We start from the raw sequence: 452,252 nt of genomic DNA on the forward strand, positions 1-452,252 counted from the left end.
CGGGCTCGGGCAAGACGACCACGCTGATGATGCTGGCCGGCTTCGAGGTTCCGACCCATGGCGAGATCTATCTCGGCGAGCGGCCGATCAAGAACATGCCGCCGCACAAGCGCGACATCGGCATGGTGTTCCAGAATTACGCCTTGTTTCCGCACCTGACGATCGCCGAGAATATCGCCTTCCCGCTATCCGTTCGCAAGACGAGCAAGGCGGAAGCGCAGGAGCGCGTCAAATCGGCATTGCGCATGATCAAGATGGAAGCCATGGCACAGCGGCGGCCCGGACAGCTGTCCGGCGGGCAGCAGCAGCGCGTGGCGCTGGCGCGCGCGCTGGTTTTCAACCCGCAGCTCGTGCTGATGGACGAGCCGCTCGGTGCGCTCGACAAGCGCCTGCGCGAACAGATGCAGCTGGAGATCAAGCAGCTGCACGAGAAGATGGGCATCACGATCGTCTACGTCACTCACGATCAGAGCGAAGCGCTCACCATGTCGGACCGCATCGCCGTGTTCAACGACGGCATCGTGCAGCAGATCGACAAGCCCGACGCGCTTTACGAGCATCCGGTGAACAGCTTCGTGGCCCATTTCATCGGCGAGAACAATGTGCTTTCAGGCACCGTCGAGACGGTCGAGAAGGACTATTGCCGCGTCGCGCTGGCCGGTGGCGGCGCGGTGACCGCGCGGGCGGTCAACATCCAGGGCGCTGGCGCGTCCACCTCACTGTCGGTCCGGCCGGAGCGGATCGCCATTGTCCCGGACGGCGCGTCCTGCGACGGACCGAACCGCCTGCCGGCGAGGGTGCAGAACACCATCTATCTCGGCGATCACGCGCTGGCCGTGCTCGACGTCGCCGGCAACGGCGAGTTCATGGTCAAGCTTCAGCCGGGCGCACATGACGGCCTGAGACAAGGTGAAAGCGTATTCGTCAGCTTCCGCCCCGAGGACTGCCTGGCGCTCGATCCGGTCTGACCCAACGCAAGCGGACCTGACATACTCAACCTCAACGCAACTCGCATGAAGAAGGAACCAGGACCATGATGAAGCGCAAGACGATTGCTCTGGGTTTCGCCGCGGCGTTCGTTGCCAGCGCTGCGCTGATGACGGTCGCAGAGGCGCGTGACCTCACCGTCGTGTCGTGGGGCGGCGCCTATCAGGATGCCCAGAAGAAGGTCTATTTCGAGCCGTTCAAGAAGGCGGCCGGGATTGCCATGAACGACGAGTCCTGGGACGGCGGCGTCGGCGTGTTGCGCGCCAAGGTGCAGGGCGGCGCCGCCACCTGGGACGTCGTCCAGGTCGAGAGCGACGAACTGGCGGTCGGCTGCGAGGAAGGCCTGTTCGAGAAGATGGACTACACCAAGATCGGCGGTGAGGCGGCCTACATTCCGCCGTCGGTCAATCCGTGCGGCGTCGGCGCCATCCTCTATGACTTCGTGCTCGGCTACGACAAGGACAAGCTGAAGGAAGCCCCGAAGGGCTGGGCCGACTTCTTCGACACAAAGAAGATCCCGGGCAAGCGCGCTTTGCGCCAGGGGCCGAAGACGACACTGGAGATCGCGCTGATGGCCGACGGCGTCCCGCCGAAGGACGTCTACCAGGTGCTGGCGACCGACGATGGTGTCGATCGCGCGTTCATGAAGCTCGACACCATCAAGGGCGACATCGTCTGGTGGAAGGCCGGCGCACAGCCGCCGCAACTGCTCGCCTCCGGCGAGGTGGTGATGACCTCGGTCTACAACGGCCGCATCGACACCGCGAACAAGAACGAGAAGAAGAACTTCGGCATGGTGTGGGACGGCGCGCTCTTCACCCTCGACAGCTGGGTCATCCTGAAGGGCAGCCCGAACAAGGACGCGGCCTACAAGTTCCTGGACTTCGCCGGCAAGGCGGAGAACCAGGCGAAACTGTCGGAGCAGATCGCCTACGGCACCTCGAACAAGGACGCGGCCGGCAAGCTCGCGCCCGCCGTCCTGAAGGACCTGCCGACCGCACCCGACAACATCAAGAACGCGGTCGAGATCAACGTCGGCTTCTGGCTCGAGAACATCGACCGCCTGACTGAGCGCTTCAACAAATGGGCGGCGAAGTAGCCACCCATGACAGCGTCCGCGACCAGTGCCGATGCGTCGACCGAAGTTCCGCTCAAGCGCCGATTGAGGCGTGCAGAGCGGGCACGTCAGGTCAAGGCATTGGCGCTGGTCGCGCCGCTTCTCGTCTTCCTGCTCTTCACCTTCGCCGGGCCCATCGCCGGCATGCTGTGGCGCGCGGTCGATGACCGCGAGGTGCGCCAGGTTCTGCCTCAAACCATAGCTGCTCTCGCCGAGTGGGACGGCAAGGAGTTGCCGGACGAGAAGGCCTACGCGGCGCTGGCAAGCGACGTCCAGGCGGCGCGCGCCTCCGGCACCATCGCCATCGCGGCCAAGCGGCTGAACTACGCGCTGAACGGTTTCCGCACGATCCTGACCAGCACCTCACGCAATCTCAAGACCGCGCCCGAACCCGGCACGGCCAAGGAGACTCTAGGCAAGATCAATCCGGCCTGGCGCGAACGCGCGACGTGGACGACGATCAAGGACGCCGGCGGCCCCATCACGGGTTTCTACCTTCTGGCCGCGCTCGACCTGACGCGAAACGTGGACGGCGCGATCGTCGCGGCCCCGCCGGACCAGGCCATCTACCGCAGCCTGTTCGCGCGCACCTTCGTCATCAGTCTCAGCGTCACCGCGCTCTGCCTCATCCTCGGCTTCCCCGTCGCGTACCTCCTGGCGACGCTGCCGCCGGGCAGGTCGAACCTCCTGATGATCTTCGTCCTGCTGCCGTTCTGGACCTCGCTTCTGGTCCGCACCTGCGCCTGGATCGTGCTGCTGCAGAGCAAGGGCGTCGTCAACGACAGCCTGCACTGGCTCGGCATCATCGACGAGCCGTTGCGCCTGATCTACAATCGCTTCGGCGTCTGCGTGGCCATGACCCACGTGCTGCTGCCGTTCATGATCCTGCCGCTGTACAGCAGCATGAAGGCGATCTCGCCCGCTTACTTGCGGGCCGCCGCCTCGCTCGGCGCACCGCCGCTCACCGCCTTCCTGCGCATCTACCTGCCGCAGACCCTGCCGGGCGTCAGTGCGGGAAGCCTGCTCGTCTTCATCCTGGCGCTCGGCTATTACATTACGCCGGCCCTCGTCGGCGGCGCCGCCGATCAGATGATCAGCTACTTCATCGCCCTTTATACTACCGAGACCGCCAATTGGGGTCTCGCTTCGGCGCTCGGTGCGGTGCTGCTGCTGGCCACCATTCTCTTGGCGCTGGTCTATGGCAAGCTGGTGCAGGGCCAGCAGGTCACGGGAGGCATGAAGAATTGAGCGACAATGCCTCCCTGCGCACGCCGAGCCAGCGCATCGCGTGGACAACGACCCTCGTGGTCTCCACGCTGGTGTTCATTTTCCTGATCGCGCCGATCCTTGCGATCATGCCGCTGTCCTTCAGTTCGAGCTCGTACCTCACCTATCCGCTGCCCCGCCTGTCCTTGCGATGGTACGACGATTTCATCAATTCGCCGCGTTGGATGAATTCGCTGAAGAACAGCGTGATCATCGGCGTCGCCTCCACCGTGCTGTCCATGGTGCTCGGCACGCTGGCAGCGCTGGGGCTGGCGCAGTGGAAGAGCCGGTTCAAACCGCTGGTGCTGGCTTTCGTGCTGTCGCCGGTCGTCGTGCCCGGCGTCATCACCGCCGTTGGCCTGTATTTCTTCTTCGCGCCGATTGGCCTCACCGGCAGCTATCTCGGCCTGATCCTGGCCCACACCGCGCTGGCAACGCCGTTCGTGGTGATCACGGTCGGCGCGACGCTGCAGAGCTTCGACACCAATCTGGCGCGCGCCGCCGCCTCGCTCGGCGCCTCGCCGCTTCAAGCGTTCCGCCGCGTGATCCTGCCGCTGATCCTGCCGGGCCTCGCATCGGGCGCGCTGTTCGCCTTTGCGACCAGCTTCGACGAGGTGGTGATCGTGCTGTTCATGGCAGGTCCCGAGCAGCGCACCCTGCCGCGCGAGATGTTCAGCGGCATCCGCGAGAACATCAGTCCGACCATCACGGCCGCGGCGGTGATCCTGACGACAGTCTCGGTCATCCTCCTCGCCACGATGGAAGCCTTGCGCCGTCGCAACGAACGGCTCAAGCGTGGTGGTTGAGAGGACTCCGTCCCTCGTCCCCCCGCTTGCGGGGCGGTGAAAGACACGACAGCGCGCCCGGTGAAAACCGGGCGCGCTTCGTTCAGATGGCTAGAAGCCCATTACTCCGAATACTTGAACTCCGGCATGTTCTTCAGCTCGTCCTTGCTGGCATTGAACACGGCGTGATCCGGATACCATTTCGAGGTGGACGACGTCGTGGTCGCGGCGGGCTTGGTGTCGGCGGTGCCGGTCGCAGCGCCCGTGGTCGTGGTCGCGGCGGGCTTCGCGCCGGTGCCGGTGTAGGCGACGGCCTCGTTGACGAACTTCAGCTTCTCGTAGGGCACGGCGACCAGATGCTCGCCCATGCCGAGGAAGCCGCCGACGCCGATCACGGCAATCTTGATGTCGCCGCTCTTGTCCATCAGCAGGTCGTTGATCGTGCCGATGTTCTCGTTGGCTTCGTTGTAGACCTTCAACCCGTCCATCTTGGATGTACGCCACTGTCCCGATGCGGTCGTGGTGGTCGTCGTGGCGGTGGTTGCCGCAGGCGCCGCCTTGTCGGTGGTGGCGGTCGGCGACTGCGCGAACGCAACGGTCGTGAGCAGTGCAGTGCCGGCAAGGCCGGCGACGATCGTCTTCATCATGTTGTCCTCTCCTTCAACAAAAAACTCGTGTGGAGAAAACAGCGCTGATCACGCGCAGTTCCGTGCGCGCGGCAATTTCGTCGCGCGATGCGAGTGCAAGAACTTCGCAAGGGTGTTCCTGCGTCACTCAGTAACATTTTGCGACGCACGGTTCCCCGCCGACGATCGTGCGCCCTGGGTGAAGCACGATCGCGGCGAGGAGCCGCGCCGACCCGCGTCGCTCGGGGTCAGCTCTTGTAGTCGATCAGAAGCGCAGAGAAGCCGGAGCTGCCGGATGAGCCGCCGTTGGCGCCGTAGGACGATGTCGACGATTGCGATTGCTGCAGCGCCTGGAGGAATTGCTGCAGGATCTCGGCAATGGTCTGGTCGCTGGAGCTGCTGCTGGTGGTGTCCGTGGACGACGAGGAATCCGAGGAGCTGTCGTCCGGCGGCGGACCGGGCGGCGGCCCGCCTGCGCCACCGGGGCCGCCCGCCCCGCCGGGACCGCTCGCGAAGGCGGACTGAAACACGCCCTTGAGCGCTTCGGCCTGGTCCGAGGTCAGCGTCCCGTTCGACACCTCGTTCGAGATGAGATCGTCGATCTTCGACTGCATGTCCGCCTTGGAGGGGTGCGTGCCGCTCGACCCATCGCTCGACCGGCTCTGCTGGAGTGCCGTGTCGATGTCGGTCAGCGCCGTCGAGAGCGCGGACTGATCCGCCGACGAGACCGTCCCGGCGGACACTTCCGATTGCAATTCCTGCTGCAGCCGCTGCAGCGGCGATTGGATGTTGCCGGCGGAGGCCGCCGAAATCGAGGTCATGATGGCTCCGTGGGTTTTGCGGGGTTTCGCTGCTGTTCACGCCACGGTATGGTTAACGGCCTTAACGAGACCTTGCTGCTCCGCGATCACACGATTGCCGCCTGTTGCGGGACGCCGGACAGAAACAATCCGAAACAAAAATCTTCGCCATTTGGCCCGAATCTTGGACAAACAAAGCGCATGGCCATTCCCAATCCCAACATCCTGGTCGTCGAGGACGACCGCGAAACCCGGACGTTGATTGCGAAGTACCTGCGCAACAACGCCTGCAACGTCACCGCCGTGAGCGACGGCCGCGAGATGTCGCGCGCCATGGCCGATCACCGCATCGACCTGATCATTCTCGACGTCATGCTGCCCGGCGAGGACGGTCTCAGCCTGTGCCGCAAGGTGCGTGCCGAGGGGCAGACGCCGATCATCATGCTGACCGCGCGCGGCGAGGACGTCGACCGCATCGTCGGCCTCGAGATGGGCGCGGACGATTATCTGCCAAAACCCTTCAACCCGCGCGAGCTGCTTGCCCGCATCAACGCGGTGCTGCGCCGCCAGGCCGCGGCGCAGGCGGCGAGCTCGATCGAAGGCGCCTCCACGCTCACCTTCGAGGGCTGGCACATCGATCTGCGGCTGCGCGAATTGCGCAATCCGGAAGGCGCGCGCGTCGCGGTAACCAGCGCCGAATTCGATCTGCTCCGCACCTTCTGCGAACGGCCCGGCCGCGTGCTGTCGCGCGACAGCCTGCTCGACCTCACGCAAGGGCGCAACACCGGCTCGTTCGAGCGCTCCATCGACGTGCTGGTCAGCCGCATCCGCCGCAAGATCGAGCCCAACCCGGCCGATCCCACCCTCATCAAGACGGTGCGCTCCGGCGGCTATCTGTTCACGCCGCGAACCCAGGTCGCAAATCCTCAAGCGGCAAGCCTTCCCGCGGCAAGCACCCAGGCAGCAGGCATTGAAGCGGTTGCGGCGCCCCTGAGCAATTAAGGGGACGCCGACGATGAAGCCGTTCGGGTTCTTCCACCTCAAGGGGATCGGCGGGCAGATCGCCGCGCTGGTGCTGGCGTCGACCCTCGCGCTGCATCTCGTCGTCACCACCGCCTTCCTGATCAGCCGGCCGGATCGCCCCGACACGCCGCCGGACGGCGCGCACCAACTGACCGATGCCGCGCTGCTGCTCGGCTCTGCCGAGCCCGGCGAACGGCCCCGCCTCGTCGCCGATCTCGCGCGCGCCTTCCCCAAGCTCGGCATCGAAGTGCTCGCCCCGGGCACCGCAAGCGTCGAGGAGAGCGACAACCAGCACCTGCGCGCAATGCGCCGTCATCTCGGGCGCGGCTACAAGCCGGTCCAGCTGGCCTCGATCGACAACCAATCCCGCATCGGCATCGAGTTGCCCGACGGCACCCTGATATCAGGGCATGTCGACGGCGGGCCGCGGCCATGGTTCTGGGGCGCGCCCTGGCTGATGGCGCTGATGAGCGCCTTCATCTGCGTCACCGTGCTCGGCCTGTGGGCGGCGCGCGCGCTGGCAGCTCCCCTGTCGTCCTTCGCCAAGGCCGCCGAGAATTTCAGTCTGGACGGCGGGGCCGAGCCGCTGCCGGAGCGCGGCCCGGAAGAGATCCGCTCGGTGGCGCGCGCGCTCAACCGCATGCACGAGCGGATCGCCCGCCTGATGTCGGACCGCACCCGGATGCTGGCCGCGATCAGCCACGATCTGCGCACGCCGATCACGCGGCTGCGCCTGCGCGCCGAGTTCATCGAGGACGAGACCAACCGCAAGCGCATGCTGATCGACCTCGACCAGATGCGCGCGATGCTGGAGAGCGTGCTGTCGCTGCTGCGCAACGACCGCAAGGTCGAGGCCGTGACGCTGGTCGACATCGCCAGCACGCTGCAGCTCGTCGCCGACCAGTTCGGCGACATGGGCCATGTCGTGCATTACGACGGCCCGGCCTCCGCGACCGCCGCCGCGCGGCCCGACGATCTGCATCGCGGCGTCACCAACCTCGTCGAGAACGCGGTGCGCTTCGGCGCCGAGGTGACGATCCGCCTCGACGTCTCCGGCAGCAGGCTCGTGATCGACGTCGAGGACGACGGCCCCGGCATTTCGGACGCGCGCAAGCAGGAGATGCTGGAGCCGTTCGTGCGGGGCGACGATGCGCGCACCATGGACGAGTCCACCGGCTTCGGGCTCGGCCTGTCGATCGCGCGCGCCATCGCACTCGCCCATGGCGGCGAGCTGTCGCTGCACGACCGCGAGCCGCACGGACTGATCGTGCGGATGCAATTGCCGCTGTGGCAACAGCCGCGCCTGGCTGCGGCTTAAGATAGATCGCCCGTTACGCCGCGAGCGGCGGGTGCTCGACGGCCGCCTCCTCGAAGATCGCCACCGCCTCGAAGCGATAGTTGCAGGCGTGGCAGGTCCAGAGATAGGAGACGCGCCCCTCGCCCGGCTCGATCCAGTCGGGCCGCGGGATCGGCGTGCCGCACTGGGCACAGGGGTTTTGCCTGGGGGTGTCGCTGAGGACTGCTTTTGTCATGGCACCTCTCCCGATTTGCTAGCCGCTTCCTACTCGCTTTCGCGCGCTTGCGCGACTAGACAGCCTTGCTGCCGCGAGCGGGGGTCGTCCGCCCTGAAGGAACCCTTAGCCCGGCATTGAGTCGTAACAGCGGCTCTGCGCCGCAAAATCGTCAGCGGCGGCGTTTGGTCACATCATCGCCGCGTTCGGGAGGCCTATCGGCAGCTTGGCGCAGGTCACCTAGAGGGCCTCAGGGATATCTTATGAAGATTTTACGCATTGCCGCGCTGCTCACGGCCGGACTGACATTGCCGCAGGCGGCCTTCGCCGGTGAAGCCGAATATGCCGAGATGGTCGCGGCCCATGCCCGCGCCAACGGCGTGCCGGAAGCGCTGGTGCACCGCGTGATCATGCGCGAGAGCCGCTATCAGCCCCACCTCGTCGGACGTGGCGGCACCATCGGGCTGATGCAGATCAAGCTCGCGACCGCGCGCGGCGTCGGCTACACCGGCGATGCCGCGGGCCTGCGCGATCCCAACACCAACCTCACCTATGCCGTGAAATACCTCGCCGGCGCCTATCGCGCCGCCAATGGCGACCACGCCCGCGCCGTGCGCTATTTCGCCGGCGGCTATTACTACGCCGCCAAGCGCCAGCGTCAGGAGGCCGTGCAGGTCGCCAACATGGGCGAGACCATGGGCCAGGGGGGTATGGGTCAACCTTGGCTGGAGCCGAACGGCAATCCGCAGCCGATGTTCGGCAATGTGCCGCACCGCAAGCTGGCCCAGCGCGTGCGCAACGCGCGGGCGCAGGCGTCGCGGTAATTCCCCGCGTCCCGGACGCGCCGCAGCGTGCAAAGCTGCTGCGCAGAGCCGGGACGCAGCATCCCACATAAGCATGGGCCCCGCTCAGCAGCGCACCACTGCGTGATGCGCTGCGTCCGGGGCACGAGCGGTGAGGTTCCCACCTAACGCGTTGACCACCCCGCCCCGCTGTCCTACATTAGACTCGTTCCGAGGGGTGCTCCGAGGAGGAGCTGAGATACCGCTAAACGGGCAATGCCGATCAACCGGCTTGCCAGGACCGCGGTGACCCTTTGAACCTGATCCGGGTCATGCCGGCGAAGGGACAGGGATGTTGCAAACGACCAAGCGACCGGATTCACCGGTATCCATCATCGGCGCAGGCATTGCGGGCGCCTGGCAGGCCCTGCTGTTCGCGCAGGCCGGCCATGCCGTGACCTTGCACGAGCGCGGTGACGAGGCGATGACGGACGCCACCAGCCATTGGGCCGGCGGCATGCTCGCGCCCTATTGCGAGGCGGAGGTCGCCGAACCCATCATCAGCCGCCTCGGCCTGCGCTCGCTCGACGTCTGGCGGCGCGAGCTGCCCGACACGCCGTTCAACGGCTCGCTCGTCGTCGCCCATCCACGCGAGCGCAACGATTTCGAGCGTTTTGCCCGCATGACCGAGGACCACCGCCGGCTCGACGCCGCCGGGCTCGCCGCGCTCGAGCCGTCGCTGGAGGGCCGCTTCCGCGACGCGCTGTTCTTCCCGGCCGAGGGCCATGTCGAGCCGCGCCGCGTGCTGCCGCAGCTGCACGAGCGCATCCGCGCCGCCGGCGGCACCATCAAGTTCGAAAGCGACGTCACCGTCGACGATCTCGCAAAGGACCCTGACGGCATCGTGATCGACTGCCGCGGCCTCGGTGCGCGCGACGAGCAGCCGGAGCTGCGCGGCGTCAAGGGCGAGATGATCCTGATCGAGACCGCCGAGGTGCAGCTGGCGCGCCCGGTGCGGCTGATGCATCCGCGCTGGCCGCTCTACGTGATCCCGCGCGAGAACAATCTGTTCATGCTGGGCGCGACCTCGATCGAGGCCGAGGACACCGGCGTCAGCGTCCGCTCCGCGCTGGAGTTGCTCGGCGCCGCCTATGCGGTGCATCCGGCGTTCGGCGAAGCCCGCATCGTCGAATTCGGCTCGGGGCTTCGCCCCGCTTTTCCCGACAATCTGCCGCGCATCGGCATTCGCGGCCGCAGGATCACCGTCAACGGCCTCTACCGCCACGGCTTCCTGATCGCCCCCGCGCTCGCCGAGCTGACGCTCAACTATGTCGAGCGTGGCCAGATCGACAACGAGGTGATGCAATGCGTCTGATCGTCAACGGTGAGCAGCGCGACGTGAACGCAGCCAGCGTCGACGCGCTGCTCACCGAGCTCGATTACGAGGGCACCCATTTCGCCATCGCGCTGAACTACGACGTCGTGCCGAAAAGCCGCTGGGCCGAGACCGCACTGAAGGCCGGCGACGAGATCGAGATCATCACGCCGCGGCAGGGAGGGTGAGCGGGATGGCACGCTCTCTCAAATTGTCGTCCCCGCGAACGCGGGGACCCATGACCCCAGGGGCCGGTTGTGGCAGTCGGTCTCTCCCCGCGCGCCCCGCGAGAAATCACGCGGTATGGATCCCCGCTTTCGCGGGGATGACAGCTACGTTTGCGCTGACACCGTCATTCAAGGAGACACCTTCGACATGGTGACCTTCTACGGCAAAACCTTCGCCTCGCGCCTGCTCATCGGCAGCGCGCTGTATCCCTCGCCGGCGATCATGCAGAGCGCGATCCGCGCCTCCGGCTCGAACATCGTCACGGTGTCGCTGCGGCGCGAATCCGCCGGCGGCAAGACCGGCGACGCGTTCTGGAACCTGATCCGCGAGCTCGACGTCACCGTGCTGCCGAACACCGCGGGCTGCCGCACCGTGCGCGAGGCGGTGACCACCGCAAAACTCGCCCGCGAATTGTTCGGCACGAGCTGGATCAAGCTCGAGGTCATCGCCGACAACGACACGCTGCAGCCCGACGTCGTTGGCCTGGTCGAAGCCGCCACCATCCTGGTCAAGGACGGTTTTGAAGTATTCCCCTATTGCACCGAAGATCTCTCGGTCGCGAACCGCCTGGTCGATGCCGGCTGCAAGGTGGTGATGCCATGGGCCGCGCCGATCGGCAGCGCGAAGGGCATCACCAATCGCGATGCGCTGAAGCTGCTGCGCGACCGGCTGCCCGACATCACCCTGGTGGTCGACGCCGGCCTGGGCGCGCCCAGCCACGCCGCGCAGGCGCTGGAGCTCGGCTATGATGCCGTGCTGCTCAACACCGCGATCGCAAAGGCCGCCGATCCCGTCGCGATGGCCAACGCCTTCCGCTTGGGTATCGAGGCCGGCCGCACCGCTTACGAGGCCGGGCTGATGAACGCCCGCGACTTCGCCTCCCCCTCCACCCCTGTCGTTGGGACCCCGTTCTGGCATGCCGTATCCTGATCGCTTCTATCCCGTCGTCGACAGCCTTGCGTGGGTCGAGCGCCTCACAAAACTCGGCGTCGGCACCATTCAGCTGCGCGCCAAGGAGCTCGACGACGGGCAGGCGTTGCAGATGGTCACCGACGCGCTGGCGATCACGAAAGGCACGCAAGCCAAGCTGGTCGTGAACGATTATTGGCGCGCCGCGATCGTCGCGGATGCGAAATATCTGCATCTCGGCCAGGAAGATCTCGCGGACGCCGACCTCAAGGCGATCCGCGAGGCCGGCCTGTCGCTCGGCATCTCCACCCATGACGATGCCGAGCTTGAAACCGCGCTCCAAGCAAAGCCCGATTACGTCGCGCTCGGCCCGATCTTCTTCACCACGCTCAAATCGATGCGCTTCGAGCCGCAGGGCATTGCGAAGATCACCGAATGGAAGAAGCGCATCGGATCGATCCCGCTGGTCGCCATCGGCGGCATCAAGTGCGAGCACGCTGCGGAGATCTTTGCCGCGGGCGCAGATTCGATTGCGGTGGTCAGCGACGTCACGCAGAATCCCGACCCGGACGCCCGCGTGCGGCAATGGCTCGGCCTGTCGAACGAGGGGGCGTGATGCGCCTCGCTCACACTTTTCCCCGTCACCCCCGCGCAATGGCGAAGCCGTTGTCGCTGGAGGTGGCCGCGCAAGCGGCCCTCGAAGGGCGACGGCCCGGCTCCATCCTTCGAGGCTCGCAAGTGCTCGCGCCTCGGGATGACGAACAGCACGCAACGACGCGATAATCATATTCACCGGAGGATCCCATGAACATCCGCTCCAACCCCGAAAAAACCGTCCCCGCCGTCACCACCGGCCCGCTCCCCTCCTCGCGAAAGATCTTCGCCTCCCCGGACGCCGCGCCCGAGCTGCGCGTGCCCTTGCGCGAGATCATCCTGTCCGAAGGCGCGGGCGAGCCGAACCTGCCGGTGTACGACACCTCGGGCCCCTACACGGATCCGAGCGTCACCATCGACGTCAACGCCGGCCTTGCCCGCAACCGCAAGCAATGGGTGCTGGAGCGCGGCGGCGTCGAGGAATATGAGGGCCGCCAGATCAAGCCGGAAGACAACGGCAGCGTCTCCACCGACAAGGCCGCGCGCGCCTTCTCGGCCTATCACAAGCCGCTGCGCGGCCTCGACGGCCACAAGATCACGCAGCTCGAATTTGCCCGCGCCGGCATCATCACCAAGGAGATGATCTACGTCGCCGCCCGCGAAAACCTCGGCCGCAAGCAGCAGCTCGAGCGCGCGGAAGCCGCGCTCGCCGACGGCGAGAGCTTTGGCGCATCAGTCCCCGCCTTCATCACCCCGGAATTCGTGCGCGACGAGATCGCGCGCGGCCGCGCCATCATCCCCTGCAACATCAACCACTCCGAGCTCGAGCCGATGATCATCGGCCGCAACTTCCTGACCAAGATCAACGCCAATATCGGCAACTCGGCGGTGACCTCGTCGGTCGAGGAAGAGGTCGAGAAGATGGTGTGGGCGATCCGCTGGGGCGCCGACACCGTGATGGACCTCTCCACGGGCCGCAACATCCACACCACGCGGGAGTGGATCCTGCGCAACTCGCCGGTGCCGATCGGCACGGTGCCGATCTACCAGGCGCTGGAGAAGTGCAACGGCGATCCCGTCAAGCTGACCTGGGAGCTCTACAAGGACACCTTGATCGAGCAGTGCGAGCAGGGCGTCGACTATTTCACCATCCATGCCGGCGTGCGCCTGTCCTACATCCACCTCACCGCCAGCCGCGTCACCGGCATCGTCAGCCGCGGCGGCTCGATCATGGCGAAGTGGTGCCTGGCGCATCACAAGGAAAGCTTCCTCTACACGCATTTCGACGAGATCTGCGACCTCATGCGCAAGTATGACGTCTCGTTCTCGCTCGGCGACGGCCTGCGTCCCGGCTCGATCGCCGACGCCAACGACCGCGCGCAGTTTGCCGAGCTCGAAACCCTCGGCGAACTGACGAAGATCGCTTGGGACAAGGGCTGCCAGGTCATGATCGAAGGCCCCGGCCATGTGCCGATGCACAAGATCAAGATCAACATGGACAAGCAGCTCAAGGAGTGCGGCGAAGCGCCGTTCTACACGCTCGGGCCCCTGACCACCGACATCGCGCCGGGCTACGACCACATCACCTCGGGCATCGGCGCGGCCATGATCGGCTGGTTCGGCTGCGCCATGCTGTGCTACGTCACCCCGAAGGAGCATCTCGGCCTGCCCGACCGCAACGACGTCAAGACCGGCGTCATCACCTACAAGATCGCCGCCCACGCCTCTGACCTGGCCAAGGGCCACCCCGCCGCGCAACTGCGCGACGACGCTCTCTCCCGCGCCCGTTTCGACTTCCGCTGGAGCGACCAGTTCAACCTCGGCCTCGATCCGGATACCGCGAAGAACTTCCACGACGAGACCCTGCCGAAGGAAGCCCACAAGGTCGCCCATTTCTGCTCGATGTGCGGTCCAAAATTCTGCTCGATGAAGATCACCCAGGACGTGCGCGACTACGCGGCGACGCTGAACGATCCGAACTCGGTGGGCATGTCGCTGGCCGGCACCGCCGAAGACGGCATGGCCAAGATGAGCGCGAAGTTCAAGGAGATGGGCGAGAGCTTGTATCTGGATGCGGAGAAGGTGAAGGAGAGTAATCGGGTGTTGTGACCTACTCTGCAAATAGCATCCGTCAATGGCAAAAGACCGGGTAAGCGCCCGGTCTTTTTCGCTGACGCTCATGCGGGCTACAAGACCAGAGCTATTCTATTTGCCCCCCCACCGCCTCCCCGACCAACTCCGCCCCAACCTCCGCCTCGTCTTCGTCGGCACCGCCGCCTCGACGCGCTCGGCGGAGCTCGGGCACTATTACGCCCATCCCGGCAACCGCTTCTGGCGTGCGATCCATGAGGCCGGGATCACGCCGCGGCGATATCAGCCGAGCGAATTCGCGGAGTTGATCGGTCTCGCGATCGGCTTCACCGATCTCTCCAAGACGGGCGCCGGGATGGATCACCAGATCGCGGCGGAGACGATCGACGTGGCGGGCTTCAGGGCGAAGATGGAAGAGTATCGGCCGCGAACGATTGCGTTCACGAGCAAGAAGGCGGCGAGCTTGTTTTACGGCAGGCCGTCAGCTGCGATCGCGCTGGGGCGGCAGGCGCGCGATGCGAGCTTGCCGGAGATATTCGTGCTCCCCTCGCCGTCCGGCGCGGCGTCCGGGCATTGGACGATCGAGCCGTGGCGCGAACTGGGGGCGTGGATTGGTCGCGCACCCTGAACGGCGACTGCCGGATTGCGTCTGGTCTCGTGTCCCGGGCAAGCGTAGCGCAGACCCGGGATCCAGAAGCTCCGGCACGCGTTCGTCATGGGCCCCGGCTCTGCAGCGCATCGCGCCGCAAGTGGGGGCGCGATGCACTGCGTCCGGGGCACGCCACCACCGATATTTCGCACACAGTCTGTCGGAGACAGCATCCGTCGTTCGTCCTGGAAACGATCACCCCGGAGCTCCAATGCCCCCCACCATCACCGCCTTCGAAAACTCCCCCGACCGCGGCAAGGGCCAGGCCCGCGACATGCGGGTGCGCTGGGCGTTCGAGGAGGTCGGCCAGCCCTACGACGTTCGCCTCCTTTCCTTCGCCGCGATGAAGCAGCCGGCGCTCTTGCGCTGCATCCGTTCGGGCAGATTCCGACCTATGAGGATGGCGATCTCGCGCTGTTCGAGTCGGGCGCGATCGTGCTGCACATCGCCGAGCGCCACGAGGGCTTGCTGCCTCACGACGCCAATGCGCGCGCCCGCGCGATCGCGTGGATGTTCGCCGCGCTGAGCACGGTCGAGCCGCCGATCGTCGAGCTCACCATGGCCATGCTGTTCGAACGCGACAAGAGCTGGTCCGCGGAGCGACTGCCGATGTTGCAGGATCGCGTCCGCGTCAGGCTCGGCGAATTGTCCGCTCGCCTGGGCGGTGCCGACTGGCTCGACGGCGCGTTCAGCGCCGGCGATCTCATGCTGGTGACGGTGCTGCGGCGGTTGAACACATCGGGCTTGCTCGATGAATATCCTGCCATCGCCGCTTACGTCGCGCGCGGCGAGGCACGGCCGGCGTTCCGGCGGGCGTTCGAGGCGCAGCTTGCGGTGTTCACCGCAACGGCGCGCTCGTAGCCGTCCCCTACCGCATCGTGATCGCGAGCCCGCTGAGGTCCGCGTTCGCCATCAGGCCGACCTGTTGCCCCGTCAGTTCCAGCACGGCGCCCTTCTGGTTGGTCAGCACGATGGCGCGGGCGCCGGCGCCCACGGCAAGGCCCGCGCCGGCGGCGCCGTAGACCCCGGCGACGTCGGAGGGACGGTTGATATTGCTGACGCGGCCGCGCAGCACGGTCTTGGATCCCCCGAACACGAGGCCGTAGTCGAGGCCGCCGGTGGAGAGCCCATAGGTGCGGCCGCGGAAGTTGAGCACCCCGCTCCCGCCCGAGCCGCCGATGATCCAGCCCGCCTTGTAGATCGTCAGCGTCACGAAGCCGCTGTCGGCCTGCGCCGTGGTCGAAAGTCCGGCCAGGGCCGCGATGGCGACCAGCGCGGCGCGAAGGGTGGATGCGAGCTTCATGGAGATCTCCGGGGGCTGTTTCTGAGGGGATTCGAATCAGACGCGGCGAATGTATCTGATTGATCGGGGCGGCAACATGATGGGGGCAGTGTCAGTCGCGCTGTCCGCCAAACACCGAGCTGTCATCGCCCGGCCAGTGCGCAATTGCGGTCGATCCAGCATTCCAGAAACCGCCAGAGCCGGGGCATGACAGTGGAATCCGGAACCACGGACGAGACCAACCTCATCATGCCATCATGCCCCTGTTTTGCCCGACGATGCAATTCATCATCCTCGGTATAACCGAATTCGAAAACCCCAATGATTTCCGTCCCCCTCCTACTGTGCATGGGGTTGTTTTCGCATTTTTTGTTTTGAGGCCTCCTCGCCTGCCGCTACGCTTGTGGCATCAGCGACCGTCCTTGCGAGGTGATCCCATGCCGATCCAGCATTTTGCGCCCCCGCCTCACGTGAAAGCGCCGCCGCTGTCCTTTGCGACGCGGGTCGGCGATCTCCTGTTCGTCTCGGGCATTCCCGGCTTCGACGGCAACGGCGCGCTGCCTGATGGTTTCGAGGCGCAGTTCGCCAATGTGGTCGTCAACATCAAACGCGTGCTGGACGAGGCCGGCGCCGGTGTCCGCGACCTCGTCAAGGTCAACGTGCTCCTGACCCGTCCCTCCGACGTCGCCGCCATGAATGCGCTCTATGCCGGCGCCTTCGGCCCGCCGCCTTATCCGGCGCGCACGACGTGCGTGGTGCAGGCCCTGCCCGATCCGAAGATGCTGATCGAGATCGAGGCTGTGGCCTCGCTGGCGAAGGGCTAGTTCGAACGGCGGAGGGACGGCTGACATATCCGTGATCGACCGCCGCCCGGCTTGCCAGAAGCACTGTTTTGCCGCACCAGTTTTCCTCTCACCTTCCCTTCAGGAGATATTTCATGCGTCGCGTTCTCGCCCTCTGTGCCGTTGCCGGCATCGCTTCCTCCGTGTTCGCCGTGCCCGCATCCGCCAAGGCCGGCTATTACGTGATCCGCTGGGACAACACCGGCATCTGCCAGGTCTGGAACGAGGACCTGCAGTACAAGCCGCTCCAGATCGGGGTGTCGACCTACAAGGTCGTCAGCAAGCCGATGCCGACCTTCCAGCAGGCGTCCGACCTCCAGATCAAGATGCGCGCGGAGCGCCGCTGCACGCTCTAGGCTTGACGCGACATGACGGATGTCGAGGGCGGATCGCGCGAGCGGTCCGCCCTTTGCTTTTGCGGGGCTCGCGCATTTCTGCTGCCGAAACCGGCCAGGTCTCGCGCGCGGTGTTTGAACCTGATCGGCGCGTGGAATGACTCACATCTTGTCCGGCGCGCATCACCCACAGGCGTCCGGCACAAGCCCTCCCCGCATTGCCGGGAGGCGCATCACATCATTCATTTGAGGAGCTGATCATGCGTCGTATTTCCGTGCTGTGCGCTGCCGCCGGTCTTGCTGTCACCGCGTTCGTCGCCGCGAGCCCTGCACAGGCCAGCTATCACCTGATCCGCTGGCAGGACAGCGGCTTCTGCCAGATCTGGGACGAGAGCATCCCGACCACGCCGTGGCCGGCCGGCTATCACCGCGCCAGCGCGAGCATGCCGACCTTCATCGACGCACTCGCGGCGAAGGATGCCGCGCTGAAGAACGGCCACTGCACCTGGTAGGATTTCGATCGGCGGACGAAGAGCCGGGCAAGGACGAAGACCTCGTCCTTGCCCGCTTTGTTTTTTACGCGTCCTTGTGCGCGCCGGGATGGATCAGGACGTCGCGCGCGGCGGCGAGGTCGATGAAGGCTTGCGTGCTGCCGCCGTGGTCGGGATGCATGCCCTTGGCGGCGCGGCGATAGGCCTGGTTGATGTCCTCGCAGGTGAGCTGCACCGCGAGCGGCAGGCCGAGCATCTTGCGGGCGCGATCCTCGCTGGAGAGCTTTTTCGGCGCAGCGTTGCGGCGGCCGAAGCGCGGCGCGGCCAAATCGTGGACGACCTCGAGCACCACGCCGAGACGGCGCTGCGCCGCCAGCGTGACGCCGTCATCGTCATTGTCGACCGCCTGGCGCAGCACTGGCAGCGCCTGCTCCGCCGCCTGGCGCAGCGTGACGTCGACGCTCATCCGCGCGATCTCGGCCACGAGCCGGCCCGCCTCGGCGAAGTCGGCGGCTTGCGCCGACCGCAGGCGTTCCAGAGCCAGTTTCCAGGAGTCCAGCCGAGTGTCGAGCCGTTCCATCATGCGTGCAACGTTTAGCAATCAAGATCAGTATGCCAAGGCTGCCGTTTCCGACCCCTTAATTTCGAGTTAGCGTTTGGTGAAACTTCGAAAAGAAATCGGGAGGAAAATGTCATGGCATTGCTCGCAAACCACATCGCCGTCGTCACCGGGGCCGGTTCCGGCATCGGCCGCGCGATCGCCGCCGGCTATGCGCGCGAGGGCGCGCGGGTGGTGCTGCTCGACGTCAATTCCGACACGGTCGCGGAGGCCGCGCAGGAGATCCGAGAAGCGGGCGGCAAGGCCGAGAGCTTTGCGCTCGACGTGACCAGGCGCGAGGACTGCTTCGCGCTGGCAAAGCAGGTCGAAGGCAAGGTCGGGCAGGTCTCGATCCTCGTCAACAATGCCGGCATCACCCGCCGCAACGCCTTCACCGCGGAGACCGAGACGGTCGCGAAGGACTGGAACGACATCATCTCGCTCAACCTCAACGGCGTCTTCAACGTGACGCAGGCCTTCCTCGCACCTCTGCGCGCCAGCAAGGGCCGCATCGTCAATATCGGCTCGATCCAGTCCTTCGTGCATCTGCGCACGCCGAGCTCGGCGGCCTATACGACCTCGAAGCACGGCGTGCTCGGCTTCACCAAGGCGCTCGCGGTCGAGCTCGGCAAGGAAGGCGTGCGCGTCAACGCGATCGGGCCGGGCTTCATCGAGACCAACATCAACGCCAATGTGCGCGCCACCAATCCGGCGCTGGTGCAGGCCTTCGTCGACCACACCCCGCTGGCGCGCACCGGCAAGCCGGAGGATATCGTCGGCCCCGCGCTCTTCCTCGCATCGGATCTGTCGGCCTATGTCACGGGAACGATCGTGATGGTGGACGGGGGCTACCGGACGGTGTGAGGGAGCAGACCGGGCCGCACTGATATGCATCTTCTGCCAATCGCGGCGGCTTCGCGGCATTCCCGAGGTCATCTGGTGCGATGCCCCGTAATTAACCTTTCGTTAACCAAACCCGACCACCGTGGATCTACGGCTTGGGGGTCGTTTGTTCTCGATCCGCTTCCAACGATGGAAGCGGGCGTTGATCGGGGAGTGTGTTGATGACCACTGTTCATGTCGCCGCGTCCGGGCCGGGCGCGCAATTTCTTGCTCCTAACCAGATCGTTCCGCTTCTGATCGGCGCCACCGTCGACGAGGTCGAGCGCGAGCTCGTGCTCCAGACGCTGGCGCGCTGCGACGGCAACCGAACGCGCGCCTCGCGCGTGCTCGGCCTGTCGGTGCGCACGCTGCGCAACAAGATCAAGCTCTACGCCGCCTCCGGCATCGACGTGCCCGCCTATCAGGATTAGCGCGCGGAATTGCTGCTGTCGTCAAACGCCGCTAAGTAGCTTGCTTCCGTGACAGGGAGCAGTGGCGTGGCAGACGATCAGGGACGGCGGCAGGGACCTCAAGGGCCGCGCGGACGGCAGGGCGAGCCGGGACGGCCGGGACCGCAGGGTCATCCGGGCCGGCGCGGCCCCGACGGCGCGCGCGGCAAGCCGGGTCCGCAGGGCAAGCCGGGTCCGCAGGGCAAGCCGGGGCCGCTCGGAAAGGCGGGACCTCAGGGCAAGCCCGGCCCGCAAGGCAAGCAGGGCGAGGCCGGCCCGCGCGGGGCCATCGGCGCGCAGGGTCCTACAGGGCCGCAGGGACCTGCGGGGCCGCAAGGCCCGCGCGGCGAGCCGGGACCTGCCGGTCAATTGCCCTCGATCGAACAGGTGCTGCCATGGCTCGATCAGCTGTTCGACGCCTGGGACGAGCGGCGCCGTCAGCGCGAGCGCGAAGCCGCCGAGCGCGAAGCGCTGGAGGCCGCCGTGCAGGAGCCCGATGCAGCGACCGTCGATACCGAGAGCGACGACGGCGAAGGCGACGGGCCCAGGAAGAAGAAGAAAAAGAAGAAGCACGGCCAGAAGGATTAAGTGCCGCATCCGAGCGCTTAGTGCCCTGGACGCAACGCGGCATGCAATGCTGCGCTGCTGAGCGGGGGCCCGTCTCGCCAAGCGATGTGCGGGTCATTTTGGCTCCCGGCTCTGCGGAGCGGCACTTCGCGCCGCACCGCATCCGGGACACCAGCCAATCAAGACGAACCGGACGCGTCGTCCTTGTGCGGCAGCATGCCCATGCGCTCGAACTGCCAGCGCATGGCGCGATACCAGAGATAGCCGACCGCCGCGCCGCACAGCGCCAGGATGATCACGTTCGCGCTCGAGAACGAGCCGCTCCACCACATCATCCACGCCGTCCATAGCAGCGTGAAAACAATGGCACCTGCTTTCAGCGGAAGAAGGGGGCGGTTCATGATCGTGCTCCGGGCTGTCAAAACCCCGGCGAACACCATCGCTTACCTGGAGGCTTTCTTCCGTGAGCCAGATCACGGAATGGGCTTGTCAGCGATCGCTAGCCGAAGCGCAGCCGCGAGCGCTCCTTGGCCCTCTCCGCCTCGACCTCGCGGTCGCGCGCCGGGGCATGGGTGTGCAGCGAGCGCAGGAGTTTCCGCGCGGCCTCCGAAACCTCCGCCACGGCAAGGTCGAACGCCGCCTCGTTGGCCTGCGACGGCTTGTTGAACCCAGACAATTTTCGCACGAACTGCAGCGCGCTGGCGTGGATCTCATCCTCCGTCGCCGGCGGCTCGAAGTTGAACAGCGTCTTGATGTTGCGGCACATGCAGGCCTCTCTCCGGATGTTTCCATGAAGACGATCGGCGGAGCTGAAATCCTACATCTTTCTTCGCAGTTCTGCTAAGTTCCGCCGTAACGCGGCCGCCGACCATGAGCCGCAACGGGGGGGGAGAACAACATGAAGATGCTCTGCGCGGCGCTGTCGGCCGTTCTGCTGTCGATTTCGGTGTCGGCCATCTCCACACCCATATCGGCCGCCGATCATCCGGCCCCCAAGCAAGGCGACTGGATCGCCAAGGACTTCAGGTTCCACACCGGCGAGACCATGCCGGAGCTGAAGCTGCATTACACCACCGTGGGCGAGCCCACGGGCCAGCCGGTGCTGGTGCTGCATGGCACGGGCGGCTCGGGCACGGGCATGCTGGGGCCTTCCTTCGGTGGCGAGCTGTTCGGCCCGGGACAACCGCTCGACGCCTCCAAATATTACATCATCATTCCCGATGGGATCGGCCACGGCAAATCATCGAAGCCGTCGGACGGAATGAAGACCAGCTTCCCGAAATACAATTACGACGACATGGTCGAGGCGCAATATCGCCTGGTGACGGAAGGCCTCGGCATCAAGCACCTGCGCCTCGTCATCGGCAATTCGATGGGCGGCATGCACACCTGGCTGTGGGGCGAGAAATATCCGAAGGCGATGGATGCGCTGATCCCGATGGCCTCGCAGCCGACCGAAATGGCCTCGCGCAACTGGATGATGCGGCGGATCATGCTCGACACCATCCGCAACGATCCCGACTACAATGGCGGCAACTACACCACCCAGCCGCGCATGATGAAATACGCAGCCACCGCTTACGGCATCGCCAGCATCGGCGGTACGCTGGCCTACCAGCAGCAGGCGCCGACTGCGGCCAAGGCAGACAAGATGGTCGACGACCGGTTGGCGACGCCGATCACGGCGGATGCCAACGACTTCGTCTACCAGTGGGAGTCCTCGCACGACTACAATGCGGGCGAGAAACTCGAAGCCATCGAAGCATCGCTGCTGCTGATCAATTCCGCCGACGACGAGCGCAATCCGCCGGAGACTGGCATCACCGACGCAGCGATGAAGCGGGTCAAGAACGGCAAGCTGTATCTCATCCCCGCAAGCACCGAGACGCGCGGCCACGGCACCACAGGCAATGCCAAATTCTACGTCGAGCAGGTCCGGCAATTGTTGCAGACCGCCCCGCAGCGGACGATGTAATGCGAGCAGCAAGACGGCATGTCGAAATCCCGCTTTCGCAAGTCTGCACTCGCGCTTCCCGGCGTCATCGAGGGCGAACATCACGGCCATGCCGACTTCCGCATCGGCAAGCGCGTGTTCGCGCCGCTGGGTTATCCCGATGACACATGGGGCATGGTGAAGCTCTCGCCGGACCAGCAGGCCATGCTCGTCGACGCCGAACCGGAGCTGTTTCGTCCGGTCCCTGGCGCCTGGGGCAAGAGCGGCAGCACGAATGTGAAACTCGCGAAGATCGACCCGACGACGTTTCGGAGCGCGCTCGATATGGCCTGGCGCAACGTTGCACCGAAATCGCTGCTCGCGTCGATCGAGACGCGATCGCGAAGCTGATACCGCATCGCATCATGCGCGGCGCCCCTGCGCCGCATATTATTTGGGCATGCAATGCGCCGATAGCTCGGGCTTAATCGCATCAACGATGGAATCGACGCGAGCAGGACTCGCACGCGAAGATCAGGCCACGACGAGGAGGGATCGCATGCACAGGCTCGCACTGTGCGTCTGGCTGATCGCGATGACGGCGCTGACCGGCGCCGCACTCGCGTTCGACAACGGTCAATACGACCACGTCCCGCCCGACATTCGCGCCTGGTTCAAGAGCGTCATCGCGCCGAACGGCGTGCCCTGCTGCGACGTCTCCGACGGCCATCGCACCGACTATGATGTGCGCGGCGGCACTTATTGGGTGCCGATCGAAGGACAATGGATGGAGGTGCCCGAGCGCGCCATCATCCGCGACCGCGGCAATCCGGTCGGTCAGGCCGTGGTGTGGTATGTCCACCACCGCGGCGCCATCATCATCAGCTGCTTCGTGCCGGCGGATGCGGTCTAGCCGCGCGATGGCGCGTTAGTGCTGCGCGTGGTAGTTCGAGCGATGGCTTCTGAACCCGACCGCAGGCGCGCGGTGATGCGCTTCGCTCTTGCCGCACTCTACGTCGCTGCCGGGTTTGCGCATCTGGCCGTCCCCGACAAGTTTCTCGCGATCGCGCCGTCCTGGGTTCCCTTCCCGATAAAGGTCATTCTCGTCACCGGCATTTGTGAGATTGCGGGCTCGATTGCATTGCTGATGACGCCGCTGCGCTGGTGGGCAGGCGTGGCGCTCGCGCTCTATGCGCTTTGCGTTTGGCCTGCGAACATCAAGCACGCGCTGGAGGGTATCGACGTTCCGCCCATCCCCAATAGCTGGCTTTATCACGGTCCGCGCCTGGTGCTTCAGCCCGTGCTGATCTGGTGGGCACTTTACTGCGCCGACGTGATCGCATGGCCATGGCGGCGACAAAAGGGATAGCGGGGCGGCCGGGGAATGATAGTCTCGACACGTCAATCAAGGAGACCTTCGTGACCCAGCTTTGCGCCGAAGACCTCGCCACCATCTATGCCAAGCCGAGCCCGCGCGTGATCGCAAAGGCGCGTCCCGCGATCGACGCGCACGCGAAGAAATTCATCGAGATGTCGCCGTTCTGCGTGCTCGCGACATCGGGAGCGGACGGCAGCGTCGATGCCTCGCCGCGCGGCGGCGGCATCGGCTTCGTCCACGTCGCCGGTCCCAATCAGTTGTTGATGCCCGACCGCTCCGGCAATAACCGGATCGACAGCTTTCGCAACGTGGTCGAAGGCTCGGGCTTCGTGCAGCTGTTGTTCTTCGTCCCAGGGATCGACGAGACGCTACGCGTCGGCGGTCGCGGCACGCTGTCGGCCGATCCGGATCTGCTTGCCTCCATGGTGGAGTTCGGCAAGCCGCCGCGCGCGGTGCTGAACGTCACTGTGAGCGAAGTCTATTTTCACTGCGGCAAGGCGCTGATGCGCTCGAAGCTGTGGTCGTCGGAGAAGGTGCAGCGCTCGGTGATGCCGAGCATCGTCACGGTCATTCACGACCAGACCGGCCTTGGCGAGCCGGCCAGCCAGGAAACCGTGGAAGAAATCTACAAGACGCAGTTGTAGCTGAAGCTCAGTTCAGCGGTGGAGCAACAGTCACGGTGTCGTCCGGGCGAACGCGGGGTCCCATACCCCCAGAAGGGGTTTGGCGAAGGCTTGCAGTGAAGAGCCTATCCGGCGGTACGAACACCGCCACTTGCAGATCGATCGCGCGGTGTGGATCCCCGCGTTCGCGGGGACGACACTGGAGTATGCGGCGAAAGCCGGAGCTTAGTGCCCCTCGCCCTCGAGCCCGCCTACGTGCTTCTGGGTGTAGAGCTCGAGGCCGATGCGGCCGATCAGGTCGAGCTGGGTTTCGAGGAAGTCGATGTGGTGCTCCTCGTCGCTCATCAGCTTCTCGAACAGGTCACGCGTGACGTAGTCCTTGGCGCCGTGGCAATAGGTGGCCGCTTCCTGATAGAGCGCCCGCGCGCTCATCTCGGCGGCGAGATCGCACTCGATGATCTCCTTGACGTTCTGGCCGATGCGCAGGGGATCGAGCACCTGCATGTTCGGGAAACCGTCGAGGAACAGGATGCGCGCGGTCAGCTTGTCGGCATGCTCCATCTCCTCGATGGACTCCTTGCGCCAGACCTTGGCCATGTCGAGCAGGCCCCAATTGTCGAGGAGGCGGTAGTGCAGCCAGTACTGGTTGATCGCAGTGAGTTCGTGACGCAGCGCCTTGTTGAGATAGTCGATAACTTTTGCGTCGCCCTGCATGGTTCACTCCAGCTCTTGCATTCCAAATCGGCCCCAACCGAATTTAGAACGCTTCTAAGTCAGTTTACGGATGAGGGCAACTGGCCACGCGGACGCAGCCGGGGAAAAGCGCAGCCAATCCGAAGGGAAGATTTCAGCAGGCCGCGAGGGCGAACTGGGCGGGCTCCGCCGTCTCGTCATTGGCGGCCACGGTGTGACTGTGCGGGCAGCCGGCACAGCAGGACTGGGCGCAGGGGCCAAGGGCTTCGTCGATGATGGTCTTGATCGTTCGCGCACAGCGGCCGCATTCGGCGCTACAGCCGAGGCATCCATAGACCTGCTTGGCGTGGCGCACGGCGTCGTCGGACTCGGCGACGGCGGCGCGGATATCGTCATCGCTCAGCACGTTACAGGAACAAACGATCATGGAAGCGGCAGGCCCCTCGGTGATGCGTCATCATCGATATTTAACGGGCCGGCCGGATGCAAAAGGAAAAACCGGTATTTGAAGCTATTCCAAACTGGCCCGAAAGCAGCCTAGAACGGCCCTAAATTACGGCGTTGCGCTGGATCAAGATTTGAGAGGATCTAATCGCCGCCGCCTCCCCCGCCGTCGCCGCCGCCGCCTCCGCAATCACCGCCACTGCTGCCGCTATCGCTGCTGGAGCAACTGCCACCGTCGCTAGAGCTGCCCGAACTGTCGCTTGAGAACCAGTTCCCCAGCGAGAAGCCGTCGCTGGTTCCAGAGCCGGTGCTGCTGCTTCCACTGTCGCCGCCAGCCCCGGCGCGCGAGCGCCGGCCGCGGTTCTGGAGATGGGTCAACCAGCCATAGCCGATCGCAAAAACGATTCCGGCAGCGACCAGTGCATTTATCATCGCGTTGCCCATCATCGCCTCCCTGGCAGAGCCGCAGTCCACATGAATTGGTCGGGCCTGGCAAAGGTGCCGTTCATTGATCATTCAAACGAAGTATGGAACTCTGCTCCCAAAGGGTTCCAGCGTGTTTGTGCGAAAGGTCAAACCAATGAAGAAATTGCTCCTGGCGGTCGCGGCCGTCGCCACCCTGGCCGTTGCGGCCGTAACACCGGCCCAGGCTCAGCGCGGTGTCGCGGCAGGCGTGGCGGCCGGGATCATCGGCGGCGCCATTGTCGGCGGCGCGCTGGCGTCTCCGTATTATTACGGACCCGGCCCGGGCTATTACGAACCCGGCTATTACCCGCGCCGCTACTATGCGCCGGGTCCCGGCTACGTCGCCGACGGCTATTATGGCGGCGGCTGCGTCTGGCAGAAGCAGCGCTTCTGGGACGGCTATGGCTGGCGCGTCCGCCGCGTCAGAGTCTGCGGCTGAGGCGCCGCAAGCAGGGTTCGTGTGGACCGGTTCACTACGGATGCGCCGTTCATCTCGGGGCCTGAAAAAGACCGCTTTTTCTCGTCACAGCTCCGTGTGCGTTTACCGTGGGTTGACCAATTGCGCGCTTCCTAGCTGCACGGCCAATTCCCTCAGCGTGTGCGTGAACCTTTGAAACCCGGGCGCCTCTAACAAGAGGAACCCATCTCCCAGGAGAGCCAAGAGCATGAAGAAGACTTTAGTTGCCGCCCTCACGGTCGCGACGGTCGCCGGTTCGCTGGTGACCGCCACGCCGTCCGCGAAGGCCCATGACGGCGTCGGCGCCGGCATCGCAGCCGGCCTGATCGGCGGCGCCATCGTCGGCGGCGCCATCGCGTCGAGCCGTCCCGCCTATGGCGGCCCCGTCTACGTCGCTGAGCCCCCGCCGCCCGCGCCCTGCTACTGGCAGCGCCAGCGTTATTGGGATGGCTACGGCTGGGTCGTTCGCCCGGTTCGCGTTTGCTACTGATCTGATCGCATGGCGCTCGTCAGCGCCGCGATCGAAGCCCGGCCGAGACCATCGGCCGGGCTTTTTCTTTGAGGTCAGAGAAGCGCGAGCCGCTATCGCGCCGCCTGGATCGAACGCAGCACCTCTTCGCTCGGCCAGCAATCGACCTTGAGGCCTGCCGACTTCTGATAGGCGCCCAGCGCCGCGCGGGTCTGCATGCCGGCCTTGCCGTCGATCTTGTCCCTGTAGAGCCCGATCCGCGTGAGGCCGCGCTGCATCGTCTCGACATCCTTGGTGCGCAATTGCCTGGAGGCCGACCAGGGCGTTGCGAACGGCAGCGGGCTCGTCATGCGGTCGGCAAGGTGGCCGACGAACAGCACATAGAGGTCGGAGAAATTGTATTCCTTGATGACGAAATAGTTCTTCGTCGTGAGGAATGACGGGCCGTAGATGCCCTCGGGCTGCAGCAGCGAAGCCGGCTGCGCCTGCTCGGCGGCGCTGAGCTTCTGTCCGCGCACCGGCACGAAGCCCTCGCGCAGCCATTGGCCGATCGGCTTCGTCACCTCGGGCACGCCTGTGCTGCAATCGACCTTGGCCGGCGCCTGCACTTCATAGGCCCAGCGCAGGCCGCTCTGCCAGCCCTTGTTGACGAGCTGCTGCGCGGCCGAGGCCAGCGCATCCGGCACCGAGTGCCAGATGTCGATGCGACCGTCGCCGTCGAAATCGACGCCGTGCTTGTAATATTCGGACGGCAGGAATTGCGTCAGCCCGGTGGCGCCAGCCCAGGACGAGCGCATGTCCTTGCGCGTCACCACGCCCTCGCCCAGGATCTTCAGCGCGAGGATGAACTCGGTGCGGTACTGATCCTTGCGGCGTCCGACATAGGCCTGCGTCGCCAGCACGCGGACGAGATCGTAAGGCAGGGTGTAGCGGCCGTAATCGGTCTCGCGGCCCCAGATCGCGAGCATCACGGTCGCCGGCACGCCGGATTTCTTTTCGATCTCGCTCAGCGCGGCGCGATATTTTTGCAGCAGCCGCTGTCCCTCGCCAGCAAGCCGCGCGATCGAGGCCTCCCTGACATAATCCGCAGGCACCTGCACGAACTCGGCCTGCGACGGCGCGCCGGTCGCGGGGCGCCCGGGCAGGATCAGGTCGGGCAGCTTGTAATCAGGCTCGAGACCGCGCGTCTGCGCGTCGAACACCGCGCGCGAGACGCCTTCCGCCTGCGCTTCCGGCCACAGCGAGGCGATGAATTGTGTAAAGGCCGCGTCGGCGGCGCGGGCGGAATGACAGAGAATCGACGCGAGCAATAGAGCAGCGACGACGCACCCAAGCAGTCGGCTCAGTCCGTTCACGCGTCAGCCAAATCGAGACGTCGTTCAATCCGCTCGATGCGAACATCCATGCGATCAAGCCGGTTCGACATGTTCGCGTACTGGCTTCCCAGATTGCCGATGCGCTGCTTCATCTCGCGGATATCATCCCGCACGTCATCGACCGCCGCGCGGATGTGGCGCAAGAGCTCCAGAACCATGCTGTCAGGCTCGACCATGCGGACATCTTATCACAGGGGCTATCGGATGAAAATGCTGGGCCGCCGGGGATGCGCCCGCGGCAAATCGCGGGCGCCAATAGCCGTCACCGCGTCAGCTTCTTGTACTTCACGCGGTGCGGGATGATGCTGTCCTGGCCGAGCCGGCGCATCTTGTCCTTCTCGTAGTCCTGGAAGTTGCCTTCGAACCATTCGACGTGGCTGTCGCCTTCGAAGGCCAGGATGTGGGTCGCGATACGGTCGAGGAACCAGCGATCATGGCTGATGATGACGGCGCAGCCGGCAAAATCCTCCAGCGCCTCTTCGAGCGCGCGCAGCGTGTCGACGTCGAGGTCGTTGGTCGGTTCGTCGAGCAGCAGGACGTTGGCGCCGGACTTCAGCATCTTGGCAAGATGCACGCGGTTGCGCTCACCGCCGGAGAGCGCGCCGACCTTCTTCTGCTGGTCGGCGCCCTTGAAGTTGAACGCGGAGCAATAGCCGCGCGAGTTCACTTCCTTCTTGCCGAGCAGGATCAGCTCGTTGCCGCCGGAGATTTCCTCCCACACGTTCTTGTTGCCGTCGAGCGCGTCGCGCGACTGGTCGACATAGCCGAGATGAACGGTCTCACCGACCGTGATCGAACCGGAATCCGGCTTCTCCTGGCCGGTGATCATCTTGAACAGCGTGGTCTTGCCGGCGCCGTTGGGGCCGATCACGCCGACGATGCCGCCGGGCGGCAGCTTGAAGGTGAGGTTGTCGATCAGGAGGCGGTCGCCGAAGCCTTTGCTGAGGCCTTCGAAATCGACCACGTTGGCGCCGAGCCGCTCGGCGACGGGGATGATGATCTGCGCGGTCTGGGTCTGCTTCTCGCTGGCCTGCTTGAGCAGATCCTCATAGCGCTGGTAGCGCGCCTTGGACTTGGCCTGACGCGCCTTCGGTGACGAAGCGACCCATTCCTGTTCGCGGGCCAGCGTCTTCTGGTGCGCGGCGTCCTCGCGTCCCTCCTGCTCCAGCCGCTTCTGCTTCTGAACCAGCCAGGACGAGTAATTGCCTTCGTAGGGAATGCCCTTGCCGCGATCGAGCTCGAGGATCCAGCTCGTGACGTTGTCGAGGAAGTAGCGATCGTGGGTGACGATCAGGATCGCGCCGGGATAGCTGCGCAGATGGCTTTCGAGCCACGACACGGATTCGGCGTCGAGATGGTTGGTCGGCTCGTCCAGCAGCAGCAGATCGGGCTGGTCGAGCAGCAGCTTGCACAGCGCGACGCGGCGGCGCTCGCCGCCGGAGAGCTTGGTCACATCGGCCTCGTCGGGCGGGCAGCGCAGCGCGTCCATGGCCTGGTCGACCTTGCTGTCGAGATCCCAGAGGCCCTGGGCCTCGATCTCGTCCTGCAGCTTGGTCATCTCGTCGGCGGTTTCCTCGGAATAGTTCATCGCCAGTTCGTTGTAGCGATCGAGGATGGCTTTCTGCTTGGCGACGCCCAGCATGACGTTCTCGCGCACCGAAAGCTTGGCGTCGAGCTGCGGCTCCTGTTCGAGGTAGCCGACGCGGGCGCCCTGGGCGACCCAGGCCTCGCCGTTATACTCCTTGTCGAGGCCGGCCATGATCTTGAGCAGCGTCGACTTGCCCGAGCCGTTGACGCCGAGCACGCCGATCTTGGCGTCCGGGTAGAAGCTCAGATGAATGTTATCGAGCACCTTCCGGGTCGGGTAGCTCTTGGTCAGGCCTTGCATGAAATAGATGAACTGGCGCGCCATCGGTCCCGAAAACCTTCGATTTGAGGAAATTTGCTTCGCCTGCGATGTAGCGATCCCGTCCCAAAAGGGCAACGTTTTCCGTCCGTTCACCACGAACGAATACGGGATGGACACCATCCGGCCACCGATCCGGACAATTGAAACCATCTTTTAATAAATCAGGCCGAAAGCTCGGTTTCGCGCGGAAACAGCGCCACCCGCTCAGAACGAACGGGAGCACAGCGAGGCCGCATCATGGCTCTGATCGAGACCCATTCTCTTCCTGTTCCGGCAGAAGCCGGCCACGTCTCCGACTTCGCCTCGGAGATCAAGGGCTTCTGGAAGCGCTTCTTCGCCACCGCCTTCAACCCCTACCGGCCCGAGCTGCATTACATGCGCGGCCCCGGCCCCGCCTGGCGCGCCAAGCACGGCATGGATGCGCCGTTCCGCCTGAAGCCCCGCGACCTCTAAGCGCCTCTCTCCTATCGGACTTTTGAAGACGCAAGCGGCTTGCGCGCTGGTGCGATTGCGCGCAACCATGGCCTTGGGTTCCGACGACGGCGCTCCCCTCGCGCCCTCACCTCTCGCGATCAACTCTGGCCCTGGATCAACGCTGATGAGCCGGCTGCGCTGTGCAATTCTCGACGACTATTTCGATCTCGCGCTCGACGTCGCCGACTGGCAGAAACTGTCCGACCGCGTCGACGTCACCGTGTTCAGCCATCCCTTCGCCTCCGAACAGGCCGCGGCGAGCGCACTTGCCGACTTCGAGATCATCTGCGCGATGCGCGAGCGCACGGCCTTCCCCAAGGGCCTGTTCGAGAGCTTGCCGAAGCTGAAGCTGCTCCTGACCTCCGGCATGCGCAACGCGTCGATCGATATGGAGGCGGCCAAGGCGCGCGGCGTCGCGATCGGCGGCACGCAATATTCCCGCGATCCCACGGCACCGCTGACCATGGGTCTGATCCTGGAGCTGACCCGCGGCATTGGCCGCGAGAATGCGCGCATGCATGCAGGCGAGCCCTGGCAGAGCTTTGCCGGCGTCGAGATCGAGGGGATGACGCTCGGCATCGTCGGGCTCGGCAAGCTCGGCACCAAGATGGCCGGGATCGCCAAGGCGTTCGGCATGAACGTGATCGCCTGGAGCCCGAACCTGACGCCGGAGAAGTGTGCGGCGGCCGGCGTCGGCTACGCCACCAAGGAGGAGCTGTTCGCCAAGGCCGACATCGTCACCATCCATGTCGTGCTCAGCGAGCGCTCGCGTGGCCTCGTGGGCCGCGCGGACCTGGCGCGGATGAAGCCGACCGCCTTCCTCGTCAACACCGCGCGCGGGCCGATCGTGGACGAGCAGGCACTGCTCGAAGCGTTGCAGCAGCGCAAAATCGCGGGCGCCGGCATCGACGTGTTCTCGGTCGAGCCGTTGCCCGTCGATCATCCCTTCCGCAAGCTCGACAACCTCGTGCTGACGCCGCATCTCGGGTACGCCACCGAGGACGGTCTGCGCATCCATTACGGCCAGATGGTCGAGGCGATCGACGCCTTCACCAAGGGCGGCGAGCTGCCGCGCAAGCTGGCCTGAAAACGAAAAGGGCGTGCCGACGGCACGCCCTTCACAATCTGAATTGATTCGCAGCGCTTAACGCACGGTGACCGGTGCGGGCAGCGGCGGCACCACCGTCGGCTGGGTGCCCGGGACGGGACCCGCCTGGGCGGCCATCGGAGCCGGGCCAGCAGCAGGACCGGACGCCGGCGCAGCGGAGGCGGTCGCCGTTCCCGGCGGCGGGCCGCCCGGCATCACGACCACGCGGGTGCCGACCTTGACGCGGTCGAACAGGTCGGAGACGTCCTCGTTCAGCATGCCGATACAGCCCGACGAGACGAACTTGCCGATGGTCGAGGGCTGGTTGGTGCCGTGGATGCGGTAGACGGTCGAGCCGAGATACATCGCGCGGGCGCCGAGCGGATTGCCGGGGCCGCCGGCCATGAAGCGCGGCAGATAGGGCTGGCGCTCGATCATCTCGGTCGGCGGATGCCAATCCGGCCACTCGGCCTTGCGGGTGATCTTCTGCACGCCGGTCCAGGTGAAGCCGTCGCGGCCGACGCGGACGCCGTAGCGGATCGCGCGGCCGCCTCCGAGCACGTAATAGAGGTAGGTGTTCGGCGTATCGACCACGAGGGTGCCGGCCGGCTCCTTGGTCTGGAACGAGACTTCCTGGCGGCGCAGGTTTGGCGGCAACTGCACCGGCGCAGCATCGGGCTGCTCCTCGGGCGGCAGCGCGGCCATGGTCATCGGACGGCCATCGGCGCCGACGGGCGGCTGGCCGGCCTGGACCGTACCGGTCGCGGCGGGACCGCCGACAGCTTCCGGCGGACGCATGCCGTCACCGGCGGGGGCCTGTCCCTGCTGACCCGGACGATTGGCATAGATCACCGGCGGCGGGCCGGCGGGGCGGCCGTAGCGAGGATCGTCGGGCGACATCACGGGGCCCTGCGACGGCGCGGCCGAATAGACCGGCGGGCTACCCGCCGGGCGGCCATAACGCGGATCGTCCGGCGACATCACCGGGCCCTGCGGCGGGGCGGCCGAGTAGACCGGGGGTGCGCCGGCGGGGCGGCCATAGCGTGGATCGTCGGCGGGGCCGGGCGGCGGCAGCGCGGCCTGCGGCATCGCGTCGTCGTCATCGTCCAGCGCGTCGAAATTCGGCGCACGGTCACCGGGCCGATATTCGGCCGGGGCGCCGTAGCTCGGTGACTGCTGGACCGGATAGCTCTGAGCCTGCGCGAGCGAGGTTCCCGCGGCAGCGACTGTTGCGGCAGCGCATATCGTCAGAAAATGTTTGATCATCATCGCTCTTGTATAGTCCCCAAGCCCGATCGGACCGTTAACGGCCAGATGACGGAAGATAGCGGCACATTCAAGACATATCAGGCTTATTTGCGCCGGATTGGCCGATTTGTGATCCGCAAGACTACCGTTGCCCCGTTGCATCACGGGGCGGAAATCCGCTTCCGCCGTCATTTGCCGGAGTCTGCGGCCCCGTTTTTTAGGGAACGGGTCGAAATCGTTGCGGTATGTTCGAATCAGCCTGATTCGCCGCCCATTTGAGCTCTCGATCCCGCGCGGCGAACGCGGCCAACAGTACCGTCACCGCGTTCAGATGGCTCATGGGCCCCGGCACCCCACGCCGCCCGGGCGGAAATTCGTAACCCCTCGATGCTTCCCGGCTTTCGCTTCCTGTTTGCCGCGATCCTGCTGTCAACCTCCATCCTGGTGTTCGGCCTGGGCGCCGCCGCTCTCCTGCGCGCGAGCCACGAGCAGTATGCCAATAACCCGTCCTGGCTGAACGGCCCGCAGGAGCAGCGGTTCGCGCAAGGACCCGAGCCAGCCCAGCCGGTGCTCGCGGTGCTCCGCACCGAGCCGGAGGTGGCGGCCGAGCCCGAGCCGTCGGTGCGCGACCAGGTGCCGACCATTGGCCTGCCGGCAACCGGGGCCGAGCAGGTCGCTGCGCTGACGACCGAGGCTGACGTCCAGACGCAGGCCGCTGCGCCTCCGGCAGAAGCTGCGGCCGTCGAGCCGGCCAAGGCCGAGCCGACGACGGAGGCCGCAATGCCGGCGCCCGCCGACACGCTCACCCAGGCCGACACCACGGCCTCGCTTCCGGATGCCAAGCCTGACCTTGGCGCTGCCGCTGCCGCCACCGTCGGCGAGCCGCCGGCGGCTGATCCGGCCCTCGCCTCCTCCGCGCTCGAAATCGCCGCGGCCAAGCTGGCCGCACTGAACGAGCCGGCGACGACGGCCGTAAAGGATCCGCCGGCGAAGAAGGTCGAGAGCAAGGCCGACGACAAGGCGACCAAGCGCAAGGCCAAGGCGAAGAAGCGGCAGCGCGTGGTGCGGCGTCCGCCGCCTCAGCAATTGCAGCAGCAGCTCGATCCGTTCGGCCAGCAGCAGACATTCGCGACGACGACGGCCACGAGGTCGCGCCAGTAATTTACGCCGGCCCGGTCGCGATGGCCGGACCGCTCTCCTGGCCCCATTCCGACCACGAGCCGTCATAGAGCGCGGTGTCGGTGATCCCTAAGCGATACAGCGCGAGCGTCAGCACGCCGGCGGAGACGCCGGAGCCGCAGCTCGTCACCATCGGCGCGTCGAGCTTGACGCCGGCGCCGGTGAAGGCGGCGCGCAGATCGTCGAGCGGCTTCATCTCGCCGGTCGCAGCGTCGAACAATTGATTGTACGGCACGTTGCGGGCGCCGGGAATGTGACCGGAGCGGATGCCCGCACGCGGCTCGGGCGCGCGGCCCTCGAAGCGATCGGCGGCGCGCGCGTCGATTACCTGCTCGGCACGGCTTTCGACATTGGCGATCAGCTGCTGCATGCTGCGCACGCGCTTCGGATCGAAGCTCGCCTTGAACGTCGCCGGCTTCGGCTTCACTTCGCCGCTCTCGACCGGCCGCCCCTCGGCCCGCCACTTCTTCAGGCCGCCATTGAGGATGCGCACGTTGTTATGGCCGAAGGCCAGGAACATCCACCACGCGCGCGGCGCGGCAACCCAGCCGCCGGCATCGTAGAGCACGACGGTGTCGGCGTTGGAGATGCCGAGATTGCCGATGTCGCGGCCGAACTGCTCGGCGCTCGGATACATGTGCGGCAGCGGGTTGGAATGATCCGAGACCGCATCGACGTCGAAGAACGCAGCGCCCGGCAGATGCGCGGCGAGATAGTCGTCCTTCGGCAGCGGCAGCACGCCCGGCAGCTTGAAGCTGGCGTCGAGGATCTTGACGTTGGCCTCGCCCATATGGGCAGCGAGCCATTCGGTGGAGACGAGGGGGTCGGTGGCGGTCATAGGTTTTCCTTGTCATTCCGGGGCGTGCGCAGCACGAACGCGGAATCCATCGTGCGGCAACGTTGGTGGATGAATGGATTCCGGGCTCGCGACTTCGTCGCGCCCCGGAATGACGAGAGTGATTACCCTTTCTTCTTCGGCTCCCATGTCTCGGTCGGCCCGCCGGCATCGCGCCAGGCGGCGTAGCCGCCGGCGATGTGCGCGACGGGTTTCAGGCCCATGTCCTGCGCGGTCTTGGCGGCGAGAGCGGAGCGCAGGCCGCCGGCGCAGTGGAAGACGAACTTCTTGTCTTCCTGGAAGATCGGCTTGGCGTACGGGCTCTGCGGATCGATCCAGAATTCGAGCATGCCGCGGGTGCAGGCGAACGCGCCGGGGATGCGGCCGTCGCGCTCGATCTCGCGGGGGTCTCTGATATCGACGATGACGACGTCGCCGTTCTTGGAGATCTCGATGGCGTCCTTGGCGTTGAGCGTCTCGATCTCGGCATTGGCCTCGTCGATCAGCGCCTTGATGCCGCGGGTGATGTTTTGGGGCATGTCGTTCTCCCTCGTTATTTCGTGGCCGTTGCTACGGTGCTTACGCGCCGAATACTCAGTCTAACCTCTCCCGCTTGCGGGGGAGGTCGCGGCGCGAAGCGACGCGGGTGGGGGCTCTCTCCTCTTGGGGAGCGTCGCCCGTGGCGATACCCCCTCCCCAGCAAGCGGGGGAGGGAGCGCACTTCCATCGCCGATCGCACCGGGCCGGTCATAAGCTAGTGCGTCAATTCCTTCATCGCACCTTCCAGCCCTTCGATCGTGATCGGGTACATCCGATTGGCGAAGATGCGCTTGATGATGGTGGTGGATTCCGAATAGTCCCAGTGCTTCTGCGCGACCGGGTTCAGCCACACCGCGTGCGGATAGGTGCGGATGATGCGGTCGAGCCAGACCGAGCCGGGCTCCTCGTTGACGTGCTCGACCGAGCCGCCGGGCACCATGATCTCGTAAGGCGACATCGAGGCGTCGCCGACGAACACGATCTTGTAGTCGTGCGGATACTTGTGCAGCACGTCCCAGGTCGGCGTGCGGTCGGTGAAGCGGCGCTTGTTCTGCTTCCACACGCCTTCATAGAGGCAGTTGTGGAAGTAGAAATACTCCATGTGCTTGAACTCGCTCTTCGCCGCCGAGAACAGCTCCTCGACCTGCTCGATATGCGCGTCCATGGAGCCGCCGATGTCGAAGAACACCAGCAGCTTCACCGCATTGCGCCGCTCGGGGCGCATGTGCACGTCGAGATAGCCGTGATTGGCGGTCTCGCGAATAGTGGTGTCGAGATCGAGCTCGTCCGGCGCGCCGGTGCGCGCGAACTTGCGCAGGCGGCGCAGCGCCACCTTGATGTTGCGGATGCCGAGCTCGACATTGCCGTCGAGATCCTTGAACTCGCGCTTGTCCCACACCTTGACGGCGCGGTTGTTGCGGTTCTTCTCCTGGCCGATGCGGACGCCTTCGGGGTTGTAGCCGTGGGCGCCGAACGGCGAGGTGCCCGCGGTGCCGATCCATTTCGAGCCGCCCTGGTGACGGCCCTTCTGCTCCTCAAGACGCTTCTTCAAGGTCTCCATGAGCTTGTCCCAGCCCATGGCCTCGATCTGCTTCTTCTCTTCGTCCGTCAGGTACTTTTCGGCGAGCTTCTTCAGCCACTCCTCGGGGATCTCCGCCTTCTCCATGGCGTCGAGCAGGTTTTCCAGCCCCTTGAACACCGTACCGAAGACGCGATCGAACTTGTCGAGGTTGCGCTCGTCCTTCACCAGGGCGGTGCGCGACAAATAGTAGAAATTCTCGACCGAATAGTCCGCAAGGTCGGCGTCGAGCGCCTCCACCAGCGTGAGGTATTCGCGCAGCGTCACAGGGACCTGCGCGTCGCGCAGAGAGGTGAAGAATTGCAGGAACATGGCTGACAGATTGCCCGTCGGGGGACGAACGTCAAGGGGCGGAGGCTGCCGCTGAACGCTGGACCCGGGTGCTTTTTGCTCTAGAATTGGCGCCCTCACGGGGTTGTTTGGGGACGTATGCAATGGGAATTGTCGCAGCGCTCATCATCGGCGCGATCGCAGGCTGGCTTGCCGGCAAGATTGTCCACGGGGCGGGATTTGGGCTGGTCGGCAACATGGTCGTCGGCATCATCGGAGCGCTGGTCGCGAGCTGGGTTCTGCCGCAGCTCCATATCGGGCTGGCCACCGGCACGGTCGGCGCCATCGTCGATGCCACCATCGGCGCGGTGATTGTGCTCGTCATCCTTTCGCTGATAAAACGGGTCTGAAAGCCTGACCGAACCAGGAACGGCCGCCGCGAGCGGCCGTTCGCTTGTCGCGACGGGACGAGCGCCTCTCGCCGACGATGACCCAAGGACACGCAATGAAATTTACCGGCACCAAGGACTATGTTGCGACCGACGATCTCAAGGTCGCCGTCAACGCCTCGATCGTGCTCGAGCGTCCGCTCCTCATCAAGGGCGAGCCCGGCACCGGCAAGACGGTGCTGGCGGAGGAAGTGGCGAAGGCGCTGAACGCGCCGCTTTTGACCTGGCACATCAAGTCCACCACCAAGGCGCAGCAGGGCCTCTACGAATACGACGCGGTGTCGCGGCTGCGCGACAGCCAGCTCGGCGACAGCAGGGTCTCCGACATCAAGAACTACATCAAGCGCGGCAAGCTGTGGGAGGCCTTCACGGCCGAGCAGCGCCCGGTGCTCCTGATCGACGAGATCGACAAGGCCGACATCGAATTCCCCAACGATTTGCTGCTCGAGCTCGACCGCATGGAATTCCATGTCTACGAGACCGGCGAGACGATCAAGGCCAAGCAGCGCCCGATCATGATGATCACCTCCAACAACGAGAAGGAGCTGCCGGACGCCTTCCTGCGCCGCTGCTTCTTCCACTATATCAAGTTCCCGGACGCCGACACGATGGGCCGCATCGTCGACGTCCACTTCCCCGGCATCAAGAAGCGCCTGGTGGAAGAGGCGCTGCGCATCTTCTTCGAGGTGCGCGAGGTACCCGGCTTGAAGAAGAAGCCGTCGACCTCGGAGCTGCTCGACTGGCTCAAGCTGCTGCTCAACGAGGACATGAGCGTGGAGCAGCTGCGCGAACGCGACCCGCGCAAACTGATCCCGCCGCTGCACGGCGCGCTGCTGAAGAACGAGCAGGACGTGCATCTGTTCGAGCGGCTGGCGTTTTTGAGCCGACGGGAAGTGTGAGGCTCGTGTCCCGGACGCGCTGCAGCGTGCAACGCTGCTGCGCAGAGCCGGCAACGGTTATGTTGGTCTAGTGTACAGGTACGGCTTTCGATCGCGCATGATGGCGTTGAGGACCGTCAACAGCTTCCTGGCAACGGCAATGAGAGCGAGCTTGGCAGGTTTACCGGCCTGTCGCAGTCGAGCGTAGAAGGCCTTGAATGGATCGGCCCGGCGGACCGCATTGAGAGCGGCCATGTAGAGGGCATCGCGGACGCGCTTTCGGCCCCCGACGATCTTCCGCTTGCCGCGGTAAGCGCCGCTGTCGACGTTGAAGGGAGCCAGGCCGGCGAGCGCGGCCACCTGCTTCGGTCCCACTTTTCCGAGTTCCGGCATCTGCGCGATCAGCTGCATGCAGGTTACGGGGCCCACGCCGGGAAGTGACCGCATCAACTGCGCATCATCGGAGACCTCCGGCTCAGTCTTGATCAGTGCGCTAATATCGGCCTCGATTTCGGCGATCTCAGTGTCGAGGACTTCAATGAGCCGACCGATGCGATCGGCCATGGCGCGGTCCTCGGCCTCGCTGCGCCTGTTCTTCTCCTGGGCACGCATGAGAACCAGTTGATCCCGCCGTTTTGCAAGCCCCGCCAGGGCATTGCGGGCAGGATTGGCAGCCTGCTCAGCGGCAGGCTGCATGGCCCGGGCAAAGCTCGCCAGCATCCGGGCATCGATCGGGTCGGTCTTAGCGAGCTGGCCGCTGGCGCGCGCAAAGTCCCGGGCCCGGGCCGGGTTGATCCGGGCAAAGCGGATGCCAGCCTGGTTGAGCGCCTCACGAAGCTCAAGGTCATAGACGCCCGTGGCTTCAAAGACGACCAGCACATCGCATCGCCAACGCGCCGCGATCTGTGTGATGGCCTGCGGCGCGTTGGCGATGCGCTCCGGCACGCCCAGGCTCTCATCGAAGATATCGAGATATCGTTTGGAGACGTCGATTCCGACGTAACGAGGGCGTATGATCATGGTGCCTGTCCCTGTGATGCGTGGTCTGTTGGCGCAGCCTCGTGCAACTGTTCAGGTTGATAGATGGAACGGGCGGGAGACCGAGCCGGCTCACGGCGTCAAGCGCCAAGGACCCAACGGCTTCCCGCCCACTCCACCATGACAGAATTTCGATACACAGGGACCCACGCCGCACGGATGGCGCGGAGACATGGGCCCCGGCTCTGCAGCGCACCGTCGAAGTGACGCTGCGCTGCGTCCGGGGCACGACATTCGCGTGTGAGGCAGCGGCATCGCTTCTCCAATTTGCACATTGAATCGCGCAAACACGCCTTCGCAGCCTCGCGGCGCGTCTCGCCCGAGCCTTGCTTGCATTCCTCGCCCTCGGCATCGACAGAAGCGGTGGGTTACGCCAACGACCGCGCTCTGCGCGGCCGCCGGCTAACCACAACGAAGCCTCACGCCACCGCCGCGTCCGGAATCCTTGCCGCTTCCATCGGCGTCTTGCCGCGGATCAGGTCTGAGGCACGATCCGCGATCATCATCGTGGAGGCGTTGAGGTTCGCCGAGATCATGCGCGGCATCACCGAGGCGTCGATGACGCGGAGGCCTTCGAGGCCGTGGACGCGGAGCTGGTCGTCGACCACCGCCCACGCACTGTCCGCCGGGCCCATGCGGCAGGTGCAGCCGGGGTGGAAGGTGGTGGTGCCGCGTTCGGTGGCGGCGGCGAGGAATTCGTCATCGGTGTTGATGTTGGGGCCGGGGAAATCCTCATAAGCGTAATAGGGCGACAGCGGCGCGCTCTTCAGCAAGCGCCGCGCAAGCTTCATGCCGCCGACGATGACGCGGCGGTCGAGTTCGGCGTCGAGATAGTTGGTCTGGATGATCGGCGGCGCAAACGGATCATTGGAGCGGATGCGGACGTAGCCGCGGCTCTCCGGGCGCTGCTGCCAGGAGGCCACCGTCATGCCGGGCTCGTCCTCGAGCTGTCCCTGCACGCCCTCCTTGTAGCTTGCCGGCGTGAAGGTGAGCTGGAGATCGGAGGAATCCGCACTCTCGCCGGAGTGCCAGAAGCAATAGACCATGGTCGGCGACAGCGAGAGCAGGCCGCGGCGCGCGGTTGCCCATTTCAGCGCCTCGATCCACAGCGAGAAGCCGCGGCGAAGCTCGTTGATGGTCTTGATGTCCTTGACCCGCGCCACCGTGCGCGGGGCGTAATGGTCCTGCAGGCCCTCGCCGACCGGTAGCGCGTGACGCACTGCGATGCCGTGTTGCTGCAGCAGATCCGGCGAGCCGATGCCGGAGAGCTGCAGCAGCTGCGGCGAATTGTAGGTGCCGCCGGAGAGGATGACTTCCTTGTTGGCGCGCACCTCCACCGGCGTGCCGCCGCGACCGCCCTTGGTGTAGCGCACGCCGACGGCGCGCTTGCCTTCGAAGATGATCTCGGTGGCATGCGCATGGGTGTGCACATGCACGTTGGGCCGCTTCATCGCAGGCTTGAGGAACGCGGTCGAACCGGAAACGCGCAGGCCCTTGTCGATGGTGCGCTGGCAGTAGGATACGCCTTCCTGTATGGCGCCGTTGTAGTCAGGGTTGCGGGGAATGCCGAGCGAGACCGCGCCTTCCATGAAGGCTTCGCACAGCGGATCGCGCCAGTCCATCGTGGTGACGGTAAGCTTGCCGTCGCGACCGCGAAACGTGTTGTCGCCCTCGCCGACCCGCTTCTCCAGCCGCTTGAAGTAAGGCAGCACGTCGGCATAGCCCCAGCCGCGATTGCCCATCTGCGCCCAGGTGTCGAAATCCATGCGCTGGCCGCGATTATAGATGTGGCCGTTGATCGAGGACGAGCCGCCGAGCGTCTTGCCGCGCGGCGCGTAGATGCTGCGCCCGCCGGTCCAGGGCCCCGGCTCCTGCTGGTAGGCCCAGTTGATGCTCTTCATGTGGAAGGTCTTGATGAAACCCGCCGGCAGATGGATGTAGGGATGCCAGTCGGACGGCCCGGCCTCCAGCACGCAGACGCTGACGTTCGGGTCTTCGCTGAGCCGGCTGGTGAGGACGCAACCGGCGGAGCCCGCGCCGATGATCACATAATCAAATCTGTCCATGATGCCTCGGCCGCTCCTAGCGCGGCTTGTCGTTGAGTTGATAATTCAAATGCGCCTGCACCGTCGGCCACTCCGCCGCAATGATGCTGTACACCACGGTGTCGCGCAGCGTGCCGTTCGGCGCGACCTGATGGCTGCGCAAAATGCCGTCCTGCTTGGCGCCGAGACGCTCGATGGCGCGGCGGCTCTGGTGGTTGAAGAAGTGGGTGCGGAATTCGACCGCGATGCAGTTCAGCGTCTCGAAGGCATGCCGGAGCAAGAGCAGCTTGCACTGCGTGTTGAGCGGGCCACGCTGCGCGCTCCTGCCATACCAGGTCGAGCCGATCTCGACGCGGCGGTTCGCGGCATCGATATTCATGTAGGTGGTCATGCCGACGATGTTGCCGCCGGCATCGAACACGGTGAACGGCAGCATCGAGCCTGCGGCCTGCAACGCCAGGCGGCGGTCGATTTCCTTGCCCATGTTCTCCGGCAGCGGGATCGCCGTGTACCAGAGCTTTGACAGCTCGCCGTCCTTGACGGCCTCGACCAGAGCCTCGCGATGCTGCTGCGACAGCGGCTCGAGACGGGCGTGCTGTCCACGCAGGGTGACGGGATCGGGCCAGGGCATTTGATCGTTCCTCATGACGTTATTCCGGGGCGGCTCGAAGAGCCGAACCTCAGATGCGCAATTGCGCACCGGAAATCTCGAGATCCCGGGTTCTATGCTCCGCATAGCCCCGGGATGACAATCGCGTTTTACGCGATTGTCACTTGTTCAAAAAATTCAACGGCAATCCGCCGCGCGGCCAGTCCATCGCGACCAGCTCGCCCTTGCCTGACAGCGTGATGTAGGCCGTCTTCAGCTCGGGGCCGCCGAAGGCGATGTTGGTGGTGACGCGGTCGCCGGTCGGGACCTGCTCGACCAGGGTGCCGTCGGGCGCGATCACCGAGATGCAACCGGAGACCAGGGTGGCGACGCAGACATTCCCGCCGGCTTCCACCGCGAGCGAGTCGAACATCTGGTAGCCGCCGAGGCCGCAGATCGGCTTGCCCCGCTCGCCGCGATAGATCACGTCGCGCGGCTTCAGCGTGCCGGGCGCCGAGAGCTCGTAGGCCCAGAGCCGGCCGGTCGGCGTCTCCGCGATGTAGACGGTATTCTCATCCGGCGACAGCCCGATGCCGTTCGCCGGCAGGATGCCGTGCACGATCTCGACGAGCTCGGTCATGCCGGGCTTGAGGTAGTACATGCCACCGACGTCCATCTCGCGCGCGCGGCGCTTGCCGAGATCGGAGAACCAGAGGCCGCCCTGCTTGTCGAACACCAGATCATTCGGCCCGCGCAGATCGTGCGCGCCGCATTTGGTCACGACGGTCTCCACTTTGCCGGATTGCAAATCGACGCGCTGGATCGAACCGCCGAGATAATCGTCGGGCTGCGGGCCCGGCATGATCATGTTGCGGGTCGGGATCCAGGAGAAGCCGCCATTGTTGCAGATGTAGATCTTGCCGTCGGGGCCGAGGGCGGCGCCGTTCGGGCCGCCCGGAATTTTCGCGACGATCTCCTTGCGGCCATCGGGGTAGACGCGCGTCAGGCGCTGGCCGCGGATCTCCACCAGCACTACCGAGCCGTCCGGCATCACGACCGGCCCTTCGGGAAATTCGAGGTCGGTGGCGAGAACGCGGACGTCAGACATGAGGAGACCCTCCCGGCTGCTTGTTATGGCTTGCACGGGATGTCCGGCACGGGCCCCACACGCAAGATTTGCCTTGGGTTATGACAAAGTCACCAGGGCTTGCCAAGCAAGCGGGACGGTATGCCAGCGTTGCGGAAGCTCTACTCCCTCACCGGCACCCAGATCTCGAAGCCACCATTGCCGGTTGCGGGATCGAAGGCCTCGCCGTAGCGCTCGAAGCTCGGCGCGTCCGCGGCCGCAAGACCCGAGGCCGGCAACCACTGATTCCAGATCGTGTTGACGGTGCGGCGGATCGAGGCGACGTGATCGGTGTGGGTGAACACCGCATAGCGCTGCTCGGGAATACGGATGCGACCGAAGCGGCGCGGCAGGTCGGAGAAATCAGCGACCTCGACGCCGGCGATGTAGTCGAAATTGCCGGCATCGTCGCCGTTGCAGCAGACGCCGTAGGCGACGTGACCGACCCTTGCGGGAATGTCGGCGACCTCCTGATGGAAGCGCTGCCACAGGCCCGGGATCATGGCGCCGTTGTCGCAGGAGATACGCTCGGCGGGACCGGCGACAAGAAAGGCCTTGGCGGTTTCGAAACGCGGCGGGGCGAGATGGTCGAGCATGGTGGAATCCATGAGGATGGGCTCCTGGAGCTTGAGCTGGCTGGCGCATGACGCGGCCCTGACGGCTTCGGGCGTGGTGCCGAACTGGTCGCGGAACGCGCGGGTGAAGGCTTCGTGCGAGCCGTAGTCGGCCTCCAGCGCCAGCGACAGAATGTCGGGCGCGCCATTCGCCAGGTTGCGCGCGGCCTCCGTCAACCGGCGGGCGCGCACGTAACGGATCACTGGCAGACCCGTGGCTGCGGCAAACGCACGCACGATGTGGAACCGCGACACGCCCGAGACCGCAGCGATCTCGTCGAGCGTCATCGGCTCGGCCAGATGGCTCTCGATATACCAGAGCGCGCGCTGCGCTGGGTTCATGGCGGGCGTCCTCGTGCGAAGCGCGGTCATGATGCGCGGCATGCCGCCGCGTCGCTTGATCGGCGTTGCTGTCGGCACAGGGAGGATAGTCCGCCAATGGCCACTGGCAACGCCCCGGCATTCGCAGCTACACTCGCCAGAACCGCTCACGAGAAAGGGGAACCGGGTCATGGACATCACCGATGTGCGGGCGCACCATATCCGCATCCCCTATGATGCCGGTGTCGCGAGCTTTCGCCAGGGCGCCTCCGCGATCACAGCCCTCGACATGGTGCTGGTGGAGGTCACGACCGATGCCGGGCTGACCGGCTGGGGCGATGCGTTCGCTTACGTCTGCCCGCACACCACGCGCAGCGCGGTCGAGGAGATGATCGCGCCACAGGCGCGCGGGCTGACCGTGCCCGATGCGGCCGGCATTCCCGCTGTCATGGAGCAGATCCAGCGCAATCTGCATCTGTTCGGCCGCTACGGCATCACCATGTTCGCGATCTCGGGGCTCGACATCGCGCTGTGGGACCTTGCCGCCAAGATCGAGGGCGTACCGCTGCATCGGCTGCTCGGCGAGACCAGGCGCACGGCGATTCCAGCCTATGCGAGCCTGCTGCGGATCGGCTCGCCCGACAACATCGCGGCCGAATGCCGGAAGGCGCTCGCGCTCGGCTATGGCGCGATCAAGCTGCACGAGACCACGGCGCCGGCGGTGTTCGCCGCGCGCGAGGCGATCGGGCCAAACATTCCGCTGATGGTCGACATGAACTGTCCTCTGACGGCCGAACAGGCGATCGCCTTCGCAACCTCATGCCGCGATGCGCGTCCGATGTTCCTGGAGGAGCCGGTGTGGCCGCCGGAAGACTTTGCCGCGCTCGCCGAGGTCCGCCGCAAAGGCGGGCTCGACATCGCCGCCGGCGAGAATGCCTGCACGGATTATCAATTCCGCCAGATGATGGAGGCCGGCGCGGTGAGCCACGCCCAGCCGTCCGTGATCAAGGTCGGCGGCATCACGGAGTTCGTGAAGATCGCGGCGCTGGCCGACCAGCTCGGCGTCAAGATCGTGCCGCACTCGCCCTATTTCGGACCCGGCCTGCTCGCGACGCTGCACCTGCTGGCGACCCGCGACGACGGGCTGGTCGAGGTGTTCTATCTCAAGCGCGAGGCCTGCCTCTGGGGCGGCCGCGCGGACAGCGATGCCACCGGCCACGTCGCGGTGCCCACAGGACCGGGGCTCGGCTATGAGCCCGATCGCGGCGTGATGGAGCGCTATCGGGTGGCGTGACCGCCGCGCCTATTTCGCAGCGTCCTTGTTCGTAGCATCCTTGGCCGGCGGCGCGTCCTGCTTCTTCTTCAGATCCTCGGCCGTCTTCGCTTGCGCGGCCTGGAGATCGCCAATCGTCTTCTGCAGGCCGGCAAGGCTCGTTTTCAGCGCGTCGATCTGGCGAGCCGCCGCATCCAGCTTCTGCTGGTGATCGAGATTGAGCTTGGTGATCGTCTTCTGCAGGAAGTCGACATTGCTCTGCAGGCAGGAGGTGCGCCGCTCCATGGTCTTTTCGACCGTACAGATCTCGATGCCGGGCACGTCCTGCGCGTGCACCGGCGCATTCGCCAGTGTTGCGAGCAGCAATATCGCGAAACAAATGCCGGCATCTCGAAGCAGCATGAAAAGTTCCTCGTCAAACGATCACGGCAATGTGCGCTGTTTGCGCACAGCCGGCAAAGGCTACCACACTCGTACCGCATTCTCGCGTTGAGCTTGGGTCCGTTCCCTCGGACGGGGAACGATGATCCGCGCGCGGAAGAAGTGGGCGCTCGTTCCGCGGCTTTGTTTAGGGGAGATTTTTGGAATGGCAACGCGCGATAGACGACTGGCGGAATTCGACGGCGCCGGAGAACCACCGCCGGGCCTGGCGCTCGAAGTGCTGTGCGAGGACCACAGCGGAACGTATCAACTGCCGTTCGCCTGCCGCTATGTCGAGGGACGCTGGCAAAACCACGAAGCCGGCATCGCGGTCGAAGCCACCGTCATCGGCTGGCGCCTGCCCCGCGTGAAGCAGCGCGGGGCTGCCTGACGCGGATATCTGTTCCAGAATGCAACGGCGCCGCGCTCCGCCTTTAACCAACGGAACGCGGCTCGAACGAATCACGTCCGAATCAGCCGAATCGCCGTGTACGCAGCTGTTCACGGCTAGATGTCGATGCGGCGGTGCAGGCGCGTACAATATCTGTGCTGCGGGGCGAACGGCATCGACCGCTTACCGGCGCCAAAGGTTAATTCCGGCAAGGGGATAGCTCCTCCGGACGCGTGCAACCGCTGCCGCCCCCGAAACAGGCAAGATGCTGCGTGCCTGCCTAATATTCGACCTCGAGCTCCTCGATCTCGGCCGGCTCTTCCCGCGCCGCGGCGATCCATTCGGCCATCTCGGGCATCGCCATGATGGTGTCGGCATAGGCCTGCAGCAGCGGCTCCAGCTTGACGTCATAGGTGACGAAGCGCGTTACCACGGGCGCGTACATCGCATCCGCCATGGTGCGCTGCGCGCCGAACAGGAAGGGGCCGCCCGACTGCTCCAGGCAATCGCGCCAGATCGACGAGACGCGGTCGATGTCGGCTTGCGCGCGCGACCAGATCTTGAAGCCGGGAAAACGTCCCTTCAGATTCACCGGCAGCGAGGCGCGCAGCGTGGTGAAGCCGGAATGGATTTCGCCCGAGATCGAACGGCAATGGGCGCGCTGCACGCGGTCATCCGGCAGCAGGCCGGCCGCCGGCATCACCTCGTTGAGATATTCGGCGATCGCCAGCGTATCCCAGACGACCGCGCCCTCGTGCCGCAGGCACGGCACCAGGATCGACGACGACAGCAAGAGGATCTCCGCGCGCGCGGACGGATCGTCCGGCGCAGTGACGATCTCCTCGAAATCGAGCCCGGAGAATTTTGCCAGCAACCAGCCGCGGAGCGACCAGGACGAATAGTTCTTGCTGCTGATGGTCAGCGTCGCCTTTGCCATGTGGCCCTTCCCTGATCCCGCCTCTCCGCCGGCGTGCGGATGTGCCCTGCTTGCCGCGAGGTGAGCAGCAAGCGACGTGCCAATTTTGCTTGCGGGCGGTCCACCCCGCCGCTTGGCGTCGTTATTGCATAGCACCGCGGGACGGATGGGCGTTTCAGTATGATGTCGATGTATTATCAGGCCTTTCAGAACCATATGGACCTGACGGCGCCGTGGCGCGCGGGGGCTTCGTCCGCGCTCAAATTCCTCCATCTGGTGCCGCAGGGCATGTCGGACCAGGTGGTCGGCCGTCTCTCGGCCGCGCTGGAGCTGATCTCGCGCTCGACCCTGACTTATCACCGTCCCGCCTACGGCATCGACCGGGTGACGGTGGGCAATCGCGAATTGGCCGTCACCGAGGAGATCGCCTACGCGACGCCGTTCGGCTCGCTGCTGCATTTCAGAAAAGACGGCGCTGGCGAGCAGCCGCGCATGCTGCTGGTGGCGCCGATGTCCGGCCATTTCGCGACCCTCTTGCGCGGCACCGTGCAGACGCTGCTGCAGGACCACGACGTCTACATCACCGACTGGCACAATCCGCGCGACATCCCGCGCAGCGAGGGCCGCTTCGGACTCGACGACTACACCGAGCACCTGATCGACTTCCTGGGGCAACTCGGCCCGCGCCCGCACATGGTCGCGATCTGCCAGCCTTCGGTGTCGGCGCTCGCGGCCGCCGCCATCATGTGCGAGGACAACCATCCCTCGCGCCCGGCGACGCTGACGCTGATGGCAGGTCCCATCGACACGCGCATCCAGCCGACCAGGGTCAACGACTTCGCCAAGAGCAAGCCGATCGAATGGTTCGAGCAAAACCTGATCAACTACGTGCCGATGCAGTGCCGCGGCGCGCTGCGCAAGGTCTATCCCGGCTTCGTGCAGCTCACCGCCTTCGTCTCGATGAACCTCGAGCGCCACATCAAGCAGCATCTCGACCTCGCCAACCACATCGCCAAGGGCGAGAAGGACAAGGCCGCGACCATCAAGACCTTCTACGACGAATATTTTGCGGTGATGGACCTGCCCGCCGAGTTCTACATCGAGACCGTGCGCGACGTGTTCCAGGAGCACCTGCTGCCGCAGGGCAAGTTGATGCATCGCGGTCGCCCCGTGAACACCAGGGCCGTCAGCCGCATGGGGCTGATGACGGTCGAGGGCGAGAAGGACGATATCTGCTCGATCGGCCAGACGCTCGCCGCGCAGGACCTCTGCACCGGCGTGCGCGCCTATCGGCGCGTGCACCACATGCAGGCCGGGGTCGGCCATTACGGCGTGTTCTCGGGCAAGCGCTGGAACAACGAGATCTACCCGCTCTTGCGTGATTTCGTGCACGTCAATTCGTGAGCGTCATTCCCTGCCCCAAGACGCCCGGCCAGGGGAAGCGTCACGTGCCTCATCCGCCTGCGTGAGCAGCTCCCTGGCTTCAACCAACTCCGGAAGATTTCGCTCCGCCTCGAATTCAGCGAGCACGGGATCGAGCACCCGGGATATCGCATCCGCTCGGCCATTTGTCTTGTGCAGCCGTGCAAGTTCGAGCGCGCTGCGCAGCTCGAAAGTCCTGGTCTGCTGGTGTCGCGCGATTTCCAGCGCTCGCGCGAGGGCGTCTTCGGCACTGGATTCGTCCGAAGGATCATGGCGCGACAAGAGTTTGCCGCGGACACGATGCAGCTCGGCATCAAGCCAATGCTGGCCGGATTGTGCCGTCCCGGCGATCAATTCGTTCAGGATGTCCAGCCCGGTCTCGACTTGGCCCAGCTCTGCATTCGCAACGGCGACGTTCATCCCCCAGAACGGTTCGCAGAGATAGCAATCGTTCTCGCGCAGCAAGGTCCAGCCGTGACGCATGTCCGCCACTCCGGCCATTCGGTCGCCGGCACGCCACTTGGCCAGGCCATTCAGGTAGGTGCCCGCGGCCACGTATAGCGGCATCGTGTGGTCGCGCGCGAGACCGAGCGCCAGGATCGTCTCTGTTTGCTGCAACATGCCCCCGCATACCCCGTCGAACACTGCGCGATGAACCAGCGCATTGGCCTGGGACAGCGCTCGTTTTTCTGCCGGAGCACCCACCGCTTCCGCGGCGAGCCTGCACGCTCGAGCGGTGCTGCCCAGCGGCCAGAGCACAAGGGCAAGAAATCTCATGATCACGAACGGCAGATCCAGCGCCGAAGCCCTGAAGGTCGCGGGATCCGGCTCGGCACCATAGACCGCCAGCGCGCGCTCGAGATACGTTCTCGCATTCAAGTAATCGCCGGCGAACCAGCAGGTGACGCCGCCTGCCCAATGGGCAACGACGGCGGCCACCGGCGAGTCCGGTCGTCGGTCAGCGGCGCTCCTGATGGCGTCCGCCAGCTCCCGCATCGGAGCGAGTTCGCCCTGCGTCAGGCAGGCATTGAAGAGTCCCGAATGCACCGGCGCGAGCTCAACGGGATCATCGATGTCGGCTGCGAACTGGCGCGCACGCGTCCATGCCGCAACCGTTTCAGGAGCACTATGACCGAGGCTGCCCCGGAGCGCACGACCATATGCGATTTGAAGATGCAGCCTGCTCATCATCCGGCGCGGCTCGTCAGGCAACTGATCGGCGAACGCAATGGCCTTGCCGAGATGCGCGATCGCCTCGGAATAGGCCGAACGTTTCAGTGCCTGTTGGCCCGCCTTGCGCCACCATTCGAGGGCGGCCTCGCTCAGCCCCGCCTCAGTGAAGTGATGCGCCAGGACTTCCGGCTCGGTCTCGGCAACGGCTGGAAAGTTCTCGCGCAGGATCTCGCCAATTCGCGTGTGAAGCACCTGCCGTTTGCTCTTGAGCAGGCTCTCGTAGGCCGCTTCCTGAACGAGGGCGTGCTTGAAACTATAATTTGCTTCGGGCGGAGTCCCACGGCGCAAGAGCAATTCGGCCTCTTCGAGCTGTGCCAGCGCAGCGCTCAGGGTCAGATCATCGCGTCCTGCCACGGTCTTCAGCAGCGCGTACGAAAAGTCGCGGCCGATGGCCGCGCCTATCTGTGCCACCTCCTTGACCGGAGCGAGCCGGTCGAGCCGCGCCATCAGCGAATCCTGCAGCGTCGCAGGGATGGCAAGCGGCGGCAGCGGACTGTTCAGCCGGTAGCGTCCGGCATCCTCGACGAGCAAGCCGGACTCCAGCACCATCTTGGTCAATTCCTCGACGAACAGCGGGATGCCATCGGTCTTGTCGATGATCTGCTCCATCATTTCGCGTGGCAGCTGGCGGCCGACGACCACCTGCTCCACCAGCGCGCGCGTGTCCTGTCGGTCGAGCCGGTCGAGCCGCAACAGGCTGACGTTGGCAAGGCCCGACCAGGAGGGCTCGAACTCCGGCCGGGATGTCATGAGCACAAGTATCGGCAGGGCCCTGATCCGATCCACCGCGAGATCGAACAGTTCGAGCGTCGTGGCATCGGCCCAATGCATGTCCTCGCAGATGAGCAGGAGAGGCTGGCCTCGCGCCAATCCCTCAAGCTGATCGAGAAGAGCGGCAAACGTCTGTCTCCGCTGCTGCGCCGGGCTCAAGCCGAGGGGCGGGTAACGGTCGCCAATGGGAATCGAAAGCAGAGCCGCGATCAGCGGGGTTGCTCGGGCGACCTGCTGGGTTCCCAGCGCCAGCATGGCCTCGAGCTTGTCGAGCTTCTGTTCCGGCGTGTCGTGCAAGCGAATTCCGGCGGCGCGATCGAGCTGCGCGACAAAGGGATGAAGTGCGCTGTTGGTGTGATAAGGCGAACACTGATACCGCACCCGACGGTGTGTCCCCAGCGAGGGGCTTTCGGACAATGTTGCCACGATGCGCGACTTGCCGATGCCCGCTTCGCCGGAAATCAAGACGATCTGGCCCAAGCCCTGCCATGCCTCCCGCTGGCGCGAGAAAATGAATTCGATCTCGTCCTTGCGGCCGACAAAGCCGATCGAGCGCGCGGCGCGGACCGCCTCGAAGCGGCTCTCCGATGCGCTCGCTCCTTCCACCGCCCAGACCGCGATGGGTTCGCTTATCCCCTTGACCTCGCGCCGGCCGAGATTGCGGAAGGTGAAGAGGTCGCCAAGCAGCCGGCGTGTCGATGAAGCAACGACGACCGCCCCCGGCTCTGCCAGACTCTGAAGCCGGGCAGCGAGGTTCGGCGTATCGCCGATGGTCGCATGTTCCTCTGACGCATCTCCGCTGATGAGGTCGCCGGCCACCACGAGCCCGGTCGCAATTGCGATCCGAAGTTCAACCCGTTCGCCCGCGCCTGTCTTGAGCTCGCAAATCGCAGCGATGATATCGAGGCCCGCTCGCACTGCGCGCTCCGCATCATCTTCGTGGGCGCGCGGATAGCCGAAGTAGACGAGGATTCCGTCACCGACGAACCTGGCTATCCTGCCGTCGTAAGCGGCGATGACGCGCGCGCATGCGACCCGGTAGGCCCGGATCACTTCCCACAGATCCTCGGGATCGAGACGCGCTGAGAGTGCGGTGGATCCGACCAGATCGCAAAACATAACGGTGAGGTGGCGCCGCTCGGCGTCGTGAGGAGGAGACGGCGACGCGATCAACGCGGCTGGATCGAGTTCGGCAATGGCACGCAGCATCTTGCGGCGATGACCGAGCAGCACCCCGAGCTTGTCGAAGTCCTCGTCCATCAGTTCGGGGAGGATGCCCACGTCGATGCCATTCTGGGCAAAACGCTCCGCGTATTGCCCAAGCCCCAGCTTCTCGAGCCACTCCGCAATCTGCACGGCTCCCACCGATCTTATGACTGGCAGTTAACAGAATTCTGGACCACGGCCGCGCGGGAGAATATCCCAACGTCGCAATGATGGCACGTCTTGTTTGTTGCGCGAAAATCTAGGTTACTCAGTACCGGTACGGTTTCGATCGGGATCTGCTCGATAGGAACGGCTGCGCTACCAAACATCGCTGGCGCGCAGCGTTGGACAGCAGAGGTTGCGATGAATCGTCATCGCTCATTCCAGACCTGAAGCCGAACCAACACTGCGGCTTGCGCTGATGTACGATGTCAAGCGGACGTTTTCCGTGAGCGCACGTCCCTTCATTGCTCGTTGATGGGCGTTGCGTCGTTGCGAGCCATCGTGCCCGCCGCAACCTGAAGCGAAGAGCCAACCACCCAACAGCCGGCTACAAAGGCGATCAGGCCGTTGGGCAGATTTTGATCAAGGACAAGGATGCTGACGGACAGAGTCGCAGCAATCGCTGCGCCGAACGTTCCGGCTGCACTCATGATCTCGGCCGGCTCGGAACCGTTCCATTCTTCCGAGATGCTCGATCTCGACTTCCGTGCGACATTGCCGGCCAAGTCGATGCCGACATAATAGCTGAGAGCTCCGTAGAGCATTGTTATCAGCACGATCCAGCCGCTTTCAAACAGTCCGCCTTTCTGACGCAACAGGGTCGCACCCACATAGAGGCCGCAAGAGGCTCCAACGGCTGCCAGTCCAATTCTTTCAAGGAGATGGGCCGACTTGATCAGACGGGAACGAGGGATCCGAAGACTGCCGACGTGCCTTGTGAGGGAAAATGCGTTGGAAAATGCGCTGCTTATCTTCATCGGGGGCTCCTTCTGAGTAAGTGGCAGCCTACCGGCCGACCCGAATAGAAGCTGCCAGGACGCGTTTCTCGATGCCCTTGATTCCATTTCTGAAAGATCTGTGCTGAGTGATGGGGCTGGCTTGCTCGTGAGCAAGACGAGGAACCAACCCAAAGCTGCGAGCACGCGGCTGCGCAGGCATTGCATCTCACCCGTGTCCGTCAATCAGGTCCGGGTGCGGCAATTTCTTGCGGAAGTGGTAGTTCAGAAAGAGTGTGATGGAGTATGAAGCGGTTCACATGCCGCTGTTCCCTGTCGCTCCATCCGCTCACGATTTCCGGAGGACATGTGGAGCTCGCGCCTCAACCGGACCACTCCGCGCCCCAGACCTGCACGACGTGGCCGGGCGAGACTTCACGATACTGCCGCACCGGCGGCTGGTAATCGGGCGCGCGCACCGGGCTTCTGATCTCGTCGTTAGCCACCTCGCGCCGCGTGCCGCGGCGTGACGGGTCGGGCACCGGTACAGCGGCCATCAGCTTCTTGGTATAGGGATGCTGCGGATTGCCGAACAATGCAGCACGCGGGCCGATCTCCACGATCTCGCCGAGATACATCACCGCGACGCGGTGGCTCATGCGCTCGACCACGGCGATGTCGTGGGAGATGAAGAGATAGGCCAGGCCCATGCTGGCCTGCAGGTCGAGCATGAGGTTGACGACCTGCGCCTTGACCGAGACGTCGAGCGCGGAGACTGCCTCGTCCGCCACGATCAGCTTCGGCCCGAGCGCGAGCGCCCGGGCGATGCAGATACGCTGCCGCTGGCCGCCTGAGAATTCGTGCGGAAAGCGCGCGGCCATGTCGGCGGAAAGACCGACGCGCACGAGGAGGTCGGCGACCTGGTCGCGTGCCTGCGACGCCGTCGCGAGACCATTCGCGAGCAAAGGCGCTGCGATCGCCGTTCCCACCGACATGCGCGGATTGAGGCTCGCGAACGGATCCTGAAAGATGATCTGCATCTGCTTGCGGACGTCGCGCAAGGTGCGGGCATTCATGGCCAGCACATCCTGACCGTCGATCAGCACGGTGCCGCTGTCAGGCTCCGTCAGCTTGAGGATCGAGCGGCCGGTGGTCGATTTGCCGCAACCGGATTCGCCGACCAGCGCCAGGGTCTCGCCGGCCCGCAAGGTAAAGGAGACGTTCTCGACGGCATGGACGCGGCCCGAGACTTTGCCGAACAGGCCCGAGCGGATCGGAAAGCGCGTGGTGAGGCCTGAGACTTCGAGCAACGGGCGCTCGGCGGCCGAGACGGTGTCGGGCGTCTCCGCCGGCTCGTCCGAGGTGCCCGTCACCTTGTCGACGATCGGAAAGCGCATCGGCCGCGCACATCCGTCCATCGAGCCGAGGCGCGGCACCGCGGCGAGCAGTGCGCGCGTATAGGGATGCGATGGCGCTGCGAAGATGCGCGCGGTGGCATCGGTCTCGACCGCCTGCCCGCCATACATCACGACGGTGCGGTCGGCAATCTCGGCGACCACGCCCATGTCGTGGGTGATGAAGAGGATCGACATCCCCTCCTCCTGCTGAAGCTCCTTCAGGAGCTCCAGGATCTGGGCCTGGATGGTGACGTCGAGCGCGGTGGTCGGCTCGTCCGCAATCAGGAGCTTCGGCTTGCAGGCCAGCGCCATCGCGATCATCACGCGCTGGCGCATGCCGCCGGAGAGGCGATGTGGATGCTCGTGGAAGCGCGATTTCGCTGCGGGAATGCGGACGCGATCGAGCAGGCGGACGGTCTCGGCCTCCGCCGCCGCACGCGACAGGCCGCGATGCTGGATCAGCGCCTCCGCGATCTGGAAGCCGATGGTGAGCACCGGATTGAGGCTCGTCATCGGCTCCTGGAAGATCATGGCGACGTCGTTGCCACGGATGTCTTTCATGCTCACGTCCGGCAGCGCCAGCAGATCGCGGCCGGCAAGCATGACCCGCCCCTCGATCCGGCCGATCTCCTTCGGGATGAGCCGCATGATCGACAGCGCGGTGACGCTCTTGCCCGAACCGGACTCGCCGACGATCGCCACGGTCTCGCGGGCTGCGACGTCGAAGGACACGTTGCGGACGACGGGAATCCATCTCCGCTCGAGCATGAAGGAGGTGGTGAGGCCGGAGACCGACAGCACCGGCGCCTGCGCACCGGCGGCGACTTCGTTTGATGCGCTTGCGCCGATGCTCATGAACCTGCCCTAATAGCCGCGCGCGCGGTCGACGAGCCCCGGCAACGCCTTGCCGCGGCGGTGGCGTGCGATGACGTCGAGCACGAAATCGACGGCCGTGTCCGGTGTCGTCATGCTGGCATTGTGCGGCGTCAGCAGGATGCGCGGGTGGCTCCAGAACGGATGGCCTGGAGGCAACGGCTCGGGATCGGTCACGTCCAGCACCGCACCGGACAATGCGCCGCTGTCGAGGGCCGCGAGCAAATCGGCCTCAACGAGATGCGGCCCACGTCCGACATTGACCAGCCCCGCCCCGCGCGGCAGGCGCGCGAACAGATCGGCATTGAGGATGCCGCGCGTTTCGTCGGTGAGCGGCAGAAGGCAGATGAGAATGTCAGCCTGCGCAAGGAATTCGGGCAGTGCCTCGCTACCGGCGTAACAGGTCACGCCCTCGATCTCGCGCGGCGAGCGATTCCAGCCGAATAGCGGAAAGCCGAATGCCCTGAGGCGATCGAGCACGGCCTGGCCAAGCTGGCCGAGCCCCATCACGCCGACCCGCCGCCGCTTCGCCGGCGTGATCCGGATCTCGCGCCAGACCTGCTGTTTCTGCTGGCTGATGAAATCGAGGAGATCGCGATGCAAGGCCAGCACGACCATGGTGACATATGCCACCATGGTCTCGGCAATGCCGGGCTCCAGCATCCGGACCAGCGGAATGTGCGTCGGCACTTTCGTGGCGTCGAACTGGTCGACGCCTGCGCCGACCGAGAACACCAGTTCGAGATTGGGGAACGTCGTCGCGATATCGTCTGGCGGCACCCAGGCCACGAGATAGCGGACAGCAGCGGGGTCGCCGATATCGGGCCAGAGCCGGAACGGCACATCGGGTGCGCGCTCGGCGAAGAATGTCGCCCACTCGGCGCCGCGCTCCATGTTGGCCTTGTAGAGAACCGTCATGCCACCCTCAGAACGGGCTGACGGGCGCCAGGCGCCGGCCGTCGATCATGCGCTTGTGGCTGTAGGCGGCGGGATCGACCAGCGGCGTCGCGCCGGTCACGATGTCGGCGGCGAGCTTGCCGGCGGCGGGGCCAATGCCAAAACCATGGCCGGAGAAGCCGGTCGCGAGGAAGAAGCCAGGCAGCGCATCGACCGGCGAGATCACGGGGATGGTGTCGGGCGTGCAGTCGATGGTGCCGCCCCAGGCTTCCGCGATCTCGATGTCCTTCAGTTCCGGATTCGCCTTGATCAAGGAGGCCAGCGCGGCATTGACCAGCGACATGTCGGGCGCGGGATCGCGCACGCGCTCGCTCTCGAACGGCGAGGGCTTGTCGAGGCTCCAGCCGGTGCCGCGCACGATCTGGTCGAAGAACGACTTGCCGAACGAGAGCTTCAGCCCGTTCTTGCGATGCAGATAGGTGGGCCAGAAGGTGCGCGCGTAGCGGAACAGGTCGGGCGACAGCTCGACCGTGCCGCGGTTGCGCAGCGCCAGCGTGAAGCCGCCGTCGAGGCGGCGGCGGATGCAGTAGAAGTCGGTGCCGAGCGCGCCCGAGGTGATCTCCGGCGCCGGCGTGGTCCGGCATGCGGTGGCGTTGACGAGACCGATCGGCAGCTCGATGCCGTGACGGCGGCAAAACAGCGACGACCACGCCCCGCCCGACAGCAGCACGGCTTGCGTGCGGATGGTGCCCTTCTCGGTGACGACGGCGCTGACACGGCCGCCTTGCGTCTCCAGCCCGCGCGCCGCGCAGCCCTGATGAATGGTGACGCCATGTTTTCGTGCGGCCGTCGCCAGCGCCGGCACGGCCATCGACGGCTCGGCGCGGCCGTCGCTCGGCGTGTGCAGGCCGCCGACCCATGTGTCGGTATTGCCCGGCATGCGCTCGGCGACCTCGGCCGGCGTCAGCACCGTGGAGTGCACCTGCATCTCGCGTGCGACCGCGGCCCAGCGCTCCCAGCTCGCAAGCTCGTCCTTGCTCTTGGTGAGGAACAGCACGCCGGTGCGGCGGAAGCCGGCATCGACGCCGGCATCGTTCTGCATGTCCTCCCACAGCCGCAGCGCTTCGCGCGCCAGCGGGATTTCCTCGCGCGCGCGGCCCTGCTGGCGACACCAGCCCCAATTGCGGCTCGACTGCTCGCCGCCGACATGGCCCTTCTCAAGAAGCGCGACCGAGAGGCCCTTCTTCGCCAGATGGTAGCCTGCGGACACGCCGATGACGCCACCGCCGATGACGACGACGTCCACCTGCGCGGGCAGGCGTTCATCGCTATTGATTCGGTTCAGCGGCGGGGACATGGGGCACTCCTGGCATTCAGTTCGGTCGAGTTCTTGCTCATCATGGGATGTTCATGCGCGGATCGAGCGCATCGCGCAGGCCGTCGCCGAGGAAGTTGAAGCTGGTGACCGCAAGCGTGATGGCGAGGCCCGGCGCGATCGCAAGCCATGGCGCGCTGGTGAGATAGATCTGCGCGTTGTTGAGCATGTTGCCCCAGCTCGCGGCCGGCGGCTGGATGCCGTAGCCGAGATAGCTGACATAGGATTCCAGCAGGATTGCCTTGGCGACGTTCAAGGTCGCCGCTACCACGATCGGCGCGATCGCATTTGGCACCAGCTCGCGGAACATGATCCGCAGGTTCGACGAGCCGAAGGCGAGCGCCGCAACCGCGAACTCGCGCTCGCGCAGCGACCGCACCTGGGCCTCGACGACGCGCGCCACCGCCATCCAGGCGGTCGCCGCGATCAGCACGGTGGTGGTGACGAGACCTGGCTCGGTGAGCGCCGCCAGCGCGAGCAGCAGGAAGATGGTCGGAAAGCACAGCACGGCGTCGACGAGCCGCATCAGCACCGCGCCGACCACGCCGCCATAGAAGCCGGCAAAGGCGCCGACGACGATGCCGACCGCCATCGCGATCACCATCGCGACGATGCCGATCGAAAGCGAGACGCGTCCGCCCATCATCAGCCGCGCCAGCACGTCGCGGCCGAGCTCGTCGGTGCCGAGAATGTGCGCGCCCGAGAGCGGAGGCGCGAACCGCTTCATGATGTCGATATAGGTGTCGTCGAACGGCAGCAGGTACGGGCCGAATGCCGCACCGAGCACAAGCACCAGAATGATGACGGCACCGGCGAGCGCCAGGCGATGCCGGCGGAAGCGCCGCCACGCGGCCTGACCGGGCGCGAGCTGGACGGTAGAGAGGGTTGCGGTCGCCATCGCCTTAGCCCACCCGGATGCGCGGATCGACGACGGCATAGAGGATGTCGGCGAGCAACGAGCCGATCAGCACCATGGCCGCCGAGAACATCAGGATGCCCATCACCACGGGATAGTCGCGGTAACCGATCGAATCCAGGAACAGGCGGCCCATGCCGGGCCAGGTGAACACGGTCTCGGCCACCAGCGCGCCGCCGAGCAGCGTCGGGAACTGCAGGCCCGCCACCGTGATCATCGGCAGCAACGCGTTACGCAGCGCGTGCACGGTGAGGATACGCCATTCCGGCAGGCCCTTGGCACGCGCGGTGCGGATGTAGTCCTGGTTGATCACCTCGAGCATGGAGGAGCGCATGAAACGGCCCCACATCGCGGTCTCGACCAGCGCCAGCACCAGCGCCGGCGCGATCAGATGATGCATGAGGTCGAGGAAGGAGCCGTCGCCTACGGTCTCGCGGTTTCCGGCCGGCAGCCAGCCGAGCTTCACCGAGAAAATGTAGATCGTGACGAGGCCGAACCAGAAGGTCGGGATCGACAGCGCGATCATGGCGCCGACGGTCGCAAGCGTATCGAACAGCGAATAGCGCCGTAGCGCGCCGAGTATGCCGATCCAGCAGCCGAGCAGCACCGCGATGATGGTCGCCGTCGCCATCAGCTCCAGGGTGGCGCCGAGATGCGAAGAGATCACCGACAGCACCGCCTCGCCATCGCGATAGGACTTGCCCCAATCACCCCGCACCATGCGGCCGAACCAGTCGAGATACTGGATCGGCAGCGGACGATCGAGGCCGAGCTGGCTGGTGACGCGATCGAGATCCTCCTGCGTCATCTGCGCGGAGGCCGCGAATTGCGACAGCGGACCGCCGGGCGCCAGATGCAGGATGGCGAAGCCGATTCCCGAGACGATCACGAGCAGCATGATCGCCTGCGCCAGGCGGTTGACGACGTAACGGGCCATCTCAGGCGATCCAGCGTATTGGTCGCATCACGCCCAATACCATTCGCGCATGTTCCAGCTGTTGATCGACATGTTGATGTTGGGACGGAAGCCTTGCAGCCCCTCCTTGATGCCCTCGGCGATGAAGCCCTGGAACAGCGGCAGAATGGCGAGGTCGTTGCGGATCAGCTTTTGCAGCTCGCCATAGGTCGCTTTGCGTTGCTCCAGGTCGAATTGCTTGGCGCCTTGAGAAAGCAGCCGGTCGGCCTCCGCGTTCTGATATTGATAGGTGTTGTAGCCGCGGCCGCCCTTGGCGGGAATCGCGCCGGAGCCGAAACGGGGCGTCACGTCGGGGTCACTGCCCAGCATGAAGTTCACGCCGACGATCACCGAATTGAACTTCGATTGCTGCCAGAAGTCGCCCCAGATCACCGCCGCCGGCATGTTGTTGACGCGCATCGCAGCGCCGATCGCGCGCCAGTCCTGAATCAGGAGCTGCTGACATTGCTCGCGCACGGCGCTGCCCGCCGTGGTCGAATTGGCGAACTCGAGCTTGACGCCGCCCTTCTCGCGAATGCCGCCGGAGCCACGAACCCAGCCCGCCGCGTCGAGCAGCGCATTGGCTTTGGCAGGATCATATTTGTGTTGCGGCAGCCCTTGCTGGAACGACCACGCCTGCTGCGGCACAAAACTCTCGGTCTGCGTCGGCAGGCCGTAATAGAGCGCATCGATGATCGCCTGCTTGTTGATACCGAGATAGAGCGCCTCGCGCACGGCGCGGTCGGCGAAGGGTCCAAATTCCAGATTGGGCGCGATATGCTCCACCGAGGAGGTCGAGGAGACGAAGATCTTGCGGCCCTTCAGCGTCTTCGCTTCCTGGACGAAGTTCGGCAGGATGCCCTGCAGGCCGGTGTAGTCGACCTGGCCGGTGCGGAACTGGGTGTAGAGAACGGTGAGGTCCGGAATGTATTTGAAGACGACACGTTCGACGTAAGGTCCCTTGCCGTGGTAGCCGGCATGGGCATTCAGCAAGATATGGTCGCCCGGCACGCGCTCGGCCCAGCGGAACGGTCCGGTGCCGACCGGCGCGTTGTGGAACGGCGAAGCGTTCGGATCGGACACCTTCTCCAGGATGTGCTTGGGCACGATGAAGGTGAACGACGCCAGGATCGACATGTAGGGCGAATAGGGCGCTTCCATCCGCCAATGGATCTCGTCGGGCGCGACGACGGTGATGTCTTTGACGAGGCTATGGCCGACCCGGCTGCGTGCGCGGAAACCGGGATTGTTGATCAGCTCGAGCGAGAACTTGACGTCCTCCGCCGTGAACGGGGTGCCGTCGTGCCACTTCACGTCATTGCGCAGCTTGATCTTCCAGGTCAGGCCGTCCGCCGACAGGCCGCCATTCTCGATAGTCGGGACTTCGCGGGCGAGGTCGGGGACGAACTTGCCGTCGGGCTCGATGAACCAGAGCGGCGAGAACACCTGCCACCAGATGCCCTGATCGACCTCGATGCCCGGCATCAGCGGATGGAAGACGGTCGGCTCTTGCGACAGCGCCGCGATCACCTGTCCGCGCGGCTTGTCCGGCGGATTGGTGGGGCGTTCGGCCTGGGCAAAGGCGCTACCTGACAGCGTCCATCCCGCCGCAGCGCCCGCGCCGAGCTGAAAGAACTGACGGCGATTCGGAATGCCGAGTGCCGGGACGCCGAGCTTGCCGGTGTCGTCTGCCATGACCCACTCTCCGTTTCCGCACGCGGCACCGTCTCCCGCGCCCCCGAGACCCCGGCAAAGGGACAGGAGTGGGCTTTAGTGCTTCTAAATTTTTCTGACAAAATTTCATCACGACTAAATACAGCTGTCAATCGCATTGCTAGTATGCGCGACCTTTCCGAGTGAAGCCTCGGCCGATGCGGCCGCGGCTCGAGATGATGCATGGGAGAGCGACATGGATGGTCGCGGCGACACGAATAGCCCGAAGGACACTGCGACGATCGAGGCGGACGATGCGGTCGACCAGCGCCTCGGCGAAACCGTGCGGCTGCTGCGTCAGCGCGCCGGCTACTCGATCCAGGATGTCGCCACCAAGACCGGCCTCTCCACCGGCATGATCAGCCAGCTCGAACGCGCGCGCGCCATGCCGTCCATCCGCACGCTACGCCTGCTCAGCATCGCGCTCGACGTGCCCATCTCCTATTTCTTCGAGACCAGCGATCCCGTCGAGGCGCCGCGCTACATCGTGCGCAAGAATGCCAGGCGTCTGCTGCGGCTCACCGCCAGCGGCGTGGTTAAGGAAGCCCTCACCCCCGCAGGCAAAGGCCAGCTCGAGCTCTACGAGCTCACGCTCAATCCCGGCGCCTCCTCCGGCACCGACTTCCTGCAGCACACCGGCGAGAAGGCCGGCTACATCCTCTCGGGCAGCCTGCGGCTGTGGCTCGACAACCAGGCCCATGTGCTGGAAGCCGGCGACAGTTTCCGCTTTCTGAGCATCGTGCCGCACATGTTCGACAATCCGACCCAGCAGGCGGCGCGCGTGATCTGGGTGACGACGCTGCAGCAGACCGATTCGCCTGCTGGTTGAGGCCGGCCCAAACCCGCGACCGCCGGAAATTGCCCCTCGACGGCGCCACATCCAATCTGTAGCTCACATGAAGCGGCCTCCTCGACGCGGCCGCCCCGGTCCGCGGCTGGCGTCCTTGGTGTGAGACCATGAAACTCAGAGGGCTTCTGACACTCGCGATGGTTACACAGGCCATCGTGACGGCCGTAGCCCTGGTCGCCTCCTATGCTCTGACCGGCCCGCGTGAATTCGGCATTCTCCAGCTCGTCGCCCTCCTGGCGAGCGCTGCCATTGCCGTGCTGCTCTTGCGTCTCTGCACCAGCGCAATCGAGAGCTCAGAGCACGCACGCGCCGTCGCGCACTCCGCCGAGCTGGCGCGGGCGCGCAGCGACAGCGCGCAGATGACGCAAGCCGTCATCAAGACTGCCCTCGATGCCTTCATTCAGATCGACGACAGCGGCACCGTGCTGGAATGGAGCTTCCAGGCCGAGGCCCTGACCGGATGGACGCGCCAGGAGGCGCTCGGCGCCGACGTCGTCGACCTCGTCGTCGCCAAACCGCTGCGCGCCGCCTTCAAGCAGCGCATGGCGCGGCTGGTGCCGGAATTGTCGGACACCCCGTCCGGCCTGCGCTTCGAGCTGACCTTGATCCACAGGAACGGCGACCGGATCCTGGCGGAAGCCTCCAGCACGGTGTTGCGGCTGGGCGGACGCGCCGTCGTCAACACTTTCGTCAGGGACATCACCCAGAAGCGCGCGGCCGAGGAGCAGCTCGTGCAGTCCCAGAAGATGGAGGCGGTCGGCCAGCTCACCGGCGGCATCGCGCACGAATTCAACAACATGCTCACGGTGATCACGGGCACGATCGAGATCCTTGCCGACGCCGTCAAAGACAACCCGCCGCTTGCGACCATCACCAAGCTGATCAGCGAAGCCGCCGATCGCGGCGCGGCGCTGACGTCGAGCCTGTTGTCCTTTGCCCGCAAGCAGGCGCTGCAGCCCGCCGATATCGACGTCAACGAGCTCTTGGAAGAGCTGGCAAAGCTGCTGCTGGCAACCTTCGACAAGAAGATCGAGATCGTCACCCGGCTCGACCGCAACGTCTGGCTCGCCTTCGCCGACCGCGGCCAGCTGAGCTCGGCGCTGCTCAACCTCGCGATCAACGCCCGCGACGCCATGCTGGACGGCGGCAGGCTGACGCTGACGACGCGCAACGTCGTGTTCGGCGTGCGCGAGGCCGTGGCGGTCGGCGCCGGCTATGCGGGAGATTATGTCGAGATCGAGATTGCCGACACAGGCACTGGCATTCCGCAAGCCATCCTGGAGAGGATCTTCGATCCGTTCTTCTCCACCAAGGAGGTCGGCAAGGGCACGGGCCTCGGGCTCAGCATGGTGTTCGGCTTCGTCAAGCAGTCCGGCGGCGGCATCAAGGTCGCCTCCGAAGAAGGGCGCGGCACGGTCTTCACGATCTATCTGCCGAAGGCGGAGGCGAGCGCGCTGCGCCCCACCGGGTATGACGACCGCAAGATCGTCGGCGGCAAGGAAACCGTGCTCTGCGTCGAGGACGACCGCGATGTCCGCCACTACGTCACGGTCCAGCTCGAAAGCCTCGGCTACACGGTCATCCCGGCCGCCAATGCGACCGAGGCCCTCGCGATTGCGGCGGAAGGCAAGCCGTTCGACCTGCTCTTCACCGACATCGTGATGGCCGGCGGCATGAACGGACGCGAGCTCGCCGAGCAGATGGCGGCGGCGCGTCCCTCCTTGCGGATCCTGTTCACCTCCGGCTATGCCTACGACTCCCTGCATACCCAGGGCCGCGCCACGATGGGCGCCCCGCTGCTGCGAAAGCCCTACCGCAAGGCGGAGCTCGCACGCATGCTGCGCCGCTGCCTCGACACGGCGGTCGATTCCGCCGGCGACGCGATCCCGACGCCCTACTCGGTGCAGGCCGACGTCGAGGCTTTTCTGCGCAAGCAGGCGGCGGAGGACAGCGGCGCGAGGAGGCCGCGGAAATAGCGATCTCGTGCCGAGTGCAAATGCGCGTTGTTTGAACCGCTGCTGGCCGCGGGGTTCACCTCTCCCGCAGGGAGAGGTGAACAACGACCGCCCGAGCGCCTCTCAGCTCATCCTTCGCCGTAGCGTCGCCGACGGCGTCTCGCCGAATTTCTCGCGGTAGGCGCCGGCCATGCGGCCGAGATGGGTGAAGCCGAGATCGAAGGCGATGTCGGTGACGGAGGCATCAGCCGATCCTTGTGCGAGCCGGGCGTGCAGAGCGGCGAGGCGCATGTCGAGCAGCATCTGCGAGATCGACGCGCCGAAGTGGCGGCGGAAACCGAGCTGCAGCGCGCGGATGCCAATGCCGGAGACGCAGGCGAGCTGCGCGAGGTCGAGCGGCTCGCCGGCATTATCCGCAAGATGATCGCGCGCGGCACAAAGCGCGCGCGGCAGCCGCTCGGCCCGGCCGGAGAAAGTTCGTATCGCATCCGACAGGCCATGCCGTTGGCCATTGAGCAGATGATCGAGCAGCAGCTCGCGCCAATCGGCCATCGCGACCGCTGACAGCCTGCCGGTGGGACCGAGGCGCTCGGCGAGCAGCATCAGCTCGGCGAGACTGGTTCGCAGGCGCCGCCCCGACGGCGCATCGAGATCGATCACCGGATCGAACTCGACCGTGCCCGAAGCCCTGCCCGACAGCGCCGCGGCGCGCTGTTCCACCATGCGGCGGTCGAGCAGCAGGATCGCCTGTGCGCAGTCGCGCCACATCATCCGGGTCGGGATCGTCGGCGACAGCAGCGACGCCGTCCGCTCCGGCGCGGCCTCGAGCTCGGTGACACCGGCGCGGATGCGGGCTGTGCCCGTGAGCGGGATCTGCACCAGGAAAAAGCGCTCGAGGCAGCCGGGATCGATGCCGACCGATCCGCCATAAGCGACGTAGTTGATGGAAAAGCCGTCGAAAGTCGCACAATTGTGCCGGGCCGAGAAGCCGGACGCGCGCGCCTGTGCCGGCTTGAGGTCGTGCGGGCAGAAGATGCGCCCGATCTCCTCGGCCGCTTCGTCGACATCGTCAGTGGTGACGCGGGCGAAATCCGTGAGCCGTTCGGCTGCGGATGCCCTTGCGCTCATTTCCAGCACGGCTGCGGACATCTCGACCACGCTTCGCGTCGCGGAATTGCTTTAAGCTTATAACAACTCCACCGGGCCGAGAAGGGCCACGCCCGCAAAATCGTCGTGCTGCACGGCAGCAACCATCGCCGGATTCGTTTAGCGGATAGACAGCCGCCCCACTGTTGACTGAAGCTCCATCCTCGCCGGAATCCAATGGGAGCGCGCCATGACTGCACCTGAAAAGACTGCACTCGAAAAAGGCATTACCGCGAACGGCACAGGCTACGGCGGCAAGACTTGGAACATCCTGGGCCAGGTCTATTTCCCCAAGGCCGTCACCGACTCCACCTTCGCATTCGAGACCAACAGCGATCCCGGCCAGTTCGTGCCGGTGCACATCCATCCGACCCAGGACGAGTTCATCCTGGTCCAGGAAGGCACGCTCGACCTCAAGCTCGACGGACAATGGGTCAAGGCCCATGCCGGCGATCTCGTGCGCATGCCGCGCGGCATCCCGCACGGCTATTTCAACAAGTCCGACAAGCCGTGCCGCGCGCTGTTTTGGGTCTCGCCGATGCAGAAGCTCGAGGCGCTGTTCAACCAGCTGCACAATCTGACAGATCCCGCCGAAGTCGTGCGCATCTCGGCGCTGCACGAGGTGGATTTCCTGCCGCCCGAGGCAAACGACTAGCTTCCTCGTCCACCTCATCTGCTTGCCGGCCCGCCGGCCGCGCCTTGCGGCCGAACGTGGTCGCTTGCGCGGAAAACACATTGCGAGCAAACCCATGGTCACTCCCAAGCATGTCTGCGTGATCGGCGCCGGCGTCTCCGGCCTTGCCGCCGCCAAGGCGTTCTCCTCCCGCGGCCACCGCGTCACCATCGTCGAACGCTCTGGCGATCTCGGCGGCGTCTGGGAGCCGGCGCGCTCCTATCCCGATGTGCAGACGCAGAGCCCGAAGGAGCTCTACCGCTACACGGACCGCGCCATGCCGGAAGCCTATCCGGAATGGCCGACCGGGCCCCAGGTCCACGCCTATCTCGCCGACTATGCGAAGAGTTTTGGCCTCGACCGCATGTTGCGCCTCGACACGGCCGTGGCAGGCATGGCGCGCCGCGCCGACGGCAAGCCAGGATGGACGCTCGCACTATCATGCAAGGACGGCACGACGAATGAGGATTTCGATTTCGTCGCTGTGTGCACCGGCCAGTTCAACGAGCCGCGCGAGCTGCATTGCCCGGGCGAGGACGGCTTTCTGGCACAAGGCGGCCAGATCCTGCATTCGTCGAAATATGGCGATCCCTCGCTGGCGAAGGGACGCCGTGTCGTCGTGCTCGGCGGCTCGAAATCGGCGACCGACATCGCGGTCAACGCAGTGAAATCGGGCGCGCGCGAGGTCACCATCGTGATGCGCGAGCCGGTCTGGCGCATCCCCTATTTCATCGGCGGGCTCGTGAACTTCAAGCGCATCCTCTACATCCGCGCGCAGGAGGAGATGTTTCCGGGCTGGGGCATCGGCCCGATGGGGCGGCTCGCCCATCGCGTCGCCGCGCCGCTGGTGTGGGCGAACTGGCGCGGGCTGGAGAGCCTCTTGAAAGCGCAGCTCAAGCTCGGCCGCTGCAAGATGGTGCCGAAGGAGCGGATCGAGGACGGCGTCAACTGCTCGGTGCCGATCGCAACACCCGGCTTCTATCCGATGGTCGCCGACGGTCGCATCAAGGCGGTGTTCGGCACGTTCGACCATTATGACGGCGACAGCATCGTGATGAGCGGCGGCGAGCGCGTCGGTGCCGACGTCGCGGTGCTCGCGATCGGCTACAAGCTCGGCGTGCCGTTCCTGCCAGAGGCCTACAGGCAGAAGCTGGTCGATGCCGACGGGCAGTACCGGCTCTACCGCCTGATCGCCAATCCTGATCTGCCCGAACTCGGCTTCGTCGGCTTCAACTCCTCGTTCTGCACCGTTCTCTGCGCCGACCTCGCCGCCAACTGGCTGGTGCGCTATGCCGACGGCCAGCTCGCCAAGCAGCCGACGGCACAGGCCATGCGCGACAACATCGAGATGATGCTGCACTTCAAGCGCGTCGAGCGACCGGCCGCGGGCGTCTATGGCGGCCTCTGCGTCGCGCCCTATCACTACCGCCATTTCGACGAGCTGATGGCCGACATCGGCACGAAGAACCAGAAGACGGGCGGACTGAAAGGACGCTTCCAGCCGCCGGATGCGGATGCCTATGCGAAATTCCTGGCGACGGCGCCGGATTATCGTGCGGCATAAGGGCAAGAATGACGGCTGAGCGGGATTTGCATCTCGCCAGCCCTTACCTCCGATGCTTACGATCTCCCTGGCCAGCGAATCGATGGGAACCGGCCATGGGATTCAGACGTCTCGCGACCTTTGCGGTTGTTGCCTTCTTCGTCGCAGCGCCCGCCGCCAGCCAACAGCGTGCGCTCACGCCGCGGCAGACGGAGGCGGTCGCCGCCTATGACAAGGCGCTCGCCGAGTTCAAATCGATCCTCGCCGAACGACGGCGCCAGATCGACGCGAAAGAGCCGCTGCCAAATCTGCCGGGGCAGGCGCTTTATCTCGCGCGCGTCGCCGTGATCAGCTCGTACAAGGATCTCACCGATGCCATGCCGTCGCGGATCGGGAAGCCCAATAAGTTCGAGATTCCGCCGGCCTATTTCGACGCCGAGATCGAGCCGCTGATCGACGAATATTCAAGACTGTTCGACGTCATGGAGGCCCCGCCCGCCAATGCGCAGAACTCGGCGACGCCATTCAAGGACGTCGTCGATCTCGCCACGGTGATCGCCCGCGCCAAGGGGCTCGCACCTGAGCACGCCGCCGCTGCGGGGCGGATCAGCCTCGGACTGTTCTTTGCCGAGACCAACGGCAAGCAGAACGTCCGCAACGGGCGCTCCAACACCTATATGGGGAGCTTCCAGACCGGCCCCTCCGAGGACCGCAACGGCTACAGGAAATGGCAGGCGATCAAGGGCGAGATCGCCGCGATCGATGCGGCCTTGAGCGCGCGCGACGACAAGGAGGAGGCACGGGCGAGCGGCATCGACCGCCGCTTCAACCACTGGACCAACGTGCGCGACGGCCTGATGAACGCACATGCGGAGGTGTTCCGCGAGATCCCGGCCATCGTGAAGACACTGCCCGACCCGATCGACCAGATGAAGCTGTTCGAGCTGATTCAGATCGTGCCGACCCCGACGCGGGCCGCGCTCAAATCCGGCGATCTCCTGAACTACAGGGTGTCCAGCCCCCCGATCATGAAGCACCTGCGCAATAACAGCATCTTCGCGTTCGGGCAGGCCGACCGTGCCCGCACCTCCGCAAGCTTCCGCGAGATCCTCGCCGCGATGTGGCTGTTCAACCGCAAGTTCGAGAAGGCGATGGCGAAACACGCGGAGATCAAGGGGCGGTAGGCGCGCGCCAGGCAACTTTATCGGGTTTGCCTTGGTCCGTTCACGCGAAGGGCGACCGGCTAGATCGGTCGCCCTCCTCCTCATTTCACATCATCGGGATCATGATGACGATCCCGGGGCCGGACCAGAGGTCCTCAGTAGCGCGTCAAGCCTGGACCGCCGAAGCGATAGTTGATGCGCGCAGTGATGATATCCACGTCCTGACCGATGCTGTTGGTCGTGGCAACGCCTCCGGGGGCGGCTGCGAAGCTCAGAGTCCGACGATCGAGGAAGATGTGATCGTACTCCACGCCGACCGACCAATTGGGAGCGAAACCGAACTCCATGCCAGCGCCGACGGTAGCTCCCCACCGCGTATCGCTGCTGGAGTTGATCAACGCATTGGTTCCCGTGAAAGTGTGGGTGTAGCGGTTATCCACCACGGCCGCGCCGCCCTTCGCATATAGCAGCACGTTGTTCCAAGCCCAACCGACCTGGCCCGTGAAAAGACCGAAGGCGCGCAGCCGGGAATTAATGGTGAGGTCACCCGGCGCGAACACGAAGGCAGGCGACGACACCCGCGATCCGTTCAAGTCGGCCCAATCCCCTTGCGCCTCCAGTCCGAACACCCAGGACGCTGACTGCCAGCGATATCCGATCTGACCGCCAGCGACGGCACCGTCTGCGTTGTGACATCCCTCGCCTGCCGTAAAGGGTGCGCCTGCGAAGCTCACAAAGTCCCAGCAGTTGCGGGTGGTGCCGTATCCACCGTTGCCGCCGATGTAGAAGCCGCTCCAGTCGTAAACCGACGCCACAGCGGGCGGCGGCGCTTTAACGTACGGCCTTGCCGCCATATCAGCGGCCTGCGCATGGGTACTCAACGCCAGTGCCGCCACTGCGACACCGGCAAGCATTGTTTTTTTCATATGTAGTCCCCTTGGGCTGAAATGCCGTAGCAACTAGACACCATTGAGCGGTGCTTCGCTGTAGCCGTGAAAACACGGGTCTAGTGGGTGTTTAGCCAGGAGAGTTCCTCCCAATTCCGAACGTTCAGGGCCAAAAGCCCAAAGAAATCAATAAAAGCACAGCGCCGACGTGCCAACATTTCGGAACTCAACCTGATTGAAGCGGTGCTACCTGTCTTTCCGCACCGAAAAGCGGTTCTTTCGCTTTTCGAACGCGAGGTACTTTTCAATCGTGGCCTGAAGTTCACCCGCCAATTCCAACCGCCGCTCAGGCGTGTTGAGGCCGCGCTGAAGTTCGAGCACCCGGCCGGCCATTTCCTGACAGATCTTCGCAAGCATTTGGTTCATAGACAGCTTCCTCGGTGACTCAAACGAGAGGAAGTCGGTCTTGGATCACATCCAATCCGAGCCCAGGAGAACTCACGCCCGGGCGAAGCGATCCTGCGGATGGCGGTAAAAGGCAAGTCGACCGAGATCGAGCGTCTGACTCCACTCAATTTGCTCGGTCCGGCACCCGTGGCCGGCCGCTCGACGCGGGCGGTTGCAACCGCTACCGAAAATTGTAGCCTCTCGCTCTCACCAGCGACGCGGATCAATCCATGCGTATTCTCATTCTCGGCGGCAGCCAGTTTCTCGGACGCGCGGTCGCGAGCCATGCCTGCGCTGCCGGTCACGAGGTGACCTGCGCCGCCCGCGGCGTAGCCGGGCCGATTGCGGCGGGCGCGCGCTTCATCCGGATCGACCGCGATGCGGCCGACGGTCTTGCGCCGCTCGCGGGCGAGACATTCGATGCTGTGGTCGACGTCTCGCGTCATCCCGGCCAGGTCCGACACGCGGTCGCGGCGCTGAAGCGACCCGGCGTGCACTGGACCTTCGTCTCCACGATCAGCGTGTATGCGGACAACCGGATACCAGGACAACGCGCGGATACAGCGCCGCTGCGCGAGCCCGCGGCAGGGGAACTGGAGCACAGCACGGATGCCATTTACGGCGCCGCCAAGGTCGCCTGCGAGCAGGCGGTCGGCAACGATGCCTTCATCTGCCGCGCCGGCCTGATCGCCGGGCCGGAGGATCCGACGGGGCGCTTTGCCTATTGGCCGACACGGCTCGCGCGCGGCGGCGAGGTGCTGGCCCCGGCATCCCCTGATGATGCCGTCCAGTTCATCGACGTGCGCGATCTCGCGCAATGGATCGTGCATGCCGCGGAAATTCGCCTCACCGGCATCTATGACGGGATCGGGCCAATTCGCACGCGCGGCGAAGTCCTGGCCGAATGCGCAGCCGCGCTGAATGCGGCGTGCACCTTCACCTGGATCGATCGTGCGTTTCTTGAGGCCCACGACGTGCGGCGCTGGGCGGGCCCGCGATCATTGCCGCTGTGGCTGCCGCTGCCCGACTTCGCCGGCTTCATGACGCGCGACACCTCACCGGCCCGCGAGGCCGGACTGACCTCGCGACCTCCGGGAGACACCGCGCGCGATACGTTGCATTGGCTTCTCAACAGCGGAGGCCCGGTCATCGGGCTGACCGCCGATGAAGAGCGGGACGTGCTTGCGGCGTGGCATGCGGAAAGAGAGCTGCAGAGCGGAATGGCTTCAGGTTGAGCCGATTGCCGCCGGTCGTTCACCTCTCACGCTTGCACCCTCTTCCCGACCCTCTCCCGCAAGCGGGAGAGGAAGCGTACCTCCGTCGTCGCAGCGATTAGGACTCATCGCATCATGCGCAAATTCTCCGGCTTGTTCGGAGCCGCCGCCGCTACTCCGTCCGGATCGGCGAATCCTTCAGGCCGTTATCGTCATAGGCCTTGCGCAGCGTGCCGTTGGTCGTGGCCTCGGCCATGAACTTGCTGATGAAGGCCAGCGCCTGGTTGTGGCCGAGCGGCACGGCGACGGCGGTCACCGTCTTCTTGAACGTCTCGTCCAGCACGCGCGTACCCGGGATCTTCTGCGCCATCTTGTTGAGCTGGTCGCGCGACAGTGCAAAGGCGTCGATCTCACCGCTCTTCAACAGGCTGAAAATCTCGTCATAGGTCTGATAGCCCGTGACCTTCGCATGCTTCAGATGCGCGATCGCGCCGCGCATGGTCGTCGTGGCGTTGACGGCCGCAACCTTGATGCCGGGCTGGTCGAGCGTCGCAAAATTGCTGACCGCCGAGCCGGGCTTGACGATGTAGGTGGCGTCCGCGACCTCGTAGATCGGGCCGAACAGAATCCTGGTCTCGCGCTCGGGATCCTTAGGGAGCCAGGTGACGTCCCACGTCCCTTTTGACGCAGCGTCGGTGATCTGCCCGGAATTCTGGTGCACCACATATTCGACGGGGAGACCGAGCTGTGCGGCCATCGCCTTGCCGAGATCGACGGGCACGCCGGCATAGCCGGCTTCGGTCTTGGTCGACCAGAACGCGCCGCCTGCGGGGCTGATGGCGATCGCGACCCGCAGCTTGCCGGTCGGTACGATCTCGTCTTTCAGGCCCTCTGCTAGCGCGGGCATGGCAACGATCGCTGCGAGAACGAGGCCCGCGAGGGCCGACCGGAATGGCGTTGGCATGTCATGGTCTCCTCACCTTTTCTTCTTCCCGGCCGCTCCGTTCGGCTCGCGGCCTTTGATATAATTCTGGTCGATCACTCCCTCGGTGAAAAGCAGTTTGTCGTGATAAACTTGCCAAAGGCCATATCGCTCGTTGCAGTGCAAGGCCGGCGACTGCCATGGCTATGGTGTTCCACGGCCAGTCTTTTGTTGCTAGCCTGCCGCATCGACAGCCAGCAATCGGGGGCCACCGAATGACCGCAGCGAATCCCGCCTCTCGCGCAAGACGCAATGGCGCGTGGAGGCATATCGTGCGGGGCCTTTGCGCTGCGGCGTCCGTCGCCGTGCTCGCCGGCTGCGAGGACAAGAACACGTTCGTGGCACCGCCCCCGCCCAAGGTGGACGTGGCAACGCCCGTGCAGCGTCCGGTGACGCGCTACATCGAGGCCACCGGCAACACGGCGCCGATCAAGAACGTCGATCTCGTCGCGCGGGTGCAGGGCTTTCTGCAATCGATCGACTATCAGGACGGCAGCTTCGTCAAGCAGGGCACCCAGCTGTTCACGATCGAGCCGGAGACCTACAAGCTCAAGCTCGAACAGGCGCAGGCGGCCGAGACCGGCGCGCAGGCCTCGGTCCGGCAGTCGGAAGCCGATTACAAGCGGCAGGCGGAGCTGGTGCAGCGCCAGGCGGTCTCGCAAGCCACGCTCGACAATTCCACCTCTACGCGTGACAACGCCCAGGCCAATCTGCAGCAGGCGCAGGCCAACACCAGGCTGGCCCAGGTCAATTACGGCTACACCAAGGTAACGGCGCCGTTCGACGGCATCGTCAGCGCCCACATGGTCTCGGTCGGCGAGCTCGTCGGCGTCTCCTCGCCGACCCAGCTGGCCTCCATCGTCGCGATGGACCCGATCTATGTGAACTTCACCGTCAACGAGCAGGACGTGCTGCGCATCCGCGCCGAAGCCACCCGCCGAGGACTGACGCCCGCCGACATGAAGCAATTCCCGATTCAGGTGGGACTGCAGACCGAGACCGGCTATCCGCACGAGGGCAAGCTCGACTACGTCTCGCCGACGCTCAATCAATCGACGGGCACGCTGGCAGTGCGCGGCCTCATCCCCAACGACAAGCGGGTGCTGCTGCCCGGCTATTTCGTCCGCGTCCGCGTGCCCTTTGACCAGGAGAAGAGCGCCCTGCTCGTCCCTGATACGGCGCTCGGCAGCGACCAGGGTGGCCGCTATGTGCTGGTGGCCAACGCCGACAACGTCGTCGAGCAGCGCAAGGTGCAGATCGGCCCGGTCGACAATGGCCTGCGCGTCATCGAAAGCGGCCTGAAGCCGGAGGACCGCGTCGTCATCGCGGGGCTGTTGCGGGTGATCCCGGGCCAGAAGATCGATCCGCAGGTGACGAAGATCGAGCAGTCGCAGGCCTCGAGCAAGTAAGGGCTGCCAGCCATGATCTCAAAATTCTTCATCGAGCGGCCGGTCCTCTCGAACGTCATCGCGCTGCTGATGATCCTGATCGGCGGCGTCGCGCTGTTCAATCTCGCCATCGCGCAATATCCTGACGTGGTGCCGCCAACCGTGCAGGTCACGACGCGCTATCCGGGCGCCAGCGCCAAGACCGTGATCGACACAGTTGCCTTGCCGATCGAGCAGCAGGTCAACGGCGTCGAGGACATGCTTTACATGCAGTCCTATAGCGGCTCCGACGGCACCTATACGCTGACGGTGACCTTCAAGATCGGCACCGACCTCAACTTCGCGCAGGTGCTGGTGCAGAACCGCGTCTCCAGCGCGCTGTCGCAATTGCCGCAAGCCGTGCAGAACCAGGGCGTCACCGTGCAGAAGCGGTCGACGTCGATCCTCCTGTTCGTGACGCTGACCTCGCCGGATTCGCGATACGACAGCCTCTATTTGAGCAACTACGCCACCATCAACATCCGCGACGAGCTCTCCCGCCTGCCCGGCGTCGGCAACGTCACCGTGTTCGGCGCCGGCCAATATTCGATGCGGGTCTGGCTCGATCCGAACAAGTTGCAGGTCCGCGGGCTCGTGCCGCAGGATGTCATCCAGGCGATCCAGCAGCAGAGCCAGCAGGTCGCCGCCGGCCAGGTCGGCGCGCCGCCGACGCCGCCGGGACAGGCGTTCCAGTACACGCTCAACGTCAACGGACGGCTCGACGACACCAGCCAGTTCGAGAACATCATCGTCAAGTCAGGCAGCAGCGGCGATGTGACGCGCGTGCGTGACGTCGGCTGGGTCGAGCTGGGGGCACAGACCTACAGCCAGATCTTCTCGCTGAACAAGCAGCCGGCGGTCGGCATCGGCGTGTTCCAGTCGCCTGGCGCCAACGCACTGCAGGTCGAGCAGGCCGTCGAGAAGAAGATGGCGGAGCTCGCCAAGCGGTTTCCGGAAGGCGTCAAATACGACACGCCGTTCGACACCACCAAATTCGTCGAGGCCTCGGTGCACGAGGTCTACATGACGCTAATCGAGGCCGGCCTGCTGGTGCTGGTCGTGATCCTGGTCTTCCTGCAGGACTGGCGCGCGATGCTGGTGCCGGCAACCACCGTACCCGTCACCATCATCGGTGCCTTCGCGGCGATGGCGGCGCTCGGCTTCACCATCAACATGTCGACGCTGTTCGCGATCGTGCTCGCGATCGGCATCGTGGTCGACGACGCCATCGTCGTCGTGGAAGGCGCCGCGCACAACATCGAGCGGGGCATGAACGGCCACGACGCCGCGATCAAGGCGATGGACCAGCTGTTCGCGCCGATCGTCGGCATCACGCTGGTGCTGATCTCGGTGTTTCTGCCGGCCTCGTTCCTTGCCGGCCTCACCGGGCGGATCTATTCGCAATTCGCGCTGGTGATCGCCGCGACCGCGCTTTTGTCCGCCATCAACGCGGCGACGTTGAAGCCGACGCAATGCGCGCTGTGGCTGCGGCCGGCGGTGCCGCCGGAGCAACGCAATTTCTTCTACCGCGGCTTCAACGCGGTCTATGACCGCGTCGAGCGCGGCTACACCAGGTTGATCACGTTCCTCGTCAAGCACGCCACTATCTCGGTCGCGTTCGCGCTTCTGGTGATCGGCGCCAGCGGCTACGGCCTGTCGCGGGTGCCGACCGGCTTCCTGCCGATCGAGGACCAGGGCTACCTGATCGCCGCGGTGCAGCTGCCCGACGGCGCCGCGCTCGAGCGGACCCAGGCGGTGCTCGACAGGGCCAGCACACTGATCAAGGAGACCCCCGGCGTCCAGCAGGTCATCACCATCGCCGGCATCTCCGCGCTCGACAACAGCGCCAGCCTCGCCAATGCCGGCGTCGCCTACATCATCCTGAAGGATTGGGACGCGCGCAAAGGACCCGGCGAAGATCTGCGCTCGCTGGTGTACGGCCTCAACGACAAGCTCGCGGCCATCATGGAGGCCCGTACCATCGTGCTGCCGCCGCCGCCGATCCAGGGCATCGGCAACGCCGCGGGCTTCTCGATGCAGGTCGAGCTGCGCGACGGCAACAGCGATTTCGCCAAGCTGCAGGCCATCACCGGCGCGATGGTCTCGAACGGCCAGAGCCAGAGTGCGCTGCAGCGGGTGCAGTCCTCGTTCCGTTCCTCGGTACCGCAATTCAACGTCGAGATCGATCGCGTCAAGACCCAGACGCTGCACGTCGCCACCGATCAGGTGTTCTCGGCGCTGTCGACCTATCTCGGCTCGTCCTATGTCAACCAGTTCAACAAGTTCGGCCGCGTGTTTCAGGTCTATACGCAGGCCGATCCCGCCTTCCGCGTCACCGAGCGCGACATCGCCAACATGCAGGTGCGCAATTCCAACGGCGACATGATCCCGATCGGCACCGTCGCCAAGATCACGCCGGCCACGGGGCCGTCGCTGATCAGCCTCTACAATCTCTATCCCTCCTCGACCGTGATCGGCCTGCCGGCGCAGGGCTATTCCTCCGGCCAGTCCTTGAAGCTGATGGAGGAGATCGCGGACAAGACGCTGCCGCCGGGCACCGGCTACGAATGGACCGCGATGTCCTATCAGGAGAAGGCGGTCTCGAACCAGATCTACTGGGTGTTCGGCCTTGCCATGCTGCTGGTCTACCTGGTGCTCGCCGGCCAGTATGAGAGCTGGTACGCACCGATCTCGGTGATCCTCGCCGTGCCGCTGTCGCTGCTGGGGCCGATGCTGATCCTCTCCGCCCTCAAGATCGACAACAACCTCTATTGCCAGATCGGCCTGATCCTCCTGATCGCGCTGTCGGCCAAGAACGCGATCCTGATCGTCGAGGTCGGGCTCGAGCTGCACGGCCGCGACGGCAAGCCGGTGCTGGAGTCCGCGATCGAAGCGGCGCGCGCCCGCTTCCGCCCGATCCTGATGACATCGTTCGCCTTCATCCTCGGCGTGGTGCCCCTGGTGCTCGCCACCGGCGCCGGCGCCAGCGCCCGCAAGTCGATCGGCATCACGGTCTTCTCGGGCATGCTGGCCTCGACCTGCCTCGCGGTGCTGTTCGTGCCGGCGTTCTTCGTGGTGGTGCAGCGCTTCGAGAACTGGCGGGCGAGCAAGAAGGCGCCGAAGGTGGCCGAGGTGAAGCCCTAGCCCTTCTCCGCCGCGACCTGCCGCGCTTCGCCGCTCGACACCAGCAGCACCGAGACTTTCGATTGCCGCAGCACGGCGTCGGCGACGCCGCCGAAGGAGAGATGATCGGCCTGGATGCGGTCGACGCCCATGACGACGAGATCGACGTCGGTGGTGTCGATCTCGCGCAGGATCGCCGCCTCCGGCGCCCGGTTCACCCGCAGCGTGGTGGTGATGTCGACGTCGTAGCGGGCGGCGAGATCGCTGGCGTCCTTGAGGATGCCCGCCTCCTGACTGAGGCCGCGGGAGGTGCCGCGCTGCGCGCCCTTGTCGCGCGTCGTCGCGACATAGATCACCCGGAGCGAGCCTGATCCTCCTTGCGCCAGCGCAACTGCGACCTCGGCGCCGCGCTTGGAGATGCCGCTGCCGGAGACCGGGACGAGGATGTTGAGTCCCTCGGGCATCGGCTGCTTCAGGTGCTTGCCCTTGGCCGCGGCGATCGCGAGCGGTCCCTCGAACGTTGTGGCAATGTCCTCGATCTTGCGGTCGAAGCGATCCTTGGTCGCGGCGACCTTGTCGACGCCGACGACGAGGAGATCAAAACCCTTGCGCGCCTCCTCGGCGATGGTCTCGCCGAGCTCCGCACGCCTCGCACGGGTCACGACGTCGACGCTGCCGGTGTCTCCCTCGGTGTTGGCAGCCACCGCCTCGGCCGCTTTCTTCACCACGGCTTCGTGGCTCTCCTCCGCGTCGCGGCCCTTCTCCTGCTCCTCCGGCCGCTTGCCGATATGCAGCACGGTGATCGGCAGGCCGCGCATGCCGGCGATCAGGCCCGCGAGGTGAGCGGCAAAGGTGGCATTGACGCTTTCGTCCACCGCCAGCAGAGGGCGCTCGAGATTGGCGAGGAAGCCGCGCTTCTCGAATTCCTCCCGTTCCAGCCGCTCCTTCTCCTCCTTGTTCATCGGCAGCCGCGCCAGCGCCGCGCGCAGCATCGGCGGCATTGCCATCGTGGTCACGATCGCCATGGTCACGATCATCGTGAACAGGTTCTGGCTGAGCACGCCGATGGACAGGCCAATGGTCGCGATGATGACCTCGGTCGAGCCGCGGGCATTCATGCCGCTCGCGAGAGCCAGCGACTCCCGCGTGCTGAGGCCGCCGACCGTGCCGCCGACGAAGGCGCCGCCGAACTTGCCGACGCTGGCGATCACGACCAGGAGGCCGGTGAGCATCAGGAGATTGGGATCGCGCAGCACGGAGAGATCGGCGGCAAGGCCGGCCAGGCCAAAGAACACCGGCATGAAGAAGCTCGAGATCAGCCCGCGCAGGCGCTCGTCGATCTGCCGCGTCAAGATCGGGGATTCCCCGACCAGGATGCCGGCGACGAAAGCACCCAGCACGGTGTGCACGCCGATCAGATGCGTGATCATCGCCATCGCGCACATCAGCAGCAGGATCACGGTGATGACGGCCGCGGCGCTGACGAGATTGTCGTTGGCCCAGCGGATCAGCTGAAACACCAGGCGGCGGCCGATCGTGAAACTGACGGCGAGGAAGGCGAGCGTGCCGAGCACGGCTTTCGCCACCGAGGCGATATCCAGCGCCCCATGCGAGGCCAGGCTGAAGATGACGGCAATGATGATCCAGCCGATGGTGTCGTCGATCACGGCGGTCGCGACGATGATCTGCCCGACATTGCGCCGCATGAAGTTCATCTCGCGCACGACCACGGCAACTATCTTCACCGAGGAGATCGACAGCGCCGTGCCCATGAACAGCGAGGCGACGAGACGTTGTTGCGGATTGGGCAGCAGCGCATCGGGCAGGAATTCGCCGAGCGCGAAGCCGCAGGCAAAGGGCACGAGGATGCCGGCGATCGAGATCGCGATCGCGGCCTTGCCGACCTTGCGGACCAGCTTGAGATCGGTCTCCATGCCGGTGAGCAGCAGAAGCAGCAGGATGCCGACCTGCGCGATGCCGTCGATCATCGCCTTCTGCTCGGGCGATTTGGGGAAGATCGCGGTTTGCGCCTCCGGCCAGACCCAGCCGAACAGCGACGGACCAAGGATGATGCCGGCGAGCAGCTCGCCGATCACCGAGGGCTGGCCGATCCGCTGCATGATCTCGCCGAGACCGCGGCCGACCGCGATCAGCAGCACGATCTGCGCCACCAGCAGGAATTCGGACGGGCCGGCCGGTTTGCCCGTTTCAGCGCCGGCCGCAATGGTGGTGAGAACGAGCGCCGCGAAGGCAAGGCTGGCCGATCCGAGCAGGCGCCATGGCATGCAGATGTCTTTCCCCCTTTGCCCCGGTGTCGGGGCCATGGGGATAGAACCCGCGGAAGGTGGCGCGGGTTCCCGGCGTAGGAGGCTGCGGGCGGCAACAAAAAGTCGAAAACAACCCCATGCACAGTAGGGATGGAGTTGAAAAGGCTCGGGAAAATTTTGGCGTTACCGAAGCGCTTTGCTCCGTCGCGCAAAACAGGAGTAGGAGTGAGATCATGGACGGTGCGAGCGTTCCCCGGACGCAGCGCAGCGTCTTTTCGACGAGGCGCTGCTGAGCCGGGGCCCATCTCGCCGCATGCCATGTCGCTTCTGGGTCCCGGCTCTGCGCCGCAACGCCTGCGCGTTGCAGCTTGTCCGGGACACGAGGCCCCTCACACGGGCTGCGGCGTCCGGATCTCGCGGGGCAGGATGATAGCGGCGGCGATCGCGAGCAGGCAGAGGCCGGCGAAGGCGTGCAGCATGGTGACGAAGCCGCCCTGCTCGTAGAGCCAGGCAACCAGGCCGACCGAAGCACCCGCCGCGGTGAAGCCGATGAAGTAACGCACGGCGTAGGCGCGCGAGCGCCATTCCTCGCTGGTGTATTTGCCGACCATGGCGTCGTTCACCGTGACCTGGCCGAACGCGCCCATGACGATGCCGATCGACACCAGGATCAGCGGCAGATTGTTCAGGGTCGCGGCGAGATAGAGGAACGGCGCCAGCATGAAGGACAGCGGCAACGCCACCGTCTTCAGCGAGTAGCGGTCGAGCAGCCGGCCGATCGTGTACTGGGTCATCGCGCCGAACACGTAGACGCAGGCGGCGATGACGCCGAGCAGCGCCGGGCTTTTCGTCAAGTCCGCCAGCCGCTCCGCGAACAGCTTCGGCAGCGCCACGGTAACGGCGTTGAACGTCGTGGAGATCGCGATCACCACGATCAGCAGCGACAGCACCACGCGCCACATGTCCTGCTTGGCCACCCGCGCCTGCGCCGCCGCCTGCTTGGCGCCCTTGCGGTCCTCGTGCACGACCATCATCGCAAAGGCGAGGCCGATCAGGATCGTGACCACGCCGGGAACGATGAAGGCAAAACGCCAGCCGAGATATTGCCCGATCACGCCGGTAACCAGCGCCGAGGAGGCGACGCCGAGATTGCCCCAGACGCCGTTGATGCCCATCTCGCGGCCGAGCCGGTCGGCATAGGACACGATCATTGCGGTGCCGACCGGATGATAGATCGAGGCAAAGATGCCGATCGAAAGCAAGGCGGCGCCGAGCTGCGCCGGGGTCTGCACGAAGCCGACCGCGATCATGGACAGACCGATGCCGACGAAGAAGATCAGCATCATGTGGCGGCGGCTCCAGCGGTCCCCCAGCCAGCCCGTGAGCAGCGAGCCGGCACCGAAGGCGACGAAGCCCGGCGTCGCGTAAGGCAAGAGTTCCGAATAGGCCATGCCGAGCGCCGGGCCCATGATGATCACCGCGGCGGCGAAGATCAGCATCGAATAATGGTCGATGAAATGGCCTGCGTTGACGAAACTGATCACCCGGCTGGGGCTGTTCATTTCCCGAATCCTCTCCTGCTCCGAAATGAGTTATATGTCCTCCCCATGACGGGATGCCGCCAATGACTGTCTTGGAAAGGCCAAACTTGGAAACGCCTATCCTCCGGGAGGTCCGGAGCAACCACCGCTCGCCCGCCGGCGTGCATCTGGTCGCGCGCGACTATCCCAAGGGGATGCGGATCGATCCGCATTTGCACCGCGAGGCCCAGCTGATCTATGCGGCCAAGGGCACCATGCAGGTGACGACCCCCGGGGGACGCTGGCTGGTGCCGCCGGACCGGGCGGTGTGGGTCCCGGCCGGGCTCGATCATGCCCTCGACCTGCTCGCCGATATCGAGATGCGCACGCTGTATTTCGACCTGTCCTGGCTGAAGCGCGAAAAGCGCTATGAGGGATTGACCAGGGAATTCGTGGTCCGGGTCTCGCCGCTGCTCAACCAGGCGATCCTCGCGCTGTTCGACACTGGCAATACCGAGGAGCGCGCCGAGCTGCTGGTGCGCCTCGTCATGCTGGAATTGCACCAGGCCGAGGATTCCGCGACCTTCGTGCCGTTGCCGCATGAGCCGCGCTGCCGCCGCGCCGCGATGATCGTGCTCGACGACCCCACCGGCCTGCACGACATCGACACGTTGGCGCGCGAGGTCGGAACCTCGGCGCGCACGCTGTCGCGGCTGTTTTCCGCGGAGACGCAGCTGAGCTTCAAGAGCTGGTGCCAGCGCGCGCGGATTGCCGCGGCAATCCAGCGGCTGTCGACGGATGCAAATGTCTCCGTGAAGCAGCTAGCGACCCAGCTCGGCTATGCCAGCGTGCCGGCATTCTCCGCCGCGTTCCGGCAAGTGACGGGGCGGACGCCGACGGAATTTGCGGGGAAGTAGGCCGCTCGCATTCACAGGTCGTCGTGCCCAAGCTTGTCCCGGCCATGACGATGCGGAAACTGGAATGCCTCAAACTGCCATATGCGATCGCCCTCGCCTCGCCCAGCATGCCTGCATTCTCCAAACGCACGGCCCGACTAAAGTTGCCGCATTCCTCCGCTTGATTGTGATCGGTTTCCGCCCAAATCCCGTGTAAGCTTCCGCAACGCACAACTGACACGAAAGCCCCGATGGCCAACGCCTTCTTCTCCGACCTGCTCGCCACCATCTCCGAGCGCGGCCGCACGCTGCTTCGTCGCGGCGAGGCCGCCGATACCAGACCGGATGCCGATGGGCTGATCGAGCTCTGTGATGCGCTGCTGTCGGGCCGAGGCGAAGCGTCGGGCATCGCCATCGCCCGCGAGGTGCTCGACATCTACCGTGAGCTGGATGCGGCGGGACGCCGCGCCTTCTTCGACGGACTGGTGCGCGATTTCGGCCCGGACCGGGAGCGTCTATCGAAGGCAATCGAGAAATGGCGTGCCGCGCCGAGCGACGAGGACGCGAGCTCGCTGCATTTCGCTTCGGAGCCGCGGCGGCAGGAGCTGATCCGCCGGCTCAACCGCGCGCCCGGCGGCACCGGCGAGCTCGTCAACATGCGCGCCGATCTGCTCGGCATGATGAACGGGCACACCGATCTCGCCGCCCTCGATCGCGACGTCTCGCATCTGCTTTCTTCGTGGTTCAACAGGGGGTTTCTCGTGCTGCGCAGGATCGACTGGTCGACGCCGGCCAACATCCTCGAAAAGATCATCCGTTACGAGGCCGTGCACGAGATCTCCGACTGGGACGATCTGCGCCGCCGCATCGATCCGGTCGACCGCCGCTGCTATGCGTTCTTCCACCCCGCGATGGTGGACGAGCCCCTGATCTTCGTCGAGGTGGCGCTGACCGAGACGATTCCGGGCGCGATCGCGCCGCTGCTTGCGGTCGACCGCCAGCATCTGCCGATCGAGCGCGCGCGCACCGCCGTGTTTTATTCGATCTCGAATACCCAACGTGGCCTTGGCGGCATCTCCTTCGGCAGCTTCCTGATCAAGCAGGTGGTGGAGGAGCTGCGCCGCGAAACGCCGAAGCTCGACACTTTCGTGACCCTGTCGCCGGTGCCGGGCTTCATGGCCTGGGTGAAGCAGGACAGGGACCTGCCGCTCTCGGACGAGGACCGCGAGGTGCTGAAGCGCCTCGACGATCCCAAATGGTTCGAGAACCCCGAGACGACGTCGCTGCTCCGCGCCGTGATCGAGCCGCTCGCCGCGCATTATTTCCTCAAGGCGCGCACGCCGAAGGGCAAGCTGATCGATTCCGTCGCCCGCTTCCACCTCGGCAACGGTGCAAGGCTCGAACGCATCAACTGGCTGGGCGACCTCTCACCGAAGGGATTGCGGGAGTCGGCCGGCGTGATGGTCAACTACCTCTACCGCCTCGACGACATCGAGAAGAACCACGAAGCCTATGCCAATGACGGCGAGGTCGTGGCGTCCAGCGCGGTGAAGAAGCTGCTGAAGGGCGAAGGGCGACGGCTGCTGGATATGCGGCTGTCGTAGCTGCAAACCCAGTTGTCGTCCCGGACAAGCGCAGCGAAGCGAAGCGCAGATCCGGGACCCATAACCACAGAGAGTGATGGTTACGGGGACTCGGAGTGACCAGCTCGCGCCACGACTTTCCCCTGGGGCTATGGGTCCCGGATCGGCGCGCGCTTGGGGCGCGCTTGTCCGGGACGACAGCGAGTGTGACGCGGCCATCGTGCCGTAGCGCTGGCGCCCCTACTCCGCCAGCGCCTTCATCTCCTTGTAGAGATCCGACTTGCCCTCGAAGCCGATGCCGGGGAGATCGGGCATCGTGATGTGTCCGTTCTCGACGCGGACGCCGTCCGGGAAGCCGCCATAGGGCTGGAACAGGTCGGGGTAGCTCTCATTGCCGCCGAGGCCGAGGCCGGCGGCGATGTTGAGCGACATCTGGTGGCCGCCGTGCGGGATGCAGCGGCTGGGCGACCAGCCGTAGGTTTTCAGCACTTCCAGCGTGCGCTGGTATTCGCAGAGACCGTAAGACAGCGCGCAGTCGAATTGCAGCCAGTCGCGGTCGGGGCGCATGCCGCCGTAGCGGATCAGGTTGCGGGCGTCCTGGTGGCTGAAGAGATTTTCGCCCGTCGCCATCGGTCCCGGATAGAATTCGGCGAGCGCGGCCTGCAGCGCGTAGTCGAGGGGATCGCCAACCTCCTCGTACCAGAACAAGGGATAGTCGCGCAGCATCTTGGCGTAGGCGATGCCGGTCTCCAGGTTGAAACGGCCGTTGGCATCGACGGCGAGCTGCGCGTCCTTGCCGATCTCCTTGAGCACCGCCTCGATCCGCGTGCGGTCCTCTTCGATCGGCGCGCCGCCGATCTTCATCTTCACGACGTTGTAGCCGCGATCGAGATAGCCGCGCATCTCACCGCGCAGCATCGAGAGATCCTTGCCGGGATAATAGTAACCGCCGGCGGCGTAGACGAAGACGCGTGGATTGGCTTTGACGCCGTGGCGCTCGGCGAGCAGACGGAACAGCGGTTGGCCGGCGATCTTGGCCACCGCATCCCACACCGCCATGTCGATGGTGCCGACCGCGACCGAGCGCTCGCCATGGCCGCCGGGCTTCTCATTGGTCATCATCGCGGCCCAGACCTTGTCAGGGTCGAGATTGTCGCCGGCGCTATTGAGCAGCGACTTCGGATCGGCCTCCGTGATGCGCGAGGCAAAGCGTTCGCGGATCAGGCCGCCCTGCCCGTAGCGGCCGTTGGAGTTGAAGCCGTAGCCGACGACGCGCTTGCCGTCGCGCACGACGTCAGTGACGACGGCGACGAGGCTCGTCGTCATCTTGGTGAAGTCGATATAGGCGTTACGGATCGGGGACGAGATCGGCTTGGTGATCTCGCGGACGTCGACGATGCGGACGGACATGGGCAGGCCTTCTCTTGGCGTCATTCCGGGATGGTTCGAAGGACCAGACCTCAGGTGCGCAATTGCGCACCGGGGAATCTCGAAATTCCGGGTTCGATGCTTCGCATCGCCCCGGAATGACGGTGACTATTTCTTATCCCTGAAATAAGGCTCGACGGGTCCGTGCACCTTGATGGTCAGCGGGTTGCCGTGGCGGTCCTTGGCGTTCCCTGCGGTGACGCGGACCCAGCCCTCGCTGATGCAGTACTCCTCGACATTGGTCTTCTCGACACCCTTGAAGCGGATGCCGACGTCGCGCGACAGGATGTCCGCGTTGTAATACGGGCTGTTCGGATCGACCGACAGGCGGTCCGGAAATTCGTCGCTCATGATTGTCTCGCTCACAGCAGTGTTTCGATTTGATTGCGCAATCCTTCGGGCCGTGCGGTCGGCGCGTAGCGCGCGACCACCTTGCCCGCTCGGTCCACCAGGAATTTGGTGAAATTCCATTTGATGGAGGCGCCGAGAAGCCCGGATTGCTGGCGTTTCAGGTACTCATACAGAGGGTGCGCATTGGCGCCGTTGACGTCGATCTTCTCGAACAGGGGAAAGGTGACGTCGTAATTGGTCGAGCAGAACGCCTGGATCTCGCTCGCCTGGCCCGGCTCCTGCGCGCCGAACTGGTTGCAGGGAAAGCCGAGCACGGCGAAGCCGCGCGGCGACAGATCGCGATGCAGATCTTCCAGGCCGCGATATTGCGGCGTGAAGCCGCATTTGCTCGCGGTGTTGACGATCAGTAGCACCTGCCCTTCGAAGCGGCGCATCGGGACCTCCTCGCCGGCCAGCGAGTTGGCTTTGAAGTCGTAGATCACCGACATCGCTAGCCCACGGGATCGATCGGCGACGGCGGCACGCCGCCGGCCTCGATCGCCTCGCCTGCGAGCAGACAGAGATCCTCGCGATAGCGGCCGGACACGACGTGCACGCCGACCGGCGCCTTGCCGACGAGACCCGTGGAGACCACGAGGCCGGGCAATCCCATGAAGGGAATCGCGATCTGCGGCAGCTGCGCTTCCCACACCCGCTTGAAGGACTCGTCGTCCTTGCGGTCCAGATGATCGGGGAACGGCAGCTCGCCCGAGACCGGCGTCAACAGCACGGCGTATTTCTCGAAGAACAGCATCCAGTCGCGGGTCAGCGTGGCCCGCCGCGTCAGCGCCTTGGCGTAATTGGCCTGGTCCATCGGCGTGACCCTGGCGCGGTTGCCGCGCAGGCAGGCCAGCGCGCCGGGATCGCCTTCGCGTTCGGCCGCCTCGAGCTGCGCCTCATAGCCGTCGCCGAGCCAGAGCTTGATCTGCCACTCGACCGCCTCGCGCATCGGCGGCGTGTCCTCGATGATATCGACGGTCCACCCCGCCCGCTCCAGCCGCTTGCCGGCATCGCTCACCGCCGCCTTCACCTCCGGCGTGGTGGCAAGGCCGCCCGGATTGAGGCAGAGCGCGGCGCGCTTGTCTCGCGCCGGGCCTTGCAGCGGCGCCGGCACGAACCAGGGATCGCGGATGTCGCGCGCCGACATGGCTTCGAGCGAGATGCGCAAATCGTTGACGGTGCGCGCCAGCGGACCCGACACCGCCATGATCTGCGGCCCGATCGGGCGCTCCGGCAGCGCCGGGTTGAAGGCGGGGATGCGCCCCAGCGTGGGGCGCAGACCGTGCACGCCGCAGGCATAGGCGGGATAACGGATCGAGCCGGCAATGTCGGTGCCGTGGGCGATGTGGCCGATGCCGGCCGCGACCGCCGAACCGGCGCCGCCGGACGAGCCGCCCGGCGTCAGCGAGGCATCGCGCGGGTTCTTGGTGTCGCCATGGATGAGGTTGGTGGTGAACCAGCGATAGGAGAAGGCCGGGCAATTGGTGCGGCCGAGCAGGATGGCGCCGGCTTTGCGGAAGTTGGCGACGACCGGATTGTCCTCGCGCGCGATCACGTCGCGCTGCAGCTTCAGGCCGTTGGTGGTGGCAAAGCCCTCCTGGTCGACATTGGCCTTGATGGTGACGGGCACACCGGCGAGCACGCCCGGATCCTCGCCCCGCGCGATGGCGGCATCGACGGCATCGGCCTGCTTGAGCACGTCGTCCGGCCGGTGGTCGATCACCGCATTGAGCTTGGGATTGACGGCATCGAGCCGGGCGAGACCGGCCTTGGCAGCCTCCCTGGCGGACACCTTTTTGGACTTGACGAGGGTGGCGAGGTCGGCAGCCGACAGGCGCCAGAGATCTTGCATGGCTTGCTCCGTGTAACCGGCGTCTTTTAGCGCCGGGAACGCGGCAAAGCCATGCGGATTTCGCGGGGGTGAAGGGCGGGCGCTCAGCACGTAATCGCGCCGTGGGCTCGGGTGAGGGCTCTGTCCCCTGGGGGTTCTCGCTTGCGGAGACACCCTCTCCCCAGCCCTCCTCCGCGAGCGGGGGAGCAGCGCACCTCGCGTGCCTCTAATGCCTTGTCGCGGACGGATCCGGGATGTCCAGCAGCGCCTCGGTGAAGGGAAACTCCAGCACGACCTCGCCTTTGGTGTCGGTCACCTCGATCACCGCCTCGAGCAGGGCCCGCTGGGTGCCCTCGGACTTCACCACCTCCAGGATCATCTGGCGGGCGACCTCCCAGGCGCGATCGGGGTTGCGCAGGTCCTCGCCATCAGGATCCACGATCAGTTCGTCGCCGATACGGGTGTTGAAGAAATATCTGGGCATGCCTGATCCAATGGGGTCGCCTGTAGCCGATTGGAAGCCGTTCTAAACTCACAACTCGTTTATCCCGACAGGGACCACGACCTATCGGCATTTTGGTGTGTCATTCGCGCATCTTTGCGGCCGGAATGCGCTCTCTTGCAGCGCAGCAATTCGGGAGGCCTACTACCTAGGTCCGGGAAAATTTCACTAGCGAACTTCTCGGCGCGCATTAACTTAGAGGGTGGGCGGATACGTCCGAATTCGCAAAAATGGAGAGCCAAAATGGCATGGAAAGCCCCGAAGATCGTCGAAGTGCCCTGTGGCATGGAAATCAACATGTATGTGAGCGCCACCCGCAAGTAAGCCGGTTGGCGATCTCGCGTTCTGCGGCGGTGGATCTTTTGGTCACGACGCGTTTCCGAAGGATAGAATCCGTGTCGGCATTTGCGTCGGCCTGAGATCCACCGCGCGTGTTCCTTTCCAGGAGACGGATCATGCTTCGCGTCGTCGTCCTGGGCGCCGCAGCCGGCGGCGGGGTTCCCCAGTGGAATTGCGGCTGCGAGGGCTGCCGGGCGGCCCGCAATGGCGGGAATGAGCTGCACCGGACGCAAGCCTCGATCGCCTTCAGTGGCGACGGCGACAACTGGTTCCTGATCAACGCCTCCCCCGACCTGCGCCAGCAATTGAATGCCACGCCGCAGCTACACCCCAAGGCCGGTGCGCTGCGCCATACGCCTATCGCGGGCGTGGTCCTGACCAACAGCGAAGTGGATGCGGTGGCGGGCCTGCTCTCGATGCGCGAGAGCTCGCCGTTCACGATCTATGCGCATGAGAAAGTGCTGGCGATCTTGGCCAGCAACAGCATCTTCAACGTGCTGAACGAGAAGCACGTGCGGCGCCAGCCGATCGGCATCCATGAGCCGTTCGAGCCCCGCCTTCCCGATGGTGCACGTTCAGGGCTCGAAGTGCTGCCGTTCGCGGTCTCGGGCAAGTCGGCCTGGTATCTGGAAGGCAAGGCGCATCCCGGCGGCGAGAGCGGCGACGGCGATACGCTGGGCCTGAAGATCACCGACAAGTCGACCGGCAAATATTTCTACTTCATCGCCGCCTGCGCCGAAATCACCGACGCGCTCAAGACCGAGATCGACGGCGCTTCGCTGGTGTTCTTCGACGGCACAGTCTGGCGCGACGACGAGATGATCAGGGCCGGGCTCGGTCACAAGACCGGCAAGAGCATGGGACACGTCGCCATGTCCGGTGACGACGGCGCCATCGCGCGCCTCGCCGACCTCAATATCGACAGGAAGATATTTCTGCATATCAACAACTCGAACCCGGCGCTGCTGCCTGCCTCACCCGAGCGCAAGACGGCTGAGGCGGCGGGCTGGCAGATACCGGCGGATGGAACGGAGATCGTGCTGTGACTACGGCGTCAATGACGGGAATGACTGCGCTTTCGATCGGCAGGGATATCAGGCTCAACTCCGCCGAGGAGCTCGAGGCGACGCTGCGCCATATCGGGGCGACGCGCTATCACAGCCTACATCCATTCCATAAGCTCTTGCACGGCGGCAAGCTGAACAAGGGCCAGGTGCAGGCCTGGGCGCTGAACCGCTACTATTACCAGAGCACGATCCCGATCAAGGACGCGGTGGTGATCTCGCGCTTCCGCGACCGCGCCACGCGCGTGGAATGGCGCCACCGCATCGAGGACCATGACGGCGATGTCGGCAGCGAAGGCGGCATCGAGCGCTGGATCAAGCTGACCGAAGGCCTCGGCCTCGACACGGCCTACGTGGAATCCACCGAAGGCATCCTGCCGGCGACGCGCTTCGCGGTGGAGGCTTACGTGCACTATTGCCGTGAAAAGAGCCCGCTGGAGGCGATCGCGTCCTCGCTGACCGAGCTGTTTGCGCCGAACCTGCACGAAGAGCGCATCGCCGGCATGCTGGAGCATTACGACTTCGTCAATCCCGACATCATGAGCTACTTCAAGCGCCGCCTGACGCAGGCGCCGCGCGATGCCAATTTCGCGCTGGACTATGTCAGAACGCATGCGAGGACGCCGGAAGAGCGCGCTTCGGTCTGCAACGCGCTGATCTTCAAGACCAACGTGTTGTGGGTGCAACTGGACGCGCTGCAGCACGCCTATGTCGAGGGCAACATTCCGCCGGGCGCGTTCGTGCCCAAAGCGGGCTGAAGAGGAGCAGCAATGGCCGGGCCGCGCAACATCAGCGTCAGCGAGGCGAGCCGCCCCGTGCTGCCGCGGCATGCCAAGCTGAAATATGACGAGACCCGCAAGGTCTGGGTGATCCTGGCCCCGGAACGCGTGCTGGCCCCGGACGAGATCGCGGTCGAGGTCTTGCAGCTCTGCGACGGCAAGCGCAGTGTCGGCGACGTATCCGATCAGCTGGCGGCGAAATACGCGGCTCCCCGCGAGGCGATCCTGGCCGACGTCATCGTCATGTTGCAGGACCTCGCCGACAAGGGCTTTCTGACCGAGATCAGGGAGAAGACGTCATGAGCGACGTGACCATCCCACCCAGCGACAGCCTCGCGGTGCTGGAGAAGCAGCGCTCGACGGCGGAGACCTTCGGCATTCCGCTCGCGGTGCTGCTGGAAATCACCCATCGTTGCCCGCTGCAATGCCCCTATTGCTCCAACCCGGTCGAGCTCGACCGCTCGGGCAAGGAGCTGACCACCGAGGAATGGAAGAAGGTCCTGAGCGAGCTCGCCGAGATCGGCGTGCTCCAGGTGCATTTCTCCGGCGGCGAGCCAACGGCGCGCAAGGACCTGGTCGAGCTGGTCAAGCACGCCAGCGATGTCGGGCTCTACACCAATCTCATCACCTCGGCCGTGCTGCTGACGCGCGAGCGGTTGAGCGAGCTTGCCGACGCCGGGCTCTGCCATGTGCAGATCTCATTTCAGGGCATCGAAGAGGGCCTCTCCGACCGCGTTGCCGGCTACAAGGGCGGCCATCGCAAGAAGCTCGAAGTGGCGAAATGGACGCGCGAGCTGGATTTGCCGCTCACCGTGAACGCGGTGATGCACCGGCAGAATTTGCACCAGCTGCCTGACATCATCCAGATGTCCGTCGATCTCGACGCCGATCGCCTGGAGGTCGCCAATGTCCAGTATTACGGCTGGGCGCTGAAGAACCGCGCTGCCCTGATGCCGACCGTCGCGCAGCTCGACGAATGCACGCGCATTGTCGAGGAGGCGCGCGAACGCCTCAAGGGCACGCTCGCGATCGACTATGTCGTTCCCGACTATTACGCGCTGCGGCCGAAGAAATGCATGGGCGGCTGGGGCCGGCAGTTCTTCAACATCTCGCCGGCCGGCAAGGTGCTGCCCTGCCACGCCGCCGAGAGCATCACCGGGCTCGAGTTCGAATCGGTGCGCTCCAACCATTCGATCGCCTGGATCTGGCAGAACTCGGAGGCCTTCAACCGCTATCGCGGCACCGGCTGGATGAAGGAGCCGTGCAAATCCTGCGAATTCCGCGAGATCGATTTCGGCGGCTGCCGCTGCCAGGCCTTTGCTCTGACGGGCGACGCCGCCAACACCGATCCGGCCTGCGCGCTGTCGCCGCTGCACGAGACCATCTTCAAGCAGGCGGAAGCCGAGGCCGAGGGCGAGACCAGCCGCTTCCTCTATCGGAATTTCGCCGGCGGCACCCTGGAATCCGAGAATGGGACCTGACGCCGACGCGGCCGCTTCCGCCAGGCGTGCCGATCCTTTTGCGCCGCTGACCTCCGACATGCTCGACGTCGGCGACGGCCATGAGCTCTATGTCGAGAGCGTCGGCCGCAGCGACGGCATTCCGGCGATCTATCTGCATGGCGGGCCCGGCAGCGGCTGCCAGCCGGACCATCGCCGGCTGTTCGATCCCGATCGCTTCTGCGCCGTGCTGTTCGACCAGCGCGGCTGCGGCCGCAGCCGGCCCAAGGGCTCGCGCGAGCACAACAGCACGGCGCATCTGATCGCGGACATGGAGAGGATCCGCGAGAAGTTCGGCTTCGAACGCTGGATGGTGGTCGGCGGCTCCTGGGGCGCGACATTGGCGCTGGCTTACGCAGAGGCACATCCCGAGCGCGTCTCCGGCATTGCTCTGCGCGCGACGTTCCTCGGCACCCGGGCGGAGGTTGAGACGGCGTTCACGGTGCGCCTGGCGCAATTCTATCCCGCACTGTACGAGGATTTTCTCAGCGTGCTGCCGCCTGAAGAGCGGGCGCAGCCGGTGGACGCCTACTGGCGTCGCATCCTCGATGCCGACCCGGCCGTGCACGGCCCTGCGGCGCGGGCCTGGCACGACACCGAGCGCGCTCTATCGGAGCACAAGCCCGGCAAGACGCGGCTCGACCTCGCGTCGCTGAACGTCTGGCGCACGCTGCCGGCGACGCCATTCATGGAGGCGCATTATTTCGTCAAAAATTCCTTCATGAGCGAAGACCAGTTGTTGCGGAACGCGGGCCGGCTCGCCGGCATTCCCGGCATGATCGTGCAGGGCCGCTACGATCTGTTGTGTCCTCCCGAGACATCCCACGCGCTCGCGAAAGTTTGGTCCACGTCCGAGCTTCGCGTCGTGGAAGAAGCCGGGCATTCGCTCTATGATGCCGGCGTGAGGGACGCGGTGATGAAGTCGATCGCCGACCTCGCATCGAAGATCGGGCGATGAGAGGACAAGAAGAATGCCACTCGCCGGGAAAGGCATGCTGCTGACGTCGATGAATATCGACGCAGCCGATGAAGACGATTTCAACCGCTGGTACGATCGCGAGCATCTGGAAGAGCGCGTCGCGATCGAGGGTTTCCTGGAGGCGCGGCGCTATGTCGCGCATGCCGCCAATCCCAAATATCTCTCGCTGTACTCGACGGAAACGATCGACGTGCTGGACAGTCCCGCCTATCGCGCGCGGCTCGCCAATCAGACCGAATGGTCACGGCGGTCCATGGCGCGTTTCAAGGACATGCTGCGCGTCGTGGCGCGCATCACGCTCAGCAAGGGCACCGGCCGGGGCGCTGCGCTCGGCCTGGTGCGGCTGCGTCCCACCGCGGACAATGCGGCCGCGTGGCGTGACGCACTGCAAGACAAGCTGGCGCCGCAAGAGCGTGACGGCATCATCTCGATGCACCTGCTCGAAAGCGAGCCGGAATTGTCCGGCGCAAAGGCGGACATGCCCGCGATCCGCAACGAAGGCGCGCGCGACTGGTTCGTGCTGATCGACGGCACCCATGTCGGCGCGGTCTCGGCCGTGATCGCCGAACGCTTCACCGGCCCAGCGGCTGCGCCCTTCCCACCCCCCGTCTCCGTCGGCACGTACAGCCTGATGTGGGACCTCGCGAAGAGCGACATCGCGCAGAGTTGACGCACTCGCGCGCATCGCAACATGCTGCACCGCACGCGCATCACGCGCCGCCGTTAATGCTGTGCGCGCTTGGCTCCCATGAAAGCCGGTGATCCCGCAAATTTGCCGTTGTACTTCGGAGCCGTTCTAATAAGCTAACCCAATGACGTCATTCAGAAACCAGATCGAAGCGCGTTAAGCGCTCGCCATGCTCACAAAAAAAGGCCGCGGGGTCTTTGGGCCTGCGCGGACAGGGTAGGAATGAAACCGACCGATATCGCGGCCCCCGACTACTTTCATAAAGTGGTCGATTGCCAATGGGCCTGTCCTGCACACACTCCGGTTCCCGAATACATCCGACTGATCGCACAAGGCCGCTACAGCGACGCCTACATGATCAATTGGAAATCGAACGTGTTTCCCGGCATCCTGGGACGCACCTGCGATCGTCCGTGCGAGCCGGCGTGCCGGCGCGGACGCGTCGAGGAAACCCCCGTCGCGATCTGCCGCCTGAAGCGCGTCGCCGCCGACTTCAAGGACGACATCAAGCAGCGCCTGCCGAAGCCCACGGCGAAGAACGGCAAGCGCGTCGCGTTCGTCGGCGGCGGTCCCGCTTCGCTGACGGTGGCGCGTGACCTGGCACCGCTCGGCTATCACTGCACCGTGTTCGACGGCGATCCCGAAGCCGGCGGCATGATGCGCACGCAGATCCCGAAATTCCGCCTGCCCAATTCCGTCATCGACGAGGAGACCGGCTACATCCTGGGCCTCGGCGTCGACTTCAAAGGCGGTCACCGCATCGAGAGCATGAAGGCGCTGCTCGCGGAGAAGTACGACGCGATCTTCGTCGGCTCCGGCGCGCCGCGCGGCCGCGAGCTCGACATTCCCGGCCGCAAAGAGGCAGCCGGCAACATCCATATCGGCATCGAATGGCTGGCCAACGTGTCGTTCGGCCATGTCGACAAGATCGGCAAGCGCGTGATCGTGCTCGGCGGCGGCAACACTGCGATGGATTGTTGCCGCACCGCGCGTCGTCTCGGCGGCGAAGAGGTGAAGGTCGTGGTCCGCTCCGGCTTCGAGGAGATGAAGGCCTCGCCCTGGGAGAAGGAGGATGCGCTCCACGAGGATATTCCGATCCTCAATTTCATGGTCCCCGTCGCCTTCGTTCACGACAATGGCAAGCTCACCGGCGTCACCTTCCAGAAGGTGAAGGCCGAATACGACGCCAAGGGCCGCCGCAACCTCGTTCCCTCCGGCGAGCCGGACCAGACCATCGAATGCGACGACATACTGGTCGCGGTCGGCCAGGAGAACGCCTTCCCCTGGATCGAGCAAGATTGCGGCATCGAGTTCGACAAATGGCACATGCCCAAGGTCGATCCCAAGACATTCGTCTCGACCAATCCAAAGGTGTTCTTCGGCGGCGACGCCGCGTTCGGCCCGAAGAACATCATCTGGGCGGTGGCGCACGGCCACGACGCCGCGCTGTCGATCCACAAGATGCTGTCGGGTGAGGACATTACCGAACGTCCGCTGCCGGACGTGCATGTCTCGTCGCAGAAGATGGGCATCCACGAATGGAGCTATGACAACGACATCTCCGTCGACAAGCGCTACAAGGTGCCGCATCGCGACAAGGTGATCGCGCTGAAGGATATCCGCGCCGAGGTCGAGCTCGGCTACGACGTCAAGCTGGCGCTCGGCGAGGCCGAACGCTGCCTGAACTGCGACGTGCAGACCGTGTTCTCGACCTCGCTCTGCATCGAGTGCGATGCCTGCGCCGACATCTGCCCGATGGATTGCATCACCTTCACCGACAACGGCGAAGAAGGCGATCTGCGCCAGCGGCTCAAGGCACCTTCGGCGCATCCCGACCAGGACCTTTACGTCTCCTCGGACCTCAAGACCGGACGCGTGATGGTCAAGGACGAGGACGTCTGCCTGCATTGCGGCCTGTGCGCCGAACGTTGTCCCACCGGCGCCTGGGACATGCAGAAATATTTCATCGAGATGACCCACGCAGGTTCGACATGTCCGACAAAAAGCCGATCAGCAGCGTAAACGACTTCGTCGTCCGTTTCGCCAACGTCAACGGTTCGGGCTCGGCCAGCGCCAACGAGATGTTCGCGCGCGCGATCCTGCGTCATGGCGTGCCGGTGTCCCCCCGCAACATCTTCCCCTCCAACATCCAGGGCCTGCCGACCTGGTACGAGGTGCGGGTGACCGAAGAAGGCCATCTCGGCGCCCGCGGCGGCGTCGACATGATGGTCGCCATGAATCCGCAGACCTGGGACAAGGACGTCGCCGGCATCGAGCCGGGCGGCTATCTGTTCTACGATTCCACCAAGCCGATGCCGTCGACCAAATTCCGCGACGACATCACCGTGATCGGGGTGCCCTTAACCGCCATCACCAACTCGACCTACACCGATCCGCGCCAGCGCCAGCTGTTCAAGAACATCATCTATCTGGGCGCTCTCTCGGCGCTGCTCGACATGGACCCCAAGCTGATCGAGCAACTGATCGGCGAGCAGTACAAGGGCAAGGAGAAGCTGCTCTCCTCCAACGTGCATGCACTGCATCTCGGCCGCGACTGGGCGCTGCAGAATTTGAAATGTCCGATCGGGCTGCGGGTGAAGAAATCCGACAAGGTCGGCGACCGCATCTTCATCGAGGGCAACAGCGCCGCCGCGCTCGGCGCCGTCTATGGCGGCGCTACGGTGTGCGCCTGGTATCCGATCACGCCGTCCTCGTCGGTGGCGGAGGCCTTCACCGCGCATTGCAAGAAGTACCGGCACGACCCTGAAACGGGCAAGGCGAAATACGCCATCGTGCAGGGCGAGGACGAGCTCGCCTCGATCGGCATCGTGATCGGCGCCTCCTGGAACGGCGCCCGCGCCTTCACCGCGACCTCCGGCCCCGGCATCTCCTTGATGACCGAGTTCATCGGCCTCTCCTATTTCGCGGAGATTCCGGCCGTGATCATGAACATCCAGCGCGCCGGCCCCTCGACGGGGATGCCGACCCGCACCCAGCAATGCGACATCATCGCCTGCGCCTATGCTTCGCACGGCGATACCAAGCACGTGCTGCTGTTCCCGGAAGACCCGGCCGAAGCCTTCGAATTCGCGGCGGCCGCCTTCGATCTCGCCGAGCGGCTGCAGACCACGATCTTCCTGATGCTCGATCTCGACATCGGCATGAACCACCGGCTCTGCCGCCCGCTGAAGTGGGACGATGCCAAGCAATATGACCGCGGCAAGGTGATGACCGCGGCGATGCTGGAAGAGGGCCGCGACTTCGGCCGCTATCTCGATGTCGACGGCGACGGCATCCCCTACCGCACCTATCCCGGCACGCATCCGACCAAGGGCTCCTACTTCACTCGCGGCACCTCGCGTGATCGCTATGCGCGCTACTCCGAGGAAGGCTCGGTTTACGCCGACAACATGCAGCGCCTGATGCGGAAGTTCGAGACCGCGCAGGACCTGGTGCCACGGCCATTGCAGGCCAATGCAGAGCGGCCGACCAAATACGGCGTGATCTATTTCGGCTCGACCTCGCCGGCGATGGACGAGGCGATCGGCCTGCTGGAAGCGCGCGGGCATCAGCTCGACCGGATGCGCATCCGCGCCTTCCCGTTCCACTCGAGCGTCGCAAGCTTCCTCGCCGAGCACGACTTCGTCTATGTGGTCGAGCAGAACCGCGACAGCCAGCTGCGCCAGCTCATTGTCAACGAGAACGGCATCGACCCGGTGCGTCTGGTGCCGATCGTGCATTATGACGGCTCGCCGATCACCGCCCGTTTCATCGCAAAAGCCATTGGCGACCACCAGGATCACCTCAAGGTGACCCCGCTCCGCAAGGCCGTGTCATGACCTACATCGCAAAACCGAAATTCCATCATCCGGGCCTCAAGAAGAACGAGCTCGGCTACACGCATCGCGACTACGAGGGCAAGATCTCGACGCTGTGCGCGGGCTGCGGCCACGATTCGATCACCGCCTCGATCATCGAGGCCTGCTACGAATTGTCGATCGAGCCGCACCGGGTGGCAAAGATCTCCGGCATCGGTTGCTCCTCGAAGACGCCGGACTATTTCCTCGGCAATTCGCACGGCTTCAACTCCGTGCATGGCCGCATGCCATCAGTGCTGACGGGCGCCAACCTCGCCAATCGCGACCTGATCTATCTCGGCGTGTCCGGCGACGGCGATTCCGCCTCGATCGGCTTCGGCCAGTTCGCGCATTCGATCCGGCGCGGCGTCAACATGACCTATATCGTCGAGAACAACGGCGTCTACGGCCTGACCAAGGGCCAGTTCTCGGCGACCGCCGACCGCGGCTCGAAGAGCAAGAAGGGCGTCACCAACACCGACAACGCCATCGACCTCGTCGCGATCGCGCTGCAGCTCGGGGCCACCTTCGTCGCGCGCTCGTTCTCGGGCGACAAGACCCAGCTGGTGCCGCTGATCGCCGCCGCGATCCGCCACAAGGGCGCGTCCTTCATCGACGTCATCAGCCCCTGCATCGCCTTCAACAATCACGCCGGCTCGACCAAGAGCTTTGATTATGTCCGCGAGCACAATGACGCCGTGAACCGGCTCGATGTGCTGGTCGGCCGCGATCCCATCGCCGTCGATTACGCGCCCGGCACGGTGCAGATGGTCGAGCAGCATGACGGCAGCAAGATCGCGCTGCGCAAGATCGACGCCGATTACGATCCGCATGACCGGCTCGGCGCCCAGACCTTCCTCGCGAAGCACGCCGCCAAGGGGCAGATCGTCACCGGTCTCCTCTACGTCGACCCCGACGCGGAAGATCTGCACGAGCACCTCAACACGGTCGAGACGCCGCTCAACTCGCTGGAGGCCGACACGCTGTGTCCGGGCTCGGCCGTGCTGGACAAGATCAACGCCAGCCTGCGGTAATCATTTGTTCCGCGCCGAGGCCGGCGACCTGACGCGGATCGTAATCTTCTCCGACACGATCGGCGGTTGAAACGGATAGTGCTTGGCGTCGCCGAGCACCAGCTGGAGCGTGTGCGTGCCCGGCGCAAGCTCAAGCATGGTTTCGGTCTGCCCTGCGCCGAAATGCAGGTGCGACTTGTCTTGCGGGATCGGCTCATTCGGATCGATGGGGTCGTTGACGTCGACCAGCAGATGATGATGGCCGGCGTTCTGGTAGTCGTCGCCAGCATGCGTCACACCCATGTTACGCAAGCCGAACCGGACCCAGACCCCACCGCGAACCTTCTGCCCGTCATGCGGCGTGATGAAATAGAGCTTGGCGTCCTTGGGCGCAGCCTTGCCCTGCGAACAGGCCACGCCCGGTAGCAATGCGATCGCGACTACCAGCGCGACACAGCCAATGATCTTCATCAAACTTACTCCAGCACTTACGGACTGAGTGCGACACGGAATCCATGTGTAGGGTAACGAACATTAGTGTCGTAACCATCGCGGTTTGACGGCCGCACATATCTCGAATCGTTCTTCCAGGACCCCGAGCGCAAGACATGAGAGCTGCAGTCGCCGCTGCTCCATGCCGAGCCGTCACCCGGCGCGCCCTGATAGGTCTTATGCCAGCAGTCCTCGACCCACTGATCGATGCCGCCGCCCATGTCATAAAGCCCGAATGGATTGGGCCTGAAGCTGCCGACCTTGGCCGGCTGCTCGGCCGCAAGATCACCGCAATCCTTGCACCCGGCCATGCCCGGCTGGAGCTTGTCGCCCCACCAGTATTTGGTCTGCGTTCCGCCGCGCGCCGCATATTCCCATTCGGCTTCGCTCGGAAGGCGGTAAGGCTTCTTCGTCGTCTGCGCGAGCCAGGCGGCATATTGTTGCGCATCGGCCCAGCTCACGTTGCTGACGGGGGCATCGTCCTTGCCGGTGGCCGTGAATCCGCACGCCCCGGCGGCGGCGCACTCGTTCCACTCCCGCACTGTTACCGGAAATTTTCCGATCGAGAACGGCTTGACCGCGACCTGGTGGACAGGTCGTTCGGTCGGGTCGTCATTGTTTCCCATCGCGAAGCTTCCGCCGCGAATGGCGATCATCTCGGGTTCGCGAGGCGGCGTCGCCGATGGGCTGGGCGCCGGCGCCGGCGACGGCGAGGGAGGGGCGGAAGCCAATGATGGGGAGGGTTGTGGCGTCTGCGTCGCTGCCTCCTGCGGCAGCGCGGCCGGGGCGGCGGTGGGCGTGGCGGCCTGCTCGTTGATCCTGCCGGGCTGCACCAGCAAATACCAGAGCACGCCGGTCGCGATAATCAGCACCGTGATGGCCAAAAGGAAGATAAGGGTATTTTCGCGCCGCCCTCGCGTCCTGCCGACCGCATCTGCATCCGGCAGCACGCGATAGACACGCACCGGATCGGTGATGTTCTTGACTTTGCGGTCTCCGAGCGACTCATAGCCGCACACCACCTTGTGCTTGATCTGCTCGTAGATCGCGCCTGAGATGTAAACCTGACCAGGCTCCGCAATGCCTTCGATACGTGTGGCGATATTGACGCCGTCGCCGTAGATATCGTCCGGCTCCACGATCACGTCGCCGAGATTGACGCCAATCCGGTATTCGAGCCGCGAATGCTTTGGGAGCGAGGCATTGCGGCCGATGAGGTTCTGCTGGATCACGATGCTGCAGCGAACGGCCTCAACAGGGCTGTCGAAGATGGCGATGAAGCCATCGCCCGTGGTCTTCACCAGACTTCCATGGTGCTCGATGATGCTGGGCTGGATGATATCGCGCTCGATCCGCTTGACGCGAACATGCGTTCCCTCCTCGTCCGCTTGCATGATGCGGCTGTAGGAAGCGATGTCGCCGACAATGATCGCTGCGAGACGGCGAGGCATGGGGCCGTGTGGCGGCGGCTCATCCTGATTGCCGGATCTGAAGTTGCGAATTTCGCCCATGCGGGGGACTCCACACGCTTACAAGGCAGCCCCAGCTTACGACTGCCAAAGGCGGCCGTCTGTGAACGCTACCACATTGTCGAACCGAGACAATGTCGTAGCCATCGCCGACATCGGGTTCCGGAGAAATCAAGGAGTGCATCAGTTGAACCTTCTTGGTGCCATCAATGACTAAGGCCAGGCCTGAGACGACGGCCCGAGTTCGTGCCGGGATAGTCGCGCGGGTGACCGTGCCGAAGGCCTGAACGCAGTGCGCTGGCGCAGCGACTAATGGCAGGCCTGCGCCGCCCTGCCGCGGCGGGCTATTGCCGCCAAGCGCCCGGTGCGATCATGAAGCTTGCTCTTGTCCTCCCGCTTGCCCTTGCCGCATTCATCAGCGCCGCCCAGGCCGAGGAAGGCGACGACATCCGTGAGGCCAGCAAGGCTGAAGCCGAGACCTTCAATGCGCGCATGTATGCGGGCGCCCCCGGCGCAAAAGCCTATGCCTGCTTCGTCCGCCGCTACGATGCCGACCATCTTGCGCGGCATCCGAAGCAGAAGGTCGCCTCGATGAAGCTGTTGATCTCGGCGGAGCTGGACAAGGAGGACAAGGAGCTGCACAACTCCTTCCGGCTCGGCTTCAGGTACCGGCATCGCTCCGGCGACTTCGATTCGAGCGGTTCGTGCAATCACGCTGTGTTCACCAAGGGCGGCAACGAAGTCCGCCTGGGTTGCGGCGTCGACTGCGAGGGCGGCGGCATCGGCGTTGCACTCTCGAAGGACGACAGGTCGGCGATCGTGCGGCTCGAGCGCGTCAGGGTCTGGCAGAACAACAAGCCGGACGACGACGCCGAGCGATCGCTCGTCGGCGGCGCCGACGATAGGATTTTCCGGCTCGATCGCACCGATACCAGCGAATGCGCTTCGCTGGTGACCGACCGCAAGGAACTCGCGGCACTGCGCCACAAGTGATATTCCTTCGGCAAAGTTGGACCCAGTCGAGGGAGATCGCCATGAACCGCCGGAACATCCTGTGGAGCGCCGTCTCGGCGCTGGGCGCAGCGTTCGGCGCCTCGCGTGCGCAAGCCGCGACGGAAGCGGGCGCGGGCAACAAGCTGAAAGTGGTCTATCACCTCAGCGACGCCGAGAAGGTCAACTTCGTGCTCGGCAACATCCAGAACCACATCGACGGGGTCGGTGGCCCCGAACACGTCACGATCGCGCTGGTGATCCACGGTCCGGCGCTGAAAGCATTTCATGCTGGCCAAGCCAACCCCGATCTCAGCAAGCGGATCGGCGAATTCTCCAAGGACGGCGTCGAGCTCGCCGCCTGCGGCAACACGATGAAGGCGCAGAACGTCACGCTGAAGGAGCTGCTGCCGGGCTTCGTCAGCGCGGAGAAGGGCGGCGTGGTTCGTTTGGCCGAGCTGCAGTCGCAGGGGTATCTGTACTTGCGGCCGTAGGGCGGCGCCACGACGCTCCATGACGTCCGATGCCCCTTGACTTACCCATAACTCCACGGTTATGCATCAATCCATAACTACAAGGTTATGGATTTCCATGTCCCCCGCCCCCGATATCCTGTTCAGGACGCTCGCCGACCCCACGAGGCGGGCGATCTTCGAGCGGCTGTGCCGCGAGGGCGAGCAGACGGTCGGGGCATTGACGGTGCGATCCGGCGTTTCGCAGCCGGCGGTCTCAAAACATCTCGGTGCGCTGAAGCAGGCCGGCCTGGTGCGCGACCGCCATGAGGGACGCCAGACCCATTACAGCGCCCAGCCCGGCGCGCTCGATCCGCTGGTCGATTGGACCAGCCAGATGGCCGGCTTCTGGCAGAAGCGGCTCGACGCGCTCGATGATCTCCTGAAGAGGATGGACCAATGACTGAAGCCTCAAGCCAGACGCGCTCCGTGGTCGTCGAACGCGAATTCGCGTTTCCGGCCGAACGGCTCTGGCGCGCGCTGACGCAGCCGCATCTGATCGAGGACTGGCTGATGAAGAACGACTTCAAGCCCGAGGTCGGTCATCGCTTCAATCTGCGCGGCGAATGGGGCGGCGTGCTGGACTGCGAGGTGCTCACCCTCGAGCCGCAGAAGAGTCTCGCCTACACCTGGAATTTCTCGCATGAGGATGCCGCCTTCGACCTCAGAAGCGTCGTCACCTTCACGCTGACGCCGACCAGCAGCGGCACGCATCTGCGCGTCGAGCAGGCGGGCTTCAGCCCGACACAGAAGCAGGCTTTTGGCGGCGCGCAGGCCGGCTGGAAGCAGTTTTTGGCAAAACTGGACGAGGTGCTGGCGCGAGGAGCCTAGCTCTCCGCCCGCGTCTATTTCCGAACATTTTCAAGAGAGGACCTAATGAGCACGCAGATGTGGATACGGCAAATTCATCGTTGGCTGTCGATAGCTTTCACGCTTGCGGTCATCGCCAACATCGTCGCCATGATCATGCAGCTCCAGGCCGTGTGGATCGGCTTCCTGGCGCTCGTGCCGCTGATTCCGCTGCTCGCGACAGGGCTGTATCTGTTCGCGCAGCCCTATCTCAGCCGCAGCAACGCGTGAGGCGAGAGCATGAAAAAGACCGTGACCGCGAAGAAGGCCGGCGCGTCGGACGCGAATGGAGCCTCCCCCTCCAAGCTGATCGACGGCAGGATCAAGGAGCTCGGAGACTGGCGCGGCGACATGCTGGCGCGGGTCCGCGGCCTGATCAAGGAGGCCGCCCCTGATGTCGTCGAGGAATGGAAATGGCGCGGCGTTCCCGTGTGGGAGCATGACGGCATCATCTGCACCGGCGAGACCTACAAGGAAGTGGTGAAGCTGACCTTCGCCAAGGGCGCGGCGCTCGATGACCCCTCGGGCCTGTTCAATTCCAGCCTCGACGGCAATGTGCGGCGCGCGATCGATATTCGCGAGGGCGAGAAGGTCAACGAGAAGGCGTTGAAGGCGCTGATCCGCGCGGCGGTGGAGCTGAATGCGAGCAAGGCGAAGAAGAAGCCGGTGAAGCGATCGGGATAGAAGCGCGCGGTGGTGGCGCGAAGCGCCGGATGTGGTTCTGTCAACACGGAAATTGCGGAGCGATCCCCCTCACCCCAGTGCGCTCGCATTTACCGGAGTCGCTGCCCTCTCCCACAAGGGGCGAGGGCACATCAACGCGCCGCTGTATTGCTCACATCGGCAGGCCCTCACGCCACCGCGGCTGCGATCGGGCGCGGGCTGACCACGTATTCGCGGAGGACCTTGTCGTTGGCGTCGACCTCGATCAGCGCGACGTCGTAGGTCCAGAGATCGGCGAGGTGCTGCAGCACGCGCTTGGCGTCGGTCTCGTTGAGCTGCGAGCCCTTGATGACGTGGTGATGCAGGATCAGGCGGCGGTCGCCGGAAAGATCGACGTCGACCACCTCGATATTGGCGTCGATGTAGCCGACATCGTGCTGCCGTGCCAGCTCGCGGCGGACGCGGCGGAAGCCGCGCTCGTCATGGATGGCGTCGACGCGGATGCCGGCACGTTCCTCCGGATCGTCGTGCAGATGGAACATGCGGAAGTGCCGCATCAATTTCGGGCTCAGGAACTGGCCGATGAAGCTTTCGTCGCGGTAGTTGGCCCAGACGTCGCGCAGCACGCCCATCACGTCGCCCTTGCCGGCGATGTCGGGGAACCACTCGCGGTCCTCGTCTTCCGGCTTGGTGACGATCCGCTCGATGTCCTGCATCACGGCAAAACCGAGCGCGTAAGGGTTGAATCCGGAGAACCGCCGGTCGTCGAATTCGGGCTGGAACACCACGTTGGTGTGCGAGCCCAGGAATTCGAGGAAATTGCCGTCGCTGATGCGGCCCTGCTCGTGCAGCTTGGTCATGATGCGATAGTGGACGTAGGTCGCCGTCCCCTCGTTCATCACCTTGGTCTGGCTCTGCGGATAGAAATATTGCGCGATGTGGCGGACGATGCGCAGCAACTCGCGCTGCCACGGAGCCAGGCGCGGCGCGCTTTTTTCCAGGAAGTAGAGCAGGTTTTCCTGCGGCAGCCCGAGCAGCTTGCGGCGGCGCTCGATGCTGAGCGCGGACCGGCTCTTGGCGGCGCCCTTGGGGACGGTGCGCCAGAGGTCGTTGAACACCTCCTCCTCGTGCTGGCGGCGGCGCCCTGCCCGCTTCTCCTCGACGCGCAAATCCAGCTTCTTCTTGCCGGGATAGCGGTCGATGCCGTGCGACATCAGCGCGTGTGCGGCGTCCAGCGTGCGCTCGACCTCGACGCGGCCGTAGCGCTCCTCGCATTGCATGACGTAGGTCTTGGCGAAGTCGAGATAATCCAGGATGCCGTCGGCGTCGGTCCACTGCTTGAACAGGTAATTGTTCTTGAAGAAGTGGTTGTGGCCGAAAGCGGCGTGCGCGATCACCAGGGTCTGCATCGTCGCCGTGTTCTCCTCCATCAGATAGGAGATGCAGGGCGAGGAGTTGATCACGATCTCATAGGCGAGCCCCATCAGGCCCTTGCGATAGGACGCCTCGTGATACGCGAATTGCTTGCCGAAGGACCAATGCTTGTAGAACAGCGGCATGCCGACCGACGAATACGCGTCCAGCATCTGCTCGGCGGTGATCACCTCGATCTGGTTCGGATAGACGTCGAGCCCGAGATCCTTCAACGCCACCGCCTCGCAGGCATCGGTGATGCGCTGCAATGTGTGGAAATCCCAATCCGCGCCTTCGAACAATCGTTCCGTCATGGAGCGGCCTTCTCCTGGGCAGTTTCGCGGCGCTGGAACAGATCGTGGAACACCGGAAAGATCTCGCTGCGCTCGGAGACCTTGCGCATCGAGAGCGGTGCGCCGCCGTTGCGCAGGCGCTCATAGAGGGTCCAGAGCGAGGAGTCGGAGAGATCGAAGGCGCTGCCGCCGGACTCCCCGACCTCGAGATAGGCAAAGAACTGGCAGACCGGCAGGATCTTGTCGGTCAGCAGCATGCCCGTCAGCTCGCCATCGGAATAGGAATTGTCGCCGTCGGAGGCCTGCGCGGCATAGATGTTCCAGTCCGACGGGTTGAAGCGCTCGCGCACGATCTCGTGCATCGCCTGCAGCGCGCTGGAGACCAGCGTGCCGCCCGAGGCCGGGCCGTAGAAGAAGGTCTGCTCGTCGACCTCCTCGGCGCGGTCGGTGTGGCGGATGAAGACGATCTCGACATGCTTGTAGCGGCGCTTCAGGAACACGTAGAGCAGCATGTAGAAGCGCTTGGCGAGATCCTTCATGTGCTCGGACATCGAGCCGGAAACGTCCATCAGGCAGAACATCACCGCCTGCGCCACCGGCCGCGGCACCTTCTCGTAGCGGCGATAACGGATGTCGAGCGGGTCGATGAAGGGAATGCGCTTCGATTTCGCCTTCAGTTTTTCGAGCCGAGCCACCAGCTCCACGCGCTCGTCCTCGTCGGTGCAGGCGGCGATCGCGGCCTCCAGCTCCTCGATCTCGTCCTTGCTGGGACGCTTGAGCGCGATGCGGCGGGCGAGCGCGAGCTTCACCGTCCGGCTCACCGAGATGTTGGCGGGCGAGCCCGAGGTGGTGTAGCCGGCGCGCTGGATGCCCTCGCTCTCGGTCTGCGCGATCTTGCGCTTCGCGAGATCCGGCAGCTCGAGATCGTCGAGGAAGAGATCGACGAACTCGTCGCGGGAGAGCACGAAGCGGAACGCATCCTCGCTGTCGCCTTCACCCGGGCCGGAATCCTTGGCGCTGCCCTGGCCGGAGCGCTGCAGATAGTCGCCCTCGATGAACTTCTTGTTGCCGGGCAGCACCATGTCGCGCGTGCCGCCTTCGCGGCGAAAGCGCGGCTCGTGCATGCCGTCGAGGGGAATCGTGACTTCGCCCCCCTCCAGGACGTCCTTGATGTCGCGTTCCTGCGAGGTCTTTTTGACGGCGCCCTGCACCAGGGATTTGGCCCGACGCAAGAACCGCTGGCGGTTCTCAAGACTCTTGCCGCCTGGATTCAGGCGCCTGTCAATAATGTGAATGGGCACTTTACCATTCGCCTCCCATCCGCCTCAACCGGCCTGCTTCACGCGCATGTACCATTCGACGAGCCGGCGCACCTGACGCTCGGTGTAGCCACGCTCCACCATGCGAGCAACGAACTCGCCATGCTTCTTCTCCGTTTCGCCGTCCTTCTTCGACCCGAAGGAGATGACCGGAAGCAGGTCCTCGACCTGGGAGAATATCCTCTTTTCGATCACGTCGCGAATCTTCTCGTAGGAGGTCCAGGTCGGATTCTTGCCGCCGTTCTGGGCCCGCGACCGTAACGAGAATTTGACCACCTCGTTGCGGAAGTCCTTGGGGTTGGCGATGCCCGCCGGCTTCTCGATTTTCGTCAGCTCCTGGTTCAAAAGCTCGCGATCGAGCAGCTGGCCGGTGTCGGGATCCTTGAAGTCCTGGTCCTCGATCCAGGCGTCGGCATAGTCGACGTAGCGATCGAACAGGTTCTGGCCGTAATCCGAGTAGGATTCCAGATAGGCCTTCTGGATCTCGTTGCCGATGAACTCGGCATAACGCGGCGCCAGATCCGCCTTGATGAATTCGAGATAGCGCTTCTCGACTTCCTCCGGCAGCTGCTCGCGGCGGATCGACTGCTCCAGCGCGTACATCAAATGCACGGCGTCGGCGGCCACCTCCTGCGGGTCGTGGTTAAAGGTCGCGGCCAGGATCTTGAACGCGAAGCGGGTCGAGACGCCGTCCATGCCCTCGTCGACGCCGGCGGCGTCGCGATATTCCTGGACGCTGCGCGCTTTCGGATCGGATTCCTTCAGGCTCTCGCCGTCGTAGACCCGCATCTTGGCGAACACGGTGGAATTCTCGTGCTTGCGCAGGCGCGACATCACCGAGAACCGTGCCAGCGTCTCCAGCGTCGACGGCGCGCAAGGCGCCGAGGCCAGCTCGGAACCCTGAATCAGCTTCTCGTAGATCTTCTGCTCTTCCGTGATCCGCAGGCAGTAAGGCACCTTGATCACGCAGATGCGGTCGATGAAGGCTTCGTTGTTCTTGTTGGACTTGAAGCTCGCCCACTCGGCTTCGTTGGAGTGCGCGAGGATCACGCCGGTGAACGGGATCGCGCCGATGTTCTCGGTGCCGATGTAGTTGCCTTCCTGCGTCGCCGTGAGCAGCGGGTGCAGCATCTTGATCGGGGCCTTGAACATCTCGACGAACTCGAGCACGCCCTGGTTGGCGCGGTTGAGGCCGCCGGAATAGCTGTAGGCATCGGGATCGTTCTGCGCGTAGGTCTCGAGCTTGCGGATGTCGACCTTGCCGACCAGCGAGGAGATGTCCTGGTTGTTCTCGTCACCGGGCTCGGTCTTGGCGATTGCGATCTGGCGCAGCCGCGACGGCTGGATCTTGGCGACCCGGAACTGGGAGATGTCGCCGCCGAAGGCTTCCAGCCGCTTGTAGCACCACGGGCTCATCAAGCCGGTGAGACGCCGGCGCGGGATGCCGTATTTCTCTTCCAGCATCGGGCCGAGCTGATCGGGATCGAACAGGCTGAGCGGGCTCTCGAACACCGGGGAGAGTTCATCGCCGGCCTTGAGCACGTAGATCGGATGCACTTCCATCAGCGACTTCAGCCGCTCGGCGAGCGAAGACTTGCCGCCGCCGACCGGTCCGAGCAGATAGAGGATCTGCTTGCGCTCCTCGAGGCCCTGCGCCGCATGCCGGAAGAAACCAACGATGCGCTCGATCGTTTCTTCCATGCCGTAGAAGCCGGCGAAGGCCGGATAGGTCCGGATCGTGCGGTTCAAAAAAATACGGCCAAGGCGTGGGTCCTTGGCCGTGTCAATCGTCTGAGGTTCACCGATCGCTGCTAGCAGTCGTTCGGCCGCGTTCGCGTATTTCATGGGATCGCTTCGACACGATTCCAGATATTCCGCCATCGACATGTCGTGCTGGCTTCTCGCCTCGAACGACCGAGCGAAAGCGTTGAATAGAGAATCGTTGTACATGATCCCTCTCCGCGTGAGTTCCGCTACAAGCTGAAACGAAAGCAGTTACCGGACCGTTCCTCAGGCCGTTTCGAATCAGCGTGAGCACATGACGATCATTGGACACCCGGGTGCCAACACGACGCAACGCACAACGTAGGCACTCGTTGAGTTACGAACAGGCACATGCCCGTAATTTGTGCGAATCTCTGTCTATATTGGCTCATTTCCAAGAAATGTCACTCGGTCGCAACATCCGGGCGTTACCGGGGATGCGTTCATCCGGCGTTGCAGCATAGCGATCCCGGCGGCGATCTTATGACGCTTGTACGGCGAAGCCTTGGGCACCGCCTTGAGCATCGCCTTGGGTGCCGCGTTCATCTTCCTGCTGCAATGCGGTGCGCGGCGTGCTGGCTGCGTGCGCGTCGCGGCAAGCACGCAGCACTGTATCAAAATCGGCCGCCAGGCCCTCTGCCCGGATGACGATACGATCGTTCTGCGCATGACGGGCCAGGTTGCGCATGCTGCGGAGGTGCCGCTGCAAGTCCGGCGTCGGCGTCAGCACGATCATCTCGCGGCCGCGACACTCTTCGGCAGAAATCCGTGCGATCGAATCCCACGGCAGAAATTCATTGCCGAGCCGGAGATCGCGGATGCCGTAGCGATTGACGATGAGAACCGGGCCCCGCTCGGTGGGAAGCATCCAGATCAGCCGGATCGTCACCAAGGCGAACACCACGACGCCGGCATATCCGACCATCGTGTTGTAATCGCCAAGACCATCCCACCAGTGGAAGGCAAGGGTCGCACTGAGCAGGGTCATCGCAAAGCCCGCCGCAACCAGCAGTCGCAGCAAGGTCCTACATGGGCTGATTTCGAGATCCTGCGATCCGTCGACGGATCCGGCCTGCGCGCCCGGCGGCGCACTATTGGCGACGGCGAACGCCATGCCTTCATGACTAGCGTGCATGCTTTCCCCCAGCATGGCCATTTGCGACCGAGCTATTCACCAGATGCACTGGAATCAGCCGATGGCATCCGCACAGCCACTGGTTGATAGCGAAGCGGCCGACATTACGCAACCAGACTTGACGCAACCAGACTTGGCCGAACTTTCGGCCAACGACTTTTTACGCAACCCAAAGATTACGCAACCCAAGGACTTTTTCGCAACAACCCTGCTGCCGCCCGGATCGCCATGATCGCGACGGAGTTACACTGGAGGGTATGACGCCTGTACCCTTGATTGGTTCCCTCCCGGGAGCATGTAAGCTAGAGGATAGCGCGTCAGGACCGGCGCGGAAACCCCTCGCCCGCAGGCTTGGAGATAAATAAGCATCATGAATCCCGTCAAAGAACTGGAAAAGCACGGACAAGCCGTCTGGCTGGACTTCCTGGCCCGTGGCTTCATCGCCAAGGGCGACCTGAAGCGGCTGATCGACACCGATGGCGTCAAGGGCGTCACCTCCAATCCCTCGATCTTCGAGAAGGCGATCGGCAGCTCCGACGAATACGATGCCCCGATCGGCAAGGCGCTGAAGCGCGGCGACCGGACCGTGGCCGATCTGTTCGAGGCCGTCGCGGTCGAGGACATCCAGGCTGCCGCCGACGTGCTCCGCCCGGTCTATGACCGCCTCAAAGGCGGCGACGGCTATGTCAGCCTGGAAGTCTCGCCCTATCTCGCCATGGACACATCAGGCACGGTCGCTGAAGCACGGCGGCTCTGGAAGGACGTTGGTCGCAAGAACCTGATGGTGAAGGTGCCGGCAACGCCCGAGGGCCTGCCGGCGATCGAGACGCTGATCGGCGACGGCATCAGCATCAACATCACGCTGCTATTCTCCAAAGCGGTCTACCTCCAGGTGGCCGAAGCCTATATCGCCGGCCTGGAAAAATACGTCGCCGGCGGCGGCGATCCCTCGCATGTCGCGAGCGTGGCGAGCTTCTTCGTCAGCCGCATCGACTCCGTGGTCGACAAGCAGCTCGACGAGAAGATCGCCCGCGCCAACGACCCGTCCGAGAAGGAGCGGCTCGCCGCGCTGAAGGGCAAGGTCGCGATCGCCAACGCCAAGGTTGCCTACCAGGATTACAAGCGCCTGTTCTCGGGCCCCCGCTGGGACAAGCTCGCCGCCAAGGGCGCCAAGCCGCAGCGCATGCTGTGGGCCTCGACCGGCACCAAGAACAAGGATTACAGCGACGTCCTCTATGTCGAGGAGCTGATCGGCCCCGACACCATCAACACGGTTCCGCCGGCGACGCTGGATGCGTTCCGCGACCACGGCAAGCCGCGCGACAGCCTGGAGGAGAACGTCGACGACGCAAGGCGCGTGCTCGAAGAGCTGGAGCGCTCCGGAATCTCGCTCGACGCCATCACCGAGGAACTGGTCAAGGACGGCGTCAAGCTGTTCGCCGACGCCGCCGACAAGCTCTACGGCGCCGTCGCCCACAAGCGCGCGACCGTGCTCGCGCCCGCGCTCGATCGTCAGGAGCTCTCGCTCGGCGACGGCCTTGGCAAGGCCGTAGCCAAGAGCACCGAGGAATGGCGGGCGTCCGCCAAGATCCGCCGGCTGTGGCAGCGCGACAAGTCGGTCTGGACCGGCACTGATGAGGACAAATGGCTCGGCTGGCTCGACAGCGCGGCCAAGGCCGACGTCGCCGATTACGAGGATTATGCGGGCCGCGTGAAGGGCCAGAAATTCTCCGACGCCGTCGTGCTCGGCATGGGCGGATCGAGCCTCGGCCCCGAGGTGCTGGCCGAGACCTTTGGCAAGAAGCCCGGCTTCCCGAAGCTGCATGTGCTTGATTCCACCGATCCGGCGCAGGTGCGGGCGATGGAGGCGAAGATCGACATCGCGAGCACCGTGTTCATCGTCTCGAGCAAGTCGGGCGGCACCACCGAGCCGAACGCGATGAAGGACTATTTCCACGAGCAGGTTGCCAAGGCGGTGGGTGCGAAGGTGAAGACCGGCCATCGCTTCATCGCGGTGACCGATCCCGGCTCGTCGCTGGAGAAGGCCGCCAAGAAGCTGAACTACGCCCGCATCTTCCATGGCGAGCCCTCGATCGGCGGCCGCTATTCGGTGCTGTCGCCGTTCGGCCTGGTGCCGGCGGCAACCGCCGGCATCGACGTCAAGACCTTCGTCAAGCATGCGCTCGCGATGGCCCGCTCCTGCGGGCCGGACGTTCCGCCGAGCGAGAACCCCGGCGTGCAGCTCGGCCTCGCCATGGGTCTCGCCGGCCTCGAAGGCCGCGACAAGGTGACGATCCTGGCCTCGAAGAAGATCGCCGATTTCGGCGCCTGGGCCGAGCAGCTCATCGCGGAATCGACCGGCAAGGAAGGCAAGGGCCTGATCCCGATCGAGGGCGAGCCGCTGGGCGATCCCGCGGTCTACGGCAACGACCGGTTCTTCATCGACATCCGCATCGAAGGCGAAGCGGACGCCGCCCACGATTCCAAGCTCGCCGCGATCGAAGCGGCCGGCCATCCCGTGGTGCGCATTGCCATGAAGTCGATCGACCATCTCGGCCAGGAATTCTTCCGCTTCGAGATGGCGACCGCGGTCGCTGGCTCGATCCTCGGCATCAACCCGTTCGACCAGCCGGACGTGGAAGCGGCCAAGATCAAGACTCGCGAGCTGACGGCGTCGTTCGAGAAGACCGGCGCGCTGCCGGAAGAGCAGCCGGTGGTCAGTACTGATGAGGCCGATCTCTATACCGACGAGGCCAACGCCACGGCGCTGCGCGCCGCCGGCGCCAATGGCGATCTCGCCTCCTGGCTGAAAGCGCATCTGTCGCGCTCGGGCGATGGCGACTATGTCGCCCTGCTCGGCTATGTCGCGCGCGACAAGGCGACAATCGACGCGCTCCAGGCCATGCGGCTCGAGGTGCGCGAGAAGCGGCATGTCGCAACCTGCGCCGAGTTCGGGCCGCGCTTCCTGCACTCCACGGGGCAGGCTTACAAGGGCGGGCCCGACAGCGGCGTGTTCCTCCAGATCACGGCCGACGATGCCAAGGACCTCAAGGTGCCGGGCCAGAAGGCCAGCTTCGGCGTGATCAAGGCGGCGCAGGCGCGCGGCGATTTCGACGTGCTCACCGAGCGTGGCCGGCGCGCGTTGCGCGTCCACCTCAAGGGCGGGCTCAAGAAGGGTCTTGCCGCTCTCAATGCGGCGCTCACCGACGCGCTCACTTAAGGAATATCGCCAATGCAACTCGGCATGATCGGCCTCGGCCGGATGGGCGGCAACATCGTTCGCCGCCTGATGCGCCACGGACATTCGACCGTGGTTTACGACAAGGACGCCAAGGCCGTGGCCGGCCTTGCCGCCGACGGCGCAGTCGGCTCGGCGACGCTCGAGGAGTTCATCTCGAAACTCGAGCGTCCCCGCACGGCCTGGGTGATGCTGCCGGCCGGCCACATCACCGAAACGACGATCGACACGATCGCCGGCGTGATGCAGGAAGGCGACGTCATCATCGACGGCGGCAACACCTTCTGGCAGGACGACGTCCGCCGCGGCAAGGCGCTGAAAGCCCGTGGCATCCACTATGTCGACGTCGGCACCTCCGGCGGGGTCTGGGGCCTCGACCGCGGCTATTGCATGATGATCGGCGGCGAGAAGCAGGTGGTCGACCGGCTCGACCCGATCTTCGCCGCGCTCGCGCCCGGCGCCGGCGACATTCCGCGCACCGAGGGACGCGAGGGACGCGATCCCCGCATCGAGCAGGGTTACATCCATGCCGGCCCCGTCGGTGCCGGCCACTTCGTCAAGATGATCCACAACGGCATCGAATACGGCCTGATGCAGGCCTATGCCGAAGGGTTCGACATTCTCAAGAATGCCAACATCGAGGCCCTGCCGGCGGACCATCGCTACGATTTCGATCTCGCCGACATTGCGGAAGTGTGGCGGCGCGGCTCGGTGATCCCGTCCTGGCTGCTCGACCTCACCTCGACCGCGCTCGCCGACAGCCCCCAACTCGCCGAATATTCCGGCTTCGTGGAAGATTCCGGCGAGGGACGCTGGACCGTGAATGCCGCGATCGACGAGGCCGTGCCGGCTGAAGTGCTGACCGCGGCGCTCTACACACGTTTCCGTTCCCGTCGGGAACACACCTTCGCCGAAAAAATTCTCTCCGCGATGCGCGCGGGATTCGGCGGCCACAGGGAGCCGAAGCAGCCGGGCGCTGCGAAGTCGAAATAGCAAGTAGCGAAGCGAAGGCCAACAATTCGTGACAAAAGACCCGCAAGCCAAGCGCAAGCCGGAAAATTGCGCCTTCGTCATCTTCGGCGTGACCGGCGACCTCACCCATCGGCTGGTGATGCCATCGCTCTACAATCTCGCCGCCGAGCACCTGCTGCCTGAAAAGTTCTGTGTCGTCGGCGTGGCCCGCAAGAGCCAGTCGGATGACGAGCTGCGCGACAGCCTGATGAAGGGCCTGCGCAAGTTCGCGACGCGGCCGGTCGACGACGACATCGCAAAGCAGCTGCTGCAATGCGTCACCTTCGTCGAGGCCGATCCGAAGGACCCGCCGTCGTTCGACCGCTTGCGCGAACACCTGGATTCGCTGGAATGCGCGCAGGAAACCGGCGGCAACCGCCTGTTCTACCTGGCCACGCCGCCGGCCGCGTTCGCGCCGACCGCGCGTGAGCTCGGCCGCACCGGCATGATGAAGGAGAACGGCGCCTGGCGCCGCCTCGTGATCGAAAAGCCGTTCGGCACCGATCTCGCTTCGGCCAAGGCGCTGAATGCCGAGCTTTTGAAGATCATGGACGAGCACCAGATCTACCGGATCGATCATTATCTCGGCAAGGAGACGGTGCAGAACATCCTGGTGCTGCGCTTCGCCAACGGCATGTTCGAGCCGATCTGGAATCGCAACCACATCGACCATATCCAGATCACGGTGGAGGAGAAGCTCGGCGTCGGCCATCGCGGCGGCTTCTACGATGCCACCGGCGCGCTGCGCGACATGGTGCCGAACCATCTGTTCCAGCTGATGTCGCTGGTCGCGATGGAGCCGCCGGCACGCTTCGACGCCCATTCGGTCCGCTCCGAAAAGGCGGAGGTGCTTACCTCGATCCAGCTGCCGAGCCGGGAGGATGCGCTGAAAAACTCGGTCCGCGCGCAATATCTCGCAGGCCGCGTCGGCGACGAGGATGTCCCGGACTACCGCAAGACCGAGGACGTCAAACCCGGCAGCACCACCGAGACCTTCGTTGCGCTGAAGCTGATGATCGACAATTGGCGCTGGGCCGGCGTCCCCTTCTATTTGCGCACCGGCAAGGCGCTCGGCCACAAGCGCACCGAGGTCGCGATCAAGTTCAAGCAGGCGCCGTTGTCCATGTTCTCGGGGACCGACGTCGACCGCCTGTCGCAGAATTTCCTCACCATCGGTATCGCGCCGAGCGAAACCATCGAGCTTCAGTTCAACGCCAAGATCCCGGGACCGAGCATCACGATCGACGGCGTCGAGATGAAATTCAAGTACGGCGACTATTTCCAGGCCGATCCCTCGACCGGATACGAGACGCTGATCTACGACTGCATGATCGGCGACAACATCCTGTTCCAGCGCGCCGACGGCATCGAGGCCGGATGGCAGGCGGTGCAGCCGTTCCTGGACGCCTGGAAGAGTGAAGGCACCAACGGCATCGAGACCTATGAAGCCGGCAGCGACGGGCCAAAATGCGCCGACGAGCTGCTGCGGCGCGACGGGCGAAGCTGGCGGAAGTTCTCGTGATGGCCGCAGCGGGCCAGCCGAAGCTGATCGTCGCGGCCGACGCCGCAGCCCTGGCGCAGGCCGCGGCCGAGCGGGTGATGGCACGGATCGCGGCCAATCCCGGCCGCATCGCGATCTGCCTGACCGGTGGCTCCAGCCCGAAGAAGCTCTATCAATTGCTTGGCAGCGATGCATATCGCGACAAGATCCCGTGGGAGCGCGTGCATTGGTTCATCGGCGACGAGCGTTTTGTCGGCGAGAGCGACCCCCTCAACAACATGGCGGTGGCGCGCGCGACGTTTCTCGATCGCAATGCAGCCTCGAGCCACATCCACCCGATTCCGACCGGGACTGAATCTCCCGAGGAAAGCGCCGAAGCCTACGCGCGCGAGTTGCAGGCCTTCTACGGCTCTGGACGCCTCGATCCGTCGCGTCCGCTGTTCGACATGGTCCTGATGGGCGCGGGCCCGGACGGCCACACAGCTTCGCTGTTTCCCGGCTTCCCCGAGATCGAGGAGAGCGAGCGCTGGGTCGTCGGGGTGCCCAAGGCCAATGTCGCGCCTTTCGTGCCGCGAGTCTCGCTTACCCTGCCCGTCCTTGCGTCGTGCTACGAAATGCTGTTCGAGATGGCCGGGCACGACAAGCAAGCGATCTTGACGCGCCTCCTCAATGGCGAGACTCTGCCGGCGTTACGCGCGCGCTCGAAGGGTGAGACCGTCTGGCTGGTCGACCAAGCCGCGCTTCCGGAGGGTATTCGTGGCGGGCGTTGAAGCACCTTGTGCATTGATCGTGATGGGCGTGTCGGGGTCGGGCAAGAGCACGATCGCGGCAGCGCTCGGCCAGCGGCTCGGCTGGCGCTTCGAGGACGGCGACAGCTTTCATCCCGCCAGCAATGTCGAGAAGATGCGCGCCGGTCACCCGCTCACCGACGGGGACCGCTGGCCCTGGCTCAACGCCATCGCCGACGAGATCGCGCGGGTTTGCGACGAGGGCGAGCACGTCATCATCGCCTGCTCGGCGCTGAAGCACACCTACCGCGACGTGCTGCTGCGCGGACGCGACGACGTCCGCTTCATCTTCCTGAAGGGCACGAAAGAGCTGATCGCCGAGCGGCTCGCCCAGCGCAAAGGCCATTTCATGCCGCCGGGGTTGCTGACGAGCCAGTTCGAGACGCTGGAGCCGCCGGAAGCCGGCGAGCACGTCATCACCGTTTCGATCGATGAAACGGTCGAAGCGATCGTGGACGGCATCGTACGGCAGTTGAAGCTGGGCGGGGCGAAGCGCTGAGACCTGAAAAACCTGAAGGTTCTGCCATGACGCAAATCTCACTGGTCGTGTCCGACGTCGACGGCACGCTGCTGACCAAGGACAAGACCCTGACCGAGCGCGCAACAAGCGCAGTGCAGCGGTTGCACAAGGCCGGCATCGGCTTCACCATCACCTCCAGCCGTCCCGCCATCGGCATGCGCTTTTTGATCGAGCCGCTGGCGCTCTGGTTGCCGGTCGGTCCGTTCAACGGCTCCTCGATCGTCGATCCCGAGATGCGGCCGGTCGAGCAGCACCTGATCCCGGCCGGCGCGGCCGAGCGCGCCTTGCAGATCCTTCGCGAGTTCGGCGCCGATATCTGGCTCTTCACCACCGACAAATGGCTGATCGATAATCCCGGCGGCAAATACGTCGCGCATGAGCAGCACACGATCCGCTCCGATCCCACCATCGTGACGGATTTCTCGCCGTATCTCGCCAATGCCTGCAAGATCGTCGGCGCCAGTGCCGACGCCGCCGGGCTCGAACGTTGCGAAAAGGCGATGCAGGAGGCGCTCGGCAGCAAGGCCACTGCGGTGCGCTCGCAGACCTATTATCTCGACATCACCCCGCCCGGCTTCAACAAGGGCACGTTCGTCGAGGCGATGGCCAAGCGGCTCGGCATCGCGACCAGCGCCGTCGCCACCATCGGCGACATGCAGAACGACCTCGCGATGTTCGCCGTCAGCGGCACCTCGATCGCGATGGGCAATGCCACCGACAACGTCAAGGACCAGGCGACCCACGTCACCGCGAGCAACGAGCAGGACGGTTTTGCGGAAGCGATGGAGATGATATTGAAGCGGAATGGGGTGGGTTGAGTGGCCGGTGCGATCTCGCCCGGCGAACATCTCTCCTTGCTGGACGACGGCGCGCAGCTGTTACGGCAGGCGCTGAGATCGGATCGATTGCATCAGCTCGGGGAAATCCTGTCCCATCTGCCGCCCGATCAAGCCGGACTGAGGCTGAGAGGCGTGGAAGGCCTTCCGCCGTTCCTGGCCGCGAGCGGGGATATCGGCCGCTGTGCCGCGTCCGTACTCGGAGAGACCTGTCGTCCGGTCAGGGCAATCCTGTTCGACAAGACAGCCGCAACCAACTGGGCACTGGGCTGGCACCAGGACCGCACCATAGCCGTGAGGGCGCGCGTCCCAGTCGACGGCTTCGAGACCTGGAGCGTCAAGAGCGGCATGCAGCACGTCGAGCCACCCTTTGCGCTGTTGTCAGGCATAGTGACCTTGCGGGTTCATCTCGATCCGGTCCCGGCCGGCAATGCACCCCTCTTGATCGCGCCGGGATCCCACAAGCTCGGACGGATTGCCGAGGAGGATGTGAGAGACGTCGTCCGGCGCTGCGGCACCGTCGCGTGCCTTGCTGAGCCCGGCGATATCTGGCTCTATGCGACCCCCATTCTCCATGCATCGGACGCTGCGACCAAGCCTATGCATCGGCGTGTCCTGCAGGTCGATTTTGCCGTGGGAGAGCTTCCCGGCGGGCTGGAATGGCTCGGCGTCTAGTCTAAATCATTACTTCGACCGCTGCATCGCCGGCTTCTCGCTCTTCTCCCTTGCCGCCGACAGATTGTGTGCGGTGTTGATCAGCGCGATGTGGGTCAGCGCCTGCGGGAAATTTCCGGTCTGGCGCCGGGCGACTGAATCATATTCCTCGGCCAGGAGACCAACGTCATTCGCGATGCCGGCCACGCGATCGAGCAAGGCTTGCGCCTTGTCGAGATCGCCCGCCAACACATGGGCATCGGCCAGCCACAATGTGCAGGCCAGGAACGCACCTTCGAGCGGCGGCTGGTCCGCGGGCAACTCGCGCGGATCGTGCCTCAGCACGAAGCCGTCGCGCATCAGGCGTGTCTCGACAGCCGTGATAGTGCCGCGGATGCGCGGATCGTCCGCCGGCAGAAAACCGACGGCCGGCAGCAGCAGCACGGATGCATCGAGTAGCTTCGCGCCATAGGATTCGACGAAGGCGTTTTCCTCGGCGTCAAATCCCCTGTTGCAGACATCGCGATGAATGGCCTCGCGCAAGGTGCGCCAGTGCAGCAGCGGCGCCTTGAAGCCGAAGGTCTCGGCGCTCTTGATGCCGCGGTCGAAGGCGACCCAGGTCATGACCTTGGAGAAGACGTAGTGCCTGGGCTCGCCCCGGCGCTCCCAGATGCCGTGATCGGGCCGGTCCCAGACCTCGGCGAGATGATTGAGCACGGCGCATTCCAGCGCCCATGTCGTTTCATCGTCGAGCTTGAGCTTGGCCATGCGCGACTGGTGGAATGCGTCGATCAATTCGCCGTAGACATCGAGCTGAAGCTGCGCATGCGCGGCATTGCCGACGCGCACCGGCTTTGCGCCCTCATAGCCGTCGAGCCAACCGGCCTCCCATTCCAGGAGCCGCCGCTGGCCCCAGATGCCGTACATGATCTGCATGTTCGCCGGCGAGCCTGCGGCGGCGCGCAGCAGCCAATTGTGCCAGGCCAGGGCTTCCTCGGTGTAGCCCGAGTTCATCAGCGCCAGCAGCGTGAAGGTAGCATCGCGCAGCCAGCAGAAGCGGTAGTCCCAGTTCCTGCTGCCGCCGAGCTTTTCCGGCAGTGACGTGGTCGGTGCTGCGACGATGCCGCCGGTCGGGCCGAAGGTCAGCGCCTTCAGCGTGATCAGCGAGCGCATGATGAGGTCGCGATAGTCGCCGTCGCGGGTGCAATGGCCGCACCAGTCCTTCCAGAACTCCTCGGTGTCCCGGAGCGCGATCTCGGGATCGATCGGTGCGGGCGGCTCGAGATGCGAGGGGCCGTAGGTCAGGACGAACGGCACGGTCTCGCCTGCCCTTACCTCGAAATCGGAGACCGTGGTCAGATCCTCGCCGCGGGTCTCGACCGGCGTGCGCAGCACCGTCATGTCCTGGCCGGCAATGGCCATCAGCGAATGGTCGATCCGCCGTACCCAGGGAATGTCGATGCCGAAGCCGAAGCGGATGACGAGCTCCATCCGCATCTTCACTGAGCCCTCGATGCCGCGCACCAGCCGGACGATGTCCGACGCCTTGCCGCGCGGCGGCATGAAGTCGATCAGCGCGATGGCGCCGCTCTTGGTCTCAAAACGCGTTTCGAGGATGAGGGTATCGCCGAGATAACGTCGCGATGTCCTGATGACGTCCTCGTTCGGCGCGATCAGCCAGCGGCCGTTCTTGTGGGTGCCGAGGATGGCGGCAAAGCAGGCGTCGGAATCGAAGGCCGGCCAGCACAGCCAATCGATTGAGCCGTTGCGCCCGACCAGCGCGGCGGTCTCGCAATCGCCGATCAGCGCATAGTCTTCGATCTTCTGTGACAATGTCGTGCGAGCCTGAGAAGCCCCCTTCCGATCAACTTCCGCCGTTCAATGAACGTTCCCGGGTTGCCGCTCGCAAGGCCGTGAGGTCGACCTTGGAGGCGATCTTGTCGAGCGCGACGGGAAGACGCTGGCGCCAGTTCGGGTGCTCGTCGATCGTGCCGGGAATATTGGGCTGGTCGATGACGCCGAGCAAATCCTCCATCGACACCGCGAGCAGCCGCGACGGCGTGCGCGACAGGAAGGCGAGCACCGAATAGAGGTCGTTGGCCTTGATCCCGTTCTGGCGCAGGATCTCGTCGAGCGCGCCGAGCGCATCCCAGCGCGCCTGGTCGTTCTCGCCGGGATCGAGCCCGAGCGAACGCTTCATCTTGAGATCGCCAAAGGAGCGCCAGCCGGCATAGGTCGACAGGTCATGCGTGTTCAGCGTGACCAGCGCATTGGGCCTGTAGTGGTCGACGGGGCGGAAATGACCGGCATCGTCACGCTCGAACATCATGACGAGATACGACCAGATGCCGAAATCCTGCATCATCTCGCGAAAACCTTCGGGCACGGTGCCGAGGTCCTCGCCGATCACGATGCATTTGTGGGCCGCGCTCTCGCGCGCCACGGCGCCAAGCAGCGCCTCGAACGGCATCTGCACATAGGCGCCGTTATCGGGCTTGAAGCCGCGCGGCACGAGATAAAGCCGCTTCAGCCCGAGCACGTGGTCGAGCCTGATGGCGCCGGCATGGCGCATCGAGGCCGCCAGCATGTCGGCGAACGGCACGAAAGATTGCGCTTCCAGGCCGCCGGCGTTGAAGCCGGCAAGGCCCCAATCCTGGCCGACGGTGTTGAGCACGTCGGGCGGCGCGCCGACGGCGAGATGGCGCGAGATCGCCATCTGCTCGTTCCAGGCGTCGAAGCCGTTGGACTGCACCCCGACGGCGACATCGAGATAGAGCCCGACCCGCATGCCGAGCTGGCTGGCGAGCTGCTTGGCGGCATGCAGCTGGCTATCCGCCGTCCATTGCACGAACTCCACGAATTCGACCTCGCGCTTGTCGGCTCCGTTGCGCAGCCCGGCGCATTTCGCCTCGTCCGGCTGCTGCCATTCCGCCGGCCATTCCCACCAAGGCGCGTTGAAGCGGTGGCGCAGCACCTCGAAGCAGGCAAAGCGCGACAGCAGCGGCGCACGCGCGGCGCGGAAGGCGTCAAATTCCTTGCGGCGCGCTTGGCTCGCGCTTGTCACAAAGCTGTTGAAGGCGGCGCGCAAGGCCAGCCATTTCAGCGCGGCCATGTCGGCATAAGGAACGCGATCGCCTTCGCGCAGACGGGCGGCGGTCGCGGCTGCGTCGGGCACGAGATCCGCCGAGAATTCGGGAATGGCCTCGACGTCGATATAGAGCGGATTGAGGAACAGCCGGCTGTTCGGCGAATAGGGGCTGCAATCCGAGGGGTGGTCGTCGAACAGAACGTGCAGCGGATTGAGCCCGACGCCGTCGGCCCCGAGCTGCTTGGCGAGCCTGACCAGATCGGCGAGGTCAGTGAAATCGCCGATGCCCCAGTTGCGGTTGGAACGGACGCTGTAGAGCTGCACGGCGAGCAGCCAGCCGCGGTCGAAATCGCCGCCGAAGGCCCGCTCCGGCGCCACGATCATCGGCACCTCTTCCGTCACGCCTTCCGCATCAGTCAGCGTCAACCGGTGATAACCGAGCGGCAGGTCGGCAGGCCAGGCGATCACAGGCTCGCGGGTCTTCCCCTGGGCGATCGATTTGCTGTTTGCGGTCAACGTCCATTGCAGCGGCGGCGCGCCGATCGCCGCCAATTCCGTGCGCGGATGTCCGAGCGCGCGAATCACGACCGGCCCGCTCACGAAGCGGTAAACCCGCTTCTCCGGCAGGGCGTCGAGGATGGACCTCAGGGCCACGGGGTCAGTGACCCGCAGCTTTCCGAGGGCGTCAACGAATTCGGATTGAACGCCCTTGATGCGGGCTTGAGCTAAAAGATCCATTCGGCACGCAGCTTGCAGGCCACCCTTGGGCCGGGGGCATCGATTTTAACGAGGCAGCGGAAGACGTTAGTCTGGCTCAACTCAAAACCATGCCTGCCGTTCCCAGGCGGAACTAATGACACACAAGCGGCTTTCTATATAGGTACCAAGCGTAGGTTCCCGACAAGGGAAACGGGCCCCTGCTTTCTTGTCAATGGCATCACCGTGAACAAGACAATTCAAACTGTCGAAAGTGCCGCAGCCGGCAGCGCTTTCCTCATCGAAGACGTCTATCCCGCGATCGATGGCGGCCGCTTCGCCGTGAAGCGGATCGCGGGCGAGCGGGTCGAGGTATGGGCTGATGTCTATCGCGATGGCGAGGCCGTGGTCGGGGCCGCGCTGCTCTGGCGCCCCGAGCAGGACCGGGATTGGCGGCGCGAGCCGATGATCCATCACAGCAATGACCGCTGGTCCGGCGCTTTCACGCCGACGGAGCCCGGCCAATATGCCTATGCGATCGAGGCCTGGACCGACGAGTTCGCCACCTGGTCCCACGCCGTCGCGCGCAAGCAGCGAACCGGGGCCGATGTCAGCCTCGATGCGCTCGAAGGTGCCGGCCTCCTGACCAAGACGCATGGCGCGCCGCAGGCCGCCGCGGCCGTCATCGTCAGACAATGCGAGGATTATCTGCAGACCGGCGATGTCACCTCGCTGCTGGCGAGCGAGCTCGGCGATGCCATGGCCGAGAGCCAGTCCCGGCCTGATTTGACCCGCTCACAGTCCTTCCCACTGACCATTGACCGCGACAGAGCGCGATTTGGCGCCTGGTATCAGATGATGCCACGCAGCCAAAGCCGGATCCCAGGCCAGCACGGCACGCTGCGCGACTGCATCGCGCGCGTCCCTGATATCGCGGCGATGGGTTTTGACGTGCTCTATTTCACGCCGATCCACCCGATCGGCCACAGCCGCCGCAAAGGCCGCAACAATGCGCCGGTGGCGAGCGACGGCGGACCCGGCTCGCCCTACGCGATCGGCGCCGCCGAGGGCGGCCACGATGCACTGCATCCGGAGCTCGGCACCATCGAGGATTTTCGCGCGCTGGTCGCGACGTGCCTCGAATATGGTCTCGAGCTTGCACTGGACTTCGCCGTGCAATGCTCACCGGACCATCCCTGGCTGACGGAGCATCCGGAATGGTTCAAATGGCGGCCCGACCGCTCGGTGCGGACCGCGGACGGCCGCTATTCCGACATCGTGATTCCCGATTTCGCCTCGGTCGACCGCATCGGCCTGTGGAACGCCTTTCGCGACGCCATGCTGTTCTGGATCGACCATGGTGTCACCATCTTCGCCATCGACAACCACGACACCGCGCCGCTGGCATTCTGGGACTGGCTGATCCGCGACATCCGCCGCCGACATCCCGAGGTGATCCTGTTCTCCAAGACGTTTGCGCGGCCGAAGCTGATGAAGGGCCTCGCCAAGCTCGGCTTTGCGCAGTCCTTCACCTATTTCCCCTGGCGCACCTCGCGCTGGGAGCTGGAGCAATATCTCGGCGAGCTGACGCGCTATCCCGAGCGCGACTTCTATCGTCCGAACCTGTTCGTCAACACGCCCGATCTGCTGCCCTATCATCTCCAGGGCGGCGAAGCCTGGGCGTTCAAGTCGCGTGTTGCGCTGGCGGCGACGTTGTCGGGCAGCTACGGCGTTTACAGCGGGTTCGAGCTGCTGGAGCACGAGGCGATCCCCGGCCGCGAGGAATATCTGGATTCCGAGAAGTATCAGATCAAGCAGCGCGACTGGGACCAGCCCGGCAACATCAAGGCCTATATTGCAGCACTCAACCGCATCCGCAACGACAACGCCGCGCTCCAGCAAACGGCGAATTTGCGTTTTCTGGACGTCGAAGACGGCGAGACCATCGCCTTTGTCAAGGAGGCGGCTGAACCCGCCAACATTGTCGTCATCGTGATCGCACTTTCCGGCCACGTGCGCGAATGCTGGCTGCCGCTCGGCGACGTCACCGTTGACGCCGGCGGGCAGCGTCACCATGTGACGACACTCGAAAACCTCCTCACCGGCGAACAGTCCCGCATCGAATGGGGCGGGATCAGGTTGCGTATCGATCCCGACCGCGATCCGGCGCATCTGTTCCGCTGCCTGGCGTAAAGGGGCACGCCATGAACGTTCTATCTTCCGTCGACACCAAGAAGGCTGAGGCTGCCGAGATCGTGGACGAGCTGTGGTACAAGGACGCCATCATCTATCAGCTCCACGTCAAGGCCTTCGCCGACAGCAACAATGACGGCATCGGCGACTTTGCCGGGTTGACCGAGAAGCTGCCCTATCTGCAGGAGCTCGGCGTCACCGCGCTGTGGCTGTTGCCGTTCTATCCCTCGCCCGGTCGCGACGACGGCTACGACATCGCCGATTACGGTTCGGTCAATCCCGATTTCGGGACGATGAAGGACTTCAAGCGCTTCATCCAGGAAGCGCAGAAGCGGGGCTTGCGCGTCATCACCGAGCTCGTCGTCAATCACACCTCGGACCAGCACAAATGGTTCAAGCGCGCGCGCCGCAGCCATCCCGGTTCGAGCGCCCGTAACTGGTATGTCTGGAGCGACACCGACCAGAAGTACCAGGGCACGCGCATCATCTTCACCGACACGGAAAAGTCGAACTGGACCTGGGATCACGAGGCCGGCGCGTTCTACTGGCACCGCTTCTTCTCGCACCAGCCGGACCTCAATTTCGACAATCCGCGCGTGGTCAGCGCACTGATCCAGGTGATGAAGCGCTGGCTGGATGCCGGCGTCGACGGCTTCCGGTTGGACGCCATCCCCTATCTCTGCGAGCGCGACGGCACCAACAACGAGAACCTTCCCGAGACGCATGCGATCATCAAACGCCTGCGCCAGGAGCTCGATTCATACTCCAAGGGCAAGTTGCTGCTCGCCGAGGCCAATCAATGGCCGGAAGACGTGCAGGAATATTTCGGCCGTGGCGACGAGTGCCACATGGCCTATCACTTCCCGCTGATGCCGCGCATCTACATGGCGATCGCGCAGGAGGACCGTTTTCCGATCACCGACATCCTGCGACAGACGCCGGACATTCCGGCGAGCTGCCAATGGGCGCTGTTCCTGCGCAATCATGACGAGCTGACGCTCGAGATGGTCACCGACGTCGAGCGCGACTATCTCTGGACCACCTACGCCAACGATCCCCGCGCCCGCATCAATGTCGGCATCCGCCGGCGCCTCGCGCCGCTCATGGACAACGACCGGCGCAAGATCGAGCTGATGAACTCGCTGCTGCTGTCCTTCCCCGGAACGCCGATCATCTATTACGGCGACGAGATCGGGATGGGCGACAACATCTATCTCGGCGACCGCAACGGCGTGCGCACGCCGATGCAGTGGAGCCCGGACCGCAACGGCGGCTTCTCGCGCTGCGACCCCGCCCGCCTCTACGCGCCGCTGATCATGGATCCGGTCTACGGCTACGAATCGGTCAACGTGGAGGCGCAGTCGCGCAGCCTGTCGTCGCTGCTCAGCGCCACCAAGCGCCTGATCTCGGTGCGCAAGTCGACGCTCGCCTTCGGCCGCGGCACCATGACCTTCATCCGCCCGGCCAACCGCGCCGTGCTGGCCTATGTCCGGCAGTATCGCGACGAGGTGATCCTGTGCGTCGCCAATCTGTCGCGCGCCGCGCAGGCCACCGAGCTCGATTTGTCGCCGTGGAAAGACCGTATCCCGCAGGAGATGCTCGGCCGCACGCGATTCCCCGCGATCGGCGAACTGCCCTACATGATCACGCTGGGGCCCTACGGCTTCTACTGGTTCCAACTTCAGGAGCGCGACAAGTCCGAGCCGGTGACGCCGCGCGCGGTGCCGGAATTCGAGACGCTGGTGGTGCCGGTGAATTCCAACTGGGTGTCACTGGCCCGCGAGCGCGGCGTCTTCGAGCGCGACGTGCTGCCGGGATTCCTGTCGCGGACCCGCTGGTATCCCGAGCACAATCCCAAGCAGATCAGGACCACGCTGACGTCGGCGGTACCTTTCAGCGACATCGGTGACAACAGGCCGTGGATTGCGTTCTTCGAGACAGCGCGGGACGACGTTACTACGCGATACGTGCTGCCCATGCAGATCGAGTGGGTGCGCTTCGACCGCGAACGCTTCAACCCAAAGGCGCTCGCCGCCGTCCGCCAGGGCGCGCGCGAGGGCACTCTGCTTGACGTTGCCACCGATCCGATATTCATCGGCCTGTTCTTGCGAGGTCTGTCGCAACACCTGGTCGTGGACGAGAACAATCTGCGGCTGGAATTCAAGGCGACCAGCAAGTTCTCCGACTATACCGTCAAGGAGCCCGAACGTATCCGCGCCATCGAGCAATCGAACAGCACCGCGCTGGTCGACAATCAATACGTCGCCAAGATCTACCGCCGGCTCGAAAGCGGCGTCAGCCCCGAGATCGAGATCGGCCATTATCTCACCGAGGTCGCGCGCTTCGCCAACACGCCGGCGCTGCTCGGCAGCGTCGAGCTGGTCGAGGGCGGACAGCGCAGCGCGCTCGGCGTGCTGCATGCCTATGTCGAGAACCAGGGCGACGGCTGGACCGTGACCACGGGCTATCTCGATCGCTATATCGACGAGCAGCGCGTGTTGTCGGCCGATGAAATGCCGCGCGAGACCCAGGAGCAGGCGCCCTATCTGCATTTCATCGCGCAGATCGGCCGCAGGCTCGCCGAGCTGCACCTCGCTCTCGCCGCAGCCAAGTCCGACGATCTCGCCCCGATGCCGATCGAGACTGCCCAGGTCAAGGCCTGGGTGTCCGACCTCAAAGCGCGGGCCCAGCGGGTTCTGGATCGGCTGGCCGATAGCCGCGACGGCCTGCGGGAGGCGGACCGCCCCCTGATCGACCGCCTCACCGCGATGCGGGCGAGCCTGTCCGATACCCTGAATGCGCTATTGCCTTCGGGGATCGGCGGGTTGAACATCCGTCATCATGGCGACTTCCGCCTCGGGCAAACTCTGATCGTGAAGGACGATATCTTCATCATCGACTTCGACGGCGATCCGCGCCAGCCGCTGGCCGACAAGCGGCGCAAGCTGCCTGCCGCGCGCGACGTCGCCGGCCTGATCCGCTCGATCGATGCTTCGGTCAACGCGGCGCTGGGCCGCGCGCTGACGGGGGCTTCCGACGAGCAGGGCCGGCTTGCGGCCGCGCTCGACGAATGGCGCGAGCGAGCCGCTGCAACCTTCCTGTCCGCCTATCGCGAAGCCATGACCGATCGCCGGCTATGGCCGGAGGACCGGCAGTCCGCGGAAGGCCTGATAAGATTTTTCCTGCTTGATCAGGCCTTCAATGAAGTAGAGTACGAGCTGTCCCACCGGCCTGAGGGGCTCCATGCGCCGCTGACCGGACTGCTTCGCATTCTGTCCAATGAGAGCGAAGCCCATGCCTAAACTGCCTGCCGAGGCCTATGCGATCATCGAGGGCCGCCACTCCGACCCCTTCCACTATCTCGGGCTGCACCCTGAGGGCAGCAGAAGCGTGGTGCGCGCGTTTCTGCCCGAGGCCTCCAACGTCGAGGCGGTCGGCGAACATGGCGAGGTCGCCTCGCTCGACCGCGTGCACGATGCCGGACTGTTCATCGGTGCGCTGCCCAACGGCTCGAAGCACTATCAGCTGCGCGCAAAATTCGGCGGCAACGTCGTCGAGTTCGAGGATGCCTATCGCTTTCCGCCTATCCTGACCGATTTCGACCTCTATTTGCTCGGCGAGGGCACCCACCAGCGCCTTTACGACAAGCTCGGCGCCCATCCGATGCGTCATGAAGGCGTCGACGGCATCGGCTTCGTGGTGCTGGCGCCGAATGCACGGCGCGTATCCGTGGTCGGCGATTTCAATTTCTGGGACGGACGGCGCCATCCCATGCGGGTGCGCGGCGCCGGCTATTGGGAATTGTTCATCCCGCACGCCAAGGCCGGCGATCACTACAAGTTCGAGATCATCGGACCGCATGGCCATCTGTTGCCGCTGAAGTCCGATCCGATGGCGTTTGCGAGCGAAGTCCGTCCGAAGACGGCTTCGATCGTGTTCGACGAGGCGCATCTGCCGCGGCCGCGCCCGTCACCTGACGGCATCAACGCGCTGTCGGCGCCGATGTCGATCTACGAGGTTCATCTCGGCTCATGGCGCCGCAAGAACGGCGATGAATGGCTGACCTATCGCGAGCTGGCCGAGCAGCTGCCGGCCTACGCCCGCGACATGGGCTTCACCCATCTGGAATTCCTGCCCGTCAGCGAGCATCCGTTCGACGGCTCGTGGGGCTATCAGCCGACCGGCCTCTACGCGCCGACCAGCCGCTTCGGAAGTCCTGAGGATTTCGCCGCCCTCGTCGATGCCTGTCACCGCGAGGGCGTCGGCGTGCTGCTCGACTGGGTGCCGGGTCACTTCCCCGACGATCCGCACGGGCTCGGAAGTTTCGACGGCACCGCGCTGTACGAGCACGCCAACCCGCTGCAGGGCCGCCACCTCGACTGGGGCACGCTGATCTACAATTACGGCCGCACCGAAGTGACGAACTTCCTGGTGTCGAACGCGCTGTTCTGGATGGAGCGTTACGCGATCGACGGCCTGCGCGTCGATGCCGTCGCGTCCATGCTCTATCTCGACTATAGCCGGCCACCCGGCGCGTGGATCCCGAACCAGTATGGCGGCCGCGAAAACATCGAGGCGATCAACTTCCTGCGCCGCTTCAACACCGAGGTCTTCGCCCGCTTTCCGCAGGCGACCACGGCTGCCGAAGAATCCACCGCCTGGCCGCAGGTGTCGCGGCCGGTGGAATTCGGCGGGCTCGGCTTCGGCTACAAGTGGAACATGGGCTGGATGCACGACACGCTGAACTACATCAGCAAGGATCCGATCCACCGCAAATACCATCACGACGAGATCCTGTTCGGCCTGCACTACGCGTTCTCGGAAAACTTCATCCTGCCGCTGTCTCATGACGAGGTCGTGCACGGCAAACGTTCGATCCTCGGCCGCATGCCCGGCGACGAGTGGCAGCGTTTTGCGAATCTACGCGCCTATTACAGCTTCATGTTCGGCCATCCCGGCAAGAAGCTGCTGTTCATGGGCGCGGAAATCGCGCAGAGCCGCGAATGGAATCACGACCAGTCGCTCGACTGGCACCTGCTCGAATACAAGTACCATTCCGGCACCCAGGCACTGATCCGGGACCTCAACCGGCTCTACCGCGCTGTGCCGGCGCTGCACCAGATGGACTGCGACCCCGCCGGCTTCGAATGGCTGATCACGGACGACGCCAGCCGCAACGTGTTCGCCTGGCTGCGCAAGGGATTCGACGAGCACGCGCGGTGCCTCGTCATCGTCAACTTCTCGCCAAACGTCTATCAGAACTACCGCGTTCGCGTGCCCTTCGGCGGCAAATGGAAGGAAGTGCTCAACTCGGATTCCGCCCATTATGGCGGCAGCAATGTCGGCAATATCGGCGAGGTCCATGCCGAGGGCGGCGAGCTTCGCCTCACCATTCCGCCGCTCGCCGCGATCTTCCTCGTTCCGGAAAGCTGACACATGCGCCTGACTGCTGGATCGCCCGCACGCCTCGGCGCAAGCTGGGACGGACGCGGCACCAATTTCGCGCTGTTCTCCGCCAACGCACAGAAGGTCGAGCTCTGCCTGTTCGACACGCAAGGCCGCCGCGAGCTCGAGCGCATCGAGCTGCCCGAGAAGACCGAAGATGTCTGGCACGGCTATCTCAATGACGTCTCGCCGGGCCAGCTCTACGGCTATCGCGTGCACGGTCCCTACGAGCCCGAGCACGGCCATCGCTTCAATGCCAACAAGCTGCTGCTCGATCCCTATGCCAAGCGGCTCTCCGGACGCCTGGTCTGGAGCGATGCGCATTTTGCCTACCGCACCGGCTCGCCCCGCGAGGACCTGTCCTTCGACCGGCGCGACAACGCGCGTGGCATGCCCAAGGCCGTCGTGGTCGACGAGACCTTCAACTGGGGCCGCCGCGAGATCCGCCCCAACATCCCCTGGGAAGACACGATCATCTACGAGGCTCACGTCAAGGGTCTGACGCAGAAGCGCGACGACGTGCCGCCGAATTTGCGCGGCACCTATGGCGGCCTGTCCTCGCCGGCGATGATCGAGCATCTGAAGAAGCTCGGTGTCACCACGGTCGAGCTGCTGCCGGTGCACAGCTTCGTCGACGACCGCATCCTGGTGGAGAAGAAGCTCGCCAATTACTGGGGCTACAACACGCTGTCCTTCTTCGCGCCCGAGCCGCGCTATGCCCAGGACAACGCGCTCGATTCCTTCCGCACCACGGTGGCACGGCTGCACGATGCCGGCATCGAGGTGATGTTAGATGTCGTCTACAACCACACGGCCGAGGGCAATCACCTCGGCCCGACGCTGTGCTACCGCGGCATCGACAACGCTTCGTATTACTGGCTGAACCGCGAGAATCTCCGCTATTACGACGACTTCACCGGCTGCGGCTCTTCGGTCAACCTCACCCATCCCCGCGTGCTGCAGATGGTGATGGATTCACTTCGCTACTGGGTCGAGGTCTGCCATGTCGACGGCTTCCGCTTCGATCTCGCCACCACGCTGGCGCGCGGACCGAACGGCTTTGACCGCGGCATCTCTTTCCTGACCGCGATCCGGCAGGATCCGGTGCTGGCGACCGTCAAGCTTGTCGCCGAGCCCTGGGATCTCGGCCTCGGCGGTTACCAGGTCGGCGCCTTCCCCTCGCAATGGTCGGAATGGAATGATCGCTATCGCAGCGCCATGCGCCGCTACTGGAGCGGCGAAGGCAGCCTGATCGGCGACATCTCCAGCCGCATGACGGCGTCGTCCGATTTGTTCAACCACGACGGACGGCGGCCGCGCGCCAGCATCAACCACATCACCGTCCATGACGGCTTCACGCTTGCCGACCTCTTCAGCTACAACGAGAAGCACAACGAGGCCAATGGCGAGGAGAATCGCGACGGCTCCAACGACAACCACAGCAACAATTGCGGTGTCGAGGGGCCGACCGACGATCCCCAGATCCTCGGCCTGCGCCGCCAGCTTCGCAAGAATGTGCTGGCCTGCCTGATGCTGGCGCAGGGCGTTCCGCTGATCCTCGCCGGTGACGAGGTCGGCAACTCGCAATCGGGCAACAACAACGCCTACTGCCAGGACAACGAGATCGGCTGGGTCGGCTGGGATAATCTCGGCAAGGAGAGCGACATGGTCGATTTCGTCGCCCATCTCGCCGACATCCGCCGCCGGTTTTCGCAGCTTCGCAGTCACCGCTGGCTCGACGGTCGCCCCGCGGACGGTGTGTCCTACGGCGCATTGTGGCTGACGCCTGCCGGCGACGAGATGACAGAGAACGACTGGAAATTCCCGGAGGGACGATTCCTCTCCTACGTGATGGGGCCGATGGAACCGGGTGGCGCCGCGATCTTTATCGTACTGAACGCCGCCCCTGAAGACATCGCATTCAAATTGCCCAAAATGACCGAATACAAGAGCTGGCAGCAGATCCTGAACACGACGGATGCCAAGCTGAATACGATCGACTTCCCGCCCGGAAGCGACAGCAAGGCGCCGCCGCGCTCCGTGCTCGCCTTCGCGGGGGCGCTATGAGGCCGTCCTTCGGGGCGAGGCCGACGAAGGACGGCGTGTCGTTCCGCCTGTGGGCGCCCGCCGCGCGCCGTGTCGACCTTCTGCTCGACCGACGACATGCGATGCAGCGCCGGCAGGATGGCTGGTACGTGGCCGAGATTGCCGGTCTCACCGCCGGCAGCTCCTATAAGTTCAGGATCGACGACGACATCGACGTGCCGGATCCGGCCTCGGCTTTCCAGCCCGACGATGTATTCGGCCCGAGCGAGGTGATCGATCACGACGCCTTTCCGTGGCGCGCGCGCGATTGGCGCGGCCGGCCCTGGGAAGAGACGGTGCTGATCGAGACCCATGTCGGCACCTTCACGTCGAAAGGCACTTACCACGCCATGATCGACAAGCTGGATCATCTCGCGGCAACCGGCATCACCGCGCTGGAGCTGATGCCGCTGGCCGATTTCGCGGGACGCCGCGGCTGGGGCTATGACGGCGTGCTGTGGTATGCGCCCGACAGCGCCTATGGCCGCCCGGAAGACCTGAAGACGCTGATCGACGAGGCGCATCTGCGCGGGCTGATGGTGTTCCTCGACGTCGTCTACAATCATTTCGGCCCCGAGGGGAATTATCTCGGCCGCTATGCGCCGGCCTTCTTCACCGATGCGCACACGCCCTGGGGCAGCGCGATCGATTATCGCGTGCCGCAAGTGCGCGCGTTCGCGGTCGAGAATGCGCTGTCCTCGCTGACCGATTACCGTTTCGACGGGTTGCGACTGGATGCCGCCAATCACATCATGGTGATCCCCGGCGAGATATCGATGCTGCATGATCTCAGCGCCGCTGTCGGCGAGCTCTCGAAGGCGACGGGTCGGCACATCCATCTCGTGCTAGAGAATGGCGACAACCGGGCTAGCTTGCTCGACGCGGCGCAGGAGCCGCCGAACGGCAAGTATCGCGCGCAGTGGAACGACGATTATCACCATGCCTGGCATGTGATGCTGACCGGGGAGCATGCCGGCTATTACGGCGACTACCAGACGCCGCGCATGGACCTCGCACGCGCACTTGCCTCGGGCTTCGTCTATCAGGGCGAGGTTTCGGAGTTCTGGGGCAAGAAGCCGCGCGGCGAGCCGAGCAGTCAGCTGCCACCTGCGACGTTCGTCAATTTCCTGCAAAACCACGACCAGATCGGCAACCGCCCGCTCGGCGACCGACTCGAAAGCCTGGCATCGCCGCAGCAAATCGAGGCCGCGCTCGCGGTGACCCTGCTCGCGCCGATGGTGCCGATGCTGTTTCAGGGTGAGGAATGGGGCTCGACGGTGCCCTTCCCGTTCTTCTGCGATTTCCAGGGCGGGCTCGCCGATGCCGTCCGCAAGGGGCGCAAGCAGGAATATGCGTGGGCCTACGAAAAATACGGCAACGAGGTGCCCGACCCGCTCGATCCCGCAACGCTGCAATCGGCCGTGCTCGACTGGACCGGCCGCACGCCGCTGCAGGACGCCCGGCTCGCGTTGGTCCGACAGCTGCTTGCGCTGCGTCGCAAGGAGATCGTGCCGCGGCTGAGGGGCGCAAGTTTCGGCGAGGCCGAGGCGGCAGACAACGGCCTGCTCACCGCTCATTGGCGGATGGGTGACGCCACGGCGCTGCGCCTGACCGCCAATCTATCGGACAAGGACATCGCGCGTCCCGACGGCGCGACGGGCGCTCCCATCTGGGGCGACGCGAGCGGCGAGCGGCTCGCGCCATGGTCGGTGATCTGGCATCTCGGAGGTTAACATGCCTCCTGCCATTCCGCTCGCGACCTACCGGCTGCAGCTCACCGCGGATTTCGACTTCGACAAGGCCGCCGCCGTCGTGCCTTACCTCAAGGCGCTGGGAATCACGCATCTCTACGCCTCGCCGGTGATGAAGGCGCGCAAGGGCTCGACCCATGGCTACGACACCGTCGATCACAGCCAGTTCAATCCGGAGCTCGGCGGCGAAGCCGGCTTCACACGCCTGAGCGACGCACTCGAGGCGCACGACATCGGCCTCGTCATCGACTTCGTGCCGAACCATGTCGGCGTGCATTTCGCCGACAATCCCTGGTGGCTCGACGTGCTCGAATGGGGCCAGGCCTCGCCGCACGCGGTCTCCTTCGACATCGACTGGGACCTGTTGCCTTACCGCGCGCGCGGCGGCGTGCTGCTGCCGATCCTCGGCAAGTCCTACGGCGACGCACTGGAGAGCGGCGAGATCGAGCTGCGCTACGATCCGGACCAGGGCAGCTTCTCCGCCTGGTATTTCGAGCATCGCTTGCCGATCGCGCCGGAGCGCTATGGCGAGATCCTGCGCATGACCGTGAAGGAAGCGGAAGCCGCCGAAACGGAGGCCGGCAAACGCCTGCTCTCGCTCGCCGCGCGCTACACCGGACTGCGCCGCCCCAACCGCAAGGAAGCCCCCGCTTTCAAGACCGAGCTCAGGGAGATCGCAGGTGGCGCCGATATCATCGCACGCGGCCTTGCTGCTTATCGTGCCGCCAAGGATCGTCCCGCGCAGACCCTGGCGCTGCATCATCTGCTGGAACGCCAGAACTACAAGCTCGGGCACTGGCGGCTCGCCTCCAGCGATATCAACTACCGCCGCTTCTTCGACGTCAACGGACTTGCGGGCCTGCGTGTCGAGGACGCGACCACTTTCGCCGCCACGCACCGGCTGGTGAAGCAGCTCATCGCTGGCGGCAAGCTTCAGGGCATCCGGCTCGATCACATCGACGGCCTGCGCGATCCCGCGCAATATTGCCAGCGGCTGCGCCGCCTGGTGCGCGATGCGCAAGGCAACACCAAGCCGTTCTACACGGTGATCGAAAAGATCCTGTGCGAGCACGAACGCCTGCCGCACTTCGCCGGCGTTCAGGGCACCACCGGCTATGAATGGATGAACGTCATCACCCAGGTCCTGGTCGACAGCAAGGGCCTGGCGGCGCTGGACGAGACCTGGCGGCAGATCAGCAACCGTTCGCCACAGCTTCCGCCTTACGTCAAGGAGGCCAAGCGGCGCGTGCTGGAGACGCTGCTCACCAGCGAATTCACCGTGCTGACGCGTCTGCTCGCGCGCATCGCCAACGGGCACTATTCGACACGGGATTTCTCCGCGGACAGCCTGCGGCAGGCACTCGAACTCTATGTGCTGCATTTCCCGGTGTATCGCACCTATTTGACCAACAGCGGCCCGACGGCCCCCGACCGCAAGTTGATCGACGACACCATCGCGCGCGCCCGCTCCGAATGGTTCGCCGCGGACGAAGGCATCTTCGATTTCCTGCGCGATGCCCTCACCATGGATCTGCTCAAGCCCGGCCGCCCGCCGCACAGCGCCCCGCGCGTGCGCCGCTTCGCGCTGAAGGTGCAGCAATTCACCGGGCCTATGATGGCGAAATCGCTGGAGGACACCGCGTTCTATCAATTCCACCGGCTGCTCGCCCTGAACGAGGTCGGCGGCGATCCCGCCAGCAACGGCCTCAACATTCCAGCTTTCCACGAGGCCATGCAGGCCCGCGCCAGGGAATGGCCGCTGGGAATGACGGCAACCGCCACGCATGACACCAAACGCGGCGAGGATGCCCGGGCGCGCATCGCGGGCTTAAGCGAAATTCCCGGCGAATGGACCAGCGCGGTTTCGCGCTGGAAGGTGTCGAACGCGCCGCATCTCACGCTCCAGGGCAATTTCCGCGCGCCGTCGGCGACGTTCGAATACATGCTCTACCAGACGCTGCTCGGGGCCTGGCCGCTGCAGGGGCCGATCGATTCCGGTTTCGTCGAGCGCATCCAGGCCTACGCGCTGAAGGCCGCGCGCGAAGGCAAGGAGGAGACGAGCTGGCTCAACCCGCATGAAGCCTATGAGAACGGCATCAAGAGCTTCATCGACAAGATCCTCGATCCCACGCTGTCAGGCGAATTCCTGGAGGCGCTGCAGACGCTGGCCCGGCGCGTGGCGCTGCTGGGCGCGTTCAACGCGTTGAGCCAGCTCACCCTCAAGGCGACGCTGCCCGGCGTGCCCGACTTCTATCAGGGCACCGAGTTCTGGGACCTCTCATTGGTCGATCCCGACAACCGCCGCCCGGTCGATTTTGGCGCGCGGCATGCGGCGCTGGGGTCGCTGGACGATCCGGACTGGGGCGGTCTTAAGAAGAGCTGGCCGGACGGCCTGATCAAGCTGGCCTGGACACGGCGTCTCCTACGGCTGCGCAATGAGCTCGCCGACGTCTTCGCGCAGGGCCACTACCAGCCGCTGGCGGTGCACGGCACACATGCCGACCACGTCATTGCCTTCGCCCGCCGCCACGGCCGCAGCGCGGCGATCGTCGTGGTCGGGCGTCACTTCGCGCCATTCACGCAAGCGGGCCGGGAATGGCCCGCGCCCGACGGATTCGACGCAACCATCGATATTACGGGCTATGCGGCGGCGGGCTTTGCAGGTAACGAACTGCCGCTCGCGCAGGCCTTCCGCGATTTTCCCGCGTTCGTCATCGAAGCCCGCACGGCAAACGCCGTCAGGCCGGCGCGACCGCGCGCACGCGCCTGAATTACTTTCCGCCGTCCTTGGTCAGCAGCAACTGCCCGCGCTTCTTGATCGTGGCCTGCGCCATCTCGGCGAAGCGCTGCAGCAGCCAGGGCAGCACCACCTCGACCCGAACCTGATCGTCGCCGACATCGACCTTCCCCGTTGCGACCTGCCCCATCGCGCGAATGCGAAAGGCCATGCTGTCGCCGCTCCAGCGCTCCTCCTCCACCTGCATCACGGGAATGCTGGCGGCCGCGCGGCCGAGGCCGGTCTTGAGCCGGCGCACGGCCTCCTCGCGGCCGAGGCGATGCGGGATTGAAACGACAAGCGGTGCTGACATGGCCCTGTCCAAATGACGATTGATCTCAACATAGTCATGCCAAGTACGGCCACAAAGGTTCCATGCAAGTTGATCCTCCCGCCGTGTTTCATCGCGGGAACTTTAAAACCTGCGGCAAGTTGCCCCCGCACAAAGGGACAGGGTGCAACGCCCTTTCTACAATGGGCTGGAGGATTTTTGCATGTCTATCGGTACGATCATTCTGATCATTCTCGTCATCGCCTTGCTCGGCGGCTTCAGCGGCATCGGCGGCGGCCCGTTCTACGGCACCGGCTATTACGGCGGCGGCGGCCTCGGGCTCGTCATCGTCATCCTGCTGATCCTGCTGCTGCTCGGACGGATCTAGCGGCATCCACGATGTCGTAGGGTGGGTTGGCCGCAAGGCATAACCCACCTCTTTGGTTTCCACGGAGGCGGAAGTGGTGGGTTACGCTCAGCGACGGTGCTTCGCGTCGTCGCCGGGCTGACCCACCCTATTTCGCTTTCGCCGCAAGCTTCTTGATCGCGGCCTTGATCGACGTCGCCGCATCATCATAATCCTTCCACGCTTTCGATCGCCCGAGCAGGCCCGGCACGCTACGCACCGTATAGCGCTTCGGGTCGAGATCGCTCTTCACCTGAGCCCAGGTGACAGGCATCGAGACCGTCGCTCCAGCGCGGGCCCGCGGCGACAACGGCGCCACCGCCGTCGACATCCGGTCGTTGCGGAGATAGTCGAGGAAGATCTTCCCCTTGCGAAGTTTCTTGGACATGTTGAGCAGATAGCGCTCGGGATCGTCGTCAGCCATCCACTGGCAGACGCCCTGCGCGAACGCCTTGGCTTCCTTCCAGCTCACCTTGTCGCGCGCGCCGTGAAGCAGCGGCACCACCACATGCAGGCCCTTGCCGCCCGTGGTCTTGCAGAAGCTCTCCATGCCGACGTCGGCCAGCCGCTGGCGCATGTCCTTGGCCGCCTCCACGACATCGACGAAGGCGACATCCGGCGCCGGATCGAGGTCGAACACCAGCCGGCCCGGCGTATCATAGGCGTTTGGCGCGCAATTCCAGGGATGCAACTCGACGCCGCCGATCTGCGCGACGGCGGCAAGCCCTTCGACGCGGTCGATCTGCAAATACGGTTTACGATCGCCAGACACCTTGGCCAGTTCGAGCAGGTTCGAGCTGCCCTGCATGGCATGACGCTGAAAGAATGTCTCACCACCGATGCCGTCGGGTGCTCGCACGATCGAGCATGGGCGCCCCTTCAGATGTTCGATCATCCAGGCGCCGACCGCCTCGAAATAGCGGGCGAGATCAAGCTTCGTCACGCCCTCGCCGTCACCATCGTCCGGCCACAGCTCCTTGTCCGGCTTGGAGATGACGACGCCCATCACCTCGGCGGTGCCGGCATCTCTCGACCGCTTGGCCGTCTTCGCCACGCGCCTGCCGGCTGTGGGCGCGGCGAGCTCGGTGTCGACGGGCTTCTCCGCCTCCACCTCCTCGGCCGGCTTGTCCTGCCGCAGCCCCTTGAACGCGGCCTGGCGGATATTGCCGTCGGCGGTGAAGCCGGCGAACTCGATCTCGGCGACGAGCTCGGGCTTCAGCCAATGCACCTCCCGGCTCTTCTTCGGGGCATTCTTGCCGCCGAAGGGGCTTTCCTTGGCTGCCATCGCCTTCAACGACGGCATGATGCGCTTGACCTTGTCGGCGCCGAAGCCGGTGCCGACCATGCCGACGAAAGCGAGATGATCGCCACGCTGCACGCCGGCCATCAGCGAGCGGAATTTGCCGTTCGTGGTCTTGTAGCCGCCGATCACCACTTCGTGGCCGGCGCGACATTTCGACTTGACCCAGCTCTCGGTGCGTCCCGAACGATAGGGCGCATCCAGCTTCTTCGACACCACGCCTTCGAGCTCGAGCTTGCAGGCCGATTGCAGCACGGCATCGCCGCCGCTCTCGAAATGCTCGACATAGCGGATCTGGCTCGATTTCCGCTTCCGCGCCTCCAGCAATTCCTTCAGCTGCGCCTTGCGTTCGCCGAGCGGCAGCCGCCGGTAATCCTCACCTTCCGCGAACAGCAGGTCGAAGGCAAAGAAGATCAGCTCCTCTGTCTTGCCATCGGACAGCGCAGCCTGAAGCGAGGAGAAATTCGGCGCGCCATTGTGGTCGAGCGCAACGATCTCGCCGTCGATCATCACGTCCGGCAGCGTGGCTGCCTCCTTGGCGATGGCGCCGAACTTGCCGGTCCAGTCGAGACCCTTGCGCGTCTTCAACGTCGCTTCGCCGTCCTCGACCCGCAGCTGCACGCGATAGCCGTCGAACTTGATCTCATGGCACCAGCCCTCTCCAGCCGGCGGCCGCTCGACCAGCGTGCAGAGTTGCGGCGCCACGAAGTCCGGCATCTTGGCGACCTTCGTCGCATTCGTCGCTGTGGTGGCCTTTTTCTTTGCGGCCCTGCTCTTCGGGAACTTGGTCTTGGCGCTCTTGCCGGCCTTCAACGCCGCACGCGGAGCCGGCTTGACCGTTCGCCCCTTCGTCTCCTCGGCACGGTTGGACTGCCAGACCGCGTCAGCCTTAGTTTTGGCGCCCTTCGCCAGCATGAACGGCTTTGGCGCGCGTCCCTTGCCTTCGGCGATCTGCTCCATCGCGCGACCGGAGGCGACCGACTTGTCCTCGTCGAGAATGTCGTTGTCGTTGCCCTCGCGGGCATGTTCGTCGCGATGCTTGATCAGCAGCCAGCTGGTGCGCTTCTCGCCACCGCGGTTGCGCATGCGCACCAAGACCCAGCTGCCCTGCAGCTTGTCGCCATGCAGGGTGAACTTCAGATCGCCCTTCCTGAAGCCGGCTTCCGGATCGTCCGCTTCCCAGGTGCCGCGGTCCCACAGCATCACCGTGCCGCCGCCATATTGCCCTTCCGGAATCGTGCCTTCGAAATCGCCATAGTCGAGCGGGTGGTCCTCCACCTCGACCGCCAGGCGCTTGTCGTGGGGATCGAGCGAGGGCCCCTTCGTCACGGCCCAAGACTTGAACACGCCGTCGAACTCAAGCCGGAGGTCGTAGTGCAGCCGTGACGCATCGTGCTTCTGGATGACGAAGCGCCGCTGCTTCGACGGCGCCACTGCGGACTTGCCCGACGGCTCGGGTGTCTTCTCGAAGTCGCGCTTCTGTCGGTAAGTGGAGAGTTTTTGCAGCACGAGCAGTCCCGCTTTTCTTCCGAGGATTCAAGCCTAACACGGCCAAAGTCCCATCCGGAACCAAAACCCTGTCGGAGGGTTGGGGTTCCAAAATGCCTTTGAAAACGCTGGAGAATGGAATGGCCCCGCGCGCCTATTGGAAGGGAACGTTGAAGCTGTCGCTGGTCAGCTGTCCGGTCGTGCTTTACCCGGCGACCACGGCGGCCGAGAAGACGCGGTTTCACCTGATCAATCGCGAAACCGGCAACCGGCTCAAGCAGCAGATGATCGATTCCGAGACCGGCGACGTCGTCGAGAGCGACCAGAAGGGCCGCGGCTATGAACTGCGCAAAGGCAAATATGTCGAGATCGAGCCGGAGGAGCTCGAGGCGGTCCAGATCGAGAGCAATCACACCATCGACATCGAGAGCTTCGTGCCGAGCGAGGAGATCGACCAGCGCTACCTCAACCATCCCTATTACATTGCGCCCGACGGCAAGGCCGCGGTCGACGCCTTCGCGGTGATCCGCGACGCCATGAAGGACCAGGACCGCGTGGCGCTCGCCAAGATCGTGCTCACCAACCGCGAGCACATGATCGCGATCGAACCGCTCGGCAAGGGCCTGCTCGGCACCACGCTGCGCTTCCCTTACGAGCTGCGCGACGAGGACCAGTTCTTCGACGACATCAAGAGCCCGAAGATCAGCAAGGACATGGTCGAGCTCGCCGGCCACATCCTCCACACCAAGGCCGCGCATTTCGACCCCGGCAAATTCAAGGACGACTATGAGACCGCGCTGAAGGCGCTGGTCAAACGCAAGGCCAGCGGCAAGAAGATCGAGCTGCCCGAGCCCGAGGAGCGGCCAAGCAACGTCGTCAGCCTGATGGACGCCCTCAAGCAGAGCCTGAAGGGGCGCGGCGGGAAGAAGACGACGGCGAAGTCTCACGCGCGGCGGACGACCGGGCGGCAACGCGCCGCGCGAAAGACGCACCGGTCGACCGCGCGGCAGAGAAAGGCGGGATAGCTCGTCATTCCGGCGATGCGAAGCATCGAACCCGGATTCCATCATGCCGAATGCGCTGAGCGGAGAAATGGGATTCCGGGCTTGCGCCAAGGGCGCGCCCCGGAATGACAGCGGGACTAATCCCCCGCCCTCAACCGGTATCCGATCCCCGTCTCAGTCAGCACGTATTGCGGCCGCTCCGGATCGGCTTCGATCTTTTGGCGAAGCTGGCGGACGTAGACGCGTAAGTATTGCGCGTCAGTCAATTCGTCCCAGAGCTCCTTGAGCAGGAAACGATGGGTCAGCACCTTGCCGGCGTGCTGCACCAGCACGCGCAAAAGATCGTATTCCTTGGGCGACAGCTTGACCTCGCGCTCGCCGACCTTGACGATGCGGCGGACGAGATCGACGGAGAGATCGCCGGTGCGGAACACCGGGCGTTCGCCTTGGACCTGGAGCTGGTGGCGCAGCGCGGCGCGCAGGCGGGCCAACAGCTCGTCCATCCCGAACGGCTTGGTCAGATAATCGTCGGCGCCGAGATCGAGCGCCTGCACCTTGCCGGCCTCGTCGCCGCGGCTCGACAGCACCACGATCGGCACGGCCTCGTTGCGGGCGCGGATGGTGCGCAGCAATTCGTGTCCCTGAACGTCGGGAAGTCCGAGATCGAGAATGATCAACGCCGGCGCTTCCTCGAGCTTCTCCAGCGCGATCTTGCCGTTCGACGCCTCCAGGATGTCGTAGCCCTGCGTCGTCAGCCCCGTCCGCAGCAGTTTGCGGATCGGCGGCTCGTCATCGATGATCAGGACCTTGATCGGGGCGGCGCTCATGCGGCGGTATCCAATGCGCGGCTCTCTGCCGGAACGGGAAGACGGATGGTGAGGACGGCGCCGCTCCGCTCGCTGCGGTTGGCGGCCGAGATCGTGCCGCGCATCGCCTCGACGAAGCCGCGGGAGATGGCAAGGCCGAGCCCGGTGCCCGGGCGGACATGGTCGCCCTTCTGCACACGGTAGAACTTGTCGAACACGCTCTCGAGCTCGTCGGGCGGAATGCCGGCCCCCTCGTCCACGATCTCGAGCACGATATGATCGCGATCGCGCCGACTGCGGATCGAGACCGTCGTGTTGGGAGGCGAATATTTGGCCGCGTTGTCGAGCAGGTTGAACAGCACCTGCTCGAACAGCACGGCATCGAGCTGGAGCATCGGCAGATCGGCCGCCAGAACCAGCTCGACCTTGTGGCTGCCAAGGATCTTGGCTGCGCGCCGCAGCGCGCTGCCCACGATCTCGCCGAGGTCATGCAGCGCCGTGTTGGGCACGATGGCGCCGGATTCGAGCTTGGTCATGTCGAGCAGATTGGCGATGAAGCGGTTGAGCCGTTCGGATTCGTCGATGACGGTGGCCAGCAGGTCGCGCTTCTCCGTGTCGGACAAGGCCCCGGCGAGATCGCGCATGGTCGAGGCCGCTCCCAGCACCGAAGCGAGCGGCGTCTTCAGATCGTGCGAGATCGAAGTCAACAGTGCGGAGCGCAAGCGTTCGGATTCGACGGTGCGCTTGACGCGATCCATATCCTCGACCAGCAGCACGCGCTCGATCGCCAGCGCGCCCTGGTCGACCAGCGCGTCCAGCAGCCGGCGCTGGTCGGGCGTCAGCAGCGGCCCGGTGCGGTCATTGTCGATGCCGATGACGCCGATCGGGCCGCGCCCGGTGCGCATCGGCAGGAACAGCCGTTTTGCGCCCGGCAGCGTATCCGAGCCACGGCCGGCGGGGCGGTCGTTGCTCCAGGCCCAGTTGGCGGCGGCGAGATCGGCCTGGTCGAGATCGTCTTCCGGAGGATAGCCGGACTTCACCGTCAGCAAGCCGTCTTCCGGCAGCAGCAGCACGACGCGGACCTTCAGCATCAACGCGATCTGGTAGGCTGTTGCCCACAGCACGTCGTCGAGCGTCGCGGTGCCCGCGAGCTTGCGGCTGAAGGCGTGGAGCTGCTCGGTCATCCTGATCCGGCTAATGGCGGTATCGGCCTGGATGCGCACGCGCGCGGCGACGTTGGAGACCAGCATGGCCACCACCATGAACAGGAAAAACGCGGCGACGTTGGTCGGGTCGGTTATGGTGAAGGTGTAGATCGGCGGGATGAAGAAGAAATTATAGCAGAGCGACGCCGCGACCGTCGCCAGCAAAGACGGCCACAGGCCATAGCGCACGGCAACCGCCACGACCGAGGTCAGCAGCACGAGATCGACGTTCTCGATGCCGAAATAGGGCTGGATCAACTTGGCGGCGCCAAGGCCGATCAGCACGATCCCGAGCGCGTAGAGATAAGGCCGGGCATCGAATGGCTCGGATCGCGCGGCGGTCTGCACCGACGTCTTGGATGCATCCTCGGCCGGAAGTTCGTCGCCGGGAATGACGTGAACGCTGATATTGCCCGCACGGCGGACCAGATCGTGCACCACCGAGCCGCGCGTCAATTCGAACCAGCGCGAGCGCGTCGACTTGCCGATCACGATCTGGGTGACGTTGTTGCCTTGCGCGAAATTGACGACGTCATCGGCGATGCGGCGCCCGACCGCGGGGATGGTCAGCGCCTCGCCGCCGAGCGATTCCGCCAGTCGCAGCGTGTCGGCCAGCCGGTCGCGCTCCTCGTCGGACAATTGCAGCGAGCGCCGCGTCTCGATCGAAAGTGCGGTGAACGGCGCATGCAGCCGGTCGGCCAGCCGCTTGGTGTAGCGGACGAGGCCCGCGGCGCGCGGATCCTCGCTGACGCAGACCAGTATCCGCTCGCCCGCGGCCCAGGGCCCGGAAATCGCATTCGCCTGCATATGAGTGAGCAGCTGCTCGTCGACCCGCTCGGCGGTCCGCCGCAGCGCGAGCTCACGCAAGGCAGTCAGATTGCCCGGCGAGAAATAGTGCTCCAGCGCCCGCTCGGCTTGGCGGGGCACGTAGACCTTGCCTTCTTTCAGCCGCTGGATGAGATCGTCGGGCGTGAGGTCGATCAGCTCGATGGCATCGGCGCGGTCGAACACGGAATCGGGCACCGTCTCGCGCACCCGGACATGGGTGATCTGGGCGACGACGTCGTTGAGGCTTTCGATGTGCTGGATGTTGACGGCGGTGTAGACGTCGATGCCGTGGGACAGCAGCTCCTCGACGTCGAGATAACGCTTGGGATGGCGACTACCTGCTGCGTTGGTGTGGGCGAGCTCGTCGACCAGCGCAATCTGCGGCCGGCGCGCGATCACCGCATCGAGATCCATCTCCTCGACGATCTGGCCGCGGTACTCCAGCCGCTTGCGCGGGACCATTTCGAGCCCGCGCACCAGCGCCTCGGTCTCGGCGCGGCCGTGGGTCTCGACGAAGCCGACCACGACGTCGATGCCGGCCTTGCGCTTGGCGTGGGCGCTTTGCAGCATCTCGTAGGTCTTGCCGACGCCGGGCGCGGCGCCGACGAAGATCTTCAGCTTGCCGCTCTCCTCCCGGCGCGCCGCTTCCAGCAGTGCTTCGGGGGACGGACGTTGTTCGGGATCGCGGCGCTGTTGAACCATCAGGCCAATATAATCATGGGGGCATTCCCAGCCTAGGCCGCTACTTCGCCGACGCACGATCCAGCGCGAGATTCAGCGCCAGAACGTTAACCCGGGGTTCGCCGAGCAGGCCGAGCACGCGGCCCTGGACGTTGGAAGCCACAAGCTGCCTCACGGCGTCTTCCTGCATATTCCGCGCCTTCGCCACGCGCGGCACCTGGAATTGCGCCGCTTCCGGCGAGATGTCGGGATCGAGGCCGCTGGCCGAGGTCGTCACCAGGTCAACCGGGACCGGCCCGCTCGGGTTCTCGGCCTTGAGCTTGTCCACGTCCTCCTTCAGCCGGTCGGCCAACGCCTTGCTGGTCGGGCCGAGATTGGAGCCGCCGGAGTTGGCGGCATTGTAGGGTGCCGACACCGTCTTGGCCGAATCATTCGGGTCCGGGGCCAGCGTCGCCGAGGGACGGCCGTGGAAATATTTGTCGTCCTTGAACTCCTGTCCGATCAGGGCGGAGCCGATCACCTTGCCGTCCTTCTCGATCAGGCTGCCTTGCGCTTGTTTCGGAAATAGCACACCGGCAATGCCGGTCATTGCCAGCGGGTAGGCCAGTCCCGTGATGGCGGTGAGCGCCAGCAACAAGACGATGGCGGGACGGATTTCTCTCAACATGACAGGCCTCCTTTAGGCCAAGTGCAGGGCAGTGACCACGAGGTCGATTGCCTTGATGCCGATGAACGGAATGACGATGCCGCCCAGGCCGTAGACCAGAAGGTTGCGGCGCAGAAGGGCACCGGCGCCGACCGCGCGATAAGCAACTCCCTTCAGCGCGAGCGGGATCAGCGCGATGATGATCAGCGCGTTGAAGATGATCGCCGACAGGATGGCGCTCTGCGGGCTCGACAAGTTCATGACGTTGAGCACGTTGAGCTGAGGGTAGAACGCCAGGAACATCGCCGGGATGATCGCAAAGTACTTGGCGACATCGTTGGCAATCGAGAACGTCGTCAGCGCGCCGCGCGTCATCAGCAGTTGCTTGCCGATCTCGACCACCTCGATCAGCTTGGTCGGGTTGGAGTCGAGATCGACCATGTTGCCGGCCTCGCGCGCGGCCTGCGTGCCGGTGTTCATGGCGACGCCGACGTCGGCCTGGGCAAGTGCCGGCGCGTCGTTGGTGCCGTCGCCGCACATGGCGACCAGCTTGCCCTTGGCCTGCTCGTCGCGGATCAGCTTGAGCTTGTCCTCGGGGGTGGCCTGCGCCAGGAAGTCGTCGACACCGGCTTCCGCCGCGATCGCGGCCGCCGTCATCGGATTGTCGCCGGTGATCATGATGGTGCGGATGCCCATGCGGCGGAGCTCGGCGAAGCGCTCGCGAATGCCGCCCTTGACGATGTCCTTGAGCTGGACGATTCCGAGCAGCTTGCCGTCCTTGGCGACCGCCAGCGGCGTGCCGCCGGACTTTGACACGTCGTCGGCAATGCCCTGGATCTCGCGGCCGAGCTCGGAGAGCGCGGCAGGCTGCATCGCCCGCGCCGTATTGCCGGATGCGACCGCGGTCGGCGCGCCGCCGCCGATGTAGTTCAACATGGCATCGACTGCACCCTTGCGCACCGATGAGCCGCCGGCATCGACGCCGCTCATGCGGGTCTGCGCCGTGAACGGGATGAAGGTGGCCCCGAGCTCGCCCATGTCGCGGCCGCGGATGCCGTACTTCTCCTTGGCCAGCACGACGATGGAGCGGCCTTCCGGAGTTTCGTCGGCGAGTGAGGCAAGCTGGGCGGCGTCCGCCAGCTCCTGCTCGGTCACTCCGCGCACCGGACGGAAGGCGGTCGCCTGCCGGTTGCCGAGGGTGATGGTGCCGGTCTTGTCGAGCAGCAACGTATCGACGTCGCCGGCCGCTTCCACCGCGCGGCCCGACATCGCCAGCACGTTGAAGCGCACCAGACGGTCCATGCCGGCGATGCCGATCGCGGACAACAGCGCGCCGATCGTGGTCGGGATCAGCGTCACGAACAGCGCGACCAGCACGATCACCGAGATCGAGCCGCCGGCATAGGCCGCATAGCTCGGAATCGTGACGGTGGCGAACACGAAGATGATGGTGAGGCCGGCGAGCAGGATGTTGAGCGCGATCTCGTTCGGCGTCTTGGCCCGCTCGGCGCCCTCGACCAGCTTGATCATACGGTCGATGAAGGTCGAGCCCTGGGCCGCCGTGATGCGGACGCGGATCCAGTCGGACAGCACCTGCGTGCCGCCGGTCACAGCCGAACGGTCGCCGCCGGATTCGCGGATGACGGGCGCCGATTCACCGGTGATGGCGGCTTCGTTGACGGAGGCGACGCCCTCGATCACCTCACCGTCCGAGGGGATCGTATCGCCCGCCTCGACCAGGACGAGATCGCCGACCTTCAGGCTCGTGCCCGGCACCAGCCTGAAATCACGGCCCGCGCCGCTCAAAAGCTTGGCCTGGCTCTCGGTGCGGGTCTTGCGCAGCGTCTCGGCCTGCGCCTTGCCGCGGCCTTCGGCCACCGCTTCAGCGAGGTTGGCGAACAGCACGGTGAACCACAGCCAGAGAATGATCTGGAAGGTGAAGGCGAGATTTTCCCCGCCGGTGACGAGGTCGCGGACGAAGATCACAGTGGTCAGCGCGGCCACGATCTCGACCACGAACATCACAGGGTTCTTGATCATGGATCGCGGATCGAGCTTGGTGAAGGCAGCACCGATCGCCGGCACCACGATCTTGGGATCCAGCATCGCCGAGACTGGCATGCGCTTGTTGGGTTTGTGGACTGGTTCCATGGAGGTCACTCCGAAAGCTGGATCAGAAAACGTTGCCGGCGTTCATCGCGAGATGCTCGACGATCGGGCCGAGGGCGAGCGCCGGGAAGAAGGTCAGGCCACCCATGATGAGGATGACGCCGACGACGAGGCCGACGAACAGTCCGCCGGTGGTCGGAAAGGTGCCCGTCGACGGCGGGATCGATTTCTTCTCCGCGAGCGAACCGGCTATGGCCATGGCCGGCACGATCATCAGGAAGCGGCCGACGAACATCGCGCAGGCACCCGTCAAGTTGTAGAACGGGGTGTTGCCGGTGAGACCCGCGAAGGCCGAGCCGTTGTTGCCCGTCTGCGACGAATAGGCATAGAGCACTTCCGAGAAGCCATGCGGGCCGGCGTTGGCCATGGAGGCCACGCCCGTGGGCAGCACCACGGCCACGGCCGACCAGCCCAGGATCATCAGCGGCAGGATCAGGATCGCGAGCATCGCCATCTTGACCTCACGCGCCTCGATCTTCTTGCCGACATACTCCGGGGTGCGGCCGACCATCAGGCCTGCGACGAAGATCGCGAGGATGACGAACAGCAGCATGCCGTACATGCCGGCGCCGACGCCGCCGACGATGATTTCGCCGAGCTCGATGTTGATCAGCGGGATCATGCCGCCGAGCGCCGTAAAACTGTCATGCATGGCGTTGACAGCGCCGCAGGAGGCGGCCGTGGTGATCACGGCGAAGAGGGAGGACGCGACGATGCCGAAGCGGACCTCCTTGCCCTCCATGTTGCCGCCGGTCAGGCCCAGCGCCTGCAGCGTCGAGGTGCCGCTCGCCTCCGCCCAATAGGTGACGGCGACGCCAGCCAAGAACAGCACGCCCATGACCGCGAGGATCGCCCAGCCCTGACGCTGGTTGCCGACCATGCGGCCGAACACGTTGGTCAGGGCAGCACCGAGCACGAAGATCGAGAGCATCTGCACGAAGTTCGACAGCGCCGTCGGGTTCTCGAACGGATGCGCGGCGTTGGCGTTGAAGAATCCGCCGCCGTTGGTGCCGAGCATCTTGATCGCGACCTGCGAGGCGACCGGGCCGACCGCGATGGTCTGCTTGGCGCCTTCGAGCGTGGTCGCCTCGACGTAGTCTCCGAGCGTCTGCGGCATGCCCTGCCAGACCAGGAACAGCGCGTAGACGATACAGATCGGCAGCAGCACATAGAGCGTGCAGCGGGTGACGTCGACCCAGAAGTTGCCGACGGTGCGCATCGAGGCGCGCGAGAAGCCGCGGATCAGCGCCACCGCCAGCGCGATGCCGGTCGCCGCCGACAAGAAGTTCTGATGCGTCAGGCCGACCATCTGGGTCAAATAGGACAGCGTGCTTTCGCCGCCGTAGTTCTGCCAGTTGGTGTTGGTGATGAAGGAGACCGCAGTGTTGAAGGAAAGATCTTCGGCAACCGCGCCTTGTCCAGCGGGATTGAACGGCAACACGGCCTGGAGCCGCATCACGCCGTAAATGACGAGGAAGCCGCCGACATGAAACAGCAGCATGGCGACCGTGTAGGTCAGCCAGTGCTGTTCGCGCTTCTCGTCCACGCCGGATATCCAATAGATGCCGGCCTCGATCGGCCGCAGCACCGGCGACAGGAACGTCCGCTCGCCGCCGAACACGCGCGTCATGTACCAGCCGAGCGGCTTTGTGAGTGCGACAATGACGACACAGAACAGAATGATCTGGAGCCAACCGATCATGGTCATGGAATCAACCCTTCAAGCTTGGTGTCCGCCGCAGCAGCGGCAGGAGCAGCGCCAGCAGGCCGGCGACGAGCACGGCGTCCGCCAGCAATAGTTCGACAATCAGCAGCACGGGTCAGAACCGCTCGGGCCGCAGCAGCGCGTAGGTGAGATAGACCAGCAGACCGAACGAGACGGCACCAGCGAGCGCATAATCGAAGATCATGGTCCGCTCCCTCACAGCCGTTCGCAGGCGTAGGTGTAGCCGATCGCAAGGGCAAAGAAGCCGAAGCCCAGCGCCAGCATCAGAATGTCCATCATGGGATTGCTCCTCGTTGCGCCCCAAGCGGACGCAACCTTTCTCGGGGGCCCGACGGCCGCGCGCAGAAAATGGAAGATATTTGCGCGGGCTGCCGGGACGTTCGACCGTGCTGAAGTGCCAGCGCGCGCATAGGTTTTCGAGATGAGGGCTATGGCGACGTTATAGGAATCTCATAAAGGCCGGGCGGTGGCTCGATTGAGCCCGATCTCGCCAAATGCCCCGCTGGCTCCCCGCGAAGCCGTGGCAATCGCATAAACATTCGGCCAAGGTCGTCATGCCCAGGCTTGTCCGGGGCATCCACGTTCTTCGCGCTGCCGTGGATGGCCGGGGCAAGTGTCTTGCCCGGCCATGACGACGTGGTGACTCTCAGTGCCCCCTAGCCCACATCTCATGCCATGGCTTCACGGGACGACAGCGGTTGATGACGCCCCTCACGTCCCACCCGCTCACTTATGAAATCCCTATATCTCGCCCCCGATCCCCATCTCGCTTTCAAATGCCATCCCCGGCCATCTTGGCGGTGCCGGCCGACTGACCGACGCCAATTCCAGGAGGTCAGACATGATCGCCATTCTCCGACGCCTCGACCCACCTTCGCTCAGCCAGCACCTTCGCGCGGCCGCAGGGATGACACGCCCGTTGATGCTCGAAATCATCGACAAGGCCTGCCCGCGCGTCCGCTCGCTCGGCCAAAGCGAACGCACCACACGCCTCATGCGCCTGATCGATGCCGGGGCCTGGGCTGACGGGGCGCTGGCTCTGCTGGAGCTCGAGCTGCCGCTATGGCAGGTCCGTCGCATCGCCTATGACGAGGGCGAGTGGCATTGTGCACTATCGCGCGAACGCGAGTTGCCGGATTGGCTGGACGCCGCGGTCGAGGCGCGCCATTCCGACCTGCCGCTGGCTCTGCTGTCGGCCTTGGTCGAGGTCCGGGCATTGGCCGCAGAGGTGACGCGGCCGAGCGTTCCTTCCGTTCGCCCACTGCGGGATCGGCTTTATGAGCCGCTCGCCTGCGACAATTTCGGCTGAAGCTATGACAGAAGGACCCTGGACATGCCGGTGCTGCCACAACACGCTGAACAACCGCCGCACTGGGCTGAACGTCGGCCCGCACAATCGAAAGTGCGCAGCGCCCAGCTCAAGCATCTCGCGCGGCCTGTGCTGACCGTGCTCTCGATGGGCAGCGTGCTCACCGCCCTGATCGCGCTGAGGGCCGCCATCCATCTTTGGCAGCTCCACGCCTGACGGGGACCGACCACCATGCCGTTCCTCAAGGGAAATCTGGAGCAGATGGTCACCGTGACCATCCTGACCATGACGCTGAGCCTGATCTGGGGGGCGATCCTGACGCTCGTGATCACGCTGGTGGCGCGCGGCCTCGGCGTCTAGCTTCGCCGTTCCGCTTCGATCAGCCGCGCCAATTCCGCCGCGGTGACCTCGATCGGCCGGCCGCTGCGCTCGACGCGGGCCTGGATCAGCGCGCCCTGGAGGGCCGACGTGCAGAGCACGGCAAGCGTCTCCGCCCGCGACCTGGCAAACCCGTCGGCGACGAGCTTGTCGCGCAGGAGCGATATCCGCGCCGCATAGGCCTTGCGACCGGCCTCGGAGACGGCCCGTTCGCGCGGCGCAAGCTCGAGCAGCACGGTCGTGATCGGGCAGCCGTTGCGGAAACCGGAGACCTGCATCCAGCCTGCCAACAGTCTCGCGTGGGCACGCAAGAGCTCGGCGGTCGAGCCGCACTGCTCCGCAAGCTGGGCGACCGTCGCCGCCACGCGGCGGCCCGCCTCCTCCACCGCCGCCACCGCAATCGAGGACTTTCCGTCCGGAAAGTAATGGTAGAGCGATCCCTTGGGCGCTCCGCTGGCTTCGACGATGTCGTTGAGGCCGGTCCGGGCAAAGCCCTGGCGGCGGAACAGCGTCACCGCGGCATTGATGATGGGCTGGCGGTGTTTCGGCACGGCCGGCATGGCGCTTTCCCCCTCGTACGAAATTATATTGATTGGTCTACATCAGCCTCCGACAGTCAAGACTGGTCCATGACGGGAGAGGCAAATGGCAGTCGGAGTGAGCTTCGAGGTGAACGATGGCGTCGCGCGGATCGGGCTCGACGACGGCAAGGTCAATGTGATGTCGACCAGCATGCTGGCCGCGATCGGCGCCGCCTTCGACCGGGCCGAAAAGGAAGCCGAGATCGTGGTGCTGCGCTCGGCACGGCCCGGCATCTTCTCCGCCGGCTTCGATCTCAAGGTGTTCGCCTCGGGCGATGCCGCAAAGAGTCTCGAGATGGTCCGCGCCGGCGCCGAGCTGGCGCTGCGGCTGATGTCTCATCCGCACCCGGTGATCGGCGTGATGGAGGGCCATGCCTTCCCGATGGGAACGTTCCTGCTGCTCGCCTGCGATGTCAGGCTGGGTGCGCACGGGCCGCACCGCATGGGGCTGAACGAGGTCGCGATCGGCATCGCGCCGCCGAGCTTTGCCATCGAGCTGGCGCGCAGCCGCCTGCATCCGGCCTGGCTCAGCCGCACCGTCACGCTGGGTGAAATGTACGAGCCCGAGGATGCGCTGACCGCAGGCTTCCTCGATCGTGTGGTTCCGCCGGAAGCCATCGACGACGCCCTTGCGGAGACCATCGCAGCGCTACGCGCCATCCACAAGCCGTCGCACGCGATCGCGAAGAAGCGCCTGCGCGAGCCCGCGATAGATGCGATGCGCGCGGCGATCGACCGCGAGTTGACCATGGCTGCCTACGCGGCGAGCAATCGCGCCCGCAGCGCCGTGGCGGTGCCCGGATGAAGCCACCTGCCCCTCGGAAAGACCCGGCGATCTGGCGCAACTTGGGGGAAACGTGTAGATCGGTTTCATGAGCACAGGCAATGTCAACGTCGTCGCCCACCCCCTGGTCCAGCACAAGCTCTCCCTGATGCGGGAGAAGGATCGCTCGACCAAGAGCTTTCGCGAGATCCTGAACGAGATCGGGATGCTGCTCGCCTACGAGGTGACGCGAGATTTGCCGCTGGAGCTGGTCGAGATCGAGACACCGATCGCGCCGATGCGGGCGCCCAAGATCGCCGGCAAGAAGCTCACGCTGGCGCCGATCCTGCGCGCCGGCGTCGGCTTCCTCGACGGCATGCTGGCGCTGATGCCCTCCGCGCGCATCGCCCATATCGGGCTCTACCGCGACCCCGAGACATTGCAGGCCGTGGAATATTACTTCAAGGCGCCGCAGGACCTGTCGGACCGCACCGTGATCCTGATGGACCCGATGCTGGCGACGGGCAATTCGGCCTGCGCCGGCGCCTCCCTGCTCAAGGCCCGCGGCGCCCGCGACATCCGCTTCGTCTGCCTTCTGGCGGCGCCCGAGGGCATCGCGCAATTCCAGAGCGAGCATCCTGATGTGCCGATCTGGACCGCCGCGATCGACGAGCGGCTCAACGATCACGGCTACATCGTGCCGGGCCTCGGCGATGCCGGCGACCGGATGTTCGGCACCAAGTAGACAGATTTGAGCGATCGGGTTACTCCGCTTGCCATGAGTACCAATGCGTTTTCGCTGCAATCGCTGATCCGGACAGAGGCCGCCGCTGACCCCGCCTTCGTCTTCGACGGCACGCCGGTCTCGCGCGAGCATTTCTCGGAGAAGGTTGAGCAGACCGCCGCCTGGCTCGCTGCGCAAGGCATCGGCAAGGGGGACGTGGTCGCGGTCTGGCTGGTCAACCGGATCGAGTGGCTCGCGCTGCTGTTCGCCGCCGCCCGCTGTGGTGCGGTCGTCGCCGCCGTCAATACGCGTTACCGCAGTGCGGAAGTCGCGCATCTGCTTCGGCTGTCCGGCGCCAGGCTGATGGTGGTCGAGGCCGCATTCCGCTCGATCGATTTTTCGGCAATCCTTGCCGGCATCGCCAGGGATGAGGTGCCCGCTCTGCAGAATCTCGCAATGGTCGGCGCGGACGCGATCCCCGCGCATTGGCCCTGTGTGCGCTTCGATGCCTTCGACGGATCCTATCCGCCCGCTCCCCCTCCCCAGGACGACATCGACCTCCCCGTGCTGCTCTACACGACATCGGGCACCACCAAGGGACCGAAGCTCGTGGCGCATTCGCAGCGGACACTGGCGGGTCATGCTGTCACCGTTGCCAAGGCCCTGAAGCTCTCACCGCAGCGTCACGCGCTGCTGGCCATGCTGCCGTTCTGCGGCACCTTTGGCATGACGAGCCTGCTTGGCTTCGTCGCAGCCGGTGCAACCATTCATGTGCTCGATGCCTTCGAGGCGGCACCAGCGCTGAAGATTCTCGGCACGCAAGGGATCACGCACGCCTTCGGCTCCGACGAGATGTTCCGGCGCATTCTTGCCCTCACCGATGCGCCGCGTCCATTCCCGCATCTGGAAACGTGCGGCTTCGCCGCCTTCCAGCCCGGTTGGCGCGAGCTTGCCGCGGAAGCCGAGGCACGCGGCCTGCCGCTGTTCGGCCTTTACGGCTCGAGCGAGGTCCAGGCGCTATTCTCGATCGCGCGGCCTGGCGATGCCTTCGCCGACCGCATCGAGGGCGGCGGCTGGCCGATGTCGTCCGACGCGCACGTGCGTGTGCGCGACACCGAGACCGGCGCGCTTGTAGCGAATGGCGTGGCCGGCGAGATCGAGATCAGCGCGCCGTCGCGCTTCCTCGGCTATTTCAACAATCCGGAGGCGACGCGCGAGGCGATCACCGCGGACGGTTTCTTCCGCACCGGCGATATCGGCCGGCTGCGTGGCGACGGCTCCTTCGTCTACGAGACCCGCGCGGGCGATGCCATGCGGCTCGGCGGCTTCCTCGTCGCGCCCGGCGAGATCGAGGACGAGCTCAAATCCTGTGCCGGCGTGACGGATGCGCAGGTGGTTGCAGTCGATCTGAAGGGCCAGGCGCGCTGCGTCGCGTTCGTGATTCCTGCAAGGGAGCCGCCCATGCAGGAGACGTTGATCACGCATCTGCGCCAGCGGCTCGCCGGCTACAAGGTGCCGGCGCGAATCTATCTCGTGGATTCCTTTCCGGTCACCGACAGCGCGAACGGCGTGAAGATCCAACGCGCCAAGCTGCGCGCCATGGCGATGGAACGGATCGCCGCCGAATAGCCGCGCTATTTAAGGTAGCTCGCGAGATTGATGCTCAGGATCTTGGCCAGCGCCGAATAGGACGCGGTGAGCTGTGCCTGGTAGGTCGACAGCTGCGCCGTGATGGCGGCGACGTCGACACCGGTGAGGTCATTCGACAACGTTTCGGCATAGCTCTTGTAGTCGGCCTGGCGGGCACTCGCTGTCTCGATCGAGGACGCCGCATTCGAGAGCCGGGCCTGCACCGCCGCGGTGTCGTCGAGCGCCGTGCCGGCAAGATCGAGCGCGCTGGAAATGTCCGAGGACGACAGCGTGGTGCTGTTCGCGACGAATTTGAGGACCCGCATGACCTCCTCGAACGCCGAATTGCCGGCGGTGACGCCGTACGACACCGTCTCATCCGAGGCAACCCGAACCGAAGCGATCTCGTCGTCGCCCTCGTAGTAGCTGGTGTCGGCCGTCGTCGTCGAACTGGTCCCGGACGAGAAGCTCGTGAGATCGACCGGCGCCGTATCGGTCTTGCCGCCGGCGAACACATACTGGCCGTCATATTGCGTGTTCATCAGCGAGCCCATCTCCTGCAGCATCTGCTGGGCGGTGGTGATCACCGAATTGGTCTCGGTCGAGCTGCCGGTCGAAGCGGCGCTGAGCTGGGAACGGATCTGGGTGAGGATGTCGGTCATGGAGCCGATGGCGGAATACATCACCTGGATCTTGCTGTCGGCGAGCGTCGCAGCGTCGACATAAGACTGTGCACGCGTGACCGAGACCTGGAGGTTGACGACATGCTGCGCGTCCGAGGCGTAACCGCCGAAATCGGTCGAGATCACCCCCGTCGATTCCTGGATCTGCTTTTTGGCCATCACCGACTCGACGCGCATCGCGTCCGCGATCATCCTGTTCGACTGCGCGAAGGTGGCGACCCGCATCGCGACCATGAGCGTGCCCCCGGCTGTTACGATTGAACGGCGGACAGCAGCGCCGAATACATGGTGTTGACGGCCTGGATCAACGCGGACGCCGCGGTGTATTTGTTCTGAAGCGTGCTGAGCTTGGCGGATTCCTCGTCCAGGTTGACGCCGGATTGCGAGGACAACGAGTTGGCATAGGTCGACTGCGCGGTTTCCTTTGCCGTGTAAGTGTCAGACGCCCGTGACGCCTTGCTGGCGACGTCGGACACGATGGCCGAGGCATAATCGGCCAGGGAGCCGGTGGTGGCCGCAAGGCCGCCGGTGGATGCGAAGGTCCGGGATTCCGTCAGCGCGTCGTAGAAGGCGTTGACCACGCTGGTCGAACCGGACGACAGCACGCTGCTGCCGACGGTCAGGCTCGACGAGGAATCCAGCGTCGCGAGCTGAATCTCGTTCACCCCGGACAGGATCTTGCTGTTGACCGCGATATCCGCCGCGCTCGTTCCCGTCATGAGGTCGTTGAGGCCGAAATAGTTCGAAAACCCCTCCCCCGCGCTGCCGACCGAGCTCGTCATCTGGTTGACGGCGACACCGTTGCCCGAGCCGGTCGCCGCGATCGAGAGATGGCCGTCCGCGTCGATCGAGGCCGACAATCCGGAAATGCCGTTGATGGCGGTGACGAGGTCGCCGACCGTGGAATAGGACGACAGGTCGATATCGCCGTACGAGACCAGATTGCCGCCCTGGTCGGTGACGGCAAGGCGTACCGTGCCCGAGGCGGACAGCGCCGTGCCGCTGGTGACGCTGGCCGTACCGGTGAGGCTGGTCGGCGCCGGCACTGCGGACGCGCTGTTCGAGACGCTGTTCATCACTGAAGCGAGCTGCTGGGCAAGCTGGTCGAGCTGGGACTGCGCGTCCGGCAGCGTCTTGTCGCGCAGCGTGATGAGCGCCCCAATGTCTCCACCCGATATCTGCGAGGTGATGTCGACACCGTTCACCGTGATCGCACTGAAGCCGCTCGACGAGGAACCGGCGGTGTACGTCGTCGACGCCGTCACGTTGGAAGCGGCCGTATAGCCGATCTCATGCGCAGAGCTGTCGACCAGCGCCTGGCCGGACTTGGTGTAGATCTGGATATCGCCGTTCGACGCGGTGAAGTAATTGACGTTCATCTTCGAGGCGAGGTCCTGCAGCGCGGTGTTGCGCTGGTCCTCGAGGTCCGCGGTCGACTGGCCCGCCGCCGCCGTCTGCTTGATCTCTGCGTTCAGGTCCGCGATCTGCTGCAGGTCGGTATTGACGTCGTCGATCGCGGACGAGATGTCCTGATCGGCGTCGGCGCGGAGCTTCTGGATGCTGCTCGAGGTCTCCCGCAACTGACTGGCGACATCATCGAGTGCGCTGACCACGTTGGATTGCAGAGAGGCGCTGCCCGGCGAACTCGCCAGCGACGCCAGCGCCGATTCCAGCGAGGCGATGCTGTTGGCGAGCGAGGTCCCTGTTGACGATGAGTCGGTGCTGCTGGTCGATCCGTAGAGCTTTCCGAGCGACGTCAGGTAGGTATTCGTGGTGTCCGCCGATCCGAGCTCGGAGGTCGCGGCGATCAGCGATTTCAGCAGCAGCTTGTCGACGGTCGAGGTGATGCCCGTCACCGTGACGCCGGTGCCGACGCCATTGGTCACGCTGCTCGACTGGTTCGCGGTCTTCGCGGTATAGCCGGTCGTGTCGGCGTTCGAGATGTTCGACGACGTCACGCTGATCTGCACGGACGTGGCCGAGAGCCCGCTGAAGGCGATGGATCGCGCGATATCGAGTGACACGGCGGCCTCCTCGGCTGGTCAGGCGCTGCGGCTGGTGCCGCTGGAAACGGCGCGAGCGGCGAGCCGGCCGGAGGCGCCATAGGGCGACACCGCCGCGATCTGCTCGCGGATCGCCTGCATGACCGCCTCGATCCGGCGGTTGCTGGCCTCGATCGCCGCCCGCAGGCGGAGCAGATTCTCGTCCATCGCCGCACGCAGATTCAGGATCCGCTCCAGGAGCTGCTCGCGCAGGATGCGGTCCCTGACGTTCAGGTTCGTGTTGCCCGCCGCGCATTCCGCCACCGTGCGCTCGAACATCTCTGCCAGCCGGTTCTTCTCGTCGACCTGCTTCAGGCGCGAGGCGGGCAGGCCCTTGGCGAGCTCTGCATTCTCCGTCGCGACCAGCGCGGTCAGCGTATCGATCAGCGTGATCAGCGACTTGATCCGGGCATCGCTCATCCCCGCGGACTGGCTGTAGGTCTGATTTTTGGCTTTGCTTTCGGTTTGGACTAGGGTCATCGTCATCGCCTTCTAATTGTGCGGCTTGCCGCGGCCGGCTTGTGAACTGCGCAAATAGGCGCCGATCGCGGTCGTCCTGGCGGTTGCCTGTTTCATCTGCCCTTCGATCTCAGCGCATTCGCGTAGGAGGCCGCGGCGAACCATCTCGAAATCGTCGAGGAGCGCGAGCAGCTGCTTGCGGTCACCGCTCCCGACCGTCGCGGCCCGCGCCACCAACCGCCGCAGCCGGCGCAGCAGCGCTTCTCCGGCAGCACTCGCGCTTTCGCCCTGCATCGCTCACCTCATCGCCGAGATCAGAGTGTCGTACATCTTGTTGACGGTGGAGATCACTTGCGACGCTGCGGAATAAGCCTGCTGAGCGGAAATCATGCTCGAGAATTGGCTGGATGTGTCGGTGGTCGACGACTCCAGCTCGCTGCCGTAGACCGTGCCCGCGCCGTTCTCGCCGGAGGCCTGTAACGCGGCGTTGCCCGACGTCACGGTCGCCGAATAAATGCCGTTGCTGGAAGCGGCCAGTCCGTTGGGATCGGCGAAGGTCGCGACCGCGATCTTGTAGATCGCGATGGTCTCGCCGTTGGAATAGGTGGCGTCGACGACGCCGTTCTTGCCGATCGAGATGCTGGACAGCTTGCCATAGGACAGACCGTCGGAATCGATGCTGGTGACGTTGACGTCAGGTGTGGTCTCGCCGGAGGCGTATTGGGTCAGACCGTCGGTGCCTCCGACGGTGCCGAGATCGAGCGTGATCGTGCTGTCGGCGGCGCCATCGGTCCAGCCCGTCACGGCAATTGTCGCGGGATCCGGGCTCGTGCTGGCGAGCGATCCGTCGCTGTTGAAGGTGATGTCGATGGTGCCCGAGGCCGTGCCTGTCGCAGTCGTCGTGTCCGAGGCCGACGTCGGATTGGCAAAGCTGGCACTCCAGGTGTTGGTGCCGGTCTTGCTCCAGGTGATCTGCATCGTGTTCGCGGCGCCGAGCGAATCGTAGACCGTCATCGAGCTGGTGTAGGTATCGCCGGTTGCGGCATCCGACGGCAGGTTCGCCGCGATCGTGGTCTTGGTGGTGGCGCTGCCGCTGGTCGATGCGACCTGTGTGTTGATCGCCCCGAGATTGCTCGCCGATTCACTGCCGACGACGTTGCCGTCCGCGTCGGTACGCCAGCCCTCGAGGTAATAGCCGTTGCTCTCGAGATAGCCGGCATTGTTGATTGAGAAGGCGCCGTTGCGGGTATAGGCGACTGTGCCGCCGGACGTGGCGTCGGTCACCACGAAGAAGCCCGAGCCCTGGATCGCGACGTCGGTGGCGTTGGAGGTCGCCGCGAGCAGGCCTTGCTGGGTGATGTTGGCGCGCCCCGAAACGGTGACGCCGCCCGAGGCGTAGGAGGTCGTGTTGCTGGAGGCCGTCACCAGCGCGTCGAACATGGCCGACGTCGTCTTGTAGCCGGTCGTGTCGGAATTGGCGATGTTGTCGCTGATCATCGACAGGGATTGGCTCTGGGCGCTGAGCGCCGAGATCGCCGAGGACAATGCGCCGGTGAGACTCATGATGAAACTCCGAGGAAATCGGGAACGTTAAGACAGGAACTTGGGATCAAGACGTGACGCCGAGGATGTTCGCGGCGCTGACGGCAACACCGTTCACCGTGAGCGAGGGCGTCGAGGTCGAGGTGTCGATGCCGGTCACCGTGCCGGTGACGGTCGTGTAGTTGAGCACCGAGTTGCCTGCGGAGTCGGTCGCGGTCACCGAGATGGTGTACTGGCCGCCGTCGGAGAGCTGGTTGCCGCTGGAATCCTTGCCGTCCCAGGTGAAGCTGTTGGAGCCGGAATTGCCCGTTCCCGTGCCGGTGTAGACGACGTTACCTGAGGAGTCCGAGATGCTGATCGAAACATCAGATGCAGCCGAGGACAGCGAGTAGCCGAAGCTCGCCGAGCCGTTGCTGAGTGTCGAGGTATCGGTCTTCGCCTCCACGGTGTGGCCGATATAGTTCACCGAGTTCAGCGTCACGAGGCTCGAGAACGAACTCGCCAGCGACGACATGTTGGAGTTGATCGACTGCTGCTGGGTGAAATTGGCGTAGGAGGTGAGTTGATTGATGAAGTCGGTGGTCGAGGTCGCGTTCAGCGGATCCTGGTTCTGAAGCTCGCTGACCAGCAGGCTGAGGAAGTCGCTGGACGTCAGCGACGACGAGGACGACGCGCTCGACGACGATGTCGTGGTGGTCGCAGTCGTTGCGGAACTCACGGCGGAAACGGTCATCAGAAACTCCGGCTCTTCCGCGCTGCCGGCGACCAGATGCCGGCCGGCGCGCTTGAAATCTGTGTGCTGATGAAACGGGTGGGCGCGCGGATTCAGGCGCGGATTCGCCCGCGCGAAAGCGGCTTTCGATACGGCAAAATCTGCCGCGTATGCGCGCTAGAATGCGATGATCAAATTGGTCCGTTGCTGCGACGAGGCCACACCACAACTTGCTTGCTCGCGAGCACGAGCATTAACGCCTCCACGACGTCATGGCCGGGCTTGTCCCGGGCCATCCACGCATCGCCGCGCGGCACGAAGAACGTGGATGCCCGGGACAGGCCCGGGCATGACGACCTCGCGTGGTGTTCGGTATCAGTAAGACGCGTCAGCTCCCCGCCGTCTCACCTTCCGTGCGGGGCTCGGCGGCATCGTCTTTCATCTTGGCAGCAGCGGCGACGATGCGGTCGGCGAGGCCTGCGGGCGCGCGGACGGTCGGCGCCGCAAGCGCGCGGCGCAAGGTGCGCGCCTCTTCGAGCAGGGCCTGCGCCGCGGGCGATCGCGCCAACAGCTCTTGCGCAGCCACGCGCCGATCCTCGGGCCAGCGGGAAAGATCCTCGCCCAGCCGGTCGATCAGTTCCTCAAACTCGGTGACGTCCATCGCCTGCCGATCCTGCTTCGGTCAGGCCTGTCATAAAGCATTGCAGGCGCGGCGAAAACCGGATTTCGGCGAACTGCGGCGCCAAAAGCGCCCGCAGCACTACGGACGACGGCGCAAATGGCGGCCCGGATGATCGCCGAAGCGCACCGGGATCGGCCGGAGCCGTTCAGCCCCTGCGGGCCATGTCGGCCGGCGCGCCGCCTCCGCTGCGCGTGGCGGCATCGACGAATTCCCAGGCCTCCCGAAGCTCGGAGAGCCCCGCGATGATGCGTGCGAAACTCGCGCGCGCGTGCGGACGGCCGAACGCCTTGAGGCTTGCCAGGATCATCGCGTTATAGGTCTGGAACACCTGTTCCGCCACCGCGCCGCCCTTGGCGAAGTCGAGATTGTGGCTCAGTCCGCGCAGGATTGCGGTCGCCCTCATCAGGTGCTCGTGCCCCTCCTCGAAGCGGCGCGCTTCCTGCGCGGCCAGCGATTTCTGCAGAAAGGTGATGGCTCCCCCCAGCAGCATCGAAATCGCCTTGAGCGGCGGCACGCTCGTTGCCGCGCCCCGATAGGCCTGGTTGGCCATGTACGCCATCTGGTTATGCATCATCGATCACTCTGTCTCACACGATCAATCGCTCGAGGAGCTGTTCAGCAATGCGTTGAGATAGGTTAGCGTGCTGTTGGCGCTCTCGATCGCCGCCTGGTACTTTGCGTATTGGGTCTGGAGCTGCGACTGCAGCGTTGCGGCCGCACTGTTGATGTCGTCGACCTTCTGCTGAAGATCGTCATCGCGCGTGGTCAGATTGGTGATGAGCGTCTGCAGCACGCCGGTCGAGGACGCGTAGTTCTTGGCGATCTGATAGAGCTGCGTCGCAATGCCCGAGGTCGACGTCACCGTGATCGATTGGGAGGTCGACCCGCTGTAGGTGAAGGCCATGCCTGCATAGATCGAGCCGGCGGCACCGATGATCGTGGTGCCGCTGACCGTAAACAGCGTCGAATTGCCGCCGACCGACGCCGAGGTGAGGTTGCCGTCGGAATCGACTGCCACATCCAGCGTGAAGGATTGCGGCGACGTCCCGGTATTGACGACGCTGAGCTGGCTGGACGACGTCGTGGTCTGCGCCGACAACAGCTTGGTCACGCCGCTCAGATCAGTGCTCAGGATGTCCGACAGTGTCGAGGTGTCGAGCTCCAGCTCGTTGCTCTCGTTGAACGACAAACCGAGATCGGCCATGGTCATGCCGCCGATCGTGCTGTTCAACGCATTCTGGAGCGCATCCATGATGTTACGCATCGTTCCGTCGCCGAACAGGACCGCGCTCGAATCCGCCGTGCCGTCGGTCGCCGTCGCCTGTTGGGCGATGACCTCGTCGCGAAAGGCGTTGTAGTTGGTGACGAACGTCTCCAGCGCCGACTGGATCTGGCTGGTGTCGGTCTCGATGCTGATGTTCAGCGACGTTCCGTCCGGCGTCGCCTGGAGCAGGTTGAAAGTGACCCCGCTCAGGACGTCGGAGATGTCGTTGGTGTCGCGGGTCATGGAGATGCCGTCGAGCGTGAATTCGGCCGACTGCGCCTCCTGGATGACGTTGGTGAAGCTCCCCGAGCTGTCCGTGACGCCCAGCTCGTTCATGATGTCGTCGCCGGACGTGCTGGAATAGCTGATATCAGCCGCATCCTCCGTGCCGGTCAGCACCATCTGGTACGAGGTGCTGGACACCTGCACGATCGAGGCCTGGACATTGGTCGTCGAGGTCTGGGCGTTGATGGCATCGACGATGTCCTGAAGCGGCATCGTGCTGGTGACGGAGATGTCAGACGTGGCACCGCCCTCCAGGCCGATCGAAAACGTGCCGGAATAGCCGAGCTCGTCGGTCTGGCTCGATTGCGCCGTGCCGGACACCTTGTGGGCCGTGGCGAGCTGGCTGATCGTCAGCGTGTGGTCGCCGGTCGCCGCCCCGCTCTTGATCGTCATGGAGAGCGCCGAGGAAGCGCTGACATCCCCGGTCGAGCTGATGCTGGCGGCGCGCGTGGCAAACGCGCTGGTGGACAACGAGTTGACCACCGCGGTCGAAAGCGAGGCCAATCCCGAGTACAGCGTCTTCAGATCGCTCTGCAGCGTCTGATAGGCCGAGATCTTGGCCTCGTTGTTCGTGATCGTGGTCGATATCGTGTCCGCCTGCGCGGTCTTCGCGTCGACGGCAGCCTGGATCAGCGCCGACCAGTCGATGCTGCTCGAATTGGTGGTCCCGCTCGTGGTGACGGAGACACCCGAACTTGTGCTGCTGCTGGTCGAACTGACGGAAGCCACTGTGCGTATCTGTCCCTGGCAGGAAGCGGGCCGGCATCACGCCGGCCCGCTCGTCTCGTCATCAGCCCAGCAGCTTGAGCAGGTACTGGGGCATCTGGTTCGCCGCGGCGAGTGCCGACACGGCGGCCTGGGTCTTCACTTCCGCGGAGGAGAGCTTGGACTGCTCGGCCGCGATGTCGACGTCCTTGATCGCCGAATTCGCCGATTGCAGGTTCTGGGTTTGGGTCGAGATCGAGTCCGCGCTGAAATTGAAGCGGGATTCCTGGGCGCCGATGCTGGCGCGGGCAGCGGAGACCGTGTCGATCGCCGTGTCCAGTGCGGTCAGCGCCGAGGTCGCGTTCGACAGCGTGCTGACGTCGAGCGAGGACACGCCGAGCGAAGAGGCCGTCAGGCTCGTGAGCGTGATGGTGATGGTATCCGAGCCCGATGAGCCGACCAGCACCGAGACGCCGGAAGCGAACACGCTGGAGCCGTCGAGCAGGCTCTGGCTGGAGTAGCGGGTGCCGGACGCGATCGAATCGATTTCGCTCGTCAACTGCGTGAATTCCGAGTTGATGTAGGCGCGGCTGGAGTCGGTCGTGGTGCCCGACGCGGATTCGGAGGCCAGCGACTTCATGCGGGCGAGGATGTCGGAGATGTTCGAGGCGCCGCCGTCGGCGGTCTGCAGGATCGCGTTGGCCTGCGAGGCGTTGGTCGCGGCCTGCTGCAGCGTGGTGACATCCGAGGAGATGCGGGTCGAGATCGCAAGACCGGCGGCGTCGTCGGATGCTGACGTGATGCGCGAGCCGCTCGACAGCTTCGAGAGCGAAGAGGTCTCTTGCGACGAATTGATGTTGAGGTAACGAACCGCGGCGTTGGCGGCGGTATTGGTGTTGATTGCGGGCATTGAAAGCTCCTGTGCTGATGGGCATGGCGTGCCGCATCGTTGAAATCGGCTTACGACGACGCGGACCGCAGCCCCGTCCGTTCGCTCAAACGACGGAGCGCAAGGAGATCAGGCGCGAAAGTTTTCGCGAGGCGATTTTTATGGTTAGCAGTCGGTAAACGCGGTGCGGATGTCGCGCTCGTGCTTGCGCAGGAGCTGACGAAGCTGCTGGCGTCCGCGCTTGAGCAGCGACTCGACGGCAGCCACCGTCGTGTCCATCACCTGGGCGATCTCGCCGTTGCTCATGTTCTCATGGTACGAGAAGATCACCGCGATGCGCTGCTGCTCGGGCAGGCGCTGCATCGCCAGTTCCAGCATGTCGTTCAGCTCGTTACGCGCGATGATCTCGACCGCGCCGGGCTGGCCGTCGGCGACCTCAGGCACGGTCTCGACGTTCTCGTTGCGCGGCTTGCGGCGCAGATCGATGCAGCGATTGGAGATGACACGGTAGAGCCAGGTTGAGAACTTGGCGCGGCCGTGCTGCCACCGTCCCCGGTGGCTCCAGACCTTGAGCATGGTGTCCTGCACCACGTCCTCGGCGTCCGCCGCGTTGCCGACGATGCGCAGCGCGATTGCGTAGGCGCGATCGATGTGACGCTCGACCAGCATGCGGAAGGCGGCCTCGTCGCCGGTCGCGAGTTTGTCGAGCAGTTCGCTGTCTTCATCATAGACGACATCGTCGGCGACAGGTGCGCTGTCCGGCGCGAGCGGCACCGAGGGCATCATCGGCACCATCGCTTCGGCTGGCACCGTCGTCGCAATCGCGGACTCGGCGGGCGTCATGACATCAGCAGCGTAACTCATCCCGCAACCTCCAACCCACAATGCCGGGGGCGCACATGCCACACGGGCTTCCAGGCGTTGAACGCAGGACCAAAACAATCCAGGCGAAGAATTTTTGCTATTTTTCAAGATGTTACCTGGCATCTTTTGCCGGGCGTCGGGCAATAATTGCCGATAGCGCGATGCTCTCGCGCTTCAATCCTGCAATCATCACATCGTCTCGCGCCATGACAGATCATCCATCCTGAACAGATGTAGCAGTAAGAAAACGCAGACATTACGCGGCACTAGCTGATCGCGTGCAACGCGCGCGTGGCGCATCAAGAAGCGATTGTTTCCGAGTGTGAATGAACGCGAGACAGCATCCGCACTCGGCAATTTTTTCCGAATCACCTTTTTCGAACCTACCGATTTTTTTGAATCTGTCAGTCGCGACGAACGCGATTTTGAATCGCACGAGAATTTTTTTGCATTTGCGGCGCCTGACTCGACGCGGACGCACGTTCAGCGTCCTGATGGGCGGGGAATTGCAGCATGAAGATCGCAACAGTCGGCGCCGAGCGTCGCGCGCAAATTGTTTCTGCTTGGTCGTTCGATGTTTTCGATACGTTTCTACTGCGCGCATGCACGACGCCGGATGGCGTGTTTGAAAGGACTTACGAGCTATCCGGCATTTCACGATCTTGTCCGAATGTTTCCGCGAGTTTCGTTCAGCATCGCATCCAGGCCGAATCGCGCGCGCGTCGAATCGCGAAGGAGAAATGCGGCGCGGGCGAAGTGCGCATCGAGCAGATCTATTCCTGTTTTCCATTCAAGCTGTTCGGCCTTTCGCAAGCCAGCCTGAACGATCTGGTCGAGGCCGAGTTCGGCGCCGAGGTCGAGCTTTGCCGCGTCAACCCGGACATGCTCGGGCAATATCTGGACATGAAACGCGCCGGCCACCGCGTCGGATTCATCTCGGACACCTATTGGGATTCCGGCCGGCTGGCGCGGCTGCTGCGGGCTTGCCATCCCGGCCTCGCCTGGGACTTCCTCTATGCGTCCTGCGACTACGGCAGCGGCAAGAGCGACGGCTTGTTCGCCACCTACCTCTCCGAGCAGGGCATCGATGCCGATGCCTCCTTTCACGTCGGCGACAACGAGAAGGCGGACATCAAGGGGGCGAAGCGCCACGGCATTCAGGCCCGCTATTATCCGCAGGCATCAGCGCAGCTCGCCTCGAAATTTCAGCGCGAGACGGCACTGTTCGAGCTGCTGTGCGGCGGCGCGCCGGCGCGGCTCGATCACGGTGCGCGGACGCTGCGGCGCATGGTCGCCGCGCGCAGCGCCGAGAGGTCCCAGGCTTTCCAGCTCGGGCTGACCGTGCTCGGCCCTGTCATGACCGCGTTCGACGCCTTCGTGACGCGGCGCTGCGAGGAGATGGCAGGTCCCGGCCGCAAGGTCGTGCTCGGCTTTCTCGGCCGCGACGGTTTTCTGTCGCACCGGATCCGGCAGGAGCTGCATGGCGCCCCATCGGCCTATATCGAGATCAACCGTCGCGTCAGCCTGATCGCCTCAGCCGCCACGATGCAGCCGCTCGTCGATCTGCTCGGCAAGGTGCTCAAGATCGACGCGCCGACCTTCCGCGACATGGTGAAGATCATGCCGGCGAAAGTTGCCGCTTTCTTTGGCGGCTTTCCGGACGGGATTGCCTCCGGCGAAGAGCTCGCCGAGGCGCTTCCCGGACTGATCGATCCCGCCGAGATCGTCGCGCTCGCCACGGGCTTGCGCGTCCGGCTGCTCGCCTATCTCCGCCGGACCATCCCCGGCTTCGACGACTGCACCGATCTCGTAGTGGCCGATCTCGGCTATTCCGGCAGCGTGCAGAAGGCGCTGCGCCGCATCTTCGACCTCGAAGGCATCGAGATCCGCCTGCACGGCGCATATCTGATGTCGCTCGACGACGCCTTCGACGACCTTGCCGAACAGGACAGCGCGGCGGGCTTCATCTCCGACCTCGTCGTCACGCCTCACGTCAAGCGCATGCTGATCCGCAACGTCGCGCTGCTGGAGCAGATTTGCTGCTCCGCGGACGGTTCGGTGCGCGATTACGACGGCGGCGCGGTGCTGCGCGAGATCAATCCGCGTCCCCCGGAGCAGTTGGCGCTTGCCGCGGAGATCCAGGCCGGCGCGCTGGCTTTCGCTGGCGGCGCGGACGGTGTCGCGCGCGATTACGATCTCGATCCCTATGCCGCCCCCGATGTCGCGGCGCGCTGGTGCGCGGCGACACTGGCACGGCTCCTGCTGCTGCCTGATGATGACGAATTGGCGCTGCTCGGCCCGTTGAAGCACGACGTCAATCTCGGGACCCACGCGCTCGCGCCGCTGCTCGACGCGCCGTTCGTGCGCAACCAGATCACCGCCCGCGGCCTCTCGGCAGCCTGCACGGCGGCCGCGCCGCCCATGTGGCTTGCCGGATGTTTCGCCGGCCTGTCACCATCCTACAATTATCTGTACGTGCTGTTCGGCGCCAACCGCCTGCCTGCCGACGTCTTTGAGGAACGGGCCTCCGGCCTGGTTCAGGTCGGACTGTTCCGCGCCGACGGCGGTGCAGCGCTGGAGGCGGCGACCGTCCATCGCACCGGGCTGGGCGAGCTGCGTCTGCGCATTCCCCTGTCGCGTCGCATGTCGATCTCCACGATCGCACTGCCGCTGGCGAAATTCGCGCCCGAAGGCCTGCTTCACGGCGTGACCCTGCAGCAGGGCGGCGACGTTCGTGACGCCGCCGTGAGCCAGGATGTTGTCGCGATCGCGACCGAACGGTTGATCTACGGCGGCGTGCAGTGGAATGGCGGCCATTATCGCGCCGAGACCGAAGATGGTTGCCTGCTGATCCCGGTCGCCCCGATGACACAGGAGATCGCGATCTATTCCGTCGCGATCACCCCGCTCGGAGCCGCCCCCAAATAGTGCGCCTGATCGCGCCGCCCCGGCCGTTGAAGTCCTGGGGCTTACGAGGGGGCACGGAAATTGCGGAACGCGACGCAGGCGAATCTTGGGCAGGTACTGCAATCCGGCGGCATCAAGCTCGGCCGGACCCAGCTCGACCGCCTGGGCTGGCTGGTCGGCCAATACGGTGCGCCGGCGCTCGATGGCGTCGCGGACGGGCGGCACAACGGCGTCGCTATTCTGAGGGAGCCACTGAGCGGTGCGGCGGCCGAGCTGTTCTACCGTTCGCTCAATCCCGCCTGCGCGGTCGTCATCCCCAGAAGCGAGAATCCCGGCTTCGACTTTCTCAAGTCCAAGCTGACCGAATTCGGCACCGTCGGCCCCTGCGGCGCCGAGGGCCCGCACGAGATGTGGTGGGGCGGCATCGGCTGGTCGAGATTCTTCGCCGCCGCCGACGCCTCCACGCCCCGGCCGCGGATCGTCTCCTGCCATCCGCGCGGTGGCGACGCGGCCGCGTCCCTCCGCCTCCGTCATTCACTCGAACGCCTGCAGCTCGATTGTCATATCGAGCCGATCGACACCCAGCTCGACGACCGCCTGCTCTGCTTCGAGAAGGCGGAGTTCATGGTGCGGATGTGGAACAAATATCGCGAACCACTGCTGTTCGTCGATGCCGCTGCGACCTTGCGCGAGACGCCGCTGCTGCCCTCCTTCCTCGGCTGCGACGTCGCCTTGCACAAGTGGAATCGCTGGGAGATGTCGGCGCACACGCTCTATCTCGGCCGCTCCGCGCATGCGGAACGGCTGCTTCGCGCATGGCAGCAGCTTGCGGCCGCCTATCCCGCGATCTGGGAGGGCTATCTGCTGGACCAGGCCTGGAGCCTGACGTCGTCGCAGATGCCGCTCGATACCGTGTGGCTGCCGCGCTCCTATCACGCGCTGAAGGGCGATCTCGGCGCCTCGCGCGCGACGATCCTGCATGACCAGCAGACGACGACGCTGGAGCTCGGTCCCGATCCCGGCTTCGCGAGCATCGTGCGCACCGCCCGTCGCGCCGGCCGCACCGGCGCCCGCGACGCCTTCATGGTGATGACCTCGAAGGCCGAGACCAGAGGCGGCATCGCCGTGATCCTGCGCGACGTCTCGGCCAGCGACGCGGGTGCGGTCGCCACGACCGTCGAGGCCGTGACGGGCGCTTATGCCGCCGATTGCGGCGGATACGGCCGGCTCGAGCTGTCGCTCTGCGCCTGGCAGGACGACGTCGGTGCCGCGCGGGAAGCCGCAAGCCTAGCACGTTACCGCATCCTGGAGATCGCGCCGGGACAGCGCATCGCCAACGATTTCTTCGCAAGCCACGCGTCCGACGATGCGGTCATGACCGCACGCCAGCTTTTTCCCTAAGGGACCATCACGATGCTCAAGACGATCATCCTGCTCACCGACACCGTGCAACAGCAGCAGCCGCTGGCCAATCTGCTCCGCGAGCATAATCGCGACCTCGTCTTCTGCTCGGCGCTGCGCGCATCGGACCTCAGTGCCATCGACCCTGACGTGCTGAGCGAAGCGCGGCTGGTGTCGTTTGCCGCCGACGTCGCCGTGCCCGAAAAATTCCTGCTCAGGCTCGGCTATGGTGCCTACAAATTCTACGCCACGCCGACACAATATCCGGGCCTGCCGCCGGCGCCCGACGAGAGCGAGGACGATCCGCACTGCTACTCCGTGATCGCGCAGTCGATGACGATCTGGCCGGATTTCAAGAAGGTGGTCGGCCTGGAAACGGTCACGATCCCAGATGGTACCGCTCCTGCCGAGCGCGAGCGGCTGGTGTTCTCCCGCCTCGCCCATCTGTTCTGGGGCATGTCGCACATGATCGCCGGCGAGGCGACGGACCTCCCCGGGATCATCGGATCCGGCGGCAGCCAGCGTCCGACGCTCGCGATGATGAACTGAGCTAGCGCACGGAGGCGCGAAGCTGCGCCGACAGAGCGTCGCGGTGCTCGGGCGCGGCGATCGCGATCATGCGGCGTGCCCGCTCGGCAAGGCCGGAGCCGCGCAATTCCGCGATGCCCCATTCGGTGACGATGGCGTCGACATCCGCGCGTGGCGTCGTCACCGTCTCGGCATGGGCGACGACCCGGCTGGTCCCGTCGGGTGCCGTGGCGGGCAGCGCGATGATCGCTCGTCCGCCGGGCGACGCGTTGGCGCCGCGCACGAAGTCGAGCTGGCCGCCGATCGCGCCGATCGCAACGCCATTCAGCGTCTCGGAATTGACGCTGCCGTCGAGCCCGACCTGCAGCGCCGAGTTGATCGCGACCAGGCGATTGATCCGCGCCAGCACGTCCTGGCCGTGCGTGTAGGACGTCGGTCGCACCGATACCGCCGCGTTCTCGTGCACGAAGCGGTAGAGCCGCCGGGTCCCGATCACCTGATTGGTGACCGTAATTCCGGCATCGATCCCCTTCTCCGCATTCGTCACCGCGCCGCGTTCGATCAGATCGACGACGGCATCGTTGATCAGGCCGGAATGGATGCCGAGATTGCGCACATGGGATAGCGAGGACAGGATCGCGTCCGGAATTCGGCCGACACCGAACTGCAGCGTGCTGCCGTCGGCGATCAGGCTTGCGGCATGGGCGGCAATCCGACGCGAGACGTCATCGAGCGGCGGTGAGACCAGTTCAACGGGAGGCCGGCGCGCGGTCACGCGCAGATGGATCGGCACCTCGGCGGGCCATTCCGCTCCAAACGTGAATGGCGCATCCGGGTTGATCTCGGCGATGACGAGACGCGCGCCGCGCGCGGCGTCGATGACATAGTCGTTCGACAGGCTGGCGCTCAAGCGGCCGTCACCGGCTTCGGCAAGCTGCACCAGAACGACATCAGCCCTGTGGCGTCGCGCGGCGAAGTCGGCGCAGAAGGCGCTGTAGTTGCTCGGGATCACATCGAGCCGCCCTGCCCTGGCGAGCCGCCGCGCATTGCCGATCACGCCGTAGCTCTGGAACGCCACGTTGGGGGCGCAAGCCACGGGGAACGTGTCGGAAAAGATCGGCCCGACCATCATGCGGAAGGCCGGAAGTCGCGCGGCCTGCTGCATCAGCGCCTGCGTCAGGGTGACGGGCTCCGCCGTCGCCTGCCCGCAGACGACGAGATCGCCCTCGCGGATCAAGCCGGAGAGATCGATCGGCGCCGAAGGTTCGGGGATCACCATCTCAGCTCATCGGCGTGAGGCGCTTGGAGGACTCAGCCAGCAGCGTGCGCAGCTCGGTCTTCACAATCTTGCCGTAGCTGTTCTTGGGAAGCTCAGCGGTGAAGTAATAATGCTTCGGCCGCTTGAAGCGCGCGATCCACGCATTGCAGACCTGATCGAGCTCGTCTCGCGTGACCGCCTTGCCCGCGACGGGAACGACGACCGCCACGACCTCCTCGCCCCATTCCGGATGCGGCCGGCCGATCACCGAGACTTCGGCGACGGCGTCATGCCGCAGCAACACCTCCTCGACCTCGCGCGGATAGATGTTGGTGCCGCCGGAGATGATGACGTCCTTGGAACGGTCCTTCAGCGTGAGGAAGCCGTCGGCATCGAAGGCACCCATGTCGCCGGTGTAGAGCCAGCCGTCGCGCAGCGTATTCGCGGTCGCCTCCGGATTCTGCCAGTAGCCGGACATCACGGTATCGCCGCGCACGATGATTTCGCCGATCGCGCCCGCGGCAACATCGCGTCCGGTCTCGTCCACGGTGCGCACCTGCACGACGCCTTGAGCAATGCCGACCGAGGCGAGGCGCTCCTCATAGCGCGGGTGACCGGCGGCCGCATGCATGCGCTTCGGCAAGTAGGTGATGGTCATCGGCGTCTCGCCCTGGCCATAGATCTGCGCCAGCTTCGGGCCGAACACGCCGAGCGCCGCCTTGCAATCGGCGACATACATGGGGCCACCGCCATAGATGATGGTCTTCAATCCCGGTGCGTTTGCACCCGCCGCCTCCGCCGCGACCGTCAGGCGCCGCACCATGGTGGGCGCGGCGAAAAAGGAGATGTTCTCGCGCTTCGCCGTGAGGTCCAGAATTTCGTCCGGCTCGAAGCGGCCGCTCTCCGGAATGATCTGCGCGCCCATGCCGAGCACATGGGGCACCATATAAAGGCCGGAGCCATGCGACATCGGCGCGGCATGCAGCAGCGCCTCGCCCGGGACGATCGGATTGATCTCGGCGAGGTAGTTCAGCGACATCGCCAGCAGATTGCGATGGCTCAGAACCGCGCCCTTGGGCCGGCCGGTGGTGCCGCTGGTATAGAAGATCCAGGCGGGATCGGTGATGGCGACATCGGCAATGGCGATGCCATCGGCCTTTTCCAGCGCGCGGTGCTCGCCCGAGCCGATCTCGACGATGAGCGGCTTGACCGTCGCGAGCGCCAGCGCCTCCGATGCAGTGCTCGCCATGTCCTCGGTCACGAACACGAGTTCCGCGCCGGAATTGTCGAGAATGAACGCAACCTCGCGCGGATGCAGTTTTGCGTTGATGGGCACCGCCACCAGCCCGGCATGCCAGCAGGCATAGAGGCAGGCGACATAGTCCGGCACGTTCTTCATCAGCAGCGCCACGCGATCGCCCTTGGCGAGGCCGAGGCGTTGCCGCAGCGCGCCCGCGAGCGATGCCACCGTCGCGGCGAGCCGGCCGTAATCGGCGACCGGCGTCAGACCCTTGAGCAGGGCCGGCGCGGAGGCGTCCGCTTTGGCGGCACGCAGCAGATGATGAGCGAGGTTCACTGCGATCCCCCTGAAGGCTAAGCCTAATACGACTTGGCGAGGCCCAGCACCTTTTCCGCGATGAAGCTCAGCGCGAGCTGCGGGCTGACCGGCGCGATGCGCGGGATCAGCACTTCGCGCAGATAACGCTCGACGTGGAACTCCTTGGCATAACCGAAACCGCCATGGGTCATTACGGCCTGCTCGCAAGCGTGGTAGCCGGCTTCACCGGCGAAATACTTCGCAGCATTGGCGCCGGCGCCGCAGGGCAGGCCCTTGTCGTATTGCCAGGCCGCCTGCATCACCATCAGCCAGGCCGCCTCCAGCTCGACCCAATTCACGGCAAGCGGATGCTGGATGCCCTGGTTCTTGCCGATCGGACGGTTGAACACGACCCGCGTCTTGGCGTATTCGGTCGCGCGCGACAGCGCCAGCTTGCCTAGGCCGACCGCTTCCGCCGCGATCAGGATACGCTCGGGGTTCATGCCTTCAAGGATGTACTGAAAACCCTTGCCTTCTTCGCCGATCCGATCCTCCATCGGAATTTCAAAATCCTCGAAGAACAGCTCGTTGGAATCGACGATCTTGCGGCCCATCTTCTCGATCTCGTGGACCTTGATCCTATTGCGGTCGAAATCGGTGTAGAACAGGCTGAGGCCGTGGGTCGGCGAGCGCACCTCCTCCAGCGGCGTGGTGCGCGCCAGCAGCAGGATCTTGTGCGCGACCTGCGCGGTCGAGATCCACACCTTCTGGCCGTTGACGATGTAACGGTCGTTCTTGGCGACCGCCCGCGTCTTGAGCTGCGTGGTGTTGAGGCCGGTGTTGGGCTCGGTGACGGCAAAGCACGCCTTCTCGCGGCCCTCGACCATCGGTGGCAGCATGCGCTTGCGCTGCTCCTCGGTGCCGAACACGACGACGGGATTGAGACCGAACACGTTGATGTGCACCGCGGAGGCGCCGGACATGCCGGCCCCTGATTCCGCGATGGTGCGCATCATGATCGCAGCTTCGGTGATGCCGAGCCCCGAGCCGCCATACTCCTCGGGCACGCAGATGCCCAGCCAGCCGGCGTCCGCCAGCGCCTTGTGGAAATCGTGCGGGAAGCCGCCGTCGTGGTCCTTCTTCAGCCAATAGGCATCCGGAAAGCCTTCGCAGATTTTTGCGATGGCATCGCGAATGGCTTCCTGTTGATCAGTGAGCGCGAAATCCATGTTCTTTGATCTCCTTCTTGGGAGCCGCGAGCTCCGTTCCTAGCGCCCCATCTGCGAGGGCAGCCAGAGGATGATAGACGGAAACGCCACCAAAATCGCGATCGCGATCAGATGCGCGATGAAATGCGGGAAGGTGCCGTGGAACACTTCCGCCACCGGCCGCTTGGCGTAGCGGGCGACGATGAAGCAGTTGAGGCCCACGGGCGGCGTGATCATGCCGACCTCGGCGGTGACGATCTTGATGACGCCGAACCAGATCGGATCGAAGCCGAGCGTCTTGATCAGGGGCAGCACGATCGGCACGGTCAGCACCAGGATCGCGATCTGGTCCATGAACGAGCCGAGCACGATGTAGCCGAACAGGATCAGCGTGATGATCACCCAGCGCGAGGTCTGCAACGAACCGATCCAGGCGACGAGATCCTGCGTCACATGGGTGAGCGTGAAGAAATAGCCGAAGATCGAGGCGCCGACGAGGATCGTCACGATCATGCAGGTGCCGTGGCAGGCGCTGAGCAGCGCCTTGTACAGCGATCCCGGCGTCACCCTCCCCTTGGCGATGGCCAGCAGCAGCGCACCCGCAGCCCCAAGTGCGGAGGCTTCCGTCGGCGTCGCCACGCCGAGATAGATGGTGCCGGTGACGAGCGAGAACAGCAGCGCCATCGGCCCGACCTGCCACAGCAGCGAAAACCGCTCGCGCCAGGACACGGGCTCGATGCGCGGAGCCCGCGACGGATCCTGCCAGACCAGGAAGTAGATCGTCGCCATGATGGTGGCGGTGACGAGCGCCGCCGGAATGATGCCGCCGATCAGGAGCTGCCCGATATTGACCTCTGCGAGCAGGCCGAAGATCACGAGCGCCACGCTGGGCGGGATCAACATCGCCAGCGTGCCGGAGATCGCGACGACGCCGGCCGCCATCTTCGGCTCATAGCCCTGGCGGATCATCGCCGGAAGACTGGTCGACGACAGTGTCGCCGCCGATGCCGTCGAGGTGCCGCAGATCGCCCCAAAGCCGGCCCCGGCCAGAGCGGTCGCCATGCCGAGCCCGCCGGGGATCCGGCCAACCCACGCGGAGGCCGTCTTGAACATGTCGTCGGCCACGCCGGACAGCAGCACGAGGTCCGCCATCAGCAGGAACATCGGGATGGTGATCAATTCATAGGACGACACTGTCGAGAGCGGCGCCGTCTGCAGAATGCCGAACAGCGTGCCGGTGCCGCCGACCATCAGCAGACCGACCGAGCCGGCGAATCCCATGGCGAAGCCGACCGGCGTTCCGATCGCCAGCAGGACAAAAAGCAATCCAAGCACGAGGATGACTGTCATCGCGGCCGCCGTTATTCGAAGGAATGGGCTTCGCCGGTCTCGTTGACAGGCGGCAGGGAAAACAGATCACGACCCGAGACGAGGCTGAGGACATTGCCGACGAGCTGCAGCGCCAGCCGCAGCACCAGCACGCCGCAGCCGAACGGCACCAGCGCGGCCGATATCCAGGTCGGCCAGGCAATGGCGCCGGCCAGCACGTCGTGCTGCTCGTAATTCTCCAGCGCGCGCTCGAACCCGACCTTGCAGATCAGAGCGAAGACGAACAGGCCGGTGAGTGCGGTGACGATCTCCGACAGCCTCCGGCCCCCGGTGGGAAAGCGCGAGAGCAGGATGTCCACGCCGACATGCGCATGCACGCGCAAGGTATCGGACAACGTCAGGAAGAACACGGCGGCCAGAAGGTAGAGCCCGATCAGGTCGTAGGTGAAGGAGAACGGGCTGTTCATGACGTAGCGCATGAACACGTCGGCCACCACCAAGGCCATGATCGCAAACAGAGCGACCGCGGCGAACACCGTCAGCGCGCGCTCCAATACGCCGAGCACGTCCGTCGCCCGCTTGATCATCGCTCTCCCTTTCCGCTCGATCCTGTAGGCAGCGCCCCTGCGGCGCTACTTCGCGCCACTCGCCGCGAGCAAACCTTCGAACTCCTTCAGCGCGGCGGAAGCCTGCTTGCCGCGGCTGTCGAGCCCGGCTGCCCATTCCTGCGCGACGCCCTTGAGCTTCTCTTTCATCTCCGCGCGCGTGGCATCCGGGAGCGCGGTGAAGCCGATCCCCTCGTCCTTCATCTTCTGCCGTGTCGCGTCCTGCTCCTTGTCGACGTCGGCGCAGGCCTTCGGCGTGATTGCTTCCGACGCGGCGTCCATCGCCTTCTTCACATCGTCGGGCAGCTTGTCCCAGACCGATTGATTGATCGAGTAGGCAACGATGAAGCTGCCGAAGCTGACGCCGTCGGTCGCGTATTTGACGAGCTTGTCGAGGCCATAGGCGACGACGCTGTCCATCGGGAACAGCAGCCCGTCCATCGTGCCGCGCGACAGCGATTCATAGGCATCGGGCGCGGCCATGCGCACCGGCACCGCGCCGAGCGTACGGACCGTCAGATCCTGCGCACCGCCGGTGGTGCGCAGCTTCAGCCCCTGCATGTCCTTGATGGTCTCAACCTTCGCCTTGGCGGTCCACACCTGATAGGGCGGCAGCACCACGGCCATCAGCAGCTTGATCTTGTTGGGCGCATATTCCTGCTTGGCGAGGATGCCTTCCCGCGCCGTTTTCCAATAGGCCAGCGTGCCCTGGCAACTGGTCTGGAAGGCGCCCGGCAATTGCGCGACCTCGGACAGCGGCATCTTGTCGGAGACGTAGGACGGCCCGATGTAGCCGATGTCGACCACGCCGGACTGCGTCAGCCGCAGCATGTCGGTGGCCTTGCCGATCTGCTGGTTCGGATAATGCGTGAACGTCACCGCGCCGTTGGTGCGCTTGGCGACATCGTCCATCCAGGGCTTGAGCATCAAACGAACGAGATAGTGGTCGGCGGGGAAGCTGTCGGCGACCTTCAGCTCCAGCGCCTGCGCCGGCAATGTCGAGACCGGCAGTGAAAATGCCAACGCGGCGGCCGCCCAGACCCAATTCCTCTTCATTCGCTTTCTCCCTGACGCGCCCTCACGCCGACGGCGGCAGCCATTTTGCTGCCGGTCGCTTCGGCCTCACTTCTTGCTTGAGAAGTTTGTACATATATGTGAATTTATATGTCAAGTATATGAACTAAGCATGGGGCTATGCGGCTGTTGGCGAAGCGCACGAATTGACATGCCCGTTTTCTGAACACTAACTCCACGTATATGAACTCTCACGCGAGGCCTCATGGGACCGCTCGCCGGCTTCACCATTCTCGACCTGACCTCGGTGTTGATGGGCCCTTACGGCACACAGGTGCTGGCCGACATGGGGGCCGACATCATCAAGGTCGAAAGCCCCGAGGGCGACATCGTCCGCCAGATCGGTCCCGGCCGCACGCCCGGCATGGGCGGGATGTTCCTCAATGCCAATCGCGGCAAGCGCAGCATCGTGCTCGATCTCAAGAAGAAGGAAGGCCGCGACGCGCTGCTAAGACTGGCGAAGCGCGCCAATGCGCTGGTCTACAATGTGCGCCCGCAAGCCATGGCGCGGCTCGGCCTCGACTACGAGAGCCTCCGCGCGGTCAACCCCGCGCTCGTCTATGTCGGTGCGTTCGGCTACGGCCAGTCCGGTCCCTACGCTGCAAAGCCCGCTTATGACGATCTGATCCAGGGCGCGGCGACCATCCCGACACTGCTGGCAGCCGCCGGCGACGGTACGCCGCGCTACGTCCCCGTCACCATCGCCGACCGCATCGTCGGGCTGATGATGGTCAATGCGATCATGGGCGGGCTAATGCACCAGCAGCGCACGGGTGTGGGCCAGCGCATCGACGTGCCGATGTTCGAATCGATGGCGGAGTTCGTGCTGGTCGATCATCTCGGTGGCCTCACCTATGACCCGCCGCTCGACCATGGCGGCTATCCCCGCCTGCTGTCGCGCTACCGCCGGCCCTACAAGACTAGCGACGGCTATCTCTGCGTCCTCGTCTACAACGACAAGCACTGGCGCAGCTTCTTCGAGGCGACCGGGCAGCCGCATTTCCTCGATCGGCCGCGCTTTGCCAACCACGCCGCGCGCACGAAGCATATCGACGAGATCTATGAGGAGATCGGCCAGATCTTCACCACGCGCACCACCGCGGAGTGGCGAGAGCTGCTGGAGCGCGCCGACATTCCGGTGATGCCGATGCACACGCTGGAGAGCATCCTGGACGATCCACATCTCAATGCGGTCGACTTTTTCAAGACGGTGGACCACCCCGTTGAGGGGCGCATCCGCCAGATGCGCGTGCCCTCCACCTGGAGCGCAACCCAGCCGGAGCCAGCCGGCCCCGCGCCGACGCTCGGCCAGCACGGCCGCGACATCCTGCATGAAGCCGGCTTCTCGACTGAAGAGATCGACCAACTCGCAGAGCAGAAGGCAGTTCACCTGGCGCCGCCGCCGTAAGAAGCGGGGGGGGGCGCCGGCAAAAATCGAGACACAGGGAGGAAACCGCGATGGCCGGACTTTATTTCGAAGACTTTTCCGTAGGCCAGGAGTTCAGGCATCCGCTGACCCGGACCGTCACGGAGATGGACAACACCATGTTCAGCCTACTGACGCTCAACCCGCAGCCGCTGCATATCGACGCGCATTTCGCCGAAAAGACCGAGTTTGGGCAGCGCATTTTCAACAGCCTTTACACCCTCGGCATCATGATCGGCATGACGGTCTATGATACGACCATGGGCACCACCGTTGCCAATCTCGGCATGACCGACGTCACGTTTCCAAAACCGGTCTTCCATGGCGACACCTTGCGGGCGACGACGAAGGTGCTTTCGTTGAGGGAATCCAAATCGCGCCCGAGAGCGGGCATCGTCGAGTTCGAGCACCATGCCTTGAACCAGAACGACGAGATCGTCGGAAGATGCCGCCGCATGGCGATGATGCACAAGAGGCCGGTCTGATGCGTTCGATGCTGTTCGTGCCGGGCGACTCCCCGCGCAAATTCGAGAAGGCGAGCGAGGGCAAGGCCGACGCGCTGATCATCGACCTCGAGGATTCCGTCGTCGCCGAGAAGAAGCCGGAGGCGCGCACCCTGACGCTTTCGATGCTGAAGAGCCGCCCCGGCCCGCACCAGCTCTATGTCCGCGTCAACGCGCTCGACACCGGCATGACGCTGGCCGATCTCGCCGCGGTGCTGCCCGGCAAGCCCGACGGCATCGTGCTGCCGAAATCGCAAGGCGGTGACGACGTGCGGCAGGTCGCAACCTGGCTCGAAGCGCTGGAAGCGGCATCCGGCATCGCGGTCGGCACGACGCGTATCATCTGCGTCGCGACCGAGACGGCCAGCTCGATCTTCGGCCTCGGCAGCTACAAGGGCTGCTCCCCCCGCCTCGCCGGCCTGATGTGGGGCGCGGAAGACCTCTCGGCTTCGCTCGGCGCCACCGAGAAAGCCTCGGGTGGCGTGTTCCACAGCCCCTATCGCCTCGCCCGCGATCTCTGCCTGATGGCCGCGGCCGCGGCCGAGGTCGCGCCGATCGACACCGTCTATACCGACATCGACAACCTCGCCGGCCTGGAAGCCGAAACGCGCGCCGCGCGGCGCGACGGTTTTTCCGCCAAGGCCCTGATCCATCCCAAGCATGTCGATGTCGTCAATGCGGCGTTCGCGCCGACCGAGGCCGAACGGTCCTGGGCGGAGAAGGTGATCGCGGCGTTCGCGAGCAATCCGAATTCCGGCACGCTGCGGCTCGACGGCCAGATGATCGACAAGCCGCATCTTCGCGCGGCGAAGAAGATCCTCGGCCAGCCCTAGAGCCCAGTTCCGATGGAATCGGAACTGGGCTTGAAAACGCTCTAGATCAGGACGCAAAGCCCGCCATGATCGTTCGCCAAGCCGCAAACGTCCTGGAGATCATGGAATTCTTCGCGCAGGCGAGGAAGCCGGCGACGCTTGCGGAGATCGCCGATCATTTCGGCTGGCCGCGCTCGTCGACCTTCAACCTGCTCACGACGCTGTCGGAGAAGGGCTATCTCTACGAGCCGCGGCCGCGCGCCGGCTTCTATCCGACGCCGCGCTGGCTGGCGATGGCGCGGATGATCTCGGAGGTCGAGCCGCTGCCGCAATGGACGCATCAGCTGATCGCCGATCTCTCCGCCGAGACCGGCGAGACCGCCTCGATTGTGGCGCCGGCCGGCGTGATGGCCGTGTTCATCGACGTCGTCGAATCCCAGGCCGCGATCCGTTATTTCGCGACCATCGGCCATCGCGTGCCGATCCATGCAACGGCCAGCGGCCGCTCGTTGCTGCTGCAATATTCGCAGGAAGAGCGCGACTCCGTCTATCGCAAGATCGAGTTCAAGCAATACGGCCCGTCGACGCCGATCAGCATCGAGGCGGTCGAGACCGAGCTGCGCAACTCGATCGCGCGCGGTTACTGCCAGAGCTTTGGCGATTACAGCCGCGATCTCGCCGGCGCTGCGATCCCGTTGCCGGTCGGCGACCGCCGTCTCTCGGTCGTCGTCGCCGGCCCGGAATTCCGCATTGGCCCCAGGGTCGGCGAGGTCGCCGCGCTGATCGCGCGCACGGTCGATCGGCTGCGGCCGAAGGCGCCGGCTTGAAGCTGCGGTCTCAGTCGAAACCTTGAACGGGCGGCGTCGAACTCTGCGCCGGTACGGCTGGCGCGGCTTGAACCGGCGGCGGGGCCGGATTGGCGGCAGCTCTCATCTGGCCATTGGCTTCCATGGCTTGGCGCATGCGCGGTTGGTTCCTGGCCGCGGCCGCGCGACGCGGCGGCGGCCGATGTCCTGCCGAGCGCGAACCTCTCACGCCCCACGATCGCGCGATCGAAGGTCCCGCGGTGTACCCGATCAAGGCGCCCGCGACCGCACCGACCGGTCCCAGCACGACCGCGCCCGACACCGCGCCGAGCGCCGCGTCCCCCGCGCGCTCCTGCGCAACCGCGCTCACGGGCACGCAGGCCAGCATTGCGACAACAGAGATCAGAGCTTTGATCATCGGAGCGTCTCCCTTACGGGAAACCACTCCTGCTCAAATATGGCCGCACGAGGTTCGCTTGCCGGCCAACAAATGGCAATCGCCGGGTGGAACCGGGCGTCGGGCGACGGTGGCACTCCTCCCGCCGGTGCGCACGGCGTGGATGGCCGGGACGAGCCCGGCCATTACGATGTGGAGACCAGGTTGCCGCAAATCGCTCAAACGCGATCGCACCGCCACAGGGACGGCGAAAGCAGCTAGACGATCTTGATCGACATATCCGGCAAGCCTTCGAGCTTGCACAGCAGCACGTCGCCCTTCACGACGGGGCCGACATTCTCCGGCGTGCCGGAATAGATGATGTCGCCGGCTTTCAACTCGAACGCTTCCGACAGCTTTGCGATCTGCTCGGCCACGCTCCAGATCATCTTGCTGAGATCCGAGTTCTGCTTGACCGTGCCGTTGACCGCCAGCGAGATCGCGCCCTTCTCGAAATGGCCGGTCTTGCTGGCGGGGTGAATCGGGCCGAGCACCGCGGCGTGGTCGAAGCTCTTGCCGATCTCCCAGGGCTTCTTCTCCGCGGCCATGCCGTTCTGAAGGTCGCGCCGGGTCATGTCGAGGCCGAGCGCGTAGCCATAGACGTGGTCGAGCGCCTTATCGACCGGGATATTGGTGCCGCCGGATTTCAGCGCGGCGACCAGTTCGACCTCGTGATGATAGTTCTTGGTCAACGACGGATAGGGATGATCGGCGACCTCGCCGACCGCGACGTTCTGGATCGCGTCGGTCGGCTTCTGGAAGAAGAACGGCGGCTCGCGGTTCGGATCCGAGCCGCGCTCGATCGCGTGTGCCGCATAATTGCGCCCGATGCAGTAGATGCGCCGGACCTGGAACACCTCTTTCTCGCCGACGATCGGAATGGTCACCATCGGTACCGGAAAGATCGGCTTGGGCCCTGCCTGCGCTGCGGCCGGAACGACGTCGGCCATGGTTGCCGCGGTCGCGACGGCGGCGGTTGCAAGCAGATCGCGTCGCGTCGGTGAGGTCCGTTTCATCTCGGGGCTCCCTTCCTTGTCGTTGTGCCGCGTCAGGCGCGCCGCTCCGGCTGATAGTCGATCTTCAGCGTGCCAGCAACAGGAACGCCGCGGTGCGGGCTTCAAACATCTTGACAGCTGCTTCGCGCTGAATATTTTTTCGTCGAGAAAGCACTTTTCTCACCCTCGAAAATCAAAGGATCCAAAGCGACCGTCTGGAGAGACGACGATGCTCGATGAGAATTTGGCCCGTATACGCGCGCACCGCAACAATATTCACCGCTATCGGCGGCTGCTGAAAACAAGGTTGTCGCGGCTGGAGCGCAATTTCATAGAGCGGCGCCTCGCGGAAGAGAAGTCGGCGCTCGATGCGCTGACCGCGGCGACCTTCCCTGTTGGCTTCCGCGCACCCGGGGTGCCGGCCGAGGTGATGGGGGTGGCGCAATGAACAGTCAGCGGGCGCTGCTCATTCGGGGCAGCGAAAAGGTGATCGGCCATTACGAGCTTCTGCTCGCGAGCGCCAAGACCGAGCATGAGCGCGAGCTTTATCAGCAGCGCATCGAGCGCGAACGTCGGCTGATCCGCGACCTGCAGGACGAGCCGGATTACCGCGCCGCCTAACTTGCTCCGCCTCTGCCGCTTGCGGGGGAGGCGGAGGCCCCCTCCCCAACCCTCCCTGGCGAGCGGGAGGGAGCGCACCTCCGTCATCGCGGCAATTGAGCCTCACCCCGTCATGCTCTAGCGAACGAGGCGATTGGGGCCTGCGAGCGCACTGCTTGATTGGTTCGCCGGTGCCACCCGCACGGTCGCGGTGAGCGGAGTGCCATTGCGCAGCAGATTGAGCCTCACCTCCTCGCCGACACGTGCCAGGCCAATCGTATTGCGGAGTTGTGCGGCGGTGCGGATCGGACGCTCGTCGGCAGCGGTCACGACGTCACCCTTGCGCAGGCCGGCCCTCTCGGCGGGCGAGTCTGCAGAGATCTCGGCGATCACGGCGCCCTGGGTCAGTCCCTTGTTGACCGACGGATGCAGGTCTTTCAGAGAGACACCGATGCGACCGCGCTCGACGCGGCCACTCGCGACGATCTGCTCCATCACCTTGCGCGCCATGTTGACCGGAATGGCAAAGCCGATGCCGACATTGCCGCCGGCGGGCGAGATGATCGCCGAGTTGATGCCGACCAGTTCGCCGCGCAGGCTGACCAGCGCCCCGCCGGAATTGCCTGGATTGATCGCAGCATCGGTCTGGATGAAATCCTCATAGCCCTGCTTGCCGAGGCCGGTGCGGCCGAGCGCGCTGACGAGGCCCGATGTCACGGTCTGCCCGAGCCCGAAGGGATTGCCGATCGCGAGCACGAAATCGCCGACGTCGAGCGCATCGCTGTCGCCGAAGGGCAGCGCCTTGAGGCCCGTGGGGTTCTGGATCTGGAGCACGGCAACGTCGGTCGGCGGATCGCGTCCGACCACCTTGGCGGAGAACTGCCGACCATCCTTGGTCGTGATCTGAACGGCAGACGTGCCTTCGACCACGTGATTGTTGGTCAGCACGTAGCCGCGCTCGGCATCGACGATCACCCCGGAGCCGGTCGCGTTGACCTCCTTTTCAATCTGCCGGGGAACGTCGAAGAACTCGCGAAACAAGGGATCGCGATAGAGCGGGTTGTCCTCGCGCACGCGGCCGTGCACGGAGATGTTGACCACGGCGGGTGTCACCCGGCGCACCAGGGGCGCCAGGGTCGGCACCGAGCCGCCGGTCTTCATGTCGGGGATTTGGCCGGCAGCAGGCTGTGACGCCGTGAGCGTCAGCATCAGCATCGCCAGCAAAAGCGGACGCACAGCGTTCATCTTTTTTCCTGCCGCCTTGTATGGATATCGGAGAACGGGGTGGCTCATTCGCCGTCGCGTGACGCGGCGATCCAGCCTTGCATGGCGAGGAACGGAGCGGCGAAGACCGCCGAAACCGGGCCGAGCAACACCAGTCCCAGAACAGTCTGCGTGAGCATCATGGATGATGCCCCTCAGCGGCGGCCCAGGGCCGCCGCAGCCGCATCGGCACGCCGCCGCCGCGCGGCGGATCGTCATTGTCGTTGTCGCCGTCGAGCTTGCGCAAACAAGCCAGGATATCGGCGAGCCGGACCGTGTGGCTCATCCCGGGGATCTCGCGTAAGCCGGGACAGGATTCGACCGCGTACATGTCGGATGCCCAGGACGACAGGATGATCCGCTTCTCCGGCGGAGAGAGCTCCTCAGCATTCAGGACATCGTCAGGCGAATCGTAATGGGCTGCAGGGCAAAACAGCGGATTGAGAGTCCCGGCATTGCTATTCACGTTGGTCATTTCTGAACCTCCCCTCATGCTCCTTTCCAAGGGACGTGCTTGTTGACGACGAGACGGCGGCGACAATCGCCGCCGTCCCGCTTGATGCTGTTGGTCGCAACAGCGAGAGCTTAAGCCGCTTTCTTCTGCTCGATCTGCGAGGCCGCAGGCGCGGCACCCGTGATCGGAATCCGGCGGGGCTTCATGGCTTCCGGAACCTCGCGGACGAGGTCGATGATCAGCAGCCCGTCCTGGAACGAGGCCTGCTTCACCTGGACATAGTCGGCAAGGTTGAACACGCGCCGGAACGGCCGCGCAGCGATGCCCTGGTACAGATATTCCCGCGCGGCGGTCTCGGGTTTCCTGCCCTCGATCGTCAGCGCGTTCTGTTCGGCCGTCACCGTGACGTCGCTGGCGCCGAAACCCGCCACCGCGAGGCTGATCCGGTAATGGTCCTCGCCGGAGCGTTCGATGTTGTAAGGGGGATAATTGTCCTCAGTCGCCTGGCGCAGCGTGCTGTCGACGAGGTCGGCCAGGTGATCGAAGCCGATGGTGGAACGCCACAGGGGCGCGAAGTCGAAACTGGTCCTCATAACCAAGTCCTCCTGAGAGCAAGATGGATACGAAGGAGCGCAGGACAGGATCCCAGACGAGGTCCGAAGCCGGCCCGGCGCCCGCACCGGACCCGATCTGGCGTCCGGCACACCGCTCTCGCGGCGAAAAACGACTTAGAAAATCGGAAATAGCTTTCAAGGGGCGGTTCAAAAATTTTTTGAGCCCAATAAGACCCAGAGATATTCGCCATTGACAAACTAATTCGCTTATATCTAACTTTTCTAGGACCAGCCCGCCGCGCCATGCGGCCAATAAGAGAGAGGAAACAACCATGAGAGGGCTTCTGGCCTGCGCCTTGCTCGCGGCCATGACATCGGCTGCCATGACCACAGCCGCCACCGCACAAGTCTCCGACGACGCGGTGCGGATCGGCGTGCTGACGGATCTGTCGAGCTGGGGCCGTGACAATTCGGGGCCGGGCTCGGTCGAGGCGGCAAAGATGGCGGTGGAGGAATTCGGGCCGACCGTGCTCGGCAAGCCGATCGAGATCATCAGCGCCGACCACCAGATGAAGACCGATGTCGGCGTGCAGATCGTGCGCGGCTGGTTCGACAACGGCAAGGTCGATGCCGTCGTCGACATCCCCAATTCCGGCATCGCAATCGCCGTGCACAACATGGTGCGCGAGCGTAACAAGATCGCGCTGCTCTCCGGCCCCGGCGCGAGCTCGCTGACCGACGAGCTGTGCAGCCCCAACACTGTGCATTTCACCTACGACACCTATGCGCTGTCTAAGGTGACGGCCTCCGCCGTGATCAAGGAAGGCGGCAAGTCCTGGTACTTCATCACCGCCGACTACGCCTTCGGCCAGCAGCTCGAGAAGGACGCCACGCGCTTCATCAATGAGATGGGCGGCAAGGTGCTCGGCGGCGTCAAGCATCCGACCAACACGGCGGACTTCTCGTCCTTTGCGCTGCAGGCGCAGAGCTCGAAAGCCGACGTCGTCGCCTTCGCCAATGCCGGCCAGGACACCGACAACGCGATCAAGCAATCCGGTGAGTTCGGCCTCGTGCAGGGCGGCCAGAAGCTGGTTGGCCTCCTGATGTTCGACACCGACGTGCACGCGGTCGGCCTCAAAGCCGCGCAAGGCACCTATATGACGACGGCGTCGTACTGGAACATGGACGAGGCGACGCGCGCCTGGTCCAAGAAGTTCTATGAGCGCACCAAGGTGATGCCGACCATGATCCATACCGGCGTCTATGGCTCGGTCCTGCATTACCTGAAAGGCATCAAGGCCGCCGGCACCGACGATCTTGCCAAGGTGATGGCCAAGATGCGCGAGCTGCCGATCGAGGATATCTTCGTCCACGGCGGCAAGTTGCGCGAGGACGGCCGCGTCATCCGCGACATGTATCTCGCCAAGGTGAAATCGCCCGAGCAATCGAAGGAACCGTGGGACTATCTGGACATCGTCAAGACCGTGAAGGGCGAGGACGCCTTCCGCCCGGTCTCCGAGTCCAAATGTCCGCTGCTGAAGAAGTGAGGTCCAGATGACCGGCACCGAGCATAGCGCAAGCGAAACCTACGAGTGCGATGTGCTCGTGGCCGGATCGGGCTGCTCCGGCATGTCGGCCGCGATCACCGCCCGCTCCCGCGGCCTCGACGTCTTGATCGTCGAGAAGGAGCCGCGCTTCGGCGGCACCACCGCCCGCTCCGGAGGCTGGCTCTGGATTCCCGGCACCTCGCTGGCGAAGGCCTATGGCATCGCGGAATCGCCAGAGCAGGCCCGCACTTATTTGCGGCACGAAGCCGGCAACAATTACGATGCGGAACGCGTCGATGCATTTCTCACGGCCGGCCCCGAGGCGGTCGATTTCTTCACCACCAAGACGGCGCTGCGCTTCGACATGCCGCTGGTGTTTCCCGACTATCACGCGGAGGCGCCGGGCGGCGCACAGGGCGGCCGCTCCATGGTGACGCGTCCGTTCGACGGCCGCGAGCTCGGCGACCTCATCAAGTCGCTGGGCATGCCGCTGCCCGAGCTCACCGTGTTCGGCATGATGCTCGGAAGCGGCAAGGAGATCATCCACTTCATGCGCGTGACGAAGTCGCTGACCTCCGCGGTCTACGTCGCCAAACGCCTGTCGCGACACCTCATGGACGTGCTGCGCTATGGCCGCGGCATGACGCTGACCAACGGCAATGCGCTCGCGGGGCGCCTCGCCAAATCCGCGCTCGACCTGAAGATTCCGATGTGGCTGTCCTCGCCCGTGCGCGAGCTGACGGTCGAGAACGGCGCGGTCACCGGCGCCATCGTGTCGCGCGAGGGACGTGAAGTCCGCGTTCGCGCGCGACACGGCGTCGTACTCGCCTGCGGCGGTTTTCCGCACGACGTCGAGCGCCGCAAAAAGATGTTTCCGCACGCGCCGACCGGGAACGAGCATTATTCGCCGGGGCCCACCGGCAACACCGGTGACGGCCTGCGTCTTGCGGAGCGCGCCGGCGGGCATGTCGAGGACCGCCTGCCCAACGCGGCAGCCTGGGTGCCGGTGTCGCTGACGACGCGCAAGGACGGCTCGAAGGGCGTGATGCCACATTTCATCGACCGCGCCAAGCCCGGCGTCATCGCGGTGATGCGCGACGGCAAGCGCTTTGCCAATGAGGGCAACTCCTATCACGACTTCGTCCAGGCCATGATCAAGGCGGCCAAGCCCGGCGAGGAGATCGCGGCCTATCTCGTCTGCGATCACAAGACGCTGCGCAAATATGGCCTCGGCTGCGTGCCGCCCTTCCCGATGCCGCTGGGTCATCACCTCGAGACCGGCTATCTCATGCGCGGCGATACGCTGGAGGCGCTGGCGGCGAAGACCGGCATCGATGCCAGGGCATTCGCCGAGACGGTCAGGCAGTTCAATGCGACCGCCCCGCAAGGCCATGACGCCGCCTTCGGCAAGGGTTCGAAGGCCTATAATCGCTACCAGGGCGATGCCATGCACGGGCCCAATCCCTGCGTCGCGCCAATCGAGAACGGGCCGTTCTATGCCATCAAGATGGTGGTCGGCGACCTCGGCACCTATGCCGGCATCGTCACCGACGCGAATGCGCGGGCGCTCGATGCCGAGGGACGGGTGATTCCCGGGCTCTATGCCGCCGGCAACGACATGGCGAGCATCATGGGCGGCAATTATCCCGGCGCCGGCATCACGCTTGGGCCGGCGCTGACCTTCGGCTACATTGCCGGCCGCCATCTCGCCGACAGCGCCGCCAAGCGCGACGCGGCTTAGAGCCAAGCGCATCGGAGGCGCATGAAGAGAGAAAGCCGCGGCATCCAGTCCATCGAGGTCGGCGGAGAACTGCTCCGCGCGCTCGCCCGCAGCGGCGAGCCGATGATGCTGCGCGATCTCGCGCGCGAGGCCGGCATGACGCCCGCCAAGGCGCACCCTTATCTTGCCAGCTTCTCGCGCATCGGCCTGATCGAGCAGGACGAGACCACCGGCCGCTACGAGATCGGCGCGCTGGCGCTGGAGCTCGGACTGATCAGCCTGCGCCGGCTCTCCGGCGTGCACATCGCAAGGCCGAAGATCGCCGCGCTCGCGAGCCAGATCGGACATGCGGTGTCCCTCGCCGTATGGGGCACGCACGGCCCGACCGTGGTCCAGCTCGAGGAGCCGGCCCAGCCGGTCCACATCGTCATGCGCGCCGGCTCGGTGATGGCACTGCTGGAGACCGCGACCGGCCGGGCGTTTGCGGCCTTCCTGCCGGAGAAGACGATCAACGCTGCGCTCGAGAGCGGCCTCGACCGTCACGGCGTCGGTTACAATCCCAAGCGCGCGGTGAAGGGCGCCAAGGTCGCGGAGATGTTGACCGAGGTGCGCAAGCACGGCCTCGCCCGCGCGCTCGGCGATCCCCTGCCCGGCGTCAACGCGTTCTCGGCCCCCGTGTTCGACCATTCCGGTCACGTCGCACTGGTCATCACCGCGATGGGGCCGGAAGGCACCTTCGATGCGCGCTGGGACAGCCCGATCGCCCATGCCCTGCGCGATTGCGCCGGCGGCATCTCGAAGCGGCTGGGTTACGGGATCACCGCTGCCGCGGAGTGAGTGCCTCTACTTCTCCTTCACCGGCACGGTGTAGTTCAGGATCAACCGCCCACCGTCCGGATAGATCGTCTGTCCCGTGATGTAGGACGCATCGTCACTCGCGAGGAACGCGACGACGGAGGCCACCTCGCTCGGCTCGCCGCCGCGCCCCGCAGGCGTGCGGGACATCACGGTCTTGCGGGCCTCCTCGGAGGTGTAGATCGATGAGGCCACCATGTCGGTCAGGATCGTGCCCGGCCCGACCGCCACGACCCGGATGTTGTGCGGGGCGAGCGCGACGGCGGCGACCGAGGTCAGCTGCTTCATGCCGCCCTTGGACATCGCATAGGTCGCCAGCGCCGGGATCGCCAGCAACGCGTTCACCGAGGACATGTTGATGATGACGCCGCCGCCACCTTGCGCGATCATCTGCCTCGCTGCCGCCTGCACGCCGAAGAACGCGCCCTTCAGGTTGATACCGATAATCTCGTCGAACTCCTCTTCGGTGATGTCGAGGATGTCCCGGTTGCGGGCGACGCCCGCATTGTTGACCATGATGTCGAGCCGGCCGAATTCCTTCACGGCGGTGGCGACGAGCTGATCGACATCGGCACGCTTGGCCACGTTGCCGACAACGGTGCGCAGGGCGTCCGGGCGGCCCAACTCGGCGGCCGTCGCGGCAAGACCCTGGGCATCGACGTCGGAGATGACGACCTTGACGCCGTCGTCCAAAAATCTCTTCGCACAGGCCTTGCCGATGCCGCGCGCCGCGCCGGTGATGGCGGCAACCTTGCCGGATAGTTTCATGGGCTCACTCCAGGACTTGTGACGATGTCGCGGACGCGCTCACGCAAAAACGCGCGGGCGCAGTCCAGCATGAAACCAGGTGATCATGGAATAGATGTCGTAGACGGGCAACCCGACCTCGGCCTGAAGCGCCGCCGCGTAAGGCGGCATGTTGGTGCATTCGAGCACGATGGCGCCGACGTCAGGATTCTTGGCGACGAGCTGCTTGCCGGCCTCGACCACGTCGCGCTCGGCCTGTGCGATGTCCATGTCGTCCTTCTCGGCCTTGATCAGGACGCGAAAGAACTCCTTGCCGTTCTCGGTGCCGACCAGCGGCGTATCGAGCGGCACGCCGGCGCCTTCGAGATGGGCCGGCGTCAGGGTCGAGCCCGAGACCGTGACGAGACCGACGCGCTTGCCCGGCGGCAGGGTCGCCTGCACCCACGGCACCTGCATCAGCGACGAGGTCGCAACGGGCACGCCGACCGCGGCCGCGATCTCCTTCTGGAACAGTGAGAGGAAGCCGCAATTGGTGGTGATGGCTTCGGCGCCCAGCCGCACCAGATCCTTCGCCGCGTCGATGAAGTCAGGCAGCAGGCCGGCCGCGCCCTTCAGCACCACCTTCTCGGGCGAGGCGCCGCTCACCACGCGATAGAGCACGGGGAACGGCCAGGTCGTGCCGTTGCCCATGTCGCCGGGAATGCGGGGAAAGCGCGCTTCCAACATCAAGATGCCGAGCGGCGCGCCATAGATGGCCTTGCCGCCACGGGCAATCCGGGATGACGAGTTGGCAGGATAAGTCATGTTGCGACCTCAGAGGAAACGTTCGGGCGCGAAAGGGAGAAGCGGAATTTCGGGCGGCTTGCCGCTGAGGAGCTGCGCGACAAGGCGGCCGGTACGGGCCGAGCCGACCAGGCCGACATGGCCATGGCCGAAAGCATAGACGATATCACGCGAGGCGCGCGCATGGCCGATACAGGGGCGCCCGTCCGGCATGCTCGGCCGATGGCCGAACCACATCTTGATGCGCGAAGCCGGAATGTCCTTCGGCAGTTTCGGGAACATGCCGAGAAGATGATCGCGCAGGATCTCCGCGCGCTTCCAGTTCGGTGCGGCCTCGAGGCCCGCGATCTCGACGGTGCCGGCGGCGCGCAGGCCCTTGTTGGTCCGGTTCACCACCATCTTGGCGTCAGACGCCATCATCGAGCTGCGCGGACCTGTTTCCGGATTCTCGATCATGACGTGATAGCCGCGCTCGGTCTCCAGCGGCAGGACATCGCCGACGGAGGCGGTGAGCTGCTTCGATCGCGCACCGGCGGCAACCACCGCGGCATCGCAAGGTATCTCGCCGGTCTCGGTGACAACGGCGACGAGCTTGTCGCCGTCCAGCCTCAAGCCGGTCGCCTTGGCCCGTACATGCTTGGCTCCGCCAGCGATCGCATGATTGGCGAGGGCTGCGACATAAGCGCCGGGATCGCGGCAGCGGCCGGCCTCTTCCACCACCACGCCAAAGGTGTAGCGCGAATGCAGGTCAGGCTCGCGCTGGCGAATCTCGTCGGCGGAAAGCTCCAGCCATTCGACGCCGACCTTCCGGCGCAGGCGCCAGCCGAGATCATTGTCGAAATTGCCGCGCGAGGGAAACACATGCATGACGCCATTGCGCTCGATCAGCTCGGGAACACCAGCTTCTTCGGCGAGCTTCCGGTGCAGCAGCGGCGCGTCCTTGAGGAGATCGCGTAGCGCAAACGCCGTGGTCTCGACCCGCGCCGGGGTCCAGCCCGAGAGCAGATATTTGATCAGCCAAGGCAGCGCCTTCGGCAGATACGACCAGCGGATCGCGAGCGGTCCTAGCGGGTCCATCAAATAGCCCGGCACCTTCTTCCAGATGCCCGGCTCGGCCGGCGGGATCACCGAATGCGAAGACAGCCAGCCGGCATTGCCATAGCTTGCCGCCTGCTCGCCGCCGGGCTCGCCCGGATCGATCAGCGTGACGCGGTGGCCCTCGCGCAGCGCCTCGATGGCGCTGATCACACCGACCGCGCCAGCACCGATGATGGCGACATGGCGACCGGCCGCCATCGCTTTAGGCCTTCACCGCCGGCGTAAAGTCCTTGCCGACGGAGATAGCCCTGGGATCGATGATGCAGTGGAGGATCGACGGCTTGCCCGAGGCCAGCGCGCGCTCGAACGCCGGCGCGAACTCTTCCGTGCGCTCGACGCGCTCGCCATGTCCGCCGAACGCCTTCGCATACATCGCAAAGTCGGGATTCTTGAGCTGGGTGCCGACGACGCGGCCGGGATAATCGCGCTCCTGGTGCATGCGGATGGTGCCGTATTGCGCATTGTCGACGACGATGACGATCAGCGGCGCATCGTACTGCACGGCGGTGGCGAACTCTTGGCCGTTCATCAGGAAGCAGCCGTCGCCGGCGAAGGCGACGACGATCCGATCCGGATATTGCCGTTTCGCAAGCACCGCCGCCGGCACGCCATAGCCCATCGAGCCCGAGGTCGGCGCCAGCTGCGCCGCAAAGCTGTGGAAGCGGTGATGGCGATGGATCCATCCGGCATAATTGCCGGCGCCATTGCAGACGATGGCGTCCTTCGGCAGCCGGTCGCGCAGCCAGGTCATGACTTGGCCGTACTGGAACGTGCCGGGCAGCTCGCGCGCCTTGTCGGTCCAGGCGAGGTAATCGGCATGCGCCTTGGCGGCCTCGCCCTTCCAGGCAATTGCGCCCGCGGGCTTCAGCGTCTCGACGGCGGCAGCGAACGCGGCGGGCGTTGCCTGGATCGCCAGATCAGGCTGATAGACGCGGCCGAGCTCCTCGGAGCCGGGATGTACGTGAACCAGCTTCTGCTTCGGATTGGGAATGTCGAACAGTGTGTAGGACGAGGACGGCATCTCAGACATGCGGCCGCCGATCAGCAGGACGACGTCGGCGTTGTCGATGCGCGCCTTCAGACCCGGGCTCGGTCCGATGCCGAGATCGCCGGCATAATGCGAATGATCGGCATCGATCAGCGAGGCCCGGCGGAACGAGGTCGCGACCGGCAGGTCGAAGCGCTCGGCAAAGCGCGCGATGCTCTTGGTCGCCTCGTCGGTCCAGCGCGAGCCGCCGAGGATGACCAGCGGCGCCTTGGCGCCCGCGAGCATGGCGCCGAGCTTTTCGAGATCGGCCGGGGCGGGCCAGCTCACCGCCGGCTCAATGCGCATGGCATCGGCAACGGCGGCAGTCTCGGTCAGCATGTTCTCCGGCAGCGCGATCACCACGGGACCGGGGCGGCCCTGCATGGCGACGCGGAAGGCGCGCGCCACGAGCTCCGGAATGCGGTCGGGACGGTCGATCTCGACCGCCCATTTCGCCATGGAGCCGAACACGGCCTTGTAGTCGAGCTCCTGGAACGCCTCACGCTCGCGCATGCCGGTGTCGACCTGGCCGACGAACAGGATCATCGGCGTCGAATCCTGCATGGCGATATGGACGCCGTGGCTGGCATTGGTGGCGCCGGGGCCGCGGGTGACGAAGCAGATTCCGGGCCGTCCGGTGAGCTTGCCATAGGCTTCCGCCATCATGGCAGCGCCGCCTTCGGCGCGGCAGATCACGACGTCAATCGGGCTGTCATGCAGCGCATCGAGGGCCGCCAGGTAGCTCTCACCGGGCACGCAGGTGACGCGGTCGACGCCTTGCGCGACGAGCTGATCGATCAGGATCTGGCCGCCGGTGCGGGTGTTGCGGATGGTCATGTCGGCTCCCTCAAGGCTCTGGCGATACGCCATTATTCGCCGAACTGGGTAAGACACGCCGACAGAGCGCGCAAGCGCCAAAGGCGATCATAGCCTGCGCAGGCGTCATGCCGGTCCGTGCCCCCTGCACGACAGCCTGCTCGCAATGACGGAGTATGACGCAACAGCATCGCTCTTCTCCATCTCGCTTGCAGACGCGCCTTCGCCTTCTCGCAGCGCCTTGCGCCCGAGTCTTGCGCTTCTCGTCACGCCCTCAATGAAAGGGCGCAGGGAAGGCCGGGCGCCGGCTGGCACCCGCTTGTCCGTCGTGCGATGAAAATGCACACGCAATGCACAACGGATGACAGGTAAAGCCGGAAACGTCCGGCCTTCCCTGCGCGATGTTTGACGGCGTATGGCGCGCTCTCCCGGGAGCCGACCTTTCCTTTGGCCTCCCTCGTCTCGCGGATTGACGGCGCGCCTTGCCCGGTTGGGCTCGGCGCACCTCCGCAAGGCTTGACTGTAGCAACGACAGCCAGGACCACGCGATTTGGCCGTACGCTTCAGCGCCGCTCGTCCGCACGCGGCCAGGACCTCACGGGGTTGAGCCCGCCCTGCTCCCGCCTGTCGTGCACGACGCCGCCTGCGTCCACCGCTCCCCGATCCGCGGTTCGAAACGACGTACGACCGCCCCTTTCGCCGATCAGGATGGACGACACATACGCCGAAACCGAATTTCGGTAAAGTGGAATATTTTTAGACGTTGCGCTTGACAGAGGCCGACACAGGCACGCGTGCGCTGCCCCAGACCGCATGCACTTGCGGCGGCTACCGAGCCGCGACGTTTTCGTCTACGATCCGGCCGAACTCAAACAAGGACACCGGAATGCGGACCATCGGTTTGATCGGCGGCATGAGCTGGGAGAGCACGGCGCTCTATTACAAGCTGATCAACGAGCGCGTCCGCCGACGCATGGGCAAGCTGCATTCGGCCCCGCTGCTGCTGTACTCCTACGATTTCGAGGAGATCAAGCAGATGCAATATGCGGGCCGCTGGGCGGAGGCGGCGGCCAGCCTCGCCGAGGTCGCGCGGCGTCTCGAAAGCGCCGGCGCGCGGGCGATCGTGCTGTGCACGAACACGATGCACAAGCTGGCGCCCGAGATCGTCTCTGGCGTCAGCATTCCGTTCATTCACATCGGCGATGCGACGGCGCAGCGGATCCGGGCGAAAGGCTACCGGCGGGTCGGGCTGCTCGGCACCAAGTTCACGATGGAGGAGGACTTTTACGTCGACCGGTTGCGCGCGCATGATCTCGACGTGCTGGTTCCTCCCACCGAGGCGCGCGCCGACGTCAACCACATCATCTATGACGAGCTGTGCCTCGGGATCGTCACTGACCCCTCGCGTCGCCGCTACCGGGACGTGATGGCAGCGCTCGTCGCCGGCGGTGCGGACTGCATCATCCTCGGCTGCACCGAGATCACGATGCTGGTCGGGCCCGATGATACCTCGGTCGAGACGTTCGACACCACGGCCATTCACGCGGAGACGGCGGCCGATTTCGCCATCGGGTGATTTAGGCGACGCCTCGCGCCTTGGGCACGCCGGATTGCGCCAGCAGCTCCGTCCATAGCCGCGACCGCGCCTCGTCTTTGAGGGAGACGACATGGAACGGCTGTCCGAAAATCGCGAGCGGCTCGTTGGCTGACGTGAACCGCGGCCAGGCCTCCGCGGCGTCGGGCACGCCGGTCGTGACGAAGCGCGGCACATCGGCCTGAAACCGCGCCGCGACCTCGACGTCGTCAGGCATCATCGGGCCGCCCTTGCGTCTCAGGATCGGGCGATCGACGAAATCAGGCAGATGCGCCCAGAGACAGGCGTTGTCGGCACCGTGGGTCGGGCCTTGCGACAGGAACGGCTCCAGCGCCGGTCGGTGATCGAACCGGCTGAGCCAGACTGCGCCGCCCGCCCCGGCCTGCAGCCGCGCGAGATCGGCCATCGGGCGATGCCAGAACGCATCCGACAACAGCGCCTCGTACGGATCCTCATCGGCGCGCGCGGTGGCACGATATGAGGACAACAGGCGCTCCCAGCCGGTATCGCCGAATGAAGCCCGCAGCTGCCGCTCGGTGGTGCGGATCATCGCGGCCGGCGGCGTACTTTTCAGGAACATCACCATCTCGTCGCGGCAGGAGCCGAGCCAGAGCGGAATGTCCCGCAAGGCCCCACTGGCGAAGACATCGCGCGGCTCGCGCAGGATCACGACGCCGTCGAGCACCGGCCCGAACAACGTGCCTTGCTCGGTCTCGTCCGCCAGCCTGCGGCCGACCCGCTCCACCGCAGCGAACAGTCTTGGCAGTGGCACCGACCCGATCGCGCCCGGGTCGCGCGCCAGTTCGAGCTCGTCGAGCACGCGGCGCGCGACGTCGTCGGCATGATCGGCGCGCATGATGGTTCGCCCGGGCGCGCTGAGCGCGAGCGCGCGGATGAATTTTCCCCTCGCCTGCGGCAAGGTCGCCAGTGCGATCACCATGGAGGCGCCAGCCGACTGGCCGGACAATGTGATTGCGTCAGGATCGCCGCCGAAATTCGCGATATTGGCGCGCACCCAATGAAGCGCGGCGAGCGTATCCTGGAGCGCGAGGTTGTTGGCCTCGTGAAGGCCGTGACGATGCAGCTGCAGGAATCCGAGCGGGCCAAGCCGGTAGTTGATGGTGACGATCACCGCCGGGCCGTTCGCGGCGAGGAAGGCGCCGTCATAGTCCGCACCGCCGCCGGTGACGAAGGCGCCGCCATGGACGAAGAACAGCACCGGCAGCGGACGATCGGCCCCTGCCGGCGTCCAGACGTTCAGGCTGAGACAGGCCTCCTCAATGGCATGATCGAGATGACCGGGTTGCGGCGCGTACGGACCGAAATCCGTGCAGCTCAGCGGCGCCGTCCAGCCAGCCGGCGGCACCGCCTTCGCGAAGCGGCGCGCCGTCGCATAAGGCACGCCCTTGAAGACGCGCATGCCGTTCTGCACGAGGCCCGTGACGGGCCCGCTCGTGGTCGAAACTGCATTGGTCAACATGCGATTGTCACCCTGCCCGTCGCTCAAGCACGCCGCTTGCCGAGATCGGCGATGTCGACGGTGTGGGTTTCGCGCGCGGTCGCCGCGGCCGCCGCCGAGATCACGCAGCAACAGGCAACGAAGATCGCGACCGGAATCCAGCCATTCGGTCCCTCGCCGACCAGGCTCGCGCTCACCAGCGGCGTGAAGCCGGCGGCGAGGAAGCCGAGCTGGGTGCCGATCGCGGTGCCGGAATAGCGCACGCGCGCCTCGAACATCTCGGCATAGAAGGACGGCCAGATCGCGTTGGGTGCGGCATAGACGATGCCCGAGAGGATCATCGCCGCGGCGAAGATCGTCAGCGTATTGCCTGACGTCACCAGCATGAAATAGGGGAACACGAGCACCGCGCAGCCGAGCACGCCGCCGATGAACACCGGCTTGCGGCCGATCTTGTCCGCCAGCAAGGCCCACAGCGGCTGGGTGATCAGCGCGGTGACGTTGCCGAGCACGCCGGCCCACAACATGGTCGGACGCGCCACGCCGAACTTGGAGGTGACATAGCCGAGCGCGAACACGGCGGTCATGGTGCTGACGGTGGCGATCAGTGCGCAGACGATCACGCGCAGCACATCGGGCCAGTAGTCGCGCAGCAGCGTGACGACGGGGAAGCGCGCCACTTGCGCCTTGTCCTTGATGTCCTCGAACACGGGCGTTTCGGGCATGGTCCGCCGCACCAGATAGGCAACCAGCAGCACCAGCGCGGAGAGCAGGAAGGGAATGCGCCAGCCCCAGCTCAGGAGCTGGTCTTCCGGCAGGCTCGACACCGGGATGAACACCAGCGTTGCCAGGATCGCGCCGGCCTGGGTGCCGCTCAAGGTCCAGCTGGTGAAGAAGGCACGGTTGGAATTGGCGGAATGCTCCAGCGTCAGCGAGTTCGCCCCGCTCTGCTCGCCGGCGGCCGACAGGCCTTGCAGCAGGCGCAGAAGCGTCAGGATGACAGGCGCGGCATTGCCGATCGCCTTGGCATCCGGCAGCAGGCCGATCGCGAGCGTCGAGCCGCCCATCAGCACCAGCGTGAACAGCAGCACCGTCTTGCGGCCGATGCGATCGCCGAAATGGCCGAGGATGACGGCGCCGACCGGCCGGGCGATGTAGCCGATGCCGAAGGACAGCAGCGCGAGCAGCGTCGCCGTCGAGGGATCGACATTGGCGAAGAACACTTTTGGAAAGATCAGCGCTGCGGCGGTGCCGTAGATGAAGAAGTCGTAGTATTCGAGCATGCTGCCGACGAAGCTGACCAGCGCGGCGCGCTTGGGCAGCTTGTCTTGCGCGGCTTCCGCGCCGGGTGACGCGCGCAGCGGCGCGGTTGACGTCAACGTCATTCGAATCTCCTCCCCATGTGGCCGGTGCGGTTCGCGTCAGGCGGGCCGCCTTACGCGCGTTTTCTGTTCTGGTTGCCGCAGCCTTGGTTTGACGTCATAATGTACGAACTAGTACGTTTATGCAATACGCGTTGGATCATCGCCGGAAGGCGCCAAATTTGCCTTCACCTTCAAGGTGATCCGTGGAAACTGGCGGGAGTAACAGCAATGCTCGAGCGCATGCCGCCCCCATCGAAGCGCACCAACGACCCCGAGCGCACCAAGCGCGACATCCTCGAAGTGGCGATGGCCGAATTCGCCTCGGAAGGCTATTCCGGCGCGCGCGTCGATGCGATCGCGGCGCGGACGCGCACCTCCAAGCGCATGATCTACTATTATTTCGGCGGCAAGGAGCAGCTCTACCTCGCGGTGCTCGAAGAGGCTTATCGCAGCATCCGCGCGCTGGAGGACCAGCTCGACATTGCGAGCTGCGACGCACGCGAGGGACTGCGCCGGCTGATCGAAGCGACCTTCGACCACGACGAGCGCAACCCGAACTTCATCCGCCTCGTCTCAATCGAGAACATCCACCACGGCAAGCACCTGAAGCAGAATTTGCAGCTGCGCCAGCTCAATGCCAGCGTGATCGCAACCCTCGACGGCATTTTGAAGCGCGGCCGCGCGGAAGGCGTCTTCCGCGACGACGTCGATGCCATCGATCTGCATCTCGCCATCTCCTCCTATTGCTTCTTCCGCGTCGCCAACCGCCACACGTTCGGCGCGCTGTTCGATCGGGACCTGAGCGAGCCGAAGGTCTTGGCGAAGAGCCGGACGCAGATCGTCGAGATGATTTTGGCCTGGCTGGGGGCGAAGGGCTGAAGCAGCAAGCGGGCGGCGATCGCGTCACATTGTCTCGTGTCCCGGATCTGCAGGGCACCGCTGAAGGAGCGCTGCGCTGCGTCCGGGGCACACGGCCTTCAGAGCCCCCCTACCGATGCTCGATCGCGCGGATCGCACCGCGCAGCTCGGCGAGGCCGCGCAGGCGGCCGATGGCGGTGTAGCCGGGGTTGGTGCGCTTGGTGGCGGCGAGATCGTCAAGCATGCGGTGGCCGTGGTCGGGACGGAACACGATCCTCTTGTCCGGCGCGCGCTTCGCGTTCTCCTTCAGCAGCGCCTTCAGCACCGCGACCATGTCGACATCGCCGTCGAGATGATCGGACTCGTGGAACGACAGCCCGTCCGCCTCGCGCTTGGTCGCGCGCAGATGCGCAAAGGCGATGCGCGGGCCGAACCGTTCGGCCATTTCAGGCAGATTGTTCTCCGCGCGCACGCCGAGCGAGCCCGTGCACAGGCAGATGCCGTTGGCCTTGGACGGCACGGCGTCGAACAGCGCCTGATAGTCGTCGGCTGACGAGGCGATGCGCGGCAGGCCGAACAGCGGGCGCGGCGGATCGTCCGGATGCAAGGTCAGCGACACCCCGAGCTGCTCGGCGACCGGCGTCACGCGCGCCAGGAATTCGGCGAGGTGCTGCCGCAGGATCTTCGGCGTGATGTCGCGATAGGTTTCCAGCCGGTCCCGGAATTGCGGGATGGTCATCGGCTCGGTGGTCGAGCCCGGCAGCGCGCTGGCGATCACCATGACGAGATAGTCGATATCGGCCTGGCTCATCTTCTCGAACAGCGCTTTTGCGCGAGCCTGCTGCTCCGGCGAATACTCCTGAACCGCGGCCGGACGCTTCAGGATATGCAGCTCGAAGGCGGCAAAGCGGTCCTGGTCGAAGCGCATGGCGCGGGCGCCGTTCGGCAGCTCCCATTCGAGATCGGTGCGGCACCAGTCGACGACCGGCATGAAGTTGTAGCAGATGATCCTGATGCCGGCGCTCGCGACCGCCTCCAGGCTCGCGATCCAGGCCTCGATCGACTTGGTCGCTTTGCCGCCGAGACGCTTGACGTCGTCGGGGATCGGAATCGATTCCACCACCGACCATGTCAGCTGCGAGCGGCCCGGCTGGCCGTTCTCGATGAAGTTCTTACGCTCCTCGACCGCCTTGCGCGTCCACGCCTCGCCGATCGGCACCTGATGCAGCGCCGAGACGATGTCGCTCGCCCCGGCCTGCCTGACGTCGTCGAGCGAGACCGGATCATCGGGCCCGTACCAGCGCCATCCCTCCAACATCATGAATCCCTCCGATCAGTTCGCGGTCAGCACGACCTTGACGCTCTGCGAGCGGTCGAGCGCGAGCCGCAGCGCATCCGGCGCGGTCGACAGCGGACGCTCGGCGGTGACCAGCGACAACACGTCGACGCTGCCATTGGAGATCAGCTCCACCGCGGTCATGAACTCGAAGCCGAAGCGGAACGAGCCGCGCAGGTCGATCTCCTTGGCCATCACCGCATTCGCAGGCGTCGGGATCTGGCCGCCCGGCAGATTGCCGATCTGCACCACGACGCCGCCGCGCCTGACGATGCCGATCGCGCTGGCAAGGCCTGCGGCCGTGCCCGAGACCTCGAAGGCGACGTCATAGGGACGCGCCGCAGCCTGGGCCTTCAGGCCTTCCTCGCCGGCGGAAACGTTCTCGACATGCGAAGCGCCGAGCCTGGTCGCAAAGGCTAGCGGCGCCGGCGCGATATCGGCCACCGTGACGTCGGCCATGCCGGCGCGGTGCGCGGCGAGCATGGTCAGAAGCCCGATCGGGCCGGCACCGAAGATGATGCCGCGCTTGCCCTCGATATTGCCGGCGCGCGCGACCGCGTGCAGGCAGACGGAGAGCGGCTCGGCCAGGGCCGCGGCCTGATACGACACGTGGTCGGGAATCTTGACGCATTGCGCGGGGATCGCGTCGAAATAATTGGCGAAACCACCCTGCATGTGCGGCGTCTTCGACGCCGAGCCCATGAAGTAGATGTTCTCGCACAGGTTCGGCCGGCCCTCGCGACAGGCGACGCAATGGCCGCACCAGCGCGACGGGTTGACGGCGACACGGTCGCCGACTTTCAGGTTCGCTGCGGAGCCGGAGATCTCCACGACCTCGCCCGAGATCTCGTGGCCAAGCACCAGCGGCGACTTCACCACGAAATCGCCGGTCCGGGCATGCCGGAAATAGTGCATGTCCGAGCCGCAGATGCCGCCGGCGCCGAAGCGGATGCGCACCATGCCGTCGGCGAGCCTGTCGAGCGGATGCTCGATCATGCGGAGATCTTCGGGACCGAACAGGGTTGCGGCGAGAGCGGTCGAGGTCATTTGGAGAGTCCCATGTATTTTGGCAGCCAGAGGGTCAGTTCGGGGATGTAGGTGATCGCGATCAGCGCGAGCATCAGCGGCACCAGCCAGGGCAGGATCGCCACCGTCGTGCGCTCGACCGAGAGTTTTGCGACGCGCGCGAGCACGAACAGCACCATGCCGAGCGGGGGATGCAAGAGGCCGATCATCAGGTTCAGCGTCATGATCAGGCCGAAATGAATGGGATCGATGCCGAGCTTGAGCACGATCGGCAGCAGGATCGGCACCAGAATGGTGATCGCCGCCGTGGTGTCGATGAAGCAGCCGACGAACAGGATCAGCACGTTGGCGAGCGCCAGGAACACCCATTTGTTGTGGGTGACGCTGAGCATCCAGTCCGAGAGCGTCTGCGCCGCCTGCGACACCGTCAGCAGCCAGGCGAAGATCGAAGCTGCCGTGACGATGAACAGCACCGAGGCCGTGGTCTCGATCGTGTCGAACGTCGCCTTCGCGACCGTTTGCAGCGTCATGGTGCGGTAGCGGACGAGGCCGAGGAACAGCGACCAGATCACGGCGGCGACCGCAGCTTCGGTCGGCGTGAACCAGCCGAGCGTCATGCCGCCGATCAGGATCACCGGCGCCATCAGCGCCATCACCGCCGAGAAGTCGAAGTACCAGTCGATCACCAGCAGCGTACCGAGACCGATGACCACCGCGACGTTGACCGAGAGGCCGGCCATCACCATCAGCCAGATCGCGAGCGGGAACGAGAGCACGATGGCGATCTCGAGGCCGGCCGAGCCGAGCTGCGGCCAGGAGAACGGTGTGTCGCTGCCCCATTTGTTCTTGTGCGCGAAATAGGTGACGGTGATCATCATGAACAGCGTCAGGACGACGCCCGGAATGACGCCGCCGAGAAACAGCGCGCCGATCGAGACGTTCGCCATCATGCCGTAGATCACGAAAGGCAGCGACGGCGGGATGATGGGCCCGAGCGTCGCCGAGGCCGCGGTGACGCCGACCGAGAACTCGGTGGAGTAGCCGTGGTCCTTCATCGCCTTGATCTCGATGGTGCCGAGACCGGCGGCGTCCGCGATCGCGGTGCCTGACATGCCGGAGAAGATCACCGAGCCGATGATATTGACGTGGCCGAGGCCGCCGCGCATCCAGCCCACGAGGGCGATGGCGAATTTGTAGATGCGCCCGGTGACGCCGGCGATGTTCATGAGGTTGCCGGCCAGGATGAAGAACGGCACGGCAAGCAAAGGAAAGCTCTCGACGCCGGCGATCATGCGCTGTGCCAGCGTGACGTCGGGCGTCACGCCGCTGACCAGGATGTAGAGCAGCGACGACGCGGCCATGGCGATCGCCACGGGAACGCCGAGCAGCATCAGGACGAGAAAGCCTCCGAGCAACAACAGCATGACGTTATATCTCCGATCCGTCGTAGGCACCCGGACGTTCGAGGACCGAGTAACCCTGCCGCCAGTGCTGCACCGCCGCCTGCAACGAGCGCAGGAACATCAGCACGAAGCCGAGCAGCACGGCGTAATAGACGTAGTTCTTGGGGAAGTTGATCGTGGTCATCTGCTCGTCGCCGATGATCTGGATATAGACCCAGACCAGTTTCGTGGCGTAGCCGAAGAAGGCGATCCGGATCAGGTCGATTACTGTCGACAGCGCGCGCCCCGCGGGCTGCGGGAGATAGCGGTAGAGCAGGTCGACCTGGATGTGCCGCGACAGCCGCACGCACATCGAGGCGCCGATGAAGACCACGCCGATCAGGCAATAGGTTGCGATCTCCTCGGTCCAGGCGTAGCTGTCGTTGAGCACGTAACGGGTGAAGAACTGCAGGAAGACGGCGAGCGCCATCACCCAGAAGATCGCCAGCGCCACCCAGTCCTCGAACGCGTAGATGCCGAGATCGACCTTCGGCGTCGCCTCTTCCTCGAACGTATGGGCGATCTCGTCCGCGGTGATCTGCCGGTGGATTTCGGCGGTGGACATGAGGTTGCTCCTCTCCAAATCGTCGTTCCGGGATGGTGCGCTAGCATCAGACCCGGAACCTCGAGATCCCGGGCTCGGTCCTGCGGACCGCGCCCGGATGACGACTACGTCGTCACTTCACCGCCTGGATCTTTTCCCAGTCGGCTTTGCGATAGCCGAAGGTCTCGAACGCGACGTTCTTCAGCACGGTGTCGCGGAACTCGTTCTTGTCGACCTCGGTCACGGTGAGGCCCTTCTCCTTGAAGAAGGCGACCAGCTTGGCCTCGTTCTGCTTGATCTCGCCGGTGGCCTTGGCGGCGGCTTCCTGGGCCACGTCGGTGAAGATCTTCTTGTCCTCGTCAGAAAGCTTCTTCCACAGCGCGCCGGCGATCACGGTGTTGAGGTGATCGACGATATGGCCGGTCAGCACGATGTGCTTCTGCACCTCGTAGAACTTCTTGGCCTCGATCGTGGTCAGCGGGTTCTCCTGCGCTTCGACGGTGCCGTTCTGGAGCGCGAGATAGACTTCGGCGAAGGCGATCGGCGCGGTGTTGGCGCCGCAGGCGCGCGGCATGGCGAGGTAGGCCGGCACGTCGGGCACGCGCATCTTCAGGCCCTTCATGTCGGCGCAGGTCTTGATCGGCTTGTTCGACGAGGTCTGGCGCACGCCGTAATAGGTCACCGCGACGATGTGGTGGCCGCTCTTGTCCTCATAGCCCTTGGCGAGCTCCTTGAAGATGTCGCTCTTGGTGTAGGCGAGCAGATGATCGGCATCGCGGAACGTATAGGGATAATAGGTCACGCCGATCGGCGGGAAGCTCTTGGCGGCGAAGCTGGAGCCGGAGATGATGATGTCGACCGAGCCGAGCGACAGGCCCTGGTTGATGTCGGCTTCCTTGCCGAGCTGCGAGGCCGGATAGACGTCGATCGCATAGCGCCCGTTGGTGCGCTTGCCGATCTCCTGTGCGGCCCAGACCGAAGCGGTGTGGAACGGCTCCGAGGTCTCGTAGACATGGGCCCATTTCAGCTTGGTCTGCGCCGTGCTGGCGCTGGTCGCAGCCAGCAGCGTGGCGGCGGAGATCACGGCTGCAATCGTCATTTTCTTCAACATCGACTTTTCCTCCATCGTTCAAGTCTGCTTCTTGTTCGCCCGCCCCGGCATGGATGCGGGCCGTACAATCTCATCGCTGCCGCGCGCGACCGCTCCCGGCCTGCTTCTTTGCTGGCCGCTTTGGTGTCGCCGGCTTCGCCGGGGCTCGCGCGGCGCGGCTCCGCCCCGAAGAGGATCCTGCGGCGTTCTCGGCGCCGAAATTCTGCGCGAAGCGCTCCTGCGAGCGCGCCAGATGGGCGCGCATCGCCTCGCGCGCGGCGTCCGGATCATGCGCCGCGATCGCCTCGCGCACGGCGCGATGCTCGTCGAGCGCGGTGCGCCAGGTGCCCGGGCTTTCGAAATAATGCGCAAGCTGCGCGAAATAGGGATTGAGGCGCTGGTCGAACAGCTCGCCGACCACGCGGACCAGAACGGCATTGCCGAGGCTGCCGGCGATCGCGACATGAAACGCGCGGTCGTGGACCATCGAGGCTTCGCCGGGATGCTCGACCTGCTCCATCGCCAGCAGCGAGGCGTCGATGCGGGCGATGTCGTCCCTGGTCGCGACGCGCGCGGCCTGTTCGGCGATCGCGCTTTCCAGGAATTCGCGGGCGCGCAGCAGCTCGAACGGTCCCTCGATGACGGAGGCGGCTGCGGGGGCGGCGCTTGCGGCGGGCTCGATCACATAGATGCCGGACCCGACGCGGATGCGCAGGCGCCCTTCGACCTCGAGCGCGATCAGGGCTTCGCGCACGGTCGGGCGCGACACCTTGAGCTGCTCGGCGAGCTCGCGCTCGGTCGGCAAGCGACTGCCGACCGCGTACTCGCCGCTGTCGATCAGGCTTCGCAATTGATCGGCGACCTGGCGATAAAGCCGTCTCGCCTCCACAGCTTCCAGCGGCACGCTGGTCCTCCCGAAAGGGTCGCGCGGGGGTTTTCCGTCCGCAGCCTGCCAATTTTGGAAAATTGGTCTTACCAATTGACCGAAGCATTGACCTGATACGGGCGCCATGTCAAGCAGCGGCAAAGCAAAGGGGAGACGTCCATGCGCCCAGGTTCAGCGGGTCTTGGCCGCGCCAATCTCGACGGGCTGTCGCCGGGCATCCGCCGGCCGGCCTATCACCGTTCGCAAGTCACACCCGGTATCGTGCATCTTGGTCTCGGCGCGTTTCATCGCGCGCATCAAGCGGTCGTCATCGACGACTGCATTGCCGCCGGCGGTGCCGCCTGGGGCATCATCGGCGCGAGCCTGCGCAGCCCGGATACGCGCGATGCCCTCGCCCCGCAGGATCATCTCTACACCGTCGCCGTGCGCTCGGCCGAAGGCACCGAACACCGCGTCATCGGCGCGCTGCTCGACAGTGTCGTCGCGCGCGAGAAGCCGGCAGCGCTGGCCGAGCGGATGGCCGATCCCGCCATCCGCATCGTCTCGCTCACCGTCACCGAAAAGGGCTATTGCCACACGCCGCAGACCGGCGATCTCGACGAGCGGCATCCGGATGTCGTGCACGACCTCAACAATTTCGACGCGCCGCGCTCGGCGCCCGGCTTCATCGTGGCCGCGCTGGCGCGCCGGCGCGCACGGGGTCTTCCGCCCTTCACCGTGTTGTGCTGCGACAATCTCGCCGCCAACGGCCACACCGTGCAGCGCATCGTGACGCAGTTCGCCGCGCTGCGATCGAAGGATCTCGCCAAGTGGATCGCCGATACGGTCGCTTTCCCCTGCACCATGGTCGATCGCATCGTTCCTGAAACGACCGATGCCGACCGCGACGCGGTCTCGAACGCCCTCGGCATGCGCGACGCCTGGCCCGTGATGACCGAGCCGTTCACGCAATGGGTGGTCGAAGACCGCTTCACGGCGGGCCGGCCCGATCTCGCCGCAGCCGGCGTCGAGCTCGTCAGCGACGTCAAGCCGTTCGAGCTGATGAAGCTGCGGCTGCTCAACGCCAGCCATTCGGCGCTGGCCTATCTCGGCTATCTCGCAGGCTTCGAGACCATCGCCGACACCATGCAGGATCCGCATTTCGCGCGCCTCGCGGCAAAGGTGATGGAAGAGGCCGCGGTGACGCTGACCATGCCCGCGGGCACGGACCTCGCCGGCTATCGCGCCTCGCTGCTCAAGCGCTTTTCCAATCCGGCGCTGCATCACCGCACCTGGCAGATCGCGATGGACGGCTCGCAAAAGCTGCCGCAGCGCCTGCTCGGCGCGATGCAGGAACGCCTCGCGCGGAACCTGCCGATCTCGACGCATGCGCTCGCGGTCGCCGGCTGGATGCGCTACGTCAGCGCAACAGACGAGCAGGGCCGCGCCATCGACGTGCGCGATCCCCTTGCCGGCGAATTCGCCGCGCTGGCGCGCGAGGCGGGACCTGTTGCCGAGCGGCTCGCGCCGGCACTGCTCGGCGTCGGACCAGTGTTCGGGCCGCTGGGCGCCGAGCCGCGGCTGCGCGAGGCCGTGACCGCGGCCCTCGGCCGTCTCTACACGGATGGGGCGCGACGGGCCGTGGAGACGCTGGTGTCGGCCTGACCTTAAAACAGGCAATGCTGCACTGCGGTCCAATCGAACGCGACGTCGAACGGAAGTCGCGCTTGATTTTTGCCGGCCCTTGCCCCACCCGAGAGCAATGGCAAAAGACAGCAAGATCATCGCCGCCAACGCGGCCTTCTACGCCGCTTTTTCAGCGGGCGACTTCGCCGGCATGGAACAGATGTGGGCGGATGACGACGGCATTTCCTGCATCCATCCCGGCTGGCCGGCGATCGTCGGACGCGCCACGGTGATCGGAAGCTGGCGTGACATCCTGCAAAATCCTGAAAGACCGCAGATCAGCTGCGCCGAACCGCAAGCGATCGTCGACGGCGACAGCGCCCGCGTGCTCTGCATCGAGATCGTCGACGGCACCGCTCTCGCGGCTGCGAACCATTTCCGCCGCGTCGGCGACGACTGGCGCCTGGTGCATCACCAGTCGAGCCCGATCCCGCAGATTGTCGAGCAGGCCGAGGACGATAGAACGAGCCACCGCGTCCACTGAACGAGGCAAGCGGGCGGGCGCGCTCCAAATCGCGTGCTCACAAGTCCAGCACGAGTCCGTTTCACCTTTGAAGGTGGACCTCGACGCGTCGCAGACCGATGACCGCTAAGGGCCAACTCCGGAAGTAGCATGCCCCATTGGATCTCCGAGACGGCGCTCGGTCCTGGTGAGCCCTTCTTAATTGAGCTGGTCGAGCAAAGCCTTTGCTTGCTGGAGGTCCGCAGTATCGAGGCCTTCAGTGAACCAGCCCAAAATAGGCGCAAGCAAACTTTGGGCCTCATTGCGTCGCCCCTGAGCTTGCAGGACTCTGCTGAGGCTCATCGCCGCACGTAGCTCAAGGAGCCGAGCACCTTGCTGTTGTGCTGCTTTGAGGGCTTGGTCCAGACACCCTTCCACTTCATCGCGGCGCCCCGCTTTGAGAAGCAGTTCGCCCTTGAGCCGATGAAGCTCGGGCGCAAACCAGCAGTCACCGCTCTGGTCGGTCGCTTCACATATGAGCCGTAATCCATCCTTAATCTCTCCGGCAATGAGATGCGCTTCCGCCGCTCGGGCAAGACGATACGTAACGTGAAATTTCGACCCTGTTGCGCGCCACGCGACCAGCCCTTCCCGCATGACGGCGAGGCCCTCCTCAATGTGTCCCTGCACGACGCGCGCCCAGCCGCGCAACATGGTCGCGTTCGCGACTCCGACGGCAGACCCATGGCGCGCGAGCAGTGGGAGAACGACGCTCACAGAGTCTTGGACTTTCTGCGGCTCGCGGCGGATCTGGTGCAGTTCTGCTGCAGACCACAGCGCCTGGGCAAGCGTGGGGGCATGGTCAAGATCACGCGCAAGCCCAAGGCCTTTCTGCATTTGCCGAACGGCTTGGTCCGGATAACCCGTTGCCGCGGCAATGAGTGCGTCGATCACGTAACCGCAGACGCCCGGATCATGGCCTCCATATTGCAGGGCTTGCTCGCCATGCGTTTCGCGTCGGTAGATAGCAAGTCCGCCCGCGATATGATGGCGTGCCGTGGCAAGGGCGCCAGTTTCCAAAAAGACTGGCCATGCTGCGTGGTGAGCTTGCAGCATAAGTGCGGAATCCCCGCTTGTGTTCGCCATGCCGAATAGCTCATCCACCAATCGGCCGGCCGTCGCCAAATCACCAGCCGTGAAGGCAACTAGCCACGCCCCCCAGACGGTTGGAAAAAGGCCTGCTATTCGCTGTGCATTACGCGCCAGCTCGCGAGCCCGAGCGTACACGCGCCCGATCTCGGGTGCCGCTGACGATCTCGTCGTCATTAATGCCGGCCCCAAAGCGATCAGCAACTGCAACTCCTGATCGGCATGTGCGGCCCTATCAGGCAGCGTTTCAAGCAGCTCTATTGCGTTCCGAAAATGTGCGACCGCCTCCTGATTGGCCGACCGTTTTGCTGCGCGATCTCCAGCACGCTGCCAATAATTGACGGCCTGCTCAGGCAATCCGGCCTGAGCGTAATGTCGAGCAAGAACTTCAGGTTGGGTCTCGCAGACATCGGAAAGCTCCTGCGCAAGGACATTTGCTATCCTCTCATGGAGCTCCTTTCGCTTTGCGCGGAGCAGCGTGCCATAGGCCACGTCCTGCACCAGTGCGTGCTTGAACAGATAGTTGGCATGCGGCGGCTCGCCCTGCCGAAACAGTAAACCAGCCTGAATGAGACGGTCCAGCGCCGATCCTAGCTGCGCCCCGGTTTGTCGCGCCACCGAAGCCAGCAGACTATGCGAAAACTCCCGCCCAATTGCCCCTCCAATCTGCGCTACCTCCTTGGCCGCCGGGCCGAGCCGGTCGAGCCGCGCCATCAGCGACGCGTGCAAGGTTGCGGGAACCAACTTGGCCGGGGATGGAACCGTGGCGGCGGTCAGCCGGGCGGCCCCCTCGCTCTCTGCCTCCAGCACCGCCTTCGTCATCTCCTCCACGAACAGGGGAATGCCGTCGGTGCGCTCCACGATCTCCGCCGTCACATCCGACGGCAGCCCCTTGTTCTCGACAAGCCGCGCTATGATCGCGGCCGCCTCACGCTCCCCAAGTCGGTTGAGCGTCAGGCTTGTCACATGCGACTGTCCCACCCACGGCGGGTTGAACTCGGGGCGGAAAGTTACGACGAGCAGCACGTGAAGGGCTGCGATCCGGTCGACCACCCGGCCAAGCGCTTCCAGGCTCGTCGGATCGACCCAATGCGCATCCTCGAAGATCATCAGCACAGGATTCTGGCGTGCCAATCCCGCGAGTTGCGACATCAGTGCTTCGAGCGTTCTTTGCCTGCGCTGTTCCGGGGCCAAAGCAAGCGCAGGATATCGTCCATCATTCGGAAGCGACAGCATCTCCGCAAAGAGCGCAGCATCCTGGATGGAAGTTGAAGTCTGCGCGAGCATCGCATCCAGCTTGTTGAGCTTCTCTTGCGGTTTGTCGTCGTGCGCCAGTCCGGCGGCACGCTCCATCTGGCCAATGATCGAATAAAGCGCGCTGCCCGTATGTTGCGGGGAGCAGAAATAGCGCAAGCACGTGTGGGATTCGGTAGCGAGGCGCTCCAGAACCGCGGCTGTGAGCCGTGATTTCCCAATACCTGCCTCGCCGGACAGGAGTACTACCTGTCCTTCGCCCATCTTTGCCTTGGACCAGCGGCGAAAGAGCAATTCGAGCTCCTCTTCCCGCCCGACCAGAGGGGACAGGCCATTAGTGTGCAGGGCGTCAAAGCGGCTCTGCACCAGACTCGTCCGCAGTGCTGCCCAAGTACGTGCAGGCCGGGCGATGCCCTTGAGGTCCCTGGCCCCGAGATCCTGGAGTTCGAAGAGGTTACCCAGAAGCTTTCGCGTACTGTCCGCAATAACCACGGTGTCCGGCTCGGCAATGGCCTGCAGACGGGCCGCAAGGTTCGGCGTCTCGCCCACCACCGCCTGCTCCTGGGCGGTACCCGCGCCGATGAGGTCGCCGACCACGACGAGCCCGGTCGCGATGCCGACGCGTACCTGCAGAGGAACGTTGACGGCGGGCTTGAGCTTTGGCATCGCATCGACCAACGCAAGCCCGGCCCTGACGGCTCGCTCGGCATCATCCTCGTGGGCCTGGGGATAGCCGAAATAGGCCAGCACCCCGTCGCCCATATACTTGGCGACGAAACCGCCGGCTCTGGTAATGAGATCGGTACAGCAGCGATGGTACGCGCTGACGATCTCCCGCATGTCCTCGGGGTCGAGGCGAGCCGAGAGCGCGGTCGAACCGACGAGGTCGCAGAATATAACCGTGAGCTGGCGCCGCTCGGCGGTGTCGAGCGAGCGCGGCGCGGCAGGTGCCGCAGCCGCAACTGCCGGTGCGCTCTTCGGAATGGCTTCGAGATCGGCGATCGCGCGCAAGAGCTTGCGGCGGTGGCCCAATGAGGACACACCCAGCTCTTTCAAATCCTGGTCTGTCAGATCGACGAGCACACCAACGTCGATATCGTTCTCGGCGAATTGGTCCGCATACTCGGACATGCCGAGCTCGTCGAGCCAGTCTGCAATCTGCTTCATCGCGTGCCCGGAGACGGTTAACGCGGGTTTCTCGCCAAGACGCAGAATACCAGCACTCGCCAGGCAATTGTAGCTAGTAGTCCGAAACCTTTAGGTCTGTTGTGGGTCACAAGCTGCGGTCCGGGCCGGCGCGGCACCGCGTCCGGTCTACTGCCAACAGCAGGCGTCCAGATCGGCTTATGCTTTTCAGCTAACCCCGCCGACAACGGAATTATTGGCTTGCCGCCGCGGCAGCAGTCGCCACGTACTTCCCGTAGAATTCGGCGACCCGGCCGCGCCACATGCCGACGAACGCCTCTGACGTCACGTTCTCGACCGATTTCCAGCTGCGCTTGAAGGCCGGAAGTGCATTGCCCCAAATTGCGCGTTTACACCACCGCTCGCCCTTCTCCTTGCCTTCGCTGCTGGCGCACATGGATTTCCAGGCGAGGCGAGCGGGCTTGCTGATGTGCTCGGCGGCGCCTTCCCAGCCCTGCTGATGGATCAGGTAGAGATCGCTCATGTCCGGCGTCCGGTGCGTGATCCATCCGAACTGGACGCCTTCGGTGATGATCTTGTAGGCGGCCGCAACGGCGTTATCCCGCGGACTGCGAATCTGCCCGAAGCCGAACTTGCCGAACTCATAGTGGCTGAGCTGAAACAGCCCGATATACGACCCGGTGCGTTGATTGGGATTGAAGCCGGACTCGATCTTGGCGACCGCCATCATGAAATTGAAATCGAGACCAAACGCGTCGGAGGCGCGCTTGATCTCTTCGGCCGGCGTTCCGACCGGAATGTCCTTGAACGCACGCAAGACGATCTCCGCCGGTTTCTCGACGGGCGGCAGCTCGGACCAGACATAGTAGACCAGGTAACGAAAATCCTGCGTCGACGCCGCCTTCGGAGCCTCAATGGACGCATCGCGTTCCGGCGGCAGCGGTTGAAGGACATCCTGTCCCAACGACGCCAGTTTTGGCGCGACGGGTTCATCGACGATCTCGGCTTTGGCGCTCAAAGGGCCGGAACCTGCTGACGTCTCCGAGCCAGGCGCTGCTCTTTCTGACCAAAGGGCTGCCGCAAGTCTGGCGGATGCCTCTGCGTACAAGGCAGGCGTCACCATGTTCGCAGGCGACGCCATGCTCGCAGGAGACGCCATGTTCGCAGGAGCGGCCATGCTCGCCGCCGCTTCCGGCATGACATCCGGCGCCGTCGCGGCCGGTCTGTTACCGGCGGCCAGGTAAAGTCCCGCGGATGCGATCACAGCCACGATGCAGCTGGTCTGCCAAACCTTCATTGCCGGAAGTCCACGGATGGCTTCTCTACGAAGGCTGTCGGCATGTTCCTGCGGCCTGTGGCGGAGTACTCTTCGTAGAATCTTAAGGTTTAAATGTGGTGAACGAGAGCGGGCTCTCTGCCTCGCAGCTCGATGTACCCCCCTTTGGGTTCCCCGTTCTTTGCCCGGCGACGAGTTCCGACAAATCGTCCAGCACGCACTGCGCCGCGGCAAGATCATCATCCGCAAAGAACATGCTGCGGGTGATGATGACAGGGATATTCGCCCGCGAGGCCGAAATCAGGCCGTTGGCGGAATCCTCAACGGCAACGCAATCGGCCGCGCCCAGCCTCAGCCGGGCCAGCGTTTCGAGATAGACGTCCGGCGCGGGCTTCTTGTGCCTGACGTCGTCGCCGGCGACGATGGCGTCGAACTCCGCAGCCCAGTTCGCCCCCAGCGCCCGCGACAGCAGCGCATCGATGTTGCCGTGCGAGGTCGTGGTCGCGATCGCAAGCCGCTGCCCCCTCGACTTCGCCGCGGCGAGCAGCTCGATCACGCCCGGCCGAAGCTGACAGCAGCCGGTCTCGACCAGCTCGGCATAATACGCGGTCTTGATGCGGTGAAGCGCGGCGATGTCCTCGTCCGGCAAAGGCCGGGCGGTCGGCAGCCTGCCATGGTAGGCGCGCATGCGCTCCTTGCCGCCGGTCACTCGCAGCAGGTCCTTGTAGACGGCGCGGTCCCAGTGCCAGTCGAGACCGTGGCGGGCGAAAGCATGGTTGAAGGCCTGCCGATGCAGCTCCTCGGTCTCGGCCAGGGTGCCGTCGACGTCGAAGATCAGCGCGGCCGCGCGCCGGATCAGCTCGCTGGCATGCGCCGGTGCGAAAGCGAGCGCCTCTGCCTGCATGGTCGGTGCCTCCCTGTGACAGGCGACCATCGCCTGAGGCAGGAGGCGACACAAATCGCAATATCTTTTGTCGGACCCAAAAATCTCTTATGAGCGAGGGAGGCGCAGCTCGCGCGGGAACTTCGAGCTTTCAGGGAGACGCATGCGGCTTTTCGTCCTTGGCCTCGGCTACAGCGTCCGGCACTTCGTACGCCAACACTGCGGCAGCTTCTCGCACATCGCGGGCACCGTGCGCGATCCGGCAAAGCGAGACGACCTCGCCGGCATCGATGTCCACGCCTTTTCCGGCGAGCCCCCCGCGCGCGAGACGGTCCAGCAAGTCCGCGATGCCGATGTGCTTCTGGTATCGGTCCCGCCCGGCAGCGCCGGCGATCCCGCCATCGCAGCGTTCGGCGACGTGCTGGCGGCGCGCCGCGGCAAGATCGTCTATCTCTCCACCATCGGCGTCTACGGCGATCACGACGGCGGCTGGGTCGACGAGAGCACGCCGCCGCAGTCATCGCTCGACCGCGCGCGCATGCGGGTTGCCGCCGAGCAGGCCTGGACGGACATCGCGCACGGCGATGCCGCGATCCTGCGGCTGGCCGGCATCTACGGCCCCGGCCGCAGCGCGCTGGCGACGCTGCGCGCGGGAACGGCGCGGCGCATCATCAAGCCCGGCCAGGTCTTCAACCGCATCCATGTCGACGACATCGCAAGTGCGATCATCGCCGCCATTCGCCACGGCAGCGGCGGCACCTGGAACGTCTGCGACGACGAGCCGACGCCGCCGCAGGACGTGATCGCCTACGCGGCGGAGCTGATGGGCGTTGCGCCGCCGCCGGAAGAGCCGTTCGCGACCGCCGCGATGTCGCCGATGGCGCGCAGCTTTTATGCCAGCAGTGCCCGCGTCTCCAACGCGAAATTGAAGCGCGAGCTGGGCGTCACGCTGGTCCACCCGACCTATCGGCACGGCCTCGACGCGCTGTGGCGCGCGGGCGAAGGACGATAAGGTCTCGGCCTCCCCCGGCCGCGTCCCAATCATGTCCGGCGCGCGGTTGACTTCGCCTTGATGCGGACGTGATAGAACAACGTGGCCAATGTCGAGCCGCATCGCGCCGGCTTTGGCTTTGGCCTGTCCGTCGCGGTCCGCACCAGCGAGGGGTTGTCATCGGTCCCCGGCAATCCCGGCGAGTTCACCTGGAACGGCGCCTACGGCACGCAGTTCTTCTGCGATCCCAAGGAGCGTCTCATCGTCGTGGTCGGAACGGCTGCACCAGGGGAGCTGCGCAAATATTATCGCGAGCAGGTCCAGGACCTCGTCTATGGCGCGATGACGAAGTGAAATCGGAGCGTATCGAAAGAGAAAGGGCGGCCGACCGGCCGCCCCTTTATACCCGGCGTCAGCTCAGGACGCCGTACTTCTTGAACCAGGCTTCCGCCTGCTTCCAGGCGTCGTCCGCGGCGTCCTTGCGGTAGCTGCCGCGGTAGTCGGCATGGAAGCCGTGCGGCGCTTCGGGGTAGACCTTGAATTCGGCCGTCTTCTTGTTCTCGGCCAGCGCCGCCTTCATCTGCTCGACTTGCGCGACGGGAATGCCGGTGTCGGCACCGCCGTAGAGGCCGAGCACCGGGGCCTTCATCTCGGGTGCAAGCTGCATCGGGCTCTTCGGCCACAGCGGATTGGCGGGGTCGACCAAACTCCCGTAGAAGGCAACGCCGGCCTTGAGGCTGCTGCTGTGGGCGGCATATTCCCAGACCGTGCGGCCGCCGCGGCAGAAGCCGATGATGCCGAGCTTGGCGGCATCACCGCCCTGCGAGCCCGCCCATGCCACCACTGCATCGAGGTCCGACAGCAGTTCGGCGTCGGGCTTGGCATTGACGATCGGCAAGAGGTCCTTGATGTCGGTGACCTTGGTGAGGTCGGTACCCTTGCGGAAGTAGTAATCCGGCGCAATGGCGAAGGCGCCGAGCTTGGCGAGGCGCCGCGTCACGTCCCTGATGTATTCGTGCAGCCCGAAGATCTCCATCGCCACGATGATCACCGGGGCCTTGGTGTTGCCGGCGGGGCGGGCGAAATAGACGGGCATCTCTTCGGAGCCGACCTTGACCTTGGCATCGCCGGCCTGGAGGCCATTGGTGTCGGTCGCGACCACCTCGGCGCGCACGGGCCCGGCCGCCAGCGTGTAGCCGGCCGCCACGGCCGCGGTGGCGCTCATGAATCCGCGGCGCGAGACCGGGGCGACTTTCGTCAGCCCGACGACGTCGGATGTCATGGTGGTTTCGAAGCTCATCGGTCTATCCCTCTGCTGCAATGCTGATGCCCCCGGGGGCGACGCATTCGCCAATAATTGCCGGCGAAACGCAAGTCACCAGCCTGCGAGCACGCGCCCTTTCAGGCCGGCCCCTGAATGGCGATGACGCTGCAGGCGATGAGGTCGCAGAGCTCGCGCATGTTGCCTGACGTGTGATGCTGGCCCGCGCGGCGTGCTCGATCTCCAGCGACGCGCTGACATGGCCTGGATCGCTCGCATGCCGGACTTAACCGTCTAGCTGCGCTGCGTCGCAACATCCATTAACCGAAAAAGTCGGTTCTCTCCTGGCCGATCACACCGCCGGGCGCCGCGGGCGATGCGCATGTTCGCGCATTCGACGCGCCCACCCGCAACAAAAAACGCCGCAACGGCTGCAATGACACATCATGTTGCTCACGCATCGCGCATGACCGCCGGAGCACATGCAAGACGCGGTCATTTGATTGAAATTTTCAGAGGACTCGAGCGGTGCGATTTACTCGAACTTTCTTTGTGACGCCCTAGTTCCACGTCCGGAAGTTCCAACCGCTTCTTCCCCATGCGCGGTCCGCCGCCCGGCGACGGACGGAGGGCCCAGGTGGGGCTTCATTCTCGTCTGTTCAGATTGCGCACCCCAAGGCTCAATTGAATCAAGGCTCAATTGAATAAAGCTTTATCCGACCTGGAATTGAAATGAATTTGGCTCGTGAATCGATTGAACTGCTGGAGCAGGCCGCACGAATCCTGTGGTTTGAAGGCACCAGGCACGGCTTGCGCGACCGCGAATGGATGGCGCTGCGATTCCTCTCCCGCGCCAACCGTTTCTCCCGGACGCCTTCGGCACTCGCGAGTTACGTCGGCACCACGCGTGGCACCGCATCGTTCATCATCGGAGAGCTCGAACGGCTCGGTTATATCGAGCGAAAGCGCTCGGCCACCGACAAGCGCTCGGTGATGCTGAGCGTGACGCAGCAGGGCAAGAAGTTCCTGGTGCGCGACCCTGTCAACGTCCTCATCGAGGCGATTGCCGGGCTCGACGACGAGGTCAAGATGCGCTTCCGCGACACGTTCCGGCACGTGCTGGATCAGTCGGACGCGGCCGAGCAGCGGCACCACACCGACGTTTGCAAGCGATGCATCTTCCTCCGGGAAGAGCGCATGACCACGGACAGCAAGGCGCCGGCCGAATTCAGCTGCCGCCTGTTTCGCTCGCCGATCGCGGAGGCGGAGGTCGACCTGCTATGCACCAGCTTCGAGCATCACCGCCAATAGAAGGCGGCGTTCGATCAGGGCGTCGCCTTGCGTGACGAATAGACGACGCCCCCGCTCGTCTCCACCACGAGGCGCCCGTTCTCGCTCCTGATCTCCTCGATGCGGCCGAGGCCGGGCACCTGCTGGCCCAGCACGGCTTCGATGACGCCGTTCGGACTCTGCAGGATGGCGATGCCCTCATAGGCCTGGCGGACCGACCAGCCCTTAATCACCTTCCGCAGCACTGATGCGCGCTCGGGCGGCGACACCGAGCCCGTGAACTCCGGCGCTGCGACCGCGGCCATCATCGGCCCTTGCTGTGACGGCGGCTGCGATTGCACCGTTGCCGGAGCGGGGGCCGGAGCCTGGACCTGCGCCTGAGCCAGCCTGTCGAGCTTGATCGTCGAGGACGAGCTCACCCGTTCGATGCGATCCAGATTCTCGGCGAACCGGCCGAACCGGTCGTTGGTCGCCTTGCTCGATTGATCGACCGCGGTGCGCAGGCCGTCGAGATTTTCCGACACGCCAGACACCTGCTTGCGCAGCTGTGCGACGGTCTCGCGCAGGATCCTGATCTCCGTATTGGCCGCAACGTTGTTCTGCGCCGGCTGCGTGGTGAGATAGGCGATCACGCCGGTGCAGGCGCAGACCACGAGTATGGCGGCGACCGCCAATGTCGCGAGCGGCGCAACCCATGTCGGACGGGGCGGCGGCGGCTTGGCCACGATCACCGCCGGCTTGATCACGGTCGGCGCAGGCTTGGGGATTGCCATCTTGTCGAGACGCGCTTTGGCGCGAATACGCTTGAGCCCTTCGAGCGCCTCCTTCGCGAGAGCTTCGTCGCTCGCCGCGGCCGACGCACGCTTTGCAGCCGCAGCAGGCTTGGTCGCTCGCGCCGTATCATCCTTCATATCGCGCGGCGCGGGAGCCGGCTTTGCCGTCGCGGAAACATCAGCGGTCGCGTTGGGACGAGCTTGTCCATCGGACAACATGTGAGAATGCTCCGTGCGGTTCGATCTGTCGAACGGTGACGTTATTTGCCGAAGCTTGTCCGAAACGTGCGCATCGAAAGATTCTCAACACGCGCGAGGCGACGCGCCATGGCTTAAACGCGTCGTTCGCGTGGCGAGAGTGCGACTCGAAAGACACACACTCGCCAAGATTTCGCCAAGCTGGAGTCGCGGCACCGCGCGTGAGTCGAATTGTCGCATGTGGAAAACCGCGCGAGCGCGTCAATCGCGGGTTGAAAACCCCCTCCTATGCGTGAGCGCCGGCATCACTCAAAATAGCTGTAGTTGTACGGGGATGCGGAACCATAGGCCCTCCGTGGTGCAGAACTAGTTTGGTTTCCAAAGCAACTGATGCGATTGAACACACCAAGAAACAACCCGAAACAAACCAACAGCATCAAGCACACGTAGCAAACACTTTGTGGCGCACGCTTGATCGGAAATCGGCAATCGCTACGGTCCTAGTCAAGTGATTCTCGCCAGTGGCGAGGAGATCGACACAAGTTTCAGGTGTGTTCGGACGCGATGAGCAACTTGGCGCACCTGTTCTAGGTCGTTTCTCAATCTGCCCCGCGAGGTGATCCGTACGACACCCGCCGGGCCTCACGCAGTAAGCGTTCAGTATCGAGTGGAAGTACCAGGCCTGCGAGACGCAGGCACTGAATGCGTAGGGCTGCCCGCGAATATCGAAACCATAACAACGGTTCGCGGGAAGGAATGTCGTCAAACAGCATCGTTGCCGAGCCGGAGCATCACAACAACCAGCCGGCCGCAACAAGTGCGAAACAGGGGCGAAAGACTGATGTATATTATCGTTGATGATCGCGAGAGCGTCGCGAACAGCTACGTCGGAGGGCTCGTTCGCGAAGGCGTATCGTCGATCGGATTCTCCTCCGGGGAATTCTGGGACTGGCTGCAATCCGCGAGTGAATCGGACCTCGCAGCGGTCGACGCCTTCCTCCTCGGGGATTGCGATGCCCGCGGGAGCCTGCCGCGGGCGATGCGCAAGCGTTCCTCGGCTCCCATCATCGCCGTGAGCGGCCAGAAGATGCTCAAGAACACGCTCGAGTTGTTCGAATCGGGCGTCGACGATGTCGTGCACGTGCCGGTCCATCTCCGCGAAATCCTCGCTCGAACGGCCGCGATCGCGCGCCGCCGGGTGGGCGAACTGCCAAGGCCCTGCGAGACCAGGATCCAGGTCTTCTTCAACGGCCGTGACCCCGAGATCGCGGGCCACGCCCTCACCCTGCCCCGCCGCGAGCTGCGCATTCTCGAATATATGGTCAGCAACCACGGCAAGTGGATCACCAAGACGCAGATCTTCAACGCGGTCTACGGCATCTTCGAGTCCACGTTCGACGAGAGCGTGATCGAGAGTCACGTCAGCAAGCTGCGCAAGAAGCTCCGCGACCGTCTCGGCTTCGACGCGATCGTGGCCCGGCGCTACGTCGGATACCGCCTCGACATCCCCGCCGGCGAAACCCTGGACGAGCCGATGCAGGAGCTCGACGACGAGGTCGGCATCCTCCTGAACCGCGCGCATGCCGTCCCGGCCGCGTATCCGGCCGGCAACTGATCCGGCAGAAGCCTGCTGTAGAACCGACAACGGCCTCCGCGAAGCAGCTTCGCGGAGGCCGTTGCACGTTTGGGGGGTAGAGGCGGCAAGCAGTCGAGCGCGCCTCGTCCTTCAAGACGACCGCTTGGCGGTCTCCCCAGGATGAGGCTAGCAGCAGTGCTCGTTGAAACTCGCCCCACGCACCCGGCCCTCATCCTGAGGGCCCGCCAACGGCGGGCGTCTCGAAGGATGGCCGCACGGAAATGCTCTCAACCCGGCTTCAAGTCGGCGCGCGCTACGGCTTCTGCTGGAATTCTTCCCTGGAGACGTAATTGAAATCCTCGACAAGGACGTCCTGGACGATATCAGCCTGCATCCGCTCGTTGACGCGCTGCTTGATGGCCGTCGTCAGGATGGAGAGGTCGTAACGGGCGAGCTTCCTGAAGTCGAGACGGTCGTCGGCATAGATCCTGCGGAAGGCCTCGTCGACGACGAACGGCTCCGGCGGGACGTTGAGCTGGTGCATGGTCCGCGCCTCCATGGTGTAGACGAAGCGCGCGACGATATAGCCCTGCACATTGCCGTTCTCGACCATGGGCACGCTCAGGGCCCGCGTCTTCTGGTATTGCAGCCCGTCGAGATATTCGTCCTTGGCCGGCAGAAGGCTGCCGTTTTCCTTCCAATAGGCCACGGCATAGCTCGTGCCCGCTGTGAGGATGCATACCCAGAGCCCGGCCAGCACCAGTCTGATCATTTTCCGTCCTGCGCTGCGCGACCGGTATAGGTGCCGTCCGACTCGGCCTCCTTGATCGCCTTGACGATGATGCCAGCGACCTCGCGCACCGCGTCATAGTGCATTTCGAGGACCGACCGATTGCGCTCGAGTTTTTCGCGTAGCCGCTGAATCTCCTCGGTGACCTCGACTTCGCCGCCGAGATGCATCCGCGCCCGCATCAGGCGGACGAATTCGAGCATGCTGCGGCTCTTGCGCGCGCTGAAATCGTCGAAATCGATCTTCTGCCCCGTGGTGAGCGCGACCGTCTCTTCCTCGACGATGCTCTCGAGACGGCGGATCGCAGCCAAGAGGCCGCGCACCTCGTCCGATCTCGCAACATCGGCGCCGTCGACCGCGGGCTCGCTGCTCACGACCGGCAGCAGCACGGGCAGCAGCGCATCGCCTGCTGCGGCTTCCGTCGTGACCATCTCGATGTCCGCGACCGGCTGCTCGATCACCATGGCCGCCGCGCTGTCTTGTACCTGCATGGAAATTTCACCCCTCAACTTCTGTCCCCATTCGCGGATCATCATCCCGCCTTGCCCGCATTGTCCGGTGCCGGCGGATGCGCGGCAGCGAGCCGCTCGGCGATGCCGATGCCCTTACCCTTTGCCAGCTGGTTGCCGAGCTGCTCCGCCAGCATCGACTTCCAGACGCCGCCGGCCGTGCCCTTGCCGAAGACCTCCTCCGATTCCTTCGGCAGCATCGTCTCGACGAAGGTCTGGAGGATGAAGGCTTCGAACTTCCGGTAGACCTCGCCGGATGCCGGCGCCTTGATCACCCGAACCGGCGCGCCGTTCACCGCGTCCGACTGCGCCGCGGCCACCTTCGCCGCGGGTTGATCGGCGGCTACCGCCGCGGCCTTGCCGGCCTCCGCGTCCATCGTTGTGGCGAAATCGGCACTGGAAGATTTCAGCGCATCAAGCTTCGCGGTCGCGGCGCGCTGCGTCACGGGATCGGCGGCATCGAGGACGTCGAGGACGAGGTCGGGTGTCGCTGTCACGATCATGTCTTGTTCCGGTTGGCTGGCCGTGGCGTCCAGGCGCGCACGGCAGGGCTAAGTCCCGTCATCTCCTCGAGATCCCGTTTCTCGGCGTCGCGGAGCTTGTCGGCCAGCGCCGCCTTCGCGACTTCCTCGAGCTGCTTCACGCGGCGGTTCTCGGCGCGAACCTGGTCGAGCTGCTGTGCGGCCTGCGCCTGAACCGCGCGCGCACCGACGCTCGTCCTGTTCAGGCGCCGCGCGATCGATTCGCTCGACGAGCCCGCCGGCGGCTTGCCGTCGTTCAAGGCGCCCACCAGCCATTCCTGCTCGTCCTGCAGGCCTCGCTCCTGCTGTCGCAACTGCGCAAGCTGCCATTCGGACAGCCGGAGCTGCAGCTTCACGAGCGAGACCATCCGGCCGAGCTTATCCGCGCGCGAGGCCATCACTGCTCACTCCGCCAACCAGGACGAAACGCCGAGCATGAATTGCGTCAGCAGCTCGTCACTGGTGAGGTAGAGCAGCAGGAAGCCGCCGAACAGCACGAAGGGCACGGAGATGAAATAGACCGGAATGGCCGGCGTCAGCTTGTTGATCAGGCCGACCGCCAGGTTGACGATCACCGAATAGACGATGAAGGGGCTGGTGATCCGCAGCGTCAGCACGAACGCTTCGGACAAGCGTCCGACCAGCTGGTCGAGCGGCATGCCGCCGCCGAGCCGGTCGCCGGGATGCCAGACATCGTAGGAGTTCATCAGCCCGCGCAGGACCTGCCAATGCTGGTCTGTCATGAAGAACAGCGTGGTGACGGACACCATGATCAGCGGCACCAGCGCCGGCGCCGGATCGCTGTCGGCAACCGGCGTGCCCGGGATGTTGCTGAGGCCGATCGCGCTCGCCATCACGGTCGCCATGGTCTGCAGCGCGAGGAAGAATACCCGCCCGCCGAGCCCGATGACGCTGCCGACCAGGAGCTCCGAACTGATCAGGAGCGCCAGCGTCAGCGGCGCCGCGTTGTCCGTGAGGGGCTTCAGGACCGCGATCAGGATCGGCGCCAGCGCGAACGTCGTGACCAGCGCGACGAACAGGCGAACCTGGGCCGGAACGTTGACGCTGGAATAGCCGGGCACCAGCATCAGGCAGGCGCCGATGCGGCAGAATACGATGAACGTCACCAGCACGCTGTCGGCCAGGCCTGAGATCACGAGATGGCTCCGAGTGCCCTGATCTCCGCGCTGCGCGCGACCTCGACATGCGACAGGATCGGCAACGTCGGGAACACCCGTTCCAGGATCATCCGGACATAGGGGCGCGCTTCGGGCGTCACTGCCAGCACCACGCTGGTACCGTTCTCGGTGAACTTGCGGATCGCGGCGCTGGCTTCGGTCGCGAATTGCTCGATCAGGCGCGGATCGGCGTCGAACTCGATGACGTCGCCCTTGGCGTCGCGCTTCAGGCTCTGGTGGAACGCGAGATCCCAGCGGTTGCCGAGACGGACGACGTTGAGCACGCCATTGTCGGAGAGGTCGCCGCAGATCTGCTGGGCCAGCCGCGTGCGCACATGCTCGGCGACCTGCTCGGAGCGCCGCACATGGGGCGCGATCTCGGCGATCGCCTCCAGGATGAGGTGGAGGTTGCGAATGGAGACCCGCTCGGCCAGCAGGATCTTCAGGATCGCCAGCAGGCCCGAATAGGAGATTTGCGAGGGGCAGAGATCCTCGACCAGGCGCTTGTACTCGGGATCGAGCCGGTCGAGCAGCGCGCGCATGTCCTTGTAGGACAGGAGCTGGGCGAGGTTCGCCCTGAGCACTTCGCTCAAATGCGTGAGCAGCACCGACAGGTTGTCGACCGGCTTGCAGCCTTGCCGCTTGACCTCGTCGGTGAAGGCTTCCGTGACCCAGAGTGCCTTCATGCCGAAAGCGGGCTCGATCACCTCCTCGCCTGGCACGTCGGGCTTGCCGTCCTTGTCGACCAGCACGAGCACCTCGCCGAGCCTGAGCTCGCCATGGGCGACGCGCGTGTCGTGGATCCGGATCTGGTAGCTCTTGGGATCGATCGAGAGATTGTCGGTGAGCTTGATCTCGGGAATGACGAAGCCGTACTGCTTGGCGAACTTCTTGCGGATCTTGGCCACACGATGCGCAAGCTCGGTGCGCGAGCCCAGGAGATGAACCGAAAGGTGGCCGCCGAGCGCCAGCTCGATTTCGGCGGTCTTGAGCTGTTCCTTGACGGATTCCTTGGCCTCGGCCTGGGCGCGCTCGTCGGCCTTGAGGGCCGCCTCCTTGCGCTCCTGCGCCGCCTGCCGCCTCGGCAGCGAGTAGCCGACGAAGGCCATGACGCCGCCCAGCGCAACGAAAGGCGCCAACGGCAGCCCCGGCATCAACGCGAGCACGAACATCATCAGCGCGGCAGCCGATACCGCGCGCGGGTAGCCGCTGAGCTGCCGCAGCACGGCCTGCTCCGCCGACCCCCTGGTGCCGCCCTTGGAGACCAGCAGGCCCGCGGACAGCGACACGATCAGTGCCGGCATCTGCGACACCAGACCGTCGCCGACGGAGAGTTTGGTATAGACGTCGGCGGCACGCGACAGGGTCAGCCCGTGATGGGTGACGCCGATGATGATGCCGCCGAAAATGTTGATCGCCGTGATGATCAGACCGGCGATGGCGTCGCCGCGGACGAATTTCGAGGCGCCGTCCATGGCACCGAAGAACGCGCTTTCCTCCTCGAGCTCGCGGCGCCGGCGCTGGGCTTCCTTGTCGTCGATCAGGCCCGCCGACAGATCGGCGTCGATCGCCATCTGCTTGCCGGGGATGGCATCGAGGGTGAAACGCGCGCCGACTTCGGCGATACGCGTCGCGCCCTTGGTGATCACGACGAAGTTCACCGTGACCAGGATGGCGAAGATGATCAGGCCGATGACGAAATCGCCGCCCATCACGAACTTGGAGAAGCCGGCGACGACGTGGCCGGCGGCTTGCTCGCCCTCGCCGCCGCGCGACAGGATCAGGCGGGTGGTCGCGACGTTCAACGCGAGGCGCAGGATCGTCGCGATCAGCAGCACGGTCGGGAAGGCGGAGAAATCGAGCGGTCGCTGGATCCACAGCGCGACCATCAGGATCAGTGCCGACAGCGCGATCGAGAACGCCAGGCCAAGGTCGATCAGGATCGGCGGGATCGGCAGGAACAGAATCGTGAGCATGGCCACGATGCCGCCGGCAAAAAAGGCGTCGGCCCCCAATCTTCGTGGGGTCGGCAGGCTAGCAGCTAACGTATCGGCCATGGGTCACCGGCAGAGGAGTCCGGTTCGCAATCTGCCGTGCAAAGCTTACGCGAGGGTGGTGGCAGACGCCTCGCGGATCAGAAGCCGTGCTCGATCCGCGAATAGACCATCTCGGTGAAGGTCGAGAGATGCGCGCCGATGAAGGAGCCGGAGACGGCGACGACCAGCAGGATGACGATGATCTTCGGAACGAAGGTCAGCGTCACCTCCTGGATCTGGGTCAGGGCCTGGATCAGCGCGATCACGGTGCCGACCAGCATCGCGGCGCCGACCGCTGGCCCGGAGGCGACGATGATGGTCCAGATCGCCGCCTGGACGATGTCGAGAGCGTCGCGTTCGTTCATGACTGGCTGATCGTGAGGCCGGGCCCGACCGCGACCTTGGTGCCGTCCTGGAGGGTCGCGATGGAGCCGTCACTGTTGATGGCGACCGAAACGACCTTGCCGCTGAAGCTGGCGCCGGTCGAGTCCGTGAAGCTGACGGTCTTCCCGATCAGGCCGTTGGCCTGCGACAACGACTGCGACGACAGCAGCGCGTCCAGCTTCGAATTGGTCTGCATCGCCTGCTCGACCGTCGAGAGCTGAGCGAACTGGCTCATATATTGCGAGGTATCCATCGGATTGGTCGGATCCTGGTTCTTCATCTCGGCGATGAGGAGCTGAAGAAACGTATTGTAGTCGACGCTATTGCTGGACGTCGTCGTGGTCTGGTCGGTCGCATTGGACTTGCCGGTCGTGTCGGTCACGCCTGTGACGTTCATGTGTCTCTCCGCTGTCAGGCAGCTTCGACGGGGGAAATGGGTACGGCGCCGGCCAGGATGGCCTGCTCGACCGGGAACAGGGCCCGAATCCGCTTGAGCGCTTCGAAGTAACGGGTCGCCTCGACCAGCTCGTCGACCGCACCAAGCCCCTCCAGCATCTCGCGGCTCTCGCACACGGCACGCAGGGCCGCATGATGCTGCGCATAGAGCGCCGCGGCATCACGGATGTCGGTCGGGTTCATCAGCATGAGCTGGACGATGAAATAGAGCTGCCGCAACGCCGTGGTGGCGTCGGAGGCCTGCATGACCTGCCCTTCCAGCAGGAACATCACGTCGTTGACGAGCTCGACGGAGACCTTGCGGTCCACGCGCAGCACCGCGCCGTTGATGTAGATGCGTTCGCCCGCCCGCAAGGAGACTTTCATCAAAGGGCGTCTCGGATCAGGCGGTTGATTTCGATGAGCTGCATCACGTCGTTCGATCGCTCCTCGCGAAGGCGATCGGCTTCCTTGACCACCCAAAGGCCGATCGAGATGATGTCGGCGCGCAGCTTGTCCGGCAGCCCGTTTTCCGGGTGCGAGAGGTCCTCGATGAAGATCGTCCACAAGCGCCGGACGTAGAGCAGGCTCTCGACCAGGTCCTCGAGGCTGAAGCGCCCCCTCTGGAGTCGTTCGAGCCGGTCGATGCCGAGGCTGAGCGCCTGCCGTTCGCGGCCGCGTGCTTCAAAGCCACTCTCGTCGACGACCGCTTCATAGGCTTCAAACGTCATCAGAACCACTCTGCGCAGGAGATCGAAAAACAGGACAAAGGTCGCGAGCCCAACTCAGAGATAGTTGATGAGGCTGATCTGCTGGAGCTGCGAGGTCAGCGCGAGCGCCGTCTTGATCTGGGTCTGCAGGGTATTGACCCGGACCGAGGCCTCGGTCGGGTCGACAGCCTCCATCTGGACGATCTGGTTGTTGAGGATGTCCTTCTGGATCTTCAGCTTCTCGGATGCACCGGTGACCCGCTGCTGGATCGAGCCGACGGTGCCGCCGAGCACGGCGAGATCATTGATCGCGCCGCTGACGAGACTGATGGCCTTGTCGACGACGACCTGGAAGGTGTCCTTGCTCAGGCTGGTGTTGCCGAGGTCGGTGAGCATGGTGTAGGCCTCGGCCAGCTTGCGGAAGCCGGGCTGGTTTGCGCTGACCGAGCTGTCGACGACCTCGGTCGTGGAGATGCGGCTCGACAGCGTCTGGTCCGTGGCCGCCGACCAATTGGTGTTCCAGGCCGGGCTTGCAAACTCGGGATCGAGGACGTTGTCGAGGAAATTCTGCATCTGCGCCGGCGTGATCGTGCTCACGCCCGGCGCGGACTGCGAGAAGCCGAACGTCGCCAGGAAGTCCGCGTCGACCTGGTTCTTGCTGGCCGAGCCGGCCGTGTAGCTCGTGACCGGCACGGTCTGCGTGTTGATGCCGCCGAACAGGTACGACCCGTTGTAGGAGACGTTGAGCGCGCCAATGAGGTCCTGAAGGTTCGCGGACGCGCTCGGCAGGATGATCTTCGCACCGCTGTCGGCGTCGCGGGCCGCGATCAAATTCTTGAGGAAGTCCGACGCGGTCTTGCCGAGCTGCGTGATCCGGTTCTGGGTCACATCGAGCCGCCCCGTCACCAGCTCGTTGGTGTCGACCAGCTGATCGGCGAAGTTGAAATCGGCCCGCAGCGCCACGTCGCGGCCCGTTCCCGTGCCGAGCTCGAGGCCGACATCGGCGAAACGGCCGGTAGTCGCTTCCTTCGAGGCCTTGGTCAGCGCGCTCTGGTTGTTCGTGATCGACGACCTCAACGACGATGACAGCATCAGGGTCGAGATGTAGTTCGCGCTCATCATGACTTAGTTCCCCACGGCGGCCAGCAGGCTCTGCAACATCTCGTCGACGGTCGAAATGATCTTCGACGACGCCGAATAGGTGCGCTCGACCTGGAGCATCAACGACATCTCGTCGTCCATGTTGACACCGGCGACGTTGGACAGCGCCGCGGTGCTGCGGTCGAGCAGCGTGTTCTGGTACTTGACGTTGTCGTCAGCGGTCTTGCGATGGCTTTCGATCCAGCTCGCCGAGGACGAGGCGAACTCGATCACGCTGCCGCTCGGCTTGCCCTGGGCCGTGACGTCGAACGGCTGCGACGCGTTCATATTGTCGATGAGCTGATGCAGGCGGGTCGAGAAGCCGGCGTTGCCGGTCGTGTTGTAGTTGAAGGCAGGATTGCCGCTGATCGCGCCGTCGCGCAGAAGGTTGGGATTGCCGCCCGCGGCCGGGTCGACCGACGCAGCGACCGAGATCAAGCCGGCGAGGCCGACCGAGATCGTGGCGCTCGCAGGCATCGCGGGCGCGCCGGGATAGGTGAAGAGGCCGGGCCTGTCCGCCAGCGTCGGAACGGCCGACTGATCGCTTTCCTTGAAGGTGTCGATCAGGCCGCGCGCGATTTCGTCGAGCTGGCTCTGGTACGTGACCGTGTCCTGGTCGCGCAGCTGGGCCAGGCCGGCGAGCTTGCCGGACTTGAGCGGCATGACGGAATTGGCACCGGTCACGGGCACACCGTCGATGAAGACGGCGTTGCCGGTGGTGCCGGCTGTGTAGGCGTTGGTCGGCGCAAAGCTCACGGTGCGCGCCGACTTGTCGAACAGCACGACGCCACTGTCGGTGTAGAGCGCCGCGTCGCCATTGGGACGGAGCGACATGGTGACGCCGACCTCCTGCGACAGCTTCGAGACGATGCTGTCGCGCTGGTCGAGATAGTCGGTGACGTCGTCGCCGGTGATCGTGCCCTTCACGATCGCGGTGTTGACCGTCTGGAACTGGGTCAGCAGCTGGTTGATGTTGGCGACGGACGTCGCCATGTCGACGTCCGCCCCCTCGCGAACCGACTGCACCGTCTTGGTGGCCTGGTTGAGCGCGGTCACCATGTCCTTGGCCGAGGTCACGGCGGACTGCGCCAGGGTCGCATTGTCGGTCGAGTTGGCGTATTGCTGCAGCGCCTGTTTCAGCTTGTTGAGCTGGGCGGTCGGCGACTGTTCGAGCTCGGGATCGTCCACCGTCGCGGCCGCGATCTTCTGCAGGCCGTCATAGATCACGCTCTGCTTGGCGGACGATGACGTCGCGGTAAGGACGTTGGAATAGAGGCCCGAAGACGCCGCGCGCTGGATCGCCGCGACATAGACACCGGTGCCGGGCAGATTGTCCAGCATGGTGAGCTTGCGCGAATAGCCGGGGGCGCTGGCCCCGGCGATGTTGCGCGAGATCGTCGCCGACTGGATGCCCGACGCCATGAGCGAGGAGCGGGCGGAGTTGAGAGCGGCGGTAATGGACATGACGTGCCCTTGCCCGAAACGAGCGCTGAAGAGTTCAGCGCTTCAGGTTGACGACGACGTCCAGCAGGTCGGCGCCGGTCTGGAACGATTTCGAGTTCGCGGTGAAGCCGCGCTGGGCCTCGATCATCGAGGTCAACTCGTCCGCTAGATCGACGTTTGAATCTTCCAGCGCACCGGACTTGACGGTGCCGAGACCGCCCTGGCCGGCGAGGCCGACCTGCACGTTTCCGGACTCCAGGTTCGGCGAATAGACGTTGCCGACCTCGGGCGTCAGATGATCCGGGCTCGGCACGGTGGCGAGCGCGATCTGGAAGCTCGGCAGCGTGGTGCCGTTCTTGAGCACGGCGGTGACGATGCCCTTGTCGTCGATGTTGACCTTCTCGACCGAGGACGGGGCGTTGCCGTCGACCGTCGCCTTGAAGTCGAAGGCGGCGGCGACCTGGGTCATCGCCGACAGGTCGATATTGAAGGCCGCGGAACCGCCGGGGATGGCGACCGAGAGCGCCGTCGGGCTCGCCGCGGCCAGCTTGCCTTTACCGGTAGCGGTGACGTCGAAGGTGAACGTGGTCGCGGGGCCGGCTGTGGTCAGTGCCGTCGCGCCGTTGTAGACCTGGATGTCCCAGGTGTTGGCGCCGGTCTTGGCGGCGTAGACGTCGAGCGTCACGGCGTTGCCGATGTTGTCGTAGGTCACCATCGACGTCTTCGACGTGTAATTGGCGGGCCCTGCCGGCGCTGCGATCGCGGTTGCGCTCGGATCGAGATTGGCGGCCACGGTCGCCTTGGTCGACGGCGCAGCCTGCAGCGCCATCTGGTTGACGTTGATGACCTGGAGACCGCCGAAGCCGTTGGCGGCGACGTTAGGGACGGCACCGTTCGCGATGTTGTAGCCCATCAGCTGGAAGCCGGCGGTGTTGACGAGGTTGCCGGTGTTGTCGGGCACGAACGCGCCGGCGCGGGTGAGGAAGTTGTTTCCGTTCGCATCCTGCACGACGAAGAAGCCGTTGCCCTGGACCGCGAGATCCGTCGTCGAGGTCGTGAAGTGGTAGTTGCCGGCGTCGGAGATGGCATAGCGGACCGAGGTCTCGACCGCACCCGAATCGTAATTGCCGGAGCCGCTCTTCAGGATCAGCGAGGAGAATTCGGTGGAAGCTCGCTTGTAGCCGGTCGTGTTGACGTTGGCGATGTTGTCCGAGACCGTCGACAGCTTGTTGGACTGCGCGTTCATTCCGGAAACGCCGGTGCGCATAACACCATACAGGCTCATGAAGGGGGCTCCTTTGGTAGGTTGCAGCTACAATGCGGGTTCTTGCTTGCGCGGGGCTGATGATTGGGAACGATGCACAACTTGTCGTCGTGCCGACGCCTGTTGCTTCAGGCCCTCACATCAGGTTGCTTTCGGCTGACAGAACGAGCGCGCCTTGTCGGTCCAGGCGCCGAAGCCGCTCGAGACGAGATGAGCGACGATGTGACAGACGTAGCGCTTCTGCGCCGGCTGATTGTTGGGGCCGGCATTGTAACGCGCGACCGCCATGGTCCAGCTGCCCTCGCGCTGCTTCAGCTCCTTGAGGAAACGGGCGGCATAATCGACGTTCCTGGCGGGATCGAACATCGCACGCACCGAAGCGAACTTGTCGCCGTGATAATAGTGGTTGATCTGCATGCAGCCGAGGTCGATCAACTTGATCCCCTTGCCCCGCATCGCCTCGAAATTCGCCATCGCATCGTTCATGTCCTTGGCGAACACCGTCTGGCCGTCGGCGCCGAGCGCGTAGGGATGGAGCGCGCCGCGCCGTCCGGTCTCGGTGAGGCCGACCGCATAGAGAATGCCGAGCGGAATCCCGTGCTGCTGGGCCGCACGCGCCATCTCGCGCTCGCAGGGGCGCGCGTTGTCGGTCGCCGCCGCCGCAGCACCGACGTCACAGATAAACAGGGCCGCGACGATTCGGCTGGCCCAATTCCTGGTCATGACGCGTCTCCTGATTGGACTGGCGCTCCTGCCGGGCCTGTCTCGCGCCGCCGTCGGACTGCCCCGACGACGTGCCGCCGCCGTCGAACGTGCCTTGCGACTGCGACGAGGGCTGTTGCGGGCTGGGAAGCTGCGGCTGCGACTGGCCGGAGCCGCTTTGGAATCCGTCCAGCGAGCCGTGCTGGACCGGCGCGACGTCGGCGACGTAGCCCGCCGACTGCATGAGATCGCGGATCTGGTCGCGCTGCTGGTCGAGCATCTGGCTGGTGTCCTTGCGCTCGGCCGCAAGATGGATGGACACTTCGGTGCCGACGAGGCGAAGGCGCATGGTGACGTTGCCGAGCGCCGGCGGCTCGAGATTGATCGTCAGGATCTTGAGCGGCTGATCCGGCGCATGGGTCTGGGACGCCGCGGGATCAAGCGCCGCGGGCACCGTCGGGCCGGCGGAGTCCTTCAGCTCAGTGACGACCGCATTGGCGACCTGCTGCGGGGCATTGAACTGCGTGGGCGGCAGATGGGTCTCCTGCTGAACCACGGTGACCTTGGTCGTCTCGGGCAATGCATCACGCCCCGCGGCCTTGGCGGCGCGCTCGACATTGGCCGAGACCGCCTCGAAGCCCGGCGTCGCGGGCATCGCGCCTGACGGCTCACTGGCCTGTGCAGGCAAGGATTGCGGCGCGGCCGCCGCTTGCGATGCCGCGGCCTGCGCGCGCGCGGCGGCCGGAGCGACATTGGATGGGGCGGTATCGGCTGCCGCCGCCTTCGTCGCGCCCTGAACCTCACGCTTCGTCGTGGAGGACCGCTCCTCGCGCGCCGGCGCGTCCTTCTCGGCGGCCTGCGATTGCATCTGCGGCTTCACGGCAGGCGCGGCAGCGATCTCCTGCCCGACCACCACGGCAGTGCCCGATGGGTCCAGAACATCCGCCTTGGCGGCATGATCGATCGGACGGTGTTTCTCCGCTAGCCTGTCGACCTTCTCGTCGGAAGCATCCTCCGTGGGCTCTGGTCGCTCCGACGCCACCGTGAGCTCGTGCACCGAGGCGTCCTTCTTTTCCTTCGAGGTCGGATGCGCCAGATGCGGGCGCAGCGTTGCGGCCTTCGCGGTCGTATCGCTGCCGTCGTCTTTCAGTGCCTGCTTGGCAAGGTTCGAGACGGTATGGAGCAGATCGTTGAACGAGGAACCTGCCTGGGACTTGGCCCCCGCGCTCTTTCCCTCGCGTGACGGCCCCCGGATGTTGAGGCTCTCGGCGAGGCCCGAAAAGAGCTGTCCGGATGTTCCATTGAGCTTGGTCATGGACGGCGGTCCCTGGTGAGGAGTTCGATTTCGCCCAGCTGCTTCTTCGCGCGCGCAAGCATCACGGTCGATGACGCCAGATCGAGACGCGCCGGCGTTGCCGGAGGCTTGTCGGCGGCAGTGGCGGATCCGCTGGGGAACGGCTTGCGCATGTCGAGCGCAAGCTGCAGCGTGGCATTCAGAAGCGGGACGTCGCGCTCGGGCAGCTTCGACCGGTCGAGTGCCTTCAGCTCGGCGAGACCGCCGTCATATTCGTCGGTGAGCGCCCGCGCGGCGCCGCGGAAGAAATGCGCCCGCTCGCGCTCCGCGGACGCGTCGGCGCTGAGCGCCAGCGCCCGCTCGCCGGCAAGCCGCGTCACGCCGAGCTGCCCGCGCACCATCGCGGCGCGCGCTATCACGAGATAGAGCTTGAGGCGGCTCGCGCGATCGATCTGCTCCAGCATGGCGGCGATCCGCGCGAAGCGGCGCTCGTCGAGCGCCAGGCTCGATTGCGTCAGACCACTGGAGAAGCGCTGCCAGAAATCGCCGGCATAGATCGAGTTGCGGTAGTGGCGCAGATAGGCCAGCGTCAGGAACTCGAACTTGTCGAAGTCCTCCGCCTGCCCGACCAGCAGGATCTCGCGCCGCAGCGCCGCCTCCTCCACCAGCGTTCCGGGCAGCAGCAGTCGCGCATCGTCCAGCCGCTCGATCGCGAGCGATGCTTCGGAACGCGCGAACAACGCGCCCTGCACCAGCGCGACCTGTCCGCCGAGGCCCGAAGACAGCGTCCGCGGCTTGACGTCCTTGAGCAGCTCCCGCGCTTCCTCCTGACGCCCCTCGACATAGGCGAGCGCGCCGTTGAACAGCCGCTCGTCCACGCTCATCTTGTCGCGCGGCAGCTTGCGGACGATTTGCGGCGCGCCGCCGCTGAGCAGGTAGATGACGACAGCCTGGCTGTTCTGCGGATTGCTCCACACGGCAGGATCGGCGGCGAGAAATTTCTCACCGACCTGCCGGATCAGCGCGATGTGGCTGCCATGCGCGGCTGTGTCGCCGTTGGCGATGCCGTCCTGCACCGCCTGCAATGCGCGGACGAGTTCATAGGGCTCGCCCGGCTGGCGCGCGGACTGGGCCAGCACGTTCGCCGCCGTGAACGGCAGGAGCAGCAGAGCGGCGCAGAGCAACGGCCTGATCAAGGGCGCTTCTCTCGGAGCAGGATCTCGATCCGGCGGTTCTGCGCGGCCGCCGGATCGTTCGGAAGCTTCGGCCGCCGATCGGCGTAGCCTTCGACATGCTCGATCCGCTGCGCGTCGACGCCGGAGCGAACCAGCATGTAATAGGCCATCTGGGCGCGCGCAGTCGACAGCCGCCAATTGTCGTAAGTGTCCGAACGATACGGCCGATTGTCGGTATGGCCGCGGACGATGATCACGCCCTGGCGTTTCGTCAGCAGCGGCCCGATCTTGTCGATCACGCGGATCAGCTCGGGCCGCGGCTCGGCCGAGCCGACCGCGAACATGCCGAAGCTTGCATCGTCGGTCAGGCTGATCAGGAGACCCTCCTCGACCTGACGCACCTCGGCCGCCGGTCCTGCGCCCGCCTTGACGTCCGACAGCGCGTCCGCGATCGCGGACTGCAACTGCTTGATGGTCGGCTGCTGAGTCTGGGCCGCATCGCGCGGTTCGCTCTCCTTCGCCGCATCGCTCTGGCGCGCCTGTGCAGTGGCGTTGGGTTGAACGGTGGTTTGGGCGCTGCCTTCGCGGGGCGATTGCGCCGGCGCGGGCCCCGGCGGCAGCAGGGGCGACAGGTTTGCGGACGGCGCATCCGCGCTCGGTGCAACGCTTCCGCCGGCATCGTCGGTCTTGGCACGACGTGCCTGCTCGCCCTGATTGGTCGCGGGCACGGCGTCGCGCGCCGCATTCGGCCTGGGCTCGCTCTCTATCATGCGATCGGCGTCCTTGGACGCTTGCGGCGCCAGCTTCCAATAACCGGGGTCAAAAGGGTCACGGTAGGCGTCGCCGCCCTTGAGGCCTTCCTCTTCGGCGGACGTCAGCGCACCGACGCGCCGCTGTCCCGAGGACTGGTTCGCGCTGTTCGCGATCTCCGCGAGCGTCGCATAGGGATCACGGAACAGCACCTTCTCTTCAAAGGAGGCCGGCTCCTCGATCGTCGGCGAGTCACCGCGACGTTCTTCGTTCGAGCCGGCCGGCTGACGCTTGCCGTCCTGGCCTTCGAACGACGTCGGCTCCTTCTTGGTGAGATTCTTCAGGCCCTTCGGCGCGGGGGCATTTTCCGCGAGCTGGATCGGGTTGAAATAGCTCGCGACCACCTGCTTCTGGTCCTGGTTGAGCGCGTTGAGCAGCCACATGACCAGGAAGAAGGCCATCATCGCGGTCATGAAGTCCGCGTAGGCGATCTTCCAGACGCCGCCATGATGCGCCTCCTCGGCGAACGCGCTGCGCCGGCGGACGATCACGAGCTCATGCTTGACCTCTTCCATGGCGGATTACCGGCGCGCTTCCTTGAGGCGTTCGCTCCAGGCCGAGATCTGCGTCTCGATCACGGTCTGGTCCGCAACGACACGAACCTCGAGCGCCTCCGCCGTCTCGTACTCGATGCCGATCCGCCTGGACGTTTCGAGCTGCGTCTTCACGAGGTCGAGCAGCTCGCTCGGACCGGTGACCTTGAACGCCGGCGCCGACGAGTTGCCGGTCAGCGCCGCAATCTGCTCGACCAGCGATCCGATCGCCTTGTCGCGGACTGCGTCGGCGAGGAACGGCAGCAAGATCCGCGCGACGGAGCTCGCGATGTTGGTCTCGATCTCGCGGCAGGCCGCCTCGAAGCCGCCGACGATGGCGACCGCTTGCTGGTCGGACCATTTGGCGCGCTCCTCGCCGAGCCGGATGGCGCTGCGGACGCGCTCTTCGGCGAGCTTGGCGTCGCCTTCCGCAACACCGGCCGCAAGGCCGCGGCGGTAGGCGTCGTCCAGCAGATTGGTAGGGGGAACCTCGGCCTTCGGCGCCGGAGGCGGCGACTGGGGCAGCGGCTGCGGCTGAGCTTGAAGTTGCGGCTGAGGCTCGCGCACCACCTCCTTCGGCCGGGTCAGCAGGTCCTGGACCCTGGGCGGCGGAGGCGGTGGTGACTTGGCCCGGCCGTTCGCGTCGAACTGCGTCAGGAACTTTCCGATTGCCGCGTTCATGCCGCCTCCTCGCGTCGCATCCAGTCTTTAAGGATCGCTGCCGCCTGCGCCTGATCGAGCCGAACGATCTGCTCCAGCCGCTTCTGCGGCGTACGCTGCATCTTGCCTTCGAGGTCTTCGACGAGGTTGAGCTCGGGGTCCTGACTTTCGGCCAGCGCGAGAGCGGCAGCAGCTTCGAGCTCCGCGGCCTCGGCGGCCTCCACCTGCTCCTGCTCGGCGCGATGGGTCAGGATGCCGTTGACCGCCGGCCGCAATCCGAACCAGACCAGCATCGACGCGACGGCCAGGATCGTCACCGCGTTGATGACGCTGCCGAGCTGCTTGTTGATCATCTCGACGAAGCTGATCGGAGGCACCGGCGCCAGTTCGCGCGAGCCCTCGATGAAGTCGACGGCCGTCACCTGGATCTGATCGCCGCGCGTCTTGTCCAGTCCGCCAGCCGTCGCCGCGAGCTGGCTGATCTCGGCGAGCTTGCTGTCGACGATGGCCTGGTTGGTCTTGTCGCCGAGATCGGCGACGAGCCGCGCGCGGTTGACAAGGACGGCGATGAACAGCTTCTTCACGGCGTAGCCGTCGCTCACCGTCGTCGTGGTCTTGGACGAGACTTCGAAATTGGTGACGTCCTCCCGGCGGGTCTTGTCCTCGCTGGAGTTCTTGCCGCCGCCGGCGTTCACCTGCTGATCGGGAAGGTTCTGCTGCACTGTCGTCGGGGTCGAACGGTCGGCGTTCTGCGACGATTCCTTCTCGCGCACGTTGCGCACCGAACGCTCGGCGCGGCTCTCGGGATCGTAGACGGTCTCGTTGATCTGCTTCTTGTCGGTGGAGAGCTGCGGGGCGACGCTGACCTCGAAATTGTCGAGGCCGAGATACGGCGTCAGCGCCTTGCGGATGTTCTCCTGCACCATGCCGCCGACCGTCTTCTGCAGGCTCGCCATCTTGGTCGGGGCGGCGCTCGCCTCGTCCTCCTCGGCGAGCAGCATCGAGCCGTCGGCATCCAGCACCGTCACCTTGTCGCGGCTCATGCCGGGAATCGCGGCGGCGACCAGATGACGGATCGATTGCGCCGTGCGCGCCTCGATCGCGCCGTCGGTGCGCAGCACGACCGAGGCCGAGGGCGGCTGCTGCGTCGCGCGGAACGAACCTCGGACCGGCATCACGATGTGCACCCGCGCCGCCTTGACGCCCTTCATCAGCTGCACCGTGCGCGCGATCTCGCCTTCCAGCGCCCGGAGCTTGGTGACCTCCTGCATGAACGAGGTGAGGCCGAGCGAGCCGATCTTGTCGAACAGCTCGTAGCCGGAATTGGCGCTGGTCGGCAGCCCCTTCTCGGCCAGCAGCATCCGCGCCTGCATGGTCTGGCTCGGGCGCACCGAGAGCGCGTCGCCGGCCGTATTGACGTCGAACGTGATGTTCTGCTCGCGCAACGCCGCGCCCATGCGCGTCACGTCCTCGCGGGTGAGGCCGGTATAGAGCGTTTCGAACTCGGGACGGCTGAGATAATACGCGCCGCCGACGACGGTGACGAGAACGGCAAAGCCGATCAATCCCAAGGCCATCAGGCGTCGCGGCCCAAGCTCCAGCAGATTATTGAGCAGTTGCTGTATCTGCGCACGACTGAGCATATGACCTCGTACCAATGCGAACGGTGAGGACACTCCGCTGCCAACCTTGTCTGAAGGTTGCGCGAGGACGGCATTGTGTCAGTTCGCAGGCACGGCGTTGCAATTTTACAAGAAACCTGGAGACGCCGGCTTTCCGGAAACGCGCGAACGCTCCGGGCGCATCATGGTGCGATCGGTTGCGGCGGGCCGTATGAGATCTGGCATCAGGGTCGATTGCAGGCACGTCATGTGCCGCCGCATCCGCCGGTCACGGCGGGGACCGTGCTCCCCTTCAGGGAGCACGGTCGTTTTCGAAAGCGCCGCTTAGCCGCGGAACAGCGACAGGATGCTCTGGCTGTTCTGGTTGGCGATCGAGAGCGCCTGAACGCCGAGCTGCTGCTGGGTCTGCAGCGCCTGGAGGCGGGTCGATTCCGCGTTCATGTCGGCGTCGACGAGCTGGCCGATACCACGATCCACCGAGTCCATCAGCGACTTCACGAATTCCGTGTTGTTCGAGATGCGGTTCTTGATGGCACCGAGGTTGGCGGCCGACTGGCTGACCGTGTTGATCGCGGTGGTGACCTGCGCGATGTAGCCGTCGAGGATGGTCTGGTCGGCTGCCGAGTCGGTCAGCGAACCGATGCCGATGGTGTTGACCGACGCGCTGCCGGTCACCGTGTCGAGGATGCCGCTCGTGGACGCAGTGTAGAGCGAGTAGTTGGCAACCGTCACCGTGATGGTGTTGATCGTCGGGGTGCCGCCGACGCGCGAGAACGACGACACCAGGTTGACCGTCGTCGGGGTGGAAGCGTTGGTGCTGAGCCAGTTGACGCCGTTGAAGGTCGCCGCGTTGGCGACGTTCTTCATGTCCTGCTGGATCTGGGTGATTTCAGCCTGGATCTTGGTGCGGTCGATGCCGGCGGTCTTGGCTTCGACCAGCAGCGCCTGCAGCTTGGTCAGGCCGGAGTTCTGGTCGCCGATGACCTTGTTCAGAGCGGTGTACTCGGTGTCGACGGTCGCGGCCGACAGACCGAGCGAGTCGGAGACGGCAGAGAGCGCGGCGTTGTCGGCGCGCATCGAGGTCGCGATCGACCAATAGGCCGAGTTGTCCGAAGCGGTCGAGACGCGCTGACCGGTGGAGATGCGGTTTTCGGTGGTCTGCAGGCTGGCGCTGACATTCCGGAGGGTCTGGAGCGCAGTCATTGCGGCGGAGTTGGTAAGCAGGCTGGAAGCCATCTTTGATGTCCCTTTGAAAACAGATTGAATGGGGACATACCGGGCTTGCACCGGTACGACAGGGCGGCATCATGCCTTTGGGTCTGCGGAAATGCGCATGAACCCAACCCGTCGTAACGGCCAGACTAGCCAGCGAAGCTTGTGCGGGGCTTGTGGTGCTGTGATCCTGCGGCAACAGCGCAGCCGAAATCGCGGCGCACGGCGCCGCGTCAAACGAAAGGGCCGCGCTTCGCGAGAAGCGCGGCCCTCCCGGACTATCTAAGACTTAGCGGAACAGCGACAGGATGCTCTGGCTGTTGTTGTTGGCGATCGAGAGCGCCTGAACGCCGAGCTGCTGCTGGACCTGGAGAGCCGCCAGGCGTGTGGACTCCTGGTTCATGTCGGCGTCGACGAGCTGGCCGATACCGCGATCAACCGAGTCCATCAGCGACTTCACGAACTCCGAGTTGTTCGAGATGCGGTTCTTGATGGCGCCGAGGTTGGCAGCGCCCGAGGACACCGTGCCGATCGCCGCGGTGACCTGCGCGATGTAGCCATCGAGAACCGTCTGGTCAGCGGCCGAGTCGGTCAGCGCACCGATGTTGAGGGTGTTGACCGACGCGCTGCCGCTCACCGTGTCGAGGATGCCGCTCGTGCTCGCGGTGTAGAGCGAGTAGTTGGCGACGGTCACGGTGATCGAGCTGGTGGTCGGCGTGGAGCCGACGCGCGAGAACGACGACACCAGGTTGACGGTGGTCGGCGTGGAGGCGTTCGTGCTCAGCCAATTGACGCCGTTGAAGGTCGCCGCGCTGGCGACGTTCTTCATGTCCTGCTGGATCTGGGTGATTTCCGACTGGATCTTGCTGCGGTCGATACCGGCGGTCTTGGCTTCGACCAGCAGCGACTGGAGCTTGGTCAGGCCGGAGTTGCTGTCGCCGAGCACCTTGTTCAGAGCGGTGTACTCGGTGTCGACGGTCGCGGCCGACAGACCGAGCGAGTCGGAGACGGCGGAGAGCGCGGCGTTGTCGGCGCGCATCGAGGTCGCGATCGACCAGTAGGCGGCGTTGTCCGCGGCCGTGGCCACGCGCTGACCGGTGGAGATCCGGCTCTGCGTGGTGGAGAGTTGCGAGCTGACAGACCGCAGGGTCTGGAGCGCGGTCATGGCGGACGAGTTCGTGAGCAGGCTTGACATTGCGAATGTCCCTTTATGTACGCGTTACATTTTCATCAGGGGACATACCGGACTTGCACCGGTACGGAGGGACGGCATCATGCCTTTGGACTGCTGTGGGTGGGGTCCAACCCGCCGTGACGCATTGCTAGCACGCGAAATCTTGCCTGCGGATTAAGATCGGCTTGAATTCTTCAGCAATATCAGATGGTTAATATTACCCACCGCTAACCATAACGCGGTACTTTCCGCTAACCATGACGGGGCGCCACGCGGCCACCGCCCCTTACGAGAACGAGCGCACCAGCCCGGAGGCGAGCAGATTCCAGCCGTCGATCAACACGAAGAACAGCATCTTGAACGGCAGCGCGAGGATCGTCGGCGGCATCATCATCATGCCCATCGACATGGTCAGCGTCGCCACGATCATGTCGATCACGAGGAACGGCAGGATGATGAGGAATCCGATTTCGAACGAACGCCTCAGCTCGGAGATCATGAAGGCAGGGATGATGACGCGCAGATCGACGCGCTTCTCGTCGAACTTCTTGCGGAAGCTCTCCGCGGCGAGCGACTCGAAGGTCTGCAGATCCTTGTCCCGGACGTGGGCCAGCATGAACTCGCGGAACGGATCCGTGATCTTCAGATAGGCCTGCTCTTCCGAGATCTCGTTCTTCATCAGCGGCTGGACGCCGGTCTCCCAGGCGCGGTCGAAGGTCGGCGCCATCACGTAGAAGGTCATGAACAGCGCGAGGCTGATCATGACCAGATTGGCCGGCGTGGTCTGCAGGCCGAGCCCCGCGCGCAGGAACGAGAGCGCCACCGCAAATCGCGTGAAGCTCGTCACCATGATGAGCAGTCCCGGCGCCACCGACAGCACCGTGATCAGGGCCATCAGCTGGATGATCCGGCCGCTGGTCGAGCCGTTTCCGGGCGGCAGCAGCGAGTTGAGGTCCGGAATCTGGGCGAGCGCCACTTCGGGCAGCACGACCATGATCAAGGCGAGCAGCAGGACTTTCACTCTCACTGGATCACCAACGTCTCAATGATCAATTCGCGGACCTTGCCCGACGAGCGGATGGCGGCGCGCTCGGTCAGGTCGTCGCGCAGATGCTGGAGCCCGCGCGATCCCTCGAACTGCGCCACCGAGGCGGACCGCAAGTAGGTGACGATGTCTTCGCTGATGTGGGCGGCCAGGATGCCGGCGTCCTCGTCGCTCATGCTCTCGGTCACCATGGAGGCCTCGATGCGAGCCCAATTGTTGGCCGGCGCGGCCAAGTTGGTCACGATTGGAGATAGTTTCCGCAAGCGCGCGCTGCCGGCGTAGCTCGACGCCAGCGGCGGCGGGGTCGCGCCCTTCTTCGCGTCGGCGACGCGCTCGGCGGTCGCAAACAAATGCAGGCCGGCCAGCGCTCCCGCGCCGATCGCGACAAGGGTCAGCACCACGATGGCCGCGATCAGGCGCATGACGTCCCCTGCCCTCGCGACACGGCCAGGCCGGCGCGAACTTCAGAATGGTGCCACGGCGTCATAGATCCGGTGTCCCCATCCAGGCTGCTGCACGTCCGAGAGATTTCCGCGACCGCCGTAGGACACGCGGGCTTCGGCGATCTTCTCATAGGAGATCGTGTTGGTGCGCGATATGTCGCGCGGACGCACGATGCCGCCGACATTGAGCACGCGCATCTCCGTGTTGACGCGAAACTCCTGCGAGCCGCTGATCATCATATTGCCGTTCGGCAACACGTCGGTGACGATGGCGGCGATCGAGAGCTTGATGTCCTCGGTACGGTCGATCTGGCCGTTACCCTTGATCTGGGTGTTGGTGTTGAGATTGGCGCTTGTCGAGCCCTTGTCCTGCCATCCCGCGACGTCCATCAGCCAGTCGAGCCCGAACTTGACCTGCGAATCGCGCGAGCGGCCAGTCTTGTTGTCGAGCTTGGCCTTGTCCTGCATCGAGATGATCACCGTCACGACGTCGCCGGTGCGCCGGGCGCGGGGATCGCGGTAGAGATCGGTGCCGTCGTCCCAGGTCGAGCGATAGCTGACAGGCGTGCGCATGCGCGGCGTCACCGGGATCGGATCGGCCTGGGTCCGGAGGCCGCTGCCGACCGGCGACATCTGCGGGCCGTTCAGGACCTCGGACGGATCATGCAAGCATCCGGCCAGGAGCACGGACGCCAGGATCAGCGGGAGGATGCGGATCGGCTTCGTCATCTATTTGGTCTTTCCGTCGTCCACGCGACGCATTCCGCCCAAGAGGTCAGCGAGGTGCGCCGCGCGCGCCGTCTCCATCTCGTTGAAGATCGCGCTCGAGCTCCTCGGACTGAGCTTGGCGAGCACGGCGGCGGCGGTCTCGTCCGCCATACCGGCAATCTGGGTCGCCGCGGCGTCGGGCTTCATGCGCGAATAGATCTCGACGACGCTCGCTTCGGCCTTCTTCAGGAAGTCGTCACGCAGCGCCATCCACTTTTCATATTCGGCGCGCTTGGCCTCGACCTCGGCGATCCGCTCGCGCAGCAGGCTCTCGGCTTTCTCCAGCTCCTTGAGCTGCCAGGCCAGCCTCGCATCGACGGCGGGATCGGCAACGTTGCTGCAGAACAGGGCGACTTCGTTGTCCGCGGACGGCGCGGCCTGCGGCGGTGCGGGCTTCGGCAGAGCCGTGACACTGGCTGGCTTGGCCGGGCGTGCGGGCGTGGGGGCGGGCGCAGCCGCCGGCGCAGGCGTCTCGGGCACTGCACCGGTGGTTGAAGGTCCCGAATCCTCGGCCGCCCATGCGGTCGCCCGCATCGACGCATTGTCGCCCGGCACCGCCGTGACCGGCTGCGGCTTCTGCGGTCCGGGCGCGCGGGCGCGCGCGAAGGAAAGCAGGTTGAGTGGCTTCGAAGGCTTGGCCTCGTCCAGGGCGAGCACCGGCGAGATGCTCGCGAGCATCGATGCCACGATCAAGAGGAGTTTGGCTTTGTGATCCAGCGTCAGCATCGGGCCGCGTGCGATTCTCGCTTCAGACCTGAGCATTGAGCGACCAAGCTTGCACGACGCTTATGCATCATTGCACGATGACGTCGGCCTGGAGCGCGCCGGCGGTCTTGATCGCCTGAAGGATCGCGATGATGCCGGATGGTTTCAGGCCGATCTGGTTCAGCCCGCGCACCAGGCGCTGCAGATCGACCCCACTGAGGATCGCCACCTGCGATCCCGCCTCGTTGGCCTCGACCACGGTCTGCGGGACGACCACCGTCTGGCCCCGCGAGAACGGCGCCGGCTGCGACACCACGGGCATCTCCGTGACACGGACCGTCAGATTGCCGTGCGTCACGGCAACGGTCGATATTCGCACGTCGCGCCCGATCACCACCGTGCCGGTGCGCTCGTTGATCACCACCCGTGCCGGCGTGTCCGGCTCGACCGTCAGCTCACCGATCTCGGCAAGGAACCGGACCGGGCCGATGTGGCGCGGCTTCGACAGCACGATGGTACGGTAGTCACGCTCGAAGGCGATCTGCGCGCGGTAGCGTCCGCCGGCGAAGCGGTTGATGGCGTCGAGGATGCGCGTTGCGGTGACGAAGTCAGGGTTCTTCAGCTGCAGCACCAGGTACTCCATCTCGTGGAGACTTCCCTTCACCTCGCGCTCGACCAGCGCACCGTTCGGGATGCGTCCGGCGGTCGGGGTGCCCTGGCTGACGTTCTGCGCCTGGCCTCCGACGCTGTAGCCGGCGACCACGATCGCGCCCTGCGCCACCGCATAGACGGCGCCGTCCGCCGCGCGCAGCGACGTCATGACCAGCGTACCGCCGAGCAGCGACGTGGCATCGCCGAGCGAGGACACCGTGACGTCCATGCGCTCGCCGGGCCCGATCGAGGGCGTGAGGTCCGCAGTCACCATCACGGCCGCGACGTTGCGCGTGCGCAGCGTCGTCGGTCGGGGCGGATTGTTGGTGCTCGTGGTCTCGTTCCTGACATTGATGCCCATGTTTTCGAGCATCGATTGCAGGGACTGCTCGGTGAACGGAGCGTTGCGAAGCGTATCGCCGGTGCCATTGAGGCCGATGACGAGGCCATAGCCGACGATCTGGTTTTCGCGCAGACCCTTGATGTCCGCGATGTCCTTGATGCGGACGGCGGCATGAGCGCTGGCGGCGGAAAGCAGCAGGACGAGCGCAAGCAGGAGCCGGGTCATGAGCCGTCCGCGACCTTGACGGTACCGTCCGGCTGGACGACGCCTTTGATGATCACGCCGGTATCGGTATTGCGCACCGGAATGAGCGCGCCCGCCGCGCCCGACTGCATCGCCGAGCCGTAGGTGACGATGGACAGTCCGCTGTCCTCCACCACCACCTTGACCATGGCGCCGCGCGCGACGGTCCAGGGATCTTCCACCGCATTGCTGGGAATGGGCTGGCCCGGCAGTAGCGCACGCCGCGCCATCCGGCCGACCAGGACCTGGCGCCCCTCGATGAACATGGCAACGCCGAGCAGGCCCGATGCGAAGGCGCGCTCGGTGATCATGTCGTCGCGAATCAGCTCGCCGGCGCGGATCGCAACCGCCGGCACGGGAAGCCGCTTCTCCTCGGCCATGGCGAGGCGACCCGAGGCCAGAATCAGCAGCACGGCGGCCAACCCGCGCATGATCAGGCCCACCCTGTTCACCATCGCAACACCGGAACTAGCGCATGCCCTTCGAAACCGTTTGGGCCATTTCATCCGAGGCCTGGATGACCTTGGCGTTCATTTCGTAGGCGCGCTGCGCCGAGATCAACTCGGTGATTTCCTTGACCGGATCGACGTTCGAAGCTTCGAGATATTTCTGGTTGATCTTGCCGTATCCGGAATCGCCGGGAAGACCGACGACCGGCGTGCCCGACGCCGTGGTCTCCTTGTAGAGATTGCCGCCGAGCGGCTCGAGGCCGGCTTCGTTGGCGAAGTTGGCGAGGTTGAGCTGGCCGATCTGCCGCGGGTTCACTTCCGTGTCGAGCTTGGCAAACACCTGCCCGGTGGCGTTGACCGTGACCTCGACGGTTCCCTGCGGCACCGTGATCGCGGGGTCCAGGAGGTAGCCGTCGATCGTGACGAGCTGGCCGTTGGCATTTGTATTGAACGAGCCCGCGCGGGTGTACTGCACCTCGTTGTTGGGACCGAGCACCTGAAACCAGCCGCGGCCGTTGATCGCCATGTCGTAGGGATTTCCGGTCTGCGTCAGCGCGCCCTGGATGTGGAGCTTGCGGATCGCCGCCGACTTGACCCCGAGGCCGAGATTGGCGCCTTCCGGAATCGGCGAGGAGCCGTTGACGTTGGCCACGCCCTGCATGCGGTCCATCTGGTAGAACAAATCGGTGAATTCCGCCCGCGCCCGCTTGTACGACGTCGAGTTGATGTTGGCGATGTTGTTCGCGATGACTTCGATGTTGGTCTGCTGGGCATTCATGCCCGTGGCCGCAATGGCGAGCGATTTCACTTGAACCTACTCCTTCAGATCAAATCGACATCCGGACGACTTCTTGATAGGCCTGCACGACCTTGTCGCGAACCGCGACCGCCGTCTGCAGGGCCTGCTCCGCCGACATCAGCGCCTCGACGACGCGCCGCGTCGATTCCTTGCCCTGCATCGCCGAGATCGACGCGGCTTCGCCCGCCTTCAGCGTCCCGATCGCATCGCTCGTCACCTGCTTCATCACAGACTCGAAGCCGACATCGTCCGTGGACTGGACTGCCGTCGTCGCCGCAGGCGAGATCGCCTGCGTCTCGGTCGCGCGCGACGCCGCCTGTCCTGCGGAGATCGCCGTGGATGAAATCGCCTCAAGCATTGTCAGCTCCTTAGGAGGTCGATGGTCATGCCGAGCATCGACCTGACCTGTTTCACGACCTGGAGATTGGCTTCATAGGACCGGTTGACTTCCCGCATGTCGGCCATCTCGATCATCATGTTGACGTTCGGCAGCTTGACGTAGCCGGCCTTGTCGGCGGCGGGATGCCCGGGATCGTACTCGACGCGGTACGGCGTGGTGTCGACGCCGATCTCCTTGACCTTCGCGAGCTGCGAGCCCGAGGCGCGGTCCATCGCGGCATCGAAGGTGATCGTCTTGCGCTGATAGGGATCAGCGCCGGCGGTGCGTCCCGTCGAGGTCGCGTTCGCGAGATTTTCCGAGACGATGCGCATGCGCGTCGATTGCGCTTCGAGCCCGGAGCTCGCGACCGTGAGGGAGACGCTCAGTGAGTCCAGCATGTCAGTTCACCTCAGGCCTTCGCACCGGCCAGGACCATGCGGTGGAACGACCGCACGATCGCCGAGTTCATCGAATAGTCGCGGTTGACGTCGCTGCCCTTGATCATTTCCTGCTCGAGGCTGACGGAGTTGCCGGAATGGACCACTTCCCAGCTGTCCTTCTTCGCGGTTGCGCGCGTGTCGGTCTCGGCCGCGGACAATTGCAGGTGCGAGGGCGACGTCGTGGCGAGCCTCACCGGCATGCCGTCGAGCACCTTGTTGAAGGGCTCGACGTCGCGCGCGCGAAAGCCCGGCGTGTTGGCGTTGGCGACGTTGGTGGCGATGGTCGACTGGCGAAGCTCGAGGTAGCGCGCCTGCGACGATGCGAGTTCGAAGAGATAAAGCGGTCCCACGACAGCCCCGTTCTGGTCCATTCGAGAGGAGCCTAGGGCGTTAAGCTTTCGTCAAGCTGTTGGGCCGGACGTCGTCCTCGGAATTCTACTGGACCTTCTCGGTGCGCGGCGTCTGCTTCGACTGCAGGAAGTAGATGATCTCGGCGACTGGGCGGAAGAACTCCGCCGGAATCACCTGATCGACCTGGACCGCCTCGTAGAGCGCGCGCGCCAGCGCCCTGTTCTCGATGACGGGAATCCGGTTCTGTTCGGCGACCTCGCGGATCTTCAGCGCGATCACGTCCATGCCCTTGGCCACCACGAGCGGCGCGGGATTTTCCTCGCGGTTGTAGCGAAGCGCGATCGCAAAATGCGTTGGATTCGCGATCACCAGGGTCGCTCGCGCGGCGGAGGCGATCATGCGCTGCCGCGAGCGGTCGCGCGCCAGCGAGCGCAGGCGGGCCTTGACCAGCGGATCGCCCTCGGCCTGCTTGTGCTCGTCCTTGATCTCCTGCTTGGTCATGCGCAGCTCGCGCCGCCAGTGGAAGCGCGCCCAGGCAAGGTCGATCGCGACCAGCACGATGGTCGCGATGCAGATCGCCGAGACGATCCGCATCGCGATGTTGAGGATCATCTCCGGCAGCGCGACCGGATCGGTGTACATCGCCTCGAACGCCTTCGCTTCCGACGAGCGCAGCACGAAGACGACCACGGAGGTCACTGCGGTCAGCTTGAACAGCGACTTGCCGAAATCGACGAGGCCACGCGTTCCGAACAGCCGGCTCCAGCCGCTGACCGGGGATATGCGTGACAATTCCGGCTTGATGCGCTCCAGCACGAAGCGCGGCGCGTTCTGCAGCAGCGAGGCCGCGAGCCCGAACACCATGAGGATGACGACCAGCGGCACCAGGAAACGCAGCGCCTGCAGGCCGACCACGGTGAGCAGGTTCTGCGCGTCCGCGCCGGTTGCGAGCGGGAAGCCTTCGGGATCGTCCAGCAGGCTCGTCAAGGTCGGTGTCAATTGCTGCACGCCCTGACTGATCAGGAACGCCATGATGACCATCAGCGCGGCCATCGAGGCGAAAATGGAAGCCTCCCGAGAGACCGGGATCTTGCCCTGTTCGAGCGCATCACGGACTTTCTTCTCGGTCGGCTCTTCTGTCTTGCTCTCCTGATCGGATGATTCTGCCATGTCCGTTCAGCGGTCAGCGGAAGACCAGCTCATCCTCCTGCTCGGGGTTGAGCTCGATTTCGCCCTTCTCCGCGAGCTCGAGCGCGAGATCGGTGATCACGCGCCGCGCCTCCAGCACGTCGCGCTGGTTCGAGGGCTCGCCGATGGCGAGCTCGTGCTCGACGACACGACGGACGCGCGAGGCGACCGAGGACAGGATCAGCTCGCGGAAGTGCTTGTCGGTGCCCTTCAGCGCGATGACGATGCGATCGGTCGGCACCTGGTCGAAGATCATGGTGCGCGCCTTCGGCGTCAGGTTGGTCACGTCGTCGAAGGTGAACAGCAGCTCCTTCAGCACTTCCGCCGATTTCGGCCGCTTCTCCGACAGACTCTTGAGCATGTCCTCGATATGGCCGCGCTCCATCTTGTTGATGATGTCGGCGACGCGGGCATAGGTGTCGGCGCCGAGATTGCGGGCGAAATTGAGCGTCAGGTCTTCGTGCAGCGTCTTCTCGAGCACTTTCATCGCGTCGTCGACGATCGGCTTGAGGCTGAGCACGCGCCGCATCAGCTCGTTGCGCAGGCTCGACGGCAGCTGGCTCATCACCTTGGCGGCGCAAGACGGCTTGACCTTGGACAGGATCAGCGCCGCGGTCTGCGGATGCTCCTTGGAAAGGTAGGTCGCCAGCGAGTTTTCCGACACCGACGAGACGCGATCCCACACCGACCGGCTCGAATTGCCGAGCAGGTCCGACATGATCGCCGACACCTGGTCGGCGGGAAGCACGTCGCCGAGCACGGCCTCCAGGCCGCCCAGGGTGCCGAGAATGTTCGCGCCCATCGAGAATTGCTGGGCGAACTCCTCGACGATGGATTCGAGTTCCTGCGCCGTGATCGGCCGCAATTCGGCCGCGGCCTTGGTGACGATGCGAATGTCCTGGGGCTCGAATTGCGCGAGCACGCTCGCGGCCGCCTGCCGGCCCATGGCCAGCAGGAGCGCCGCGACCTTTTCCGTTCCGCCCAGCGCGGCAACGCCTCGCTGCTTGATGGGAGCGATGCCGACCTGTGCCGCCATGGTCAGCTATCGCCCTGCCCCAGCGGACCGACAATCTCGGTGAGCGAGACGCCGAAGCGGGAATTGTCCTCTTCGACGACGACCACCTCGCCCCGGGCGACGATGCGGCCGTTGACCACGACATCGACGGGCTCGCCGACCCTGTGGTCGAGCGGAACCACGGCACCGCGGCCGAGCTTCATCAGGTTCGCCACCGGAATGGTGGCCGATCCCAGCACCACCTGCATGGTGACGGGAATGCGCAGGATGGCGTCGACATTGGCGAACTTGCCGCTCTCCTCCGCCGTCCGCGCGGCGATTTCCGCGAGCCGCTCCAGCGGGCTCGTGTCGGTATGCCCCTCGTCGGCGGCCGGTGCTCGCGTGGCAGAGTCATAGTCGAAGGATTGCGCCATCTGGTATCGCCTCTTGGTAGTTCCGCTCCCGGAACGCCCCGGCGTTCCGCTCGTATTGGTTCTGCCGGCTTCGGCTTCAGTGCTTGTTCACTTCGGTGCCGCCCGTGGTCGCGGCCGGCGCAAGCCCGCTGCGTGCGTCGAGCGCCGCGATCGCCTCATGGGCCTGATCGATCTTGGTGCTCAGCACGTTGGCGAGGCGCCCGAGATTGGCGGTGGAATCATGCGCCGCGGTAATGACCGTGTCGAAGGCGCCCGCCGTCTCGTGGACGATGGTGGAGAATTCGCCGTGGTAGCTGCGCAAACGCGCCAGTTCGCGGTGCATCCGCGTCACCCGCATGCTGGTGAAGGCGAGCGCGATCAGCAGCACGGCATCAACGAGATAGGATATCATCGACGAACTCCCGTTTCTGATCCACGGGATCGGCCACCTGCATGGCGTAATAGCCGTCAAGCTGGCCGATCTGACACCAGAACAGCACCTGGTTGTTGCTTTCGAGACGGGCCAGCGTGCGCGGCGTGACCTCCAGCTCCAGCACCTGCCCCACCTTGAACTTCACGACGTCCTCGAGCGAGATCATCTTCTCGTCGAGCACGGCGCTCAGCGTAACCTCGGTGCGGTGGACCTCGCTCTCCATCTGCTCGCGCCAGCGCGGATCGGTCGTGCGGCCGTCGCTGGCAGTGACGGTTGCGAGCTTCTGACGCAGCGGGTTGAGCGCGGAGTGCGGAATGATCAGGAACATCTGGCCGCCGCGGTAGAGCGCCTGCACCATCATGTTCGCGCAGATCGACATGTTGCTGGCGCGCCCGATCGCCAGCGACGCCATCGCCGTCTCGACCCGCTCGACACGGAAGGTGACGTTGGAGGTGCCGGCGAAGGCGCCCTGCAGCGCCTTGGCGAAGCGCTCGAACAAGGCCTGAACCAGCCGGATCTCGATGTTCGAGAACGTGCGCTCGACATCGAGCGGCGGTTCCGCACCGTCGGATCCGAACATCGCCTCGACCATCGTGAACACGAAGTCGCGGTCCAGCATGATGATGACGCGCGAGTCCCACTGCTCGGCATAGAGCACGGCAGCGACCGCGTTGCCCTCGTAGTCCTTGATGATGTCGCCGAGAGGATCGTTGGTGATGCCGTTGACCGAGAAATAGCACGGCGTTCCCGCCATCGGCTGCAGGCTGTCGGTGCACGATGCCGCCATGCGATCGAAGATCACATTGAGCATCGGCATGCGTTCGATGGATATGCCGGCAGCGTCCAGCAGATAGTTCGGGAGCTGCTTCTTGTGATCGACGCCGACGTCGTCTTCCATCATCATGCGCGGGCGGCCTTGGGTTCGGGCTCGGTGACGACGGCCTTGGGACCTGCGATCGTCTCGTTCTCGACGACGTCGATCGAGGGCCGCTCGCCGCTCGCGATCATCTTGCGGCCGTGCTCGACGGCGATCTGCGGCATGGCGCCGTTCATGAACGCGAGCAGCGTCTGCTTGACGATGATGTAGGGGCGGCACTTCTTCTCCCGCGTCATCTTGATCTTGATCGCGAAGGGCGAAAGGACGCCATAGGACAGGAAGATGCCGGCGAAGGTGCCGACCAGGGCCGCGCCGATGAAGCCGCCGAGCAGCTTTGGCGACTGGTCGAGCGCGCCCATCGCCTTGATGACGCCGAGCACGGCGGCGACGATGCCCAGCGCCGGCAGCGCCTCGGACACCGTCACCAGCGCATGATAGGGCGCCAGCTTGCTCTTCACGATGGTGTGGATCTCCTCGTCCATCAGCGCCTCGATCTCGTGCGTGCGCGCGTTGCCCATGATGATGAGGCGGACGTAGTCGCAGATGAACTGGAGCAGCGAGGGATCGCCGAGCACGCTCGGAAACGCCTTGAAGATCTCGGAGGACGCGGGATCGTCGATATGCGCCTCGACCTCGTTGCGGCCCTTGCCCCTGAGCTCGCGCATCAGGGCATGGAGCGCCCCGAGCAGATCAAGGTAATAGCGCTGGCCGGGCACCGCGCCGGTGATGGCCTGCATGCAGGCGACGCCGGTGTCCACGACCGTCTTCCACGGATTGGCCACGATGAAGGTGCCGACCGCGGTCCCCATGATGATCACGAATTCCCACGGCTGCATGAGCACGCCCAGGTGCCCGCCCATGGCGGCAAATCCACCGAGCAGCGCCGCTACCGTGATGAAAACCCCCACGAAACTTCCCAACGCGCCGCTCCATCGCCGATCCCATCGGGAATATCTAGTCGGCGAGCCTTGCGCGAAGCTGGCTTCCCGCACCGCCAGCCCCGCGCAAGCAATTGGCGGCACCTTGAGGCCGCGTCGCATCAGCGGCCAGAGAGGCGCGTGTCATGCTATCCACCATCGCGGACTACACCCGGCTGACCAAGGACATGGGCAAGTCGCTGACACAGGTCGCGACGCAGCCGGATGTCAGCCGCGAGACCGATTACTTCCTGAGCCATATCGGCAACGTCAAGACGATCGACGACTTCCTGAAGGACTATCGCCTCTATTCCTACGCCATGAAGGCCTATGGCCTTAGCGACATGACCTACGCCAAGGCGTTCATGCGCAAGGTGTTGACCGAGGGTGTCGCGAACAAGAACACCTTCGCCAACAAGCTGACCGACACCCGCTACCGCGAATTCGCCACGGCCTTCAATTTCGCCGCGCTCGGCAGCAACGCGACGAAGACCGTTCAGGCCACGACCGGAACGGCGACCCATTACGTCACGCAGACCATGGAGCAAAAGGCCGGCGACCAGAACGAGGGCCTGCGGCTGGCGCTCTATTTCACCCGCAAGGCGTCCACGGTCACGACTGCCTACCAGGTGCTCGCTGACAAGGCGTTGACGCAGGTGGTCCAGACCGCGCTCGGCCTGCCCTCGACCATCAGCGCAGCCAACATCGACGCCCAGGCCAAGATGATCACGAACAGGATCAACCTCGCCGATTTCAAGGACCCGGCCAAGGTCACCAAGTTCGTGCAGCGCTTCGCAGCGATGTGGGACGCGACCCAGGCCCAGAGCGACAATTCGACCAATCCCGCGCTGGTCCTGATCGGCGGCGTATCCTCGGCCAGCATGGACACCAACATGCTCGCGAAACTTCAGTCCATCCGGTTCGGAAAGTAGCCCATGCAATCGGCTCTCTATGTGGGATTGTCGGCGCAGGTCGCCCTCGAAAAGCGCCTCCAGACGATCGCCAACAACGTCGCCAACGTGAACACGGCGGCGTTCCGCACCGACGTGGTGAAATTCGAGACCGTGCTGTCCAAGGCGGGCCCTAACCCTGTCGCCTTCTCCTCGCCCGGCGACAACATCATCTCGCGCGAGATGGGCAACATCACCGAGAGCGGCAACCCGCTCGATGTCGCCGTGGTCGGACAGGGCTGGATCGCTTTCGCGGGCCCGAACGGCACGGTCTATACCCGTGACGGCCGCCTCCAGATCGCTCCCAACGGCGATCTTCAGACCGTGAGCGGCTTCCCCGTCGTCGATTCCGGCGGCGCCCAGATCACGCTCGATCCCAATGGCGGGCCGATCTCGATTGCGCGCAGCGGCGCGATCACCCAGGACAACAACGAGATCGGCACCATCGGCCTGTTCAACATCCCTTCTGACGCCAATCTCGAGCGCTACGGCAATTCCGGCGTGACGCCGGACCGGCCCGCGACCGCCATCGCCGATTTCTCGCGCGATGGCTTCAAGCAGGGTTATGTCGAGGGCTCCGGGGCCAATCCCATGATGGAATTGACCAAGCTGATCGCGGCCTCGCGCGCCTTCGACGGCACCAATTCGATGATCGAGGGCACCGAGGGCTCGCTTCAGAACGCCATTCGCACGCTGGGCGAACCCGGCAAGTAAAGCGCTCACGCGCATTGATTGAGGTTGGACGGTTTCCTTGAACGCTCTTCGGCAACTCGAGTGGGCGCTGCTGGAGCTTCAGCAGAGCACTCCCCTGGCAAGCGTCAGCGGCGCGATCTCCGAGATCGCGCCGACGCATTTCCGTGTGTCCGGCCTGTCGCGCTTCGTCAGGCTCGGCGAGCTCATCGGCGTCAATTCGGCCGGTAAGCCCCAGATCGGCGAGGTGGTGCGGATCGACAGCGAGGGCATCGTCGCCAAGCCGTTCGACCGGCACTTCGCCGGCGGCCTCGGCTCGGTCGCCTACCGGATGCCGCCTCTGTCCTTTGCGCCCGACCCGAGTTGGAAGGGCCGCGTCATCAACGCCCTCGGCGCGCCGCTCGACGGACAAGGCCCCCTCACCCCGGGCTCCCTTGCCGTCTCGGCCGAAGCCGACGCGCCCTCGGCCATGAAGCGCGCACGCGTGCACAAGCCGCTGCGCACCGGCGTGCGCGTGATCGACCTGTTCGCGCCGATCTGCGCCGGCCAGCGCGTCGGCATCTTTGCCGGCTCCGGCGTCGGCAAGTCGACGCTGCTGGCAATGCTCGCCCGCAGCCAGGGTTTCGACACCGTCGTGCTGGCCCTGGTCGGCGAGCGCGGCCGTGAGGTGCGCGAGTTCATCGAGGACGTGCTGGGCAACGATCGTCAGCGCGCCGTCACCATCGTGTCGACGGGAGACGAAAGCCCGATGATGCGGCGGCTGGCGCCGAAGACGGCCATGGCGGTCGCCGAATATTTCCGCGACCGCGGCGAATCGGTGCTGCTCATGGTCGATTCGATCACCCGTTTCGCTCATGCGGCTCGCGAGGTCGCGCTCGCCGCCGGAGAGCCCGCCGTCGCGCGCGGCTACGCACCGACGGTCTTCACCGATCTGCCGCGCCTCCTGGAGCGCGCCGGCCCCGGCGAGGAAGGTTCCGGCACCATCACCGGGATCTTCTCCGTGCTGGTCGATGGCGACGATCACAACGAGCCGATTGCCGACACCATCCGCAGCACGCTCGATGGACATATCGTGCTGTCCAGGCACATCGCCGATCAGGCGCGCTATCCGGCTGTCGACGTTCTGGCCTCGGTCTCCCGCCTCGCCCATAACGTATGGGATCCCGAGGAGCGCGAATTGGTGAGCAAGCTGCGCGCCATGATCGCCAAATACGAGGATACGCGCGACCTTCGCCTGATGGGCGGATACCAGGCAGGGCGTGATTCGGGCCTCGACCAGGCTGTCGACATGGTTCCGAAAATCTACGGCGCGATGCGGCAAGACGCTTCCGCTCCCCCGGGCGCCGATCCGTTCCGCGAGCTCCGGGACATGCTCAGGGGCGACTAGCAGCCGAGAAGCCGGGACCGCGTGCGACATGCGCGCTGCGCCGTTCCCGCGCGTTGTTTTCGACAGGAGATTGCGCATGCCGCCGCGCCGCCGGCGCATGCGCCCGAACAGCCGCCTCCGGTTTTCGTCGTGACGCCTCCGCCATTGGCGCGAGAGAGCAACGCGCGGCAATGCCGGAAGCAATTGCATGGTCGGCTCTGCCGCCTGCGGCGATCAACAACCGGCGCGTGCAATTCCTGTGAGTTCCCTCGATGATTCTCCGACACCACGCACAAGTTGTGGATGACGTTGCCTATACGCATCGTCGGCCTGCACAAGCTTCTATCAGTTTGCGCCCAAACACAGACATCGAGATGACATGCAATCAAGGTGTCGCAGCGCCGAGTGCATTTCATTCGCGGCACAACGTATTGCATTCACTATCATGTGTACTGACCGAGCGAGAATGTCTTGAACGTTACATTCGCACGCAACGACATCTGGGGCTCGCGAGGGTCTGTACTTGATTTTGTTGAGAAGCTCATTCATCGTTTCGACGGAATATAAGAAACGTCTGCGTGTGACTTGAACTCAGGGGCTTCGGTTGAACTATTCCGATCCATCGTCTGCTGGCGACGGCAAACCGGGCTCCCGTGCGACGACGCCGTTGGCATGCCAATGGCGCAGTGACTCGCTCCAGAACACGCGAGCCTTGCGGATCAGGATCGGGCGCGCTGCAATTCGTTCATTCGAAGCTGAGCTCGACACGACGTGCGCGCCGGACGGCTGCAATCGTTGGATGCCCTTCGAAGGATTCGCAGACTGTTGCGCAAAGCGGCTTCGGGACGCCGCAAATGATGTTCCGGGGACGAGGTAGATTCATGCCATTGGCGCGGGAAGCCGTCGAGCTGCTGGTTCAAGCGGCGAGGGCTTGGTATTTCGAAGGCAACCAGCATGGATTGCGCGATCGGGAATGGATGGCGCTGCGCTTTCTCGGCCGCGCCAACAGGTTTTCGCGCACGCCGTCTGCGCTTGCCGGCTTCATCGGCGCCACCAGAGCGACCGCATCGCAAATCGTGAAGACGCTGGAGAGCAAGTCCTTCCTGGTGAGGAAGCCGTCGCAGGAGGACAAGCGTTCCGTCGTCCTGCACGTCACCGCGCAGGGCGAGAAGTGCCTCAATCAGCACGACCCGATCAATCACGTGGTGAACGCCGTCAGGGCGCTCGGCAATGACGAATGCGTCAGGCTGCGCGACTCGCTCCGCGAAGTGCTCAATCACCTCGACGCAGCCCATCAACGGCTCGATGCCAGCGTTTGCCGTGACTGCATGTTTCTCGCCGAACGCGGCCCGGCGGCCTCCAAGGGACGCGCAAGCGCCGAATTCATGTGCCGGCTGTATCGCGCTCCGATCTCGCTCGACGAAACCGAATTGCTGTGCACCAGCTTCGAGCGCACCCGCGACCGCCCGAAGATCGAAGAGCATCTCGACCGCGCGCGGATGGCGAGTCAGGGCTGAGACGCGCTCAATTTCAGGGCGAGTCTTCGGATAAGGCTTTGCGGATCCTTTCGCAGCCGCGCCTCTTCCTGAATGCGGACGCGCTCTCCACATCGTCATTGTGAGGCGGCAGCTTGTTCTCCAGGTGCCGTGTCATTCCCCGCGAAAGCGGTGAATCCAGGACGCCGCGGCTTCGCGGTCCAATCACGGCCGTCTCGGACTACTGGATCGCCCGGTCAAGCCGGGCGATGACAGTGAGCGTGGGGCGACAGGCGCCTTCGCGCAGCGACATCCGGGATGCTCGCGACCGAGTCCCGGGTATCGCTGCCCTCACCCAGGGCCACCGGCCGCCGAATCTCTCGCACCATCACGCACAAAAAAACACCCGGCGGTTTCCCGCCGGGTGCTCGTCGAAAGACTTCGACTGATCTTACCAGTTGCGCTGAGCGCGGAGCAGCAGGGTGACGCTGTCCTGATCCTTCAGCTCGTACAGGGCGGCCGGCTTGGCCGTCGTGCCGGCACCGGCGTAACCAACCGTGCCCGAGTACTTCTGGTCGAGGCGGGTCCAGTTCAGGTCGCCCGAGAACGTCAGGTTCTTGACCGGGGTCCAGCGGGTGATGATGCCGATCTGGCCGACGGCGAAGTCAGGGTTACAACCCGTGACACCGGCGAGGCCGCCGAACACGCCGCCCGCACCGCCAGCGCCGCAGAGCGCGGTCTTGGCAGTCGAGCCGTACTGGGCCTGAGCGTAGGCACCGTAGAGCGCGGTGTTCCAGTACGGATCCCAGTTATGGGTGAAAGCGCCGCGGAAGCCCCAGGTCTTCACAGTCTCCTGCTGGCCGCCCGTGACGAACACGGTGTCCGGAGCATAGGCGAAGCCGACGCTCTGGTAGGCAACGCCCGAGTTGCCGAACATCGAGTAGCTGCTGCCCGCCAGGTTCTGGAAGTTGTAGCGGGTCGCACCGTCGGTGTAGACGCCCGAAATGTTGAGCACGTCGCCCGCACCGGTCGGGATGTTCTTGATCGACAGAGCGAGCTGAACTGCCCAGCCCCACTTGTCGTCGGGGTGGCCGGTGGCTTCGTTGGCGCCGTAATAGGCAACGTGGTTGTCATGAGCAGCAACCGACGCCTGGAACATGCCCCAGGCCTGGTCGACGCGGACCATACCGACGAGGTTCGGCGAACGCGAACCGCCGATGGCGTTGGTGCCGTAGGTGCCGCCGATCATGCTGCCAGCGGTCGCGCCGGTCAGGTTGACGTTGCCGGCCTGATAGTAAGCCGTCGCGTCTTCAGCCGAGAACGCCGCCGTCACGCCCTGACCGAAGTCAGCGGTGTAGGTGAACTGGTTGACGCCGGTGACAGTGCCGGAACCGCCGACGAGGCTGTCGATGTTGTTGCCGGGATAGTTGGTCCAGGGCGCGTCGAACTGCGACACGGCCTTACCCATGGTGAAGCCGGCGAACTGGATGAAGGCGTAGTACACGCCGAGCGAACCGCCCGAGGTGTTGCCGTCGGTACCGTTGATCGACGAACCGACGAGCGCCGGGGTGGCGCCGGAGGTGTTGAGGCCGAGGTTGCCGGTGTAGACGGTGCCGCCCGTCGCCGAGCCGGAGCCCTGATAGCCGCCGGTGGTCCAGGTGAACACGCCGTCGAAGAAGGTACGCACGACGCCGTACTCGGTCGCGGTGCGCGTGTCGATGTTGAGGTCCTGACGAGCGCGCATCTGATAGTAGTTGCTCAGGCGGTTGTGCGCGCCGGCCGGGGAACCGTTCGAGATGCCGTAGTTGCTGTTGGTGTTGAACGCGACTTCGGCGCGCAGATAACCACCCAGCTTGATGCAGGTGTCGGTGCCGGGGATGTAGTAGAAACCGGCGCCGTACAGCGAGCAGATCTTCACGTATTCGACCGCTTTGGCCTTCACGGGAAGATCGGCTGCGAACGCCCCGGAGACGGCCATCAGGCCGGCAGCCGAGCCGAGAAAGAGCGACTTCGTCAACTTCATTTAGGTAAACCTCCAGGTCGATTCAGGGGGCTCGGCTTCCTCGGAGGACACCGCTTCACCCTCATAATTTCCGTCCAATTCAGATCCGCACTGAGGTCCGGACTGAAACGACAGTGAGGTGCCCCCCCTCCGTCGTGACTCACGTATAGTTTATAAAAACAACCGCCTCAATTTATTGATCTAATGAATTGTAAGTTCGGCGGAAGATGTTGCTCGCGAGCAACAGAGCTTACGAGAAGGCTAACTAAGATACTGAAGAAAAAGTAAAAAGCCCCCAGGGGGCATCCCGAGGGCTTTCTTGGAGGTCTCACATCGCCGTCTGTCGACAGGGTCAAGAGCAGCAAAGATTGAGTGGCACGAGACGTAATTGAATTAATTGATTTATGCAAGTATCAAATGGCTAAGCCATTCCAACAATGCTGTATCTGTCGCCTGCTTTCGACGCGCGACATAGGAGACGTCCCCGCGATATCCCGATAGAACATTGATCCAAGACCAATAAAAAAAGGATCAACGCCAAACGGGGAGGGGCAACGCGGCATGATCGAGAAGAAGCTCGACAAGGCGATCAGGGACTTCATCTGGAATGTCGTCGAAATTCACGCGCAGCTGGATGACATCCACACCAGCTGGGCCGGATTGCTCGGCATTACCCAGCCGCAATGGCTGATCCTGATGGCGATCACCGAGCTGGACCAGGGGCAAGGCGTCGCCGGCACGGACATCGCGAACAAATTGCGCGTTCATCCGGCCTTCGTGACCAACCAGACCAAGATCCTCGAAAAGGGCGGCTTCCTGTCGCGGCGGCCGGCGGCGAACGACGCCCGCTTCGTGCTGATGTCGCTGACCGCGAAAGCGACCACCGACATCGAGCAGCTGTCCAAGAGAAGGCTCGCGCTGAATTCGACGATGTTCAACGATCTCGACGAGAAGACCCTGGCCGACATGAACACCGCGCTGGCAAAGATCGCCAAGAACGCCCGGCTGGCGGCGCGATTGCTGGCGATCGACGTGTCGTGATCCGCCGGGAAGCGAGCCCGGCCGACTAGAGATAGGTCACGTCCTCGAGCTGGGGGGCGCTTCCGAGCTTGCTGTCGAGCCATTCGAAAATGAAATCGTCGACGGCGACGAAATTCTCGACCTCGCCGAGGGGATGCGGGATGCGGCTCGGAACGACCACCGAGCAATCGGCTCCGGCCTGTCGATAGGCCGATTGCAGTTCGAGGGCATCCTGCTCCAGCATCATCGAGCGACTTCCGACCACCATGAGCAGCGGGCACGGGAGCTGGCGCGGGGCCACCATCGAAACCGGCACGCTCGCGTCAAGGGCCGCCTGCTCGACGTCGGTCATCCAGCGCAGTGATGCCCGGCACATCACCGGGCTCAATAGGCCCCCGTCGCACACGGCGGCGGCGAGCCGGCGATCCGCGCGGGCAAGACGGGACGCATGCCCGGCGCCCGCCCCTTCGCCATAGATCGCGATCCGCTGCGGATCGACATCCGCTCGCCCCTGAAGATACTCCAGCCAGCATTGAAGCATCTGCTCCGGCTTGAAGGGGCGGCGGGCGGATGAGCGGCGGGCGTCGACGAGCAGGAGCGATATGTTGTGACGGAGCGATGCCGGCAGCAGCCTGATCATCATCGAGCCCAGCGTGATGTCCTCGTCGCCGATGCAGATAACCGCGGGGGCGGACGACGCCCGGCAAAGCGCCGGGACGAAGAATCCGGTGAGCGCGGCCTCGTCAAAGCCTTCGAGGGTCACGCGCTCGATCGCGGGGCCGGCGTCATCAGCCAAGCCTTTCAGGCTGATATCGACCTCGTTTGCGAAATCGGCGGCTTCGACGTCGCCTGGGCAAGACACGCTTCTGACGACTTCCAAGGCCGTCAACGCACATAGCCACGCCTCCCGCGCGGTCGGGATGGTCCCATCCTCGCCGGCGAACTTGGCGAAGGTCCGGTAGTCGTCTGCGACCCGCAGCCAGTCCGAAACCCACAGATGCCTGTGCGTCTCCCGCCCGAGTTCTGCGACCGACAAGCTTTCAAAGAATCCGGACGCGCGATGCCGCAACTGCGCCAGGCTGCGACCGCAGCCATCGCACGAGCCGTGTGGCCAATGATCACTTTCCATGCCAGCCCCCAAACGACGCTATCCGCGCGCCCCCAGACATGCGCCGGGATCCTCGAGCGTCGTCTTCGGCGCAGCGAAGGCACTGCGCGAAACGGTCTTGCTTCCAAACGAGCCGGCCTCGGTGCAATGTCCAAGCCCGCTCAACGCGATTGTCACGTCCCAGCTCCGTCGCTGATCCAAAGTCATTTGCCGCGCACCAGTGATGCGGGCTCGTTCGTCTCTTGTTGCGACTGGCAAGCCGGAAATGCGCCACCTGTCGATCAAACAGACATGACTGCGTAAACCGCCGTTGTGAACGCACGATATGGTGAGATGCGTCCGATTGCCGCCTTGCCTGACAATACGAGGACGGAAGCCGCCGGCATGCTGATCCATCGCAATGACGGCGACGACTTATGTGACGTGTTCATGACAAGTCGTCACGCGCGCGAGAGCGACTGGACCCAAATTCTGTAAATCAAAATTCTTCGGCACATTGGGGGGCGCATGCGGGCGTTTCAGGAGGCCCGCCGGTCACCCTTGTATGCATTATCCCAGTTGCCATCTCCGCGGACTTCGCTTTACATGCCGGCAACTCGCCCGCGGATGACGGCCGGGGCTGAAAAATCACGCACATTGTCAAAGGGACGGAGCATGGCGCGCAACATATTGATTCTCGGGGCTTCTTACGGCTCGCTGCTGGGCACGAAGCTGCTGATGGCCGGGCACAACGTGACCCTGGTCTGCCGCGCCAAGACCGCCGAGCTGATCAACCGCGAAGGTACCGAGGTGCGCATCAAGCTGCGTGACGAGGCGGTGCACCGGGCGATCTTCTCGCGCGACCTGCCCGGCAAGCTCGACGCCGTGACCCCGGCCAATGTCGAACTCTCCCGCTATGATCTGGTCGGCCTTGCGATGCAGGAGCCGCAATACACCAACCACACCGTGCGCATGCTCATGGTCAAGATCGCCGCGGCGAAACTGCCGTGTCTGTCGATCATGAACATGCCACCGCTGCCCTATCTGAAGCGGATCCCGGCGCTCGCCGATATGGATCTCGAAGAGGCCTACACCAATGCGCAGGTGTGGGAGCGGTTCGAGCCGGGGCTGGTGACGCTGTGCTCGCCCGACCCGCAGGCGTTCCGTCCGCCGGAAGAAGCCGCGAACGTGCTCCATGTCGGCCTGCCCACCAATTTCAAGGCCTCGGTCTTCGCCGACGAGAAGCACAACAAGCTGCTGCGCGAGCTCGAGGCCGACATCGACGCGGTGACGCTCGACGGCCACGACGTGCCGGTGAAGCTGAAAGTGTTCGACTCGCTGTTCGTGCCGCTGGCGAAATGGTCGATGCTGCTCACCGGCAATTATCGCTGCATCACGCCGAACGAGCCGCAGTCGATCCGCGATGCCGTGCACGGCGACCTCGCGCGCTCGCAGACGATCTACGACCATGTCGATGCCATCGCGCGCCGCCTCGGCGCCGATCCGCAGGACCAGGTGCCGTTCGCGAAATACGCCAAGGCCGCCGAGAGCCTGCTCAAGCCGTCGTCGGCCGCGCGTGCGGTCGCAAGCGGCGCGCCCTTCATCGAGCGCGTCGATCTCCTGGTGAAGCTGATCTCGCATCAGCTCGGCGTGCCCAATCCCGAGATCGACCGCACGGTCGACACCGTGGACCAGAAGCTGAACGAGAAGATCGTTCAGGGCGGATCCGGCGCGCAGTAGGCGCGCCGTTTCCAGCGACGCTTGGCGCTTCACGCCGTCAGGAAGGCTTGCAGCCAGACGAGGCCGGTCACGGCAACCAGCGTGACCGCGCCGGCGCGCGTGACGAGGTCGGGATGGCCGAGGCGGCGGGCGCCGCGGCCGAGCGTTGCGCCCAGAATGATCCAGGCAGCGCCAGCCGTGAGAATCTGAAACGCGATCACGCCGAACCAGGGCAACAATTCAAGCGGCCCGGCCTCGAGCGGCAGGAGCAGGAAGGCGAACACGAGCGCCTTCGGGTTGAGCAGCGTCGCGAGCAGCACCTGGCCGAACGTCACTGCTGCGCCATCGCGCAGCTCGCGTGTGTTGACCCGCCACAGCATGAAGGCGAGGCCGAGGATGTAGACGGTGACCGCGACGCGCAGCACGAGCGCCGCGACCGGGATGTCGCTGACGAGCGGGCCGAGCGCCAGCCGCAGCAGGGCAATGGCCAGCAGATAGCCGGCGAGCTCTGCCACAAGCAGGTGAAGCGAGCGCGCAATGCCGATCGCCGCGCCCGACGTCGCGAGCAAGGTGTTGGTCGGCCCGGGCACGGCGAGCAGAAAATAGGTCGCCAGGAAGAAGGTCAGGAAGCTCATGCGTCCAAGCTAGCAGGCTTGGGGCCAAGTCGGTTTGATCTTCGTCATCGAACCGGCCTGAAGGGCCCGGAATCGGCTCATCTTGCCCGAATCCCTGCCCTTCCCCGTGGTCACCGATTTGCGAAAAATTTGCATCCATGCGAGGTCTGGCCCTACGTAGCGGAAGCTGCCGAAGTGCCTCGGGCAGATCTTCCGGATGCCGGTTCCGGGCAGCAGGTTCCAAGCCTGCCCGCGACAGCCGGACGATGGGCGACAGAAGACGGGCGAAAGAACAAGTCATCGAAGATGGATCAGTCGACGTTGCAGGTCGTGCGCGCGGTGGAGGCCGGCGCGACAACCATGAAGAGTCTCATCGACGCGACCGGATTGTCCCGTCTCAAGGTCGAGCGCGCGTTGAACACGCTGGAGAAGCAGAAGCTGCTGGTCCGCGACGGCCAGGGCTTTCGTGCGACCGCCGTGCCGAAAGCCGCGCCCCTGGCCCGGCAATGCGGATCGTGCAACGCATGCTGCGACATTCTCGAAGTGGCCGCCGTCGACAAGCCGGTGAACCAGCTCTGCAAGCACTGGCAGACCGGCACCGGCTGCACCATCTACGACCGCCGCCCCCAGATGTGCCGTTCCTTCGTCTGCGCCTGGCTGCAGGGGCATCTCGACGACGACTGGTTCCCGGCGAAGTCGGGCATCATCGTGCATTTCAGCCAGGATGCAGTGAACGTGACGGTCGACGACCATTGCCCTGATCGCTGGCGCGAGGAGCCTTATTTCAGCAAGCTCGCCGAATGGTCGCTGAACGGGATCAAGCGGATCGGAAATCGGGGCTATGCCACCCTCGTCGTCTCCGGCGCCGACCGCTTTCTGCTGCTCGGACGCACCGTCGTTCCCGAGCCGACGCTGTTCGGCACGGCCTTCGTGCCGCTCACTGCCGACACGTTCCGGTTCTGGCGGGCAACGTCGCCGGAACATTTGCAGCGATTGCACGAGCGCATCGCCGAGATGGAGCGGATCAGGCAGGAATTCGGCTCATGCGTCATCCCCGAGAACGAGGACGACGATCCGCAAGCCCCCTATCGGCCCGCACTTCTACGGCAATCGAACCACGGCTGAACGCCGCCGTGGGCAACGCGGCATGATCAGCGCCATGCCGCTCGACGCGTCGCGGCGGGATTGATAAGCCGCTGTCCGCGAATGACGGAGACTTGAGTCGGGCATGACAGTTGCAATCGAGATGGGGCAGACCACGGCGGGCGCCGCGGCCGCCATGGACCTCGAGGAACTGCTGGCGACCCGCCTCCTCGTGCAGGGTAATTCGGGCTCCGGCAAATCGCATCTGCTGCGGCGGCTCCTGGAACAGAGCGCGCCCTGGGTGCAGCAGGCCATCATCGACCCCGAAGGCGATTTCGTCACGCTGGCCGAACGCTTCGGCCATCTCGTGATCGAGGCCGAGGACCACACCGAGCGCGGCCTTCAGGTTGCCGGCGAGCGCGCGCGGCTGCATCGCGTCTCCACCGTGCTCAATCTCGAAGGTCTCGACGCCGAGAACCAGATGCGCCGCGCCGCCGCGTTTCTCGGCGGGATGTTCGACGTCGACCGCGACCATTGGTATCCGATGCTCGTGGTCGTCGACGAGGCCCAGCTGTTCGCGCCGGCGGTGGCAGGCGAAGTCTCGGACGAAGCGCGAAAGCTCTCGCTCGGCGCCATGACCAATCTGATGTGCCGCGGCCGCAAGCGCGGACTCGCCGGCATCATCGCGACGCAACGGCTGGCAAAGCTCGCCAAGAACGTCGCGGCGGAAGCCTCCAACTTCCTGATGGGCCGGACCTTCCTCGACATCGACATGGCGCGCGCCGCCGATCTGCTCGGCATGGAACGGCGGCAGGCCGAAGCCTTTCGCGACCTCGAGCGCGGCCAGTTCATGGCGCTTGGACCTGCGCTGTCGCGCCGTCCGCTGCGCCTGAACATCGGCCCGACCGACACCTCCCCGCGCAATTCGACGCCGCGGCTGATGCCGCTGCCGGAGGCCACTGAAGATATGCGCGCCGTGATCCTGGCCGCGCCGCCGCCCGATGCCAGCCGGCCGCAGCGACGGCCCGCGCCGGATCTGCTGGAGCAGCTGCGCGCCGCAAAGGCGGCCGCACCGGTGATCCAGCCTGAGGTGGTCGAGGCGCCGGTCAGTGCCGAGGAGATCGCCGAGCGGCGCGAGCGCGTGGATCGTACGCTGCGGGCCGTGCTCGCCGCGCCCGACGCCGGCTTCCGCGCCATCGGCGTGCTCTATCAGGAGTTCGTGGTCCGCTGCCGCATCGAGGGCCTCGGCACGGCAGTGCCCGATCTCAACGAATTTCGCCGCATGCTGACCCATGCCCGCGCCGGCCTCGGCACCGATCTGGCCGAAGACGACGCCTGGCAGGACGTCTCGCTGCGCGCGTCGATCTTGCCCGACGACATGCAGGGCGTGTTCATGATGATCGCGCGTGCCGCCAAGGAAGGCTGGCCCTGCCCCGGCGACGCCGCGATCGCCCGCGCCTACGGCTCGCATTCGCTGCGTCGGGCGCAGCGGCTGCTCGGCTATATGGAGGAGCAGGGCCTGATCGTGGTTCAGCTCGACGGCAGCGGCCGCCGGATCGTGACGCTGGTGGAGCTGGCCTGGGCCACGGCCCCCGGTGATCCCAATGGCGACGACCTGCCGGCCGAGCCGGTCGTGCGCGCGGCGTCGGCGTGAGGCGTCAGGCCGCCTCGGAGCCGCCGAGATAGGCGTCGCGGATGCGGGGGTCGTCCTTCAGCGCGCGGGCCGGCCCCGACAGCACGATCCTGCCGGTCTGCAGCACATAGGCTTCGTGCGCGATTTCGAGCGCGAGGCTGGCGTTCTGCTCGACCATGAACACCGAGACGCCCTCCTGGTTGATGGTCCGGACCAGCTCCAGCACGCGGTCGACATAGAGCGGCGACAGGCCCATGGTCGGCTCGTCCATCACGATCATCCGCGGCCTGCTCATCAGCGCGCGCGCCATCGCGACCATCTGCTGCTCGCCGCCGGAGAGCGAACCGGCGCGCTGCGACAGGCGCTGGCCGAGCTTGGGGAACAGGGTCAGCATCCTGTCGAGATCCTGCGCCACCGCATCGCGGTCGTTGCGTACGAAGGCGCCCATCAGGATGTTCTCGCGCACGCTCATGTCCGCGAACAATCGCCTCGCCTCCGGCACCGAGGCAATGCCGCGGCGGACGATCTGCGGTGTCGAGAGGCCGATCAGCGAGGCGCCGTCGAAGCTCACCTCGCCCGAGCGCGGCTTCACCAGGCCCAGGATGATCTTCATCGTGGTCGACTTACCGCTGGCATTGCCGCCGAGCAGGCAGACGATGTGGCCGCGCGCGACGGTGATCGAGAGATCAAAATGCACCTGGGCCTGGCCGTAGAACGTGTTGACGTTGGACAGTTCCAGCAGCGCTTCGGGCGACGCATTCATCATGCCGCGCTCTCCTGCTCTTTGCTCAGGCCATGGCCAAGATAGGCCTCGATCACCTTGGGATCGGTCCGCACCTGCTCGCCCGGCCCTTCCGCGATCTTCTTGCCTTCGTCCATCACGATCACGCGGTCGGACAGGCGCATCACCATCTCCAGCTTGTGCTCGATCAGGAGGATGGTCAGCCCTTCCGCCTTCAGTTCGGCGACGAGCCCCTGCATTTCCGCCGTCTCGGTCGGGTTCATGCCGGCGGTCGGCTCGTCGAGCAGCAACAGGCGCGGCTTCAACGCGAGCGCGCGCGCGATCTCGACGCGGCGGCGGTTGGCGTAGGACAGGCTGTAGGCTGGCTGGTCGATGCGCGGCACCAGCCGTTCGCCGAAGCGGGCGAGAATGGCCTTCACCTCTTCCCGTAGCCGCTCTTCCTCCGCCTTGACGCTCGCGGGCCGCAGCAGCGCCAGTCCGAGTTCGAGCAGCGGGCCGATCACCGGCACGGCCGGCTTCACCGCACGCAAACGCGTGTGCGCGCCGATCAGGACGTTGTCCATCACGTTGAGATTGCCGAAGACGCGGCCGAGCTGGAAGGTGCGCGCGATGCCCTCGGCCGCCAGCCGCTCCGGCGACAGGCCGGTGATGTCCCGGCCTTCGAAGTGAACCGTACCCGCATCCGGGCGGTCGAGCCCGGTGACGAGATTGAACAGCGTCGTCTTGCCGGCGCCGTTGGGGCCGATGATGCTGACGAGCTCGCCTTTGGCGAGATCGAGATCGATCGCGTCGACGGCGGTGAGGCCGCCGAAGCGGCGCGTCAGCCCGCGCAGGGACAGCATGGGTGCGTGCTGCTCCGCCATCAGATCGTCCCCAGCAGGCCCTGCGGCCTGAACCGCACGAGCAGCAGCAGCACGATGCCGTAGATCAGGATGCGATACTCCGCCGCGATCCGGAACACCTCGGGCAAGCCGACCAACGCAACCGCCCCGAGAATGGCTCCGACGACATTGCCGAGCCCGCCGAGGATGACGACGGTCAGCGCCAGGATCGATTGCTGCGTGTTGAAAGTCTCGTGGTTGATGTAGGAGTAGAGATGCGCGGCAATGCCGCCGCTGATTCCGGCGGCGAACCCGCCGAAGATGAAGGCCAGCGACTTGTAGCGGTTCAGGCTGAGACCATAGGCGCGCGCGGCGACGTCATCGTCGCGGATGGCGCGGAAACTGCGGCCGAGATGCGAGCCGAGCAACCGGCCCTGCAGCAGCGCCAGCACCACCATCACCGCGAAGCTGAACCAGTAGATCGAGGTCGGGCTGATCAGATCGTAGCCGAACAGCGACAGCGGCGGGATGCCGGAGATGCCGATCGGCCCGCGCGTGACGGTCTCCCAGTTCAGGATCACCAGCGAGACGATCTCGCCGATCGCGAGCGTTGCGATCGAGACATAGTGCCCGCGCAGGCGGAACGAGGGTGAGATCAAGGCTGTCCCGAGCGCAGCGCTCATCAGGCCGCCGCCGATGATCGCGAGGCCGACGGGAACGGAGAACGTGAGCGACAGCAGCGCGGAGGTGTAGGCGCCGATCGCGAGCAGCGCGGCGTGGCCAAGCGAGACCTGGCCGATCGTGCCCGCGACCAGTGTCAGGCTGAGCGCGAGCATGCCGAGCAGCCAGGCGTTGATCAGGGTCTGAAGCACGTAGAACGACACCGGGAACAGCGGCAGGACCGCGAAGATCGCTGCCGCAACAGCCAGGGCCCAGCGCGGAATGCGCACGGGACGGCTCGGCGCGATGAAGGTGCCGGTGAGCGGCTCGGGCGGCGCCTGCCGCGCGCTGGCGAACAGGCCGTTCGGCCGCAGCACGAGCACGACGACGAGCAGCAGGAACGCGAACAGATTGCGGTAGCTGGTGCCGAACACGGCAACGCCATAGCTCTCGACGAGGCCGAGCAGCAGGCTGCCGATCACCGCGCCCGGTACATTGCCGGCACCGCCGACGACCTCCGCGACGACGCCCTTGAGCGTCGCCTGCAGGCTCATCGCGGTGTCGATCTGGTTGTAGTACATGCCGACCAGCATGCCGGAGACGCCGCCGAGCGCGGCGGCGATGCCGAACACGGCTTGATTGACGCGGTTGACGTCGACGCCCATCTGCATCGCGGCGTCGCGGTCCTGCGAGGCCGCGCGCACCGCCCAGCCGAGCTTGGAGTAGCGCAGGAACACGAACAGCAAGAGCGCGCTGGTGAGGCCGACACCTGCGATGAGCAGATCAAGAGGCCCGATCGTGCCACCACCGACCTGGAAACGCACATCCGGCAACTGGCTCGGCAGCGCGCGCGGATTGGGCGAGAAGGTCAGCATCACCAGCTGATCGAGCACGAAGCTGATGCCGATCGTCGCCAGCAGCGGTGCGATGCGCACCGAGTTCTGCAGCGGACGCAGGCCGAACCGCTCGATGATCAGCCCGACGATCGCAGCCGCTACCGCGACCACGATGATGGTGAGGGGCAGCGGCGTATGCAGCTGCACTACAGCGACCCAGCCGACATAGGCGCCGACGAGATAGATCGAGCCTTGCGCGAAATTGATCAGCCGGCTGACGCCGAAGATCAGCGCGAGCCCGACCGCAACGAGCGCATAGACATTGCCGACGATCAGCCCGTTGATGGTGTAGTCGAGCCAGGAAGACACGCAGTTTTCCTACTGAAGGGAGAACGGGCCGAAGCGAATGCTCGGACCATCAGGTCAGGTCGGCTTGCCGTCCCAGAGCGCGAACTGGCCCTTGCGCACGACGAGCTCGGCGTTCATGGCGCCCTTGACGCGGCGGCTCTCGACGTCGAACGTCGCTTGGCCGAAGATGACGCTGGAGACGTCCTTCACCTTGGCGAAGGCATCGCGGACGGCGCGGCGATCGGTGCCGCCGATCTTGACGACGGCAGCGGCCATGTTCATCGCATCATAGGAATAGGCGTTGAAGGCATCGGGCTCCTGCCCGCCATACTTGGCCTTGAAGCCGGCGATGAACTTCTTCACCTCGGGCCTGGGATCCTGCGGGAAATAGCGCGTGCCGAGATGCACGTCCTCGACCGCCTCGCCACCGAGCTCGATGAATTTCGGCGAGTAGACCGAGCTTGCGGCGCACATCACCTGCTTCAGGCCGACCTGCCGCGCCTGACGGGCGATCAGCGCGCCGTCGGAATAATAGGAGATCAGGATCAGCCCGTCGGGATTGGCGTCGCGCACGCGCACCAGCGTCGAGCGGAAGTCGCGCTCTTCCGCGATATAGCCCTCGGTCACCGCGATCTCGGCGCCGTATTCCTTGGCGGCTTTGACGAAATAGTCGCGGCTGGTGCGGCCCCAATCGGTGTTGAGATGCAGCACCGCGAGCTTCTTGAGGCCGAGGCGCTTCACCGCATAGGCCGCCAGCAGCGGCTGCTCGTCGGCCTGGCTGACCGAGGTGCTCCACATGAAGTCGCCGCCCTTGGTGAAGTCAGGGTGCGAATTGGTGAAGCCGAACTGCACCAGGCCGCCGCGCTGGTAGATCGGGGATGCCGCCATCGAGGCGGGGCTCGAGAAATCGCCGAGCTCCATGACGATGCGGGGATCGGACACGAACTTCTGGGCGATCGCCACCGATTGGCGCGGATCGCTCTGGCTGTCCTCGAACTGGTAAGCGAGCTTGCGGCCGTTGATGCCGCCGGCCGCCATGATCTCGTCGAGCGCGAGATCAAAGCCCTGCTTCCACTGCGTGCCATATTGCGCGTTCGGTCCCGTCAGGGGGCCGCTGACGCCGAGCAGAATCGGCTCGGAGGATTGCGCGAAGGCACCGCGCGAAAAGGCCGCGCCCGCCATCATGGCGGCAAGCGAGCCCTTCACCAGGGTACGACGATCGATGTTGCTCATGCACGGCTCCATCCACTCAGGTGTTGAAACAAGCAGCAAGTCTTGTGCCGGTGATATTGCCTATTTCGAGGGCTCGCCGAGCGACAGCATCAGCCGGTTGGCCCAGTTGAAGAACGAGGCGCCGTTGATGACGTCGACGATCTCGGCATCGTCGAGACCGGCGCGGCGCAGCTCCGCGATATTGTCAGGGCCGAACGCGATCGGCGTCGCGGCCAGCGCCACGGAGGCCTTGACCACGGCATTCCAGCGCTCGCCGAGATCGGCCTTGACGCCTTCATCGAGCAGCTTCTGCACGTCGTCGCGGCGCTTGGAATAGGTGCTGGCGAAGCGCGCATGCACCGAGGCGCAATAGATGCAGCCGTTATAGCGCGAGGTCGCGGCCGCCGCGAGCTCACGCTCGGCGCGGGGCAGGCCGTCGGCGACGTTGTAGAAGATGTCCTTGTCGGTCTTGGTACGAGCTTCCAGCACCTCGGGATCGCGCACCAGCAGGCGGAAATATTCCGACTTGGCGCGGGCGCGGTCGACGAGACCAGCGTAATGCCGCTCGGTCAGCTCGGCCTCGGGCAACGGATCGATCCAGGAGACCCAGCCAAGCTCATCCTGGGTGAAGACGACGGGCGGGTTGACGGTGACGCTCATGAAACACCCTCCTCTTATGCGTTCGCGGCGGCGAGCGTGCGCAGGCCACTGACGACCCGCAGCTGGAACGACAGGAACGCGACGAGCTGGGAGAAGGTGACGATTCCGGTGGCCGACCAGCCGGCGTCCAGCAGCGCCTTCATGTCGGCGGACGCGGCATCGCGCGGCCGGAACACCAGGAGATGCGCATGTTCGAGCGCCGCGACGAGCCGCGGACCGAGGGCAGCCTTGCGCTCCGCGCTCACGCGATAGATCAGGCCGGCGGTGTTCTCGATCGACAGCGGACCGGCGGGATACGAGCCATACGGACCCGAGGTCTTGCCCCCTGCGATCTCGCCGTCGATCGCCTCGATCAGGCGCGCGCCATCCGCGTTGGCGGCCAGCTTGTCGCGATAGAAGGCGGCGACGGGGGATTCGCCGTGCAGCCCGGTCACGAAGGCCGCGACCGCGGCGCGTTCTGCCAGCGAAAACTCGCTCGCGTCGATCGGCTCGAACAGCGAGAGATAACTCTTCTGCGCATTGTCGCGCGCCTGCAGGCGGCGGGCGCGGATGGCGTCCAGAGCCGAGCCGGGCTCGATCCCGGCGAGCGTGTCGATGATATCTGGTGTTGCCATCATTCAGCCTCGTGCCACGCGATCGCGTTCATAGCGGTTAACCTGCGAGCGCCACGTCGGGCGCCGTCCGGATCCAGCCCAGCGCCGGCGCGACCTTCTCCGCGACCAGATCGATCGAGCGCAGGACGCAGGCGTGCGGCGCATCGACCGAATGCACCTGGAAGACGAGATCGGTGATCCGCTCCAGCGTCGCGTCGCCCCGCAGCGAGGCGACGACGTGATCGGCGTCGCCGACATGGGTGTCGAACGCCGTGATCATTTCCTCCAGCGTCTCGCCCGGCTTGGCGTGACCGCCCTTCATGAATTGCGGCAGCGCGCGGCGCAGTCCAATGTCTGCGAGCCGCATCGCTTCGGCATGGTCGTCGGCGACGAAGACGCTGCGCGAGGCCATGATGCGCGGCTCAGCCCCCTTGGGCAGCGCTTCCAGATAGGCATCGATCACCGGGTTCTGGATCTCGGCGAGCGTCGCCTTCGGTGCCTCCTTCGGTCGCGGCTGGGTGCGCGACAGCAACAGGCCATCGCCCGCCTTGCCGGCGCGGGCGCCGCCGGCGACCGAGAACGTCGCCTGCCAGATCCGCTTGTCCAGCTGCGGCCGCTGCGGATAGATCGTGTCACCGCCATCGAGCGGCTTGCCGACCAAAGCGGTGCGGACGACCTCGAGATTGCGGGCGAAAATCTCGTTGCGCTGGGCGCTGTCGAGGCCGAAGGCGGCGAAAGCCGACGGATTGCCGCCGGTGCCGACGCCGAGCTCGAAACGGCCGTTGCATAAGAGATCCAGCACCGCGGCGTCTTCCGCCACCCGCACCGCATTCTCCAGCGGCAGCGTGACGATGCCGGTGCCGAGGCGGATGCGCGAGGTTTGCGCTGCGACGTAGCCGAGGAAGGTGAAGGGCGACGGCAGGCCGCCCTCGCGCTCGTGGAAATGATGCTGCGCGATCCACGCGGAATCGAGCCCCGCCTTTTCGGCGCGCACGATCTGCTCGGCCGCGAAGCGGTAGCGGTCCGCCGGCGGGGCCTCGTCGAGCAGCCGCGTGAAGAACCCCAGGCGTTTCAAATTTGCAAAGCGTTTCATACGACCCCTGTCGGGCTGGGATGGCCAGGCCCCCGATGATGTCGGTTACTGCTGCTTCAGACAAGCGGGCATTGCGCAAGGCTCATAAGCAAGGCTCATGCGCAAGGCCGCCCACCGGATCGCCCGCGACTGCGCTGGAGCTGGGCAGACTGCCTACCAGCTCGGCAGCACCGCGCCCTTGAACTTGGCGAGAACGAATTCCTTCACCTCGGGCGTGTGGTAGCTGTCGACGAGGATCTTGACCCAGGGCTTGTCCTTGTCGGCGGTGCGCACCGCGATCAGGTTGACGTAGGGGCCCTTGGGGTCTTCGCGCAGGATCGGATCCTTGACCGGATCGAGACCCGCCTGGGTTGCGTAATTGGTGTTGATCGCGGCGGCGTCGACGTCGTCGAGCGCGCGCGGCGCCTGCGCCGCGTCGACCTCGATGAATTTCAGCTTCTTGGGATTCTCGGTGATGTCGAGCACCGTCGGCTTGAAGCCGGTGCCGTCCTTCAGCTTGATCACGCCCTTGTCGCGCAGCAGCAGCAGCACACGGCCGCCATTGGTCGGATCGTTGGGGATCGAGACCTTGCCGCCCTCGGGAATGTCGGCGAAGGCCTTGTGCTTCTTCGAGTAGACGCCGATCGGGAAGTTCACGGTCAGGCCGACGGCCTCGATCTTGTAGCCGCGGTCGGCCTTCTGGTTGTCGAGATAAGGCTGGTTCTGGAACGAATTGGCCTGGATCTCGCCGGCATCGAGCGCGGCGTTCGGCACCACGTAATCGGAGAACTCGAGCAGCTGGATGTCGAGGCCCTGCTTGGCCGCGACCGGTTTCACCGCCTCGAGGATCTGCGCATGCGGCCCCGGCGTCACGCCGATCTTGATGGTCTCGGCTGAGCTTCCTGCCGACCAGGCGGCGAGCAAGGTTGCGAGGATCAGGGGCAAGCGAAACGACATCTTGGTCTCCATGGCACGGCGAAAATGACTGGAACCGTATTCGCTTCTCCGTAGGCCGAAATCAATGAAATGGAAATCCATATTGCATGCTCGGGGCGGGCACGCGTTCTCCATTCGGCGGCAAACGCGGAACGAATTCGCGGCGGCCGCAAAGCGTGAGGCGCATCACGGCAACGCGGCGCCCGGCGCGCGAGATTGGCGACATCACCAGCGGAACCAAAGGAGCAATCGACCATGACCGCACTTGCCACGCCAAAGCTCACCGGCCGAAAATGGCTCGAATGTTTTGCACTCTATTTTGTGCTTCAGGGCGTGCCGATCTATTCCGGCGTCGCGCTGCTGATCAAGCTGATCGACGCGGCCGAGTTCGTCGGCCAGCCCTTCGGCGCCGTCATCTTCGTCGCCATGATGTCGACTTTTCACGCCCTGCTGACCCCGGGGTTCGGCGCCAGGTTCCCGCATTTCTTCCGGCACAGCTTCGAGCCGCTGTTCGCCGACACGAATTTGTCCTTCTCCGAGCGAGTCTCGCGCTGGCTGGCGCTTCCGAACACGGCGCTGCAGCTGCTGAGCCAGGCATTGCTGCTTTCGGCCCTGGCGATCGGCGTGGTCAGCATCGGCTAGATGCCCGGCGCGTCAAGGGGCCTGCGCGGCGATCCCGCTCGTGACCCGCGCGGGCTGTCCCCATCGTCATTTCGTCGCAGGGCGGCTTTGCCGGCATTGCCGCCTCGCGCATGATGCAACATGATGACCGCCAGGGACGATTTGTCTTCGAGGTGGAGGGTCATCTGATGAACGAGAATGAAATCCGGGGTCTGGTCGGACAGGTCAAGCAAGGCACGCTGTCGCGACGCTCGTTCATCCAGAAGGTGGCCGCGGCCGGCATCGCGGCCCCGATCGCAAGCCAGATCCTGGTCTGGAACGACGTCGCGATGGCGGAAGCCACGCTGCCCTACAAGCCGACCAAGGCCGGCGGCGGCGGAACGCTCAAGATGCTGCTGTGGCAGGCGCCGACCTTGCTCAATCCGCATTTCGCGCTCGGCACCAAGGACCAGATCGCCTCGCGCGTCTTCTTCGAACCGCTCGCGGGCTGGGACAAGGAGGGCAACCTGATCCCCTGCCTTGCCGCAGAGGCCCCGACTAAGGCCAACGGCGGCCTCGCGGCCGACGGCATGAGCGTGGTCTGGAAGCTGAAGCAGGGTGTCAAATGGCATGACGGCAAGCCCTTCACCGCCGACGACGTCGTCTTTACCTGGCAGTATGCCGGCGACCTCGCCACCGCGGCCTACACCACCGGCTCTTACAAGGACATCAAGGTCGAGAAGATCGACGACTACGCCGTCAAGGTGATCTTCAAGGCGCCGACGCCGTTCTGGGCCGATCCGTTCGTCGGTTCGGTCGGCCAGATCCTGCCAAAACATCTTTTCGGCGATTATGTCGGCGCCAAGTCGCGCGAAGCGCCGGGCAATCTGAAGCCGGTCGGCACCGGCCCGTACAGATTCGTCGAGTTCAAGCCGGGCGATTTGATCCGCGCCGAGCGCAATCCGGACTATCACATCAAGAACCAGCCGCATTTCGACACGCTCGAGATCAAGGGCGGCGGCGATGCGGTGTCCGCGGCGCGCGCCGTGCTGCAGACCGGCGAATACGACTTTGCCTGGAACATGCAGGTGGAGGAGGAGGTGCTCAAGCGCATGGAAGCGGGCGGCAAGGGCAAGCTCGACATCACGCCCTCCGGCAATGTCGAGTTCATCATCCTCAACACGACCGACCCCTGGACCGAGGTCGACGGCGAGCGTTCGAACGCCAAGACCAAGCATCCGACGCTGTCCGATCCGGCGGTGCGCAAAGCGATCAACCTGTTGATCGACCGCGACGCGATCCAGAAATTCATCTACGGCCGCGGCGCAGTCGCGACCGCGAGCTTCGTCAACGCACCGAAGCAGTTCAAGTCGCCCAAGCTGACATACGAGTTCAGCATCGACAAGGCCAACAAGATCCTCGACGAAGCCGGCTGGAAGAAGGGCGCGGACGGCATCCGCGAGAAGGACGGCAAGAGGCTCAAATACGTCTTCCAGACCTCGACCAATGCCCCGCGCCAGAAGACCCAGGCCATCATCAAGCAGGCCTGCGAGAAGGCCGGCATCGAGATCGAGATCAAAGCGGTCACCGCCTCGGTATTCTTCTCCTCCGACGTCGGCAATCCCGACACCTATTCGAAATTCTATGCCGACATGGAGATGTACAATACCACCCAGCCGCAGCCCGATCCGGAGCGATTGTTGAATCAATGCGTGTCCTGGGAGATCGCGACCAAGGACAACAAATGGCTCGGCCGCAACAATTCGCGCTATGCCGACCCTGAAGCCGACAAGTCCTACAAGGCGGCGCAGAACGAGCTCGATCCCGCCAAGCGCGCCGCGCTGCTGATGAAGGTGGACGAGATCTTCTGCGGAGCCCACGTGTTCCTGCCGCTGCTCTCGCGCCATATCGTCAATGCCGGCGCCAACAATTTGATGATCGACATCTCGGGTTGGGACACCATTACGTGGAATCTGGCGGCGTGGTATCGGGCCTGAGGGCTGGACGCGCGTGTCCCGAACAAGCCGCAGCGCCTAGAGCGTTGCGGCACCGAGCCGGGCCGGCGGCTTGCTTCAGACACGCCTTTTCGACCTAGCGGTGCATTTCACCCGAGCTTTGCTTCGTCTCGCCACCCTCTTGTCGCTCCCAGCGCCGCCATCATCTGTCCACTGTGTGGTTCAGATCACAGCAGAATCACACGCCTCCGCCTACTATGGCGGTGCATGGCCGCAAACAAGGTAACGGCGGTACGCGTAAGGCTGCGGCGACGATCGACAGCTCGGGACTTTTCGAAGCCGCCTGGTGAGAGCCGGCGGCTTTTTCTTTGTTGCAACGCGGCACATGGCCCCTCCAATCGCGCGCGCAGCTTGCACCTATGAAGCGCCCGGGCCCTTCCGCTCCTCGCGCTCGTCCTCGATCTGCCGTTCCGCTTCGAGCCAGAATTCCAGATCCTGGCCGGCTGGCCGTCCCGCCTGCTCCCAGAGCTCGTAGGCACGCGCGCGCACCTGGCCGCGCCGCATCATGCGACGGAGCTTGCGCTTCAGCTCGTCGGCGAAATTCCTGAAGCGCTGGCCGGTGGTTTCGTCCTTGACGAGCGCTGCCGCTCGCGTCGCGAGTTCGATCTGGTGCTCGATCTTCTTCTGCTCATCCACCGCTGACACTGCCGTGGGAAAGGATTGTTGTCAGAGCCCGTGCTGTTCAGAGACTGAATTCCTTTCCGGGATGGTCTGTTCCCTCGGCAACAGCGCGAGTTAGCGGACGGCGTAGCCCACCCTACGCACCATCACATCTGCTCGACGCCGCTAGTGCCAGGTCGTATCGGCTTCGACGATCACCACGCGGATTTCGGGATCTTCAATCGTGTTGCAGGTGCAGGGCATGCCCTCGCCGCAGCGGCAGCCGCCAAGCTTCTCGCTCCAGGCCCGGAGCGGGTGGTTTTCACAGACCCATCCCAGACCCCGGCAGAATGGGCAGGTCTTGTCGGTCACAGCGTGTCCGGCGTCCGCAACGTGCTCGACTTGTCCTCGTTGCGCAGCTCCTGCTCGGCGGCCTGCCAAAACTCGTCCTCGCGGCCTTCGGGCTTGCCGGCCTGCTCCCACAGGCGGTGCGCGCGTTCCCTGATCTCTTGCTCGGTCGGGTCGGACAATGGTTTCTCCTCGCGTGACGCACGGCCCACCCTGGGGGGGCATGGGGGCTTGGAGGCGGGCCGTGCAGGCCAGCAATCGGCGGCGACTCTGGCCCGCCGATTCAAGCCGCGACCGTGCGCGGAGTTCCTAAAGTGAGCGCATTCGTCTCTGCGACCGGCAAGGCTGCCGATCCCCCATCGCGGAGCCTCAGCTGGTACCTCGAACGGAGGTCACCGCCGATCCCGGACTATTGCTTCAGCCCATCTGCTCATAGAATGCGAAGCCTTCCTCGACACCGCCGAAGAAGACGCCCTCGCCCTTGGACAGCACCAACGCCTTGGTGCACATCAACCGGCACAGGTCTTTTGAATGCGATGCGAGCAGCAGAATACGAGCGCGGCTGACGAACTGGTTCACGCGCTCGTGCGCCTTCTCCTGGAAGTGCGCATCGCCGGCGCCAATGCCTTCGTCGATCAACAGGATGTCCGGATTCTGGGCGGTCGCAAGCGCGAACGAGAGCCGCGCCTGCATGCCTGCCGAGTAGATGCGCGTCGGCAACGACAAATAGACGCCGAGCTCGGTGAACTCCTCGATGTCGCGCACGAGGTCCTGATATTTGTCGCTCGGCCAGTTGTAGAGATTCGCGATCAGCCTGATGTTCTCGTATCCGGTCGCGTCGGCATTGAGCGCGATGCTGCCGCTGAGCAGCGTGAACGCGCTTCCCTTCACGTCCACCGAACCGGTCGACGCCGGGTAGATTCCGGCAACCAGCCGCAGCAGGGTAGTCTTGCCTGCACCGTTGTGGCCGATCAGGCAGATGCGGTCGCCCTCTTCCAGGTCGAGCGACAGGTTCTTCAAGGCATGAATGACGATGATGCCGTTGGTGCGGCTTGCCGAGTCGGAGCCGACCCGGGCATTGCTGAACGACGGCAGGCGGATCAGGCGGAGCGCATGGCTGTCGTAGATCGGGATGCTGACGTTGACGTTCTTCAGACGAACATGAGCCATCGGTCAGCCGTTTCTCGTGGGAATCTCTTGGTTGAGCATGATCCGCTGGGAAGACCGATGTTCAGTTTTTCGGGCATGCTCTAGACGCAGAAGGCGAGTTGACCGCGCATCCGGCGGTACACCACGAAGGCGAGGCCATAGCCGGCGACGGTCACGCCGAGCACCGTCAGATAATGCGCAAGCGGCGGGACCTCGCCGAGGAGTGGATTGCGTATGATCTCGATGAAATAGAACAGCACGTTGTATTCGACGAGAAACTGCCGGTCGCTGGCGATCTGCCGATAATTCCAGAAGACCGGCGTCACGAAGAAAGCAAGCTGCATCAAATTGCGCACGATCAGCTCGACGTCGCGGTACCGCGCGCAAATGAAGCCGAGCACCATCACGACCCAAAAACCATTGACGAACAGCAGGATGATGCCGGGGATAGCCAGCAGGCTCGTCCAGCTGAGCGGGACCAGCGCAAACACGAGGCCGAGCAGATAGATGATGGCGTGATGACCGAAGGTGATCATGATCTTGAAGACGGTCCGGCCGACATAGAGACCAAGACCGAGCGTGGAATTGCTGAGATATCCGGCATTTCTGACGAAGACGCCGCCCCCTTCGATGACCAGCGCCGATATCGCCGACCACACGATGATTCCGACACCGACATAGGCGATGATGTCGGAGACGCTGCTGCCGAAGATGGCCGACGAGACGACGCTCAGGCCCAGCAGCATCACGAGCACGTTGAGGGTTTCCCACAGAGGGCCGATCCTCGAGCGCCGATACTGGCAAACCGTGTCGAGCCATGCCCAGCTCAGGGCATTGGACAACGTGTTCAAGCCACCCTGAATTGCCGAAGCCAGGGGATGCGGTTCTGCGATCGGCTTTACAAATGTTGAGGCCAAGACCACTCCCAACTTCGTGCACGTTCCGCCTCAGGCACCGCGCTCTGTATCGCACCCGACGGGCAGACCGGACGAGACGTCCGCGCAAAAGGACCGGCAGGCGCCCGCGAGATCATTCCGGTCGTCAGAGAATCGGTCAATCGCAGAATGATCTACCGAACCTCCGTGCACAGCGTCACTGTCCAGCCAAAGGGACCCTGGAAGGGCTTCGAACTCGATGTGAAGGGGAGACTCGCCACGCTGGATAGGCGGGAGGCCTCTCCGGAGGCCCACCATAACAGTGGGAGGTACGTGGTAGCGGGAGAGGGACTCGAACCCCCGACCCCAGGATTATGATATCTCGCCTCTTGTACTCTGGCGCGTTCGTACAGCAGTTTCGAAGCAAAAAGTTAGAAAAAATCGCGCTAAACCGCTCCTAGACACGTTTCCGCCGACGGGATTCTTGGACTTCGAGGGTACCTTCGTGGTACGTACCACTGAACCCTTCGGATTAACAGGAATCGAAAATGCCGTCTCGCCGCGTTAACCTGACCGCCGATGTCGTCGAGGAGGCGGTTGAACTCGCCGTCAAAGGGACAAAGGAAATCATCGACTTCTGCGACACGCTGCAGCCGTATTGGGTCCTTCGAGTCCGGGGGCACTCGGCCTCCTGGCTCGTCAAGACCCGCGCCCGCACGGTCAAGATTGGGACCGCCATCGCGCCGGCGAAGGCATCGAAAATTCCGGAATCGCGCAGGCGCGGCCCCGCCGCCGGCGATCGCTTCCTTGGATTGCGGGATGCCCAGAAGCTGGCCCGTACGGAATGGGCGAAGCTCGACGGACGTCCGCAGAACAATGAAGCCGACAAGCCGCCGGGCTGGACCTGGGGCAAACTCGTCACCGAGTACCGCGCCGAGCTCGGCAAGATGCGGGAGGACGCTTCGGGCAAACCCATCTTTCCCTCGGCGGACAGTCAGAACGACGCCCGCTTGATCTTCCAGCGGCCGGAGGTAGCGGAGCACGAGAACAGGCTGCTCACCGAACTGAACGAAGAATGGCTCGAGGAAATCCAGGCCAAGCTCCATGCAAGGAAGACCGGCGGCTTCACCGCCTACCGCAAGTTTCGCACCTACGCCCAGGCCGCGCTGACCTGGGCCGCCACCTACAAGCGCCGCGAGAGCGGCCTGACAGGACGGCGCTGGTGGCTGGCCGCCGAGAAGCGGCAGCGCACCGAAAAGGAAGTGAAGGAAAAGCGGCAGCGACAGATCGCGCTGCAGAAGAAGAAGGAGAACTTCAAGGTCGAACATCTCGGTCAGCTTCTGGCCGAGCACGAGCGCTTCTGCGCCTCGCGTACCGGGAACGCGCGCGTCTCGCCTTCCGTCCGCTGGGGCTTGTGGTGGGACGCCCTGACCGGGCACCGACGCGGCTCGGGCACGTGGATCGCGCTGGAGGACGTCCTGTTCAAGGATCCGAACGGCGAGGCCGGCTGGGGTCTCGCCACCTGGCAAGCCGAAGTCATGAAGGCCCAGAACGACTTCACGCTACCCGTGCCGCCGTTGGGCCTCCACATCATCGACTGCTGCATACGCGACTGGAAGACGGCGGCGGCCGAACGCAAGAAGCCGGTCGCCCGCGTCAGCAAGTGGGTGTTTGCCTCCCGAGTGATGAGCAACGGCGACGCCCCCGTTTCGGGATCGGCCCTTGCAAACCATTTGCGCAACTTGAGGGGCCTGCGCCAAGGCAACCACCGCGACGTTCTGCGCGGGATCCCGCCTTTTTCCATGCACATCATCCGCTCCACGCTCGGTGACTTCATTCTCGATCACACCGAATTGCCGCCGGGCACCGCCTCGCTGATCATCGGTCACGAAATCGCGGGTGACCGCAGGGACGAACTCGATCGCGTGGGCCGGACGGGAAAGCGGTGGTATTTTCAGGCGCAGCGTATTCCGGAGAAAACGAAGGCGATGGTGGCGTGGAGCGAAACCCTCTTGAAGGCCTACTCTGCCGCCGGCGGGCGTTATCCCGATTGATTCCGTTGGACGGTCGCGTTACCGGCACTCGACGAGCGCGGACGAGTCCTTGGAAACTCGCCCGCGACCCCGCATCGGCAAATTTTTCAAGATTTTTTCGCGTGGCGATTCAATCCATTGAAAAGATGAATCCTTGCGGTCTGTCGCCGCGCGCCTGAGGATCGATTGCAGTCCCTTTTTTTACGACTAAATCACGATGGAGTGCTTGGAGACTTCGCGCGGTGACGGAGATTCGAGCAAGCTCGTCTCAACCAACGAGGATTGCTCATGTCCTACCAGACTCCGTCGTTTACGATACGCCCGGCATCTTGGCTTGCTCCCGATGTGTTCTACGTGGGGGTAGACGACGAACGCGGCGTGCTGCTTCGCCTCGACCGCGACGTCTGGCGCGCCTGCTCCTCGCCGACGCAGGTGTTCGAAGGCGGAATCTTCGTCGCACGCAAGAATGTAGACTTGATCGAGGCTGCCGAGCGGGCGATCGCGTTAGGGCTCGATTCCGTGTTGCTGAAGCAGCTCGAGGAGGAGAAGCTGGAAGCGAGGCTGCGGGCGGCGAAGCGCTGGACGCATTTCATCGAGCGTGGTGCCTCGGGCGCGGGCCCCCGCGGCACGGAGTCGTCGGGCGAATGGTTACTTGTCGAGCTCGCCGGTACGCGATTGAAGTGCGGCAAGCCGGCCTTGGACCTGCTCGACCGATTCTCGCCTTCGGAGATCGAAAGCATCCGCTACGCGATGAGAGCGATGGGTCCGGACGGCTGGTACTGGCCGGTCGTCCACCAAAATCCGGCATAGGTCATTTTCGGAGGCACCGGAAAGATCCACCCTAGCATTGGGTCCGTGCTCCGGATCCAAGCCATTCCCGTCGAAGATTAGCCAGCCTCCGGATTTGCTGTTTGGAGAACTAGCTGCCCTTTTTCGACCTGCCACATGTACTTGAGGATGCTGTTCCAGGTTGGATCGACATTCCGTCGATATCCGAGCTACGGCTTAGGAAACCGTTCCATAGAAACAGAAATCAACGGCTTAGGTCCATCGTGTTGCAGATATGTTGCGTCAGCACAATGAAGCGCATTCACGAAAGATGAAGTGCGGCTGTCACGACTCCAACAGATAGCTTGGCGGAGAGAGTGGGACTCTCTTACCCCGAGCCGCGCACGCGCGAATTCCGCCGAAAAACAAGGATTCGCGAAAAGCCAGGTCGCGTTTTGTGACCACCGCTGTGTACCACCTCACCGGCCGATTCGGCCGTCAAATTCGACCGATTTGAAGACGATTCGAGGTCCCGGCGAGCGAGGCCCCGCTCGGCGCGGACGACGCAGCGCGGTCATTGCCTCCGGCCTTTCCTCGAAGCAGACACGGCGGCCTGAGATCTCAGTGGCCGCTCAGCACCAGTGTCTTGACCGGCAGCAGCAAAGCCTGGATGCGCAGCAACAGCGCGTGCACTACGCCCGTCGCGTCCACCACGTGTAGAGCAAAACCCTTCAGCCGACCGGTGCTCCGATCCGCGATCACGTCGTGGTTGCTGGTATAGGCGTTGACGATGCAGCTCGAGCCTGGCGTGACGCCTTCGAGTCCGCCTTTATAGAGGGGCTCGAGAAACGCGAGGATCGTGCCCGGCTGCCGCAGGTTTTGCGGATCGACGAGCTGTTCGCCGGAGCGGAATTGACCGGCGGCGATGTAGTCCTGCACGTTGGTGACGACAAGCGGTATGATCACCCAGGGTTTCGAGATGCAAGTCGCCTCGGCGATCATGCCCGGCTTCATGATTTGAGCTTCGATCTGGCCGAAGCCGGCTTGCAGCACATTCCGACCCGCGCCGTCCGGAATCAGGATCCCTGCCGGCCGCAGGAGCTGGTTCACTACATCACCCGGACGCAGAAGGAACTGCTCGACCCTTCCGTCCACGCCGGCGCGGACCTCTGTCTTGTCGAGATCGACCTGCGCCTCGGCCAGCTTGGCCTCCGCGCTCGACTTTTCGGCGGGCAAAAGCGTGGAGACGCGCAGCGCCGCAGCCTCCCGGGCCGCGTCGGCGCCGTCGATGCCCGCCTGTCTCTGGTCGACGGCGACCTGCAGCTTATCGATATCGCGCTGCGGCACGATACCGGGATTGCGGCGCTGCAACTCGCTCTTGGTGTCCAACTCGTCCTTGGCCTGCTGCCAGGCGGCCTTCGCCTCCCCAACCTGGGCCTCCGCCTTGACCACATCGGCCCTGGCAGAGATCAGCGCAGCGCCGACCTCCGCTACCCTCCTCTTCGCGGTCTCGAGAGCAGCCTGCTGCTTCGAGCTGTTCAGCTTGAACAGCACGTCTCCCTTCTTCACGGGGGCGCTGAAATCGACATTCACCTGTTCGACGCGACCCGCCACTTCGGGGAGGATAGGAACGGTGCGGAAATAGATCGTCGCCGAGGTGGTCGACGGGTGATAGTAGAAAATCATGGTGATCAGCGCGACCGTCAGCATCAGGCAGCCGGTGATGCCCCATCTGAGTTCGTACCACACCGAGTAGAACGTGATTTCCTTCCCGAAGCGTTTGCCCTGCCGATAACGGCGATAGAGATAATCGGGCAGAATCGTCACCAGGGAGCACAGGAGAAGCTCAAGCATGGTCCGGCCGCTCCATTGGGGTGGCCTGGGGCTCGGAGGTGGCTGATGGGGGCGCGGCGTCGGCTATGCGCTCGACGGATCCCGCGATGTTGCGCAAAGGCGTGCTGAAATCGGGGAGGTCGATCATCGCGAGCAGCAGGGCCGCGACCCAGAAGATGTGCATGTGTGTGAAAAGAGAGATCAGCCCGAGGACGGCGACGATCTCGAATTGCAGCTTCTGCGATTTGTGAGCCATCCGCTCGGGGAGGCTGTGGAGCTTCCAGTAAAGCGTTCCCACCCAGAGGACGATGGCCACCAGGAAGACCCCCATTACCACCATCAACGTGTCCGAGCCGTCGGAGCCTGGCACGAAGAACGGCAGATGGTGAGGCGCGGCCGAATGCATCTGATCGTTCAAGAAAATTCTCCCCCACGAGTCACCCTTTCTGGATCGGTGACATCTTCCCTAATGGGCGGACATAATCAAGACCATGTGGGGATGCCGTGTCTGCTGGCGCGAACAGCGCCAACGCCAATTTGAGCGACAAGGGACTAAGGGCGGGACTGAAAGCTCTTCCGCCTCGAATGCGAAACTATCGCATGCCCCGTGGCTCGTGGGTTTGATGTTCTGCGGCCGCTTCCACGGGCATCGTGAACGTGAACCTGGTCTCCTCGGGATTCGACGTAGCGACGAGCTCACCTCGGTGTGCCTTGGCGATTTGAGACGCTATGTAGAGGCCAAGCCCCAAACCCTGTCGGCTCGCGCGGGCCTTTCCGCGGAAGAACGGCTCGAACAGTTTCTCCATGGCGTCCGGCGGGATCGGCTCTCCCGCGTTGCTGACCGACACCTCGAAATCCCGTTCGCGCGTCTCCGCGCGGACTATGACGGGCTTGCTGGCCGAGCCGTGCGTCAAGGCATTTCCCAAAAGGTTCGACAGCATCTGTCCGATGCGCGAGCTGTCGCAATCGACCGGTCGGTCCACGTGAAGATCCACCAGTATCTCGCGGCCAGGTGAGGCCAGCCTCAATTCATCCACGACCTGGACGAGCACGGCCTCCAGCGGTTTGCCGGCCTTGTGCTCGAGCGCGATGCCGCCGCCGAGGCGCCCTCGCGCCAGATCGAGCACGTCATCGATCAGGGCGGCCATTCGGGCAACCGTGGTCTGCATCATGGTGATGATCTGCCGCTCTTTCTCGCTTTGCACCGTTCGGTCGAGAATTCGGGCGCCAGCGCTCAGGGCGGCAAGCGGGTTGCGCAGATCGTGCCCAAGAACGGCGATGAATTGTTCACGGAGCTCGGCCATCTGATGCTCGCGCTGCAGCTTCTCCTCGGTCGCCTCGGCGGCGGCCCTGGCCATCTCGCGCGACCTCAAGAGCTCCTGTTCGTACCGGCGCCGGTCGGTGGAGTTGATGAACGCGATCCGGACCGCGGTCGGTTTTCCCTCTGCGTCCCGCCGTTCCCTGGCGTTGGCTATCATGTGCAGCGGCTCGCCGTCGCTCTTGAGGAGGTCAAGCGCGACTTCGGAGAAGGAGCCCTGCATCCGGAGCAGCGGGGCCAGATGCGTCTCGAAGTAGATGCGCCCGGGCAATGTCAAAAGCTCCAGAAGCGGCCTTCCGATCAGTTCGTCAGCCGTACGGCCACACCACTCCATAAGGGTGCTGTTCACGTATCCGACGCGGCCGTCGGGCCGCAGAGACACGTAGCCGAACGGCCCGCTTTCCACCATATCCTCGAAGTCGGGGCGCGAACTGCTCTCCACGTGGGTCACACGAAGGTCCGCATGGCGGCGATGACCTCGTCCGGTGCGCTGAGGTTCGGGCAGTGGCCCGTGGCTTTGAGTACGATCATCCGGCTCTTCGGAATGTTGCGGTTCACGAAGTCGCCGACCGCCTGCGAAGCGATGATGTCCTCGCTGCACTGGAGAATGAGGGTCGGGGCGGTCACGCCGGCGAGATCCTTGCGGTTGTCGGAGGTGAAGGTCACCCGGGCGAAAGCCTTCGCGATGTCGGGATCCGTCCGACAGAAGCTGTTCGTGAGCTCCTCCGCGAGCTCGGGCCGGTCCGGATTGCCCATGATTACGGGAGCCATCTGGGCGGACCAACCCATGTGATTGGCCTCCAGGAACTCAAGAAGCTCTTCAATCTGCTTGGCGCTGAAGCCGCCGACGTAGTCTTCGTCGTCGATGTAGCGAGCGGACGGACCGATCAGGACGAGCTTGCCGAACATGCCCGGCGCCTTCTGGGACGCGAGCACCCCGATCATCGCGCTCACCGAGTGGCCGACGAACACGGCGTCCTCCAGACCCAGCCCCCGGCCGATTTCGACAACGTCATCGGCGTAGGCGCTCAGACTGGAATACTTACGCTTGTCGTAGGCGCTCAGGTCGGATCCCCCCGCCCCCACGTGATCGAACAGCACGGTGTTGAAATCCGCTTCGAAGGCCGGGGCGACGAACCGCCACATGTTCTGGTCGCAGCCGTAGCCGTGAGCAAACATCATCGGTTGCTCGCCGGCTCCGCGGACCTTCACATTGTTTCGTTCGAGCACTCCGGGCATTTAATTTCCCTCCTGTGGGGGCTTGGCGGATGCAGCATAGCGCACCGCAATTGGCTGTACTGTTTACTTTTGGAGGGGGGCGGACGTGGGATTGTACGAAGCGCTGCTGCGCGGTCCGCTGCTTGGGGACTTGTATCATGTTCGCGGCCCACGTCGCTCGGGAAATCGGCTGGCCGTCGGTCCGATTTATCGGTGGAGGAACAGGGCGCTTGATGCTCCGGCCTGCCACCCTTTGGTTATCTGCCTACAGTTTGGAACCAATCCCAATCCTTGTTGTTGGGTAAGGTTTTATTGACGAAAATTGGGAGCCGTCCCTTCACTCGGATGGCTTCGAGGGGTGAAGATGTCTAGTGGGGCCGACCGACCGGTTTCCGCCTTAAGGCCAAAATCCTATCGGCGCCCGGCGGTAGGACCCAGCCCTACGGTGCTTTCGGCAATCCTAGCCGGCTCGCCCGACGCGATTTGGTGCTGGCGAACCGACGGCATCATCACTCATTGGAATCCCGCGGCAGAACGCCTGCTGGGGTTCAGCGCTTCGGAGATCGCCGGTCACTCCCTGCTGGACTTGGTCACGCGCTCGGAGCGCTCAGCCGCCGAAGAGATGATTGATCGCGTGGGCGCCGGCGAATCCTTTGGTCCTTTCGAAACCGTCAGGGTAGCCAAGGATGGCGAAGCGCACGCTGTGGAGATTACGGTCGTCCCGCTGCGCGACCAGAACGGATCGGTCGTGGGCGGAGCATCGTTTTGCCGGGACATCAGCGAGCGCAACAGCGCTGCGGAATCCCTTTCGCGGACCGTTCGCGAGCTTGGAACGCTCTTCCACTTAACCGAGCGCCTGCAGGCTGCGAGATCCACCCAAGAGGTCTACGAGGCGGCGCTCGAGGCGATCACCGACGCGCTTGCGTGCGAGCGCGCTTCGATTCTGCTGTTCGATTCAGCGTCCTTCATGCGCTTCGTCGCCTGGAAGGGCATCAGCGATCAATACCGCCAAGCCGTGGATGGTCACTCGCCGTGGAAGCCCGAGACGACTGATGCGGTCCCGATCTTCGTCGCCGACATCAGGGATACGGACGAACCTGATGCCTTGAAAAAGGTGATTGAGAGCGAAGGAATTCGTGGCCTCGCCTTCATTCCGCTCGTCCGCAACGGAGGCGTCATCGGCAAGTTCATGACCTACTACAGGTCTCCGCATCAATTCAGCGAGGGAGAAACGCGTCTCGCCAGCACCATCGCACGCCAATTAAGTCTATCGCTCGACAGAATCTTGACAGAAGAGCAGTTGAGGGAATCCGAACACCGCTTCCGCCTTATGTCGGAGCATGCTCCCGTCATGATCTGGGTGAGCGACTCCGCGGGCAAATGCCTTCACCTCAATCGGGTTCTCCGCAGCTTCTGGGGGGTGGAGGAAACAGCCATTCCTGACTTCGACTGGTCGTCGACCATACACCCCGACGACGCCTCAGTCGTTGCCGATCAGGTCGGGGCCGCGATTGCGAAGCGGGCTCCGATAGCGCTGAAAGGGAGATACCGCAGCGCCTCAGGAGCCTACCGCGTGTTGGAGACCATCGCGCATCCTCGCATCGGCGCTTCCGGTGAATTCCTCGGGATGATCGGCGTCAACGTCGATGTCACCCAGAGAGAGGAAGCAGAGGCAGAACGCCGCCGTGCCGAAGAGGAATTGCAGGCAACGAATATTGCCCTGCGAGAAAACGAGGAACGGTTGCGGCTCGCGACCGCCAACGCCGACATAGGCTTCTGGGATGTGGATGAGATCAACCAGGTCCTGCACTGGCCACCCCTGGTCAAGGCAATGTTCGGTATCTCGCCGGACAAGGCAGTGTCGATGCTGGACTTCTACTCAGGCCTTCATCCCGAGGACCGGGAAGCCGTCAGCGCAGCTTATGCGGCGGCAGCAGATCCCAATAAGCGCGCTCTCTACGATGTTGAGTACCGAACGTTGGGTAAAGAAGACGGTCGGGTCCGCTGGGTCGCAGCGAAGGGACGAGGCGTGTTCGACAGTGACGGCCGCTGTGTGCGAGTGACCGGCACCGCCATCGACATCACCAGCCGCAAGGCAGATGAAGCAAAACTCAAAGAACTGAACGAGACATTGGAGCGTCGGATCTCCGAGGTGCTGGCTGAAAGGAAAGTTTTGGCCGACATCGTTGAAGGGACGGATGCCTTCGTCCAGGTCGTGGATCTTGAATTTCGCTGGCTCGCCATCAACCGGGCCGCGGCCAACGAATTCCAGAAGATATTCGGCGTTCGTCCGCAGGCCGGCCAGTGCATGCTCGACCTCCTGTCGCGCTTGCCTGCCGAGCGCGAAGCCGTCCGCGCCGTGTGGGCTCGCGCGCTCTCCGGAGAGGAATTCACGGAAATCGCTGCTTTCGGCGATCGCAGCCGGGACCGTCGCCACTACGAAATGAAGTACAACCTTCTGCGCAACAGCAACGGCGAGCGGATAGGCGCGTATCAGTTCGTCTACGACGTGACGGAACGCATCCGGGAGCAGGAGCGCTTGGCGAGAGCGGAGGAGCAGCTCCGCCAGGGACAGAAGATGGAGGCGATGGGCCAGCTCACCGGTGGCGTGGCCCACGACTTCAACAACCTACTGACGCCGATCGTCGGCGCTCTCGATGCCTTGCAGCGTAGGGGTGTGGGCGGCGACCGCGAGCAGCGCCTGATCGCCGGCGCGATGCAATCGGCGGAAAGAGCCAAGACGCTGGTCCAGCGATTGCTCGCGTTCGCCCGCCGGCAGCCCCTCCAGGCAAAACCCACCCAGGTGGGAGACCTGATTAACGGAATGGGCGAGCTGGTAGCGAGTACGTCGGGGCCCCAGGTCAAGGTTTCGGTGGAGATCGAAGCGAACCTGCCGGCCGCTAAGGTCGACGAGAACCAGTTGGAGATGGCTCTGCTCAATCTCGCGGTCAATGCGCGTGACGCCATGCCCGACGGCGGTACGCTACGCATCACCGCGGACGCTCAGCACGTGGATGCCGGACATCGGGCCAACTTGCAGCCGGGCCGCTATGTCAGACTATCCGTAGCGGACAGTGGCGTTGGCATGGACGATACCGTCAGGGCGCGTGCGATCGAACCGTTCTTCTCCACCAAAGGAATCGGAAAAGGCACGGGCCTCGGTCTGTCCATGGCTCACGGTCTGGCATTGCAGTTGGGAGGCGCGCTGACCATCCAAAGCCGTTTGGGGCTAGGTACGAACGTCGAGATCTGGCTCCCCTCGACCGATGAGCCTGTGCAGGCGGAGAGCCAGAATCAGCTCTCGGTGCCCAGCGGCCGGGCACTTGGAACGGCGCTTCTCGTCGATGACGAGCCCTTAGTACGTGCGGCCGCGGCCGACATGCTCACGGATATCGGATACGCCGTTCTGGAAGCAGCTTCGGCGGAAGAGGCCATCAGGCTGATCGGCGGCGGCCTCAAGCCCCAACTGCTTGTCACCGACCATCTGATGACTGGAATGAATGGCACGGATCTGGCGAGGCGGGTTCTCTCGGAGTTGCCTGGAACACAAGTTCTGCTGGTCTCGGGCTACGCAGAGAGCGAGGGCGTTGCGCCCGATCTACCGCGATTGGTCAAGCCCTTCAGCAGCGGTGAACTCGCAGCCAAACTGGCCGCTCTGTCCTGCAGCGGATGAAAGAGCCTTCGGTAGCTTGTCCGGTCTGCGGCGCACGCAACGCCGAAAAAAGGCGGATATCGACGAAGCATACGTGGCTGCGCACAGCGAAGTCGTGCCAGGCCAATATGTCGCCATCGCGGTCACCGGCGTCGGCATGGATTCAAAGACGATCGCCCAGGCGTTCGGGCCGTTTTTCACGACGAAAGCGGTGGGCAAAGGAACAGGACTTGGTCTCAGCCAGGTCTATGGCTTCGTGAAGCAGTCCGGCGGGCACGTGAAGATCTACTGCGAAGTCGGACAGGCACGACAGTTAAGCGCGGAGGAATCCGGCTTGCTCCCGAGCCCTGAAGGTGCGCAGGAGGAGACCATCCTTGTCTTGGAGGACGACGAGGACGTGAGGGCGTACTCGGTCGATACCCTTCGTGAATTGGGCTATCGCGTCATGGAAGCTCACGATGTACCAGCGGCCTTGCGCCTACTTGAGCGGCAGCTTCGATGTCGTTCTTTGCCAACTCGGGCTACAATTCTTCCCTGACCGGCCGCGGGCTCTTAAAGAGATGGCTCGCGTTCTCAGACCGTCCGGACGGCTCGGGCTCAGCGTCTACAGTGCCATAGAGCACACGCCGGCCGCACACGCCTTCGTGCAGGCGCTGGACAAGTTTCTCGGAGCGGAGTCCTCGCGGACCAAACGCGCAGAGCATCTTTCCTGCGGCGCGGCCGAGGTGGGTACTTGGGTGCGCCAGGCGGGTTTCGACCGCGTCGATGTCGAGACCGTTTCCAAGCAGATCAGCTTTCCGTCGACACTCGATTATGTCCGCTTTCAGCTGACGGCGACCCCCATGGCCGCGCTGTTGAAGAAGGAGGATGACATCGGTCGTGAGAGCAAAATCGCGGCGATCGCCGACGATGTGGCAGCCCGTTTGGATTCCGCCATGCTGGCGAATGGTAGGCTGACGTTTCCCCAGGAGTCCTTCGTGGTTGCCGCATCGCTTCGCTGACTGTCCATTTTCTTCCGTCCAGGACTGCCCCGCGGCAGCCGTAGCCGTGCCGGCGGCCTGAAAATGGAAACGTCGATCATGGGAGCCCGTACATGAGCGAGCATTCGAAGGAATCCGCTGCGCCGCACATGACCGAGCTGCTGTTGCACGGCTCGAAACTCAACGAGCTATTGACCTTGGAAGAGGTCCATCGATACGGCAGCGACAGCTTCTCCGATCCCGATTTCATCCGGCTATACGGCATGACGCCGGCCGAGTGGTACGCGCGAGGGGTGCGTTTGCTCGGCGGGACAGCAGTCGAGTGCACTCGGGACGCCGTTGCCGACCGCATCGGTCGGGACGTCGCGTCGCGGCGTCCCTTCCCGCCGCGGGACGTTGGGTCATTGTCGATCCCTTCGCCGGCTCTTGCAATACCTTGTACTGGATATTGCGGCACGTGCCGCACTCGCGCGGGATCGCCTTCGAGTTCGACCCTCAGGTCTTTCGGCTGACCAAACAAAACCTAGCGGTCCTCGATCGCTCCATCGATCTGAGGGCCGGCGATTACGGCCTCATGTTGGGGCAAATCGATGTGAGACAATGAGACCCTGATCGTCTTCGTGGCGCCGCCTTGGGGCACGGCGCTGGACGAGACGGAAGGGCTGGATCTGCGCCGCACCGAACCTCCCATAACGGAGATCATCGCGAAGGTCGGCGATGCGTTTCCCGCCAAGCGGATTCTTTTCGCCGTCCAAGTGTATGAGAAGTTGGATACGGCGTCACTGGCCGAGCTTCACGGAAAGCTCGATCGGTCCGACATGAAGATCTACGATACAATGTTGCCGGCAGAAACCACGGCATTCTCCTGGGAACGGCTATGCGTCGAAGTGAACGGCGCCGACGTGGCCGGACGGCTTGCGAGCGGGTTCGGGCGACCGGATCCTCATTCTGTAGAGGACGCTCCAGGATGGCCTTTGCTCAGCCGCGCCAGCGGTCGCCGGACTTGGCAGATGTAGGCCGCAGAAAGCCCGACCGGTATCTTGATATGGATGCCGGCGTTTGAAAGCGTTAAGTTTTAAGTCACCAAATTGTCACCTAGCGGCCGAAGGCTTCAGCACTTTTACGTGTCGTTCGACACTCCGCCTCTAGCGTATTGATCGGCTAGGGGTTTCTTCGATGGACATACTCTCGCAAATGCGCGGCGCCTTCTCCGTAGGCAGCGCGACCGACCCACTCGGTCGTTCGCTGCTTGTGGAGCAGTTCCGTGTGCTGCGGAAACAGGTGCCGGTTCTCTATGCGGTCCTGCTGATCGACAGCATCAGCGTGGGACTGGTTCTGCCCTCTAGTGTTTCGCCTTGGCTTCGGTTTGCGGTTCCGGCCGGGCTCCTCGCGATTTGCCTGGTGCGGTTGGTGCAGTGGGTCCGCCTGGGCCGCGCCGAATTCACTTCCGAGGACGCCTACCGTCAGTTGGTCAGAACCCGCCTCGTCGCGATCGTCCTCAACACGGGCTTCGTGCTCTGGATTCTCGCGCTGTTCGGGGTTGTGGATCCCGGCCTTCGCGCCCCGGTGGGACTACTTGTGTTCATGGGCTGCGTCGGCACGGCGTATTGCCTCGGCAGTTTTCCGCCGGCCTCCCTGTTGACCATGGTGATCGCGGGCCCTCCGATCGCGACCGCGCTGCTGCTCTCGGGGGACGGAATGATGATCTCGCTCGGGATCAATCTGCTGCTGCTGCTCGTCCTACTCGGACGGATGATCAGCACCAACTTCCGCTCTTTCGTTCAGTTGATCGAGACGCAGAGCCGACTGACCGAAGAAGGCGAGCGCGCGCGCGTCGCCGAGCAGACCGCAACAGCCGTGGCGGATCGCTTCGACAGAGCGCTCAACAACATGTCCCAGGGACTTTGCTTCTTCGACGATGACCAGAGGCTGATCGTCTGCAACCGGCAGTATCTCGAGGTCTACGATCTCGACCCCGAACTCGTCCGGCCGGGCATGAAACTGAACGACATCGTCGATCTCCGATACGCCGTAGGCAGCGCACCCAAGATGTCCAAGCAGGACTATCTGGTCTGGCGCAACAGTTCTTCCGTGATCGCCGAAGATTCCGATACCACCGTCGAACTGAACAACGGGCGCATGGTGCGCATCCGGCATCGGCCCATGCCGGGCAAGGGGTGGGTAGCCACTCACGAGGACATCACGGAGCGGCACCGCACCGAGACGGCGCTTGCGGACGCAAAGACGGCTGCGGAGCAGGCGGAAGCAAGCGCGAGAGCCGCTCACACCCACCTCACCGAGGCGCTCGACGTCGTTCCCGAGGCGCTCGCCATCTTCGACAAGGACGATCGGCTGGTTCTTTGGAATCGGCAGTACGCGGAGCTCTATTCCGTCAGCCGTAGCGCACTTGCCCCCGGCACGTCGTTCGAGACGCTCATCCGCACCGGTCTGGACGCCGGACAGTATCCCGATGCCATAGGCCGGGAGGCGGAATGGCTCACCGAGCGGCTGGCCCGGCATGCACTTCCCCAACACTCGCACGAGCAGCATCTGCCCGGCGATCGATGGGTCCGGGTCGAGGAACGGCGCACCGAAGACGGCGGAAGCATCGGCGTCCGCATCGACATCACCGACCTGAAGCGCCGGGAAGCGTCCTTTCGGCTGCTCTTCGAGGAAAATCCGCTTCCGATGTGGGTTGCGGAAGCGAATACGCGGCGACTGATCGCCGTGAACGGCGCAATGTGCCGCCACTATGGCTATCCGCGAGAAGCTCTCCTTGACATGTCGGAGCCGCAGCTCGAGTGCGGGCATCAACCCGATGCCGAGGCGCGTGACTGCGAACTCCACATTACGTCGAGCGGCGAGGTGATCCACGTGGTGATCGAGTCCCGACCGCTCATCTACGCTGGCCGGCCTGCGCACGTTTGCGTCGCCTTCGACGTGACGGACAGGAATCGGGCCCAAGAAAAGATCAGCTATCTGGCCTGCCACGACGCTCTGACGGAATTGCCCAACAGGACGGCGCTCGATCGGCACCTGGAATCTGCGATCGAACGCGCGCAGATCACGGGCGCCCCATTCGCCGTGCTCTGCATCGATCTCGATCATTTCAAGGAGATCAACGACCTGTTCGGCCACGCCATCGGGGATGCCGTGCTGCGCGAGACCTCAAGACGCCTCGAGGAGGCCGCACAAGGGGCATACGTCGCACGGGTCGGCGGCGACGAATTCATCGCCATCATCGATCAACAGCCATTGCCCGGGACGGCAGAGCTGCTGGCCACGCGCATGCGTGTCCAGTTCGAAAGGGCCATCGAAGTCGACGGACACGCGCTGCAGATCGACTTGTGCGTGGGCGTTGCGCTCTATCCGCGAGATGCTGACAACCCAGTCTCGCTGCTCGCCAACGCCGATGCCGCCCTCTACCGCGCGAAGCACGAGGGCAGAGGGGGCATCCGCCTGTTCACGAGCGCCATGGACCAGCAGTTGCGGGACCGCCGCGCGCTGGAGCACGATCTGCGTGTCGCCGTCGAGCGGGACGAACTCTTTCTGGAATATCAACCTCAACAGCAACGAGATGGCACGCTGAAAGCCTATGAGGCGCTGGTACGCTGGCGCCATCCGATTCGCGGGATCGTTCCGCCCGGAGAATTCATTCCGGTGGCGGAGCAGAGCGGCGCGATCGCGCAGATCGACGACTGGGTGCTGATGGAAGCCTGCAGGGAAGCAGCTTCGTGGGACCAGCCTCTCAGGGTGGCCGTCAACGTCTCGGCCGCGCAGTTCCGCCGCGAAAACCTCGATGCGCATGTGCGCAAGGCCCTTCGAGAGAGCGGGCTGCCGGCCTCGCGACTCGAACTCGAAATCACGGAGGGCGTGCTGATCGAGGACATCGAGCGGGCTAAGAGGACGATGCAGTCGCTCAAGACGCTTGGGGTTCAGATAGCTCTGGACGACTTCGGAACGGGGTATTCGTCGCTCTCGTACCTGGAGGCCTTCCCTCTCGACCGGATCAAGATCGACCGGTCGTTCGTCATGGCACTGGGCCAAAGCGAGCGGTCGCTGGCTATCGTGCGGGCCGTGATCGGCCTCGCTCATGGACTTGGGTTGCCGGCGCTCGCGGAGGGGATCGAGACCGAGGCACAGATGTCCCTCCTGCTAGAGGAGCGCTGCGACGAAATGCAGGGCTTCCTGATCGGACGTCCGCGGAGGCTCGCCGCGCACGACATGTCAGGAACCGTTAAGTCGTCTATGCTGGCGGCCTCCTAGCCGGTCCGACGGCGCCAGCCGGCCCGAGTCGCTCTATCCGGAACACGCTCTCGCCACCGCAGCGGCAGCCGTAAGGGCGGCCGTAGCCGGCGCGCCACGGCGATCAATCAGGCGTCAAGCGCGAGCGAGACCTGCACTTCGCAGCCCTCCGGCAGAGGCCTTCTGACGATGGTGCCCTTCATCTGGGTGGCGAGCATGCCTACGAGCCGCGTCCTAGCCCGCTCTTGACTTCGGTCGGGCATCCGATGCCGTCGTCCCTTATCGTCACCACAACGCGCTCGTCCTTGGCTCGAACATCGACCTCCACGGAGCCGCGGCGGCCCTCCGGAAACGCGTACTTGAAGCAGTTCGTCACCAGTTCGTTCACGATGAGCCCGATCGATGCCGCCTGCGAGCTCCTCACCTCGACGTCGTCGCAGCGGACGCCGATCGAGATCGTGCGGACGCCGCGATGGAAGTCGGCGAGGCTTCCGCACAACGCCTCGATGTACGGCGCAAGCGCGATCCGGCTGCTGTCGCCGGTGGCGCGCAAACGATCGTGGACTTTCGCGACCACGTCCACTCGGCTCACCGCGGACGCGATCGCCGTCTGAACGACCGGATCGCTCTCTGAGCGGGCCTGGAGGCGGAGGATCGACATGATGGTGGCTAGGTCGTTCCGGGTTCTGTGCGCGAGCTCCTGCAGCAAGACTTCCGAGTATAGTTTCGATTCTGAAAGCTTCCGTAGGGTGTGCCGCAGGAGCTCGGTGACGGCGGCGATGCAGATCCCGGTCAGGACGAAGAGGACGAGCGGGATCGCGGCGGACGATGGGAGCCCGGGCATGAAGTAAGCGGCGGCGAGTGCGGCACTTGCGGCGGTGGCCAACAGACCGGAGCCGCGGTCGAAAAGGACGGAAGACAGGAAGATGGCCGGAATGAACAGCAGAACGGGATACGAGCGAAGGTGATCGTCCAGCATCACCCGGGCGATGAACGCGATGCCTACCAGGCCGAGCGTCAAGGTGTAGCGCACCCAAATCGGAAAGTCCGATCTGGCCGTCAACAGGCGCTGGAGTGAGTCTTCCATCTCGAAGCAACGTGCCCTGCGGGGCCGATGTTCCGATCGAAAAACTACTAGTTGTTTATACTTCCGAAAACCTTCTCAAGCTGCGTTGGCCGCTTCGCGCGATTCCGTCAGCTTATCGGGGAAAACACGGATCGGTCTGAACTCAGTTCGATCTCGCCCATGCCCTCGCAACCCGGGCGCACGAAGCGATGTACTATGGTGCTCGCAGATGCTTGGCGCAACAGGTTCGACATGAACCACTTCATCTCGCGCCTGCAGCTCGCGAATAGCGGCCGTATGTATCATTTTGAACGTAAGAGAGAGCAGGGCCGGGTCGAGCTCTCGGCGATGCTTCCTCAGCAATACGATGGGAACGGCAGAATTCTCCGATCGTTGGCGGATCTATGGGGCGCAGGTTGAGGATATCGAGATGCTGGAAACGAACGATCTGCTGGTGAAGTGTCCCAGATGCGGTGCTTGGCCGATGGCGGTCAACGCGCACAGCAGCATGGTCGCGCAGCCCGAGGTCTCCTTCCCTTGCTCGCGGTGCGGTAACCAGGAAGTCGGACGCTTGCGCCACACTGCACGTCCGGATCTCCGCGCGCGCGGACTTGACGCTGCGTGAGCAAAATGGACCGTTCGGCTTGCTTCACCGGAACGTGTCTCGCCCGGGCGACTTGATGGACCACAGGTCATCCGGAGAGTGGAGACGATCATGAAACCAATTCTTGCCGCCGCGTGCTTGCTCGCGCTTGTCTCGGTCTCGCCCGCTGAAGCGAAGGGCTGCATCAAGGGTGCGCTCGTTGGAGGCGTGGCGGGTCACGTGGCCGGACACGGCAAGCTCGGCGCCGCGGCGGGATGCGTCATCGGGCACCACGAGGCCAACAAGCAGAAGAGCCCGAACGACGCGAACGCGCAGGCCTCGACGGGCCAGAAGTAGCGAAGTGCGGCGGAACGTCGGGACGCGCCCGGATGAAGATCCGCACCCATTCCGAGAGCCACATCGTCGAACTCGAAGACGGCTCGCGCTGGCAGATCTTTCCGGGCGATCTCGATCTGACGCTTGGCTGGAAGCCTGAGACGGATTTGACGGTGGTCGAAAGCGAAGACGAGGTCGCCACGCACGAACTGCTCGGCGGTGGCGCGAGGGTGCGCGTGAAGCCGGTCGGCGGGAGAGGTCAAGGACGCGCTCAACGACCGCTGAAGCGTTTGCAGCCGAGGGCAACAACCCGCTTGGACAAAGCGGGTCTGGGACAACTTTTCACGACACTGCCGGCGGCATGCCGAGGCCTAAGTGGCATGCGGCAGGGGAAATCCGATGCGGCCTCCTCAGGCCGCCGGGCCGCCATGGCCGTAAGCCCTTAAGTAATCAACCGCAATTTCGCTCGCTCAGGACCGGGTGCATGGTCCGGCAATGGAACGCCAGATCATCTTCAAATGCCCGCGCAACGGCATGAACGTCCAGCATCGGCTGGACGACGATCTGCCGGCGGCGCCAAGGAATGCCTATGCTTCAGTGAGGTGTCCGGCCTGCATGGCACTGCACTTCGTCAACAGCACGACCGGCAAGCTGCTCGGAGAACTGAGCGGCAGCCAGCCCGATGGCGGGAAACGCTCCGCCTGATCATATCGGGTCGCACTGTAGTCGCCCACGCACCAAGTGGTTTGCGGGTGTCCCGCGAGGGAGAGGCTCGATCGTGGTGAAGCTGCTCGCGCGCAAGCAGACGCTCATGGAGCAGTTGGAGAGCGATCCCGGACAGAACGAACGCGAGGAATCCAGCGCCTCGAGCCGGGAGATGCCGCACCGCCGCATGAACAACGATACCAGGTCCGCTCGGCCCGCAAACTGGCGCCTCTCGATCGGGGGCGCGCCCAATAAAATCGACCCTGACAACCGAATTGCTGTCGGGGCTGATTGAGCTCTCAAACTTGCCCGCGGGCCCCTCTCGGAGCCGACCCGGCGTCTGCGGTCGCAAACGGCGGAGCGGAGCCCGGAGTGCCTAGGAGTCCGGAGCTCCGCAACCGTAACGGCACCGGAGCTCGCGCTCATGCCGCTCGGTACAAAATCAACTCTACGAGCCTCGCAGCGGTTCGCTTTGAGCCACCTCAAATCCGCTTGGCCGCGGTACCCCGTAGGTCGGCGAAATCTCGGGGATGGCGGTCCGGCATGTCGGAACTGGCTTGGCCCGTTCGTCTTGAATCCAGGTAGCCCCTAACGGAGTTCTGCGTAACATGGCCCCGCGAGCCAACTGGAAAGGCTCCCTGCGTCTGTCCCTCGTGACCTGTCCGGTGGCGCTCTACCCGGCCACCTCCGAGTCGGAGAAGATCAGCTTCAACCAGCTCAACCGGCAGACCGGCCATCGCATCAAGTACCTGAAGGTCGACGCCGACAGCGGCGACGAGGTGCCGAACGAGGACATCGTCAAGGGCTACGAATTCGATAAGGGCCAATACATCGAGGTGACGAAGGAAGAGCTCGAGGAGGTCGCTCTCGAGTCCACGCGGACCATCGAGATCGATGAGTTCGTCGACCGCAGCGACATCGATCCGCGCTACCTGATCCGGCCCTACTACCTGCGTCCGGACGGCAAGGTCGGCCACGATGCCTTCGCCGTGATCCGCGAGACCATCCGCGAGATGGAAAAGGCCGCAATCGGCCGTGTGGTGCTGACCAACCGCGAGCACATCATCGCGCTGGAAGCCCGCGACAAAGGCCTGATCGGTACGCTGCTGCGCTACCCCTACGAGGTCCGCAGCGAGCAGGAGTATTTCGACGAGATCCAGGACGTGAAGGTCACCAAGGACATGCTCGATCTCGCCAAGCACATCGTGAATCAGAAGGCGGGGCGCTTCGATCCGGAGAAGTTCGAAGACCACTATGAGACCGCGCTGGTCGACCTCATCAACCAGAAGCGGGCCGGCAAGGTCATCCGACCGAAGGATCGCCCGAAGGGCGAGAACGTCGTCGATCTGATGGACGCACTGCGCAAGAGCGTCGGTCGGCAGGCCGCGCCGGCGAAAGAGGTAAAGCCCGATAAGAAGGCGAAGAGGGCCACCACGGGCCAGAAGGAAATGCTGATGCCTATCGCCGGAAAAAAACCGGCCAAGGAAGCTGCGAAGAAACCGGCCGCCGGCACGCGGCGGAAGTCTGCGTGAGAAGTGGAGGATGTCATGGACATAAAAGACGTCTCGGCGATGACCGAGGCCTCCGGCCTGATCGACGATCACGATGGCACCGAATTGGCTGCCGGCGCGAGAATGGCTGGGTCCCAGACGAGTACTCGCCCCGCGGCCATCTCCTTCGAAGACGAGGTCATGCGCTGGGTTGAGCGCTTGCGCGACGCGACGGTCAAGGCGCCGCTGCGATCGCTGCTCGCGGCGTTTGTGCTCGGCGTCTGGTTCGCCCGCAAGCGCTAGAACGGCGAGCCTTGCACGCAGCCGCACGCCGTTCCCCCGCCCGTCCACGGCTATGACCCTGCACCTCCAGTTCGGCGACCTCGGAAACGCCTGGCGTGCGGGCCCTCTTCGAAAGTCTCGCGTTCTGCCCGTGTCCATAAGCCAGTGAGCGACGCTATCGCCGTCAATCAAGGAGACGAGACTTTGAGAACGATGTTGCGGGATGTCTCCATATGAGCACGCGCCGCGGGCGCCCTGCCGAAATCGTAGGTACTATCGATCACAGGGCGGATGTCTCTACTAAGTCGTGGCCAGAGTTCGGCTCGCAGAGCACTGGCTAAGCGACGCTTGAGCTCCAATGGGGCAGATCGAAGAAATCCGCCCGTAATGGAGGCCCGCCGCGACATGAGTACTCGCAGCGGCAATGCCAAGCTCTTCCCGCCGCCGGCCGACAAATGCGAAATTCGTCCCCTTGGCGCGAGAGCCTCGATATCGTCGGCCAGGTGAGCGCCTGCCGAAGTGTCCAGCAAAGTATCCACGCCTCGCCCGTCCGTTGCGGCCAATATTTGGGCGGAAAGATCAGGCGCTGCATAGTCAAATACGACGCGACATCCCAATGAGCGCGCGATCTCTCGCTTTTCCGTTGTCCCGGCCGTAGCAAAGACGTCGTGGCCGAGTGCTTTCAGAACCTGAATAGCGATGGTGCCGACGCCGCTGGCACCACCATGGATGAGCGCCGTTTCACCGCGCTTGATCTGCATCAGCTCGAAAAAATTGAACCAGGTCGTGAATAGCGCCTCTGGCAAAGCGGCACCGGCGATATGGTCGTAACCGGCCGGCAAAGGCAGCGCCAATCCTGATCGGTCGATACGAATTCGGCGTATGCCCCACCATCGGTGAGGGCCATGACGGCTTCGCCGATGCGGTTTTGCGGAACGTTCTTGCCGCAGGCGACGATGCGTCCGGATGCCTCCAGACCGGGGACCGGATTTGGTTCGCGCGTCGGGCCGGCGGCGCGCTGATGGACATCATGCCGATTGATCCCGGCCGCAACGACCTTGATCAGCACGTCGTCGGCGTCAAGCGTCGGAATTGGCCAATCCGGGACCAGACGCAAGACGTCCGGGCCGCCGGCGGCGGTAATGACTATCGCCCTTTGATGTTTGGGGATGATCTCTTCTTCAACCATGGATCAAGGTTCACGTCAGTCCGCGGTCGCGATGGAGCTCTCGCACGGTTGCGATCGAGCGAAACGGTTCCCGTCTACCAGACTCTACGCTGCTTCATCGACGACCGCATTTCTGAGCACGCCTATAGCACTGATTTCCACCTCGACGACATCGGCGGGCTTCATCCACAGCGCAGGTGTCCGCTTGGCGCCGACACCCCCGGGAGTTCCAGTGACGATGACGTCTCCCGGCACCAGCGGCAGGATCGTCGAAACGTACTCGATCAAGCGAGGTATGCCGGTGATCATCAGATCGGTCGTCGTGTGCTGCACCACTTGGCCGTTTAACCTCGTCTCGAGGGTAAGCCGCGACGGGTCCGGAATTTCGTCGGTCGTTACCATCCACGGACCAAAGCTGCCGCTTCGCTCGAACGTCTTCCCCGCAAAGAACTGACTGGTATGGCGTTGCCAGTCGCGGATGCTGCCCTCGTTGTAGCAGGAGTATCCCGCGACATGCTCCAACGCCCGCTGCGCGGTGATATGACGTCCAGCCAGACCGATGATCACCGCGAGTTCGCCTTCGAAATCGAACGAATGGCTGACCTTGGGTCGGACCAAGGGCTGAAGATGCCCAGTCTGGCTTGCCGGATAACGGGCAAACAGCACCGGGAATTCCGTCGCGGTTCGTCCGGTCTCCGCGACGTGATCGTGATAGTTCAACCCGACGCAGATGATCTTTTCCGGATCCGGGACGACAGGAGTAAACGCGACTTCTTCGGCCTTCAGGTCGCTGCTGGCCTCTTCGGCAATCTTTCGCGCTGCGTCGAGCATCCCCTTTGCGAGCAGCGTCCGCAGGGTCGGCGCTCCCTGAGCGGCCAACCGTCCGCCGAGGTCCACTACGCCATCATGACGCATCACGCCGTAGCTGGCTCGACCATCGCGAGTGAAGGACATGAGTTTCATGAGAAGTCCTCTCTGGAGCAGGTTGTTGAGACGCGCACCGGCATCATGGCTATTCCTGGCTGACCAGCGGCTCCTGGGCCACGACCGAGGCGAGCCAGGCGCAATTCGGATCCGGAACCCGCACGCCGCGGGCTGCAGCATCCAGTCGCATGTTGCGCATGCGGACCCGCTGCTCCTCCGGCAGGTGCAGTCGCTCGTGGCCCCATAGGCTTGGGCCATCGAAGGTCTCGAAGGGCTGCCACGTCGCGGTGTCGATCACTTGCGCGCCCCAGCCGTACTCCACGAAGAAGTCGGACGGGGTGTGAGCATAGAAGGACGTCATGTGATCATTCGTGTGACGACCGAGCGTATAGGCGATCCGCCCCTCTTCGAGCTGGGCGAGATCATAGCCCTGCCCGACATCGTCGAAGCTCTGCATCTCGACCATGAAGTGGTGGAAACTGCGTTTGCCCGAGCCGACCATGGCAAAGCTGTGGTGGCGGCCGTTGACGTGCAGGAAGTAGAGCGGGTATGGCGACAAACCGTAGTCCGTGACGCGGAAGCCCAGGAGATCGCGGTAGAACGGCAACAGATCGTCCACCTTGGCGACGTTCATCACGACGTGCCCCATTCCGAGAGGGCCGGTCTTGAAGCCCGAGATCGGCCGGCCTGGCTTGAACGGGTCGGGCGAAATCTCCTGTCCATGAAACACTTCCACCCGGTGCCCGCCCGGATCGCGAAACGCAATGAGGTCCGCCACACGGCGCTCATCCGCGAGGGCACGCGTTCCCTTGGAAACAGCCACGCCGGCGTTATCCAGCCGCGCGGCCAGCGCGTCGAGATCCGCCTTGCTTTCGGCCTCCCACCCTAGAAAGCCCAGCCCATCATTCTCGGCGCCGGTCACGACGAGCCTTTGCTGTCGATCGTCCATGCGAAACGCCCGAACCTTAGCGGCCGCATCGACCTTCTGCATCCCGAGCAGCCGCGTCGCAAAGCCCTCCCAGTCCTCAAGCTTGGTCGATTCGACGCCAACGTAGCCCAATGATTTGATTGCCATGACCGTTTCCTCCGCCGTTTTCCAGATCGATGCGTCGCCTTGCTTGTCCGCAGCAGCGTCGCTGGTCTAAAGGGCTGTGCCTTCCGCTGCGAACACACGTTGCGCGGAAGGGCGGGATTTGAATTCGCTCCACCGAGCGGCGCACGCCGCCGGGACTTCGAGCTTGAGACGCTCGCAAGCCCAGAAAAGCGTGTAGAACAGCGCGCCATCGGCGAATGTTGGCCCTGCGTTCCGTCGCAGGTGGCGATCGACGACCACAAACCCTTCCCGGATGATCTCCCGCCCACGCGCTCGCGTCGCCTCATGATCCGCTTCAGCCATCGCAAACTTGTCCGGACGAAACGCGCGCGAGAAGCCCTGCATGTGGATGGTCGAAACGATGAACTCGGTCAGCTCACTTGCGCTCAAAAGCGTCTCCGGGTCGGACGGCATCAGGCCCGCCGAAGGCGCCTGTTCGACAAGATATCGCGCGATCACGGGGAATTCGGTGAGCACCGACCCGTCTGCACGTTCGAGCGCCGGCACTTTGCGTTTCGGATTGACCGCCGTGTACCAGGCCTGAAAATTCTCGCCATTGCGAATATCGACTTTCCGCAGTTCGAAACTGCACCCGATTTCCTGCAGCAGATAATGAACGCCGATCGAGCAGGCGCCGGGCGCAAAGTAGAGCTTCATCATTCGTCTCCCGATTAATGCAAAACGACATCCTGATCGACGGGACGCCACGCAAGACAACGCCGCTGTAAAGCCATAAGCACTGCGTCGGACGCGAAGACGATGAGTACGATCAAGGTGATGCCGGCATAGACGCCCGCAATGTCCGCAGAATTGTAGGATTGCTCGATGTAATGGCCAACGCCGTTCTCGGCCGCGAGAAACTCGCCGACAAGTGCAGCATTGATCGCCCATGGAAGCGCGGCCCGCAGCGCCGTCCACACAAACGGCTGCACGCTATTCCAGATCACCTCGCGCGCCACTTCGATCTTGCTCGCGCCGAAGATCGATACCGTTTGCACGAGGTTCGGGCCGATGGATCGTATTCCGGCGGCCGTGGCGACGAAGACCAGGAAGAAGGTCATCAGCGCAACAAGCACGACTTTCGATCCGAGACCAATGCCAAACCACAGGATGAGAATGGGACTCAGCGCGAGCTTAGGAATACCGACAGCGGCTCGGGCGAACGGCTCAACGACCGCCTGAAGCCGCTGGGACAATTGGACAAGAAAGGGAAGGACAACACCGAGGCCCGCTCCCAACATAAGGCCTATGCCGGCCTCTGCTGCGGTCGTCGCCATCATCGGGAATAGCTCGCGATTCGAGATTAGCTCCATGACCCTCTGGAGGGTGGCTTGCGGCATGGCAACAAGCGTCGGATAGGCCGCCGCGGCCACGAGCCAGATGCCAACCAGCACGACGGCGACCGCTGTTCGCGCAATGAATAGCGGCGAAGGAACAATCGCCGTCTGTGACTGTCTTGCCGAGATGATTGACGAATTTGGCATCAAACTTGCGCCCTTATCCGGCTAAACAGGCCCGGAAACTGCGGCGCGGTCACGATGCTATCGAGGGCTCGCGGCCGCGGGATGTCGATGACGTGTTCGCCTCGGACGCAAGCGGGCGACTTCGTCAGCGTGATGGTCCGGTCGCCAAGGGCGATCGCCTCATTGATGTCGTGGGTGACGAACAGGATGGTCTTCTCTCCTCGTTGCCACAATTTGACGAGATCCGATTGAATATGGAGCCGAGATTCAGCGTCGAGCGCTCCGAATGGCTCGTCCATCAGGATGACAGGAGGATCGTAGGCCAGCGTCCTGATGATCGACGCGCGCTTGCGCATGCCGCCGGAAAGTTGATGAGGGTAGTAGCCTTCGAAGCCACCGAGCCCCACCGTCTCGATCAATTCGTCGACCCGCGCCCTGGTCTCGCTGTTGAGTCGACCCTGGACAACGAGCGGATACTCGACATTCTCCCGCAGAGTCCGCCACGGCAAAAGATTATCGTCCTGCATCACATATCCGATGCGACCGCCGCATCCTGGAGACGGCTTGCTGCGGCTCGGGTCGTTGATGACCTCGCCGCGAAACAATATCTCCCCTTTCGAAGGAATATCGATCTGCGCGATCATATTGAGCAACGTCGATTTGCCGGAGCCTGAGGGTCCGATGAGCGTGACAAACTCACCTTCGTAAAGTGCAAACGACATGCCCTCAACGACCCAGCGAATGCCGTCTTTGCGTTGCCCTTGGAAGCGTTTTCCGAGGTTGCAAACATCCAGGAGCGGCTTACCGTTCACTCTCATGAGACCTTTCCCGAAGTGATGCCTTTGGAATGAGAACCCTTCCAAGCCAACAGGCGATCGTGCAAACGATCGATGCCGACGTTGGTGACGGCCACGACTAACGCGAGAGCTGTTACCGCGGCGAGTGCGCCCGTCACCTCGAAATTTCCTGCGGAATATTGGACCAGATAACCCAGACCTCGGTTCGAGGAGATCAACTCGGCAATCGCCGCTCCGCCGATTGAAAGAGGTAACGTCACTTGCACCGCCTGAAAAACAAACGGCAAGGCAGAAGGCCAGACGATGGTGCGCAACAACTGCGCTTCACTCGCGCCCGCAACCTTCGCCATCCGGAGCAGGCGAGGATCGACTCCCCGAACGCCTTCCATCGTGCTGAAAAACACGAGGAAGAAGCTGACGCTCGCGACGAGAGCAACTTTGCTCCAGATGCCGATTCCAAACCATATGATGAAAAGGGGAATGAATGCGACCTTCGGCAACCCGTATCCGATCAAGATGAAGGGGTCGAGCACCGCCGTCACGAATGGCCGCTTCCGCAGCACGAACGGAAGTGCCAGCCCCGGCAATCCGCCGATGACAAACCCCAGAACGGCAGCCAGCAGCGTATAACCGGCATTCGCACCCAGGACGCCGTTGAGCGACCAGCGATATAGCTGCTGCGCAACGAGAAACGGCGAACTTATCGGCTCGGGGCCGGTCCAGACGCTTGCGGCTTGCCAAACAAGCAGAAGCATAGCTCCGAATGCGATCTTGTCGAAGGTTGCACTATTCATGGGTTTGATCCCGCCGCCCTCTAGGGGGTGAACGTCGTGAGATAGAGTTCTGCCTCGGGGGGCAGTTTGGCGTCAGAAGGAATGATTCCGCTGATCCGATCGAAGGCGATGACGTTGTCCAGCATGGCGCTCGTCAGCTTCATGTCCGGCTGAGCGAACGGGGCAAACACTTCGTAGGACGCCTTAAGGATATCAGGCTCCATCTTGTCGAACGATTTGCCGAGCGCCTCGAGGCTCGCGGAACGGTCCGTCTTCATCAACGCGATGGCGTCCTTTAGAGCCGCCACGAATCCCTGGCAGCGCACCGTTTCGGCATCGCAGTAGCCCGGCCGGACTAGAACGACGTTGTATGGAAAGGGCTTCAGCTCGGGGAGAGAGACCTCCGGCCCCAACAGCCATCGAACACCGCCCTCCTTGACGGCCAGAAGAGAGAATGGAGGCGAGAAGACCATGGCGTCGATCGTGCCTGCCTTCAGCGCCGCGACCATCGCGGGCGGCTGTAGCGCCGTGATCGTGAAATCGGTTTCCGGGTTCATTCCCGCCTTGATCGCGACGAAGCGCAGGAAACTGTGGGGCAGACCATTGATGGCATCGACCCCGATGGTCAGCCCCTTCAAGGCACGGATTTTCGCCATCGCGTCGGCGTTGGGCGCCATTTCCAGTTTTTTGGCTACGGCGTCGCGGATGACGATATCCGTCGTGAAGCGATCCTGGGTATTGGCTATCGCAACGAGCTTCTGATTTCGTGCCGCGGCCGCAATCTGGATTCCGCCCGAGATCACCGAGAAGTCGGCACTCTTGCCGAGCATCGCGTTGATGACGCCGGGCCCGGCGACATAGATGATCTTGGGTTCGATGCCATGTTGGCGAAAGAAGCCGCGCTCCTGCGCGATGTAGAGTGGCGCGAATAGGAGCGACTGAGCGGGCAAGACGATCGTCGTTGGAACCGGCGATTGGGCCAGCGCTTGCGATCCCTGCAGGGCGCCAAGAGAGATCATCGCAAGACTGAATGCTCGGCCTGCGCAACACATTCTTTTGGTCATAAAGCCTCTCCCTCCTATTTTTTGCTTTGTTTGATCGGTCCGCATGTCTCAAGCGGCAGACGGCTCCTCGTCGCTTCTGACGTCCAGTCCGGCCAAGGCCGTCCTAAGAGCGCGTTCGATGAATATCGCTGGATCGGCCACTGCGTGAGAGCTGCGCGCGGCGACGTAGCCGTCGGGCCTGATCAGGACCATCCCGCGCGGACCGATGCCGTAGGATTGAACAAAGGAGCCGTCTTGAGCGATGTAGTCGCCGCCCGGGCCGATGCTGCAGCAACGCCCTGGAAGACGAAGCTCTGCGGACACCTCGGCAAAGGCGCGCTGCCAATCGTCCCCGTCCGGAGTCGTCAGCATCAGGAAGGAGCCGGCACCGGCAAGATCGATGGTCGACAATCTGCCGTTTGGCCCTTGCAGCCAGAGATGAGGTGCGCGGTGCCCGGGACGGGCAACCGGTTTGTAATGCTCGATGCGGAAGGGCGGAGCCGACGTCCCGTCAGGCGATATCCATCGGGAAGAATAGGCGTGACCGAATGTCTGGCCTATGTAGTCAAAGTGCTCGCGAAGGCTCGGGATCACTTCCCGGATGTGGCGCTCGGCTGCCGCCGAATCCGGGCCCTCAAGCATCTTGGCGATCGGGCTGTCGTGCGTTGCCATCCCGGACAGACCACTCTCTGCCATCTTCATTGCGTTGTGAACGCTCTGCGCGATATTGGTCTGGGCGACAGGACGGCGCTCCTCGTGATAGCTTTCGAGAAGCGTGGCCGGAGCGTTGCCGCGCAACACGAAGGCCAGTTTCCACGCCAGATTATGCACGTCACCAATGCCGGTGTTCATTCCTTGCCCGCCCGTTGGCGGCAGCGGATGGGCGGCATCCCCCGCGATGAATACCCGACCTTGGCTGAACTGGTCCGCAAGCCGAGCCTGCATTCTCCATGGCAGGATGCTATGGATCTCGAGCGGAACGTCGTCTGAGCCGATGGCTGCCCGGACGATTGCTTCGCAGCGTTCGGTCGTGAACGCTTCGACACTTTCCTGGTCCGGATCGAACGCGAAATTGTACGTCCAACGTCGCCGGCCATCGAGGGCAATGAGCACTCCGCAGGTCGCGGCGTTGTAGACCCACCACAAAAGATAAGGCCGCTTTTCGACGAATTCCCATAGGTCGGCCTCGAAATAGATGCCGATCTGTCGGCCGATTCGTCCTCGTCCCGTCATTCCGATGCCGAGACGCTCTCTCACGAAGCTGCGCGCGCCGTCCGCGGCAATCACGTAGCGCGCGTCGATCGTGAGGTCGCTGGTTCCCTGCCTACATTCGAGTCGCACACCATCGGGTCGGAACGCGAGCTCTTTGAGCTCGGTGGAGAACAGCACTTTGACGGGCGCAAAGCTTCGCGCAACGTCAGCCAAGATCGGCTCAAGTACGTCCTGAGGGCATGACGTCTTGCGGCTCGGACTGGCGGCTTGATGGGCCTGGTCGCGGTCGGGAATACCCCGCGTCGCCAACACCGCGATATCTGGTCCTGTCAGCCGGGACAGGAAGGAGACTCCTGCATTGCGCTCTGGAGGCAATCCGGCTTTTGCGACCGGCTCCTCGCAACCAATCGATCGCAATATTTCCATCGTGCGCGCGTTGACAACATGCCCCCGCGGATGAGCCGATGTCGACGCATTTCGTTCCACAAGGATCGTGTTCACGCCCAACGAACCCAGCAAGGCGGCAGCCGTCAGACCCACTGGTCCGGCACCGACAATTGCCACTTCGGTCTCCATGAGACCTCCTCCCGATCGCGTGAATTATTTTTCGCGACCGAGAACCAAGCGCAACTTTGACTGACAGTCAATAATAGTTTGACTGACAGTCAATGATGCAGGGCAAGAAGTGCCCTCAACCCTTTGTCAGACCGATGGAAGATTCTTTTCGCCAAGAAGTTCGGCGTTGGCGACCGCAAGCGGGAAAAGCCGAAACGCCATCTCGACGATGGCCGGCTTATTCTTTATCTGCCCCTGAACCCAGGCCAGAACAAGTTCATCGAAATAGCCAAGCCAAGCGCGCGTCGCGACAGCAAGTTCAAGGGAGGGCGCAGTCACGCCATAAAAGCTCAGGACCAGCCGAATTCCGTGGCTGCGCGAACGTTCCCAAATGTCTTGGATTGCCGCAGTGCCACCGCCGCGCGAGTGGAAAACGTAATCGACCCGGCGGCGATGGACCTCTTCCATGTGCGCGACCAAGAAGCTGCGGAGCCTTTCTGGCGCCGAGCCAGTGAGTGTCGCCTTCACATGAATTAGATCCAGGCGGTCGGCGGCAGCTTGTGAAATTTCCTCGTAGAGCTTGGCCTTCGAGCCGAAATAGTGGAACGTGAGTCCATGGGCGACGCCCGCTTCGCGAGCAATATCTTCCGCTGAGATCTCGTCGAACGGGCGTTGGGTGAACAGTCTGGTTGCAACTTCAAGGATTCGGTCGCGCGCCGGGATGTCGGCGCGTTTCTTTTTTCGTGCAGTGACCACCGGTTCGACTCAGCCATTGAACTGTGACGGCATGAACTAACCATTCAGATTGACGGGAAGTCAACGTGCCAACGGGTCACGGCGGCCTCCGGCCTGTCGACGATCACGATGGCACCGAACTTGCTGCCGGCGCGAGAATGGCTAGGTCCCAGGCGAGCCCTCGCCCCTCGGCCATCTCCTCGGAAGACGAGGTCTGCGCTGGATCGATCCCTTGCGCGACGCGACGGTCAAGGCGCCGCTGCGATCGCTGCTCGCGGCGTTTGCGCTCGGCGTTTGGCTCGCGCGCAGGCGCTAGAACGGCGAGCCTTGCAGGCCCCATGGCGAGGAAGCTCAAGACTTTCCAGACCTCTTTGGGCTTCTATGACCTCGCGGTCGCCGCGCCTTCAATGAAGGCGGCCCTCGAGGCTTGGGCGCCGGCGGCAATCTTTTCCATCAGGGCTTCGCAAGGCAGACGGAGGATCCAGACGTGGTCGCCGAGACCATGTCGAAGCCGTGGGTAGTGCTCAAGCGGCCCGCCGGATCGAGCGGGCCGTTCGCCGAGCATGCCGACCTGCCGGACCTGAACGATGAAGGTGCCAAGCCGAAGAAGAGTCACCCCGCGGATTCAAAGAGGCGAGCGGCTCCCAAGATCAGCGGTGAGGACTCGCGCAAGGCGGCTGCAGCTTTCGAGCGCGAGCAGAAGCGACGGGATGATCAGCGGCAGAGGGTAGAGGCGGAGCGCGAAAAGAAGCGGGCCAAGCGCGAGAAGCTTGCCGCGAAAGCCCAGGGCGAGTTGGACGCTGCGCAGCGGGAGCACGAAGAACGATCGAAAGGCCTCGAAGCCGAGCGGCACGATATCGAGAAGCGGATCGAGGCCGAAGACGCCCGCTGGACGAGGGAAAGAGAAAGGCTCAAGGGCGCGCTGCACCGGGCCAGGGAATAGGCCCGCAACGCTTGATTAACCCTCCCCAGTCCTCGCTAAAAATTTTGCGGCGGCCCCCTTGAAAGTCTCTCCGACCTCCCAAATTTTGTCGGCGTCGTCCTACGACGATCGGGATGCCGTCAGGGTCCCGCCAACTGAGACGGGCACCGGTCGTGTCCGGTGCCGCTCGTAACCATTTTGCTCCCAGGAGGATCTGGCTATGCGCACTGTTGATTTTTCGCCCTTCTTCCGGTCGGCCATCGGCTTCGACCGCCTCTTTGATCTGGCCGAAGCCGCCCAGCGCGTGGGCGAAGAGAGCTATCCCCCTTACAACATCGAGCGGCTCGACGAGAATCGCTTCCAGATCTCGGTGGCGCTCGCCGGTTTCACGCCGGATGAGGTCGCGCTGACGGTCGAGCAGAACGTCCTGACGCTGGAGGGCCGCAAGGCGGACAAGGAGGGCAAGACCTTCCTGCACCGTGGCATCTCGAACCGCAACTTCAAGCGCCAGTTCACCCTTGCCGATCATGTCGAGGTCAAGGGCGCCCGCTTCGAGAACGGTCTGCTCGTTATCGACCTGCAGCGGGAGATCCCCGAGACGATGAAGCCGCGCCGCATCGAGATCAACGGCGCCGCTCCCAGCAACGTGACCCAGATTGAATCCAGAGCCGCCTGACCGGACACAGGGCAGGGACTCGATCGCCGGCCGCGCGGATCCTCCGCGCGGCCTTCCCTAACTCGTCTTTAGAAATGGAGCAAGCCATGCGGCCGACGACCGCCCCCGCCGACAACGTCGTGGACATCAATGCCCTGCTGCACCCCGACACGGCGACCGAACATCCGAGTTGCTACGATATCGTCTTGAAGCCGCGCGGACGCGGCCGGTGGAAGTGGGCCGTGCGCCGGTCTTGCGGAGAAATTCTGATGTCAGGGTCAGAGTGCGGCCGCGCGGCCGCGAGGTACAAGGCGGAGCGGGCGCTGTTTCTGCTGCTGAACGCCAGCGCATCGCGCGCGGCGTCTGTCGGAGGAAGGGCACCGGACTGGCTATAGGAACTCTCGACGTCACCGGCCGGTTGTCCGCCTCACGATCCCTGGCGCGGAGGACAACCTTGGAAAGCACCATCATCGGAGAATTCGCCACCCGGCGCGAGGCCGAGCTGGCCGTAGAGCACGTCGTCCAGGAATGTAGGGTCGCGCGAGGCGACGTCTTCGTTCAGCCTGTTGGCGCCGCGAATTCGTCTGGAACGCGATCGGCCGGCGCGGACGTCAAGGCCGCACCAACACCTGAAGGGCTGCAAAGGCTGCAAGGCGAGATCGAGGTGTCGGTGGATTTCCACGGCGACGAGCCCGACAAGATCGCCGAGGCGCTGAAGGGCGCCGGCGCAAAGACCGTTCGCACCAAGTAAGCTCTTCTGGATGGCAGGTCTCAAACATCCCGTGACCCCGGACGCTCGCTACTTCGTCGTCCGGGGGAAACTCTGGCGGATGAGCGATCCGACCATAGCTCCCGGCGACAAGGCGCGGCTGGTGAAGCAGCTGATGGATGCGCGCCGCGCAGTGAAGGCAGCCAAAGCGGCCGAAGATTCGGAGGCCGAAGCCGCAGCGCATCGACTCGTCGATCAGGCCAAGCGCGGCTTGGGAGAGCGCGGACCGGTGTGGTGGAAGGACGGCACGCCCGACTTCAATCGACACGCGGTCAAGAACACGCCGTACGCCGACTGGTACGCCGGGTCCAGGCGACAAGCCTCAGACGATCGAAACGCTTGCTCCGAAAGCCCAGCGCCGTGACTCATTCGGGACTGAGCTGGGGGTATTGGGGCGCGCTCAATCGCTGGGCAGACACTCCGGGCAGGTATCACCGATGGAATCCAAGACGGCGCGGATTTCTGCGACAGCATCGTCGGGGGAGACGCCGTAAGGTGATCCTCCCCAGCAAGCTCGAGCGCGCGCTCGCGGGCTTGGGGGTCGGTCCGATCCTTTGCCCAACCGTGCTCCTCGCATTCGTGGATCGCGCCGGCCTCCTGCAGCAGGCCGATCGCCCAGCCGCGCAGCGTACGGATCGCCGGCCGTCGTTCCTTCCTCATCAGCATCGAGATCGCTCCTGCCGGGATCGAATCCTTCCGCCCGCCCGCTCGCTCCAGGCGGTTAGCACGGGTCAGGGATTCGCAATCGGCAGGCCTGAGTCTCTTCCACGTGCTCCGTGGCGCCTGTGCGGAACGCAGCGCCCACTCACAGGAAAGCCGGTGACGCACGACGAATCGTGAGGTTTTTCGGTCACCCTTGGAAATCGCGCAGCGAGAATGAAGGTTGCAGCTCCCAGCGACGCGAGGAGTACAGAGGCTGCGGCAACTGCAGCCGCCAATCCCCATGCGCGAGCGACCGCGCCTAACGCGAGCGCGCAGAATTCCATAAAGACGTAGCCGCCCTATCCGAGAGCCAGCTGCGACTTCGTCGACCATGCGGCGAATGCCGAACCTCGCCGAGTCAAGAGCCCTGCAGCAGAAATCCCCGTTGATGCCGGTTGTCCTAAAGACATGAAATCATCGCATTAACCAAGGTCGAGCTAAAAAACTTTCATCGATTGAATGCAATCGGTTGGCATTCGCTTGAACAGACGAGTCCTTGGAAGTTTGCACGGGAGCACGGAGGCGCGTTTGACGTCAATAGAAAGAGCACCCAAATGACGCGAACCGCCGGCGAAACGCGGCAACGTGAACAGGACAGACCGATGAAATTCGACGAATTCCAGTCAGGGCCTCCGCTCAGCATCATGGCCGCCCTAGGACCCCGCTTTCGTGGCGCGCTCGAAGCGGCGACGAGCTACGCCGGTTTCCGCAAAGCAATCGTCGACCTCAACGACAACCAGGATCGCGGCTGCTTCATCGATGCGGCGCGAAGGTACGGCGGTGTCTGCAGCGCCGGCGAGCGCGAACTTCTCAAAGGCATCTGCTTGCTCTGCGACTTCGCGCAGGTTGCCGATGAAATTTCCGCCGGAGAAGCTTACGTCAATATGACGCGCTGCGGCGGAGATTTCCGCCGGGCGTTTGCTGCATGCATCCTCCATGCCGGATATTGAGGCTGTTGCATTCGGCAGCACCACCGAAGAGACGCCTCCAGCGCCGGGACTTGCCCTTGTGAACGTCAGGCCCCTTCTTGAGGCCGCTTTGCGCCGACGATGCGCGGTCTCGATATTGGCATGCCAATGAGCGGGTTGCTCGGTTGACAGGGAAACATGCGCGAGACGGCAAACTCGGAAAGATCTAGCGACTTTCGGTGTTCGTCGTCGAGCTGGCGCAAGCACGTGGACGCCTCAAGTTATTCGACGAGCGATCGCCATATTCTTGTGAGGTTTATAAGGGCCGCATCGCCTCCGGATGGACGCTCTTGGCTTGCGATTGCGCTCAGAAACGCACGATCTTTCTAGGCGTAGAACAAGTTGTTATCGATAGGATCCTGGAGGGCGGCGATAATCGCCCTAATCTGCTTCCGCGAATACAACGGCGAAAGATCGTCAGTCTTAGACGAGGTGATGCGGACGCTCCTCGGGGTGAGCATGTCATAGCGTCCGTCTCAGGCTTGCGGTTCCTCGCCGATGAGGTGGCCGCCCTACGACTCGCGATCCGTAGCTGCAGCGTGCCTGCGCGGTAAAACATATCGCCGCCAGAGTCGTAGGGTGGTGCCCAACGTTTCCACCCTAGGCGCCCTCGTCTGCTTCGGTACCTTCGATGGACCTCCTTCGCACGCCCTCGCCTTCCGCGTCGTCCGCAAACGTGAACTCCAGGTCGTACCCGCGCTCAAAAACCCATCGAATCTTTTCCAGCACGGCGCGCCGTCTAGCGTCTGGCTTTTCGGGAAGCTGGGCCTCGACAGCCACTACTGTCTTTCTCGTTATGCCTGCGGCCGAAGCCAGACGCGCTTGATTGATGCCGGCGAGCTTGCGGGCATTCCTGATCATAGTCGGCGAAAGAAGCGGTCGTATTTTCCCTCGAGCCAATTGCAGCCATCCCTCGGATATCCTTCTTCATCCATGGGGGGCGTATGATCGACTGTCCAGAGTTCAAGGATTCGTTTTCCAAGGATTCCTGATTTTGGCGCGGCGAGCCCGATGTCGGAATTTCGCGGGTGCCGAGCCTCAATTCCCACGCCGGGTTCAGCGCAGGACGGAAGGCGCGTTTCCATCGACGACAAGGCACGGCAGCCTCACGCCTAGAAACGGAGGAGAAAGCGCAATGTCACCGAAAACATAATTATGACACATTTAGCGATGACTCTTCGACGAGATGCTTGACCATGCGTCCGAGCGACTTCCAAGGAGATGCCAAATCACTGAGCATAAGACGACGGGCACGCTGTCTGGGATCGGAGAGTGGCCGACGGGGGAAGCTCGCAAACCAACGTTCGTCAGGGACGGCAATTGCGTTCGTCTCTCGGGAATGGTTAGGATTTCCACCTTTCCTCTCTAGAACATTTGGCATGGCCGCGATCCGTCGCCATGTGCACGTCCCGGATGAGCTTGCCGTTCGCGCTGCGCATGGTCGGCGCGCAACCGTAACAACATTTAAAATTCTCAACGACCAACCAATCAGCGGTGAACGCGCGGCCTCTCGCGCGAGCGATGGAGTATTGCTATGAGTCAGACTGCCTCCGACGATGAACAGAAAGGCTGGCCTGCCGTTTTGACGTATTGGCGGTCAATGCCGGCCGAAGCGTTCGATCACGCTTCGCAAGACGAAGTAGGCTCGTGTGTTCGCAGCGTCATGACGACCAACGCGGACTTGAAGTCAGCCATCGAGGGCGATGTGGCTACTGCCTGCAGTCTGGCTCTCAAGATGACGATCCCCGCTCGCATCGGTCCACACGCCGACCTGGTCATGACGACTCTCTTGAATTGCGCTTTCGTGAATCCGGCCGCCGCTCTTGTTCTTTCCACAAGGCTCGGACAAATGCCCTTGCCGTGGCGTACACGCGCCCGCCTTTCGACATCCTGGAAGGTACACAACATCTACTTGGCACGGCGCAGCTACGGGCGCCGCTCCATTCCGGTCGCCCTCCTGCGGCGCGAGGACGACCGATGAAGCTGAAGATTCAGATCTTGTCGGACTTGCACGTCGATTGTCCCGGCGCCCGCGGCTTCCCCCCGCTGGTGTCGGACACCGACATAGTCCTGATCGCTGGCGATACCTGCGAAGGACTTCAACGCGCCATCAGGGAAATGCGCTCGGCGTATCCTCGAACCGAGATAGTAACCTGCGCCGGAAACCATGAATTCTACGGTGGCTCGTATTTCGATCAACTCGCGGAAGGACGCGAATGTGCCCGTGAACTCGGCGTTCATTTCCTCGAAGACGGCGTGGCAACATTTGGACAGTTGCGAATCCTAGGATGCACGCTGTGGACCGACTACGACCTGCTTGGAAAGGGTCTGCGCGACGCTGCCATGCAGACCGCATCTGCGACGATGCGTGATCACAAGCGCATCAAGTGGCAGAGCAAGCCGTGGAAGCGGTTCAGGCCGATCGAAGCCCGCATGCTCCATGAACGATCGCGTGCGTTCTTGGCTGCCGAACTCGCGCGCGATCACGGCGGTGCCACGATCGTGATGACACACACTGGACCTACTCTTGATCACATTCCGCCGCTGAACCGGTCGGAGTTGATCTCGGCTGCGTACGCTTCACGCCTCGACGAACTGATCGATCGTTTTCAACCCAGTCATTGGGTATCAGGTCACGTCCACTACCCTGTCGACCTGGTTCGCGGCCACACACGGCTGCTCTCAAATAGTTGCGGATATGCAGACGAGATCGCCGGTTACGACCCGTCCCTGACCATAGATATTGAGGCATGACGAACGAGACCCGGGCCCGGGGAACGGCACCCGCACCGTCGCAGCGCTCCGTCCCGGCGGTGGCCGGCGATGCGGTACATAGCGGCGCCGTGACCGCTCTGCGACTCCACAACGACATCAAGGAGAGGCTGCCATGCTCGTGGTGACGATTGAGATCTTTCCCGGCGGCAGCCAGGCTTTGCGGCGAACGATCGGGACGCTGCGCATCGGCAACGAAAGCGACTTGGCAGACGTGTCAAAATACCGCGTGTTCGCTACTCGCTCGGCTAATCCGCTCATTGGCCAGGCCTCCGGCGCCGCAGAGTTTATGGTTCTTGACCACAATCGCCGACAAGAAGTTTGGTACCTGCTGCAGCGCGTATGCAAGGAAGCCATGACGGCGGATTGGGTCGTCGACTAAACGCCCGAAAGCGAAGAATGGCTTACGCGCCGCAAAACTCCGCGGAAGGATGCCGGAGGCCTCGGGATTACCGCGCCCGTCGTGGAGCTTGCGATTGAAATCGCGTGTTCGACCGCAGTGGCGCCCGTTGCCGGTCTGCACGGGGAAGTGCGCCTGCTTACGTAGGCCCCCTCAATAAATGCAGAAAGAAAGTCGATCCTGATTTGCCAGTTCGCACGGCGGTCGGAGATCATTCCGATGTATTGCCGTGCTATGGATGGCGGTCGATCCGATATGGGCCTACTTTTAGGGCCGAGATCAACGTTCGACCAACGAAAAGGCAGCGAGAGACGCCGCTAGGCAGGCAGCCGCAGCAATCACGAGCGCCATATGGAAGGCCCGGACAAAGTCTGTGCCTTCCGAAGCCATGACCCCCGCCAGCAACGAGGTCGCGATCAGGCCTCCAGTTCGCGCAACGGCGCTGTTGAAGCCGGAGGCCGACCCCGAATGCCGCACGTCAACGGAGTTCAGCACGGCGGTCGTCAGCGGCGCAGCGGCACACCCAAGTCCAAGCGCGAGAATGATGACGGCAGGATACACGTCGCGCCATAGGCTCGCAGCGGGCCCAATTCTCAAGGCCAGCATGAAGCCTGAAGCAACTATGAGCGGACCGATACTCAGCACGGTACGGGAGCTCGTTCGCGCTGATATGCTTCCCATGAACGGAGAGACGATTGATAGCGTGAGCGGGAGAGGCAGCATCGCGGCGCCCGCTGCCGCTGAGGAGAAATTAGCGCTTTGCATCAGGGTGAACGGCAACAGCACCAAAACGGCGCCTAGGGCACCGTACAGCAGCATCGTAAGCAGCGTTAGTCCAATAAACGATCTTGAAGCGAGAAGGCCGAGAGGCAACATCGCCCGATCACCCCGGTGCTTTTCCACGAAAAGGAATGAAGTCAACGCGGCAAGAGCGAGCACCAGGATCGCGGCAGCTTCCGGAGACCATCCGCCCTTCGCGGAATACTTTGTCAACGCCCATGCCAGCGCGGCGAGACCCAATGTAGCTAAAGACCCACCCAATAAATCGAGCTTTGGCTCCTTCCTGTCGACGTCCGCTGGTACGTAGCGCCAGGAAAGCAATAGAGATGTCGCCGCCAATGGAATATTGATGAAGAATACGAGGCGCCAGCTCCCATAGTCGATCAGAGTTCCTCCCGCGACCGGACCGATTGCGCCCGAGATCGCGCCGGCAGACGCCCATATGCCGATGGCTCTGGCTTTCTCAGCGCCTAGGAACGTTTGCCCCAATACGGCGAGGCTGTTCGGCATCAAAAATGCGGCACCTACCCCCTGCGCGAATCTACCGATTAGCAAGATCGTCAAATTGGGGGCACATGCGCAAACAAGGGATGCAATCGCGAACAGCGAAACCCCCATCATCAGTAGGCGCCGCCTGCCAAATCGATCTCCGGCCGCTCCTCCAAGCAGAAGGAGCGCACTTAAAGGGATTAGATAGGAGGTGACAACCCACGGCAGAGTTTCTGCCTCTGCCCCAAGACTGCGGCCAATGGTCGGAAGCCCAACATTGACGACCGAGCCGTCGATCAAGGCCATGCTGGAAGCCAACACGGTGGCTCCTAACACCAAATATCGAGTTCCTGTGGGCGTCGAGGCGCCGACGGATGGCTCGATGGCGACATCGCAGGGAAGTTGGATTCCGACAGCCATCAACTTGTCCTTTACGCCGCCCGGGGGCATGCGCTAGTTGCTTCATATATTACAGTCACTTCGCCGTGAAGCGTGTCTTCCGCCCGTGACAACATTCTTGCGGTCTGCGTCAGCAGCATCGAGCATTCAGCTTGGCCGAATCCGTCTGGCCTGCGCGCTGTCCGCGACGCGGGCGATTGCGCTTCCATTCTCGCGCCGGTTAAAACGGTCGCGTCGGAGCTGTGAACCAAGATTGCTGTTGTGCAGGTTCAAGGATTCGCTTTTTCCCATGCTTCTTCGCGATTCCCCGGCCGCGCTTGTCAATTCCTTCGGCCCGGGCTCGCGAGTCCTTGCCCCGCACGTCTAAACTTATGGTTCGAGTAAAAAGGCTGGAGACGCTCCTGTTAAATGATGTAACCGAAACCATAATATAGCCATATTTTGACATCTTCATGAGGTGCTTCGGCGAATCTGATTATCGGAAAGCACGAGGCATGGAGCAGTTTGAGACACGTAGACGCCTCGCGCAATGCAACGCGGTCGCCATCAGCATAGCGATCCGGACGGCTGTCCCATTTAGAGCGGACGCACTCCGGCGAGTTTTCTCGGGTTAGGCGCGCCGCTCAACCCCAAACACCGACTACAGAATCGCCGCGCAAATTCGTGCGGCGAAACGCGCCTCCGCGCGCGGCGATGGAGTTTTGCAAATGAGATGGAACGAAAACGGCGGCGCGACCCGATCTGAACGGCATCGCGCGCTATCCTATTGGCGCAAGTTACCATGTGAAGCATTCGAGCTCGAGATGCAGGACGAGGTGCTGTCTTGTGTCGCGCAAATGGCATCGACTTTCGACGATATGCAAAGGGCTATCGATGGAGATGTTACGGCCGCGATCGATATCGCGCTGAAGCTCGATACGCCCGGAGTGATCACCGCGTCCGTTGACCTTACGATGACGGTGCTATTGCGCAGCGCCTTCCAGGATGCCGACGCCGCGATGGCGTTATCGACCAAGCTTCTGCAGATGCCGCTACCATCGATTGATCGAGCCAAGCTGGCCGCTTCATGGCGCCTTCACAACGTCTACCTGACATGGCGTTCCCGCCGAAGCGCATCTCGCAATCGATCGCGCCGGCGAAGCTGACGATGCGGCTCAGGACCCGAATCATCAGCGATTTCACCCTGCGCGGGTGGATCACGGGCGGAACGCTCTCCATCGCTTGCTCGGATCCGGCTCCGAACAATAGATCGCGATCAACCCTCCTACTGGGTTTGCGGGCACACCCGTATCCAATCGACGTCGTTCGCGGTCGTCCGAGCTTCACTTGAAGCGAAGACATGCCGACGAGCATGTTGCATTCGATAGCGCTCCTTCCAACGAGGTCTTGGCACGTGAAGAGCCAAAAGTCGCCCCCATGCTCCATGTCGCTGGACGAGGATTCCCGACTTCTCCCTGATGTTGCGGGGATTGCCGTTGATTCGTTCGCGGGTCCGCCGAACGCATCGGTCCGCACGCTTCGGTCCCGTCGCCGCGCCCGGCCAAGCGCATCCACGCGACCGACCCGGGACCCTTTACACTGGTGGAGGACGCGAGCCGCGCAGAGCTTCGACGATCTCGATCTCAAAATATTGGTCTTATTGCTTGATCGCTATTCGCTGACCAGACCCAACTGGCGTGACGTGCTCTCCGGAGTCTCGGCCGATACCATCGATCATCTAGCACGACATCGCTTTCCTTCCCCGAATCGGGACCTTTTGATGACAAGCCTGCTGCGCAGCGCCCTCGCGGGCGACAGGGATGCCTCGCGATTCCTGATTGCTGAGCTGCGCAGGCACGGCCTAGGCGATCTCGCCAATTCCTGGCGCCACGTCCGCCTGGGTCCGCGACACATTGCTTTAAGGCGACCCAATGCGAAGGCTCACCGAAGGCCGCCTGGCCGGAATAGCTCGAAATCTAAAAGGCAGGCGCCAAACGACGACTGACCGAAGCGCCCTGCCGATGAAATCAACATGCAAACGCAATAGGATGCACGATGAACTTCAAAGCCGCCGTTCCGGAAGCCCATGATGCGACCCTTAAATGCCCGAACTGCAATTACCCGATCAGGCTGACGGAGTCCTTGGCCGCGCCCTTGATCGAAGAGACACGGAAGCAATTCCAGAAGCAGCTCGTCGAGAAAGATGACGAGGTGGCCCAGCAGCTCGATTTGGTGCGCCAGGAACGCGACGACGTGGCTAAAGCCCGCCAAGAGGTCGAGGAGCAGGTCCGCAAGCGGTTGGATAGCGAGCGCTCTTCTCTTGTCTCTGCCGAAGCGAAAAAAGCTCGCGACGCGGCAGCTGCGGAGCTCAGGACCAAGGAAGCCGAGGCGGTCGAGCTTCGCCGTAGTCTGCAGATCAACGACGCCAAACTCGCCGAGGCGCAGCGCGATCATGCCGAGCTTCTTCGCAAACAGCGAGAGTTGGACGAAGCCAGGCGCGAACTCGAACTCACGATCGAACGGCGAGTCCGAGGTTCCGTGGAAGAGCTGCGGACGAAAGCTAAGCAGGAGGCGGATGAGGCGGCGCGTTTGCGGCTCTTGGAGCGGGAGCAGACCATCGACTCAATGGCCAGGACGATCGAGGATCTCAAACGCAAAGCCGAACAAGGTTCTCAACAGTCGCAAGGCGAGGCGCTGGAACTCGACCTTCAAAACCTCCTTGCAACGCGTTTCCCGGCCGATCTCATCGAAGCGATCGGAAAGGGCGAAGCGGGGGCAGATCTCGTTCAGCATGTAAACGGGGCCATCGCCCAGCGCGCGGGATCCATTATGTGGGAAACCAAGCGCACGAAGGCTTGGAGCGATGGATGGCTCGCTAAGCTTAGGGACGATCAGAGGCGTTCGGGAGCTGATGTCGCCCTGATCGTCTCCCAAGCCCTCCCCAAGAACGTCGAGCATTTCGATTTGATCGACGGAGTATGGGTGACACATCCCCGCTGCGCGCTGCCGGTCGCCATTGCTCTCAGACAGTCTCTTCTTGAGGTCAGCGGATCACGGCTGGTTCAGCAGGGACAGAAGACCAAGGTCGAGCAGATCTATCAGTACCTGACGGGCACGAGATTTCGCCAGCGGGTGGAAGCCGTCGTCGAAAAATTCAATGACATGCGCGACGATCTGGACAAGGAACGCAAGTTCGTAACCCGCCTTTGGGCCAAGCGTGAAACCCAGATCGTTTCTGTGATCGAATCGACTGTCGGTTTGGTGGGCGATCTTCAGGCGATCGCCGGTAAGGCCATGCCTGACATCGCCCTGCTCGACCTTCCCGATATGGAGACAAATGATGAGCTCTCCGACTTCTTTGATGGCGGGCAGACCGAGGACGAGGCTCGCGAAGGTCGTTAGCAGGGCTTGTTCATGCCGTGTGCTTCGCCGCTGGAATTGGGCCGCGCGCGAGTCGTCAAGTTAACTAGCGACAGCAGATGTCGCCGGACTGAGGCGGCAGGTCGAGGCGGCACATCCAGGCGCAGGAAATGAGGCGTATCCGCATAGGACCTCGCCTCAACGGAGCAGGCTCCACATCAGCCAGTCGTCTGCCCTTTTTCGCAGGGGGACCAAAGCTACGACGGGAGACCCGCCAGCGGCAGCACAGAGCCGTAATACGCCAAGCTATCCGAGACTATTGCCCGACAGAGATTTGGCCAAGTACTAGCATCAGCGCCAATATGCTTGAAAATACGCTCAATGCCACGATGGTGACCTTGAAGACGAGGACGGCTGCCAAGCTGCACTCCCCGAATAACTGCAAATCACCTGAATCATACTCGGTGGGCTTGCAGCTTCAACCCCTAAGATAGCTGACCGGCAGGCTCATCGCGCCGATGTTTCTCTTGCTTCGCCACCGCTTGCGAAGCAGACCCGACTCGCAAACCGGGTAGCGGCTCGACTAGTTTCGCAACAATTTCAGAGCCTTCCGGTGGCCGGGATTGTAGCGTCGGCTTTGCAAGAGAAGTTGCTCCAAAAGCGTCATCAAACAAATCACTTCATTATTTGCAGTTCAATTGACCCCTGATTGGTTTTACTACAAAGAGAACCTGCAATTGGCGGGCCGCTCTACTCCCACAGGTTCATTGCGTGAAAGCGAGGTATCTGCCGGGAGTTGCCGATGCGGATTCCAAACCTCGCTTTCACGATCTGGCCGATAATTATTAGGAGAGAGAAGATGGCAGCATACGTCATTGCCGAACACATCATAACCGATGCGGCAAAATTCGAGGAATATCGAACCAAGGTCGGACCGCTGATCGCGAAGCACGGCGGCCGCAATCTTACCAAGGGTGGAAGCCAGAAGATGCCCGAGGGCGGGCATTGGAAACCCGATCGCGTTATCATCATCGAGTTTCCCGACATGGAGGCACTGAACGCCTGGTACACTTCGGCAGAGTACCAACCGCTCATCGCCCTCCGCAAACAGTGCACGAGCGATCGCGACATGTTGTTTACGCTCGAAGGCCTTTAGTTTGGAGAAGGCACGTTCGCCGGACTGGTGCCGGGTATAAACCGCAATGGTATCAACCAGTAAGTTGGTAAGAAACCCAGCGGGGCGCCGGCACCACCACGTCTGCCGATTGGCCGGTTGGGAGCCTTCGGTGATGTCCAAATCCCGGCCCGCGACGCCCGGTCGATCCTATCGGCAGCAAATCGCGGCTCGACCAAAGGTGGCTTGCCAAGTCCCCTACAATGCGGGAGAGTACCGCATTCCTTTCTCGATTTCGCGAAATCCTATTCCGGAGTTGTCGCTTGAACGAGGTTTTTTACGCAACACTAGCTCAACGGGTTCGCAACGTTGCGCGGATGACCGCCAACCCATTCATCAAGAAGCGGTTGATCAACGTAGCCGAACGCTACCAGCTTAAGGCTGACGACCTGTTGTTCGAAGCTGACAGGCTTTATGTCGTCACAGACGATATGGGCGCCCTTCCCTGCAACGACAATTGATTGGATCGCGGCGGAGCTTTGGGCCGTTTCGTGTCTTACCGCGACGGTCGCGCAAGGAAGAAAGGGGGCGTTGGGCTCTCGATCAACCCGATGGCTACGATGAGCGGATCTCCCAAAGATGCAGACGCCAGCAGCGCCATTTATCGTGGTGCCTGGTATTCGCTCGCGAGGGCTCCCGAAGCCGGATACTGGCAATATACGATTAGCTTTGAAGGTCGAGATATAATCGGGCGCATAGAGGCGCGCCTTTCGCTCTTGGCTATCCGCCAGATCAAGCTGCGAATTGATCGCGAACTGCAGGGCACGCCTGCACGTGACTAATAGCCGATTCTTCAGCGGAATAGAGACCTACCCCTTCGACCACAAGATGGACTCTCCCCCATGAAGAGTACGCCAGCAAAAGTCATTCTTGTTCATGGAACTTGGGGCCGGGGATTCAATCCTGAAAGTAAATCACTTTCGAAACAGACTGCTGCCGCCGAACCTCGTTGGTTCGAAATGGGCTCGAAATTCTATTCGGCCTTGGCTTCCGCTCTAGCAGGCTTAGTGAAAGCGGCAGACCTGAATTCGTTTCTTTGGTCGGGAGCCAATTCAATCGAAGAACGGCGAAGCGCTGCCACGCGCCTGGCAAGGATATTAGATGACAGCGTCGCTGCAGCGCCGGAGGTACCACATTTCATCATCGCTCACAGTCACGGCGGAAACCTCGCGCTAGATGCGCGGGAGGCGATGTTGGGCAGTCCGTTCAACGTGCACATTCTGACCATGGCCACGCCGTTTCTCTCCATTTACCGCGCGGTCCCTCGGATCATCGATAGGCTTTTTGTAATCTGCCTTTCACTCGGTGCCGCAACATTCGCAGGCTATCTCTTGATAGCATGGACGTTTGCTTCCAGTTTTTTCCTGTACCTCCCTTGGTTGCTCTCCCTCATGTCGATCATTTTTGGCATCATTACCTTTTGTGTCTGGGCATATCGAGCTCTTCTAGTCACGCAGCGACCCAGTCGCCGCTCCCGAACGCTAGAGTTCGCGCGGCGTATCAACAACTATACTTTACTTGTGAGTAGCATCATATTCGCTGCCAGCTGGCTTTCGTTTGGGCGAAATCCAGCGGGTATATTTGGGAGCACGGACTTGCATGACGCTAATTCCGCGCTGTTCACCTTAATGCTCCTTGGAGGCACAGCGGTTGTACTTCCCGTGATCATTCCGTCTTTGCTCGTCTTCTTCGTCTCACGATCAATTGCAGGAAATATTCTTTACGGGCCGCAATATGAATCGCCAAAGATTTCCCGGGTGGTTCCTAATCTAAAAATCCTAAGGAGCCGACGAGATGAAGCTACTCTGACGTTGCTGTTTGGAAAGCTTGCAAGCTTTCTGACGCATATCGCCGCCTCCATTTCGATGATCATCCCGATTGCCGCGGCCTCGATTGTTGTATCCTTCTCGTATATTGCGATGAAGTATTTGCTCTCGACGGTACAAACCTATTCTGAATGCCTAGCGAGCCTTACCCCAGATTGCGTAAATCAGCAGCTTCTTGCCCTCGTCCTATCTGTTTCGATGAATGATTCGATCGCTAAAATCGCTCATTACGTCGCATTTGGGCTTGGATTGAGCGCCTTCCTCGTTTTGCTTGCAGTCATTTGCAAGTCGTTTTTTGGCAGAGAGCTGTTCTATCGATCGCTTAATGCGGCCGTCGACGTTTCCGATACGCCTGGCGGTTCCAACTCCTACAAAGTCGATTGGTGCGTTCCCTCTGAAGGAGGCCTGCTAAACCTTCGGCATTCGCTTTATAACAATCCCGATGCACTGAAGGCGATTGTGGCCTACATCGAACATGCTTGCACCACTAAGGAGCCTCTCGACGATGTGACTGCGGGCGAGCCTCCTTCGGTGGCTCGGAAGAACGAGATATGGCGCAACGCTGCGGCATTCGTGGCCGTGGGATGCATTTATGCTCTCACTGCTTCGGTCGCCTACGCTCCGTCTGGCGCTCGCTCCATCCGCTGCTCGCTCGCTTCCTATTTCGAACCATCGGCTGCAGCAGGCGGATTCACCGTCCTCGTCGCAGGCTTCGAAGGCGACTTTGAAGGCGTGGGCGACCGTTTCGCCAAGTCGATCGCCCAACAATACGGCTTTCCGGTCATCCAAACGTGCTTGCAGGTGTCCAAGAGCGCGGCCACGGGGAAGCAAGGCAGTTCGTTCGGCGAGGTATCTGCAGCGTGGCTGCTGAGGAGGCACAACTCTGATCTAATTTTGTGGGGTAAGGTGACTGGCGAACAGCGGGTCGAGTTGCATGTCTGGCACCGCGGCCCCTTCCGGGATCCGATCATTCAAACGGAGCTCAAACCGGCCGACGTTCCCGCATTTGTTGCGACGAAGCTCCAGAGTGATCTGGTCCATGCAATTGAGTATTCGGCGAGGGAAACGTCTTCGTCTAATCCGCCGCCCATTCTTTCGAAATACGCCGATCAAGTGGACGCGTTCGCTCAGAGCATCGATCGGAATGCTGATGAATTGGGAGCCTCTGCTGGATTGGGAGGCCCGTTGCGCGACTTCTTGCGCCTAAGGGATACGATTGGAATACACGTAGCTGCCGGGAGGTTGATGAAAGCGGCAGCGACGGCTTCCAACGATGGACAGCGAGCAAAAATGGCGGTTTCTCATTTTGAGCGCGCGTCGGAGATGTGGGACGGCGCGGGAAAGAACAAGAGCTCCTTGTCGAACGATTGGAAGCGAGACGAGAGCTCCGCGTTGCTGTTGGACGCTCGACTAAACAAGAATCAGGTTTCGGCAAAGCTGGTTGCATCTAGGTACTTGGCCGACTACGAGGAAGCTCGCAAAAATCTCAACTATTTAAACTATCAACTGGCTGAGTATGCTCAGAGAGCTGCTTCAGCGGCTTCCGAGGCATCTGCGATCACCGGAGATCGGGATTCGACTAGTGCATCCATCCGCCTCGCATGTGAAAGCCTATTGCTGTTGCGTTATTGGCAAGACGATAAAAAAGGGATCCAGAAGCACAATCTTGAGCTTGCTCGGCAAAGTCGGATGGGAGCCGTCCTTCCAGATACTCCACCTCCTGAGCAAAGTGAGGCATATCAAAATCTCGCCCGCCTGGGGAAAACACCCTCCTCCATCATCGCGCGGGGACGAGAAATGAAACTGAAAGATTGCGAGTCGTTCTAACGCGCTGAAGTGCAACCCTCTGGATGCCAAACGCCTGACGCCCGGGCCCGGCGCAGTAAGCATATGGACGGCCTAAGTCGATTCCGTTTCAACCGATTAGTCCGAAGCGCCTCCTCAATCGTGTTCGGGCACGATTAAGCGCAGTCGCAATCCGCCAGTCATTTTGGTCCTGAGAACTTCAAACAGATCTCAGCGGAGCGTCTGCCTGGCGGTCTCATTATTTGGCTGCGTCCCCGATCAGGACGACCTTACACACTTCTTTTAAGAGGAAATGAGGGTGGGACGCGCCCGAGGAAGAGCGTCCTATTCGGACTTTCCGCTGAGTACCTCTCCGAAGGCTTCCCAAAACTTACCGTTCCATCGCTGAAGTTGCAGCTGCGTCCAAGCCTCACTATTGATGGGACTTGTATTGACGACGATGCCTGGAAGCGCGGTCGGTAGGACTAGGTCCTTGATGGACCTTGCCTGCTTGGAGACATTCTCCCGTGAGAGATCCTCGCCGCATTGCTTGAGCAACTGCTCCAGAATTAGACCTGCCTGATAGCCCGTCAGATAGTTAAGGTCGGCGAACTCTGATCCTGGCAGGTACTTGTCGAAAAAGGATCGGTAACTTTTCATTCCCGGGTCGTCGATCCACTTGGCGTCGTTGGGGTCCTTGAAAAACGCCGCGGAGACCACCCCGACGACCTTGTCGAGGCCGACCGGCTGCAAGGTGGCCGAAACTGAACTAGACACCATGTTGATCATGGTCAGCGGCTTCCATCCGATATCGCCTAGCCTCCTGAGCGCTTGAGCGGCGAACTTGGGCGTCGCGGCGATCATCAGAACTTCCGCTCCGGAAGCCTTCAAGTTAACGACTTGAGAATCCACCGTGGGATCCGCGACCTCGTAGCCGGCAGTGACGAGCTGTGCCGACTTGTCCCTGAATGAATCTTTGAATGCGTTCAAAAAGTCCTTTCCGAGATCGTCATTTTGATAAAGCACTGCCACCTTGGCTTCTGGATGTTTTTCGGCGACAAACTTCGCGTAAATGCTCGCCTCGGTGAAGTAGCTGGGAAGTCCAGTTGTTGTGTAAGGGTATTCCTTGAAGTTCGCGAACCTGTTGGCACCGGAGAAAATGAAAAGGTCAGGCACCTTCTTTGCATTCAGGTACTTGATCGTCGCGGAATTGCCGGGCGTGCCGAGTTGCCCGAACATAAACGCAACCTCATCGCTTTCCACGAGGCGTCGGGCCTGTTCGACCGCTTTCGGCGGAGTGTATCCGTCGTCGTAGGCGACAAGCTCTATCTTACGTCCGTTGATGCCGCCCGCGTCGTTCAAATATCTTACGTAGGCGATCAAGGCCTTGCCGGTGTTACCGAGCAACGAGGCCGGACCGCTAAGCGGAAAGATCGATCCGATCTTCACCGTCGTAGCGGTAACGCCGGGCTGATCTGCTCCGTACGCGAAGGAACATCCAAGCAAAACGGCAAACGACATTGCTAGTGCTGTCGAAATTCGACGCATCTACAATCCTCCCTGAAGCCCGCCGGAGGACTGCTGCGGCGGCAAGCAATGCTCGATCGCGATTTTATGGCGGCGCCATTGCTAGAATAGTGAGTTCTTTTTTGATACCTGTCAATGGCGAACATGCCGTTTTGCAGACAGGCTCTTTGAAGTGTGGCGCAGAGATCGCCAGTGAGCGCTAAAGCTGCAATGATATCACCAAGCGGCCTGACGCTGATGGCACGCCAGAACACGGAGGCTCAGTTGAAGTTTCACCTCATCGAATTGCCCGCTCAGCCAACAGGATTTGTAAACGTCTCCAGTTCGTCCGACTGGGAAGAATGGATCCGAAAATCTCTCCCGGCTGGTCTCGCGCAAGTGGTGCACGATCGGCTTGTCTCCAATCTCAAACACATCCTGGTCGGGTTGGAGATGAAGGCGGCTCTGATCGTTCCGCATGCCAAACGAGGAAATGGCAAGGCGCTTCTGTTTGAGCCATACTTCCAAATCCTCAACTTCGAATTTTGCGTCGGGACTTTTTCGATCTGTGAAGGATTGGGCTCAGCACTGTGGTTGAGGGAAAACGGCCGGGACGGGTCGGCAGCGGACCGCATCGAAACCGGTCAGTGGAGGCCCTCCCTAGCAAAGAAGTTCGACCCCGAGGCAAAGCTGGGCGTCGACGCGGACGTCGGCAGCGCGATGAGCGTCCGAGACAGGCTTCACCAAGATAAGCTGGGTGCGCGGGCCGCAATCGATTGGCACGCATTCACCTACGAAAAGGCATTCGTTCCAGCGGCACGGGCAATTCGAAGCCTGCTGAAGACAAATGCCAGTAACGTCCCGGGTAACACGAATCTGACCGTCGAATAACAGCCCAGAAGGGGCCAATCCGGTCCCCTGCCCAAAGGTCCGCACCTTGCTCGGGCTCGGGGACCGAAAGTCTACCTTGGCGGCAGCGACCTAAGGATCGCATGGATTGTTTGGGGCGGCAATAAAGTATCAAGTTGCGTAGCAGCCGGCGGAGGTAGCTTTTCGCACCGCTCCAATCGGCCTTAGCACCTGCCCGCCTTCACCCCAAAATCAGAGTCGGCCATCATGACCAAGTATCCAGACGTTTGACGCGACTGCCAAGAAGCCTTTTCTCCTTACGTCGAAACATCAGGCGCAACACCTGCGTCGGCACCGTTGACCCACCCCTTGATAGTTGGGGCGCACTCTAAACTTGCGTGAATTCCGTGTCGCATGCCGCGTTTAGTTTGCGCGTTGTTGATGGTCGTCACTTCGACCTTGTTTCCTTCGCTCGCGTCGGGAACGGAATTGACGACAACGTCGCAACGGATCGAATTCACGAGGAGTTCGCGGCCATAGACCGACCGCGGCAAGTGTGCCACCAGGATAAATCCGAAGTAGTATGCGGCGACGAATGGGATTGCTCCCGACAGGTGCCGTTCTAGCCATCTCTCCGCAAGGTCGAACCAACCGATGTTCCAGCCCGTGATGTGTTCGAACATTGAAACTGGTAGGACGAGCAAAGCGAATGCTGCGAATGCCCAGCCACAAAGATTATTCATCGGGCGAAGAAACGAGGCTGCGATCTGAGTGGACATCGCACCTATCGTGATCGCGGCGACCGCTTCGTCATCGATCCCTCTAAGAATAAGCATCCTTAGACCCGTCATCTCCCTCAGAGAATATCTAGCGGCCTCATGAAGTCGTAAGACCTTGCGCGGAACGTAGGCGTCCCAGAGCGTGTAGGATCGGTCGAGAACTCGGGCTCCCCATGCGAGCGCCAACGCGCCACATAAAACCGGAACTAACGCGAACAGGAACGAGACATTGACGACCAGGTACTTAAAGGTCGGCGAGGTTATGCTGAAGTCGAACAGCAGCATTAAGAGAAAAGCGGGGAACGTAAGCATCGCGGTTTTGAGCGTATTGACCTGAGCCGACACAAGCCCGGTCACTTCTATCTGCAAAAACGGCGAGGCCAGCGTGATCAGCCGCAGCCGCTGATGAATCTCCGGGCAATCCTTGCAGGCTAAGAGGGCGAGGTTGGCCGCATAGCTATGGGCGATCAGTATCTGTTCGTGGCCCACCTTATCTCGATGGCGCAACTCGCGCGCCAGTCGTTGCGCCTCGGTTTTTCTCACGAACACGGAGTTGGCGCCGCTCCAGCAGAAGTCCGTCATCTCGAACGCGAGCCCGGCTTTCGTCAATTCTACGGACAATCGGTCCCGGAAATCGGACCTCTCCTGATACCAGGGGGTACGACGAGAGAGGCGGGCGAAGAGCCGATGCCAGGTCCCAGGGATTAGTATGAAAGTGTAATTCGGACAGCTCTGCGTTGTCATGCCGGTTACCGTTGGGCAAGCTTGGTCTTACTTTTTGCATCGATGCCAATCGAGCTTATCGCCAGGCTCAACTTTCGGAGAAGCGTAGCTATCGAAAGATCGGGAATCGGCCTGGACGGACCGGGCGACGAGATGCCAAGGATTGAGACCAAGCACGCTCGACGTCCGGCATTCGTAGGTCGAAGGCGCCTTCGCGCCGGCTAAACGCCCGCGTTAAGAATATCCCCTGGTCAAACATCCCTCCCCCCTGACCTGATTTGCAATTAGGCCGATTATGTCTACAACCAGAATAAGCTAGATGAGCGGAGCACAATTGTCAGGGACTTTTCATTTTGCTGCAGTCGCGAAGCGAGAATGCTGCGCGGACGTGATTTTCGTGCACGGCCTGACCGGCGATGCCGTAGAAACCTGGACTTGTTCAGCCAGCTCCGAGGCTGAGGGCAATTATTGGCCGAACTGGCTGTCCGCCGACCTGCCCTCGCTTAGTTTTTACACTATCGGATATCCGGCTGGCGTCTTCGCCCAGTGGGCCAAGAAGGAGATGAACCTTCATGAGCGGGCAAAGAGTACCCTCGAGACGCTTGCCGGATATTCCTTTGGCGACAAACCTATCGTTTTCGTCTGTCACAGCCTCGGCGGTCTCCTCGTCAAGCAGATGCTGAGAACCGCAGCGGAGTCGAACGACGATGGGTGGAACCGCATAGCTGACAGCTGCGCAGGCATCTATTTTCTGGCGACGCCCCACACCGGATCGAGCCTCGCGGATTTACTCAAGACTTTTGTGCGGAGGCTGACGTCCGTTCATGTCGACAAACTGGCGATGGAAAGCCCGGAGCTCGACGATCTCAACGAGAGCTTCCGCATGTACTGCCACGGCCGGAAGATCGACGTATGCGCCTACTACGAGAAGTACAAGACGCACAACGTAGCGCTTGTCGTCGATAAGCGTAGCGCCGATCCAGGCGTGGGTGGCGCCCCCGCAATAGCCGTCGATGCCGACCACCTCACCATTTGCAAGCCCACAAGCCGACACGACGTCGTATACCTCGGCATTCACCGGAGGCTAAAGAAGCTCGCCTTTGAACATGAGGACCGGGCAATCGGAGATGCGTTCGCTTCAGACGACCTTCAAGAGCGGGGTGAGGACCGCCGGACATTGCTTGAGAAGATGGCATCAGCCAATCGCGAGCATGAATACATGTTCGCCAACGAGTCTCAGAACCGTTTCGCGCGCGAATTCTTTCAGCAAGGCCTGATAACGCGCAAATCGCAGCTACATAACAATCTGCTGGCCGATGTTGAACAGTATTTCCAGTCTCTTATATATCATCCGCTGATATGCACCGGAGCGAACAACGCCGTTATTTCCGCCGCTATTCTGCGTGAGGTGATCGAGCCGCTCAGTTTCAAATACAGCGCCCATCGAGCGAGTACCAAGACGATAATGAACGCGCTCTATTTCCTGACAGAGCGGTGCCATGTTCGGTGGGACGCACCATGAAACTTCGCCAATGGCACGCTCAACTCGATATCTTCGACACTATGAGAAGATATCTGGCCATCCTTCAAAACTGGAACTCCATGGCGCCTCGCCGTGACCGCCTCTTTGTTTCTGATTTTTACCTCCTGAATCCCAGCCTCCTGCATCTCACCCAAATGTCCCTGGATGCTAGACGCGCGTTCAACTCTCTCAAAATTCCGAGACCCGACGAAGCGTTCCTTGAGTATCCTTCACCGCCTCTGTTGTACAACAAAATGGCGGGCACCCAGACACTGGCCGTACAAAATCTTATAGGTCGCGGTCTTTGCGACCTGAAGCTTGCCGACAGGGGGCTGTATCAGTTGAACGATACGGGCAAAGAGCTCGCCGCCTCGTTGGGTGACCGCCTGGTTCTTAGCCGCGAACGGGGCGTCCTGCGCTTCATCACCAACGAATTTGCCTCCGTTGGGATCGACAAGGGCGGGCTTCGGTCGGCCACCGGTCTGCGGAGAATTGGCACCTAATGACGCGATCGTTCATGGCCATAAAGCGTTTACGCGTAACAGCAGGCGCATCCGTCGAGTACGACCAAGAATTTCATCACGGTGTGAACGTCATTCGCGGCGAAAATAGTTCGGGCAAGTCGACGATAGCTGACTTCATCTTCTTCGGACTCGGCGGCGAGTTCGACCGGTGGAAGGATGCCGCCAGCAGATGCACGGCGGTGCGATTGGAAGTGGAGACCGCGTCGTCAATACTGACGCTTCATCGGGCGATCGGGACCAAGCTAGAACCGGTATCCGTTTATTACGGGCCACTGGCGGATTCACTCGAAGCTGACATTGAGGCCTGGCAACGCTTCCCTATCCGGCGCCCTCCGGGCGGCAAGGACCTCTCTATCACCCAGGTGTTATTTCGCGCGATCGGCTTACCGGAAGCCCCCAGCCTGGGAAATTCTAACGTTACCATGCATCAGGCACTTCGTCTGCTATATGCGGATCAACAGACCCCGCCTGGGAAGCTATTCCGCTTCGAAAGCTTCGACACAAGAGATATCCGGGAAGTTGTCGGCCAACTCCTGATCGGCGTCAACGGTTACGATTTGTATGAGAATCAGATCCGCCTACGCGAGTTGAAATCCGAATATGCTGATAAGAATCGCGACTATCATGCTGCCGTAGCGGCGCTGCCGGCTTCTGAAGGATTGTCATCGATTGCGATGCTCGACGCGCGAGGCAGCGCGCTGGCCTCGGAGAAGACCGCCGTTTTATCTGAGATCGAGAACGCCGACGACTTGGTCGGTTCCGGTCAAACCGACGACTTCGCCGCGGACCGGCGGAAGATGCAGAACAGGCTTAGGGGCGTTGCGGGGACTCTCAATCGAGTTGAAGAACACGCGACAACGCTTTCGGACGAAATCGACGAGATAAGCCAATTCGTCACCCACCTAGAAGATCAGCTCGAGACATTAAGTGCCACAGACGATTTGGCGGAAAAGGTCGGAAATATTGAATTCCAATATTGCCCGGCGTGTCTAAAGCCGCTGAGTGAGGCCGAACCAGGCCATTGCATCGTTTGCCATCAGGTCCTGGATGTCGACGAAGTGAAGTCGAAATACTTCGAAATCAGAATCGACACGGAACTTCAGATACGCGAATCGCGCCAACTACTTGATTCCAAGAATGGTCAGCTCCTCGAAGCCCAAGCCCAGGCGCGCAGCCTGCGTCGTGATTACATGGTGTTGCTCTCGGATTTCACCTCCAGATATGACGTAAGCAACTCCCCCCGCGAAAGCTTCTTGGCAGAGAAGAACAGACGGATAGGTCGCATCGACTACGAAATAGCTCACCTCGAAGAAATACGGGCTATCGTTGCGCGCATCGATGCACTTTCAATGACTCGGGCTGCATTGAACGATGAAATTGACCGCGTCGAGAAGCTTTTGAAGCGCTTGCTTGCTTCCGCGACGTCCAGGACGAATAAAGCCATGGCGTTGGTCGGCTCTATCGGCCGCAACATTCTGAAGCAAGACCTATCTCGGGAAGACGCATTTGAAGATCCAACGACCTTCTCGATAAACTTCGGGGATGACGCAATGCTCGTCGACGGCAAGATGAACTTCGCCGAGAGCAGCAACGTGGTCCTCAAAAACGCGGCCATTCTTTCGATCTTATTCGCGGCTTGTTACGATGCTGAGTTTTGGCACCCCAGATTTCTTCTGATGGATAATATCGAAGACAAGGGGATGGAGGCTGTGCGCACGCACAACTTCCAGCGTCTCCTCATCGCTGAGGCGCAGAAGGTGAAAGTCCCGTTCCAGGTGATTTTTACGACATCTATGCCGGATGCCTCGCTTGAAGGTAGCGATCTAACGGTCGGCCCACGATATAGCCGGCAGAGTAAAACTCTCTCGCACATCATTACTAAGGAGGCCGATACCCCCTCTTAGCTGGTACTGGCCGTGTGAACCGCGCAATGCGTACGACAAGCGCACCGGTAGCCGATGCCGTGGCACGGGGATTACTGTGAAAGCGTCGTTCGGGTAGCTCTGCGTTGTCATGCCGGTTACCGCTCGGCCAACTTGGTCTCATTTTTTGAAATGATATGGATTCAAACCTAGCGCTAGGGGCGAAATTTACCAACCTTGGGTCCCGCCGCTGTCGGGCTGCTGCCCCATTAGTGCCATTCGTAATATCGCAATCTCTTGTATCCCCTAGCCTTAGCGCATTCGATCACCTTCTGACACCCACTATCGATCAGCGGCCACTTCGATTTCAGCCAATCCTGTGTCAACGTCTCGGAAAATTCGACTGCCATCTTTTCTTCGCCATTGGCCTGCCGAACTTCCAGAGTTCGAACGGCGGCTTAGGATAGTTTCCGCGCACAAAAAGTCGGCCATGGGCCAATGGGTCTCTGATCAGCACGACCGATTGGTCGACCGCGAATTCTCTTCGTGTTCCTCCAGACACCGGTGATAGCCTTTATGAGATCGCCCAGGGGTTGGCGCCTTGTACCGATGACAGGTCCTTGCCGCGAACCTGGTGCTAACCGACCCCGGGAGTCGTTGCGCAGCGACAAGGTGCTGCCCAGATCGGATCGATGTCATGCTTCGTTTCGCGGACGAACATTCGCCACAGCTCACTTTGTACGGGGAGATAGGTGTGAAGAAGGGTGAAGCTGAAGCGCAAATGCCCGCGCTAATCGAGAAATGGGCAAAGGAAGCTGGAGAGCCATGGCCGCCCGACGGCCTCTATCATTACGGTTTTGGCTCGTTCTGGACGTGGATGCAGAACGGTCCGCACTATTCCTACACTAAGTTCCGTGCCGTGCCTCACGCTCGCTACGTGACCGAGATGTGGTTCGACAAAATCACGAGGCAGACGTGGCGAAACTAAGAAGAGAACGACGCCGGCGTCGCCATGTACGCGGGGCGCGTTGAGAAAGAAAAATGGACGACAATAGACGGTTTGTTGACGATTACGCCAACCCTCATGCCTGGCTACTTACCGCCGAAAACCTCCACGACCAAGCCACGGAAATGTACGGGCGGCGCAATCGATCCAGCATCCTTTCGAGACTGAACGCGAAAGGAGAAGTGGTTCACCAGATGCGAGGGGTTGATAAGCCGGTCTTCCTACTCGGAGGCTTTGCGCTTGAGAATGCGATCAAGGCCTTCCTCGTGTACGAAAACCCCAGCTGGATCTCGAACGGGCGGCTATCCAGCTTGCTTACGTCGCACAAGCTGACCGTCCTGCGAGACCGATCGAACCTCGTCCCATACAAGAAAACCTATACGCACGTACTGGAGGCTTTCGAGTCGGGGCTGGATTCCTGGTTCAGATACCCATGCGCCCTCACAGTTCAGGACACACACGAGGGGCAACATCTGTATGAGCACTTGTGGGATGGCTACACCAAACTCATGAGAGCATATGGCAAAAAGCTAGTGATGCTACTGGACAAGGAATGGACGGGGCCTCATGGGAGTCGCGGCCAATGGAAGGTTCGAGGGGAGACGCTCGGATGGCGCGGCAAGGCGTTGCCACCGCAGTATCGTCGCCAGAAAAAATCGTAATGCGAGAATAACGGAGGGGAGGCTCGCGTAGCCCGTTCCACCCTGACTTCTAAGCGCGCAATGCGTTCTGAACGATAGAAACGACGGTTCTGCCCGGCATTCTGCCGCTGGGGGGCAGTCGTTCAGCTAGGGTCAGCACCGCCCGCCACACGTCGATCTTTTCCATTACGGTGCACGCTTGTCTAGACCGCTCCGCCAAAAGCGCTTTTGCTTCTGCTTCGTTCAAGCCGATCCTTTGGCAAGTCTCAACGACTTTCTGACGGTCGTCACTACACCCGACGTCAAACCAGACCGAGTCGAATGAGACGCCTGCAAATTTTGCTTGCGCCGCGGCTCCAGAAGTAATCTCAAAAAGCCGCACGCTCGCCCATTCCAATGGATCGATGCCCATAAACGAGAATAGCTTGCGCCATTCTTCTACCGTCGGCCAGATGCCTTCCTTGATGCCTTCGCGCGCCCCAAACTCCTTAAGCCCGGGCATGTTCAGTGGTAGCTCGAACACCGAGCAATGCGGAGTGCCCCAATCCATTTCTATCCACCGGATGGCGTTTTCATCGGTGATGCCTACGCGGCCGATCGACAGAACGCGGGCAACGGCATGGCCGGACTCGTGGACGGCAGTATCTCTACTTGCGCTCCCGCTGAAAATCATTCGCTGCCCCTCCAACGGCCCGATAGCTGTAAACTATTTATAGGATCAGTATCGCTCTAGTAGGTCCGACACATTCCGATTGCGCTGTTTCTTGCGATCAAATTGACCCGACAGGTCGACTTCAACGCTTTTTTCGTTCCCGCTTCATGAAGAAGTTCACCTGTTCGACGCTGATCGGATCGCCTAAATCATCCAGCGCAGCATCTGCTAGTTTACCAGTACCACCAGCGAGTGCCCATTTCGCGGCAACGTGGTTCGTTGGCAACATGCTTGCTATCCGTTCGGCCGCCGCGACGTCCCTATCGCGCACCGCCCAGATCGCGAGCAATAGCAGCACGCGCCTTTTGTCATGCGTGGCGAGAGACTCGGCGCATTTCAAAAGCTGATCGGTGTCACCGCGAAGCGCCAGCATAAGCAAGAACCGGGAAGCGACGGGTTCAATCTTCGTCTTGACCAATTGGGGAGTTATCGATTCCAGAAGCCGCGGCACCGCGAACTCCGAAGCTACGAGCAATGCGTGCGCCGCCCTCAGTCTCACGTCGCGAGTACCGGGATTAGTGGCAAGCTCGAAGAGCCTGTCCTGAAATTGTTCGCTGGCCGAGCGCGCCAGCAGAAGGAATATCTCGTAGCGAAGATCGTAATCGCGCGTGTCGATTGCCACGCCATAAAGTTCATCCGCTGTATCGTCGTTGATCCTTCCGAGCTTCGCCATTGCCTTAACGGCGCTTTGCGCAATCGGGTAGTCGGCTGCCTCGCCGCTGTAGCTCGCCCTAGGAGACCAGTCGTCCTTTGATAGAAGGACGAGTGCAGGCATGTGGGATGGGTGAGGTCGCGCTTCGAGCAGCTCGACCAGCGCCTTGCGCACGGGACTTCCCTTGGCTTCCGCCAGGGCGAGGATATCCGGCGGCAGCGGCAACGCGGGAGGCAAGGCCTGCAGCGACCGGGCGACGACGTCCGCGAAGCGATGCGACAGTGCGGCCTTCATGTCCGCATCCATTCTGTGCCGGATGACGAATTCCAAAGCTTCTACTGCGTGGCTGGATTCGTCAGAATGCGCGAGCAGCCAGCGAGCGTCTTCTGTGATGGACAGTGGCACATGGCGATCCATCTTGACGCGGAAGAGCCGTACATCCTCGTCGACGTCTGCAACTCCCGTCAGGTATTCGCGGGCCTCGGCCGAAAGGGTAGGAATTCCCTTGTCGAGCGAATACGCAGCCTCCGCAATCTCCCGCAATGCAGACGGCAGCGACTGGCAGGCCTGCTCGGCAGCTTCGGTGTGGCGTTTTCCATCGGGACGGGCTTGGCGATGTCGAAGTTCACCAAGCTCGATGGCGAGCTGGATCAGCCGGGCCTGATTTCCCGCTTGGGATAACGTCTCGAGGATCTCGGCAAGACGCTGAGGGGCTCGCTCGACCAGAGCGATCAGGGCGGCGGTCCTGATGCTGCTCTCTTGATGTCCGGTCAGGATCCTTTGAATCAGCGGTTTTTCGAAGGCGGGATTCCATGCCCTGACCAGGACGTGCCAAACATCATCCTCGTGCTCCGTCCCGTGACCGGACGCGAATGCTCCCGCTACCTCGTCGGCCGCAGGCTTATCTTCCTTGAGCAGCGCCCGGAACCAATACCGTTGTAGATAGGCACGATGCGGATGCTGTGCGATGCGGGCCCACCCCGCGGTCGCTCGCACACGGTCGACGTAAGCCTCGAGAAACTCGCGGGCGGTGTAGCCGCTATCATCCTCGGCTAGGTGCTCGGCGTAATCCTCGCTGTATTCGCCGTTTACGATGGCCAGGTGGATTTCCGCGTTTCTTTGCAGCTCCGCTTGGCTCGGCGTTACGACTTGGACTGCGCGTTCGACGATCGCCTCGAAGGCGGCGAGATCCGCAAGAGCACCATTGGCGATGGCGTCACTGGTGTGGATGACGCCGTGATTGACCGCCTCGGCGGCCGCGGCCAGGAATGCGGGCGTCAGCCCGCCCGCCAGCCGCTCGACTGCGGCCGCAAATCCGCTCGGGTAGTCGTCTCGGGATTCAGGCAGCACGTCGCGGATGAAACGCTCTACCAAAACCTTGACGGCCGCATCGTCCTTCATTCGAGCATACCATTCCGCAGAGCGCTCGGGGGCGCCCCACCGCATGAAGCCTGGGAAAGTGCGATCCGGACGATGCAGGAGGTAGCGCGCGGCCTCCGACAGATTGCTCGCCGGCGACCCGGCCGCGGCCGCGAGCGCCAGATTGGTTTCGAATTCTTTCCCCCCTCGGGCCAACTCCCGATCTATCCAAGCATCAATCTTGAGCTGCGAAGGGGCCGCCGGCTTGGCTTTGAGCTTGGAGGTTATACGTTTCGCATCTGGCAACATGGACGGGATTTCAAGTCACATCGGACCAAAGGCGCCTCGCCCCCGCGTCCTCAACAGGAGATATCGATATGCAGAGCATATCCCGGCACATCACTCATGCAATGGCGGTCCTGGCGCTGTTTTCCGCGCCCGCCGCGCTCGCGACGACGGCGACCATCGTCTCGACGACGATGCCCCAGGTCCTGCCGCAGCCGTCGGGCGTGTATCGGTTCAAGGTCGGCGACGTTCAGATCGTTGCTCTGTCTGATGGCACTGCTCCCCAGGATCTCCATAAGCTACTTCAAGGCACCACGGCAGCCCGCACGGACGCGGCGCTCACACAAGAATTCCTGGCCAATCCGGTCCAGACCTCGATAAACGTCTTTGTGCTAGAGATGGGCTCGCGCCACGTGATGATAGACACCGGCGTCGGCGACCTGTTCGGCCCGGGAAGCGGCGGCCGGCTGACCGATAGCCTCACCTCTGCCGGCATCCGCGCCGAGCAAATCGACGATATCCTGGTCACCCACGTCCATCCGGACCATGTCGGCGGGTTGGTCCGCGGCGGCCAAACGATGTTTCCCAACGCCGTGGTGCACTTCGGAAAGCCCGACCTCAATTACTTCGTCGAACCCGCCAAGGGCTCCAGGCCGCACGCTGATGCGGAGGCGTCCGAAGAGGCCGTAAAGATGCTGAAACCGTATCTCGATGCGGGCAAGGTCGCCACGTTCACAAGCAGCACCGAAGTAGTGCCGGGTATCACGGCCACGCCGCACCCGGGCCACACGCCGGGAAGTGCGTTCTACACGCTAACCACGAGCGGCGGCGCCATCGTCTTTGTCGGCGACATCGTGCATGCCGCCGCAGTGCAGTTTTCGGCTCCCGGAGTATCTATCATGTACGACGCCGAGCCGCGGCTCGCGGTCGACGTCCGAAGAAAGGCGTTCGCCGAGTTCGCGGACAAGCGGACTCTTATCGCCGCTCCCCACCTTTCGTTTCCCGGAGTCGGATACGTCCGAAAGGCAGGCGAGAACTACCAGTGGGTCCCGATCAACTACGAGAACTGGTCCGCGAAGTAGTGCCCGGCTTCGTGAACATCCGGACGCGCCGACAGGCGCGCCGGGACGGGCCCTGCCCTGCCCAGGATCAGCGAGCCGACTTCGCCTTCAGTATAGCGATCTGGGCGAGGCGACCACCGTCAGGCGTCCACCAGGATAGACATACTACAACAGAGAGACCGGCATTCGCGATGTTGCTGCCTGTGGGGCGCTCGATCTGCTGAGGTTGGCTGGCTGGGTGTGTTGCGGGCTACGCGGGACGGCGGAATCGAAACCGTGGGCGAGCCGGTCGGCGGTCCTATTCCGGACCGGTCGGCGGATTACGAGTCCTGGCGGTCCAATTTGCCTTGGGCAGACGCCGAGTAGCGAACGAGGCCTGAGCGATCGGCTCGACGCGGCGCTGGCACGGGCGAACGACGTCGCCGCGGCAACTGCGAACAAGTCCGGCTTATTTCTTCTAAAAATGGAAACCTGATCGACATCACGAGGTGTGCGGCCGCAGATCGGTAAACGCCTGACGACATCGTTTCGGTCGAATACTGTTCAGACCAGGGGCGCCTGCCGATCATGCAAGGGCCGCGGTCCGACGCGGCCACGCGGACTATCCCCCATTGATGTCGGCTCGGCGACCGCCCAGGCCCGCCGCAATTCCTGCGATCATACTGCACTTTTGAACAGGACGAGATACCGGTCCCCCAGATCGTGAACGGCCAGCAGGCTGGCCGACACGGTCTTGCCGCCTTTGGAAAGGCGCCAGCCGCGGCCGAGAGGGATCTTGGTGTGGACCTTCGTCTCGCCGACCTTCTTGCCGGTGCGCTTTGCCGTCTTTTTCGCCGCCTTCGACCGCTGGGCCATTGCTTGAACTCCGCTTTATGAATACTACAGCGCTACCTTTAACACTCCTCCTCGCGGGCGTCGACGCCCCAACGCAGATATGATTAACGGGCATAAACCTTTGATGGCCTGGGATTGGAAGAAGACGGCCGCCGAGGCCCGGCAGCAGCTGGCCGCCGCGAGACATGGAGAGCGGGAGGCCGTCCTGAGGGCGGCCGGCGGCACGACCGACGTCAATACGGTGCGTCGGGCGGTCGCGGCGCTCGCGTTCCTTGACCGCCTGAAGGGGACGGACCGGGAGAGCCATAACGAGCTGAAGGATTCATCGTTCGGCGTAGTCGAAGTCTTCGCTCGCTGGTGGCCGATCAACGCGACCGACGCTAAAGCCGGCCTGGCGAAATGGAAAAAGGGTGAACTGACGACGCGCGGGCTCGCTGCCTCGATGAGCAAGAGCCGACCTCCGAGGCTGGCGACGACGAGCGACGAATCCTTGCCCCGGACTTACAGCGACTACGTCGAGCCGCGGCTGCGGCATGGGATCGAAACGTTGCTCGGCGAAAAGATCATGCGAAGCGAGGACAAGCCCCCTGCGCATCGTCGTGTCCACCTTCGATACAAGTTTAAGGACTCATTAAGCGGCAGGGATCGCGAAGTGGCGGCCATCGTCGTCGGCCCCTACCAGAACCAGAGCCTTTACAGGAAAAAACGAAACGACTCGATGCTGAAGGCGCTCGGCCTCGCCACTTTCGTCGACTGGGTATTCATTGTCGTTCCGAGCGGAACCGCATCCGACGACTACAACGAGTGGCTCGATCGTGCCAAGGCCGAAATCGGCTTGGATCACCCTGCGTACGGCATCCCGGTGCACCCGATAGCCCGGCTGAAAGTACTCGCTATTCAATAGTTCGATCGAGATCTGAACTAGACACCAATGTTCAATTACGGAGGCGGCAATGGTGCTTGTCGAACTGAAGATGCGATGCAGGTTTCGTAGCTTCCTCCGAAATGCCGGAAGCCACGTCAGGGCCTGGTTTGGAAAAAAGAGCACTCGCCGATAGATGCGCCCGACGTTTCGAAAGCACCCGTAGCCTATCGCATCGCGACGAAGCCCGACGGGCGCCACACGCCGACCTTCCATGATTCCGTTCGTTCGAAGGCCGCTTGTATTGGCCTCTGCAGGACCGTGAGGGGGCAAGCCGATGGATGTAAGAGCCTTCGTGGATGGACTGGTAGCGGGGAAGCGCGAGTCGCTACACGTCCCGAATCCGGCATGGTTGTTTTTCAGCGGGCACCATCGCCATACGAGGAGCTGGTCACCGAAGTTGAGTTTCGAATCACGTCTGACCAGAGCGAAAGGGCTCTCGCCGAATCACAAGGGGGGGGCGAAGCCTATTATGTTCTACGGCGAAGTCGTGCACATTCTCGGCGGCCCATATTCCAATCGCTCAGGGTTTCCTGACGTAGGCCAGAGCGCCGGCCACGCGATCACACAGCGAGCCGCGGACCTCGGCATAAGCCTTTTGTTTTGCTCGTATTCTTATTGATCTAGCTTATATTCGCGGTGCTGAATCGAACGGTCGGAGTGGTGCGCGAGGGCCATTCCAAATACGATCCGCAGGGGGAGCGGTTGATGAACGTGGAAACGGAGGGCGCGAGCGCGAGCAAGCTGAAGATCGCCTGCACGGTCTCGGACAACGTGAATATAGCCTTTTATCAGAATGCTGTCCCCATCGTTCGCGAACTGGCGATCGAGAATGCTACCGATCGCGATCTGTCAGGCCTCTCGGTGCATCTCGTATCAGAACCTGCGTTCCTGACGCCGGGCGTATGGCGCATCGATCGCATCGCTGCCGGAGCTACGCATCATGTCCGCAGCCTCGATTCGAAACTCGACCCGGCATATCTGGCTGGCGTGACTGCCTCCCGACGCGCTCAACTCCGTTTTCGAGTGGATGTAGACGGAGCGACGATCGCGGACGAGTTGGTCGAACTCAATCTGCTTCCACCTTCCCATTGGGGAGGTGTCACCACCTCGCCGGAGCTTCTCGCCGCATTTGTCAGACCGACCGATCCGAGCATCGACGTCGTACTGCGCGAAGCTTCGAGCAAGCTGGCGTCCGCCGGTCGTGACGACGCGGTTGATGGCTACCGTAAGAAGACGAAGGCGCGGGCCTGGGAGATCGCCGACGCGGTTTGGGCCGCACTCGTATCGCATTCCATCGCCTATGTCCTGCCACCCCGGAGTTTCGAACGATCGGGCCAGCAAATTCGGGGTCCTAGCGAGATCCTGTCTCGCAAGGTAGGCACCTGCCTCGATCTAAGCCTGTTGTACGCGGCTTGCCTGGAGCAAGCTGGGCTCAATCCGGTGCTCGTACTGACGGAAGGCCACGCTTTCGTCGGCTTGTGGCTGGTAGACGAGGACTTCTCCGGTCTCGTCGTGGACGATCCGCAGATGCTGCGCAAACGCGTGCAGCTGCAGGAGATGGTACTGATAGAAACTACGCTTCTCACCGGTTCGAATCCCGCAAGGTTCAAGCAAGCGGTTGATGCCGGAGCGAAACTGGTCGCTGAAGACGCGGCATCCCAATTCGAGCTTGCTATCGACATCAAACGCGCACGCAGCGCGAAGATCAGGCCACTAGACCTGTCCTTCGCCAGCGAAATTCTCGTTCCTGCCGTAAGCGAGCGCCACACCTCGCAGGGTGTCGGCGAGATCCCCGCCTTCGAAGAGGAGCTGGACAAGCAGCGTGAGCCGATATCGGACAAGAACCTCGACCGGCTCGAAACCTGGAAGCGCAACCTTCTGGATCTCACGCTCAGAAATCGCCTTCTGAACTTCAAAGACAGCAAATCCACTATAACGATCGAGTGTCCGGACGCCGCGCTGCTCGAGGACAAGCTTGCGGCTGGAGAGCGGTTCAAGCTTTTGGGACGTACCGAGGTGCTCGACGGTAGCGACGGACGGGACCCCGCCCTGCTCGCCCAACGCCTACAGGACGACGCACGGAAGGAATTCATCCTCGATGCTTTGGCGCGTGGTGAACTTCACGCCAGCGTCGGCGAATCCGAGCTCGAAGGGCGGCTGACCGATCTGTACAGATCAAGCCGGCTCGCTTTCGAGGAAGGCGGCGCGAATATCCTCTATCTTTGCCTCGGTTTCCTAAAATGGAGTCCGCAGGACGGCGCGGGCCCTTACAAGGCGCCGCTGATCCTCGTTCCGGTTCAGCTGGAAAGAAAAAGCGTCCGGTCGGGTTTCCGGTTGGCCTTGCATGAGGACGAGGTCCGCTTCAACCCGACCCTGTTGCAGATGCTGAAGCAGGATTTCGACCTTTCGGTTCCAGAGGTCGAGAGTGAGTTGCCGGCGGACTCGAGCGGCACCGACGTCGCCGGCATCTGGAAGACGGTCAGGCGACATATCAAGAGCATCAAAGGATGGGAAGTCACCGAACAGGTGACCTTAGCCACGCTATCGTTCACGAAATACCTGATGTGGAAAGATCTCGTCGAGCGGTCGGAGATGCTGAAACGCAATCCGGTCGTGAAGCACCTGATCGATACGCCCACCCACACCTACGAAGGTGCAGCTTCGGCGTTCGTAGCCGGCCGGGACATCGACCATGTCGTGGACCCAGGTGAGTTGTTCGCACCGCTCTCCGCCGATTCTTCGCAGATCGCGGCGGTCGTCGCGGCTCAGCGCGGCGGCGATTTCGTGCTGTTCGGGCCGCCGGGCACCGGCAAGAGCCAAACCATCGCGAACATGATCACGAATTGCCTTGCGCACGGGAAGACGGTCCTCTTCGTCTCGCAGAAGACAGCCGCCTTGGAGGTCGTCAGGCAACGCATGCAGGCCATCGGTCTCGGAAACTACTGTCTCGAAGTCCACTCGACCAAGGCCCAAAAATCGAGCGTGCTGGAGCAGCTCGCCACCGCCTGGCGCGAGCGCAACGCCGTCACCGAAGAGAATTGGTCAACCGCCGCCGGCGAGCTCAGGCGCCGGCGCGATCATTTGAACAAACTGGTTTCGGCGTTGCACCGCCGTCGGCAGAACGGAATGACGGCCTACGAGGCTTTCGGACGTGTGGTTGCCGATCGCGATCGGTTTCCGGATGTGGCTCTGACATGGCCTGTCGGAACCGTGCATTCTCCGGACGATCTTTCGCGTATGCGGGAGCTCTGTTCGGACATAAGGACCGCACTCGAGGCCGTCGGAGACCCGGTCGGTCATCCGCTCCAGGGTATCGAGCACACCAAGTGGAGCCCTGCGTGGGTGCAATCGCTACATCAACTGATCGAGCAGCTGCACGCGGCCCTGAACGACTTGCAGCAGGCGGCCGACGGTCTCGCATCCTCTCTGGAATTGGATGCGACGACCAGGGACGACGGTCTGCTGCCGCAGATGATCAAACTGGCCGGACTATTGCTGCATGCCGACGCGGCCGACGGTGCGCTTCTGCTGTCGTCAGACGGAATGCAACGGGTCGATGCTCTACGCGACCTTGCCGGCGTGATTGCGCGCCTCGACGAGAAGTGTTCGCAGCTCTCGGCGCGCTACGACACCAGGGCGGCGCTGCTGGATCTGTCCGCGCTCGAACGCGAATGGACGGAAGCTTGCGCTTCGAACATCATTGTCCGCAGCGGCCGCAAGAAGAAAGTCCGGTTTGCGCTCAAACCCTATTGTCCCGTCGAGGTGCCCGACGACATCGGGCGTGACATCGTGTTGCTGCAAGAGGTCGCACTGCTGCTTCGGGAGATCGAAGACATCAGGCCCCGCTTTCGCGGCATGGAACGCTTGTGGCGGGGCCCGCAAACCGACATTTCGCGTTTCCAACCGCTCATCGACTGGGCCGAGAACGCCAGGGCCGCCGCCACCGCCTATGAGGTGGAAAGTATGACTTCGGAGGAGTTGCTGGCTCACGTGCGGGATCTGTTGCTCCGGGACGGGGCCCGGTTCCGACCGAGCGGCCAGGTCCGGCTCGCTTTCGAAGGGATGTACAGGGCTTTTCCATCCATGCATCGGGTAGCCAAGGAGCTGGGAGCCTGTATCGGGCTGGATGAACCCGAAGACATCGTTGCGATCGAAACCGGCTGGATCGAAGCGCTTCGCCGGCGGACCGCCGATTGGAAGGCCAATACCGTCAAGGCACCCCAATGGGCGACTTGGAGGTGGGCGGCGCGGTCGGCCCGTGCCGCCGGACTGGCGCCTCTGGTCGACGCCGTGGAATCGGGAGCCCTGGACGGCACTGCGCTTACGGCCGTCTTCGATTACGCCTACGCGCGTTGGGTTGCGGAAGCCATCGTCAACGAAGACGAGGTCCTGAGCGGCTTTCTCGCCGAGAAGCACGAAGCGACCATCGAAGCCTTCGTCTCGGCCGACAAGAAGGTCGGCGAACTTGCACGAGACATAGTGAAGGCCCGTATCGGATCCGCAATTCCGACCCAGACCAACTTCGGGAAGGATCCCGAATGGGGAACTCTCGCGCGCGAAATCAACAAAAAGGCACGCCACATTCCGCTTCGGCAACTGTTCGGCCGTCTGCCGACGGCGCTGACTCAGCTCGCACCTTGCGTGATGATGAGCCCTCTCTCGATCGCGCAATACCTGCCCGCGGACGCCAAGCCGTTCGACGTCGTCATCTTCGACGAGGCGTCGCAGATCCCCGTCTGGGACGCGATAGGCGCGATCGCGCGCGGCAATCAGGTCGTCGTCGTGGGAGATCCGGAGCAGCTTCCGCCGACCAATGTCGGACAGCGCGGGGTCGACGACGACGAGGACGACGGCTCAATCGTCCAGAGCCAGCAAAGCATTCTCGACGAGTGCCTTGCCTCGAACATACCGAGCATGCGGCTGTCGTGGCACTACCGAAGCCGACACGAAAGCCTGATCGCCTTTTCGAACGCCAAGTACTACCGAGGAGAGCTCACCACGTTCCCTTCGCCGGTCACGCGCGACGCCGCTGTCCGATACGTTCACGTCGACGGAGGCGTGTACGAACGGGGCGGTGCCAAAGTCAACCGGAAGGAGGCGGAGGCCGTGGTGGCTGAAGTCGTCCGCCGGATGAAGACGTCGACCCATTCGATAGGCGTCGTCACCTTCAATGGTGAGCAGCAAAGATTGATCGAGAACCTCTTGGATCAGGCGCGCCGCTCCGACCCGGAGCTCGAGCCGCATTTCGACAAGAATCTCACCCGCGAGCCCGTCCTCGTGAAGAACATCGAAAACGTCCAGGGCGACGAACGCGACCTCATCATCTTCTCTGTGGCGGTCGGTCCGGACAAGACCGGGCGAGTTACGGCTCAGATTTCCTCGCTGAATGGCGAAGGCGGTCACCGGAGGCTCAACGTGGCCATCACCCGGGCGCGTAGGGAGCTGCTCGTGTTCGCGACGCTTCGCCCCGAGCAGATCGATCTCGGTCGAACGTCGGCAAAGGGGGTCGTCGACTTCAAGCATTTCCTCGAGTTCTCGGAACACGGTGCGCGGGCCATCGCGGAGGCGTTTTCGGCAACGGGGCGGGAGACGGAGTCACCGTTCGAGGATGCCGTCCTCCGGTCGTTGCAGCAAAGAGGTTGGGAAGTTCACCCTCAAGTGGGAGTTTCCTTCTTTCGGATCGATCTCGGGATTGTTCATCCGGATTTCCCCGGGCGCTACCTGGCAGGGGTGGAATGCGATGGTGCTGCGTACCATCGCTCAGCCACCGCCCGGGATCGCGATCGTCTACGAGAGATGGTGCTGACCGATTTGGGGTGGCGCATTCGGCGCATCTGGAGCACCGAATGGTGGATGGACCCCAGCGCGGCGAGCGAGAAGATCCATGCGAAGCTTCTGGCCGATCTTGAGGCGGACCGGGCATCCCGGTCGAACCTGGAGCCGGAGACGGATACAACTCCTTCGTCCGATGCCACCGAAATACCGCCGGATGAATCGGAAACCCCGGGTCAAGCGGATCACGAAGTCGCTATAAATGCCGAAGACATCGTCGCGGCACCTCCGGCGAACGACGACCAGCACGGAGCTGAGGTTGCGAAGGTCTACGCTCGCGGGCCGTCTTCCGGCAGAGACGATGTTGCGGAGCCGGCACAAAGGCTGGTCTACGTGCGCGCCCAACCGAGCGCGGTGGCCGCGCCGGATCGCGAGCGGTTCTACGATATCGGCTATCGAGGAACCCTTCGCAGCATGGTGGATCATGTCGTGGAAATCGAAGGACCGATTTATCTGGATGTCCTCGTCGACCGGATCGCCCGGGCCCATGGTTTCATGAGGTCCGGCGAGACTGTTCAGAAGATCGTGGTCGCATCACTCGGCCGCGACCGCTTCCCTCTGACGAAGGAAGGGAAGCGGCAGATCGTTTGGCGGCAGGATGCGACCATAGGCAGCATCGTCCCGTATCGAGGATCGGAGGGACGCGATCACGACGACATCCCGCTGCCCGAGCTGGCCGGCCTGGCGGCCAAGCTCCGGAATGAAGGCTTGGAAGACGTCGAAGACGTCATTCGTGGAATGCAGGAACACTTCGGTTTAGGAAGGCTCGCCGCTTCCACACGGGAGCGCTTCGAGGCGGCAGCGTCCGTTACCGGTTGAGCTAAGGGCGAGCACGATTTAAGGAATGCACACCACCGATGAAGCATTAAGCAGGCCATCAGGTAAGGAGGCGACTGAAGGAAACATCAAGCCGGAGAATAGAGGCCTATGCACCAACCCGATTTATTCCGCCGCTTGACTGTTCAGCTCCGCAAATTTCGCCGCCATTGTCGGGTTGCCGCGGGTTAGCTTCTTGATCGTGACATCCTGGGCTTTGTCGTTTGCAAGTCGCAGGTTGCGATCCGCGCCGATCAAAGCGTCTTTGGTCTTCTGCAGATGGTCGATGGATTTGTCGATCTCGTTGATCGCCGTCTGGAAGTGCCTGGAGGCAAGATCGTAGTTCTTCGAGAATGCGTTCTTGAACGTCTCTAGCTGGTTCTCGAACTGGGTGATGTCGATGTTCTGCGCCTTAACGAGGGCCAGCTCCGTCTTGTATTTCACCGAGTTGATGGCGGCATTCCGCAACAGCGTGATCATCGGCAGAAAGAACTGCGGCCGTATCACGTACATTTTGGGATAACGGTGAAAGACGTCGACGATACCCGCGTTGTAGAGTTCGCTGTCGGGTTCAAGCAGTGATACCAAGACGGCGTACTCGCAGCCCTTCTCGGTCCGGTCGCGATCGAGTTCCTTTAAAAAATCCTCGTTCCTGCTTTTTGTTGCGGTCCTGTCGCTTTCGTTCTTCATCTCGAACATGATCGAGATGATCTCGGTGCCGGCCTCATCCGAGTCACGAAAAATGTAGTCCCCCTTGGAGCCGGTACGCGCGTCGTTATCCTTCTCGAAATATGACCGGGGAAAGGCCATCGAGCGCACCCGGTTGAACTCGGTCTCGCAATGCAGCTCGAGGGTCTCGCCGACCATTTTGGTCGAGAGCCGGGCTTTCATGTCCTTGAGACGTTCGATCGCGTCATCGCGATCTTTGATTTGCGTTTCGTATCTGTCCTTGAGCGACTGCTCAGAAAGCTGCTTTTCCAGCTGCACCTGCTTGATGCCGCTTTTCAGCTCGTCGCGCTCTTTTTCTATCGCCCTAAGCGCTTCGGTGACAGCGAGCCTCTTCTCGAGCTCCACGGCCTGAAGCTTGGCTTTCAGCTCTTGGATTTCCTTCTCCTTGGCAGCAGAGATCTTTTGCTGCTCGCTGGCCAGCAACGCCTCGGCAAGCTCCGAGGCGGCTTTCTTTTCGCGCTCAGCCTGAGCGAGGGCGTTCGCCAGCGTGTCGCGCTCTTTCTCCACGACACTGAGCGCGCCGGTGAGGGCAAGCTCCTGTGCAACCTCGCTCGCCTCGAGTTTCGCCTTCAGCTCCAGGATTTGGGCATCCTTGGCGGCGGCGGTCTTCTGGAGATCGTTACCTACCTGTGCCTTGGCCAGCTCGACTGCAGCGTGCTTGTCGCGCTCGGCTAGTTCCAGCCGTTCGTGGATCTGCCTGTCGAAATCCGCGTCACGGACTTGCTTTAGGATATCCGCGTAACCCGACTCATCGATCTTGAAGGCCTTATCACAGTGGGGGCAGATGATCTCGTGCATGGTTCCTGGCCGGGTCAGGCGGTGCTGTTTTCAATAAGCGTTGGCTGCGAGCCCACAGAATCGACCTTAGTCCTTGAGAACAAAATTAGAACAAGCCATTTTGGACCGTCAAGCTGAAAGGCCCGGCTTCGCTCATTTTGCTGTGGCAATCTTCGCTTCGCGTGCTTCGCCCATGATCAACATGGCCTGCCATGCTTCACCGCCGGTCCAGCGTTGTGGCATGACCGCAAGTTCGGTCCCGATTCAGAAGCCGCGTGGCTCCCGGCGTGATCGTCATTTTGCCGCAGAGGATGTTGAACGCAAGCCTGCTGTAGAGCTCTGCGGGCGTCTCCTTACGTGCCGATATTGACGACTGAGGAGGAAGGCGAAGTTGGATGCGCGTCGTGGGACGAAGCGAAGGCGCTGCAACGCTCACTTCCTGACGAGGCGCTCAAGATTGTCATGCGTGGCGCCAACAAGTAGGAAAAAGTCGTCGGAGGGATCACAGGACGAGCCCCTCTGACGCACGATCGATACTACACGTTCGACCAGAGATTGAGCGAGACTAACGACGTCGGGTCCGCCACTCGTCAAAATTAAAAGGCGGACTATCCGCAAGGGATAAGAGCGAGAACACGTAGTCGTATTTGTCGGCCACCATAGCCACCTCAACTGTCGGCTCGGCAAACCACACGTTAGCGGGATGCTCCTTCATTATCGTTCCTGCTGCAATCGCGGGTGCCGCGGCAAGGGATGCGGGAGGAATCGCGATAGGCCCGATCGAGGTCCGGAAAAACGCTCCCGTCTTCAAAGCAGGTTTGCTGGAGCGAGCCCAAAGGATGAAACCATCACGCGAGACGACAAGCACGGCGCGCTTATGGGTGTAGTCCAGCCATCGCAAGGTCGCGGCGGCGAGCGAAACACGGTAGCGGTCGGCGCAATGCGCCAGCATGTCCAATGTCACGTTCTCGGCAGGGTTGATCTGACGCCGATAGTCGTCCAGAGGCATCAGGAGATTGGCCGAGAAAACATTCGCCTGGTGTTCGATCTGGCCGAATTCGGAATCCCATTGCACCATATCGTCTTCGCCGCATCGGATGCCTTCGGGAAAAGCCACGCGATGCAAGAGGTAATGGCCGAGCTCATGCGCGAGAGTGAAATTGATCCGGCCCTTGGAGCTGAGGCGATTGTTGTAGAAGATTCCCCACCCCTTCTTGCCAGCTGGAGCCTTGAACAAAGCACCTTCAAAGCCCGGCAGATCCTCACCCTGGACACGCACGATTGGATCGGAGGGAAATTTTTGCGCTGTATACTCGCGCGCGACGGCGGTTACGTCGATCGGAAAATGGTCGGCACCGAGCACGGTGTTTAGGACGTGCGTAATTTCAAAGGCCCATCTCTCTGGAGAGAAGCCTTGGTTCACGTATCATCGCTCCAGAGCTTCACCATTTGCCGTATCTTGGCCTTCGTGCTGGGGTCCATCTGTCGGTACTGGCGATAGAACTTCGCGTCGGTAGCATCCTCGGTAGAAATCTCCCCACCACTGTCCAAAAGGAATTCTAAGGTTGTATCTAGCTTGTTGGCAATCTCGGCGAGCTTAGCGGCAGAAGGACGTGGCGGGTTTTTGTTTTCGAGTTCCCAGATATAGCTTTTGCTAGAGCCCGTTAACTCAGCCAGTTGATCAAGGCTAAGCTTCTTCTCCGTACGGAGGCGTCGTATCTTTGACCCTAAAATCGTAGGCATTTGCGTCTACTCCCTCCAAAACGCGGAATAAAGCGCGTCACGTCAACCTCTGCCCACAGACTTTTCCGCCGCTCTCTCCCGAATAAGCTGAAATAGCTCTGCTTGGTACTGTGCGTCATGCAAGGCGGTATGATCGGATTTACGCGTTGGTTTCAGGGCCGCGTCCATCACACTCGAGCGGGTATCCCCCCAAGCGCAGCCTGTTACGCCCATATAATACGCCTTGATATCCAGTCCTGCGAACCCAAAAGGATTGCTGCCGGTGAACTTGTGGAAATAATAGTTGATGAAAGACCAATCGAACGGAGCGTTGAAGCCCACAAAGACCAAGCTTTCATCGGCGTTGCGCAGACCATCAAGCCAGGCTGCGAACGACTCCATCGTGGCTTTCGGATCGTCGCCGGTCCGCGCCAACCTCTCAAGGGAGAAGCCACTGATCTCCAATGCCTTGGGGTCAGCCTTGAGTGTTATCGGCTTCAGTTCGCAGGAAAAGGTCCGGTCCGGTTGATCGACAACGCAGGCGCCGATCGACAATAGGCTGTACTCGCCGGGGATCGGGCCTGAAGCTTCCACGTCGACCGAAACAAATATTTCCCTTTTCTTCTTGGTCACGAGATCAACGGCTCCGTCGGGACAAGTGGTGGTCGCGTCTGGATGGCATCCCAATGCTCCCGGAAGACGCGGCGGCGCTCGTCCACCGAGCCCGTCGTCTTCCAGTGTAGCCCTGCAAACGTATGAATGTCGAAGGGAGTTGCACTGCCCTCCTTGGCCATGACCATGGTCGGAAGCGGGCGGCCAAGCGCATAGCCGAGCTCAAGAAAGCAATTGGGCCGGGCGCCCGTGATGTCCGCAAAGACGACCCTGCTACGATGAAGCTTGGCGAAAATCTCCTGATCGATTCGCGGGTGATCATAGACCTGACGGCCATCGACCACGACGAGCCGATAACCCAACTCGTCTTCCACGACGGGCTTCACGACAATGTCGAAGAAATTCTGCACGTCGGCGAAGTCGGCGTGATCCGGATTGAGCAAGCGCACCGCGAAGGCGCGCGGAGCCTCAAGCGCTTCAAGCAGGTTGACGATACCCTTCATCTGCTCCGCCAATGCCGTACGTGCCGTGAAGTTGATACGGTTGATCCAGTTGTGGGCATTCGAGGACGTCGGCTGGAAGAACTGTCCGGCCTTGGCGCTGGAAAGGCCCAAGGAAAAGAGGCGCCGCGATCCTTCGTCCGCCCCGGTGACCCGAGCATTCAATGGAACCACCGGCTTGCCTGCGTCGTGGTAAAGATTGGCGAGGTATAGGACGCCTTCCCCGCCGCCGATCGTGAGCAGGATGTCGCCGAAGCGGGCCTGCGCCTCCATACGCTTGCTGGCCATGTTCCAGTGCGAGACGTTTTCGATTTGAATAAGATCGGAAGCGCGCAAGTCATCCCATAACTTATGGAACTGTGCCGGGATCTGATCCTCGGTCTTGTGATGCTCGACGGCGACAACGAGAGGGTGCGGCGCCCCGGCTGGTCGGCGTGCCAGACTGTCGTGAACCGCCTGCCAGATCAGCCAGTCGAAACAGATGGGTTGGCCATCGGAGCGAAACTTTTCGTCGTCAACCGGCAGGACAAACGTCGCCCCAAGCGCCATGAGCTCTCGCGTCAGTGCGGCGACAAGGTCGCGCGCGTGGTGCACATCCTCCGCGCTGGCGACGGCCGGATCGGCCGCGATGCTGCCCGAAACGTGAATTCTCCGGCCGAAAAGGGGTGATCGTGCTGTCATTGGTCTAAAACCGCGGGCGAAGGCTTCATGGTGGAAACGACGCTGCGCAGGTGCTCGAACTGTAGCGGCTTGTCCGGATAGGCGAGCGCGAGCGCCGCGGGGTAAAGACGCGTGCGGATATCCGAGAAGGTCCATGGTGGTTGGCCACCCCGCGTCTCCATCGCCGTCACCAAATGGCCGATCTGCGCTTCCGACAAATTCATGGCGCCGAGGTCCATTTTGAGGAGCTGGCGCCGCTCTTCCGCCGTTGGACGCCTAAATTCTTCGACGATCGCGGCGCGCCGCTGCAGGGCGGGATCGACAACGGCCATGCGGTTTGTGCAAAGGAACACCACGACCCTGCCACCGAAGCGGCGAAGATCGTCGACGCCCTGGATGAGCGTGTTCACCGCCACCTTGTCCTCGTGGTGGCTGTGCGCCTGCGAGCGTGCGGCCGCAAGGGAGTCACCTTCGTCGATGATGAGGATGGCTCTGCGCCCCTTGCCAGCCGATTGCGCCACGCGGGCGAAGGCCTCGGAAAGCAATGATCCCATCTCGCCGACCTTGCCGGAGCCGCGCACGCGGTTGCTGAGCTTGAAAAGGATCGAATCCTCGGTGCGGCTTTCGGCAATCAGGCGGTTCGCGAGGCACTCCGCTGTCGCCGTTTTGCCGGTGCCGACGTCGCCGTGAAAGATAACGAGCGGATACTGTTCGGCGACGAGATCACAGATCGCGAGCTTGCCCCCGAAGTGCTTTTTGTTCCAGGCTCCGAGCTCGCCGAGGTTCAGAAGCAGGCGCAGCTGGCTGTGGACCCGTTGGTAGCGGTCCTCGAAGCCGAGTAACGTCTTCTCTTTCTTCGTGAGCGGCTCGTGCGGCAGCACCAGTTCGGCGTCGAAGACTTTGACCGCGGGCTGGTTCATCAGGACGGGCTGGTTCACATGAAATCCTTTCGCTGCATGCCGAATGCGTTGCTCGCATAATCGCGGTTGCCCGACGCCTTTAGGCCGGCGTGGCTGGTGTCGATGTTGGAGGGGCCCCAGCTGATTTTGAGCGAGTCGCGCATGCGCTCCTTTTCGGCAGCCGTGTAAGCGGAAGTGTAGAAAAGGATGATCTCGAAGGAGGCATCGGGGAGCCTGGGCCACATCACGCCGCCCGGCCGGCTCATGGTCAGGTCACCGGATGCGGTGTTCACCAGATACTGCACGGCCCGCTTCTCAACGCCGCCGCTGTACAGCATCAGATCGACCCGTGCGAGGTAACCTTTCTTGGCAAGTTTCTCGACATCGTGCGCGTAATCCCGCGCCTTGGCCTCGGTGAGAGCACCGGAGCTTTGCGCGATCATCACGATGTCGGCCGTGAACCGCCGAACGACGGCTTCCACGTCGGCGTTGGTATAGGTGTAGCTGGTGCTGGTAGTGGCGGTTGCGGCGTAGCTCATGCGTCTTCCTCGACACGGAAACGGGGACCAAACAGTTCCTTCCAGACGTCGTTGTCGTCTTCGGCGGAGGCGAAGTGCGCGGCCTCCCATGCGCCTTCGGCGGCCGCGACGATTGCGGCGCGCTCGGCCTCGGTGATGCGGCTGGCGACGTTGTTCTTGCTGTTCACCGGGTCGATGATGACGACCGGATCGGAAAAGGTGCCGAGGGGAGCGGCGTTCTCGGGAAACGAGATCGTGTCCTTGAGGCCGGACTGCGCGATATAGAGAAGGAAACGGCGGAAGCGCTGCTCGATGCTGCCCGACTTGCCCTCCTTGTCGAGGATGTAGGCCATGATCAGCTCGATGATGAACGACTTCAGCGCCTTCAGCTCGGCATGGTTGCGCCACTTCTTGGCGAGCCGCACTAAGGTGCGGAAATCGCCGTCCTTGTTCTTGCGGTCGCGCACGAACTGGATCTGACAAGGTGCGCAGGTTTCCATGGCCGAGCCGTCCTGCAGGTCGAACTGCCAGCCATAGCCGGGCTTGTTTGGGTCTTCGATCACTGGCACCACATCGACGCTGAGGCCGCTGCCGACGAACGAGACCGTGGCGGCTTTGCGCTGGATTTCGAAATCTTCGACATCCTTGTTCGGATAGATTTCGATCAGCAGCTTGTAGATGGTGTCGTTGAGGGTCTGGAGGGTCTCGGTGTCGACGCTCTTACCCGAGATGTAGAAGACAACGTCGACGTCGACCGGGTCGGTCGAGGTCTTGCGCAAGATCGTGAACTTCGCGAACGAGCCCGCCTTGACGACCTTCGTGATCTTGATCGTGGTCTTGTCGCGGATGCTCCGGCTGAGTTCCGCGATCAGGCGGTCGACCTGGGCGTGGTATTCCTTACGCTTATCGGCGGGCAGACGCAGGATGTTGGCATCGTAATAAAGGAGCTCGGTGTTGTTGAGGGGCATCCGGGGAGTTCTCCAAGGACTCACTATCTGTTCGGAACTCCGAACATAATGGGCCGCCGCGTTCGCAATTCAAGGCCTAATCGTGCGGAATCGCGAACTTTCCTGGGGAGATCGTAGATCGGCCAAAAAGGTGGCCAAAGGAGACCTGCGATCCTCTTTTCTCATTCTAAATCAATGTCTTAAAAAGACAAAGATCGGCCAACCCAACCCTGCCCACGATCGGCCACTCTATTGGCCAATTTTAGTGAAAAATTTCGATTTTTGTTTTAGGGTCAATATCTTGACTTGATCAAGGATCGGCCAAAATGCCTGAGGAAACACCGCAGCGTATCGAGCCTGCAAGGTTGGAAGAAACGCCCGAAGCCATTGCCGACGTGATCGCCGATCTGTCGGCGGCCTCGGCAAAGCTCGGTCACGGGCTGCATCCGCGCACGGCCGCCAACCTGGCCGACCTCGTGCGGCTGATGAACACCTATTACAGCAATCTGATCGAAGGTCATAACACCCGGCCGAAGGACATCGCCCGCGCCCTGGAAGGCGAGCTCGACCCGGACCAAGGCCGCCGGAATCTCCAGCTCGAAGCTGCCGCACATGTACGGGTTCAGGCGGAGATCGACCGCCTCGCCGCCGACGGCAAGCTCGGCGAGCCTGCGTCGGTCGAGTTCATCAAATGGCTTCATCTCGAGTTCTACCGTGACGCGCCCGAAGAAATGCTGCGCATCCGCGGCAAGGACTCCGAATTCATCATGGAGCCGGGTGCTTGGCGCTCGAAGCCAGAGCATGACGTTGCCATCGGGCGGCACATTCCGCCGTCCAGCCACCGCGTAGACGATTTCCTGCGCTACTTCCAAGAGCGTTACGCCTTCAAGCCCCTGAAGACGGCGGGCCGGATCATGGCAATCGCCGCAGCGCATCACCGCTTCAACTACATTCACCCCTTCCCCGATGGAAACGGGCGCGTCAGCCGCCTAATGAGCCATGCCATGGCACAGCTCGCGGGTATTGGTTCTCACGGGCTCTGGTCGATTTCACGTGGGCTGGCGCGTGGCCTGAAGGCGCCGAGCGAATACAAGCGCATGATGGATCTGGCCGATACGCCGCGGCAGGGCGACCTTGATGGACGCGGCAATCTGTCCTTGAAAGCACTCAACGAATTCGTGCTCTGGTTTCTTCAGGTTTGCCTGGATCAGGTGAAGTTCATGGACAGCCTGTTTGAACTCGACAGCCTCGGCCCGCGCTTGAGCACATATGTCGAGCGCAGCAAGACTTTGAAGCCGGAGGCCAAGCGTCTGCTTGAGGAAGCGCTGATCCGCGGTCAGTTCGAACGCGGCGACGTAGCGCGTATCACCGGCCTTCCCGAACGTTCGGCGCGCCGCATCCTGTCCGATGTTATCGCCGAAGGGTTACTCGGCTCCGAGACGCCGAAAGGTGCCGTGTCTCTGCGTTTCCCCATCGAGACCCTCGACATCCTTTTCCCGAGGCTCTTTCCGGAGACGTAACACAACGTTTTGGTGCTGCTGGAACATGTCGCGCGTGATTTCGCCAATGCGAGGGCCGAGGCGGCGCGGCCAGTGCACTATCCGCCATCCAGCCATCGACACCTGCCCTTGCACATCGGATTCTGAATCAGCTGAGTCGTTCGGTAATCCATTTGAAGCGCTTGGGATATTCGTTCCTGTTTAACGCGCCTGCACTGGCGGGAGAGCCACGAGATGTATCCTAACAATATGCTCGATGTCACCGACCCTGACGCGCCGATCTACCGGATTTTCTCGAAATCGCGATTCCTCGATCTTCTTCGGACCCGCAAGAACGGTCTTGTCAATCCGGCCAAATGGGACGACCCGTTCGAGAACTTCTTCCTTCGCGCGAGCGTGACCGGCCCCAACGGCGAGGTCATCTCGATCAGCAATCTTGCCAAGGACTGGTACGGGCAATGCTGGACGCTTCACGAAGACACCGACGCCATGTGGCGCATTTACAGTCCGGGAACGGAGCGCGACAGCATCAAAGTCAGAACGACCATCCGGAAACTGTTCGAGAGCCTCTACGATGACACGGACTCGTTTGCTGCCCTGAAATACGTTATAGGCACGGTCAGCTATGAAACGGAGGCGGAGATAGCGGCGTTCATGAGCGGCGTGACGTTTCAGGATATCGCGTTCGGAGGCAAGGCGACGCCGTTTGCACGGCTGCTCTGCGTGAAGCGTGAGGCCTTCGCGCACGAAAAGGAAGTCCGGCTTCTTTTCCAAGACCTCGATCCGAAGCGCGGCGCAAACAGGGTCGCCCTCTTCGACTTCGACGTGAACGGGATCTGCGATGACGTCGTACTCGATCCGCGCCTTACCGAGACGGAAGCTGCGGCTCTGGCAGATGAGTTAAAACGGGCCGGATGCACCCTGCCGATCGGCCGCTCGCCGCTCTACCGGGTTCCCGCGTTCTCGATCCGCCTTCAATAATCGCTGCTCGCCAGACCGTCGCGCCAATACTGCACGAGCCCCCGCGGTAGGGCTATTGCTTAGTCGTGTTCGAAGGTTGTGCGAAGCTCGGCCAAGCAGAGGACCGGCAAGCACCACGCTACGACCGCATCCATATGCGCCCGTTCGCCGGCAGGTGCCTAGCCCAGTGTTGAGCTTTGTGCAGAAGAGATCGTCGATCTCCGGGCCCAACTCTCCGGGATAGTGTCTACGACACAATCTCAGCCTGGCCACCAGTGAACCTCTCGGCCCATACCCCCGAGCGAGGCAAAATTGCACCTCACGTAAGAACTTGAAAGATCGATGGTTCGTATTCAGACCTTGAAGGGCAGACTTAGGAGGGAATGTGGTACGAAGCGTGGTACCAACTGATCGTTAGGAAGGGAAAGCGTCAGAAACGCCTATTTCCTTGGTAGCGGGGGAGGGACTCGAACCCCCGACCCCAGGATTATGATTCCCGTGCTCTAACCAGCTGAGCTACCCCGCCACAGGGTCGCGAACGGCTGCGACGGCCGATCTCGCGAACGCGCGGCATATAAAGAAGGGGGCGGCGGGAAGTCAAGCAAAGCGGCCGCCTTTTTCCGCCTTCGCCAAGGCTATCGTGGGGCAAGTGCCTTACGAATACGGCATCTTTTTCAATGAGTTCGTCATGGCCGGACTTGCCTCGACCACCCACGCCTCGATTTGCGGGCCCCAAGAACGCGGATGCCCGGGGACAACCCCGGGCATGACGCGATCTGGAGTACGGCGCGCTATTTCGGCCTGACGTTGGGGTCGCCGCCGGGGCTGCCGGGGGGCGGGATGACCGGGGTGTTGCCGCCGCTGTCGGGCGCCGGGGCATGCATCTCGGGGTCGACGCCGGCGGGCGGGCAGAGCACGCCGTCGGACTTAGCCAATTTGTCGCCGAGCGGTTCCCGGGACTGGCCGGTGGTGGTGCCGTCCGACGAGCGGCCCGGCCGGTCCTGGGGGCGCAGTTGGCGGCATGTTGCGGGGATGGCGGCGCAGTCGCTTGCGGCGGCGTCGCCGGGGCGGGCGGGGCCTGGGCGATCGCTCCGCCGGAAGCGGCGATCAGGAGGCCAGCCAGGATGATGTTTGATGTCGTGCGCATGGGAGGGAAACGCGCCGATCACGGCGCGCGTTCCCGGCACATGATCACGATTTGCGGTAGCGGATCAGCGAAAAGTGCCCCATCGGCGGCATCGGGCGGCGTTCGGCCAGCGTGATTCCGCCGTGCCTGGCGGCCCAGTTCACGAGGCGGGCCCACGGGAATTCCGGGCGCCAGCCGAGGCGGCGGGCGATCGGCGCGAAGGCCAGCTCGAACAGCTTGCGCGGACCACTCTCGGCGCCGATGTGGTTGACCAGGATCAGCTCGCCGCCCGGCTTGAGCACGCGCACGAACTCGTCGAGCGTACCTTCGGGATCGGGCACGGCCGTGATGACGTACTGCGCGACCACCGCGTCGAAGAAGTTTTCGGGGAAAGCGAGGTTCTTCGCGTCCATCACCGAGAGCACCTCGACGTTGGAGAGGCGCAAGCTCCGCACGCGCGCCTGCGCTTTGCGCAGCATCGGCTCGGAAATGTCGACGCCGCAGATCTTCGTGGTGCGCGAATAGTCCGACAGCGACAGCCCGGTGCCGACGCCGACGTCGAGGACGCGGCCGCCGATGCGGTCGGCTTCTGCGATGGTCGACTGCCGTCCGGCGTCAAACACCTTGCCGAACACGAGATCATAGACCGGCGCCCAGCGGCCATAGGCCTTCTCGACCCCGGCCCGCGAGATGTCTGCTGCCATGCCCCTGCCCTGCCTGAACGCTTCTATTCGGTAATGATCATTGGTGAGATCAGATCCAACTCCGTGCGCGGCCTAGAGCCTCTCCCGCTTGCGGGAGAGGTCGGCGCGCAGCGCCGGGTGAGGGTTCTTTCCGCTCGCGATATATCGCTGGTGGAGAGAGCCCCCTCCCTTACCCTCCCCCGCAAGCGGGAGAGGGGGTGCACCTCTTTCGCGGTAGCAGTTGGGGCCGATCTCGGCAAGATTAGCCGCGAACCGCTTCGGCAAGCGGGCGCGCCGATGCACCGCCGACCTTCGCGGCGGCGCTCTGGATGAAGCCGCCGCCGAGCACGCGCGCCTGCCCGCTGGCTGCGTCGTAGAACACGCAGGCCTGGCCGGGCGAGACGCCCTCCTCGCCGGCAACGAGCTCGACCTCGTAATGGCCATTGCCGCCGCGCAGCCAGGCCGGCTGCGGCGAGCGGGTCGAGCGCACGCGAACGAATAGTTCGAGGCCGCCGCCGATGGCGCGGTCGATGTCGCCGTCGCCGATCCAGTTGACGTCGCGAAGTGCGATGCGGTGCATCTTCAGCGCATCGCGCGGGCCGACGACGACGCGGCGGTGAGCTGCCTCCAGCCGCACCACATACAGCGGCGCGTGAGCTGCGATGCCGAGCCCGCGGCGCTGGCCGATGGTGAAATTGGCGATGCCGTTGTGCCGGCCGAGCACGCAGCCGTCGAGATCGACGATGTCGCCGGGGTCCATCGCGTTCGGCCGCAGACGCGTGATGATGTCGGTGTAGCGCCCGGTCGGCACGAAGCAGATGTCCTGGCTGTCGTGCTTGTCGGCGACGGACAGGCCAAAGCGCCGCGCGAGCTCGCGCGTCTCGGGCTTGGTCATGTCGCCGAGCGGGAAGCGCAGGAAGTCGAGCTGCTCTTGCGTCGTCGCGAACAGGAAATAGCTCTGGTCGCGGTCGGCGTCGGCCGCGCAGACCAGCGCGCGCGAGCCGTCCTCGCGGCGGCGCGAGGCGACGTAATGGCCCGTGGCAAGCGCCTGCGCCCCGAGCTCGCGCGCGGTCTTCAGGAGGTCGCGGAACTTGACCGAGCGATTGCACTCGATGCACGGCACCGGCGTTTCGCCGAGCGCGTAGCTATCGGCGAAATTGTCGATGACGGACTCGCGGAAGCGATCCTCGTAGTCGAGCACGTAATGGGGAATACCGAGCTTGGCCGCGACGTCGCGCGCGTCGTGGATGTCCTGGCCGGCGCAGCAGGCGCCCTTGCGGTGCGTCGCCGCGCCGTGATCGTAGAGCTGCAGCGTGATGCCGACGACGTCGTAGCCTTCCGCCTTCAACAGCGCAGCCGTCGTCGAGGAATCGACGCCGCCCGACATGGCAACGACGACCCTGGTGTCCTCAGGACGGCCTTCGAGATCCAGACTGTTGAGCATGGGCCTTCAAGGGTTGACGGCGGCGCGCGGCGACCCGCGATTTCTTGCTTCTCGCGGGACATCGGCGATCCCCGGGAACTTTAGTTCCCGAAAGGCACATCTGCCCGGTCGAAAGCGGCTGAGAGTAACCTCTTTAATATAGGCGGCATTCCGGTGAAGCAATCACGGGGGTGGCCAGCTTAGGGCAATTCTTGCCGGGGAGGCAGAAATGACGGGGTCGCGGCGGGCCCGGCTGCGGCGTTCGAAAACAATCAAGTCACTGATTTTATTATATAAAATCACGCATCGCGGTGCTGGCCCGCTCCTTGCTCCGTTGATGCCGAAGATGTTTCCAAGGGGTCGCCTGTGGTCGGTCGTACGTCAGAAGTCGCGGCAAGCGTGCAAGTTTCGAGGACGCAACACAAGCCTGCCCGCTCGCAGAGCGCCAAAGATGCGCCCGCGACCGACAGCTTCGGGTCGCTGGTCGACAGCAACGCCCAGGCGATCAGCACCAATGCGGCCTCGCAGGCTCAGGACAGCGCGCCGCGGCGGAGCGATTCGTCCTCGTCCTCCCAGGACAAGGGCCCGCGCGACACCTCATCCACGGATCAACCCTCGCAGAGCAAGGCGAGCGACGACACCGACGTATCGGCCCCCGCCAGGGACGACAAGACGGGCGACGCCACCGCCGATCCGGCCAAGGACGCCGGCAAGGCCAAGGACAAGGTCAAGGACAAGTCCGAGACATCCGACGCCAAATCGGCTGACGCGTCAGAGGAGACCAAGGGCGACAAGGCCGAGGCCACCGACGGGCTCGCCGCCGCCGTGGATCCCGCGGCAATCGCACCGACCGATGCGGCGCAGGTCGCCGTGCCCGATCCCAACGCGATCGTGGTGGCCGCGCCTGTGGTCCCGACCGATCCGAACGCGGCTGCGACCCAGGCCGCCACCTCCTCGCCGCTGACGATCGCCGCCGCAGGCCTTGCCGCCAGCGCCTCGACCGCGGCGCAGATCGCGGGCACCAAGACCGACACCGCAACGCCAGGCGACAAGAGCGCCAAGACCGCCAGCGCCAAGGTCGATGCCGACACGTCGGCGACGCTGGCCGACGCCGCGACCGGCACAACCGACGAGGCCACCGCCGACGCCAAGCCGACCAGCGGACTGATCCCCGTCAATCCCGGCACGCCAAAGACCTCGTTCCAGGCCGTCGCCACCGCGCAAGGACAGTCCGACGTCTCCAATATCGGCCAGGACACCGGCAAGGCGAACGCCGCCCCGACGCAAGCACCAAGCATTGCGACCGCCAACGCCGCCACGCATCCGCAAGGCCCCAGGGCACAAGTGGATGACGCAGCGACCGAGACGAAGCCGGGCGCCGCGGACCGCAGCCCCGACGCGATCCCGGCCGCACCGGCCGCCCAGGCCCATGCCAATGCGCAGGCCGCCTTCAATGCCACCGATGCGAACGCGCAGGCCGCTTCCGCCGTGCAGGCGCCGCTGACCAACACGACCTCGACCGCGTCCGCCTCGACCGCGACGCTGACCGCGACCGCGGCGACGGCCACGGCGGTGCCAATCAGCGGCGTGCCGGTCGAGATCGCAGCCGCGATCCGCTCCGGCAGGTCCCGCTTCGACATCAGCCTCGATCCGGCCGAGCTCGGCCGCATCGACGTGCGCATCCATGTCGACCGCGCCGGCAACGTCACCTCGCATCTCACGGTGGAGAAGCCGGAGACGCTGCAGATGCTGCGCCAGGACGCGCCGCAATTGCAGCGCGCGCTCGACGATGCCGGCCTCAAGACCGGCAGCAACGGGCTGTCCTTCAGCCTGCGCGACCAGAATTCATCGGGCCAGAACTCCGGCCAGAACAACGACAATGGCGGCAATGCCCGCCGGCTGATCATCAGCGAGGACGACACTGTCGCTGCCGCACCCGTCGGGCGCGGCTACGGCCGCATGTACGGGCCGAGCAGCGGCGTCGACATCAGAGTGTAAGGAGTATTCGACATGACAACCACGACTGGCGCCACCGCCCCTGCTGTCGTCTCCGGGACGACGGACCTGCCGAAATCCTCCTCGTCGAACTCCTTGAGCTCGACCACGGGATCGACGCTCGCCGGCAACTTCCAGACCTTCCTGACGCTGCTGACCACGCAGCTGCAGAACCAGAACCCGCTGGATCCGCTCGACACCAACCAGTTCACCCAGCAACTGGTGCAGTTCGCCGGCGTCGAGCAGCAGCTCAAGACCAATGATGCACTGTCCCAGCTCGTCACCCTGCAGCAGACCACGCAGGCGACCCAGGCGCTGGGCTTCGTCGGCAAGACCGCCCTGGTCGACGGCTCGACCGCGACCATGAAGAGCTCGTCGGCCACCTGGCATCTCAACGTGCCGACCGACTCCACCGTCGACATCACCGTCGCCAATGCCAGCGGCCAGACCGTGTTCACCGGCAAATATACCGCCGCCGCCGGCACCGACATCCCCTTCACCTGGAACGGCCAGGGCAATGACGGCACCCAATGGCCCGACGGAAAGTACACGATCACGGCCACGGGCAAGGACGTCGCGAACAACAATGTCGGCATCGCCGCGCAGGTGCAGGGCACCGTGTCGTCCGTCGACCTGACCCAGTCGCCGCCGCTGCTCACCATCGACGGCGCCAGCTACACGCTGAGCCAGGTCAAGAGCATCATTGCGACGAGCAGCAATTAGGCTCGGGCACGAGCCACATAGTCGGTGCCATCCCCGCCTCGTGCACAATTGCGCACCGGCGCGGGGATCCATAACCCCGGGGAGGAATTTGGCGAAGACTCGTAGTTAGGAAATTTTTCTTGGTGCTGCCACGCGCGACCCATCGAGAGATCACGCGGTATGAGTTCTCCTGCTTTCGCAGGGACGACGGCTGAGAGAGCCCCTTGAGGGCCTCGTTCGTTAGTAAAGTATTTAAGAAGACCCCTCGACCGGCCCGGATGTCACCCGATCCGCCGGCCGACATGGCGTCGTTTCAGCATTTTCAACGAGAATTGTATTGAAGCCTTAGGCTTAGCGGATTTTTAAGCCGCCGGGCGTAGGGTTACGGATGTGAGTTCAGTGGTTGAGAGTTTGTGAGTACGCCATGACAGAACCCCATCGCCCGAGGGTAAAATACGTCATCGGGCCGGACGGCAGTCCGTTGACGATCGCGGACCTGCCTGCACCCGGCACCAAACGCTGGGTCATCCGCCGCAAGGCCGAAGTTGTCGCCGCTGTCCGTGGTGGACTTCTCTCGCTCGAGGAGGCCTGCAGCCGTTATACCCTGACGGTCGACGAATTCCTATCCTGGCAGTTTTCCATCGACCAGCATGGTCTGGCGGGTCTTCGAACCACCCGTATCCAGCAATATCGCCAGTAAGGCGATCCGGAAAACTGCGGCTTTTGACGAAAATCGGCCTCGCCCCGCGAGGCCGATTTTTTTCATATTTGGTCTTTGGCGCTACTTTTGTCCGACCTCTTAACCTTCGTTAACCATATCGAAACCATCCCCTAGGCAATAATTGCCCAGTCGGCCTTTCCGGTGAAAGCGGCCGAATCTGTTGGGGCGGTTGCTTGCAAGGTCTTGCGGACTTTTTGAAGAGTATCGGAGCCGCCCGGTTCGCGGCGATGATCGCGGTCACCGCCGCGCTCATCGGCTTTTTCGCGTTCGTCATCATGCGCGTCACCACGCCGCAGATGACCACGCTGTTCACCGACCTCAGCGTCGAGGATTCCTCCGGCATCATCAAGGACCTGGAGCGCCAGGGCATCCAGTACGAGATCCGCAACGAGGGCTCCATCATCATGGTGCCCAAGGACAAGGTCACGCGGCTGCGGATGAAGCTCGCCGAGGGCGGCCTGCCCAAGGGCGGCGGCGTCGGCTACGAGGTGTTCGACAAGTCGGACGCGCTCGGCACCACCTCTTTCGTCCAGAACATCAATCACTTGCGTGCGCTGGAAGGTGAGCTCGCCCGCACCATCCGCGCCATCGACCGCATCCAGGCCGCCCGCGTCCATCTGGTGCTGCCCGAGCGTCCGCTGTTCGCCCGCGAAGCGCCGGAGCCGTCGGCCTCGATCGTGGTGCGGGTCCGCGGCTCGCTGGAAGCCCAGCAGATCCGCGCCATCCGCCACCTCGTCGCCTCCGCCGTCAACGGCCTCAAGCCGCAGCGGGTCTCGATCGTCGACGAGGCCGGCCAGCTGCTGGCCGACGGCGCGGCAGCCGATCCGGAGCAGGCGGTCGGCGACGAGCGCCGCATCTCCTTCGAGAAGCGGATGCGCAAGCAGGTCGAGGAGATCGTCTCCTCCGTGGTCGGCTCGGGCCGCGCCCGCGTGCAGCTCTCCGCCGATTTCGACTTCAACAAGGTCACCCAGACCTCGGACAAGTACGATCCCGAGGGCCGCGTGCTGCGCTCGAGCCAGACCCGAGAAGAGCAGAGCATGACCGCCGACAACAACGGCCAGGTCACCGTCAACAACGAGCTGCCCGGCAACCAGCAGAACAACGGCGTCGCGGCCAAGGACCAGAGCAAGAAGACCGAAGAGACCAACAATTACGAGATCTCCCGCACCACCAAGACCGAGGTGACCGAGGCCGGCCGGGTCAACCGCATCTCGGTCGCGGTGCTGGTCGACGGCATCTATTCCAAGAACGACAAGGGCGAGCTGGCCTATCAGGACCGCACCAAGGAGCAGCTCGACCGCATCGCCGCGCTGGTGCGCTCGGCCATCGGCTTCGACCAGAAGCGCGGCGACCAGGTCGAGGTCGTCAATCTGCGCTTTGCCGACGCGCCCTCCACCGCTCCGATCGGCGAGCCCGGCGGCCTGCTCGGCATGCTGCAGTTCACCAAGGACGACGTCATGTACTTCGTCGAGCTCGGCGTGATGATGCTGCTCGGCCTGATCGTGCTGTTCCTGGTGATCCGCCCGCTGGTCAAGCGCATCCTCGCCTCCGACGAAATGGCCGCCGCCATCTCCGGCGTCCTCGCCGGCCCCGCCGCCTCGGAAGAGGCCGCGCCCGCCTCGGGCCAGGCCCTCCTGCCGAGCGGCGCCGCCAGCGCGATCGACGTCGCCACCATCCAGGGCCAGGTCCACGCCCAGTCCGTTCATCGCGTCGGCGAGCTCGCCGAACGCAACCCCAACGAAACCGTCGCCATCGTCCGCCAATGGCTGAGCGAATCCGCAAAGTAATACGAGAAGTGAACTGACATGGCCGCCGCATTGCAAAACGCCAACAGCAACGACATCACCAGCGTGATCTCCACGCTCGGTCAGCGTGCCAACACAAGGGCAAAGGACGGCAAGCCGGCCGAACAATTGTCCGGACCGAAGCGCGCCGCGATCCTGATGCTCGCGCTCGGCGAGCAATATGGCGGCAAGATCTGGGGCCTGCTCGACGACGACGAAGTGCGCCAGCTCTCGCTGGAAATGTCGACGCTCGGCACCGTCGAGGTCGACACCGTAGAGGACATGCTGCTCGAATTCGTCTCGCGCATGTCGGCCTCCGGCGCGCTGATGGGCAATTTCGACGCCACCGAACGCCTGCTCCAGCAATATCTGCCGCCGGAGCGGGTCAACGGCATCATGGACGAGATCCGCGGCCCTGCCGGCCGCAACATGTGGGAGAAGCTCTCCAACGTGCAGGAAGAGGTCCTCGCGAACTACCTCAAGAACGAATATCCGCAAACCATCGCGGTGGTGCTCTCGAAGCTGAAGCCGGAACACGCCGCGCGCGTGCTCGGCATCTTCCCTGAGGACCTCGCGCTCGACGTCGTCAACCGCATGCTGAAGATGGAAGCGGTTCAGAAGGAGGTGATCGAGAGCGTGGAGAAGACGCTGCGCACCGAATTCATGTCCAATCTGTCCCAGACCCGCCGCCGCGACGCGCACGAGGTGATGGCTGAAATCTTCAACAATTTCGACCGCCAGACCGAAACCCGCTTCATCACCTCGCTGGAGGAGGACAACCGTGAATCCGCCGAGCGCATCAAGGCGCTGATGTTCACCTTCGACGACCTCGTCAAGCTGGATTCCGGATCGGCCCAGACCCTGATGCGCAACGTCGACAAGGACAAGCTCGGCGTCGCGCTCAAGAGCGCCAACGAGGACGTCCGCAACTTCTTCTTCGGCAACATGTCCTCGCGCGCGGCCAAGATGCTGCAGGACGACATGGCGGCGATGGGCCCGGTCCGCCTGCGCGACGTCGACGAGGCCCAGGCGCTTCTGGTCAACCTCGCCAAGGACCTCGCCGCCAAGGGCGAGATCATGCTGACCAAGAACCGCGCCGACGACGAACTGGTGTATTGATGGCCGCTCCGGCGAAATTCCTGTTCGATACCGACTTCGCGGCGCCCGAGCGGGCGACGCGCGAGAAGGCCGCGACCGCCGCCGAGATCGCCCAGAAGGTCGCGGAAGCCGAAGCGCGCGCCTATCAGGAAGGCTTTGCCGCCGGCCAGCACGAAGCCAAGGCCGAGAGCGACCGCCGCGTCGCGCTTGCCATGGAAGAGATCAATATCGCCGTCCGCGGCATCGCGGCCGGCATCGGCAACATCGAAACCAAGATGGAAACCGAGGCGGTCGACGTCGCGGTGGCGGTCGCGCGCAAGCTGTGCGCCGATCTCGTTGCCGCCGAGCCGCTCGGCGAGATCGTCGCGCTGGTCAAGGACTGCTTCTCGCATCTGGTCGCGACGCCGCATCTCATCGTCCGCATCAACGATGCGCTCTACGACGCCGCCCGCGAGAAGATCGAGCGGCTCGCCAAGGAGAGCGGCTTCGAGGGCCGGCTGGTGATCCTGGCCGAGCCGGAGATTGCCACCGGCGACTGCCGGATCGAATGGGCTGATGGCGGCGTCGTGCTGGAGCGCGGCGCCATCGCGGCCAAGATCGACGAAATGGTTGGACGCTACATCGCGTCCCGCAGGGGGAGTTAACCCATGAGCGACACCGACGGACAGGTCCCGCTGCCCGATCTCAACGGCCCGATGCCGCCTGCCGGCACGGATGTCGGCTACAACGAGGACGAATATGCGGCGCGCGCCGCCGCCGACCTCGAGGCCGTGTTCGACGTTCCCGTGCAGGTCTCGGCCGTGCTCGGCCGTTCCAAGATGGACGTCAGCGAGCTGCTGAAGCTGGGACCCGGCACCGTGCTCGAGCTCGACCGCCGCGTCGGCGAAGCCATCGACATCTACGTCAACAACAAGCTGGTCGCCCGCGGCGAAGTCGTCCTGGTCGAGGACAAGCTCGGCGTGACCATGACCGAAATCATCAAGACCGAACGCACGTGATAACGCGCGAAGGCGCGACCAGACGGACAGGAGACTGACATGCGGCTTCTCATCGTTGGCACATTGAAGGGCCAGCTCACCACCGCCACCAAGATCGCGATGGACAACGGCGCCACCGTGACCCACGCCGAGGATCACGACCAGGCGATGCGCGTGCTGCGCGGCGGCAAGGGCGCCGACCTGCTGCTGGTCGACGTCGCCCTCGACATCCGCGATCTCGTGATGCGGCTGGAGGCCGAGCACATCCACGCCCCGATCGTCGCCTGCGGCATCACCAACGACGCCCGCGCCGCGGTTGCCGCGATCCATGCCGGCGCCAAGGAATACATCCCGCTGCCGCCCGACCCCGAGCTGATCGCCGCGGTGCTGGCCGCCGTCGCCAACGATTCCCGCGAGCTGATCTACCGCGACGAAGCCATGGCCAGGGTGATCAAGCTGGGGCAGCAGATCGCGGGCTCCGACGCCTCGGTGATGATCACCGGCGAGTCCGGCACCGGCAAGGAGGTGTTGGCCCGCTACGTCCACACCCGCTCGGCCCGCGCCAAGCGTCCCTTCATCTCGATCAACTGCGCCGCGATCCCCGAGCATCTCCTGGAATCCGAGCTGTTCGGCCACGAGAAGGGCGCTTTCACCGGCGCGGTCGCGCGCCGCATCGGCAAGTTCGAGGAGGCCACCGGCGGCACGCTGCTGCTCGACGAGATCTCCGAGATGGACGTCCGCCTGCAATCGAAATTGCTGCGCGCGATCCAGGAGCGCGTGATCGACCGCGTCGGCGGCACCAAGCCCGTGCCCGTCGACATCCGCATCATCGCGACCTCGAACCGCAATCTGGCGGACGCCGTGCGCGAGGGCACGTTCCGCGAGGACCTGCTGTTCCGGCTCAACGTCGTGAATCTGAAGATCCCGCCGCTGCGCGAGCGCCCCGCCGACATCCTGGAGCTCGCCCAGCATTTCGTGAAGAAATACGCCGAGGCCAACGGCGTACCGCTGCGCCCGATTTCGGCGGAAGCGCGCCGCGTGCTCTCGGCCAACCGCTGGCAGGGCAACGTCCGCGAGCTCGAAAACACCATGCACCGTTCGGTTCTGATGGCGCAGGGCGACGAGATCGGCGCCGACGCCATCATCACGCCCGACGGCGACCGTCTCGACCTCGCCAAGACGCCCCCCGCCGTCGCGCACGCCACCATGGCCGCCGAGCAGGTGACGCGCGCGCTGGTCGGCCGCACTGTGGCCGACGTCGAGCGCGACCTGATCCTGGAGACGCTGAAGCACTGCCTCGGCAACCGGACCCATGCCGCCAACATCCTCGGCATCTCGATCCGCACGCTGCGCAACAAGCTCAATGAATATTCCGACGGCGGCATCCCGATCCCGCCGGCGGGCACGCCCGGCGAATATCCGCGGGTGCCGATGATGGGGGCGTAAGCGCCTCACGCTGGTTGAGACAACGAATGCCCGGGCTGGTCCCGGGCATTTCTGTTGTGGAGCAAGCTGCCAACCTCGTCATTGAGAGCGCACGCCGCATAACGGGATCGCGCCACGCGACTAGGACGCCCGGGAGTAAAGTCCTATAACCCCGCGTGAGAACCACGAGGGAACACATGTCTGAAGCTCAAATCACGGATTGGCTGGCATCGCAGCGGCAGGCGATGATCGATCTGCTGCGCGATGTCGTGAACATCGATTCCGGGTCCTACGACAAGGACGGCGTCGATGCGGTCGGGGCGCGGTTCGAGCGGCATTTTGCCGAGCACGGGATTCCGTGCCGCCGCGAGGCCAACGCCACCTTCGGCGATGCGATCCATGCCGAGGTGGCAAAGCCCGGCAGCAACGAGAAGCCGGTGCTGTTGATGGGCCATCGCGACACCGTGTTCGGCAAGGGCGAGGCCGGGCGCCGGCCGTTCACCATCAGGGATGGCCGCGCCTACGGGCCTGGCGTCGCCGACATGAAGTCCGGTCTCGTCATGAACGTGTTCGTCGCAACAGCCTTCCACAAATTCGGCAGCAACCCGCATCCGATCAAGCTGCTGATCACCTCCGACGAGGAGATCGGCTCGCCCTCCTCCCGGCCCGTGATCGAGCGCGAAGGCCGCTCCGCCCGCGCCGTGTTCAATTCCGAGCCGGGCCGCCCGACCGGCAACGTCGTCACCGGGCGCAAGGGCGGCATCTTCATGCATCTGGCCATCACCGGCAAAGCCGCGCATTCCGGCGCCAACTTTGCGGCGGGCGTCAGCGCGATCGGCGAGCTCGCGCACAAGATCGTGCAGATCCACGCGCTCACCGATCTCGACAAGGGCATCACGCTGAATGTCGGCCTCGTCTCGGGCGGGCAGTCCGTCAACACCACGGCGCCCTCCGCCGAGGGCCAAATCGACCTGCGCTATGTCGATCCGGCGGATCGTGCGCGGGTGATGGACGCGATCGAAAAAATCGTCGCGACGTCTTACGTGCCGGGCACCAGCGCAGCGCTGACGATCAAGGGCGAGTTCGTGCCGGTGGTGCAGAGTGCGGAGTCCAAGACGCTGTTCGAAGGCTATCAGGCGGCCGCGCGGCAGGTCGGCCTCACAACCCTACAAGGCGAGTTCTCCGGCGGCTGCGCGGATTCCGGCTTCACCGCCGCCGTGGGCACGCCGACCATCTGCGGTCTCGGCCCGGTCGGCGGCCTCGCGCACACGCCGGAGGAATATCTGGAGATCGACAGCATCGTGCCGCGCGCGCAGGCCCTGGCGCTGGCGATTTTGCGGGGGTAGCCACGGCCTCCGCCGTCATGCCCGCCCGCGTCTCACGAATAACTCGGGGCGTCCGGCTTGCGGAAGATGTGGATGGGATCGCCGGGGATGATCACGGGCTGGCCAGAGAACATCGCATAGGCATAGAGCGCGAGATAGGCGATCGCGAGCGCGCCGACGGCGTAGAAGGCTAAGGTCGCGATGCGCTTCATCGATCCGCTCCATGGCCATCCCGAACCGGCAGGCTCTGGCCGCTTCTAGAGCGATGAGGCGGAAAAGGCCAGCCTGCGCTTCCTCGGGCAGCGATCAAGCGCCGCGCCGGCCGTGCGCGGGAAGGCTGACTTCGGCGAGCCTTGCAGCGTCTTCGTCCTGGTCGACCGCCACATACTGGCCGTGCCAATAGGCCAGCGCCGCGGTACGCATCGAGCTCTTGATGTCTCTGACACGGCCGATGACGATGCCGTGCGAGTGGCGCTCCATGATCTCCTCGACCTCGCAATCGAAGGCCGACAGCGCGCCGACCAGGAGCGGCACGCCCGAGACCGCCGTCACCCATTTGGCGCCTTTGAAACGATCGGCGCCCTTCAGCCCGCCCTTGCCGGCAAAGCGCTCGGCGACATCGAGCTGGTCGGCGTTGAGGATGTTCACGCCGAAGGCGCCGTGGCGCCGGATCAAGGGGAAGGACGAGGCATCGCGGTTGATGCTGACCAGCAGCGTCGGCGGCTCGACCGACAGCGAGGTCACCGAGGTCACCGTCATGCCGGTGATGTCCTTGCCCCTGCCGGCGGTGATGACGCTGACGCCGCCGGTGAGATGGCGCATGGCGCCGCGGAAATCGGCGGACGAGACGGGGATTTCAGTCATGAGATCGCGGGGCACTACATTCATGGCATTGCTCCCCGAAGCGGGGTTCCCTCTATTCAGGTACGATCGTCCGCCGATAACAGGTGGCTCGCCGCTAACCGGCTCCGAACCTAACGCACTTAAAACGATGGTGCGGTCAGCCGCACTTGTCGAGATCTCTCAACGAAGAACAATGCGCATGCTGTCGCGCGTCCGACGACATGATCAATCGTTCAATCGGCGAGGCAAATGCAGGCAAATCTTTCCGCACGCAAATGTGAGGGCCTTTTGGTCGGGGCCGGAAACAAAAGGCGAAAAACAACCCCATGCAAAGTAGCCGGCGATAACGGGATCAATGACTTACGCGGGAGGCTAGTCGGCCTCAGGCAATGCGTTTGCTCCGTCGGGCAAAACAGGAGCATGATGGCATGATCGCGGAGTGGCGCCACCGTGGCCTGCAGGTCTAATGCATCCACCGCACCGGCAGATTCTGCAGTCCGCGAAACGCCCAGCCGCCGATCCGCACTTCCTCGTCGTCGGCAATCTCGAGCATCTTTGCCCGTCCGAACAAGGTCGGCAGCGCGACGTCGGCGATCATGGCGCGGGAGGCGAAGGCGCCGGCGCAGAAATGCGGGCCGGCGCCGAACGCGACGCTCCTGGTCACGTCGCGGCGCACGTCGAACTGATCGGCACGGTCGAAATGCTTCTCGTCGCGATTGGCGGAGCCGAACATCAGGAACACGCGCTCGTCGGTTTCGAATGACACATCGCGGATGCTCCACGGCTTTGCGATGCGGCGCGGGGACATGCCGATCGGCGAGATCCAGCGGGCATATTCCTCGAACGCCTGCAGCCAGGAGACGTCACCGCGCCTAACGAGATCGAGCTGTTCGGGATGGGGCAAGAGCGCCCATATCGTGCCGGCGATCGCCTTGCGCGGCTCGTTCTGCCCGCCCGAGATCGCGAGCTTGACGTTGGCGCGCACGCTCTCCATCGGCATGCCCGAGGCGAGGAGAACGCCGAGGATGCTCTGGTCGGGATGCTTGCGCAGCACCGGCAGGATGTCGTCGATCGCAGCGTCGATACCCGATGTCGCGGCATGGCAGCGCGCCTCGACCGCGGGATCGCCGGCATAGTTGGCGATGCCCTCGATCATGCCTTGCGACCAGGCGTCCATGTCCACAAAGCCGATATTGGTGAGGCCGGTGATCGACTTCAGGCATTCGCCGGAGAACGGCAACGCGAAATCGCGCATCAAGTCGACCCGCCCCGGCGCGATCGACGCGAGGATGCGGTCGGCATGGGCCTGGAATTGCGCGGTCCAATGCGCCTTCACCGTCTTCGGCGACACCGTCGGGAACATCGCGCGGCGCTCGACCTGATGCGCCTCGCCGTCCTTGCGCATCATGTTGTGGCCCATCAGGCGGTTCATCAGGCCGGCGGGCTGGTGCGAGGAGAATACGTCGATCTGCTTCTCGGAGATCGAGATGTCGTCGCGGCAGGTGAGCAGCGTCGAGCCGAGCTGCGGCACGAAGGCAATCGGCGCTTCTTTCCGCATTTTCGCGAGCATGGGATAGGGATCGGCCCAGAATGCGGCGGGATCGATGTCGATGCGCGGCGCGGTGCTCAAGCTTCGCTCCCTTGCTGTACCCTGCCGAGACCTAGCGCGTTCAGGCACCGCCGTCTGTCCCCAGCGATTGGGACAGGCGCGTTGGGTGCAGCTTCTAGGCCGCGACCTGCCCGAATGCGACTTTGGCGATCGCATCGCTCAGCACGTCGGCGCCGGCACCCGGCCGCGTGCCCTGCTCGGCGAGATGGCGACGGAAGGCTCGTGCGCCGGGCACGGCATGAAATGCGCCGACGAAATGCCGCGTGATCGCGTGCAGCCGCGTGCCGCGTTCGAGCTGCTGCTCGATATAGGACATCACCGCCTCCAGCGCGGCCTGCATGGAGTCATGCGGGGGCGCTTCGCCAAAAATCTCGGAATCGACCGAGAGCAGCCGCCACGGTTCCTGATAGGCGGCGCGGCCGAGCATCACGCCGTCGACATGGTCGAGATGCGCCTTCGCTTCCTCTATCCCGGGGATGCCGCCATTGATGATGATGGGTACGCCGGGCATCGCACGCTTGAGCCGATAGACGCGCTCGTAATCGAGCGGCGGGATGTCGCGATTTTCCTTCGGCGACAGACCGTTGAGCCAGGCCTTGCGGGCGTGCACGATCAGCGCATCGCAGCCGGCGGCGACCACCGCGCGCGCAAGCGCATCGAGCGCCACTTCGGGATCCTGGTCGTCGATCCCGATGCGGCATTTCACCGTGACGGGAACGGCAACCGCACCCTTCATCGCCTCGACGCACCTCGCCACCAGCTCCGGCTCAGCCATCAGGCACGCGCCGAAGCGGCCGTCCTTCACGCGGTCCGACGGGCAGCCGACGTTGAGATTGATCTCGTCATAGCCGAACGCCTCGCCGATCCGCGCAGCTTGCGCGAGGTCACGCGGATCCGACCCGCCGAGTTGAAGCGCGACCGGATGCTCGACCGCGTCGAACCCAAGCAGCCGCTCGCGGTCACCGTGAATGATGGCGCCCGTCGTCAGCATCTCCGTATAGAGCAACGCCCGCCGCGTCAGATGGCGGTGGAACACCCGGCAATGCCGGTCAGTCCAGTCCATCATGGGGGCTATAGAGAATCTACGATCCAAGCCGTTCATTTCACTGAGATATTCTGCCTCTGCCGGCGCTCACGTGATGAGACCGATTGAGACATCTGGTTTGACGAGGCTGCCGCAATCCGGCTCTTCTAGAACCATATAGGCATGAATTGGAAGCGGAAATCGCGTCTTCGTGCAGGCCGTTACGCTTGCGCAGCGGGAGCGCACGCGCCACTCGCAGGACGCGCATCGTCGGCCCTCGAGCACGCGCGCTTGGAGATCCGCTTCAATCACGTCTGTTCGGCCATGTGGACGCCGAATGATGTTCACGGCAATGCGGAGCTGAGCAATTCGCGGCAAAGCGCGGGGGTCGCCCTCGCATGCGCAAGACGTTGCCTGCCTGCGCGCCGACGAGGATGGTCACCGCCATATTACATTTGTCACGACACTCGATCATATGTATATTCGATCGAAAGAGCACGATCCGCCCAAGTGATCGTCAGCAAGGGAGAGCGCCAAAAACCTCAGATCCCGATGGCAATCACCGCCAACCCGCGCGGCGAGAAGCAGCGCGTTTCGAAACGAGCGAGAGACCGCTGCGCGGTCGACGCACGGCGTGACACGCGACCCACAGCAGAGGCGTCATGGTCCGAGTTGTTCAGATTTCCGATACGCATCTCAGCCCGAGCAAGCAGCACTTCGCGGCAAACTGGGCGCCCCTTGCGCGCTGGATCACGCAACAGAAGCCCGATCTCGTCATCCACACCGGCGACGTGACGGTCGATGCGGCCGACCAGGAGACCGACGCGGCATATTGCGCCGCCCAACTGGCCTCGCTCGGTGTCCCCGTCGTGGCGGTTCCGGGAAATCATGACGTCGGCGAAGTAGGCAATCCACACCAGCCGGTGAACGAGGAGCGGCTCGATCGCTTTCGCCGCCACTTCGGTGACGACCACTGGCTGCGCGATGTGGACGGCTGGCGCCTGATCGGGCTCAATTCGATGATCTTCGGCGGCGGCCCCGAGGAGGCGCGGCAGACCGAATGGCTCGAGGCCGCGATGGCCGATGCCGCAGGGCGTCGCATCGCCTGGTTCACGCATCGGCCGCTGTTCATCGAGTCACCGACCGAGGCCGACACCGGATACTGGTCGGTCAAGCCGGAGCCGCGTCGCGCCCTTCTCGATTTGCTGCAGCGCCATCGGGTCGAGATCGTGGCCAGCGGACATCTGCATCGCTGGCACGAAATTCGGCTGAACGGCACGCACTACGTCTGGGGGCCGGCGGCCGGCTTTCTGGTCGGCGAGAAACTGGCGCCGCCGATGGGCGGCGCCGCGCGGCTCGGAGCCGTGATCTACGACATCGACGGCGACAATATCGACGTGAGCATTCGCCCCGTGCCGGGCCTCACCGATTACTGGATCGACGACGTGGTGCACGAGGTGTATCCGCCGCGCGAAGCTGAGGCGTGATCCGCGATGGCCGGCCTCACATTGCGCGGCATCGGGAAGACTTTCGGCGACACGGCGGTCCTCAACGACATCGATCTCGATATTGCGGACGGCGAGTTTCTGACGCTGGTCGGCCCCTCCGGATGTGGCAAGTCCACGCTCCTGCGCATCATCGCCGGCCTGGAATCGCAGGATCGCGGTTCGGTGTCGATCGGCGGGACCTCGGTCGACCATTTGCGGCCTCACGAGCGCAGGATCGCCATGGTGTTCCAGAATTACGCGCTCTATCCCCACATGTCGGTGTTCGACAACATCGCGCTGCCGCTCACCATGACGCGCCTGAACCTGTTCGAGCGCTTGCCCTTGATGCGTCATCTGTCGCTGCGCCGCAGGCGCGTGATGGACGAGATCGCGCGTGAGGTGCGGGCCGTCGCGGAGCAGCTTCGCATCGACACCTTCTTTCATCGCCGTCCCGGACAGCTTTCGGGCGGACAACGGCAGCGCGTCGCGCTCGGCCGCGCCATGGTGCGTCATCCGCAAGCTTTCCTGATGGATGAGCCATTGTCGAACCTCGACGCCAAGCTGCGTGTGCACATGCGCGGCGAGCTGACCGAGCTGCACGCGCGTCTCGGCGCCACGATGGTCTACGTGACACACGACCAGATCGAGGCGATGACGATGTCCGATCGGCTGGCCGTGATGGATCACGGCGACATCCTCCAACTCGGCACACCCGCCGAGGTCTATGAACGGCCCGCCACGACCGCGGTCGCGCAGTTCATCGGCAGTCCGGCGATCAATCTGTTTCCGGCCCGCGTGGGCCCCGACGGCCAGGTCGAGCTGCTCGGCCGGACGCTGCCGATCGATATTCGCAACGTGCCGGCTGCGGAACTGACGATCGGCGTGCGTCCGGAAGCGATGCGAATCGGGGGCGGTCCGTGCACCGTTCCGTGCAGGTTCCGGCGCCGAGAAAACCTCGGCTCGGAAAGCATCCTCCACTTCGACCTCGCGGCCTCTCCGGAGGTGGCGGTACTCTGCCGGATCGACAATGACATGCCCGTTCCCGAGGGCGAGGTCACGCTCGCCTTCGAGGCGCGGGATTGTCACGTGTTCGACAACAAAGGCCGCCGTATCGAGGTGGAGAGCCGCAATGCGGCCGGCCGCGACGTGCGCCGCGCGAGCGAGGCCCGATGAACGCGGTCGCGGCTCAAATCACCCCGCTCACCGCGGCGCCGCCAGCCAGCCGCCAGCGGTGGATCGAACGGTTCGCGGGCCTGGGCTTCGCAGCACCCGCCTTCATCCTGCTGGTCCTGACCAATCTGGCGCCGCTGGCGGCTCTCGCCTTTCTGAGCTTCACCAATTACGAGCTGGGCGCGCTCGACTTCGCGTTCGTGGGCCTCAAGAATTTCAGCACGGCGCTGCAGGATCCCGTGATCCGCCGCTCGGTGACCAATACGCTGCTCTACGTGGCGATCGTCGTGCCCGGCGGCGTCCTGATCTCGCTGCTCGTCGCAATCCTGATCCACCAGCGCAAGCGCACGCGCAGCCTCTATGAGGTCATCTATTTTCTTCCCGTCACCTCGACTCTCATCGCCATGGCCACGATGTGGCAGTTCCTGCTGCACCCGACCCTGGGACTGATCAATCAGACCCTCAAGGGGCTGGGTTTCGCCGAGACGGCGTTCCTGAGCGAGCCGCGCCTCGTCATCCCGACGCTCGCCGCGATCGGCATCTGGCAGCTCGTCGGGTTCAACATGGTGCTGTTCCTTGCCGGTCTCTCGGCGATCCCTCGCGACCTCTATGAAGCCGTCGATATCGACGGCGCGAGCCATCCCATCGACCGCTTCCTGAAAGTGACCTGGCCGATGCTTGGTCCGACGACGATGTTCGTGACCGTGACGACGTTCATCACGGCGTTCAAGATCTTCGACACGGTTGCGGTGATGACGCGTGGCGGCCCCGGAGGCGCATCGGAGGTGCTGCTCTATGCCATCTATCTGGAGGGGTTTCAGTACTTTCACATGAGCTATGCGGCGACGCTCACGCTGGTCTTCCTCGCGTTCACCCTGGTGTTCTCGGTGCTGCAGACCTTTATCCTCGACCGACGGGTGCACTATTGACGCGCATATCGGCCACGATCGCCCGCCCGCCTGCGCCGGTCACGATCCGGACACGGCGCCTCGTGTCGCTTGCATTCGTCCACGCGGTGCTGATCGGCGGCGCCGTCTTCATGCTGCTGCCATTCGTCTTCATGCTGACGAGCGCGATCAAGCCTCCGGGCGAGATCTTCGAGGCGACGTTCCGGCTCTGGCCGCGCCAGTTCTACGGATGGCAGAACTTCGAATCTGCCTTGAGCACGGCGCCGCTGCTGCGCTTCCTGCTCAACGGTCTCATCGTCTGCGGCGGCATCCTCGTCGTCCAGCTTCTGGTCGCGATCCCTTGCGCCTATGCGCTCGCCAAGCTGAGGTTTCCGGGACGGCCGATCCTGTTTTCGCTGGTCCTGCTCGGACTCTGCATTCCGGTCCAGGCGCCCTCCCTCCCGCTCTACATCGCATTCGCCGAGCTCGGCATCCTCAACACCTACGTCTCGATGATGATGCCGTTCTTCCTGTCGGTGTTCGCGATTTTCCTGTTCCGCCAGTTCTTCAAGTCCTATCCGGACGAGATCATCCAGGCCGCGCGGCTGGACGGCGTCGGCGAGTTCGAGATCGTGTGGCGCATCGTGGTGCCGAGCGCCTGGCCGGCCATCGCAGCGTTTTCGATCTTCTCCGTCGTGGCGCACTGGAACGACCTGTACTGGCCGCTCATCGTCGTCTCCGACACCAAGCTCGCGACGCCGCCGCTCGGCATGATGTATTTCGCCGATTCCGAGCTGGGCTCGAATTACGGGGCGCTCGCCGCCGGCGCCACCATCATCACGGCACCGCTCGTCATCGCCTTCCTGATCGCGCGGCGGCATTTCATTGCCGGCATCACGATGACCGGAATCAAATGACTTCAACCACTGCCAGGGGAGACACCGTCATGCTGCATCGCCGAGACCTCCTGAAGAGCGCCGCCGCCGTCGGGACGAGCGCACTTTCCAGCCCGTTCCTGACGCGCCCGGCGCAAGCGCAAGACGTGACGCTGGATGTGCTTTATGCCTTTCCCGCCTTCGCGAAATTCCATGAGCCGATCGCGCAGGAGTTCATGAAGCGGCAGTCGAGCATCAAGATCCAGTTCCGGGCGCCGGCGGCGAGCTATGACGAAGGTCATCAGACCATGCTGCGGCAGGCCGTCACCAACCAGCTGCCGGACGTCTACTATTCCGGTTACCACCTGCTCGCCGAGCTGGTGCGCACGCTGGTGAAACGCAACCAGATCACCGAGGTTGCTCCGATGCTGCAGAAGGAGGACGCCGCCTGGCGCAAGGCCAATTATTCCGACGGGATCCTGGCGCTCGGGGCGGTCGACGGCAAGATCTACGGCCTCGCGTTCAACGCCTCGCTGCCGATCATCTATTTCAACGCGCAGCTCGTGAAGGAAGCGGGCGGCGATCCCGACAAGATGCCCGACAACTGGACGGACATGATCGCCCTCGCCGTCAGCATCAAGAGCAAGGGGGCCGACGTCGCCGGCATCGCCTACAACATCCACGACTGGCCCGACGATTGGCTGTTCCGTTCGCTGATCCTGCAAGGTGGTGGCCAGATGCTCGATGCGTCGGAAACCGCAGCCGGATTCGGCAACGACGCCGGACTGAAGGCCCTGACCCATTGCCGGCGGTTCGTGGCCGATGCCAAGATGCCGCTGATCGATTGGGACTCCTCGCGCCAGCAGTTCATCGCCGGGAAGATCGGCATTTTCGCCGACACGCCGGCCCGATTGCGCCAAGTCACCGACCTGATCGGCGACAAGTTCACCTTGCGCACCTGCACCTTCCCGATCGACGACAAGCAGAAGGGTGGGCTGCCCACCGGCGGCAACGCGGCGATCATCACGGCGAAGGATCCGGCGAAGCAGCAGGCCGCCTGGGAGTTCCTGAAATTCGTGAGCGGACCGGAAGCGCAGAAGATCGTGGTCGAGACGACGGGCTATATGCCGACCAATCTGCGCGCTTCAGGGCCCGAATTCCTGGCCCCGTTCTACGACAAGAACCCGAACTTCCGCACCGTGTCGCAGCAGATCGAGCGCGCGAAGCCGTGGCAGGGCTATCCAGGCGGACAATCCGTGAAGATCTGGCGCACACAGCGCGAGATCATCCATGCCGTCATGCGCGGCGAAACGACCGCCGAGGCAGGGCTCGATCGCATGGTCAAGGAAAGCAACGCCTTGATGAAGAGTTCGTAGGCAGCGGACGATCGATTGCGGCAAGCGGCCTGCGCTGGCCGCTACTGTTCCCTTCGGAGGCGGAATTCTGTGTTCATCATTGCCCAGCTGAGCGATCTGCACGTCCGACCGCTCGGCAAGCTCGCTTACGGCGACGTCGATACCAACGCGATGTTTCACGACGCCATCGACGCCGTGCTGAGGCTCGATCCGCGGCCCGATTGCGTCGTGGTCAGCGGCGACCTCACGGATGGCGGGCTCGAAGAGGAATATGAGATCGTCGCCGCCGGCCTGGCCAGGCTGCCGATGCCGGTGTTCGTCATTCCCGGCAACCACGACCAACGCGAGCAGCTGATATCTTCGCTACGCTCTCGTCACCGCTATCTTCCGTCCGACGGCTTCATCAATTTTGTCGTGGACGATTTTCCGGTCCGGCTGATCTTCCTCGACAGTGTCGAGGCCGGGAAGATCCACGGCACCTTCTGCGCGGCCCGGCAACAATGGCTGCGCGACGCGCTCGCGACCGGGCGCGGCAAGCCGACGGTCGTCGTGATTCATCATCCGCCGTTCCTGGTCGGGGCCGACGGGATGGACGATCTACGCCTCCTCGGGGCCGACGCGCTCGACGCAATCATCAAAGACCATCCCGAAATCGAACGCGTGCTGTGCGGTCACTATCACCGCTCGATCACGGCGCGCTACGCGGGAACCGTGGGCTATGTGGCGCCAAGCACGGCGCACCAGGTTGCGCTCGACTTGCGGCCCGGCCACAGCAATCGCTTCATCATGGAGCCGCCGGGATTTGCCCTGCACTGCTGGCGGCCGGACACGGGCATCAGCAGCCACCTCGTTCCGGTCGGAGACTACGGTCGCCCATTCGAGATCGCGGCCGGCCAAGACGATCCGGGAACGGACCGGGGCGACGGCCTTCCGGCACTGCTGAGGCGCGCAGAGGCCGTCGTCGGCGAGGCGGCGGCCAGGCTGGTCGCGATGCAATCAACGCCGCTGCGCACGGAGCGCAAGGACCATCTCGACATCGTCACCGAGGCGGATCTCGCCTCCGAAGCGATCGTGGTCGCGGGCTTGAAGGCGCTGACGCCGGAGGCCGGTATCCTCGCCGAGGAGAGCGGCGCGAGCCCGGGGGATAATGCTGCGCGCTGGATCATCGATCCGCTCGACGGCACGATCAACTACGCGCGGGGGCTGCCGTGGTTTTCCGTGACGGTCGCCTACGAGGTCGACGGCGAGACGAAGCTTGGCCTGATCAACGCGCCCAAGATCGGACTGACGGCGCGCTATCTTGCGGGGGAAGGCGCGACCATCGACGGCTTGCCGGCACGCGTCTCCATGACACGTTCACTGTCGGATGCGGTGATCTCGGTGATCCTGACCTCGCATTTCTCGCCCGACGAGGTCCAGCGGACGACGCGCGTGATCGAACTGCTCGGCAAAGTGGTGCGCGGCGTGCGCATCGTCGTCTCCGGCGCCTTCGAGACGACGATGGTCGCCTCGGGTCGCCTGGACGGCTTTGTCTCCCTGAAAGCCGACATCGTCTCGCACGCGGCCGCGTTGCCCATGGTGTGGGCCGGCGGCGGAAAGGTCACGACACTGACGGGGCGGCCGTGCCGCAACGACGATCTCGACAAGATCGCTTCCAACGGATTGATCCACGAGGAGTTGCTCGCCCTCCTGCGCCGGGCGCTGCAATGACGAGCAGTTCCGGACGACGAACCTCCGCTCATCGTCTGGCGCAAGCGACCTAGCGGCGGCCGCGCCCTGGGAACAGCTTGTCGCGGATGTAGCGCGAGGTCGGCGTCAACCTGGCGCCGCGCGGCTTGCGCCAGACCGCCCGGTCGATCTCCTTCTTGTCACCGACCTTCAGGCGCCCCGACACCTTCTTGGCCAGGAAGATCGCATCGCTCATCCGCCGGCCGGTCCGGCTCTTCCTCGCTTTGACTTCCTTCCAGAGTTTCAACGGCCCGAGCTTCAGCTTGGGAAGCTCCTCCTTGATCTCGCGACGAAGGCAGCTCCTGTCGCTCTCGCCTGCCCGCCTGCGGCCGCCGGGAAACATCCAGAGCCCGTCGCGCTTGCGTCTCACCATCAGCACGCGCCCTTTTCGGGCGACGACCAACTTCGACGATTTCGCCATCACGACCGGTCCTGCTTCTGTGCCTGCTCCACTGCACCAGGCTCTTGACGATGACGCTCCGTCTACGGGCAGATGATCGCCTTGATGATTCCATCGCGCCGCGCGACCTGCTGCTCGAATGCGGCGGGCGTCTGGTCGAGCGAGAAGCGATGCGTGGCCAGCGGCGCCAGCTTGATCTTCCCCGACTGCGTAAGGGCGATGGCCCGCGGATAGACCTCCGGCATGCGGCGCGAAAACTTGATCGACAGGCCCTTCCGGCGCGATTCCGCGCCGCTGAGGATGTACTGATTGTTCTCGGGGATACCGACGAGCACGACCCGGCCACCGATACGGGCGCACCGCGCCGCATGCTCGAAGCCGTGCGAGGAGTCGGTCGCCTCGATCACCAGGTCGACGCCGCGGCCTTCGGTGGCCTCGCCGACCTCGGCGTAGCTGCGGCATGCCACGTCCGCACCGAGGTCGCAGGCCAGTGCGGTACGCTGCTCGACCGGGTCGATCGCGATGATCTTGCCGCTGCCCGCGAGCCGCGCCAGTTGCACCAGCAGCAGCCCCACCGGCCCGCAGCCGAGCACCGCCACACTTTCCAGCAGCCGCGGACGCGCCAGATCCATCGCATGGATCGCAACACCGAGCGTCTCCAGGATCGCTGCGCCGGCGGGATCGATGCTGTCGGGCACCAGATGCACGGCCGATTTGGGCACGCAGACGAATTCGGCCATGGCGCCGTTGTGAGGCGCGTAACCCAGGAACTTCACATTGGGGCAGAGATTGGTGTGCCCGCGGTGACACCACTCGCAACGGCCGCAGGGAATGGAAGGATCGACCGCCACCAGCGCGTCGGCCGAGAACCCCGCCTTGCGCGCCGAGTCCGGCGTGAGGACACCCGAGAACTCATGACCCAGGACGAACGGCCTGACTTGCGTCGGACCGGTTGTTCCGCCCTCGAGATAGGAGTGCAGATCGCTGCCGCAGACGCCGACAGCCTTGACGCGGATGATGAGCTCGTCCTCCGCGAGCGGCTTCGGCTCGGGAATATCGAGGACGCGGATATCACGAATGTCCTGGAGCACCGCAGCGCGCATGTCGACGCCATCCTTCTGAGCAATTGTCTCCGGCATATTACATATGTAACAGCACGGTGACAAATGCTTTTGCAGGCCTTCCGGCGCACGTCGGCCGCGCGGGGACAGGGGTGCCCACGGCGGATGTCATAGAGGTGGCGGAAAGTACGGCTATTTCTGCTTGTCGATCAGCTTCAGCGCTGCGATGGCGGTGTTCTCGTCGGTCACCAGCACCTTGCCGATCCGGCCGCGCAGCACCGCAGCGATGATCGGCGCCTTGTTGAGCCCTCCGGCGATCAGCATCGACGTCGGCACGCGCGCCAGCTTGTCGAGCGGCATCGCAATGGCGCGGCTATTGATGTTGTGATCGATGGGCCGGCCGGTCTTGTCGAGAAATTGCGCCAGGACGTCGCCGACGGCGCCAGCCGCCCGCAGCTGCTCAGCGCGCACGTCCGGCGGCAGCCCATGCCGCATCAACAGCGAGCGCGGCGTCATGTCTCCCATGCTCAGAAGCGCCAGATCAATCTTTTCAACGCTGTTCAGCACCTCCTGATAGACCTCCTGGGCCAAAAAGGTGTCGCGCGAGCGCCGGCTGCTGACGAAGATCGGTGCGGCCAGATAGCTGCACTGGGCGTGCAGCCGGTGCGCGAGCTCACCGGCGATCTCGAAGGTGTTGAGCTCGAGTCCGCGCGACAGGCCGCCCATCATGGAGACGATGGAGAGATCGGGATAGTCCGCCGGCGTGACGTAACGGATGGTCTCGCGCAGGGTCGCCCCCCATCCGATGCCGATGATGCGCGGACGCTTCTGCTCGAGCAATTTGGACAGATACGCGCCGGCCGCCATTCCGATCAGGCTGCCGACCTGCTCGGGATTCTCCGGGCTCGGGATGACGACGGCGTCCTCGAGGCCGCATTCCCGGCGCAAGCGATGCTCCAGCTCCGTGCAGCTCGCAAAGGCGGAGTTGAGGCGGATGTTGACGATGCCGGTCTGCCGCGCATCCGACAGCATGCGGTTGACGCGGGCGCGGGTCAGCCCGAGCCGCTCGCCGATCTCGGCCTGGGTCAGGTTCTCCATGTAGTAGAGCCAGGCGACCCGCAGGATGGTTTGATCAGTCACGGCGCAGCCCCCCGCAGCGGCCTCAAGGCACAATCAGATGTCGAAGCATTTGAGGCGATCTTTCGTTGGCCGTCAAATCTGCAGCATGCGGATGTCGTCATGCGGTCTTCGCGCCCGGCACACCATCCTCGACCACAAAGCTCGTCAGCCGGCGCACGGCGCTCGCGGCGTCCTTGACGTCGTCGAGCGCTTCGAATCCCACGGTGCAATGCCGGGTGTCGAGCTCGACGGTCGCATAGCCGCGCTTGTCGCCACGCGCATAGAGCAGATGCGGGTTCTCCGCCAGCGCCTTGCGGACGCTGGCTTCGCTCGGCCCGTCTGAGCTGATCGACGTGCCGACGAACTCGGTCGCAATGGTTGGGCCATCCGGGCGGGCGTCATCACGCTTGAGATCGGCGGTAAAGAAGGCGTGGCGGTCGCCGCCGATCACGATCGGATTGCGCCGGCGATGCGCCATAAGCGAATCAAGGAGCCGGCGGCGTGCATTGGGATAGCCGTCCCAGCCGTCCATCCAGAAGCGCGCGCCGTCGTCTGCTTCGCGCTTGTCCTGCGCCATCAAGGTCTGCTGCGCGACGATGGTCCAGCGGCCGCGACAGTCGCGCAGGCGCGCATCGAGCCATTGCTCCTGGTCCCGGCCCAACATCGTCCGCGCCTCGTCGGTGCGGCCTGCACAATCCGTCACCCAGGTCGGCCGCCCATTTCCGACACAGGCAGATGCCGAGCGATATTGCCGGTCGTCGAGCAGGAGCACGTCGAGCATCTCGCCGAAGCGATAGTGCTCGTAGATCGTCGCGTTTGCGCCGCGCGGGCGCGCCGAAAGCGGCAGCGGCATGTGCTCGTAATAGGCCTGATAGGCGGCCGCGCGGATCTTCAGGAACTGACCGGCGTCGTGCACGGTGTAGGAGCGATCATTGGCATAGTCGTCCATCACCTCGTGATCGTCCCAGACCGAAAGCCAGGGAAAGGCGGCGTGCGCCGCCTGCAGGTCGGGATCGCTCTTGTAGAGCGCGTAGCGGTTGCGGAATTCCTCGAGCGTCGTCGGAATTCCGACGCCGTGCTGGCGGACGTGGCGCGATCCCCAGGACTTCTCGTAGATGTAGTCGCCGAGATGCACGACGAGATCGAGATCGCGTGCAGCCATGTCGCGATAGGCGGCAAAATAGCCCTGCTCGTATTGCTGGCAGGATGCGAAGGCAAAGCGGAAAGGCCGCGACGACCCGGCGCGTGCGGTCCGGGTGCGTCCGACCGGGCTGAGCGCCGGACCGGCGCGGAAGCGGTACCAATAGACGCGATCCGGCAGCAAGCCCGTCGCCTCGGCATGCACGGAATGCGCAAGCTCGGCCGTTGCCCGCACGACACCGCGGGAGACGATACGCGAGAAGGCCTCGTCCTCCGCAATCTGCCATTCGACGTCCACCGACGCGTCCCGCATGCCGCCGCCCTCGAGCGGCTGCGGCGCAAGGCGGGTCCACAGGATGACGCGATCCTCACGCGGACATCCGGAGGCAACACCGAGCGTGAAGGGATCTGCGCTGAACGAGACCGGCGCTCCCCGCACAAAGCCGGCGGGCGCAGCCAAGGCGGCGCTCGCCAGCGATCCCACGAGAAAGCGGCGGCGGGCAATCATGGCCGCGCCGGCATCGTTTCGAGCCTGCGACGAATGCTCACGGCGAGATCCGGCCGATCGGTCGTGATCTGCCGCACCGGCTGGGCGAGCCAGTAAGCGATATCCTCGGGCTCGTTGGTCACCCATGCACCGAGACGCTCGGAGCCGAGCATCTCGAGGGCAAGCGGCAAGGCGAGCCCCAGCAGCGATTTTTCGACCGCGACGATGCAGCCGGGAATGGCGGCCAATTGCGCCAGCGCGGGCTCGATCCCGCCCATCATCTCTGCCGAACGACGGTCGAGCGAAACCAGGACCCGCGCTTCCGGCCATAGCCGACGAATGGTCTCGATCACCCCCGGCACGAAGCAGGTAATGACCGCGCGCCGTTCCAGGCCGCGGCGCTTGATATGGTCGATCAGCCGCGCCTCGAGGCCCGAATAGGGATTGCCGAGCGCATCCGTCTTGATCTCGATATGCAGTTCGAGCGTGGTTTCGCTGTACACATCGAGCACCTCGTCCAGGGTCGGAATGCACTCATCGCCGGCATCACGCAGACGCGTTGCCGTCAATTGTCGCAGGCTGCGCACGCCCACCGGTCCCGTCTCGAAGGTGGTGCGATCGAGCAGCGGATCATGGATCACGACAAGCCCGCCGTCCGTGCTCTGATGCACGTCGAACTCGACTGCGTCGACCCCTTCCCGGCACAGATTGCGGAAACCGGTCAGGCTGTTCTCCGGCCAAAGATTGCGTCCGCCGCGATGCCCGGCGATGAAAACCATGATCAATTCCTATTTGCTGCTGTCGACAAGACCCTTGATGAACCAGCGTTGCAACAGCAGAACGACCAGTACCGGCGGCAACATCGTGAGGAGCGCACCGCTCATGGCAATATTCCAGGCCGGCTCGCTGTCGGAGCGCGGGATCAGGCCCTTCAACGCGATGACCGCCGTTGCCATGTCCTTGTCGGTCGTGAACAGCAGCGGCCAGAGATACTGATTCCAGCCGAACAGGAACAGGATGATGGCGAGCGCCACCATGTTCGGGACGGACAGCGGCAGCAGGATGCTCCAGAAGAAGTGCAGCGGCGAGGCGCCGTCCAGCCGCGCCGCCTCGCACAGCTCCTCCGGGATGGTCAGGAAGAACTGGCGAAACAGGAACGTGGCAGTGGCCGAGGCGATCAGCGGCAGGATCAGCCCGGGATAGGTATTGACCATGTTCCATTCGAGCGCGATCGCGACCTCATGCCCGCTGATCCAGGTCCAGATCTCCGCGACATGCAGGGTCTCCAGGAGCCATTGCAGCGGCAGCGCCGCATTTGCCACGGCTTCGAAGGTCGGCACGATCCGAACCTCGATCGGCAGCATCAGCGACATGAAGATGAGCCAGAATGCGAGCATTCGGTAGCGGAAGCGGAAGTAGGTGATGGCGAAGGCCGAGAGCAACGACACCGCGATCTTGCCGGCCGTGATGCCGAGCGCAACGATGATCGAATTGGCGAAGGTGCGGCTGAAATTGCCCTTGCTCCAGGCCAGCTGCAGATTGTCGAAGAACTGGCCTCCCGGCAGCCATGGCAACGGCACCTTCTGCACCTCGGCCACCGTGAGCGAGCCGGCGACGAACGCGAAATACAGGGGTACGCAGACCATCAGCGCGCCCGCGATCAGGATCGCGTGGCAGACCATGTTGAGGACCGGCGAGCGTTCGACCATGCGGCTAGACCCCGTAATTGACCTTGCGGTCGAAGTAGCGGAATTGCAGCAGCGTGCAGATCAGCGCAAAGCTCATCAAGAGAACCGATTGTGCTGCCGAAGAGCCGAGATCGAGATTGACGAAGCCGTCGACGAAGACCTTGTAGACCAGGATATTAGTCGCACCGGCCGGCCCGCCTTTCGTCACGGCATCGATGATGGCGAAGGTTTCGAAGAAGCCATAGATGAAGTTCATCACCGTGAGGAAGAAGATGGTGGGCCCGAGCATCGGCAGCACGATCGAGACGAAGCGGCGGATCGGCCCCGCGCCGTCCACGGCGGCGGCCTCCATCAGCGACACCGGTACCGCGAGCAAGCCCACGACCAGGAAGATGTAGTCGTAGCAGATGTGCTTCCAGGACGCGGCGAGCGTCACCAGGATCAGCGCATCGGTCGGATTGAGGTTGGGGTCCCATGCGATGCCGAAACTGTGCAGCACCTGCGCGAGCGGGCCGACCGCCGGATTGAACAGGAAGGCCCAAAGGATGCCGGCGATCGCGGGCGCTATGGCATAGGGCAACAGGATGATCGTGCGATAGGCCGAGCGGCCACGCACGATCCTGTCCGTGGCAAAGGCCAGCACGAGCGCGCTGCCCAATGTCAGCACGTTCTGCGCCACCGTGAACCAGAACGTCACCGCGATCGACTGGCGGTAGTCGCTGCTCGCAAGCAGCGCCTTGAAATTATCGAACCAGACGAACTGGACGTTATTGCCGAAGGGATCGCTGAGCAGGACGGATTGCATCAGCGCCCGCAGCGACGGAATGAAGAAGAAGAACAGCAGGATCAGCAATTGCGGCAGCAACAGCAGCGTCGGCAGGCCCGGACCATCGCCGAAATTGGCGCGCTTCAGTCCGGCCTCCTCGCGCCGCCGCGTCTTTCCCGAGCTGCGCGAGCTGCCGGCGGCCGCCGCCGGCAGGGCCTTGGACCCGCCGCTCCCGTGCCTTCGCAGCACGGGCGCGCGCGCGTCACGCCACGGGATGGACAGGCGCAGCGTCATGGACGCTCGGTTTCCGGAGTCTTTCCGGCATTCAGCTTTTCGAACTGCCGCAGGATCTCGTTGCCCCGCTTGACTGCGTCATCCATGGCCTGCTGCGGCTGCTTCTGGCCGGCGAACACAGCCTCGACCTCCTGGCGCTGGGCCAGCATCGTCTGCACGAAATTGCCGAAGCGGAAGCCGCGCGAGTTCTCGTTCGGCGTGCCCCGCGAGAGCTGCAGCACCGCGATCTCCCTGGTCGGATGATCCTTGTAATAACCCCGCTCCCGCGCGAGCGCATAGGCGCGATTCGTCGCCGGAACATAACCGGTCGCGCCGTGCCACCAGACCTGGGTTTCCGGCTGGGCGACGAAATCCAGAAAAGCCGCGACGGCCTCGTAGCGCTCCGGCGTGTGACCTTTCATGACCCAGATGGCGCCGCCTCCGATGGTGCTGTTGAGAGGCGGATTGATGTCGCTTTCGTGCGGCAGGAACGTGGCGCTCCAGCTGATGGTCGCGTTGCGCTCGATGTTGCCGTGCGATGCGGTCGAATTGACGAAGGTCGAACACCGGCCCGACGTGAACAATTGCTCGGGACTGAAGCCTTGGCCCGCGATCTGCATCACGCCGTCATCGAGCCATTTCTTGAGCCGCGCGACTTGCGACACAATCTTCGTCTTGTTGTACACGAACTCGGTGCCGAGCCCGTCGAAGCCGTTCGCCAGCGTACCGTAGGGCTGATTGTTGATGGCGCTGTAGTTCTCGAGCAGGCTCCAGTAGAAGTCGCCGGGCAGCACCGTGCCGCATTCGCTGATCCCCTTGGACTTGATGGCGTAGAGCTGCTTCTCCAGCTCCTGCCAGGTCTCGGCCGGCTTGTCGAAACCGGCCTTCTGGAAGTGATCCTTGTTGTACCAGAAGATCGGCGTCGACGAGTTGAAGGGCATCGCCGACATCCGCCCCTTGTAGCTCCAGAAGCTCGCCACGGGCTTGATGAAGTCCGAAAAGTCGATCTTGTAACCCTTCTGCTCCACCAGATCCTGCACGGGAACGATGGCCCCTGACAGCAGCATGGTCATGTAACCGCGCTCGGCGATCTGCACCATCTCCGGCGGCCGCTTGGCGCGATAGGCGGCGATCACCCCGTTGGTCACCTCGTCATAGTTGCCCTTGGCAACCGCGACGACCGTGTACTTGTCCTGCGACTTGTTGAACTTCTCGACCAGCTCATTGAGCCGGTCGCCGAGGACGCCGCTCATGGCGTGCCACCACTGGACCTCGACCCGCGCCTGCGCCGGACCAGCCAATGCCAACGCACCGAACAAGGCCGCAATGAATGCGACTTTCCTACTCATGGACAGCCCTCCCTCGCCGGGCAAACAAGCGGTCTATACATTTGTACTTCTATCATGACATATGTGTCGAGATGATGAAAGAGGGTCGGGCGCCCTCTTCTCCAGCAGGCATTGCCGGGTCAGACGCAAGCCGGGCCTGGCTAGCGGGGCCAGTTGGCAAAGCGGCTAAGAAGCGCTTCTCATTGCCCGACCGACCTTTTGCAGAGCCTCAAAGGCGGCAAAGCGCCGATCGGACCAGCCTGCCAAACTGGCCTGGGGCCGATGGACGTCTCCCAAAACCGACATCGCCTGCATCGCCTCGCCGAGATCGGCATGATCGCCTGAGGCAACCGATCCAAGCATCGCGGAGCCGAGCAGGACGGCCTCCGGGGAGGCCGACGCAGCGACCGTCAGGCCCGTCATATCGGCGAGGATTTGCCGCACGAGACCGCTTTTCGCGGCGCCGCCGCTGACCACGATCGTATCGACCGCAATCTTGTCTTGCTGAGCGCGAACGATCTGCCGCGCCCCGCAACCGAGACCGCACAGCCCGGCCAGATAAAGCGCCAGCAGGCTCTCCAGATCCGAGCGCATATCGAGCCCAGCAATCAGCGCACGCGCGTCGGGATCCGCGAATGGCGCGCGATTGCCGAGAAACTCGGGGACGACATGAACCTCGCCGACCAACTGCGGAATCATTTCGGCACCGCCGCGGGATTCAGTTTCCGAGGCAAGCCAATCGGCAAGCGTCTGCTGCTTCCGGCTTGCAGCCTGGGCCGCTTGCGCGGAATGCGGATGCATCTGCAACAGATGCTCGATGGCGGCGCCGGCGGCCGACTGCCCGCCTTCATTGAGCCAAAGCCCGGGCACCATGGCGGAAAAATAGGGCCCCCAAACGCCGGGCACGAAGGACGGGTCCGGCGTGGTCGTCATGGTGCAGGCGGAGGTTCCGAACACATAGGCCATGCGCGTAAGCACCGTGCCGGCCGTACCGCGCGCGCCCACCGTGCCGACGCCGCCGGCATGCGCATCGATCAGGCCTGCGGCGACCGGCGTACCCATCGCGAGACCGAGATCGGTCGCGACCTCCGCGGTCAGGCCCGCCGCCAGCCTTGTTCCGCCGGGCACGATCTCGGTGCCGATCCTGCGGAACTGTTCGTCGGCGAGCACGCCGAGGCCGACCTTGTGGAAGAATTTGTCGTCCCAACGGTTCTCATGACCGAGATAAGTCCACTTGCACGTCACGGTACAAATGGAGCGGGACAAGCTCCCGGTCGCGCGCCAGGTGAGGAAGTCTGTCAAGTCCATGAACTGCCACGCCCGGGAGAATGTCTCGGGCATGTTCTCGGCGAGCCACAACAGTTTCGGCATCTCCATCTCGGGTGAGATCGTGCCGCCCACATAATCGAGAACCTTCTCGCCGGTCTGGTTAATCCGGCGCGCCTGATCGGCGGCGCGGTGATCCATCCATACGATGACGTTGCGGGCAGGATCGCCCGACGGGCCAACCGGCAGCGGCGCGCCCCCCTCCCCAAGCACCACCAGCGAGCAGGTCGCGTCAAAGCCGATGCCGGCAATGCCATCCGCCGCGAGGCCGGCCTGTGCCACCGCGCTCCGCACGCTGCGGCAGACGGCACGCCAGATATCTTCGCTCGACTGCTCGACGACGTCGCCGGCCTCCCGCCACAGCGCGACAGGGGCGCTGTCACTCGCGATCAGTCTGCCGGAGCGGTCGAATACGCCGGCCCGTGCGCTACCGGTGCCGACATCGATGCCAAGGAAATGGCGGTGATCGGATTGTCTGATCATGAAGACGCTACAGATCGTTGCTCTGCGGGAGAATGACGAGGTCGCGGATGGTCACGTTTCTCGGACGCGTCAGCATGAAGAGCACCGCCTCTGCGACCTCCACCGGCTGCATCAAGCCGCCGGCCGCCATTTCCTCCTCGATCTTCGCTTTGGGCCAGTCCTTGATCAGCGCGGTCACGACTGGACCCGGCGCAACGGCTCCGACACGCAAACCGTGTTTGGCGACCTGCCGGCGCAGCGTGTGCACGAAAGCCTGCACGGCGTGCTTGGAGGCGGTGTAGATCGGCTCCCAGACGACGGGGACGAGACCTGCGATCGAACTGGTGACGATGATGTCGCCGCTTTTGCGTTCGACCATGTGCGGCAGTACCGCATGGATCGACCTGAACAGCGCATTGATGTTGAGATTGAGCATGCGGTCCCAGGCGTCGGGATCGCCGCCAAGCACCTCGCCGCCGACATAGGCGCCTGCATTGGCATGGAAGATGTCCAGCTGGCCTGCCTTCTCCAGCACCTGCGGCATCATGGCTGCCACGCTCGCGGGATCGGTGAGATCGATACGCAATGGAATCGCCTGATCGCCCAGCCCGGCGCAGGCGCTGCTCAGCGCCTCCTCCGCCCGATCGATCAGCACCACCCGCGCGCCCGCCCCGATCAATGTTCTGGCGCATTCCAGACCGATGCCCGACGCCGCGCCGGTGATTGCGGCAACTTTTCCTGCAAGTTCCTGGGCCAAGGCTTGTCCTTTTCTTGTTCGAGTTATTCAAGCTCGGCCATGAGAGAGACGCGAGCGCCGTGCCAGCGAATCAACGATGACCGCAATGGCAAGGACCGCGCCCGTAATCATGTACCGTAGCGACGAGGAGAGATCGAGCAGCGTGAGGCCGCTTGCAATGGACTGGATGACGATGACGCCGAGCAGTGCGGAATAGGCGCTGCCCCGGCCGCCGAACAGGCTCGTGCCGCCAATGACCGCAGCGGCGATCGCGTTGAGGTTCACGTCCCCGGTCCCGGCCTGCTGGCTGGACGATGCCAGCCGCGCCGCGGCGAGAATGCCACCGGCGGCCGCCAGCGTGGAGCACAGCACGAACGCGGACAGATAGACGCGCCGAACGTTGATGCCGGCACGGCGCGCCGCCTCGCGATTGCCGCCGACGGCAGACATCGAGCGGCCCCATTTGGTCCGCGTCAACGCGTAGTTCATGACCACGCACAAGCCGACGAACAGGCCGAACATCCAGGGAATGCCGCGCCCGAGATTGAGATAATAAACGGCGAATTCGAGCACGATGGTGACCAGCAGCGCCTTCAGCACCATGCGGCTAAGCGAACTGGCCGACAGCCCCGCCGCCCGCCGGCGCGCGGCCGTCCGATAGCCGGCCACGAACATGATCAGGCTCGCCAGCGCCGCCAGCACGTAGGACACGACCGGCGGCATGACGAGCATCTGCCCGAAATTGACCAGCGGCGATCCATACGGAAGGTTGATCGAACCGGAGGAGCCGAGCAGATAGAGCTGCAGGCCGAGCCACGCCAGCAGGCCGGCCAGCGTCGACACGAAGCTCGGCATTCCCAGGCGATTGAACAGAAACGCATAGAGCGCGCCGATGGCCGCGCCCAGCATCAGGGCCGTGACGATGGCAACGGCCACCGGCCAATCCTGGCCGACCCAGAGCACGCCGACGAGCGCCGATGCAAACCCGCTCACCGAGCCGACCGAGAGATCGATCTCGCCGACCATCAGGATGCAGACGATGCCCAGCGAGATCACGCCCACCGTCGAGCAATCAAACAGCAAATTGACCAGATTGTTCGGCGCGAGAAAAACCGGATTGAGACTCTCGAATGCCGTGCAAATGACGATGAGCCCGACGACCACGGGCAGCGAACCGAGGTCGCCCGACCGCACACGGTCGACGAAGCCGCGGATCGTATTTCCAAGCGTGTCCGCGTGCTTGACCCGTTCGTCACTGCGGTCGAGCAGCCGCGCCGTCGAAACCCGTTGCGTGTCGTCGGTCATCGCCCAAGCTCCGGCGACTGATGGGCGCGGCGCCGGCTGGCGCGGCGCGAGACCGAGTTTTCGTCCGCACCGGTAATCGCCGTGACGAGATCCTGGTTGGAAACGTCGGGCTCGAATTCGCCGTTGTTGCGGCCGAGGCGCAGCACCACGATCCGGTCGGCGACCGCGCGGACGTCCTCCATGTTGTGGCTGATCATGATGACACCGAGGCCGCGCGCGCGAACGCGCTCGACGAGGTCGAGCACCTCGGCGGTCTGGGCGACGCCAAGCGCGGCGGTAGGCTCGTCCAGCAGGATAAGCTTCGGCTCGGTGAGCAGTGAACGCGCTATCGCAACCGTCTGGCGCTGCCCGCCGGACAGTGACGCGACGGGCTCGCGCACGCTCGGGATCCGCGCCGACAATTCGTTGAGCAAGGTCCAGGCACGAAGCTCCATGGAGACCTCGTCGAGCCGCAGCGGATTGAGCTCACGGCCGAGGAAAATATTCGCGACCACGTCGAGATTCTCGCAGAGCGCCAGATCCTGGAAAACGGTGGCGATGCCGAGGCCGAGCGCGGTGGAGGGATCGGACAGGACGACATGCTCGCCGCCGAAGGCGATCGTCCCGGAAGTGGGCTGGTGCACGCCGGCAAGGATCTTCACCAGCGTGGATTTTCCTGCACCATTGTCGCCCACGAGCGCCACGACCTCGCCGGCATGCACGTCGAGATCAACATTGGTCAGGGCGGACACGGCGCCGAAATGCTTGGAAATTCCGCGAAGACTCAGGACCGGCTGACGCGGTTCGCCCTGCACGTGCTCGACATCCGGGATCGCAGTCATTTGTCAGTCCGCCCTCTCGACGCCCGTCCCGGCCGCCCGAGCGGCCGGGACGGACACAGTTTACTGCGTGATGCCGAGCTTCTTGCAACCCGCGGCATATCGGCCCGTGCAGAGCTGGTCTGCAGTCTGGATCTTCTTGTCGATGATCTCCGCCTTCAGGTTCTCCTGCGTGACGACCGCCGGCACGAACAGCTTCGACGGCGCATTGAAAAGCGTGGTTTCCGCCTTGGGCGTCTCGCCGGAGAGGAATTTCACCGCCGCCTGGGCCGCCGCGGCGGCCACGATCTCGCTGGGCTTTGAGATCGTGTTGTACTGATCGCCGGCGATGACGAGCTGAAGCGCGGCAATCGTCGCATCGTTGCCCGTGACCGGCGGCACCGGATCGATGCCTGCGGCCTTGAAAGCGGCAATTGCGCCGCCGCCCGTGCCGTCATTGGCGGCCACGACGCCGAGGATCTTCTTGCCGAAGCGGGTGACCTGGCCGCTCGCCCATTGCTGTGCCTTCGGCGGCGCCCAGTCCGGCGTGTCGTATTCGGCGAGAATGGGATAGCCGCTCTTATCAAGGCCCTCATGGATACCCTTCTTGATGAGTCCCGCAGCGGCATCGGTCGGCGATCCGTTGATTTCAAGTACGCCCTCGCCCTCCTTCGCCGTGACATTGGCGGCCTTGAGATGCTTGACGAGCGATTCGGAGATGGCCTTGCCGATGGCTTGATTGTCGAAGGACACGTAGAAATCGACCTTGGCGTCGGGGACCGGCCGGTCATAGGCAATGACCTTGATGCCCTGCGATTGTGCCATCTTGACCAGCGAGGCCGCGGCGGTGGAGTCGACGGGATCGAGCACGATCACCTTGGCGCCCTGCGAGATCACCGAGTTGAACTGCTGCTGCTGCCGCGCCGCATCCGCGCTGGCGTTCTGGTAGATCACCTTGCAGCTCTCGCAGAGCTTCTTCATCTCCGCGGCGAACCCCGGATAGTCGTGCTGTTCGTAACGGGTGGAGGCTTGGTCCGGCATCAGGAAGGCGACGGTGGCGTCCTTCAACTCCGCGGCCTGCGAGAGCATGGCCGTCGTGCCGAGCAGCGACAGGGCCAAAGCAAGTGTGCCCGTATATTTCGGGGAGAGGCTTTTCATTCGGACTTTCCTTTCCAGAACTGGAGTGCGTGGTTGATCCCTAACGATGAGCAATCGCTGCTTCCCTTGCCGGCGGAGACAAGTGCTGGCGCTGCGAAGCCGCGCGAAACTCCTGGACAAGCGATTCCTGTCGCGGGCTGCCATCGGCATGCCCACGTTCTTCTTCCCGTTGGTCGTCCTCCTTTGCTTTTCGCCGGCTAGGCAGCGCGCGCCGTATCGCTGTTTTGCGCGAGCAATCGCCTGAAGCGCGAAGGCGGCATGCCTTTCTCGGCCAAGAACTGCCGGTTGAAATTGGAGAGATTGTTGAAGCCGACCTCGAAGCAGATGTCCGTGATGGACGCCTGCTCGTCGCTCATCAGGATCTGGCAGGCGAGATTGATGCGCAGGCGCTTGACGTATTGCACCAGTGACATGCCGGTGTGCCGGCGGAAGGAGCGCGAAAACGCGCTCTGCGACTGACCGGCGATGGCCGCGAGCTCGGCTTCACCGAAAGGCTGCGTCAGGTTCTGCCGGATGAACGCGAGCGCCTTGTTCATGCCCGCAGACATGTATCCGGACGGGTCGGGCAGATAATTCGGGCTGGAAAGCGGGCGCGAATTTCGGGCGCGGCTGAGCGTTCCCAGGATCATCAGGAACAGCTCGATCCGGCGCACGCCGTTCGCCGTCACGATCTCTTCCATCAGCGGAGCGAGCTTGTCGCTGGTCGAGCGGGTGAAGAGCGCGCCGCGGCGGGAGAATTCCAGCAGCGTGCCGAGGCCCGACAGTTCGGGCATGACCTTCATCATGTCACCGATAAACTCTTCGCTGAATTGGAGGATGCGCCCGCGCAGCGGAATGGTGCCCCCCGCCGGCAGATCGCTCACCCAATTGTGCGGCAGATTGGGACCGGTGAGCACGAGATTGCCCGGCTCGAACTCGCCAATGAAGTCGCCGACGAAATAGCGACCGCTGGTCGCCACGACCTGATGAAGCTCGTATTCGGGATGGAAATGCCAGCGGACCGTGTGGAATGGGTAGCCGTGCGACCACGCCTTGAACGACTCGCCGCGCCGTATCTGGACAACTTCCAGGTCCGGTTCCATATCCGCTCCCTTCAGGCCGGTGCGGTTTGCGATGACCGCCCCTGTTCCCTATCGGCTGAATTTGCTCAGCGCTTCCTCTCCCGGCGAGAGTAACGACCGGTACCCCCGCACGCCACCACGATTTGAAGGTGCAACTGATACTTTTTTGACAGGCGGAAGCAGACGTCGCTGACGTCGAGGACGTGGCTCAGTTCAGGCTGCGCGTCAGCAGCTGCAGCACGATCGCAAACAGCTCGCCCTGCGAGGAGATGCCGAGCCGCTGATAGGCGCGCTTGCGGTAGGTCAGCGTCGAATGCAGGCTGATGCCGAGTCCCTGCGAGATCGCCTCGGAGCTGAAACCCGCGAGGATGCGCCGGCAGACCTCCTGCTCGCGCGGTGTGAGAGAAGCGAGCGGCGCACGGGTCGCGAACAATGTGGCGAGAGACTGTTCGGGCGTCGCCTTCTGCTGAAAATGGCGCGCAACGCTTGCGCCGACCGCCGGTGCGATCGCCTGAAGCCGTTCGCGCTGCGCGGCGGTGAAGCGGCCCTGGGCTGCGATGCGATAGAAGTTGACGTAGAAGCAGGTGTCGCCGGCCCAGATCGCCGTGGCGCATTTGTCGACGATGCCGGAATCGTGGAAGAAGATTTTCCGGTAGCGCGCGCCATACATCCGCGGCGCGAATGCCGGCAGCATGATCGGCCCGCCGCCCTCGCCTTCGAACAGCGCATCGCGATTGGGATCGGATTCGTGGAACTGGCCGGCATAGGCCGCGCCGAGGTCGCCGCCGATCGGGATGTTGCCGGCATCGAGCAGGCAGGACGCGGCCCCGGCGCGATCCAGCGCGAACACCATGCAATGGCCGACATCGGCGTGGCGGCGCAGCGTGTCGATGAGGACGTTCGGAAAGTCGGGGCGACCGATGGCGAGCACCGCCGGCGTGACGTCGCCGGCCGCCAGATTCGAGGCCATCCCTTCGGGCCGCATTGGTTTCCTCCGCCAGACGTTCTCTTGCGCGAGGATAGCAGTGATGGGATTTGACTGAAAGTCGGACGCGCCTGCCACTTCTCGGTCCCGGCTCTGCGCGGCAGCGCTACGCGCTGCGGCGCGTCCGGGACACGTGCCCCACTGTCGGTCCCGTGCCCCGGACGCAGCGCAGCGCCATTTCGGCGGTGCGCTGCTGAGCCGGGGCCCATCGGAGGCGCACAGCCCCCTACCCCGCTGCCGCCTTCGCCGGGGCGACGTTGATGGCGAGCTTGCCGTAGCGGTCGGTGAAGGCTTCCGTATCGATCTCCTCCAGCTCGATCTCGCCGCTCATCACGCCCTGCTTCCACTCGGCTTGCGCCGGATCGTTCTGGAACTCCGGCATCACCTCGCGGCCGAACAGCTCGAGCGATTCGCAGATGTGCTCGTGGCTGTTCTTGCCGGCCTGGTTGAGCAGGATGACCTGGTCGATATGCGAGGACTGGAAGCGCTTCAGCTTCTTGCGGATGGTTTCGGGCGAGCCGATCAGGCCGCCGCGCAGCGCCGCCTCCTGCGCCTCGGGATTGTCGCGCTTCCACTTGTTGTACTCGTCCCACATGTTGACGGTGTAGGGCGCGGGCCGCTGGCGGTTCTGCGAAGCGCCGTAGAAGCGCAGCGCGAACTGGAAGAAGGTGGCACCGTCCGCGCGCGCCCGCGCTTCCTCGTCGGTCTTGGCGCACATGAAGAACGAGACCAGCGCCATGTTGGGGTTGATCTCGTAGTCGGCGAGCTTGTGCAGCCGCTTGGTCATGGCGTTGTAATAGGCGTGCACCCAGGCGTGCGCGGCGTCGGCGCTGACGAACTGGAAGCCGAGCGCGCCAAAGCCGTGACGGCCGGCACGCTCGATGGTCGGCAGCTGCGAGCACGCCATCCACAGCGGCGGATGCGGCTTCTGCACCGGTTTCGGCACGACGTTGCGCAAGGGGATATCGAAATATTTGCCGTGATGCTCGCTGCCAGCGTCCCTAAACATCGGGAAGATCGCGGCGACCGCCTCCTCGAACACCTCCTTCTTGGTCTCCATGTCGCGGCCGAACGGCGTCAGCTCGGTGATGGACGCACTCTCGCCCATGCCGAACTCGCAGCGGCCGTCCGAAAGCAGATCGAGCACCGCGACACGCTCGGCGACGCGCGCCGGATGGTTGGTGGTGAGCTGGAGGATGCCGTGGCCGAGCCGGATGTTTTTCGTGCGCTGGCTGGCCGCCGCGAGGAAGGATTCGGGCGAGGGCGAGTGCGAATATTCCTCGAGGAAGTGATGCTCGACGACCCAGGCATGGTCGTAGCCGAGCTTGTCGGCGAGCTCCATCTGCGAGAGCGCGTTCTGATAGAGGGCGAGCTCGTCGCCGGCCACCCAGGGCCGCGGCAGTTGCAGCTCGTAGAAGATGCCGAACTTCATGGCGTCGCTCTCCCGCTACTGTCTTGTTGTTGCGGGCATTGTATTGAGCGAGGCGATCCTGTCCACCACGACGTCATTCCGCGACGTGGAAGAACAGGGATCGCGGGCCGGCGCGCAGACTCAGACCATTTGCAGATGCTCGCTGCCGAGCGGATGCTGACCGAGCAGAGCTGCAAGCGCCGCGATCGCGTCGTGATGCGGCTCTGCCGTCACCTCGACCGTCCTGAAATACTCGCCGCAGAAATCCGTCCAGGCCTTGAGGTTGCCGCTGGGAACGCCGATCACCAGGCTCTTGCCGGACTCGATGCAATGGGCGATCAGGTCGCGCAAGCCCCCGCCTTCCGCCTCGGCCTTGCCGAACTTGTTGAGAAAGACGATCTCGGCGTCGGCGAGCTGGGCCTCGACAAGTTGCGCCGCCTCGAGCAGGCGCGGCGTCGACAGACGGCAGGAGGTCGCGCCCGCGCCGAGGTCCTCGGAGATCGACATCGACCGGCCGGTGGCGAGCTCGTGCAGAACCATGTCGCAGCGTGTGCGACCGGGCTGGGGCACGTCCTCCTGGATCAGGCCGGCGAGGCTCTTGTCGGAGCGGCGGAGCTCGGTGACGAGACCTGAGAACCACCGGTTCACGGCGGGGCCCGAATCATAGACCAAGGCAACGCTGATGGCGGCGGAAGGCCTTGCGGCGCTATCCGCCGTATCGCGAGATTGCTGGAGCATGTCCATCACCTCGCCGCCTTTGCCTTGGCGACGTCGGCATCCTGCAGGAAGTCGATCATGCGCTGCACCGGGCCGACCTCGTCGATATGGTCGAGCATGTCGCGATATCCCTCCTGCGCCTTGGGCGGCAGCTTGTGCGCGATGCCCTGATGGCAATCGATGCAGGTCTTGCCCTGCGCGAACGCAGTCTGGTGCAGCTTGGAGGCGCGCGGCTCCTGCACCGCATACTCCATGTGGTCGAACTTGTGGCAGTTGCGGCATTCACGCGAATCCGTCGTCTTCATGCCGCGCCACACGCTCTTGGCAAGGTCGATACGGTGCGCGTTGAACTTCTCCGGCGTGCCGATGGTGCCGAGGATCTTGTGCAGCACCTCGTTGGAGGCCTGGATCTTGCGGACGACCTTGTGTCCCCATTCCTTCGGCACGTGGCAATCCGGACAGCTCGCGCGAACGCCGGTGCGGTTCGAATAGTGAACCGTGTTGCGATATTCGAGATAGACGTTTTCCTTCATCTCGTGACAGGAGATGCAGAACTGCTCGTTGTTCGTCATCTCCATCGCCCAGTTGAAGCCGCCCCAGAACAGGACGCCGGCGGCGAATGCGACAACGACGATCAGTCCCCAGGCATAGCGCGCCGTCGGCGAGAAGAACCATCGCCACAGCCGCTTCAGGCGTCCCGGCCGTGCGGCGGCTATTGCGGCAGAAGTGCTGGAGTCCTGCATGTCAGCCTCACTTCGCCTGCGTCGCGTTCTGGAAGATGTTGCCGACCAGCGGCTTCGCATCGGCCTGCGGCACGTGGCATTGCTGGCAGAAGTAGCGCGTGCCGGCGACCTTATCGAGCCGCACGCCCTGGCGGTCGACGTAATGCGTTTCCGAGATCTTCGGCGCGTTGACCCGCGTATTGCCGGGCCAGTCGTGGCAGCCCATGCACGCGTTGTTCTGCGTGGTGATCTGGTAGCCGTCGACCTTGTGAGGGATCAGCGGCGGCTGCTGGCGATAGGCGCGCTCGAAGCCGCTCGCCGGCACGGACTGCTTGGTCACGTCGGGCGGCGCCGACATTTCGGTCAGCGGGGCCTCGCGCAACGCCTTGACCGGCTTGGCTTCTTGCGCAAGCGGGCCCGACGCCGCGAACGGAATTGCAAGCGCGACGGTCACGGCCGCCACCGCAATCAACGGAATCAGTCGAACAAACGTCATGGAAGGTCCCTTTCAAGGACGGCCGGCTGGGAAGTGACGACGCGCGCCGCTGGCGATGGCGCGGTCATGGAGGGGTCAGGGCGCACCGCATTGCGGCCGCGCAGACCGAGATGGAAGACCTGCTTGGAGCAGACGTCGATACAGGCGCCGCAGACCGTACAGTCGCCCGCGGTAATGACAGGCGTGGCGCCGGTGCGCTCGCCCCTGAGCGCGGGGCTGATGACGTGCGGCTCCGGACAGACGGCGAAGCAATCCATGCAGTCGTTGCAGGCCGCACGGTTGTCGGCCGTAACGCGCAGCAGCGCGACCTTGCCGATCTGACCGTAGAACGCGCCGACGGGACAGAGATGACCGCACCAGCCGTGCTTGGCGACGAGCAGATCGAACACGAAGATCGCCGCCGTTCCGCCGGCGCCGAACCAGAGCCCGAACACCAGCGCGCGATGCAGCGCCGTCACCGGGTTGATCAGCTCCCAGGCGATCGACCCTGACAGCGCTGATGCCGCGAGCACTGCGCCGAGGAAATAGAGCCTGAGGTCCGGGCGGATCTTGGCCGTGAAGGTGATGCCTAGCCGCCGCCTCAACCAGCCGGCCAGATCGGTCACCGGATTGATCGGGCAGACCCAGGAGCAATAGGTCCGGCCGCCGAGCAGGAGATAGCCAGCGAGCACGATGGCCGCGCCGATCACCGAGAGGCCCTCGGGCCAATGGCGCGCCGCGAGCGACTGCAGGAAGACGAAAGGATCGGTCAGCGGCAACGTGCCGAGGGTCATGGACGAGGCCAGCGTGCCCTTGGCGATCCAGACGCCGAGAAGCGGTCCCGACAGGAACAATGCGAGGAAGACCAGCTGGCTGGTCCGGCGCAGCACGAGAAACCGCGAGGCGGCCCAAAGCCCTTTCTGCGCGCGCGCTTCGACATAGGGTCTGGCATTCGCCGTCATGGCACGCCTCCCTCGGGTCTGCGCACCGGCAGCTTGAGCGGCGCATCGACGAGGGCTCCGCCGGCCTTGGTCTTCTCTTCCCAGCCGCGCTTGTAGTGCTCGTCCTGCTTCAGCGCGGCGAGCTCGATCGGCAGCACCTTGATCGCGGACTCGGTCAGCACGCAGGACTTCTCGCACTTGCCGCAACCGGTGCAATATTCGGCGTGAACGACGGGCTCGAAGATCGCGTGCTTGGTCGTGCGCGCGTTGTGCGAAACTTCGAGCGTGATCGCCTTGTCGATGGCCGGACAGACCCGATAGCAGACGTCGCAGCGCAAACCCTGCAGATTGAGGCAGGTCTCGCGGCTCGTGATCACGGCGACGCCCATCTTGGCCTTGGCGATGTCCGTCAGCGCATGCTGGAGGGCGCCGGTCGGGCAGGCCTTGACGCAGGGAATGGTGTCGCACATCTCGCAGGGGACGTTGCGCGCCTGGAAGAACGGCGTGCCCAATGCGGGACCGTCGGCCCAGTCCGCGAGCTTCAGGGTGTCGTAGGGACAGTCGCGAACGCAAAGGCCGCAACGGACGCAGGCCGCCAGGAAATCCTTCTCGGGCAACGCGCCCGGAGGCCGCAGCGCCTGCGCAGGTCTGGCCCGCGAGGACACGCCGAATCCCGTCAGCATCGTCGCGGCGACGGCTGCGCCGCCGCCGAAACGCGTCATATCCTGCAGCGCCTTGCGGCGGCGCGGATCGCGCGGGATGCCTGAGCTGGAATCCGACATGGCTCGTCCATCGAGGGGTTTAGGCTGACGTCACGCGGCAGGCGCACTTCTTGAAGTCGGTCTCCTTCGAGATCGGGCAGGTCGCATCGAGCGTGAGCTGGTTTGCGAGCTGGCTTTCGTCGAAGAACGGGAAGTAGACGAGGCCACGCGGCGGCTTGTTGCGTCCCTTGGTCTCGACCCGCGTGACCACTTCGCCGCGGCGCGTCTGGATCTTGACCGGCTGGCCGCGCAGCAGCTTGCGCTCGGCCGCGTCATCCGGATGCATGAACAGCGTCGCGGCCGGCACGGCACGGTGCAGCTCGGGCACGCGGCGCGTCATGGAGCCGGAATGCCAGTGCTCCAGCACGCGGCCGGTGCACAGCCACAGATCGAACTCCTTGTCGGGCGTTTCGGCCGCCGGCTCGAACGGGCAGAAGATGATACGCGCCTTCTTGTCCGGCTTGCCGTAGAACGACACGCCTTCGCCCGGCTTGACGTAGGGATCATAGCCCTCGCGGAAGCGCCACAGCGTCTCCTTGTTGTTGACGACGGGCCAGCGCAGGCCGCGCGCCTGGTGATATTGCTCGAAATCCGCGAGATCGTGGCCGTGGCCACGGCCGAACTTCGCGTATTCCTCGAACAGGCCCTTCTGCACGTAAAAGCCGAATGCACCGCTCTCCGAATTCTCGAAGCCCTTTTGGCATTCGGTGATCGGAAACTTGTTCACCTCGCTGTTGGCATAGAGCACGTCGAACAGCGTCTTGCCGCGCACTTCCGGTTTCTTGGCGATCAATTCCTCCGGCCAGACCTCCTCGATCTTGAAGTACTTGGAGAACTCCATCACCTGCCAGAGATCCGAGCGCGCCTCGCCCGGCGCCTTCACCTGCTGGCGCCAGAACTGGGTGCGCCGCTCGGCATTGCCATAGGCGCCCTCCTTCTCCATCCACATCGCCGTCGGCAGGATGAGGTCCGCGGCCAGCGTGGTCACGGTCGGATAGGGATCGGAAACGACGACGAAGGCCGCCGGATTGCGATAACCGGGATAGCCCTCCTCATTCATGTTCGGGGCCGTCTGCATGTTGTTGTTGCACTGAACCCAATAGGCGTTCAGCTTGCCGTCCTTCAGCATCCGGTTCTGCAGCACGGCGTGGTAGCCGATGTTGCCCGGGATGGTGCCCTCGGGAAGCTGCCACACCTTCTCGGCCGTCTCGCGGTGCTTCGGGTTGGTGACGACCAGGTCGGCGGGCAGGCGATGCGCGAAGGTGCCGACCTCGCGCGCGGTGCCACAGGCCGATGGCTGGCCGGTCAGCGAGAACGGGCCGTTGCCGGGCTCGGAAATCTTACCGACCAGCAAGTGCACGTTGTAGATCATGTTGTTGACCCACGTGCCGCGCGCATGCTGGTTGAAGCCCATCGTCCAGTAGGAGATGACCTTCTTCTTGGGATCGGCGTAGAGTTTTGCGAGCCGCTCGAGATTCTCCTTTGGAACGCCCGACATCTTGTGGGCGTAGTCGAGCGTATAGGGCTCGAGCAGCCTCTTGTACTCCTCGAACCCGATCTTGTCCTTGAAGCCGGCCGGATCGAGCGCACCGTCCTTGCCGGCCTTGTGCGAGGCGTTGACCGCCTTCACCTCGAGCGCGTGGGTCGGACGCAGCCCGTAGCCAATGTCGGTCACGGTAGATGCGAACTCGACGTGCTTCTCGACGAAGTCCTTGTTCACCGCGCCGGAATTGACGATGTAGTTCTGGATGTAGTTGAGGATCGCCATGTCGCTCTGCGGCGTGAACACGAGCGGATTGTCGGCGAGCTCGAACGAGCGGTGCTCGAAGGTCGAGAGGACGTGGACCTCGCAGCCTTCATGCGTCAGCCGGCGGTCGGTGAGGCGCGACCACAGGATCGGATGCATCTCCGCCATGTTCGAGCCCCAGAGCACGAACGCATCGGCATGCTCGATATCGTCATAGCAGCCCATCGGCTCGTCGATGCCGAAGGTGCGCATGAAGCCGGTGACGGCCGAGGCCATGCAGTGACGCGCGTTCGGATCGAGGTTGTTGCTGCGGAAGCCGGCCTTGTAAAGCTTGGCGGCGGCATAGCCTTCCCAGATCGTCCACTGGCCCGAGCCGAACATTCCGACGGTCGACGGACCGCCCGCCTTCAACGCCGTCTTCCACTTCTCGGCCATGAGCGTGAAGGCCGCGTCCCAGGAGATCGGGGTAAAGTCGCCGTTCTTGTCGAACTTGCCGTTCTTCATGCGCAGCATCGGCTGGGTGAGCCGATCCTCGCCGTACATGATCTTGGACAGGAAGTAGCCCTTGATGCAGTTGAGGCCGCGATTGACCGGCGCATCGGGATCGCCCTGCGTCGCCACGACCTTGCCGCTCTTGGTGCCGACGATCACGCCGCAGCCGGTGCCGCAGAAGCGGCACACGCCCTTGTCCCAGCGGATGCCGTCGGTCTTGCCCGGCTGGGCGGTCGCCGCTTGCGGCAGCGTGACCCCGATCGTCGAGGCGGCAGCAACCGCTGCAGCTGCCTTCAGCGCATCGCGGCGCGTCGCCGTGGCTTCATTTCCGTTCGTCAGTTTCGTAACCATCGTCGGTCTCTCCGGCTCAACGAATCTCAAATTGCGGAAGCGCGCGCATGCGCGCCGGAATTCTGGCAGGCGCCGCCGCAGCACGCGGACGGCTCGGTCTCGACGGCGCTCTCGTCATCGGCCGTATCGAATGCGTGAAAGATCAGCGAGGCACTGACGACGCCGGGCAGGCGATGCATGGCGGCGATCTGGTCGATCGCCAGCGAGGCCGGCGTGTCGATCACGGTCAGCGCGAGCCGGCTTTCGCCGGATGCAGCCTCCAGCTCGACGCCGGGCAGCGCCAGGATCCGGTCCGTCAGATCGCGCTCCGCATTCGGTGCGAGATAGACGGCAACACCGCAGATGTTGGTGGCTTCAGCCATTGTGCACGACCAGGTTTGCAAGTTCGGATACGAGCGCGATGCGGTCCCGCGGCGCGAGCGCGATGGCTTCGACCGGGCAGACCGGGATGCAGTCGCCGCAGCCGGTGCAGGCCGCAGCATCGATCACCGCGCCCAGCTTCTCGCGCGCGAGAATGCGGATGGCGGAATGCTCACAGGCTTCGACGCAACGGCGACAGACCACGCCATGTCTTTCGACGCAGGCGCTCGCGCTGGAGACCGTCGCCACCTGTTCGGGGCGCGTCTCTTCCAGCTGCGGCGCAAGTGCGTCGCGGCCGGATGCGAACGGCAGAACGGCAGAAAACAGCGAGCGTCGTGACATTGGTCTCGGCATATCCGAATCCCCACGGGCAGCCCCGTGTTCAGGAATTTTCCAGGAGAATGCGCCCCATCGGGCACACCTCGGTCGACGCCATTGTCACCGCTGCGGACCATAGGTTCGTGCTGTCCAGATCGCATTGCGCTAGATCAAGGGCGCATCGTCATTGCGCGCAACGAACGATTAACCCGCGCGTCCATTGCGGTGTGAAATTGCGCCAATCGATCAGGGCGTTTACCCGGCTTTCATGTTTGAGCCGACGAAGCCGGTTCACGCGCCGAGAAGGCACGACCAGAAAGCGCTGCCGGCCTCGATTCTCGGGGCCGCATCCGCCTTGAAAGGACGGGTCGAATGGTTACCTTGGAGAGCGGCGAATCGCCGCGCGTCGCCCCTTTCTCAAGACAACAATGCCAAGCTTCACCCCGCATCAAGATGCCGCGCTCAAGGCCGTCGGCGACTGGCTCAAGGCCAAGCCCGGCCGTAACGGCACGCCGCCGGTGTTCCGCCTGTTCGGCTTCGCCGGGACCGGCAAGACGACGCTGGCCCGGCACATCGCGGAAGGCGTCGATGGCGAGGTGAAATTCGCTGCCTTCACCGGCAAGGCCGCCCTCGTCATGCGCAACAAGGGCTGCGACGACGCCTCCACCATCCACTCGCTGATCTATCGCGCCCGCGAATCCGGCGAGGAGCAGCCGAGCTTCGAGCTGTGGGACGACGCGCCGGCTTCGAAGGCGAAGCTGATCGTGATCGACGAATGCTCGATGGTCGACGCCGAATTGGGGCGCGACCTGATGTCGTTCGACTGCCCGCTGCTGGTTCTGGGCGATCCCGCGCAGCTGCCGCCGATCCAGGGCGGCGGCTTCTTCACCAACACCGAACCCGATGCGATGCTGACCGAGGTGCACCGCCAGGCGCAGGACGATCCGATCGTGCGGATGTCGATGGACGTCCGCGAAGGCCGCGAGCTCGACATCGGCCGCTACGGCGAAAGCGAGGTGGTCTCGCGCAAGGAGCTCGATCCTGACCGGGTCATGGGTGCGGACCAGGTCCTGGTCGGCCGCAACAACACCCGCCGCGCCTACAACATGCGGGTGCGGCAGCGCCAGAACATCGAGGACGCCTTTCCGGTCGCCGGCGACAAGCTGGTGTGCCTGCGCAACAACCGCAAGAAGGGCCTGTTCAACGGCGGTCTGTGGCGGGTGAAGTCGCGCAACACCTCGCGCTCGAAGTCCCGCATTCTCTCGATGCGGCTGTCGCCGGACGAGGATTTCGGCCACAAGGTGACCAAGGTCTCGGTGCGCGCCGATTGCTTCGAGGGCGGCATCGAGCAGATCGCCTGGGAGCAGCGCAAGCCGTACGACGAGTTCGACTACGGCTACGTGCTCACCGTGCACAAGTCGCAGGGCTCGCAATGGGACGACGTCGTGCTGTTCGACGAGAGCTTTGCGTTCCAGGATTCGCGGGCGCGGTGGCTATACACGGGCATCACGCGGGCGGCGAAACGATTGAGTATCGTGGTGTAAAGCCACTGCGTCATTTCCCCGCCACGAAGTAAAAATCCTCGCGTCCCGGCGGCGAGCCGTAGGTGAAGGGCTGCTGCTCGTGCTTGGTCGCGGCCCAGACGTCGTCGCGGATGATGTCGAACAGCTTTCTGATCTCGACGCGGGGCTGCTTGATCTCGCGGGCCAGCGCGGTGGCGAACGGGCTGTTGGCGGCACCGTCGCCGTCCATCGCGGTCTCGCCGTGCTTGGCGGCGTAGACAACCATGAAGCCGGCACCGGGCTCGATGTTGGAAAAGCCCTTGTCGACCAGCTTCAGCGACAGCGTGCGCTGCATGGTCGGCGCGAACGGATTGTCGCGGCAGGCGTCGAGAACCACCAGGCGCATCTTTCGCGCGGCGCCGACCGCGGCGATGACCTGTTCGAGGGCGACCGCCTGCGCCTCGGCGTCCTTGTCGGCGGCAAGCTTGGCGTCGACGGGAACGAGATAGTTCACCCCGCCGATCTCGAAGCCGTGGCCGGCGTAATAGACCACGGCCCAGTCGGCCTTCTCCGCTTCCTCCGCGAAGGCCTTCAACGCGTCGAAGAACTTGTCGCGGGTGAGGTCACTGACGGACATCACTGTCTGGAAGCCGACGTCGCGCAGCACGCTCGCGATCAGCTTGGAATCGCGCGGCGGATTGGGCAAAGCATGGACGTTCTTGTAGGCGCCGTTGCCGATCACCAGCGCGACGCGGCGGCCGGTGGGTGCGCTCCCCGGCGTCAGCGCGGCGAGCCGCTCCTGCGCGATGGCGCGGGCGCGCGCAACTTCGGTGTCGTCGAACTTCGTCAGCGAATAGGCCGCGGCGCGATAGTCGGCGCGGGCTTGCGCCAGGTCCTTCCGGCGCTCGTAGATCTGGCCGCGGCCGGAATGGGCGCGCACATTGTTCGGGTTGATCTGGAGGGCCGCGTTGTAGTCCTTCAGGGCGGCATCGAAGTCGCCCTTCATCATGCTGACATCGGCGCGATTGTTGATCACGAACACGTTCGTCGGCTGCTTCTCGATCAGGCGGTTGCAGTCGGCAAAGGCCTGATCGAACTGCCTCATCATGCCGTAGGTGACGCAGCGGTTGCCGGCGATTTGCGGGGCGGCCGGGTCGATCTTCTCGGCCTCGGCGAAGTCGGCGATCGCGCCGTCGAAATCCTTGAGCAGCGTCCGCGCGCGGGCGCGGTTGGTCCAGGCCAGCAGGAATTTCGGCGTGTATTTGATCGACAGGCTGAAATCGTCGATCGCGCTTTGCAGCGCGCCGCGGCGTGCGTGAATGACGCCGCGGTTGTTGTAGGGAACGCCATAGGCCGGGCGCTTCTGAAGCGCGAGGTTGTAGTCCGCCATGGCGAGGTCGTCCTGGCCCTTGCGCTCATAAGCGAGGCCGCGCAGGTTGAGGGCGATGACGTAGTCCGGGTCGAGATCGAGCGCGATGGACAGGGTCTCGATCGCGTGGTCGTAGTCGCGCTTGTTGAGCTGCGTGGTGCCGCGCACGGAGAGAGCGATCGCCTTGTCCTTGCCACTGACCTTGTCGGCCTTCAGCAGATTTTCGCAGGCGCTCGCGCGGGCCTGGGCTTCCGCCTGGCGGTCACGGCAGATGGTGAGGTCGTCGGCCTGCGGGTCGGCCGCCGCGCCCGGCACGCCGGCGGCCAGGAGGACGAGGGTCAGGGAAACGACGCGCAGCATGGTGTCAGGCCTGCTCCAGCCAGCAAAGTCTTCTTGAGTCGATGATCGATCGCCCGGGTTCATCTAACGCGGAGTTCCCGGCCTCGCCAAGGTCGCGCTGGCCCCCCCCCCGCGCGGCTCACGTCACGGAGTCGTGTCCGTCCCGTCGTAACAATCGGCGGCTGCGTCCGTACCTCGGATGATGCGAAAGGGGCCGGACAACTGTTCGTCCGGCCCCGAGCGTCCTAGACTGTCAGACCTTCCGAAAGAGGATCCGCCATGCGCCGACCTGCCCTCGCCTCCCTGCTGGCCGCAACCACCGCCCTCTCGCTCACCTTTGCGGCGCCGTCCCGGGCCGCCGAGGAGGCGGTCGTGATTCCCGCCCCCGCCATGGATGCAGCCCCCGCGAGCGGGATCCAGACCGCCGTGGTCGCTGGCGGCTGCTTCTGGGGCGTGCAGGGCGTCTTCCAGCACACCGCAGGCGTCGTCAACGCGGTCTCCGGCTATGCCGGCGGCACCAAGGCCACCGCCGACTACCAGACCGTCTCGAGCGGCCGGACCGGCCATGCCGAATCGGTCGAGATCAAGTACGACCCGAAGAAGATCTCCTACGGCAAGATCCTCCAGATCTACTTCTCGGTGGTGCACGACCCGACCCAGCTCAACCGCCAGGGTCCCGACGTCGGCCCGCAATATCGCTCGGCCGTCTTCACCACCTCGGACGAGCAGAAGAAGGTGGCGGAGGCCTATATCGCCCAGCTCAACGGCGCCAAGGTCTTCAGCAAGCCGATCGTGACCAAGGTCGGCGCGCTGGAGGCGTTCTACCCGGCGGAGGCCTACCACCAGGACTATCTGACCCTGCACCCGAACCAGCCCTACATCGCCTATAACGACCTGCCCAAGGTCGAGAACCTGAAAAAGCTGTTCGCGGATAACTACATTGAAAAACCGACGCTGGTCAGTACCAGCAAGGCCACCAACTGATCGCAAGATCACTTCAAGAACGGGAGACCCATGCCCGACACCAAGACGAAGACCACCGACGACAAGGTCATCAAGAGCGAAGAGCAGTGGCGGCGCGAATTGTCGCCGATGCAGTATGCGGTGCTGCGCGAGAAGGCGACCGAGCGTCCCTTCTCGGGCGAATATGAGCACGACCACCGCGCCGGCACCTATGTCTGCGCCGGTTGCGGCAATGTGCTGTTCGAGTCAGACGCCAAGTTCGATTCCGGCTGCGGCTGGCCGAGTTTCACCGCGCCTGCCGTCGAGAGCCATATCGACGAGGAGCGGGATGCCAGCCACGGCATGATCCGCACTGAGGTGCTCTGCTCCAAATGCAGCGGCCATCTCGGCCATGTCTTCCCCGACGGCCCGGGGCCCACCGGCCTGCGCTACTGCATCAATTCGGCGGCGCTGAAGCTGGAGCCGAAATAATCGGCCTGTGCAGTCGGGTTCCTTCATGGAACCCGACCGCCCGATGTGCTTTTCTTCTCTGGCGGTGCGGCCGATCATCGCATCTTGGCGGCCGCCAGGGAGGAAGCCATGCTCGGAACCATCCTAATCATCCTGGTGATCATTTATCTGCTCGGGGGCCTGTCCGGCCGCATGGGCGGTTATGGCTATGGCCTCGGCCATTCCGGCATGGGGATCGGGGGCGTCGTGCTCGTGGTGCTGGTCGTCCTGCTGCTTCTTGGAAAATTGTAAATCATATAAAATATTGAAATTGCTACATTTATTGCGGCTGCGGGGCTGCCATGCGTGGATTCATCATCTCCCATCGCAGGGGTCGCATTTTTGTCAAAACGGCCTATATTAGAGGGCGAAAATGGCATGTGCGGCGGGCCCGCTCGATTGCGGCCCTGCCCTCCCAAACCCCACGCGCTTAAAGCCCCAGAGAAGATCACGAGGTCTTTGACCATGCGTCCACTGCGTCCGTTCAACTTCAACACCTCCGCCGAACTCTTCCCCGCCGCGATCCGCAAGAAGAAGCGTGCGGGCTTCACCTATCGCCGGTTCGGCACCGCGGCCGAAGCCGTGCAGTTCGCGATGGAGCAGTTGCCGACGGATTCGCTGAACGGCGCCTATCTCCAGGTCGAGGAAGCGCGCTTCGACCAGAACGGCATCCGCTCGCTCTATGAGAGCGAAGCCTTCCCGCTGCCCCGCCGCCCCAAGCCGGCGCAGACGGCAGAGACCGACGCCGACGCGGCGTAAGTTTTCGCAAGCCTCCGATGTGCGCAGAAGGCGCGACGGCCGAAAGGTTGTCGCGCTTTTTGCGTTTTTGAACGCGGCGTTTCCGCAGCCGTCATGGCCAGGGACAAGCCCGGGCATGCCGACCATTCGGGCATGTTCGATTGCGGAGAACGACGCTCTTAAATCCGCGGCTGCTTGTCGAGCCAGCGGCGGAGCAGACGCACGTTGCGCATGTTGGCGCGGAACATGACGTCGAAAGCGTCGCCCGCGAACGGCACCATGCCGACCACGCCATCGAGCGCGACGTTGCCGAGCATGCGCGCGGTGAGGTACCAGGGCGCGCCCAGCGCGCGGGCCTCGCGCACCAGCCACAGCGAGATCGCCGTGGTGATGATGTCGCCGACCACGGGGATCAGACCGATCAGGCCATCGATGCCGTAGCGGATGTTGGTGCCGGGCAGGATGAAGGCGACGTCGAGCAGCTTTGCAATCGCCTCAAGCCGCGCGATCCGTTGCTCGCGCGTCAGATTGCCGAATGGATTGCCTTGCCCGAGATCGAAGCGAAACTCGCGAAATCCCTGCTCAAGCGTTTCGGGGCGGATCTCATGGCCCTCCTGGTCGATGATCGGGCCGCGCGCGGCCTTGCCTGAGGTCGCATGCGAACCGCTCCCTGAACGGGACCTGCGCGGAGCGATGATATCGTCGTCGGACATGGTCATGGCCTTCAAGAACGCACCGGCGCGGCGGAAGTTGCTGCGCCGCGCCCGAACGTCGCGCGCTCAGGTCGGCGCCGCCACCGCCTGCGGCTCCTTGATGTATCTATGCACGAGCCAGGACGAAATCACCGCCGGTACAAACCCGACGAGGCCGTACAGGATGAACTGCACCGCACCCGAATCCGGCCCGCGCGAGCTGTAGGTGAGCGAGGCCAGCACGAACGCGAACAGGCCGACCAGCAGCATCCGCAAGCCCGGGCCGATCCGCCTGATATGGACCAGGATGTCGTCGACCGCGCCGATCATCAGCGAGGGCAGGACGCCGAACAGGTAGCTGTATTGCAGGGTCTTGAAGAACACCGCGAACAGCTTGCCGACCTCGCCGAGACTGGTCTGGGCCCAATAGCCGGACTGATACGTCGTCGTCAGCAGCAGCAGGAACCCGCCGACGAACGGGCCGACCAGCGCAAACACCAGATAACGTTTCATCAAACCCTCACACTTGTCCCGTGATTATAGCAGCGCCACGGGAACCTTGAATAGCGGGGCGGGCTCTGCCTTTGGGGGAACAAGTGACAAGGCGACGAGTTCAGACAGGACCTGAATCATCCCTGGCAGACTGGAGCCGCCGATGGCCCGCAAATTTCTACTGGCGACAATCACGCTGGCGGCCCTGAGCGGCCTGCCGAACGCATCTGCTCTCGCGCAAGGCCACATGGGCTCGCCGCAGGAGCAGCAGGCCTGCTCGCGGGACGCATCGCGCTTCTGTCGCAAGGACCTCGGCAATGACGGCGCGGTGCAGGGCTGCCTGCAGGCCAACCGGGCCAAGCTGTCGAAGTCGTGCAGCAAGGTCTTTCAGAGCCACGGCATGTGAGGACCCCAGTCCCCGGCGAACGGAGAGTGAAGCCATGTTGCGCGACGAACAGCTCTCGATCCTGCGGGACATCAGCCAGTCCGTTGCCTTCGCCGACGACCGGCAAGGCAAGATGGGGCAATTGATCGCCGATGGCTATGTGATGAAGGACGGTGACCTGTTCGAGCTCACCGCCAAAGGCGTCACCGCCGTCGAGGAACACGCTGCCGCGCTTGGTGAGAGCGACGTGGAACAAGCGGCGCGTCCTCCCATCGGCTGATCCGATCGCGCGCGCACGCCTTCTGCGTGACGTTCACGCAACAACTGCAATTTCATTCATGCCGACCATTGCGGTCGCGCGGCAATGGCGCATACTTCGCTCGGGCGGCGCAGCACTTTTCGATTCGAACAATCAAGAGATCGAGCGACCACATGCGGGACCAGAGTTCCCGGCGTGAAGGCTGTGACATGCGGCAAATCAAGTCGCGTGCGGCGCCCCAAAAACCAAGTGGCTCAAGCCCAGGGATATCGGGGACCCATTCTGCATGACACGCACTCAGACCATCGCTTCGCTGTTGAAGACCACCGCTTCGCTGTTGGCCGTCGCAACCACCGCCATCGCGCTCCAGACCTCACCCGGCCTCGCCTTTTCGTCCGAAGCGCAGCAGATGTGCACGGGCGATGCGATGCGGCTGTGCTCCAGTGAAATCCCTGATATCCCGCGGGTCAGAGCCTGCATGGTGCGGAACAAGGCGCAGGTCAGCCCCGGCTGCCGCGCCGTGATGGACCGCGAAGCGGCTGCCGGCACCGCATCGCGCAAGCGGGAAGCGGCGGCGCAGTAGCTGCACTCGTCATTCCGGGGCGACGCGTCAGCGTCGAGCCCGGAATCCATCGTGCTGCACGGTATTCGTGGAAATGGATTCTCAGGTGCGCAATTGCGCACCTGACCTAATCGCCCCACTGCGCGAAGGCGTCGTTGAAGGCGCGCTCGCCGGGGGCGCCCTTCTCGATGGCGATGATGGCGCGGCGCTGGTTGGCGTAGACCAGCGGCACGTCGAACCACGAGCGCTCCTTCAGGAGCTGGACGTTGCGGGCGCGGTCGGCATCGACGTTGGACAGGCCGACCAGGAAGAAGCCGTCGGTCACCTTCACCGCGAGGCCTGCGAGCGGCGTGCCGCGCGCCTGCTCGTTCGACTTCATCAGGATGCCCGGCACGTTGGAGACGCTGCCGCCCGGAAAGTCCGGCGGCAGGATGAAGGTCAGCTCCGCCGTGTGGCTCGCCGGCAGCGAGGAATCGGTGTTACGGCGGAACGACATCGTCATCTTGAACTTGCGATCGGGAATCTCGATGTCGGCGCGCACGGCGACGTCGGCCTTCTGGGCGCCCGAGGCCTTGATCGGCTCCAGCCGCCACACCACCGAGCCGACATATTGCTTGCCCTTCGGATCGGACGGATCCTCGTCGTAGAGCACGACCTTCTGCGCCACCGGCGCGACCGGCTGGTCGCTGGCCGAAGGCTGACCGACCCGATCGGGGATCTTCGGCTTGCTCTGCGGCTGCGCGGGATTGTTCGGCGCCTCCACCACCTGGGTCGGCGAGGACTTGATCAGGTTGGTCGCGATCTGGAGCAGCGGCTTGCCCCAGAGGATGCCAGCACCGACCAGGATCAGCACGATGCCGACGGCGATCGCGCTCTTGAACGGGAAGGCGGAGCCGGTGCGCACGCGCTTCTTGGCGTCGCGCTCGGGCGCGATGCGCGGACGCGGCGAAGGCGGTTGCGGCGCGTAGCGCTCCGCCTCCTCGACCGACTCGTCGTAGGAATAGGGTGCGTCCTGCTCGCCGGCGCGGTTTTCCAGGCTCGGCTCGAGCCGGTCGAATTCCGGCGAGGGCGAAGGCACGTTGGCGTAGGTACGGCGCGCGGCGCGGCTGGCCTGCGCGGCCGCGCCGCCGAGATCATTGGCATCGGCCGTGATGTCACGGAAGCCGCGCACGCCCGGTGCCGGCGGCAGCGATGGCGGAGGTCCCATATCAGGAGGACGGCGCCCACCGGCGCGATCGCGTCCGGCCGCCGGCGGCTCCGGCATCGGTGGCGGCGCAGACGGTGCCGGTTGGCGCGAAGCGTCAAAGCGGGGCGCGCGCGGCGGACGCTGGGTATCGCCCTGGTCGTCGACATTGAAGGACGGACGGTCGGCCCGTGGCGGCGGCGGAGCCGGACGCGCCCGCGGTTGGGACGGCGCGGCTGCAGCCGCATTGCCTTCGGTGGCTCTTGTACTGGCGCGGCGAAACGCATCGCCGCTGCCGCCGCTGCGCCCGCCGCCACCGGGGCGCGAGGCCTCGCGGGCGCGCTGGGCCGCCTCCGATTCGACCTTGCGGACGGCCTCCTCCAGCGACAACCTCTCGCGGGTGATCTCGGATTCGGAGAGCGGCGGCTGCACGCTGCGCAACTGCGCGATCAGGGCCGTGCGCGCCCGCTCATAAAGCGCGCGACGGCTCTCGCCGGGAGCGTTGGGGTCCAGGGCGGCAATAGCGCGGGCGATCAGCGGATAGTAATCAGCCATTTCAACTCAACTATACCCGCGTCCTAGTAAGAGATCGTTAAGCCTCAAACGGGTTTTGCACCAGGATAGTATCCTCGCGTTCGGGGCTGGTGGAAAGCAATGCGACCGGGCACCCCACCAATTCCTCGATCCGCCGGACATATTTGATGGCCTGGGCCGGCAGGTCGGCCCAGGACCGCGCACTGGCGGTCGGCTCCTTCCAGCCCTCGATGGTCTCGTAGATCGGCTCGACCCGGGCCTGGGCGCCCTCGCCGGCCGGGAAATGGTCGATCTCCTTGCCGTCGAGCTTATAGCCGGTGCAAACCTCGATCGTGTCGAAGCCGTCGAGGATGTCGAGTTTTGTGAGCGCCAGCCCGTTGATGCCGCAAGTCCGGACGGCCTGGCGGACCAGCACCGCGTCGAACCACCCGCAGCGGCGGGGACGGCCGGTGTTGGTGCCGAACTCTCGGCCACGCTCGCCGATCTTGCGGCCGGTCTCATTGTCCTGCTCGGTCGGGAACGGGCCCTGGCCGACGCGGGTCGTGTAGGCCTTGCACAGGCCGAGCACGTAGCCGACCGCGCCCGGCCCGAGGCCGGCACCGGTCGCGGCCTGCGCCGCCACCGTGTTGGACGAGGTGACGTACGGATAGGTGCCGTGGTCGACGTCGAGCAGCGCGCCTTGCGCGCCCTCGAACAGCATGCGCTTGCCTTCGCGGCGCTTGATGTCGAGCAGCCGCCACACGGTCTCGGCATAAGGAAGAAGCTGAGGCGCCAGCCCGGTCAGTTCCTTCAGGATATCCTTGCCGTCGAACTCCGGCAGGTTGAGGCCGCGGCGCAGCGCATTGTGGTGGGCCAGCAGCCGGTCGATCTTGTGCGGGAGCGTGTCGAGGTCGGCGAGGTCCATCAGGCGGATGGCGCGGCGGCCGACCTTGTCCTCATAGGCCGGGCCGATGCCGCGGCGGGTGGTGCCGATCGCCGTCGCCGCATTGGCGGATTCGCGGTGCGCATCGAGCTCGCGGTGCAGCGGCAGGATCAGGGTGACGTTCTCCGCCACGCGCAGATTGTCCGGAGAGACCGCGACGCCCTGCGAGCGCAACTTGGTGACCTCGTCGAGGAAGGCGGCGGGATCGAACACCACGCCATTGCCGATCACCGACAGCTTGCCTTCGCGCAGCACGCCGGAGGGCAGCAGCGCAAGCTTGTAAGTCTTGCCGTTGATCACCAGCGTATGGCCGGCGTTATGACCGCCTTGGAAGCGGACGACGATGTCCGCCTGCTCCGACAACCAGTCGACGATCTTGCCCTTCCCCTCGTCGCCCCACTGGGCGCCGACGACGACAACATTGGCCATTCGCGGGTAATCCTTCGAAGATTTTAGATGCGCCAGCCCAGCTGACGGCCGGGAAGCCGTTCGCACGCAAGGCAGCCAACCGGATAAAGGAAGCGGCCGCTCTAGGCAAGCAAGAACGGGGGTTTTTCGGGGCTCAAGAGGCAGTTTAAGCCTTTGATATCCCCGGAAAATCCAGAAACGTTCCAGGGCGGCTCGGCAGGCTTCGACCAAAGCGTGAGACCGATTTGACCCGCTGCATGGTCGCGATGCGTCCGCCCCCCGTTGATGCAGCCCCGATTTCCGTGTCTTTGGGTATCGCCGGCCGATCAGCCGGCCCGGATCCCGCCGGGCCGGAAGCCCCGGTGCACGCGGGGCCATATCAATCACAATGTCCGCCACCGGTCAGACCACGAGCGCGGAAACATCCGGTCCGAGCTGGATCACCAACCAGCCATACCTGCTGCTGAGCATCACTGCACTGTGCTGGGCCGGCAACGCCATCGTCGGGCGGCTCGCCGCCGGCCACATCCCGCCGGTCACCCTATCGTTCCTGCGCTGGTTCTTCGCCTTCCTGCTGGTGCTGCCGTTCGCCTGGAAGCATCTCGCCCAAGACTGGCCCGCGATCCGCAGCAAGCTCGGCCTGATGGTCACGCTCTCGATCACCGGCATCGGCGCCTTCAACACGCTGCAATATTGGGCGCTGGAGCATACCCAGGCCCTCAACACGCTGTTGCTGCAATCAGCTGCGCCCCTGGTCGTGGCGCTGTGGTCGCTGGCCATCCTCGGCATCCGCCTCACCGCGGGGCAGGCGTTCGGCGTGCTGCTGTCGATGTGCGGCGTGCTCACGATCCTGCTGCATGGCGATTTCACCACGCTGTCGAACATCGAATTCAACAAGGGCGACCTCATCTTCATCGTCGCGCTCGTCATCTTCGCGCTCTACTCGGTGCTGACCCTGAAGCGGCCGCCAATGCATGGCCTGTCGTTCCTCGCCTTCACCTTCGGGGTCGGCGCGGCCTGCCTCATTCCGCTGGAGATATGGGAATTGTCCGCGCGTCCCGTGATGAAGCTCGACGGGCCGAACCTCCTGACGCTGTTCTACGTCGCGGTGTTCCCTTCGACGCTCGCCTATCTGTGCTTCAATCGCGGCGTGCGCCTGATCGGCGCCAACCGCGCCGCGCCGTTCTTCCACGTCGTGCCGGTGTTCGGCTCGATCATGGCGATGGCGTTCCTGGGCGAACACCCGCAGGTGTTTCACTTCGTCGGATTTGCGCTGGTGCTGTCGGGCGTGTTCGTGGCGTCACGGAAGCAGGCGAGCTGACGCCTCAATACTAGACCTTTTTTCTGTGCGCGTATTTCGGATTGATGCCGCAGGAGGCACGCGTGCCGGACGCCGTGACCCGGCACTGCTCATAAGTATTGAAGCTGCAATTTCCCGGATAGCCCCATTGATCCCCCTGTAGGCAATAGCGCGCCGCATGGGCCGGGGTGGTCCCCGCGGCGCACGACAGGACAAGGGCGGACAGACTGACCAGGGCAAGACGATGCATGGGATTCTCCGATGGCGCGCGGGAGGCCGACCCCGATTCCTTGCTGGCAAGCGGTGACGGACCATTGATCAAGATCAAGGCCGCGAGCCGGGCGGGGTCAGCCGGCGCTGAACTTGCTGTAGGCCTCGCGCGTCGCGATGATGACGTGCTCGGCGCAGCCGTTGACGCGATGCGGATCGGCTTCACGCTCGTAGGCTTGCGACGTCATCATGTCGAGAAAGGCCGCAACGGACGGGTAATAGACCAGCGCGACGAAATCCCAGTCATGGCCCGCGTGCGGTCCTAGCGCGACAGCCTTGGCCTCGCCGGTCCAGAGCAAGGTGCCGCCGCGGGCCTTGATCATCGGCACCGTGACGGCGCTGTAGCGCAAATAGGCGTCCCAGCCGGACCCGTCACCGTCGCGCGAGCGCGCGTGGAAACGCATCAGGTTCAGCATCACCACCGGCGCCTGCGGATCGAGCTGCTCCAGGCCCTCGACGTTCAACATATTAACCGCCAATGGCACCTCCTCGGGGTTTGCCTGCATTGTAGCATTGCGGCCCTGTGACTTGTGCCCCAACGCCAATCCGGCGCAAGCTCCCGTCCAACGCCAATGACGATCGTTTCGCCCGCGCCAAAGGCCACCAATCCGGCCAGTTGGCTCAACAACCAGCCTTATCTGCTGCTCAGCCTGAGCTCGCTGTTCTGGGCGGGCAACATCGTGCTCGCACGTCATGTCGGCGCGCATGTGCCGCCGCTGACGGTGACCACGATCCGCTGGTTCGGCGTATTTCTGATCCTGCTGCCGTTCGCCTGGCCGCACCTGAAGCGGGACTGGCCGGCCTTGCGGCGCAGCCTGCCCTTGATGCTGTTCCTGTCGCTGGTCGGCTTCGCCTTCAACAACGCGATCTCGTACTGGGCGATGCAGTATACGGAGGCGCTGAACGCCCTGCTGATCCAGTCGGCAGGTCCCCTGTTCGTGGCGCTGTGGTCGCTGGTGCTGTTCGGCGTGCGGCTGACAGGTGCGCAATTCGCCGGCATCGCGATCTCGCTTCTCGGCGTGCTGATCATCATCCTGCGCGGCGATCTCGCCGCGCTCGCGAGCATCAGCTTCAACAGGGGCGACATCATGTTCGCCTCCTCGCTGGTGGCGTTCGGGATCTACTCCGCCTTCATCCCGCGCCGGCCGAAGATCCATCAGCTGTCCTTCCTGTCCTTCACCACCTGCTGTGGCGCGACGATGCTGCTGCCGACAGCGGTCTGGGAGGCGGCAAGCGGCCGCGTCCTGCAGCTCGACGGGATGACGCTGGCGACGCTGGGCTACATCCTGATCTTTCCGTCGACGCTGGCCTACCTCTTCTTCAACCGCGGGGTGGCGCTGATCGGGCCGAACCGGGCGGCCCCGTTCTTCCATCTGGTGCCGGTGTTCGGCTCGGCGATGGCGATCCTGCTGCTCGGCGAGAAACTCCAGCCGTTTCACTTGACCGGCTACGTGCTGGTGCTCGCCGGCGTCGTGATCGCCTCGCGCCAGGGTTCGGCCGTGAAATAATTCCGCGCGGCGGACACACGACGGGTGTCGGGCAGCGCATCGCTGAAGAAGCGCTGCGCTGCGTCCGGGACACGAGACCGAGTCAACTCGCGCCTTTTGATTTCTGTCCAGACAAGATAGGTTCCCCGCCAACCAAAAAGAGGGAACGTCTCAAGATGATTTCAGGGCTGATTCGAAACCTGCGCGCCGTCGCCACGGCCGCATTGTGTGTTGCCGCCGCATCCGCTGCCCAAGCCGACAATTATCCCAGCCGCAATATCACGCTGGTCTTGCCGTTCGCGGCCGGCAGCGGCACGGACACGACGACGCGGCTGATCTCGCAGCATCTGTCGCAGGCGCTCAGCGTCGGCATCGTGATCGAGAACAAGGCGGGCGCCAACGGCATGCTCGCCGCAAGCTATGTCGCGAAGGCCGCCCCCGACGGCTACACGCTGCTGGTGACCACCAACACCACGCATTCGGCCAATCCCTATCTGCTCAAGACCCTCACATATGATCCCGTCAAGGACTTCACGCCGATCGCGCGCACGGGCGACCTGCCCTTCATGCTGGTCGTCAATCCGGAGGTGCCGGCCAAGACCGTCGGCGAGCTCGTCGCCTATGGCAAGGCCAATCCGGGCAAGCTGAGCTACGCCTCGGGATCATCCTCGGCGATCGTGTCGGGCGCGACCTTTGCGCACAATGCCGGGCTCGACCTCTTGCACGTGCCCTACAAGAGCTCGCCGCCGGCGCTCAACGACGTCATGGGCGGCCGCGTCTCGATGATGTTCGTCGACATCCTGACCGGCCTTCCGCACGTCAACGGCAACGCGCTGCGCGCGCTCGCCGTCACCACCAAGGAGCGCTCGCCGCTGGTGCCGCACCTGCCCTCGATGCAAGAGGCCGGCGTGCCCGATTTCGACATCACCTCGTGGCAAGGCTATTTCGGTCCGGCCGGCATGCCCAAGGAGATCGTGACGCGGCTCAACGCCGAGATCAGGAAGATCGTCGAGAAGCCGGAAATCAAGGCCCAGCTCGCCACGCTCGGCATGGACGCATTTTCCGGCACGCCGGAAGATCTCGGCAAGTTCGTCAACGAGCAGTTGGTGCTGTGGGAGAAGCTGATCACCAACGCGAAGATCGAGAAGCAGTAGGAGCGCTTGCGCGCGCTGCGCTCTCCGCATTCTCCGTCATGGCCGGGCTTGTCCCGGCCATCCACGTCCAACGGCGTGTTCGGTGTCCAAGAACGCGGATGCCCGGGACAAGCCCGGGCATGACGTCGTAGTTGATGGTAACGCTCGAGCGCCGGCTTACGCCGCGCGCACCTTGGCGAGGAAGCTGTCGACGGCGCTGCGCAGCGCGCCGGACTGGTTGTCCAGCTCGCGGGCGTTGGTCAGCACATCGCCTGCCGCCGTGCCGGTCGCTTCCGCGGCCGAGGTAACGCTGCCGATATGAGCGTTGATCTCGCTCGATCCGGCCGCGACCGACTGGATGTTGCGGGCGATCTCGCGGGTGGCCTCGCCCTGCTGCTCGATCGAGGCGGAAATGCCTGCCGTGATCTCGCTCATCTCTGCGATCGTCTGCGTGATGCCGCCGATCGCCGCCACCGCATCGCTGGTCGAGGTCTGCATCGCCGCAACCTGGGCGGAGATTTCCTCGGTGGCCTTGGCGGTCTGGTTGGCGAGCGCCTTGACCTCGGAGGCGACCACGGCGAAGCCGCGGCCGGACTCGCCAGCGCGGGCCGCCTCGATGGTGGCGTTGAGCGCGAGCAGATTGGTCTGCGCCGCGATCGAGTGGATCAGCTTGACCACCTCACCGATCTTCTCGGCACCGGTGGAGAGCTCCTGCACCGTGGCATTGGTGCGCTCGGCGTCGCTGACGGCGCGGCTCGCCACTTCCGTCGAGCGCGTGACCTGGCGGGAGATTTCCGCAACCGAGCTCGACAGCTCTTCGGCGGCCGCCGCGACCGTGCCGACATTGCCGGAAGCCTTTTGCGAGGCCGCACCGACCGTTGCCGCGCGCGACGAGGCGTCGCTGGCGGTCGCGGTCATCGACTGCGCCGTGGTCTGCATGCCGGCCGCGGCCGAAGAGACCGAGCGGACGATTCCGTTGACGCTGCGTTCGAAGTCGTTGGCGATCCCCTCCATCGCGCTGCGACGTTCCGCCGCGACGCGTTCCTTGGCATCGGCTTCGGTCTTCTCGAGGTCGCGGATGCGGACGGCATTGTCCTTGAAGATCTGGACGGTGGCTGCCATCGCGCCGACCTCGTCGCCACGACCGACGCCAGGAATATCGCCATCGAGCTTGCCGTCGGCGAGGTCCTTCATGCGGGCGCCGAGCAGCGCCAAAGGACGGCTGATGCCGCGGCCGATCAACCAGGCGACGCCGCCGGCGACGATGACGATGCCAAGCATGGCGAGGCCGAGCATCCAGTAGACCGGGCCCATCTTGGCGTCGATGTCATCGAGATAGGCGCCGGTGCCGAGATACATCTCGAGCTCGGGAACGGCTACCGCGTAGCCCATCTTCCGGATCAAGCCTTCCTGACCCGGCTTTGCGTATTCGTATGTCAGCAGGATCGAACCGTTGGCTTTCGCGCCGTTCATCAGCTCCCAGGACAGCTTGCGGCCGTTGGTCACGACCTCCATGCGGTTGGTACCGATCTGCTTGGGGTCCGGCGCCAACTGGGTGATGCCGTCGTAGGACGTACCGAACAGGTAGCCGGCGCCCTTGTCATAGGTCATCGCATTGCCGTAGCGGCGAAGGTCAGCCATAGCAGCGTCCTTCGTCATCTCGCCAGCATCGACGCGCTTCTTCAGCGCCACGGCGTAATTGCGTCCCATCTCGACGATGGCCTTAGCCTGCTCGATGCGCGCATTCACCATCTCGCGCTTCATCAAATAGCCGGCGAGGACGCCGGAGATGCAAAGGCCAAACAAGGTGACGCCGACAAGGATGCCGAGCTTCGGGGCGATCTTCAGATTGCTCAACTTCACCGTGGGCTCCTCGAATGGTGCGGACGCACCGCAGACCTCTTTGATTTGAATCAACCTTTAGTGGGACACCCCTTAGCAAGTTACTTACGTGCCTCCGTAGAAGCCCGGACGCAGCCGCGAAAAACGGCGATTTATCTGCAGGCCGACAACCGGGAATTGTACGTCATCACACCGATTTCGCGTAAAAGACGCAAAGGCCCGCCCGCGGAGACGGGTCACAACAAGAACCGACAAACCAAATCGGGAGTGAGACAATGCCGAAATACAGGGTGGTGACGCCGAAGGGCGCGAGCTTCACGGTCGCTGGCAGCGACTATTCCTACGAGCGCGAAGCGCTCGATCCGATCGATGCCGAGATCGTCGAGGCCCCCGCCGACGAGGCCGGGTTCATCGCCGCCGCGAAGAATGCCGACGCCATCTATGCCAAGGGCATCCCCATCACCAAGTCGATCATCGACAGCTTGGAGACTTGCAAGGTCATCACGCTCGGCTCGGTCGGCGTCGACAGCGTCGACGTCAAGGCCGCCACGGCCCGTGGAATCCCGGTGACCAACATCCCCGACACCTTCATCGAGGAAGTTGCTGACCACGCCATGATGCTGCTGCTTGCCGGCTTCCGCCGCCTGGTCGAGCAGGACCGCATGGTGCGCGATGGCCGCTGGGCCGAGGGCCGACCGGCGCTGCTCAAGGTTCCCAGATTGATGGGCCAGACGCTCGGCTTCGTCTCGTTCGGCCGCGTCGCGCGTGCGGTTGCGAAGCGTGCGGCGCCGTTCGGCCTGCGCATGATGGCCTACGATCCCTTCATCCAGGAAACGCTGATGTACGATCACGGCGTGATCCCGGCGACGCTGAACGAGGTGCTGTCGCAATCCGACTTCGTCTCGATGCATGCTCCGGCAAGGCCCGAGGTGCATCACATGCTGACCGAGAAGCATTTTCGGCAGATGAAGAAAGGCTCGATCTTCATCAACACCGGGCGCGGCGCCACTGTGGACGAGGAGAGCCTGATCAAGGCGCTGCAGGAGGGCTGGATCGCGCACGCCGCCCTCGACGTGCTGGAAAAGGAGCCGCCCTCGCACAACAATCCCCTGCTCGGCATGGAGAACGTGACGCTGACGGCCCACGTCGCCTCTGCCTCGGCACGGTTTGACGAGGCGCGCAAGCGCCGGGTGGGCTACGAATTGTCACTGGTGCTGCAGGGCATGTGGCCGGTAAGCTGCGTCAATCCGTCGGTGCTGCAGACCACCTCGCTCCGCCGCTGGCAACCCGTCAGCATGGATCGCGGGCCGAACAGCTAGGCGGCCGGCGCAAAGGCGCCTACGACTGAAACGACCCTTCACCGGCGATCAACGCCGGGAGGGGAACATCATAGGGAGGTACTGATGAGGAACGACATCACACGTCGTGATGCCTTGGCGCTGGGCCTATCCGCTGCAACGCTCGCGGCCACCGGTGCTGCAGCGCAAACATCCACGATCAAGGCCGCCGACGTGGCGGCGCCCAAGCGCGAGATCGAGAAGGGCGCATCCTTGCGCATGCTGCGCCCGGTGCGTTTCGTCCAGGCCGACGAGGATGTGTTCCGCGCCAATGCGGCGAAGTTCACCAAGGAGACCGGCGTCGAGGTCAAGGTCGACTTCGTCGGCTGGGAGGACATCAACCAGCAGACCGCGGTCACCTCGAACTCCGGCGCGGGCCCCGACATCATCATCGGCTTCTCCGACGCTCCCCACATCTACGTCGACAAGCTGATCGAGCTGACCGACGTCGCCGACTATGTTGGCAAGCGCTATGGCGGCTGGCTGCCGCTGGCGCAGCGCTATGGCAAGAAGAACAAGAGCGACGCCTGGATCGGCTTGCCGTTCGGCGCCACCGCGGGGCCCCTGATCTACCGCAAGTCGGTCCTGCAATCGGTCGGCTTTGACAAGGTGCCGGAAGACCATGCCGGAATCCTCGACCTCTGCCGCAAGCTGCACAAGGCCGGCAAGCCGGCCGGCTTCGCACTCGGCAATGCCAAGGGCGACGGCAACGGCTTCGCCAACTGGGCGCTGTGGTCGCACAACGCGTCCCTGCTCGACGAGGAAGGCAATGTCGTCATCAACAGCAAGGAGACGATCGCCGCGCTGAACTGGGTCAAGGAGATCTACCCCACCTTCATCGCGGGCACGCCATCGTGGAACGACGTCAGTAACAATCGCGCCTATTCCTCGCAGGAGATCTCGCTGACCGCCAACGGCGTTTCGCTGTACTTCTCGCTGAAGAACGACCCGGCGACCAAGGCAATCGCCGAGGACAGCGAGCACCAGCTGCTGCCCAAAGGCCTCGCCAAGGTCTCTCCGATGGCCGGCCTGACGCTGAACGCCATGGTGTTCAAGCACAGTCCCTACCCCAACGCCGCCAAGGCCTTCCTGCAATACATGCTGGAAAAGGACCAGTACGAGCCGTGGCTCAACGCCAATTCCGGCTACTGGTCGCAGCCGCTGGCCGCCTATGCCGAGGCCGCCGTGTGGTCGCAGGATCCCAAGGTGAAGCTGTTCAAGGACACGATGAACAGCACCTATTATGACGGCTACAAGGGGCCGATCTCGACGGCGACCGGCGCCGTCAGCGCCGACTACGTGCTGATCCAGATGTGCGCGTCTGTCGCCACCGGCGCGGCCACGCCGGAGGCCGCGGCCGCCGAAGCCGAGCAGCGCTGCAAGCGGTACTTCCGGCGGCAGAAGTAGCGCCGGATAAAAGCGTCGTCATTGCGAGCGCAGCGAAGCAATCCAAGGTCCCCTCCGCGGAGATGGTCCGGATTGCTTCGTCGCACCAGTGCAAAATTGCTTCGCAATCTTGTCACGGGCTCCTCGCAATGACGGCCGTGGTGATCTTCAAAGACGGGACAACACACTGATGTCCGTGACGACACTCTCCTCCCCCGCCCTGGCGCATCGACAGCCCTCCTGGCTGGTGCGATTGTTCGACTACAAGCCGTTCCTCATCGTGATGTGCCTCGCGCCCGCGATCGGGCTACTCTCGGTATTCCTCACCTATCCACTTGGCCTCGGCATCTGGCTCGCCTTCACCGACACCACGATCGGCCGGCGCGGCATCTTCGTCGGTTTCGAGAACTTCCAGTATCTGCTCACCGATCCGTTGTGGTGGAACGCGGTGTTCTACAGCGTGGTCTATACGGGAATCGCGACCTTCGGGAAGTTCGCGCTCGGCTTCTGGCTCGCGCTGCTGCTCAACAACCATTTTCCGTTCAAGAGCCTCTTACGTGCCATCATCCTCCTGCCCTGGATCGTGCCGACGGTGCTCTCGGCGCTGGCGTTCTGGTGGATCTACGATCCGCAGTTCTCGATCATCTCCTATCTGCTCGTCGACGTGCTGCACTGGCGGTCGAGCAATGTCGACTTCCTCGGCTCGCCCTGGCCGGCGCGCTTCTCGCTGATCGCGGCGAACGTCTGGCGCGGCATTCCCTTCGTCGCGATCTCGCTGCTGGCGGGCCTGCAGACCATCTCGCCCTCGCTCTACGAGGCCGCGATGCTCGATGGCGCCAGCGCCTGGCAGCGCTTCCGCTACATCACCTTCCCGATGATGTTGCCGATCCTCGCCATCGTCATGACCTTCTCGATCATCTTCACCTTCACCGACTTCCAGCTGGTCTACGCCATCACACGCGGCGGGCCCGTCAACTCGACCCACCTGCTGGCGACGCTCGCATTTCAGCGCGGCATCGCCGGCGGCGAGCTCGGCGAAGGTGCGGCGATCGCGGTGTCGATGATCCCGTTCCTGGTGTTCGCGACGCTGTTCTCTTATTTCGGCCTGGCGCGCCGCAAATGGCAGCAGGGAGAGGCCAATGACTGATACCGTCGCGCAAACCGGCGTCGCGGACGCCAAGGCCGCACCCGACACCATGGCCTGGGATTCCGGGCTGCGGCGGCTGATGATGATCTACCTGCCGCTCGGCTGCTTCGTGCTGATCCTGCTGTTTCCGTTCTACTGGATGGCGATCACCTCGTTCAAGCCGAACGCGGAGCTGATGAACTACCGGGATCACAACCCGTTCTGGATCTCCTCGCCGACGCTCGCCCATATCAAGCATCTGTTGTTCGATACCTCCTATCCGCGCTGGCTGAAGACGACGATGCTGGTCGCGATCGGCTCGACCACGCTGTCCCTGGTCGCCTCGACGCTCGCCGCCTATGCCATCGAACGCCTGCGCTTCCGCGGCAGCCCCTATGTCGGCCTCGGCATCTATCTCGCCTATCTCGTGCCGCCGTCGATCCTGTTCATCCCGCTCGCCACCGTCGTGGTGCAGTTCGGCCTGTTCGACTCGCCGCTGGCGCTGATCCTGGTCTACCCGACCTTCCTGGTGCCGTTCTGCACTTGGCTCCTGATCGGCTATTTCAAGTCGATCCCCTACGAGCTCGAGGAATGCGCGCTGGTCGACGGCGCGACGCGCCTGCAGATCCTGCGGCGGATCACGCTACCACTCGCGGTGCCCGGGCTGATTTCGGCCGGCATCTTCTCCTTCACGCTGTCCTGGAACGAGTTCATTTACGCGCTCGCCTTCATCCAGAGCGGCGCCAACAAGACCGTGCCGGTCGCGATCCTGACCGAGCTCGTTACCGGCGACGTCTATCAGTGGGGGGCGCTGATGGCGGGATCGCTGCTGGGATCGCTGCCGGTCGCGGTGTTCTACTCGCTGTTCGTGGATTACTACGTGTCTTCGCTGACCGGCGCGGTGAAGGAGTAGATCGCCGCTGCGGCGTTTGGCCCGGCTTCACAAAACTGCAACACGCGATCCGCATAAGGCGTGCGTCCGCCAACAGGAAACGCACATGCGCGCGACTTTTCTTTCCCCCGTCGCAACGATGATTCTCGCCACAAGCCCAGCGCTCGCGCAGAGCGAAGGTGAATTCCCGGCCAAGCTCGCCGGCCACGTGGTGATGCCGGCCGAGTCCTTCATCGATGCTCCGGCCGATGCCCCCGCCGATCTCAGGACTTCGGGGAAATACACCACCGGCAAGCGCGTCGACGCGCTCGGCACCGTGATGGGCAAGTCCTATGAACGTCCGACCGGCGTGTCGCTGCCGTTCAAGGGCCAGCCGCTGCAGGGCCATTCCGGCATCAAGACCATGCCCGACGGCACGTTCTGGGTCATCACCGACAACGGCATGGGCGCGCGCGCCAACTCGCCGGACTCGATGCTGTATCTCAACCGCTACAAGATGGATTGGGCGGGCGGCAAGATCGAGCGGCTGGAGGCCATCTTCCTGCACGACCCCGACAAGAAGGTGCCCTTTCGCATCGTGCACGAGGACACCCAGAAGCGCTATCTCACCGGCTCCGACTTCGACACCGAGGGTTTTCAGATCATCGGCGATGTCTTCTGGATCGGCGACGAGTTCGGCCCCTACATCCTGAAGGCCGACAAATCGGGCAAGATCCTCGGCGTGTTCGAGACCGTCGCCGACGGCAAGCCGGTGCGCTCGCCCGACAATTGGGCGGTGGCAACGCCGGGCGCGCCGGGCGCGACCTACACCAACGTCAATCTCCGCCGCTCCAAGGGTTATGAAGGCTTTGCGTCCTCCAAGGATGGCAAATTCCTCTACGGCCTGCTCGAGGGTCCGCTTTGGGACGCCGAGAAGAAGGACTGGGAGAAGGTCGACGGCAAGGAAGCCTCGCGCATCCTCGAATTCGACGTCGCCGCAGAGAAATTCACCGGCCGCTATTGGCACTATGTGTTCGAGCAGAACGGCAATGCCATCGGCGACTTCAACATGATCGACCCGGCCTCCGGCCTCGTCATCGAGCGCGACAACGGCGAAGGCACCGCCGACAAGGCTTGCCCGCAAGGTACCCGCGGCGAGAACTGCTTCCCGGATCTCGCCAAGTTCAAGCGCGTCTACAAGATCGAGCTGACCGACGCCAATGCCGGCAAGCCCGCGCGCAAGATCGACTATATCGACCTCATGAAGATCCGGGATCCCGACAAGAAAGCACGGAAGCCGCTGAACGACGGCGTTTACACCTTCCCGTTCTTCACTATCGAGAACGTCGATCGGGTCGACGACACCCACATCATCGTCGGCAACGACAACAACCTGCCGTTCTCCTCCAGCCGCGATCCCAACAAGGCGGACGACGACGAGTTCGTGCTGCTGGAGGTCGCGGATTTTCTGAAAGCGAAGTAGCAGAGCGATTCTCTTCGGCCGCCACACACTCCACTGTCGTCCCGAACGTAGGGGCCCATAACCCCAAACCGGAGTCGTGGCACGAGATGGCGATGACAAGCCTTCGTCAAACTCGATCCTGTGGTTATGGGTCCCGGACCTGCGCTTGCGCTGGTCCGGGACGACGGCCGGAGTTTGTGCAGACGCGCCCCCTCACCTCACCGTAAATTCCACAGGAATCGTAAAACTCATCGTGCCGTTCTTGATCTCGTCGGGTATGGGGGGAAACGGCGAGGCCTGGCGGACCATCGACGTAGCCTGGGCGTCGAAGACAGCAACGCCGGATGAACCGGCGAGGCGGCTGGACGTCACTTGCCCGCTGCGGCTGACGGTGAAGCTCAGCCTGGCGACGCCGCGCTGGCCGCCACCACCGGCAGGATAGGAGTGAAAGCGAATCAGATGCGCACGGACGCGTTGGTTGTACGACGCGATCGCGGCGGCCACCGCACCGGCGCTCTGGGCCGATGCCATCGGCGCCTCTCGCTCGGCGCGCGGAGCTGCGCTGGTGCGCGGCGCAGGCGTCGCCTCCGACGGCTTTTTCGCCTCGCGGCGAACCACCTTCGGCTTTGCGGGTGCCGGCTTTTCGACCGGCACGATCCTCGCGGGTTCCGGCTTGGCCGGTGTCAGCTCGAGCTTTTGCTCCGGCGGCGCCACGACGTCAGGCTTGTCCTGAGGCGGCGTCGGCGCGATCGCCTCCTCGACGGCCTGCTGCTGCACGGGCTCCGGGGGCGAGGCATCGGCTTGCTGCATCACCGGCCCAGGTGCGATGTCATCCTGCGTCGACTGCGGCGCCGAGGTCAGCGGCGCCATATCGACCATGATCGCCGGCAGGCTGACGCCCTGCTCCGGCTGCGACCTCTGCCAATTGATCGCGAGCAGCGCGGCAGCCACATGGAGCATCACGATCGCTCCTGCCGACATGCCCCAACGCGCCGCTTCCCGCTCGCCGAGCGGATCGTGCAGGGCGAAGGCGTTCGCGGCCATCAGCTGCGTCCGTCGAGGCCGACCAGCGCGACCTTGAGATAGCCGGCGTTGCGCAAGGCGTTCATCACCTCCATCAGGTCGCCATAGGAGACCGCCTTGTCGGCACGCAGATAGATGCGTTCGTCCTTGCGGCCCTTGGTGGCGGCATCGAGCGAGGTGCCGAGCGCGTCGCGGGGTACGACGTCTTCGCCGACTGCGACGGACAGGTCCGGCTTGACGGTGAGGAAGACCGGCTTGTCCGGTCGCGGCGCCGGCTCGGCCGCAGTTGCCGGCAGCTCGACGCCGATGTCGACGGTGGCGAGCGGGGCAGCCACCATGAAGATGATCAGCAGCACCAGGATCACGTCGATGAACGGCGTGACGTTGATCTCATGGGTGACGTCGAGATCGCCCTGATCGCCGCGCTTGAGCGGTGATCCGGAGTGCGTACCGAGCTTTGCGGCCATGGCTCTACTCCGCCGCCCGCGCCAGACGGAATTCCCTGTGGTCGCGTTGGCGGCTGACCAGCAACATCAGCTGCGCCGAGGCGTCGCCGAGCAGGGCGCGGTAGTTGGCAATGCTGCGAACGAGATGATTGTAGATCACGACCGCCGGGATCGCCGCGACGAGGCCAAGCGCGGTGGCAAGCAGCGCCTCCGCGATACCAGGTGCGACCACCGCGAGGCTGGTGGTGTGGCTCTCCGAAATGCCGATGAAGGAGTTCATGATACCCCAGACGGTACCGAACAGCCCGACGAACGGCGCGGTCGCACCGATGGTCGCGAGCACGCCGGTGCCGCGCGCGATCTGCCGAGACATTGCCGCCTCGACCCGCTCGAGCCGCAGCGCGACACGTTCCTGAAGGCCGTCGTCGAGCACGCCGCCGGAGAGCTCGGCCTCCCTGGCGCAGGACTGGATGAGCTGGGCAACCGCGTCGTGGACGTCGCCGGCCCGTGCGGATGCCTCGGCCAGCGTCATATTGCCTTCCAGGGCGCGCGTCCGCTTGAGGGCGAGCGCGCCCTTGCGGCGCAGCTCGATGGTCTTGGCGAGCCACACCGTCCAGGTCACCAGCGAGGCGAGGGCGAGTCCGACCATCACCGTCTTCACCACGACGTCAGCGCCGAGGAACATGCCCCAGGGCGACAGATTGCGCGGCAGCAGGGCCTGGTCGATCGCGAAGGCCGGTGACGGCGCGAGCGCCAGCGCGATGGTTAGGATCATATGCCGAAGCCTGGAATTGCTCTGCATCCTGAGCTCCCGAGGTTGAAGCGAACTACACTGCGGCCACGATCCGATCTGCAAACTGCCGGAACCGCACCAGCTGATCCGCCCGCAACGCCCTTGTCTCGTCGCGGCCGACGAACACCTTGAACATGATGCCGCCGTCGGCATTGACGAAAGCCACGAAGGGGGAGGTCTTGCCCATGAAGGGCCGCTCGACGAAGGCAACGGCCGCGCAGCGCTCGTGGCGCAGATGGCCGTGCAGGCCCTTCGGCTGCATCAGGTTGAAATAGCCGCGGCCGATCTCGCCGGCGGGAATGGCGCCGGTGAATTCGAAGATCGCATCATCGGTGTGAACGATCAGCGTGACCTCACCCCACGCCGCGATGTCCTGCATGGCGGCGGCAAAGTGCTCGCCGCCACCGAGGCGCACCATGGAGGATGGCAGCGCCTCGATCACCGTACGCGGGGTGACGTTGCGCTCGCGCGCGACGTCCTCGATCACCGCGCCAGGGTTGTCGGCCATATAGGCCCTGAGATCGGCGAGATCGGTGCTCAACATGTCCGGCTCCTCCAGTGCGTCGTGGCCTCAAGCTGCCGCGGCCTTGCGCTCGCTCTGGATCACCTCAAAGCCCTCGAACTTGGGATGGCCGAGATAGAGGCTCTCGCCGGTTCTGTTGTCGGCACGGGCATGGGCGCGGCGGAATTCCTCGGAGCGCGTCCAGGCCTCGAACGCCGCCTTGTCGACCCAGCTGGTGTGCGACGAGTAGAGCGTGTGGTCCTCGGCCTCCGGGCCCTTCAACAGATGAAACTCGACGAAACCCGGCATGCTGCCGAGATAGGATTCGCGCGTGGCCCAGACGGTCTCGAACGCGGTCTCCGCGCCCTTCTTCACATGGAAACGATTCATGGCGATGAACATCAAAGTCTCTCCTTCTGATCAAAACGAAACGCACCGAAGCCGCGCTGGAGCATCAGCGCGGCCCGGCGGAGGTTTGTGGTGTTGCTGTGCGCGTTACGCACCTCCAAAGTGAATCTTCATGCCGGCCTTGTAGACCCGGCCCGGTCCCGGGCTCGACCACAGCACGTCGTTCTGCGTGGTGCCGTCGGTCGACGTGCCGGGAATGGCGTAAGGCCGGTAGTACTGGTTCAAGAGATTGTCGATCGAGGCCGAGAGCACGATGTCCTTGGTCGCGTTGTACGTCATGTACAGATTGACAAGCTCGTAGCCGGTCGCCGGCAGATAACCGGCGGGGACATCGTTGTTGGCGCCGAACGAGGCCCACTGCGCCGACAGGATCAGCGTGCGGTCGAGCAGGCGGACACCACCTGTCGTGACGACCTTGCGCGGGGTGATGGTCGCAAGCCCGACATTGGTGACGGCGTTCTTGCCCTGGATGTAGTGGCCGGCGACGCCGACGAACCAGTTGCCGGCATCGTACATCGTCTCCACTTCGAAACCCTGGATGCGAGCCTGCGCGATGTTCTGGTACTGGTAGAACTGGGCGAACGAGCCAACGCCCGGGAAGGTGACGAATCCGAACGGAACGAGGTCGATATAATCGCTGACGTCGTTCCGGAACAGATTGATCTTGCCGCGGAACGAGTCGGACGCAGTGAAGATGTTGTCGTATTTCAGGTTGATGCCGACTTCCTTGTTCTTGCCGACTTCGGGACGAAGGTTCGGGTTAGGCAGGAAGCAGAAGATGCCGCCGGTCCCGTTGGGGCAGACAAAGAATGCCGGGCCGCCACCGGTCGCGTGCGCGCCGGAAATCACCGTCTCGGTGATCGATGGGGCGCGATAGCCTTCGGCGTAGCTCACATAGGGCTGGAAGCCCGGAACCGGCGTGACGCCGAGGGTGATCTTCGGCGAGAAGCGGTCGCCGCTGCCATTGGTCCTGCCCGATTCCAGATCGTAGCGGTCGTAGCGGATCGCGCTCACCGCCTCGAACCAGGTGCTGTAGTTCTGCTTCAACTGCAGGAAACCACCCGACACGGTACGGATGCCGCTCGGCGTCGTGATGTTGGAATTGCCGCGGCTGTCGGTCGTGATCACGTCGTCCTGGAACGCGTCGAAGCCCACGGTGAGCGCATTACGCCAGTCGCCGACGTTGAAGCGCGTGGTGTTGTTGGCGTCGATGCCGTAGGTATTGAGGACATAGCCGCGCTTGTCGCCAACACAGCCCGAAACGTTGTTGCCGAAGCCGCCGTTGCAATAGGCCGACGGCGTGGTGCCATAATGATAGGTCTTGGTCTGGTCGTTGTCGGTGCGATTGCCGTAGACCGACATGTGCCAGTCAAACAGATTGTCGCTCGGCAACGCGTAATTCCAGGTGATTGTGCCGGTGTAGTTCTTGGCGTCGGATGCATAAACCGACGAACCGCGATTCAACGCAATCAACGCGGGTGTCGTCGTCGGCCCCCTGTTGAACTGGCCGATATCATATTGGTAGTCCTGGAATATCGCGCCGAACTTGACCTCATGGCCGAGCGCGGGACGGACCGTGAGCTTCATCAGGCCGCTCTCGACCTGGTTGCCTGTGTTGCCGATCTCGGTGCCGTTGCCGTCCTTGTAATTGCTTTGCGTGCGGTAGACCGCCCCGCCGAAGATATCGACGTCGGGCGTGGCGCGGACGCCGCCGAACACCGAGCCAAGGCCGCGATTGTTGTTGGAGCCATAGGAGCCGGAGAGATCGACGCCCCAGCGCTCGCCGGGGCGCAGCACGTCCTCGATGTCCTTGGTGCGAAACGAGACGAGGCCGCCGATCGCGCCGGAGCCGTAGATATTGGCGGTCGGACCGCGCACGACATCGATACCCCCGACCAACTCGGGATCAAGGAAGAAGGAGCCGCTCGCGTTGTGGCCGGTGCGCTGGTAGTTCTGGCGCGCCCCGTCGACGACCACCGCAACGCGGCCGAACTCCTGCAAGCCGCGGATGTTGACGACGGTCGCGGGATCATCGCCGCGCTCCTGGAATGACACGCCGGGAACGGCGTAGAGCACATCCGACAGCCGGTTTGGTTGAAGGCCCTGGATCTGCTCGAGCGACACGGAGCTGACGGGCGCGAGCGAGTCGATCGCGCGCTCCTTGGTCTTCGTCGCTGCGACCGTGATGGTGTCCAGCGTCTGCACCGGCGCAGCGCCGGCTTGCGCTCTGGCGTTCAGCGCCTCAGGCGTTGCCTGCTGCGCCATTTGTGGCTTGGGCGGCTTGCGCCCGGCCTGCTTCGGCCGCTCAGAGGACGCGTTTTCGGCTTGCGGCGATGCAGTCTGCGCGAGACCACTCTCCGTCATCATTGCCGCGATTGAAACCACCGACGCGCCCAAAATCAGGGCGCGCGAATACCTAGCCCCGTCAGCCATATCAGCCCCAGCCTGCACTTTACTCTAGTTTTTGGAGTCTTCTGGCTGGCGTGCGCTCGCAACGCGAACGACTGGCTGGCTGATGTCTCAAGTCGCGGGCATGTTCCCCGCTGCCATAATTGGTTACGTGGCAACACTCTGACGGTCAATGACATCAGGTTGCAGTTTATATCGATTGTAAATTGCAGCCGTTGGAATGCACCCCGTGCCGCTTATACAAACAAGCAGCACTCCAAGGATTTCGAAGGCGCATCACATTTCACATGTCAGCAACGTCCGCAGACAACGACGGCGACGCGGCGGGATCGGCAGGAAGCTCTTCTGCGACAACGAGAACCCTGACCATGCGTGGAAGCCGGATCGACAGCCGCGAGCTGTTCGCAGCCGCCCGCGAGATCATCATTGCGCATGGCGAAGACAGCTACCGGCTTCGACTGACCTCGCAGAACAAGCTGATCCTGACGAAGTAACCCGCAATGGCATTTTGTCGCACCTTCGCCAGTCTCCTGCTCTCCATCACAATCGTGCTGGCGCCGGCCGCGCACGCCGCCGGCATCACCGTGCATGACGCGCGTAATCGCGAGGTCACCGTCGCCGACTTCGCGCGCACGGTCTCGATCGGCGGCGCCATCACCGAAATCCTTTACGCGCTCGGGCTCGAGAGCCGGCTGGTCGGCGTCGACACCACGAGCCTTTATCCGGCGGCGGCGCTGCACGACAAACCCAATGTCGGCTATATGCGCCAGATCTCCGCCGAAGGCGTGCTGGGTCTCAATCCCACCCTGATCCTGGCGATCCAGGGCTCGGGCCCGCGCGAGACCATGGACATCCTGGAAGCGGCGAAAGTGCCGTTGGTGCTGGTGCCCGACACCTTCACCGAAGCCGGCCTGATCGAGAAGATAAAACTGGTCGGTCACGCCATGGGCGTCGACGCGCGCGCTGCGTGCCTGAGCGCCGCGGTCAGCGCCGATCTTGCGCAGCTCCGCGTCCTGCGTGCCAGGGTGACCAAGCCGGTGCGCGTGATGTTCGTGATGTCACTGCAGAACGGGCGAGCGCTGGTGGCCGGTCGCAAGACGGCAGCCGAGGAGATCATTCAGCTCGCCGGCGCCGCCAATGCCATCGACGATTTCGACGGCTACAAGATCATCGGCGACGAGGCGATCGCAGCGGCAAGACCCGACGTCGCGCTGTCGATCGAACGCGGCAAGGACTCGCTTCCTGCCGAGGCGATCTATGCCCACCCCGGCTTTGCACTGACGCCGGTCGCGACGAACAAGAGCTTCATCACCATGGACGGGCTCTATCTGCTCGGCTTCGGGCCGCGCACGGCCGCGGCGGCGCGCGATCTTTCCGCAAGGCTTTATCCGGCATTGGCTGAAGGGAGCGATGGGTTCACGTCGGCCTTGTCGGCGGCGAATTGCCGGCAATGAGCGTGGCGATCGGAACTGGAGCGCGCAGCCCGGAACGCAGCGCCAGCGCCAGGCGACGGTCCGCATCGCTCGCGATCCCGCTCCTGGTCGCGGTGCTCGCGGTCACCGCGATCGTCGCGCTGACCGTCGGCGCCGCCGGCATCCCCCTCTCCCGCCTGCCCGCCGCACTCGGGCTATCAGCCGAAAGCACGGCCATGACAGCCCGCGACCAGCTCGTGCTGTGGTCGATCCGCGTGCCCCGGATCGCGGCGGCCGCGATGATCGGCGGCCTGCTCGCGGCGGCCGGCGCGATCATGCAAGGACTGTTTCGCAATCCCCTCGCCGATCCTGCGCTGGTCGGCGTCTCCAGCGGCGGCGCGCTCGCAGCCGCAAGCGCGATCGTCTTCACCGATTCGCGCTTCGGCGAGTCGCTGCGCTTCCTGCAGACCGAGCTGCTGCCGCTCGCGGCATTCGCGGGATCGCTGGCCACGACCGCCATCCTCTACGGGATCTCGAGCCGCTCGGGGCGCACCTCGATCGCGATCTTCCTGCTCGCCGGCGTCGCCATCACTGCCATCGCCAATGCCGGCATCGGGCTTCTGGTCTTCGTCGCCGATGACCGCCAGCTTCGCGACATCACGTTCTGGATGCTGGGCTCGATGAGCGGCGTGACCTGGACCAAAGCGGCCGTGCTCGCGCCGGTCCTCGTCATCGGGCTCGGCGCCTGCAGCTTCATCACACGCGGCCTCGATCTCCTGGTGCTCGGCGAGGCCGACGCCTTTCACGGCGGTGTCGATGTCGAGCGCCTGAAGCGGATCTCGATCGTCATGGTCTCCGCCATGACCGGCGTCGCGGTGTCGATCAGCGGCGTCATCGGCTTCGTCGGCATCGTCGTGCCGCACCTGCTCCGGCTCGGCATTGGCCCCGCGCATCGCCTGCTGTTGCCGGCCTCGGTGCTATCAGGCGCGATCCTGATGGTCGGCGCCGACACGCTGGCGCGCACGATCGTGGCGCCGGCGGAGATGCCGATCGGCATCCTGACCGCAGCCGTCGGCGCGCCGCTCTTCCTCTTCATCCTGCTGCGCCAGCGCGGGCTCGCCTCGCTATGAGTGCCGTGATCGAGGCGCGGTCCCTCAGCAAGCGTGCCGGCCGCGCGACGCTGCTCGACGGCGTCGGCCTTGAGGTCAATGCCGGCGAGATGGTCGCGATCATCGGCCCGAATGGCGCCGGCAAATCGACGTTGCTGCGGCTGCTCTCCGGCGATCTCCGGCCGAATGCAGGCGAGGTGCGCCTGAAGCAGCGCGACATCAGCAGCTTGACGCCGCGCGAGCTCGCCGCGCGCCGCGCGATGTTGTCCCAGCACATCAGCGTCACCTTCCCCTTCACCGTCCAGGAGATCGTGCTGATGGGCGCGGGAGAGCGCAGCGCACGTGACGCAGGCCGGCTCGTCGATGCGGCCCTCGACGAGGTCGGCCTTGCGCATTTCCGCGACCGGCAATTGCCGACGCTATCGGGCGGCGAGCAGCAGCGCGCCCATTTCGCCCGCGTGCTGGTGCAGCTTGCCTGCGGCGAGGCCGAGCATGGCCCGGGACTTCTGCTGCTGGACGAGCCGACCTCGAGCCTCGATCTGCGTCACCAGATCGACCTGGTCGAAGCCGCCCGCCGCCGCGCCGGCGGCGGCACGGCAGTGATCGCGATCCTGCACGACCTCAATCTCGCGATCCGCTTCGCCGACCGGCTCGTCGTGCTGGCGGGTGGCAAGCTCGCCGCCGATGGCCCGCGCGCGGACATTGTCACGAGCGAGATCATCCGCGATATTTTCGAGATCGACGCCGAGGTGCATCAGGCCGACGGCGTGCCGTACGTGCTGCCGCAATCGATGCGGGCGGCGGGGCCTTCGCTGTGAAGGTGCGCTCCCTCGCCCCGCAAGCGGGGCGAGGTGAAGGGCGCCGCCTACCCCGCCGGAACGATCACCATGCTCTTGTCCTTCGGCCAGCGGATCCGCCAGGCGAAATTGATGTCGCGGACCTCGCCCGGCTTGGCATCGAACGACCATTCCAGCACGCCGCGCTTGTCGTGGATATCCTTTGCCGTAGGCGGCGTGGTCGCGGGCAGCATTTCGACGACGATGTCCTCGCTCTCGCTGATCGGCAACTGATCCTCGATCGCGACCTTGATCGGGAAATCATGACCGTTGCGGATCGTGGTCTTGAACGAACGCTCGTCGGTCTTGGACGTCGTGACCAGCAGGCCTGCCGAGCCCTCGTTGCGCTTGAGCACGGCACGCTCGATCTTCACCTTGTCGTCGGCGCCGAAGCCGAGCCGCACGATGTCGTCCTTGGCGGACGCCGAGATCTTGCCGCGGCCGACAAAGACGCCGTCGCGGTAGATCGCGACCTTGCCCGGCAGCAGCGTCGTGTCGTCGCTCTGCTTGAAGCTGGCTTCGAGGAAGGCGGTCGGGTCCAGCACCGGCGCAGCTCGCACCGCAAGGTCGGCGGGCACGCTCATGGCTGCGATACGCATGCTCTTGGCTCCCTCCTGGGCGCCGAGGCTGACACGGCCGGGAATCTTGAACGTCGCCTGGAAGCCGCCGATCTCGGCGACCGCCTGCTGCTCGTCCGCGCGTTCGCGCGGCTCGGCCGCCTCCGCGATCTTGGCCATCGCCGGCGATTGTGCCTGGCGGGTCATGGGGGCAGGCCGCGCCAGGTCCGAAACCGTGCCGAGCGCCAGCGGCTTCGGCACCTGCGGATATTGCGCCACCAGCGAGCTCAGCTCCGGGGCGCTGCCGCCGCGGCCGATGCGCACCGTGGAGACGCCGAGCGCGACGTTCGACCAATCCTCGCCGGTCGACTGCGTGATCTCGGCGCGACGCACGAGTTCGAGCTGCGGCTTGCGGTCCTTGGCGCCGGTGTCGAGCCGGGCGTCGTAGAGCGGCACCCAGCGCGCGTTGCGCACGGCATAGGTCACCCGCAGCGTCGCCTTGGTCGCGGCGGCCGAGGCGACGTCGATCCGCACTTCCAGCTTGCTCGGCGGCTTGGCCGAGCGCTCGGCCTCGAGCTGTGCGATCTGGCGGTCGATCTCGCGCTGCTTGCGCGTGGCGTCGCGGATCGCCGTGTCGGCGGTCGCGATCTCCTCGCCGACCGCGGCAAAGGCCGTGCGCCATTCGGTGATCGGCCGGGCCTCGCCCTTGTCCCCGAGGCCTGTAGGCGAGGTCTCCGCAAAGTGCTGCGCGAATTTGCGCCTTGCGTTGGCCGAGTCGATTGCACCTTGCAGGTCGGCCCGCTGATCCTTCAGCGCTTCGATGCGCTTGTCGAGCTCGGGCAGGTTGACGGGCGGCGTGGTCCGCGGTGGCCGCGCATCGATCGTGCCGATGGTGAGCTTGGCGCCTGCTTCGCCTTCGACGCGGAGGGAGGACGGATCGAGCGAGAGCGGAAAATCCCTGGCGACCAGCGTGCTGTCACCGGAAGCAAGGTCCAGCGAAATGATCCGGGTCACGGTCGCGCCATCGGGATAGACGGTGACGGTGTCGATCGCCGAATTGGCGTCCAATTCGGCGGCCCATGACGGCACCGCGAGCGCCGTGGTCACCAGGACCAGACTCGTCGTTGCCAGACATTTTGCGGTGATGCGCATGAAATTCCTCCCTGCCGATATCGACGCGTCGCCAGCCGGACGCGCGAAAGATGCCTCGCCAACATGGTTGGACGCGGCAGGGAAGGAACTGGTTCGATTGGGGTTTCCTTGGGGCGCCGCTGCGGCGGCACCAAGGCCGCGGAACGTCTTGCAGTCCCGCGGCAATCCTCACACCCGGGTCGGCGAGCCCTGGCCGAAGATGCGCCGGAGCAGATCGGTCACGTTCTTCGCGCCGGCCTTCTTCAAAATGCCGGCGCGGTAGCCTTCGACCGTCCGCGCGCTCAGATGCATGCGGCGGGCGATCTCCTTGTTGGTCAGGCCGGCGGCAAGGTGCCCGAGCACGTCGATTTCGCGCGCGGTCAGTGGCTCGCAACCGGGCAGCCAGCCCTGTCGGCTCGTGCCGGGCTGGGCGAATTCGTCGATGGCGGCATCGATCCGATCGACGAGATCATGGGTGCGGAACGGCTTTTCGATGAAGTCGGTCGCGCCGCTCTTGATGGCGTCGACAGCCATAGCGATGCTGCCATTCGCCGAGGTCACCAGCACCGGCGCCATGCAGTTTTCCTCGCGCAGCCGCCTGAGCATGTCGAGGCCGGAGCGATCCGGCGGCAGCGCCATCAGCACGCAGGCCGGCATCCGCGCCTTCGCCTCGGACAACAGAGACGCACCGTCTGCGAAGCAGATCACGTCATAGGCGCTCTGTTGGAGCGCGGTTGAAAGTTGTTCGCGGGAGGCAGCGTCGGTGTCGATGACGAATACCTCACCCTTGGAAAGCATGTTTCCCGGCATAATCCCGATCCAGCAATGTCTTGGTCAAATGGTCCGAAACGGAAGGCGGGCCCCATCGCCGCGCCGCGCCGTCATGAGCACGGCATTCACGCCAGTGCTTCGGTTTGCCTTATGTATGCGGCGCCCGGTTCCCGGATTTGACGGATCGAGACAGAAACTTTACATTTCGGGACATCTGCGGGAATGGCTGGCAGGAACGGTTCGCATGACCGACCTCGTTCGCAGCGCAGGCTTGAGCTATTACCCGGAAATCGCCCGGTCGGTGGGGCTCGATCCCAAACAGATGATGCGCAAGGCCAGGCTGCCGCTGGCCTGTCTCGACAAACCCGATACTCCCATTGCCGTCGCCGGCCTGCGCCGCCTGCTCGAATTGTCGGCAAAGGCGTCCGGTGCCGAAGATTTCGGCTTGCGTCTCGCCGAGCGCGGCGGGCTGACCAATTTCGGCGCGGTCGGCCTGATCGTGCGCGAGCAGGCGACCGTCGGCGAAGCCATCGAAGCGTTCTCGCGCTTCATCCATATCCACCATGAGGGCATGCGGCTGGACGTCACGCGCGGCAAGCAGACCGTGGCCGTCACGCTGCATCTGCGCGGACGTCGGCCGATGGCGCCGCGCCAGTCGATCGACATGGCGCTGGGCAGCATCCACCGCATCGTCCAGTCGCTGTACGGCCACGATTGGCGACCGCAGGAGGTGCATCTGCATTATCCGCCGCCGAAGGACCGCAAGCGCTATCGCGACTTCTTCGGCTGCCGCGTGACTTTCAACGCCGAGGACGATGCGATCCTGCTGTCGGTGCACGATATGGAGCGCCGGATCCCGAGCGCGCATCCCCTGATCGCGGCTTATCTGCGCAAGCGGATCGAGGCCATCGAGACCCGGCCGGCAAGCTGGGAAGGAAAGGTCGACGAGGTCGTGCGGACCCTGCTCGCGACCGGCGACTGTACCGTCGAACGCGTCGCGGAGTATCTTGCCTGCACCCGCCGTACCATCCACCGCCATCTCGCAGCGTCAGGCACCAGCTTCTCGGCCATCCTGGATGCGCAACGCGCCGATCTCGTCATTCAGTTGATTGACGATCCCGACCGGCCGCTGGCTGACATCGCGGTGCAGCTTGGCTTCTCCGCGCAGAGCGCCATGGCGCGCTGGTTTCGCGGCCGCTTCGGCTGCACCATCACCGACTGGCGCAAAGGCGTGCGGCCTCCGGCAGCGCCGGCCGATACGCCGTCGGCGACCGCTGCTTGAGCTCAACGCGCCGGCGCAGGCACGCCCATGATCGCGAGAGCACGCCGCCGGCTGCCGGCGAGCAGCGGGCCGAACGCGACGGCAAATCCTGGGAATGCGACGAGCCAACCGCAGGCAGCGATGTGCAGCAGCACATCGCTCTGCGCGGGAAATACCACGGCCGCGACCCTGGCCAGAGCCGCGATGACGACCGCGGCATAGATGACCTGGATCGCCGGCGAAGCGGTTAGCGCCTGACCGGTATGGCCGAGGCTCGCGCGCGTCATCACCGCGAGCGTCATGGTTCCCGCGGCACCCGTCATCCAGGCATGGATGCCGGCGCTTGGCGGCAGCGCTCCGAACACTGCAATGGCGTGCAGGATGAAGCCGAGCGGCACGAAGACATAACCAATATGGAGGATCACCAGCAGCCGCTCGTGGAAGGTTCGGTCGCCGGCCCAACGCGCAAGCCGCAAAAGATGCAGCCCGCCGACCAGCGCCATCAGGACACCGGTGACGGCATTCAGCGGCGCGACGACCCAGGCGACGAGCGCGAGCGCGCTGCATCCGATCACTGCGCCGTCAAAGCGTCCGAACGGCACCGGCAGGCGGCCGGGATTGAACTTGACCAGCCAGTTGCGGGTGAAGCTCGGAATGATGCGTCCACCGATCAGCGCGATCAGCAGCACGACCACGCCGATGCCGACGCGGATGCTGATATCGGCCGCGCCCTGGTAATGCGCCTCGAGATGGAAAGCGACGTTGCCGGCGAGCAGAACGGACACCAGCCCCACCACCGGAAGGTTGCGCCAATTGCCGCCTGCGACGATCTCGCGCGCCGCGGCGGCGACGACCAGCGCCAGGAAGGCCGCATCGACGACGAGCGCGAACGCCCAGCCGGTATCGGCCGACAACGTGACCGCGGCTCGCCCGGCAAGCCAGACCATCACCAGAGCCCCAAGCGAGGTGCCTTGGATCGGCAGCCGGCCGGTCCAGTTCGGAATGGCCGTGAACAGGAACCCGGTGATGACAGCCGGCAGGAAGCCATAGAGCATCTCGTGGACGTGCCAGTCGCGCGGCGCGAAGGCGGAACTCACCGACAATTCGCCATAGAACATCGGCAGCCAAGCCAGGATCGACAGCCCCGCCTGGATCGCGGCGAGCAGGAAAAACGGCCGAAAACTGTTCGCAAACAGCGGCCAGCCCTCATATTTTCGGGATCGGGCGCCAGCCATAGGGTCAACTCCAATAAATCTCAGTTCGTTGTCTGGAAAAATACTGCCAGCCCGCCGTCCCGTTTTGCGCTATCGCAAACTGTCGGACGATTGCAGGTGCCATCACACTCCCAGTGCCAAGGAGGCAGAATGGCCAAGGTCGACACATCGCTGGTTGCGCATTTGCCGCTGTTTGCCGGGGTCACGCCGGAAGCTCTGGACGAGATCCTGCGCGAGGCCCGTTCGGCGCGATATCCCAAGAACAGCGCCATCTTCGAGCAGGGCGCGGACGCACAGTCCTTTTTCCTGCTGCTGCACGGCCACGTCCGCGCGGCCAAGACCACGCCGACCGGCGAGCAGATCGTGGTGCGCTACGTCGCGCCCGGCGAGACCTTCGGGCTCGCCATGGCGATCGGGGCCGCGCGATATCCGGCGACCGCAATCGCGGTCGACGACAGCGTCGTGCTGATCTGGCCGACCTCGGCCTGGCCGCGGCTGGTCGAGCGATTTCCTTCGCTGGCCGCCAACACGCTCCAGACCGTCGGCACGCGCCTCCAGGAGAGCCACACCCGCATCCTGGAAATGTCGACGCAGCAGGTCGAGCAGCGCGTCGCGCATGCGCTGCTGCGCCTCGCCAAGCAATCCGGCAAGAAGCTCGACCACGGCATCGAGATCGATTTCCCGATCAGCCGCCAGGACATCGCGCAGATGACCGGCACCACACTGCACACCGTCAGCCGCATCCTGAGCGGCTGGGAGAGCCAGGGCCTCGTCGAGAGCGGCCGCCAGCGCATCATCCTGCGCGACCCGCACGGGATCGTCGTGTTGGCGGAACGGAACGCAGACAGCGGGGCGGTGTGACGGGCGCACCAAGGCGCCTCCGTCCAGGATAGGGGTGGGGGCCTTCCGCTTACGGCGAAAGCCGCCCCTCACCCGAGAATCCGCGCGCGCCCGCGCGAATTCCAGACCGTTTCACGCCGGCACGCAATCAACCAGCGCGGCGAGGAATTTTTCGCGGTCGATGCCATGCTCGCGGCAGGCATCATCCACCGTGTGGAAGGTTGCGATCGGGCAACCGACACAGGCCAGTTTGAAGGCCAGAAACACGCGGATCGTGTGCGGCGCCGTGCGCATGATGTCATCGACCAGATCGTCGGATCCAAAGGACATGGACAACTCCGTTCCGATACGACAATAGCGGAAGGGCGCGGAGTTTCTTTGTGGAAGCGCAAGCTGGCGCTGCTTCTCTCCACCGTCATTCCAGGTGCGACCAAGTCGCGAATCCGGAATGGCGGAGAGAGGATTACACAGCCCGGCTGTGCAGTTGCTTCGCCGGATTGAGATGCGCGTCGAACGCGGCGGCGACGCTGCGGACCAGGAAGCGCGAGTCTTTTGCGACTGCGAGGCGATTGCCCTCCAGCCTTACGACGCCGTCGGAGATCAGCGGCTTCAAACGCGCCGCCGAGTTCAGCATCGCCCCGGCCTCGGCGCCATGGCGCGCGCAGATGTCGCCGAGGTCGGCGCTGAACTCGCACATGATACGTTCGATGATGTCGGCGCGCAGCCGGTCGTCGTCGGTGAGCCCGTAGCCCTTCGCGGTGGCGGGACGGCCGGCGGCGATGCTCTGCGCATAGGCGCCGATCTGCACCTCGTTCTGAACGTAACCTTGCGGCAAATGGCCGATCGCGCTCGCGCCGAAGCCGAGCAGGACTTCACCCTTGTCGGTGGTGTAGCCCTGAAAGTTGCGCCGCAACGTCCGCTCTTCGAAGGCCACCGCCATGGAATCGTTGGGCCGCGCGAAATGATCGAGCCCGATCTGCACGTAGCCGGCCTCCTTCAGCGCATTGGCGATCGCGCAGGCCTGGTCGTGGCGCGCGAGGCCGTCAGGCAGCACGCCCTCGTTGATCATGCGCTGGTGCTTCTTGAATTCGGGCACATGGGCGTAACCGAACACGGAGAAGCGGTCGGGCGCGAGGCTGAGGCTGCGCCGAACCGTATCCAGGCACGATGCGACGGTCTGGTGCGGCAAGCCGTAGATCAGGTCAAAATTGATTCCGACGATGCCGGCGTGCCGAAGCTGCTCGACTACGGACGCCGTCTGCTCGAAGCTTTGCACCCTATTGATCGCCCGTTGCACCACGGGATCGAAGCTCTGCACGCCAAGGCTCGCGCGGTTGACGCCGGAGAGCCGCATCGCCTCGACCATGTCGGCGGTCAATGTGCGGGGATCGATCTCGACCGCGACCTCGGCCGAAGGCAGCACGAAGAACTTCTGACGCATCGTCGCCATCAACTCGGCGAAAGCCTCCGGCATCATGATCGTCGGCGTGCCCCCGCCGAAATGGATGTGCTCCACCTTGATGCGGCGGCCGATGGTTTCGGCGACCTGCACGATCTCGTTGCGCAGGGTCCGCTGATAGCCGGCGATGAGCTCGTCGCGGCGGACGATCTGGGTGTGACAACCGCAATACCAGCACATCTCACGGCAGAACGGGACGTGGAGATAGAGCGAGGCGCTGGCGCTCGCCGGTAACTCGGCCAGCCACCGGCCGTAGGTGTCCGGACCGATCGCTTTTGAGAAATGCGGTGCGGTCGGGTAGCTCGTATAGCGTGGCAATCGTTCTTCGCCGTAGCTCGCCGCGAGATCAGCTCTCATATCTTACCCATTCGTAAATTTCGGCCGTGTGCAGACGTCACGGCAAATCACGGAATGCACTCCACTAACCCGGATCCGAGGGGGCGACCTTGCGCTCGCGCAAAGTCGGCCCGGGAGGAGGCGCGCGCCGGAGGTTGCGCTCGCGCAAAGCGCAGCGGCCGGTTCCGGGCCATGATCATTGAAATTGGCACGACATCCGGAGCATTTGCCCATGAGGCTTCTCGTCCTCGAACTGATTTTCTCCCTGCTCGACGTCCGCGGCCATATCCCGCGTTTCGACGACTTCCGGCCGGCCCCGGTCGCACCGGCTCCGGCCGGCACCGCGCGCGCTCTGGCCGCCGTCATCGCTGTCCTCGCCGTGCTGTCGCTGGCGATCTGGGCGGTGGTCTGGCTTGCCACACATCTCTTCTAGTCACGTCCTGTCCAGGGCCCCGATCATGATCTCATCCAAGCGCGCGGTCGCCTGCGCCATCATCCTAACATGCCTTGTCGGGTCGCCTGCCCTCGCCGCCGACACGACCAGCGGCGATCTCGTCATCAGCAAGGCGTGGAGCCGGGCAACGCCCGGCGGAGCCAAGGTCGCTGGCGGCTATCTGACGATCGAGAACAGGGGCGACGCGCCGGAGCGGCTGCAGGCTGCATCGGCCATCCATGCGCTTCGAACCGAGATCCACGAGATGACCGTCAACGACGGCATCATGACCATGCGCCCGCTCGACAAGGGGCTTGTCATCGCACCCGGACAAGTCATCACGCTGGCGCCCGGCGGCGGACACCTGATGTTCATAGGCCTCGACGTGCCGCTGCATGCCGGCGACCAGATGCCGGTGAAGCTGTCGTTCGAGCGCGCCGGAGACGTGAACGTGACGCTGGATGTGCAGGCCATGGGCGCACAGGCGCCCGCAAGCACGGAGAGCACCGCTGCGACGGAGCCTGCGCATCGCGCGGAGCAGGCGACGGCGGTCCCACCCGCGGCGACATCCGACGCAGACGAAAGCTTCTTCACGCATCTCCATGCTGAAAAGGCCATGGCCAACGTCACGGTCTCTCCCGGACGCGCCGGCCCGGTGGAGATCGCAATCCAGCTCGAAGATGCCAACGAACTGCCCCTGAGTGCGGATGCGGTTGCGGTCACGCTCGGCAATCCCGAGCATGGCGTGGCGCCGATCACCGCAAATGCCGAGCGCATCAGTCATGATCAGTGGCGAGTCAGGATGTCGGCACCACTGTCCGGCCGCTGATCGCTCGGCCTCGACATCCGCATCACGCCATTGGATGCGGTTAACGTGGTGTCACCGATCCTGCTCCGTTAAGACACCTACGTACTGTTGCGGAACCGAATCCGGCAAAACCTTGTCGCAGCGCAAACACTCTTGCCGCGGTTGGCGCACAGTGCATCCCGTCATCAAAACCTTTCCAGATGAAGGATGCTTACGATGTTCACCCGCAGAGTCGCATTGATCAGCGCCGCAGCGACCGCTCTGATGCTGGCGACCCCCGCCTTGGCTGCCGACGATCTCAAGCTGCCGCGCCAGAAGGTCGAGCTGGTCGCTCCGCCCTTCGTGCATGCGCATGAGCAGGCGACCAAGCAAGGCCCCAAGATCATCGAGTTCAAGCTCACGATCGAGGAGAAGAAGGTCGTCATCGACGAGAAGGGCACCACTTTCCAGGCGATGACCTTCAACGGCTCGATGCCGGGCCCGCTGATGGTCGTGCATGAGGGCGACTACGTCGAGACGACGCTGGTCAATCCCGCGACCAACACCATGCCGCACAACATCGACTTCCATTCCGCGACCGGCGCGCTCGGCGGCGGCGCGCTCACCCTGATCAATCCCGGCGAGCAGGTCGTGCTGCGCTGGAAGGCGACCAAGACCGGCGTGTTCGTCTATCACTGCGCCCCGGGCGGCCCGATGATCCCCTGGCACGTCGTCTCCGGCATGAACGGCGCTGTGATGGTGCTGCCGCGCGAGGGCCTGAACGACGGCAAGGGCCACGCGCTGAAGTACGACAAGGTCTATTACATCGGCGAGCAGGACATGTACGTGCCACGCGACGAGAAGGGCAACTTCAAGTCCTACGACTCGCCGGGTGAAGCCTTCACCGACACTGAAGAGGTGATGAAGAAGCTGATCCCGACCCACGTCGTGTTCAACGGCAAGGCCGGCGCGCTCACCGGCAAGAACGCCCTGACCGCCAATGTCGGCGAGAACGTGCTGATCGTGCATTCGCAGGCCAATCGCGACAGCCGTCCGCATCTGATCGGCGGTCATGGCGACTATGTCTGGGAGACCGGCAAGTTCGGCAATGCACCTGAGGTCGGGCTCGAGACCTGGTTCATCCGCGGCGGCTCGGCAGGAGCTGCGCTGTACAAGTTCCAGCAGCCCGGCATCTACGCCTATGTCACGCACAATCTGATCGAAGCCGCAGACCTCGGTGCCACCGCGCACTTCAAGGTCGAAGGCAAGTGGAACGACGATCTGATGACCCAGGTGAAGGCACCTGCCGAAATACCGGCTCCCAAGACCAACTAAACGCGACAAGGGGCCGGTCATCACCGGCCCCTTCTTCTTCAGGGAATGACCATGCTGATCGCATTCAAGCTCAAAATGGCCCTCGCCTGCGTCGCCGGACTCGCGGGGCCGATCGCGATGGCGCCGCTGGTTTCGACCGTGGCGGTCCGCGGCACGGCCGGGGAGCCTGCGATCGTCAGCGTCGCGCCGGGCAGCCTGTCCTATCGCGAGGCCGGCGACTTCACGCGCGCCGGACAGCAGGCGGAAGCACCGCTGCGCGCGATGCGCGTCGACCGACCGCTGCACATCATGCGAAACCAGGTCTCGTCATCCGATTATCAGCTCTGCGTGCAGGACGGCGCCTGCCGCGCGCTCGATCGCGACGTGGCGGTTGCCCCCGATCGCCCCGCGGTGCAGGTGAACTGGCATGACGCCGAGGCCTATGCGGGCTGGCTGTCGCGCAAGACCGGCCGCCATTACCGCCTGCCCAGCGATGCCGAATGGGCCTTTGCCGCCGGCTCCAGATTCAAGGACGATGGCGTAGCAGTCGATGCGAACGATCCTTCGAAGCGCTGGATCAGCCGCTATGAGCGCGAATCCGAACGCGACCTCTCCGACACCACGGCCTATCCGTTCGGTAAGTTCGGCCCGAACGAGCACGGCGTTGAAGATCTCGCCGGCAACGTCTGGGAGTGGACCTCGACCTGCTTCGTGCGCTCGCGCGTCGACGAAGCAGGCAATGCCGGTCGCCCCACCGTGAATTGCGGCGTGCGCGTCGCCGAGGGCGCGCACCGCGCCTATGTCACCGATTTCATCCGCGACGCCCGCGCCGGCGGCTGCGCCCAAGGGGTGCCACCAGCCAATCTCGGCTTCCGCCTGGTGCGCGAAGAGACTTCGTGGGTCGCGAGCGTGTCGGCGCGCTGGAGCAAGGTATGGTCGGCGAGGTCGTAGTCTATTAGCGCGCTATCTTCCGCACCACGGCTTCTCAAATCGTCCGCGCGAACATGCGAAAGCCGGGCGCGCCGATGATCGTCTCGAAAGCGGGATCGTGCTTTTCCTCCGCGAAGGCAAAGCCCGCCTTCGCGTAGGCGCGTTCGGCCGGCTCGTTGCCGATCAGGAACGAGATCGTGGCCCGCCCAAATCCGGCCGCGCGGCCCTTGTCGAGCGCATGCGCAATCAACGCCGGCACCAGACCACGGCCACGATAGGCGGGGTCGGTCGCGACATGCTCGATCATCCAGTCGCCCTCGCCGCCCTGGACCCAGCAGGCCCGCGTATAGGCGCCGCGTCGGCGGATCGCATCCAGCTCCGTCTCAGACAGCCCGGTTGCAGCCCCGACTTCCGCGATCGCGCTCCAGGCTGCAGGTCCGGTACCGGCTGCGGGCAGCGCGCACAGCGCCACGGCCGGCTTGCCATCGACCTCGGCGATCAGGAATTGCGAGACGTGCCACATCGACACGGCCTGCGCGACCGCGATGCGCGCGATGAAGTCGCGGCATTGCGCTTCGGGCCAGCCGAGCGCGACGTCGAACCAACCGCGCGGCCGATAGCCGCGCTGCGACGACAGGATGGTTCGAGCGATGAAGCCGGCGTCTTCGGGACGCGCCGACCGTACCGTCATGCGCGCCCCCTTTGCGAAGACCTCAGGTGTTCTTCAGCGCGACGCGGAATTCGGCTTCGGTCTTGGACTTGACCTCGTCGAGCGTGACGCCGTCGGCGAGCTCGATCAGGGCCATGCCGCCGTCGCCGTGCTTGTCGATGGTGAAGACGGCGAGATCCGTGACGACCATGTCGACCACACGCTCGCCGGTCAGCGGCAGATTACATTTCTTCAGGAGCTTCGGGCCATCCTTGGCCGAGTGCTCCATCACCACGACGACGCGCTTGACGCCCGCGACGAGGTCCATCGCGCCGCCCATGCCCTTGACCATCTTGCCGGGAATCATCCAGTTGGCGAGATCGCCGTTCTGGGCCACCTGCATGGCGCCGAGGATCGACAGATCCATGTGGCCGCCGCGGATCATGCCGAAGGAATCCGCGCTCGAGAAATACGAGGTCGACGGCAGTTCGCTCACCGTCTGCTTGCCGGCATTGATGAGATCGGCATCCACCTCGTCCTCATAGGGGAACGGTCCCATGCCGAGCATGCCGTTCTCGCTCTGCAGGCTGACGTCGACACCATCCGGAATGTAGTTCGAGACCAGCGTCGGGATGCCGATGCCGAGATTGACGTAATAGCCGTCGCGCAATTCCTTCGCGGCGCGCGCGGCCATCTGTTCACGGGTCCAGGCCATCTTCGTCTCCTGATCTCAAGCTGCCGTGCGCGGGCGTGTGTTGCGGAATTCGATGCGCTTCTTGGCCGTGCCGACCTCGACGATGCGCTTCACGAAGATGCCGGGCGTGTGGATGTGGTCGGGGTTGAGTTCACCGGCCGGAACCAGATGCTCGACCTCGGCCACCGTGATCTTGGCGGCGGTCGCCATCATCGGGTTAAAGTTGCGCGCGGTCTTGCGGTAGATGAGGTTGCCGGCCGTGTCGCCCTTCCAGGCATGCACGATGGCGAGGTCGGCGAACAGGCCGCGTTCCATCAGATACTTCTCGCCGTCGAATTCCTTCACTTCCTTGCCTTCGGCGATCAGCGTGCCGACGCCGGTCTTGGTGTAGAAGGCCGGAATGCCGGCGCCGCCGGCGCGGATGCGCTCGGCGAGCGTGCCCTGCGGATTGAATTCGAGTTCCAGCTCGCCGGCGAGGAATTGCTGGGCGAACAGCTTGTTCTCGCCGACATAGGACGAGATCATCTTCTTGATCTGCCGGGTTTCCAACAGGCGGCTGAGGCCGATGCCGTCGACGCCGGCATTGTTGGAGACCACCGTCAGACCCTTGACGCCGGACTCGCGGATTGCATCCGACAGCTCCTCGGCGATGCCGCAGAGGCCGAAACCTCCCGACATGATCATCATGTTGTCTTTCAAAATGCCTGACAGAGCCGACTTGGCGTCGGGATAGACCTTGTTCATGCAAATAACCTTCGACTGAACCTGCGGCTTGGAGGCGTCGCGCCCTATTGGCGGCGATTATTAGGCGAAATCCTCCAAAGCCGTCAATGATACGGGGTTCTCCGCACCGCGCCCGGGTGATAGAAGCTGCCCACGCCGTGGGCAGAACCGTCCGCGGCCTTGAAAGCGACAAGAAAACCCATCAAGTTGCAGGACTTAACATAATAGGGCTTGGGCGTGGGCACGCAGGTTTCCCGACCCGCCCTTCTGGCTCCAACGACCAACCCGATCAGGACATGCCATTGACCATGGCCCAAGGAATGAAGCGCCTCGGGACGCCGATCGCGGCGCTGCTCGGCGTGGCGCTGATCGCCCTGATCGCGACCTCCTGGCTCATCAACCGCGACGCGCTGCGCAAGGCGGTCGAAGCGCAGATCCGCGACGTTACCGGCCTCGAGCTCAATGTCGCGGGCAGCATCGACATCTCGGTGCTGCCCGCGAGCTACATCTCCTTCCACGACGTCGGCCTCAAGGGCGGCGGCACCAGCGATTCCGCGCTCCATGTCGACGTGCTCACCGCCAATCTGCGGCTGCTGCCGCTCTTGCTGCAACGGTTCGAGATCGCCGACCTGACGCTGCTGCGGCCGCGTATCCATGTCAGCCTGAAGCCGGACGGCGAGAGCAACTGGACGCCCTTCATCCAGACCATCGCGCGCACCATGAAGCCCGGGGCCGAGAACCAGGTCTCGTTCTCCGAAATCCGGATCCAGGACGGCGTGCTCGAATACGAGGACGCCGCCACCCACGCCACCGAGCAATTCGACGACATCGACCTGTCGCTGGCCTGGCCCTCGATCTCGCGCTCCTTCGCCGCGACGGGACAGTTCGACTGGCGCGGCGAGCGCGTCGACGGCTCGATCAGCTTTTCCGATTTCGTCGCCGCTTTGTCCGGCGAGCGCTCGGGGTTGAAGGCACGGATCGCCAGTGCGCCGCTCAAGCTCGCCTTCGACGGCAGCGTCGCCAACCGCACCAGCCCGATGATGGAGGGCACGCTGACGATCGACAGCCCCTCCTTGCGCAACGCGCTGCGCTGGGCCGGGCAGCCGCAGCCCGCCAGCGGCGGCTTCGGCCGTTTTGCGCTGAAGGCCCGCGCCAACGTCGTCGGCCCCTCGATCGCGCTTACCAACGTCAATGTCGAACTCGACGGCAACGCCGCCGAGGGTGTCATGACCTACGCCAATAACGGCCGGCAGACGCTGCAGGCGACGCTCGCCGCCGACGCGCTCGACTTCACGCCTTACATCTCCACCTTCCGCCTGCTCGCGAGCGGGGCGCGCGACTGGAACAGGCAGCTGTTCGATCTCCAGGGATTGTCGACCACCGACCTCGACATGCGCCTGTCGGCAGCCAAGCTGACGGTCGGGCCGACCAAGCTCGGCCGTACCGCGATCGGCGCCAATTTGCGCAACGGCACGCTGGCGCTCTCGGTCGGCGAGGCCCAGGTCTATGGCGGGATCGCCAAGGGCTCGTTCGGTATCGCGCGCACCGACGCCGTCGCCGACATCAAGGCGCAATTCCAGTTCACCGACGTCGATCTCCAGGCCTGCGCCACCGAATTGTTCGGCCTCAACAAGCTGTCCGGTCGCGGCAACATCAACGTGTCGCTGTTCGCCTCGGGCTCGAGCCCGTTTGGCCTCGTCCAGTCGCTCGACGGCAGCGCGACGGTCACCGGGCACGACGGCGCGATCTCGGGCTTCAACGCCGAGCAGCTCCTGAAGCGCCTGGAGCGGCGACCTCTGTCGGGCGGCGGCAATTTCCGCAACGGGTCGACGCCGTACAACAATCTCACCATCGCGGTGAAATTCTCCGATGGCATCGCCACCGCCGAGGACATCCGTATTGAAGGGCCGTCGGCGAAGATCACGCTGACCGGCACCGCCTCGGTGCCGACGCGCGAATACGACATGAAGGGCGTGGCAAGCCTCAATACGACGTCCGGCTTTCAATTGCCCTTCATGGTGCAGGGTCCCTGGGACGATCCGCTGATCTTCCCCGACCCTGAGAGCCTGATCCGGCAATCGCCCGCGGCGTCCCCCTTCCTCGATCTGCTGAAGCAGCGCATTACGGGCGGCGGAAAGCGTCCCGAGGGATCGCCGACGGCCGAGAATGCCAAGGAAAGCGCCAAGTCCAACTGATCCATGATCTGGACAGTGCGCGCCGGCTCTCCGAAAAGATCGTGTCCAAACGCCATCTGAAGCGCGATGACGATTCATCGTCATCGCGCTTAGGAAAGGTGACATCGCTCTCTCGGCTTGGCGGCCTCAAGCGGCCGATTGCGTCGTCGAAATCCAGCTTTTGTCCTCCCGCACCAGCGGGGCGGCAGCGATCCTCGGTGCGGTCGCGATCGCAGGCGTGCTGCCCTGGCCCAGTTCGCGGTCCAAGACCTCGCGGTCACAGGCGTTCTCCCACAGCGAAATCGTGATGGACGCGACACAATTGCTGATCATGCTGGTCAGCGCCCGCGCCTCCGACATGAAGCGGTCGATGCCGACAAGCAGCGCCACGCCGGTCACAGGCAGATCCGGCATCACCGAAAGCGTCGCGACCAGCGCAACGAAGCCGCTGCCGGTGACGCCAGCCGCTCCCTTGGAGGTCAGCAGCATCAATCCGAGCATCGCCGCGATCTGGCCCCAGGACAGATGGATGTCGCAGGCCTGCGCGATGAACAGAGACGCCAGGGTGAGATAGATGGCGCTGCCGTCCAGATTGAAGGAATAGCCCATCGGCAGCACCAGGCCCGAGACCCCCTTGCGACACCCGAGCTGCTCCAGCTTGCGCAGCGCGCCAGGGAGCGCTGGCTCCGAGGATGACGTGCCGAGCACGATCAGCAATTCTTCCTTGAAGTAGCGGATGGTCTTCCACAGGCTGAAGCCGTTCAGCCGCGCCAGCGTACCCAGCACGACCACCACGAATACGGAGCAGGCGATATAGAAGGTCAGGATCAATAGTCCGAGCGAGCCGATCGAACGGATGCCGTAGCGGCCCACCGTGAACGCCATGGCACCGAAGGCGCCGAGCGGCGCGAGCTTCATGATGAAGCCGAACGACACGAACAGCACGTGAGAGAACGAGGCGACTGCCTTTGTCACCACGACACCCCCATCGCCGGCACGGCTGAGGCCGAAGGCGATCAGGATGGAGATCAGCAGGACCGGCAGCACTTCACCATCGGCGAACGCGCCAAAGAACGAATGCGGGATGATGTGCAGCATGAAGTCCGCAAATCCGGTCGCACCGGCCTGCTTGGTGAACTTCGCGGCCACCGACGGATCCAGCGTGCTGACGGAGACATGCATGCCAGCGCCGGGCTGGATCAGGGACACGGCGACGAGCCCGGCCAACAGCGCGAGCACGGTCAGCAGATAGAACAGCGCCATGGATTTCACGAGCGTGCGGCCGACCTCGCGCGAATCGCTGATGCTGGTGATGCCGCTGACGATGGTGCAGAACACGATCGGCGCGATCATCATCTTGACCAGCTTGACGAAGCCGTCTCCGAACGGCTTGAGCGCGGCGCCGAATTCGGGCCAGAAATGGCCCGTGAGGACACCCAGTACGAGGCCAATGAGCACCTGGACGTAGAGAATCCGGTAGAAGGGTTTCCGAGCCTCGGTGCTCGCATGCCCGGCCAGCGCTTCCTTGTGCATCCTCTTGTCTCCCATGGCTCTGTTTTTGTGATGGCTTCGCGGGGCGCGAGCGTCAGGCCGCCAGCACGGAATGAGGCACTTGTGACCGGCGGGCGAAGACGTGGCCCTCGAAGATCCGCCGGGCTGTCCGCAACACCCGGGCAACCGGACCGGGCTCGAGCTTCACCACGAGCTGGCCGGAGGGATGGGCGAGCGTGATCGGCACCGGCGGTGCCAGCGGTCCGACCATCTCTGCAGCGATCGTTCCTGATGTGACGCACGCCGTGGCGATCGCGACCGCGCCGGTCACCGCGAGCGCGCTATGGCAGTCGTGCGGCATGAAGTACCTGACGTTCAACGTCGCCCCGCTCGCGGGCGCAATCAGAACCGGTTTCGGGATCACCATGTTCGCGGGATTGGGAAACCCCATCCGGCGTCCCGCTTCGATCCGCAGGTCTTCGAGACGCGCGCGGAAGCTGCTGTCGGCAAAATCGGAAGGCGCCTCGCGGCCGCTGCATCCCAGATCCGCCGCACGGACCAGCATGACCGGCATCGCCGCATCGAGGCAGGTCACGTCGATTCCGTGGATGCGATCGACCGCTCGTCCCGTCGGCAGCAGACGGCCGGTGCGCGCGCCGGCCGCGTTGGGGAACGACAATTCGATGGGCGCGGCCGTTCCCGGCACGCCGTCGATCCGCGCCTCGCCCTCGTAAGTCACCCGCCCTCCCGGCGTGGCAATCGTCGCGTCGATCAGCTTGCCGGTATTGACGTTGTGGATGCGTACATGCGTGCGATCCGCGGTGGCGGCGACGAGACCGACTTCGATTGCGAACGGCCCCACCGCCGCCAGCATGTTTCCGCAATTCGGCGAGGTATCGACGATGCCTTCCCGAACACGTACCTGGGCAAACAGATAATCGACATCGGCGCCGGGCACCGATGCCGGTCCGACGATCGCGACCTTGTTGATGACGGCATTGCCGCCGCCGATCCCGTCGATTCCGAGATCGTGTCCCCCTCCCATCACGGACAACAGGACAGCGTCGCGTGACCCCGGGTCGGCCGGAAGGTCGCTGGCCAGGAAGAACGGTCCGCGCGAGGTGCCTCCGCGCATGACCACACAGGGAATGGCAATCTGATCGTTCATGGAGCTGTTCCGTTGGCGACAATCTCGCGCAGGCCGGAGCATCCCTCGGCAGAACTCTTTTGTGAAATGCAAATATCTGATGTATTATTTCGGATATCGGTATAATGGGGAGGCCGTAATGAACGCGGAATTGCTCGACCTCAAGGCGTTCATCACCGTGGCGGAGACGGGAAGCTTCGTCCGCACCGCCAAGGCGCTCAACCTGTCGCAACCCGCGCTCAGCCGGCGCATTCAGAAGCTCGAGGAAAGTCTCGGGGCGCCCCTGCTCGAACGGTCGACCCGCCACGTCAATCTCACCATGACCGGCCGTGACTTCCTGCCGAAGGTGCGCCGCCTCATCGACGAGTTCGAGACCTCGGTGCTCGCCATCCAGGACATCGGCGCGCGAAGCTCAGGCCTGGTCTCGGTGGCGGCCGTGCCGACAGCGGTATTCTATTTCCTGCCGCGTGCGATCGGCCGGTTTGCGGAAGCGTATCCGCGCATTCGCATCCGGATTCTCGACATCGGCGCCAATGAGGGATTGGAAGCGGTCGCGCGCGGGGAAGTTGATTTCGGCATCAATTTCATCGGCGCCTCGCATGCCGAGATCGAATTCGAGAAGCTCGTCGAGGATCCCTTCGTGCTGGCCTGCCGTCATGACCATCCGTTGGCGTCGCGCAAGCAGGTCAGCTGGCCGGAGATCGTGCCGCACCGGGTCATCACCGTCGGTCGCAACAGCGGCAATCGCGCGCTGATCGACAATGCACTGGCGCGACACGGGCTGCAGCTGAACTGGTCCTATGAAGTCGCCCACCTCTCCGGTTCGCTTGGCCTGGTCGAGGCGGGTCTCGGCATCGCCGTGCTCCC

The 452,252-nt window shown here is 64.0% G+C and carries 430 protein-coding genes, 1 tRNA gene, 5 pseudogenes and 1 riboswitch (2 of these 437 running past the window's edge); of the genes and pseudogenes, 197 read left to right on the top strand and 239 right to left on the bottom strand.

The window, feature by feature from the left end; genetic code table 11:
- The 4 genes from ML401_RS28260 to ML401_RS28275 form a co-directional block, all read left to right on the top strand.
- Nucleotides 1-968, top strand: partial view of an ABC transporter ATP-binding protein gene (locus ML401_RS28260; protein WP_212067711.1) — the 3' portion only. Its footprint begins 142 nt before the window's first position; only the last 968 of its 1,110 coding nucleotides appear in the window; its start codon lies off the left edge, out of view; its stop codon occupies nt 966-968.
- A gap of 65 nt (nt 969-1,033) precedes the next feature.
- Nucleotides 1,034-2,086, top strand: a complete 1,053-nt coding sequence (locus ML401_RS28265; protein WP_259216964.1) for an ABC transporter substrate-binding protein — start codon at nt 1,034-1,036, stop codon at nt 2,084-2,086.
- A gap of 6 nt (nt 2,087-2,092) precedes the next feature.
- Nucleotides 2,093-3,352, top strand: a complete 1,260-nt coding sequence (locus ML401_RS28270; RefSeq protein ID WP_211416259.1) for an ABC transporter permease — start codon at nt 2,093-2,095, stop codon at nt 3,350-3,352.
- Entirely contained in the window at nt 3,349-4,176 is an 828-nt protein-coding gene (locus tag ML401_RS28275; protein ID WP_285807667.1) for an ABC transporter permease, read from the top strand. The genes ML401_RS28270 and ML401_RS28275 overlap by 4 nt, the downstream gene beginning before the upstream one ends.
- 101 nt (nt 4,177-4,277) lie before the next feature.
- Here ML401_RS28275 and ML401_RS28280 read toward each other — a convergent pair whose 3' ends face one another.
- Entirely contained in the window at nt 4,278-4,802 is a 525-nt protein-coding gene (locus tag ML401_RS28280; protein WP_194403976.1) for a PRC-barrel domain-containing protein, read from the bottom strand.
- Between the two features lie 227 nt (nt 4,803-5,029).
- The gene (locus ML401_RS28285) at nt 5,030-5,602 is read right to left on the bottom strand and encodes a hypothetical protein (RefSeq protein WP_285807668.1); all 573 of its coding nucleotides are present in this window, start codon (nt 5,600-5,602) and stop codon (nt 5,030-5,032) included.
- Nucleotides 5,603-5,782: 180 nt separating this feature from the next.
- Between ML401_RS28285 and ML401_RS28290 the strand changes: the two genes are divergently transcribed.
- Together ML401_RS28290 and ML401_RS28295 are read left to right on the top strand one after the other, a co-directional pair.
- Nucleotides 5,783-6,583, top strand: coding sequence for a response regulator (locus ML401_RS28290; protein ID WP_211416257.1), 801 nt, complete (start codon nt 5,783-5,785; stop codon nt 6,581-6,583).
- Between the two features lie 13 nt (nt 6,584-6,596).
- Entirely contained in the window at nt 6,597-7,922 is a 1,326-nt protein-coding gene (locus tag ML401_RS28295; RefSeq protein ID WP_212067715.1) for an ATP-binding protein, read from the top strand.
- Nucleotides 7,923-7,935: 13 nt separating this feature from the next.
- Here the strand turns inward: ML401_RS28295 and ML401_RS28300 are convergent, their stop codons facing one another.
- Nucleotides 7,936-8,136 carry a hypothetical protein gene (locus ML401_RS28300; protein WP_194403980.1) on the bottom strand — a complete coding sequence of 67 codons (201 nt, stop codon included), beginning with the start codon at nt 8,134-8,136 and terminating at the stop codon, nt 7,936-7,938.
- A 242-nt stretch (nt 8,137-8,378) separates the two neighbouring features.
- Between ML401_RS28300 and ML401_RS28305 the strand changes: the two genes are divergently transcribed.
- The 8 genes and pseudogenes from ML401_RS28305 (at nt 8,379) to ML401_RS28340 (ending at nt 15,604) form a co-directional block, all read left to right on the top strand.
- Nucleotides 8,379-8,939, top strand: coding sequence for a lytic transglycosylase domain-containing protein (locus tag ML401_RS28305; protein WP_212067716.1), 561 nt, complete (start codon nt 8,379-8,381; stop codon nt 8,937-8,939).
- Between the two features lie 182 nt (nt 8,940-9,121).
- Nucleotides 9,122-9,262: riboswitch (TPP riboswitch) on the top strand.
- On the top strand, nt 9,250-10,272 hold the full coding sequence (locus ML401_RS28310; protein WP_285807669.1) for an FAD-dependent oxidoreductase: 1,023 nt from the start codon (nt 9,250-9,252) through the stop codon (nt 10,270-10,272). Its footprint overlaps the riboswitch before it by 13 nt.
- Entirely contained in the window at nt 10,263-10,460 is a 198-nt protein-coding gene (gene thiS / locus ML401_RS28315; protein ID WP_285807670.1) for a sulfur carrier protein ThiS, read from the top strand. Before ML401_RS28310 ends, thiS begins: the two co-directional genes overlap by 10 nt.
- 187 nt (nt 10,461-10,647) lie before the next feature.
- Nucleotides 10,648-11,430, top strand: a complete 783-nt coding sequence (locus tag ML401_RS28320) for a thiazole synthase (RefSeq protein WP_285807671.1) — start codon at nt 10,648-10,650, stop codon at nt 11,428-11,430.
- Nucleotides 11,417-12,025, top strand: a complete 609-nt coding sequence (locus tag ML401_RS28325; RefSeq protein ID WP_285807672.1) for a thiamine phosphate synthase — start codon at nt 11,417-11,419, stop codon at nt 12,023-12,025. The genes ML401_RS28320 and ML401_RS28325 overlap by 14 nt, the downstream gene beginning before the upstream one ends.
- 188 nt (nt 12,026-12,213) lie before the next feature.
- A complete protein-coding gene (gene thiC, locus ML401_RS28330) occupies nt 12,214-14,112 on the top strand; it encodes a phosphomethylpyrimidine synthase ThiC (protein ID WP_259216946.1) in 1,899 nt (632 codons plus the stop codon).
- Nucleotides 14,113-14,182: 70 nt separating this feature from the next.
- Nucleotides 14,183-14,722: a mismatch-specific DNA-glycosylase gene (locus ML401_RS28335; RefSeq protein ID WP_285807673.1), complete on the top strand. Its 540-nt coding sequence runs from the start codon at nt 14,183-14,185 to the stop codon at nt 14,720-14,722.
- Between the two features lie 232 nt (nt 14,723-14,954).
- Nucleotides 14,955-15,604: pseudogene (locus ML401_RS28340) on the top strand (glutathione S-transferase family protein).
- Nucleotides 15,605-15,611: 7 nt separating this feature from the next.
- On the opposite strand, the gene ML401_RS28345 reads toward ML401_RS28340, so the two are convergent.
- Nucleotides 15,612-16,046 carry a hypothetical protein gene (locus ML401_RS28345; RefSeq protein WP_211416246.1) on the bottom strand — a complete coding sequence of 145 codons (435 nt, stop codon included), beginning with the start codon at nt 16,044-16,046 and terminating at the stop codon, nt 15,612-15,614.
- A 416-nt stretch (nt 16,047-16,462) separates the two neighbouring features.
- Between ML401_RS28345 and ML401_RS28350 the strand changes: the two genes are divergently transcribed.
- The 3 genes from ML401_RS28350 to ML401_RS28360 all read left to right on the top strand — a co-directional run bounded on the left by ML401_RS28350 (nt 16,463) and on the right by ML401_RS28360 (nt 17,714).
- Complete coding sequence (locus ML401_RS28350; protein WP_211416245.1) at nt 16,463-16,849, top strand: RidA family protein; 387 nt, start codon at nt 16,463-16,465, stop codon at nt 16,847-16,849.
- 113 nt (nt 16,850-16,962) lie between these two features.
- Nucleotides 16,963-17,223 carry a hypothetical protein gene (locus ML401_RS28355; protein ID WP_194403992.1) on the top strand — a complete coding sequence of 87 codons (261 nt, stop codon included), beginning with the start codon at nt 16,963-16,965 and terminating at the stop codon, nt 17,221-17,223.
- A 239-nt stretch (nt 17,224-17,462) separates the two neighbouring features.
- Entirely contained in the window at nt 17,463-17,714 is a 252-nt protein-coding gene (locus tag ML401_RS28360) for a hypothetical protein (RefSeq protein ID WP_194403993.1), read from the top strand.
- A gap of 64 nt (nt 17,715-17,778) precedes the next feature.
- On the opposite strand, the gene ML401_RS28365 is transcribed toward ML401_RS28360, so the two are convergent.
- Nucleotides 17,779-18,276 (bottom strand): J domain-containing protein, encoded by a 498-nt coding sequence (locus ML401_RS28365; protein WP_285807674.1) that lies wholly within the window; start codon nt 18,274-18,276, stop codon nt 17,779-17,781.
- Between the two features lie 111 nt (nt 18,277-18,387).
- Here ML401_RS28365 and ML401_RS28370 point away from each other — a divergent pair, with 111 nt between their 5' ends.
- From ML401_RS28370 to ML401_RS28380, 3 genes are all read left to right on the top strand, one after another.
- The gene (locus ML401_RS28370) at nt 18,388-19,155 is read left to right on the top strand and encodes an SDR family NAD(P)-dependent oxidoreductase (RefSeq protein ID WP_285807675.1); all 768 of its coding nucleotides are present in this window, start codon (nt 18,388-18,390) and stop codon (nt 19,153-19,155) included.
- Nucleotides 19,156-19,355: 200 nt separating this feature from the next.
- On the top strand, nt 19,356-19,604 hold the full coding sequence (locus ML401_RS28375; protein WP_135168630.1) for a helix-turn-helix domain-containing protein: 249 nt from the start codon (nt 19,356-19,358) through the stop codon (nt 19,602-19,604).
- A gap of 66 nt (nt 19,605-19,670) precedes the next feature.
- Nucleotides 19,671-20,210: a collagen-like protein gene (locus ML401_RS28380; protein WP_285807676.1), complete on the top strand. Its 540-nt coding sequence runs from the start codon at nt 19,671-19,673 to the stop codon at nt 20,208-20,210.
- A 158-nt stretch (nt 20,211-20,368) separates the two neighbouring features.
- On the opposite strand, the gene ML401_RS28385 is transcribed toward ML401_RS28380, so the two are convergent.
- A complete protein-coding gene (locus tag ML401_RS28385; RefSeq protein ID WP_194403997.1) occupies nt 20,369-20,590 on the bottom strand; it encodes a hypothetical protein in 222 nt (73 codons plus the stop codon).
- A 98-nt stretch (nt 20,591-20,688) separates the two neighbouring features.
- Nucleotides 20,689-20,955: a DUF2277 domain-containing protein gene (locus tag ML401_RS28390; RefSeq protein ID WP_285807677.1), complete on the bottom strand. Its 267-nt coding sequence runs from the start codon at nt 20,953-20,955 to the stop codon at nt 20,689-20,691.
- 132 nt (nt 20,956-21,087) lie between these two features.
- Between ML401_RS28390 and ML401_RS28395 the strand changes: the two genes are divergently transcribed.
- From ML401_RS28395 to ML401_RS28415, 5 genes are all read left to right on the top strand, one after another.
- Nucleotides 21,088-22,164, top strand: a complete 1,077-nt coding sequence (locus ML401_RS28395) for an alpha/beta fold hydrolase (RefSeq protein WP_285807678.1) — start codon at nt 21,088-21,090, stop codon at nt 22,162-22,164.
- Nucleotides 22,165-22,182: 18 nt separating this feature from the next.
- Nucleotides 22,183-22,533: an MmcQ/YjbR family DNA-binding protein gene (locus ML401_RS28400; protein ID WP_285807679.1), complete on the top strand. Its 351-nt coding sequence runs from the start codon at nt 22,183-22,185 to the stop codon at nt 22,531-22,533.
- A gap of 148 nt (nt 22,534-22,681) precedes the next feature.
- Nucleotides 22,682-23,035, top strand: a complete 354-nt coding sequence (locus ML401_RS28405; protein WP_285807680.1) for a hypothetical protein — start codon at nt 22,682-22,684, stop codon at nt 23,033-23,035.
- A gap of 75 nt (nt 23,036-23,110) precedes the next feature.
- The gene (locus ML401_RS28410) at nt 23,111-23,491 is read left to right on the top strand and encodes a DoxX family protein (RefSeq protein WP_285807681.1); all 381 of its coding nucleotides are present in this window, start codon (nt 23,111-23,113) and stop codon (nt 23,489-23,491) included.
- A 50-nt stretch (nt 23,492-23,541) separates the two neighbouring features.
- Nucleotides 23,542-24,144, top strand: coding sequence for an MSMEG_1061 family FMN-dependent PPOX-type flavoprotein (locus ML401_RS28415; RefSeq protein ID WP_211416236.1), 603 nt, complete (start codon nt 23,542-23,544; stop codon nt 24,142-24,144).
- Nucleotides 24,145-24,348: 204 nt separating this feature from the next.
- Here ML401_RS28415 and bfr read toward each other — a convergent pair whose 3' ends face one another.
- From bfr to ML401_RS28430, 3 genes are all read right to left on the bottom strand, one after another.
- Nucleotides 24,349-24,837: a bacterioferritin gene (bfr, locus tag ML401_RS28420; protein WP_285807682.1), complete on the bottom strand. Its 489-nt coding sequence runs from the start codon at nt 24,835-24,837 to the stop codon at nt 24,349-24,351.
- A 133-nt stretch (nt 24,838-24,970) separates the two neighbouring features.
- On the bottom strand, nt 24,971-25,243 hold the full coding sequence (locus ML401_RS28425; RefSeq protein WP_211416235.1) for a bacterioferritin-associated ferredoxin: 273 nt from the start codon (nt 25,241-25,243) through the stop codon (nt 24,971-24,973).
- Nucleotides 25,244-25,404: 161 nt separating this feature from the next.
- Nucleotides 25,405-25,707, bottom strand: a complete 303-nt coding sequence (locus tag ML401_RS28430) for a hypothetical protein (protein WP_285807683.1) — start codon at nt 25,705-25,707, stop codon at nt 25,405-25,407.
- A 133-nt stretch (nt 25,708-25,840) separates the two neighbouring features.
- Between ML401_RS28430 and ML401_RS28435 the strand changes: the two genes are divergently transcribed.
- A complete protein-coding gene (locus ML401_RS28435) occupies nt 25,841-26,164 on the top strand; it encodes a hypothetical protein (protein WP_194404005.1) in 324 nt (107 codons plus the stop codon).
- 226 nt (nt 26,165-26,390) lie between these two features.
- Complete coding sequence (locus ML401_RS28440) at nt 26,391-26,672, top strand: hypothetical protein (RefSeq protein WP_063201912.1); 282 nt, start codon at nt 26,391-26,393, stop codon at nt 26,670-26,672.
- Nucleotides 26,673-26,764: 92 nt separating this feature from the next.
- On the opposite strand, the gene ML401_RS28445 is transcribed toward ML401_RS28440, so the two are convergent.
- From ML401_RS28445 to ettA, 3 genes are all read right to left on the bottom strand, one after another.
- The gene (locus ML401_RS28445) at nt 26,765-27,961 is read right to left on the bottom strand and encodes a lytic murein transglycosylase (RefSeq protein ID WP_376717317.1); all 1,197 of its coding nucleotides are present in this window, start codon (nt 27,959-27,961) and stop codon (nt 26,765-26,767) included.
- Nucleotides 27,962-28,002: 41 nt separating this feature from the next.
- Nucleotides 28,003-28,203: a hypothetical protein gene (locus tag ML401_RS28450; protein ID WP_259216928.1), complete on the bottom strand. Its 201-nt coding sequence runs from the start codon at nt 28,201-28,203 to the stop codon at nt 28,003-28,005.
- 86 nt (nt 28,204-28,289) lie between these two features.
- On the bottom strand, nt 28,290-29,939 hold the full coding sequence (ettA, locus tag ML401_RS28455; protein ID WP_194404007.1) for an energy-dependent translational throttle protein EttA: 1,650 nt from the start codon (nt 29,937-29,939) through the stop codon (nt 28,290-28,292).
- A gap of 234 nt (nt 29,940-30,173) precedes the next feature.
- On the opposite strand from ettA, the gene ML401_RS28460 reads away from it, so the two are divergent.
- Both ML401_RS28460 and ML401_RS28465 read left to right on the top strand, forming a co-directional pair.
- Entirely contained in the window at nt 30,174-30,389 is a 216-nt protein-coding gene (locus tag ML401_RS28460) for a hypothetical protein (protein ID WP_063201904.1), read from the top strand.
- 145 nt (nt 30,390-30,534) lie between these two features.
- The gene (locus tag ML401_RS28465) at nt 30,535-31,497 is read left to right on the top strand and encodes a D-2-hydroxyacid dehydrogenase family protein (protein WP_285807684.1); all 963 of its coding nucleotides are present in this window, start codon (nt 30,535-30,537) and stop codon (nt 31,495-31,497) included.
- A gap of 57 nt (nt 31,498-31,554) precedes the next feature.
- Here the strand turns inward: ML401_RS28465 and ML401_RS28470 are convergent, their stop codons facing one another.
- A complete protein-coding gene (locus ML401_RS28470; protein ID WP_285812761.1) occupies nt 31,555-32,763 on the bottom strand; it encodes a L,D-transpeptidase in 1,209 nt (402 codons plus the stop codon).
- Nucleotides 32,764-33,132: 369 nt separating this feature from the next.
- Between ML401_RS28470 and ML401_RS28475 the strand changes: the two genes are divergently transcribed.
- Nucleotides 33,133-33,906: a hypothetical protein gene (locus tag ML401_RS28475; protein WP_285807685.1), complete on the top strand. Its 774-nt coding sequence runs from the start codon at nt 33,133-33,135 to the stop codon at nt 33,904-33,906.
- A gap of 1 nt (nt 33,907) precedes the next feature.
- On the opposite strand, the gene sseA is transcribed toward ML401_RS28475, so the two are convergent.
- The 3 genes from sseA to ML401_RS28490 all read right to left on the bottom strand — a co-directional run bounded on the left by sseA (nt 33,908) and on the right by ML401_RS28490 (nt 36,689).
- Entirely contained in the window at nt 33,908-34,762 is an 855-nt protein-coding gene (gene sseA / locus ML401_RS28480) for a 3-mercaptopyruvate sulfurtransferase (RefSeq protein WP_285807686.1), read from the bottom strand.
- A gap of 122 nt (nt 34,763-34,884) precedes the next feature.
- Entirely contained in the window at nt 34,885-35,298 is a 414-nt protein-coding gene (locus ML401_RS28485) for a rhodanese-like domain-containing protein (RefSeq protein ID WP_212067736.1), read from the bottom strand.
- Nucleotides 35,299-35,513: 215 nt separating this feature from the next.
- Complete coding sequence (locus ML401_RS28490; RefSeq protein WP_212067737.1) at nt 35,514-36,689, bottom strand: VWA domain-containing protein; 1,176 nt, start codon at nt 36,687-36,689, stop codon at nt 35,514-35,516.
- 122 nt (nt 36,690-36,811) lie between these two features.
- On the opposite strand from ML401_RS28490, the gene ML401_RS28495 reads away from it, so the two are divergent.
- Entirely contained in the window at nt 36,812-37,057 is a 246-nt protein-coding gene (locus tag ML401_RS28495) for a GlsB/YeaQ/YmgE family stress response membrane protein (RefSeq protein WP_194404015.1), read from the top strand.
- 95 nt (nt 37,058-37,152) lie between these two features.
- Entirely contained in the window at nt 37,153-37,995 is an 843-nt protein-coding gene (locus tag ML401_RS28500; protein ID WP_063201884.1) for a MoxR family ATPase, read from the top strand.
- A 57-nt stretch (nt 37,996-38,052) separates the two neighbouring features.
- Here the strand turns inward: ML401_RS28500 and ML401_RS28505 are convergent, their stop codons facing one another.
- From ML401_RS28505 to ML401_RS28525, 5 genes are all read right to left on the bottom strand, one after another.
- The gene (locus tag ML401_RS28505) at nt 38,053-38,919 is read right to left on the bottom strand and encodes an IS110 family transposase (protein ID WP_376717318.1); all 867 of its coding nucleotides are present in this window, start codon (nt 38,917-38,919) and stop codon (nt 38,053-38,055) included.
- Nucleotides 38,920-39,431: 512 nt separating this feature from the next.
- Entirely contained in the window at nt 39,432-41,078 is a 1,647-nt protein-coding gene (locus tag ML401_RS28510) for a GMC family oxidoreductase (RefSeq protein WP_285807688.1), read from the bottom strand.
- A gap of 16 nt (nt 41,079-41,094) precedes the next feature.
- Nucleotides 41,095-41,688, bottom strand: a complete 594-nt coding sequence (locus ML401_RS28515; RefSeq protein WP_285812762.1) for a GNAT family N-acetyltransferase — start codon at nt 41,686-41,688, stop codon at nt 41,095-41,097.
- A 139-nt stretch (nt 41,689-41,827) separates the two neighbouring features.
- On the bottom strand, nt 41,828-42,754 hold the full coding sequence (locus tag ML401_RS28520) for an SMP-30/gluconolactonase/LRE family protein (protein ID WP_285807689.1): 927 nt from the start codon (nt 42,752-42,754) through the stop codon (nt 41,828-41,830).
- A gap of 140 nt (nt 42,755-42,894) precedes the next feature.
- Entirely contained in the window at nt 42,895-43,728 is an 834-nt protein-coding gene (locus tag ML401_RS28525) for an AraC family transcriptional regulator (RefSeq protein ID WP_285807690.1), read from the bottom strand.
- Nucleotides 43,729-43,897: 169 nt separating this feature from the next.
- Between ML401_RS28525 and ML401_RS28530 the strand changes: the two genes are divergently transcribed.
- Nucleotides 43,898-45,001: a mandelate racemase/muconate lactonizing enzyme family protein gene (locus tag ML401_RS28530; protein ID WP_285807691.1), complete on the top strand. Its 1,104-nt coding sequence runs from the start codon at nt 43,898-43,900 to the stop codon at nt 44,999-45,001.
- Between the two features lie 9 nt (nt 45,002-45,010).
- Here the strand turns inward: ML401_RS28530 and ML401_RS28535 are convergent, their stop codons facing one another.
- The gene (locus ML401_RS28535) at nt 45,011-45,382 is read right to left on the bottom strand and encodes a hypothetical protein (RefSeq protein WP_212067209.1); all 372 of its coding nucleotides are present in this window, start codon (nt 45,380-45,382) and stop codon (nt 45,011-45,013) included.
- Nucleotides 45,383-45,566: 184 nt separating this feature from the next.
- Between ML401_RS28535 and ML401_RS28540 the strand changes: the two genes are divergently transcribed.
- The gene (locus ML401_RS28540) at nt 45,567-45,791 is read left to right on the top strand and encodes a hypothetical protein (RefSeq protein WP_028138161.1); all 225 of its coding nucleotides are present in this window, start codon (nt 45,567-45,569) and stop codon (nt 45,789-45,791) included.
- A gap of 280 nt (nt 45,792-46,071) precedes the next feature.
- On the opposite strand, the gene ML401_RS28545 is transcribed toward ML401_RS28540, so the two are convergent.
- Entirely contained in the window at nt 46,072-46,728 is a 657-nt protein-coding gene (locus ML401_RS28545) for a glutathione S-transferase family protein (RefSeq protein ID WP_285807692.1), read from the bottom strand.
- 159 nt (nt 46,729-46,887) lie between these two features.
- On the opposite strand from ML401_RS28545, the gene ML401_RS28550 reads away from it, so the two are divergent.
- Nucleotides 46,888-48,111, top strand: a complete 1,224-nt coding sequence (locus ML401_RS28550) for a polyhydroxyalkanoate depolymerase (protein ID WP_211416218.1) — start codon at nt 46,888-46,890, stop codon at nt 48,109-48,111.
- 3 nt (nt 48,112-48,114) lie between these two features.
- Here ML401_RS28550 and ML401_RS28555 read toward each other — a convergent pair whose 3' ends face one another.
- The 8 genes from ML401_RS28555 to ML401_RS28590 all read right to left on the bottom strand — a co-directional run bounded on the left by ML401_RS28555 (nt 48,115) and on the right by ML401_RS28590 (nt 60,385).
- On the bottom strand, nt 48,115-51,489 hold the full coding sequence (locus tag ML401_RS28555) for an adenylate/guanylate cyclase domain-containing protein (RefSeq protein WP_285807693.1): 3,375 nt from the start codon (nt 51,487-51,489) through the stop codon (nt 48,115-48,117).
- A gap of 314 nt (nt 51,490-51,803) precedes the next feature.
- The gene (locus ML401_RS28560) at nt 51,804-52,319 is read right to left on the bottom strand and encodes a hypothetical protein (protein WP_194404027.1); all 516 of its coding nucleotides are present in this window, start codon (nt 52,317-52,319) and stop codon (nt 51,804-51,806) included.
- A gap of 341 nt (nt 52,320-52,660) precedes the next feature.
- Complete coding sequence (locus tag ML401_RS28565) at nt 52,661-54,529, bottom strand: ABC transporter ATP-binding protein (RefSeq protein WP_285807694.1); 1,869 nt, start codon at nt 54,527-54,529, stop codon at nt 52,661-52,663.
- A gap of 9 nt (nt 54,530-54,538) precedes the next feature.
- The gene (locus ML401_RS28570) at nt 54,539-55,465 is read right to left on the bottom strand and encodes a glyoxylate/hydroxypyruvate reductase A (RefSeq protein WP_285807695.1); all 927 of its coding nucleotides are present in this window, start codon (nt 55,463-55,465) and stop codon (nt 54,539-54,541) included.
- Nucleotides 55,466-55,472: 7 nt separating this feature from the next.
- On the bottom strand, nt 55,473-56,801 hold the full coding sequence (locus ML401_RS28575; protein WP_211416213.1) for an FAD-binding oxidoreductase: 1,329 nt from the start codon (nt 56,799-56,801) through the stop codon (nt 55,473-55,475).
- Between the two features lie 40 nt (nt 56,802-56,841).
- Nucleotides 56,842-57,717: an ABC transporter permease gene (locus ML401_RS28580; protein WP_194404031.1), complete on the bottom strand. Its 876-nt coding sequence runs from the start codon at nt 57,715-57,717 to the stop codon at nt 56,842-56,844.
- Between the two features lie 4 nt (nt 57,718-57,721).
- Nucleotides 57,722-58,672 (bottom strand): ABC transporter permease, encoded by a 951-nt coding sequence (locus tag ML401_RS28585; RefSeq protein WP_211416212.1) that lies wholly within the window; start codon nt 58,670-58,672, stop codon nt 57,722-57,724.
- A 27-nt stretch (nt 58,673-58,699) separates the two neighbouring features.
- Complete coding sequence (locus ML401_RS28590; RefSeq protein WP_285807696.1) at nt 58,700-60,385, bottom strand: peptide ABC transporter substrate-binding protein; 1,686 nt, start codon at nt 60,383-60,385, stop codon at nt 58,700-58,702.
- Nucleotides 60,386-60,599: 214 nt separating this feature from the next.
- On the opposite strand from ML401_RS28590, the gene ML401_RS28595 reads away from it, so the two are divergent.
- Together ML401_RS28595 and ML401_RS28600 are read left to right on the top strand one after the other, a co-directional pair.
- The gene (locus tag ML401_RS28595) at nt 60,600-61,232 is read left to right on the top strand and encodes a cupin domain-containing protein (protein ID WP_285807697.1); all 633 of its coding nucleotides are present in this window, start codon (nt 60,600-60,602) and stop codon (nt 61,230-61,232) included.
- A 128-nt stretch (nt 61,233-61,360) separates the two neighbouring features.
- On the top strand, nt 61,361-63,229 hold the full coding sequence (locus ML401_RS28600) for an ATP-binding protein (RefSeq protein ID WP_285807698.1): 1,869 nt from the start codon (nt 61,361-61,363) through the stop codon (nt 63,227-63,229).
- A gap of 102 nt (nt 63,230-63,331) precedes the next feature.
- Here the strand turns inward: ML401_RS28600 and ML401_RS28605 are convergent, their stop codons facing one another.
- The gene (locus ML401_RS28605) at nt 63,332-64,357 is read right to left on the bottom strand and encodes an AraC family transcriptional regulator (RefSeq protein ID WP_285812763.1); all 1,026 of its coding nucleotides are present in this window, start codon (nt 64,355-64,357) and stop codon (nt 63,332-63,334) included.
- Between the two features lie 187 nt (nt 64,358-64,544).
- Between ML401_RS28605 and ML401_RS28610 the strand changes: the two genes are divergently transcribed.
- The 3 genes from ML401_RS28610 to ML401_RS28620 all read left to right on the top strand — a co-directional run bounded on the left by ML401_RS28610 (nt 64,545) and on the right by ML401_RS28620 (nt 67,754).
- Entirely contained in the window at nt 64,545-65,009 is a 465-nt protein-coding gene (locus tag ML401_RS28610; protein ID WP_211416207.1) for a cupin domain-containing protein, read from the top strand.
- 94 nt (nt 65,010-65,103) lie between these two features.
- A complete protein-coding gene (locus ML401_RS28615; RefSeq protein ID WP_285807699.1) occupies nt 65,104-66,591 on the top strand; it encodes an NAD(P)/FAD-dependent oxidoreductase in 1,488 nt (495 codons plus the stop codon).
- Nucleotides 66,592-66,686: 95 nt separating this feature from the next.
- Nucleotides 66,687-67,754 carry a hypothetical protein gene (locus ML401_RS28620; protein ID WP_285807700.1) on the top strand — a complete coding sequence of 356 codons (1,068 nt, stop codon included), beginning with the start codon at nt 66,687-66,689 and terminating at the stop codon, nt 67,752-67,754.
- 134 nt (nt 67,755-67,888) lie between these two features.
- Here ML401_RS28620 and ML401_RS28625 read toward each other — a convergent pair whose 3' ends face one another.
- Together ML401_RS28625 and ML401_RS28630 are read right to left on the bottom strand one after the other, a co-directional pair.
- On the bottom strand, nt 67,889-68,659 hold the full coding sequence (locus ML401_RS28625; protein ID WP_211416204.1) for an outer membrane protein: 771 nt from the start codon (nt 68,657-68,659) through the stop codon (nt 67,889-67,891).
- 207 nt (nt 68,660-68,866) lie between these two features.
- Entirely contained in the window at nt 68,867-69,046 is a 180-nt protein-coding gene (locus ML401_RS28630) for a hypothetical protein (protein ID WP_211416203.1), read from the bottom strand.
- A gap of 251 nt (nt 69,047-69,297) precedes the next feature.
- Here ML401_RS28630 and ML401_RS28635 point away from each other — a divergent pair, with 251 nt between their 5' ends.
- On the top strand, nt 69,298-70,302 hold the full coding sequence (locus ML401_RS28635) for an NAD-dependent epimerase/dehydratase family protein (RefSeq protein ID WP_285807701.1): 1,005 nt from the start codon (nt 69,298-69,300) through the stop codon (nt 70,300-70,302).
- Nucleotides 70,303-70,453: 151 nt separating this feature from the next.
- On the opposite strand, the gene ML401_RS28640 is transcribed toward ML401_RS28635, so the two are convergent.
- Nucleotides 70,454-71,245, bottom strand: a complete 792-nt coding sequence (locus ML401_RS28640; RefSeq protein ID WP_285807702.1) for a transporter substrate-binding domain-containing protein — start codon at nt 71,243-71,245, stop codon at nt 70,454-70,456.
- 233 nt (nt 71,246-71,478) lie between these two features.
- Here ML401_RS28640 and ML401_RS28645 point away from each other — a divergent pair, with 233 nt between their 5' ends.
- Together ML401_RS28645 and ML401_RS28650 are read left to right on the top strand one after the other, a co-directional pair.
- Entirely contained in the window at nt 71,479-72,672 is a 1,194-nt protein-coding gene (locus ML401_RS28645; protein WP_285807703.1) for an efflux RND transporter periplasmic adaptor subunit, read from the top strand.
- 12 nt (nt 72,673-72,684) lie between these two features.
- A complete protein-coding gene (locus ML401_RS28650) occupies nt 72,685-75,834 on the top strand; it encodes an efflux RND transporter permease subunit (protein ID WP_285807704.1) in 3,150 nt (1,049 codons plus the stop codon).
- Here ML401_RS28650 and ML401_RS28655 read toward each other — a convergent pair.
- Nucleotides 75,831-78,098 carry a cation:proton antiporter gene (locus ML401_RS28655; protein ID WP_285807705.1) on the bottom strand — a complete coding sequence of 756 codons (2,268 nt, stop codon included), beginning with the start codon at nt 78,096-78,098 and terminating at the stop codon, nt 75,831-75,833. The genes ML401_RS28650 and ML401_RS28655 overlap by 4 nt on opposite strands.
- A gap of 371 nt (nt 78,099-78,469) precedes the next feature.
- Nucleotides 78,470-79,642, bottom strand: a complete 1,173-nt coding sequence (locus ML401_RS28660) for an MFS transporter (RefSeq protein WP_211416196.1) — start codon at nt 79,640-79,642, stop codon at nt 78,470-78,472.
- Between the two features lie 53 nt (nt 79,643-79,695).
- Here ML401_RS28660 and ML401_RS28665 point away from each other — a divergent pair, with 53 nt between their 5' ends.
- Nucleotides 79,696-80,517 (top strand): helix-turn-helix transcriptional regulator, encoded by an 822-nt coding sequence (locus tag ML401_RS28665; RefSeq protein ID WP_371746173.1) that lies wholly within the window; start codon nt 79,696-79,698, stop codon nt 80,515-80,517.
- A gap of 230 nt (nt 80,518-80,747) precedes the next feature.
- Entirely contained in the window at nt 80,748-82,100 is a 1,353-nt protein-coding gene (locus tag ML401_RS28670; protein ID WP_212067224.1) for a malonyl-CoA decarboxylase, read from the top strand.
- Nucleotides 82,101-82,319: 219 nt separating this feature from the next.
- On the opposite strand, the gene tarD is transcribed toward ML401_RS28670, so the two are convergent.
- From tarD to ML401_RS28695, 5 genes are all read right to left on the bottom strand, one after another.
- Complete coding sequence (tarD, locus tag ML401_RS28675; RefSeq protein ID WP_259216899.1) at nt 82,320-83,489, bottom strand: D(-)-tartrate dehydratase; 1,170 nt, start codon at nt 83,487-83,489, stop codon at nt 82,320-82,322.
- A gap of 126 nt (nt 83,490-83,615) precedes the next feature.
- Entirely contained in the window at nt 83,616-83,858 is a 243-nt protein-coding gene (locus tag ML401_RS28680; protein ID WP_041748727.1) for a DUF3297 family protein, read from the bottom strand.
- 11 nt (nt 83,859-83,869) lie between these two features.
- Nucleotides 83,870-84,346: a glutathione peroxidase gene (locus tag ML401_RS28685; RefSeq protein WP_194404050.1), complete on the bottom strand. Its 477-nt coding sequence runs from the start codon at nt 84,344-84,346 to the stop codon at nt 83,870-83,872.
- 2 nt (nt 84,347-84,348) lie between these two features.
- Complete coding sequence (locus ML401_RS28690) at nt 84,349-85,749, bottom strand: amidase family protein (RefSeq protein ID WP_194404051.1); 1,401 nt, start codon at nt 85,747-85,749, stop codon at nt 84,349-84,351.
- 205 nt (nt 85,750-85,954) lie between these two features.
- The gene (locus ML401_RS28695) at nt 85,955-86,212 is read right to left on the bottom strand and encodes a DUF6894 family protein (RefSeq protein ID WP_285807706.1); all 258 of its coding nucleotides are present in this window, start codon (nt 86,210-86,212) and stop codon (nt 85,955-85,957) included.
- A gap of 261 nt (nt 86,213-86,473) precedes the next feature.
- Here ML401_RS28695 and pqqA point away from each other — a divergent pair, with 261 nt between their 5' ends.
- The 10 genes from pqqA to ML401_RS28745 all read left to right on the top strand — a co-directional run bounded on the left by pqqA (nt 86,474) and on the right by ML401_RS28745 (nt 96,469).
- Nucleotides 86,474-86,554: a pyrroloquinoline quinone precursor peptide PqqA gene (gene pqqA, locus ML401_RS28700; protein ID WP_007595659.1), complete on the top strand. Its 81-nt coding sequence runs from the start codon at nt 86,474-86,476 to the stop codon at nt 86,552-86,554.
- A 131-nt stretch (nt 86,555-86,685) separates the two neighbouring features.
- Entirely contained in the window at nt 86,686-87,615 is a 930-nt protein-coding gene (pqqB, locus tag ML401_RS28705; RefSeq protein WP_285807707.1) for a pyrroloquinoline quinone biosynthesis protein PqqB, read from the top strand.
- Complete coding sequence (gene pqqC / locus ML401_RS28710; RefSeq protein ID WP_194404054.1) at nt 87,612-88,391, top strand: pyrroloquinoline-quinone synthase PqqC; 780 nt, start codon at nt 87,612-87,614, stop codon at nt 88,389-88,391. Before pqqB ends, pqqC begins: the two co-directional genes overlap by 4 nt.
- 12 nt (nt 88,392-88,403) lie before the next feature.
- Nucleotides 88,404-88,715, top strand: a complete 312-nt coding sequence (pqqD, locus tag ML401_RS28715) for a pyrroloquinoline quinone biosynthesis peptide chaperone PqqD (RefSeq protein WP_126255155.1) — start codon at nt 88,404-88,406, stop codon at nt 88,713-88,715.
- Nucleotides 88,712-89,893 carry a pyrroloquinoline quinone biosynthesis protein PqqE gene (gene pqqE / locus ML401_RS28720; RefSeq protein WP_194404055.1) on the top strand — a complete coding sequence of 394 codons (1,182 nt, stop codon included), beginning with the start codon at nt 88,712-88,714 and terminating at the stop codon, nt 89,891-89,893. The genes pqqD and pqqE overlap by 4 nt, the downstream gene beginning before the upstream one ends.
- Nucleotides 89,883-90,869 carry a prolyl aminopeptidase gene (gene pip, locus ML401_RS28725; RefSeq protein ID WP_285807708.1) on the top strand — a complete coding sequence of 329 codons (987 nt, stop codon included), beginning with the start codon at nt 89,883-89,885 and terminating at the stop codon, nt 90,867-90,869. The genes pqqE and pip overlap by 11 nt, the downstream gene beginning before the upstream one ends.
- A 13-nt stretch (nt 90,870-90,882) precedes the next feature.
- Complete coding sequence (locus ML401_RS28730) at nt 90,883-91,560, top strand: DUF4286 family protein (protein ID WP_211416190.1); 678 nt, start codon at nt 90,883-90,885, stop codon at nt 91,558-91,560.
- Between the two features lie 240 nt (nt 91,561-91,800).
- On the top strand, nt 91,801-93,600 hold the full coding sequence (locus tag ML401_RS28735) for an FAD-dependent oxidoreductase (protein ID WP_259216892.1): 1,800 nt from the start codon (nt 91,801-91,803) through the stop codon (nt 93,598-93,600).
- Nucleotides 93,570-95,417 carry a 2-oxoacid:acceptor oxidoreductase subunit alpha gene (locus ML401_RS28740; RefSeq protein ID WP_211416188.1) on the top strand — a complete coding sequence of 616 codons (1,848 nt, stop codon included), beginning with the start codon at nt 93,570-93,572 and terminating at the stop codon, nt 95,415-95,417. The genes ML401_RS28735 and ML401_RS28740 overlap by 31 nt, the downstream gene beginning before the upstream one ends.
- The gene (locus ML401_RS28745; RefSeq protein ID WP_211416187.1) at nt 95,414-96,469 is read left to right on the top strand and encodes a 2-oxoacid:ferredoxin oxidoreductase subunit beta; all 1,056 of its coding nucleotides are present in this window, start codon (nt 95,414-95,416) and stop codon (nt 96,467-96,469) included. Before ML401_RS28740 ends, ML401_RS28745 begins: the two co-directional genes overlap by 4 nt.
- Here ML401_RS28745 and ML401_RS28750 read toward each other — a convergent pair whose 3' ends face one another.
- Nucleotides 96,470-96,919: a DUF4399 domain-containing protein gene (locus ML401_RS28750; protein WP_211416186.1), complete on the bottom strand. Its 450-nt coding sequence runs from the start codon at nt 96,917-96,919 to the stop codon at nt 96,470-96,472. It abuts the gene before it with no gap.
- A 17-nt stretch (nt 96,920-96,936) separates the two neighbouring features.
- Nucleotides 96,937-98,451, bottom strand: coding sequence for an SUMF1/EgtB/PvdO family nonheme iron enzyme (locus ML401_RS28755; protein ID WP_211416185.1), 1,515 nt, complete (start codon nt 98,449-98,451; stop codon nt 96,937-96,939).
- Nucleotides 98,452-98,781: 330 nt separating this feature from the next.
- Here ML401_RS28755 and ML401_RS28760 point away from each other — a divergent pair, with 330 nt between their 5' ends.
- The 6 genes from ML401_RS28760 to ML401_RS28785 all read left to right on the top strand — a co-directional run bounded on the left by ML401_RS28760 (nt 98,782) and on the right by ML401_RS28785 (nt 101,444).
- The gene (locus tag ML401_RS28760; protein ID WP_211416184.1) at nt 98,782-99,402 is read left to right on the top strand and encodes a hypothetical protein; all 621 of its coding nucleotides are present in this window, start codon (nt 98,782-98,784) and stop codon (nt 99,400-99,402) included.
- Nucleotides 99,403-99,443: 41 nt separating this feature from the next.
- Nucleotides 99,444-99,893, top strand: a complete 450-nt coding sequence (locus ML401_RS28765) for a DsrE family protein (RefSeq protein WP_194404064.1) — start codon at nt 99,444-99,446, stop codon at nt 99,891-99,893.
- 97 nt (nt 99,894-99,990) lie between these two features.
- On the top strand, nt 99,991-100,314 hold the full coding sequence (locus ML401_RS28770; RefSeq protein ID WP_194404065.1) for a helix-turn-helix transcriptional regulator: 324 nt from the start codon (nt 99,991-99,993) through the stop codon (nt 100,312-100,314).
- Nucleotides 100,311-100,742 (top strand): SRPBCC domain-containing protein, encoded by a 432-nt coding sequence (locus ML401_RS28775; protein ID WP_194404066.1) that lies wholly within the window; start codon nt 100,311-100,313, stop codon nt 100,740-100,742. The genes ML401_RS28770 and ML401_RS28775 overlap by 4 nt, the downstream gene beginning before the upstream one ends.
- Before the next feature lie 45 nt (nt 100,743-100,787).
- On the top strand, nt 100,788-100,991 hold the full coding sequence (locus tag ML401_RS28780) for a hypothetical protein (protein ID WP_285807709.1): 204 nt from the start codon (nt 100,788-100,790) through the stop codon (nt 100,989-100,991).
- Between the two features lie 9 nt (nt 100,992-101,000).
- Nucleotides 101,001-101,444 (top strand): DUF1801 domain-containing protein, encoded by a 444-nt coding sequence (locus ML401_RS28785; RefSeq protein WP_194404068.1) that lies wholly within the window; start codon nt 101,001-101,003, stop codon nt 101,442-101,444.
- Between the two features lie 167 nt (nt 101,445-101,611).
- Here ML401_RS28785 and ML401_RS28790 read toward each other — a convergent pair whose 3' ends face one another.
- The 4 genes from ML401_RS28790 to ML401_RS28805 all read right to left on the bottom strand — a co-directional run bounded on the left by ML401_RS28790 (nt 101,612) and on the right by ML401_RS28805 (nt 107,368).
- Complete coding sequence (locus ML401_RS28790) at nt 101,612-103,150, bottom strand: SpoVR family protein (RefSeq protein ID WP_194404069.1); 1,539 nt, start codon at nt 103,148-103,150, stop codon at nt 101,612-101,614.
- Complete coding sequence (locus ML401_RS28795; protein ID WP_211416608.1) at nt 103,147-104,424, bottom strand: YeaH/YhbH family protein; 1,278 nt, start codon at nt 104,422-104,424, stop codon at nt 103,147-103,149. The genes ML401_RS28790 and ML401_RS28795 overlap by 4 nt, the downstream gene beginning before the upstream one ends.
- A 30-nt stretch (nt 104,425-104,454) precedes the next feature.
- Nucleotides 104,455-106,398 carry a PrkA family serine protein kinase gene (locus tag ML401_RS28800; RefSeq protein WP_194404070.1) on the bottom strand — a complete coding sequence of 648 codons (1,944 nt, stop codon included), beginning with the start codon at nt 106,396-106,398 and terminating at the stop codon, nt 104,455-104,457.
- A gap of 295 nt (nt 106,399-106,693) precedes the next feature.
- A complete protein-coding gene (locus ML401_RS28805) occupies nt 106,694-107,368 on the bottom strand; it encodes an STM3941 family protein (RefSeq protein ID WP_212067232.1) in 675 nt (224 codons plus the stop codon).
- A 40-nt stretch (nt 107,369-107,408) separates the two neighbouring features.
- On the opposite strand from ML401_RS28805, the gene ML401_RS28810 reads away from it, so the two are divergent.
- From ML401_RS28810 to ML401_RS28845, 8 genes are all read left to right on the top strand, one after another.
- Nucleotides 107,409-107,579 (top strand): hypothetical protein, encoded by a 171-nt coding sequence (locus ML401_RS28810; RefSeq protein ID WP_212067233.1) that lies wholly within the window; start codon nt 107,409-107,411, stop codon nt 107,577-107,579.
- Between the two features lie 138 nt (nt 107,580-107,717).
- A complete protein-coding gene (locus tag ML401_RS28815; protein WP_285807710.1) occupies nt 107,718-110,567 on the top strand; it encodes a bifunctional transaldolase/phosoglucose isomerase in 2,850 nt (949 codons plus the stop codon).
- Between the two features lie 12 nt (nt 110,568-110,579).
- Nucleotides 110,580-111,578, top strand: coding sequence for a phosphogluconate dehydrogenase (NAD(+)-dependent, decarboxylating) (gene gnd, locus ML401_RS28820; RefSeq protein WP_259216882.1), 999 nt, complete (start codon nt 110,580-110,582; stop codon nt 111,576-111,578).
- A 28-nt stretch (nt 111,579-111,606) separates the two neighbouring features.
- On the top strand, nt 111,607-113,118 hold the full coding sequence (gene zwf / locus ML401_RS28825; protein WP_285807711.1) for a glucose-6-phosphate dehydrogenase: 1,512 nt from the start codon (nt 111,607-111,609) through the stop codon (nt 113,116-113,118).
- The gene (pgl, locus tag ML401_RS28830; protein ID WP_285812765.1) at nt 113,118-113,867 is read left to right on the top strand and encodes a 6-phosphogluconolactonase; all 750 of its coding nucleotides are present in this window, start codon (nt 113,118-113,120) and stop codon (nt 113,865-113,867) included. Before zwf ends, pgl begins: the two co-directional genes overlap by 1 nt.
- Nucleotides 113,854-114,384, top strand: coding sequence for a gluconokinase (locus tag ML401_RS28835; protein WP_285807712.1), 531 nt, complete (start codon nt 113,854-113,856; stop codon nt 114,382-114,384). The genes pgl and ML401_RS28835 overlap by 14 nt, the downstream gene beginning before the upstream one ends.
- A 26-nt stretch (nt 114,385-114,410) precedes the next feature.
- Nucleotides 114,411-115,223, top strand: a complete 813-nt coding sequence (locus ML401_RS28840) for an HAD family hydrolase (protein ID WP_285807713.1) — start codon at nt 114,411-114,413, stop codon at nt 115,221-115,223.
- Complete coding sequence (locus ML401_RS28845; protein WP_285807714.1) at nt 115,224-115,916, top strand: phytanoyl-CoA dioxygenase family protein; 693 nt, start codon at nt 115,224-115,226, stop codon at nt 115,914-115,916.
- Nucleotides 115,917-115,925: 9 nt separating this feature from the next.
- On the opposite strand, the gene ML401_RS28850 is transcribed toward ML401_RS28845, so the two are convergent.
- Both ML401_RS28850 and malQ read right to left on the bottom strand, forming a co-directional pair.
- On the bottom strand, nt 115,926-117,728 hold the full coding sequence (locus ML401_RS28850; protein ID WP_285807715.1) for a glycoside hydrolase family 15 protein: 1,803 nt from the start codon (nt 117,726-117,728) through the stop codon (nt 115,926-115,928).
- A gap of 31 nt (nt 117,729-117,759) precedes the next feature.
- Entirely contained in the window at nt 117,760-119,721 is a 1,962-nt protein-coding gene (gene malQ, locus ML401_RS28855) for a 4-alpha-glucanotransferase (protein WP_285807716.1), read from the bottom strand.
- Between the two features lie 204 nt (nt 119,722-119,925).
- Between malQ and ML401_RS28860 the strand changes: the two genes are divergently transcribed.
- From ML401_RS28860 to treY, 6 genes are read left to right on the top strand one after another with little or no spacing between them, the layout of a single operon-like run.
- Nucleotides 119,926-121,872, top strand: a complete 1,947-nt coding sequence (locus tag ML401_RS28860) for a maltotransferase domain-containing protein (protein WP_285807717.1) — start codon at nt 119,926-119,928, stop codon at nt 121,870-121,872.
- An 11-nt stretch (nt 121,873-121,883) separates the two neighbouring features.
- Nucleotides 121,884-125,174 carry a maltose alpha-D-glucosyltransferase gene (gene treS / locus ML401_RS28865; protein ID WP_285807718.1) on the top strand — a complete coding sequence of 1,097 codons (3,291 nt, stop codon included), beginning with the start codon at nt 121,884-121,886 and terminating at the stop codon, nt 125,172-125,174.
- Nucleotides 125,167-127,305: a 1,4-alpha-glucan branching protein GlgB gene (glgB, locus tag ML401_RS28870; protein WP_259216871.1), complete on the top strand. Its 2,139-nt coding sequence runs from the start codon at nt 125,167-125,169 to the stop codon at nt 127,303-127,305. Before treS ends, glgB begins: the two co-directional genes overlap by 8 nt.
- A 3-nt stretch (nt 127,306-127,308) precedes the next feature.
- Nucleotides 127,309-129,384, top strand: coding sequence for a glycogen debranching protein GlgX (gene glgX, locus ML401_RS28875; RefSeq protein ID WP_285807719.1), 2,076 nt, complete (start codon nt 127,309-127,311; stop codon nt 129,382-129,384).
- Nucleotides 129,381-131,135: a malto-oligosyltrehalose trehalohydrolase gene (treZ, locus tag ML401_RS28880; RefSeq protein ID WP_285807720.1), complete on the top strand. Its 1,755-nt coding sequence runs from the start codon at nt 129,381-129,383 to the stop codon at nt 131,133-131,135. The genes glgX and treZ overlap by 4 nt, the downstream gene beginning before the upstream one ends.
- Before the next feature lies 1 nt (nt 131,136).
- Nucleotides 131,137-133,923 (top strand): malto-oligosyltrehalose synthase, encoded by a 2,787-nt coding sequence (treY, locus tag ML401_RS28885; RefSeq protein WP_285807721.1) that lies wholly within the window; start codon nt 131,137-131,139, stop codon nt 133,921-133,923.
- A 1-nt stretch (nt 133,924) separates the two neighbouring features.
- Here treY and ML401_RS28890 read toward each other — a convergent pair whose 3' ends face one another.
- Nucleotides 133,925-134,242, bottom strand: coding sequence for a polyhydroxyalkanoic acid system family protein (locus tag ML401_RS28890; RefSeq protein ID WP_194404086.1), 318 nt, complete (start codon nt 134,240-134,242; stop codon nt 133,925-133,927).
- Between the two features lie 181 nt (nt 134,243-134,423).
- Between ML401_RS28890 and ML401_RS28895 the strand changes: the two genes are divergently transcribed.
- Entirely contained in the window at nt 134,424-134,588 is a 165-nt protein-coding gene (locus ML401_RS28895; RefSeq protein ID WP_007595743.1) for a DUF3309 family protein, read from the top strand.
- Nucleotides 134,589-134,715: 127 nt separating this feature from the next.
- Here the strand turns inward: ML401_RS28895 and ligD are convergent, their stop codons facing one another.
- Nucleotides 134,716-137,415, bottom strand: a complete 2,700-nt coding sequence (gene ligD / locus ML401_RS28900) for a DNA ligase D (protein ID WP_285807722.1) — start codon at nt 137,413-137,415, stop codon at nt 134,716-134,718.
- A gap of 119 nt (nt 137,416-137,534) precedes the next feature.
- Between ligD and ML401_RS28905 the strand changes: the two genes are divergently transcribed.
- Nucleotides 137,535-138,419: a Ku protein gene (locus ML401_RS28905; RefSeq protein ID WP_212067248.1), complete on the top strand. Its 885-nt coding sequence runs from the start codon at nt 137,535-137,537 to the stop codon at nt 138,417-138,419.
- A gap of 116 nt (nt 138,420-138,535) precedes the next feature.
- On the opposite strand, the gene ML401_RS28910 is transcribed toward ML401_RS28905, so the two are convergent.
- The 6 genes from ML401_RS28910 to ML401_RS28935 form a co-directional block, all read right to left on the bottom strand.
- Nucleotides 138,536-139,225: a response regulator gene (locus ML401_RS28910; protein ID WP_285807723.1), complete on the bottom strand. Its 690-nt coding sequence runs from the start codon at nt 139,223-139,225 to the stop codon at nt 138,536-138,538.
- Complete coding sequence (locus tag ML401_RS28915) at nt 139,222-141,939, bottom strand: sensor histidine kinase KdpD (RefSeq protein ID WP_285807724.1); 2,718 nt, start codon at nt 141,937-141,939, stop codon at nt 139,222-139,224. The genes ML401_RS28910 and ML401_RS28915 overlap by 4 nt, the downstream gene beginning before the upstream one ends.
- Nucleotides 141,940-141,979: 40 nt before the next feature.
- Nucleotides 141,980-142,585, bottom strand: coding sequence for a K(+)-transporting ATPase subunit C (locus ML401_RS28920; RefSeq protein ID WP_285807725.1), 606 nt, complete (start codon nt 142,583-142,585; stop codon nt 141,980-141,982).
- A 12-nt stretch (nt 142,586-142,597) separates the two neighbouring features.
- On the bottom strand, nt 142,598-144,715 hold the full coding sequence (gene kdpB / locus ML401_RS28925) for a potassium-transporting ATPase subunit KdpB (protein WP_285807726.1): 2,118 nt from the start codon (nt 144,713-144,715) through the stop codon (nt 142,598-142,600).
- A gap of 22 nt (nt 144,716-144,737) precedes the next feature.
- Nucleotides 144,738-146,441: a potassium-transporting ATPase subunit KdpA gene (gene kdpA / locus ML401_RS28930; protein WP_211416160.1), complete on the bottom strand. Its 1,704-nt coding sequence runs from the start codon at nt 146,439-146,441 to the stop codon at nt 144,738-144,740.
- A 112-nt stretch (nt 146,442-146,553) separates the two neighbouring features.
- The gene (locus tag ML401_RS28935) at nt 146,554-146,643 is read right to left on the bottom strand and encodes a K(+)-transporting ATPase subunit F (protein ID WP_018641117.1); all 90 of its coding nucleotides are present in this window, start codon (nt 146,641-146,643) and stop codon (nt 146,554-146,556) included.
- 657 nt (nt 146,644-147,300) lie between these two features.
- Between ML401_RS28935 and ML401_RS28940 the strand changes: the two genes are divergently transcribed.
- Genes ML401_RS28940 through ML401_RS28950 form a run of 3 tightly spaced genes read left to right on the top strand, consistent with a single transcriptional unit; the run spans nt 147,301 to nt 148,128 of the window.
- A complete protein-coding gene (locus ML401_RS28940; RefSeq protein WP_211416159.1) occupies nt 147,301-147,768 on the top strand; it encodes a hypothetical protein in 468 nt (155 codons plus the stop codon).
- A gap of 24 nt (nt 147,769-147,792) precedes the next feature.
- A complete protein-coding gene (locus tag ML401_RS28945) occupies nt 147,793-147,984 on the top strand; it encodes a hypothetical protein (RefSeq protein ID WP_259216832.1) in 192 nt (63 codons plus the stop codon).
- A gap of 15 nt (nt 147,985-147,999) precedes the next feature.
- Nucleotides 148,000-148,128, top strand: a complete 129-nt coding sequence (locus tag ML401_RS28950; protein WP_256438865.1) for a hypothetical protein — start codon at nt 148,000-148,002, stop codon at nt 148,126-148,128.
- Here ML401_RS28950 and ML401_RS28955 read toward each other — a convergent pair.
- Entirely contained in the window at nt 148,125-148,706 is a 582-nt protein-coding gene (locus ML401_RS28955; RefSeq protein WP_211416157.1) for a TetR/AcrR family transcriptional regulator, read from the bottom strand. The genes ML401_RS28950 and ML401_RS28955 overlap by 4 nt on opposite strands.
- A gap of 85 nt (nt 148,707-148,791) precedes the next feature.
- Between ML401_RS28955 and ML401_RS28960 the strand changes: the two genes are divergently transcribed.
- The 3 genes from ML401_RS28960 (at nt 148,792) to ML401_RS28970 (ending at nt 151,843) form a co-directional block, all read left to right on the top strand.
- On the top strand, nt 148,792-149,532 hold the full coding sequence (locus ML401_RS28960; RefSeq protein WP_285807727.1) for a crotonase/enoyl-CoA hydratase family protein: 741 nt from the start codon (nt 148,792-148,794) through the stop codon (nt 149,530-149,532).
- A gap of 67 nt (nt 149,533-149,599) precedes the next feature.
- Nucleotides 149,600-150,235, top strand: coding sequence for a uracil phosphoribosyltransferase (gene upp, locus ML401_RS28965; RefSeq protein ID WP_106948511.1), 636 nt, complete (start codon nt 149,600-149,602; stop codon nt 150,233-150,235).
- Between the two features lie 33 nt (nt 150,236-150,268).
- Nucleotides 150,269-151,843, top strand: coding sequence for an AMP-binding protein (locus tag ML401_RS28970; protein ID WP_285807728.1), 1,575 nt, complete (start codon nt 150,269-150,271; stop codon nt 151,841-151,843).
- A gap of 5 nt (nt 151,844-151,848) precedes the next feature.
- Here the strand turns inward: ML401_RS28970 and ML401_RS28975 are convergent, their stop codons facing one another.
- The 11 genes from ML401_RS28975 to ML401_RS29025 form a co-directional block, all read right to left on the bottom strand.
- Nucleotides 151,849-152,760, bottom strand: coding sequence for a flagellin (locus ML401_RS28975; protein ID WP_285807729.1), 912 nt, complete (start codon nt 152,758-152,760; stop codon nt 151,849-151,851).
- 17 nt (nt 152,761-152,777) lie between these two features.
- Nucleotides 152,778-154,550 carry a flagellar hook-associated protein FlgK gene (flgK, locus tag ML401_RS28980; RefSeq protein WP_285807730.1) on the bottom strand — a complete coding sequence of 591 codons (1,773 nt, stop codon included), beginning with the start codon at nt 154,548-154,550 and terminating at the stop codon, nt 152,778-152,780.
- Nucleotides 154,551-154,568: 18 nt separating this feature from the next.
- Nucleotides 154,569-154,988 (bottom strand): flagellar protein FlgN, encoded by a 420-nt coding sequence (locus ML401_RS28985; protein ID WP_212067425.1) that lies wholly within the window; start codon nt 154,986-154,988, stop codon nt 154,569-154,571.
- A 72-nt stretch (nt 154,989-155,060) separates the two neighbouring features.
- Nucleotides 155,061-155,321, bottom strand: coding sequence for a hypothetical protein (locus ML401_RS28990; protein ID WP_194404101.1), 261 nt, complete (start codon nt 155,319-155,321; stop codon nt 155,061-155,063).
- Between the two features lie 3 nt (nt 155,322-155,324).
- Nucleotides 155,325-156,590, bottom strand: a complete 1,266-nt coding sequence (gene flgE, locus ML401_RS28995) for a flagellar hook protein FlgE (RefSeq protein ID WP_194404102.1) — start codon at nt 156,588-156,590, stop codon at nt 155,325-155,327.
- Nucleotides 156,591-156,636: 46 nt separating this feature from the next.
- Nucleotides 156,637-157,302, bottom strand: coding sequence for a flagellar hook assembly protein FlgD (locus tag ML401_RS29000; protein WP_259216801.1), 666 nt, complete (start codon nt 157,300-157,302; stop codon nt 156,637-156,639).
- A gap of 367 nt (nt 157,303-157,669) precedes the next feature.
- Entirely contained in the window at nt 157,670-157,942 is a 273-nt protein-coding gene (locus ML401_RS29005; RefSeq protein ID WP_259216799.1) for a hypothetical protein, read from the bottom strand.
- Between the two features lie 166 nt (nt 157,943-158,108).
- Nucleotides 158,109-158,537: a flagellar export chaperone FliS gene (gene fliS / locus ML401_RS29010; protein WP_285807731.1), complete on the bottom strand. Its 429-nt coding sequence runs from the start codon at nt 158,535-158,537 to the stop codon at nt 158,109-158,111.
- A gap of 21 nt (nt 158,538-158,558) precedes the next feature.
- Nucleotides 158,559-160,241: a flagellar filament capping protein FliD gene (gene fliD, locus ML401_RS29015; protein WP_285807732.1), complete on the bottom strand. Its 1,683-nt coding sequence runs from the start codon at nt 160,239-160,241 to the stop codon at nt 158,559-158,561.
- 61 nt (nt 160,242-160,302) lie between these two features.
- Entirely contained in the window at nt 160,303-161,127 is an 825-nt protein-coding gene (locus ML401_RS29020) for a flagellin (RefSeq protein WP_194404108.1), read from the bottom strand.
- A 144-nt stretch (nt 161,128-161,271) separates the two neighbouring features.
- Nucleotides 161,272-161,970 carry an RNA polymerase sigma factor gene (locus ML401_RS29025; RefSeq protein WP_285807733.1) on the bottom strand — a complete coding sequence of 233 codons (699 nt, stop codon included), beginning with the start codon at nt 161,968-161,970 and terminating at the stop codon, nt 161,272-161,274.
- 756 nt (nt 161,971-162,726) lie between these two features.
- Here ML401_RS29025 and ML401_RS29030 point away from each other — a divergent pair.
- From ML401_RS29030 to ML401_RS29040, 3 genes are read left to right on the top strand one after another with little or no spacing between them, the layout of a single operon-like run.
- Nucleotides 162,727-164,898: a hypothetical protein gene (locus ML401_RS29030; RefSeq protein WP_285807734.1), complete on the top strand. Its 2,172-nt coding sequence runs from the start codon at nt 162,727-162,729 to the stop codon at nt 164,896-164,898.
- Between the two features lie 60 nt (nt 164,899-164,958).
- Nucleotides 164,959-166,278: a hypothetical protein gene (locus ML401_RS29035; protein ID WP_285807735.1), complete on the top strand. Its 1,320-nt coding sequence runs from the start codon at nt 164,959-164,961 to the stop codon at nt 166,276-166,278.
- 12 nt (nt 166,279-166,290) lie between these two features.
- A complete protein-coding gene (locus ML401_RS29040) occupies nt 166,291-166,827 on the top strand; it encodes a hypothetical protein (RefSeq protein ID WP_285807736.1) in 537 nt (178 codons plus the stop codon).
- A 1-nt stretch (nt 166,828) separates the two neighbouring features.
- Here the strand turns inward: ML401_RS29040 and ML401_RS29045 are convergent, their stop codons facing one another.
- The 6 genes from ML401_RS29045 to dctP are packed head-to-tail and all read right to left on the bottom strand — an operon-like array spanning nt 166,829 to nt 173,799.
- A complete protein-coding gene (locus tag ML401_RS29045; protein ID WP_285807737.1) occupies nt 166,829-168,085 on the bottom strand; it encodes an acetyl-CoA hydrolase/transferase family protein in 1,257 nt (418 codons plus the stop codon).
- A gap of 1 nt (nt 168,086) precedes the next feature.
- Nucleotides 168,087-169,640 carry an AMP-binding protein gene (locus ML401_RS29050; protein ID WP_285807738.1) on the bottom strand — a complete coding sequence of 518 codons (1,554 nt, stop codon included), beginning with the start codon at nt 169,638-169,640 and terminating at the stop codon, nt 168,087-168,089.
- Nucleotides 169,641-169,663: 23 nt separating this feature from the next.
- Complete coding sequence (locus tag ML401_RS29055) at nt 169,664-170,830, bottom strand: acyl-CoA dehydrogenase family protein (RefSeq protein ID WP_080134126.1); 1,167 nt, start codon at nt 170,828-170,830, stop codon at nt 169,664-169,666.
- Nucleotides 170,831-170,869: 39 nt separating this feature from the next.
- Entirely contained in the window at nt 170,870-172,159 is a 1,290-nt protein-coding gene (locus tag ML401_RS29060; protein ID WP_211416140.1) for a TRAP transporter large permease, read from the bottom strand.
- Nucleotides 172,160-172,170: 11 nt separating this feature from the next.
- The gene (locus ML401_RS29065; protein WP_285807739.1) at nt 172,171-172,725 is read right to left on the bottom strand and encodes a TRAP transporter small permease subunit; all 555 of its coding nucleotides are present in this window, start codon (nt 172,723-172,725) and stop codon (nt 172,171-172,173) included.
- Nucleotides 172,726-172,770: 45 nt separating this feature from the next.
- The gene (gene dctP, locus ML401_RS29070; RefSeq protein WP_259216780.1) at nt 172,771-173,799 is read right to left on the bottom strand and encodes a TRAP transporter substrate-binding protein DctP; all 1,029 of its coding nucleotides are present in this window, start codon (nt 173,797-173,799) and stop codon (nt 172,771-172,773) included.
- Between the two features lie 223 nt (nt 173,800-174,022).
- On the opposite strand from dctP, the gene ML401_RS29075 reads away from it, so the two are divergent.
- The 4 genes from ML401_RS29075 (at nt 174,023) to ML401_RS29090 (ending at nt 177,385) form a co-directional block, all read left to right on the top strand.
- Nucleotides 174,023-175,225, top strand: a complete 1,203-nt coding sequence (locus ML401_RS29075; RefSeq protein WP_285807740.1) for a CaiB/BaiF CoA-transferase family protein — start codon at nt 174,023-174,025, stop codon at nt 175,223-175,225.
- Between the two features lie 50 nt (nt 175,226-175,275).
- On the top strand, nt 175,276-175,728 hold the full coding sequence (locus ML401_RS29080; protein ID WP_285807741.1) for a MaoC family dehydratase: 453 nt from the start codon (nt 175,276-175,278) through the stop codon (nt 175,726-175,728).
- Nucleotides 175,728-176,579: a CoA ester lyase gene (locus ML401_RS29085; protein WP_285807742.1), complete on the top strand. Its 852-nt coding sequence runs from the start codon at nt 175,728-175,730 to the stop codon at nt 176,577-176,579. Before ML401_RS29080 ends, ML401_RS29085 begins: the two co-directional genes overlap by 1 nt.
- 65 nt (nt 176,580-176,644) lie before the next feature.
- Nucleotides 176,645-177,385, top strand: a complete 741-nt coding sequence (locus ML401_RS29090; RefSeq protein WP_211416134.1) for an IclR family transcriptional regulator — start codon at nt 176,645-176,647, stop codon at nt 177,383-177,385.
- A gap of 10 nt (nt 177,386-177,395) precedes the next feature.
- Here ML401_RS29090 and ML401_RS29095 read toward each other — a convergent pair whose 3' ends face one another.
- On the bottom strand, nt 177,396-177,782 hold the full coding sequence (locus ML401_RS29095; protein WP_285807743.1) for a hypothetical protein: 387 nt from the start codon (nt 177,780-177,782) through the stop codon (nt 177,396-177,398).
- A gap of 236 nt (nt 177,783-178,018) precedes the next feature.
- Nucleotides 178,019-178,816, bottom strand: coding sequence for a fumarylacetoacetate hydrolase family protein (locus ML401_RS29100; protein WP_194404123.1), 798 nt, complete (start codon nt 178,814-178,816; stop codon nt 178,019-178,021).
- Between the two features lie 208 nt (nt 178,817-179,024).
- Between ML401_RS29100 and ML401_RS29105 the strand changes: the two genes are divergently transcribed.
- On the top strand, nt 179,025-179,243 hold the full coding sequence (locus ML401_RS29105; RefSeq protein WP_259216763.1) for a hypothetical protein: 219 nt from the start codon (nt 179,025-179,027) through the stop codon (nt 179,241-179,243).
- Nucleotides 179,240-179,416 carry a hypothetical protein gene (locus ML401_RS29110; protein WP_194404124.1) on the top strand — a complete coding sequence of 59 codons (177 nt, stop codon included), beginning with the start codon at nt 179,240-179,242 and terminating at the stop codon, nt 179,414-179,416. Before ML401_RS29105 ends, ML401_RS29110 begins: the two co-directional genes overlap by 4 nt.
- 117 nt (nt 179,417-179,533) lie before the next feature.
- Here the strand turns inward: ML401_RS29110 and ML401_RS29115 are convergent, their stop codons facing one another.
- The 3 genes from ML401_RS29115 to ML401_RS29125 form a co-directional block, all read right to left on the bottom strand.
- On the bottom strand, nt 179,534-180,640 hold the full coding sequence (locus ML401_RS29115) for a trypsin-like peptidase domain-containing protein (protein ID WP_259216761.1): 1,107 nt from the start codon (nt 180,638-180,640) through the stop codon (nt 179,534-179,536).
- A gap of 157 nt (nt 180,641-180,797) precedes the next feature.
- A complete protein-coding gene (locus ML401_RS29120; RefSeq protein ID WP_259216760.1) occupies nt 180,798-181,133 on the bottom strand; it encodes a hypothetical protein in 336 nt (111 codons plus the stop codon).
- 110 nt (nt 181,134-181,243) lie between these two features.
- Complete coding sequence (locus tag ML401_RS29125; RefSeq protein WP_194404127.1) at nt 181,244-181,705, bottom strand: Hsp20 family protein; 462 nt, start codon at nt 181,703-181,705, stop codon at nt 181,244-181,246.
- Nucleotides 181,706-181,998: 293 nt separating this feature from the next.
- Between ML401_RS29125 and ML401_RS29130 the strand changes: the two genes are divergently transcribed.
- The 3 genes from ML401_RS29130 to ML401_RS29140 are packed head-to-tail and all read left to right on the top strand — an operon-like array spanning nt 181,999 to nt 185,770.
- Complete coding sequence (locus ML401_RS29130) at nt 181,999-183,213, top strand: ABC transporter substrate-binding protein (protein WP_285807744.1); 1,215 nt, start codon at nt 181,999-182,001, stop codon at nt 183,211-183,213.
- A gap of 7 nt (nt 183,214-183,220) precedes the next feature.
- The gene (locus ML401_RS29135) at nt 183,221-184,954 is read left to right on the top strand and encodes an FAD-dependent oxidoreductase (protein ID WP_285807745.1); all 1,734 of its coding nucleotides are present in this window, start codon (nt 183,221-183,223) and stop codon (nt 184,952-184,954) included.
- 21 nt (nt 184,955-184,975) lie between these two features.
- Entirely contained in the window at nt 184,976-185,770 is a 795-nt protein-coding gene (locus ML401_RS29140) for an IclR family transcriptional regulator (protein WP_212067274.1), read from the top strand.
- 6 nt (nt 185,771-185,776) lie between these two features.
- Here the strand turns inward: ML401_RS29140 and ML401_RS29145 are convergent, their stop codons facing one another.
- The 4 genes from ML401_RS29145 to ML401_RS29160 are packed head-to-tail and all read right to left on the bottom strand — an operon-like array spanning nt 185,777 to nt 190,280.
- A complete protein-coding gene (locus tag ML401_RS29145) occupies nt 185,777-186,556 on the bottom strand; it encodes an SDR family NAD(P)-dependent oxidoreductase (RefSeq protein WP_285807746.1) in 780 nt (259 codons plus the stop codon).
- Nucleotides 186,557-186,595: 39 nt separating this feature from the next.
- Nucleotides 186,596-187,339: an aspartate/glutamate racemase family protein gene (locus tag ML401_RS29150; protein WP_194404132.1), complete on the bottom strand. Its 744-nt coding sequence runs from the start codon at nt 187,337-187,339 to the stop codon at nt 186,596-186,598.
- A gap of 9 nt (nt 187,340-187,348) precedes the next feature.
- Complete coding sequence (locus ML401_RS29155; protein ID WP_285807747.1) at nt 187,349-188,614, bottom strand: FAD-binding oxidoreductase; 1,266 nt, start codon at nt 188,612-188,614, stop codon at nt 187,349-187,351.
- 4 nt (nt 188,615-188,618) lie between these two features.
- The gene (locus tag ML401_RS29160) at nt 188,619-190,280 is read right to left on the bottom strand and encodes a thiamine pyrophosphate-binding protein (protein WP_212067277.1); all 1,662 of its coding nucleotides are present in this window, start codon (nt 190,278-190,280) and stop codon (nt 188,619-188,621) included.
- 865 nt (nt 190,281-191,145) lie between these two features.
- On the opposite strand from ML401_RS29160, the gene ML401_RS29165 reads away from it, so the two are divergent.
- A complete protein-coding gene (locus tag ML401_RS29165; RefSeq protein WP_285807748.1) occupies nt 191,146-191,835 on the top strand; it encodes an aspartate/glutamate racemase family protein in 690 nt (229 codons plus the stop codon).
- Between the two features lies 1 nt (nt 191,836).
- On the opposite strand, the gene ML401_RS29170 is transcribed toward ML401_RS29165, so the two are convergent.
- The gene (locus ML401_RS29170) at nt 191,837-193,333 is read right to left on the bottom strand and encodes a carboxylesterase/lipase family protein (protein WP_285807749.1); all 1,497 of its coding nucleotides are present in this window, start codon (nt 193,331-193,333) and stop codon (nt 191,837-191,839) included.
- 23 nt (nt 193,334-193,356) lie between these two features.
- A complete protein-coding gene (locus tag ML401_RS29175) occupies nt 193,357-194,697 on the bottom strand; it encodes an MFS transporter (RefSeq protein ID WP_259216748.1) in 1,341 nt (446 codons plus the stop codon).
- Between the two features lie 207 nt (nt 194,698-194,904).
- On the opposite strand from ML401_RS29175, the gene ML401_RS29180 reads away from it, so the two are divergent.
- Nucleotides 194,905-195,555: a TetR/AcrR family transcriptional regulator gene (locus tag ML401_RS29180; RefSeq protein ID WP_194404138.1), complete on the top strand. Its 651-nt coding sequence runs from the start codon at nt 194,905-194,907 to the stop codon at nt 195,553-195,555.
- A 109-nt stretch (nt 195,556-195,664) separates the two neighbouring features.
- Here ML401_RS29180 and uxuA read toward each other — a convergent pair whose 3' ends face one another.
- The 6 genes from uxuA to ML401_RS29210 form a co-directional block, all read right to left on the bottom strand.
- The gene (gene uxuA / locus ML401_RS29185) at nt 195,665-196,855 is read right to left on the bottom strand and encodes a mannonate dehydratase (protein ID WP_212067426.1); all 1,191 of its coding nucleotides are present in this window, start codon (nt 196,853-196,855) and stop codon (nt 195,665-195,667) included.
- Between the two features lie 12 nt (nt 196,856-196,867).
- The gene (locus ML401_RS29190; RefSeq protein WP_285807751.1) at nt 196,868-197,917 is read right to left on the bottom strand and encodes an L-idonate 5-dehydrogenase; all 1,050 of its coding nucleotides are present in this window, start codon (nt 197,915-197,917) and stop codon (nt 196,868-196,870) included.
- Nucleotides 197,914-199,320: a TRAP transporter large permease gene (locus ML401_RS29195; RefSeq protein WP_285807752.1), complete on the bottom strand. Its 1,407-nt coding sequence runs from the start codon at nt 199,318-199,320 to the stop codon at nt 197,914-197,916. The genes ML401_RS29190 and ML401_RS29195 overlap by 4 nt, the downstream gene beginning before the upstream one ends.
- 4 nt (nt 199,321-199,324) lie before the next feature.
- The gene (locus tag ML401_RS29200; RefSeq protein ID WP_194404142.1) at nt 199,325-199,903 is read right to left on the bottom strand and encodes a TRAP transporter small permease; all 579 of its coding nucleotides are present in this window, start codon (nt 199,901-199,903) and stop codon (nt 199,325-199,327) included.
- 112 nt (nt 199,904-200,015) lie between these two features.
- Nucleotides 200,016-200,981: a sialic acid TRAP transporter substrate-binding protein SiaP gene (locus ML401_RS29205; RefSeq protein ID WP_371746369.1), complete on the bottom strand. Its 966-nt coding sequence runs from the start codon at nt 200,979-200,981 to the stop codon at nt 200,016-200,018.
- Between the two features lie 82 nt (nt 200,982-201,063).
- Nucleotides 201,064-201,876, bottom strand: coding sequence for a FadR/GntR family transcriptional regulator (locus ML401_RS29210; protein WP_211416117.1), 813 nt, complete (start codon nt 201,874-201,876; stop codon nt 201,064-201,066).
- A gap of 141 nt (nt 201,877-202,017) precedes the next feature.
- Here ML401_RS29210 and ML401_RS29215 point away from each other — a divergent pair, with 141 nt between their 5' ends.
- Together ML401_RS29215 and ML401_RS29220 are read left to right on the top strand one after the other, a co-directional pair.
- Nucleotides 202,018-203,502, top strand: coding sequence for a mannitol dehydrogenase family protein (locus ML401_RS29215; protein WP_285807753.1), 1,485 nt, complete (start codon nt 202,018-202,020; stop codon nt 203,500-203,502).
- A gap of 97 nt (nt 203,503-203,599) precedes the next feature.
- On the top strand, nt 203,600-204,007 hold the full coding sequence (locus ML401_RS29220) for a nuclear transport factor 2 family protein (RefSeq protein WP_285807754.1): 408 nt from the start codon (nt 203,600-203,602) through the stop codon (nt 204,005-204,007).
- A 177-nt stretch (nt 204,008-204,184) separates the two neighbouring features.
- Here the strand turns inward: ML401_RS29220 and ML401_RS29225 are convergent, their stop codons facing one another.
- The 3 genes from ML401_RS29225 to ML401_RS29235 all read right to left on the bottom strand — a co-directional run bounded on the left by ML401_RS29225 (nt 204,185) and on the right by ML401_RS29235 (nt 209,694).
- A complete protein-coding gene (locus ML401_RS29225) occupies nt 204,185-207,535 on the bottom strand; it encodes an AAA family ATPase (RefSeq protein ID WP_285807755.1) in 3,351 nt (1,116 codons plus the stop codon).
- Between the two features lie 211 nt (nt 207,536-207,746).
- Entirely contained in the window at nt 207,747-208,811 is a 1,065-nt protein-coding gene (locus ML401_RS29230; RefSeq protein WP_212067287.1) for a transglycosylase, read from the bottom strand.
- Nucleotides 208,812-208,893: 82 nt separating this feature from the next.
- A complete protein-coding gene (locus tag ML401_RS29235; protein ID WP_285807756.1) occupies nt 208,894-209,694 on the bottom strand; it encodes an HAD family hydrolase in 801 nt (266 codons plus the stop codon).
- 142 nt (nt 209,695-209,836) lie between these two features.
- Here ML401_RS29235 and ML401_RS29240 point away from each other — a divergent pair, with 142 nt between their 5' ends.
- A complete protein-coding gene (locus tag ML401_RS29240; RefSeq protein ID WP_285807757.1) occupies nt 209,837-210,685 on the top strand; it encodes an NAD-dependent epimerase/dehydratase family protein in 849 nt (282 codons plus the stop codon).
- A gap of 75 nt (nt 210,686-210,760) precedes the next feature.
- Nucleotides 210,761-211,018 (top strand): annotated as a pseudogene (locus ML401_RS29245) (penicillin-binding protein); the annotation flags it as partial.
- Nucleotides 211,019-211,076: 58 nt separating this feature from the next.
- Here ML401_RS29245 and ML401_RS29250 read toward each other — a convergent pair.
- A complete protein-coding gene (locus ML401_RS29250; protein WP_285807758.1) occupies nt 211,077-211,964 on the bottom strand; it encodes a dienelactone hydrolase family protein in 888 nt (295 codons plus the stop codon).
- Nucleotides 211,965-212,657: 693 nt separating this feature from the next.
- Here ML401_RS29250 and ML401_RS29255 point away from each other — a divergent pair.
- Nucleotides 212,658-213,236 (top strand): MarR family winged helix-turn-helix transcriptional regulator, encoded by a 579-nt coding sequence (locus ML401_RS29255; protein WP_194404154.1) that lies wholly within the window; start codon nt 212,658-212,660, stop codon nt 213,234-213,236.
- A 14-nt stretch (nt 213,237-213,250) separates the two neighbouring features.
- Here the strand turns inward: ML401_RS29255 and ML401_RS29260 are convergent, their stop codons facing one another.
- On the bottom strand, nt 213,251-214,207 hold the full coding sequence (locus ML401_RS29260) for a hypothetical protein (protein WP_285807759.1): 957 nt from the start codon (nt 214,205-214,207) through the stop codon (nt 213,251-213,253).
- Nucleotides 214,208-215,027: 820 nt separating this feature from the next.
- Here ML401_RS29260 and ML401_RS29265 point away from each other — a divergent pair.
- Entirely contained in the window at nt 215,028-215,801 is a 774-nt protein-coding gene (locus ML401_RS29265) for a winged-helix domain-containing protein (RefSeq protein ID WP_211416107.1), read from the top strand.
- A 274-nt stretch (nt 215,802-216,075) separates the two neighbouring features.
- Here the strand turns inward: ML401_RS29265 and ML401_RS29270 are convergent, their stop codons facing one another.
- The 37 genes from ML401_RS29270 to motA all read right to left on the bottom strand — a co-directional run bounded on the left by ML401_RS29270 (nt 216,076) and on the right by motA (nt 246,795).
- Nucleotides 216,076-216,534, bottom strand: coding sequence for a hypothetical protein (locus tag ML401_RS29270; protein WP_211416106.1), 459 nt, complete (start codon nt 216,532-216,534; stop codon nt 216,076-216,078).
- A complete protein-coding gene (locus tag ML401_RS29275) occupies nt 216,531-217,043 on the bottom strand; it encodes a flagellar biosynthesis protein FlgN (protein WP_285807760.1) in 513 nt (170 codons plus the stop codon). Before ML401_RS29275 ends, ML401_RS29270 begins: the two co-directional genes overlap by 4 nt.
- Nucleotides 217,044-217,084: 41 nt before the next feature.
- Entirely contained in the window at nt 217,085-217,564 is a 480-nt protein-coding gene (locus ML401_RS29280) for a rod-binding protein (protein ID WP_285807761.1), read from the bottom strand.
- Nucleotides 217,561-217,980 (bottom strand): hypothetical protein, encoded by a 420-nt coding sequence (locus ML401_RS29285; protein ID WP_211416103.1) that lies wholly within the window; start codon nt 217,978-217,980, stop codon nt 217,561-217,563. Before ML401_RS29285 ends, ML401_RS29280 begins: the two co-directional genes overlap by 4 nt.
- 6 nt (nt 217,981-217,986) lie before the next feature.
- Nucleotides 217,987-218,739, bottom strand: a complete 753-nt coding sequence (gene fliR, locus ML401_RS29290) for a flagellar biosynthesis protein FliR (protein ID WP_194404161.1) — start codon at nt 218,737-218,739, stop codon at nt 217,987-217,989.
- Nucleotides 218,736-220,817, bottom strand: coding sequence for a flagellar biosynthesis protein FlhA (gene flhA / locus ML401_RS29295; protein WP_259216718.1), 2,082 nt, complete (start codon nt 220,815-220,817; stop codon nt 218,736-218,738). The genes fliR and flhA overlap by 4 nt, the downstream gene beginning before the upstream one ends.
- Nucleotides 220,818-220,894: 77 nt before the next feature.
- Entirely contained in the window at nt 220,895-221,161 is a 267-nt protein-coding gene (gene fliQ / locus ML401_RS29300; protein WP_027572776.1) for a flagellar biosynthesis protein FliQ, read from the bottom strand.
- Complete coding sequence (gene flgD / locus ML401_RS29305; RefSeq protein ID WP_194404163.1) at nt 221,158-221,577, bottom strand: flagellar hook assembly protein FlgD; 420 nt, start codon at nt 221,575-221,577, stop codon at nt 221,158-221,160. The genes fliQ and flgD overlap by 4 nt, the downstream gene beginning before the upstream one ends.
- 14 nt (nt 221,578-221,591) lie before the next feature.
- Nucleotides 221,592-222,002, bottom strand: coding sequence for a flagellar biosynthesis repressor FlbT (flbT, locus tag ML401_RS29310; RefSeq protein ID WP_194404164.1), 411 nt, complete (start codon nt 222,000-222,002; stop codon nt 221,592-221,594).
- On the bottom strand, nt 222,002-222,346 hold the full coding sequence (gene flaF, locus ML401_RS29315; protein ID WP_259216699.1) for a flagellar biosynthesis regulator FlaF: 345 nt from the start codon (nt 222,344-222,346) through the stop codon (nt 222,002-222,004). The genes flbT and flaF overlap by 1 nt, the downstream gene beginning before the upstream one ends.
- 54 nt (nt 222,347-222,400) lie before the next feature.
- On the bottom strand, nt 222,401-223,447 hold the full coding sequence (locus tag ML401_RS29320; RefSeq protein WP_285807764.1) for a flagellar hook-associated family protein: 1,047 nt from the start codon (nt 223,445-223,447) through the stop codon (nt 222,401-222,403).
- Nucleotides 223,448-223,450: 3 nt separating this feature from the next.
- Nucleotides 223,451-224,929: a flagellar hook-associated protein FlgK gene (gene flgK, locus ML401_RS29325; RefSeq protein ID WP_194404167.1), complete on the bottom strand. Its 1,479-nt coding sequence runs from the start codon at nt 224,927-224,929 to the stop codon at nt 223,451-223,453.
- Nucleotides 224,930-224,963: 34 nt separating this feature from the next.
- Nucleotides 224,964-226,193, bottom strand: coding sequence for a flagellar hook protein FlgE (locus tag ML401_RS29330; protein WP_194404168.1), 1,230 nt, complete (start codon nt 226,191-226,193; stop codon nt 224,964-224,966).
- Nucleotides 226,194-226,313: 120 nt separating this feature from the next.
- Nucleotides 226,314-226,895, bottom strand: a complete 582-nt coding sequence (locus tag ML401_RS29335; protein ID WP_211416099.1) for a transglycosylase SLT domain-containing protein — start codon at nt 226,893-226,895, stop codon at nt 226,314-226,316.
- Nucleotides 226,846-228,189 (bottom strand): flagellar hook-length control protein FliK, encoded by a 1,344-nt coding sequence (locus ML401_RS29340; protein ID WP_285807765.1) that lies wholly within the window; start codon nt 228,187-228,189, stop codon nt 226,846-226,848. The genes ML401_RS29335 and ML401_RS29340 overlap by 50 nt, the downstream gene beginning before the upstream one ends.
- On the bottom strand, nt 228,186-229,364 hold the full coding sequence (locus tag ML401_RS29345) for a chemotaxis protein (RefSeq protein WP_285807766.1): 1,179 nt from the start codon (nt 229,362-229,364) through the stop codon (nt 228,186-228,188). The genes ML401_RS29340 and ML401_RS29345 overlap by 4 nt, the downstream gene beginning before the upstream one ends.
- Entirely contained in the window at nt 229,361-230,668 is a 1,308-nt protein-coding gene (locus ML401_RS29350; protein ID WP_285807767.1) for a MotB family protein, read from the bottom strand. The genes ML401_RS29345 and ML401_RS29350 overlap by 4 nt, the downstream gene beginning before the upstream one ends.
- Nucleotides 230,669-230,674: 6 nt before the next feature.
- Nucleotides 230,675-231,367 carry a hypothetical protein gene (locus ML401_RS29355; protein ID WP_285807768.1) on the bottom strand — a complete coding sequence of 231 codons (693 nt, stop codon included), beginning with the start codon at nt 231,365-231,367 and terminating at the stop codon, nt 230,675-230,677.
- Entirely contained in the window at nt 231,364-232,989 is a 1,626-nt protein-coding gene (gene fliF / locus ML401_RS29360; RefSeq protein ID WP_194404174.1) for a flagellar basal-body MS-ring/collar protein FliF, read from the bottom strand. Before fliF (ML401_RS29360) ends, ML401_RS29355 begins: the two co-directional genes overlap by 4 nt.
- A 303-nt stretch (nt 232,990-233,292) precedes the next feature.
- The gene (locus ML401_RS29365; RefSeq protein WP_194404175.1) at nt 233,293-234,204 is read right to left on the bottom strand and encodes a flagellin; all 912 of its coding nucleotides are present in this window, start codon (nt 234,202-234,204) and stop codon (nt 233,293-233,295) included.
- Nucleotides 234,205-234,469: 265 nt separating this feature from the next.
- On the bottom strand, nt 234,470-235,375 hold the full coding sequence (locus ML401_RS29370) for a flagellin (RefSeq protein WP_285807769.1): 906 nt from the start codon (nt 235,373-235,375) through the stop codon (nt 234,470-234,472).
- 265 nt (nt 235,376-235,640) lie between these two features.
- On the bottom strand, nt 235,641-236,381 hold the full coding sequence (gene fliP, locus ML401_RS29375; protein WP_285807770.1) for a flagellar type III secretion system pore protein FliP: 741 nt from the start codon (nt 236,379-236,381) through the stop codon (nt 235,641-235,643).
- A complete protein-coding gene (locus ML401_RS29380; protein ID WP_194404178.1) occupies nt 236,378-236,821 on the bottom strand; it encodes a flagellar basal body-associated FliL family protein in 444 nt (147 codons plus the stop codon). The genes fliP and ML401_RS29380 overlap by 4 nt, the downstream gene beginning before the upstream one ends.
- Nucleotides 236,822-236,863: 42 nt before the next feature.
- Entirely contained in the window at nt 236,864-237,559 is a 696-nt protein-coding gene (gene flgH, locus ML401_RS29385; RefSeq protein WP_211416605.1) for a flagellar basal body L-ring protein FlgH, read from the bottom strand.
- Nucleotides 237,560-237,571: 12 nt separating this feature from the next.
- On the bottom strand, nt 237,572-238,336 hold the full coding sequence (locus ML401_RS29390; protein WP_285807771.1) for a MotE family protein: 765 nt from the start codon (nt 238,334-238,336) through the stop codon (nt 237,572-237,574).
- Nucleotides 238,337-238,403: 67 nt separating this feature from the next.
- Nucleotides 238,404-239,534, bottom strand: coding sequence for a flagellar basal body P-ring protein FlgI (flgI, locus tag ML401_RS29395; protein ID WP_211416092.1), 1,131 nt, complete (start codon nt 239,532-239,534; stop codon nt 238,404-238,406).
- Complete coding sequence (flgA, locus tag ML401_RS29400; protein ID WP_249131890.1) at nt 239,531-239,983, bottom strand: flagellar basal body P-ring formation chaperone FlgA; 453 nt, start codon at nt 239,981-239,983, stop codon at nt 239,531-239,533. Before flgA ends, flgI begins: the two co-directional genes overlap by 4 nt.
- A 37-nt stretch (nt 239,984-240,020) precedes the next feature.
- The gene (flgG, locus tag ML401_RS29405; RefSeq protein ID WP_063201481.1) at nt 240,021-240,809 is read right to left on the bottom strand and encodes a flagellar basal-body rod protein FlgG; all 789 of its coding nucleotides are present in this window, start codon (nt 240,807-240,809) and stop codon (nt 240,021-240,023) included.
- Between the two features lie 19 nt (nt 240,810-240,828).
- On the bottom strand, nt 240,829-241,158 hold the full coding sequence (locus tag ML401_RS29410; protein ID WP_211416090.1) for a flagellar hook-basal body complex protein FliE: 330 nt from the start codon (nt 241,156-241,158) through the stop codon (nt 240,829-240,831).
- A gap of 2 nt (nt 241,159-241,160) precedes the next feature.
- Complete coding sequence (gene flgC, locus ML401_RS29415) at nt 241,161-241,577, bottom strand: flagellar basal body rod protein FlgC (RefSeq protein WP_285807772.1); 417 nt, start codon at nt 241,575-241,577, stop codon at nt 241,161-241,163.
- Nucleotides 241,578-241,588: 11 nt separating this feature from the next.
- Nucleotides 241,589-241,990 carry a flagellar basal body rod protein FlgB gene (flgB, locus tag ML401_RS29420; RefSeq protein ID WP_194404183.1) on the bottom strand — a complete coding sequence of 134 codons (402 nt, stop codon included), beginning with the start codon at nt 241,988-241,990 and terminating at the stop codon, nt 241,589-241,591.
- A gap of 64 nt (nt 241,991-242,054) precedes the next feature.
- Nucleotides 242,055-243,140 carry a flagellar biosynthesis protein FlhB gene (flhB, locus tag ML401_RS29425; RefSeq protein ID WP_285807773.1) on the bottom strand — a complete coding sequence of 362 codons (1,086 nt, stop codon included), beginning with the start codon at nt 243,138-243,140 and terminating at the stop codon, nt 242,055-242,057.
- A 13-nt stretch (nt 243,141-243,153) separates the two neighbouring features.
- Nucleotides 243,154-244,194: a flagellar motor switch protein FliG gene (locus ML401_RS29430; RefSeq protein WP_194404185.1), complete on the bottom strand. Its 1,041-nt coding sequence runs from the start codon at nt 244,192-244,194 to the stop codon at nt 243,154-243,156.
- A 2-nt stretch (nt 244,195-244,196) separates the two neighbouring features.
- Nucleotides 244,197-244,586, bottom strand: a complete 390-nt coding sequence (gene fliN, locus ML401_RS29435) for a flagellar motor switch protein FliN (protein ID WP_259216645.1) — start codon at nt 244,584-244,586, stop codon at nt 244,197-244,199.
- A 76-nt stretch (nt 244,587-244,662) separates the two neighbouring features.
- Nucleotides 244,663-244,977 carry a hypothetical protein gene (locus tag ML401_RS29440; protein ID WP_285807774.1) on the bottom strand — a complete coding sequence of 105 codons (315 nt, stop codon included), beginning with the start codon at nt 244,975-244,977 and terminating at the stop codon, nt 244,663-244,665.
- Nucleotides 244,958-245,899 (bottom strand): flagellar motor switch protein FliM, encoded by a 942-nt coding sequence (locus ML401_RS29445; RefSeq protein ID WP_285812766.1) that lies wholly within the window; start codon nt 245,897-245,899, stop codon nt 244,958-244,960. Before ML401_RS29445 ends, ML401_RS29440 begins: the two co-directional genes overlap by 20 nt.
- Nucleotides 245,899-246,795, bottom strand: a complete 897-nt coding sequence (gene motA, locus ML401_RS29450; protein ID WP_211416087.1) for a flagellar motor stator protein MotA — start codon at nt 246,793-246,795, stop codon at nt 245,899-245,901. The genes ML401_RS29445 and motA overlap by 1 nt, the downstream gene beginning before the upstream one ends.
- Before the next feature lie 143 nt (nt 246,796-246,938).
- Between motA and ML401_RS29455 the strand changes: the two genes are divergently transcribed.
- The 4 genes from ML401_RS29455 to ML401_RS29470 all read left to right on the top strand — a co-directional run bounded on the left by ML401_RS29455 (nt 246,939) and on the right by ML401_RS29470 (nt 251,315).
- Entirely contained in the window at nt 246,939-247,724 is a 786-nt protein-coding gene (locus tag ML401_RS29455; protein WP_194404188.1) for a DUF1217 domain-containing protein, read from the top strand.
- Between the two features lie 3 nt (nt 247,725-247,727).
- Entirely contained in the window at nt 247,728-248,456 is a 729-nt protein-coding gene (gene flgF, locus ML401_RS29460; protein ID WP_194404189.1) for a flagellar basal-body rod protein FlgF, read from the top strand.
- Between the two features lie 37 nt (nt 248,457-248,493).
- Entirely contained in the window at nt 248,494-249,819 is a 1,326-nt protein-coding gene (gene fliI / locus ML401_RS29465) for a flagellar protein export ATPase FliI (RefSeq protein ID WP_285807775.1), read from the top strand.
- A gap of 860 nt (nt 249,820-250,679) precedes the next feature.
- The gene (locus ML401_RS29470) at nt 250,680-251,315 is read left to right on the top strand and encodes a MarR family winged helix-turn-helix transcriptional regulator (protein ID WP_285807776.1); all 636 of its coding nucleotides are present in this window, start codon (nt 250,680-250,682) and stop codon (nt 251,313-251,315) included.
- A gap of 409 nt (nt 251,316-251,724) precedes the next feature.
- Here the strand turns inward: ML401_RS29470 and ML401_RS29475 are convergent, their stop codons facing one another.
- Nucleotides 251,725-253,296 (bottom strand): porin, encoded by a 1,572-nt coding sequence (locus ML401_RS29475; protein ID WP_259216627.1) that lies wholly within the window; start codon nt 253,294-253,296, stop codon nt 251,725-251,727.
- A 540-nt stretch (nt 253,297-253,836) separates the two neighbouring features.
- Here ML401_RS29475 and ML401_RS29480 point away from each other — a divergent pair.
- Complete coding sequence (locus tag ML401_RS29480) at nt 253,837-254,316, top strand: MarR family winged helix-turn-helix transcriptional regulator (protein ID WP_194404193.1); 480 nt, start codon at nt 253,837-253,839, stop codon at nt 254,314-254,316.
- A 25-nt stretch (nt 254,317-254,341) separates the two neighbouring features.
- Here the strand turns inward: ML401_RS29480 and ML401_RS29485 are convergent, their stop codons facing one another.
- Nucleotides 254,342-255,424: an alpha/beta hydrolase gene (locus ML401_RS29485; protein WP_285807777.1), complete on the bottom strand. Its 1,083-nt coding sequence runs from the start codon at nt 255,422-255,424 to the stop codon at nt 254,342-254,344.
- Nucleotides 255,425-255,736: 312 nt separating this feature from the next.
- Here ML401_RS29485 and ML401_RS29490 point away from each other — a divergent pair, with 312 nt between their 5' ends.
- Complete coding sequence (locus ML401_RS29490) at nt 255,737-255,880, top strand: hypothetical protein (protein WP_285807778.1); 144 nt, start codon at nt 255,737-255,739, stop codon at nt 255,878-255,880.
- 177 nt (nt 255,881-256,057) lie between these two features.
- Nucleotides 256,058-257,122 (top strand): ketopantoate reductase family protein, encoded by a 1,065-nt coding sequence (locus ML401_RS29495; RefSeq protein WP_285807779.1) that lies wholly within the window; start codon nt 256,058-256,060, stop codon nt 257,120-257,122.
- Between the two features lie 29 nt (nt 257,123-257,151).
- On the opposite strand, the gene ML401_RS29500 is transcribed toward ML401_RS29495, so the two are convergent.
- Nucleotides 257,152-257,736, bottom strand: a complete 585-nt coding sequence (locus ML401_RS29500; RefSeq protein ID WP_285807780.1) for a LysE family translocator — start codon at nt 257,734-257,736, stop codon at nt 257,152-257,154.
- Nucleotides 257,737-258,021: 285 nt separating this feature from the next.
- Between ML401_RS29500 and ML401_RS29505 the strand changes: the two genes are divergently transcribed.
- Both ML401_RS29505 and ML401_RS29510 read left to right on the top strand, forming a co-directional pair.
- A complete protein-coding gene (locus ML401_RS29505; protein ID WP_212067311.1) occupies nt 258,022-258,840 on the top strand; it encodes a YkgJ family cysteine cluster protein in 819 nt (272 codons plus the stop codon).
- Nucleotides 258,841-258,943: 103 nt separating this feature from the next.
- Nucleotides 258,944-260,452 (top strand): ATP-binding protein, encoded by a 1,509-nt coding sequence (locus tag ML401_RS29510; RefSeq protein ID WP_285807781.1) that lies wholly within the window; start codon nt 258,944-258,946, stop codon nt 260,450-260,452.
- A 4-nt stretch (nt 260,453-260,456) separates the two neighbouring features.
- On the opposite strand, the gene ML401_RS29515 is transcribed toward ML401_RS29510, so the two are convergent.
- From ML401_RS29515 to ML401_RS29550, 8 genes are all read right to left on the bottom strand, one after another.
- Nucleotides 260,457-261,197 carry an ABC transporter ATP-binding protein gene (locus ML401_RS29515; RefSeq protein WP_285807782.1) on the bottom strand — a complete coding sequence of 247 codons (741 nt, stop codon included), beginning with the start codon at nt 261,195-261,197 and terminating at the stop codon, nt 260,457-260,459.
- On the bottom strand, nt 261,194-262,036 hold the full coding sequence (locus ML401_RS29520; RefSeq protein ID WP_259216614.1) for an ABC transporter ATP-binding protein: 843 nt from the start codon (nt 262,034-262,036) through the stop codon (nt 261,194-261,196). The genes ML401_RS29515 and ML401_RS29520 overlap by 4 nt, the downstream gene beginning before the upstream one ends.
- Nucleotides 262,036-263,859: an ABC transporter permease gene (locus ML401_RS29525; protein WP_285807783.1), complete on the bottom strand. Its 1,824-nt coding sequence runs from the start codon at nt 263,857-263,859 to the stop codon at nt 262,036-262,038. Before ML401_RS29525 ends, ML401_RS29520 begins: the two co-directional genes overlap by 1 nt.
- 54 nt (nt 263,860-263,913) lie before the next feature.
- Nucleotides 263,914-265,071 (bottom strand): ABC transporter substrate-binding protein, encoded by a 1,158-nt coding sequence (locus ML401_RS29530; protein ID WP_212067316.1) that lies wholly within the window; start codon nt 265,069-265,071, stop codon nt 263,914-263,916.
- A gap of 60 nt (nt 265,072-265,131) precedes the next feature.
- Nucleotides 265,132-265,710, bottom strand: a complete 579-nt coding sequence (locus ML401_RS29535) for an alkylhydroperoxidase domain protein (protein ID WP_285807784.1) — start codon at nt 265,708-265,710, stop codon at nt 265,132-265,134.
- Nucleotides 265,711-265,724: 14 nt separating this feature from the next.
- Nucleotides 265,725-266,324 carry a CMD domain protein gene (locus ML401_RS29540; protein WP_285812767.1) on the bottom strand — a complete coding sequence of 200 codons (600 nt, stop codon included), beginning with the start codon at nt 266,322-266,324 and terminating at the stop codon, nt 265,725-265,727.
- Between the two features lie 37 nt (nt 266,325-266,361).
- Complete coding sequence (locus ML401_RS29545) at nt 266,362-267,396, bottom strand: putative FMN-dependent luciferase-like monooxygenase (RefSeq protein ID WP_259216603.1); 1,035 nt, start codon at nt 267,394-267,396, stop codon at nt 266,362-266,364.
- Between the two features lie 153 nt (nt 267,397-267,549).
- Entirely contained in the window at nt 267,550-268,344 is a 795-nt protein-coding gene (locus ML401_RS29550; RefSeq protein WP_211416603.1) for a MetQ/NlpA family ABC transporter substrate-binding protein, read from the bottom strand.
- Nucleotides 268,345-268,566: 222 nt separating this feature from the next.
- Here ML401_RS29550 and ML401_RS29555 point away from each other — a divergent pair, with 222 nt between their 5' ends.
- A complete protein-coding gene (locus ML401_RS29555; protein ID WP_194404204.1) occupies nt 268,567-268,953 on the top strand; it encodes a hypothetical protein in 387 nt (128 codons plus the stop codon).
- A 167-nt stretch (nt 268,954-269,120) separates the two neighbouring features.
- Nucleotides 269,121-270,908 (top strand): peptide ABC transporter substrate-binding protein, encoded by a 1,788-nt coding sequence (locus ML401_RS29560; protein ID WP_259216601.1) that lies wholly within the window; start codon nt 269,121-269,123, stop codon nt 270,906-270,908.
- A 375-nt stretch (nt 270,909-271,283) separates the two neighbouring features.
- Here ML401_RS29560 and ML401_RS29565 read toward each other — a convergent pair whose 3' ends face one another.
- The 5 genes from ML401_RS29565 to ML401_RS29585 all read right to left on the bottom strand — a co-directional run bounded on the left by ML401_RS29565 (nt 271,284) and on the right by ML401_RS29585 (nt 273,769).
- The gene (locus ML401_RS29565) at nt 271,284-271,562 is read right to left on the bottom strand and encodes a DUF2934 domain-containing protein (RefSeq protein WP_194404206.1); all 279 of its coding nucleotides are present in this window, start codon (nt 271,560-271,562) and stop codon (nt 271,284-271,286) included.
- Between the two features lie 150 nt (nt 271,563-271,712).
- On the bottom strand, nt 271,713-271,898 hold the full coding sequence (locus tag ML401_RS29570) for a hypothetical protein (RefSeq protein WP_211416071.1): 186 nt from the start codon (nt 271,896-271,898) through the stop codon (nt 271,713-271,715).
- Complete coding sequence (locus tag ML401_RS29575; RefSeq protein WP_212067320.1) at nt 271,895-272,056, bottom strand: DUF2934 domain-containing protein; 162 nt, start codon at nt 272,054-272,056, stop codon at nt 271,895-271,897. The genes ML401_RS29570 and ML401_RS29575 overlap by 4 nt, the downstream gene beginning before the upstream one ends.
- A gap of 235 nt (nt 272,057-272,291) precedes the next feature.
- The gene (locus ML401_RS29580) at nt 272,292-273,044 is read right to left on the bottom strand and encodes an ABC transporter ATP-binding protein (protein ID WP_259216598.1); all 753 of its coding nucleotides are present in this window, start codon (nt 273,042-273,044) and stop codon (nt 272,292-272,294) included.
- 80 nt (nt 273,045-273,124) lie between these two features.
- A complete protein-coding gene (locus ML401_RS29585) occupies nt 273,125-273,769 on the bottom strand; it encodes an ABC transporter permease (RefSeq protein WP_376717393.1) in 645 nt (214 codons plus the stop codon).
- 677 nt (nt 273,770-274,446) lie between these two features.
- Between ML401_RS29585 and ML401_RS29590 the strand changes: the two genes are divergently transcribed.
- Both ML401_RS29590 and ML401_RS29595 read left to right on the top strand, forming a co-directional pair.
- Entirely contained in the window at nt 274,447-275,952 is a 1,506-nt protein-coding gene (locus tag ML401_RS29590) for a hypothetical protein (RefSeq protein WP_285807785.1), read from the top strand.
- Between the two features lie 261 nt (nt 275,953-276,213).
- Nucleotides 276,214-276,741 (top strand): hypothetical protein, encoded by a 528-nt coding sequence (locus tag ML401_RS29595; RefSeq protein ID WP_285807786.1) that lies wholly within the window; start codon nt 276,214-276,216, stop codon nt 276,739-276,741.
- Nucleotides 276,742-277,320: 579 nt separating this feature from the next.
- Here ML401_RS29595 and ML401_RS29600 read toward each other — a convergent pair.
- The 4 genes from ML401_RS29600 to ML401_RS29615 form a co-directional block, all read right to left on the bottom strand.
- The gene (locus ML401_RS29600) at nt 277,321-278,553 is read right to left on the bottom strand and encodes an HlyD family secretion protein (RefSeq protein ID WP_285807787.1); all 1,233 of its coding nucleotides are present in this window, start codon (nt 278,551-278,553) and stop codon (nt 277,321-277,323) included.
- The gene (locus ML401_RS29605) at nt 278,546-278,950 is read right to left on the bottom strand and encodes a hypothetical protein (RefSeq protein WP_285807788.1); all 405 of its coding nucleotides are present in this window, start codon (nt 278,948-278,950) and stop codon (nt 278,546-278,548) included. The genes ML401_RS29600 and ML401_RS29605 overlap by 8 nt, the downstream gene beginning before the upstream one ends.
- 175 nt (nt 278,951-279,125) lie before the next feature.
- A complete protein-coding gene (locus ML401_RS29610) occupies nt 279,126-280,259 on the bottom strand; it encodes a PAS domain-containing sensor histidine kinase (RefSeq protein ID WP_285812768.1) in 1,134 nt (377 codons plus the stop codon).
- A 38-nt stretch (nt 280,260-280,297) separates the two neighbouring features.
- A complete protein-coding gene (locus ML401_RS29615; protein ID WP_285807789.1) occupies nt 280,298-281,089 on the bottom strand; it encodes an alpha/beta fold hydrolase in 792 nt (263 codons plus the stop codon).
- Between the two features lie 424 nt (nt 281,090-281,513).
- Here ML401_RS29615 and ML401_RS29620 point away from each other — a divergent pair, with 424 nt between their 5' ends.
- The 6 genes and pseudogenes from ML401_RS29620 (at nt 281,514) to ML401_RS29645 (ending at nt 289,966) form a co-directional block, all read left to right on the top strand.
- Nucleotides 281,514-284,741 carry a PAS domain S-box protein gene (locus ML401_RS29620; RefSeq protein ID WP_285807790.1) on the top strand — a complete coding sequence of 1,076 codons (3,228 nt, stop codon included), beginning with the start codon at nt 281,514-281,516 and terminating at the stop codon, nt 284,739-284,741.
- A gap of 52 nt (nt 284,742-284,793) precedes the next feature.
- Nucleotides 284,794-285,204, top strand: a pseudogene (locus tag ML401_RS29625) (ATP-binding protein); the annotation flags it as partial.
- Nucleotides 285,179-285,721 (top strand): class I SAM-dependent methyltransferase, encoded by a 543-nt coding sequence (locus ML401_RS29630; protein ID WP_285807791.1) that lies wholly within the window; start codon nt 285,179-285,181, stop codon nt 285,719-285,721. The pseudogene ML401_RS29625 and the gene ML401_RS29630, both read left to right, overlap by 26 nt.
- Before the next feature lie 92 nt (nt 285,722-285,813).
- Nucleotides 285,814-286,212 carry a hypothetical protein gene (locus ML401_RS29635; RefSeq protein WP_285807792.1) on the top strand — a complete coding sequence of 133 codons (399 nt, stop codon included), beginning with the start codon at nt 285,814-285,816 and terminating at the stop codon, nt 286,210-286,212.
- Nucleotides 286,213-286,320: 108 nt separating this feature from the next.
- A complete protein-coding gene (locus ML401_RS29640) occupies nt 286,321-286,716 on the top strand; it encodes a hypothetical protein (protein WP_285807793.1) in 396 nt (131 codons plus the stop codon).
- Nucleotides 286,717-286,876: 160 nt separating this feature from the next.
- A complete protein-coding gene (locus tag ML401_RS29645) occupies nt 286,877-289,966 on the top strand; it encodes an EAL domain-containing protein (protein ID WP_285807794.1) in 3,090 nt (1,029 codons plus the stop codon).
- Between the two features lie 199 nt (nt 289,967-290,165).
- On the opposite strand, the gene ML401_RS29650 is transcribed toward ML401_RS29645, so the two are convergent.
- Nucleotides 290,166-291,032 carry a histidine kinase dimerization/phosphoacceptor domain -containing protein gene (locus tag ML401_RS29650; RefSeq protein WP_285807795.1) on the bottom strand — a complete coding sequence of 289 codons (867 nt, stop codon included), beginning with the start codon at nt 291,030-291,032 and terminating at the stop codon, nt 290,166-290,168.
- Between the two features lie 694 nt (nt 291,033-291,726).
- On the opposite strand from ML401_RS29650, the gene ML401_RS29655 reads away from it, so the two are divergent.
- The 6 genes from ML401_RS29655 (at nt 291,727) to ML401_RS29680 (ending at nt 294,428) form a co-directional block, all read left to right on the top strand.
- Nucleotides 291,727-291,951, top strand: a complete 225-nt coding sequence (locus ML401_RS29655; RefSeq protein ID WP_285807796.1) for a hypothetical protein — start codon at nt 291,727-291,729, stop codon at nt 291,949-291,951.
- 32 nt (nt 291,952-291,983) lie between these two features.
- Complete coding sequence (locus tag ML401_RS29660; RefSeq protein WP_285807797.1) at nt 291,984-292,376, top strand: hypothetical protein; 393 nt, start codon at nt 291,984-291,986, stop codon at nt 292,374-292,376.
- A 49-nt stretch (nt 292,377-292,425) separates the two neighbouring features.
- Nucleotides 292,426-292,635, top strand: a complete 210-nt coding sequence (locus tag ML401_RS29665) for a hypothetical protein (protein WP_285807798.1) — start codon at nt 292,426-292,428, stop codon at nt 292,633-292,635.
- Between the two features lie 73 nt (nt 292,636-292,708).
- On the top strand, nt 292,709-292,930 hold the full coding sequence (locus tag ML401_RS29670; RefSeq protein ID WP_285807799.1) for a hypothetical protein: 222 nt from the start codon (nt 292,709-292,711) through the stop codon (nt 292,928-292,930).
- A 313-nt stretch (nt 292,931-293,243) separates the two neighbouring features.
- Nucleotides 293,244-294,167, top strand: coding sequence for a Ku protein (locus tag ML401_RS29675; RefSeq protein WP_285807800.1), 924 nt, complete (start codon nt 293,244-293,246; stop codon nt 294,165-294,167).
- Between the two features lie 15 nt (nt 294,168-294,182).
- Nucleotides 294,183-294,428, top strand: a complete 246-nt coding sequence (locus ML401_RS29680) for a hypothetical protein (RefSeq protein ID WP_285807801.1) — start codon at nt 294,183-294,185, stop codon at nt 294,426-294,428.
- A gap of 167 nt (nt 294,429-294,595) precedes the next feature.
- On the opposite strand, the gene ML401_RS29685 is transcribed toward ML401_RS29680, so the two are convergent.
- From ML401_RS29685 to ML401_RS29735, 11 genes are all read right to left on the bottom strand, one after another.
- Nucleotides 294,596-295,261 carry a zinc-binding dehydrogenase gene (locus ML401_RS29685; protein ID WP_285807802.1) on the bottom strand — a complete coding sequence of 222 codons (666 nt, stop codon included), beginning with the start codon at nt 295,259-295,261 and terminating at the stop codon, nt 294,596-294,598.
- Nucleotides 295,168-295,596, bottom strand: a complete 429-nt coding sequence (locus ML401_RS29690) for an alcohol dehydrogenase catalytic domain-containing protein (RefSeq protein ID WP_285807803.1) — start codon at nt 295,594-295,596, stop codon at nt 295,168-295,170. Before ML401_RS29690 ends, ML401_RS29685 begins: the two co-directional genes overlap by 94 nt.
- An 84-nt stretch (nt 295,597-295,680) precedes the next feature.
- The gene (locus tag ML401_RS29695) at nt 295,681-296,538 is read right to left on the bottom strand and encodes a fumarylacetoacetate hydrolase family protein (RefSeq protein WP_285807804.1); all 858 of its coding nucleotides are present in this window, start codon (nt 296,536-296,538) and stop codon (nt 295,681-295,683) included.
- A 49-nt stretch (nt 296,539-296,587) separates the two neighbouring features.
- Nucleotides 296,588-297,574 carry a VOC family protein gene (locus ML401_RS29700; RefSeq protein ID WP_285807805.1) on the bottom strand — a complete coding sequence of 329 codons (987 nt, stop codon included), beginning with the start codon at nt 297,572-297,574 and terminating at the stop codon, nt 296,588-296,590.
- 66 nt (nt 297,575-297,640) lie between these two features.
- A complete protein-coding gene (locus ML401_RS29705; RefSeq protein WP_285807806.1) occupies nt 297,641-298,252 on the bottom strand; it encodes a glutathione S-transferase family protein in 612 nt (203 codons plus the stop codon).
- A gap of 11 nt (nt 298,253-298,263) precedes the next feature.
- Nucleotides 298,264-299,076 (bottom strand): ABC transporter permease, encoded by an 813-nt coding sequence (locus ML401_RS29710; protein WP_285807807.1) that lies wholly within the window; start codon nt 299,074-299,076, stop codon nt 298,264-298,266.
- The gene (locus tag ML401_RS29715) at nt 299,076-299,873 is read right to left on the bottom strand and encodes an ABC transporter ATP-binding protein (protein WP_285807808.1); all 798 of its coding nucleotides are present in this window, start codon (nt 299,871-299,873) and stop codon (nt 299,076-299,078) included. The genes ML401_RS29710 and ML401_RS29715 overlap by 1 nt, the downstream gene beginning before the upstream one ends.
- On the bottom strand, nt 299,870-300,646 hold the full coding sequence (locus ML401_RS29720; RefSeq protein WP_285807809.1) for an ABC transporter permease: 777 nt from the start codon (nt 300,644-300,646) through the stop codon (nt 299,870-299,872). The genes ML401_RS29715 and ML401_RS29720 overlap by 4 nt, the downstream gene beginning before the upstream one ends.
- A gap of 20 nt (nt 300,647-300,666) precedes the next feature.
- Nucleotides 300,667-301,689 (bottom strand): ABC transporter substrate-binding protein, encoded by a 1,023-nt coding sequence (locus ML401_RS29725; protein WP_285807810.1) that lies wholly within the window; start codon nt 301,687-301,689, stop codon nt 300,667-300,669.
- 48 nt (nt 301,690-301,737) lie between these two features.
- Nucleotides 301,738-303,456 carry an FAD-dependent monooxygenase gene (locus tag ML401_RS29730; RefSeq protein ID WP_285807811.1) on the bottom strand — a complete coding sequence of 573 codons (1,719 nt, stop codon included), beginning with the start codon at nt 303,454-303,456 and terminating at the stop codon, nt 301,738-301,740.
- Nucleotides 303,457-303,582: 126 nt separating this feature from the next.
- Nucleotides 303,583-304,191 (bottom strand): TetR/AcrR family transcriptional regulator, encoded by a 609-nt coding sequence (locus ML401_RS29735; RefSeq protein WP_285807812.1) that lies wholly within the window; start codon nt 304,189-304,191, stop codon nt 303,583-303,585.
- A gap of 466 nt (nt 304,192-304,657) precedes the next feature.
- Between ML401_RS29735 and ML401_RS29740 the strand changes: the two genes are divergently transcribed.
- From ML401_RS29740 to ML401_RS29760, 5 genes are all read left to right on the top strand, one after another.
- Complete coding sequence (locus tag ML401_RS29740; RefSeq protein ID WP_376717319.1) at nt 304,658-305,113, top strand: cell envelope biogenesis protein TolA; 456 nt, start codon at nt 304,658-304,660, stop codon at nt 305,111-305,113.
- Nucleotides 305,114-305,312: 199 nt separating this feature from the next.
- Nucleotides 305,313-305,768, top strand: a complete 456-nt coding sequence (locus ML401_RS29745) for an Hsp20 family protein (protein ID WP_285807813.1) — start codon at nt 305,313-305,315, stop codon at nt 305,766-305,768.
- Between the two features lie 86 nt (nt 305,769-305,854).
- Nucleotides 305,855-306,142 carry a hypothetical protein gene (locus tag ML401_RS29750; RefSeq protein WP_285807814.1) on the top strand — a complete coding sequence of 96 codons (288 nt, stop codon included), beginning with the start codon at nt 305,855-305,857 and terminating at the stop codon, nt 306,140-306,142.
- A 59-nt stretch (nt 306,143-306,201) separates the two neighbouring features.
- Nucleotides 306,202-306,498 carry a hypothetical protein gene (locus ML401_RS29755; protein ID WP_285807815.1) on the top strand — a complete coding sequence of 99 codons (297 nt, stop codon included), beginning with the start codon at nt 306,202-306,204 and terminating at the stop codon, nt 306,496-306,498.
- Nucleotides 306,499-306,577: 79 nt separating this feature from the next.
- Nucleotides 306,578-306,880: a hypothetical protein gene (locus ML401_RS29760; protein WP_376717320.1), complete on the top strand. Its 303-nt coding sequence runs from the start codon at nt 306,578-306,580 to the stop codon at nt 306,878-306,880.
- Nucleotides 306,881-306,916: 36 nt separating this feature from the next.
- Here the strand turns inward: ML401_RS29760 and ML401_RS29765 are convergent.
- A pseudogene (locus ML401_RS29765) lies at nt 306,917-307,182 on the bottom strand (hypothetical protein).
- 638 nt (nt 307,183-307,820) lie between these two features.
- Between ML401_RS29765 and ML401_RS29770 the strand changes: the two are divergent.
- The 4 genes from ML401_RS29770 to ML401_RS29785 all read left to right on the top strand — a co-directional run bounded on the left by ML401_RS29770 (nt 307,821) and on the right by ML401_RS29785 (nt 311,340).
- Nucleotides 307,821-308,168 (top strand): hypothetical protein, encoded by a 348-nt coding sequence (locus tag ML401_RS29770; protein WP_285807817.1) that lies wholly within the window; start codon nt 307,821-307,823, stop codon nt 308,166-308,168.
- Between the two features lie 1,552 nt (nt 308,169-309,720).
- Complete coding sequence (locus ML401_RS29775; protein ID WP_285807818.1) at nt 309,721-310,167, top strand: hypothetical protein; 447 nt, start codon at nt 309,721-309,723, stop codon at nt 310,165-310,167.
- The gene (locus ML401_RS29780; RefSeq protein WP_285807819.1) at nt 310,164-310,940 is read left to right on the top strand and encodes a metallophosphoesterase; all 777 of its coding nucleotides are present in this window, start codon (nt 310,164-310,166) and stop codon (nt 310,938-310,940) included. The genes ML401_RS29775 and ML401_RS29780 overlap by 4 nt, the downstream gene beginning before the upstream one ends.
- A 133-nt stretch (nt 310,941-311,073) precedes the next feature.
- The gene (locus ML401_RS29785) at nt 311,074-311,340 is read left to right on the top strand and encodes a hypothetical protein (RefSeq protein WP_285807820.1); all 267 of its coding nucleotides are present in this window, start codon (nt 311,074-311,076) and stop codon (nt 311,338-311,340) included.
- A 297-nt stretch (nt 311,341-311,637) separates the two neighbouring features.
- On the opposite strand, the gene ML401_RS29790 is transcribed toward ML401_RS29785, so the two are convergent.
- On the bottom strand, nt 311,638-313,047 hold the full coding sequence (locus tag ML401_RS29790) for an MFS transporter (protein WP_285807821.1): 1,410 nt from the start codon (nt 313,045-313,047) through the stop codon (nt 311,638-311,640).
- A 686-nt stretch (nt 313,048-313,733) separates the two neighbouring features.
- Here ML401_RS29790 and ML401_RS29795 point away from each other — a divergent pair.
- The 6 genes from ML401_RS29795 to ML401_RS29820 all read left to right on the top strand — a co-directional run bounded on the left by ML401_RS29795 (nt 313,734) and on the right by ML401_RS29820 (nt 321,192).
- Nucleotides 313,734-314,171, top strand: a complete 438-nt coding sequence (locus ML401_RS29795) for a hypothetical protein (RefSeq protein ID WP_285807822.1) — start codon at nt 313,734-313,736, stop codon at nt 314,169-314,171.
- Between the two features lie 889 nt (nt 314,172-315,060).
- The gene (locus ML401_RS29800; RefSeq protein WP_285807823.1) at nt 315,061-316,407 is read left to right on the top strand and encodes a DUF2130 domain-containing protein; all 1,347 of its coding nucleotides are present in this window, start codon (nt 315,061-315,063) and stop codon (nt 316,405-316,407) included.
- An 817-nt stretch (nt 316,408-317,224) separates the two neighbouring features.
- A complete protein-coding gene (locus ML401_RS29805; RefSeq protein ID WP_285807824.1) occupies nt 317,225-317,521 on the top strand; it encodes a DUF1330 domain-containing protein in 297 nt (98 codons plus the stop codon).
- 281 nt (nt 317,522-317,802) lie between these two features.
- Nucleotides 317,803-318,000, top strand: a complete 198-nt coding sequence (locus ML401_RS29810; RefSeq protein WP_285807825.1) for a hypothetical protein — start codon at nt 317,803-317,805, stop codon at nt 317,998-318,000.
- Between the two features lie 90 nt (nt 318,001-318,090).
- Entirely contained in the window at nt 318,091-318,321 is a 231-nt protein-coding gene (locus ML401_RS29815; protein ID WP_285807826.1) for a hypothetical protein, read from the top strand.
- A gap of 60 nt (nt 318,322-318,381) precedes the next feature.
- Complete coding sequence (locus ML401_RS29820; RefSeq protein WP_285807827.1) at nt 318,382-321,192, top strand: triacylglycerol lipase; 2,811 nt, start codon at nt 318,382-318,384, stop codon at nt 321,190-321,192.
- Between the two features lie 303 nt (nt 321,193-321,495).
- Here ML401_RS29820 and ML401_RS29825 read toward each other — a convergent pair whose 3' ends face one another.
- On the bottom strand, nt 321,496-322,698 hold the full coding sequence (locus tag ML401_RS29825; RefSeq protein WP_285807828.1) for an ABC transporter substrate-binding protein: 1,203 nt from the start codon (nt 322,696-322,698) through the stop codon (nt 321,496-321,498).
- Between the two features lie 171 nt (nt 322,699-322,869).
- On the opposite strand from ML401_RS29825, the gene ML401_RS29830 reads away from it, so the two are divergent.
- Nucleotides 322,870-323,547: a hypothetical protein gene (locus ML401_RS29830; protein ID WP_285807829.1), complete on the top strand. Its 678-nt coding sequence runs from the start codon at nt 322,870-322,872 to the stop codon at nt 323,545-323,547.
- Nucleotides 323,548-323,822: 275 nt separating this feature from the next.
- On the opposite strand, the gene ML401_RS29835 is transcribed toward ML401_RS29830, so the two are convergent.
- Nucleotides 323,823-324,866 carry a hypothetical protein gene (locus ML401_RS29835; protein WP_285807830.1) on the bottom strand — a complete coding sequence of 348 codons (1,044 nt, stop codon included), beginning with the start codon at nt 324,864-324,866 and terminating at the stop codon, nt 323,823-323,825.
- 460 nt (nt 324,867-325,326) lie between these two features.
- Here ML401_RS29835 and ML401_RS29840 point away from each other — a divergent pair, with 460 nt between their 5' ends.
- The 5 genes from ML401_RS29840 to ML401_RS29860 all read left to right on the top strand — a co-directional run bounded on the left by ML401_RS29840 (nt 325,327) and on the right by ML401_RS29860 (nt 330,583).
- Nucleotides 325,327-326,529, top strand: a complete 1,203-nt coding sequence (locus tag ML401_RS29840) for an ABC-three component system protein (RefSeq protein WP_285807831.1) — start codon at nt 325,327-325,329, stop codon at nt 326,527-326,529.
- Complete coding sequence (locus ML401_RS29845; RefSeq protein WP_285807832.1) at nt 326,526-327,032, top strand: ABC-three component system middle component 5; 507 nt, start codon at nt 326,526-326,528, stop codon at nt 327,030-327,032. Before ML401_RS29840 ends, ML401_RS29845 begins: the two co-directional genes overlap by 4 nt.
- Nucleotides 327,032-328,957: an AAA family ATPase gene (locus ML401_RS29850; protein ID WP_285807833.1), complete on the top strand. Its 1,926-nt coding sequence runs from the start codon at nt 327,032-327,034 to the stop codon at nt 328,955-328,957. The genes ML401_RS29845 and ML401_RS29850 overlap by 1 nt, the downstream gene beginning before the upstream one ends.
- A gap of 655 nt (nt 328,958-329,612) precedes the next feature.
- Complete coding sequence (locus ML401_RS29855) at nt 329,613-329,903, top strand: hypothetical protein (protein ID WP_285807834.1); 291 nt, start codon at nt 329,613-329,615, stop codon at nt 329,901-329,903.
- 53 nt (nt 329,904-329,956) lie between these two features.
- On the top strand, nt 329,957-330,583 hold the full coding sequence (locus tag ML401_RS29860; RefSeq protein WP_285807835.1) for a hypothetical protein: 627 nt from the start codon (nt 329,957-329,959) through the stop codon (nt 330,581-330,583).
- Nucleotides 330,584-330,632: 49 nt separating this feature from the next.
- Here ML401_RS29860 and ML401_RS29865 read toward each other — a convergent pair whose 3' ends face one another.
- Complete coding sequence (locus ML401_RS29865) at nt 330,633-331,235, bottom strand: hypothetical protein (RefSeq protein WP_285807836.1); 603 nt, start codon at nt 331,233-331,235, stop codon at nt 330,633-330,635.
- Nucleotides 331,236-331,356: 121 nt separating this feature from the next.
- The gene (locus ML401_RS29870; RefSeq protein ID WP_285807837.1) at nt 331,357-333,594 is read right to left on the bottom strand and encodes a hypothetical protein; all 2,238 of its coding nucleotides are present in this window, start codon (nt 333,592-333,594) and stop codon (nt 331,357-331,359) included.
- A gap of 68 nt (nt 333,595-333,662) precedes the next feature.
- Between ML401_RS29870 and ML401_RS29875 the strand changes: the two genes are divergently transcribed.
- A complete protein-coding gene (locus tag ML401_RS29875; RefSeq protein WP_285807838.1) occupies nt 333,663-334,652 on the top strand; it encodes an MBL fold metallo-hydrolase in 990 nt (329 codons plus the stop codon).
- 636 nt (nt 334,653-335,288) lie between these two features.
- Here the strand turns inward: ML401_RS29875 and ML401_RS29880 are convergent.
- On the bottom strand, nt 335,289-335,486 hold the full coding sequence (locus ML401_RS29880) for a hypothetical protein (RefSeq protein WP_207889026.1): 198 nt from the start codon (nt 335,484-335,486) through the stop codon (nt 335,289-335,291).
- A 103-nt stretch (nt 335,487-335,589) separates the two neighbouring features.
- Between ML401_RS29880 and ML401_RS29885 the strand changes: the two genes are divergently transcribed.
- Together ML401_RS29885 and ML401_RS29890 are read left to right on the top strand one after the other, a co-directional pair.
- Nucleotides 335,590-336,369: a hypothetical protein gene (locus tag ML401_RS29885; protein ID WP_285807839.1), complete on the top strand. Its 780-nt coding sequence runs from the start codon at nt 335,590-335,592 to the stop codon at nt 336,367-336,369.
- 726 nt (nt 336,370-337,095) lie between these two features.
- Nucleotides 337,096-343,041 (top strand): DUF3320 domain-containing protein, encoded by a 5,946-nt coding sequence (locus ML401_RS29890; RefSeq protein WP_285807840.1) that lies wholly within the window; start codon nt 337,096-337,098, stop codon nt 343,039-343,041.
- 123 nt (nt 343,042-343,164) lie between these two features.
- Here the strand turns inward: ML401_RS29890 and ML401_RS29895 are convergent, their stop codons facing one another.
- The 8 genes from ML401_RS29895 to ML401_RS29930 all read right to left on the bottom strand — a co-directional run bounded on the left by ML401_RS29895 (nt 343,165) and on the right by ML401_RS29930 (nt 350,423).
- Nucleotides 343,165-344,565, bottom strand: coding sequence for a DUF2130 domain-containing protein (locus ML401_RS29895; RefSeq protein ID WP_285807841.1), 1,401 nt, complete (start codon nt 344,563-344,565; stop codon nt 343,165-343,167).
- 544 nt (nt 344,566-345,109) lie between these two features.
- Complete coding sequence (locus ML401_RS29900; protein ID WP_285807842.1) at nt 345,110-345,967, bottom strand: ImmA/IrrE family metallo-endopeptidase; 858 nt, start codon at nt 345,965-345,967, stop codon at nt 345,110-345,112.
- The gene (locus ML401_RS29905; protein ID WP_285807843.1) at nt 345,964-346,287 is read right to left on the bottom strand and encodes a helix-turn-helix domain-containing protein; all 324 of its coding nucleotides are present in this window, start codon (nt 346,285-346,287) and stop codon (nt 345,964-345,966) included. Before ML401_RS29905 ends, ML401_RS29900 begins: the two co-directional genes overlap by 4 nt.
- A 42-nt stretch (nt 346,288-346,329) precedes the next feature.
- Nucleotides 346,330-346,899, bottom strand: a complete 570-nt coding sequence (locus tag ML401_RS29910) for a 3'-5' exonuclease (protein ID WP_285807844.1) — start codon at nt 346,897-346,899, stop codon at nt 346,330-346,332.
- Complete coding sequence (locus ML401_RS29915) at nt 346,896-348,059, bottom strand: hypothetical protein (RefSeq protein ID WP_285807845.1); 1,164 nt, start codon at nt 348,057-348,059, stop codon at nt 346,896-346,898. The genes ML401_RS29910 and ML401_RS29915 overlap by 4 nt, the downstream gene beginning before the upstream one ends.
- Nucleotides 348,056-348,976, bottom strand: a complete 921-nt coding sequence (locus ML401_RS29920) for an ATP-binding protein (protein WP_285807846.1) — start codon at nt 348,974-348,976, stop codon at nt 348,056-348,058. The genes ML401_RS29915 and ML401_RS29920 overlap by 4 nt, the downstream gene beginning before the upstream one ends.
- On the bottom strand, nt 348,973-349,476 hold the full coding sequence (locus ML401_RS29925) for a hypothetical protein (protein WP_285807847.1): 504 nt from the start codon (nt 349,474-349,476) through the stop codon (nt 348,973-348,975). The genes ML401_RS29920 and ML401_RS29925 overlap by 4 nt, the downstream gene beginning before the upstream one ends.
- Nucleotides 349,473-350,423 carry a CBASS oligonucleotide cyclase gene (locus ML401_RS29930; RefSeq protein ID WP_285807848.1) on the bottom strand — a complete coding sequence of 317 codons (951 nt, stop codon included), beginning with the start codon at nt 350,421-350,423 and terminating at the stop codon, nt 349,473-349,475. The genes ML401_RS29925 and ML401_RS29930 overlap by 4 nt, the downstream gene beginning before the upstream one ends.
- A 305-nt stretch (nt 350,424-350,728) precedes the next feature.
- Between ML401_RS29930 and ML401_RS29935 the strand changes: the two genes are divergently transcribed.
- Both ML401_RS29935 and ML401_RS29940 read left to right on the top strand, forming a co-directional pair.
- Nucleotides 350,729-351,922 carry a Fic family protein gene (locus ML401_RS29935; RefSeq protein ID WP_285807849.1) on the top strand — a complete coding sequence of 398 codons (1,194 nt, stop codon included), beginning with the start codon at nt 350,729-350,731 and terminating at the stop codon, nt 351,920-351,922.
- A gap of 228 nt (nt 351,923-352,150) precedes the next feature.
- On the top strand, nt 352,151-352,882 hold the full coding sequence (locus ML401_RS29940) for a DUF2971 domain-containing protein (protein ID WP_285807850.1): 732 nt from the start codon (nt 352,151-352,153) through the stop codon (nt 352,880-352,882).
- Nucleotides 352,883-353,310: 428 nt separating this feature from the next.
- Here the strand turns inward: ML401_RS29940 and ML401_RS29945 are convergent.
- From ML401_RS29945 to mnmA, 4 genes and pseudogenes are all read right to left on the bottom strand, one after another.
- Nucleotides 353,311-353,387, bottom strand: a tRNA-Met gene (locus tag ML401_RS29945).
- A gap of 265 nt (nt 353,388-353,652) precedes the next feature.
- Nucleotides 353,653-354,008: pseudogene (locus ML401_RS29950) on the bottom strand (hypothetical protein).
- Nucleotides 354,009-354,052: 44 nt separating this feature from the next.
- A complete protein-coding gene (locus tag ML401_RS29955; protein ID WP_212067324.1) occupies nt 354,053-354,691 on the bottom strand; it encodes a class I SAM-dependent methyltransferase in 639 nt (212 codons plus the stop codon).
- Nucleotides 354,692-354,932: 241 nt separating this feature from the next.
- A complete protein-coding gene (mnmA, locus tag ML401_RS29960) occupies nt 354,933-356,114 on the bottom strand; it encodes a tRNA 2-thiouridine(34) synthase MnmA (RefSeq protein ID WP_285807851.1) in 1,182 nt (393 codons plus the stop codon).
- Between the two features lie 345 nt (nt 356,115-356,459).
- On the opposite strand from mnmA, the gene ML401_RS29965 reads away from it, so the two are divergent.
- The 9 genes from ML401_RS29965 to ML401_RS30005 all read left to right on the top strand — a co-directional run bounded on the left by ML401_RS29965 (nt 356,460) and on the right by ML401_RS30005 (nt 366,141).
- Entirely contained in the window at nt 356,460-358,091 is a 1,632-nt protein-coding gene (locus tag ML401_RS29965) for a flagellar hook-length control protein FliK (RefSeq protein ID WP_285807852.1), read from the top strand.
- A gap of 12 nt (nt 358,092-358,103) precedes the next feature.
- Nucleotides 358,104-358,811, top strand: coding sequence for a flagellar hook assembly protein FlgD (locus ML401_RS29970; protein WP_194404215.1), 708 nt, complete (start codon nt 358,104-358,106; stop codon nt 358,809-358,811).
- Between the two features lie 403 nt (nt 358,812-359,214).
- Entirely contained in the window at nt 359,215-359,490 is a 276-nt protein-coding gene (locus tag ML401_RS29975; RefSeq protein WP_002714638.1) for a DUF1153 domain-containing protein, read from the top strand.
- Nucleotides 359,491-359,684: 194 nt separating this feature from the next.
- A complete protein-coding gene (gene fliF, locus ML401_RS29980) occupies nt 359,685-361,298 on the top strand; it encodes a flagellar basal-body MS-ring/collar protein FliF (RefSeq protein WP_211416063.1) in 1,614 nt (537 codons plus the stop codon).
- An 18-nt stretch (nt 361,299-361,316) separates the two neighbouring features.
- Complete coding sequence (fliG, locus tag ML401_RS29985; RefSeq protein WP_194404217.1) at nt 361,317-362,414, top strand: flagellar motor switch protein FliG; 1,098 nt, start codon at nt 361,317-361,319, stop codon at nt 362,412-362,414.
- Nucleotides 362,414-363,037, top strand: a complete 624-nt coding sequence (locus ML401_RS29990) for a FliH/SctL family protein (protein WP_285807874.1) — start codon at nt 362,414-362,416, stop codon at nt 363,035-363,037. Before fliG ends, ML401_RS29990 begins: the two co-directional genes overlap by 1 nt.
- A 3-nt stretch (nt 363,038-363,040) precedes the next feature.
- On the top strand, nt 363,041-363,391 hold the full coding sequence (gene fliN / locus ML401_RS29995; protein WP_018641467.1) for a flagellar motor switch protein FliN: 351 nt from the start codon (nt 363,041-363,043) through the stop codon (nt 363,389-363,391).
- A 39-nt stretch (nt 363,392-363,430) separates the two neighbouring features.
- Nucleotides 363,431-364,816 (top strand): sigma-54-dependent Fis family transcriptional regulator, encoded by a 1,386-nt coding sequence (locus ML401_RS30000; RefSeq protein ID WP_285807875.1) that lies wholly within the window; start codon nt 363,431-363,433, stop codon nt 364,814-364,816.
- A gap of 176 nt (nt 364,817-364,992) precedes the next feature.
- Entirely contained in the window at nt 364,993-366,141 is a 1,149-nt protein-coding gene (locus ML401_RS30005) for a M20 family metallopeptidase (RefSeq protein ID WP_285807876.1), read from the top strand.
- Between the two features lie 32 nt (nt 366,142-366,173).
- Here the strand turns inward: ML401_RS30005 and ML401_RS30010 are convergent, their stop codons facing one another.
- From ML401_RS30010 to dusA, 4 genes are all read right to left on the bottom strand, one after another.
- Nucleotides 366,174-366,332, bottom strand: coding sequence for a hypothetical protein (locus ML401_RS30010; protein ID WP_285807877.1), 159 nt, complete (start codon nt 366,330-366,332; stop codon nt 366,174-366,176).
- A gap of 94 nt (nt 366,333-366,426) precedes the next feature.
- Nucleotides 366,427-367,008: a flavin reductase family protein gene (locus tag ML401_RS30015; protein WP_285807878.1), complete on the bottom strand. Its 582-nt coding sequence runs from the start codon at nt 367,006-367,008 to the stop codon at nt 366,427-366,429.
- Nucleotides 367,009-367,426: 418 nt separating this feature from the next.
- Nucleotides 367,427-368,593 (bottom strand): cytochrome P450, encoded by a 1,167-nt coding sequence (locus ML401_RS30020; protein ID WP_285807879.1) that lies wholly within the window; start codon nt 368,591-368,593, stop codon nt 367,427-367,429.
- A 94-nt stretch (nt 368,594-368,687) separates the two neighbouring features.
- Nucleotides 368,688-369,638, bottom strand: a complete 951-nt coding sequence (gene dusA / locus ML401_RS30025; protein ID WP_376717321.1) for a tRNA-dihydrouridine(20/20a) synthase DusA — start codon at nt 369,636-369,638, stop codon at nt 368,688-368,690.
- Nucleotides 369,639-370,258: 620 nt separating this feature from the next.
- Between dusA and ML401_RS30030 the strand changes: the two genes are divergently transcribed.
- From ML401_RS30030 to ML401_RS30055, 6 genes are all read left to right on the top strand, one after another.
- The gene (locus ML401_RS30030) at nt 370,259-371,083 is read left to right on the top strand and encodes a metallophosphoesterase (RefSeq protein ID WP_211416055.1); all 825 of its coding nucleotides are present in this window, start codon (nt 370,259-370,261) and stop codon (nt 371,081-371,083) included.
- 6 nt (nt 371,084-371,089) lie between these two features.
- A complete protein-coding gene (locus tag ML401_RS30035; RefSeq protein ID WP_285807881.1) occupies nt 371,090-372,256 on the top strand; it encodes an ABC transporter ATP-binding protein in 1,167 nt (388 codons plus the stop codon).
- Nucleotides 372,253-373,182, top strand: a complete 930-nt coding sequence (locus ML401_RS30040) for a carbohydrate ABC transporter permease (protein ID WP_194404227.1) — start codon at nt 372,253-372,255, stop codon at nt 373,180-373,182. The genes ML401_RS30035 and ML401_RS30040 overlap by 4 nt, the downstream gene beginning before the upstream one ends.
- Nucleotides 373,183-373,244: 62 nt before the next feature.
- Nucleotides 373,245-374,057, top strand: coding sequence for a carbohydrate ABC transporter permease (locus ML401_RS30045; RefSeq protein WP_376717322.1), 813 nt, complete (start codon nt 373,245-373,247; stop codon nt 374,055-374,057).
- Nucleotides 374,058-374,086: 29 nt separating this feature from the next.
- Nucleotides 374,087-375,391, top strand: a complete 1,305-nt coding sequence (locus ML401_RS30050; RefSeq protein ID WP_285807882.1) for an ABC transporter substrate-binding protein — start codon at nt 374,087-374,089, stop codon at nt 375,389-375,391.
- Between the two features lie 69 nt (nt 375,392-375,460).
- Complete coding sequence (locus ML401_RS30055; protein ID WP_285807883.1) at nt 375,461-377,080, top strand: inositol monophosphatase family protein; 1,620 nt, start codon at nt 375,461-375,463, stop codon at nt 377,078-377,080.
- 49 nt (nt 377,081-377,129) lie between these two features.
- Here ML401_RS30055 and ML401_RS30060 read toward each other — a convergent pair whose 3' ends face one another.
- The 24 genes from ML401_RS30060 to ML401_RS30175 all read right to left on the bottom strand — a co-directional run bounded on the left by ML401_RS30060 (nt 377,130) and on the right by ML401_RS30175 (nt 401,509).
- Nucleotides 377,130-377,519, bottom strand: coding sequence for an NUDIX hydrolase (locus ML401_RS30060; protein WP_212067334.1), 390 nt, complete (start codon nt 377,517-377,519; stop codon nt 377,130-377,132).
- Between the two features lie 62 nt (nt 377,520-377,581).
- Entirely contained in the window at nt 377,582-378,601 is a 1,020-nt protein-coding gene (locus tag ML401_RS30065; protein ID WP_194404231.1) for a zinc-binding dehydrogenase, read from the bottom strand.
- Between the two features lie 150 nt (nt 378,602-378,751).
- Entirely contained in the window at nt 378,752-379,699 is a 948-nt protein-coding gene (locus tag ML401_RS30070) for a sugar-binding transcriptional regulator (RefSeq protein ID WP_285807884.1), read from the bottom strand.
- Between the two features lie 97 nt (nt 379,700-379,796).
- On the bottom strand, nt 379,797-381,326 hold the full coding sequence (locus ML401_RS30075) for an alkaline phosphatase (RefSeq protein WP_285807885.1): 1,530 nt from the start codon (nt 381,324-381,326) through the stop codon (nt 379,797-379,799).
- Nucleotides 381,323-382,084, bottom strand: a complete 762-nt coding sequence (locus ML401_RS30080) for a glycerophosphodiester phosphodiesterase family protein (protein ID WP_285807886.1) — start codon at nt 382,082-382,084, stop codon at nt 381,323-381,325. The genes ML401_RS30075 and ML401_RS30080 overlap by 4 nt, the downstream gene beginning before the upstream one ends.
- 9 nt (nt 382,085-382,093) lie before the next feature.
- Nucleotides 382,094-383,014 (bottom strand): ABC transporter permease subunit, encoded by a 921-nt coding sequence (locus tag ML401_RS30085; RefSeq protein ID WP_211416045.1) that lies wholly within the window; start codon nt 383,012-383,014, stop codon nt 382,094-382,096.
- 4 nt (nt 383,015-383,018) lie between these two features.
- Nucleotides 383,019-384,053, bottom strand: a complete 1,035-nt coding sequence (locus tag ML401_RS30090; RefSeq protein ID WP_285807887.1) for an ABC transporter permease subunit — start codon at nt 384,051-384,053, stop codon at nt 383,019-383,021.
- Nucleotides 384,050-385,381 (bottom strand): extracellular solute-binding protein, encoded by a 1,332-nt coding sequence (locus ML401_RS30095; RefSeq protein WP_285807888.1) that lies wholly within the window; start codon nt 385,379-385,381, stop codon nt 384,050-384,052. The genes ML401_RS30090 and ML401_RS30095 overlap by 4 nt, the downstream gene beginning before the upstream one ends.
- A 165-nt stretch (nt 385,382-385,546) precedes the next feature.
- On the bottom strand, nt 385,547-387,169 hold the full coding sequence (locus ML401_RS30100; protein WP_285807889.1) for an FGGY-family carbohydrate kinase: 1,623 nt from the start codon (nt 387,167-387,169) through the stop codon (nt 385,547-385,549).
- Nucleotides 387,170-387,176: 7 nt separating this feature from the next.
- Nucleotides 387,177-387,905, bottom strand: a complete 729-nt coding sequence (locus ML401_RS30105; RefSeq protein WP_285807890.1) for an SDR family oxidoreductase — start codon at nt 387,903-387,905, stop codon at nt 387,177-387,179.
- A gap of 27 nt (nt 387,906-387,932) precedes the next feature.
- Entirely contained in the window at nt 387,933-389,189 is a 1,257-nt protein-coding gene (locus tag ML401_RS30110) for a sugar ABC transporter permease (protein WP_285807891.1), read from the bottom strand.
- Nucleotides 389,186-390,010 carry an ATP-binding cassette domain-containing protein gene (locus ML401_RS30115; RefSeq protein ID WP_194404239.1) on the bottom strand — a complete coding sequence of 275 codons (825 nt, stop codon included), beginning with the start codon at nt 390,008-390,010 and terminating at the stop codon, nt 389,186-389,188. The genes ML401_RS30110 and ML401_RS30115 overlap by 4 nt, the downstream gene beginning before the upstream one ends.
- Before the next feature lie 60 nt (nt 390,011-390,070).
- Nucleotides 390,071-391,144 (bottom strand): sugar ABC transporter substrate-binding protein, encoded by a 1,074-nt coding sequence (locus ML401_RS30120; RefSeq protein ID WP_285807892.1) that lies wholly within the window; start codon nt 391,142-391,144, stop codon nt 390,071-390,073.
- A gap of 197 nt (nt 391,145-391,341) precedes the next feature.
- Nucleotides 391,342-392,226 (bottom strand): AraC family transcriptional regulator, encoded by an 885-nt coding sequence (locus tag ML401_RS30125; RefSeq protein ID WP_259216529.1) that lies wholly within the window; start codon nt 392,224-392,226, stop codon nt 391,342-391,344.
- A 187-nt stretch (nt 392,227-392,413) separates the two neighbouring features.
- Nucleotides 392,414-393,190, bottom strand: coding sequence for a LuxR C-terminal-related transcriptional regulator (locus ML401_RS30130; protein ID WP_212067345.1), 777 nt, complete (start codon nt 393,188-393,190; stop codon nt 392,414-392,416).
- Between the two features lie 226 nt (nt 393,191-393,416).
- Entirely contained in the window at nt 393,417-394,622 is a 1,206-nt protein-coding gene (locus ML401_RS30135) for an LLM class flavin-dependent oxidoreductase (protein WP_285807893.1), read from the bottom strand.
- Nucleotides 394,623-394,742: 120 nt separating this feature from the next.
- Nucleotides 394,743-395,339: a DUF2478 domain-containing protein gene (locus tag ML401_RS30140; RefSeq protein ID WP_285807894.1), complete on the bottom strand. Its 597-nt coding sequence runs from the start codon at nt 395,337-395,339 to the stop codon at nt 394,743-394,745.
- Between the two features lie 5 nt (nt 395,340-395,344).
- The gene (locus tag ML401_RS30145; RefSeq protein ID WP_194404245.1) at nt 395,345-396,061 is read right to left on the bottom strand and encodes a NapC/NirT family cytochrome c; all 717 of its coding nucleotides are present in this window, start codon (nt 396,059-396,061) and stop codon (nt 395,345-395,347) included.
- A gap of 7 nt (nt 396,062-396,068) precedes the next feature.
- The gene (locus ML401_RS30150; protein WP_194404246.1) at nt 396,069-396,536 is read right to left on the bottom strand and encodes a nitrate reductase cytochrome c-type subunit; all 468 of its coding nucleotides are present in this window, start codon (nt 396,534-396,536) and stop codon (nt 396,069-396,071) included.
- Nucleotides 396,533-397,477, bottom strand: a complete 945-nt coding sequence (gene napH / locus ML401_RS30155) for a quinol dehydrogenase ferredoxin subunit NapH (protein ID WP_285807895.1) — start codon at nt 397,475-397,477, stop codon at nt 396,533-396,535. The genes ML401_RS30150 and napH overlap by 4 nt, the downstream gene beginning before the upstream one ends.
- Nucleotides 397,474-398,238 carry a ferredoxin-type protein NapG gene (napG, locus tag ML401_RS30160; RefSeq protein ID WP_211416032.1) on the bottom strand — a complete coding sequence of 255 codons (765 nt, stop codon included), beginning with the start codon at nt 398,236-398,238 and terminating at the stop codon, nt 397,474-397,476. The genes napH and napG overlap by 4 nt, the downstream gene beginning before the upstream one ends.
- Nucleotides 398,239-398,257: 19 nt before the next feature.
- A complete protein-coding gene (gene napA, locus ML401_RS30165; RefSeq protein ID WP_285807896.1) occupies nt 398,258-400,807 on the bottom strand; it encodes a nitrate reductase catalytic subunit NapA in 2,550 nt (849 codons plus the stop codon).
- Between the two features lie 26 nt (nt 400,808-400,833).
- Nucleotides 400,834-401,169 carry a chaperone NapD gene (locus ML401_RS30170; RefSeq protein ID WP_259216473.1) on the bottom strand — a complete coding sequence of 112 codons (336 nt, stop codon included), beginning with the start codon at nt 401,167-401,169 and terminating at the stop codon, nt 400,834-400,836.
- Nucleotides 401,162-401,509, bottom strand: coding sequence for a 4Fe-4S dicluster domain-containing protein (locus tag ML401_RS30175; protein ID WP_194404251.1), 348 nt, complete (start codon nt 401,507-401,509; stop codon nt 401,162-401,164). Before ML401_RS30175 ends, ML401_RS30170 begins: the two co-directional genes overlap by 8 nt.
- A gap of 404 nt (nt 401,510-401,913) precedes the next feature.
- On the opposite strand from ML401_RS30175, the gene ML401_RS30180 reads away from it, so the two are divergent.
- Nucleotides 401,914-403,029 carry an ATP-dependent RecD-like DNA helicase gene (locus ML401_RS30180; RefSeq protein ID WP_212067350.1) on the top strand — a complete coding sequence of 372 codons (1,116 nt, stop codon included), beginning with the start codon at nt 401,914-401,916 and terminating at the stop codon, nt 403,027-403,029.
- Between the two features lie 10 nt (nt 403,030-403,039).
- Here the strand turns inward: ML401_RS30180 and ML401_RS30185 are convergent, their stop codons facing one another.
- The gene (locus tag ML401_RS30185; RefSeq protein ID WP_285807897.1) at nt 403,040-404,716 is read right to left on the bottom strand and encodes a caspase family protein; all 1,677 of its coding nucleotides are present in this window, start codon (nt 404,714-404,716) and stop codon (nt 403,040-403,042) included.
- Between the two features lie 258 nt (nt 404,717-404,974).
- Here ML401_RS30185 and msrA point away from each other — a divergent pair, with 258 nt between their 5' ends.
- From msrA to ML401_RS30205, 4 genes are all read left to right on the top strand, one after another.
- Complete coding sequence (gene msrA, locus ML401_RS30190) at nt 404,975-405,679, top strand: peptide-methionine (S)-S-oxide reductase MsrA (protein ID WP_259216466.1); 705 nt, start codon at nt 404,975-404,977, stop codon at nt 405,677-405,679.
- A gap of 30 nt (nt 405,680-405,709) precedes the next feature.
- Nucleotides 405,710-406,129 (top strand): peptide-methionine (R)-S-oxide reductase MsrB, encoded by a 420-nt coding sequence (gene msrB, locus ML401_RS30195; RefSeq protein ID WP_194404255.1) that lies wholly within the window; start codon nt 405,710-405,712, stop codon nt 406,127-406,129.
- Between the two features lie 108 nt (nt 406,130-406,237).
- A complete protein-coding gene (locus ML401_RS30200; protein ID WP_194404256.1) occupies nt 406,238-406,399 on the top strand; it encodes a DUF3309 family protein in 162 nt (53 codons plus the stop codon).
- Nucleotides 406,400-406,612: 213 nt separating this feature from the next.
- Nucleotides 406,613-406,906, top strand: coding sequence for a hypothetical protein (locus ML401_RS30205; RefSeq protein ID WP_194404257.1), 294 nt, complete (start codon nt 406,613-406,615; stop codon nt 406,904-406,906).
- A 158-nt stretch (nt 406,907-407,064) separates the two neighbouring features.
- On the opposite strand, the gene ML401_RS30210 is transcribed toward ML401_RS30205, so the two are convergent.
- Nucleotides 407,065-407,604, bottom strand: a complete 540-nt coding sequence (locus ML401_RS30210) for a DUF4112 domain-containing protein (protein WP_194404258.1) — start codon at nt 407,602-407,604, stop codon at nt 407,065-407,067.
- Between the two features lie 60 nt (nt 407,605-407,664).
- Nucleotides 407,665-408,090, bottom strand: a complete 426-nt coding sequence (locus ML401_RS30215; protein ID WP_194404259.1) for a DUF5413 family protein — start codon at nt 408,088-408,090, stop codon at nt 407,665-407,667.
- 142 nt (nt 408,091-408,232) lie between these two features.
- On the opposite strand from ML401_RS30215, the gene ML401_RS30220 reads away from it, so the two are divergent.
- The 3 genes from ML401_RS30220 (at nt 408,233) to ML401_RS30230 (ending at nt 409,296) form a co-directional block, all read left to right on the top strand.
- Complete coding sequence (locus tag ML401_RS30220) at nt 408,233-408,475, top strand: hypothetical protein (RefSeq protein ID WP_194404260.1); 243 nt, start codon at nt 408,233-408,235, stop codon at nt 408,473-408,475.
- Between the two features lie 34 nt (nt 408,476-408,509).
- On the top strand, nt 408,510-408,734 hold the full coding sequence (locus ML401_RS30225) for a hypothetical protein (protein ID WP_285807898.1): 225 nt from the start codon (nt 408,510-408,512) through the stop codon (nt 408,732-408,734).
- A 265-nt stretch (nt 408,735-408,999) separates the two neighbouring features.
- Complete coding sequence (locus tag ML401_RS30230; RefSeq protein ID WP_249131858.1) at nt 409,000-409,296, top strand: hypothetical protein; 297 nt, start codon at nt 409,000-409,002, stop codon at nt 409,294-409,296.
- A 106-nt stretch (nt 409,297-409,402) separates the two neighbouring features.
- On the opposite strand, the gene ML401_RS30235 is transcribed toward ML401_RS30230, so the two are convergent.
- Nucleotides 409,403-411,013 (bottom strand): hypothetical protein, encoded by a 1,611-nt coding sequence (locus ML401_RS30235; RefSeq protein ID WP_259216463.1) that lies wholly within the window; start codon nt 411,011-411,013, stop codon nt 409,403-409,405.
- Nucleotides 411,014-411,050: 37 nt separating this feature from the next.
- Nucleotides 411,051-412,343 carry an adenylosuccinate synthase gene (locus ML401_RS30240; protein WP_194404263.1) on the bottom strand — a complete coding sequence of 431 codons (1,293 nt, stop codon included), beginning with the start codon at nt 412,341-412,343 and terminating at the stop codon, nt 411,051-411,053.
- 367 nt (nt 412,344-412,710) lie between these two features.
- Here ML401_RS30240 and ML401_RS30245 point away from each other — a divergent pair, with 367 nt between their 5' ends.
- A complete protein-coding gene (locus tag ML401_RS30245) occupies nt 412,711-413,643 on the top strand; it encodes a DMT family transporter (RefSeq protein WP_194404264.1) in 933 nt (310 codons plus the stop codon).
- Nucleotides 413,644-413,653: 10 nt separating this feature from the next.
- On the opposite strand, the gene ML401_RS30250 is transcribed toward ML401_RS30245, so the two are convergent.
- Together ML401_RS30250 and ML401_RS30255 are read right to left on the bottom strand one after the other, a co-directional pair.
- Nucleotides 413,654-413,872, bottom strand: coding sequence for a DUF3551 domain-containing protein (locus ML401_RS30250; RefSeq protein WP_211416023.1), 219 nt, complete (start codon nt 413,870-413,872; stop codon nt 413,654-413,656).
- A 97-nt stretch (nt 413,873-413,969) separates the two neighbouring features.
- Nucleotides 413,970-414,359: a DUF1330 domain-containing protein gene (locus tag ML401_RS30255; RefSeq protein ID WP_211416600.1), complete on the bottom strand. Its 390-nt coding sequence runs from the start codon at nt 414,357-414,359 to the stop codon at nt 413,970-413,972.
- Nucleotides 414,360-414,464: 105 nt separating this feature from the next.
- Between ML401_RS30255 and ML401_RS30260 the strand changes: the two genes are divergently transcribed.
- Together ML401_RS30260 and ML401_RS30265 are read left to right on the top strand one after the other, a co-directional pair.
- A complete protein-coding gene (locus ML401_RS30260) occupies nt 414,465-415,400 on the top strand; it encodes a DMT family transporter (RefSeq protein WP_259216462.1) in 936 nt (311 codons plus the stop codon).
- A gap of 155 nt (nt 415,401-415,555) precedes the next feature.
- Entirely contained in the window at nt 415,556-416,533 is a 978-nt protein-coding gene (locus tag ML401_RS30265) for a tripartite tricarboxylate transporter substrate binding protein (protein ID WP_259216461.1), read from the top strand.
- A 156-nt stretch (nt 416,534-416,689) separates the two neighbouring features.
- On the opposite strand, the gene ML401_RS30270 is transcribed toward ML401_RS30265, so the two are convergent.
- Nucleotides 416,690-418,375: a methyl-accepting chemotaxis protein gene (locus ML401_RS30270; protein WP_211416021.1), complete on the bottom strand. Its 1,686-nt coding sequence runs from the start codon at nt 418,373-418,375 to the stop codon at nt 416,690-416,692.
- Nucleotides 418,376-418,629: 254 nt separating this feature from the next.
- On the opposite strand from ML401_RS30270, the gene ML401_RS30275 reads away from it, so the two are divergent.
- The 5 genes from ML401_RS30275 to ML401_RS30295 all read left to right on the top strand — a co-directional run bounded on the left by ML401_RS30275 (nt 418,630) and on the right by ML401_RS30295 (nt 424,557).
- Nucleotides 418,630-419,673 (top strand): C-terminal binding protein, encoded by a 1,044-nt coding sequence (locus tag ML401_RS30275; RefSeq protein WP_194404268.1) that lies wholly within the window; start codon nt 418,630-418,632, stop codon nt 419,671-419,673.
- Nucleotides 419,674-419,757: 84 nt separating this feature from the next.
- A complete protein-coding gene (locus ML401_RS30280; RefSeq protein WP_259216445.1) occupies nt 419,758-421,098 on the top strand; it encodes an ABC transporter substrate-binding protein in 1,341 nt (446 codons plus the stop codon).
- 169 nt (nt 421,099-421,267) lie between these two features.
- A complete protein-coding gene (locus ML401_RS30285) occupies nt 421,268-422,224 on the top strand; it encodes a carbohydrate ABC transporter permease (protein WP_259216444.1) in 957 nt (318 codons plus the stop codon).
- Entirely contained in the window at nt 422,217-423,116 is a 900-nt protein-coding gene (locus ML401_RS30290; RefSeq protein ID WP_212067358.1) for a carbohydrate ABC transporter permease, read from the top strand. Before ML401_RS30285 ends, ML401_RS30290 begins: the two co-directional genes overlap by 8 nt.
- 85 nt (nt 423,117-423,201) lie before the next feature.
- Nucleotides 423,202-424,557, top strand: a complete 1,356-nt coding sequence (locus ML401_RS30295; protein WP_285807899.1) for an esterase-like activity of phytase family protein — start codon at nt 423,202-423,204, stop codon at nt 424,555-424,557.
- 192 nt (nt 424,558-424,749) lie between these two features.
- Here ML401_RS30295 and ML401_RS30300 read toward each other — a convergent pair whose 3' ends face one another.
- From ML401_RS30300 to ML401_RS30325, 6 genes are all read right to left on the bottom strand, one after another.
- Nucleotides 424,750-425,580: an energy transducer TonB gene (locus tag ML401_RS30300; RefSeq protein WP_285807900.1), complete on the bottom strand. Its 831-nt coding sequence runs from the start codon at nt 425,578-425,580 to the stop codon at nt 424,750-424,752.
- Nucleotides 425,580-426,026: a TonB system transport protein ExbD gene (exbD, locus tag ML401_RS30305; RefSeq protein WP_212067360.1), complete on the bottom strand. Its 447-nt coding sequence runs from the start codon at nt 426,024-426,026 to the stop codon at nt 425,580-425,582. The genes ML401_RS30300 and exbD overlap by 1 nt, the downstream gene beginning before the upstream one ends.
- Before the next feature lie 4 nt (nt 426,027-426,030).
- Nucleotides 426,031-426,807 (bottom strand): tonB-system energizer ExbB, encoded by a 777-nt coding sequence (exbB, locus tag ML401_RS30310; protein ID WP_285807901.1) that lies wholly within the window; start codon nt 426,805-426,807, stop codon nt 426,031-426,033.
- 25 nt (nt 426,808-426,832) lie between these two features.
- Nucleotides 426,833-427,342, bottom strand: coding sequence for a heme utilization cystosolic carrier protein HutX (hutX, locus tag ML401_RS30315; RefSeq protein ID WP_285807902.1), 510 nt, complete (start codon nt 427,340-427,342; stop codon nt 426,833-426,835).
- 27 nt (nt 427,343-427,369) lie between these two features.
- Nucleotides 427,370-427,702 (bottom strand): antibiotic biosynthesis monooxygenase, encoded by a 333-nt coding sequence (locus tag ML401_RS30320; protein WP_285807903.1) that lies wholly within the window; start codon nt 427,700-427,702, stop codon nt 427,370-427,372.
- A 93-nt stretch (nt 427,703-427,795) separates the two neighbouring features.
- Nucleotides 427,796-430,141, bottom strand: coding sequence for a TonB-dependent hemoglobin/transferrin/lactoferrin family receptor (locus ML401_RS30325; RefSeq protein ID WP_285807904.1), 2,346 nt, complete (start codon nt 430,139-430,141; stop codon nt 427,796-427,798).
- Nucleotides 430,142-430,404: 263 nt separating this feature from the next.
- On the opposite strand from ML401_RS30325, the gene ML401_RS30330 reads away from it, so the two are divergent.
- The 4 genes from ML401_RS30330 to ML401_RS30345 are packed head-to-tail and all read left to right on the top strand — an operon-like array spanning nt 430,405 to nt 433,456.
- Nucleotides 430,405-430,611: a hemin uptake protein HemP gene (locus ML401_RS30330; protein ID WP_249131864.1), complete on the top strand. Its 207-nt coding sequence runs from the start codon at nt 430,405-430,407 to the stop codon at nt 430,609-430,611.
- A 6-nt stretch (nt 430,612-430,617) separates the two neighbouring features.
- The gene (locus ML401_RS30335) at nt 430,618-431,571 is read left to right on the top strand and encodes a hemin ABC transporter substrate-binding protein (RefSeq protein ID WP_211416012.1); all 954 of its coding nucleotides are present in this window, start codon (nt 430,618-430,620) and stop codon (nt 431,569-431,571) included.
- On the top strand, nt 431,568-432,659 hold the full coding sequence (locus ML401_RS30340) for an iron ABC transporter permease (RefSeq protein ID WP_211416011.1): 1,092 nt from the start codon (nt 431,568-431,570) through the stop codon (nt 432,657-432,659). Before ML401_RS30335 ends, ML401_RS30340 begins: the two co-directional genes overlap by 4 nt.
- Nucleotides 432,656-433,456 (top strand): heme ABC transporter ATP-binding protein, encoded by an 801-nt coding sequence (locus ML401_RS30345; RefSeq protein WP_212067367.1) that lies wholly within the window; start codon nt 432,656-432,658, stop codon nt 433,454-433,456. The genes ML401_RS30340 and ML401_RS30345 overlap by 4 nt, the downstream gene beginning before the upstream one ends.
- Before the next feature lie 47 nt (nt 433,457-433,503).
- Here ML401_RS30345 and ML401_RS30350 read toward each other — a convergent pair whose 3' ends face one another.
- Together ML401_RS30350 and ML401_RS30355 are read right to left on the bottom strand one after the other, a co-directional pair.
- On the bottom strand, nt 433,504-435,183 hold the full coding sequence (locus ML401_RS30350) for a mucoidy inhibitor MuiA family protein (RefSeq protein WP_285807905.1): 1,680 nt from the start codon (nt 435,181-435,183) through the stop codon (nt 433,504-433,506).
- A 168-nt stretch (nt 435,184-435,351) separates the two neighbouring features.
- Nucleotides 435,352-435,972, bottom strand: a complete 621-nt coding sequence (locus ML401_RS30355; RefSeq protein ID WP_285807906.1) for a response regulator transcription factor — start codon at nt 435,970-435,972, stop codon at nt 435,352-435,354.
- A gap of 205 nt (nt 435,973-436,177) precedes the next feature.
- Between ML401_RS30355 and ML401_RS30360 the strand changes: the two genes are divergently transcribed.
- Nucleotides 436,178-437,215, top strand: coding sequence for an AraC family transcriptional regulator (locus tag ML401_RS30360; protein ID WP_376717394.1), 1,038 nt, complete (start codon nt 436,178-436,180; stop codon nt 437,213-437,215).
- Nucleotides 437,216-437,217: 2 nt separating this feature from the next.
- On the opposite strand, the gene ML401_RS30365 is transcribed toward ML401_RS30360, so the two are convergent.
- Nucleotides 437,218-438,429 carry an NnrS family protein gene (locus tag ML401_RS30365; RefSeq protein ID WP_285807908.1) on the bottom strand — a complete coding sequence of 404 codons (1,212 nt, stop codon included), beginning with the start codon at nt 438,427-438,429 and terminating at the stop codon, nt 437,218-437,220.
- Nucleotides 438,430-438,558: 129 nt separating this feature from the next.
- Between ML401_RS30365 and ML401_RS30370 the strand changes: the two genes are divergently transcribed.
- Nucleotides 438,559-439,269 (top strand): Crp/Fnr family transcriptional regulator, encoded by a 711-nt coding sequence (locus ML401_RS30370; RefSeq protein WP_194404286.1) that lies wholly within the window; start codon nt 438,559-438,561, stop codon nt 439,267-439,269.
- A 111-nt stretch (nt 439,270-439,380) separates the two neighbouring features.
- Here ML401_RS30370 and ML401_RS30375 read toward each other — a convergent pair whose 3' ends face one another.
- Together ML401_RS30375 and hemN are read right to left on the bottom strand one after the other, a co-directional pair.
- Nucleotides 439,381-439,578 carry a DUF1858 domain-containing protein gene (locus ML401_RS30375; protein WP_028138343.1) on the bottom strand — a complete coding sequence of 66 codons (198 nt, stop codon included), beginning with the start codon at nt 439,576-439,578 and terminating at the stop codon, nt 439,381-439,383.
- A 133-nt stretch (nt 439,579-439,711) separates the two neighbouring features.
- Nucleotides 439,712-441,064, bottom strand: coding sequence for an oxygen-independent coproporphyrinogen III oxidase (gene hemN / locus ML401_RS30380; RefSeq protein ID WP_259216433.1), 1,353 nt, complete (start codon nt 441,062-441,064; stop codon nt 439,712-439,714).
- Nucleotides 441,065-441,275: 211 nt separating this feature from the next.
- Here hemN and ML401_RS30385 point away from each other — a divergent pair, with 211 nt between their 5' ends.
- From ML401_RS30385 to ML401_RS30400, 4 genes are all read left to right on the top strand, one after another.
- Nucleotides 441,276-441,476 (top strand): hypothetical protein, encoded by a 201-nt coding sequence (locus ML401_RS30385; protein WP_259216432.1) that lies wholly within the window; start codon nt 441,276-441,278, stop codon nt 441,474-441,476.
- Between the two features lie 25 nt (nt 441,477-441,501).
- Complete coding sequence (locus tag ML401_RS30390; RefSeq protein ID WP_376717323.1) at nt 441,502-442,305, top strand: copper chaperone PCu(A)C; 804 nt, start codon at nt 441,502-441,504, stop codon at nt 442,303-442,305.
- Between the two features lie 195 nt (nt 442,306-442,500).
- Nucleotides 442,501-443,598, top strand: a complete 1,098-nt coding sequence (nirK, locus tag ML401_RS30395; RefSeq protein ID WP_211416002.1) for a copper-containing nitrite reductase — start codon at nt 442,501-442,503, stop codon at nt 443,596-443,598.
- Between the two features lie 51 nt (nt 443,599-443,649).
- Complete coding sequence (locus ML401_RS30400; RefSeq protein WP_212067374.1) at nt 443,650-444,528, top strand: SUMF1/EgtB/PvdO family nonheme iron enzyme; 879 nt, start codon at nt 443,650-443,652, stop codon at nt 444,526-444,528.
- 34 nt (nt 444,529-444,562) lie between these two features.
- On the opposite strand, the gene ML401_RS30405 is transcribed toward ML401_RS30400, so the two are convergent.
- The 3 genes from ML401_RS30405 to ML401_RS30415 are packed head-to-tail and all read right to left on the bottom strand — an operon-like array spanning nt 444,563 to nt 446,594.
- Complete coding sequence (locus ML401_RS30405; RefSeq protein ID WP_212067375.1) at nt 444,563-445,198, bottom strand: GNAT family N-acetyltransferase; 636 nt, start codon at nt 445,196-445,198, stop codon at nt 444,563-444,565.
- A gap of 22 nt (nt 445,199-445,220) precedes the next feature.
- The gene (locus ML401_RS30410; protein ID WP_027532494.1) at nt 445,221-445,871 is read right to left on the bottom strand and encodes a 3-oxoacid CoA-transferase subunit B; all 651 of its coding nucleotides are present in this window, start codon (nt 445,869-445,871) and stop codon (nt 445,221-445,223) included.
- A gap of 15 nt (nt 445,872-445,886) precedes the next feature.
- Nucleotides 445,887-446,594: a CoA transferase subunit A gene (locus tag ML401_RS30415; protein WP_018317833.1), complete on the bottom strand. Its 708-nt coding sequence runs from the start codon at nt 446,592-446,594 to the stop codon at nt 445,887-445,889.
- Between the two features lie 287 nt (nt 446,595-446,881).
- Here ML401_RS30415 and ML401_RS30420 point away from each other — a divergent pair, with 287 nt between their 5' ends.
- Nucleotides 446,882-448,768 carry an AsmA family protein gene (locus ML401_RS30420; RefSeq protein WP_212067376.1) on the top strand — a complete coding sequence of 629 codons (1,887 nt, stop codon included), beginning with the start codon at nt 446,882-446,884 and terminating at the stop codon, nt 448,766-448,768.
- Nucleotides 448,769-448,894: 126 nt separating this feature from the next.
- Here ML401_RS30420 and dctA read toward each other — a convergent pair whose 3' ends face one another.
- Both dctA and ML401_RS30430 read right to left on the bottom strand, forming a co-directional pair.
- The gene (gene dctA, locus ML401_RS30425; protein ID WP_211415999.1) at nt 448,895-450,280 is read right to left on the bottom strand and encodes a C4-dicarboxylate transporter DctA; all 1,386 of its coding nucleotides are present in this window, start codon (nt 450,278-450,280) and stop codon (nt 448,895-448,897) included.
- A 52-nt stretch (nt 450,281-450,332) separates the two neighbouring features.
- Nucleotides 450,333-451,406, bottom strand: coding sequence for a 4-oxalomesaconate tautomerase (locus ML401_RS30430; protein WP_211415998.1), 1,074 nt, complete (start codon nt 451,404-451,406; stop codon nt 450,333-450,335).
- A gap of 118 nt (nt 451,407-451,524) precedes the next feature.
- Here ML401_RS30430 and ML401_RS30435 point away from each other — a divergent pair, with 118 nt between their 5' ends.
- On the top strand, nt 451,525-452,252 hold the 5' portion of the coding sequence (locus ML401_RS30435) for a LysR family transcriptional regulator (RefSeq protein WP_212067378.1). It continues 253 nt past the right edge of the window; only the first 728 of its 981 coding nucleotides appear in the window; it begins with the start codon at nt 451,525-451,527; its stop codon lies off the right edge, out of view.

Origin of the sequence: Bradyrhizobium sp. 62B (genome assembly GCF_030272265.2) — a bacterium.
Lineage (GTDB): Bacteria > Pseudomonadota > Alphaproteobacteria > Rhizobiales > Xanthobacteraceae > Bradyrhizobium.

Excerpts from the sequence above, each read along its gene's own strand:
- ML401_RS30225 (WP_285807898.1), top strand. The coding sequence starts at position 408,510 with ATGTTGCGCGACGAACAGCTCTCGATCCTGCGGGACATCAGCCAGTCC.
- ML401_RS29115 (WP_259216761.1), bottom strand. The coding sequence starts at position 180,640 with ATGAACGCTGTGCGTCCGCTTTTGCTGGCGATGCTGATGCTGACGCTC.
- sseA (WP_285807686.1), bottom strand. The coding sequence starts at position 34,762 with ATGACCGCCACCGACCCCCTCGTCTCCACCGAATGGCTCGCTGCCCAT.
- ML401_RS28295 (WP_212067715.1), top strand. The coding sequence starts at position 6,597 with ATGAAGCCGTTCGGGTTCTTCCACCTCAAGGGGATCGGCGGGCAGATC.
- ML401_RS29170 (WP_285807749.1), bottom strand. The coding sequence starts at position 193,333 with ATGTTGACCAATGCAGTTTCGACCACGAGCGGGCCCGTCACGGGCCTC.
- ML401_RS29440 (WP_285807774.1), bottom strand. The coding sequence starts at position 244,977 with ATGATATCCTATCTCGTTGATGCCGTGCTGCTGATCGCGCTCGCCTTC.
- ML401_RS28695 (WP_285807706.1), bottom strand. The coding sequence starts at position 86,212 with ATGCCCAGATATTTCTTCAACACCCGTATCGGCGACGAACTGATCGTG.
- ML401_RS28485 (WP_212067736.1), bottom strand. The coding sequence starts at position 35,298 with ATGCCCCAAAACATCACCCGCGGCATCAAGGCGCTGATCGACGAGGCC.
- ML401_RS30205 (WP_194404257.1), top strand. The coding sequence starts at position 406,613 with ATGCGTCCACTGCGTCCGTTCAACTTCAACACCTCCGCCGAACTCTTC.
- gnd (WP_259216882.1), top strand. The coding sequence starts at position 110,580 with ATGCAACTCGGCATGATCGGCCTCGGCCGGATGGGCGGCAACATCGTT.
- ML401_RS28800 (WP_194404070.1), bottom strand. The coding sequence starts at position 106,398 with ATGTACAACGATTCTCTATTCAACGCTTTCGCTCGGTCGTTCGAGGCG.
- ML401_RS29215 (WP_285807753.1), top strand. The coding sequence starts at position 202,018 with ATGCGCCCAGGTTCAGCGGGTCTTGGCCGCGCCAATCTCGACGGGCTG.
- ML401_RS28350 (WP_211416245.1), top strand. The coding sequence starts at position 16,463 with ATGCCGATCCAGCATTTTGCGCCCCCGCCTCACGTGAAAGCGCCGCCG.
- ML401_RS29470 (WP_285807776.1), top strand. The coding sequence starts at position 250,680 with ATGCCATTGGCGCGGGAAGCCGTCGAGCTGCTGGTTCAAGCGGCGAGG.
- ML401_RS28645 (WP_285807703.1), top strand. The coding sequence starts at position 71,479 with ATGACCGCAGCGAATCCCGCCTCTCGCGCAAGACGCAATGGCGCGTGG.
- flhB (WP_285807773.1), bottom strand. The coding sequence starts at position 243,140 with ATGGCAGAATCATCCGATCAGGAGAGCAAGACAGAAGAGCCGACCGAG.
- napA (WP_285807896.1), bottom strand. The coding sequence starts at position 400,807 with ATGGTTACGAAACTGACGAACGGAAATGAAGCCACGGCGACGCGCCGC.
- flgB (WP_194404183.1), bottom strand. The coding sequence starts at position 241,990 with ATGGACCAGAACGGGGCTGTCGTGGGACCGCTTTATCTCTTCGAACTC.
- ML401_RS28920 (WP_285807725.1), bottom strand. The coding sequence starts at position 142,585 with ATGTTGAGAGAAATCCGTCCCGCCATCGTCTTGTTGCTGGCGCTCACC.
- ML401_RS30340 (WP_211416011.1), top strand. The coding sequence starts at position 431,568 with ATGAGCGTGGCGATCGGAACTGGAGCGCGCAGCCCGGAACGCAGCGCC.
- ML401_RS29500 (WP_285807780.1), bottom strand. The coding sequence starts at position 257,736 with ATGAGCTTCCTGACCTTCTTCCTGGCGACCTATTTTCTGCTCGCCGTG.
- ML401_RS28895 (WP_007595743.1), top strand. The coding sequence starts at position 134,424 with ATGTCTATCGGTACGATCATTCTGATCATTCTCGTCATCGCCTTGCTC.
- ML401_RS29695 (WP_285807804.1), bottom strand. The coding sequence starts at position 296,538 with ATGAAACTCATGTCCTTCACTCGCGATGGTCGAGCCAGCTACGGCGTG.
- pgl (WP_285812765.1), top strand. The coding sequence starts at position 113,118 with ATGGCCGCAGCGGGCCAGCCGAAGCTGATCGTCGCGGCCGACGCCGCA.
- ML401_RS28615 (WP_285807699.1), top strand. The coding sequence starts at position 65,104 with ATGGTCACTCCCAAGCATGTCTGCGTGATCGGCGCCGGCGTCTCCGGC.
- ML401_RS29890 (WP_285807840.1), top strand. The coding sequence starts at position 337,096 with ATGAACGTGGAAACGGAGGGCGCGAGCGCGAGCAAGCTGAAGATCGCC.
- ML401_RS29870 (WP_285807837.1), bottom strand. The coding sequence starts at position 333,594 with ATGTTGCCAGATGCGAAACGTATAACCTCCAAGCTCAAAGCCAAGCCG.
- ML401_RS29700 (WP_285807805.1), bottom strand. The coding sequence starts at position 297,574 with ATGGCAATCAAATCATTGGGCTACGTTGGCGTCGAATCGACCAAGCTT.
- ML401_RS29165 (WP_285807748.1), top strand. The coding sequence starts at position 191,146 with ATGCGGACCATCGGTTTGATCGGCGGCATGAGCTGGGAGAGCACGGCG.
- ML401_RS28810 (WP_212067233.1), top strand. The coding sequence starts at position 107,409 with ATGGCATCCGCACAGCCACTGGTTGATAGCGAAGCGGCCGACATTACG.
- ML401_RS29520 (WP_259216614.1), bottom strand. The coding sequence starts at position 262,036 with ATGGCGGAGCAGCACGCACCCATGCTGTCCCTGCGCGGGCTGACGCGC.
- fliN (WP_018641467.1), top strand. The coding sequence starts at position 363,041 with ATGAGCGACACCGACGGACAGGTCCCGCTGCCCGATCTCAACGGCCCG.
- ML401_RS28475 (WP_285807685.1), top strand. The coding sequence starts at position 33,133 with ATGCTTCCCGGCTTTCGCTTCCTGTTTGCCGCGATCCTGCTGTCAACC.
- ML401_RS29850 (WP_285807833.1), top strand. The coding sequence starts at position 327,032 with ATGACGCGATCGTTCATGGCCATAAAGCGTTTACGCGTAACAGCAGGC.
- ML401_RS28990 (WP_194404101.1), bottom strand. The coding sequence starts at position 155,321 with ATGCAGGGCGAAAGCGCGAGTGCTGCCGGAGAAGCGCTGCTGCGCCGG.
- ML401_RS30300 (WP_285807900.1), bottom strand. The coding sequence starts at position 425,580 with ATGGCCGCGAACGCCTTCGCCCTGCACGATCCGCTCGGCGAGCGGGAA.
- ML401_RS30370 (WP_194404286.1), top strand. The coding sequence starts at position 438,559 with ATGGCCAAGGTCGACACATCGCTGGTTGCGCATTTGCCGCTGTTTGCC.
- ML401_RS28515 (WP_285812762.1), bottom strand. The coding sequence starts at position 41,688 with ATGCCCTGGCCCGATCCCGTCACCCTGCGTGGACAGCACGCCCGTCTC.
- ML401_RS30185 (WP_285807897.1), bottom strand. The coding sequence starts at position 404,716 with ATGCTGCGCGTCGTTTCCCTGACCCTCGTCCTCCTGGCCGCCGGCGTG.
- ML401_RS28910 (WP_285807723.1), bottom strand. The coding sequence starts at position 139,225 with ATGAGCGCCGCCCCGATCAAGGTCCTGATCATCGATGACGAGCCGCCG.
- ML401_RS30335 (WP_211416012.1), top strand. The coding sequence starts at position 430,618 with ATGGCATTTTGTCGCACCTTCGCCAGTCTCCTGCTCTCCATCACAATC.
- ML401_RS30095 (WP_285807888.1), bottom strand. The coding sequence starts at position 385,381 with ATGAGTAGGAAAGTCGCATTCATTGCGGCCTTGTTCGGTGCGTTGGCA.
- ML401_RS28625 (WP_211416204.1), bottom strand. The coding sequence starts at position 68,659 with ATGAAAAAAACAATGCTTGCCGGTGTCGCAGTGGCGGCACTGGCGTTG.
- ML401_RS28395 (WP_285807678.1), top strand. The coding sequence starts at position 21,088 with ATGAAGATGCTCTGCGCGGCGCTGTCGGCCGTTCTGCTGTCGATTTCG.
- fliS (WP_285807731.1), bottom strand. The coding sequence starts at position 158,537 with ATGATGCATAACCAGATGGCGTACATGGCCAACCAGGCCTATCGGGGC.
- ML401_RS28355 (WP_194403992.1), top strand. The coding sequence starts at position 16,963 with ATGCGTCGCGTTCTCGCCCTCTGTGCCGTTGCCGGCATCGCTTCCTCC.
- dctP (WP_259216780.1), bottom strand. The coding sequence starts at position 173,799 with ATGAAGAGGAATTGGGTCTGGGCGGCCGCCGCGTTGGCATTTTCACTG.
- ML401_RS30345 (WP_212067367.1), top strand. The coding sequence starts at position 432,656 with ATGAGTGCCGTGATCGAGGCGCGGTCCCTCAGCAAGCGTGCCGGCCGC.
- ML401_RS28605 (WP_285812763.1), bottom strand. The coding sequence starts at position 64,357 with ATGTCCGCAGCCGTGCTGGAAATGAGCGCAAGGGCATCCGCAGCCGAA.
- ML401_RS30405 (WP_212067375.1), bottom strand. The coding sequence starts at position 445,198 with ATGACGGTACGGTCGGCGCGTCCCGAAGACGCCGGCTTCATCGCTCGA.
- ML401_RS30400 (WP_212067374.1), top strand. The coding sequence starts at position 443,650 with ATGCTGATCGCATTCAAGCTCAAAATGGCCCTCGCCTGCGTCGCCGGA.
- ML401_RS30355 (WP_285807906.1), bottom strand. The coding sequence starts at position 435,972 with ATGCCGGGAAACATGCTTTCCAAGGGTGAGGTATTCGTCATCGACACC.
- ML401_RS28685 (WP_194404050.1), bottom strand. The coding sequence starts at position 84,346 with ATGTCGGTGATCTACGACTTCAAAGCCAACTCGCTGGCCGGCGAGGAG.
- ML401_RS29490 (WP_285807778.1), top strand. The coding sequence starts at position 255,737 with ATGCGTCCGATTGCCGCCTTGCCTGACAATACGAGGACGGAAGCCGCC.
- ML401_RS28405 (WP_285807680.1), top strand. The coding sequence starts at position 22,682 with ATGCACAGGCTCGCACTGTGCGTCTGGCTGATCGCGATGACGGCGCTG.
- ML401_RS29260 (WP_285807759.1), bottom strand. The coding sequence starts at position 214,207 with ATGTTGTCCGATGGACAAGCTCGTCCCAACGCGACCGCTGATGTTTCC.
- ML401_RS30390 (WP_376717323.1), top strand. The coding sequence starts at position 441,502 with ATGATCTCATCCAAGCGCGCGGTCGCCTGCGCCATCATCCTAACATGC.
- ML401_RS29250 (WP_285807758.1), bottom strand. The coding sequence starts at position 211,964 with ATGAGCTTCGAAACCACCATGACATCCGACGTCGTCGGGCTGACGAAA.
- ML401_RS29485 (WP_285807777.1), bottom strand. The coding sequence starts at position 255,424 with ATGGAAAGTGATCATTGGCCACACGGCTCGTGCGATGGCTGCGGTCGC.
- ML401_RS28280 (WP_194403976.1), bottom strand. The coding sequence starts at position 4,802 with ATGATGAAGACGATCGTCGCCGGCCTTGCCGGCACTGCACTGCTCACG.
- upp (WP_106948511.1), top strand. The coding sequence starts at position 149,600 with ATGAGCACAGGCAATGTCAACGTCGTCGCCCACCCCCTGGTCCAGCAC.
- ML401_RS30040 (WP_194404227.1), top strand. The coding sequence starts at position 372,253 with ATGAACGCGGTCGCGGCTCAAATCACCCCGCTCACCGCGGCGCCGCCA.
- ML401_RS28840 (WP_285807713.1), top strand. The coding sequence starts at position 114,411 with ATGACGCAAATCTCACTGGTCGTGTCCGACGTCGACGGCACGCTGCTG.
- ML401_RS28440 (WP_063201912.1), top strand. The coding sequence starts at position 26,391 with ATGAAGAAGACTTTAGTTGCCGCCCTCACGGTCGCGACGGTCGCCGGT.
- ML401_RS30200 (WP_194404256.1), top strand. The coding sequence starts at position 406,238 with ATGCTCGGAACCATCCTAATCATCCTGGTGATCATTTATCTGCTCGGG.
- ML401_RS28660 (WP_211416196.1), bottom strand. The coding sequence starts at position 79,642 with ATGAACAGCCCCAGCCGGGTGATCAGTTTCGTCAACGCAGGCCATTTC.
- ML401_RS29000 (WP_259216801.1), bottom strand. The coding sequence starts at position 157,302 with ATGACCGTTTCCGCCGTGAGTTCCGCAACGACTGCGACCACCACGACA.
- ML401_RS28650 (WP_285807704.1), top strand. The coding sequence starts at position 72,685 with ATGATCTCAAAATTCTTCATCGAGCGGCCGGTCCTCTCGAACGTCATC.
- treZ (WP_285807720.1), top strand. The coding sequence starts at position 129,381 with ATGAGGCCGTCCTTCGGGGCGAGGCCGACGAAGGACGGCGTGTCGTTC.
- ML401_RS29220 (WP_285807754.1), top strand. The coding sequence starts at position 203,600 with ATGGCAAAAGACAGCAAGATCATCGCCGCCAACGCGGCCTTCTACGCC.
- ML401_RS28640 (WP_285807702.1), bottom strand. The coding sequence starts at position 71,245 with ATGCCAACGCCATTCCGGTCGGCCCTCGCGGGCCTCGTTCTCGCAGCG.
- ML401_RS29725 (WP_285807810.1), bottom strand. The coding sequence starts at position 301,689 with ATGACCAAAAGAATGTGTTGCGCAGGCCGAGCATTCAGTCTTGCGATG.
- ML401_RS28600 (WP_285807698.1), top strand. The coding sequence starts at position 61,361 with ATGAAACTCAGAGGGCTTCTGACACTCGCGATGGTTACACAGGCCATC.
- ML401_RS28975 (WP_285807729.1), bottom strand. The coding sequence starts at position 152,760 with ATGGTCGCGATGCGGGTCGCCACCTTCGCGCAGTCGAACAGGATGATC.
- pqqA (WP_007595659.1), top strand. The coding sequence starts at position 86,474 with ATGGCATGGAAAGCCCCGAAGATCGTCGAAGTGCCCTGTGGCATGGAA.
- ML401_RS30420 (WP_212067376.1), top strand. The coding sequence starts at position 446,882 with ATGGCCCAAGGAATGAAGCGCCTCGGGACGCCGATCGCGGCGCTGCTC.
- ML401_RS28890 (WP_194404086.1), bottom strand. The coding sequence starts at position 134,242 with ATGTCAGCACCGCTTGTCGTTTCAATCCCGCATCGCCTCGGCCGCGAG.
- ML401_RS29775 (WP_285807818.1), top strand. The coding sequence starts at position 309,721 with ATGAGTCAGACTGCCTCCGACGATGAACAGAAAGGCTGGCCTGCCGTT.
- ML401_RS28325 (WP_285807672.1), top strand. The coding sequence starts at position 11,417 with ATGCCGTATCCTGATCGCTTCTATCCCGTCGTCGACAGCCTTGCGTGG.
- thiC (WP_259216946.1), top strand. The coding sequence starts at position 12,214 with ATGAACATCCGCTCCAACCCCGAAAAAACCGTCCCCGCCGTCACCACC.
- flgD (WP_194404163.1), bottom strand. The coding sequence starts at position 221,577 with ATGAACGTCACAGGCGTGACCGACACGACCGGCAAGTCCAATGCGACC.
- ML401_RS29145 (WP_285807746.1), bottom strand. The coding sequence starts at position 186,556 with ATGAAACTATCCGGCAAGGTTGCCGCCATCACCGGCGCGGCGCGCGGC.
- ML401_RS29895 (WP_285807841.1), bottom strand. The coding sequence starts at position 344,565 with ATGCACGAGATCATCTGCCCCCACTGTGATAAGGCCTTCAAGATCGAT.
- ML401_RS30385 (WP_259216432.1), top strand. The coding sequence starts at position 441,276 with ATGAGGCTTCTCGTCCTCGAACTGATTTTCTCCCTGCTCGACGTCCGC.
- ML401_RS29100 (WP_194404123.1), bottom strand. The coding sequence starts at position 178,816 with ATGAAACGGACCTCACCGACGCGACGCGATCTGCTTGCAACCGCCGCC.
- ML401_RS29025 (WP_285807733.1), bottom strand. The coding sequence starts at position 161,970 with ATGAGTTACGCTGCTGATGTCATGACGCCCGCCGAGTCCGCGATTGCG.
- ML401_RS30145 (WP_194404245.1), bottom strand. The coding sequence starts at position 396,061 with ATGCAGGACTCCAGCACTTCTGCCGCAATAGCCGCCGCACGGCCGGGA.
- ML401_RS30260 (WP_259216462.1), top strand. The coding sequence starts at position 414,465 with ATGACGATCGTTTCGCCCGCGCCAAAGGCCACCAATCCGGCCAGTTGG.
- ML401_RS28765 (WP_194404064.1), top strand. The coding sequence starts at position 99,444 with ATGAACCGCCGGAACATCCTGTGGAGCGCCGTCTCGGCGCTGGGCGCA.
- ML401_RS29805 (WP_285807824.1), top strand. The coding sequence starts at position 317,225 with ATGGCAGCATACGTCATTGCCGAACACATCATAACCGATGCGGCAAAA.
- ML401_RS29255 (WP_194404154.1), top strand. The coding sequence starts at position 212,658 with ATGAATTTGGCTCGTGAATCGATTGAACTGCTGGAGCAGGCCGCACGA.
- ML401_RS29150 (WP_194404132.1), bottom strand. The coding sequence starts at position 187,339 with ATGACTTATCCTGCCAACTCGTCATCCCGGATTGCCCGTGGCGGCAAG.
- ML401_RS29430 (WP_194404185.1), bottom strand. The coding sequence starts at position 244,194 with ATGGCGGCACAGGTCGGCATCGCTCCCATCAAGCAGCGAGGCGTTGCC.
- ettA (WP_194404007.1), bottom strand. The coding sequence starts at position 29,939 with ATGGCGCGCCAGTTCATCTATTTCATGCAAGGCCTGACCAAGAGCTAC.
- ML401_RS29785 (WP_285807820.1), top strand. The coding sequence starts at position 311,074 with ATGCTCGTGGTGACGATTGAGATCTTTCCCGGCGGCAGCCAGGCTTTG.
- ML401_RS29650 (WP_285807795.1), bottom strand. The coding sequence starts at position 291,032 with ATGGAAGACTCACTCCAGCGCCTGTTGACGGCCAGATCGGACTTTCCG.
- msrB (WP_194404255.1), top strand. The coding sequence starts at position 405,710 with ATGCCCGACACCAAGACGAAGACCACCGACGACAAGGTCATCAAGAGC.
- ML401_RS30215 (WP_194404259.1), bottom strand. The coding sequence starts at position 408,090 with ATGAAACGTTATCTGGTGTTTGCGCTGGTCGGCCCGTTCGTCGGCGGG.
- tarD (WP_259216899.1), bottom strand. The coding sequence starts at position 83,489 with ATGTCCGTCCGCATCGTCGACGTCCGCGAGATCACCAAGCCGATCTCG.
- ML401_RS28635 (WP_285807701.1), top strand. The coding sequence starts at position 69,298 with ATGCGTATTCTCATTCTCGGCGGCAGCCAGTTTCTCGGACGCGCGGTC.
- ML401_RS29270 (WP_211416106.1), bottom strand. The coding sequence starts at position 216,534 with ATGATCAGACTGGTGCTGGCCGGGCTCTGGGTATGCATCCTCACAGCG.
- ML401_RS29940 (WP_285807850.1), top strand. The coding sequence starts at position 352,151 with ATGCTCGATGTCACCGACCCTGACGCGCCGATCTACCGGATTTTCTCG.
- ML401_RS28530 (WP_285807691.1), top strand. The coding sequence starts at position 43,898 with ATGGACATCACCGATGTGCGGGCGCACCATATCCGCATCCCCTATGAT.
- flgA (WP_249131890.1), bottom strand. The coding sequence starts at position 239,983 with ATGCGCGGGTTGGCCGCCGTGCTGCTGATTCTGGCCTCGGGTCGCCTC.
- ML401_RS29660 (WP_285807797.1), top strand. The coding sequence starts at position 291,984 with ATGAAGATCCGCACCCATTCCGAGAGCCACATCGTCGAACTCGAAGAC.
- pqqD (WP_126255155.1), top strand. The coding sequence starts at position 88,404 with ATGGCCGGGCCGCGCAACATCAGCGTCAGCGAGGCGAGCCGCCCCGTG.
- ML401_RS30220 (WP_194404260.1), top strand. The coding sequence starts at position 408,233 with ATGGCCCGCAAATTTCTACTGGCGACAATCACGCTGGCGGCCCTGAGC.
- ML401_RS28375 (WP_135168630.1), top strand. The coding sequence starts at position 19,356 with ATGACCACTGTTCATGTCGCCGCGTCCGGGCCGGGCGCGCAATTTCTT.
- ML401_RS29560 (WP_259216601.1), top strand. The coding sequence starts at position 269,121 with ATGAACGAGAATGAAATCCGGGGTCTGGTCGGACAGGTCAAGCAAGGC.
- ML401_RS28955 (WP_211416157.1), bottom strand. The coding sequence starts at position 148,706 with ATGCCGGCCGTGCCGAAACACCGCCAGCCCATCATCAATGCCGCGGTG.
- fliQ (WP_027572776.1), bottom strand. The coding sequence starts at position 221,161 with ATGAACGAACGCGACGCTCTCGACATCGTCCAGGCGGCGATCTGGACC.
- ML401_RS29840 (WP_285807831.1), top strand. The coding sequence starts at position 325,327 with ATGAGCGGAGCACAATTGTCAGGGACTTTTCATTTTGCTGCAGTCGCG.
- ML401_RS29720 (WP_285807809.1), bottom strand. The coding sequence starts at position 300,646 with ATGAATAGTGCAACCTTCGACAAGATCGCATTCGGAGCTATGCTTCTG.
- ML401_RS29160 (WP_212067277.1), bottom strand. The coding sequence starts at position 190,280 with ATGACCATCCGCAACACCCGCACCGGCGGCCAGATCCTGATCGATCAG.
- ML401_RS29615 (WP_285807789.1), bottom strand. The coding sequence starts at position 281,089 with ATGCCCGGAGTGCTCGAACGAAACAATGTGAAGGTCCGCGGAGCCGGC.
- ML401_RS29675 (WP_285807800.1), top strand. The coding sequence starts at position 293,244 with ATGGCCCCGCGAGCCAACTGGAAAGGCTCCCTGCGTCTGTCCCTCGTG.
- ML401_RS28905 (WP_212067248.1), top strand. The coding sequence starts at position 137,535 with ATGGCCCCGCGCGCCTATTGGAAGGGAACGTTGAAGCTGTCGCTGGTC.
- ML401_RS30050 (WP_285807882.1), top strand. The coding sequence starts at position 374,087 with ATGCTGCATCGCCGAGACCTCCTGAAGAGCGCCGCCGCCGTCGGGACG.
- flgK (WP_194404167.1), bottom strand. The coding sequence starts at position 224,929 with ATGTCCATTACCGCCGCTCTCAACTCCGCCCGCTCCTCGCTCATGGCG.
- flgF (WP_194404189.1), top strand. The coding sequence starts at position 247,728 with ATGCAATCGGCTCTCTATGTGGGATTGTCGGCGCAGGTCGCCCTCGAA.
- flgC (WP_285807772.1), bottom strand. The coding sequence starts at position 241,577 with ATGCTGGACTCACTGAGCGTCTCCCTCACGGTCGCGAGCTCCGGGCTC.
- ML401_RS30175 (WP_194404251.1), bottom strand. The coding sequence starts at position 401,509 with ATGTCACGACGCTCGCTGTTTTCTGCCGTTCTGCCGTTCGCATCCGGC.
- ML401_RS29645 (WP_285807794.1), top strand. The coding sequence starts at position 286,877 with ATGGACATACTCTCGCAAATGCGCGGCGCCTTCTCCGTAGGCAGCGCG.
- ML401_RS29235 (WP_285807756.1), bottom strand. The coding sequence starts at position 209,694 with ATGCAGGCAGAGGCGCTCGCTTTCGCACCGGCGCATGCCAGCGAGCTG.
- nirK (WP_211416002.1), top strand. The coding sequence starts at position 442,501 with ATGTTCACCCGCAGAGTCGCATTGATCAGCGCCGCAGCGACCGCTCTG.
- ML401_RS29495 (WP_285807779.1), top strand. The coding sequence starts at position 256,058 with ATGGCGCGCAACATATTGATTCTCGGGGCTTCTTACGGCTCGCTGCTG.
- ML401_RS29410 (WP_211416090.1), bottom strand. The coding sequence starts at position 241,158 with ATGCTTGAGGCGATTTCATCCACGGCGATCTCCGCAGGACAGGCGGCG.
- ML401_RS30360 (WP_376717394.1), top strand. The coding sequence starts at position 436,178 with ATGACCGACCTCGTTCGCAGCGCAGGCTTGAGCTATTACCCGGAAATC.
- ML401_RS30320 (WP_285807903.1), bottom strand. The coding sequence starts at position 427,702 with ATGTTCATCGCCATGAATCGTTTCCATGTGAAGAAGGGCGCGGAGACC.
- ML401_RS29680 (WP_285807801.1), top strand. The coding sequence starts at position 294,183 with ATGGACATAAAAGACGTCTCGGCGATGACCGAGGCCTCCGGCCTGATC.
- ML401_RS29690 (WP_285807803.1), bottom strand. The coding sequence starts at position 295,596 with ATGGTTGAAGAAGAGATCATCCCCAAACATCAAAGGGCGATAGTCATT.
- ML401_RS28815 (WP_285807710.1), top strand. The coding sequence starts at position 107,718 with ATGAATCCCGTCAAAGAACTGGAAAAGCACGGACAAGCCGTCTGGCTG.
- ML401_RS29590 (WP_285807785.1), top strand. The coding sequence starts at position 274,447 with ATGCCGTCTCGCCGCGTTAACCTGACCGCCGATGTCGTCGAGGAGGCG.
- ML401_RS28740 (WP_211416188.1), top strand. The coding sequence starts at position 93,570 with ATGTCCGACAAAAAGCCGATCAGCAGCGTAAACGACTTCGTCGTCCGT.
- ML401_RS30065 (WP_194404231.1), bottom strand. The coding sequence starts at position 378,601 with ATGCGCGCTGCGGTGCTCCAGGACATTCGTGATATCCGCGTCCTCGAT.
- ML401_RS29860 (WP_285807835.1), top strand. The coding sequence starts at position 329,957 with ATGGACGACAATAGACGGTTTGTTGACGATTACGCCAACCCTCATGCC.
- ML401_RS29760 (WP_376717320.1), top strand. The coding sequence starts at position 306,578 with ATGAGCGATCCGACCATAGCTCCCGGCGACAAGGCGCGGCTGGTGAAG.
- ML401_RS30060 (WP_212067334.1), bottom strand. The coding sequence starts at position 377,519 with ATGGCGAAATCGTCGAAGTTGGTCGTCGCCCGAAAAGGGCGCGTGCTG.
- ML401_RS29040 (WP_285807736.1), top strand. The coding sequence starts at position 166,291 with ATGCTCAAGACGATCATCCTGCTCACCGACACCGTGCAACAGCAGCAG.
- ML401_RS28385 (WP_194403997.1), bottom strand. The coding sequence starts at position 20,590 with ATGAACCGCCCCCTTCTTCCGCTGAAAGCAGGTGCCATTGTTTTCACG.
- ML401_RS30255 (WP_211416600.1), bottom strand. The coding sequence starts at position 414,359 with ATGTTGAACGTCGAGGGCCTGGAGCAGCTCGATCCGCAGGCGCCGGTG.
- ML401_RS29350 (WP_285807767.1), bottom strand. The coding sequence starts at position 230,668 with ATGGAAGAGGTCAAGCATGAGCTCGTGATCGTCCGCCGGCGCAGCGCG.
- ML401_RS29655 (WP_285807796.1), top strand. The coding sequence starts at position 291,727 with ATGAAACCAATTCTTGCCGCCGCGTGCTTGCTCGCGCTTGTCTCGGTC.
- ML401_RS28760 (WP_211416184.1), top strand. The coding sequence starts at position 98,782 with ATGAAGCTTGCTCTTGTCCTCCCGCTTGCCCTTGCCGCATTCATCAGC.
- ML401_RS28390 (WP_285807677.1), bottom strand. The coding sequence starts at position 20,955 with ATGTGCCGCAACATCAAGACGCTGTTCAACTTCGAGCCGCCGGCGACG.
- mnmA (WP_285807851.1), bottom strand. The coding sequence starts at position 356,114 with ATGCTCAACAGTCTGGATCTCGAAGGCCGTCCTGAGGACACCAGGGTC.
- ML401_RS30085 (WP_211416045.1), bottom strand. The coding sequence starts at position 383,014 with ATGGTCGAACGCTCGCCGGTCCTCAACATGGTCTGCCACGCGATCCTG.
- napG (WP_211416032.1), bottom strand. The coding sequence starts at position 398,238 with ATGTCGGATTCCAGCTCAGGCATCCCGCGCGATCCGCGCCGCCGCAAG.
- ML401_RS30330 (WP_249131864.1), top strand. The coding sequence starts at position 430,405 with ATGTCAGCAACGTCCGCAGACAACGACGGCGACGCGGCGGGATCGGCA.
- ML401_RS29540 (WP_285812767.1), bottom strand. The coding sequence starts at position 266,324 with ATGGCAACACCAGATATCATCGACACGCTCGCCGGGATCGAGCCCGGC.
- ML401_RS28265 (WP_259216964.1), top strand. The coding sequence starts at position 1,034 with ATGATGAAGCGCAAGACGATTGCTCTGGGTTTCGCCGCGGCGTTCGTT.
- ML401_RS29445 (WP_285812766.1), bottom strand. The coding sequence starts at position 245,899 with ATGATGGAAGACGACGTCGGCGTCGATCACAAGAAGCAGCTCCCGAAC.
- ML401_RS30100 (WP_285807889.1), bottom strand. The coding sequence starts at position 387,169 with ATGATCAGACAATCCGATCACCGCCATTTCCTTGGCATCGATGTCGGC.
- ML401_RS28785 (WP_194404068.1), top strand. The coding sequence starts at position 101,001 with ATGAAAAAGACCGTGACCGCGAAGAAGGCCGGCGCGTCGGACGCGAAT.
- treS (WP_285807718.1), top strand. The coding sequence starts at position 121,884 with ATGAACGTTCTATCTTCCGTCGACACCAAGAAGGCTGAGGCTGCCGAG.
- ML401_RS28690 (WP_194404051.1), bottom strand. The coding sequence starts at position 85,749 with ATGCAAGATCTCTGGCGCCTGTCGGCTGCCGACCTCGCCACCCTCGTC.
- ML401_RS30230 (WP_249131858.1), top strand. The coding sequence starts at position 409,000 with ATGACACGCACTCAGACCATCGCTTCGCTGTTGAAGACCACCGCTTCG.
- ML401_RS30125 (WP_259216529.1), bottom strand. The coding sequence starts at position 392,226 with ATGGAACCGGACCTGGAAGTTGTCCAGATACGGCGCGGCGAGTCGTTC.
- ML401_RS28610 (WP_211416207.1), top strand. The coding sequence starts at position 64,545 with ATGACTGCACCTGAAAAGACTGCACTCGAAAAAGGCATTACCGCGAAC.
- ML401_RS28560 (WP_194404027.1), bottom strand. The coding sequence starts at position 52,319 with ATGAAGATAAGCAGCGCATTTTCCAACGCATTTTCCCTCACAAGGCAC.
- fliG (WP_194404217.1), top strand. The coding sequence starts at position 361,317 with ATGGCCGCCGCATTGCAAAACGCCAACAGCAACGACATCACCAGCGTG.
- ML401_RS28680 (WP_041748727.1), bottom strand. The coding sequence starts at position 83,858 with ATGAGCGACGAATTTCCGGACCGCCTGTCGGTCGATCCGAACAGCCCG.
- ML401_RS28520 (WP_285807689.1), bottom strand. The coding sequence starts at position 42,754 with ATGTCTGACGTCCGCGTTCTCGCCACCGACCTCGAATTTCCCGAAGGG.
- ML401_RS29825 (WP_285807828.1), bottom strand. The coding sequence starts at position 322,698 with ATGCGTCGAATTTCGACAGCACTAGCAATGTCGTTTGCCGTTTTGCTT.
- ML401_RS29855 (WP_285807834.1), top strand. The coding sequence starts at position 329,613 with ATGCTTCGTTTCGCGGACGAACATTCGCCACAGCTCACTTTGTACGGG.
- exbD (WP_212067360.1), bottom strand. The coding sequence starts at position 426,026 with ATGGCCGCAAAGCTCGGTACGCACTCCGGATCACCGCTCAAGCGCGGC.
- ML401_RS28270 (WP_211416259.1), top strand. The coding sequence starts at position 2,093 with ATGACAGCGTCCGCGACCAGTGCCGATGCGTCGACCGAAGTTCCGCTC.
- ML401_RS29045 (WP_285807737.1), bottom strand. The coding sequence starts at position 168,085 with ATGGTGATCCCCGAACCTTCGGCGCCGATCGATCTCTCCGGCTTGATC.
- ML401_RS29155 (WP_285807747.1), bottom strand. The coding sequence starts at position 188,614 with ATGGCGGCCGGTCGCCATGTCGCCATCATCGGTGCTGGCGCGGTCGGT.
- ML401_RS29335 (WP_211416099.1), bottom strand. The coding sequence starts at position 226,895 with ATGACCAGGAATTGGGCCAGCCGAATCGTCGCGGCCCTGTTTATCTGT.
- ML401_RS29135 (WP_285807745.1), top strand. The coding sequence starts at position 183,221 with ATGACCGGCACCGAGCATAGCGCAAGCGAAACCTACGAGTGCGATGTG.
- ML401_RS28510 (WP_285807688.1), bottom strand. The coding sequence starts at position 41,078 with ATGGACAGATTTGATTATGTGATCATCGGCGCGGGCTCCGCCGGTTGC.
- ML401_RS29630 (WP_285807791.1), top strand. The coding sequence starts at position 285,179 with ATGTACCAGCGGCCTTGCGCCTACTTGAGCGGCAGCTTCGATGTCGTT.
- ML401_RS29550 (WP_211416603.1), bottom strand. The coding sequence starts at position 268,344 with ATGGAGACCAAGATGTCGTTTCGCTTGCCCCTGATCCTCGCAACCTTG.
- ML401_RS29770 (WP_285807817.1), top strand. The coding sequence starts at position 307,821 with ATGAAATTCGACGAATTCCAGTCAGGGCCTCCGCTCAGCATCATGGCC.
- ML401_RS28465 (WP_285807684.1), top strand. The coding sequence starts at position 30,535 with ATGAGCCGGCTGCGCTGTGCAATTCTCGACGACTATTTCGATCTCGCG.
- ML401_RS30410 (WP_027532494.1), bottom strand. The coding sequence starts at position 445,871 with ATGGCCTGGACCCGTGAACAGATGGCCGCGCGCGCCGCGAAGGAATTG.
- ML401_RS30430 (WP_211415998.1), bottom strand. The coding sequence starts at position 451,406 with ATGAACGATCAGATTGCCATTCCCTGTGTGGTCATGCGCGGAGGCACC.
- malQ (WP_285807716.1), bottom strand. The coding sequence starts at position 119,721 with ATGGATCTTTTAGCTCAAGCCCGCATCAAGGGCGTTCAATCCGAATTC.
- pqqE (WP_194404055.1), top strand. The coding sequence starts at position 88,712 with ATGAGCGACGTGACCATCCCACCCAGCGACAGCCTCGCGGTGCTGGAG.
- ML401_RS28575 (WP_211416213.1), bottom strand. The coding sequence starts at position 56,801 with ATGTCCCCGCCGCTGAACCGAATCAATAGCGATGAACGCCTGCCCGCG.
- ML401_RS28595 (WP_285807697.1), top strand. The coding sequence starts at position 60,600 with ATGGATGGTCGCGGCGACACGAATAGCCCGAAGGACACTGCGACGATC.
- ML401_RS29355 (WP_285807768.1), bottom strand. The coding sequence starts at position 231,367 with ATGAACGCGGCAATCGGAAAGTTCCTGACGCAGTTCGACGCGAACGGC.
- ML401_RS29970 (WP_194404215.1), top strand. The coding sequence starts at position 358,104 with ATGACAACCACGACTGGCGCCACCGCCCCTGCTGTCGTCTCCGGGACG.
- ML401_RS28915 (WP_285807724.1), bottom strand. The coding sequence starts at position 141,939 with ATGGTTCAACAGCGCCGCGATCCCGAACAACGTCCGTCCCCCGAAGCA.
- ML401_RS30170 (WP_259216473.1), bottom strand. The coding sequence starts at position 401,169 with ATGGCTGAAGCCACCAACATCTGCGGTGTTGCCGTCTATCTCGCACCG.
- ML401_RS29715 (WP_285807808.1), bottom strand. The coding sequence starts at position 299,873 with ATGAGAGTGAACGGTAAGCCGCTCCTGGATGTTTGCAACCTCGGAAAA.
- ML401_RS30010 (WP_285807877.1), bottom strand. The coding sequence starts at position 366,332 with ATGAAGCGCATCGCGACCTTAGCCTTCTACGCCGTCGGCGCGCTCGCG.
- ML401_RS29835 (WP_285807830.1), bottom strand. The coding sequence starts at position 324,866 with ATGACGGACTTCTGCTGGAGCGGCGCCAACTCCGTGTTCGTGAGAAAA.
- ML401_RS29635 (WP_285807792.1), top strand. The coding sequence starts at position 285,814 with ATGAGCGAGCATTCGAAGGAATCCGCTGCGCCGCACATGACCGAGCTG.
- ML401_RS29925 (WP_285807847.1), bottom strand. The coding sequence starts at position 349,476 with ATGAGCTACGCCGCAACCGCCACTACCAGCACCAGCTACACCTATACC.
- ML401_RS29190 (WP_285807751.1), bottom strand. The coding sequence starts at position 197,917 with ATGACCTCGACCGCTCTCGCCGCAACCCTGTTCGGTCCCGAAGATCTC.
- ML401_RS29330 (WP_194404168.1), bottom strand. The coding sequence starts at position 226,193 with ATGAGCCTGTATGGTGTTATGCGCACCGGCGTTTCCGGAATGAACGCG.
- ML401_RS29885 (WP_285807839.1), top strand. The coding sequence starts at position 335,590 with ATGGCCTGGGATTGGAAGAAGACGGCCGCCGAGGCCCGGCAGCAGCTG.
- ML401_RS30110 (WP_285807891.1), bottom strand. The coding sequence starts at position 389,189 with ATGACCGACGACACGCAACGGGTTTCGACGGCGCGGCTGCTCGACCGC.
- fliF (WP_194404174.1), bottom strand. The coding sequence starts at position 232,989 with ATGCTCAGTCGTGCGCAGATACAGCAACTGCTCAATAATCTGCTGGAG.
- ML401_RS28525 (WP_285807690.1), bottom strand. The coding sequence starts at position 43,728 with ATGAACCCAGCGCAGCGCGCGCTCTGGTATATCGAGAGCCATCTGGCC.
- ML401_RS28770 (WP_194404065.1), top strand. The coding sequence starts at position 99,991 with ATGTCCCCCGCCCCCGATATCCTGTTCAGGACGCTCGCCGACCCCACG.
- ML401_RS30325 (WP_285807904.1), bottom strand. The coding sequence starts at position 430,141 with ATGGCTGACGGGGCTAGGTATTCGCGCGCCCTGATTTTGGGCGCGTCG.
- ML401_RS30285 (WP_259216444.1), top strand. The coding sequence starts at position 421,268 with ATGTCCGTGACGACACTCTCCTCCCCCGCCCTGGCGCATCGACAGCCC.
- treY (WP_285807721.1), top strand. The coding sequence starts at position 131,137 with ATGCCTCCTGCCATTCCGCTCGCGACCTACCGGCTGCAGCTCACCGCG.
- ML401_RS29120 (WP_259216760.1), bottom strand. The coding sequence starts at position 181,133 with ATGACCAACGTGAATAGCAATGCCGGGACTCTCAATCCGCTGTTTTGC.
- ML401_RS29140 (WP_212067274.1), top strand. The coding sequence starts at position 184,976 with ATGAAGAGAGAAAGCCGCGGCATCCAGTCCATCGAGGTCGGCGGAGAA.
- ML401_RS29180 (WP_194404138.1), top strand. The coding sequence starts at position 194,905 with ATGCTCGAGCGCATGCCGCCCCCATCGAAGCGCACCAACGACCCCGAG.
- ML401_RS30415 (WP_018317833.1), bottom strand. The coding sequence starts at position 446,594 with ATGAACAAGGTCTATCCCGACGCCAAGTCGGCTCTGTCAGGCATTTTG.
- ML401_RS28935 (WP_018641117.1), bottom strand. The coding sequence starts at position 146,643 with ATGATCTTCGATTATGCGCTCGCTGGTGCCGTCTCGTTCGGTCTGCTG.
- ML401_RS28950 (WP_256438865.1), top strand. The coding sequence starts at position 148,000 with ATGCCGTTCCTCAAGGGAAATCTGGAGCAGATGGTCACCGTGACCATC.
- ML401_RS28365 (WP_285807674.1), bottom strand. The coding sequence starts at position 18,276 with ATGATGGAACGGCTCGACACTCGGCTGGACTCCTGGAAACTGGCTCTG.
- ML401_RS28410 (WP_285807681.1), top strand. The coding sequence starts at position 23,111 with ATGCGCTTCGCTCTTGCCGCACTCTACGTCGCTGCCGGGTTTGCGCAT.
- ML401_RS29530 (WP_212067316.1), bottom strand. The coding sequence starts at position 265,071 with ATGAGCAACATCGATCGTCGTACCCTGGTGAAGGGCTCGCTTGCCGCC.
- ML401_RS30265 (WP_259216461.1), top strand. The coding sequence starts at position 415,556 with ATGATTTCAGGGCTGATTCGAAACCTGCGCGCCGTCGCCACGGCCGCA.
- ML401_RS29275 (WP_285807760.1), bottom strand. The coding sequence starts at position 217,043 with ATGCAGGTACAAGACAGCGCGGCGGCCATGGTGATCGAGCAGCCGGTC.
- ML401_RS29075 (WP_285807740.1), top strand. The coding sequence starts at position 174,023 with ATGGGACCGCTCGCCGGCTTCACCATTCTCGACCTGACCTCGGTGTTG.
- ML401_RS29280 (WP_285807761.1), bottom strand. The coding sequence starts at position 217,564 with ATGATCGTGACAGCGACACCCGACCTCGTCCTCGACGTCCTCGATGCC.
- ML401_RS29370 (WP_285807769.1), bottom strand. The coding sequence starts at position 235,375 with ATGTCAAGCCTGCTCACGAACTCGTCCGCCATGACCGCGCTCCAGACC.
- ML401_RS28620 (WP_285807700.1), top strand. The coding sequence starts at position 66,687 with ATGGGATTCAGACGTCTCGCGACCTTTGCGGTTGTTGCCTTCTTCGTC.
- flgI (WP_211416092.1), bottom strand. The coding sequence starts at position 239,534 with ATGACCCGGCTCCTGCTTGCGCTCGTCCTGCTGCTTTCCGCCGCCAGC.
- ML401_RS28305 (WP_212067716.1), top strand. The coding sequence starts at position 8,379 with ATGAAGATTTTACGCATTGCCGCGCTGCTCACGGCCGGACTGACATTG.
- ML401_RS29455 (WP_194404188.1), top strand. The coding sequence starts at position 246,939 with ATGCTATCCACCATCGCGGACTACACCCGGCTGACCAAGGACATGGGC.
- ML401_RS29930 (WP_285807848.1), bottom strand. The coding sequence starts at position 350,423 with ATGCCCCTCAACAACACCGAGCTCCTTTATTACGATGCCAACATCCTG.
- ML401_RS29090 (WP_211416134.1), top strand. The coding sequence starts at position 176,645 with ATGATCGTTCGCCAAGCCGCAAACGTCCTGGAGATCATGGAATTCTTC.
- ML401_RS28495 (WP_194404015.1), top strand. The coding sequence starts at position 36,812 with ATGGGAATTGTCGCAGCGCTCATCATCGGCGCGATCGCAGGCTGGCTT.
- flhA (WP_259216718.1), bottom strand. The coding sequence starts at position 220,817 with ATGGCCGATACGTTAGCTGCTAGCCTGCCGACCCCACGAAGATTGGGG.
- ML401_RS30135 (WP_285807893.1), bottom strand. The coding sequence starts at position 394,622 with ATGAAGTTCGGCATCTTCTACGAGCTGCAACTGCCGCGGCCCTGGGTG.
- ML401_RS29915 (WP_285807845.1), bottom strand. The coding sequence starts at position 348,059 with ATGACAGCACGATCACCCCTTTTCGGCCGGAGAATTCACGTTTCGGGC.
- ML401_RS28985 (WP_212067425.1), bottom strand. The coding sequence starts at position 154,988 with ATGAGCGATGCCCGGATCAAGTCGCTGATCACGCTGATCGATACGCTG.
- ML401_RS28435 (WP_194404005.1), top strand. The coding sequence starts at position 25,841 with ATGAAGAAATTGCTCCTGGCGGTCGCGGCCGTCGCCACCCTGGCCGTT.
- ML401_RS29285 (WP_211416103.1), bottom strand. The coding sequence starts at position 217,980 with ATGGCCTCGCGCGCGGATAAGCTCGGCCGGATGGTCTCGCTCGTGAAG.
- glgX (WP_285807719.1), top strand. The coding sequence starts at position 127,309 with ATGCGCCTGACTGCTGGATCGCCCGCACGCCTCGGCGCAAGCTGGGAC.
- ML401_RS29975 (WP_002714638.1), top strand. The coding sequence starts at position 359,215 with ATGACAGAACCCCATCGCCCGAGGGTAAAATACGTCATCGGGCCGGAC.
- ML401_RS29505 (WP_212067311.1), top strand. The coding sequence starts at position 258,022 with ATGGATCAGTCGACGTTGCAGGTCGTGCGCGCGGTGGAGGCCGGCGCG.
- ML401_RS28565 (WP_285807694.1), bottom strand. The coding sequence starts at position 54,529 with ATGAGCATCGGCGCAAGCGCATCAAACGAAGTCGCCGCCGGTGCGCAG.
- ML401_RS30235 (WP_259216463.1), bottom strand. The coding sequence starts at position 411,013 with ATGGCTGATTACTATCCGCTGATCGCCCGCGCTATTGCCGCCCTGGAC.
- ML401_RS29020 (WP_194404108.1), bottom strand. The coding sequence starts at position 161,127 with ATGCCCGCAATCAACACCAATACCGCCGCCAACGCCGCGGTTCGTTAC.
- ML401_RS28790 (WP_194404069.1), bottom strand. The coding sequence starts at position 103,150 with ATGACGGAACGATTGTTCGAAGGCGCGGATTGGGATTTCCACACATTG.
- ML401_RS30130 (WP_212067345.1), bottom strand. The coding sequence starts at position 393,190 with ATGCGGCCCGAAGGGATGGCCTCGAATCTGGCGGCCGGCGACGTCACG.
- ML401_RS29240 (WP_285807757.1), top strand. The coding sequence starts at position 209,837 with ATGCGGCTTTTCGTCCTTGGCCTCGGCTACAGCGTCCGGCACTTCGTA.
- kdpA (WP_211416160.1), bottom strand. The coding sequence starts at position 146,441 with ATGACCATGATCGGTTGGCTCCAGATCATTCTGTTCTGTGTCGTCATT.
- ML401_RS30140 (WP_285807894.1), bottom strand. The coding sequence starts at position 395,339 with ATGCTCCAGCAATCTCGCGATACGGCGGATAGCGCCGCAAGGCCTTCC.
- ML401_RS28780 (WP_285807709.1), top strand. The coding sequence starts at position 100,788 with ATGAGCACGCAGATGTGGATACGGCAAATTCATCGTTGGCTGTCGATA.
- ML401_RS28745 (WP_211416187.1), top strand. The coding sequence starts at position 95,414 with ATGACCTACATCGCAAAACCGAAATTCCATCATCCGGGCCTCAAGAAG.
- ML401_RS28805 (WP_212067232.1), bottom strand. The coding sequence starts at position 107,368 with ATGGCCATGCTGGGGGAAAGCATGCACGCTAGTCATGAAGGCATGGCG.
- ML401_RS29320 (WP_285807764.1), bottom strand. The coding sequence starts at position 223,447 with ATGATGAGCGCGAACTACATCTCGACCCTGATGCTGTCATCGTCGTTG.
- ML401_RS29055 (WP_080134126.1), bottom strand. The coding sequence starts at position 170,830 with ATGGATTTCGCGCTCACTGATCAACAGGAAGCCATTCGCGATGCCATC.
- ML401_RS29710 (WP_285807807.1), bottom strand. The coding sequence starts at position 299,076 with ATGCCAAATTCGTCAATCATCTCGGCAAGACAGTCACAGACGGCGATT.
- flaF (WP_259216699.1), bottom strand. The coding sequence starts at position 222,346 with ATGACGTTTGAAGCCTATGAAGCGGTCGTCGACGAGAGTGGCTTTGAA.
- ML401_RS29265 (WP_211416107.1), top strand. The coding sequence starts at position 215,028 with ATGTATATTATCGTTGATGATCGCGAGAGCGTCGCGAACAGCTACGTC.
- ML401_RS29200 (WP_194404142.1), bottom strand. The coding sequence starts at position 199,903 with ATGTCCACCGCCGAAATCCACCGGCAGATCACCGCGGACGAGATCGCC.
- ML401_RS30180 (WP_212067350.1), top strand. The coding sequence starts at position 401,914 with ATGCCAAGCTTCACCCCGCATCAAGATGCCGCGCTCAAGGCCGTCGGC.
- ML401_RS28290 (WP_211416257.1), top strand. The coding sequence starts at position 5,783 with ATGGCCATTCCCAATCCCAACATCCTGGTCGTCGAGGACGACCGCGAA.
- exbB (WP_285807901.1), bottom strand. The coding sequence starts at position 426,807 with ATGCAGAGCAATTCCAGGCTTCGGCATATGATCCTAACCATCGCGCTG.
- ML401_RS28345 (WP_211416246.1), bottom strand. The coding sequence starts at position 16,046 with ATGAAGCTCGCATCCACCCTTCGCGCCGCGCTGGTCGCCATCGCGGCC.
- ML401_RS30280 (WP_259216445.1), top strand. The coding sequence starts at position 419,758 with ATGAGGAACGACATCACACGTCGTGATGCCTTGGCGCTGGGCCTATCC.
- ML401_RS28630 (WP_211416203.1), bottom strand. The coding sequence starts at position 69,046 with ATGAACCAAATGCTTGCGAAGATCTGTCAGGAAATGGCCGGCCGGGTG.
- ML401_RS28590 (WP_285807696.1), bottom strand. The coding sequence starts at position 60,385 with ATGGCAGACGACACCGGCAAGCTCGGCGTCCCGGCACTCGGCATTCCG.
- ML401_RS29800 (WP_285807823.1), top strand. The coding sequence starts at position 315,061 with ATGAACTTCAAAGCCGCCGTTCCGGAAGCCCATGATGCGACCCTTAAA.
- ML401_RS28755 (WP_211416185.1), bottom strand. The coding sequence starts at position 98,451 with ATGGGCGAAATTCGCAACTTCAGATCCGGCAATCAGGATGAGCCGCCG.
- ML401_RS28370 (WP_285807675.1), top strand. The coding sequence starts at position 18,388 with ATGGCATTGCTCGCAAACCACATCGCCGTCGTCACCGGGGCCGGTTCC.
- ML401_RS30365 (WP_285807908.1), bottom strand. The coding sequence starts at position 438,429 with ATGGCTGGCGCCCGATCCCGAAAATATGAGGGCTGGCCGCTGTTTGCG.
- ML401_RS28550 (WP_211416218.1), top strand. The coding sequence starts at position 46,888 with ATGATGTCGATGTATTATCAGGCCTTTCAGAACCATATGGACCTGACG.
- ML401_RS29340 (WP_285807765.1), bottom strand. The coding sequence starts at position 228,189 with ATGACCAAGCTCAATGGAACATCCGGACAGCTCTTTTCGGGCCTCGCC.
- ML401_RS29175 (WP_259216748.1), bottom strand. The coding sequence starts at position 194,697 with ATGACGTTGACGTCAACCGCGCCGCTGCGCGCGTCACCCGGCGCGGAA.
- glgB (WP_259216871.1), top strand. The coding sequence starts at position 125,167 with ATGCCTAAACTGCCTGCCGAGGCCTATGCGATCATCGAGGGCCGCCAC.
- ML401_RS28585 (WP_211416212.1), bottom strand. The coding sequence starts at position 58,672 with ATGGCCCGTTACGTCGTCAACCGCCTGGCGCAGGCGATCATGCTGCTC.
- ML401_RS28460 (WP_063201904.1), top strand. The coding sequence starts at position 30,174 with ATGGCTCTGATCGAGACCCATTCTCTTCCTGTTCCGGCAGAAGCCGGC.
- ML401_RS29390 (WP_285807771.1), bottom strand. The coding sequence starts at position 238,336 with ATGCTGACGCTGGATCACAAAGCCAAACTCCTCTTGATCGTGGCATCG.
- ML401_RS28425 (WP_211416235.1), bottom strand. The coding sequence starts at position 25,243 with ATGATCGTTTGTTCCTGTAACGTGCTGAGCGATGACGATATCCGCGCC.
- ML401_RS29230 (WP_212067287.1), bottom strand. The coding sequence starts at position 208,811 with ATGAAGGTTTGGCAGACCAGCTGCATCGTGGCTGTGATCGCATCCGCG.
- ML401_RS29535 (WP_285807784.1), bottom strand. The coding sequence starts at position 265,710 with ATGAGCGTCACCGTCAACCCGCCCGTCGTCTTCACCCAGGATGAGCTT.
- ML401_RS28655 (WP_285807705.1), bottom strand. The coding sequence starts at position 78,098 with ATGCCATGGCGCCTGCTCGGATCGGCCAGCCTTGCCTTCGCGGCGCTC.
- hutX (WP_285807902.1), bottom strand. The coding sequence starts at position 427,342 with ATGTTGAGCACCGATCTCGCCGATCTCAGGGCCTATATGGCCGACAAC.
- ML401_RS29905 (WP_285807843.1), bottom strand. The coding sequence starts at position 346,287 with ATGCCTACGATTTTAGGGTCAAAGATACGACGCCTCCGTACGGAGAAG.
- ML401_RS29780 (WP_285807819.1), top strand. The coding sequence starts at position 310,164 with ATGAAGCTGAAGATTCAGATCTTGTCGGACTTGCACGTCGATTGTCCC.
- ML401_RS28335 (WP_285807673.1), top strand. The coding sequence starts at position 14,183 with ATGCGGGCTACAAGACCAGAGCTATTCTATTTGCCCCCCCACCGCCTC.
- ML401_RS29105 (WP_259216763.1), top strand. The coding sequence starts at position 179,025 with ATGCTCGATGAGAATTTGGCCCGTATACGCGCGCACCGCAACAATATT.
- ML401_RS28300 (WP_194403980.1), bottom strand. The coding sequence starts at position 8,136 with ATGACAAAAGCAGTCCTCAGCGACACCCCCAGGCAAAACCCCTGTGCC.
- kdpB (WP_285807726.1), bottom strand. The coding sequence starts at position 144,715 with ATGGAACCAGTCCACAAACCCAACAAGCGCATGCCAGTCTCGGCGATG.
- ML401_RS28360 (WP_194403993.1), top strand. The coding sequence starts at position 17,463 with ATGCGTCGTATTTCCGTGCTGTGCGCTGCCGCCGGTCTTGCTGTCACC.
- thiS (WP_285807670.1), top strand. The coding sequence starts at position 10,263 with ATGCGTCTGATCGTCAACGGTGAGCAGCGCGACGTGAACGCAGCCAGC.
- ML401_RS29080 (WP_285807741.1), top strand. The coding sequence starts at position 175,276 with ATGGCCGGACTTTATTTCGAAGACTTTTCCGTAGGCCAGGAGTTCAGG.
- pip (WP_285807708.1), top strand. The coding sequence starts at position 89,883 with ATGGGACCTGACGCCGACGCGGCCGCTTCCGCCAGGCGTGCCGATCCT.
- ML401_RS29365 (WP_194404175.1), bottom strand. The coding sequence starts at position 234,204 with ATGGCTTCCAGCCTGCTTACCAACTCCGCCGCAATGACTGCGCTCCAG.
- ML401_RS30120 (WP_285807892.1), bottom strand. The coding sequence starts at position 391,144 with ATGAAAAGCCTCTCCCCGAAATATACGGGCACACTTGCTTTGGCCCTG.
- ML401_RS28775 (WP_194404066.1), top strand. The coding sequence starts at position 100,311 with ATGACTGAAGCCTCAAGCCAGACGCGCTCCGTGGTCGTCGAACGCGAA.
- ML401_RS30075 (WP_285807885.1), bottom strand. The coding sequence starts at position 381,326 with ATGATTGCCCGCCGCCGCTTTCTCGTGGGATCGCTGGCGAGCGCCGCC.
- ML401_RS28470 (WP_285812761.1), bottom strand. The coding sequence starts at position 32,763 with ATGATCAAACATTTTCTGACGATATGCGCTGCCGCAACAGTCGCTGCC.
- ML401_RS29705 (WP_285807806.1), bottom strand. The coding sequence starts at position 298,252 with ATGATGAAGCTCTACTTTGCGCCCGGCGCCTGCTCGATCGGCGTTCAT.
- ML401_RS28545 (WP_285807692.1), bottom strand. The coding sequence starts at position 46,728 with ATGGCAAAGGCGACGCTGACCATCAGCAGCAAGAACTATTCGTCCTGG.
- msrA (WP_259216466.1), top strand. The coding sequence starts at position 404,975 with ATGCGCCGACCTGCCCTCGCCTCCCTGCTGGCCGCAACCACCGCCCTC.
- ML401_RS30290 (WP_212067358.1), top strand. The coding sequence starts at position 422,217 with ATGACTGATACCGTCGCGCAAACCGGCGTCGCGGACGCCAAGGCCGCA.
- ML401_RS30080 (WP_285807886.1), bottom strand. The coding sequence starts at position 382,084 with ATGGTTTTCATCGCCGGGCATCGCGGCGGACGCAATCTTTGGCCGGAG.
- ML401_RS30150 (WP_194404246.1), bottom strand. The coding sequence starts at position 396,536 with ATGACGTTTGTTCGACTGATTCCGTTGATTGCGGTGGCGGCCGTGACC.
- ML401_RS28665 (WP_371746173.1), top strand. The coding sequence starts at position 79,696 with ATGCCGCCAATGACTGTCTTGGAAAGGCCAAACTTGGAAACGCCTATC.
- ML401_RS29060 (WP_211416140.1), bottom strand. The coding sequence starts at position 172,159 with ATGACAGTCATCCTCGTGCTTGGATTGCTTTTTGTCCTGCTGGCGATC.
- ML401_RS30035 (WP_285807881.1), top strand. The coding sequence starts at position 371,090 with ATGGCCGGCCTCACATTGCGCGGCATCGGGAAGACTTTCGGCGACACG.
- ML401_RS29790 (WP_285807821.1), bottom strand. The coding sequence starts at position 313,047 with ATGGCTGTCGGAATCCAACTTCCCTGCGATGTCGCCATCGAGCCATCC.
- hemN (WP_259216433.1), bottom strand. The coding sequence starts at position 441,064 with ATGAGAGCTGATCTCGCGGCGAGCTACGGCGAAGAACGATTGCCACGC.
- ML401_RS28540 (WP_028138161.1), top strand. The coding sequence starts at position 45,567 with ATGGCAACGCGCGATAGACGACTGGCGGAATTCGACGGCGCCGGAGAA.
- ML401_RS30030 (WP_211416055.1), top strand. The coding sequence starts at position 370,259 with ATGGTCCGAGTTGTTCAGATTTCCGATACGCATCTCAGCCCGAGCAAG.
- ML401_RS29745 (WP_285807813.1), top strand. The coding sequence starts at position 305,313 with ATGCGCACTGTTGATTTTTCGCCCTTCTTCCGGTCGGCCATCGGCTTC.
- ML401_RS28430 (WP_285807683.1), bottom strand. The coding sequence starts at position 25,707 with ATGATGGGCAACGCGATGATAAATGCACTGGTCGCTGCCGGAATCGTT.
- ML401_RS29380 (WP_194404178.1), bottom strand. The coding sequence starts at position 236,821 with ATGCGCCTGATCGCGGCCATCGTGGTGCTGACCCTTGTCGCGATCGGC.
- ML401_RS30350 (WP_285807905.1), bottom strand. The coding sequence starts at position 435,183 with ATGCGCATCACCGCAAAATGTCTGGCAACGACGAGTCTGGTCCTGGTG.
- ML401_RS28945 (WP_259216832.1), top strand. The coding sequence starts at position 147,793 with ATGCCGGTGCTGCCACAACACGCTGAACAACCGCCGCACTGGGCTGAA.
- ML401_RS29610 (WP_285812768.1), bottom strand. The coding sequence starts at position 280,259 with ATGGTGGAAAGCGGGCCGTTCGGCTACGTGTCTCTGCGGCCCGACGGC.
- ML401_RS29515 (WP_285807782.1), bottom strand. The coding sequence starts at position 261,197 with ATGATGAATGCGTCGCCCGAAGCGCTGCTGGAACTGTCCAACGTCAAC.
- ML401_RS28400 (WP_285807679.1), top strand. The coding sequence starts at position 22,183 with ATGTCGAAATCCCGCTTTCGCAAGTCTGCACTCGCGCTTCCCGGCGTC.
- ML401_RS29225 (WP_285807755.1), bottom strand. The coding sequence starts at position 207,535 with ATGAAGCAGATTGCAGACTGGCTCGACGAGCTCGGCATGTCCGAGTAT.
- ML401_RS30245 (WP_194404264.1), top strand. The coding sequence starts at position 412,711 with ATGTCCGCCACCGGTCAGACCACGAGCGCGGAAACATCCGGTCCGAGC.
- bfr (WP_285807682.1), bottom strand. The coding sequence starts at position 24,837 with ATGCAGGGCGACGCAAAAGTTATCGACTATCTCAACAAGGCGCTGCGT.
- uxuA (WP_212067426.1), bottom strand. The coding sequence starts at position 196,855 with ATGATGTTGGAGGGATGGCGCTGGTACGGGCCCGATGATCCGGTCTCG.
- ML401_RS29730 (WP_285807811.1), bottom strand. The coding sequence starts at position 303,456 with ATGGAGACCGAAGTGGCAATTGTCGGTGCCGGACCAGTGGGTCTGACG.
- dusA (WP_376717321.1), bottom strand. The coding sequence starts at position 369,638 with ATGATGGACTGGACTGACCGGCATTGCCGGGTGTTCCACCGCCATCTG.
- ML401_RS29005 (WP_259216799.1), bottom strand. The coding sequence starts at position 157,942 with ATGGACGTCACCGAGTTTGAGGAACTGATCGACCGGCTGGGCGAGGAT.
- ML401_RS29195 (WP_285807752.1), bottom strand. The coding sequence starts at position 199,320 with ATGCTGTTGTTGCTCGGAGGCTTTCTCGTCCTGATGCTGCTCGGCGTT.
- ML401_RS29955 (WP_212067324.1), bottom strand. The coding sequence starts at position 354,691 with ATGGCAGCAGACATCTCGCGGGCCGGGGTCGAGAAGGCCTATGGCCGC.
- ML401_RS30005 (WP_285807876.1), top strand. The coding sequence starts at position 364,993 with ATGTCTGAAGCTCAAATCACGGATTGGCTGGCATCGCAGCGGCAGGCG.
- pqqB (WP_285807707.1), top strand. The coding sequence starts at position 86,686 with ATGCTTCGCGTCGTCGTCCTGGGCGCCGCAGCCGGCGGCGGGGTTCCC.
- ML401_RS30295 (WP_285807899.1), top strand. The coding sequence starts at position 423,202 with ATGCGCGCGACTTTTCTTTCCCCCGTCGCAACGATGATTCTCGCCACA.
- ML401_RS29205 (WP_371746369.1), bottom strand. The coding sequence starts at position 200,981 with ATGACGATTGCAGCCGTGATCTCCGCCGCCACGCTGCTGGCTGCGACC.
- ML401_RS28500 (WP_063201884.1), top strand. The coding sequence starts at position 37,153 with ATGAAATTTACCGGCACCAAGGACTATGTTGCGACCGACGATCTCAAG.
- dctA (WP_211415999.1), bottom strand. The coding sequence starts at position 450,280 with ATGCACAAGGAAGCGCTGGCCGGGCATGCGAGCACCGAGGCTCGGAAA.
- ML401_RS28535 (WP_212067209.1), bottom strand. The coding sequence starts at position 45,382 with ATGCTGCTTCGAGATGCCGGCATTTGTTTCGCGATATTGCTGCTCGCA.
- ML401_RS30090 (WP_285807887.1), bottom strand. The coding sequence starts at position 384,053 with ATGACGCTGCGCCTGTCCATCCCGTGGCGTGACGCGCGCGCGCCCGTG.
- ML401_RS28750 (WP_211416186.1), bottom strand. The coding sequence starts at position 96,919 with ATGAAGATCATTGGCTGTGTCGCGCTGGTAGTCGCGATCGCATTGCTA.
- ML401_RS29815 (WP_285807826.1), top strand. The coding sequence starts at position 318,091 with ATGGCTACGATGAGCGGATCTCCCAAAGATGCAGACGCCAGCAGCGCC.
- ML401_RS28735 (WP_259216892.1), top strand. The coding sequence starts at position 91,801 with ATGAAACCGACCGATATCGCGGCCCCCGACTACTTTCATAAAGTGGTC.
- ML401_RS28580 (WP_194404031.1), bottom strand. The coding sequence starts at position 57,717 with ATGGCGACCGCAACCCTCTCTACCGTCCAGCTCGCGCCCGGTCAGGCC.
- ML401_RS30015 (WP_285807878.1), bottom strand. The coding sequence starts at position 367,008 with ATGAATGTAGTGCCCCGCGATCTCATGACTGAAATCCCCGTCTCGTCC.
- ML401_RS28320 (WP_285807671.1), top strand. The coding sequence starts at position 10,648 with ATGGTGACCTTCTACGGCAAAACCTTCGCCTCGCGCCTGCTCATCGGC.
- ML401_RS30250 (WP_211416023.1), bottom strand. The coding sequence starts at position 413,872 with ATGCATCGTCTTGCCCTGGTCAGTCTGTCCGCCCTTGTCCTGTCGTGC.
- ML401_RS29545 (WP_259216603.1), bottom strand. The coding sequence starts at position 267,396 with ATGAAACGCTTTGCAAATTTGAAACGCCTGGGGTTCTTCACGCGGCTG.
- ML401_RS29475 (WP_259216627.1), bottom strand. The coding sequence starts at position 253,296 with ATGAAGTTGACGAAGTCGCTCTTTCTCGGCTCGGCTGCCGGCCTGATG.
- ML401_RS29865 (WP_285807836.1), bottom strand. The coding sequence starts at position 331,235 with ATGATTTTCAGCGGGAGCGCAAGTAGAGATACTGCCGTCCACGAGTCC.
- ML401_RS29935 (WP_285807849.1), top strand. The coding sequence starts at position 350,729 with ATGCCTGAGGAAACACCGCAGCGTATCGAGCCTGCAAGGTTGGAAGAA.
- ML401_RS28570 (WP_285807695.1), bottom strand. The coding sequence starts at position 55,465 with ATGACGGTTCTCTACAAGGCCAACATGGAGCGCGGCGCCGAGTGGGCG.
- ML401_RS28310 (WP_285807669.1), top strand. The coding sequence starts at position 9,250 with ATGTTGCAAACGACCAAGCGACCGGATTCACCGGTATCCATCATCGGC.
- ML401_RS30375 (WP_028138343.1), bottom strand. The coding sequence starts at position 439,578 with ATGTCCTTTGGATCCGACGATCTGGTCGATGACATCATGCGCACGGCG.
- ML401_RS30000 (WP_285807875.1), top strand. The coding sequence starts at position 363,431 with ATGCGGCTTCTCATCGTTGGCACATTGAAGGGCCAGCTCACCACCGCC.
- ML401_RS29600 (WP_285807787.1), bottom strand. The coding sequence starts at position 278,553 with ATGCTTGAGCTTCTCCTGTGCTCCCTGGTGACGATTCTGCCCGATTAT.
- napH (WP_285807895.1), bottom strand. The coding sequence starts at position 397,477 with ATGACGGCGAATGCCAGACCCTATGTCGAAGCGCGCGCGCAGAAAGGG.
- ML401_RS29580 (WP_259216598.1), bottom strand. The coding sequence starts at position 273,044 with ATGGCTCATGTTCGTCTGAAGAACGTCAACGTCAGCATCCCGATCTAC.
- flgE (WP_194404102.1), bottom strand. The coding sequence starts at position 156,590 with ATGAGTCTCACCGGCGCATTGTCCTCGGCGATCTCGGCGCTCAGCGCC.
- ML401_RS28285 (WP_285807668.1), bottom strand. The coding sequence starts at position 5,602 with ATGACCTCGATTTCGGCGGCCTCCGCCGGCAACATCCAATCGCCGCTG.
- ML401_RS29130 (WP_285807744.1), top strand. The coding sequence starts at position 181,999 with ATGAGAGGGCTTCTGGCCTGCGCCTTGCTCGCGGCCATGACATCGGCT.
- ML401_RS29480 (WP_194404193.1), top strand. The coding sequence starts at position 253,837 with ATGATCGAGAAGAAGCTCGACAAGGCGATCAGGGACTTCATCTGGAAT.
- ML401_RS30240 (WP_194404263.1), bottom strand. The coding sequence starts at position 412,343 with ATGGCCAATGTTGTCGTCGTCGGCGCCCAGTGGGGCGACGAGGGGAAG.
- ML401_RS29585 (WP_376717393.1), bottom strand. The coding sequence starts at position 273,769 with ATGCTGCTGGGCCTGAGCGTCGTCTCGTCGGCCATCTTCGGCAGCAGC.
- ML401_RS29820 (WP_285807827.1), top strand. The coding sequence starts at position 318,382 with ATGAAGAGTACGCCAGCAAAAGTCATTCTTGTTCATGGAACTTGGGGC.
- ML401_RS28490 (WP_212067737.1), bottom strand. The coding sequence starts at position 36,689 with ATGTTCCTGCAATTCTTCACCTCTCTGCGCGACGCGCAGGTCCCTGTG.
- ML401_RS29875 (WP_285807838.1), top strand. The coding sequence starts at position 333,663 with ATGCAGAGCATATCCCGGCACATCACTCATGCAATGGCGGTCCTGGCG.
- ML401_RS29085 (WP_285807742.1), top strand. The coding sequence starts at position 175,728 with ATGCGTTCGATGCTGTTCGTGCCGGGCGACTCCCCGCGCAAATTCGAG.
- ML401_RS28960 (WP_285807727.1), top strand. The coding sequence starts at position 148,792 with ATGGCAGTCGGAGTGAGCTTCGAGGTGAACGATGGCGTCGCGCGGATC.
- ML401_RS29510 (WP_285807781.1), top strand. The coding sequence starts at position 258,944 with ATGACAGTTGCAATCGAGATGGGGCAGACCACGGCGGGCGCCGCGGCC.
- ML401_RS30210 (WP_194404258.1), bottom strand. The coding sequence starts at position 407,604 with ATGACCATGTCCGACGACGATATCATCGCTCCGCGCAGGTCCCGTTCA.
- ML401_RS29110 (WP_194404124.1), top strand. The coding sequence starts at position 179,240 with ATGAACAGTCAGCGGGCGCTGCTCATTCGGGGCAGCGAAAAGGTGATC.
- ML401_RS29795 (WP_285807822.1), top strand. The coding sequence starts at position 313,734 with ATGAGATGGAACGAAAACGGCGGCGCGACCCGATCTGAACGGCATCGC.
- ML401_RS29845 (WP_285807832.1), top strand. The coding sequence starts at position 326,526 with ATGAAACTTCGCCAATGGCACGCTCAACTCGATATCTTCGACACTATG.
- ML401_RS28940 (WP_211416159.1), top strand. The coding sequence starts at position 147,301 with ATGATCGCCATTCTCCGACGCCTCGACCCACCTTCGCTCAGCCAGCAC.
- ML401_RS28730 (WP_211416190.1), top strand. The coding sequence starts at position 90,883 with ATGCCACTCGCCGGGAAAGGCATGCTGCTGACGTCGATGAATATCGAC.
- ML401_RS28450 (WP_259216928.1), bottom strand. The coding sequence starts at position 28,203 with ATGGTCGAGCCTGACAGCATGGTTCTGGAGCTCTTGCGCCACATCCGC.
- ML401_RS30275 (WP_194404268.1), top strand. The coding sequence starts at position 418,630 with ATGCCGAAATACAGGGTGGTGACGCCGAAGGGCGCGAGCTTCACGGTC.
- ML401_RS29555 (WP_194404204.1), top strand. The coding sequence starts at position 268,567 with ATGACCGCACTTGCCACGCCAAAGCTCACCGGCCGAAAATGGCTCGAA.
- ML401_RS28670 (WP_212067224.1), top strand. The coding sequence starts at position 80,748 with ATGGCCAACGCCTTCTTCTCCGACCTGCTCGCCACCATCTCCGAGCGC.
- ML401_RS29065 (WP_285807739.1), bottom strand. The coding sequence starts at position 172,725 with ATGATCAAGCGGGCGACGGACGTGCTCGGCGTATTGGAGCGCGCGCTG.
- fliN (WP_259216645.1), bottom strand. The coding sequence starts at position 244,586 with ATGGCGCAATCCTTCGACTATGACTCTGCCACGCGAGCACCGGCCGCC.
- ML401_RS30115 (WP_194404239.1), bottom strand. The coding sequence starts at position 390,010 with ATGACTGCGATCCCGGATGTCGAGCACGTGCAGGGCGAACCGCGTCAG.
- ML401_RS29990 (WP_285807874.1), top strand. The coding sequence starts at position 362,414 with ATGGCCGCTCCGGCGAAATTCCTGTTCGATACCGACTTCGCGGCGCCC.
- ML401_RS29665 (WP_285807798.1), top strand. The coding sequence starts at position 292,426 with ATGGAACGCCAGATCATCTTCAAATGCCCGCGCAACGGCATGAACGTC.
- ML401_RS29095 (WP_285807743.1), bottom strand. The coding sequence starts at position 177,782 with ATGATCAAAGCTCTGATCTCTGTTGTCGCAATGCTGGCCTGCGTGCCC.
- ML401_RS29750 (WP_285807814.1), top strand. The coding sequence starts at position 305,855 with ATGCGGCCGACGACCGCCCCCGCCGACAACGTCGTGGACATCAATGCC.
- ML401_RS29880 (WP_207889026.1), bottom strand. The coding sequence starts at position 335,486 with ATGGCCCAGCGGTCGAAGGCGGCGAAAAAGACGGCAAAGCGCACCGGC.
- ML401_RS29125 (WP_194404127.1), bottom strand. The coding sequence starts at position 181,705 with ATGAGGACCAGTTTCGACTTCGCGCCCCTGTGGCGTTCCACCATCGGC.
- ML401_RS28970 (WP_285807728.1), top strand. The coding sequence starts at position 150,269 with ATGAGTACCAATGCGTTTTCGCTGCAATCGCTGATCCGGACAGAGGCC.
- flbT (WP_194404164.1), bottom strand. The coding sequence starts at position 222,002 with ATGAAAGTCTCCTTGCGGGCGGGCGAACGCATCTACATCAACGGCGCG.